This is a genomic window from Dyella sp. CR10 (assembly GCF_055814425.1).
In genome coordinates, this window is record NZ_CP185986.1 from 2721352 (window position 1) to 3180762 (window position 459411).

Annotated in this window: 383 protein-coding genes, 8 tRNA genes and 2 riboswitches (2 of these 393 cut by a window edge); of the genes, 172 read left to right on the forward strand and 219 right to left on the reverse strand. The window is 66.6% G+C overall.

Translation table 11 applies throughout. The features are described 5' to 3' along the window. Positions 1-96 carry the 3' portion of a glycan biosynthesis hexose transferase WsfD gene (gene wsfD, locus ACNR9O_RS12290; RefSeq protein WP_473680118.1) on the forward strand. It extends 1371 nt beyond the left edge of the window, so only the last 96 of its 1467 coding nucleotides appear in the window; its start codon lies off the left edge, out of view; its stop codon occupies positions 94-96. An 86-nt stretch (positions 97-182) separates the two neighbouring features. Here the strand turns inward: wsfD and ACNR9O_RS12295 are convergent. Continuing rightward, positions 183-272 (reverse strand) — tRNA-Ser (locus tag ACNR9O_RS12295). 112 nt (positions 273-384) lie between these two features. On the opposite strand from ACNR9O_RS12295, the gene ACNR9O_RS12300 reads away from it, so the two are divergent. Continuing rightward, positions 385-1086 carry a PP2C family protein-serine/threonine phosphatase gene (locus ACNR9O_RS12300; RefSeq protein WP_473680116.1) on the forward strand — a complete coding sequence of 234 codons (702 nt, stop codon included), beginning with the start codon at positions 385-387 and terminating at the stop codon, positions 1084-1086. 14 nt (positions 1087-1100) lie between these two features. Here the strand turns inward: ACNR9O_RS12300 and dnaQ are convergent, their stop codons facing one another. The 3 genes from dnaQ to ACNR9O_RS12315 are packed head-to-tail and all read right to left on the reverse strand — an operon-like array spanning position 1101 to position 2996. Further along, positions 1101-1838 carry a DNA polymerase III subunit epsilon gene (gene dnaQ, locus ACNR9O_RS12305; protein WP_473680114.1) on the reverse strand — a complete coding sequence of 246 codons (738 nt, stop codon included), beginning with the start codon at positions 1836-1838 and terminating at the stop codon, positions 1101-1103. Next, positions 1835-2278: a ribonuclease HI gene (rnhA, locus tag ACNR9O_RS12310; protein ID WP_473680112.1), complete on the reverse strand. Its 444-nt coding sequence runs from the start codon at positions 2276-2278 to the stop codon at positions 1835-1837. The genes dnaQ and rnhA overlap by 4 nt, the downstream gene beginning before the upstream one ends. Beyond that, on the reverse strand, positions 2271-2996 hold the full coding sequence (locus ACNR9O_RS12315; protein WP_473680110.1) for a methyltransferase domain-containing protein: 726 nt from the start codon (positions 2994-2996) through the stop codon (positions 2271-2273). The genes rnhA and ACNR9O_RS12315 overlap by 8 nt, the downstream gene beginning before the upstream one ends. Positions 2997-3209: 213 nt before the next feature. Here ACNR9O_RS12315 and gloB point away from each other — a divergent pair, with 213 nt between their 5' ends. The 3 genes from gloB to ACNR9O_RS12330 all read left to right on the forward strand — a co-directional run bounded on the left by gloB (position 3210) and on the right by ACNR9O_RS12330 (position 6088). After that, complete coding sequence (gene gloB / locus ACNR9O_RS12320) at positions 3210-3974, forward strand: hydroxyacylglutathione hydrolase (protein ID WP_473680108.1); 765 nt, start codon at positions 3210-3212, stop codon at positions 3972-3974. After that, positions 3971-5221 (forward strand): LysM peptidoglycan-binding domain-containing protein, encoded by a 1251-nt coding sequence (locus tag ACNR9O_RS12325; RefSeq protein WP_473680106.1) that lies wholly within the window; start codon positions 3971-3973, stop codon positions 5219-5221. Before gloB ends, ACNR9O_RS12325 begins: the two co-directional genes overlap by 4 nt. Before the next feature lie 84 nt (positions 5222-5305). Continuing rightward, positions 5306-6088 (forward strand): enoyl-ACP reductase FabI, encoded by a 783-nt coding sequence (locus ACNR9O_RS12330; protein WP_473680104.1) that lies wholly within the window; start codon positions 5306-5308, stop codon positions 6086-6088. A gap of 70 nt (positions 6089-6158) precedes the next feature. On the opposite strand, the gene ACNR9O_RS12335 is transcribed toward ACNR9O_RS12330, so the two are convergent. The 10 genes from ACNR9O_RS12335 to ACNR9O_RS12380 form a co-directional block, all read right to left on the reverse strand. After that, entirely contained in the window at positions 6159-8063 is a 1905-nt protein-coding gene (locus tag ACNR9O_RS12335; RefSeq protein WP_473680102.1) for a SurA N-terminal domain-containing protein, read from the reverse strand. Positions 8064-8153: 90 nt separating this feature from the next. Beyond that, positions 8154-8230: transfer RNA gene (locus ACNR9O_RS12340), tRNA-Asp, on the reverse strand. 9 nt (positions 8231-8239) lie between these two features. After that, positions 8240-8314 (reverse strand) — tRNA-Val (locus tag ACNR9O_RS12345). 20 nt (positions 8315-8334) lie between these two features. Next, a complete protein-coding gene (locus ACNR9O_RS12350) occupies positions 8335-8607 on the reverse strand; it encodes an HU family DNA-binding protein (RefSeq protein ID WP_019465590.1) in 273 nt (90 codons plus the stop codon). A 342-nt stretch (positions 8608-8949) separates the two neighbouring features. Then, positions 8950-11490 (reverse strand): endopeptidase La, encoded by a 2541-nt coding sequence (gene lon / locus ACNR9O_RS12355; RefSeq protein WP_473680099.1) that lies wholly within the window; start codon positions 11488-11490, stop codon positions 8950-8952. Positions 11491-11659: 169 nt separating this feature from the next. Further along, positions 11660-12952, reverse strand: a complete 1293-nt coding sequence (gene clpX, locus ACNR9O_RS12360) for an ATP-dependent Clp protease ATP-binding subunit ClpX (RefSeq protein ID WP_473680097.1) — start codon at positions 12950-12952, stop codon at positions 11660-11662. A 104-nt stretch (positions 12953-13056) separates the two neighbouring features. Next, a complete protein-coding gene (gene clpP, locus ACNR9O_RS12365; RefSeq protein ID WP_473680095.1) occupies positions 13057-13686 on the reverse strand; it encodes an ATP-dependent Clp endopeptidase proteolytic subunit ClpP in 630 nt (209 codons plus the stop codon). A 226-nt stretch (positions 13687-13912) separates the two neighbouring features. Beyond that, the gene (gene tig, locus ACNR9O_RS12370) at positions 13913-15205 is read right to left on the reverse strand and encodes a trigger factor (protein ID WP_473680093.1); all 1293 of its coding nucleotides are present in this window, start codon (positions 15203-15205) and stop codon (positions 13913-13915) included. 86 nt (positions 15206-15291) lie between these two features. After that, positions 15292-15377 (reverse strand) — tRNA-Leu (locus ACNR9O_RS12375). 250 nt (positions 15378-15627) lie between these two features. Further along, complete coding sequence (locus ACNR9O_RS12380) at positions 15628-17577, reverse strand: SUMF1/EgtB/PvdO family nonheme iron enzyme (protein WP_473680091.1); 1950 nt, start codon at positions 17575-17577, stop codon at positions 15628-15630. 108 nt (positions 17578-17685) lie between these two features. Between ACNR9O_RS12380 and ACNR9O_RS12385 the strand changes: the two genes are divergently transcribed. Together ACNR9O_RS12385 and ACNR9O_RS12390 are read left to right on the forward strand one after the other, a co-directional pair. After that, a complete protein-coding gene (locus ACNR9O_RS12385) occupies positions 17686-18801 on the forward strand; it encodes a ribonuclease D (protein ID WP_473680089.1) in 1116 nt (371 codons plus the stop codon). Between the two features lie 64 nt (positions 18802-18865). Then, a tRNA-Ala gene (locus ACNR9O_RS12390) sits at positions 18866-18941 on the forward strand. Positions 18942-19085: 144 nt separating this feature from the next. Here ACNR9O_RS12390 and ACNR9O_RS12395 read toward each other — a convergent pair. The 3 genes from ACNR9O_RS12395 to ACNR9O_RS12405 all read right to left on the reverse strand — a co-directional run bounded on the left by ACNR9O_RS12395 (position 19086) and on the right by ACNR9O_RS12405 (position 21704). Further along, entirely contained in the window at positions 19086-19541 is a 456-nt protein-coding gene (locus ACNR9O_RS12395) for a hypothetical protein (RefSeq protein WP_473680087.1), read from the reverse strand. A 61-nt stretch (positions 19542-19602) separates the two neighbouring features. Continuing rightward, on the reverse strand, positions 19603-20754 hold the full coding sequence (locus ACNR9O_RS12400; protein ID WP_473680085.1) for a YncE family protein: 1152 nt from the start codon (positions 20752-20754) through the stop codon (positions 19603-19605). After that, positions 20751-21704 carry a LysR family transcriptional regulator gene (locus ACNR9O_RS12405; RefSeq protein ID WP_473680083.1) on the reverse strand — a complete coding sequence of 318 codons (954 nt, stop codon included), beginning with the start codon at positions 21702-21704 and terminating at the stop codon, positions 20751-20753. Before ACNR9O_RS12405 ends, ACNR9O_RS12400 begins: the two co-directional genes overlap by 4 nt. 129 nt (positions 21705-21833) lie before the next feature. On the opposite strand from ACNR9O_RS12405, the gene ACNR9O_RS12410 reads away from it, so the two are divergent. Next, positions 21834-23270 carry an MFS transporter gene (locus ACNR9O_RS12410; protein WP_473680081.1) on the forward strand — a complete coding sequence of 479 codons (1437 nt, stop codon included), beginning with the start codon at positions 21834-21836 and terminating at the stop codon, positions 23268-23270. 28 nt (positions 23271-23298) lie between these two features. Here ACNR9O_RS12410 and ACNR9O_RS12415 read toward each other — a convergent pair whose 3' ends face one another. The 4 genes from ACNR9O_RS12415 to ACNR9O_RS12430 all read right to left on the reverse strand — a co-directional run bounded on the left by ACNR9O_RS12415 (position 23299) and on the right by ACNR9O_RS12430 (position 25337). Further along, complete coding sequence (locus ACNR9O_RS12415; protein ID WP_473680079.1) at positions 23299-23496, reverse strand: hypothetical protein; 198 nt, start codon at positions 23494-23496, stop codon at positions 23299-23301. Positions 23497-23510: 14 nt separating this feature from the next. Then, positions 23511-24104 carry a DUF899 family protein gene (locus tag ACNR9O_RS12420; RefSeq protein ID WP_473680077.1) on the reverse strand — a complete coding sequence of 198 codons (594 nt, stop codon included), beginning with the start codon at positions 24102-24104 and terminating at the stop codon, positions 23511-23513. 19 nt (positions 24105-24123) lie between these two features. Continuing rightward, a complete protein-coding gene (locus ACNR9O_RS12425) occupies positions 24124-24828 on the reverse strand; it encodes a DUF899 domain-containing protein (RefSeq protein ID WP_473680075.1) in 705 nt (234 codons plus the stop codon). Between the two features lie 65 nt (positions 24829-24893). Beyond that, a complete protein-coding gene (locus tag ACNR9O_RS12430; RefSeq protein ID WP_473680073.1) occupies positions 24894-25337 on the reverse strand; it encodes an ArsR/SmtB family transcription factor in 444 nt (147 codons plus the stop codon). A 258-nt stretch (positions 25338-25595) separates the two neighbouring features. On the opposite strand from ACNR9O_RS12430, the gene ACNR9O_RS12435 reads away from it, so the two are divergent. After that, the gene (locus ACNR9O_RS12435; RefSeq protein ID WP_473680071.1) at positions 25596-26852 is read left to right on the forward strand and encodes a DUF5690 family protein; all 1257 of its coding nucleotides are present in this window, start codon (positions 25596-25598) and stop codon (positions 26850-26852) included. A 62-nt stretch (positions 26853-26914) separates the two neighbouring features. Further along, positions 26915-27382, forward strand: coding sequence for a RidA family protein (locus ACNR9O_RS12440; RefSeq protein WP_473680069.1), 468 nt, complete (start codon positions 26915-26917; stop codon positions 27380-27382). Positions 27383-27533: 151 nt separating this feature from the next. Here ACNR9O_RS12440 and phnN read toward each other — a convergent pair whose 3' ends face one another. Genes phnN through phnF form a run of 3 tightly spaced genes read right to left on the reverse strand, consistent with a single transcriptional unit; the run spans position 27534 to position 29460 of the window. Then, positions 27534-28082 (reverse strand): phosphonate metabolism protein/1,5-bisphosphokinase (PRPP-forming) PhnN, encoded by a 549-nt coding sequence (gene phnN / locus ACNR9O_RS12445; RefSeq protein ID WP_473680067.1) that lies wholly within the window; start codon positions 28080-28082, stop codon positions 27534-27536. Beyond that, positions 28079-28732: a DUF1045 domain-containing protein gene (locus tag ACNR9O_RS12450; protein WP_473680065.1), complete on the reverse strand. Its 654-nt coding sequence runs from the start codon at positions 28730-28732 to the stop codon at positions 28079-28081. Before ACNR9O_RS12450 ends, phnN begins: the two co-directional genes overlap by 4 nt. Further along, the gene (gene phnF, locus ACNR9O_RS12455; protein ID WP_473680063.1) at positions 28729-29460 is read right to left on the reverse strand and encodes a phosphonate metabolism transcriptional regulator PhnF; all 732 of its coding nucleotides are present in this window, start codon (positions 29458-29460) and stop codon (positions 28729-28731) included. Before phnF ends, ACNR9O_RS12450 begins: the two co-directional genes overlap by 4 nt. A gap of 136 nt (positions 29461-29596) precedes the next feature. On the opposite strand from phnF, the gene phnG reads away from it, so the two are divergent. The 13 genes from phnG to ACNR9O_RS12520 all read left to right on the forward strand — a co-directional run bounded on the left by phnG (position 29597) and on the right by ACNR9O_RS12520 (position 43925). Continuing rightward, positions 29597-30043 carry a phosphonate C-P lyase system protein PhnG gene (gene phnG / locus ACNR9O_RS12460; RefSeq protein WP_473680061.1) on the forward strand — a complete coding sequence of 149 codons (447 nt, stop codon included), beginning with the start codon at positions 29597-29599 and terminating at the stop codon, positions 30041-30043. Continuing rightward, the gene (gene phnH, locus ACNR9O_RS12465) at positions 30040-30618 is read left to right on the forward strand and encodes a phosphonate C-P lyase system protein PhnH (protein WP_473680059.1); all 579 of its coding nucleotides are present in this window, start codon (positions 30040-30042) and stop codon (positions 30616-30618) included. Before phnG ends, phnH begins: the two co-directional genes overlap by 4 nt. Then, positions 30619-31698, forward strand: coding sequence for a carbon-phosphorus lyase complex subunit (locus ACNR9O_RS12470; protein WP_473680057.1), 1080 nt, complete (start codon positions 30619-30621; stop codon positions 31696-31698). It abuts the gene before it with no gap. Further along, positions 31695-32561, forward strand: a complete 867-nt coding sequence (locus ACNR9O_RS12475) for an alpha-D-ribose 1-methylphosphonate 5-phosphate C-P-lyase PhnJ (RefSeq protein ID WP_473680055.1) — start codon at positions 31695-31697, stop codon at positions 32559-32561. The genes ACNR9O_RS12470 and ACNR9O_RS12475 overlap by 4 nt, the downstream gene beginning before the upstream one ends. Next, positions 32558-33328 (forward strand): phosphonate C-P lyase system protein PhnK, encoded by a 771-nt coding sequence (phnK, locus tag ACNR9O_RS12480; protein WP_473680053.1) that lies wholly within the window; start codon positions 32558-32560, stop codon positions 33326-33328. Before ACNR9O_RS12475 ends, phnK begins: the two co-directional genes overlap by 4 nt. Beyond that, a complete protein-coding gene (gene phnL / locus ACNR9O_RS12485; protein ID WP_473680051.1) occupies positions 33325-34044 on the forward strand; it encodes a phosphonate C-P lyase system protein PhnL in 720 nt (239 codons plus the stop codon). The genes phnK and phnL overlap by 4 nt, the downstream gene beginning before the upstream one ends. Positions 34045-34055: 11 nt before the next feature. After that, entirely contained in the window at positions 34056-35198 is a 1143-nt protein-coding gene (locus ACNR9O_RS12490) for an alpha-D-ribose 1-methylphosphonate 5-triphosphate diphosphatase (protein WP_473680049.1), read from the forward strand. A 237-nt stretch (positions 35199-35435) separates the two neighbouring features. Continuing rightward, positions 35436-37628, forward strand: coding sequence for a TonB-dependent siderophore receptor (locus tag ACNR9O_RS12495; RefSeq protein ID WP_473680047.1), 2193 nt, complete (start codon positions 35436-35438; stop codon positions 37626-37628). A gap of 3 nt (positions 37629-37631) precedes the next feature. After that, on the forward strand, positions 37632-37907 hold the full coding sequence (locus tag ACNR9O_RS12500; RefSeq protein WP_473680045.1) for a hypothetical protein: 276 nt from the start codon (positions 37632-37634) through the stop codon (positions 37905-37907). After that, positions 37904-38164, forward strand: coding sequence for a hypothetical protein (locus ACNR9O_RS12505; protein ID WP_473680043.1), 261 nt, complete (start codon positions 37904-37906; stop codon positions 38162-38164). Before ACNR9O_RS12500 ends, ACNR9O_RS12505 begins: the two co-directional genes overlap by 4 nt. Before the next feature lie 9 nt (positions 38165-38173). Beyond that, on the forward strand, positions 38174-39808 hold the full coding sequence (locus ACNR9O_RS12510; protein ID WP_473680041.1) for a PepSY-associated TM helix domain-containing protein: 1635 nt from the start codon (positions 38174-38176) through the stop codon (positions 39806-39808). Positions 39809-40036: 228 nt separating this feature from the next. Further along, complete coding sequence (locus tag ACNR9O_RS12515) at positions 40037-42289, forward strand: TonB-dependent receptor (protein ID WP_473680039.1); 2253 nt, start codon at positions 40037-40039, stop codon at positions 42287-42289. A gap of 220 nt (positions 42290-42509) precedes the next feature. Then, on the forward strand, positions 42510-43925 hold the full coding sequence (locus tag ACNR9O_RS12520; RefSeq protein ID WP_473680037.1) for a hypothetical protein: 1416 nt from the start codon (positions 42510-42512) through the stop codon (positions 43923-43925). A gap of 68 nt (positions 43926-43993) precedes the next feature. Here ACNR9O_RS12520 and ACNR9O_RS12525 read toward each other — a convergent pair whose 3' ends face one another. After that, positions 43994-46477, reverse strand: coding sequence for a membrane-bound PQQ-dependent dehydrogenase, glucose/quinate/shikimate family (locus ACNR9O_RS12525; RefSeq protein WP_473680035.1), 2484 nt, complete (start codon positions 46475-46477; stop codon positions 43994-43996). A 234-nt stretch (positions 46478-46711) separates the two neighbouring features. Here ACNR9O_RS12525 and ACNR9O_RS12530 point away from each other — a divergent pair, with 234 nt between their 5' ends. The 9 genes from ACNR9O_RS12530 (at position 46712) to poxB (ending at position 55095) form a co-directional block, all read left to right on the forward strand. Next, positions 46712-47137 (forward strand): hypothetical protein, encoded by a 426-nt coding sequence (locus ACNR9O_RS12530; RefSeq protein ID WP_473680033.1) that lies wholly within the window; start codon positions 46712-46714, stop codon positions 47135-47137. A 94-nt stretch (positions 47138-47231) separates the two neighbouring features. Next, positions 47232-47308 (forward strand) — tRNA-Arg (locus tag ACNR9O_RS12535). Positions 47309-47566: 258 nt separating this feature from the next. After that, a complete protein-coding gene (gene amaB, locus ACNR9O_RS12540) occupies positions 47567-49102 on the forward strand; it encodes an L-piperidine-6-carboxylate dehydrogenase (protein ID WP_473680031.1) in 1536 nt (511 codons plus the stop codon). 70 nt (positions 49103-49172) lie between these two features. Then, on the forward strand, positions 49173-49946 hold the full coding sequence (locus ACNR9O_RS12545) for an SDR family NAD(P)-dependent oxidoreductase (protein ID WP_473680029.1): 774 nt from the start codon (positions 49173-49175) through the stop codon (positions 49944-49946). 5 nt (positions 49947-49951) lie between these two features. After that, entirely contained in the window at positions 49952-50719 is a 768-nt protein-coding gene (locus ACNR9O_RS12550) for a class I SAM-dependent methyltransferase (protein WP_473680027.1), read from the forward strand. A gap of 2 nt (positions 50720-50721) precedes the next feature. Beyond that, positions 50722-51756: a quinone-dependent dihydroorotate dehydrogenase gene (locus tag ACNR9O_RS12555; RefSeq protein ID WP_473680025.1), complete on the forward strand. Its 1035-nt coding sequence runs from the start codon at positions 50722-50724 to the stop codon at positions 51754-51756. A 31-nt stretch (positions 51757-51787) separates the two neighbouring features. Beyond that, positions 51788-52816, forward strand: a complete 1029-nt coding sequence (gene murB / locus ACNR9O_RS12560; protein WP_473700779.1) for a UDP-N-acetylmuramate dehydrogenase — start codon at positions 51788-51790, stop codon at positions 52814-52816. A gap of 4 nt (positions 52817-52820) precedes the next feature. After that, positions 52821-53282 (forward strand): hypothetical protein, encoded by a 462-nt coding sequence (locus tag ACNR9O_RS12565; RefSeq protein WP_473680021.1) that lies wholly within the window; start codon positions 52821-52823, stop codon positions 53280-53282. 82 nt (positions 53283-53364) lie between these two features. After that, entirely contained in the window at positions 53365-55095 is a 1731-nt protein-coding gene (gene poxB / locus ACNR9O_RS12570) for a ubiquinone-dependent pyruvate dehydrogenase (protein WP_473680019.1), read from the forward strand. Positions 55096-55154: 59 nt separating this feature from the next. Here poxB and ACNR9O_RS12575 read toward each other — a convergent pair whose 3' ends face one another. Together ACNR9O_RS12575 and ACNR9O_RS12580 are read right to left on the reverse strand one after the other, a co-directional pair. After that, the gene (locus ACNR9O_RS12575; RefSeq protein ID WP_473680017.1) at positions 55155-55913 is read right to left on the reverse strand and encodes a Bax inhibitor-1/YccA family protein; all 759 of its coding nucleotides are present in this window, start codon (positions 55911-55913) and stop codon (positions 55155-55157) included. A gap of 90 nt (positions 55914-56003) precedes the next feature. Next, a complete protein-coding gene (locus ACNR9O_RS12580; RefSeq protein ID WP_473680015.1) occupies positions 56004-57257 on the reverse strand; it encodes an MFS transporter in 1254 nt (417 codons plus the stop codon). A gap of 144 nt (positions 57258-57401) precedes the next feature. Between ACNR9O_RS12580 and ACNR9O_RS12585 the strand changes: the two genes are divergently transcribed. After that, positions 57402-58202 carry an AraC family transcriptional regulator gene (locus ACNR9O_RS12585; RefSeq protein ID WP_473680013.1) on the forward strand — a complete coding sequence of 267 codons (801 nt, stop codon included), beginning with the start codon at positions 57402-57404 and terminating at the stop codon, positions 58200-58202. Between the two features lie 36 nt (positions 58203-58238). Here ACNR9O_RS12585 and ACNR9O_RS12590 read toward each other — a convergent pair whose 3' ends face one another. Further along, the gene (locus tag ACNR9O_RS12590) at positions 58239-59189 is read right to left on the reverse strand and encodes an NAD-dependent epimerase/dehydratase family protein (protein ID WP_473680011.1); all 951 of its coding nucleotides are present in this window, start codon (positions 59187-59189) and stop codon (positions 58239-58241) included. Positions 59190-59279: 90 nt separating this feature from the next. Here ACNR9O_RS12590 and ACNR9O_RS12595 point away from each other — a divergent pair, with 90 nt between their 5' ends. Both ACNR9O_RS12595 and ppk1 read left to right on the forward strand, forming a co-directional pair. Further along, positions 59280-60173 carry a LysR family transcriptional regulator gene (locus ACNR9O_RS12595; protein WP_473680009.1) on the forward strand — a complete coding sequence of 298 codons (894 nt, stop codon included), beginning with the start codon at positions 59280-59282 and terminating at the stop codon, positions 60171-60173. Between the two features lie 152 nt (positions 60174-60325). Continuing rightward, positions 60326-62512 carry a polyphosphate kinase 1 gene (ppk1, locus tag ACNR9O_RS12600; protein WP_473680007.1) on the forward strand — a complete coding sequence of 729 codons (2187 nt, stop codon included), beginning with the start codon at positions 60326-60328 and terminating at the stop codon, positions 62510-62512. 198 nt (positions 62513-62710) lie between these two features. On the opposite strand, the gene ACNR9O_RS12605 is transcribed toward ppk1, so the two are convergent. Then, positions 62711-63262, reverse strand: coding sequence for an NADPH-dependent FMN reductase (locus ACNR9O_RS12605; protein WP_473680005.1), 552 nt, complete (start codon positions 63260-63262; stop codon positions 62711-62713). A gap of 275 nt (positions 63263-63537) precedes the next feature. Here ACNR9O_RS12605 and ACNR9O_RS12610 point away from each other — a divergent pair, with 275 nt between their 5' ends. Beyond that, positions 63538-65235, forward strand: a complete 1698-nt coding sequence (locus ACNR9O_RS12610) for a GGDEF domain-containing protein (protein WP_473680003.1) — start codon at positions 63538-63540, stop codon at positions 65233-65235. A gap of 18 nt (positions 65236-65253) precedes the next feature. Here the strand turns inward: ACNR9O_RS12610 and ACNR9O_RS12615 are convergent, their stop codons facing one another. From ACNR9O_RS12615 to ACNR9O_RS12635, 5 genes are all read right to left on the reverse strand, one after another. Continuing rightward, on the reverse strand, positions 65254-65802 hold the full coding sequence (locus ACNR9O_RS12615) for an Ivy family c-type lysozyme inhibitor (protein ID WP_473680001.1): 549 nt from the start codon (positions 65800-65802) through the stop codon (positions 65254-65256). Positions 65803-65893: 91 nt separating this feature from the next. Then, positions 65894-68161 carry a thiamine pyrophosphate-dependent enzyme gene (locus ACNR9O_RS12620; protein WP_473679999.1) on the reverse strand — a complete coding sequence of 756 codons (2268 nt, stop codon included), beginning with the start codon at positions 68159-68161 and terminating at the stop codon, positions 65894-65896. An 83-nt stretch (positions 68162-68244) separates the two neighbouring features. Beyond that, entirely contained in the window at positions 68245-68736 is a 492-nt protein-coding gene (locus ACNR9O_RS12625) for a hypothetical protein (RefSeq protein ID WP_473679997.1), read from the reverse strand. A 13-nt stretch (positions 68737-68749) separates the two neighbouring features. After that, complete coding sequence (locus tag ACNR9O_RS12630; protein ID WP_473679995.1) at positions 68750-69313, reverse strand: GNAT family N-acetyltransferase; 564 nt, start codon at positions 69311-69313, stop codon at positions 68750-68752. Between the two features lie 7 nt (positions 69314-69320). Then, positions 69321-70490, reverse strand: a complete 1170-nt coding sequence (locus ACNR9O_RS12635; protein WP_473679993.1) for an acyl-CoA dehydrogenase family protein — start codon at positions 70488-70490, stop codon at positions 69321-69323. Between the two features lie 327 nt (positions 70491-70817). Here ACNR9O_RS12635 and ACNR9O_RS12640 point away from each other — a divergent pair, with 327 nt between their 5' ends. From ACNR9O_RS12640 to ACNR9O_RS12665, 6 genes are all read left to right on the forward strand, one after another. After that, positions 70818-71693: a DMT family transporter gene (locus ACNR9O_RS12640; protein WP_473679991.1), complete on the forward strand. Its 876-nt coding sequence runs from the start codon at positions 70818-70820 to the stop codon at positions 71691-71693. Between the two features lie 63 nt (positions 71694-71756). After that, positions 71757-72842, forward strand: a complete 1086-nt coding sequence (locus tag ACNR9O_RS12645; protein WP_473679989.1) for a sensor histidine kinase — start codon at positions 71757-71759, stop codon at positions 72840-72842. Then, positions 72839-73573 carry a LytR/AlgR family response regulator transcription factor gene (locus ACNR9O_RS12650; protein ID WP_473679987.1) on the forward strand — a complete coding sequence of 245 codons (735 nt, stop codon included), beginning with the start codon at positions 72839-72841 and terminating at the stop codon, positions 73571-73573. Before ACNR9O_RS12645 ends, ACNR9O_RS12650 begins: the two co-directional genes overlap by 4 nt. 150 nt (positions 73574-73723) lie before the next feature. Then, complete coding sequence (locus ACNR9O_RS12655; protein WP_473679985.1) at positions 73724-74638, forward strand: alpha/beta fold hydrolase; 915 nt, start codon at positions 73724-73726, stop codon at positions 74636-74638. A 219-nt stretch (positions 74639-74857) separates the two neighbouring features. Next, positions 74858-75358, forward strand: a complete 501-nt coding sequence (locus ACNR9O_RS12660) for a hypothetical protein (RefSeq protein WP_473679983.1) — start codon at positions 74858-74860, stop codon at positions 75356-75358. Between the two features lie 135 nt (positions 75359-75493). Beyond that, positions 75494-75640, forward strand: a complete 147-nt coding sequence (locus ACNR9O_RS12665) for a hypothetical protein (RefSeq protein ID WP_473679981.1) — start codon at positions 75494-75496, stop codon at positions 75638-75640. Positions 75641-75721: 81 nt separating this feature from the next. Here ACNR9O_RS12665 and ACNR9O_RS12670 read toward each other — a convergent pair whose 3' ends face one another. The 3 genes from ACNR9O_RS12670 to ACNR9O_RS12680 form a co-directional block, all read right to left on the reverse strand. Beyond that, entirely contained in the window at positions 75722-76651 is a 930-nt protein-coding gene (locus ACNR9O_RS12670) for a 5'-nucleotidase (RefSeq protein ID WP_473679979.1), read from the reverse strand. 88 nt (positions 76652-76739) lie between these two features. Next, complete coding sequence (locus ACNR9O_RS12675) at positions 76740-77501, reverse strand: NAD kinase (RefSeq protein ID WP_473700780.1); 762 nt, start codon at positions 77499-77501, stop codon at positions 76740-76742. Positions 77502-77641: 140 nt separating this feature from the next. Continuing rightward, a complete protein-coding gene (locus ACNR9O_RS12680) occupies positions 77642-82567 on the reverse strand; it encodes an NAD-glutamate dehydrogenase (RefSeq protein ID WP_473679975.1) in 4926 nt (1641 codons plus the stop codon). Between the two features lie 760 nt (positions 82568-83327). Here ACNR9O_RS12680 and ACNR9O_RS12685 point away from each other — a divergent pair. Both ACNR9O_RS12685 and ACNR9O_RS12690 read left to right on the forward strand, forming a co-directional pair. Further along, positions 83328-84548, forward strand: coding sequence for an efflux RND transporter periplasmic adaptor subunit (locus ACNR9O_RS12685; protein ID WP_473679973.1), 1221 nt, complete (start codon positions 83328-83330; stop codon positions 84546-84548). A 15-nt stretch (positions 84549-84563) separates the two neighbouring features. After that, positions 84564-87776: an efflux RND transporter permease subunit gene (locus tag ACNR9O_RS12690; protein ID WP_473679971.1), complete on the forward strand. Its 3213-nt coding sequence runs from the start codon at positions 84564-84566 to the stop codon at positions 87774-87776. Positions 87777-87894: 118 nt separating this feature from the next. Here ACNR9O_RS12690 and ACNR9O_RS12695 read toward each other — a convergent pair whose 3' ends face one another. Further along, entirely contained in the window at positions 87895-89055 is a 1161-nt protein-coding gene (locus ACNR9O_RS12695; RefSeq protein WP_473679969.1) for an acyl-CoA dehydrogenase family protein, read from the reverse strand. A 228-nt stretch (positions 89056-89283) separates the two neighbouring features. Here ACNR9O_RS12695 and ACNR9O_RS12700 point away from each other — a divergent pair, with 228 nt between their 5' ends. The 3 genes from ACNR9O_RS12700 to metH are packed head-to-tail and all read left to right on the forward strand — an operon-like array spanning position 89284 to position 94001. Then, positions 89284-90210 carry an ArsR/SmtB family transcription factor gene (locus ACNR9O_RS12700; protein ID WP_473679967.1) on the forward strand — a complete coding sequence of 309 codons (927 nt, stop codon included), beginning with the start codon at positions 89284-89286 and terminating at the stop codon, positions 90208-90210. Positions 90211-90221: 11 nt separating this feature from the next. After that, positions 90222-91310 (forward strand): homocysteine S-methyltransferase family protein, encoded by a 1089-nt coding sequence (locus tag ACNR9O_RS12705; RefSeq protein WP_473679965.1) that lies wholly within the window; start codon positions 90222-90224, stop codon positions 91308-91310. Positions 91311-91313: 3 nt separating this feature from the next. Next, complete coding sequence (gene metH / locus ACNR9O_RS12710; RefSeq protein WP_473679963.1) at positions 91314-94001, forward strand: methionine synthase; 2688 nt, start codon at positions 91314-91316, stop codon at positions 93999-94001. A 64-nt stretch (positions 94002-94065) separates the two neighbouring features. On the opposite strand, the gene ACNR9O_RS12715 is transcribed toward metH, so the two are convergent. From ACNR9O_RS12715 to cyoA, 7 genes are all read right to left on the reverse strand, one after another. After that, positions 94066-94395, reverse strand: coding sequence for a lipid-A-disaccharide synthase N-terminal domain-containing protein (locus ACNR9O_RS12715; RefSeq protein ID WP_473679961.1), 330 nt, complete (start codon positions 94393-94395; stop codon positions 94066-94068). A 167-nt stretch (positions 94396-94562) separates the two neighbouring features. Next, positions 94563-94637: transfer RNA gene (locus ACNR9O_RS12720), tRNA-Val, on the reverse strand. A 95-nt stretch (positions 94638-94732) separates the two neighbouring features. Next, a complete protein-coding gene (locus ACNR9O_RS12725; RefSeq protein ID WP_473679959.1) occupies positions 94733-95512 on the reverse strand; it encodes an SURF1 family protein in 780 nt (259 codons plus the stop codon). Between the two features lie 37 nt (positions 95513-95549). Next, positions 95550-95945 (reverse strand): cytochrome o ubiquinol oxidase subunit IV, encoded by a 396-nt coding sequence (cyoD, locus tag ACNR9O_RS12730; protein ID WP_473679957.1) that lies wholly within the window; start codon positions 95943-95945, stop codon positions 95550-95552. Further along, positions 95942-96571: a cytochrome o ubiquinol oxidase subunit III gene (gene cyoC, locus ACNR9O_RS12735; protein ID WP_473688341.1), complete on the reverse strand. Its 630-nt coding sequence runs from the start codon at positions 96569-96571 to the stop codon at positions 95942-95944. The genes cyoD and cyoC overlap by 4 nt, the downstream gene beginning before the upstream one ends. After that, complete coding sequence (gene cyoB, locus ACNR9O_RS12740; protein WP_473688339.1) at positions 96564-98564, reverse strand: cytochrome o ubiquinol oxidase subunit I; 2001 nt, start codon at positions 98562-98564, stop codon at positions 96564-96566. Before cyoB ends, cyoC begins: the two co-directional genes overlap by 8 nt. A gap of 57 nt (positions 98565-98621) precedes the next feature. Beyond that, positions 98622-99593 (reverse strand): ubiquinol oxidase subunit II, encoded by a 972-nt coding sequence (cyoA, locus tag ACNR9O_RS12745; protein ID WP_473688337.1) that lies wholly within the window; start codon positions 99591-99593, stop codon positions 98622-98624. 122 nt (positions 99594-99715) lie between these two features. On the opposite strand from cyoA, the gene ACNR9O_RS12750 reads away from it, so the two are divergent. After that, positions 99716-101050, forward strand: coding sequence for an MFS transporter (locus tag ACNR9O_RS12750; RefSeq protein ID WP_473688335.1), 1335 nt, complete (start codon positions 99716-99718; stop codon positions 101048-101050). Positions 101051-101121: 71 nt separating this feature from the next. Here ACNR9O_RS12750 and ACNR9O_RS12755 read toward each other — a convergent pair whose 3' ends face one another. Together ACNR9O_RS12755 and ACNR9O_RS12760 are read right to left on the reverse strand one after the other, a co-directional pair. After that, complete coding sequence (locus ACNR9O_RS12755) at positions 101122-102717, reverse strand: SulP family inorganic anion transporter (RefSeq protein ID WP_473688333.1); 1596 nt, start codon at positions 102715-102717, stop codon at positions 101122-101124. 102 nt (positions 102718-102819) lie between these two features. Further along, positions 102820-103272 (reverse strand): DUF3574 domain-containing protein, encoded by a 453-nt coding sequence (locus tag ACNR9O_RS12760; protein WP_473688331.1) that lies wholly within the window; start codon positions 103270-103272, stop codon positions 102820-102822. A gap of 333 nt (positions 103273-103605) precedes the next feature. Between ACNR9O_RS12760 and ACNR9O_RS12765 the strand changes: the two genes are divergently transcribed. The 4 genes from ACNR9O_RS12765 to recD all read left to right on the forward strand — a co-directional run bounded on the left by ACNR9O_RS12765 (position 103606) and on the right by recD (position 115560). Beyond that, positions 103606-106062, forward strand: a complete 2457-nt coding sequence (locus tag ACNR9O_RS12765; RefSeq protein WP_473688329.1) for a TonB-dependent receptor plug domain-containing protein — start codon at positions 103606-103608, stop codon at positions 106060-106062. Positions 106063-106464: 402 nt separating this feature from the next. Next, on the forward strand, positions 106465-109950 hold the full coding sequence (gene recC / locus ACNR9O_RS12770; RefSeq protein ID WP_473688327.1) for an exodeoxyribonuclease V subunit gamma: 3486 nt from the start codon (positions 106465-106467) through the stop codon (positions 109948-109950). Continuing rightward, entirely contained in the window at positions 109947-113630 is a 3684-nt protein-coding gene (gene recB / locus ACNR9O_RS12775; RefSeq protein ID WP_473688325.1) for an exodeoxyribonuclease V subunit beta, read from the forward strand. The genes recC and recB overlap by 4 nt, the downstream gene beginning before the upstream one ends. Further along, complete coding sequence (gene recD, locus ACNR9O_RS12780) at positions 113620-115560, forward strand: exodeoxyribonuclease V subunit alpha (RefSeq protein WP_473688323.1); 1941 nt, start codon at positions 113620-113622, stop codon at positions 115558-115560. Before recB ends, recD begins: the two co-directional genes overlap by 11 nt. 21 nt (positions 115561-115581) lie before the next feature. On the opposite strand, the gene ACNR9O_RS12785 is transcribed toward recD, so the two are convergent. The 7 genes from ACNR9O_RS12785 to ACNR9O_RS12815 form a co-directional block, all read right to left on the reverse strand. Next, a complete protein-coding gene (locus ACNR9O_RS12785; protein ID WP_473688321.1) occupies positions 115582-116172 on the reverse strand; it encodes a GspH/FimT family pseudopilin in 591 nt (196 codons plus the stop codon). Beyond that, positions 116172-116606, reverse strand: coding sequence for a type IV pilin protein (locus ACNR9O_RS12790; protein ID WP_473688319.1), 435 nt, complete (start codon positions 116604-116606; stop codon positions 116172-116174). Before ACNR9O_RS12790 ends, ACNR9O_RS12785 begins: the two co-directional genes overlap by 1 nt. Before the next feature lie 4 nt (positions 116607-116610). After that, on the reverse strand, positions 116611-120339 hold the full coding sequence (locus ACNR9O_RS12795; protein WP_473688317.1) for a pilus assembly protein: 3729 nt from the start codon (positions 120337-120339) through the stop codon (positions 116611-116613). 17 nt (positions 120340-120356) lie between these two features. Next, on the reverse strand, positions 120357-121007 hold the full coding sequence (locus ACNR9O_RS12800) for a pilus assembly PilX family protein (RefSeq protein WP_473688315.1): 651 nt from the start codon (positions 121005-121007) through the stop codon (positions 120357-120359). 41 nt (positions 121008-121048) lie between these two features. After that, positions 121049-122329: a PilW family protein gene (locus ACNR9O_RS12805; RefSeq protein ID WP_473688313.1), complete on the reverse strand. Its 1281-nt coding sequence runs from the start codon at positions 122327-122329 to the stop codon at positions 121049-121051. Continuing rightward, positions 122326-122853 (reverse strand): type IV pilus modification protein PilV, encoded by a 528-nt coding sequence (gene pilV, locus ACNR9O_RS12810; RefSeq protein ID WP_473688311.1) that lies wholly within the window; start codon positions 122851-122853, stop codon positions 122326-122328. The genes ACNR9O_RS12805 and pilV overlap by 4 nt, the downstream gene beginning before the upstream one ends. Positions 122854-123017: 164 nt before the next feature. Continuing rightward, entirely contained in the window at positions 123018-124868 is a 1851-nt protein-coding gene (locus tag ACNR9O_RS12815; protein ID WP_473688309.1) for an ABC transporter ATP-binding protein, read from the reverse strand. 136 nt (positions 124869-125004) lie between these two features. Between ACNR9O_RS12815 and ACNR9O_RS12820 the strand changes: the two genes are divergently transcribed. Continuing rightward, positions 125005-126243 carry a TIGR03862 family flavoprotein gene (locus ACNR9O_RS12820; protein ID WP_473688307.1) on the forward strand — a complete coding sequence of 413 codons (1239 nt, stop codon included), beginning with the start codon at positions 125005-125007 and terminating at the stop codon, positions 126241-126243. A gap of 34 nt (positions 126244-126277) precedes the next feature. Here the strand turns inward: ACNR9O_RS12820 and ACNR9O_RS12825 are convergent, their stop codons facing one another. Both ACNR9O_RS12825 and ACNR9O_RS12830 read right to left on the reverse strand, forming a co-directional pair. After that, positions 126278-126820 carry a hypothetical protein gene (locus ACNR9O_RS12825; RefSeq protein ID WP_473688305.1) on the reverse strand — a complete coding sequence of 181 codons (543 nt, stop codon included), beginning with the start codon at positions 126818-126820 and terminating at the stop codon, positions 126278-126280. Positions 126821-126958: 138 nt separating this feature from the next. Next, positions 126959-128512: a POT-type proton-dependent oligopeptide transporter gene (locus ACNR9O_RS12830; RefSeq protein WP_473688303.1), complete on the reverse strand. Its 1554-nt coding sequence runs from the start codon at positions 128510-128512 to the stop codon at positions 126959-126961. 122 nt (positions 128513-128634) lie between these two features. Here ACNR9O_RS12830 and ACNR9O_RS12835 point away from each other — a divergent pair, with 122 nt between their 5' ends. Genes ACNR9O_RS12835 through ACNR9O_RS12845 form a run of 3 tightly spaced genes read left to right on the forward strand, consistent with a single transcriptional unit; the run spans position 128635 to position 129770 of the window. After that, on the forward strand, positions 128635-129102 hold the full coding sequence (locus tag ACNR9O_RS12835) for a guanyl-specific ribonuclease (RefSeq protein WP_473688301.1): 468 nt from the start codon (positions 128635-128637) through the stop codon (positions 129100-129102). Then, positions 129099-129536, forward strand: coding sequence for a barstar family protein (locus ACNR9O_RS12840; RefSeq protein WP_473688299.1), 438 nt, complete (start codon positions 129099-129101; stop codon positions 129534-129536). The genes ACNR9O_RS12835 and ACNR9O_RS12840 overlap by 4 nt, the downstream gene beginning before the upstream one ends. A gap of 6 nt (positions 129537-129542) precedes the next feature. Then, positions 129543-129770 (forward strand): RNA-binding S4 domain-containing protein, encoded by a 228-nt coding sequence (locus ACNR9O_RS12845; RefSeq protein ID WP_473688297.1) that lies wholly within the window; start codon positions 129543-129545, stop codon positions 129768-129770. 488 nt (positions 129771-130258) lie between these two features. Here the strand turns inward: ACNR9O_RS12845 and ACNR9O_RS12850 are convergent, their stop codons facing one another. Beyond that, complete coding sequence (locus tag ACNR9O_RS12850) at positions 130259-130732, reverse strand: Lrp/AsnC family transcriptional regulator (RefSeq protein ID WP_473688295.1); 474 nt, start codon at positions 130730-130732, stop codon at positions 130259-130261. 165 nt (positions 130733-130897) lie between these two features. Here ACNR9O_RS12850 and ald point away from each other — a divergent pair, with 165 nt between their 5' ends. Beyond that, positions 130898-132016: an alanine dehydrogenase gene (gene ald, locus ACNR9O_RS12855; RefSeq protein WP_473688293.1), complete on the forward strand. Its 1119-nt coding sequence runs from the start codon at positions 130898-130900 to the stop codon at positions 132014-132016. A gap of 271 nt (positions 132017-132287) precedes the next feature. Continuing rightward, a complete protein-coding gene (locus tag ACNR9O_RS12860; RefSeq protein WP_473688291.1) occupies positions 132288-133556 on the forward strand; it encodes a YXWGXW repeat-containing protein in 1269 nt (422 codons plus the stop codon). 73 nt (positions 133557-133629) lie between these two features. Here ACNR9O_RS12860 and ACNR9O_RS12865 read toward each other — a convergent pair whose 3' ends face one another. From ACNR9O_RS12865 to ACNR9O_RS12910, 10 genes are all read right to left on the reverse strand, one after another. Beyond that, positions 133630-136062 carry a GH92 family glycosyl hydrolase gene (locus ACNR9O_RS12865; protein ID WP_473688289.1) on the reverse strand — a complete coding sequence of 811 codons (2433 nt, stop codon included), beginning with the start codon at positions 136060-136062 and terminating at the stop codon, positions 133630-133632. A 46-nt stretch (positions 136063-136108) separates the two neighbouring features. Continuing rightward, the gene (locus ACNR9O_RS12870) at positions 136109-137527 is read right to left on the reverse strand and encodes a glycoside hydrolase family 125 protein (RefSeq protein ID WP_473700781.1); all 1419 of its coding nucleotides are present in this window, start codon (positions 137525-137527) and stop codon (positions 136109-136111) included. A 26-nt stretch (positions 137528-137553) separates the two neighbouring features. Then, positions 137554-140205, reverse strand: coding sequence for a beta-mannosidase (locus ACNR9O_RS12875; RefSeq protein ID WP_473688285.1), 2652 nt, complete (start codon positions 140203-140205; stop codon positions 137554-137556). 43 nt (positions 140206-140248) lie between these two features. Then, positions 140249-141604: an alpha-L-fucosidase gene (locus ACNR9O_RS12880; RefSeq protein ID WP_473688283.1), complete on the reverse strand. Its 1356-nt coding sequence runs from the start codon at positions 141602-141604 to the stop codon at positions 140249-140251. A gap of 72 nt (positions 141605-141676) precedes the next feature. Then, entirely contained in the window at positions 141677-144562 is a 2886-nt protein-coding gene (locus ACNR9O_RS12885) for a TonB-dependent receptor domain-containing protein (RefSeq protein WP_473688281.1), read from the reverse strand. An 86-nt stretch (positions 144563-144648) separates the two neighbouring features. Further along, complete coding sequence (locus ACNR9O_RS12890) at positions 144649-146871, reverse strand: glycoside hydrolase family 20 protein (protein ID WP_473688279.1); 2223 nt, start codon at positions 146869-146871, stop codon at positions 144649-144651. Beyond that, positions 146868-147914 carry a glycosyl hydrolase family 18 protein gene (locus tag ACNR9O_RS12895; protein WP_473688277.1) on the reverse strand — a complete coding sequence of 349 codons (1047 nt, stop codon included), beginning with the start codon at positions 147912-147914 and terminating at the stop codon, positions 146868-146870. Before ACNR9O_RS12895 ends, ACNR9O_RS12890 begins: the two co-directional genes overlap by 4 nt. Continuing rightward, the gene (locus ACNR9O_RS12900) at positions 147914-149554 is read right to left on the reverse strand and encodes an alpha-L-fucosidase (protein WP_473688275.1); all 1641 of its coding nucleotides are present in this window, start codon (positions 149552-149554) and stop codon (positions 147914-147916) included. Before ACNR9O_RS12900 ends, ACNR9O_RS12895 begins: the two co-directional genes overlap by 1 nt. Beyond that, positions 149529-151136 carry an alpha-L-fucosidase gene (locus tag ACNR9O_RS12905; protein WP_473688273.1) on the reverse strand — a complete coding sequence of 536 codons (1608 nt, stop codon included), beginning with the start codon at positions 151134-151136 and terminating at the stop codon, positions 149529-149531. The genes ACNR9O_RS12900 and ACNR9O_RS12905 overlap by 26 nt, the downstream gene beginning before the upstream one ends. Before the next feature lie 131 nt (positions 151137-151267). Continuing rightward, positions 151268-152278 carry a glucokinase gene (locus tag ACNR9O_RS12910; protein ID WP_473688271.1) on the reverse strand — a complete coding sequence of 337 codons (1011 nt, stop codon included), beginning with the start codon at positions 152276-152278 and terminating at the stop codon, positions 151268-151270. Positions 152279-152781: 503 nt separating this feature from the next. Here ACNR9O_RS12910 and ACNR9O_RS12915 point away from each other — a divergent pair. The 6 genes from ACNR9O_RS12915 to ACNR9O_RS12940 are packed head-to-tail and all read left to right on the forward strand — an operon-like array spanning position 152782 to position 158887. Continuing rightward, a complete protein-coding gene (locus tag ACNR9O_RS12915; protein ID WP_473700782.1) occupies positions 152782-153744 on the forward strand; it encodes an aldo/keto reductase in 963 nt (320 codons plus the stop codon). Next, a complete protein-coding gene (locus ACNR9O_RS12920; protein ID WP_473688267.1) occupies positions 153741-154616 on the forward strand; it encodes an amidohydrolase family protein in 876 nt (291 codons plus the stop codon). Before ACNR9O_RS12915 ends, ACNR9O_RS12920 begins: the two co-directional genes overlap by 4 nt. Positions 154617-154653: 37 nt before the next feature. Further along, the gene (locus ACNR9O_RS12925) at positions 154654-155400 is read left to right on the forward strand and encodes an SDR family oxidoreductase (RefSeq protein ID WP_473688265.1); all 747 of its coding nucleotides are present in this window, start codon (positions 154654-154656) and stop codon (positions 155398-155400) included. 13 nt (positions 155401-155413) lie between these two features. Continuing rightward, positions 155414-156280, forward strand: coding sequence for a fumarylacetoacetate hydrolase family protein (locus ACNR9O_RS12930; RefSeq protein WP_473688263.1), 867 nt, complete (start codon positions 155414-155416; stop codon positions 156278-156280). Between the two features lie 47 nt (positions 156281-156327). Continuing rightward, complete coding sequence (locus ACNR9O_RS12935; protein ID WP_473688261.1) at positions 156328-157659, forward strand: enolase C-terminal domain-like protein; 1332 nt, start codon at positions 156328-156330, stop codon at positions 157657-157659. A gap of 16 nt (positions 157660-157675) precedes the next feature. Beyond that, on the forward strand, positions 157676-158887 hold the full coding sequence (locus ACNR9O_RS12940; protein ID WP_473688259.1) for an alpha-hydroxy acid oxidase: 1212 nt from the start codon (positions 157676-157678) through the stop codon (positions 158885-158887). A gap of 60 nt (positions 158888-158947) precedes the next feature. Here ACNR9O_RS12940 and ACNR9O_RS12945 read toward each other — a convergent pair whose 3' ends face one another. The 6 genes from ACNR9O_RS12945 to ACNR9O_RS12970 form a co-directional block, all read right to left on the reverse strand. After that, positions 158948-159181 carry a hypothetical protein gene (locus tag ACNR9O_RS12945; protein WP_473688257.1) on the reverse strand — a complete coding sequence of 78 codons (234 nt, stop codon included), beginning with the start codon at positions 159179-159181 and terminating at the stop codon, positions 158948-158950. A 198-nt stretch (positions 159182-159379) separates the two neighbouring features. Continuing rightward, on the reverse strand, positions 159380-159685 hold the full coding sequence (locus ACNR9O_RS12950; RefSeq protein ID WP_473688255.1) for a hypothetical protein: 306 nt from the start codon (positions 159683-159685) through the stop codon (positions 159380-159382). 80 nt (positions 159686-159765) lie between these two features. Continuing rightward, entirely contained in the window at positions 159766-159906 is a 141-nt protein-coding gene (locus ACNR9O_RS12955) for a hypothetical protein (protein WP_473688253.1), read from the reverse strand. A 272-nt stretch (positions 159907-160178) separates the two neighbouring features. Beyond that, positions 160179-160715 carry a hypothetical protein gene (locus tag ACNR9O_RS12960; RefSeq protein WP_473688251.1) on the reverse strand — a complete coding sequence of 179 codons (537 nt, stop codon included), beginning with the start codon at positions 160713-160715 and terminating at the stop codon, positions 160179-160181. 2 nt (positions 160716-160717) lie between these two features. Continuing rightward, positions 160718-161701 (reverse strand): RHS repeat-associated core domain-containing protein, encoded by a 984-nt coding sequence (locus ACNR9O_RS12965; protein WP_473688249.1) that lies wholly within the window; start codon positions 161699-161701, stop codon positions 160718-160720. A 53-nt stretch (positions 161702-161754) separates the two neighbouring features. Then, positions 161755-167145 carry a chitinase N-terminal domain-containing protein gene (locus ACNR9O_RS12970; protein ID WP_473688247.1) on the reverse strand — a complete coding sequence of 1797 codons (5391 nt, stop codon included), beginning with the start codon at positions 167143-167145 and terminating at the stop codon, positions 161755-161757. Positions 167146-167307: 162 nt separating this feature from the next. Between ACNR9O_RS12970 and ACNR9O_RS12975 the strand changes: the two genes are divergently transcribed. Next, positions 167308-167775, forward strand: a complete 468-nt coding sequence (locus tag ACNR9O_RS12975; protein ID WP_473688245.1) for a GNAT family N-acetyltransferase — start codon at positions 167308-167310, stop codon at positions 167773-167775. Here the strand turns inward: ACNR9O_RS12975 and ACNR9O_RS12980 are convergent. Genes ACNR9O_RS12980 through ACNR9O_RS12990 form a run of 3 tightly spaced genes read right to left on the reverse strand, consistent with a single transcriptional unit; the run spans position 167733 to position 169002 of the window. Then, entirely contained in the window at positions 167733-168191 is a 459-nt protein-coding gene (locus ACNR9O_RS12980) for an SRPBCC family protein (protein WP_473688243.1), read from the reverse strand. The genes ACNR9O_RS12975 and ACNR9O_RS12980 overlap by 43 nt on opposite strands. Positions 168192-168234: 43 nt before the next feature. Further along, positions 168235-168639, reverse strand: coding sequence for a hypothetical protein (locus tag ACNR9O_RS12985; protein ID WP_473688241.1), 405 nt, complete (start codon positions 168637-168639; stop codon positions 168235-168237). A gap of 18 nt (positions 168640-168657) precedes the next feature. Next, complete coding sequence (locus tag ACNR9O_RS12990; RefSeq protein ID WP_473688239.1) at positions 168658-169002, reverse strand: hypothetical protein; 345 nt, start codon at positions 169000-169002, stop codon at positions 168658-168660. 266 nt (positions 169003-169268) lie between these two features. Between ACNR9O_RS12990 and ACNR9O_RS12995 the strand changes: the two genes are divergently transcribed. The 6 genes from ACNR9O_RS12995 to ACNR9O_RS13020 all read left to right on the forward strand — a co-directional run bounded on the left by ACNR9O_RS12995 (position 169269) and on the right by ACNR9O_RS13020 (position 176295). After that, positions 169269-169622: a hypothetical protein gene (locus tag ACNR9O_RS12995; RefSeq protein ID WP_473688237.1), complete on the forward strand. Its 354-nt coding sequence runs from the start codon at positions 169269-169271 to the stop codon at positions 169620-169622. Between the two features lie 197 nt (positions 169623-169819). Beyond that, positions 169820-170593 carry an SDR family oxidoreductase gene (locus tag ACNR9O_RS13000; protein ID WP_473688235.1) on the forward strand — a complete coding sequence of 258 codons (774 nt, stop codon included), beginning with the start codon at positions 169820-169822 and terminating at the stop codon, positions 170591-170593. Between the two features lie 146 nt (positions 170594-170739). Further along, positions 170740-171645: a LysR family transcriptional regulator gene (locus tag ACNR9O_RS13005; RefSeq protein WP_473688233.1), complete on the forward strand. Its 906-nt coding sequence runs from the start codon at positions 170740-170742 to the stop codon at positions 171643-171645. 93 nt (positions 171646-171738) lie between these two features. Then, complete coding sequence (locus ACNR9O_RS13010) at positions 171739-172911, forward strand: MFS transporter (protein ID WP_473688231.1); 1173 nt, start codon at positions 171739-171741, stop codon at positions 172909-172911. Positions 172912-172950: 39 nt separating this feature from the next. Next, positions 172951-174375: an HdeD family acid-resistance protein gene (locus tag ACNR9O_RS13015; protein ID WP_473688229.1), complete on the forward strand. Its 1425-nt coding sequence runs from the start codon at positions 172951-172953 to the stop codon at positions 174373-174375. Between the two features lie 426 nt (positions 174376-174801). Further along, the gene (locus ACNR9O_RS13020; protein WP_473688227.1) at positions 174802-176295 is read left to right on the forward strand and encodes a GGDEF domain-containing protein; all 1494 of its coding nucleotides are present in this window, start codon (positions 174802-174804) and stop codon (positions 176293-176295) included. A gap of 4 nt (positions 176296-176299) precedes the next feature. On the opposite strand, the gene ACNR9O_RS13025 is transcribed toward ACNR9O_RS13020, so the two are convergent. The 7 genes from ACNR9O_RS13025 to ACNR9O_RS13055 form a co-directional block, all read right to left on the reverse strand. Continuing rightward, positions 176300-176623, reverse strand: coding sequence for a hypothetical protein (locus ACNR9O_RS13025; RefSeq protein ID WP_473688225.1), 324 nt, complete (start codon positions 176621-176623; stop codon positions 176300-176302). Beyond that, positions 176620-177165 carry a hypothetical protein gene (locus ACNR9O_RS13030; protein WP_473688223.1) on the reverse strand — a complete coding sequence of 182 codons (546 nt, stop codon included), beginning with the start codon at positions 177163-177165 and terminating at the stop codon, positions 176620-176622. Before ACNR9O_RS13030 ends, ACNR9O_RS13025 begins: the two co-directional genes overlap by 4 nt. A 182-nt stretch (positions 177166-177347) precedes the next feature. After that, positions 177348-178310, reverse strand: a complete 963-nt coding sequence (locus ACNR9O_RS13035) for a glycoside hydrolase family 43 protein (RefSeq protein WP_473688221.1) — start codon at positions 178308-178310, stop codon at positions 177348-177350. After that, positions 178307-179866, reverse strand: a complete 1560-nt coding sequence (locus tag ACNR9O_RS13040) for a carbohydrate-binding protein (RefSeq protein WP_473688219.1) — start codon at positions 179864-179866, stop codon at positions 178307-178309. Before ACNR9O_RS13040 ends, ACNR9O_RS13035 begins: the two co-directional genes overlap by 4 nt. 94 nt (positions 179867-179960) lie before the next feature. Continuing rightward, entirely contained in the window at positions 179961-182729 is a 2769-nt protein-coding gene (locus ACNR9O_RS13045; RefSeq protein ID WP_473688217.1) for a TonB-dependent receptor, read from the reverse strand. Between the two features lie 117 nt (positions 182730-182846). After that, positions 182847-184037, reverse strand: a complete 1191-nt coding sequence (locus ACNR9O_RS13050) for a glycoside hydrolase 5 family protein (protein WP_473688215.1) — start codon at positions 184035-184037, stop codon at positions 182847-182849. A gap of 145 nt (positions 184038-184182) precedes the next feature. After that, positions 184183-185331 carry an aldose epimerase family protein gene (locus ACNR9O_RS13055; protein ID WP_473688213.1) on the reverse strand — a complete coding sequence of 383 codons (1149 nt, stop codon included), beginning with the start codon at positions 185329-185331 and terminating at the stop codon, positions 184183-184185. A gap of 413 nt (positions 185332-185744) precedes the next feature. On the opposite strand from ACNR9O_RS13055, the gene ACNR9O_RS13060 reads away from it, so the two are divergent. The 8 genes from ACNR9O_RS13060 (at position 185745) to ACNR9O_RS13095 (ending at position 194059) form a co-directional block, all read left to right on the forward strand. Continuing rightward, positions 185745-186470, forward strand: a complete 726-nt coding sequence (locus ACNR9O_RS13060; RefSeq protein WP_473688211.1) for a FadR/GntR family transcriptional regulator — start codon at positions 185745-185747, stop codon at positions 186468-186470. Continuing rightward, positions 186467-187390: a 2-dehydro-3-deoxygalactonokinase gene (locus ACNR9O_RS13065; protein WP_473688209.1), complete on the forward strand. Its 924-nt coding sequence runs from the start codon at positions 186467-186469 to the stop codon at positions 187388-187390. Before ACNR9O_RS13060 ends, ACNR9O_RS13065 begins: the two co-directional genes overlap by 4 nt. Then, the gene (locus ACNR9O_RS13070) at positions 187387-188028 is read left to right on the forward strand and encodes a 2-dehydro-3-deoxy-6-phosphogalactonate aldolase (RefSeq protein WP_473688207.1); all 642 of its coding nucleotides are present in this window, start codon (positions 187387-187389) and stop codon (positions 188026-188028) included. Before ACNR9O_RS13065 ends, ACNR9O_RS13070 begins: the two co-directional genes overlap by 4 nt. Next, positions 188025-189173, forward strand: coding sequence for a galactonate dehydratase (dgoD, locus tag ACNR9O_RS13075; RefSeq protein ID WP_473688205.1), 1149 nt, complete (start codon positions 188025-188027; stop codon positions 189171-189173). The genes ACNR9O_RS13070 and dgoD overlap by 4 nt, the downstream gene beginning before the upstream one ends. A 2-nt stretch (positions 189174-189175) precedes the next feature. Beyond that, positions 189176-189940: an SDR family NAD(P)-dependent oxidoreductase gene (locus ACNR9O_RS13080; protein WP_473688203.1), complete on the forward strand. Its 765-nt coding sequence runs from the start codon at positions 189176-189178 to the stop codon at positions 189938-189940. Next, a complete protein-coding gene (locus tag ACNR9O_RS13085) occupies positions 189937-190839 on the forward strand; it encodes an SMP-30/gluconolactonase/LRE family protein (RefSeq protein ID WP_473688201.1) in 903 nt (300 codons plus the stop codon). Before ACNR9O_RS13080 ends, ACNR9O_RS13085 begins: the two co-directional genes overlap by 4 nt. 55 nt (positions 190840-190894) lie before the next feature. After that, positions 190895-192286 carry a sugar porter family MFS transporter gene (locus ACNR9O_RS13090; protein ID WP_473688199.1) on the forward strand — a complete coding sequence of 464 codons (1392 nt, stop codon included), beginning with the start codon at positions 190895-190897 and terminating at the stop codon, positions 192284-192286. Between the two features lie 228 nt (positions 192287-192514). Beyond that, positions 192515-194059, forward strand: a complete 1545-nt coding sequence (locus tag ACNR9O_RS13095) for an RICIN domain-containing protein (RefSeq protein ID WP_473688197.1) — start codon at positions 192515-192517, stop codon at positions 194057-194059. 958 nt (positions 194060-195017) lie between these two features. On the opposite strand, the gene ACNR9O_RS13100 is transcribed toward ACNR9O_RS13095, so the two are convergent. From ACNR9O_RS13100 to fucP, 5 genes are all read right to left on the reverse strand, one after another. Then, positions 195018-195845 carry an OmpA family protein gene (locus ACNR9O_RS13100; protein WP_473688195.1) on the reverse strand — a complete coding sequence of 276 codons (828 nt, stop codon included), beginning with the start codon at positions 195843-195845 and terminating at the stop codon, positions 195018-195020. 41 nt (positions 195846-195886) lie between these two features. Then, positions 195887-202363 carry a YadA-like family protein gene (locus tag ACNR9O_RS13105; protein WP_473688193.1) on the reverse strand — a complete coding sequence of 2159 codons (6477 nt, stop codon included), beginning with the start codon at positions 202361-202363 and terminating at the stop codon, positions 195887-195889. Positions 202364-202686: 323 nt separating this feature from the next. Further along, positions 202687-203199 (reverse strand): hypothetical protein, encoded by a 513-nt coding sequence (locus tag ACNR9O_RS13110; protein ID WP_473688191.1) that lies wholly within the window; start codon positions 203197-203199, stop codon positions 202687-202689. 1287 nt (positions 203200-204486) lie between these two features. After that, positions 204487-204834 (reverse strand): L-rhamnose mutarotase, encoded by a 348-nt coding sequence (locus tag ACNR9O_RS13115; RefSeq protein WP_473688189.1) that lies wholly within the window; start codon positions 204832-204834, stop codon positions 204487-204489. Positions 204835-204836: 2 nt separating this feature from the next. Next, complete coding sequence (gene fucP / locus ACNR9O_RS13120) at positions 204837-206099, reverse strand: L-fucose:H+ symporter permease (RefSeq protein WP_473688187.1); 1263 nt, start codon at positions 206097-206099, stop codon at positions 204837-204839. 200 nt (positions 206100-206299) lie between these two features. On the opposite strand from fucP, the gene ACNR9O_RS13125 reads away from it, so the two are divergent. Both ACNR9O_RS13125 and ACNR9O_RS13130 read left to right on the forward strand, forming a co-directional pair. Continuing rightward, on the forward strand, positions 206300-207079 hold the full coding sequence (locus tag ACNR9O_RS13125; RefSeq protein ID WP_473688185.1) for an IclR family transcriptional regulator: 780 nt from the start codon (positions 206300-206302) through the stop codon (positions 207077-207079). A 134-nt stretch (positions 207080-207213) separates the two neighbouring features. Beyond that, positions 207214-208026 (forward strand): glycosyltransferase family 2 protein, encoded by an 813-nt coding sequence (locus tag ACNR9O_RS13130; RefSeq protein ID WP_473688183.1) that lies wholly within the window; start codon positions 207214-207216, stop codon positions 208024-208026. On the opposite strand, the gene ACNR9O_RS13135 is transcribed toward ACNR9O_RS13130, so the two are convergent. The 4 genes from ACNR9O_RS13135 to ACNR9O_RS13150 all read right to left on the reverse strand — a co-directional run bounded on the left by ACNR9O_RS13135 (position 207995) and on the right by ACNR9O_RS13150 (position 212160). Continuing rightward, entirely contained in the window at positions 207995-208573 is a 579-nt protein-coding gene (locus tag ACNR9O_RS13135) for a cysteine hydrolase family protein (protein WP_473688181.1), read from the reverse strand. The genes ACNR9O_RS13130 and ACNR9O_RS13135 overlap by 32 nt on opposite strands. A gap of 80 nt (positions 208574-208653) precedes the next feature. Then, positions 208654-210033, reverse strand: a complete 1380-nt coding sequence (gene chrA / locus ACNR9O_RS13140) for a chromate efflux transporter (RefSeq protein ID WP_473688179.1) — start codon at positions 210031-210033, stop codon at positions 208654-208656. Positions 210034-210157: 124 nt separating this feature from the next. Continuing rightward, positions 210158-210655 (reverse strand): hypothetical protein, encoded by a 498-nt coding sequence (locus ACNR9O_RS13145; RefSeq protein ID WP_473688177.1) that lies wholly within the window; start codon positions 210653-210655, stop codon positions 210158-210160. A 683-nt stretch (positions 210656-211338) separates the two neighbouring features. Further along, positions 211339-212160 carry an arylamine N-acetyltransferase family protein gene (locus tag ACNR9O_RS13150; RefSeq protein ID WP_473688175.1) on the reverse strand — a complete coding sequence of 274 codons (822 nt, stop codon included), beginning with the start codon at positions 212158-212160 and terminating at the stop codon, positions 211339-211341. 147 nt (positions 212161-212307) lie between these two features. On the opposite strand from ACNR9O_RS13150, the gene msrA reads away from it, so the two are divergent. Next, the gene (gene msrA / locus ACNR9O_RS13155) at positions 212308-213015 is read left to right on the forward strand and encodes a peptide-methionine (S)-S-oxide reductase MsrA (RefSeq protein ID WP_473688173.1); all 708 of its coding nucleotides are present in this window, start codon (positions 212308-212310) and stop codon (positions 213013-213015) included. 21 nt (positions 213016-213036) lie between these two features. Here the strand turns inward: msrA and ACNR9O_RS13160 are convergent, their stop codons facing one another. From ACNR9O_RS13160 to hutU, 3 genes are all read right to left on the reverse strand, one after another. After that, positions 213037-215745, reverse strand: coding sequence for a putative bifunctional diguanylate cyclase/phosphodiesterase (locus ACNR9O_RS13160; protein WP_473688171.1), 2709 nt, complete (start codon positions 215743-215745; stop codon positions 213037-213039). A 107-nt stretch (positions 215746-215852) separates the two neighbouring features. Beyond that, positions 215853-216626, reverse strand: coding sequence for a TenA family transcriptional regulator (locus tag ACNR9O_RS13165; protein ID WP_473688169.1), 774 nt, complete (start codon positions 216624-216626; stop codon positions 215853-215855). Positions 216627-216987: 361 nt separating this feature from the next. Next, a complete protein-coding gene (hutU, locus tag ACNR9O_RS13170; protein ID WP_473688167.1) occupies positions 216988-218658 on the reverse strand; it encodes a urocanate hydratase in 1671 nt (556 codons plus the stop codon). Between the two features lie 201 nt (positions 218659-218859). Between hutU and ACNR9O_RS13175 the strand changes: the two genes are divergently transcribed. The 3 genes from ACNR9O_RS13175 to ACNR9O_RS13185 all read left to right on the forward strand — a co-directional run bounded on the left by ACNR9O_RS13175 (position 218860) and on the right by ACNR9O_RS13185 (position 221725). Next, positions 218860-219447: a hypothetical protein gene (locus ACNR9O_RS13175; RefSeq protein WP_473688165.1), complete on the forward strand. Its 588-nt coding sequence runs from the start codon at positions 218860-218862 to the stop codon at positions 219445-219447. Positions 219448-219713: 266 nt separating this feature from the next. Then, positions 219714-221219: an AlkA N-terminal domain-containing protein gene (locus ACNR9O_RS13180; protein WP_473688163.1), complete on the forward strand. Its 1506-nt coding sequence runs from the start codon at positions 219714-219716 to the stop codon at positions 221217-221219. Then, a complete protein-coding gene (locus ACNR9O_RS13185; RefSeq protein WP_473688161.1) occupies positions 221216-221725 on the forward strand; it encodes a methylated-DNA--[protein]-cysteine S-methyltransferase in 510 nt (169 codons plus the stop codon). Before ACNR9O_RS13180 ends, ACNR9O_RS13185 begins: the two co-directional genes overlap by 4 nt. Positions 221726-221731: 6 nt before the next feature. Here the strand turns inward: ACNR9O_RS13185 and ACNR9O_RS13190 are convergent, their stop codons facing one another. After that, on the reverse strand, positions 221732-222211 hold the full coding sequence (locus ACNR9O_RS13190) for a hypothetical protein (RefSeq protein ID WP_473688159.1): 480 nt from the start codon (positions 222209-222211) through the stop codon (positions 221732-221734). A 51-nt stretch (positions 222212-222262) separates the two neighbouring features. On the opposite strand from ACNR9O_RS13190, the gene ACNR9O_RS13195 reads away from it, so the two are divergent. Continuing rightward, the gene (locus tag ACNR9O_RS13195) at positions 222263-223528 is read left to right on the forward strand and encodes an alkaline phosphatase family protein (protein ID WP_473688157.1); all 1266 of its coding nucleotides are present in this window, start codon (positions 222263-222265) and stop codon (positions 223526-223528) included. Between the two features lie 61 nt (positions 223529-223589). Here ACNR9O_RS13195 and ACNR9O_RS13200 read toward each other — a convergent pair whose 3' ends face one another. The 5 genes from ACNR9O_RS13200 to ACNR9O_RS13220 all read right to left on the reverse strand — a co-directional run bounded on the left by ACNR9O_RS13200 (position 223590) and on the right by ACNR9O_RS13220 (position 231136). After that, positions 223590-224849 (reverse strand): MFS transporter, encoded by a 1260-nt coding sequence (locus tag ACNR9O_RS13200; protein ID WP_473688155.1) that lies wholly within the window; start codon positions 224847-224849, stop codon positions 223590-223592. A 77-nt stretch (positions 224850-224926) separates the two neighbouring features. Continuing rightward, the gene (locus ACNR9O_RS13205) at positions 224927-227935 is read right to left on the reverse strand and encodes a glycoside hydrolase domain-containing protein (protein ID WP_473700647.1); all 3009 of its coding nucleotides are present in this window, start codon (positions 227933-227935) and stop codon (positions 224927-224929) included. Between the two features lie 87 nt (positions 227936-228022). Then, positions 228023-229009 carry a DMT family transporter gene (locus tag ACNR9O_RS13210; RefSeq protein WP_473688150.1) on the reverse strand — a complete coding sequence of 329 codons (987 nt, stop codon included), beginning with the start codon at positions 229007-229009 and terminating at the stop codon, positions 228023-228025. A 91-nt stretch (positions 229010-229100) separates the two neighbouring features. Beyond that, positions 229101-230453 (reverse strand): sensor histidine kinase, encoded by a 1353-nt coding sequence (locus ACNR9O_RS13215; RefSeq protein ID WP_473688148.1) that lies wholly within the window; start codon positions 230451-230453, stop codon positions 229101-229103. Next, on the reverse strand, positions 230450-231136 hold the full coding sequence (locus ACNR9O_RS13220) for a response regulator (RefSeq protein WP_473688146.1): 687 nt from the start codon (positions 231134-231136) through the stop codon (positions 230450-230452). The genes ACNR9O_RS13215 and ACNR9O_RS13220 overlap by 4 nt, the downstream gene beginning before the upstream one ends. A gap of 151 nt (positions 231137-231287) precedes the next feature. Here ACNR9O_RS13220 and ACNR9O_RS13225 point away from each other — a divergent pair, with 151 nt between their 5' ends. Next, positions 231288-231782: a Spy/CpxP family protein refolding chaperone gene (locus tag ACNR9O_RS13225; RefSeq protein ID WP_473688144.1), complete on the forward strand. Its 495-nt coding sequence runs from the start codon at positions 231288-231290 to the stop codon at positions 231780-231782. 72 nt (positions 231783-231854) lie between these two features. Here the strand turns inward: ACNR9O_RS13225 and ACNR9O_RS13230 are convergent, their stop codons facing one another. The 4 genes from ACNR9O_RS13230 to ACNR9O_RS13245 are packed head-to-tail and all read right to left on the reverse strand — an operon-like array spanning position 231855 to position 235372. Continuing rightward, the gene (locus tag ACNR9O_RS13230) at positions 231855-232283 is read right to left on the reverse strand and encodes a GlcG/HbpS family heme-binding protein (RefSeq protein ID WP_473688142.1); all 429 of its coding nucleotides are present in this window, start codon (positions 232281-232283) and stop codon (positions 231855-231857) included. After that, positions 232280-233128 (reverse strand): alpha/beta fold hydrolase, encoded by an 849-nt coding sequence (locus ACNR9O_RS13235; protein WP_473688140.1) that lies wholly within the window; start codon positions 233126-233128, stop codon positions 232280-232282. The genes ACNR9O_RS13230 and ACNR9O_RS13235 overlap by 4 nt, the downstream gene beginning before the upstream one ends. Positions 233129-233139: 11 nt before the next feature. Next, entirely contained in the window at positions 233140-234258 is a 1119-nt protein-coding gene (locus ACNR9O_RS13240) for an aldo/keto reductase (RefSeq protein WP_473688138.1), read from the reverse strand. 46 nt (positions 234259-234304) lie between these two features. Further along, positions 234305-235372 carry an aldo/keto reductase gene (locus ACNR9O_RS13245; protein ID WP_473688136.1) on the reverse strand — a complete coding sequence of 356 codons (1068 nt, stop codon included), beginning with the start codon at positions 235370-235372 and terminating at the stop codon, positions 234305-234307. 95 nt (positions 235373-235467) lie between these two features. Here ACNR9O_RS13245 and ACNR9O_RS13250 point away from each other — a divergent pair, with 95 nt between their 5' ends. Next, positions 235468-236367 carry a LysR family transcriptional regulator gene (locus ACNR9O_RS13250; RefSeq protein WP_473688134.1) on the forward strand — a complete coding sequence of 300 codons (900 nt, stop codon included), beginning with the start codon at positions 235468-235470 and terminating at the stop codon, positions 236365-236367. Between the two features lie 7 nt (positions 236368-236374). On the opposite strand, the gene ACNR9O_RS13255 is transcribed toward ACNR9O_RS13250, so the two are convergent. The 3 genes from ACNR9O_RS13255 to ACNR9O_RS13265 all read right to left on the reverse strand — a co-directional run bounded on the left by ACNR9O_RS13255 (position 236375) and on the right by ACNR9O_RS13265 (position 238579). Beyond that, complete coding sequence (locus tag ACNR9O_RS13255) at positions 236375-236542, reverse strand: hypothetical protein (protein WP_473688132.1); 168 nt, start codon at positions 236540-236542, stop codon at positions 236375-236377. A gap of 187 nt (positions 236543-236729) precedes the next feature. Continuing rightward, entirely contained in the window at positions 236730-237134 is a 405-nt protein-coding gene (locus ACNR9O_RS13260) for a DoxX family protein (RefSeq protein ID WP_473688129.1), read from the reverse strand. Positions 237135-237217: 83 nt separating this feature from the next. Further along, the gene (locus tag ACNR9O_RS13265; RefSeq protein ID WP_473688127.1) at positions 237218-238579 is read right to left on the reverse strand and encodes a formimidoylglutamate deiminase; all 1362 of its coding nucleotides are present in this window, start codon (positions 238577-238579) and stop codon (positions 237218-237220) included. Between the two features lie 210 nt (positions 238580-238789). Here ACNR9O_RS13265 and ACNR9O_RS13270 point away from each other — a divergent pair, with 210 nt between their 5' ends. The 5 genes from ACNR9O_RS13270 to ACNR9O_RS13290 all read left to right on the forward strand — a co-directional run bounded on the left by ACNR9O_RS13270 (position 238790) and on the right by ACNR9O_RS13290 (position 246283). Next, positions 238790-240361, forward strand: a complete 1572-nt coding sequence (locus tag ACNR9O_RS13270; RefSeq protein WP_473688126.1) for a GNAT family N-acetyltransferase — start codon at positions 238790-238792, stop codon at positions 240359-240361. Then, complete coding sequence (locus ACNR9O_RS13275; RefSeq protein ID WP_473688124.1) at positions 240358-241821, forward strand: chloride channel protein; 1464 nt, start codon at positions 240358-240360, stop codon at positions 241819-241821. Before ACNR9O_RS13270 ends, ACNR9O_RS13275 begins: the two co-directional genes overlap by 4 nt. After that, positions 241818-243050, forward strand: coding sequence for an imidazolonepropionase (gene hutI, locus ACNR9O_RS13280; RefSeq protein ID WP_473688122.1), 1233 nt, complete (start codon positions 241818-241820; stop codon positions 243048-243050). The genes ACNR9O_RS13275 and hutI overlap by 4 nt, the downstream gene beginning before the upstream one ends. A gap of 757 nt (positions 243051-243807) precedes the next feature. Beyond that, positions 243808-245499: a hypothetical protein gene (locus tag ACNR9O_RS13285; protein ID WP_473688120.1), complete on the forward strand. Its 1692-nt coding sequence runs from the start codon at positions 243808-243810 to the stop codon at positions 245497-245499. A gap of 22 nt (positions 245500-245521) precedes the next feature. Beyond that, a complete protein-coding gene (locus tag ACNR9O_RS13290; RefSeq protein WP_473688118.1) occupies positions 245522-246283 on the forward strand; it encodes an FkbM family methyltransferase in 762 nt (253 codons plus the stop codon). Positions 246284-246348: 65 nt separating this feature from the next. Here the strand turns inward: ACNR9O_RS13290 and ACNR9O_RS13295 are convergent, their stop codons facing one another. The 3 genes from ACNR9O_RS13295 to ACNR9O_RS13305 form a co-directional block, all read right to left on the reverse strand. Continuing rightward, positions 246349-246510: a 30S ribosomal protein THX gene (locus tag ACNR9O_RS13295; RefSeq protein WP_090450405.1), complete on the reverse strand. Its 162-nt coding sequence runs from the start codon at positions 246508-246510 to the stop codon at positions 246349-246351. 79 nt (positions 246511-246589) lie between these two features. Continuing rightward, positions 246590-247570 (reverse strand): cation diffusion facilitator family transporter, encoded by a 981-nt coding sequence (locus ACNR9O_RS13300; RefSeq protein WP_473688115.1) that lies wholly within the window; start codon positions 247568-247570, stop codon positions 246590-246592. 58 nt (positions 247571-247628) lie between these two features. Continuing rightward, a complete protein-coding gene (locus ACNR9O_RS13305; RefSeq protein WP_473688113.1) occupies positions 247629-248051 on the reverse strand; it encodes a MerC domain-containing protein in 423 nt (140 codons plus the stop codon). Positions 248052-248158: 107 nt separating this feature from the next. On the opposite strand from ACNR9O_RS13305, the gene ACNR9O_RS13310 reads away from it, so the two are divergent. After that, positions 248159-250156 carry a TonB-dependent receptor domain-containing protein gene (locus ACNR9O_RS13310; RefSeq protein WP_473688110.1) on the forward strand — a complete coding sequence of 666 codons (1998 nt, stop codon included), beginning with the start codon at positions 248159-248161 and terminating at the stop codon, positions 250154-250156. A 113-nt stretch (positions 250157-250269) separates the two neighbouring features. Here the strand turns inward: ACNR9O_RS13310 and ACNR9O_RS13315 are convergent, their stop codons facing one another. The 4 genes from ACNR9O_RS13315 to gltX form a co-directional block, all read right to left on the reverse strand. Then, a complete protein-coding gene (locus ACNR9O_RS13315) occupies positions 250270-250773 on the reverse strand; it encodes a transcriptional repressor (RefSeq protein WP_473688108.1) in 504 nt (167 codons plus the stop codon). 13 nt (positions 250774-250786) lie between these two features. Continuing rightward, a complete protein-coding gene (locus tag ACNR9O_RS13320; protein ID WP_473688106.1) occupies positions 250787-251065 on the reverse strand; it encodes a hypothetical protein in 279 nt (92 codons plus the stop codon). 99 nt (positions 251066-251164) lie between these two features. Further along, positions 251165-252196 (reverse strand): alpha/beta hydrolase family protein, encoded by a 1032-nt coding sequence (locus tag ACNR9O_RS13325; RefSeq protein ID WP_473688104.1) that lies wholly within the window; start codon positions 252194-252196, stop codon positions 251165-251167. 184 nt (positions 252197-252380) lie between these two features. Next, entirely contained in the window at positions 252381-253781 is a 1401-nt protein-coding gene (gltX, locus tag ACNR9O_RS13330; protein WP_473688102.1) for a glutamate--tRNA ligase, read from the reverse strand. Here gltX and ACNR9O_RS13335 point away from each other — a divergent pair. Further along, positions 253780-254595 (forward strand): transporter, encoded by an 816-nt coding sequence (locus tag ACNR9O_RS13335; protein ID WP_473688100.1) that lies wholly within the window; start codon positions 253780-253782, stop codon positions 254593-254595. The two genes, gltX and ACNR9O_RS13335, sit on opposite strands and share 2 nt — an antisense overlap. Before the next feature lie 39 nt (positions 254596-254634). Here the strand turns inward: ACNR9O_RS13335 and ACNR9O_RS13340 are convergent, their stop codons facing one another. Next, complete coding sequence (locus ACNR9O_RS13340) at positions 254635-255069, reverse strand: DUF4399 domain-containing protein (RefSeq protein ID WP_473688098.1); 435 nt, start codon at positions 255067-255069, stop codon at positions 254635-254637. 169 nt (positions 255070-255238) lie between these two features. On the opposite strand from ACNR9O_RS13340, the gene ACNR9O_RS13345 reads away from it, so the two are divergent. After that, on the forward strand, positions 255239-256399 hold the full coding sequence (locus ACNR9O_RS13345) for a glycosyltransferase family 4 protein (RefSeq protein WP_473688096.1): 1161 nt from the start codon (positions 255239-255241) through the stop codon (positions 256397-256399). Next, on the forward strand, positions 256368-256943 hold the full coding sequence (locus tag ACNR9O_RS13350) for a phosphatase PAP2 family protein (protein ID WP_473688095.1): 576 nt from the start codon (positions 256368-256370) through the stop codon (positions 256941-256943). Before ACNR9O_RS13345 ends, ACNR9O_RS13350 begins: the two co-directional genes overlap by 32 nt. A gap of 21 nt (positions 256944-256964) precedes the next feature. Here ACNR9O_RS13350 and ACNR9O_RS13355 read toward each other — a convergent pair whose 3' ends face one another. The 5 genes from ACNR9O_RS13355 to ACNR9O_RS13375 form a co-directional block, all read right to left on the reverse strand. Beyond that, positions 256965-257768, reverse strand: coding sequence for a TetR/AcrR family transcriptional regulator (locus ACNR9O_RS13355; protein ID WP_473688093.1), 804 nt, complete (start codon positions 257766-257768; stop codon positions 256965-256967). A 174-nt stretch (positions 257769-257942) separates the two neighbouring features. Then, positions 257943-258857 carry a hypothetical protein gene (locus ACNR9O_RS13360; protein ID WP_473688091.1) on the reverse strand — a complete coding sequence of 305 codons (915 nt, stop codon included), beginning with the start codon at positions 258855-258857 and terminating at the stop codon, positions 257943-257945. A gap of 156 nt (positions 258858-259013) precedes the next feature. Continuing rightward, positions 259014-259529 carry a hypothetical protein gene (locus ACNR9O_RS13365; protein WP_473688089.1) on the reverse strand — a complete coding sequence of 172 codons (516 nt, stop codon included), beginning with the start codon at positions 259527-259529 and terminating at the stop codon, positions 259014-259016. A 165-nt stretch (positions 259530-259694) separates the two neighbouring features. Then, a complete protein-coding gene (locus ACNR9O_RS13370; protein ID WP_473688087.1) occupies positions 259695-262757 on the reverse strand; it encodes a TonB-dependent receptor in 3063 nt (1020 codons plus the stop codon). Between the two features lie 138 nt (positions 262758-262895). Continuing rightward, positions 262896-263801 carry a TetR/AcrR family transcriptional regulator gene (locus ACNR9O_RS13375; protein ID WP_473688085.1) on the reverse strand — a complete coding sequence of 302 codons (906 nt, stop codon included), beginning with the start codon at positions 263799-263801 and terminating at the stop codon, positions 262896-262898. A 1465-nt stretch (positions 263802-265266) separates the two neighbouring features. Between ACNR9O_RS13375 and ACNR9O_RS13380 the strand changes: the two genes are divergently transcribed. Continuing rightward, positions 265267-265602, forward strand: a complete 336-nt coding sequence (locus ACNR9O_RS13380; RefSeq protein WP_473688083.1) for a hypothetical protein — start codon at positions 265267-265269, stop codon at positions 265600-265602. 443 nt (positions 265603-266045) lie between these two features. On the opposite strand, the gene accD is transcribed toward ACNR9O_RS13380, so the two are convergent. The 3 genes from accD to trpB are packed head-to-tail and all read right to left on the reverse strand — an operon-like array spanning position 266046 to position 268978. Continuing rightward, entirely contained in the window at positions 266046-266915 is an 870-nt protein-coding gene (gene accD / locus ACNR9O_RS13385; protein WP_473688081.1) for an acetyl-CoA carboxylase, carboxyltransferase subunit beta, read from the reverse strand. Between the two features lie 60 nt (positions 266916-266975). Next, a complete protein-coding gene (gene trpA / locus ACNR9O_RS13390) occupies positions 266976-267776 on the reverse strand; it encodes a tryptophan synthase subunit alpha (RefSeq protein WP_473688079.1) in 801 nt (266 codons plus the stop codon). After that, the gene (trpB, locus tag ACNR9O_RS13395; RefSeq protein ID WP_473688077.1) at positions 267773-268978 is read right to left on the reverse strand and encodes a tryptophan synthase subunit beta; all 1206 of its coding nucleotides are present in this window, start codon (positions 268976-268978) and stop codon (positions 267773-267775) included. Before trpB ends, trpA begins: the two co-directional genes overlap by 4 nt. Before the next feature lie 127 nt (positions 268979-269105). On the opposite strand from trpB, the gene ACNR9O_RS13400 reads away from it, so the two are divergent. Beyond that, on the forward strand, positions 269106-270041 hold the full coding sequence (locus ACNR9O_RS13400) for a LysR family transcriptional regulator (RefSeq protein ID WP_473688075.1): 936 nt from the start codon (positions 269106-269108) through the stop codon (positions 270039-270041). Between the two features lie 68 nt (positions 270042-270109). Beyond that, on the forward strand, positions 270110-271459 hold the full coding sequence (locus ACNR9O_RS13405) for a hypothetical protein (protein ID WP_473688073.1): 1350 nt from the start codon (positions 270110-270112) through the stop codon (positions 271457-271459). A 54-nt stretch (positions 271460-271513) separates the two neighbouring features. Here the strand turns inward: ACNR9O_RS13405 and ACNR9O_RS13410 are convergent, their stop codons facing one another. The 9 genes from ACNR9O_RS13410 to prmB form a co-directional block, all read right to left on the reverse strand. Then, positions 271514-272131: a phosphoribosylanthranilate isomerase gene (locus tag ACNR9O_RS13410; RefSeq protein ID WP_473688071.1), complete on the reverse strand. Its 618-nt coding sequence runs from the start codon at positions 272129-272131 to the stop codon at positions 271514-271516. Next, positions 272128-272895: a tRNA pseudouridine(38-40) synthase TruA gene (truA, locus tag ACNR9O_RS13415; RefSeq protein ID WP_473688069.1), complete on the reverse strand. Its 768-nt coding sequence runs from the start codon at positions 272893-272895 to the stop codon at positions 272128-272130. The genes ACNR9O_RS13410 and truA overlap by 4 nt, the downstream gene beginning before the upstream one ends. A 141-nt stretch (positions 272896-273036) precedes the next feature. Further along, the gene (locus ACNR9O_RS13420) at positions 273037-275427 is read right to left on the reverse strand and encodes a motility hub landmark protein FimV (RefSeq protein ID WP_473688067.1); all 2391 of its coding nucleotides are present in this window, start codon (positions 275425-275427) and stop codon (positions 273037-273039) included. Positions 275428-275594: 167 nt separating this feature from the next. After that, positions 275595-275882, reverse strand: a complete 288-nt coding sequence (locus ACNR9O_RS13425; RefSeq protein WP_473688065.1) for a hypothetical protein — start codon at positions 275880-275882, stop codon at positions 275595-275597. Continuing rightward, positions 275882-276910, reverse strand: coding sequence for an aspartate-semialdehyde dehydrogenase (locus ACNR9O_RS13430; protein ID WP_473688063.1), 1029 nt, complete (start codon positions 276908-276910; stop codon positions 275882-275884). Before ACNR9O_RS13430 ends, ACNR9O_RS13425 begins: the two co-directional genes overlap by 1 nt. 152 nt (positions 276911-277062) lie before the next feature. Further along, on the reverse strand, positions 277063-278067 hold the full coding sequence (locus ACNR9O_RS13435) for a 2-hydroxyacid dehydrogenase (RefSeq protein WP_473688061.1): 1005 nt from the start codon (positions 278065-278067) through the stop codon (positions 277063-277065). A gap of 30 nt (positions 278068-278097) precedes the next feature. Continuing rightward, positions 278098-279186: a chorismate synthase gene (gene aroC / locus ACNR9O_RS13440; RefSeq protein ID WP_473688059.1), complete on the reverse strand. Its 1089-nt coding sequence runs from the start codon at positions 279184-279186 to the stop codon at positions 278098-278100. A gap of 34 nt (positions 279187-279220) precedes the next feature. Further along, positions 279221-279775, reverse strand: a complete 555-nt coding sequence (locus tag ACNR9O_RS13445; protein WP_473688057.1) for a GNAT family N-acetyltransferase — start codon at positions 279773-279775, stop codon at positions 279221-279223. Positions 279776-279780: 5 nt separating this feature from the next. Further along, positions 279781-280716, reverse strand: coding sequence for a 50S ribosomal protein L3 N(5)-glutamine methyltransferase (gene prmB / locus ACNR9O_RS13450; protein ID WP_473700783.1), 936 nt, complete (start codon positions 280714-280716; stop codon positions 279781-279783). 82 nt (positions 280717-280798) lie between these two features. Between prmB and asd the strand changes: the two genes are divergently transcribed. Both asd and ACNR9O_RS13460 read left to right on the forward strand, forming a co-directional pair. Then, positions 280799-281641 (forward strand): archaetidylserine decarboxylase, encoded by an 843-nt coding sequence (gene asd / locus ACNR9O_RS13455; protein ID WP_473688053.1) that lies wholly within the window; start codon positions 280799-280801, stop codon positions 281639-281641. A gap of 129 nt (positions 281642-281770) precedes the next feature. After that, complete coding sequence (locus ACNR9O_RS13460; RefSeq protein ID WP_473688051.1) at positions 281771-282208, forward strand: hypothetical protein; 438 nt, start codon at positions 281771-281773, stop codon at positions 282206-282208. Between the two features lie 45 nt (positions 282209-282253). Here the strand turns inward: ACNR9O_RS13460 and ACNR9O_RS13465 are convergent, their stop codons facing one another. After that, positions 282254-283759 (reverse strand): transglycosylase SLT domain-containing protein, encoded by a 1506-nt coding sequence (locus tag ACNR9O_RS13465; RefSeq protein ID WP_473688049.1) that lies wholly within the window; start codon positions 283757-283759, stop codon positions 282254-282256. Between the two features lie 131 nt (positions 283760-283890). On the opposite strand from ACNR9O_RS13465, the gene ACNR9O_RS13470 reads away from it, so the two are divergent. Genes ACNR9O_RS13470 through greB form a run of 3 tightly spaced genes read left to right on the forward strand, consistent with a single transcriptional unit; the run spans position 283891 to position 287145 of the window. Continuing rightward, positions 283891-285387, forward strand: a complete 1497-nt coding sequence (locus ACNR9O_RS13470; RefSeq protein ID WP_473688047.1) for a helicase HerA-like domain-containing protein — start codon at positions 283891-283893, stop codon at positions 285385-285387. A gap of 4 nt (positions 285388-285391) precedes the next feature. After that, positions 285392-286651: a hypothetical protein gene (locus tag ACNR9O_RS13475; RefSeq protein ID WP_473688045.1), complete on the forward strand. Its 1260-nt coding sequence runs from the start codon at positions 285392-285394 to the stop codon at positions 286649-286651. Next, positions 286648-287145, forward strand: a complete 498-nt coding sequence (greB, locus tag ACNR9O_RS13480) for a transcription elongation factor GreB (RefSeq protein ID WP_473688043.1) — start codon at positions 286648-286650, stop codon at positions 287143-287145. Before ACNR9O_RS13475 ends, greB begins: the two co-directional genes overlap by 4 nt. A 114-nt stretch (positions 287146-287259) precedes the next feature. Here greB and ACNR9O_RS13485 read toward each other — a convergent pair whose 3' ends face one another. The 6 genes from ACNR9O_RS13485 to ACNR9O_RS13510 all read right to left on the reverse strand — a co-directional run bounded on the left by ACNR9O_RS13485 (position 287260) and on the right by ACNR9O_RS13510 (position 292921). Next, a complete protein-coding gene (locus ACNR9O_RS13485; protein WP_473688041.1) occupies positions 287260-287826 on the reverse strand; it encodes a hypothetical protein in 567 nt (188 codons plus the stop codon). A gap of 74 nt (positions 287827-287900) precedes the next feature. Continuing rightward, positions 287901-288929: a phosphate/phosphite/phosphonate ABC transporter substrate-binding protein gene (phnD, locus tag ACNR9O_RS13490; protein ID WP_473688039.1), complete on the reverse strand. Its 1029-nt coding sequence runs from the start codon at positions 288927-288929 to the stop codon at positions 287901-287903. 69 nt (positions 288930-288998) lie between these two features. After that, a complete protein-coding gene (locus tag ACNR9O_RS13495; protein ID WP_473688037.1) occupies positions 288999-289808 on the reverse strand; it encodes a DUF3025 domain-containing protein in 810 nt (269 codons plus the stop codon). Between the two features lie 10 nt (positions 289809-289818). Continuing rightward, positions 289819-291138, reverse strand: a complete 1320-nt coding sequence (gene rimO / locus ACNR9O_RS13500) for a 30S ribosomal protein S12 methylthiotransferase RimO (RefSeq protein WP_473688035.1) — start codon at positions 291136-291138, stop codon at positions 289819-289821. A 104-nt stretch (positions 291139-291242) separates the two neighbouring features. Continuing rightward, positions 291243-292229, reverse strand: coding sequence for a phytanoyl-CoA dioxygenase family protein (locus tag ACNR9O_RS13505; protein ID WP_473688033.1), 987 nt, complete (start codon positions 292227-292229; stop codon positions 291243-291245). Between the two features lie 56 nt (positions 292230-292285). After that, a complete protein-coding gene (locus tag ACNR9O_RS13510; protein ID WP_473688031.1) occupies positions 292286-292921 on the reverse strand; it encodes a DUF6348 family protein in 636 nt (211 codons plus the stop codon). A gap of 99 nt (positions 292922-293020) precedes the next feature. Here ACNR9O_RS13510 and ACNR9O_RS13515 point away from each other — a divergent pair, with 99 nt between their 5' ends. Together ACNR9O_RS13515 and ACNR9O_RS13520 are read left to right on the forward strand one after the other, a co-directional pair. Next, a complete protein-coding gene (locus ACNR9O_RS13515; protein WP_473688029.1) occupies positions 293021-293689 on the forward strand; it encodes a dienelactone hydrolase family protein in 669 nt (222 codons plus the stop codon). Beyond that, complete coding sequence (locus ACNR9O_RS13520; RefSeq protein ID WP_473688027.1) at positions 293686-294105, forward strand: HIT family protein; 420 nt, start codon at positions 293686-293688, stop codon at positions 294103-294105. Before ACNR9O_RS13515 ends, ACNR9O_RS13520 begins: the two co-directional genes overlap by 4 nt. A gap of 48 nt (positions 294106-294153) precedes the next feature. Here the strand turns inward: ACNR9O_RS13520 and ACNR9O_RS13525 are convergent, their stop codons facing one another. Continuing rightward, on the reverse strand, positions 294154-294648 hold the full coding sequence (locus ACNR9O_RS13525; protein WP_473688026.1) for a hypothetical protein: 495 nt from the start codon (positions 294646-294648) through the stop codon (positions 294154-294156). A gap of 114 nt (positions 294649-294762) precedes the next feature. Beyond that, complete coding sequence (dcd, locus tag ACNR9O_RS13530) at positions 294763-295329, reverse strand: dCTP deaminase (protein WP_473688024.1); 567 nt, start codon at positions 295327-295329, stop codon at positions 294763-294765. 355 nt (positions 295330-295684) lie between these two features. Between dcd and ACNR9O_RS13535 the strand changes: the two genes are divergently transcribed. Next, positions 295685-296284, forward strand: a complete 600-nt coding sequence (locus ACNR9O_RS13535) for a hypothetical protein (protein WP_473688022.1) — start codon at positions 295685-295687, stop codon at positions 296282-296284. Positions 296285-296325: 41 nt separating this feature from the next. On the opposite strand, the gene ACNR9O_RS13540 is transcribed toward ACNR9O_RS13535, so the two are convergent. Together ACNR9O_RS13540 and apbC are read right to left on the reverse strand one after the other, a co-directional pair. Beyond that, on the reverse strand, positions 296326-296859 hold the full coding sequence (locus ACNR9O_RS13540) for an NADPH-dependent FMN reductase (protein WP_473688020.1): 534 nt from the start codon (positions 296857-296859) through the stop codon (positions 296326-296328). Between the two features lie 21 nt (positions 296860-296880). Continuing rightward, entirely contained in the window at positions 296881-297975 is a 1095-nt protein-coding gene (gene apbC / locus ACNR9O_RS13545) for an iron-sulfur cluster carrier protein ApbC (RefSeq protein ID WP_473688018.1), read from the reverse strand. Positions 297976-298112: 137 nt separating this feature from the next. Between apbC and ACNR9O_RS13550 the strand changes: the two genes are divergently transcribed. Next, entirely contained in the window at positions 298113-298559 is a 447-nt protein-coding gene (locus tag ACNR9O_RS13550; RefSeq protein WP_473688016.1) for a DUF2147 domain-containing protein, read from the forward strand. A gap of 71 nt (positions 298560-298630) precedes the next feature. Here the strand turns inward: ACNR9O_RS13550 and ACNR9O_RS13555 are convergent, their stop codons facing one another. From ACNR9O_RS13555 to ACNR9O_RS13565, 3 genes are read right to left on the reverse strand one after another with little or no spacing between them, the layout of a single operon-like run. Then, positions 298631-299440, reverse strand: a complete 810-nt coding sequence (locus tag ACNR9O_RS13555; RefSeq protein ID WP_473688014.1) for a DeoR/GlpR family DNA-binding transcription regulator — start codon at positions 299438-299440, stop codon at positions 298631-298633. Then, positions 299437-300057, reverse strand: a complete 621-nt coding sequence (locus ACNR9O_RS13560; protein WP_473688012.1) for an HAD family hydrolase — start codon at positions 300055-300057, stop codon at positions 299437-299439. Before ACNR9O_RS13560 ends, ACNR9O_RS13555 begins: the two co-directional genes overlap by 4 nt. A 32-nt stretch (positions 300058-300089) precedes the next feature. Next, on the reverse strand, positions 300090-301250 hold the full coding sequence (locus tag ACNR9O_RS13565) for an MFS transporter (RefSeq protein WP_473688010.1): 1161 nt from the start codon (positions 301248-301250) through the stop codon (positions 300090-300092). 235 nt (positions 301251-301485) lie between these two features. Between ACNR9O_RS13565 and ACNR9O_RS13570 the strand changes: the two genes are divergently transcribed. From ACNR9O_RS13570 to nth, 5 genes are read left to right on the forward strand one after another with little or no spacing between them, the layout of a single operon-like run. Further along, positions 301486-302022 (forward strand): metal-dependent hydrolase, encoded by a 537-nt coding sequence (locus ACNR9O_RS13570; protein WP_473688008.1) that lies wholly within the window; start codon positions 301486-301488, stop codon positions 302020-302022. 29 nt (positions 302023-302051) lie between these two features. Beyond that, positions 302052-304151, forward strand: coding sequence for a methionine--tRNA ligase (gene metG, locus ACNR9O_RS13575; protein WP_473688006.1), 2100 nt, complete (start codon positions 302052-302054; stop codon positions 304149-304151). A gap of 19 nt (positions 304152-304170) precedes the next feature. Then, positions 304171-304542: a hypothetical protein gene (locus ACNR9O_RS13580; RefSeq protein WP_473688004.1), complete on the forward strand. Its 372-nt coding sequence runs from the start codon at positions 304171-304173 to the stop codon at positions 304540-304542. Further along, on the forward strand, positions 304539-305150 hold the full coding sequence (locus tag ACNR9O_RS13585; protein WP_473688002.1) for an RnfABCDGE type electron transport complex subunit B: 612 nt from the start codon (positions 304539-304541) through the stop codon (positions 305148-305150). Before ACNR9O_RS13580 ends, ACNR9O_RS13585 begins: the two co-directional genes overlap by 4 nt. Further along, positions 305147-305848, forward strand: coding sequence for an endonuclease III (nth, locus tag ACNR9O_RS13590; RefSeq protein WP_473688000.1), 702 nt, complete (start codon positions 305147-305149; stop codon positions 305846-305848). Before ACNR9O_RS13585 ends, nth begins: the two co-directional genes overlap by 4 nt. Positions 305849-305869: 21 nt before the next feature. Here the strand turns inward: nth and ACNR9O_RS13595 are convergent, their stop codons facing one another. The 4 genes from ACNR9O_RS13595 to ACNR9O_RS13610 form a co-directional block, all read right to left on the reverse strand. Next, a complete protein-coding gene (locus ACNR9O_RS13595; RefSeq protein ID WP_473687998.1) occupies positions 305870-306352 on the reverse strand; it encodes a hypothetical protein in 483 nt (160 codons plus the stop codon). 92 nt (positions 306353-306444) lie between these two features. Beyond that, positions 306445-307974: a SulP family inorganic anion transporter gene (locus ACNR9O_RS13600; protein ID WP_473687996.1), complete on the reverse strand. Its 1530-nt coding sequence runs from the start codon at positions 307972-307974 to the stop codon at positions 306445-306447. Positions 307975-307987: 13 nt separating this feature from the next. Continuing rightward, the gene (locus ACNR9O_RS13605) at positions 307988-308671 is read right to left on the reverse strand and encodes a carbonic anhydrase (RefSeq protein ID WP_473687994.1); all 684 of its coding nucleotides are present in this window, start codon (positions 308669-308671) and stop codon (positions 307988-307990) included. Positions 308672-308849: 178 nt separating this feature from the next. Continuing rightward, on the reverse strand, positions 308850-309164 hold the full coding sequence (locus ACNR9O_RS13610) for a hypothetical protein (RefSeq protein WP_473687991.1): 315 nt from the start codon (positions 309162-309164) through the stop codon (positions 308850-308852). On the opposite strand from ACNR9O_RS13610, the gene ACNR9O_RS13615 reads away from it, so the two are divergent. From ACNR9O_RS13615 to ACNR9O_RS13645, 7 genes are all read left to right on the forward strand, one after another. Continuing rightward, positions 309157-309453 (forward strand): hypothetical protein, encoded by a 297-nt coding sequence (locus ACNR9O_RS13615; RefSeq protein ID WP_473687989.1) that lies wholly within the window; start codon positions 309157-309159, stop codon positions 309451-309453. The genes ACNR9O_RS13610 and ACNR9O_RS13615 overlap by 8 nt on opposite strands. A 44-nt stretch (positions 309454-309497) precedes the next feature. Further along, positions 309498-310943 (forward strand): porin, encoded by a 1446-nt coding sequence (locus ACNR9O_RS13620; protein WP_473687987.1) that lies wholly within the window; start codon positions 309498-309500, stop codon positions 310941-310943. Between the two features lie 155 nt (positions 310944-311098). Continuing rightward, the gene (locus ACNR9O_RS13625) at positions 311099-311764 is read left to right on the forward strand and encodes a response regulator (RefSeq protein ID WP_473687985.1); all 666 of its coding nucleotides are present in this window, start codon (positions 311099-311101) and stop codon (positions 311762-311764) included. After that, a complete protein-coding gene (locus ACNR9O_RS13630) occupies positions 311761-313161 on the forward strand; it encodes a sensor histidine kinase (protein WP_473687983.1) in 1401 nt (466 codons plus the stop codon). Before ACNR9O_RS13625 ends, ACNR9O_RS13630 begins: the two co-directional genes overlap by 4 nt. Positions 313162-313389: 228 nt before the next feature. Further along, positions 313390-316629: an efflux RND transporter permease subunit gene (locus tag ACNR9O_RS13635; RefSeq protein WP_473687981.1), complete on the forward strand. Its 3240-nt coding sequence runs from the start codon at positions 313390-313392 to the stop codon at positions 316627-316629. Next, positions 316619-317815, forward strand: a complete 1197-nt coding sequence (locus ACNR9O_RS13640) for an efflux RND transporter periplasmic adaptor subunit (protein ID WP_473687979.1) — start codon at positions 316619-316621, stop codon at positions 317813-317815. The genes ACNR9O_RS13635 and ACNR9O_RS13640 overlap by 11 nt, the downstream gene beginning before the upstream one ends. 2 nt (positions 317816-317817) lie before the next feature. Then, the gene (locus ACNR9O_RS13645) at positions 317818-319326 is read left to right on the forward strand and encodes an efflux transporter outer membrane subunit (protein WP_473687977.1); all 1509 of its coding nucleotides are present in this window, start codon (positions 317818-317820) and stop codon (positions 319324-319326) included. 183 nt (positions 319327-319509) lie between these two features. Here ACNR9O_RS13645 and ACNR9O_RS13650 read toward each other — a convergent pair whose 3' ends face one another. Continuing rightward, positions 319510-321096 carry a hypothetical protein gene (locus tag ACNR9O_RS13650; RefSeq protein WP_473687975.1) on the reverse strand — a complete coding sequence of 529 codons (1587 nt, stop codon included), beginning with the start codon at positions 321094-321096 and terminating at the stop codon, positions 319510-319512. A 202-nt stretch (positions 321097-321298) separates the two neighbouring features. On the opposite strand from ACNR9O_RS13650, the gene rnt reads away from it, so the two are divergent. From rnt to phoU, 6 genes are all read left to right on the forward strand, one after another. Then, positions 321299-321967 (forward strand): ribonuclease T, encoded by a 669-nt coding sequence (gene rnt / locus ACNR9O_RS13655; RefSeq protein ID WP_473687973.1) that lies wholly within the window; start codon positions 321299-321301, stop codon positions 321965-321967. Between the two features lie 214 nt (positions 321968-322181). Next, on the forward strand, positions 322182-323195 hold the full coding sequence (gene pstS, locus ACNR9O_RS13660) for a phosphate ABC transporter substrate-binding protein PstS (RefSeq protein ID WP_473700784.1): 1014 nt from the start codon (positions 322182-322184) through the stop codon (positions 323193-323195). A 171-nt stretch (positions 323196-323366) separates the two neighbouring features. Next, entirely contained in the window at positions 323367-324386 is a 1020-nt protein-coding gene (pstC, locus tag ACNR9O_RS13665) for a phosphate ABC transporter permease subunit PstC (RefSeq protein WP_473687969.1), read from the forward strand. After that, complete coding sequence (gene pstA / locus ACNR9O_RS13670) at positions 324386-325258, forward strand: phosphate ABC transporter permease PstA (protein ID WP_473687966.1); 873 nt, start codon at positions 324386-324388, stop codon at positions 325256-325258. The genes pstC and pstA overlap by 1 nt, the downstream gene beginning before the upstream one ends. After that, entirely contained in the window at positions 325251-326057 is an 807-nt protein-coding gene (gene pstB / locus ACNR9O_RS13675) for a phosphate ABC transporter ATP-binding protein PstB (protein WP_473687964.1), read from the forward strand. The genes pstA and pstB overlap by 8 nt, the downstream gene beginning before the upstream one ends. Before the next feature lie 94 nt (positions 326058-326151). After that, positions 326152-326886 (forward strand): phosphate signaling complex protein PhoU, encoded by a 735-nt coding sequence (gene phoU / locus ACNR9O_RS13680; protein WP_473687962.1) that lies wholly within the window; start codon positions 326152-326154, stop codon positions 326884-326886. Between the two features lie 73 nt (positions 326887-326959). On the opposite strand, the gene sugE is transcribed toward phoU, so the two are convergent. The 4 genes from sugE to rnr form a co-directional block, all read right to left on the reverse strand. Next, positions 326960-327283, reverse strand: coding sequence for a quaternary ammonium compound efflux SMR transporter SugE (sugE, locus tag ACNR9O_RS13685; RefSeq protein WP_473687960.1), 324 nt, complete (start codon positions 327281-327283; stop codon positions 326960-326962). Positions 327284-327455: 172 nt separating this feature from the next. After that, on the reverse strand, positions 327456-327737 hold the full coding sequence (locus ACNR9O_RS13690; RefSeq protein WP_473687958.1) for a CBU_0592 family membrane protein: 282 nt from the start codon (positions 327735-327737) through the stop codon (positions 327456-327458). Beyond that, positions 327734-328480, reverse strand: a complete 747-nt coding sequence (rlmB, locus tag ACNR9O_RS13695; protein WP_473687956.1) for a 23S rRNA (guanosine(2251)-2'-O)-methyltransferase RlmB — start codon at positions 328478-328480, stop codon at positions 327734-327736. Before rlmB ends, ACNR9O_RS13690 begins: the two co-directional genes overlap by 4 nt. Beyond that, the gene (rnr, locus tag ACNR9O_RS13700; protein ID WP_473687954.1) at positions 328477-331065 is read right to left on the reverse strand and encodes a ribonuclease R; all 2589 of its coding nucleotides are present in this window, start codon (positions 331063-331065) and stop codon (positions 328477-328479) included. Before rnr ends, rlmB begins: the two co-directional genes overlap by 4 nt. A gap of 138 nt (positions 331066-331203) precedes the next feature. On the opposite strand from rnr, the gene ACNR9O_RS13705 reads away from it, so the two are divergent. Next, positions 331204-331288 (forward strand) — tRNA-Leu (locus tag ACNR9O_RS13705). Positions 331289-331358: 70 nt separating this feature from the next. Here ACNR9O_RS13705 and ACNR9O_RS13710 read toward each other — a convergent pair. Next, complete coding sequence (locus tag ACNR9O_RS13710) at positions 331359-332288, reverse strand: LysR family transcriptional regulator (RefSeq protein ID WP_473687951.1); 930 nt, start codon at positions 332286-332288, stop codon at positions 331359-331361. Between the two features lie 179 nt (positions 332289-332467). Between ACNR9O_RS13710 and ACNR9O_RS13715 the strand changes: the two genes are divergently transcribed. Beyond that, a complete protein-coding gene (locus tag ACNR9O_RS13715) occupies positions 332468-333217 on the forward strand; it encodes an SDR family oxidoreductase (protein ID WP_473687949.1) in 750 nt (249 codons plus the stop codon). 50 nt (positions 333218-333267) lie between these two features. On the opposite strand, the gene ACNR9O_RS13720 is transcribed toward ACNR9O_RS13715, so the two are convergent. After that, on the reverse strand, positions 333268-334929 hold the full coding sequence (locus tag ACNR9O_RS13720) for a lipase family alpha/beta hydrolase (protein ID WP_473687947.1): 1662 nt from the start codon (positions 334927-334929) through the stop codon (positions 333268-333270). A 37-nt stretch (positions 334930-334966) separates the two neighbouring features. Beyond that, positions 334967-335389 (reverse strand): VOC family protein, encoded by a 423-nt coding sequence (locus ACNR9O_RS13725; RefSeq protein WP_473687945.1) that lies wholly within the window; start codon positions 335387-335389, stop codon positions 334967-334969. 176 nt (positions 335390-335565) lie between these two features. Then, positions 335566-335650, forward strand: a riboswitch (glycine riboswitch). Beyond that, positions 335651-335749, forward strand: a riboswitch (glycine riboswitch). A 53-nt stretch (positions 335750-335802) separates the two neighbouring features. Here ACNR9O_RS13725 and gcvP point away from each other — a divergent pair. From gcvP to ACNR9O_RS13740, 3 genes are all read left to right on the forward strand, one after another. After that, the gene (gene gcvP, locus ACNR9O_RS13730; RefSeq protein ID WP_473687943.1) at positions 335803-338673 is read left to right on the forward strand and encodes an aminomethyl-transferring glycine dehydrogenase; all 2871 of its coding nucleotides are present in this window, start codon (positions 335803-335805) and stop codon (positions 338671-338673) included. A gap of 195 nt (positions 338674-338868) precedes the next feature. Further along, positions 338869-340881: an amidohydrolase family protein gene (locus ACNR9O_RS13735; protein WP_473687941.1), complete on the forward strand. Its 2013-nt coding sequence runs from the start codon at positions 338869-338871 to the stop codon at positions 340879-340881. A 102-nt stretch (positions 340882-340983) separates the two neighbouring features. Then, the gene (locus ACNR9O_RS13740) at positions 340984-341433 is read left to right on the forward strand and encodes a YybH family protein (protein WP_473687939.1); all 450 of its coding nucleotides are present in this window, start codon (positions 340984-340986) and stop codon (positions 341431-341433) included. Between the two features lie 135 nt (positions 341434-341568). Here ACNR9O_RS13740 and ACNR9O_RS13745 read toward each other — a convergent pair whose 3' ends face one another. Further along, positions 341569-344220 (reverse strand): M1 family metallopeptidase, encoded by a 2652-nt coding sequence (locus ACNR9O_RS13745; RefSeq protein ID WP_473687937.1) that lies wholly within the window; start codon positions 344218-344220, stop codon positions 341569-341571. Between the two features lie 781 nt (positions 344221-345001). On the opposite strand from ACNR9O_RS13745, the gene ACNR9O_RS13750 reads away from it, so the two are divergent. Continuing rightward, positions 345002-346888 (forward strand): PKD domain-containing protein, encoded by a 1887-nt coding sequence (locus tag ACNR9O_RS13750; RefSeq protein ID WP_473687935.1) that lies wholly within the window; start codon positions 345002-345004, stop codon positions 346886-346888. 101 nt (positions 346889-346989) lie between these two features. Here ACNR9O_RS13750 and ACNR9O_RS13755 read toward each other — a convergent pair whose 3' ends face one another. Beyond that, complete coding sequence (locus tag ACNR9O_RS13755) at positions 346990-347745, reverse strand: DeoR/GlpR family DNA-binding transcription regulator (RefSeq protein WP_473687933.1); 756 nt, start codon at positions 347743-347745, stop codon at positions 346990-346992. A gap of 86 nt (positions 347746-347831) precedes the next feature. Between ACNR9O_RS13755 and ACNR9O_RS13760 the strand changes: the two genes are divergently transcribed. Next, positions 347832-348419 carry an NUDIX domain-containing protein gene (locus ACNR9O_RS13760; RefSeq protein WP_473687931.1) on the forward strand — a complete coding sequence of 196 codons (588 nt, stop codon included), beginning with the start codon at positions 347832-347834 and terminating at the stop codon, positions 348417-348419. Positions 348420-348898: 479 nt separating this feature from the next. Here the strand turns inward: ACNR9O_RS13760 and ACNR9O_RS13765 are convergent, their stop codons facing one another. The 7 genes from ACNR9O_RS13765 to miaA all read right to left on the reverse strand — a co-directional run bounded on the left by ACNR9O_RS13765 (position 348899) and on the right by miaA (position 355545). Next, complete coding sequence (locus tag ACNR9O_RS13765; RefSeq protein WP_473687929.1) at positions 348899-350191, reverse strand: adenylosuccinate synthase; 1293 nt, start codon at positions 350189-350191, stop codon at positions 348899-348901. A gap of 79 nt (positions 350192-350270) precedes the next feature. Then, complete coding sequence (locus ACNR9O_RS13770) at positions 350271-350456, reverse strand: DUF2065 domain-containing protein (RefSeq protein ID WP_473687927.1); 186 nt, start codon at positions 350454-350456, stop codon at positions 350271-350273. A gap of 10 nt (positions 350457-350466) precedes the next feature. After that, complete coding sequence (gene hflC, locus ACNR9O_RS13775) at positions 350467-351333, reverse strand: protease modulator HflC (protein WP_473687925.1); 867 nt, start codon at positions 351331-351333, stop codon at positions 350467-350469. Beyond that, complete coding sequence (gene hflK, locus ACNR9O_RS13780; RefSeq protein ID WP_473687923.1) at positions 351330-352484, reverse strand: FtsH protease activity modulator HflK; 1155 nt, start codon at positions 352482-352484, stop codon at positions 351330-351332. Before hflK ends, hflC begins: the two co-directional genes overlap by 4 nt. 168 nt (positions 352485-352652) lie before the next feature. Continuing rightward, positions 352653-353963 (reverse strand): ribosome rescue GTPase HflX, encoded by a 1311-nt coding sequence (gene hflX, locus ACNR9O_RS13785; protein WP_473687921.1) that lies wholly within the window; start codon positions 353961-353963, stop codon positions 352653-352655. A gap of 196 nt (positions 353964-354159) precedes the next feature. After that, positions 354160-354426 carry an RNA chaperone Hfq gene (gene hfq, locus ACNR9O_RS13790; protein ID WP_473687919.1) on the reverse strand — a complete coding sequence of 89 codons (267 nt, stop codon included), beginning with the start codon at positions 354424-354426 and terminating at the stop codon, positions 354160-354162. 168 nt (positions 354427-354594) lie between these two features. Next, the gene (gene miaA, locus ACNR9O_RS13795; protein ID WP_473687917.1) at positions 354595-355545 is read right to left on the reverse strand and encodes a tRNA (adenosine(37)-N6)-dimethylallyltransferase MiaA; all 951 of its coding nucleotides are present in this window, start codon (positions 355543-355545) and stop codon (positions 354595-354597) included. Between the two features lie 200 nt (positions 355546-355745). Between miaA and ACNR9O_RS13800 the strand changes: the two genes are divergently transcribed. Further along, a complete protein-coding gene (locus ACNR9O_RS13800; protein ID WP_473687915.1) occupies positions 355746-355934 on the forward strand; it encodes a hypothetical protein in 189 nt (62 codons plus the stop codon). Between the two features lie 239 nt (positions 355935-356173). Here ACNR9O_RS13800 and ACNR9O_RS13805 read toward each other — a convergent pair whose 3' ends face one another. Next, complete coding sequence (locus ACNR9O_RS13805; protein ID WP_473687914.1) at positions 356174-356920, reverse strand: carbonic anhydrase family protein; 747 nt, start codon at positions 356918-356920, stop codon at positions 356174-356176. Between the two features lie 174 nt (positions 356921-357094). Next, positions 357095-359254: a S46 family peptidase gene (locus ACNR9O_RS13810; protein ID WP_473687912.1), complete on the reverse strand. Its 2160-nt coding sequence runs from the start codon at positions 359252-359254 to the stop codon at positions 357095-357097. A 153-nt stretch (positions 359255-359407) separates the two neighbouring features. On the opposite strand from ACNR9O_RS13810, the gene tdh reads away from it, so the two are divergent. The 3 genes from tdh (at position 359408) to kbl (ending at position 365596) form a co-directional block, all read left to right on the forward strand. Continuing rightward, a complete protein-coding gene (gene tdh, locus ACNR9O_RS13815; RefSeq protein WP_473687910.1) occupies positions 359408-360442 on the forward strand; it encodes an L-threonine 3-dehydrogenase in 1035 nt (344 codons plus the stop codon). A gap of 179 nt (positions 360443-360621) precedes the next feature. Further along, positions 360622-364281 carry a DUF748 domain-containing protein gene (locus tag ACNR9O_RS13820; RefSeq protein WP_473687908.1) on the forward strand — a complete coding sequence of 1220 codons (3660 nt, stop codon included), beginning with the start codon at positions 360622-360624 and terminating at the stop codon, positions 364279-364281. A 112-nt stretch (positions 364282-364393) separates the two neighbouring features. Next, entirely contained in the window at positions 364394-365596 is a 1203-nt protein-coding gene (gene kbl / locus ACNR9O_RS13825; RefSeq protein ID WP_473687906.1) for a glycine C-acetyltransferase, read from the forward strand. 50 nt (positions 365597-365646) lie between these two features. On the opposite strand, the gene ACNR9O_RS13830 is transcribed toward kbl, so the two are convergent. Further along, a complete protein-coding gene (locus ACNR9O_RS13830; RefSeq protein WP_473687904.1) occupies positions 365647-366372 on the reverse strand; it encodes a hypothetical protein in 726 nt (241 codons plus the stop codon). Between the two features lie 116 nt (positions 366373-366488). Between ACNR9O_RS13830 and ACNR9O_RS13835 the strand changes: the two genes are divergently transcribed. Beyond that, positions 366489-367376: a LysR family transcriptional regulator gene (locus ACNR9O_RS13835; RefSeq protein WP_473687902.1), complete on the forward strand. Its 888-nt coding sequence runs from the start codon at positions 366489-366491 to the stop codon at positions 367374-367376. Positions 367377-367391: 15 nt separating this feature from the next. Here ACNR9O_RS13835 and ACNR9O_RS13840 read toward each other — a convergent pair whose 3' ends face one another. The 6 genes from ACNR9O_RS13840 to acnD form a co-directional block, all read right to left on the reverse strand. Next, complete coding sequence (locus ACNR9O_RS13840; protein WP_473687900.1) at positions 367392-368171, reverse strand: pseudouridine synthase; 780 nt, start codon at positions 368169-368171, stop codon at positions 367392-367394. A gap of 77 nt (positions 368172-368248) precedes the next feature. Beyond that, positions 368249-369361 carry an OmpA family protein gene (locus ACNR9O_RS13845; protein WP_473687898.1) on the reverse strand — a complete coding sequence of 371 codons (1113 nt, stop codon included), beginning with the start codon at positions 369359-369361 and terminating at the stop codon, positions 368249-368251. Positions 369362-369677: 316 nt separating this feature from the next. Beyond that, positions 369678-370790, reverse strand: coding sequence for an OmpA family protein (locus ACNR9O_RS13850; protein WP_473687896.1), 1113 nt, complete (start codon positions 370788-370790; stop codon positions 369678-369680). 199 nt (positions 370791-370989) lie between these two features. Then, positions 370990-372441: a bifunctional 2-methylcitrate dehydratase/aconitate hydratase gene (locus tag ACNR9O_RS13855; protein WP_473687894.1), complete on the reverse strand. Its 1452-nt coding sequence runs from the start codon at positions 372439-372441 to the stop codon at positions 370990-370992. 96 nt (positions 372442-372537) lie between these two features. Continuing rightward, positions 372538-373722 carry a 2-methylaconitate cis-trans isomerase PrpF gene (prpF, locus tag ACNR9O_RS13860; protein WP_473687892.1) on the reverse strand — a complete coding sequence of 395 codons (1185 nt, stop codon included), beginning with the start codon at positions 373720-373722 and terminating at the stop codon, positions 372538-372540. Between the two features lie 23 nt (positions 373723-373745). Beyond that, a complete protein-coding gene (gene acnD, locus ACNR9O_RS13865; RefSeq protein WP_473687890.1) occupies positions 373746-376355 on the reverse strand; it encodes a Fe/S-dependent 2-methylisocitrate dehydratase AcnD in 2610 nt (869 codons plus the stop codon). A 366-nt stretch (positions 376356-376721) separates the two neighbouring features. On the opposite strand from acnD, the gene ACNR9O_RS13870 reads away from it, so the two are divergent. Both ACNR9O_RS13870 and ACNR9O_RS13875 read left to right on the forward strand, forming a co-directional pair. Continuing rightward, positions 376722-377408, forward strand: a complete 687-nt coding sequence (locus tag ACNR9O_RS13870; protein ID WP_473687888.1) for a TerC family protein — start codon at positions 376722-376724, stop codon at positions 377406-377408. Positions 377409-377464: 56 nt separating this feature from the next. Then, positions 377465-378073 (forward strand): glutathione S-transferase N-terminal domain-containing protein, encoded by a 609-nt coding sequence (locus ACNR9O_RS13875; RefSeq protein WP_473687886.1) that lies wholly within the window; start codon positions 377465-377467, stop codon positions 378071-378073. 44 nt (positions 378074-378117) lie between these two features. Here the strand turns inward: ACNR9O_RS13875 and ACNR9O_RS13880 are convergent, their stop codons facing one another. The 8 genes from ACNR9O_RS13880 to prpB form a co-directional block, all read right to left on the reverse strand. Next, positions 378118-379518, reverse strand: coding sequence for a coiled-coil domain-containing protein (locus ACNR9O_RS13880; RefSeq protein WP_473687884.1), 1401 nt, complete (start codon positions 379516-379518; stop codon positions 378118-378120). A gap of 69 nt (positions 379519-379587) precedes the next feature. Beyond that, positions 379588-380034, reverse strand: coding sequence for a hypothetical protein (locus ACNR9O_RS13885; protein ID WP_473687881.1), 447 nt, complete (start codon positions 380032-380034; stop codon positions 379588-379590). 56 nt (positions 380035-380090) lie between these two features. After that, positions 380091-380777 (reverse strand): C39 family peptidase, encoded by a 687-nt coding sequence (locus tag ACNR9O_RS13890; RefSeq protein ID WP_473687879.1) that lies wholly within the window; start codon positions 380775-380777, stop codon positions 380091-380093. Then, positions 380774-381184, reverse strand: a complete 411-nt coding sequence (locus ACNR9O_RS13895; RefSeq protein WP_473687877.1) for a hypothetical protein — start codon at positions 381182-381184, stop codon at positions 380774-380776. The genes ACNR9O_RS13890 and ACNR9O_RS13895 overlap by 4 nt, the downstream gene beginning before the upstream one ends. Before the next feature lie 58 nt (positions 381185-381242). After that, positions 381243-382169, reverse strand: a complete 927-nt coding sequence (locus ACNR9O_RS13900; RefSeq protein ID WP_473687875.1) for a hypothetical protein — start codon at positions 382167-382169, stop codon at positions 381243-381245. Between the two features lie 455 nt (positions 382170-382624). Then, a complete protein-coding gene (locus ACNR9O_RS13905; protein WP_473687873.1) occupies positions 382625-383644 on the reverse strand; it encodes a hypothetical protein in 1020 nt (339 codons plus the stop codon). Positions 383645-383945: 301 nt separating this feature from the next. Beyond that, positions 383946-385091 carry a bifunctional 2-methylcitrate synthase/citrate synthase gene (prpC, locus tag ACNR9O_RS13910; protein WP_473687871.1) on the reverse strand — a complete coding sequence of 382 codons (1146 nt, stop codon included), beginning with the start codon at positions 385089-385091 and terminating at the stop codon, positions 383946-383948. A gap of 79 nt (positions 385092-385170) precedes the next feature. Beyond that, on the reverse strand, positions 385171-386058 hold the full coding sequence (prpB, locus tag ACNR9O_RS13915; protein ID WP_473687870.1) for a methylisocitrate lyase: 888 nt from the start codon (positions 386056-386058) through the stop codon (positions 385171-385173). A 117-nt stretch (positions 386059-386175) separates the two neighbouring features. Here prpB and ACNR9O_RS13920 point away from each other — a divergent pair, with 117 nt between their 5' ends. From ACNR9O_RS13920 to ahpF, 3 genes are all read left to right on the forward strand, one after another. Then, on the forward strand, positions 386176-387492 hold the full coding sequence (locus ACNR9O_RS13920; protein WP_473687868.1) for a dicarboxylate/amino acid:cation symporter: 1317 nt from the start codon (positions 386176-386178) through the stop codon (positions 387490-387492). A 190-nt stretch (positions 387493-387682) separates the two neighbouring features. After that, entirely contained in the window at positions 387683-388246 is a 564-nt protein-coding gene (ahpC, locus tag ACNR9O_RS13925) for an alkyl hydroperoxide reductase subunit C (protein ID WP_473687865.1), read from the forward strand. A 177-nt stretch (positions 388247-388423) separates the two neighbouring features. Next, a complete protein-coding gene (gene ahpF / locus ACNR9O_RS13930) occupies positions 388424-390007 on the forward strand; it encodes an alkyl hydroperoxide reductase subunit F (RefSeq protein WP_473687863.1) in 1584 nt (527 codons plus the stop codon). A gap of 75 nt (positions 390008-390082) precedes the next feature. Here the strand turns inward: ahpF and prpE are convergent, their stop codons facing one another. Continuing rightward, a complete protein-coding gene (gene prpE, locus ACNR9O_RS13935) occupies positions 390083-391975 on the reverse strand; it encodes a propionate--CoA ligase (protein ID WP_473687861.1) in 1893 nt (630 codons plus the stop codon). Positions 391976-392471: 496 nt separating this feature from the next. On the opposite strand from prpE, the gene ACNR9O_RS13940 reads away from it, so the two are divergent. The 6 genes from ACNR9O_RS13940 (at position 392472) to ACNR9O_RS13965 (ending at position 402827) form a co-directional block, all read left to right on the forward strand. Continuing rightward, positions 392472-394193: a collagen-like triple helix repeat-containing protein gene (locus ACNR9O_RS13940; protein WP_473687859.1), complete on the forward strand. Its 1722-nt coding sequence runs from the start codon at positions 392472-392474 to the stop codon at positions 394191-394193. Between the two features lie 133 nt (positions 394194-394326). Continuing rightward, entirely contained in the window at positions 394327-396006 is a 1680-nt protein-coding gene (locus tag ACNR9O_RS13945; RefSeq protein WP_473687857.1) for a ShlB/FhaC/HecB family hemolysin secretion/activation protein, read from the forward strand. A gap of 253 nt (positions 396007-396259) precedes the next feature. Beyond that, positions 396260-397558 (forward strand): dicarboxylate/amino acid:cation symporter, encoded by a 1299-nt coding sequence (locus tag ACNR9O_RS13950; protein ID WP_473687855.1) that lies wholly within the window; start codon positions 396260-396262, stop codon positions 397556-397558. 39 nt (positions 397559-397597) lie between these two features. Next, on the forward strand, positions 397598-398770 hold the full coding sequence (locus ACNR9O_RS13955) for an OprO/OprP family phosphate-selective porin (RefSeq protein ID WP_473687853.1): 1173 nt from the start codon (positions 397598-397600) through the stop codon (positions 398768-398770). 29 nt (positions 398771-398799) lie between these two features. Then, positions 398800-400110 (forward strand): MFS transporter, encoded by a 1311-nt coding sequence (locus ACNR9O_RS13960; RefSeq protein WP_473687851.1) that lies wholly within the window; start codon positions 398800-398802, stop codon positions 400108-400110. Between the two features lie 65 nt (positions 400111-400175). Then, entirely contained in the window at positions 400176-402827 is a 2652-nt protein-coding gene (locus ACNR9O_RS13965; protein WP_473687849.1) for a hybrid sensor histidine kinase/response regulator, read from the forward strand. A 77-nt stretch (positions 402828-402904) separates the two neighbouring features. Here ACNR9O_RS13965 and ACNR9O_RS13970 read toward each other — a convergent pair whose 3' ends face one another. After that, positions 402905-403546, reverse strand: a complete 642-nt coding sequence (locus tag ACNR9O_RS13970; RefSeq protein ID WP_473687847.1) for a LuxR C-terminal-related transcriptional regulator — start codon at positions 403544-403546, stop codon at positions 402905-402907. Between the two features lie 151 nt (positions 403547-403697). Here ACNR9O_RS13970 and ACNR9O_RS13975 point away from each other — a divergent pair, with 151 nt between their 5' ends. After that, on the forward strand, positions 403698-404732 hold the full coding sequence (locus ACNR9O_RS13975; RefSeq protein ID WP_473687845.1) for a MerR family transcriptional regulator: 1035 nt from the start codon (positions 403698-403700) through the stop codon (positions 404730-404732). Positions 404733-404795: 63 nt separating this feature from the next. On the opposite strand, the gene ACNR9O_RS13980 is transcribed toward ACNR9O_RS13975, so the two are convergent. Both ACNR9O_RS13980 and ACNR9O_RS13985 read right to left on the reverse strand, forming a co-directional pair. Continuing rightward, a complete protein-coding gene (locus ACNR9O_RS13980; RefSeq protein ID WP_473687843.1) occupies positions 404796-405782 on the reverse strand; it encodes a malate dehydrogenase in 987 nt (328 codons plus the stop codon). A gap of 84 nt (positions 405783-405866) precedes the next feature. After that, positions 405867-407066 carry a pyridoxal phosphate-dependent aminotransferase gene (locus tag ACNR9O_RS13985; RefSeq protein WP_473687841.1) on the reverse strand — a complete coding sequence of 400 codons (1200 nt, stop codon included), beginning with the start codon at positions 407064-407066 and terminating at the stop codon, positions 405867-405869. A gap of 242 nt (positions 407067-407308) precedes the next feature. Here ACNR9O_RS13985 and ACNR9O_RS13990 point away from each other — a divergent pair, with 242 nt between their 5' ends. Next, positions 407309-407566 carry a GlsB/YeaQ/YmgE family stress response membrane protein gene (locus ACNR9O_RS13990; RefSeq protein WP_473687839.1) on the forward strand — a complete coding sequence of 86 codons (258 nt, stop codon included), beginning with the start codon at positions 407309-407311 and terminating at the stop codon, positions 407564-407566. A 54-nt stretch (positions 407567-407620) separates the two neighbouring features. Here ACNR9O_RS13990 and ACNR9O_RS13995 read toward each other — a convergent pair whose 3' ends face one another. The 3 genes from ACNR9O_RS13995 to ACNR9O_RS14005 form a co-directional block, all read right to left on the reverse strand. Continuing rightward, positions 407621-408073 carry a YidB family protein gene (locus ACNR9O_RS13995; protein ID WP_473687837.1) on the reverse strand — a complete coding sequence of 151 codons (453 nt, stop codon included), beginning with the start codon at positions 408071-408073 and terminating at the stop codon, positions 407621-407623. Between the two features lie 163 nt (positions 408074-408236). Further along, positions 408237-408746: a peptidylprolyl isomerase gene (locus ACNR9O_RS14000; protein WP_473687835.1), complete on the reverse strand. Its 510-nt coding sequence runs from the start codon at positions 408744-408746 to the stop codon at positions 408237-408239. A gap of 105 nt (positions 408747-408851) precedes the next feature. Next, positions 408852-410687 carry a 3-hydroxybutyrate oligomer hydrolase family protein gene (locus ACNR9O_RS14005; RefSeq protein ID WP_473687833.1) on the reverse strand — a complete coding sequence of 612 codons (1836 nt, stop codon included), beginning with the start codon at positions 410685-410687 and terminating at the stop codon, positions 408852-408854. Between the two features lie 124 nt (positions 410688-410811). Here ACNR9O_RS14005 and ACNR9O_RS14010 point away from each other — a divergent pair, with 124 nt between their 5' ends. Then, positions 410812-411465, forward strand: coding sequence for a response regulator (locus tag ACNR9O_RS14010; RefSeq protein ID WP_473687831.1), 654 nt, complete (start codon positions 410812-410814; stop codon positions 411463-411465). A 4-nt stretch (positions 411466-411469) separates the two neighbouring features. On the opposite strand, the gene ACNR9O_RS14015 is transcribed toward ACNR9O_RS14010, so the two are convergent. The 3 genes from ACNR9O_RS14015 to ACNR9O_RS14025 all read right to left on the reverse strand — a co-directional run bounded on the left by ACNR9O_RS14015 (position 411470) and on the right by ACNR9O_RS14025 (position 418583). Then, complete coding sequence (locus ACNR9O_RS14015) at positions 411470-414781, reverse strand: PAS-domain containing protein (protein ID WP_473687829.1); 3312 nt, start codon at positions 414779-414781, stop codon at positions 411470-411472. Positions 414782-415331: 550 nt separating this feature from the next. Then, complete coding sequence (locus tag ACNR9O_RS14020) at positions 415332-416357, reverse strand: extracellular catalytic domain type 2 short-chain-length polyhydroxyalkanoate depolymerase (protein WP_473687827.1); 1026 nt, start codon at positions 416355-416357, stop codon at positions 415332-415334. Positions 416358-416372: 15 nt separating this feature from the next. Then, positions 416373-418583, reverse strand: coding sequence for a TonB-dependent receptor (locus ACNR9O_RS14025; RefSeq protein ID WP_473700648.1), 2211 nt, complete (start codon positions 418581-418583; stop codon positions 416373-416375). Positions 418584-418741: 158 nt separating this feature from the next. On the opposite strand from ACNR9O_RS14025, the gene ACNR9O_RS14030 reads away from it, so the two are divergent. The 10 genes from ACNR9O_RS14030 (at position 418742) to efpL (ending at position 426558) form a co-directional block, all read left to right on the forward strand. Continuing rightward, entirely contained in the window at positions 418742-420139 is a 1398-nt protein-coding gene (locus ACNR9O_RS14030) for a GntP family permease (protein WP_473687823.1), read from the forward strand. Positions 420140-420267: 128 nt separating this feature from the next. Beyond that, on the forward strand, positions 420268-420966 hold the full coding sequence (locus ACNR9O_RS14035; RefSeq protein ID WP_473687821.1) for an alpha/beta fold hydrolase: 699 nt from the start codon (positions 420268-420270) through the stop codon (positions 420964-420966). Between the two features lie 133 nt (positions 420967-421099). Next, positions 421100-422428 (forward strand): metal-dependent hydrolase family protein, encoded by a 1329-nt coding sequence (locus ACNR9O_RS14040; RefSeq protein WP_473687819.1) that lies wholly within the window; start codon positions 421100-421102, stop codon positions 422426-422428. Continuing rightward, complete coding sequence (locus ACNR9O_RS14045) at positions 422425-422913, forward strand: GNAT family N-acetyltransferase (RefSeq protein ID WP_473687817.1); 489 nt, start codon at positions 422425-422427, stop codon at positions 422911-422913. The genes ACNR9O_RS14040 and ACNR9O_RS14045 overlap by 4 nt, the downstream gene beginning before the upstream one ends. 11 nt (positions 422914-422924) lie before the next feature. Continuing rightward, complete coding sequence (locus tag ACNR9O_RS14050; protein WP_473687815.1) at positions 422925-423536, forward strand: YdeI/OmpD-associated family protein; 612 nt, start codon at positions 422925-422927, stop codon at positions 423534-423536. Next, positions 423533-424000: a GNAT family N-acetyltransferase gene (locus ACNR9O_RS14055; RefSeq protein ID WP_473687813.1), complete on the forward strand. Its 468-nt coding sequence runs from the start codon at positions 423533-423535 to the stop codon at positions 423998-424000. The genes ACNR9O_RS14050 and ACNR9O_RS14055 overlap by 4 nt, the downstream gene beginning before the upstream one ends. Further along, a complete protein-coding gene (locus ACNR9O_RS14060; RefSeq protein WP_473687811.1) occupies positions 423997-424557 on the forward strand; it encodes a GNAT family N-acetyltransferase in 561 nt (186 codons plus the stop codon). Before ACNR9O_RS14055 ends, ACNR9O_RS14060 begins: the two co-directional genes overlap by 4 nt. 71 nt (positions 424558-424628) lie before the next feature. After that, positions 424629-425060: an inner membrane protein YiaA gene (gene yiaA, locus ACNR9O_RS14065; protein ID WP_473687809.1), complete on the forward strand. Its 432-nt coding sequence runs from the start codon at positions 424629-424631 to the stop codon at positions 425058-425060. 110 nt (positions 425061-425170) lie between these two features. Then, a complete protein-coding gene (locus ACNR9O_RS14070) occupies positions 425171-425938 on the forward strand; it encodes an SDR family NAD(P)-dependent oxidoreductase (protein ID WP_473687807.1) in 768 nt (255 codons plus the stop codon). 53 nt (positions 425939-425991) lie between these two features. Continuing rightward, positions 425992-426558, forward strand: coding sequence for an elongation factor P-like protein EfpL (gene efpL / locus ACNR9O_RS14075; protein WP_473687805.1), 567 nt, complete (start codon positions 425992-425994; stop codon positions 426556-426558). 808 nt (positions 426559-427366) lie between these two features. Here the strand turns inward: efpL and ACNR9O_RS14080 are convergent. Both ACNR9O_RS14080 and ACNR9O_RS14085 read right to left on the reverse strand, forming a co-directional pair. Then, complete coding sequence (locus ACNR9O_RS14080; RefSeq protein ID WP_473687803.1) at positions 427367-428203, reverse strand: hypothetical protein; 837 nt, start codon at positions 428201-428203, stop codon at positions 427367-427369. Between the two features lie 152 nt (positions 428204-428355). Continuing rightward, on the reverse strand, positions 428356-428898 hold the full coding sequence (locus ACNR9O_RS14085) for a TetR/AcrR family transcriptional regulator (protein ID WP_473687802.1): 543 nt from the start codon (positions 428896-428898) through the stop codon (positions 428356-428358). Between the two features lie 227 nt (positions 428899-429125). On the opposite strand from ACNR9O_RS14085, the gene ACNR9O_RS14090 reads away from it, so the two are divergent. The 3 genes from ACNR9O_RS14090 (at position 429126) to ACNR9O_RS14100 (ending at position 432870) form a co-directional block, all read left to right on the forward strand. After that, positions 429126-431213 carry an FUSC family protein gene (locus ACNR9O_RS14090; protein WP_473687799.1) on the forward strand — a complete coding sequence of 696 codons (2088 nt, stop codon included), beginning with the start codon at positions 429126-429128 and terminating at the stop codon, positions 431211-431213. Between the two features lie 116 nt (positions 431214-431329). After that, positions 431330-432367: an amidohydrolase family protein gene (locus ACNR9O_RS14095; RefSeq protein ID WP_473687797.1), complete on the forward strand. Its 1038-nt coding sequence runs from the start codon at positions 431330-431332 to the stop codon at positions 432365-432367. After that, positions 432364-432870: a hypothetical protein gene (locus ACNR9O_RS14100; protein ID WP_473687795.1), complete on the forward strand. Its 507-nt coding sequence runs from the start codon at positions 432364-432366 to the stop codon at positions 432868-432870. Before ACNR9O_RS14095 ends, ACNR9O_RS14100 begins: the two co-directional genes overlap by 4 nt. 57 nt (positions 432871-432927) lie before the next feature. Here ACNR9O_RS14100 and ACNR9O_RS14105 read toward each other — a convergent pair whose 3' ends face one another. Then, positions 432928-434472, reverse strand: coding sequence for a methyl-accepting chemotaxis protein (locus ACNR9O_RS14105; RefSeq protein WP_473687793.1), 1545 nt, complete (start codon positions 434470-434472; stop codon positions 432928-432930). 232 nt (positions 434473-434704) lie between these two features. Here ACNR9O_RS14105 and kynU point away from each other — a divergent pair, with 232 nt between their 5' ends. Beyond that, positions 434705-435985: a kynureninase gene (gene kynU, locus ACNR9O_RS14110; RefSeq protein WP_473687791.1), complete on the forward strand. Its 1281-nt coding sequence runs from the start codon at positions 434705-434707 to the stop codon at positions 435983-435985. Positions 435986-435988: 3 nt separating this feature from the next. Here the strand turns inward: kynU and ACNR9O_RS14115 are convergent, their stop codons facing one another. The 14 genes from ACNR9O_RS14115 to ACNR9O_RS14180 form a co-directional block, all read right to left on the reverse strand. Then, complete coding sequence (locus ACNR9O_RS14115; RefSeq protein ID WP_473687789.1) at positions 435989-437395, reverse strand: esterase-like activity of phytase family protein; 1407 nt, start codon at positions 437393-437395, stop codon at positions 435989-435991. Between the two features lie 134 nt (positions 437396-437529). Further along, complete coding sequence (locus tag ACNR9O_RS14120; RefSeq protein WP_473687787.1) at positions 437530-437901, reverse strand: nuclear transport factor 2 family protein; 372 nt, start codon at positions 437899-437901, stop codon at positions 437530-437532. Then, the gene (locus ACNR9O_RS14125) at positions 437898-439166 is read right to left on the reverse strand and encodes a glutamate-5-semialdehyde dehydrogenase (RefSeq protein WP_473687785.1); all 1269 of its coding nucleotides are present in this window, start codon (positions 439164-439166) and stop codon (positions 437898-437900) included. The genes ACNR9O_RS14120 and ACNR9O_RS14125 overlap by 4 nt, the downstream gene beginning before the upstream one ends. Beyond that, entirely contained in the window at positions 439163-440299 is a 1137-nt protein-coding gene (proB, locus tag ACNR9O_RS14130; RefSeq protein WP_473687783.1) for a glutamate 5-kinase, read from the reverse strand. The genes ACNR9O_RS14125 and proB overlap by 4 nt, the downstream gene beginning before the upstream one ends. Then, entirely contained in the window at positions 440292-440639 is a 348-nt protein-coding gene (locus ACNR9O_RS14135; protein ID WP_473687781.1) for a cupin domain-containing protein, read from the reverse strand. Before ACNR9O_RS14135 ends, proB begins: the two co-directional genes overlap by 8 nt. Before the next feature lie 9 nt (positions 440640-440648). After that, complete coding sequence (gene argH, locus ACNR9O_RS14140) at positions 440649-441944, reverse strand: argininosuccinate lyase (RefSeq protein WP_473687779.1); 1296 nt, start codon at positions 441942-441944, stop codon at positions 440649-440651. 31 nt (positions 441945-441975) lie between these two features. Next, entirely contained in the window at positions 441976-442935 is a 960-nt protein-coding gene (argC, locus tag ACNR9O_RS14145) for an N-acetyl-gamma-glutamyl-phosphate reductase (protein WP_473687777.1), read from the reverse strand. Positions 442936-442954: 19 nt separating this feature from the next. Then, complete coding sequence (locus tag ACNR9O_RS14150) at positions 442955-444220, reverse strand: acetylglutamate kinase (RefSeq protein WP_473700785.1); 1266 nt, start codon at positions 444218-444220, stop codon at positions 442955-442957. Between the two features lie 37 nt (positions 444221-444257). Further along, positions 444258-445358, reverse strand: a complete 1101-nt coding sequence (locus tag ACNR9O_RS14155) for an acetylornithine deacetylase (RefSeq protein WP_473687773.1) — start codon at positions 445356-445358, stop codon at positions 444258-444260. A gap of 94 nt (positions 445359-445452) precedes the next feature. Beyond that, positions 445453-446649 carry an argininosuccinate synthase gene (locus ACNR9O_RS14160; protein ID WP_473687771.1) on the reverse strand — a complete coding sequence of 399 codons (1197 nt, stop codon included), beginning with the start codon at positions 446647-446649 and terminating at the stop codon, positions 445453-445455. A 31-nt stretch (positions 446650-446680) separates the two neighbouring features. Further along, a complete protein-coding gene (locus ACNR9O_RS14165; RefSeq protein ID WP_473687769.1) occupies positions 446681-447148 on the reverse strand; it encodes an OsmC family protein in 468 nt (155 codons plus the stop codon). Next, positions 447138-447767 (reverse strand): FMN-binding negative transcriptional regulator, encoded by a 630-nt coding sequence (locus ACNR9O_RS14170; RefSeq protein ID WP_473687767.1) that lies wholly within the window; start codon positions 447765-447767, stop codon positions 447138-447140. Before ACNR9O_RS14170 ends, ACNR9O_RS14165 begins: the two co-directional genes overlap by 11 nt. A gap of 10 nt (positions 447768-447777) precedes the next feature. Further along, on the reverse strand, positions 447778-448785 hold the full coding sequence (locus ACNR9O_RS14175) for an N-acetylornithine carbamoyltransferase (RefSeq protein WP_473687765.1): 1008 nt from the start codon (positions 448783-448785) through the stop codon (positions 447778-447780). A 420-nt stretch (positions 448786-449205) separates the two neighbouring features. Next, a complete protein-coding gene (locus ACNR9O_RS14180) occupies positions 449206-449736 on the reverse strand; it encodes a glycine zipper 2TM domain-containing protein (protein ID WP_473687763.1) in 531 nt (176 codons plus the stop codon). 171 nt (positions 449737-449907) lie between these two features. Here ACNR9O_RS14180 and cysS point away from each other — a divergent pair, with 171 nt between their 5' ends. Together cysS and ACNR9O_RS14190 are read left to right on the forward strand one after the other, a co-directional pair. After that, positions 449908-451293, forward strand: a complete 1386-nt coding sequence (gene cysS, locus ACNR9O_RS14185; RefSeq protein WP_473687761.1) for a cysteine--tRNA ligase — start codon at positions 449908-449910, stop codon at positions 451291-451293. A 45-nt stretch (positions 451294-451338) separates the two neighbouring features. Next, positions 451339-451767 (forward strand): SufE family protein, encoded by a 429-nt coding sequence (locus ACNR9O_RS14190; protein WP_473687759.1) that lies wholly within the window; start codon positions 451339-451341, stop codon positions 451765-451767. 82 nt (positions 451768-451849) lie between these two features. Here ACNR9O_RS14190 and dksA read toward each other — a convergent pair whose 3' ends face one another. Continuing rightward, the gene (gene dksA, locus ACNR9O_RS14195; RefSeq protein ID WP_473687757.1) at positions 451850-452968 is read right to left on the reverse strand and encodes an RNA polymerase-binding protein DksA; all 1119 of its coding nucleotides are present in this window, start codon (positions 452966-452968) and stop codon (positions 451850-451852) included. Positions 452969-453094: 126 nt separating this feature from the next. On the opposite strand from dksA, the gene yidD reads away from it, so the two are divergent. The 3 genes from yidD to ACNR9O_RS14210 are packed head-to-tail and all read left to right on the forward strand — an operon-like array spanning position 453095 to position 455488. Beyond that, on the forward strand, positions 453095-453355 hold the full coding sequence (yidD, locus tag ACNR9O_RS14200) for a membrane protein insertion efficiency factor YidD (protein ID WP_473687755.1): 261 nt from the start codon (positions 453095-453097) through the stop codon (positions 453353-453355). Then, a complete protein-coding gene (locus ACNR9O_RS14205) occupies positions 453345-454682 on the forward strand; it encodes a dihydroorotase (RefSeq protein WP_473687753.1) in 1338 nt (445 codons plus the stop codon). The genes yidD and ACNR9O_RS14205 overlap by 11 nt, the downstream gene beginning before the upstream one ends. After that, positions 454679-455488: a M23 family metallopeptidase gene (locus ACNR9O_RS14210; protein WP_473687751.1), complete on the forward strand. Its 810-nt coding sequence runs from the start codon at positions 454679-454681 to the stop codon at positions 455486-455488. The genes ACNR9O_RS14205 and ACNR9O_RS14210 overlap by 4 nt, the downstream gene beginning before the upstream one ends. Positions 455489-455540: 52 nt before the next feature. On the opposite strand, the gene folE2 is transcribed toward ACNR9O_RS14210, so the two are convergent. From folE2 to ACNR9O_RS14240, 6 genes are all read right to left on the reverse strand, one after another. Continuing rightward, the gene (gene folE2 / locus ACNR9O_RS14215; protein WP_473687749.1) at positions 455541-456494 is read right to left on the reverse strand and encodes a GTP cyclohydrolase FolE2; all 954 of its coding nucleotides are present in this window, start codon (positions 456492-456494) and stop codon (positions 455541-455543) included. 108 nt (positions 456495-456602) lie between these two features. Next, positions 456603-457460 carry a squalene/phytoene synthase family protein gene (locus ACNR9O_RS14220; protein ID WP_473687747.1) on the reverse strand — a complete coding sequence of 286 codons (858 nt, stop codon included), beginning with the start codon at positions 457458-457460 and terminating at the stop codon, positions 456603-456605. Next, positions 457457-458137, reverse strand: a complete 681-nt coding sequence (locus ACNR9O_RS14225) for an HAD family hydrolase (protein ID WP_473687745.1) — start codon at positions 458135-458137, stop codon at positions 457457-457459. The genes ACNR9O_RS14220 and ACNR9O_RS14225 overlap by 4 nt, the downstream gene beginning before the upstream one ends. 11 nt (positions 458138-458148) lie before the next feature. After that, complete coding sequence (gene ubiG, locus ACNR9O_RS14230; protein WP_473687743.1) at positions 458149-458856, reverse strand: bifunctional 2-polyprenyl-6-hydroxyphenol methylase/3-demethylubiquinol 3-O-methyltransferase UbiG; 708 nt, start codon at positions 458854-458856, stop codon at positions 458149-458151. A 38-nt stretch (positions 458857-458894) separates the two neighbouring features. Further along, on the reverse strand, positions 458895-459131 hold the full coding sequence (locus ACNR9O_RS14235; protein WP_473687741.1) for a YciI family protein: 237 nt from the start codon (positions 459129-459131) through the stop codon (positions 458895-458897). Positions 459132-459154: 23 nt separating this feature from the next. After that, positions 459155-459411, reverse strand: the final stretch of a protein-coding gene (locus tag ACNR9O_RS14240) for a TRZ/ATZ family hydrolase (protein ID WP_473687739.1). The gene runs 1084 nt beyond the window's last position; the window shows 257 of its 1341 coding nt (coding positions 1085-1341); its start codon lies off the right edge, out of view — the gene reads right to left on this strand; it ends in the stop codon at positions 459155-459157.

The following is a 459411-nucleotide window of genomic DNA, read 5'->3' on the forward strand; positions in this document are numbered from 1 at the left end:
CTGGCTGCAACGCTTATCATCTGGCAAGCACTCGTCACGGTCGCCGGTTTCAGCCGTCAATCACTATCGAAAACCAAGGGCGCCGTAGTTCATTAATCTCGGCGATTAGCGAAGACGTCTTGGCGGCTTCCTACCTCTCCGCCAGATACGACAACGCCCCCATATGGGGGCGTTGTCGTATCTGGCGGAGAGGGTGGGATTCGAACCCACGGTACGCTTACACGTACGCCTGATTTCGAGTCAGGTACATTCGACCACTCTGCCACCTCTCCGATGGGGTCACACTGTGGTCCGCGCGAGCCGGTTATGATACGCGAGGCGATTCACCGTGACAACTCCCCTGTCATGGGGCATGCTCCCTGCAGACATTTCTCCCGGATGCCCATGATCGAGTTCGGACACGGTACCCACGTCGGCCTACGGCGAGCGCGCAACGAAGATACCTACTATGCCGATGCCGGCCTGGGTCTGTTCCTGGTGGCCGACGGAATGGGTGGACACCAGCATGGTGAAGTGGCATCAGCCTTGGTGCGCGATGCCATCGTTGACCTGGTGACACGCGGACATAGCTTGGCCGACGCAATCAAGGGCGCGGACGAGCGGCTAATGGTGCTGGCACGCAGCTACCGTGATGCCCTTCCCATGGGCACTACCATCGCCGCCCTACGGCTGGCTGCGAACAGTTATGAAGTGGCTTGGGTTGGAGACAGCCGCATCTACCTGTGGAGGAACGGCCTGAAGCAGATCAGCCACGACCATTCGCTCGTGCAGGAACTGGTCGCCACCGGCACGCTAGACCCGACCCTGGCTGCGCACCATCCGCAACGCAATGTCATCACCCAGGCGCTAGGCATCACCGCAGTGGATCAGCTCCATATCGGCTTGGCCCGCGGGAAGCTCGAGTCAGGCATGAGTTTTCTACTGTGCAGCGACGGACTAACCGAGGAAGTGAGCGACGCGCGCCTGGCCGCTATCGTGGAACGTCGCGATCTCGCGGCGCAGGAATGCGTGGATCACCTCTTGCTCGCTGCTCTAGACGCCGGTGGCAGCGACAATATCAGCGTCATTCTGGCTCGAGCCAACTAAGTTCGATCTGACGCTTAACCCGCTGCCGCTTCCGCCGTAGGTGCATCTTCCTTGCGCCAGATGCTCATGCCTCCCGAGCTCTTATCCAGCGCGTCCAGCCGGCGTTCGTGCGCCGTGAGCTCATCCGCGTCGGCGCGCAGCACCTTGGGGCGGCGGTGCAGCACGACCGGCGCGATCACCTGGGGGACACCGTTCTGCTCCGGAGCGCTTTCGAAACCCAGGTCCAGCGCGACCTGGCCCGACGTCATGGCCAGGTACACCTCGGCCAGCAGCTGAGCGTCGATCAGGCCGCCATGCAAGTCACGCGCAGAATTGTCCACGCCAAGGCGTTTGCATAGCGCATCCAGGCTGTTGCGCTGGCCCGGATAGCGTTCGCGTGCCATCACCAGCGTGTCGATGACCGGGCAATGATCGGCGATCCGTCCGTACCGCTCGCCAAGGCGCGCTAGCTCAGCATCCAGAAAGCCGACGTCGAAGGTCGCATTGTGGATGATCAGTTCCGAGCCCTGGATGAAAGCGAGGAACTCCTCCGCCACCTCCGCAAAGCGCGGCTTGTCGAGCAGGAACTCATCCTCGATACCGGTAACCTGCTTGGCCCCCTCGTCGATCAATCGGTCAGGGTTGAGGTAGGTCTGGTAATGGCGGCCGGTCGGGCGGCGCGCCACCATCTCCACACAGGCGATTTCGATCAGCCGGTGGCCTTGGCGAACCTCCAGGCCGGTGGTCTCGGTATCGAGGACGATCTGCCTCATCGCTTGCTCCTGTATTGCTCGGCCTGCTCACGGGCGGCCACGTCGACGCGCTCGTTTTCGACGTGGCCATTATGGCCGCGGACCCAGGCCCAGCGCAGCTGATGCACCTCCGCCGCGGCCGCGAGGCGTTGCCAGAGATCCTGATTCTTCACTGGCTTCTTGTCGGCCGTCATCCAGCCATTGGCGCGCCACTTGGGAATCCATTGCTCGATGCCCTGCATGACGTAGCGCGAATCGGTGGTGAGCGTCACTTTGCATGGACGCGTCAGCGTCTCCAGCGCGGCGATTGCCGCCATCAGCTCCATGCGGTTGTTGGTGGTATCCGGTTCGCCGCCGGCGATCAGGCGTTCCGTTCCCTTGGCGCGCAGCAGCGCGGCCCAGCCGCCTGGCCCCGGATTGCCGAGGCAGGCGCCATCGGTAAAAGCTTCCACTTCAGTCATCGTTACCTGCGTCAGAATCGAAAGTCATGTATCGGAGCGAGGTATCGCGCCTCGCACCGGGCGCCAGTTTTACATTGACCGGCGCAGGCACCAGCGCCGGCTTCAACTTGGGCAACGCCGTTACCCGGCGACGCTTGCGGGCAATCAGCACGTATGCCCCGCCCAGCGGATGCACGCCCGTGGCATGCGTGCCGGCGTTCGGCCATACATGCCCTACGCGCTCGATCCGCTCGACGTCCAACTCTCCGGCGCGTACCCAGCGCTCGAGGATCAAAGGCGATGTCAACACAGGCATGGCACCGCCACGCCGCTGCCAATAGACCCAGGGCAGCCAGCCACTGAACGGATGCAGGCCGGTCAGGGCCAGGACACCGCCGGGCGCCAGGACGCGGCAGGCCTCACGCAGAAGGGCCTGGGGAACCGGCGCCACCTCAAGAGCGTGGCGCAGAAGCACCAGCCCGAAGGCATCGTCCAGGAACGGAAGTGGCTCGTCGGAACGCGCCCTCACATCCCCCTGGAACCGCTGCCCCACCAGGCGCATGCGCGCCCAGCAGCCCATCAGCGGCAGCACCGGCGGATGATCGTGCGACAGGGCCGACAGCAACAAGGCATGCGATCCCGCGCAGCGCTGCAGATGCGGCGCCATCGCCGACGCCTCCTCGGCCAACAAGTGGCGAAGATGCGCGCTGGCATAGATGTCTTTGTCGCGCTGCGGCATGAACTCGGGGACCTGCAATCGAACCGAAAGTGTAGCGGTTGACGACCGCGACCGGGCTCACAGCGGGAGTTCCAACAGTGGCACACGGCTGAACGTGCAGGCCGCCGTTAACAACATGCTAACGAGCCACCCGCCACGCCGCTTTATAGTCCCGGGCTTCGCGCAAGCCGGGACGCCTGCGCCAGTCGATACGAAACCGCAGTGGAGTCCCCCTTGCACGTCGTACCGTTACCGGCGCTTGCCGACAACTACATCTGGCTGCTGTACGACGAGGCGGGCGACGCGATCGTGGTCGATCCGGGCGATGCCGCGCCCGTGGAAGCTGCGCTCGTCGAACGCGGGCTGCGCCTGCGCGCCATCTTGCTCACCCATCATCACAACGACCACATCGGCGGCGTCGCCGCGCTCCTGGCCAAGCATCAGGTGCCGGTCTATGCACCACACGACGAGCGCATCGAGAGCGCCAGCCATTTCGTGACGGAGGGCGAGGAAGTATCGCTGGAACAGCCACGCGCCAGTTTCCGCGTGATGGCGATTCCTGGCCATACGCGCAGCCATATCGCTTACGTCGGCGAAGGCGTGCTCCTGTGTGGCGACACGCTTTTCAGCATGGGCTGCGGCCGTCTGTTCGAAGGCACGCCACAGCAGATGCTCGCCTCACTGGATCGGTTGGCTGCGCTGCCGAGCGATCTCGCCGTTTGCTGCGCGCACGAATATACCGCCGCCAACGGCCGCTTCGCCCGGACCGTGGAGCCCGGCAATACCGCCCTTGAGCAGCGCATCGCACAAGTCCGTGCTATGCGCGAAAAGGAACAACCGACGCTTCCCATCGCGCTTTCCACGGAACGCGCCACCAACCCTTTCCTGCGGGTCGACAGCGATGAAGTCGCGCGATGGTGCGAGCGCCATGGCGCCGATGCCGACCGCGTCTCGCGCTTCGCCACCCTGCGCGCTGCCAAGGATGACTTCCGCGCATGACACGCCCTTCTCTCCGTATCCTTCCCGGTGCCCTGGCCCTCGCGCTTGCCGCCTGCGCCGGCACCCCGTCGCAACAGTCCGCCACGCCCCCGCCGGGCAAACTGGTGAAGCCGCCTCAAGGCAAACCCATCGTCGGCGACGTGGCGCGCACGATCCCCGCACCAGCCGCCCCGCGGGACACAGCGAATGTCTGGGATCAACTGCGCGGCAGCTTTGCCATGGCCGACTGCGACGCGGATCCGGCGATCATGGATTGGGCAAGGCGCTATACGCAGAACCCGACGGCGTTCGAAGCGCAGATGCGCGAAGTGATGCCCCGCCTGATATATGTCCAGCAGATTGCCGCGAAGCATGGCGTCGCCGGCGAATTCGCTTTACTCCCTTGGGTGGAAAGCCACTATCGCCCGGTACCCGGCAATAAAGGTAATCCCGCAGGCATGTGGCAGATCATGCCGGTCACCGCGAATGCGCTCGGCATGCGTGTGGACAAGAATTTCGATGGCCGCCTGGACATGCCCAAGGCTACCGATTCGATCATGGCGCTGCTCAAGCGATATCACGACGACCTTGGCGACTGGCGGATGGCCGATTACGCGTTCAACGCGGGCGAATTCGCGGCGCGCAAGCTGATCGACCGCTACGGCTTGCCAGCGGACGAACCGGCCATTCCCAAAATGCCGGTCAAGCGGATCACCCGCGAACACCTGACCAAGCTGTTGGCGATTTCCTGCGTAGTGCGCGAACCGGGGCGCTTCAGGGTGAATCTGCCGCTGATATCCACTGAACAACAGCTGGTCTCGGTCGACCTGGATCAATCGATGCCCATCGCCCAGGCCGCCAACCATGCCGGCATGACCGTGGATGAGCTCAAGGATCTCAATGCGGGCTTTCGCAACGGCTATTTCGACAAACACGCCGCCTCTTACCTGGTGATGCCCAGCGGCCGCGTGGAACAGTTCCGCAATTCGCTGCTGCAGAACGCCGGTAATGTCGCCGGCACTGATACTGCCAGCGCCGGTCCGTCGTCGCCGCCCAGCGGCCCCTCTACGATGAACGACGAAATCATCAGCCGCGGCAAGACCCAGGCCGCGACGCCGACCCGTACACACACCGTGAAAGCCGGCGAGACCCTCTGGAACATCGCACGCCATTACTCGATCGACGTGAACCAGCTCAAGCGCTGGAACCGCCTGCAAGGCTCGTCGTTGCGCCTTGGCCAAGTGCTCAAGCTCAGCGACCAGAGCTGATGATTTCTTGCGCCGCTGCGCGTCACAGCGGCTGCTAGACTGGCTGCGCCGAGTCCAACTCACGCAGCACACCGGGGAGAACGCATGGGATTCCTGCACGGCAAGCGCGCCTTGATCGTTGGCATCGCCAGCCAGCGCTCGATCGCCTGGGGCATCGCCAATGCCATGCATCGCGAAGGCGCGCAGCTCGCATTCACCTATCAGAACGAGCGTCTCAAGGACCGGGTCGACGAGGCCGGCAATGCATTCGGCTCCAACATCGTGCTTCCCTGCGATGTCGCGGACGACACGCAGATCGAACACTTGTTCATTGACTTGGCGAAACACTGGGACGGCCTGGACATCTTGGTCCACTCAGTCGGCTATGCACCGCGCGAGGCCTTGCAGGGCGAGTTTCTGGATCACCTCACGCGCGAGAATTTCAACATCGCGCACGACATCTCCAGCTACAGTCTGGCCGCACTGGCCAAGGCAGCGCGGCCGCTGATGGGTGGTCGCGGCGGCGCCATTCTCACCTTGAGCTACCTCGGTGCGGAACGCGCGCTGTCAGGCTACAACGTGATGGGCCTGGCTAAAGCCAGCCTCGAAGCCAACGTGCGCTATCTCGCCCTCAATCTAGGCCAGGAAGGCACTCGCGTGAACGCCATTTCCGCCGGCCCCATCAAGACATTGGCGGCGGCCGGCGTCTCCAACTTTCGAAAGATGCTCGATCATGTGGAAGAAAATGCGCCGCTGCGCCGAAGCGTAACCATCGACGAAGTCGGCAACGTCGCCGCGTTTCTCTGCTCTGATCTAGCCTCCGGCGTCACCGGTGAAGTCAGCTACGTCGATGCTGGATACAACATTCTCGGCATGACAGGTGTCTAGCCGGCAAGCTTGATAAAACGAAAAAGGCGGCCATCGACCGCCTTTTTGCCATTCGTTCTATCGAGCTGCGTTACATGCGATCCGTCGCGACCTTGATCTCGGTCTTCGCCTTCAGCGCATCGATAAACGCCTGCGTGGCCGACGCGCCATACACGCGTGCCATCTGCTGACGCAGCATCGTGCGTTGCTCCGCCGGCAGTTTAGAGAGATCGGCATCCTGCACCTTGTCCAGCGCCAGCAGTACGTACGAACCATCCTGCTGCGACACGCTGGTGTACTGCGGCTTGCCTTGCGCCGGATGCGGCAGTTTGAACGCCGCCATCAGCAGCTCCGGCGGAACATCACCTACGCCACGCGTGACCTCGTTCACTGCCTTGACGGGTGCGCCCGCCGATGCTGCAACGGTCGCCATATCTTCGCCCTTCTGCAAACGGGCCAGCAATTCATCGGCCTTGGCCTTGGCGGCGGCAGCGACGCGCTCGTCGAGAATCTTCTGGCGCACGACATCGCGCACGTCGGCAAGCGGCTTGGCCGCGGCAGCCACGTGCTTGTCGACGTGAATGACCACAGCATGGTTGTTGCCAAGGTCGATCAGGCCTGAGTTGTTCCCTTGCGCCAGCACATCATCCGCGAACGCAGCCTGTGCAACCTTCGGATTGGCGGCAATACCGGCACCACCCTGGCGTGAGAACAGCTCGCTTGTCTTGATCGGCAGACCGAGCGCCTGCGAAGCCGGCTCCAGCGAGCCTGGATTCTGATAGGCGTTGTCCGTGAGCTTGCCGGCAATCTCGTTGAACTTGCGGTCACGCTCGCCGGTCGCCGCTTCCTTGGCAAGCTCATCGCGGACTTCGCCGAACGGCTTGGCCTGGCCGCTACGCACGTCACGCAGATACAGCACGTGGTAGCCCTCGTCGGACAGCACCGGCTTGGACACCTGACCCTTCTGCATCGCGAACAGCGCCTCGTCGAAGGCGGGATTGGCCACACCCTTCTCCAGCCAACCCAGGTCGCCGCCGGCTCGCTTGGAACCGAGATCGTCGGACGACTGCTGGGCCAGCTTGGCGAAGTTGTCCGGCTTCGCCTCGGAGGCGATCTGCTCGGCCTTGGCGAGCGCGGCCTTCTGCTGTTCCGGCGTAGCGTTCTTCGGCACGTTGACGAGGATGTGCGACACCAGGCGCTGCTCGGGCATCACGAAGCGCTGCTTCTGGTCTTCGTAGCGCTTCTTCAGGTCGTCGTCGCTGGGTTGCGCGTCTACCTTCAGATCATTGCCATCGACTTCGATGTATTTCACCGAGACCTGCTCGGGCGTCATGAAGTCGGCCTGATGCGACTTGTAATAAGCGTCGATCTGCGCGTCGTCCACCTTGCTGTCGGTCAGCGCAGGACGCGGCAACGCGAAATAACGCAGATCGCGACGCTGCATGCTGAGATTGAGATAGCGATCGATGTCCGCGTCGGTGACGATGGTCGAAGCATCGATCGCATTGGGCAGCTGGCTGACATTCAACTCATTACGCAGCTCGGCCTCGAACTGGTTGGAGGTCTTGCCCGTACCGGCGAGGAAAGCGCGATACAGGCCGGCGTCGAACTTGCCGTCCTTCTGCACGCCCGGAATGCCCATGATGGTGTCGCGCAGTTCCTGGTCGGAAACGCGCATGCCAAGATCGGAAGCCGCATCCACCAGCAAGCGCTGGTCGATCATGGCGTTCACCACGCGCAGCTTGTTCTCCGGCTTCTCGAACGCGGCGGCATCGAACTGCTCGCCCTGCTGCGCCACCATCTGCTGGCGCAGGCCGTTCATGCGTTCCTGGAACTCCTGCTGAGAGATCTCATGCTTGCCGACCTTCGCCACGAAGGTCTCCGTCCGCGACATGAAGTAGGACTCGATGCCGAAGAACGAAATCGCGAAAACGCAAACGCCCAGAATGACGATGGACGGCCATCCGTGAAGCTTGGTACGTAGTGCCTGCAGCATGGGAATCTTCCCGTCGAGGGTTGATCGATGCGCCCTGAGCGGCGCGGTCCATAAAAAACAAAGGCGCCACGCGGGCGCCCTTGCGAACTGTGGCGGAGCGGACGGGACTCGAACCCGCGACCTCCGGCGTGACAGGCCAGCATTCTAACCGACTGAACTACCGCTCCGCAGTTTTCTGGTGGGTGCTGTAGGGATCGAACCTACGACCATCGCCTTGTAAGGGCGGTGCTCTACCGCTGAGCTAAGCACCCGAAACCAAGCGACGAGCCGCTTAGTTTAGGGCATCCTTAAGGGTCTTGCCAGCCTTGAACGCCGGGACCTTCGAGGCCTTGATCTTGATCGTTTCGTTGGTGCGCGGGTTGCGGCCAGTGCGGGCAGCACGCTTGCGCACGGTGAAGGTGCCAAAGCCAACGACCGACACATCGTCACCCTTCTTCAGCGCCTTCTGCACGGTCTCGAAGAAAGCTTCGAGCGCGCGACCAGCATCAGCCTTGGTGAGCTCGGCCTTTTCGGCAATGGCATTGATCAGATCGGTTTTATTCATTGAGACACTCCCTTAAACGATTATGCGGCCCGCGTGGTCAGTCTGGGACGAAACGACGCCGACTTCGAATGGTTGGCGACCCTGTTGGCGCCGCCCCGCGACCCCGCATCGATGCGCTTCCGACGTCGCGCGTGGATTGCGGTGCCGCCCTTTATACCAGTGGCCCCTAGGGTCCGCAATACAAGCAATACCAAGGCTTTCAGGGTATTGGAGGCCTCGGAAAAGCACTTGCAATATGCGGTATGAAACGTTACGAGAAACACCTGCGGGACGACTTTCGAACATAAAAAAGTGGCATGCCAGAGGCATGCCACTTTCGTACGGTCACGTTGGCGAAAAGACTCAATGGGGACGCGCGGGCGTCTCCGCGGAATCCTCTTCGATCGGGCCATCCACCTTTTCTACCTTGGCGGCCTTGCCCGCGGCTTCCTCGTCCTTCGCATGCCGCGGTTGCAGCGGTCGCTCCAACGCGATATCGAGCACCTCATCGATCCAGCGTACTGCATGAATGTCTAGCTGACGGGTGATGTTCTCCGGGATATCGGCCAAGTCCTTCTTGTTCTCTTCCGGAATGATCACCGTGGTGATACCGCCGCGATGAGCTGCGAGCAGCTTTTCCTTCAGACCGCCGATCGGCAGCACGCGACCGCGCAGGGTTATCTCACCGGTCATCGCCACTTCCGAACGCACCGGTACCTTCGTCAGCGCCGACACCAGCGCAGTGCACATGGCGATACCCGCGCTCGGGCCATCCTTCGGCGTCGCACCCTCCGGCACGTGGATGTGGATATCGAGGTTCTGGTGGAACTCCGGATCGATGCCCAGGCGATCAACACGAGCCCGCACCACCGAAAGCGCCGCCTGGATGGATTCCTTCATCACGTCGCCGAGCTGGCCGGTATGCACCAGCCGGCCCTTGCCCTGCACCACGGAGGCTTCGATGCTCAGCAGATCGCCGCCCACCTGAGTCCACGCCAGGCCCGTGACCAGGCCGACCTCGTTCTGCTGCTCCTTGCGGCCGAAATCGAAACGACGCACGCCGAGGTAATGCTCCAGATTGTCCGAATCGACTTTCACCGCACCCGGCGTCGCCGGCTTCTTCGACTTCGCCGTCTTCACTGCCTTCGCGGTCTCGGCCTTCGCCTTGCTCTTACTCGGAGCCTTTTTCACTTCACCCAGGGTGAGCTCCTTCACCACCTTGCGGCAGATCTTGGAAATTTCGCGCTCAAGGTTGCGCACGCCGGATTCGCGGGTGTAGTAGCGCACGATGTCGCGAATCGCCTCTCCATCGACGCTGAGTTCGCCTTCCTTCAGGCCATTGGCCTTCAGCTGCTTGGGAAGCAGGTACTTCAGCGCAATCGCCAGCTTCTCATCCTCGGTATAGCCGGGGATGCGGATGACCTCCATGCGATCCAGCAACGGGCCAGGAATGTTGAGCGAGTTGGCGGTGGCGACCCACATCACCTCGGAAAGATCGAGATCGACTTCCAGGTAGTGATCGTTGAACGCGTGGTTCTGCTCCGGATCCAAAACTTCGAGCAGTGCCGACGACGGATCGCCACGGAAGTCCATCGACATCTTGTCGATCTCGTCCAGCACGAACAGCGGATTCTTGGTGCCGACCTTGTTGAGGTTCTGCACGATGCGGCCGGGCATCGAACCGATGTATGTGCGGCGATGACCACGGATCTCGGCCTCGTCGCGCACGCCGCCCAGGCTCATGCGGACGAACTTGCGGTTCGTCGCCTTCGCGATGGACTGGCCGAGCGAGGTCTTGCCCACGCCAGGCGGCCCGACCAGGCACAGGATCGGGCCCTTCATGGTGTTGACGCGCTGCTGCACGGCCAGGTACTCGAGGATGCGTTCCTTGACCTTCTCCAGCCCGAAGTGGTCGGCGTCGAGCACGTCCTGCGCCAGTTGAAGGTCCTTGCGCACCTTGGTGCGCTTCTTCCATGGCACGCCGACCAGCCAGTCCAGATAGTTGCGCACCACCGTGGCCTCGGCCGACATCGGCGACATCTGGCGCAGCTTGCCGAACTCCTGGCGCGCCTTGGCCAGCACCGCCTTGGGCATGCCGGCATTGTCGATCTTCTTCTGCAGCTCTTCGACTTCGTTCGGGCCTTCCTCGCCCTCGCCCAGCTCCTTCTGGATCGCCTTCATCTGCTCGTTGAGGTAGTACTCGCGCTGGCTCTTCTCCATCTGCGACTTCACGCGTCCGCGGATGCGCTTTTCGACCTGCTGCAGATCCATCTCGCCGTCGACCAGGCCGATCAGCAATTCCAGACGCTGGCCGACGTCGGCCGTCTCCAGCACTTTCTGCTTGTCTGCCATGCGCACGGATAGATGCGCGGCAATCGAATCGGCCAGGCGCGATGGATCATCGATGCCGGACAGGGTGGCCAACACTTCGGGCGGCAGCTTGCGGCTCTGCTTGACCAACTGTTCGAACAGCGACACCAGCGTGCGCGACACCACGTCGAGCTCGCGCTCCTTGGCGGAGTACTGCGGCTCGATGATGCGGGAGGTGGCCATCAGCATGCCCCCCTCCTCCTGGTACTTCTCGACGGATACGCGTGCCTGTCCTTCCACCAGCACCTTCACGGTGCCATCGGGAAGCTTCAGCAGCTGCAAGACGCCCGCGAGCGTGCCGATCTGATGGAGGTCGGCCACGGCCGGATCGTCGATGTCCGGACTCTTCTGCGCCACCAGCAGGATCTGGCGCTCGCCCTCCATGGCGCGCTCGAGCGCGCGCATCGACTTGTCACGGCCAACGAACAGCGGGATGACCATGTGCGGGTAGACCACCACGTCGCGCAGCGGCAGGACCGGAAGCGCGTCCAGGGCGGCGCCGGAGGCAACGGGAAGGGGGGCATTTTTTGCCATGTAAATGGTTCCCTCGGGGGACTGAAGCGACTACGCCCCGACACTGCGCCGGAGGCATCTGATCGTCAAGTGGAGGCCAGGGCGTCCCCATACAAGTGCGCGCCGGGCAACGAAAACAAAACGGCCCCGGTGGATGCCGGGGCCGCTCGTCTAGCCAGGGACCGGGCGCTCAGGCCGCGTCGCCGCCCTCGCCAGCCACCCGCTGCTGCAGGTTGCCGCGGTAGATCAGGTAAGGCTCGGCCTGACCGTTGATCACCGCATCGTCCACAACCACCTTGCTCACGTGCTCCAGAGACGGCAGCTCGTACATGGTGTCCAGCAGCACCTGCTCCAGAATGGTGCGCAGGCCACGTGCGCCGGTCTTGCGCTTGAGCGCCTTGCGGGCGATCGCCTGCAAAGCCTCCGGGCGGAATTCCAGTTCCACGCCTTCCATCTCGAACAGTTTCTTGAACTGCTTGGTGACGGCATTTCTGGGTTCGGTCAGGATCTTGACCAGAGCGGCCTCATCCAGCTCGTCCAGCGTAGCGACCACCGGCAGGCGGCCGACGAACTCCGGAATCAGGCCAAAACGAACCAGGTCAGCCGGTTCCACATCCGCCAGCACCTTGCCCAGGTTCTCCGTACGTTCCTTGCTGCGGACTTCGGCGGAGAAGCCGATGCCCGTGGTCTCGGAACGCTGCTGGATCACCTTTTCCAGGCCGGCGAACGCGCCGCCGCAGATGAACAGGATGTTCTTGGTGTCCACCTGCAGGAATTCCTGCTGCGGATGCTTGCGCCCGCCCTGCGGCGGCACCGAAGCCAGCGTGCCTTCGATCAGCTTCAGCAGCGCCTGCTGCACGCCCTCACCGGACACGTCGCGGGTGATCGACGGGTTTTCGCTCTTGCGCGAGATCTTGTCGATTTCGTCGATGTAGACGATGCCCGACTGCGCCTTGTCGACGTCGTAGTCGCACTTCTGCAGCAGCTTCTGGATGATGTTCTCCACGTCCTCGCCCACGTAACCGGCCTCGGTCAACGTGGTGGCGTCGGCGATGGTGAACGGCACGTTGAGCAGGCGCGCCAGCGTCTCGGCAAGCAGGGTCTTGCCCGAGCCGGTGGGACCGATCAGGAGAATATTGGACTTGCCCAGCTCGACGTCGTCGCTCTTTTGACGCGACTCCATGCGCTTGTAGTGGTTGTACACGGCCACCGCCAGCGCCTTCTTGGCGCGAGTCTGGCCGACCACATACTGGTCGAGCGTCTCCATGATCTCGCGGGGCTTGGGCAGCTGGCTGCGCCCGGAGGCGGCCTTCTCCTCCAGCTCCTCACGAATGATGTCGTTGCAAAGCTCCACGCACTCGTCGCAGATGAACACGGACGGACCCGCGATCAGCTTGCGCACTTCGTGCTGGCTCTTGCCGCAGAAGGAGCAATAGAGAATCTTGCCGCTGTCGTTGGAACGGCCCTGCCGCTCGTCAGTCATGCTGTAACCCTGCTGTAAATCGGTTGCGATGCGAGAATAGCACAGGGTTCCGCGTCCAATTCCAGACGCAGAACCCGGCTTTCAAGCCCTGTAACGGCCGTAAATCAGGCCGACTTGACCGTTTCGACGGCGCGGCGGTCCAGCACCTGGTCAATCAGGCCGTATTCGCGGGCGGCCTCGGCACTCATGAACCGATCACGCTCCATGTCTCGCTCGATCTTGTCCAGCGGCTGGCCCGTGTGTTGCACATAAATGTCATTCAGGCGGCGACGCAGGTACAGGATTTCCTGAGCCTGGATCTCGATGTCCGTCGCCTGGCCCCGGGCACCACCCGACGGCTGGTGGATCATCACGCGCGAATTGGGCAGCGAATAGCGCTTGCCCTTGGCACCGGCCATCAGCAGCAGCGACGCGGCGCTGCACGCCTGACCGATGCACATCGTGCTGACGTCCGGCTTGATGAACTGCATGGTGTCGTAGATCGCCAGGCCGGCGGTGACCGCACCACCCGGGCTGTTGATGTACAGATGGATGTCCTTGTCCGGATTCTCGGACTCCAGGAACAGCATCTGCGCGACCAGCACATTGGCGACCTGGTCGTTCACCTCGCCGACGAGGAAGATCACGCGCTCCTTCAGGAGACGCGAATAGATGTCGTACGAACGCTCGCCGCGGGCCGTCTGCTCGACGACGATCGGCACCAGGTTGAGGTTCTGGATCGGGTCCATGGCCATGCTTGTCGCTCTCCGGTTGATTCGCCTGATGGTGCTTGGCCGGCCTTGGCCGAACCAGCTTTCATCGAACTGATCGTGCTGGAAATCGCAAAAAACCGCCATCCGGGCGATATCGCGCATCCAAACGCACGGTTCGTGCCGTCACCCGCTGCGCGGCCAGGCCTGCAAAGGCCGGCCGCGCGCGACGCTCATCCGAGGGTCGGGCGGGTGCCGAAAGGCACCTGCCTCAGGCGCTGACCGGGCGCATCACCTCGTCGAAGCTCAGGTTCTCGTCGGTGGTCTTGGCGTTGTCCGCCACCCACAGCGCGACCTGGTCTTCCATCACGCGGTTCTGCAGCCCGGACATCAGTTGGGGGTCGGAGTTGTACAGTTCAATGACCTTTTCCGGCTCTTCGTAGGTCGAGGCGATCGCGGCCAGCTGCTCAGCCAGGCGCGTGCGATCGAGCTTGAGCTCCTGCTTGCGGGCGATCTCGCCCATCAGCAGGCCAGCGATCACGCGCTTGCGCGCCATCGGGGTGGCGGCCTCGACCAGCTGCTGCGGCGGCTGCTGGCCGCGCGGCACGCTGCCGGAAGCGAGACTCTGGGCCTCCGACTGAATCATGATCTTCGGCACGTCGAGGCCATCGTGAGCGTCGGCAAGCTTCTCTGCCACCTGCGACTTCAGGCGGGCCATCAGGGTCGCCTTCAGTTCGCGCTCGAGGTTGTTGCGCACTTCCTTGCGGAACTTCTCCAGGTCGCCGTCGACGATGCCGAACAGTTTGGCGAACTCGGCATCCACCGCCGGGAGCTTGGGCTCCTGCACCTTCACGATCTTGAACGACACCTTGGCGGTCTTGCCGGCCAGGTTCTCGTTGCGGAAGTCAGCGGGGAAATCCACGTCCGCCTCGAACTCGTCGCCAGCCGAACGGCCGGTCAAGGCCTCGTCCAGCGCCTTGAACAGCGTGCCCGAGCCGAGCACGCTGCCGGCGCGCTCCAGGCCTTCGACCGGGAAGCGGTAGTCGCCGGCCACGGCGCTGTATTCGAACATCACGAAATCGCCCTCGGCCGAAGCGCGGGACACTTCGTCGAAGCTGCGGCGCTGGGCGCGCAGGGTTTCGATCATCTTCTCGATGTCGGCGTCAGCCACTTCGGCCACCGGACGCTTGATCTCCAGGCCGGCGACGTCGATCTGCGGGAACTCCGGCATGATCTCGAAGGTGGCGGTGTAGGTGATCTCGCCATTTTCCGGACGGCCGGTGGTATCCACCGACGGGTTGGCGATCGGGCGCAGGTTTTCCTTCTCCACGGCTTCGCGCAGCGTCGCGCCGATCAGATCGGACAACACCTCGCCACGCACCTGGTCGCCGAAGCGCTGCTGGATCACCGCGGTCGGCACCTTGCCCGGACGGAAGCCCTTCAGGCGCACCGTGCGGCCCATCTCGGCGATGCGCGCGCTGACCTGCGACTCGAAGCGCTCCGCGGGGAATTTCACCGTGAGCTTGCGCTCGAGCTTGCCAACGTTTTCAACCGAAACCTGCATGACGTCTCCTGGAATACCCGAAAGTGCGCGCCGTCCGCGCCCGGCGGCAGCGCCGCCCGCAAAAACAAACCTTTTCGATAAGGGAGTGGTGCGAAAGGTGGGACTCGAACCCACACGGGGGTTACCCGCCAGAACCTAAATCTGGTGCGTCTACCAATTTCGCCACTTTCGCATCGAAGCGACTCGGGAAGCGGCCTCTAAGCTACGGATGTCACGGGAAATTTGTGCAGGCTGAGCGCCTGCCCCATCCCCCGATCGCACCCAGGCCCCTCGCCCTAAGTCGATGATTCCCTTACACGAAAGCGGGCCATTTTACGGTTGCGCGCGGCGGCAAGACAAGCGAGGCGAGCCCCTCGTGCCGCTGCCCATAAAGATGTCGCGCACTCAAGGGCTTGCGAGCCCGGGCCAGCCACGCCGCCGTCTCAGAGTTCTCGGAGAACCCGGAATCCGACACGTCCGCTGCGCACGCTCCCGTCCGCGCCCTGGCGATAGGCCGAACGAACCTGGTCGGGCGAGCTGCCCCAGGAACCACCCCGCACCACCCGGCTCGAGCACCCAGGGTTCACCCAGGCGCTGCCATCGGCCGGCGCGCGCACATAGCTGTCGTGCCAGCAGTCCATCACCCATTCGGAAACATTGCCGTCGATATCGAACAGACCATACGGATTGGCCTCGAAGCTCATCACCGGCGCCGGGCCCCAATAGCCGTCGCGGTACTTCTCGAACGCATTGCTCCAGCGCCGTCCGCTCTGCGAGCGGTCTCCCGCACCGGTGAGGTTCTCCACCTTTCGCGTCGGCGCGCCATTGCCCCACCAGTACCGGGTCGTCGTTCCGCCGCGAAGCGCATACTCGAACTCCGCCTCGCTCGGCAGCCGGTAGCGCTTGCCGGTGCGCTTGCCCAGCCAGTCCGCATAGGCCTTGGCATCGTTCCAGGACACATTCACCACCGGCAGGCGCTCGTCGCTGGCGGCGCGGCCGGCGTAATCGCTCTGCCAGGTGGCGTCCGGATCGTCACGCAGCGCGCCGCTGCGCTCGTCGTACACGCTGGCGCCGCCCAGCTTCACCGAATCCGGCTGGTAGCCGCTCGCGCGCACGAACTCGCGGAACTGGCCGACGGTCACTTCCGAACGGGATAGCGCGAAGCCCTTGCCGATGGTGACGTCATGCGGCGGCATCTCCGCGCCGCTCTGCCCTTCTTCGCCATCCGGCGCGCCCATGCTGAAGCTGCCGGTGGGGATTACGACCATCGACGGCGCCTGTCCGGGCAGATCCACATAACGGTCGGTGAAGACTTGTCCCGGCTTGTAGCTGGCGTACAGGCGCGCATTGGTCATGCGTTCCTGGAAGTCGCTCAGCCCGGTCAGGTCGGGCGCCAGTTCCTTCACCTGCTCGGCCAGCTGCAGGGCGAGCGCCTGGTCGCCGGCATCCAGCGCCGAGCGAGCCTGCGCCAGCAGGTTGGCCGCACGCTGATGACGGATGCCGTCCACCCGCGTCTGCACATCCTGCAGAGCCGGCGAATTGGGCAGGATGGCCGCCGCCTCGGTCAGCGCCGCTCCCGCACCCTTGAAATCGTTGGTCGCCACTGCGGCCAGGGCACGATCCAGCACGGCGCGCTGCACCTGCAGGATGCCTTGCGCCGCCACCGCATTCTCCGGATCCAGCTGCTGCACCTGCCGGTAGAGCTCCAGCGCGTTGCCGCCCTTGGGTTCGTCCACCTTGCCCCGCTGCAGCAAAGCCGCCGCCTGCGCCAGCATCGGGCGCACCTGCGCTAGCGTCTTGAGCTTATCCTCGACCTGCGCCACGTCATCCTTGCTGTCGGGCACGTCCTTCAGCGCTGCGAGCAGATCCTTGGCCGACTCCTCGTCGCCGATCAGGATGTCCTGCCCGATCTCCGCCACCAATCGTGCGCGCACTTCGTACAAGCCCTGAGCTGCGCGCCGGCTGTCAGGCTTCAACTTCAGAGCCTCGGCGAACAGCGCCGCCGCGCCGTCCTTGTCGCCCGCCAACTGACCGCCGCGCAAGGCCTTGTTGGCCTTGTCCAGCAGCGCCTCCACCTCGGGCGTGTCGATACTCTTCTGGTCAGGCAGGTTCTCGTTCTTCTTGCCCATACGCGCCACGATCACCTCGGTCGGCGCCAGCGTGAGCGGCGGACCGGCATCGAGTTCCGCCTGTATGGACGCGGCCGGCGCGCGCGCGCCGCCGAGCGGCGCGGCCGCCGGTCCCAGGTTCATCGCACGCCGCGTCTGCGTGCGCGTGGGGTCCACATGAAAGACGCGCGGAAAGAAGTGATAGACCAGCGCCATCCCGAGCACGACCACGCCGAGCGCCCCACCCAGGGTGCGCTGGCGTCGTACGGTTTCCTTGCTCGGCATGGTGGGCGTCCTTGGGGCGGCCTGCTAAGGTGCGCCGCTAACCATAGGCACAAACCACTGACAGGACAATGAGCGATGCATGTCCGTCAGGCTGCGAAGGACGCGTCGATGCAACTCCCTCTCACCCCGGCGGCGGATTGGATTACCAGCCGCGATGCGCTCGAGCAATGGCTCGCCGCGCTGCCCGCCGACGCCGCGCTGGATCTCGATACCGAGTTCATGCGCCGCAATACCTTCTATCCGCAGCTGGCGCTGCTGCAGCTGGGCTGGAACAAGCGCTACGCGCTGGTCGACCCGCTCGCCTTCGACATCGGCGATGCACTGCGCCCGCTGCTTGGCAACGGCAAGTCGCTGACCATCATGCATAGCGGCAGCGAAGACCTCGAAGCGCTCGCCCCGCTGTTGCCCGGCGGCCCCGCCAGGCTGTTCGACACGCAGATCGCCGCCGCCTTCGTCGGCATGGGGCTGGGCATCAGCTATCGCGCACTCGTCGCCGAACTGGTCGGCGCCGAACTCGACAAGGGCGAGACCCGCTCAGACTGGATGCAGCGCCCGCTCACCGATTCGCAACGCGCATACGCCACGCTCGACGTCGTCTATCTCGAGCCGGTTCGCGAACAGCTGGCCGAACGCCTCGGCCAGCGCGGACGCACCGCCTGGCATGCCGAAGATTGCGAACGCCTCAAGCGCCGCGCCTGCGTGCGCGAAGGCGATGCGCAGCCACAGGAAGGCTTCCGTGGTGCCGCCGACTGGCACCCCGTGCAACAGGCGCGCCTGCGTCGCATCTTGCGATGGCGCGATGCCACTGCCCGCAAGGAAGACCGTCCGCGCCCCTGGCTGCTCGAAGACGCCCAGGCCATGAACCTGGCCCAGCTGCCGCCACAAAGCATGTCCGAGCTGGACAACCGCACACGCGGCCAGCGCGCCTTGCGCAGCCCCCAGCGCACGGAGCTGTTCCACCTCCTGCAGCAGCCCATCACCGACGACGATCTGGCCGCCACCGCGCCCATCCCCGGCGTTCCGCAGGGCGAAGCCAAGAAGGCCCTGGCGGCGATGAAGGATGTGGTGGATGCCACCTCGCTCGAACTGGACCTGCCCGCCGGCCTGCTCTGCCCGCGCAAAGTGCTGGAAACCTACGTCGTCACCCGCCAGTGGCCGGATTTCCTCGAAGGCTGGCGCCGCGGCGAGCTCCACGACCGCCTCGCCAGCCGCCTGCCGGACTGACCGGCGCGATCGCCGGGGGGCTTGGCGGACGCCTTGCCCCGCTGCTAGTATTTGCGGCTCGCGTGGGGCGGTAGCTCAGCTGGGAGAGCGTCGCGTTCGCAATGCGAAGGTCGGGAGTTCGATCCTCCTCCGCTCCACCAATTCGTTCCAGACGAAAGCCCCGAAACCTGGTTTCGGGGCTTTTTCGTTGGGTTCGCCATGACACGCGCGTCCACTGCCAGTCATGTGCCCAACCGCCGCCAATCGATGCTCGTCGGCAAAAAGAGCCACGCCGCACGCAGTGCTTACGGCGCCCCTTTGTTCAAAGCGATTTCGAACACTTCATCCGTCGCTTCGATCGCCACGACGTAGTTGTGATGCTTGGCCAGCGCCTGCTGCGCGCCGCCGGGAGCGTCGAGATCGAATTCCATCGCGGTCATCTTCTGCCCTGGAACAACGACGTCCACGATGGCGAAACGGTGTTCCTTGGCGAAGTTGGTGAACATCGACACCAACTGCGCAGGCTTCAGCCGGCTCTTGCCGCGATAGGTCCAGTGATCCGGCTTGTCCCCGCCCATCAGATTCTTTTCGTCACTATTGATCCACTGGGTGACGCCCAGGCTGTCCTGCGCGACGAACCACTCCGGCCATGCCGCCGGCGGCTGATGATTGAAGAGCCCCCCATCATCCTGCGCGTGGCCCGCCGTACCAGCGAAGAGCAACAACGACGCAAACGTCCATCCTGCGATCCTGCCGATCATGCCTTGCCTCCCTGGAAAGGGCGCCAGTCTGAGGCCGATGCATGTCGCCCTCAAGTCGCCGTCATCCGTCCGGCGTCGGCAGCAGCTTGACCTGCTTGCCATCGAACAGGGTCACGACCAGCGTGCGCCCATCGGGCAGAAAGACCAGCTCGCGCGGAAACCCCGGCGCCGGTGCGGACAGGCGCTTGATATCTCCCTCGCCGCTGCCGAAGGCCAAGCCAACGACCTGTCCCTCGTCGCCCTTTTCGAACCGGTGCGACAACGTCGCCCACACCTGCTTCCCGTCTGGCCGGATCGCTACACCCACCGGGCTGGTGCCGATGGGATAATCGCCAAATCCCGCGTGGCGAGCGTCGTCCAGCCAATCGTCGATCGCCGAATGCAACAGCTTGCCGTCACCCCGCGCGGTCACCCACAACGCCTTGCCGGATGCCGCCACCGCGACGCGCACCGGATTGCAGCCGGCCGGCCGCGCCGCCTTCACCGCATGCGCGGGATCGTCGGCGGCCTTGGCGATATCCACGAGCAGCAACAACCCCTGGGGATGCATGCGTCCGCTGCCATCCTCCGCCGGGCATGTCGAAGGCATGCCGGGGCCGGCAGGCGCCACCTGGCTGGTGGCGAACAGCCAGCGGCCGTCCGGCGTCACTGCCAACCCCACCGGCGCGATGGAGGTGGGAATGCGCCCGATCGGATCGACATGACGAAAGCTATCGCGCCTGGCCCGTGCAAGATCGAACACGCTGATCCCACGCGCGCGTTCATCGCTGACGAACAGCAGCCTGTCGTCCATGCTCGTGGCCGCATACACAGCACCCGCACCGGCCCCGCTGCGGAACTCGCCGAGCAACGGATGCTCGCCGCCCTGTTCCAGCGCAGCCACGTCGAACGCGGCGGTGCGATCGTTGCTGGTCACCAGCAGCCACTTGCCGTCGCGAGTCAATGTCGCACCGAGCGCTTCACCATCGAACGGGACCTCGCGTTCGACACCGAACACGCCGTCCCGATTGCGCAGCACGGCAACGCCGCCCTTCGTCGACTCCTTGCTGAGAGAAACGAACAGCCAGCAATTATCCGGAGTCGGCACCGCGGAGAATGGGTGGCCGGATACCTCCACGACGGCCGGCTTGGCCGGCGCGGGACAACCCAGTGCTTCCGCCCTGCCGGCGAGGCACCAGGCCAGCACGCCGATGATCGCGAGCATCACTTTCACGGTCTTTGCTTCTTCCTTCGTGGATGGTCGCCGTGTTTGCCGCCTGCCGTCTTGCCCAGGGCTTCGGCGCAGACCTCCCGCACGCATTCGCGCAGCCATTGATGCACCGGGTCCGCCTGCAGGCGCGGATGCCACAGCATGGATATGTTGAACGCCGGCGTCTCCACCGGCAGCGCAAAGCTGTGCATGCCGTCGCGCAAGTTGCCGGTATGGCGCCCGGGCACGCTGGCGACCAGGTCCGACTGCCGCGCCAGCGCAAGCGCCGTGGCGAAGCCACCGACGATGGTGGCCACGTGACGCTCCAGCCCAAGCCCCTTGAGCGCTTCATCGATGGCGCCCTTGTCCCGGCCACGCCGCGACACGCTGATATGCCTCCCCGCCGCATAACGCGCCGCGGTGATCCGACCACGGCTCAGCGGATGCCCTTCGCGCACCACCCCGATATAGCTATCGCGGAACAGCGCCTGCACGCGCAATTCGGGACCGGCGTGCTCGTCGACTACGCCGGTCTCCAGATCGACGATGCCATCGCGCAACGGCGCGCTTTCCTTATCCACCTTCTGCATGAAGCGCAGGCGGATACCCGGCGCTTCGGCCGCGACGCGCGCGATGAGCGCGGGGCCGAAGTTCTCCACGAAACCTTCGCTGTTGCGCAGGGTGAACGTGCGCACCAGCTGATCGAGCCGCGGCCGCACCGCCGGACGCAGCACCGTCTCCGCCCCCCGCACGAGTTCGCCCACCTGGTCGCGCAACTCCAGCGCGCGCGGCGTGGGCACCAAGCCACGGCCAGCGCGAACCAGCAGCGGATCGCCGGTAGCCTCGCGCAGCCGCGCCAGCGCGCGACTCATCGCCGACGGGCTCAGGCGCAATCGCCTGGCGGCACGCGCCACGCTGCCTTCGGTCAACAGCACATTGAGGGTGACCAACAGATTGAGATCGGGCATGGGCATGCGCGCCACGATGGCACTGGCCATACATGACGTCAAACGCACGGATAAAGTGCAAATGCTGCGCCTTCCGCCATGTCAGACCGGACACTACTTTCCACCGGCAACCACGGCAGCCGGAGTCGTCCTTTCATGTCCAAACCCCTCCTCGGCGCACACGGCGAACCCGCGGCCGTCCAAGCCACGCATGTCCCCGTTTCGGCGTGGGCACTGACGGGCCTGGCGCTGTCGATGCTGCTGCCTTCGCTCGACACCAGCATCGCCAACACCAGCCTGCCGGTCCTCGCCAAAGCGCTCGGCGCCTCGTTCCCGCAGGTGCAATGGGTGGTGCTGGCCTACCTGCTGGCGATCACCACCCTGATCGTCGGCGCCGGCCGCCTGGGTGACCGGCTTGGCCGGCGGCGCGTGCTGCTGATGGGCATCGCCGGCTTCATCGGCGCTTCGGCACTGTGCGGGCTGAGCGGCAGTCTCCCGCTGCTGCTCGCCGCGCGTGCCGCGCAAGGGCTCGGTGCCGCGGCCATGCTGGCGCTGACGATCGCAAGCGTCAGCGAGGCGGTGCCGAAGGAACGCATCGGCCGCGCGATGGGTCTGCTCGGCACGATGTCCGCGATCGGCACTGCGCTGGGGCCGTCGCTGGGCGGCGTGCTGGTGGCGGCGTTCGGCTGGCCGTCGATCTTCCTGGTCAATGTGCCGCTCGGCATCGTGGCTTTTGCACTCATCCAGCGCTGGCTGCCCAAGAGCCGTCCGGAGGAAACGCGACATGGCACCGGCACCGATCCTGTCGGCACCGTGCTGCTGGCCATCACGCTTGCCGCGTATGCGCTGGCAATGACGCTCGGACACGGCCGGTTCGGCGCGCTCAATACCGCGCTGCTGCTCGCCGCCATCGCCGGCGCCGGGATCTTCGTGTACGCCGAGGCGCGCGTTGCCTCGCCACTCATCCACTTGTCCATGTTGCGCAAAGCGGACTTGAGCGCCGGCCTGGCAATGAGCGCGCTGGTCAGCGCCGTGATGATGACGACGCTGGTGGTCGGGCCGTTCTATCTGTCGGGCGCCCTGGGGCTGGGGCCGGCATGGGTTGGCCTGGTACTGTCGTGCGGCCCGTGCGTCGCCGCGCTGAGCGGCGTGCCCGCAGGTCGTCTGGTGGATCGCCTGGGTGCGCGCGGGACCACGCTGCTGGGCCTGGCCGCCATCGCAACGGGAACATCCCTACTCTCGCTGCTGGCGCTGCGGCCGGCCGTATTCGGCGCGGCCGGTTACATCTGCCCGATTGTCGTCACCACCATGGGCTACGCGTTGTTCCAGGCCGCCAACAACACCAGCGTCATGGCCGGCGTCGTGCCGGACCGGCGCGGCGTCGTATCCGGCATGCTCAGCCTGTCACGCAACCTCGGACTGGTGACGGGCGCGTCCGCCATGGGCAGCGTATTCGCCATGGCAGCCGGCGCGAGCGACATGGCGCAGGCGAGCCCCGCGGCGGTAGCGTTCGGCATGCGTGTCACATTCGGCGTGGCGAGCAGCCTGATCGCGCCGGCGATCGTCATCGCATGGCGTGGACGTGGCAAGTGAGCGCGGCCTTTTGAAGCGCGCGTTTCGCTCACTTCGACAGGTCAGCCACAGCCGATGCTTCCGTGGTGCGCGATGTCGCGCGTTTATCCGCAATGCATTCGCCCTTCTTCACCGCCGGCCGTCGTCGCCGCTTGCTCACCGAACGCCACGCCACCGTCGCCACGCCACCTGCGGAGCTCACGCCGCCGGCAATCAGCCAGGCGGTACCGATGCATAAAGGACACATGTTCCACCCTCCTCTCAATGTCCCGAGCAGCAGGAAGGCACCGCCGCCGTCACACCGGGCCAGGCACCCACGCCGCCAGGCAGCATGTCGAAGAAATGCCACAGCACGCAGAAGTCGTCGCCGGGACTGAAGCCGGTATCCGACACGCGCAGGATGGCCTCGCCGTCGCGGCGGAACACCGACAAGCCCGGCATCCACCCGCCCTTGGCGGAGACGTAACCCATGTCCTTGGCGAAGCTGTTGCCTTCGTGGCTGACCATCGGGAATTTCCAGCCGCGCGTTTCCGCCATGCGCTTCTGCACCGATGGCCGGTCGGGGCTGGATACGACGAAGCCCGCACGCGTCACTACATGCTGGTGGATGCCGTTGTAGCCGTCCGCCCACAGCGTGCAATAGGAGCAAGCCACGCCCATGTTGTGCACGACGATCAGGTCCTCGTGTTCGCCGAACAACTCGGACAGCCGCACCTTGCCTTCGCTGCCAGCGAACTCGTAGTCATCTACCGCCTGCGGTTCGACGCCGGCCAGCGTCTCGCGCATCTGCTCGCGGATCGCCGCGATCTGGCGGCGATAGTCGGCGAGCTTCCCATTCACGTCCGCATACTTCATCGCGATACCCTCCCGTCGCTCAGGTGCCGTAGGCGACGCGGTGCTTGACCCACGCCATCGGGTACGACAAGCCGTCTTCGTTGCGTCCCAGCGGTGCGGCGTCCAGGTACTGGTAGGTCGCGTTGAACGCATCGATACCGCGCGAATAGGTCGAATAGGTGTGATAGATCGTGCCGTCGGCGTCCTTGAAGAAGGCACTGATACCTGGATAGTCCGTGCCGCTGACCTTGATCGTGTCGTAGTTGTAGAACGCCTCGCCGCGCTCCAGCGTTTCCGGCCGAAACGACACGCCGTAGTCGTAGTTGAAGTCGTCCAGCGACGATACCCACGGAAAGTCCCAGTCGAAGTCGCGCGCCTGCTTCTGCAGCTTCGCCAGCGGCGCGCGCGAGATCGCCGCGAAGGCGACGCCATGCTGGGCCAGGTGCGGCACGATGCCGTTGAAATGATCCGCCCAGAACGCGCAGCTCTTGCAGCTGATTTCCCAGTCCGGCGCATACATCAGGTGATAGACCATCAGCTGGTCGCGGTCGCCGAACAGATCGGCCAGCGCCTGCCGGCCCTGCCCGCTCTCGAACGCATAGTCCTTTTCCACGCGCTCCCACGGCAGTTCCAGCCGCTCGCGGCTGAGCTCGTCGCGCAGGTGGGTGAGTGCTTTCTCCTTGGCGAGGAAATGCTTGCGGGCCTGCAGCCATTCCTCGTGACTGACGATGCGATGCTTAGCCATGATGCATACCTCGGGATAAAGGGGAGTTGAGGCTTTGCACAACCGGCGCGCCTTCGCGGCGCGCTTTATTTCTTTCCTGGCGGCCGCTTCTTCGTCGCCTTGCGCGCCGGCTTCGCCGCCGCCGCGGCGCGCCGCTCGTCGATATCCGCCAGGGTGGCGGCGAGCAGGTCGAACTGCTGCTGCCAGTACTTGCTGTAGCGGTTCATCCATACCGCCGCATCCAGCATGGGACCGGCATCCAGGCTGCAGCGACTGATGCGTCCAGTACGTTCCTGCTGGATCAGCCCGGTCCGCACCAGCACCTGGATATGGCGCGACACCGCCTGCAGCGAAATGTCGAACGCCGCGGCAATCTCCGACACCAGCAGCGCCTGACCGTCCAACTGCTCCAGGATCCGGCGGCGTACCGGATCGGAGAGCGCGAAGAACACCTGATCCAGGCGTTCCTCCGCCTGCCCGGGTTGCTGGCCGGTCGCGTCGACGAGATGCAGGAGCTGCTGGATATTCATCATGCGCCATGAATATCAACACATTGGTTTATTGTCAACATATAAGTTGATTATTGAGACGCGAGCGCCAATCCGTTGTCACGACATGGCGCCGAAAGACGCCCCCTTGCTCGGCAGCAACCGACCGCCGGCTCACCGCAGGCGGCCTAGACATCGCCACGCCGCTGTAACCTGCCCCGCCCACCCTGCCGGGAATCACTCAGCAGGGTCTCCCGCGTGCGCTTTCATCCTTCGCCCAGGGCTTCGGCACCGCACCCGATGGCGGTCAATCTGCTCGCGGGCGGCGCGGCGTTTCTTGCCTACGCGTCGATGTATGCCTTCCGCAAGCCCTTCACCGCAGCGGAATTCGAAGGGCTGCGCTTCGCCGGCGTGGACTACAAGGTGTGGCTTGTGATCGCCCAGGTGTTCGGCTACATGCTGAGCAAAGTGCGTGGCATCACCTGGATCGCACAGATGCAGCGGCACAGCCGCACCCGCGCGCTGGCCGGGCTGATCGGCTTCGCCTGGGCGGCGCTGCTGGGCTTCGCGCTGCTGCCGGCACCGTGGAACATCGCCTGCCTGTTCCTCAACGGCCTGCCGCTGGGCATGGTGTGGGGCGTGATCTTCGGCTACCTCGAAGGCCGCCGCGGCACCGAACTGATGGCCGCGTGCATGTGCGCCAGCTTTATCGTCGGCTCCGGCGTGGTGAAGTCCGTGGGCACGTGGCTGATGATGAGCCATGGCGTGAGCGAATTCTGGATGCCGTTCGCCACCGGCCTGGTGTTCGTGCCCCCGCTGTGCCTGGCGGTATGGCTGCTCGAACGCCTGCCTGCGCCGGATGCGGCCGACATCGCCGAACGCCACGCGCGCGTGCCGATGGACGCTTCCGCCCGCCGCGCCTTCCTCACGCGCTTCCTGCCGGGCGTGGCGATGATCGTGGCGGCATACGTGGCGCTGACCGTGGCGCGCGATTTTCGCGACAACTTCGCGGCGGAGATCTGGGCGGACCTTGGCCGCGGCGGCGACGCTTCGGTATTCACTGCCACGGAACTGCCGATCGCCGTCGCCGTGCTGTTGATCACCGCCGCCACCATGGCGGTGCGCGACAACTTCAGGGCACTGATGCTCAACCACGTGCTGATCTTCACCGGCTTCGCTACCGCCGTACTCGCCACCTGGCTGCATGGGCGCGGGCTGATCAGTCCGCTGGGCTGGATCGGCGGCAGCGGCTTCGGCTTGTACCTGGCCTACGTGCCGTACAACAGCACGTTTTTCGAAAGGATGCTGGCGACGTTCCGCGTGACCGGCAATGTCGGCTTCGTGATGTACATCGCCGACGCCAGCGGTTACATGGGCAGCGTGGCGGTGATCCTGGCCAAGCAGTTCGGCGGCATGCGCCTGTCGTGGGCCACGTTCTATGCGCAGACGGTGGTGACGCTGTCGACCTTCGGCATGCTGGTGACGCTGGTGTCGGCCGCCTACTTCCACGCCAAGGCGCGACGCCGCGCGGCGGTGGGTCTCCCCACGCCAGCCTGACACGCGCGGCATCGCCGGCGCCTTGGTTATGATCCGGCGCTCCCCCGCATCAGGAGTGTGCCGTGTTCCGACGTCCTGCCTGCTGTCTCGCTGTCGCCCTCCTCGCCGGCCTCGCCCACGCTGCCGACGTGCCCACGAACATCCGCTACCTCGATCCCGCCGGCCTGTCCAAGCCCAACGGATACACCCACGTGGTGGAGGTGCCCGGCGGGGCGCGCACGCTCTATGTCTCCGGCCAGATCGCCCTGGATGCGAAAGGCAACCTCATCGGCGCCGCTGATTTCGCCGCGCAGGCCGAGCAGGTATTCGCCAATCTGGACACGGCCCTGAAGGCCTCCGGCGCGAGCTTCCGCAACGTAGTGAAGCTCAACATGTACGTCACCGACATGAGTCAGCTGAAGGCACTGCGCGCGGCGCGCGACAAGTACATCGACGCGCAGCATCCGCCGGCGAGCACGCTGGTCGAGGTCAGCCGGCTGGCGCGCGAGGGCCTGCTGCTGGAAGTCGAGGCGACCGCGGTAGTGCCGTAGCTCCTACTCCCTCTCCCCGGCGGGGAGAGGGTTGGGGTGAGGGGGACCTACGGAGCGGCGAAGCGAAAGCGCAAAAGCATGCTTCGCCTGGTCGAGCCTCTCCGCGTCATCCGGCTGCCGCCACCGTCCCCCCGAGCGGAGAAGGATTCCATCAGGCGGACTCTTTTTCCCTGATCGCATCCAGCAACAACGCTCCGGCATCCGCCAGATTGCCGTCATTGCGAATCACTAGCGTCCCCGTCGGCGCACGCCACGCCTCGGCGCGATCCAGCCTGGCAGCGATGTCTTCGGCGCTCTCCCGGCCGCGCGCCAACAGGCGCGAAGCCATCACGTCGCGGCTCGCCGTGATCACCACCGGCCGCAGCCTGGGAAAGCGCTCGCGTGCCTGGCCAAACGCCGCGCGCGAACCGTTCACCAGCACATCCGCGTCGCGCGCCAGCCACTGCTCGATTTCGCGGCCGACGCCGTAGCGCAAGCCGTGCGCCTGCCAGGTCAGCACGAACAGGCCGCGTCGCTCGCGCGATTCGAACTCCGCGACGCTGAGCGCCACATGGTTCTCACCGCCCGCGTGCGCCGGACGGGTGATGTAGCGATGTGCGCACACCACGCCATGCGAAATGCCATGCTCGCGCACCCAGCCCAGCACGCTGTCCTTACCCGCGCCGGACGGCCCCATCACGTAGAACAGGCGGCCGCTCATGCGATGCCTTTCAGCGCGATGCGCTCGATCAGCTCGAACGCAGCACCCGGTGCGGGCTCACGGCGGATCGCAATGGCGTCGATGGCCGCCGGCGCCAGGGTTTGCGCGTGCGGCGCCAGCCAGCCGCGCAGGGCCTGCTCCTCGGCGGCCGTCGCGGGCGCGGCCAGGGTCATGTGAAAGCGGTAACGGTCCAGCACGTAGGGGTATCCGTGATTCTGCAGATGAGCCAGTTCCACTGCGTCGAGGCCACAAGCGCGCTTGCGCAGCGCCTCGGCCGCAAGCGGCGCGCGAAGGCACCCGGTGGCACGCAGGCACGCGGCGGCGAAAGCATCGATGGCAGCGGTGTCGCTTGCCGGTCGCAAGGCGAGGAAACCGGCGAGACGATCCAGTCGCAACGGCAGCACGAAAGGCACATGATCGCGCGCCACGTTGACGGCCGCGCGGCACAGATCGCCAGAGCCGCATCCGTCTGCCAATGCGAAGGGAGCGCACAGCGTCGCGTGCCAGCCATAGCGGCGTACGTCGGCAAGCAAGCCATCGCGCCGCGCCCCCGGCAGCCCAGGCACCTCCACGCCGGCCAGCCAGTCCGCGCCGAAACGCCCGAGCGCGCTGTCCGGCGCGGGGCAGTAGTAGATCGCGTAGCGCATCATTCGTCCGCCATCAGCACCAGCTGCACCCAGTCGCCGGAGAAGCGCGTGATGCCGTACTGCACCGGCACGCCACGCGTGTCGGCATTGATCGATTGCACGTGCAGCACGGGACGGTTGGCGGGAGCGTTCATCAGCCGCGCGGTTTCCGCCTCCGGCAATCGCGCGGACGCGCGGGTGTGCTTGCGCACGTAGTCGTTCACGCCGAACTCGGCCAGCGTGCGCGTCACCGATTGCACGCGCCGGTAGACGCCCGGCAGGCCGGGAAAGCGCGTCGCCGGAAAGTAGGCGGTCGAGTGATCCACCACGTGCCCATCGGCATGGCTGAGCGTGTCGATGCGATAGACATATTCGTGCCTGGCCAGCCCCAGCGCCTCGGCCACCGCCGCCGGCGGATGCTCGCGCGCGTCGTCGAGAAACTCGATATCCGCCTCCACATTGAGGTTGCGCATGTTCTGGGTGAAACGCGTGCGCCTGCTGATGGCGTAATCCAGGATGTGTTCGCGCACGAAGGTGCCGCGCCCCTGCTCCGTGCGCACCAGGTTGCGTTGCTCCAGCGCGGCGATCGCGCGGCGCACCGTATGCCGGTTCACGCCGAAGCGCTCGGCCAGCTCGTGCGCGGAGGGCAGCTGCTCGCCCTGGCGCACGCGCCCCTTGAGGATGTCGTCGGCGAGGATGTCGCCGATCTGGCTCCACAGCGCCACGCCCCGCCCGCGCTCGACCTCGTTCATACCACCGCCCTCACCTGTCTATTGCCCGTCATGGAGGCGGCACGCGGCACTGCTGCAATGTCGCCTCGACGGGAAGGGGCGCCATGCCCCGCCCTGTCTAGATAACTAGACCTTTGTGACAAACCCGGGAACGGACATGGACACCTCCAGCCACCTGGCGCGCGCGCAGTGGATGTCGCTGCTGGCGCAAGCCGAACCGGCCGAACTGGCCCAAGCCATGGCGCCCTTCGCGCCGCCTGCCGACGCGACCTGGCTGCGCCCGGCGCAGACCGGTCTGTACATGCTGCGCGGACGCATCGGCGGCAGCGGCGCACGCTTCAACCTGGGCGAGGCCAGCGTGACCCGCTGCAGCGTGCAGATCGGCGCGCACGTCGGCCACGCCTGGGTGCGCGGCGGCCATCTGCGCCATGCCGAACTGGCCGCCTGCGCCGATGCCTGGCTGCAGGACGAGGCGCGCCGGCCGCAGCTCGAAGCGCAGGTGCTGGCGCCGCTGCGTGCCTGGCGCCAGGCGCGACGCGACGACGCCAGCCGCAAGGCCGCGGCGAGCAAGGTCGAGTTCTTCACCGTGGTGCGGGGGGAATGATGCTCGCCGCCTTCGCCGATCCGGTTTTCGACAGTCAGCGCAACTTCCGCGAACTGCTGCAGGCCATGGCGCGCCCCGGTGCACCGCGCGCCCTGCTCGCGCTGCCGCCCGCGCCAGCGCCGGCCACACCCGAGGCGATGGCCGTGCTGCTGACGCTGTGCGACCAAGCGACACCGCTATGGCTGCAAACGCCCGACCCGGCGCTGGCCCGGCATCTGCGCTTCCATGCCGGCGTGCCGTTGACGGACGCGCCGGTCGCGGCCGACTTCGCACTGGTCACCGACGCGCACGCGATGCCGCCGCTGGATGCCTTCGCGCTGGGCGACCCGAGGTATCCGGACCGGTCCACCACGCTGATCGTCCAGGTCGAAAAACTCCGCCCCGGCCACGGCCCTCGCTTCGCCGGGCCGGGCATCCGCGACACCGCGCGCTGCGCGATCGAGGGCCTACCGGACCGCTTTTGGACCGAACGCGCCGCGCTCGCCGCGCGGTTGCCGCTGGGCCTGGATTGCTTCTTCGTCGCAGCCCGGCAGGTGCTGGCGCTGCCGCGCACCACCCGAGTGCTGGAGGACTGAATGTACGTAGCCGTGAAAGGCGGCGAACGGGCCATCGCCCGCTCGCTGGAACTGCTGGCCGAAGCGCGCCGGGGCGACCCGGCCGTGGCGGCGCTGGAACTGGCGCAGATCCGCCAGCAATTGCGCCTGGCCGTGGCGCGGGTGATGCAGGAAGGCTCGCTCTACGATGAGGAGCTAGCCGCGCTGGCGATCCGCCAGGCCGCGGGCGACCTGCAGGAGGCGATCTTCCTGCTGCGCGCCTATCGCACCACTCTGCCGCGCTTTGGCTATACCGAGCCCCTGGATACGGCGGCGATGCGCGTGCGCCGGCGCGTCTCCGGCACGTTCAAGGACATCCCCGGCGGCCAGGTGCTGGGCCCGACCTACGACTACACGCAACGCCTGCTCGAGTTCGGCGACGAGGCCATCACCCCATGCCCGCCGGCCGACCACGCATTGCCCGACGACATGCCGCGCGTACTCGACCTGCTCGACGCCGAAGCGCTGATCGAACGCAGCGCGCCCGGCGATGACCCGGAGCCGGCCGACCTCACCCGCGATCCGCTGATGTTTCCCGCCGACCGCGCCACGCGCTTGCAGAACCTCGCGCGCGGCGATGAAGGCTTCCTGCTCGGCCTGGCCTATTCCACCCAGCGCGGCTACGCGGAAAGCCACCCGTTCGCGGGCGAGATCCGCATGGGCGAGGTCGATGTGGTGATCTGCCCGGAAGAGCTCGGTTTTCCGATCGCAATCGGCGAGATGACCCTGACCGAATGCCAGATGATCAACCAGTTCCACGGCGGCAACGGCGCCCCGCCGCAGTTCACGCGCGGCTACGGCCTGGCGATGGGCGAAGGCGAGCGCAAGGCCATGGCCATGGCGCTGGTGGACCGTGCGCTGCGCTGCGGCGAGCTCGGCGAAACCGCGCAGGCGCCGGCGCAGGACCAGGAATTCGTGCTGTCGCATACCGACAACGTGGAAGCCTCCGGCTTCGTACAGCACCTGAAGCTGCCGCACTACGTGGACTTCCAGGCCGAGCTGTCGCTGCTGCGCACACTGGCGGCGCAGGCCAAACACGCCGGCACGGAGGAAAACGCATGAGCGCCGACTGCAACTTCGCCTTCCTGGACGAGAACACCAAGCGCATGCTGCGCCGCGGTTTGCTCAAGGCTGTGGCGATCCCGGGCTACCAGGTACCGTTCGGCAGCCGTGAAATGCCGCTGCCCTATGGCTGGGGTACCGGCGGCATCCAGCTCACCGCCGCCCTGCTCGGCCCGGACGACGTGCTCAAGGTGATCGACCAGGGCGCGGACGACACCACCAACGCGGTGAACATCCGCCGCTTCTTCGCACGCGTGGCCGGCGTGGCCACCACCGAGCGCACCGCCGAGGCCACGGTCATCCAGACCCGCCACCGTATTCCTGAAACACCGCTGCGCGAGGATCAGCTGCTGGTCTTCCAGGTGCCCGAGCCCGAACCGCTGCGCACCCTGGAGCCGCGCGAAGCCGAGACGCGCACCCTGCATGCGCTGGCCGACTACGGATTGATGCATGTGAAGCTGTACGAAGACATCGCCCGCTATGGGCATATCGCCACCAGCTACGACTACCCGGTGCTGGTCGATGGCCGCTATCTCGCTTCGCCCTCGCCCATTCCGAAATTCGACAATCCGAAACTGGACGGCTCGCCGGCGCTGATGCTGTTCGGCGCCGGACGCGAGAAGCGCCTGTATGCGATCCCGCCCTACACCCGCGTGGAAAGCCTGGCCCTCGACGATCATCCGTTCGAGATCCAGCGCTGGGAACAGGTGTGCGCGTTATGCGGCTCCGGCGAAAGCTATCTCGACGAAGTGGTCGTAGATGACCGCGGCACGCGCTTGTTCGTGTGCTCGGATACCGACTATTGCGGCCAGCGACGCGACGCATCGCCCGTCGTGGACGAAGCGACGGAGGCTGCCGCATGAGCGCCTTGCTGCAGATCCGCGACCTGAGCCGCCACTATGGCCACCGCATCGGTTGCGCCGAGGTGAGCTTCGACCTGCATCCGGGCGAGCTGTTGTGCATCGTCGGCGAGTCCGGTTCCGGCAAGTCGACCTTGCTCAACGCCATCGCCGGCCGGCTCGCGCCGGATGCGGGCAGCCTGCGCTACCGCCAGCGTGACGACCGCTGGCTCGCGCTGGATTCACTGGACGAAGCGACCCGGCGCCGGCTGGCGCGCGAGGAATGGGGCTTCGTCACGCAGAACCCGCGCGATGGCCTGCGCCTGGAGGTGAGCGCCGGCGCCAACGTAGCCGAGCGCCTGATGGCGCTGGGCGAACGCAACTACGGCCAGCTGCGCGCCACCGCACGCGCATGGCTGGAGCGGGTGGAGATCGATCCGGCACGCATCGACGATCCGCCGTCGTCGTTCTCCGGCGGCATGCAGCAGCGCCTGCAGATTGCCCGCACGCTGGTGACGCGGCCGCGGCTGGTGTTCATGGACGAGCCCACGGCCGGGCTGGATGTCTCGGTGCAGGCGCGCATTCTCGATCTGCTGCGCCGCCTGGTGACCGAGCTGGACCTGGCCGCCGTGATGGTCACGCACGATCTCGCGGTAGCTCGCCTGCTGGCCGCCCGCACGCTGGTCATGCAGCGCGGCCGCGTGGTGGAAAGCGGGCTCACCGACCAGATCCTGGACGACCCGCAACATCCGTACACCCAACTGCTCGTTTCCTCGGTGCTGACCACATGAGCGCGACCGCCATGCCCTCTCCGCCGGCCATGCTCGAATTGCGCGGGCTGGCCAAGTTCTTCGAGCTGCACCAGCAGCACGGCACACGGCTGGACGTGCTCGACGCGATGGACCTCACCCTGCACGCCGGCGAATGCGTCGCGCTGGCCGGCCCCTCCGGTGCCGGCAAGAGTTCGCTGCTGCGGGTGATCTACGCCAACTACCGAGCCAGCCGCGGCGCCGTGCGTGTGCGTCACGACGGTGCGTGGCTGGACCTCGCCGCCGCCACGCCGCACGAGGTGCTGGCGGTGCGGCGCCGCACGCTGGGCTACGTCAGTCAGTTCCTGCGCGTGATCCCGCGCGTGCCGGCGCTGGACATCGTGGCCGAACCGCTGCTCGCGGCCGGCATCGCGGCGGACGATGCGCGCGAGCGCGCCGGCGCGCTGCTGCGGCGGCTCAACGTACCGGCGCGCCTGTGGTCGCTGCCACCTGGCACGTTTTCCGGCGGCGAGCAGCAGCGCGTGAACATCGCGCGCGGCCTGATCGTGCCGCGCCCGCTCCTGCTGCTGGACGAACCCACCGCCTCGCTCGACGCCGCCAACCGCGAGGTGGTCGCCGCTCTGCTGGAAGAAGCCCGTGGCGCCGGCGCCGCCATCCTGGGCATCTTCCACGACGAAGACATGCGCGACCGCGTCGCCACCCGTCTTTTCCCCATGCGCCCGCTGGCGCCGAACTGACCGACACGCCCATGACCGACCTGGTACTCACCAACGCCAACCTCGTCCTCGGCGACCGCGTGCTGCACGGCACGCTGATCGCGCGCAACGGTTTCATCCGCCTGATCGACGAAGGCCCGACGCAGGCGCCCGGCGCGATCGACTGCGAAGGCGACTACGTCATCCCCGGCCTGATCGAACTGCACACCGACAACCTGGAAAAGCACCTGATGCCGCGCGCCGGCGTGCTGTGGCCTTCGCTACCGGCCGTGCTCACGCACGACGCACAGGTCGTCGCGGCCGGCATCACCACCGTGTTCGATGCGCTCTCGGTGGGCGATCTCGAAGAAGAAAGCGTGCGCATCGAAACACTGCGCGGTACCTACGACGCCATTCTCGCCGGCCAGGCCAGCGGCGCGCTGCGCGCCGACCACTGGATCCACCTGCGCTGCGAGCTGGCCTATCCACACCTGCTCGAAGCGCTGCAACCACTGATGCGCCACCGCAGCGTGCGGCTGCTGTCGCTGATGGACCACACGCCCGGCCAGCGCCAATACCGCGACATCGGGCAGTACCGCAAGTACTACAGCAAGAACCGCATGACCTGGACCGAGGAAGAGTTCGCCGACGTCGTGCGCAGGCGCACCGAGCAACAGGCTGCGTATAGCGCGCGGCACGAGCAGGCGGTGCTCGATCTTGCCAAAGGGCACGACGTGATCCTCGCCAGTCACGACGATACCGACACGGCGCAGGTCGAGCATGCGCACCGCATCGGCGTGCGCATCAGCGAATTTCCCACCACGCAGGAAGCCGCCGACGCCGCCCACCGGCTGGGCCTGGCTACGGTGATGGGCGCGCCGAACGTGGTGCGCGGCGGTTCTCATTCGGGCAACGTCGCCGCGCTCGCGCTGGCCGAGACCGGCCGCCTGGACATGCTGTCGTCCGATTACGTGCCCGCCAGCCTGTTGCACGGTGCCTTCCTTTTGCACACGCAGGCAGGCTGGTCGATGCCGCGCGCGATGGCCACGGTATCGGCCAATCCGGCCAGCGCGCTGGGCTTCGGCGACCGCGGCGAACTGCGCGCAGGCCTCCGCGCGGACCTGGTGCGGATGCGCGCGCTGGACGGGCTGCCGATCGTGCGCAACGTATGGGTGGCCGGTACCCAGGCGTTTTGAAGCACCGCCGACCTTCTCCCTCTCCCCTGCGGGGAGAGGGCTGGGGTGCACAGACGCAGATGCCTTCTTCAAAGCCGCGCAGGCAGGAGTGAGCGAGCCGCTTGCCGCCAACACATAAGAATCATTATCATTTACAGAGTCGCACTCCGCAGCAAGCCAAGTCGCACCGCCGACCCAGCCGCTCCTTCCTAACTGACGGTGTCGCCCTCGTGGCGGCCCGCACCCGAGGACGCTTCCGTGGCCGGCCATTCCCCTGCTCTTTCCCTGTTCCATCGCTGTGCCGATCTACGGCGCAGTGCGCTCGCTCTCGCCTGTCTGCTGGCATTCGCCGCACCGGCGCCCGCGATCGAGCAGCCGCCGACGGACACCGACAGCGATGCCAAGAACCCGCGCCGCGTCACCACCCTGGAAGGCGTCAGCGCCACCGCCACGATCGACGATCACGGCTACAGCGTGCCCGCTGCGAGCGGCGCCACGCGCCTGCCGCTGTCGCTGCGCGAAACGCCGCAGTCGGTCAGCGTGGTCACGCGCGCGCAGATGGACGACTTCGGGATGAACAGCATCAACGACGTGCTCGGCCGCACCACCGGCATCAACGTCGAGAAGATCGAGACGGACCGCACCTATTACGGCGCGCGCGGCTTCGACATCACCAACTTCCTTACCGACGGCCTGGGCATGCCGTTCGCCAACGGCGGCCAGGAAGGCGATATCGACACTGCCATCTACGACCACATCGAAGTACTGCGCGGCGCCAACGGCCTCCTGTCGTTCACCGGCAATCCCTCGGCCACGATCAACTTCGTGCGCAAGCGCCCCACCGCCGACCTGCAAGGCAGCGTGGGCGCCACCGTGGGCAGCTGGAACAACCGCCGCCTGGACGGCGACCTGTCCGGCGCGCTCAATGCGTCCAGGAGCGTGCGCGGCCGGGTCGTCCTGGCCGACCAGCAGACCGACAGCTATCTCGATCGCTATTCGATGCACAAGAAGATCGCCGCCGGCATGCTGGAGGCGGACCTCGGCGCCCACACCCTGCTGTCGGCCGGCATCACCTGGCAGAAGAATTCGCCGGAGAGCCCGATGTGGGGCGCGTTGCCGCTGTACAACACCGACGGCACGCCGACGCACTACGCGCGCTCGACCAGTACCGCCGCCGACTGGTCGCGCTGGGACATGAGCAATACGCAGTCCTATCTCACGCTCTCGCACGATTTCGCCAACGGCTGGAGCGTGAAGGCCGCGCTCAACTATCGCCGCCTGGTCGGCGCGAGCGAACTGTTCTACGTCTACGGCACACCGGACGCGGCGACCGGCCTGGGTCTTTTCAGCTATCCGTCGAAGTACGACAGCACCGAGAAGCAGTACTACGCCGACGTGTATGCCAGCGGCCCGTTCTCGCTCGGCGGACGCGAGCATGAACTGGTGCTTGGCGTTAACGCAGGCAAGAGCGACGTGGATCAGCTCTCCGGCTATTCCGCCGACATCGGCACGGCGCTGCCGCCACTGTGGGATTGGAACGGCCACTATCCCAAGCCGGCCTTCGACGCCTACTACAACAGTGCGCAATTCCACGTGCGCCGGCGCAGCGCCTACGCCACGGCGCGCTGGAACCTGGCCGATTCGCTGAAGCTGATCACCGGCGCCACGCTGACTCATATCCGCAGCACCGGCCAGAACTATGGCGTACCGCACGCCTACGAAAAGACCAAGACCACGCCCTTCGTCGGCGCGGTGTACGACCTTGGCGCCCACTACTCGCTGTATGCCAGCTACGCCAAGCTGTTCAACCCGCAGACGGAAGTGGATATCCACAACCGCGTGCTGGACCCGGTCACCGGCGACAACCTCGAGGCCGGCATCAAGGGCGCCTGGATGGACGACCGCGTCAACGCTTCGTTCGCCGTGTTCCGCTCGCGCCAGAATCACTACGCCGAATCGGTGGGCATCAATCCCTCCACCGGACAGAGCTATTACCGCGGCATCAACGCCACCTCCACCGGCTACGAATTCGATCTGGCCGGCAGCCTCACGCCGAACTGGGAGGCCAGCGCCGGCATCACCCAGCTGGGCATCGAGGATGACCGGGGCAGCAATGTGCGCACCTATGTGCCACGTCGCATCGTGCGCCTCAACACCACGTATCGGTTGCCATGGATTCCCGGCCTGAAGATCGGCGGCTCGCTGCGCTGGCAGGACCGCATCGTGCGCGACCAGCTCGCGCTGGATATGCAGGGGCGCGAGATCTTCACCACGCAGGGCAGCTACGCGCTGCTGGGTGTGATGGCACGCTACGACTTCGACCCGTCGTGGAGCGCCACGCTCAATGTGGACAACCTCACCAACCGCAAATACGTCGCCAGTCTGTATTGGGCGCAGGGCTATTACGGCGCGCCCACTAATTGGCAGTTGAACGTGACCTACCGGTTCTGAAGCATGCTGCCCATCGCCCTCCTGCTTTGCTTCGCCAGCGCGTCGCTGCTCTACCTCGCCAGCCCGCATCAGCGGCTGCGCCCTGCGCCACTGCCAGCCTGGGCACGACTGGCGGCGCTGGCGTTCGGGGCGAGCGGTGCAGGGGCATGGGTCGACCTGCTGGGCCCGGGCGCGGGGCTGTTCGCCACGCTAACTACGCTGATGCTCGGCTGGGTGGGCCTGCCTTACGCGGCCTGGTACGCGGGCAAGGAGTACGCGACCAAGGAGAAGCGTCCATGATCGCGCGCTGCTTCGCCGGCACGCTGCTGGGCTTTCCGCTGAGCGCCATGCTGCTCGCGCTGTGCCTGTTCTGGCTGCCCGGCCACGGGCAGGACTGGCTGATTCCCGTGCTGCTGCTGTTCTTCCCGCTGTGGGTGGGCGTGATGGCGGGCAGCTATATGTTCCGCGACGGCCGGCGCGCCTGGCTGGCGCTTGGCGCGGCCAATGGCGCCGTGTTCGCGCTGCTGTGGCTGTCGCGCCATCTGGCCGGCAGCTGAGGCACCGAGATGAAATCCTCCACCATTCGTACCTTCCAGACCGTGCATACGTGGGCCGGCCTGCTCGCCGGCTTCGCGCTGTTCATCGCCTTCTATGCCGGCGCGCTGACTGTGTTCCACCACGACATCGCGCTGTGGCAGAGCCCGCCGTGGCGCAGCGCGCCGGCACGCGACGTCTCCGTGCAGACCATGATCGACCGCCTGCTCGCGGCCCATCCGGGTGCAGGCAAGGACTTCGGCATCGTGCTGGCGCCCCGCGGCACGTCGCAGGGCCCCTATGCGTACTGGAACGACGGCGAGGAACATTTCGCCACCGCCGACCGGCTAGACCGTCCCACCGACGACGGCGGCGCCACGCGCGGCAACCTCGCGGACTTCGTGTATGCGCTGCACGATTCGCTGGGCATTCCCGTGGTGGGCCTCTACTTCATGGGCGTCGTCAGTGTGATCTACGGCCTCGCGCTGGTGTCCGGCCTGCTGATCCACCTGCCTCAGCTGCTCGGCGATCTGTTCGCGCTACGGCCGGGGCGCAACCTCAAGCGGCTGTGGCAGGACGCACACAACGCCATCGGCGTGCTGAGCCTGCCCTTCCACATCATCTTCGCGGTGACGGGCGCACTGATGTGCCTGTTCGTACCGTTGTTCGCCGCGCTCAACCTGATCGCCTTCGACGGCAAGCTGGGCGACGCCTTCGCCAAGGCCATCAGCACCGCGCCCACCGTGCAGGCCAGCGGCGAGGCGGCGCCGATGCTGTCGGCCGACGAACTGATCGCACGTGCGCGCGCCGCGGCGCTGGCGACCGGCGTCTCGACCTTCGAACCGGACTATATGCACGTCGATCACTACGGCGACGCGAACGCGCTGGTGCAGGTGCGCGGCATCTCCGAACGCACGCTGGGCACCTACGGCACCATCGCGCTCAACGGCGCCACCGGTGCGGTGCTGGAGAAGCATGTCGGCGCTACCCACAGCAACAACGGCCTGGTCAATTCGTCGATCTATGCCCTGCATTTCGGCAATTTCGGCGGACGCACGGTGCAGTGGCTGTATTTCCTGCTCGGGCTGGGCGGCGCGTTCCTGTTCTATTCCGGCAACCTGCTGTGGATCGAATCGCGCCGCAAGCGCCGCCATGCGGCGCAGCCGCGCAAGACGCGGGTCATGGCGCGCGCCACCCTCGGCGTATGCATCGGCACCTGCCTGGGCATCGCCGCGGCGTTCGCGGCGACGGCGGTCGCGCAAAGCCTGGGTGCGGATACCGCCTTGCCGCAGCAAGCGGCCTGCTATGGCGCCATCGCGCTCGCCGCCGCCTATGCGTGCCTGCGCCCGGTGGCCAGGGCGGCGGTCGAGCTGCTGGCGGCAACCGGCGTCGCCTACGTGGCGGTGGCGATCGCCGATCTGGTGCGCAACGCAGACGCGTGGGGCATGCCTTGGACACCGCAATCGCTTGCGGTGCTCGGCGTCGATCTCACCGGCATCGCGCTGGGCCTCGGCTTCGCATGGCTCGCGCGGGCGAGCTGGAAGCGGGCGCGCAGTGGCGATACGAATAGCGTGTGGTCGGATACGACCGCCGCTACATCTGGCATCCCTTCTCTCCTCCGGGGAGAAGATGGCGGCAACCGGATGAGGGGCCGGGGCTCGCCGTAAAAGACCGACGAAACGAAGCATGCATCGAGGCTTACGCTTCGCCGCTCCGCAGGGCCCCTCATCCCAGCCTTCTCCCGGGGGGAGAGGGAGAAAGCATGATGTCTAGACAAGTTCTCCCGCCTGTCGCTTCCACGCAGGCAGGACGCAACCACCCTTGGCCAAGATGCGCGCCGCTACCGGTGCACCGGTGGCGCGACGCCCACCCATCCGCCCAAGGTCCTGCCGCCCATGAAGCCGTCCCGTACCCCGCTCTGCCTGGCGCTGCTCGCCGCGCTCCCGCTGCTGGCGCACGCCGCCGACGATCTCCCGCCCGCTGCCAACGCCCCGGCGGAGAAAGACGCCAAGGTGCTGGAAGCCATCTCGGTCGTCGGCCAGAACGCGACGCGCCAGGTGCAGCAGATCGACAAGGCGCAGATCGATCAGGCCGTACCGGGCACCAGCGCGATCCAGATGCTGGAGAAACTGCCGGGCGTGCATTTCGTGTCCAACGAGCCGTTCGGCACCGACGAGTGGTCGTCGCGCATCAGCCTGCGCGGCTTCAACCATACCCAGCTCGGCTACACGCTGGATGGCATCCCGATGGGCAATGCCGATTACCACACCGGCGACGGCCTCAGCGTGGCGCGCGCCTGGATCAGCGAGAACCTGGCCGAACTGGAGCTGGCGCAAGGCTCGGGCGCGCTCGGCACCGCGTCCACCAGCAACCTCGGCGGCACGGTGCAGCTGTATACCGACAACCCGGGCGCGCAACCCGGCGCGCGCGTCAACGCGACCTACGGCTCGTACGGTTTCAAGCGCGGCTACGTGCGCGGCGACACCGGCAACCTCGGCGGCTTCAGCGGCTATTTGTCCGGCATGTATGTGGATGCGCCCAAGTGGAAAGGCGACGATGCGCAAACCCAGCGCCAGCTCAACGCCAAGGGCATCTACGCGTGGCAGGGCGGCCGCATCACCGGTCTGCTCGACGTCACTCGCCGCGTCGAGCAGGCCTATCTGGATCTTTCGCTGGATACGCTCAAGCGCTGCGGCTACAAGTTCGATTACCTGGCGCCGGACTGGCAGCGCTCGGTCGACATCGCCAATGGCAAGTACAGCGGCTGCGTGCAAAGCGCGGACGACACTTACTACAACGGCAACGGCATCCGCCAGGACGAGATCGTGTCGCTAAAAGGCGAGTTCTTTCTCAACGATCGCCTCACCCTCAACGTGCAGCCTTACTACCACCACGATCTGGGCCAGGGCCATTGGTATGCGCCCGCCTCCGACCTGCCCTACACGCCAGCCCCGGGCGACGCACCGATCGCGCTGCGCCTGTCGCATTACCTGATGACGCGCGGCGGCATGGTCAACGCGCTGTCGTACGATCTCGGCGAACACCATCTCGAAGGCGGCTTCTGGTTCGAGAACAGCCACTACACCATCGCGCGCAGTTTCGAACCCAACCCGCTGTCCGGCCCGATCAGCCAGCGGGAGATCTACGATACGTATTACCACGCCAAGTTTCGCCAGCGCTTCATGACACTGACGCGCCAGTGGTACCTGCAGGACACCTGGTCGGCGCTGGACGACACGCTGCGCATCGATGCCGGCTTCAAGGGCCACAACGTCACCACCCATGCCATGGCCCTGCTGCCCGGCCGCGCCAGCGGCTCGCTGAAAGCCGAAAGCGATTTCCTGCCGCAGGTGGGCGCCAACTACAAATTCGGCGGCGGCTGGGAAGGCTTTGCCTCGTTCTCGATGAACCAGAACGCGTTCGAGCCCGGCGCCAACGGCGCGTGGTCCTCGGACCAGAAGACTTTCGACAGCCTGAAGAACACCCTGCGCCCCGAGCGTTCCAGCAACAGCGAGCTGGGCGTGCGCTACGTCGATCACACCATCCAGGGTTCGCTGGCGCTGTACAACATCGACTTCAAGAACCGCCTGCTGGTGATCGTGCCCTGCGCAGGCGTGGTGAGCTGCCCCAATCAGATCGCCAACGTGGGCAAGGTCAATGCCAAGGGCGCGGAGTTCACCTTCGTGTGGCAGCCGATCGATGCGCTGCGCTGGTTCAACTCGGCCACATACAACGATTCGACGTACAAGGACGATTATCTCGATGGCGGCGTGCCGGTGCCGGCCAAGGGCAAGACGGTCGTCGATTCGCCCAAAAAGATGTTCGCCAGCGAACTGCAGTATCGCTTCGGCGATTTCCGCGCCACGCTGGGTGCCAAGTACACCGGGCCGCGCTACTACACCTTCGTCAACGACCAGCGCATTGCCGGCTTCTGGCTGTGGGACACCGGCCTGTCGTGGGAGCGCAAGCAGGTGGGCTTTGCCAAGAACCTCAAGGTTTCGCTCAACGTCAGCAACCTGCTCAACAAGAAATACATTGCCACCATCGACAGCAACGGGTTCACCAACAGCGATCCGACCGGCACCTTCCAGAGCTTGCTGGTCGGCGCGCCGCGGCAAGGTTTTCTTTCGGTGGACATGAGCTTCTGAACGAGCGGAAGCACGGACGGATCGTCGCGATCTCTACTGCGTTTCATCGCGTCAAGACGTGCGCTGCACATGCACTTCACGCGCATAGACATCACTGATCGATCCGATCCGATCAATCAATTATTCAAGGCCCTCCGCGAGGCATAGGCTCGCCCTTGGCGGTCATCACGACAAAGGGGACGCGCTCGGCCGCCTGGCACACAACCTTAGGGAGGGTCTTATGAAACGCGCAACCGCAAAGCACGGACGGCGAGCGGCGTTGGCGATCGCCATCACGCTCGTCGTCTCCGGATCGGTGCTGGCCTGGCAGACCGATGCTTCCCGCAAGCCGCCGCCGAGCAGCTACATGCCGGTGATCGAGCCGGACTTCGCCACCACCATGCAGCGCATGTCCCAGGCCAAGCCCGGCATCATGCAGCGGCAGAAGAACCTGCTGCAGGAACGCTACGACCTCGCCGATCGGCCAGCCAAGGGCGTGACCATGTCGCGCGGCAAGCCGGTGCAGGAAGGCGTGCGCGTGAAGCTCCGATCCGGCACCAGCTGGCAGCAGCTGGCGGAGATGTCGCCGGATGAGATCAAGAACAAGGATCTGTTCCCATCGGGCTTTCTGCCGCTGCCTCATCCCAATCATCCCGAAGGCGGCATGGTGTTTCCGCATTTCGAGATCGAGCGGGTCAAGCAGCAGGACAATCGCGACCTCACGCGCTTCGATCTGGACTTCGATTTGCCGGACCACATCCTGCCGGAGTTCCCGCAAGGTATCTTCCTCACCACGCGGCCTGACCTGGGCGATGTCTCCAAGGGCAAGCTGGTGACGCTGGACAACTACTACGAGCTGTTCAACGGCATCTTGAATCCCAAACAGCTCGAAGGCCTGCGCCTGCTGCTGACGCCGTTCCCGCAGCAGCAATTCAACGCCACCGGCGATCGACGCTCGGCCAGGCCCAGCCTCGGCGTCGCCTGCTTCGACTGCCATGCCAACGGCAGCACCAATGGAGCCACGCACCTGGTGGGCGATATCCGTCCGCAGGAATTTCGCCATCGCATCGAAACGCCCGCGTTGCGCGGCGTGAACATCCAGCGGCTGTTCGGTTCGCAACGCGCCTTGAAGACCGTGGAGGACTTCACCGAGTTCGAGCAGCGCGCCGCGTACTTCGATGGCGATCCGGTGATCGCGACCAAGAAAGGCGTGAATATCCTCGAGCGCGGCAGTCAGGTGCATTTCATGGCGGAGTTCCAGGAGATCCTCGATTTCCCGCCCGCGCCCAAGCTCGGCTGGGACGGCAAGCTCGACCCGGCCAAAGCCACGGAGCAGGAGCTGCGCGGCCAGGCGGTGTTCTTCGGCAAAGGGCAATGCAGCAGCTGCCACGCGTCGCCCTACTACACCGACAACACCATGCATAACCTTCAGGCCGAGCGTTTCTACAAGCCGCGCATGATCAACGGCATGATGGCCAGCGCGGACGGACCGATAAAGACCTTCCCGCTGCGCGGGATCAAGGACACGCCACCGTATCTGCACGACGGGCGGCTGCTGACGCTGGACGACACGGTGGAGTACTTCAACCTGGTGCTAGGCACGAAGTTGAACGATCAGGAGAAGCAGGACCTGGTGTCGTTCCTGCGGGTGTTGTAACGGCACGGCACCTGTCCATCCCCCATCCACTCCCTCTCCCCGACAGGGAGAGGGAGTGAAGCGCCGAATCACTGCGGCTTCTTCTCGCCCTCGGGCAACGCGTACGCAATCAATGCGTCGCCCAGCCTGGTCCCCAGCGAACCATGCCCACCCGCCATGATCACCACGTACTGCCGACCGGTCTTGTCGGATACGTAGCTCATCGGCGTCGCCTGCCCGCCCGCGGGCAGGCGCGCCTCCCACAGCTTCTTGCCGTCGCGCACGTCGTACGCACGCAGGTAATCGTCCAGCGTGGCGCTCATGAAGGCGACGCCGCCGCCAGTGGTGATCATGCCGCCCAGGCTGGGCACGCCCAGCGGAAGCGGGATCGGCAGCGGCGCGTTATCTACCACTGTGCCGTTCCGGTGCATCCACACTTTGCGCATGGTCTTGAGGTCCACCGCGGCGACGTAGCCCCACGGCGGCGCCTGGCACGGAATGCCCAGCGGCGACAGCAGCGGCAGCAGCTCCACCGCGAACGGCGTGCCTTTCATCGGTTGCAGGCCATGCTCGCTGCCCGTCGAGCCCTTGGCGTTCTTCGACTCCTCCTTGTCGCGGCTGAACAGCTTGGACACGAAAGCCATGTAGTTCGGATTGCCCAGCAGCAGCTGCCGCGCGGGATCGACGGTGACGCCGCCCCAGTCGAACACGCCGTAGTTGCCCGGATACACGAGCGAGCCTTGTTCCGATGGCGGAGTGAAGATGCCGTCGTAGCGCAGCCGTTTGAACTTGATGCGGCAGACGAGCTGGTCATAGGGATTGGTGCCCCACATGTCGGCTTCGCGCAGCGGGCGGTCCGGCGTGAAGCTCAGCGCAGAGAACGGTTGCGTGGGCGCCGTGTGGTCGCCCGCCGCCGCGCCCTGTGGAACCGGCCGTTCCGGCGCGGCCACGATCGGCTTGCCGTCGCGGCGGTCCAGTACATAGATGTCGCCGCGCTTGGTGGAGGCGATCAGCGCCGGCACCTTGCCGCTGGGCGTGTCGATATCCACCAGGGTGGGCTGCCCGCCGATATCCATGTCCCACAGATCGTGGTGCACGGTCTGGTATACCCAGCGCAACTTACCGGTGGCGATCTCCAGCGCCACGATCGCGCTGCTGAAGCGTTCGCCCTGCGGATAGCGCTCGCCGCCCCACATGTCCGGCGTCTGGTTGCCCATCGGCAGATAGACCAGGCCCAGCTTCTCGTCGACGCTGGACACGCTCCACGCATTGGGCGAGTTGTGCTTGTAGTACTGGCCCGGTTCCAGCGGCTCGGTGCGGTCCGGTTCGGCCGAGTCCCAGTTCCACAGCAGCTTGCCGGTAGTGATGTCGTAGCCGCGGATCACGCCGGAGGGTTCGTGCGTGGATTCGTTGTCGGTGACGCTGGCCGATACGATCAGCACGTTGCGCGTCACCGTCGGCGGTGACGTGGGATTGAGATAGCCGCGCTGCGTCATCGACATGCCCTGGTACAGGCCGATCGCGCCGTGGTCGCCGAAATCCGTGCAGGGTTGGCCGTTGTCCGCGTTGAGCGCCACGATGGTGGCGTCCGCGGTGGGCGCGAAGATGCGGCGCGGGCAGCTGTCGAAGTGAATCGCCTCCGCCGCCACCGCGCCCTTGGGCGTGGGTGGCGGGGCTGCGGGTGCCGCCATGGCACCACCGTCGGCCGCGGTCTGCGCGGCATAGGCGCCGGAGTCGTGGTAAGCCACGCCGCGGCAGATCATGTGCTGATAGCCCTTGGCGTCGCGGTTGATCTTCGGATCGAAGCGCCAGCGTTCCTGCCCCGTATCCGGATCCAGCGCGATCACGATGTTGTGCGGCGTGCACAGGTACAGTAGGCCGTTGGCTTTCAACGGCGTGACTTCGTTGGCGATCTCGGTGGGATCGCCCGCGCCCTTGAAGTCGCCGGTGTGGAAGGTCCATGCCACTTTCAGCTGCGCGACGTTGGCCGGCGTGATCTGCGTGGCCGGTGCATGGCGGTCGCCGTAACCCGTGCGCCCGTAGGCGATCCAGTCGTTCGGCGGCGTGCCGGTGGCATCGGGCGCGGCCGGCGCCGCCATGCTCGCTTGCGGTACTTCACCAGCCAGCGTGTCGTTATCCCTGAAGTACGCCGCCACGCCCACCGCCAGGCTCGCACCCACCGCCACCCACAGCGGCAGCGTGCCCGCCGCCCAGCGCAGCGCCGGCCGGGGCTCCACCGCCAGCCGGCGCGAGACCCAGGGGATCAGCAGCCACAGCGCCAGCGCAAACCACACCGCCACGCGCGGCACCAGTTGCCACCAGTCCAGACGCACCTCGTAGATGGCCCACAACAGCGTGGCAAGCAGCAGCAAAGCGTGCAGTCCAAGTGCCAGCCGCCGGCCCCGCCATGCCAACCAGCCGGTGGCGACCAGCGCCGCACCGGCCAGGACGTAGTACGGCGAGCCGCCCAGTGCGAGCAGCCATGCACCACCAGCAAGCAGGGCCAGCCCCAGCAACATAAAAACAGCCGTGGTGATCCACTGCGAAACGGCCGGTCGAGACCTCGTATCCATGATTGTCCTTGCGTCGCGTATGGAAACGGGCGAATCAGCCAGGACATGGTTGACGACTCGCCGTAGGGGTTTCGTGACGCCGGCGGACGCCCGCCAGCGGGCCGACTGTGGCCGCCTGCGGCTGAACGCATGCCCTGTCGATCCGTTGTCGCAACACACGACTGGCGCCGGTCGCGGCGTCCGCTTAGTCTGGCCGGCCACGGCCCCGGGCCATGGATGACTCAAGGACTAAGGATGGTTGGCAAATCCGGCAAACCGGCCTGGCGCTGGATCGCGCTCGGCGTCTCCGTGATCGGCGTGGCGTTGCTGGTCTGGTTCGCGCTGCGCAGCAGCGAACTTGCCGAACCCGACCGCGACCTGCGCCTGGCGTACGAAGCCCAGGCGCGCAAGGACCTCGAAGAGGCCATGATCGGCCGCGGCCTGTCCTCGTATCTCGCCCGCAACGTCTGCGCGATCGCTCCGGAAACCTACGGACCGATGGAAGGACGCACGCAGCGCCATTTACGCGAAGACCCCACACTCACCGCGGCGGTGGAACGCGGCCGGCAGGAGGCCGAACAGGGTTGGCGCGAGGCGCAGGCCGCGAACCGTGAAGCCGCGTTCCGGGAGATGCATTGCCCCAGCCTGCTCGCCGTCCTGCAGCGCCACGAGAACGATTGAACGCTCGCGCCGGGGCGACGACGGCGGGTCGCCGCCTGCCCGCCCAGCCGTTTTTTTCGCCCGCGCGGCTGTTCCTCTATACTTCCCGCCCGTTGCCCCCGTAGCTCAGTTGGATAGAGCGTCCCCCTCCTAAGGGGAAGGTCGTACGTTCGAATCGTATCGGGGGCACCATTCTTTCAAGGGCACGCTCAGGCGTGCCCTTCTTGTTTCCCGACGCCGCGCTCCCGTGCATCGCCCCTTCGACATCGCGTTCGAATATCTTTCCCACACCGTTCGAGCATTTGCGCTACCCGCCGCGCCATGGCGCGGCGCATCATTCGCTGCCAGGAGCGAGGGACCCGGACGCGCCTGCCAGGACGCGCCTGCTAGAATCGCGCTTTTCCACCATGTCCCCACCGCGCCGCGAGGCGCCACGGTCCAGGAGCACGCATGTCCCACGAAATCCTCAAGGCGCTCGGCATCGGCGCGGAGCATTCCGGCACCTATCTCGGCCAGGGCGAGTGGTCGCGCACCACCGACGCCGGCACGCTGCAGCCGGTCAATCCCGCTACCGGCGACGTGATCGGCAGCGTGCATGCCTCCAGCGCCGCCGACTACGAAATCATCGTCAAGCGCGCCCAGGAAGCGTTCAAGACCTGGCGCACCACCCCGGCCCCGCGCCGCGGCGAAGCCGTGCGCCTGTGCGGCGAAGCGCTGCGCAAGCACAAGGACGCGCTCGGTTCGCTGGTCGCGCTGGAGATGGGCAAGATCAAGCCCGAAGGCGACGGCGAAGTGCAGGAGATGATCGACATCGCCGACTTCGCGGTGGGCCAGAGCCGCATGCTCTATGGCTACACCATGCATTCGGAGCGCCCCGGCCACCGCATGTACGAGCAGTACCACCCGCTGGGCCTGGTCGGCATCATCAGCGCGTTCAATTTCCCGGTGGCGGTGTGGGCGTGGAACGCCTTCCTCGCCGCGATCTGCGGCGATATCTGCATCTGGAAGCCCTCGCCGAAGACCCCGCTGTCGGCCATCGCCACCATGAAGATCTGCAACGAGGCGCTGAAGGCCGGCGGCTTCCCGGACATCTTCTTCCTGTTCAATGATGCCGGCACCGATCTGTCGCAGGGCTTCGTCGACGACAAGCGCATTCCGCTGATCAGCTTCACCGGCTCGACCAAGGTCGGCCGGCTGGTCGGCGAGCGCGTGGCGCAGCGCATGGGCCGCTCGCTGCTGGAACTGGGTGGCAACAACGCGATCATCGTGGATCAGAGCGCAGACCTTAAGCTCGCCATTCCGGCCATCGTGTTCGGCGCGGTCGGCACCGCCGGCCAGCGCTGCACCACGACGCGCCGCCTGTTCGTGCACGAGTCGATCATCGGCGAAGTCACCGACAAGCTGGTCGCCGCCTACAAGCAGGTGGAAGGCAAGATCGGCGATCCGACCCTGCCCCATACGCTGATGGGTCCGCTCAACAGCCAGGATGCCGTGCAGGCCTACCTGGGCGCGGTCGAGAAGGCCAAGGCCGCGGGCGGCAAGGTGCTCACCGGCGGCGCCGCACTCACCGACCGCAAGGGCAATTTCGTGCTGCCGACCATCGTCAGCGGCGTGCAGAACAGCGACGATGTCGTGCAGACCGAGACCTTCGCGCCGATCCTCTACGTGATGCCGTTCAAGACCCTGGACGAAGCCATCGAGCTGCAGAACGACGTGCCACAGGGCCTTTCGTCGGCGATCTTCACGCGCGACCTGAGGGCGGCGGAGCAGTATCTGTCCGCGGCCGGTTCGGACTGCGGCATCGCCAACGTCAACATCGGCACCTCCGGCGCGGAGATCGGCGGCGCCTTCGGCGGCGAGAAGGAAACCGGCGGTGGCCGCGAGTCCGGCTCGGACGCGTGGAAGGTCTACATGCGCCGCCAGACCAACACCAGCAACTACTCGGACGCGCTGCCGCTGGCCCAGGGCATCAAGTTCGACCTGTAAGACGGACAGGCGCCCGGTGCATGCCGGGCGCCTCCAACGCACGACTTCATCCGAGGAAACGGCTCTTCGCATGTCCCTGCCCGCTCGCCCCAGTTTCGCGCTCGACAGCTACCGCGTCGTGATCGCCGGCGGCAGCAAGGGCATCGGCCGAGGCATGGCACTGGCCTTCGCCGAAGCCGGCGCGGCGGTGTCGATCTGCGCACGCGGCGAGCAGGCGCTGCGCGAGACGCGCGAAGCGATCGCCGCGCTTGGCACGGTAGCGCATGCGGAAAGTTGCGACCTCGGCGACCCGGGCGCGATCGAACGCTACATCGCCGATGCCGCCGATACGCTGGGCGGCATCGACGTTCTGATCAATAACGCCAGCGGTTATGGCTTCGCCGATGACGACGACGGCTGGGAGGCCGGCTTCCGCATCGACCTGATGGCGGCCGTGCGCGCCTCGCGCTTCGCCCTGCCGCACCTCAAGGCCTCCCCGCACGCCAGCATCCTGCACACCAGCTCGATCGCCGCGTTCCATCCGCGCGCCCGCAACGCGCCCTACGCCGCGGTGAAGGCCGCGCTCAGCCAGTACACCACGTCGCAGGCGCTGGCCCTGGCCGAGCACCGCATCCGCGTGAACGCGATCGCGCCGGGCTCGGTCGATTTCGCCGACGGGCTGTGGGACCGCCGCCGGCGCGAAGAGCCGGAGTTTTACCAGGCCACGCTCGCCAGGATCCCCTTCGGCCGCTTCGGCGCACCGGAGGACATCGCGCACGCCGCGCTGTTTCTCGCTTCGCCGTGGGCCGGCTGGATCACCGGCCAGACGCTGTGCGTCGACGGCGGGCAAAACCTCACGGGATGAGAGCCATGGCCGACTTGCAGAGCACGGAACGTTTCAGCAACCGCGTCGAGGATTACGTCCGCTACCGCCCCGACTATCCCAAAGCCATGCTGCAGTGGCTGGAGCGGGAACATGGCGTCACGCCCAAGTGGCTGGTCGCCGACGTCGGCGCCGGCACCGGCATCTCCAGCAAATTGTTCCTGGACGCCGATTACCGCGTGATCGCGGTGGAGCCCAATGCCGCGATGCGCGGTGCCGCCGAAAAATGGCTGGGCATGGACAAACATTTTCGCGCTCTCGACGGCCGCGCCGACAAGACCGGCCTGGCCGCGCACAGCGTGGACCTGGTGTCGGTAGCGCAGGCGTTCCACTGGTTCGACGAGGGCGCGACGCGCCACGAATTCGCGCGCATCCTGCGCCCCCATGGCCTGGCCGCGATCTACTGGAACAGCCGCCGCCTTACCGGCGCACCGTTCCTGGAAGGTTATGAAGCGCTGCTGCAGCGCTATGGCACCGACTACACCAGCGTGGCCGAACGCTACGCCGACGAGCCGCGCATGCGCGCCTGGTTCGGCGACGGCTATCGCGGCACCGGCAGCTTCGAACATCGCCAGCTGCTGGATTTCGACAGCCTGCGCGGCCGCCTGATGTCCTCCTCCTACGCGCCGAAGGAGGGTCACCCCATGCACGAACCGATGCTGCAGGCATTGCGCGAACTGTTCGACGCGACCGCCGTGAACGGCAAGATCAGTTTCGATTACGACACCCGCGTCTACGTGGGTCACCCAGGCTGAGTATGTACCGCTACCTTCGACCTTTGATGTTCGCGCTGGACGCCGAACAGGCCCATCGCGCCACCCTGTATGGCCTGGATGTGGCTCATCGCAGCAACTTCCTGCACCTGGTAGCCAAGCCGCCGGCGGAGCTGCCGGTCACCGTGTTCGGCATTCGCTTTCCCAACCCGGTGGGACTGGCGGCGGGCCTGGACAAGAATGCCGATCACCTGGATGCGCTCGGCGCGCTGGGCTTCGGCTTCGTCGAGGTCGGCACCACCACGCCGCGCCCGCAGCCGGGCAACGACAAGCCGCGCATGTTCCGCCTGCCCCGGCACGAAGCGGTAATCAATCGCCTGGGCTTCAACAACGACGGCGTGGATGCGCTGGTGCGCAACGTGCAGCGCTCGGCCTATCGCGGCGTGCTCGGCATCAACATCGGCAAGAACAAGGACACGCCAAACGAAAAAGCGGTGGACGACTACCTCTTCTGCCTGGAGAAGGTCTATCCGCATGCCACCTACGTGACGGTGAACATCTCCTCGCCGAACACGCAAGGCCTGCGCGATCTGCAGGAAGAAGCCACGCTGCGCCGCTTCATCGAGACCTTGCGCGAAGCGCAGGAGCGCCTGGGTTCGCAGGCCGGCGCGCGCAAGCCGATGCTGTTGAAGATCGCGCCCGACCTCTCGGAGGCGGAACTGGACGGCATCGCCGACGTGCTGCTGGGCACCGGCGTGGACGGCCTGATCTGCACCAACACCACCATCGACCACGCGGCCGTCGCCAGCGATCCGCATGGCAATGAAACCGGCGGCCTCTCCGGCCGGCCGCTGTATGCGCGCTCCACCGAGGTGCTGCGCGGCATGCACCGGCGGCTGGGCGGACGCATCCCCATCGTCGGCGTGGGCGGCATTCTCGACGGCGGCGATGCCGCCGGGAAGATGGACGCCGGCGCCGCCTTGGTGCAGATCTATTCGGGCATGGTGTATCGCGGGCCCGAACTGATCGCCGAGTGCGTGGAAGAAATCCGCCGCCGCGGAGGCTTCGATGCCAGCTGATACGCACGCGCTGCCGCCCCAGCGCATCGACATGGGCGGCTATGTCCTGCTGGAGAACGCGCCCCTTGGCCAGCGCAACACGCTGCGCGTGGATGCGCGCGCGAAACTGCTGGCCGAGGTGCGCGAGGCGGCGAAGCTGCCGGAGCTGCTGGATTTCCCCGCCGTGCGCGGCGGCCCTGTGCTGGTGCTGGGCGAAGGCAGCAACCTGCTGTTCACCGGCGACTTCGACGGTACCGTGGTGGCGATGGCCAACCGCGGCGTGCATGTCGAACAGGAGGGCGACCTCACCCGCATCGCCGTGGCGGCGGGTGAACGCTGGGACGACTTCGTGCGCTGGACCCTGGGCCAGGGCTTCGCGGGGCTGGAGAACCTGATCCTGATCCCGGGCACGGTCGGCGCCGCACCGATCCAGAACATCGGCGCCTACGGCACCGAAGTGGCCGAGTTCATCGAAAGCGTGGAAGCGTGGGATACGCGCGAGCAGTGCGTCGCCACGCTCGACCGCGATGCTTGCGCGTTCGCCTATCGCGACTCGGTGTTCAAGCGCGAGCCGGGACGCTACATCGTCACCGCGGTGCGCTTCGCGCTGCCGCGCACGCGCGAGCTGCGGCTGGACTATACCGGTATCCGCGAAGAACTCGCGCGCATGGGCGTGGACCGCCCCGCCCCGTTCCATGTCGCCGAGGCGGTGGTGCATCTGCGCTCGCGCAAGCTGCCCGACCCGGCGGTGATCGGCAATGCCGGCAGCTTCTTCAAGAATCCGATCGTCGATGCCACGGTGGGCGAAGCGCTGAAGCGCCAACACCCCGAACTGGTCGCCTGGCCCGGCGTGGACGGCCGCTGGAAACTTTCCGCCGCATGGCTGATCGAGGCCGCCGGCTTCAAGGGACAGCGCGAGGGCGACGCGGGCATTTCCAACCGCCACGCGCTAGTGCTGGTCAACCACGGACACGCCACCGGCCCGCAGTTGTGGGCCTTCGCGCAACGAGTGATCGCTGGCGTGCAAGACCGCTTCGGCGTGCGGCTGGAACCCGAGCCGGTAGTCATCGGCCAGGGCTGAAGCGATGAAGCTGGCAGGGAAGATCGCGCTGCATCTGCTGCTGATCCTGGCGGTCGTGGCGATTCCACCGATGGTGTACGACTGGGTCGCCAAGCATGTCGCCGGTGATTCCTCCTGGCTGTTCGTCGGGGGCCTGACCTACCCGCTCTACCTGGGCTGGTGGATCATGCGGATCGGCCATCCGCGTCTTCGCGTCATCCTGCTGCACCTGCTCGCCTTCGCCAGTCTGATGGCGGCGCTGGTACTCACCCTGGACAAAGGCAGTGCAGGCTTCGCGCCGTTCCTGCCGGTGGCGTTGCTGCTGCCGTCCATCGTGCTCGCGCTGCTGCGCGCCGCCCAGCGGCGCGCAGACGACGCGCGGACGCATCTGTACGCGCTGCTGCTGTTGATTCCGTTCGCGCTGGCTCTTACCGCGCTGATCGTCATCGGCATGTCGCTGACCGCCATGCAAGGGATGCGCTGGTAAGCCTGGCAGCGCGCGTCTTCACGAAATCCGAAGCGGACCGATGCAAGGATCGGCGGATTCCCCCGCCGCCATCGGAACCCTCATGAGCATCGAAAACGTCGCCGACTTCCTGGTCGAAACGCTGGCCCAGGCTGGCGTCAAACGCATCCACGGCCTTGTCGGCGACAGCCTCAACGGCATCACCGATGCGCTGCGCAAGCGCGGCGACATCGAGTGGGTGCATTACCGGCACGAAGAAGCCGCCGCGTTCGCCGCGGCGGCCGAAGCGCAGGTCACCGGCAAGCTCGCCGTCTGCGCCGGCTCGTGCGGGCCGGGCAACCTGCACCTGATCAACGGCCTGTTCGATGCGCACCGCTCGCGCGCGCCCGTGCTCGCGCTGGCCGCGCATATCCCGTCGGCCGAGATCGGCAGCAACTATTTCCAGGAAACCCATCCGCAGAACCTGTTCCAGGAGTGCAGCCATTACTGCGAGCTGATCAGTGGCGCGGCGCAGATCCACCACGCGGCCGCCACGGCGATCCGCGCCGCGGTGGGACAGCAAGGTGTGTCGGTACTGGTGATTCCCGGCGACGTCGCGCTCGCCGAAGCCGCCGGTCCCGTCCCGCCCGCCACCGGCCTGCTGCCTGCGCTGCCCGTGGTCGTGCCATCGTCCGACCAGCTGGACCAGCTGGCCGCGCTGCTCGGCAGCGGCCGCAAGGTTACGCTGTTCTGCGGGCGCGGCTGTGCCGGCGCGCACGACGCGGTGATCCGCCTGGCGGAAACCTTGAAGGCGCCGGTGGTGCACGCACTGGGCGGCAAGGAACACGTCGAGTGGGACAACCCGTACGACGTGGGCATGACCGGCCTGATCGGTTTCAGCTCCGGCTATCAGGCCATGATGGATTGCGACACCTTGCTGCTGCTCGGCACCGATTTCCCGTACCGCCAGTTCTTTCCCGCCCAGGCGAAGATCTGCCAGGTCGACTTGCGCGCGGAGAATCTGGGCCGCCGCTGCCACCTCGACCTGGGGTTGGTCGGCGATGTCAAAGCCACGATCGAAGCCCTGCTCCCGCGTCTGCGCTCCGCAACGGACGACGGGCATCTGCGCACCAGCCTCGCCAACTACCGCAAGGCGCGCGAGGGCCTGGACGACCTCGCCACGGGCAAGACCGGCGGCAAGCCGATCCATCCGCAGTACGTGGCCAAGGTGGTGAGCGATCTGGCCAGCGACGATGCCGTGTTCACCTGCGATGTGGGTACGCCGACCATCTGGGCCGCACGCTACCTGCGCATGAACGGGCAGCGCCGGCTGCTCGGCTCATTCGCGCATGGCTCGATGGCCAATGCGATGCCGCAGGCCATCGGCGCGCAGACCGCCAGCCCCGGCCGCCAGGTGATCAGCCTGTCGGGCGACGGCGGCTTCGCCATGCTGATGGGCGACCTGCTGACATTGGTGCAGCAGCGCCTGCCGGTGAAGATCGTGGTGTTCAACAACGGCACGCTCGGCTTCGTGGAGCTGGAGATGAAAGCGGCCGGCTACCTGCCCACCGGCGTCGCGCTGGACAACCCCGACTTCGCCGCGCTGGCGCGCGCCGCCGGCATCCATGGCGTGCGCGTAACCGACGCCGGCGACCTCGAAGGCGCGGTGCGCGAAGCCTTCGCGCATCCCGGGCCGGCATTGATCGATGTGGTCACCAACCGGCAGGAACTGTCGATGCCGCCGAAACTCAAGCTGGAGCAGCTCAAAGGCTTCAGCCTGTGGGCCTTGCGCACGGTGATGAATGGGCGCGGCGACGAACTGGTCGACCTGGCGCGCAGCAACCTGCTGCGCTGACCGGCCCGCAACGAAAAAGGCCGGCGAAACGCCGGCCTTTTTTCCACAGGTACGCAAGCTCAGCGGCGCAGCTTCGACAACAGCCGCAGCATCTCCAGGTACAGCCACACCAGCGTCACCATCAAGCCGAAGGCGCCGTACCACTCCATGTACTTGGGCGCGCCCTGGTCGACGCCGGTTTCGATCATGTCGAAGTCCAGCATCAGGTTGAACGCGGCTAGGCCCACCACCAGCAGGCTGAAGCCGATGCCCAGCGCGCTGGATTCGTGGATGAAAGGCACCTGGATGCTGGTAAACGCGCGCAGGCCCATATCCACCAGGTAAAGCAGCGCGACCGCGCCGGTCGCGGCGACGATGCCCATGCGCAGCTTGTCGGTGACCTGGATCACGCGGAAGCGGTACAACGCCAGCATCACCGCCATCACGCCGGCGGTAAGCATCACCGCTTGCAGCACGATGCCCGGAAAGCGCACTTCGAAAATCGCGGACAGACCGCCCAGAGCGAAGCCTTCGGCGATCGCGTAGGCCGGCGCGGTGATGCCTGCCCAGTTGGCCTTGAAGGTCGTCACCAGCGCCAGCACGAAGCCGACCAGCAGGCCGCCCCAGATGAACGGCGAGATCGCCGCCAGCCCGGCGGCGAGGTTGCCGCCCTCCGCCGCGGCATGGCTGAAGCGCAGCCAGGTCCAGCCACCAGTGACCACCGCCAGGAACAGCAGCAGGCCCGTCTTGGCCACGGTGCCGTTGAGGGTCATGCGTTCGCCTTCGGCGAACAGACCCTGGAAAGTGCTATCGCGTAGAACCGGATTGCCCGAACGCATCGCCAACTCCTCATGGACAAGCCGCGCGCCACCGCGCGGCGATGTCCACCATGCTAGCGCGTCGGGCCTGCGGTGGCGTGGCCGCCTCGTTCAGCCCGCCGTGGCCCGCCGCCTGGGGCCGTCCAGGTTCGGCAGCAGCACGGTAATCACGCCCAGCAGCGGCAGGTAGGCGCAGATGCCGTACACGAAATCGATGCCCTGCGCGTCCGCCACCCGTCCCAGCACCGCTGCGCCGATGCCGCCCATGCCGAAGGCGAAGCCGAAGAACAACCCGGAGATCATGCCCACGCGGCCCGGGATCAGCTCCTGCGCATAGACCAGAATCGCCGAAAACGCCGACGACAGGATCAAGCCGATCACCACCGTCAGCACGCCGGTCCAGAACAGGTTCGCGTGCGGCAGCAGCAGCGTGAACGGCGCCACGCCCAGGATCGACGCCCAGATCACCCACTTGCGTCCGATGCGGTCGCCCACCGGCCCGCCGACCAGCGAACCGGCCGCCACCGCGAACAGGAACACGAACAGATGCGTCTGCGCGTTCGGCACCGACACGCCGAATTTGTGGATCAGATAGAACGTGTAATAGCTGGTGATGCTGGCGATGTAGAAATACTTGGAGAAGATCAGCAAGCCCAGGATCAGCACTGCCCCGATGACGCGCCCGCGCGTCAGCGTCACCGCCGCGTGCCGCGCCTTGGCCTTGCCGCGCGTGGCGTGATGGTCGCGGTACCACGCGCTCACCTGCACCAGCACCACGATCGCCAGCAGCGCGGCCAGCGCGAACCACGCCACGCTGCCGCGGCCGTGCGGCACGATGATCCACGCGGCCAGCAGCGGGCCCAGCGAGGCGCCGGTATTGCCGCCCACCTGGAACAGCGACTGCGCCAGGCCGTGGCGTCCACCCGAGGCCATGCGCGCGACGCGCGAGGATTCCGGATGGAACACCGACGAGCCGGTACCCACCAGCGCGGCGGCCACCAGCAGCAGCGGGAAGTTCGGCGCCTGGGCCAGCAGCAGCAGGCCGCACAGCGTGAAGCCCATGCCCACCGGCAGCGAGTACGGCATCGGCTTGCGGTCGGTGATCAGGCCTACCATCGGTTGCAACAGCGACGCGGTGACCTGGTAGGTCAGCGTGATCAGGCCGACCTGGGCGAAGTTCAGGTGGAAGCCCGACTTGAGGATCGGATAGATGGCCAGGATCAACGACTGGATCATGTCGTTGAGCAGATGCGCGAAGCTGATCGCTCCGATGATGCCGAATTCGGTGCGAGGCTCGGCCTGAGATTCGGCGCGGGATGCGGCGGCTGCGGGCGGCAGGGGTAGATCGTCGACGCGGGTTTGCATGGAAGATGGCGTATCGATAGTGGGGACGGTGCGCGCGGCATCTTGCCGCGCCCAGGCGAGCACCTTAGATTGGGCGTTGTCGGCCCGCTCACGTCAGGGGGTCAACTTCTGTCGAATCCGGGCCATAAATCAGAACCTCCCTGAATGCGCCAGACCCGCGTCACCCGCTACGAAGATGTGCCTCGCGCGGTCGTCGCCACCGGCAACGACTATCCCGCGCGCTTCGTGCTGCCCGCCCACGCGCACAAGCGCCACCAGCTGCTGTATGCCGCCACCGGCGTGGTGAAGACCATCACGCCGGAAGGCAGCTGGATCGTGCCGCCGCGCCGCGCGCTATGGATACCCGCCGGTGTGATGCACGAAGTCCACATGGACGGCAACGTGAGCACGCGCAGCGCCTATGTGCAGCGCGACGCCGCGCAAGGCCTGTGGGAACACTGCCAGGTCATCGCCGTCTCGCCGCTGTTGCACGAACTGCTCGAGGTCGCCGTGGACCTGCCGGCCGAATACGCGCTGGGCGCGCGCGACGGCCGCCTGATGGCCTTGCTGCTGGACGAGATCCGCGCCATGCCCACGCTCTCCCTCAACACGCCGCTGCCCGCCGAGCCACGCCTGCACAAGCTCTGTCGCGCCATACTCGATGCGCCGGCACTCGACCTCGACATCGATGCGGTGGCGGCGAAAGTCGGCATGAGCCGTCGCCATTTCACCCGCACGTTTCGCCAGCAGACCGGGATGAGCTATGCGGCATGGCGCCAGCAAGCCTGCCTGCTGGCGGCGCTGACGCGACTGGGGCGGGGACAGTCGATCACCGACGTCGCGATGGAACTGGGCTATGGCAGCGCGAGCGCGTTCACTTCCGCGTTCCGGCGCGTGCTGGGCGAGCCGCCGAGCAGGTACATGGCCACTCCGCAACGACCACGCGCCAAGAGCGCGCCAACCTGAAGCTCCCCTCCCTGCCGGGCGTGGGAGCTGCATGGTTCAAAGACACCCCGCTCCGGCCAGCGCGCTGCGCACCGCTTCCACCACGGGCGTCGCCGGCACGTCGCCCAGGAAGCGACGCAACTTCGCATCTTCCAGCCGTGCCTCGGTCTTCCACAGGTAACGCATCTTCCACAGCTCGCGCAGTGTCTCCATGAACGGCATGGCCAATGCCACCTGCCACCACGGAAAGCGCGCCGCGCGTATCGACGGATCGCCCACCGCTTCGCGCACCGCCGCGACCATGGCGTGACCATCCATCCAATAGCCGCCGAAATGAAACGCGGCGAACGGCTCCAGCTCATCGCGCCGATCGAGCAGGCGTGCGAGCGTTTCGGCCACGTCGGGCAGATAGGCCCAGGCATGGCCCAGCTCCGGCGGCCCCGGGTAACTCACCGCGCCGACCGGCCGGCCGGCCTTCACCAGGCCCTGCGAGAACCAGCTGTTGCCTGTATTGCGCGGCCCCAGAAAATCGCCACAGCGCAAGATCAGCACCGGCGTGCCCTCGCGCGCCGCCTGCGCCAGACGTTGTTCCATCGCCACGCGCAGTTCGCCCTTGCGGCTGACCGGGTGCTGCGGCGCGTCTTCGGCCAGCGAAGGGAACGCATCGAAGCCGTAGTTGTAGATCGTGCCGGGAAACACGATGCGCGCGCCTGCCGCCCGCGCGGCGGCGATGGTGTTGTCCAGCATCGGCAGCACCAGGCGCTCCCAGCCACGATAGCCGGGCGGGTTCACCGCGTGCACGACGACGTCCACGCCCGCTGCGGCACGCGCCACGTCGGCGGCGACCATCGCATCGCCCTGCACCCACTCCACCCCGGCCGGACCGCCTTGCCCGACCTTGCGCACCAGCGCGCGCACCGTCCAGCCATGCCGCAGCAGCGCCGCGCAAACCTCGCCACCGATGCCGCCGTTGGCGCCCACCACCAGAACCGTCTTCTTCTGCGTCATGTGCTGTTCTCCTCGGGAATGACAACAGCATGAGCTGGCGCCGGCCATTAGAAAATCCACTAAACATGCATATCTGCTATACAAATATGCATGACTCCGACCGAACCCTCCTGGGACCTCTACCGCTCCTTTCTCGCCGTGATGCGTGAGGGCAGCCTGTCCGCCGCGGCGCGCGCGCTGGCCATGACCCAGCCCAGCCTGGGTCGGCATGTCCGCGAACTGGAGACCGCCCTCGGCCTGGCGCTGTTCACCCGCTCGCCGCAGGGGCTGGTGCCGACCGAGTCGGCCCTGCGCCTGCTGCCGCACGCCGAGGCGATGGCGTCGTCGATGGCGGCGCTGCGCCGCGCCGCCACCGCGGGCGACGACGACGTGCGCGGCGTGGTACGCGTCACGGCCAGCGAAGTGATCGGCACCGAGGTGCTGCCGGCGATGCTCACCGCGTTCCGGCGCGAGAACCCCGGGGTGATCATCGAACTGGCGGTGACCAATCGCTCCGAAGACCTGCTGCGCAAGGATGCCGACCTGGCCATCCGCATGACGCGCCCCACCCAGCAGGCCCTGGTCACGCGCCAGCTCGGCCGGATCGAACTGGGCCTGCACGCGCATCGCCGCTACCTGCGCCGGCATGGCACGCCGGCGTCGCTGGACGAACTGCGCGCGCACAGTCTGATCGGCTTCGACCACGAAGCACCTTACGTGCGCACGCTGCGTCCGCGCGACCTGCCGTGGTCACGTGAGCTGTTCGCGCTGCGCACCGACCACGACCTGGCCGCGCTGGCGGCCATCCGTGCCGGCTATGGCATCGGCATCTGCCAGGTACCGCTGGCGGCGCGCGACCCCAAGCTGGTGCGCCTGCTGCCCGGGCAGGTGGCCATTCCCATGGAGGCCTGGGCGGTGATGCACGAGGATCTGCGGCGCAACCCGGCGGTGCGCCGGCTGTTCGATCACCTCGCCGCGGCGCTGATCGACTATGCGCGCACGTGAGCGGCGTCATCCCGCCGTCAAAATTCCGTAGCAATATGAGCCGCTGCGAAACGGCCCGGGACGACCGGCGGGCCGGGGACATGCAAAATGCCACAACGGCGTAGCATGCCTAATCCCCACCTCCCCGCCCGGCCGGGGCTTTCAGGACCGACATGATGTCCAACAGCGAGAACCGCCCGAGCGTCACGGTCGAGGAGCCCACTCCCGTCGCGGAACAGCCCGCCGCCAATGCCCTTCCCGCGCCAACCGGCGGCACGCACGACCTCAACGACAGCAGCCTGTATATCCACCGCGAGCTGTCGCAGCTGCAATTCAACATCCGCGTACTGGAGCAGGCGCTGGACGAGCGCAAGCCGATCCTCGAGCGCCTCAAGTTCCTGCTGATCTTCTCCAGCAACATGGACGAATTCTTCGAGATCCGCGTGGCGGGACTGAAAAGCCAGATCGCCTTCGACCACGAGATCGTCGGTCCCGATGCCATCGCGCCGCGCCGCGCGCTGGCCGAGATCAGCGAGATCGCGCACAAGCAGATCGAGCGGCAATACGCGATCCTCAACGAACGCGTGCTGCCGGAGCTGGCGCGCCACGGCATCCGCATCGTTCGTCGCAACGAGTGGTCGCACAAGCAGAAGTTGTGGGTGCGCCGCTATTTCCGCCATGAAGTCGCGCCGCTGATCACGCCGATCGGCCTGGATCCCACCCATCCGTTTCCGCTGCTGGTCAACAAGAGCCTCAACTTCATCGTGCAGCTGGAAGGCGTCGATGCCTTCGGCCGCGATTCGGGCCTGGCCGTGGTGCCGGCGCCGCGCGTGCTGCCGCGCCTGATCCGCCTGCCGGACGAGGTGTGCGAGGGCGGCGAGAACTTCGTGCTGCTGTCGTCGATCATCCATGCGCATACCGAGGAGCTTTTCCCCGGCATGTCGGTGCGCGGCTGCTATCAGTTCCGCCTTACCCGCAACGCGGACCTGACCATCGATCCGGAAGATGTCGAAGATCTCGCGCGCGCCTTGCGCGGCGAACTGTATTCGCGCCGTTTCGGCGACGCCGTGCGCCTGGAAGTGGCGGACAACTGCCCGAAGGAACTGACCGATTACCTGCTCAAGCAGTTCGGCCTCACCGCGGCGGAAATGTACGAGGTCAACGGGCCGGTCAATCTCTCGCGCCTGATGGGCCTGGCCACCAAGACCAGCGCGCCGGAACTGCTCTATCCGCCGTTCACGCCGTCGATCCCCAAGGCGCTGAAGAAGGCCGAGGATCTGTTCCAGGTGATCGGCAAGCAGGACGTGCTGCTGCTGCACCCGTATGAATCGTTCGCGCCGGTGGTCGACCTGCTGCACCAGGCCGCGAAAGACCCCAACGTGCTGGCGATCAAGCAGACGCTCTACCGCAGCGGTGCCAACTCCGAGATCGTCGACGCGCTGGTGGATGCCGCGCGCGCGGGCAAGGAAGTGACCGTGGTGGTGGAGCTGCGCGCCCGCTTCGACGAAGAATCCAACCTCACCCTCGCCTCGCGTCTGCAGCAGGCCGGCGCGATGGTGATCTACGGCGTGGTTGGCGTGAAGACGCACGCCAAGCTGATGCTGATCCAGCGCCGCGAAGGCGACGAGCTGGTGCGTTACGCCCATCTGGGCACCGGCAACTACCACACCGGCAACGCTCGCCTGTACACCGACTACAGCCTGCTCACCTCCGACCAGACCTTGTGCGAGGACGTGCACAAGCTGTTCAGCCAGCTCACCGGCATGGGCAAGGTACTGCGCATGAAGAAGCTGCTGCATGCGCCGTTCACGCTGAAGAAGACACTGCTGGAGCTGATCGCCGCCGAGACCACGCACGCCCAGGCCGGCCGCCCCGCGCAGATCATCGCCAAGATCAACGCGCTGACCGATCCGAAGGTGATCCGCGCGCTGTACAAGGCCAGCGTCGCCGGGGTGAAGATCGACCTGATCGTGCGTGGCATGTGCTGCCTTCGTCCCGGTGTGCCGGGTGTGTCGCACAACATCCGCGTGCGCTCGATCGTGGACCGTTTCCTCGAGCACAGCCGCGTGTACTGGTTCGCCAACGATGGCGACGAACAGCTGTTCCTGGCCAGCGCCGACCTGATGGAGCGCAATCTCGATCGCCGCGTCGAGACCGGTTTCCCGATCGAGAGCAAGAAGCTGCAGCAGCGCCTGAAGAAGGAGCTGGAGCTGTATCTGGCCGACAACAGCAGTGCGTGGCAGCTGCGTTCCGACGGGCATTACACGCGCATGCACCCGACGACGGGGCAGCCCGTGCGCAACGTGCAGCTGCAACTGCTGGAGAAGCTGTGCGGCGTCGGGGCATCCACGGAAGCGTGAGGTCACAACCTGAAGCCCTTCTCCTCTTCGGGGAGAAGGTGCCGGTCCCAAGGGGATTAGCTTCGCGTCGCAGCGGATGAGGGGCGGGGTTCGAGAAGGAGGCTCGACGAAGCGGAGCATGCTTTTAAGCTCCCGCTTCTACGCTCCGTAGCTTCCCCTCACCCCAACCCTCTCCCCGGAGGGGAGAGGGAGTGAAAGCTAGGCGAAGCGCTTCACCCAGGCCACGTATTTGTCGACGAAGCCCTGCAGGAACTTCTTCGTACCGTCGTTCGAGATGTTCCCCTCGTCGTCGATCAGGCCGTCCTTGAACGCGATGAACACTTCCGGCTGCGCCAGCAGCGGCACGTCGACGTAGGTCAGCACGTTGCGCAGATGCTGCTGCGAGAGCGCCGAACCGGTGGCGCCGATCGACGCGCCGATCACCGCACCCGGCTTGCCGGCGAAGGAATTGGTGCCCCAGGGCCGCGATGCGATGTCGATGGCGTTCTTCAGCACGCCAGGGATCGAACGGTTGTATTCAGGCGTCACGAACAGCAAGGCGCCGGCCGCTTCGACCGTGCGCTTGAGCGCCTCGCATGCCGGCGGATAGGCACTATCGAAATCCTGGTCGTACAGCGGCAGGCCGCCGATCGATACATGCTCGAACGCGAGATCCTGCGGCGCGAGCTTCTCCACGGCCAGGGCGAGCTTGCGGTTGATCGAGTCCTTGCGCAGGCTGCCGACGAAGACAGCGACCTTGATCTTGCTCATGCGGATTCTCCTTCGGTGGATCCGTGGGCCGGAACGATGTCTTCCAAGCTTCCGGATCGCCGGGTAAAGACAAAGTGACGCCGCCATGTCAGGCGCGTGGCACGTTCCCTGCTTTTCCTTCTATGCCGTTCGACCGAATGGGTCGGGCGCCGCGGCTCGTCCAGAATGCATGGACGACCCGCATCACGGGCCGGCCGCGCAAGCGGGTGTGAAAGGGGGCTGTGGTGGTCGCAAGCGTGGCAGCGCAAGCAAGGCGGTGGCGGCGGATGTTCGGCATGCTGCTGCTGTGCCTGTGCGTTCCGCTGCATGCGGCGCCCGTCGTACCGATGGAAGCGGCCTGGCGCGAAGCGCGCCCGGGCGACACGCCGGCCACCGTGCTGGACGACTTCCGCAACGGCGAGCTGCAGGGCTTCGATCCTGCCCTGCTGCACGAAGTGGCGCGTCCGGGCCAGGCCACCTGGGTGGTGTTGCGTCCGCAGCTCTCGCCGGTGACCGAGGAGCGCACGCTGACCCTCTATCCGCCGCCATTGTCGGCAGTGACGCTGTACGACAGTCACGGACCGTTGCAGACACTGTCGCTGGACGACTTCAGCGCCCGCGTGCATGGTCACGGCCGCCTGGCGTGGCGGCTCGCGCCGGGGGCCACCTCCACCGAGCCGATCCTGCTGCGCTTCGAGGCCTCGCCGGACACCGCCTCGCCGGCGCGCTTTCGCCTGCAATCGTGGGACGACTACTTGCGCCAGGACGCGCAATGGCTCGTGTTCGCCAGCGCCTGCTTCGCGGTGATGCTGGCGATGGCAGCGATGGCGCTGTGCCTGGCGCTGATGCTGCGCGACGCCACGTTCGCCTGGTACGCGGGCTACGTGCTCTGCTATGCCGTCATCCAGGGCGTCCGCACCGGTTACCTGTTCCATCCGCTGGAACTGGAATGGCTGGCCGGCTCCGCGCTGCTCGTGGGGCCGACGGCGGCCCTGCTGTCCGTGGCGTTCGCCGCCGTGTTCGTGGCGCGCTTCTGCGAGCTGCAACGCCTCGCCCCGCTGCTGCATACCGCGGCGCTCGCGCTGGCGATGGGCATGCCGCTGCTGGTACTGATGCGCAGCAGCCATATCGACGCCATCGTCGCGCCGGCACAGGCGCTGCTGTATCCGGCGCTGCTGATCGGTGCCGTGCTGCTGCTATGCGCGGGCATCGCCGCGGCGGCGCGCGGGTCGCGGCGGGCGCGTTATTTCCTGCTCGGTTTCACGCCGCTGCTGGCGCTCACTGCCCTGGACAGCGCGCAGGCCAATGGCGCCCTGCCCGGCATGGACTGGCTGGGCGACGCCGCGCTCGCGGCCGGCGCGTTCCAGTCGATCATGCTGGCGCTGGGCCTGGCCGATCATGCGCTGGCGATGCGCCACGACACCGACGTGGTGCGCGAACTGGCCGACGTGGATGCGCTGACCCAGGTGCTCAACCGCCGGGCCTGGAGCGAAGGCCTGCATGCCGCGCTGGCGCTGGACGATGGCGAGCCGATCGCGCTCCTGTTCCTGGATCTGGATCACTTCAAGACGCTCAACGACTGCCAGGGCCATGCGGCGGGCGATCGCGCGCTGGTGGCGGTCGCCGCTGCGCTGCGCCGCGAGCTGCGGCCACAGGACCTGCTGGGCCGCTATGGCGGCGAGGAATTCGTCGCGATGCTGCATGGCGTGGACCAGGCGCAAGCTACGCATATCGCCACCCGCCTGTGCCGCCGCATTTATCGGCTGGACATTCCCGTGGATGGCCAGGAACTGCTGCTGAGCGTGAGCGTCGGTATCGCCATGCGACGTCCCGACGACACCGTGGAAACGCTGGTCGAGCGCGCCGATCACGCCATGTATCGGGCCAAGCTCAACGGGCGCAATCGCGTGCGCCTGGATCTGAAGCCGGAAGCGCGCGGCGCGCATCCGTGGCCTCGCGCGGTGGCGGAAGAGCCGCCGCGACGCGGCTCCTAGCGACGCGCGAGATACCGCTTATTCGGGGTAGTACAGCTGTTTCTTCAGCGCGTCCTTCAGCTTGTCGTCCGGATCGCCCAGCCAGGTCAGCTGATCGTTGCTGCCGTCGCTGACATCGGTCGGCGCCTCGCCCTGGCGCCGCGCGAACACGCCCCACATGGCGTGCGTCTTCTCGTCATAGAGCAACACGATGCGTTCGCTCGGGCAGTCGTGCGGCTTGCATCCGGCGGCGGCGAGCAAGGTCTTGCCGTCCTCGGTCACCGTCTGCGCGGGCGTAGACGTACCCCCTTGGCGCGTCCATTCGGGCAGCTCCTTGGCGCCAGCCAGATTGGCGAAGGCGGCGTTGAAATCCGGGCGCTGCAGCAGGTCGAACAGGTAGGGACCTTTCGCCGCCTGGTCGGCGTCGGCGTCGGCCGAGCTGCCGGCGGGCGCGGGCGCCAGGTTCGACGCCGCCGCGGTACGGGTGGTGGATGCGGCGGGTGCCTGCGTGCCGTCCTGCTTGTCCTGCGTGCATGCCGCGCCGGCCAGGGTCGCGGCGAACACGAACGCATATGCGGCGTATTTCATGGCGGCCTCCCTTCGTGCTGGTTCGATCGTCCGCACCTTACGGCGCGGGGACTGAATCCCTACCGTCCCCGGGCCTGCAAAGTGACGCGCGTCACACCATCCGTTCGGCCGCGGCGACTACCTCCGCCTCGTTCGGCAACACCAGCAGCGCGGCGCCGGCCAGCGGCGTGTAGGTATCCACGCCGACCACGCGCTGCAATGGCGTCGCGCCGAGGCCGCCCTCCACGATGGCGGTAATGATGCCCTCGCCCACGCCCGCGCTGCGGCGGCCTTCGTCCAGCACCAGGATGCGCTTGGCGCCGCGCGCCTGCGCGACGATGAAGGCATCGTTGAGCGGCGCCAGCCAGCGCAGATCGACCACGCGCGTGCGCCAGCCGCGCTTGTTTTCCAGCTCGCGCGCGGCGCGCAGCGCCATCGGCACGCCGTTGCCGAAGGTGAACACGACGAGATCATCGGCCTCCGCGTTATAGACACGGCCTTCACCCAGCGGCATTGCCTCGCCCGGCGCCGGATAGGCGAACTGCCACTGGCCGTCGCCGGCCTCGTACAGGTCCTTGGTCATGTACAGCGCGATCGGTTCGAGGAAGGCACACACGCGCCCATCCACCTTCGCCAGCGCCATCAGCGTGCGCAGCATGGTGGCGGCGTCGTCGCCGCGGCTGGGACAGCCGACCACCAGGCCCGGGATATCGCGCAGCGCGGCGATCGAGTTGTCGTTGTGGAAGTGCCCGCCGAAGCCCTTCTGGTAACCCAGCGAGGCCACGCGCATCACCAGCGGATTGCGGTACTGGTCGTTGGAGAAGAACTGCAGGCTGCACGCCTCGCCGCGAATCTGGTCGCACGCGTTGTGGAAATACGCCAGGTACTGGATTTCCGGCAGCGGCAGCATGCCCATGTTGGCGTAGCCTTGGGCCAGGCCGAGAATGACGGTCTCGTCCAGCAGCGTGTTGAACACGCGGTTGCCCTTGAAGGTTTTGTGCAGGCCCTTGGTGACCGTATACACGCCGCCCTTCTGCGCCACGTCCTCGCCGAACAGCAGCGACTCGGGATACTTGGCCATCACGTCATGCAGCGCCTGGCCGATCTGGATGGCCAGATGGCGTGGCGGCTGCTTCTCCGGCAGCTTGTCTTCGCCGCCGAATACCTCGGCGCGACGTGCCGCGTAGTCGGCGCGCTCGGCCTCGGCCTTCACCGCCGCTGGCGTGTACGGCGCCAGAGGCTTGATCACCTCCGCCATCGTGCTCAGGCGCGGCCGGCGATCGGCTTCTTCGGCGGCGGCAAAGCAGCGCTTGCGGGTCGCTTCGTACAGCTCCAGCAGCGCCTCGCGGCTGTACAAGCCCGAGGCCAGCGCGATCTCTGCCGAGCGCAGCAGCGGATCGGTGGCTTCCAGCGCGAACAGCTCTTCCACGCTGCGCCATTCGATCTCGAAATCGGTACCGGCATGGCCCATCACGCGCGTCGTGCGCAGGTGCAGGAAGGTCGGGCGGCGCGTGCGGCGGCAATGCTCCACCGCCTCGCGCACCTGAGCGTAGCCGTCGGCCAGGTCCAGGCCGTCCGCGTAGAAGTAATCGAGGTCCGGGCGATGCCGGAAGTTGTTCGCCACCCAGCCGGCCGGTGTCTTCACCGAGATGCCGATGCCGTTGTCCTCGCACACGAACAGCACCGGCGCGGGCAGCTTCTGGTAGGCGGTCCACGCGGCTGCGTTGAACGCGGTCTGTGCGGTGGCGTGGTTGGACGAGGCATCGCCGAAGGAACAGATCGCGATGCTGTCCTCCGGCACCGGCAGGGTATGGCCGATGCGGCGCGCCTGCTCGATCGCCACGGCCGTGCCGAAGGCCTTCGGCAGGTGCGAGGCGATGGTCGAGGTCTGCGGCAGCACCCACAGCGGCTTGCTGCCCCACACCTTGTGGCGACCGCCGGAGGCGGGGTCTTCCATGCTCGCCGCGAAGGAAAGCGCCGAATCCATCGCCGGGTCCATCCCCGGCAGCTTGCGGAAGCGCTCGGCCATGAAGCCGCCGGAACGGTAATGCAGGAACGCCGGATCGGTGTGGCGCGTCAGCCGCGCCACCATCGCGTTGCCTTCGTGCCCGCTCGAACCGATGGTGTAGAACACCTTGTTCTGCACGCGCAGCACACGCGCCATCAGGTCGAGATGGCGCGAGATCAGCTGCGATTCGAACAGCTCGCGGAACCCGCGCGCATCGAGCGCACTGCCAGGCAGGACGGGTTGATCGTCAGCGGGGGCGGGCTGCATCTCGCCGCGCCACAGCTGCACGAACTCGATGAAGTTCTGGTCGACGATCTCGGCGCGGTTGAAGCCTTTGTGGCGGCCACTCAGGGAGAACGGAAGCGCGGTCATGGGGCTCGGGGATAAAGGGCCGCGTCGCCGCGGCAGGGGTGGATATCGCCAGCCCGCGCGTGACGCGGGCCAGTGCGGGAAATCTAAGGACGCGCGGTCACCTCGGCAGCCGCGTCGTGGTCCAGCGTGCGCAGCAGCGCCGCGCGGTGCAGGTCCTTCGGCCGGCCGAAGCTTTCGAGGATGCGGATCTGTTCGGCCACGCTCGGCACGGGTACCGCCACGCCGGCGATGTGCACGATCATCGCCTCGCGCACGATCACCGGTTGCCAGCCTTCTTCGGTATGCAGCTCCAAGGCGCCCATCACTTCGACCGGCATCGCCGCAAAGCGGTAGCGTCCGAAATACGAGCGGAAGCGATCGGCGCCGGCTGGCTGGTAAGGCTCGCGGCGCACGCGCCAGGCTTCTTCCAGGCGTGCGGCATCGGCCGCGGTGCTCAGCACGTCCAGGTCGGCCACCGTCACGTCAGCGCCGGCGAGGCTGGCCGCGGCGCTGCCGATCAGTTGCCACGGATCACGGCAATGCCGCTGCAGTTCGGGAACGGCTTCGGCAATCACCTGGCGCAATGCGTCATGCATCGGATCCGGTTCCTCACGGCCGCCCGCGGTGGCGGCGCCATTCGTCGCGCGTCTGGCCCCACAGATCGACGGGATGATCCTGGAACGGCTCCGGCAGCCGGCCCGGCCCGCGATGGCGCGAACCGAGGCGGATCGCCAGCGCCTGCGAGGCGGTATTGCCTGGATCGATACTGTGGATCACGTCGGTCCAGCCGAGCTGGTCGAAGGTCCAGTCCATCGCCGCTGTCGCGCCTTCCAGCGCATAGCCCTGGCCCCAGGCATGGCGCGCCAGGCCCCAACCCACCTCGGGGCCCGGCCAGCCTTCCGGCTGCCACGGGCCGAGGCGGCCGATCCAGCGCCCGCTCTGTTTCTCGATCACCGAGAACATGCCGAACCCCTGCACCGCCCAGGCACCGACCATGGTGAGGAAGCCTCGCCAGGCCACCGCGCGCGGCTGCTCTCCGCCGATGAAGCGGGCCGCTTCCGCATCCGCCATGAGCCCGGCCCAGCCGTCGAAATCTTCCGCGCGCGGCGGACGCAGCAGCAGACGCGGCGTCTCGATGCGCAAGTCGATCCAGGCGGTGTCCGGCGCGCCCATCGCGGTCTCAGAACGCGTTGATGCCGGTCAGCTCGCGGCCGACCACCAGCTGGTGCACGGTCTCGGTGCCTTCGTACGTGATCACCGACTCAAGATTCAAGGCATGGCGGATGGCTACATGCTCTGTGGTGATGCCCGCGCCCCCGAGGATGTCGCGGCACTCGCGCGCGATGTCGATGGCCATGCGGCAGTTGTTCCACTTGGCCAGCGACACCTGCGTGGGCTGCATGTTGCCGGCGTCCTTCAGGCGGCCCAGCTGCAGCGACAGCAGCTGCGCCATGGTGATGCGGCGAGCCATCTCGGCCATCTTGATCTGCACGGCCTGGTTGGAGGCCAGCGGGCGCCCGAACAGCACGCGCTCCTGCGTGTAGTCGAGCACTTCCTTGAGGCACGCCTGCGCCGCGCCGATCGGCCCCCAGGTGATGCCGTAGCGGGCCTGGGTGAGGCAGCCCAGCGGGCCCTTGAGGCCTTTCACGTTGGGCAGGCGGTTCGCCTCCGGCACGCGCACGTTGTCGAAGAACAGCGCCGAGGTGACCGAGGCGCGCAGGCTCATCTTCTTGTGCACTTCCTGCGCGGTGAAGCCCTTGGTATCGGTCGGCACGATGAAGCCCTGGATGCCGTCCTCGGTCTGCGCCCACACGATGGCGATGTGCGCGAGGTTGCCATTGGTGATCCACATCTTGGCGCCGTTGATGACCCAGTCACCGCCGTCCTTCTTCGCGTGGGTCTTCATGTTGGCCGGATCCGAGCCGCCGTGCGGCTCGGTCAGGCCGAAGCAGCCGATGATCTCGCCCGCCGCCATCTTGGGCAGGTAGTGCATCTTCTGCTCTTCCGTGCCGTAGGCGTAGATCGGATACATGCACAGCGAGCTCTGCACGGAGGCGAAGCTGCGCAGGCCCGAGTCGCCGCGCTCCAGTTCCTGGCAGATCAGGCCGTAGCTGACGCCGTTCATGCCGGCACAACCGTACTTCTCGGGGATGGTGGCACCCAGCAGGCCCAGGCTCGCGATCTCGGGTATCAGCTCCTTGGGAAACCGGCCCTGGTCGAACGCATCGCCGATGATCGGCAGCACTCTCTCGTCGACGAACCGGCCCACGGTGTCTTGCACCATGCGCTCCTCGTCGGTGAGCAGCGAGCGGACGTCGTACAGGTCGAGCGGATTCAGGCGAGCGGACATGCCAAGGTTCCGTGGGATGGGAAGCCTCCGATTCTAGCGGGGCCGCTCGGCCGGGGTCATGACGAGGTGCAGCACTGGCCGCTGTTCCCTCTCCTCCTCCGGAGAGAGGGTCGGGGTGAGGGGGCGGGCGGAGCGAAGAAGCGGAAAGGCAGGGCTTGCCTCTCTCCGTAGAAACCATTTCTCGAGCCCCGCCCCTCATCTGCTGCGACGCGAAGCCAGTCCCCGTGGGACCGGCATCTTTTCCCCGGAGGGGTGAAGAGTTTCCACTTGGATAGGCCACCTGTGTGACCATGCCCTCTTCACTCTGCTGCCCCGCCCCCGTTCCCCATGCTCAAAGGTGTCCTCCTGGGCTTCGCCTGCTATGCGGCCTACGCGATCAGCGACGCCTTCGTGAAATCGCTGCGCGGCAGCCTGCCCGCCTACGAGGCGGTGTTCTTCGGTGCCGTACTGATGCTGTCGGCCCTGCCGTTCATCCGCCGCCCGGAAGACCGCTGGATCGACATCTTCAAGGCACGCAAACCCGTCTTGTGGTGGACCCGCGCGATCGCCGGCGCGATCAGCAACATCTCCGCGGTGATGGCCTTTACCGCGCTGCCGATGGCCGAGGCCTTCGCGCTGATCTTCCTGCTGCCGATTTTCGTGACCCTGCTCTCGGTGCTGTTTCTCAAGGAGCACGTGGGCTGGCGGCGCTGGTCGGCGGTGGTCGCCGGCTTCGTCGGCGTGCTGGTGGTGCTGCGTCCAGGCTTTCGGGCCCTGAGCGCAGGTCATGTGGCCGCGATGGTGTGCGGCCTCTCCGGCGCGGTGTCGGTGGTGGCCTTGCGCATGGCCGGGGCGCACGAGAAACGCGTCAGCCTGTATGGCGCCGGGGTGATCGGCCCGCTGCTGGTCGGCGGCGTGCTGATGCTCCCGGATTTCGTATGGCCCGACGCGCACCAGTGGTTCCTCCTGGCCGGCTACGGCTTGCTCGCCGGCCTGGCCGGCGTACTGCTGATGCTGGCCACCCAGCACGCTCCCGCCAACCGCGTCGCCCCCACCCAGTACAGCCAGATGCTGTGGGCGATCGGTTTCGGCTACTGGCTGTTCGGCGACCACCTGGACTGGCCGATGCTGATCGGCATCGCGCTGATCCTCGGCTCAGGCCTGTTCACGCTGGTCCGCGAGGGACAGGTCACCTCGTGGTGGCGGCGCACGAGGCTGGTCTAGGGAGGCTTGCCCGGCCAGAGGCCGCGCGGCCAAACTCGCGCAACCACCGGGACAGGGCCCGCCATGCACGCTGTCGACCGCCGCCGTATGCCGCCGCTATGGCTGACCGTCCTGCTGGGCGCGCTGCCGCTGGCCCTCAATCTCCTCGCCACCGGTCTGCCGGATGGCGCCAGGCCGTATGACTACACCTTCCAGTGGTTCTTTTTCATCAGCTACGTCATCTGCAGCGTCCCGCTCGTAGGCATTCAGCGGCGCGTCCTGCGCTCGGGGCTGCCGGTATGGGCCTGCGCACTGGCCATGCTGGCGGTGACCTATGCCATGTCCGCCGTGGTGAGCCTCAATACGCTCAAGCTCGCCGATGACCTCGGGCTGGTCCCTGGCGGCTTCAAATGGCGCATGCCGTTGCGCGGCCTGGGCAGCACCTGGATGGCGCTGGTGTCGTTCTGCGTGTTCCAGGCCCTGCTCGCGTACGCCTTCGAACTGCGCGACGAGCGCCAGCGCCGCAGCGAGGCGGCCGGATCGGCGCGCGAAGCGGAACTGCGCGCCCTGCGCTACCAGCTCAATCCGCATTTCCTGTTCAACTCGCTCAATGCGATCTCTTCGCTCGTTGCATCAGGAGATGCGCGGCGGGCGAACCGCATGATCGCCCGGCTGGGCGACTTCCTGCGCGCCACACTGGAGGAAGGCGGCCGCCATGAGTCCTCGCTGGCGGAAGAGCTGGCGCTGATCGAGCAGTACCTGGACGTAGAACGCGTGCGCCTGGGAGATCGCTTGCGCGCCTCGGTGCGCGCAGGGCGCGACACGCTCGATGCGGCGGTGCCGGTGCTGTTGCTGCAACCGCTGGTCGAGAACGCCATCCGGCATGGCATCGCGAATCTGCCGGACGGCGGGACTGTGACCATTAACGCCACGCGCGAAGGGCGCCATCTGCGGCTGACGGTCGAAAACGACACCGGCGCCGACACGCTCTCCACACACGGCAACACCGCCGTCGGCTTGCGCAACACACGCGAACGGCTGGAGCAACTGCACGGAAGGGATCACCACCTGGAAACGCGCGCCGCGGGCGGTCGTTACCGGGTAGATATCGTGCTGCCCCATCGTTCGCTGCCCCTCCCGGCCTTCGATCTCCCAGGTGCCCCGGCATGATCCGCGTACTGGTGGTGGATGACGAGTCGCCGGCACGGCAGGGCCTGAGGGAGTGCCTGGCACGCCATGATGACATCCGCCTCGTGGGCGAATGCGCCCACGGCGAGGCCGCGGCAAGCGCCATCGAGGCGCTTGCGCCCGACCTCGTCTTTATGGACGTGCAGATGCCAGGTCCGAGCGGCCTCGATGTTCTCGCGGGCATCCGACCGGACCAGCGACCGCTCGCCATCATGCTCACCGCCTACGCGGAACACGCTCTGCGCGCCTTTGAAGTGCACGCGCTCGACTACCTGGTAAAGCCGCTGGACGAGGAGCGTCTGGACGAGGCGCTGGAACGCGCCCGCACACAACTGCGACCTCATCGCGATCACGACATTTCGGCGCTCGATGCCCGTGCTTTCGCGACTTCGTTCGCCTGCCGGATCGGGCATCGCGTGCGACTCGTCAGCGCCGACCAGATCGATTGGATAGAAGCCATGGGTGACTACGCCGGACTGCATGTCGACGAGGACGTCTATCTCTTGCGGGAGCCTATGCATCGGCTGGCGGAGCGGCTGGATCCGACGGTGTTCCTGCGCGTGCATCGCTCAATAGTCGTACGCCTCAACCGCATCACAGAACTTCGCAGCCTGCCCAATCGCGACGGCATGCTCACGCTGCGCAACGGTACGGTGCTGCGAGTAAGTCGCACCTATGCGGACGCCCTGCGCGCGGCGCTGGCCACATACTGATCCACGGCTCGTCGCAAAGCCTGCACGGCTCATCGCAAAGCCGAAAGCGATCGTATCAGCGGCGCCTATAGTCCCTCGCGAGCCACGCGACGGGCGGACATCCCGCGCAGCTCTTCGTCCCCACATTACTCGGTTCCTAGGAGCTCTCTCATGCTCGAACGCTTCGCGCGTCTGGCTTTCATCGCTGCTCTCCTCCCGTTCACGGCGGCCATCGCCGCCGATGTGCCTGGTGGGGCGGAAGACCGAATGGTCATGCTCGACGGCCACCACGTCCGCGTCCGTTTCACCGCACCACCGGTGCCAGGCGCGCCGACGGTGGTATTCGTCAATGGCGGCGTCGGGCGCTTCGAAAGCTGGGACAAGGTGCAGCCAGTCATCGCCAAGGAGGCAGCAACCTTCACCTACGATCGCTCCGGCAATGGCAAGTCCGAAGCGGGCACGCAACGCCCGACGCTTCAGCAGAATGCTGCCGAGCAGCGTGCCATCCTCGCTCAAGTCGACCTGAAGCCTCCGTATGTATTGGTCGGGCATTCCTATGGTGCGGCGATCGCGCGGGAATATGCCGCCACCTATCCAGACGAAGTTGCCGCGATGGTCCTCGTCGATCCCGTCGACTTCTTGCTTACCAAGGAGGAAAGGAACCGCCCGGAGGCACACGAGGTCTACGCCGCCTTCGACCGCGCGCAGGCGCAGAGCGTCACCGGCGCGCCGGAGAAGATGCGGCCAGGTATCGAAGAAATCACCAGAAATACGCTGGAAGGCTTCCCCGACCTGCGGACCGCCAAAGTCCTGCCTGACATACCCCTCTACATTCTGCTCGGTGGGCAGCGGCAACCGCTGCCAAAGGGCGTGGAATTCCCGGACTACGAACACGCTTTCGAACTCTATGCCAGGGACCGTCTGATCCACATGTACGGGCTCAGCCGACAAGTGACGCGTGGCTGGCTGACCGTGACGCCGGAAAGCAGCCATTACATCCAGCTCATGCAGCCCAATCTCGTCGTCGCGGCGATCCGCCAAGTGGCAGAGCCAAACCGGCAACCGCCGCGCAAAGATACGCCTTGAACCTTAGAGTACCGAACCGGAGCGAACGCCACGCTCCGGTTTCTGGTAGGCGAAATCGCGGTCCAGGTACGAAGGCACCGACTGCCCAAAAGCTAAAGCCCACGGCTAGCGGCTCACCATGCCTACCCTCACTTGCGATCTGGATGACTGCACCCACCCGACCGATTGCCGCCCAATGAGTCCCGTGCCATCACGGCACATCTTCGACATGGAGGACTCATGAACATCCGCTCTCTCGCCGCCTTTTCCACCGCCCTGCTCTTCCTGACCATTTCCGAAGCGCAGGCCGCACCGCGGGCAGCCAACGCCGGCGCAGCCAACTACGTCGACATCAGCGAGTACCTGCCGACCTGGCAGGAGCGCGATGCGTGGATCGACGTGCGGTACGAGCTCAAGCTCGACTTCATGGACGTCTGCGGCGACACCTTCTGCGAGGGTGAGTACGGCAACCTCGAGGCGCTCAGCTACCGCTGCTCGGCCAGGAAGGACACGGGCGAGATCGGCGAGTGCGTATTCGTCATTGCCGCCAGCTCCGAGGAGATCGCGCCGACGGACGGCACGGTGCAGGTGTCGCTGCATCAATGGCGCTGCGTCAGTCCGCTCGCGCCGCATACCGACGCATCCCAGCTGGTGGCTGCGCTCAAGGGACGCCAACCGTTGCATACGAAACTTCCCGGCACGGACCGGACGCTCTACGACGGCCTGGTCGACTGCCTCTAAAGCGGCCGTTCCCAGGCTCGACAAGGAGCTTTTTGCACCTTTCCAACTTTGCTTTTACGGCCCTGCCGGTACTAGCGAACCTGCTGCCCGCCGGGCAGCCCCGCGCCTCGGGGAAGCTGGGGCTGGAGCGAGTGCATGGGTAATACACAACGCTTCTGGGAACCGAATCATGGGTCTTCCACCCGGCTGGCCGGGCAGCACCGTTCATGGTCGGACGACTATGAGGAAGAGGACGGCGATGAGACCGAACTCCCCGATGAGTTCGTCGACGAGGACGAATGATCGGAGAAGCCGGCGATCCAGGGGCAGAGACCTTGCCCTGATGCCGCCCGGATGACCAGCGTCATCCGGGCGGCGTTCGTTTCAGCGATTGCTTACGCCGTGCGGCACATGCCCCGCCGCGACGTACTTGCGCGCGGATTCCACATTGGCCGGAGAGTCGTCGAAGAAGATATCGGCGCCGAATGCCTCGAGGAACGGCCCCTTGTCGCGTCCGCCAAGAAACAGCGCCTCGTCGATGCGCACGCCCCAGCGGCGCAGGGTGAGGATGACGCGCTTGTGCGCCGGCGCGGAACGCGCGGTGACCAGCGCGGTGCGGATCGGCGAGCTTTCGGCGGGAAACGCCGCCTGCAACCGGTGCACAGCGCTGAGGAAACCGCGGAACGGCCCCACTGACAGCGGCTCTTCCGCACGTTCGTGCTCGCTGCGGTGAAACGCCTCCAGGCCTTCCTCGCGCGAGACCCGCTCACCCTCGTCACCGAAGATCACCGCGTCGCCGTCGAAGGCGATGCGCAACTGCTCGGTCGCGCGCGGCGGCGCGACCGAGGGCAGGATGGTGGCGGCTGCCACGCCGGCGGCGAGCGCGCGCCCTACGTCCTCGGCGTTGGCTGACAGGAACAGGTCGGCCTTGAACGGCGCGATGTAGTCCGAGGTGGGCGCGCCGCTGGTGAATGCCGCGCGGCTGATCTCCAGGCCGTAGTGCTGGATCGCGTTGAAGATGCGCAACCCCGTATCGCCGGAGTTGCGCGACAACAGGATCACTTCCACCGGGGGCACGTCCCCGGCCAGCTTGTTCAGCCCCAGCAGCTTCTGCACCAGCGGAAAAGCCACGCCCGGCTTGAGGATCTCGTCCTCGTGGTCGATCTGGAACGCGCGGTAGGCATCCAGTCCGTCCCGTTCGAACAAAGCGTGGCTGTCGCCCAGATCGAACAGGGCGCGCGAGGAGATCGCCACCACCAGCCGGTTGTCGCCGGCCGAGGCGGGATCGTGGGCATCGGTGTGCGTGGAGGTCATGGCGCCGTGACGTGAAACGAATGAGCGCAATCTAGCAAAGCGCGACGGCCGGCGTCGTGCCGTCCGCCAGCGGCGGCGACGCGATCGTTCAATCCGGCGCGAACTGCTCGTCGAGGATGCGCTGCTCCAGATTGTGCTCCGGATCGAACAGCAGCCGCACGCCACGCCCTCGCGACTGCCGCACGGTCACCTCGCGCACGTTGCGCACCTCGTGAAAATCCGCCGTCGCGCTGACCGGCCGCTTGCCGGGGTCGAGCACGCGCAGGCTGACCTGGGTACGGTGCGGCAGGATCGCGCCGCGCCACCGGCGCGGGCGGAACGGGCTGATCGGCGTCAGCGCCAGCACGTTGGCGTCCAGCGGCAGGATCGGGCCATGCGCGGACAGGTTGTAAGCGGTCGAGCCGGCCGGGGTAGAGACGAGGATGCCGTCGCAGACCAGCGTATCCAGCTTGACCTCGTCATTGAGCTTCACTTCCAGATGCGCGGCCTGGTTGGTCTGGCGCAGCAGGGAGACCTCGTTGAAGGCCAGCGCGTGGTGGGCTTCGCCATTGGCGTCGGTCACGCGCATCTCGAGCGGATACAGCACCGCCGCGTGCGCGCGCTCGATGCGCCCGGGCAGATCGTCCACGCGATGCTTGTTCATCAGGAAACCGACCCGGCCCAGCTTCATGCCATAGACCGGCAATCCAAGCGAGCGATAGGCATGCAGGGTACGCAACATGAAGCCGTCGCCGCCCAGCGCGATGATGGCCTCGGCCTGTTCCGGCGGCACGTCGCGGTAGCGTTCGACCAGTTTCCGGCGCGCCTGCTGGGCGACCGAGGTTTCGCTGGCGACGAAGGCGTAGGCCATGGGCGGCGGCAAGGGCAACGAAGGGGCGGTCAGTTGAGCGTAGATGGACGAAGGGCGCAAGACCGTCGCCGGCCCGCGCCCTTCGTTTACGACAAACCGTCAGTCCGCCACTCGCGGGGCGGGTGGCGGACTGACCGGCCTTACACCGGTACTGCCGCGAGCTGCGCCAGGCGCCGCACCGCGACCAGGGCGGTCGGATAGTCGGCGTTCTGGTTGATCTCCGACAGCATGTTGCGGGTATTGCGCAGCGTGAGGTCGTCGCGTTCCAGCCATGCCTGCACCGGCGACGCGCCGTTGCCGCCGGCGGCCATCGCCAGCACCTGCAGGGCCAGCGCGCGATGCTGGTGATTGAGCTCGTCCAGCAGCGAACCGCGAGCCTGCGCATGCCAGTAGCCTTCCACCGGCAGCGACTCGATCTGCTTGCGCAGCCACTCCAGGCCCAGCGATTCGCCCAGCTCGTAGAACACGCCGGCGACCTTGCCGATCGGCTGGCCGCTCTGCTGCGACACCTCGACGACATCGAGCATCGCGCGCATCTCCGGGATGCGCGCCAGGCGCGTGGCGAGGCTCTCGGAAATGCCCAGGCCTTCCCACTTCTCCTGGCTGGTGGAGAAATCGGCCTTGCCGGTTTCCGTCAGCGCATCCGGCAGCGCGTCCAGCAGCGCGGCGACGCCAGCCTGGTAGCGCTCCACGTTGGCCGCGATCTCCAGCGTGCCGCCCGGACGATTCAGCAGCCAGCGCGTCAGATGACGCAGCAGCGACCAGATCTGCAGGATCGCGTCGATCTGCGTGTCTTCGGCCACCTTGCTGTCCAGCGCCTCGATCTCGGCCCACAGCTCGCGCGCACCGAGGATCTCGCGGGCCGCGGTATAGGCCTTGGCGATTGCCGCCGGACCCTGCCCCGTGTCCTCCTGCATGCGCATCATGAAGGTGGCGCCCATGCGGTTGATCGTCGAGTTGGTCACCGCGGTGGCGATGATCTCGCGCTTCAGGCGATGGCGCTGCATGTGCTCGGCGTACTTGTCGTGCAGCGGCTCGGGGAAGTAGCGCACCAGCTCCTTGGAGAGATACGGATCTTCCGGCACGTCGGACTCGAGCAACTGCTGGTACAGCTTGATCTTGTCGTACGACAGCAGCACCGAGAGCTCTGGACGGGTCAGGCCCTGACCACGCGCCTTGCGCTCGGTCAGCTCCGTTTCGCTGGGCAGGTTCTCGACCTGGCGGTCGAGCAGGCCTTCGCTTTCCAGCTGACGGATGAAGTGAGCCATCGACCCCAGGCGGCGCACCGACTGGTGCTCCATCAGAGTGATCGCCTGGTTCTGGCGATAGTTGTCCCACAACACCAGCTGCCCGACCTCGTCGGTCATGGCGGCCAGCTGCTGGTTGCGCGCATCCACGCTCAATTCGCCGCGCTGCACGGCGTCGTTGAGCAGGATCTTGATGTTCACCTCGTGGTCGGAGGTGTCCACGCCCGCGGAGTTGTCGATGAAGTCGGTGTTGAGCAGCACGCCGTGCTGCGCCGCTTCGATGCGACCCTTCTGGGTGAAACCCAGGTTGCCGCCCTCGCCCACCACCTTGCAGCGCAGCTCGGCGCCGTTGACGCGCAGGCCGTTGTTGGCGCGGTCGCCCACGTCGGCGTGGCTTTCGCTGGCGGCTTTCACGTAGGTGCCGATACCGCCGTTCCACAGCAGATCGACCGGCGCCTTGAGGATGGCGTTGAGCAGATCGTTCGGCGCCATCTGCGTGACGTCCGCCTTGATGCCCAGCGCCGCGCGCACTTCCGGCGATACCGGGATGGCCTTCAGGCTGCGCGGATACACGCCGCCGCCGGCCGAGATCAGCGACTTGTCGTAATCCTCCCAGCTCGAGCGCGGCAGCTTGAACATGCGCTCGCGCTCGACGAACGAACGCTCGGCATCCGGATTCGGATCCAGGAACACGTGGCGGTGGTCGAACGCGGCCACCAGGCGGATGTGGCGCGACAGCAGCATGCCGTTGCCGAACACGTCGCCGGACATGTCGCCGATGCCCGCGCAGGTGAAGTCCTGCGTCTGGCTATCGCGACCCAGCGCGCGGAAGTGGCGCTTGACCGATTCCCACGCGCCCTTGGCGGTGATGCCCATGCCCTTGTGGTCGTAGCCGTTGGAGCCGCCGGAGGCGAACGCATCGCCCAGCCAGAAGCCATGCTCTACCGAGATCGCGTTGGCGATGTCGGAGAACGTGGCCGTGCCCTTGTCGGCTGCCACTACCAGGTACGGATCGTCGGCATCGTGGCGCACCACGTCGTGCGGCGGCACCAGCTTGCCTTCGACCAGGTTGTCGGTGATGTCGAGCAGGCCGCTGATGAACATGCGGTAGCAGGCGATGCCCTCGGCCAGCTGGGCGTCACGGTCGCCGCCCGCGGGCGGCCGCTTCACCACGAAGCCGCCCTTGGAGCCCACCGGCACGATCACGGTGTTCTTCACCATCTGTGCCTTCACCAGACCCAGCACTTCGGTGCGGAAGTCCTCGCGGCGATCGGACCAGCGCAGGCCGCCGCGCGCCACGGCGCCGAAGCGCAGATGGATGCCCTCCACGCGCGGCGCGCTGACGAAGATCTCGCGGTACGGCACCGGCTTGGGCAGGTCCGGCACGAGATGCGAATCGAACTTGAAGCTGATGTAGCCGCGGTGGGCGCCATCCCATTGCTGGAAGAAGCTGGTGCGCAGCGTGCCGCGCATCAGCGCCACGAAGCTGCGCAGGATGCGGTCGTCGTCGAGGCTGGAGACGTTCTCCAGCAGCACGCCGATGGCCTCTTCCACCGCCTTGATCTGCTCGGCGCGCGGCTTGGCCAGCGCGGCGACCAGGCCGTCGATCAACGCCGGATGCGCGTTGCGCACGGCTTCCGGGATCAACGCCAGCATTTCGCCCGACAGTGCCGCGCCGGCGTGCTTCAGCTCGTCGGCGGACAGGCTCTCGCGACGCGGATCGAACTTGGCCAGGAACAGTTCCACCAGCAGCCCGGCAATGGCCGGATAGCGGTTGAAGGCGTCTTCCATATAGTTCTGGGAGAACGCCACGCCAGTCTGCAACAGGTACTTGCAGTAGCCGCGCAACATGGCGACCTGGCGCCAGTTGAGCTTGGCGCCCAGCACCAGGCGATTGAAGCCGTCGTTCTCGGCGTTGCCGCGCCAGATCTGCTCGAAGGCGTCTTCGAACAGCGTGCCGACCTGCTCCACGGAGAAGGCCAGATTGCCGACCGGCTGCACCTCGAAATCCTGGATGAACAACGGCGTGCCGCCGGTCTTCACCTCGTAGACGTGCTCGGTGAGCACGCGCAGGCCCAGGTTCTCCAGCTGCGGCAGCACTTCGGACAAGGCGATGTCGGTGCCGCTGCGGTAGACCTTGAAGCGCAGCTCCTCGGGGCGCTGCTCCGGGTGATAGAACGACATGCGCACCGCGTCGTCGCCCTTCAGCAGCGCAAGCTGACGCACGTCCTCGGCGGCGGCGGCCGGCAGCACGTCTTCCACGTAACCGGCCGGCAGGGCCTTGCCGTAGCGGTTGGCGAGCACCACGCCGTCGTGGTCGCCGGTGAGCTTGACCAGGGCGTCGCGCAGGTCGTCGTGCCAGTTGCGCACGATCGCGGCCACGCCCTGCTCGAGCGCGGCGGCATCGAAGCTCACGTGATCGCCGATCTTCGGCCGCACCACGATGTGCAGGCGGGCCAGCGCGGCCTCGCCCATCAGCACAGAGGAATCGATCTGTTCGCCGTGCAGCGCATCGCGCAGCAGCGCTTCGATGCGCTCGCGCACCGTGGTGTTGAAACGCTCGCGCGGCACGAACACCAGGCAGGTGAAGAAGCGGCCGTAGCGGTCACGGCGTACGAACAGCCGGGTGCGCGCGCGCTGGCGCAGGTCCAGGATGCCGGTGGCGGTGGCGTAGAGTTCGTCCTCATTACTCTGGAACAGCTCCTCGCGCGGCAGCGTCTCCAGGATGTTGCGCAGCGACTTGCCCGAGTACGAATCGCGCTTGAGGCCAGAACGCGCCATCACCGCTTCCACGCGCTGGCGCACCAGCGGCACGTCCTGCGGTCGTGCCATGTAGGCATTGGAGGAGAACAGGCCCAGGAAGCGCTGTTCGGAGACCGGCTTGCCGTTGGCATCGAAGCGCAGCACGCCGACGTAGTCCATGTGACCGGGCCGATGCACGTGCGAACGCGCGTTGGTCTTGGTCAGGATGATCGCGTCGGTCGAACCGGACTGCGGCAGCTCGCTCGCCACCAGCGAGCGCAGCGAACGCGGCGCCACCGAGCGCTCCTGCCCGTGCAGGATGCCCAGGCCCGAGCCTTCCACCGAACGCAGCACCTCGTCGCCGTCGGCCTGGGTGACCTCGTACTCGCGATAGCCCAGGAAGGTGAAATTGTCGTCGGCCAGCCAGCGCAGGAATTCGCCCGCCTCCTGTACTGATTCCTTATCCAGCGGCATCTGGCGGCCGGGAAGGTCGGCGGCGATCGCCAGCGCCTTGTCGCGCATGCGCGACCAGTCCGACACCGAGGCGCGCACATCGTCCAGCGCGGACTCGATCTGCGCTTTCAGCTGCGCCATCTCGGTCTCGTCGGCCAGGCGGTCCACTTCGAAATGCATCATCGATTCCGGCGCGCCGTCCTCGGCGCCCAGTCGCTGCAGGCGGCCCGAAGCGTCGCGCATGACCTTGACCACCGGATGGATCACCGCATGGATCTGCAGCCTGGCGGACACGATCATGCTGACGGTATCGACCAGGAAGGGCATGTCGTCGGTGGCGATCTGCACCACGCTGCGGCCAGCGTGGCCCTCCGCGGGATTGATCACGCGCACGGACGCGCGTCCGGCTTGGCGCTGCTGCACGAAGCCGAGCAGGCCGGCGATCAGCGCGGCCCATTCGGCCGCGGTGTGCAACTCCAGGTCGCTCGCCGCGGCGCGCGCGAAAAAGGCGCCGATAAAAAATTGCGCCTCATCAAGGCGCTGGGTGGGGATTCCGCTCTTTTTCAGTTCTTCCAGAACTTCAGCCTGGATCGACGTATGGCTCGCCGCACGAATCGCGTTCATGGCATCTACTTATCGATGTGAGATGGGGGCAGAAAAGCCGCAAAAGGATACGCTCGCACCGATGCGATAGCCACCTGCATTGCGGCAAATTCTTCAGCGCACGGTTCGGTTGGCAACGCATCGCGCATACATGTCGATCGCGACACGCGTCGTCGGCGACGCGATAACTGCGGACGGCGCTTCGGAATTCGAAGTTCGCGCAGCACGAAGTTCGCGCAACGCGCGCATGACATACGCGCATGCATCCGCTTGCGCGATACCCGCAGGTATGTCGCACGGCATCCATCCCTGACCGTTGCGCCGCAGCATCCTCCATCCGGCGATCGTCCGATGCATGCCACCGGTGAGGCACTGCGATGGAAGCCGAAAGGGCGTCGGGGAGGTTTCCCGCAACGGCGCCCAGGTGCACACTTCGCCCGGATCCGGGAGGAATCCTCTGCCCGCTCCTCCCCGGACCGGCATCCGGGGCTTTACCCATTCGCCCGCGAATGGTCTTGATTGCAGGCCGTCACGATTCCTTCGCGGCGAAAACACGAAGAATTCAGGGCTAGACCATTCCTCAAAGCAAATTGTAAACTGGCCGGTATAGTCAAGCTCGCCGCCCCTCTTCGGTGCCGCCGGTTTGCTCATAGCCGGAATCCCGCCACAACGGGACGACAGGCACTGGGCATGCATGCTGCACCACGGAAAGCTACGGGCTTGGCCGCCGATCCGGGGATCGGCGCTCCCGCACACCCGATACCCATTGAATGGAGTCCCCATGAAGTCCTCGTCACTGCGCACACCCTTGCTGTGCCTGGGCCTGTTGGCGCTCACCGCCTGTGGCGGCAAGAAGGAACAAGGTCCCGGCGCCGCCGGCCAGATGCCGCCGCCGGAAGTCGGCGTGGTCAGGGCCCAGCCGGTCGCCGCGCCGCTTACCAAGGACTTGGTGGGTCGCCTCTCCGCCTTCCGCAGCGCCGACGTACGGGCCCGCGTGTCCGGCGTGCTGCTCAAGCGCGTGTACGAAGAAGGCACCGATGTGAAGAAGGGACAGGTGCTGTTCGAGATCGATCCGGCGGTGTACCAGGCCAGCCTCAATTCGGCCCAGGCCAATCTCGCCTCGGCGCAGGCCACCTACGCCAACGCCCACAAGGCTGCCGAGCGTGCCCGCTCGCTACGCCCGCAGGGCTATGTCTCGCAGGCCGACCTGGATTCGGCCGAAGCCAGTGAGCGCAGCTCGGCCGCCGCGGTAAAGCAGAGCCAGGCCGCGGTGGAAAGCGCGCGCATCAGCCTGGGCTTCACCCGCGTCACCTCGCCGATCGACGGCCGCGCCGGCCAGCAGCAGGTGACCGAAGGCGCCATCGTGGGCAATGGCAACGCCGACAGCGGCGCCAGCTCCACCCTGCTCACCACGGTCGATCAGCTCGATCCGCTGTATGTGAACTTCACGGTCAGCGCCACCGACCTGGACCGCCTGCGCCGCGCCCAGACCGCCGGCAACGTCAGCCTGAGCGAGCAGAACAAGACCACGGTGCACGTGACCCTGCCCGACGGCAGCACCTACGATCAGCCCGGCACGCTCGACTTCTCCGGCGCCACGGTCGACCCGACCACCGGCACGATCAACCTGCGCGCGCAGTTGCCCAACCCGGACAAGCGCCTGCTGCCGGGCACCTACGTCACCGTCAAGGCGAACCTCGGCCAGCAGAACAATGTGTATCTGGTGCCGCAGCAGGGCGTGGCGCGCGACGTCGCCGGCGCCTATGCGCTGGTGGTGAACCAGGAAGGCAAGGTCGAGCGCAAGGACGTCACGGCCAACGACATGAGCAACGGCAACTGGATCGTCACCCACGGCCTCGCCGCGGGCGACCAGGTGATCGTGTCGGGCCTCCAGTCCGTCCAGCCCGGCGCCCCAGCCAAGGCATCGCCGTGGCAGCCGGGCAAGGATGCCGGCCCGCCGAACGGCGCGCAGGGCGGCAAGCCCGCGGCCGACAAGCACTGACGGGAGTCGACCGACATGCCCAGTTTTTTCATTGACCGCCCGATTTTCGCGTGGGTGGTAGCGATCCTCATCACCATGGTCGGCACGATTGCGATGCTGAACATGGGTATCGAGTCCTACCCCAACATCGCCCCCCCGCAGGTCGTGGTGAACGCGACCTTCCCCGGCGCCAACGCGGACACGGTGGAGAAGAACGTCACCCAGGTGATCGAGCAGCAGCTCACCGGCATCGACCACCTGCTGTACTTCAGCTCCTCGTCCAACTCCAACGGTTCGGCCGCCATCACCCTGACCTTCGAGACCGGCACCAATCCGGACATCGCCCAGGTGCAGGTGCAGAACAAGGTCTCGCTGGCCCAGCCGCGCCTGCCCACCGCCGTGACCCAGCAGGGCGTGGTGGTGGCCAAGAACAATCCGGACTTCCTGATGTTCGTGTCGCTGGTCTCCACCAACCCGGAGATCGACGGCAACCGCCTGGCCGACATCATCGCCTCGCAGGTGGCCGACCAGGTCGGCCGTATCCCGGGCGTGGGCAGCACGCGCGTGATCGGTGCCGAATACGCGGTGCGCATCTGGCTGAACCCGGACAAGCTGCAGGGCTACGGCCTTTCGGCCAGCGCCGTGCGTGATGCCGTGGCCTCGCAGAACGTGCAATTCGCCGCCGGTTCGCTGGGCGCCGACCCGGCCCCGAACGACCAGGGCTTCACCGCCACGGTGTCGGCGGAAGGCCGCTTCTCCTCGCCCGAGGAGTTCGCCAACATCATCCTGCGCGCCAACAGCGACGGCACGGTGGTGCGTCTCAGCGACGTGGCTCGCGTGTCCTTCGGTCCGCAGACCTACGGCCTGACCTCGACCTGGAACGGCCAGCCGGTGGGCGGACTCGGCGTGCAGCTGCTGCCCGGCGCCAACGCGCTGGACGTGGCCACCGCCGTACGCGCCAAGATGGACGAGCTGGCCAAGGACTTCCCGCAGGGCGTCACCTGGTTCGCGCCGTACGACACCACGCCGTTCGTGAAGGTGTCGATCAACGAAGTGGTGCACACCCTGGTCGAGGCGATCATCCTCGTCTTCCTGGTGATGCTGATCTTCCTGCAGAACATCCGCGCGACCATCATCCCGACCCTCGTCATTCCGGTCGCGCTGCTGGGTACCTTCATCGGCCTGATCGCGCTGGGCTTCACCATCAACCAGCTCACCTTGTTCGGCATGGTGCTGGCGATCGGTATCGTGGTGGACGACGCGATCGTGGTGATCGAGAACGTCGAACGCATCATGACCGAGGAGCACCTCCCGCCGAAGGAGGCCACCCGCAAGGCCATGGGCCAGATCACCGGCGCCGTGGTGGCGATCACCGTGGTACTGGCGGCGGTATTCGTGCCCTCCGCGCTGCAGGCCGGCGCTTCGGGCGTGATCTACAAGCAGTTCGCCCTGACCATCGCGGTGTCGATGGGCTTCTCGGCGTTCCTCGCGCTGTCGTTCACCCCGGCGCTGTGCGCCACCATGCTGAAGCCGACGCACGACGAAAAGAAGAATGTCGTGTATCGCGGCTTCAACAAGATGTTCGACTGGGTGACACACACCTACAGTGGCCACATCGCCAGCGCCGCGCGCCACGCGCCCCGCTGGATGATCATGTTCGCGCTGATCGCGGCGCTGGCCGGCTTCCTGTACACCAAGCTGCCGACCAGCTTCGTGCCCAGCGAAGACCAGGGCTTCGCGCTGGCCATCGTCAACCTGCCGCCGGGCGCGACGCTCAAGCGCACCGAGGCAGTGATGACCGAGATGCGCGAGCGAATCAAGAACAGCCCGCTTAACGACTCCATTGTCGGCATGTACCAGATCAGCGGCTTCAGCTTCGTCGGCCAGAGCGAAAGCGCGGGCATGGCGTTCATCAAGCTCAAGGACTGGAGCGAACGCAAGATCACCGCGGATGAGCTGATCATGCAAGCCAACGGCGTGCTGCATGGCATCCGCGACGCGCAGATCTTCGTGGTGAACCTGCCGACCATCCGCGGCCTCAGCCAGTTCGGCGGTATCGACATGTATCTGCAGGCGCGCGCCGGCCAGACGCACGGCGAGCTGATGCAGGCGATGGGCATGGTGCTGGGCAAGTCGAAGGGCAATCCGGCACTGCTGGGCACCCGCCCGAACTCGCTGCCCGACGCCCCGCTGTGGAACGTCAAGGTCGATCGTGTGCAGGCCGAGTCGATGGGCCTGTCGGTCAGCGATGTATACACCGCGCTCCAGCTGACCCTGGCGCCGATCTATGTCAACGATTTCGTCTACGGCGGCCGCGTGAAGCGCGTCTACCTGCAGGCCGACCAGTCCTACCGCATGGGTCCGGACGCGCTGCAGCACGTGTTCACGCCCAGCTCGCTGGCGACCACCAGGTCCGCGACCAACCCCTACAGCATGATCCCGATCTCCAGCGTGGTGCAGACCTCGTGGGGTACGGGCTCACCCGCCCTGACCCGCTACAACGGCTACGCCGCGGTGGAAATCGTGGCCAGCGAAGGCAAGGGGTACTCGACCGGCCAGGCGATGGCGGCGCTGCAGAACATCGTGGACAAAGATCTGCCCAAGGGCTTCGGCGCCGACTGGACCGGCCAGTCCTATCAGGAAATCCTGGCAGGCAACTCGGCTACCCTGCTGCTGGTGCTGTCGATCGTGATCGTGTTCCTCTGCCTCGCGGCGCTGTACGAGAGCTGGTCGATTCCGGTGGCGGTGCTGCTGGTGGTGCCGCTGGGCCTGCTCGGCACGGTGGTGTTCTCGATGCTGCGCAGCCTGCCGAACGACATGTACTTCAAGATCGGCATGATCACCGTGATCGGCCTGGCGGCGAAGAACGCGATCCTGATCGTGGAGTTCGCGGTGGAACAGCAGCAGCAAGGCAAGTCGCTGTTCGATGCGGTGGTCACCGCCTCCCGCCTGCGACTGCGCCCGATCCTGATGACCTCGATGGCCTTCATCCTGGGCGTGTTCCCGCTGGCGGTCTCCACCGGCGCGGGCGCCAACTCCCGCCATGCGATCGGTACGGGCGTGATCGGCGGCATGCTGTTCGCCACCTTCCTCGGCCTGCTGCTGATCCCGGTGTTCTACGTGGTGGTGCGCCGGGCACTGGGCGACAAGCTGGACGAAGCCTCGCACACCATTCGCCACGACCACGGCGGCGATGGCAGCGGCGGCAACATGCAGCCGTTCGATTCGGACCCGCGCCGCGGGCACTGATCGCAGAACAACAGCTTCATCCTTGAAGCCCCGGCACAATGCCGGGGCTTTTTTTTCCGCAAAAAAAAAGCGCCCGGCAGTTGCCTGCCGGGCGCTGCTCTCAAACGGCCGGGAAAACTCAGCGCAAGCCGGTCTCGGCGCGCGCGATCACCAGGCGCTGGATCTCGCTGGTGCCTTCATAGATCTCGGTGATCTTGGCGTCGCGGAAATAGCGCTCCAGCGGCATTTCCTTCGAATAGCCCATGCCGCCGTGGATCTGTACCGCCTGATGGGCGATCCACATCGCCGCTTCGGAAGCGACCAGCTTGGCCACCGAAGCCTCGGTGCCGAAACGGCCGCCGTTCTTGTCGGCCTGGCCCTTGGCCCAGGCGGCGCGCAGGGTGAGCAGCGTGGCTGCGTCCAGTTTGCACTTCATGTCGGCGATCTTCGCCTGGGTCATCTGGAAGCTGCCGATCGCCTGGCCGAAGGCCTTGCGGTCGCGCGCCCACTGCAGCGTGGCCTCATACGCGGCGCGGGCGATGCCCACCGACTGCGAAGCGATGCCGATGCGGCCGGCGTCCAGCACACCCATCGCGATGGAGAAGCCCTTGCCTTCCTCGCCCAGCAGGCTCTCCTTCGGGCACACGTAATCGGTGAACTCGATCTCGCAGGTGGCCGAGGCGCGGATGCCGAGCTTCGGCTCGGTCTTGCCCGCATGGAAACCCGGCAGTTGGGTATCGATCAGGAACGCCGACACGCCCTTGGCGCCGATGCCCGGCGTGCTGATGGCGAACAGAATGATGTAGCGCGCCACCGGGCCGGACGTGATCCAGCTCTTTTTGCCGTTGATGACCCAGTCGCCGTTGGCGTTCTTGGTCGCGCGCGTGTGCATGGCCGAAGCATCGGAGCCGGACTGCGGCTCGGTCAGCGCATAGGCGCCGATCGCCTCGCCCTGCGCAATCGCGCGCACGTACTTCTGCTTCTGCTCCTCGGTGCCGTGCTTGAGGATGCCGTTGCAAAACAGCGAGTTGTTGACCGACATGATGGTCGAGGTAGCCGCGTCAGCGGCGGCGATTTCAATCATCGCCAGCACGTAGGCGATCGGGTCCATGCCCGCGCCGCCGTATTCGTGCGGCACCTCGATGCCCATCAGGCCGAGCTGGCCCATCTCGCGAATGTTGTCCAGCGGGAACTCGCCCTTGGCGTCCAGCTCGGCGGCGACCGGCACGATGCGCTTCTGCGCGAAATCGCGGGCGATGGACTGAATCGATAGCTGGTCTTCGGTAAAACTGAAATCCATGAGGGACTCCGGAAGGGGCAAGAGAAGAAGCGAGCCCGCCATTTTAGCGAGCCTCGGAGAAACCCCCATGTGCGGTGCAACAGAGCAGTCCCGGGCGAATCCCCTGCCGCACCTGTCTTGTGCCCTTTTCGCGGCCGATTCTTACGTCGAAATCCCATCGCCACCCTTGACGCCCTGGGCCCCTCGCCCTAGCCTTCTCATCTCTCTATCGCGATATAAGGATGCGGCGTGGACCTAGCCACCGCCTCCAGCGTTCTGCGGCTGCTGGCCGACCCCACCCGGGTGCGCCTGCTGGCCCTGCTCGAACGCGAAGAATTGACCGTGGCCGAGCTGGCCGCCGTGCTGCACCTGGCGCAGCCGCGCGTGTCCACCCATCTGGCCAAGCTCAAGGAAGCCGAACTGGTGCGCGACCGCCGCGCCGGTGTCTCGGCCTACTACCGCGCCAACGTCGAAGGTGATGAACGCCAGCTCGCGCTGATCCGCTCCCTGCGCGACAGCATCGACGATGCTTTGCTTCGCGACGATGCGGCCAGGCTGCCGGCCGTGCTGGCGCAGCGCGCGAGCGAGGCCGGCTGGGCCGACACCGTCGCCGGCGACATGGAACGCCACTACTCGCCCGGCCGTACCTGGGAAACACTGGCGCGCTCACTGCTGCAGCTTCTGGAAACCGGCGACGTGCTCGACATCGCCTCCGGCGACGGCATCACCGCCGAACTGCTGGCGCCACATGCGCGCTCCATCGTCTGCGTGGATTCCAGCGAACGCGTGGTCGAGGCCGCGGCGCAGCGCTTGAAGCCCTTTGCCAACGTCGAGGTGCGCCAGGGCGACATGCACGCGCTGGACCTGGGCGAACGCCGCTTCGACCTCGTGCTGATGCTGCACGCCCTCACCTACGCCGAGCATCCGGCCCAGGCCGTCGCCGAGGCCTCGCGCCTTCTGCGCACGGGCGGCCGTCTGCTCGCGGTGACGCTGGGCAAGCACGATCACCGCGCGGTGGTGGAGCCGTTCGACCATCGCAACCTCGGCTTCACCGAAGACGCGCTTTCCGGCCATGCCGCGCGCGCCGGCCTGGAAGTCATCAGCTGTACCCGTCTCAGCCGCGAACGCAAGGCACCTCACTTCGAAGTGATCAGCCTGCTCGCGCGCAAGCCGTAAGGAGATCGACCATGAGCGCCCTGCCCTGGCTACACCCCGACCGCGTCGCACTGCTCGAAGCCGGGCTGCGCGAGCGCATCCTGATCCTCGACGGCGGCATGGGCACTATGCTGCAAGGCCACCAGCTCGACGAGACGGGCTTCCGCGGCGAGCGCTTCGCCGGCGGCCACGACAGCGCGCACGTGCATCACCACGATCATCCCGGCGGCTGCGACCTCAAGGGCAACAACGACCTGCTGACGCTGACCAAGCCGGACATCATCCGCGGCGTGCACGAGGCCTATCTCGAGGCCGGCGCCGACCTGATCGAGACCAATACCTTCAACAGCACGCGGATCAGCCAGGCCGACTATCACCTGGAACATCTCGCCTACGAGCTGAACTTCGAAGGCGCGAAGCTGGCGCGCGAGGCCTGCAATGCCTGGACCGCGAAGACGCCGGACCGGCCACGCTTCGTGATCGGCGTGCTGGGCCCGACCAGCCGCACCGCCTCGCTGTCGCCGGACGTCAACGATCCCGGCTTCCGCAATGTCACGTTCGAGGAACTGGCGGCCAACTACACCGAGTCGGCCAGCGGCCTGATGGATGGCGGCGCCGACCTGATCATGGTCGAGACGATCTTCGACACGCTCAACGCCAAAGCCGCGCTGTTCGCGCTGAGCGAACTGTTCCGCGAGCGTGGCGCGCGCCTGCCGGTGATGATCTCCGGCACCATCACCGACCGCTCCGGCCGCACGCTGTCGGGCCAGACCGCCGAGGCGTTCTATTACTCCGTCGCGCACGCGCGGCCGCTCACGGTGGGCCTGAACTGCGCGCTCGGCGCAGCCGATCTGCGCCCGCACGTGCAGACGCTCGCCGGCGTGGCCGACTGCTTCGTCAGCACCCATCCCAACGCCGGCCTGCCGAATGCGTTCGGCGAGTACGACGAAACGCCCGAGCAGATGGCCGCGGTGATTGGCGGTTTCGCTCGCGACGGCCTGCTCAACCTGGTGGGCGGCTGCTGCGGCACCACGCCCGCGCATATCCGCGCCATCGCCGCCGCGGTGCGCGACTGCCCGCCACGCCCCCTTCCCTCCACCGACGCCGCCCAAGCCGCCTGACCGATGACCACCCGCCACACCCGTCTGTCCGGCCTGGAGCCGCTGGTCATCACGCCCGACCTGTTGTTCGTCAACGTGGGCGAACGCACCAACGTCACCGGCTCCGCGCAATTCAAGAAACTGATCAAGGAAGACCGCTACGAAGAAGCCGTCGAGGTCGCGCGCCAGCAGGTCGCCAACGGCGCGCAGATCATCGATGTGAACATGGACGAAGGCCTGATCGATTCGGAAGCGGCGATGACCCGCTTTCTCAATCTGATCGCCGCCGAACCGGACATCGCCCGTGTGCCGGTGATGGTCGATTCTTCCAAATGGACCGTGATCGAAGCCGGCCTGCGCTGCCTGCAGGGCAAAGGCATCGTCAATTCGATCTCGATGAAGGAGGGCGAGGAGATCTTCCTCGAGCACGCGCGCAAGGTACAGCAGTACGGCGCCGCCGTCGTCGTCATGGCCTTCGACGAGCAGGGCCAGGCCGACACCTGCGAGCGCAAGGTAGCGATCTGTTCGCGCGCCTACGAACTGCTCACCAGCCGGCTCGACTTCCCTCCCGAAGACATCATCTTCGATCCGAACATCTTCGCCATCGCCACCGGCATCGAGGAGCACAACAACTACGCGGTGGATTTCATCGAGGCCACGCGCGAGCTGAAGCGGCGCTTCCCGCTCAGCCATGTTTCCGGTGGCGTGTCCAACGTCTCGTTCTCTTTCCGCGGCAACAACACCGTGCGCGAGGCGATCCACTCGGTGTTCCTGTACCACGCCATCAAGGCCGGCATGGACATGGGCATCGTCAACGCCGGCGCGCTGATGATCTACGACGAGGTGCCGGAGGAACTGCGCGATCGCGTCGAAGACGTGGTGCTCAACCGCCGCGCCGATGCCACCGAGCGCCTGCTGGAGATTGCCGATCGCTTCAAGGCGAAGAAAGGCGAGGCGATCATCGAGAACCTGGCCTGGCGCGAGAAACCGGTGCGCGAACGCCTTGCTCATGCTCTGGTGCACGGCATCGACCAGTACGTGGATGCCGATACCGAGGAAGCACGCCAGCAGGCGACGCGTCCGCTCGATGTGATCGAAGGTGCGCTGATGGATGGCATGAACGTGGTCGGCGACCTGTTCGGCGCCGGCAAGATGTTCCTGCCGCAGGTGGTCAAGTCCGCCCGCGTGATGAAGAAGGCAGTGGCCTATCTGTTGCCTTACATCGAAGCCGAGAAAGCGCGCACCGGCGACGTCGGCAAGAACAACGGCACCATCGTGATGGCCACGGTAAAGGGCGACGTGCACGACATCGGCAAGAACATCGTCGGCGTGGTGCTCCGCTGCAACAACTTCGAAGTGATCGACCTGGGCGTGATGGTTCCGGCACAGAAGATCCTGGATACCGCGCGCGAGCACAACGCCGACCTGATCGGCCTGTCCGGCCTGATCACGCCTTCGCTGGAAGAAATGAGCCAGGTCGCGCGGGAGATGCAGCGGCAGGATTTCACCATTCCGCTGCTGATCGGCGGCGCGACCACGTCGCGCGCGCACACAGCATTGAAGATCGAACCGCACTACAAGGCACCCACCGTATGGGTGAAGGACGCCTCGCGCGCCGTCGGCGTGGCACAGTCGCTGGTGAGCAAGGAACTGGTCGATGCCTTCATGGCCAAGGTGCGGGCGGAATACGCCGAAGTGCGCGAACGTCATCGCCATCGCGGCCCCGGCAAGCAGCTGGTGCCGCTGGAGAAGGCGCGCGCGCAGCGCTTCGGCTGCGACTGGTCGGCCTACCAGCCGCCGCAGCCGCGCCAGCCTGGCGTCACGGTATTCGACGCTTACGATCTGGCCGAACTGCGCGGTTATATCGACTGGACGCCGTTCTTCCAGGCCTGGGAACTGGCGGGCCGCTATCCGGCCATCCTTGAGGACGAGATCGTCGGCAAGCAGGCCAGCGAACTGTTTCGCGACGCGCAGGTCATGCTCGATCGCATCGTCGCCGAGCACTGGCTCACCGCGCGCGCCGCGATCGGATTCTGGCGCGCCGCCCAGGTCGGCGACGACACGGAGGTCTATGCGCCGGACGGCAGCGTGCTCGCCGTGCTCCATCATCTGCGCCAGCAGGTCGACAAACCGGCGGACCGCCCCGACTTCTCGCTGGGCGATTTCATCGCGCCGAAAGCGGCCGGCAAGACAGACTGGGTCGGCGCCTTCGCCGTCACCGCCGGCATCGGCATCGAGGAGCACATCGCGCGTTTCGAAGCGGAACACGACGATTATTCGTCGATCCTGCTCAAGGCTCTGGCCGACCGCCTCGCCGAAGCCTTCGCCGAACGCATGCACGAGCGCGTGCGCCGCGAGTTCTGGGGCTATGCGCCGGACGAAGCGCTCGACAACGAATCGCTGATCGACGAAAAGTATCGCGGCATCCGCCCTGCTCCCGGCTATCCCGCCTGTCCGGACCACACCGAGAAAGCCACGCTCTTCAAGCTGCTGGACGCGACGGCTAACACCGGCATCGAACTGACCGAAGGCTTCGCCATGTATCCCACGGCGGCCGTGTCCGGCTGGTACTTCTCACACCCGGACAGCCAGTACTTCGTGGTGGGCCGCCTGACTCGCGAGCAGGTCGAGGACTACGCCAAGCGCAAGGGATGGACGCGCGAAGAAGCGGAGCGGTGGCTGGCGCCCAACCTGGATTACGACCCGGATTGACGGCACTGCTGCAGGAAGGGGTGAGCGCAGCAAACCCCAACCTGCCTGCGGCCTGCTTGTTTGCTCAGGTCTCTTCCGGGCCGCCCGGTCGCACGGTTTCCGGCTTGTGCTGGCGCAGGTGCGCGAACACGTTGTAGATCGACACGAACATGGGGAACGCGGTCTGGATGATGCCGACCGAATCGTTCTTGCCCCAGATGAAGTAAGCCAGCGTCAGCACGCTGCCGGCGACCGACAGGTACCAGAACGACATCGGCACCACCACTTTCTTCTGCTTCTTGGTGGCATAGAACTGCACGAACCAGCGCGCGGTGAACAGCAGCGTGCCGAGCAGGCCGATGAGCTTCCACGGGGTCAGCGTGATCAGGTGGAGATTGGCGAAGGCGTCGTGCATGGCGGGCATCCGTACGGGTCAGCCGGAACATTGTAAACGCGGGCTCGTCCCGTGCCCTTTCGGCACGTCCTTGCGATCAGGAGCCGTCCGGCGACGCCGGATCGGGCATGTCGAGCCGCGAAAACGATAAGGCCACCGCGGGGGTGGCCTTATCGTTTCGATCGGGATGGTGGGCGGTACAAGGATCGAACTTGTGACACCTGCCGTGTGAAGGCAGTGCTCTACCGCTGAGCTAACCGCCCGCCGAGAGCGCGAAACTATACGGGGTGCCATGAAGGAGGTCAATGCCTCCGTTGGATTTTTCTCGCCGCCGCCGCGGCTCCCTCCGGGCCGGCGGTCAGCGTGCTTCGCGCGAGCGCCTGCGCAACCGGTATTCGTGCCGCCCCACATAGGCCGCCGCCAGCAGCACCATCAGCGCCAGCGCGTACCAGGTGAGCAGGTACGATAGATGGCTGTTCGGGAACGTGGTGACGGTGAGCCCGCCGCGCGGCCAGGCGCCGGGATCGACCGGATCGGCGTCCGCATCGACGAAATACGGCGCGACCGGCCCCAATCCTTTCGCTGCTGCGATGGCCAGCACGTCGCGTGCGTACCAGCGCTCGCGCGCCGGATCGTTGTGGCGCAGGAGCACCCGCGTCTCGGGCATGCGCAGCAGCCCGGCCACCTCCACCTCGCCCGCGGGACCCGGCGCGCAGTGTCCGTCGCGGCCGCACCAGTCCGGCGGCACGAAGCCGCGGTTGACCAGGGTCACCGTGCCGTCTGTCGCACGCAGCGGCGTCAGCACCCAGTAGCCGCTGCCCAGTCCGGTGCTCGCGGTCACCAGGGTCTGGCGGTCGTGCAGGAACACGCCATGCAGGCGCACATGAAGATATTCGTGGGAGACCGCGCTGACCCCGGGCCAGGCCGAAGGCGGCGGCGCGTCGACCGCAGAGGCATGCACGCGCTGCTCGACTCGCGCGATCAGGTCGCGCTTCCAGGCCAGGCGATGCACCTGCCAGGTACCCAGGGCGACGAAACCGGCGAAAACCACCAGCGCGAACAACGCCAGCAGCGTCAGCGCCAGCGCCCCGCGCGGGCCGCGTTCCGGAGAAGCATCGCTGGCGGCTGGCCTCGGCATGGCCGGGAATGAGGAGAGACGGGAATCGGGAACCCGCTTACGGCAGGTTCCGCGTATCCATCAGGGCCGGCATCATGTTGTGGTTGAGGTGGTACATCACCCAGATCGAACCACTCAGCGTGATCAGCACCAGCACCGCCGTGAAGATCAGGGCCAGCATGTTCCAGCCGCCCTCCGACTTCGCGTTCATATGCAGGAAGTACACCATGTGCACCACGATCTGCACCGCGGCGAAACCCAGGATCATCAGCGCGGTCGCGCTCGCATCCTTCAGGCCGCCGCTCATCACCAGCCAGAACGGGATGGCAGTCAGGATGACCGCCAGCACGAAGCCGATCACATAGCCTTTCAGCGAGACATGGCCGAGATCGTCGCCGTGATGATCGTCGTGGTGGCCATCGTGGATGGCATGGGCATCGGTATGCGCGCTCACGGCAGCACTCCCATCAGATAGACAAAGCTGAACACGCCGATCCACACCACGTCGAGGAAATGCCAGAACATCGACAGGCACCACAGGCGGCGCTTGTTGGCCCCGGTCAGGCCTTTCTTCTTCACCTGCACCATCAGCGTGATCAGCCAGATGATGCCGCAGCTCACGTGCAGGCCATGCGTACCGACCAGGGTGAAAAACGAGGACAGGAAGCCACTGCGCTGCGGGCCATGGCCCTCGGCGATCAAATGACCAAATTCGTACAGCTCGATACCGATGAATCCCGCGCCGAGCAGGCCCGTGATGCCCAGCCACACCAGCGTGCCGCCGATGCGGTTGCGCTGCATCTCCAGCATGGAGAAGCCATAGGTGATCGACGACAGCAGCAGCAGCGAAGTGTTGAGCGCCACCAGTGGCAGCTCGAACACCTCCGCGCCGGTCGGGCCGCCCGCATAGCTGCGGCCCAGCACGCCATACACCGCGAACAGACAGGCGAAGATGAGGCAGTCGCTCATCAGGTACAGCCAGAAGCCCAGCAGCGTGCCGTTCTCCGGATGGTGCTCGGTTTCCTGGTGGAACTGCAGCGGCCCGTTGGATGCCGCAGTCATGGAAGTCGGATTAGACATGGCCGGCCAGCTGCTCCGTGCGCGCCGCCTCCACCCGGGCCACGTCGGCGGCCTGGATGTAGTAGTCGCGGTTGTAGTTGAAGGTATGCCCGATCGCCACGGCGAGCAGCGCCACGAACGCCACGCCCGCGACCAGCCACATGTGCCAGATCAGGGCGAAACCGAGCACGGTGCTCAAGCCAGCCAGGATGATGCCGGCACCGGTGTTCTTCGGCATGTGGACGTCGATGAAGCCGGACTGCGGACGCTTCCAGCCCAGCTGCTTCATCTGCCACCACGCGTCGCTGTCGTGCACCACCGGAGTGAACGCGAAGTTGTACGCCGGCGGCGGCGACGAGGTGGACCACTCCAGCGTGCGGCCGTCCCATGGATCACCGGTGACATCACGCAGCTTGTCGCGGCGCAGGAAGCTCACCACGAACTGGATCAGCATCGCGCCGATGCCCAATGCGATCAGCACCGCGCCGAAGGCGGCGATCTGGAACCAGATCTGCAGCGAGGAATCCTCGAAGTGGCTGATGCGGCGGGTCACGCCCATCAGGCCCAGCACGTACAGCGGCATGAAGGCGAAGTAGAAACCCACCACCCACAGCCAGAACGAGCACTTGCCCCAGAACGGATCGAGCTTGAAGCCGAACGCCTTCGGGAACCAGAAGTTGATCGCCGCGAACGCGCCGAACAGCACGCCGCCGATGATCACGTTATGGAAGTGCGCGATCAGGAACAGGCTGTTGTGCAGCGAGAAATCCGCCGGCGGCACCGCCAGCAGCACGCCGGTCATGCCGCCGATCACGAACGTCACCATGAAGGCCACCGTCCACATCATCGGCAGCTCGAAGCGGATGCGGCCGCGGTACATGGTGAACAGCCAGTTGAAGATCTTCGCGCCCGTCGGGATCGAGATGATCATCGTGGTGATGCCGAAGAACGAGTTCACGCTCGCGCCCGAGCCCATGGTGAAGAAGTGATGCAGCCACACCAGGTAGGACAGCACGGTGATCACGATCGTGGCGTACACCATCGAGGTGTAGCCGAACAGGCGCTTGCCGGCGAAGGTGGAGACCACCTCGGAGAACACGCCGAACATCGGCAGGATCAGGATGTACACCTCGGGGTGACCCCAGATCCAGATCAGGTTCACGTACATCATGGCGTTGCCGCCCAGTTCGTTCGTGAACAGGTGAGTGCCCACGTAGCGATCCAGCGACAGCAGCGCCAGCACGGCCGTCAGCACCGGGAACGCGGCGATGATCAGCACGTTGGTGCACAGCGCGGTCCAGGTGAACACCGGCATCTGCATCAGCTTCATGCCCGGCGCGCGCATCTTGATGATGGTCACCAGCAGGTTGACGCCCGATAGCAAGGTACCTACGCCAGCTATCTGCAAGGACCATATGTAGTAGTCCACGCCGACGTCCGGACTGGCCAGGATGCCCGACAGCGGCGGATAGGCCAGCCAGCCGGTCTTGGCGAACTCGCCCACGAACAGCGAGGCCATCACCAGCACCGCGCCGCTGGCGGTCATCCAGAAGCTGAAGTTGTTGAGGAACGGGAATGCCACGTCGCGCGCGCCGATCTGCAGCGGCACGATGTAGTTCATCAGACCCGTCACGATCGGCATCGCCACGAAGAAGATCATGATCACACCGTGGGCGGTGAAGATCTGATCGTAGTGGTGCGGCGGCAGGTAGCCGAGGTTGTCGCCGAAGGAGACCGCCTGCTGCAGGCGCATCATGATCGCGTCGGCGAAGCCGCGCAGCAGCATCACCAGGCCCAGCACCATGTACATGATGCCGATCTTCTTGTGGTCGATGCTGGTGAACCACTCGCGCCAGAGGTAACCCCACAGGCGGTACTTGGTAATGACGCCCAGCAGCGCCAGGCCGCCCAGGGCCACCACGGCGAAGGTCGCCAGCACGATCGGCTCGGTGGGAATCGCATCCCAGCCGAGGCGGCCGAAAATCAGTTTGGCAAGGTCGGGATGGTCAGACATCTTGAACACCTGGACAGGCGGTACTACGCGAAAGTCGGATCGATCGGCACACGGGGCTCAATGCTCCATGTGCGACATGTCGTGCTCGGCGGCGGGCTTGCCGGCGCGGGCGGCATCCTGGGCCATGGTCTCGTGCATGCACGGCGTACCGGGCGCGACGCACATGTTGACGATGGCCTGATAGAGGTCCGGCGACACGCTGGCGTAGCGGCTCACCGGCGCGTTCTCGCTGGGTTTTTCCAGTGCCAGGTAGCTCTCACGGGTGAGGGCGTCGCCCTCCTTCGCCTTGGCCACCCACTGGTCGAACTCGCCCTCGCTCATGCCGAGGAACTTGAAATGCATGCCGGAGAAACCGGCGCCGCTGTAGTTGGCCGACATGCCCTCGTAACTGCCGGGCTTGTTGATCACCGCGTGCAGCTTGGTCTCCATGCCGGGCATGGCATAGATCTGACCGGCCAGCGCGGGGACGAAGAACGAGTTCATCACGGTGGAGGCGGTGATCTTGAACTGGATCGGCCGGTCGACCGGCGCGGCGACTTCGTTCACCGTGGCGATGCCCTGCTCCGGATAGATGAACAGCCATTTCCAATCCAGCGCGACCACTTCGACGGTCAGCGGCTTGGTGCCGGCCGGAATCTCACGACCTTCGGAGACGCGCTCCAGCGGGCGGAACGGGTCCAGCTTGTGCGTGCTCACCCAGGTCAACGCACCCAGCGCGATGATGATCAGCAGCGGCGCCGCCCAGATCACCAGCTCCAGCACGGTCGAGTGGTCCCAGTCCGGCTTATAGGTGGCCTGCTTGTTCGACGCGCGATAGCGCCAGGCGAAGAACAGAGTCAGGGCGATCACCGGCACCACGATGAGCAGCATCAGGACCAGCGAGATGAGAATGATGTCGCGCTGCTGCGCCGCCATATCGCCCGAGGGCGACATCAGGACGGTCTGGCAGCCCGACAGCAGCAGGACGGCGGGGAGCAGCAGTCCGCGGAGAGCCTTGGGGAACATGGGCCGGAAGGAAAGACGAGGCATGGGGAGACCCGAAAAGTTAACCTACTCGTGCTGCGCTGCGAAATAGGACACTTTGTCTCATGGCGGTTGGACGCCGCCGGTGCGATGCTTACGCGAACCACCTTAGTACTCAAGTTCCAGTCATGGCGATGTCGAGCACCTTTGACCACCACGGATCCCCGGACGCGTCGCACGAAGATGCGGCGCCCGCCCCGGGCCACTCGCAAGTCGCGCCCAGCGAGATCGCCGTCGGCGTGATCATCGGTCGCGCTTCGGAATACTTCGATTTCTTCGTCTTCGGCATCGCCTCGGTGCTGGTCTTCCCGTCGGTGTTCTTCCCTTTCCGGGATCGCCTGCACGGCCTGCTGCTGTCGTTCGTGATCTTCGCGCTCGCCTTCGTGGCGCGTCCGTTCGGCACTGCCCTGTTCATGGCGATCCAGCGCCGCTGGAGCCGCGGCACCAAGCTGACCGCCGCGCTGTTCCTGCTGGGCAGCGCCACCGTGGGCATGGCCTTCCTGCCCGGTTACGAGACGCTGGGCTGGCGCGCGATCGCCCTGCTCGCCTTCTTCCGCCTGCTGCAGGGCATTGCCTTCGGCGGCTCCTGGGACGGCCTGCCCTCGTTGCTGGCGCTGAATACGCCGAAGGGCCGCCGCGGCTGGTTCGCCATGCTCGGCCAGCTCGGCGCGCCGATCGGCTTCATGCTTGCCAGCGCCCTGTTCCTGTTCCTGCATTCCCAGTTGTCCAGCGAGGACTTCCTCGGCTGGGGCTGGCGCTATCCGTTCTTCGTGGCATTCGCCATCAATGTGGTGGCGCTGTTCGCCCGCTTGCGCCTGGTGGTGACCGAGGAATACACCCAGGCGATGGAAGAGCGCGAACTGGAGCCGATCGGCATCATCGAGATGCTGCGCAAGCAGGACTACAACATCTTCCTGGGCGCCTTCGCCGCGCTGGCCAGCTACGCGCTGTTCCATCTGGTGACGGTATTCCCGCTGTCGTGGATCACCCTCGGCTCCACGCAGTCGGTCAACGACGTGCTCCTGATCCAGGTGATCGGCGCCGGCGTGGGCATTCTCGGCACGGTGGCCTCGGGCTTCATCGCCGACCGCATCGGCCGCCGCACCACCCTGGGCACGCTGGCTTTCCTGATCGGCATCTTCAGCTTCGCCGCGCCATGGCTGCTGGGCGGCAGCCGCGCCGCGCAGGACGCCTTCATCCTGATCGGCTTCGCCCTGCTCGGCCTGTCGTACGGGCAGTCCGCCGGCACGGTGACGTCCAACTTCCCGATCCGCTTCCGCTACACCGGCGCCGCCCTCACCGCCGACGTCGCCTGGCTGATCGGTGCCGCCTTCGCGCCGCTGGTCGCGCTGGGCCTGTCCAGCAAGTTCGGCCTGGGCGCGGTGAGCGTCTACCTGCTCTCCGGCGCGGTCTGCACGCTGGGCGCGCTGCGCCTGAACAAGGCGCTGGAATCGCGCGACTGATGAGCAGGCATCTCCGATAAAGAGAAAGGGCCCGGCAATCACCGGGCCCTTTCTCTTTGCGTCGTGCCGGCTCAATGCATGGATACGGGCGCCGGAGGCGACCGCTGCAGCGACAGCAGCAGCAACACCCCCGCCAACACCCCGTACGCCCCGGCGAACTGCCACACCAGCGCGCGCGGGCCGGCTTCCAGCAGCCAGGGCAGATAGACGTCGCCCGTCGGTTCGACCGAGTGAATCAGGCCGAACAGGGTCAGCAGGCCACCGAGCAGCAGGATCAGCGCCGCACGCCCGGTCTTGCCGTCGATCAACGCCACCACGAAGCTGGCCCACACCATCGACGTGATGATGAAACCGTTGCCCAGAATGGTGATCACGGCCAGCTCGGAAATGCCATGCGACGCGTCGCCGAACAGGGCGCCGAAGTGCTCCGGCGAGACATAGGTGGGATCGCTGAGCTTGATCGTCACCATGCGCGCGATCGCGGGAAAGAAGCTGAACACCACCGCCGCCGCATAACGCATCGGCGTCGCTTCGAACGCCTGCACGGTGATACCGATCGCCACGAACACCAGGATCGGCGCGAGCACCGACAGGGGCACCAGTTCCACCAGATTCGACAGGTAGCCGAATACGCCGCCCAGTCCGATCACGATGCCGGTCAGCAGCGTATAGCCGCTGCGCGCGCCCATCGCCTTGTATGACGGCTGGCCGATGTACGGCGTGGTCTGCGCCACGCCGCCGCAGACGCCGGCCACCAGGGTCGCCAGCGCCTCCACCAGCAGGATGTCTCGCGTCGAGTAGTCGTCGCCCGCCGCACGCGCGCTTTCGGTGACGTTGATGCCGCCCACCACCATCAGCAGGCCGAACGGCAGGATCAACGGCAGATACGGCACCGTGTAAGCGAGCCCCTCGATCCATTGCAGGGTTGGCCATGGCAGCGCGAAACGCCAGGTCCACCCCGCCGGCGCGTGGTAACCGCTGCCCAGCCAGCCGAGCGGCCCGAGGACGTAATAAAGCAGCGCACCGACCACGAATGCGACCAGCACGCCCGGCAGGCCGAACGGAATGCGTCCCCGCGCCACCAGTGCATACAGCACCACGCCGAGCCCGGCGAAGCCCACCACGGGCACTTTCAGTATCTCCACCAGCGGCAGAAAACCCATCAGCACCAGCGCGATGCCCGCGATCGAACCGAGCAGCCCCGCGCGCGGCACATGCCGCTGCACCGCCGCGCCGAAGAACGACAGCACGAATTTCAGCACCCCCATCACCACCAGCGACGCCATGCCCAGCTGCCATGTCGCCACGCCGGCAGCGTGCGCCTCCATGCCTTGCTGCTTGAAGTGCAGGAAGGCCGGGCCAAGCACCAGCAGCGCCATGCCGATGCTGGTGGGCGCATCCAGGCCCAGCGGCATCGCGGTGACATCGTCACGGCCGACGCGCGCGGCCAGCCGGCGCGCCATCGCGGTATAGGCCAGGTTGCCCAGCAGCACGCCCAGCGCCGTGCCGGGAAACATGCGCAGGAACACGATGTCGGCGGGAAAGCCGAACAGGCCGATCAGCGCCGTGGCAAGGAAGGCCATGATGGACAGGTTGTCCACCACCAGGCCGAGAAAACCATTGAGATCGCCGGGCGCGAGCCAGCGGCGCGAGGATGTGCTGTTCAAAGTAGATCCCTGCAGGACGTCATGCCGGTGCGATCCGGCATCCGGTGAAGAAAGAGTACGCGAAGGCGCTCGCGCAGAATCCCGCCGGCGTGACGAAGCGGGTCAGAACGATACGTCCGCCGGCTGCGTCACCCGCAGCACCGACTGATCGCCCGTGCGCCGCTTCCAGGCCGCGCGGATCGCCTCGACCTTGGCACGGTTTTCCGCCGTATCCGGATAGTCGATCACCAACTGCTTGGAGCGCAGCCGCTCGGGCGAGGTCTGCTGCTTGCCCTGCCACTGTCCGTACACGTCGATCACGCTGAGTCCGTCCGGAAAGCGCGAGGTCACCTCCTTGTCGAGGAACGCGCGCCAAGCCTGCTCGCTCACGCCGCTGTCCGGCTGATCCACCAGGCCGAGGCCGAAGTACAGCCGCGTCTCCACCCAACCGCTGGTCGCGTCCGGATGCGCCGCATCGCCCTGCAGGGTAGCCCCGGTCGGCACCGACGACTGCGTCGCACACCCCGTCACGCATCCGAAAACGAGCACAACCGCCAGCATGCGCTGAAATAGCATCGATGATTCCTTCAGATGGCATTTGGACGTCCAGACGGATAGAGACTCAGACGCCCGAAGAGGTTTCGCAACGAAGTATTGACATGAACCTTGCGCAATGCAACAAATGCCGGACGCCGCTTCGCACCATTGCCCGCCCCCGACCTGCCCGCAGCCATCGTGAACATGCCGCTCAACGGACAACGCTACCAGCCGCTCGCTCCGCGAATGCGGCGATGTTGTTCGTACTGAACCGCCACGCGGCGCGCTGATCCGGCGCCATCGACCGACCGTACTTTCGCGACCGCCTTCGCGCGGCGTGTCACGCCGTCCCGAATCATCCAAGGAATCCGCATGTCCGTCCCGCCTCGGAAGTATCGCCGCACCCGTCTGTCCGCCGCCCTCGCCGTCGCCGCGCTCGCCAGCCAGGCGCAGGCCTGGCAGCAGACCGGCGATCCGCAGGCGCGCACGCTCGATCAGGTGGTGGTGACCGGCGTGCGCGCCAGCTCACGCACCGCACTGGCGTCGCCGGTACCGGTCGACGTGCTGAGCCAGGACGACCTGCGCGCCGCCGGTGCGGTGAACGGCGAGCTGGGCCAGGCCCTGGCCACGCTGCTGCCCTCGTTCAATTTCCCGCGCCAGTCCAATTCCGGCGGCTCGGACCACGTGCGCTCGGCGCAGCTGCGCGGACTGTCCCCGGACCAGGTGCTCGTGCTGGTCAATGGCAAGCGCTTCCACACCTCGGCGTTGGTCAACACCGATACCAAGATCGGACGCGGCACCACGCCGGTGGACTTCAATGCGATCCCGATCAGCGCGATCAAGCGCGTGGAAGTGCTGCGTGACGGCGCGGGCGCACAGTACGGCTCGGACGCCATCGCCGGCGTGGTCAACATCATCCTCGACGACGCACCGGAAGGCGGCGAGGTGACCGGCACCTACGGCGCCAACCACACCCGCTTCAGTCCCACCGACCGCACCATCACCGATGGCCAGACCAGCTACGCCGCCGCCAAGTTCGGTACGCGCCTGGCCGGCAGCGGCTTCTTCCGCGCCGGCCTCGAAGCCGGTCACCACGACGCCACCAATCGCGCCGGCGTCGATACCGTACCCGACTGGCTGGCCGATCCCACGTCCGCCAACCTGGCTTTGCGTGGCCGGCGCAACTACGCGGCAGGCGATCCGAAGTCGGAGAACTACAACGGCTGGCTCAACAGCGAGCTGCCGCTGGGCGATAACGCCAGGCTCTACTGGTTCGGCACCTATACGCAGCGCCACACCATCGGCGACAACTATTTCCGCTATCCCGACAGCAGCGCCAACGTGCCGTCGCTCTATCCCGATGGCTACCGGCCCGAATCGCTCGGCAGCAACCGCGACGTGCAGACCGCCGCCGGCATCCGCGGAAAACTGGCCGAGTGGAATCTCGACGGCAGCTTGAACTGGGGCAGCAACGCCTTCGACTACGACCTGCGCCACTCGCTCAACGCCTCGCTCGGCCCCGACAGCCCTACCGCGTTCCACATCGGCAGCTACCGCTTCAACCAGGGCAGCGCCAACCTCGATGGCAATCGCGAGTTCGCCTTCGGCAGCCGCTACCTCACCGTGGCCGTGGGTGCGGAGTACCGTCACGAACAGTTCCGCACCCTGCCTGGCGATCCGGCCTCCTACGCGGCCGGCCCTTACCTCGACGCACCGGTCGGCGCACAGGCCGGCGGCGGCCTGCAACCGCAGGATGCTGCGCGACTGTCGCGCAACGTGGGGGCGGCCTATGCGGAAGTGTCCAGCGACATCACCGACCACTTCTTCGCCGATGCCGCCGCACGCTATGAGCATTACAGCGACTTCGGCGGCAACTGGAGCGGCAAGCTCAGCGCCCGCTGGGAGTTCGCCAGCGGCTTCGCCCTGCGCGGCGCCGCCTCCAACAACTTCCGCGCGCCGTCGCTCAGCCAGATCGGTTTCGAATCCACCACCAGCGGCTACGGCGCGGACGGCAAGCTGGTCACCGGCCGCATCCTGTCGGTGAACAACCTGATCGCGCGCGGCCTCGGCGCGCAGGCGCTGAAGCCCGAGAAGTCACGCAACTTCAGCCTGGGCCTGACCGGCCAGGTCGGCGAGCACTTCGACTTCAGCCTCGATGCCTACCAGATCAGCATCGACGACCGCGTCACCTTGTCCGAGACCATCGACAGCGCCGGCCTGGAGGACTACATCCTCGAGCACTTCGGCGTACCTGGCGTGCAGAGCGTGGCCTTCTTCACCAATGCCGTGGACACCCGCACGCGCGGCGCCGAGCTGGTCGGCAACTACCGTGCGCCGCTGGCCGGCGGGAACCTGCTGCTCACGCTCGCCTACAGCCGCAACCACACCGACATCCGCGGCGTGCGACCGACGCCGCCGGAACTGGCCGCCACCGGCGCCGGCAACGTGCTGTTCGGCGATGAGGAGCGCAACACGCTCACCGATGCCGCGCCGCGCCAGCGCGGCTCGTTCACCGCCAGCTGGAGCGATCGCCGCTGGTCGCTGCTCGGGCGCGTGACCCGGCAGGGCTCCACCGTGCGCGTGTTCGATTTCGGCGGCGGCTTCGAACCGCGCCAGGTCTATGCCGCGCGCTGGCAGCTCGATGCCGAAGCAGAGCTGCACGTCACACCGCGGCTCAGCCTGGCGCTGGGCGGCTACAACCTCACCAACCAATATCCCACCCGCTCCAACAGTGACATCAATTACGCCGGCAACTTTCCCTATGACGTGATTTCGCCGATCGGCGTGAATGGCGCGTATTGGTATGGCCGTGCGCGCTACACGTTCTGAGCACGAATCCCGCACGCTCGCCGCACCGGAATCGCGCATCGCGAGGAAGCGAAACCACGCGTCGACAACACCGCTTTTCGTTCATCGACGATCCGCCGCACCGACATCAAGAACCATGCCGAGTGCACAAAGGTATTGACACCAACCACATGCGATGCAACAAAATGCGCAACCTACGCAGAACACGCGTGGGCCCACTGCCAAGCTTCACCCGCAACACCCATCGCCGCATGCCTCACCGCATGCGGCGATGTTCGTTTCAGAGGCGTGCATGGCGGCATGCTTCATCACCATCGACGCCGGCAGGCGAGGCGCAAGCGCTCCGACAGCCATGCCGCCACTCGCCCCTCACCCCGATGTCCGCCACAATTCCCGCATGAACCTTTCTTCGCGCCGCCAGCCGTGACCGACACCCTGGCCCTGCCCCTCGATGTCCCGATCGAACCGGGCCTGATGGTCATCCACGGCAACCGCCTGGAGGACTTGCGCGATCTGCTCACCGCATGGATCCAGCGCACGCCCCTGCGCCCGCTGGAAGACGAGCTGATGCTGGTGCAGAGCAACGGCATCGCGCAGTGGCTGAAGTTGGCGCTGGCGCGGCCGCCGCAGGAAGGCGGCGTGGGCATCAGCGCAGCGGTGCAGGTGCAACTGCCCGGACGCTTCCTGTGGGAGGCCTATCGCGCGGTGCTCGGCCGCGATGCGGTGCCGCCCGCGTCGCCCTTCGACAAGTCGCGCCTGGCGTGGCGGCTGCTGCGCCTGATCCCGCGCCATCTGGACGATGAGGATTTCCGCCCGCTGCGCGACTTCCTCGGCGACGATGCCGACTGGCGCAAGCGTTACCAGCTGGCCGCGCGCATCGCCGATCTGTTCGACCAGTACCAGGTCTATCGCGCGCACTGGCTGGCCGACTGGGAACGCGGCATCGACGAGCTCGCCGACGACTGGCGCGCCCGGCGCACGTCGCTGCCGGCCGGGCAACGCTGGCAGGCGCGCCTGTGGCGACTGCTGCTGGACGACGTCGGTCCTGCGGCACGGCACAGCCATCGCGCCGCCGTGCACGAAGCTTTCATCGAGCGCACCGCCGCACTGGCCCAGCGTCCGCCGCGCCTGCCCCGGCGCATCGTGGTGTTCGGCATGTCCTCGCTGCCGCTGCAGACGCTCGAAGCGCTCACCGCGCTGGCGAAACACAGCCAGGTGCTGTTGATGGTCGCCAATCCATGCCGGCACTACTGGGCCGACATCATCGAGGATCGCGAACTGCTGCGTGGCCAGCGGCGACGCCAGCCGGGCAAGCCCGGGCTGCCGGAACAACCGCGCTACGAAGATCTGCACCTGCACGCCAACCCGCTGCTGGCCGCGTGGGGCAAGCAGGGCCGCGACTACATCCGCCTGCTCGACAGCTTCGACCAGCCCGAGGCCTATCGCCGCCGCTTCGCCGCGTGGAGCCCGGGCATCGACCTGTTCGCCGAACCCGGCCGCGACACCCTGCTGCACCAGGTGCAGCAGGCCATTCTCGATCTCGAACCCTTGCCGGCCGAGACGGCCGATCGGCAGCGCTGGCGCGCCGGCGACGAGTCATTGCGTTTCCACGTCGCGCACGGCGCCCAGCGCGAAGTGGAGATCCTGCACGACCAGCTGCTGGCGCTGTTCGAGCGCGCCGCCCGCGAAGGCCGGCCGCTCGCGCCGCGCGATGTGATCGTGATGGTGCCGGACATCCAGACCTACGCGCCGCACGTGCAGGCGGTGTTCGGGCGCATTCCGCCGGACGATCCGCGTTATCTGCCTTATTCGGTCGCCGACCAGCCCGATCGCGGTTCCGTGCCGCTGCTGGTGGCGCTGGAACATCTGCTGGCGCTGCCCGAATCGCGCTTCACCGTCAGCAACATCCTCGATCTGCTCGACGTACCGGCACTGCGCCGCCGCTTCGGTTTTGCCGAAGCCGACCTGCCCACGCTGCGCCGCTGGATCGAGGGCGCCGGCATCCGCTGGGGCCTGGACGGCGCGCAGAAACAGAGCCTGGGTCTCCCCGCGCAGGCGCAGAACAGCTGGGCCTTCGGCTTGCGCCGCCTGCTGCTGGGCTATGCGGTCGGCCATGGCGAAAGCTGGAACGGCACCGCGCCCTATGGCGAAGTCGGCGGCCTGGACGCCAGCCTGCTCGGCCCGCTCAGCCGCCTGCTCGAGCAGCTCGAGCAGAGCTGGCGCGAACTGGGCGCACCGGCATCGCCGGAGATCTGGGTGGCGCGCCTGCGTGCGCTGCTCGCCGCCTTCTTCGCCGACGACGACCAGGCCGACGGCGATCGTCTGGGCCGCCTCGATGACGCGCTGGACGAGTGGCGCCAGGCCTGCGCGGAAGCCGGACTGGACGAACCGCTGCCGCTCAATATCGTGCGCGAGCACTGGCTGGAGAGCATCGACGCCAGTCGCCTGTCGCAACGTTTCATGGGCGGCGCGGTGAGTTTCGGCACGCTGATGCCGATGCGCGCCATCCCGTTCCGCGTGGTCTGCCTGCTCGGCATGAACGATGGGGATTACCCGCGCCAGCAGGCACCGGCCGATTTCGACCTGATGGCGCAGCTGGGCCAGGCGCTGCCGGGCGATCGCTCGCGCCGCGAAGACGACCGCTACCTGTTTCTGGAAGCCCTGCTCTCCGCGCGCGATGCCCTGCACGTGAGCTGGGTCGGCCGCAGCGCGCGCGACAACGCAGCGCTGCCGCCTTCGGTACTGGTCGGCCAGCTGCGCGACTATCTCGCCGCCGGCTGGCGCCCTGCCACCGGCGACGGCGACCTGCTCGACGCGCTCACCACCGAGTACCCGCTGCAACCTTTCAGCCGCCGCTACTTCGGCGCCGACGACGATCCGCGCATCTTCACTTACGCACGCGAGTGGCAGCAGGCGCATCGCGAAGGCGAAGCCAGCGCCGCCGGCGAAGCGCTCGCGCCATGGCAGCCGGATGCAGCGCTCTCGCTGAACCAGCTGCAAGCCTTCCTCGCCCGTCCCGTGCGCTACTTCTTCAATCAGCGGCTGAAGGTCCATCTCGGCGGCGAGGAAGCACAAGCGCCCGATGATGAACCGTTCGCGCTGGATGGCCTGGAGCGCTACCAGGCCATCCAGGCCACGTTGCAGGCCGCCATCGCCGACGGCAGCGGCGCCGCCGACGCGGTGGACCACGCGGTGCGCCGTCTCGGCGAGCAGGGCCGCCTGCCCACCGGCGGCTTCGGCGAGCTGTGGCAGGAAAACATCGCCGGCGAAGCGCGCGTGCTCGCCGCGCAATGGCGCGCCGCCGATCTGCGCTGGCCTCGCGCGGAAGACAAGTTCGAACTGCGCCACGCCGCGCATGGGCTCCTGCTCGAGGACTGGCTGGCCGACCTGCGCCGTCCCGAACCGGAGCAGACCGGCGTGGACTACGTGCGGCTGGAACTGATCCAGGGATCGTTGCGCACGCGCAGCCGCGCCTTGCGCCTGGACAAGCTGATCGGTGCCTGGGTCGCCCATTTGTTCGCGCACGCCGGCGGGCTGGCGATCGAGACGCGAATCGTCGCGACCGACGCGCAGCCGTATTTCCCCGCGCTGCCGCCCGATGCGGCGCGCCAGCTGCTGGACGACCTGCTCGGCATGCTGCGCGCCGGCATGCGCGCACCGCTGCCGGTAGCGCGCAAGACGGCGTTCGCCTGGCTGCAGGCCGAACGCGAGGGCAAGGACGCGGTTGCCGCCGCAAGCCAATGCTACGACCGCGACGACGGCGGCCAGCGCATCGCCGAAGTAGAGGAAGATGCCTATCTGCAACGCGCCTGGCCCGCTTTCCAGGCCATGCTCGATCGCGGTTTCGCGCAGCGGTTGGCGCCGTACCGCGCGCTGGCCGAGGCACTGCGCACGGGAGAACCGGCATGAGTCCCGCCATGGCGCCACTCGATCCGCTGCGCCTGCCGCTGCAAGGCGTGCGTCTGATCGAGGCCAGCGCCGGCACCGGCAAGACTTGGACCATCGCCGCGCTGTACCTGCGTCTGGTGCTTGGCCATGGCACCGGCACGCCGCTGCTGCCGGCGCAGATCCTGGTACTGACCTTCACCAAGGCCGCCACCGCGGAACTGCGCGATCGCATTCGCGCGCGCCTGGCCGAAGCGGCCGGCATGTTCCGCGGACAGCAGGCACCCGACGACTTTCTCGCCGCGCTGATCGCCGAATACCCGGACGAAGGCGCACGCGCCATCGCGGCGCGCCAGCTGGAACTGGCCGCGCAGTGGATGGACGAAGCCGCCGTGCACACCATCCACGGCTGGGCGCAGCGCATGCTGGGCCAGCACGCGTTCGACAGCGGCCATCCGTTCGTGCAGGACATCGAAACCGACGACAGCGAACTGGTCGCCGAGGCCGTACGCGACTACTGGCGCCTGCATTGCCTGCCGCTGGAACGCGACGGCGCGCGCCTGCTCGCTCGCTGGTGGCAGGATCCGCAGGCGCTGCAATTCACATTGCGCCCGCTGCTGCGCCAGCCCGCCTCGCAACTGCGCCTGCATGGCCAGCCGTTGCCGGACGTGGCCGATCTGCGCACCGTGCTGGACGCGCCGCTGGCACGGCTCGAAGTCGCACAAGCGCATGCGCGGCGCCTCTGGCTGGCCGGGCTGTCGCCGATCGCGGCGATGTTCGACGAAGCCGTGCGCGGCAAGGCGCTCAACGCGCGCAGCTATCCGGCCGAACGCGTCGCGCTGGACCTCGCCGCGCTGCGCGCCTGGGCCGAGGGTGCGGACGCCGACGACAAGCTGCTCGGCCGCTATGTGCAAGCCAGCCTCGATGGCGCCGCCAACAAGAACCGCACCGCGCCCGTACCCGCGCATGACGCGTTCGCCGCGCTCGGCGAGGTGCTCGCCGCCCGCGATGCACTGGAACAGGCCCGCCCGCTGGTGCTCGCCCATGCCGCCCCGTGGGTCGCCGCGCGCCTGGACCTGGTCAAGCGCCAGCGCGCGCTGCTCGGCTTCGACGACATGCTGCGTCGCCTCGACGACGCGTTGCGCGGACCCGGCGGCACACGCCTGTCCGACACCATCGCCACGCAGTATCCGATCGCGCTGATCGACGAATTCCAGGACACCGACCCGCTGCAGTGGCGCGTCTTCCATCGCATCTACGCCGCGCGCGAAGGACACGGGCTGCTGCTGATCGGCGATCCCAAGCAGGCTATCTATGCCTTCCGCGGCGCGGACATCCATACCTACCTGCAGGCGCGCGCCGTGGCGACACCGCCGGTATGGACCCTGGGCACCAACCATCGCTCCACCGCGGCACTGGTAAGTGCGGTGAACCGCGTGTTCGAGCACGGCGACCGGCATCGCGCCGGTGCCTTCGCCTTCGGCGCAGGCGAACGCGGCCTGCCGTTCCATCCGGTCGCGGCGCGCGGCCGCGCCGCCGAACTGGTGCTGGATGACGTGCCCTTGCCGGCGCTGCAGCTGGCGGTGCTCGATGGCGGCGACTTCGTGGGCAGCACGGCCTATCGCGAGCGCATGGCAGACCAGGCGGCCGCATGGCTCGCCGGGCTGCTCGACGCGGCGCGCGAAGGCCGCTGCGGCTTTGCGACGGGCGATGGCGCGTTGCTGCCGCTGGCGCCCGGCGACGTCGCCATCCTGGTGCGCAACGGCCGCGAGGCCGCCGCGGTGCGCGCGGCGCTGCGCCGCAGCGGCTTGCGCAGCGTGTATCTCTCCGATCGCGACTCGGTGTTCGGCTCGCCGGAAGCGGCCGACCTGCTGCTGTGGCTGAAGGCCTGCGCCGAGCCCGGCTCCGACCGCGCCATGCGCGCCGCACTGGCCACGCCCAGCCTGGATCGCGATTACGCCGAGCTGGATCGCCTCAACACCGACGAGCGCTGGTGGGAGGCCTGCGGCGAACGCTTCCGCCACTTCCGCGATACCTGGCAGCGGCATGGCGTGCTGGCCATGCTGCATGACCTCCTGCACATCTTCGACCTGCCCTCGCGCCTGCTCGCGCGCGACGGCGGCGAGCGCGCGCTGACCAACCTGCTGCACCTGGCCGAGCTGCTGCAACAAGCCGCCGCCTCCCTCGATGGCGAACACGCGCTGATTCGCCACCTGGCCGAACAGATCGCCGACGCCACCGCCGGCCAGGCCGACGCCGCCGAGGAACAGATCGTGCGCCTGGAAAGCGAGGCCGAGCTGGTCAAGGTGGTGACCGTGCACAAGTCCAAGGGCCTCGAATACCCACTGGTGCTGTTGCCCTATGCCTGCGCCGCGCGCGAGGTGAAGCGCGGCGGCAGCTACGTGTGGCACGACGCCGACGGCCATGCGCACATGGATCTTGAGCCGGACGAGGCGGCGTGGATCGAGGCCGAGCGCGAACGACTGCAGGAAGATCTCCGCCTGCTCTACGTCGCGCTCACCCGCGCGCGCTACGCCTGCTGGATGGGTGTGGCGAATGTGACGGTAGGCAACGCGAAGCAGTCGGCGCTGCATAAATCGGCGTTCGGCTATCTGCTCTGCGGCGGCACACCGATCGACGCTTCGGCGTTGGCGCCTGCGCTGCTCGATTTGCGCGGCGACGAACCGGCCATCGCCATCGCATCGCTGCCGGATACACCGGCGCCGCGCATCGCGCACGCCACCGTGGTCGAATCCGCCATCACACGCCCTGCCCGCGACTACGCCGGCCGCCCCGACGAACGCTGGTGGATCGCCAGCTATAGCGCGCTGCGCTACGCCGAAGACGCCGACGAACCGGGCGAGGTGCCGGCCGCGCCCGAGACACCCACGCAGGACGTGCTGGCCGAAGCCGGCGCGGAACAGCCCGCGCCCGTCGCCGAAAGCGACAGCCGGGGCATCCATGCCTTTCCGCGCGGCGCGGTGCCCGGCACCTTCCTGCACGACCTGCTGGAATGGACCGCCGAGGAAGGCTTCGCCCAGATGGCCGATCAACCGCAACGTATCGCCGAGCAGATCGAGCGCCGCGTGCAACGACATGGATGGCAGGCGCACGCGGCGATGCTGGCCGCATGGCTGCCGGCGCTGCTGCGCACGTCGCTGCCGCTGGAAGGCGGCCGCGCCGTGGCGCTCGCCGATCTCGACGACCCGACGCGCTACCGCGCCGAGCTGGAGTTCTGGTTCGCCGTGAACCATGTCGACACGCGCGCACTCGACCGTCTCGTCACCGCGCACACGCTCGATGCGCGCCCGCGCCTGCCGCTGCTGCGCGACCAGCTCAACGGCATGCTCAAGGGCTTCATCGACCTGGTTTTCGAGTACGACGGCCGCTACTACGTGGCCGACTACAAATCCAACTGGCTCGGCCCCGACGCCACGGCGTACACCGCCGAAGCCACGCGCGATTCGATCCTGCGCGAGCGCTACGACCTGCAATATGCGCTCTACACCCTGGCCCTGCACCGCCAGCTGCGCGCGCGCCTGCCCGGCTACACCTACGAGCGCCACATGGGCGGCGCGCTCTACCTGTACCTGCGCGGCGTCGATGGCGCCGGCCATGGCGTGCACTACGAACGCCTGCCACAGGCATTGATCGAATCCATGGACCGGCTGTTCGCCGAAGGAGCGCACGCCGATGCCGCATGATCCGCGCCTCGCACTGCTCGACGCGGCCGAAGAGCAACGCCAGCTGCGCGCGCTCGACGTCGCTTTCGCGCGCTTCCTGGCCGAGCAGGACGCGAACGCCGATACCGCCTGGCTGCTGCTCGCCGCGCTGCTCAGCCGGCGCGTTGCCGACGGCCATCTGTGCCTGGACCTGTCGCTGTGGGAGCCGCTGGCCGCCGAGCAGCACTGGCCCGAGTCCTGGCGCGATGCCATCACGCGCGTACTGCGTGATGGCCACCTGCCGGCATGGATCGGGGCCGGCGATGACGACGCGCCGCTGGTGCTCGACGGCGCGCGGCTGTACCTGCGCCGCTACTGGAACCACGAGCGGCAGGTGGCGCTGGCAATCCGCCAGCGCCTGGCGCTGCCGCATGCGGCGCCCGCGCATTTGCGCGAGGAGCTTGCGCGCCTGTTCCCCGGCGAGACTTCGCCCGACTGGCCGCGCATCGCCTGCGCGCTGGCCGCGCGCGGCGCGTTCACCGTGATCACCGGCGGCCCTGGCACCGGCAAGACCACCACCGTGGTGCGCCTGCTCGGCCTGCTGCAGACCCTGCGCCTGCGTGCGGGCGAGCGACCGCTGCGCATCCGTCTCGCCGCGCCGACCGGCAAGGCCGCGGCGCGCCTGCATGCGTCCATCCAGGGCCAGCTCGCGCGGCTGGACGTGGATGACGCGACGCGCGACGCCATTCCCGCCCAGGTCGATACCCTGCACCGCCTGCTTGGCGCGCGCCCGGACACGCGCCGCTTCCGCCACGATGCCGCGCATCCGTTACCGCTGGACGTGCTTGTGATCGACGAAGCCTCGATGGTGGACCTGGAGATGATGTCCGCCGTGCTCGCCGCGCTGCCGGCATCCGCGCGGCTGGTGCTGCTCGGCGACAAGGACCAGCTCTCGTCGGTGGAGGCGGGTGCCGTGCTGGGCGACCTGTGCCGTCGCGCGGAGGCGGGTCACTACGCGGCGACCACCGCTGCCTGGCTGCGCGATACGTCCGGCGACGACGTCGCGGCCTGGACCATGGCCGATGCGCAGGCGCTGGACCAGCAGGTGGTGATGCTTCGCCACAGCCATCGCTTCGGCGCCGACAGCGGCATCGGCCGCCTCGCACTGGCGGTGAATGCAGGCGATGTGAACGCCGTGCGCGCCCTGTTCGCCGTGCCGCAGCCGGACATCGCCTGGATCGCACGTGCCGCCGGCCCGCGCGATCTGGCCGCGCTGGTGCTGCACGGCGGCCGAGAGCACTTCACCGCGCAAGGCGACGCAGCCCAGGGCTACCGCCATTACCTCGAACGCCTGCGCCGCGAACGCCCCCACCCGCGCGCCGGCGACGCCGCCCACGAAAGCTGGGCGCGCGACGTGCTCGACGCCTTCCACCGCTTCCAGCTGTTATGCGCACTGCGACGCGGCCCTTACGGCACGGAAGGCCTCAACGCGCAGATCGAGGAGATCCTGCAACGCGCTCAGCTGATCGACGCCGGCCACGCCTGGTACGAAGGCCGGCCCGTGCTGGTCACCCGCAACGACTACAACCTGGGCCTGATGAACGGCGATGTCGGCATCGCCCTGCGCGTCCCCGGCGACGATGGCGAGCTGCGCCTGCGCGTCGCCTTCCTGGTCGCTGGCGGTGACGATGGCTCGGCCGAACGCATCCGCTTCGTGCTGCCCTCGCGCCTGGGCGAGCTGGAAACGGTCTATGCGATGACCGTGCACAAATCGCAGGGTTCGGAATTCGAGCACACGGCGCTGGTGCTGCCCGACCAGGCCGGGGGGATCCTCACCCGCGAGCTGCTCTACACCGGCATCACTCGCGCGCGGCGCTGGTTCACGCTGATCGGCGCGGACGCGATGGTGGCGCAGGCGGTGAGCCAGCTGACTCTGCGGCATTCGGGGCTGCGCGAACGCCTGCTCGCCTGACCGGCGTGCCACGCATGCCCCTCAGCCTCCCGGCGTGCAGCTGGCGTCGGGCTTCATGGTGCTGCTGTGGCCGGCGCCGCCCTCGCCCACGTCGACCAGGCTGCCCTTCACCTTGTCGGTGTTGGCCACTTCGCCATCGTGGTCCTTCCCGCACACCGCGAACTGCACGCCTCCGGTGCGCAGCAGCTGCCCCTGCTGGCCGAAGCTGATCACCTGCTTGTCGGCGGCGGTCACCGCTACGCCGCTGGCGGCCTCAACGTGGCGCAGCAGCACGAAGCTGTCGTCGCTGCTGTCGTACGACTGGTCCGCGCCATCGGCGCCGGCCGGATAGGCGTAGACGATCCAGCCGGACTCGTAGCCGGTCGTGTCGGTGCAGGCGCTGCCGTTCGCGCTGGGGCAGATCGAGACGAAGGTGCCGCGCGTCACCGCCTCGCTGCGCGCATAGGCGAAGCTGGCCAGCAGCGCCTGGCCGGCCGAGCGCACCTGGCCGCGGCGCATCATGTCGCGGAAGCTCGGCGCGGCGATCGCCGTCAGGATCGCCAGCACGAAGACGGTGATCATCAGCTCCACCAGGGTGACGCCGCCCTGGCGGGCCCGGCGATGGGCGCGCATCACCAGCACGCTCCATTGCGGTTCCTGGCGGTGTCGGTCGCGGCGGGCGTCTTGTTGCCGCTGTTGTCCAGCGCCAGGTCGCCGCACGCGTCGTTCGCCTGCCCCAGCACGGGTTTGGCGGTGGCGACATAAGTCTGTGGACGAGTGCCATCACCGAGCTTGATCGTTACCTGGTAAGAGCCCTTTTCCGACAAGGCCGGATCGTCGAAGCCGATGTCCTTGAGCTTGCCGTAGCCATTGAAGGTGGCGTAGTAGCGCTCCTGCGCATTGGCGATGCGCAGCAGCAGCTCCTTGCCCTCGACGCGCCGCGCACGATAGGCGTAGCGGCCGTAGGCAGGGATCGCCACCGCGGCCAGGATGGCGATGATCGTCACCACCACCAGCAGCTCGACCAGGGTGAAGCCGCGGGCGCGGCGCAGGGTATCGGTCGTCATCGCATCAGTTGCCATTGATCAGTGCCCTCCAGGAGCGGCGGCGCCATACCGTGTCGCTGAACAAGAAGGTGCCACCGTCGCTGCCACCACCAGCGCCACCGTTGCTGCCACCATCGACGGCCACGCCCGGCACGTAGTCCACGCCGCCGCCCATGCCGACGGTGATGGGCAGGAACCCCCCGGTCGGGATGTTGGTGACGCGCGCGCCCACCTGCTGATAGTCGCCGCTCCAGCCGTCGACCTCGCCGACGTAGAAGCCATCCGCCGCACCGCCGGTCGTCGCGTTGATCAGCATCAGCGCGCCGCGCGGGGCCGGGTCGCAAGGATCGTTGGTCTGCGGAATCAATGTGGCGATCAACGCACGGCCGGAATCGAACAGCGCGGTGGCATCGACCACGACGCGCTCGCCCTTCGCCGCGGTGATGTCGAAATTGAAATACCAGCCGCGCGTGGCCTTGTCGCCGATCTTGTCCGGCCACGCATAAGTGGTGAGGCCGCGCACGTCGCTGACTTCGACCAGCTTCTGCTGCAGCAGCGGCGTGTCCAGGCTGCCCTCGACGACCACCGCCTGCCCCGCCTTGCCGCTGTCGCGGATGCCGTACATGGCCTGCGTGCGGGTGTTCTCGTCGATCTTATTGTCCTTGCCACCGAGATACTTGCCGGTACCGAACACCACCGTGAAGCCGCTCGCATACGGGATCGGGAACAGCCGCGGCATCACCGTCACCGGCCGGTAGCCGGGATTCTCCGGGCGGAAGAACAGCTCCGCTTTCCAGTTCGCCGGATCGCTGTCGGTCAGGTCAAAGCGCCACATGTTGCCCATCAGGTCGCCGGCGAACGCGACGTCGTCGACCTGGTCGTTGTTGTAGTCGCCCAGCACCGGCGTGGTCAGGCCGTAGCTTTCGATCTCGTCGCTGCCGGCCGTGGTGGGCGTCTTCAACTCCTTGAGCAGCGCGCCGGTCTGCGCATCCAGCACGAACAGCGAGCTGAACGTGTTGCTGGCCGCGGCCTCGGTGCTGCCGTCGGGGAAGTACCCGCCCGGCACCAGTACCACCCACTTGCCGTTGGCGAGGCGGCCGATGTTGGGCCGGCCGAAGGTATAACCGAGGTTGGCGCCGTCCTCGCTGGTGTTGTTGAACTCCCACAGCACGCGCTCGGCCGGCCCCATCACCTTGCCCGAGGTGCTGCCTTCGGTAGATGCCGCCTCGGTGATGTCCAGCGCGTACACGCCGCGGCCGCCCAGGCGCAGGCCGCCGACCAGGATGGTGTGCCAGCCGCTCTTGTCGCCGCCGAAGTACACGTCGCGCGTCACCGGCGTACCGTCCACCGACGGCATGAAGCTGAAATCGGTCAGCGAGGACCAGCCGCGCAGGCGTCCGTAAGCCGAGTACGGCACATAGGCCCAGCGCTCGCGCCCCGGCTGCGGCGTGACGTCGACGCTGTCGGCATCGGTCTTGGAGGTGGTGGCGTCGAAGGCGTGCAGCATGCCGTCGTTGGCCGCCACGTACAGCGTGGGGGCACGCTTGAGATGGTCCTTGCGGAACTGCTCGTAGCTCTTGCCGTCCGCCGCGCCCAGCGCCTCGGGCGACTTGGCCGGCCAGTTGTCCAGGTAGCCGCCGGTGGGCGCCGCGACGTAGACGGTCTGGGCGTTGATCACCGCGCCGAACACCGAGCGGCGCTGGCGGAAGGTGGTGCCGTCCTTGCTCTGGTTGCCGCGCAGCCAGGCGACGCGGTCCGCGCCGGGACTGTCGCGGTCGAAGTCCGCATCCACCTTGGTCAGCGCCGTGCCGGCACTGGCCCAGGTGAACGCGGCGCCCTTGCCCGCACCGACGTCCGTGCTGGTGAGGATCACGCGCGAATCGCCGCCCGCGGCGCGCTGGTCCAGCAGGCCGCGCCCGTCCCACAGCGCGGCCGTGCCGATCGTGCCATTGGAGCCGACCGCGAACGCCTTGAGCGTGCCGCCCCAGGATTGCGCCTCGAAACCGGCCTGGTAGGTCACCGAATTGGCGGTGAGCACCGCCGAGTTGAGGCCGCCGGCCATCGGCGTGGTCGACTGCAGCAGGATGCTGGAAATGATCTTGTTCAGCGCATCGACCAGCGCCGAGGGGCTGCTGGCGGCGAAGAACTTGCCGCGGCTGTTGAGCGCCGCGTGCCACATGTCGTCGATCTTGCGGCCGTCGTCGGTGCCTTCCGCCGGCGCCGGCCACGCGACATCGCCCTTGCGCAGCTTGGCGTAGGTGGCGTCGTTGTTGAGCAGCGTGCCGGAGGCGCCGAAGCCGATCATGTACTGCACCAGGTGCGGCCAGCTCGCGGTGTCGTTGGCCGGGTTCCAGTAGATCTCCTTGTTGGTGAGCGGATCGGCGTCCTTGTCCAGCGGCTTGCCGAACAGCGCGGTGGACTGGTCGACGATGTTCACCGGGACCTTGCGGCGGTTGGCCTGCTTGCCGAACAGGCTGGAGGTGCCGTCGAGGCCTGCCTGCAGGTCGGTGGCCCAGTAATGGAACGCCACATCCGCCATCGTGACGGTATTGGTGGTGTTCTCGTTCCAGATCACCTTGCTTTCCGCATCGGTGGGGGAAAAGCTGCGGTCATCGGGCAAGCCGCGGCTTTCCGTGTCGGTCTTGCCGGGCGCGGCAACGCCACTGTCGCCGTTCCACAGGCCGTCGGTCATCTGGATGTGGAAGTTCTTGCGGCAGATCAGCTCTTTGTCGACGTCGCGATCCCAGTAAGGATTGCTGTCTACCGCACCGCTGCGGCCGGTGAAGTATTCGCCCGCGCGCTTGGCGGCGGAGCGGTTCGGCGTGCCGCCGGTGGCCGGCGTGGCGAACAGCCAGTCGTAGAACTCCGTGCGCACGTTGCCCGTTACATCGGCATCGATGAACTTGTAGATCTTGGTATCGTTGCTGAGCTGATTCGAATTGATGTTCTGCCAAGTCACGCGCACGTTATCGTTGAGCGGTGCGAAGGCCAGCGACATCGAACTGACCGCCGCCATCGTACGTGTGCGGTAGTAGGAGTACCAGTTGGCGAAGTTCTGCTTCTCGGCGTCGCTGACCGCCACCCACGTCCAATCGCCGGAATTCTTGGCGAACAGGTTCTTGATCGCCGTGCTGCTCAAGCGGCCGGTGCTCGCATCCACGGGCAAGGTGCTCGCTGCGCGTGTGTACTTGTAGTAACCAGCTCCCTTGTTGCCGCAAAAGGTATTGCTGCTGAGATTTCGCGTACCAGATTGCACTTTGTCCTTGCGGCGGTTGGTGGCAATGCCGTTATCCCAAGCCTCCGTGAAACTCGCATCGGGCATCGACGTGCCATCGGCCATTTTTGGCGGCAGATATTTGTTGTTCGGGTTGTAGTAGACGCCATTCATGCTCCACGAACGCGGATCGGTCGCGTCGGTGATGCCCGGCGTGATCACGGCGGCGCACAGGAAAGGTGCGCCATTGCTCGAGAACGTGCGGTTGGCCTCCGCGTCCTGTTTCTGGTCAGTGCTGTTGCTGACCCAATATTCATTGTCGTACGGCCGCTTGTCCGGCATGTGATGCCAGTTCATCGAACCGGAGTCGTCCAAGGTCAGCACCAGATTCGGCGCCACTGTCACCGTGGCGGACGGCGGCCCGGGGCTCAGTTCCACCGTGCGTGCCATGGACGCGGCGCAGTAGCCCGCCGTCAGCCCCAGCATCAGGCCGACCGATGCGGTCCGGCCGCGCAGCTTCGTCGCGTTGCGCTCGTTCATCGATATCCCCTGCAAGCTCAGTTGCCCTTGGCGGCGAAGGTGCTTTCCACCACGCGCACGACGTTCTCGTTGCCGCCGGTGGCGCGCGCGGTGATGCGGTAGACGTGGCGGCCCGTATTGGTCGGGCCGGTGGAGGTGCTGCTGGTGGCGCCCGATTCGTGCGCGCTGCCGACGCCGGGCGGCAGTTCCGGTCCGAGGTCTTCGATGATGTAGTGCGGATTCTTGGCCAGCACGGCGACCTTGCGCGCGGTGTCGTCGAGGTCGCTGCCGTCCAGCGTGGTGAAGTCCTGGTCGCCGGCGGCGCCCTTGTATTCGGTCGCGCCTTTGGTCACCCAGCCGCTCTTGCCGCGAAACGCCGTCACATCGGCGATCGGGTTGGCCGGATCGAAGAGGTAGCAATCGGTGATCAGCGTGGTGCCGCAGTTGATCGGCGCCACGCTCGCCGCCTTCCACAAACGCCATTCGGCACCGCGCAGCGCGGTCTCCGCCGCCAGCTCCGCCTGTTGCGCGTTACGCAGACCGCCGGCCATGCGCTCCTGCAACAGCGAATGGCCCGAGGCACTGATCGCCAGCAGCGTCAGCAACAGCAGGAAGATCAGCGCGACCACCAGTACCACGCCGCGCTGCCGCGCCGCGGCGCGCGTCCGCGGTTCATGCGATGGGGACATCGGTCACTCCTGTTTCTGGTTCGGCGGCGGGCGAACCCGCATCAAGGGTTGTAGTTGCGCACCGACACCAGCGCGTTGAATTCGCGGCGCAGCATGCGGTTGTCGAAGCCCTGGTCGGCGGGTGTCACCGCGCGCTTGGCGTCGTCAGGTGCTTTCGGCGCCGTGTCGCCGTCGACGCTGTAGACGTAGCGCTGCTCGTTGGCGGTGAGCGTGCCGTGCAGCTGCTGGCCGGTCATGAGCACGTGCACTTCGATGCTCTTCACCGCGCGCCACAGACAGCCGTAGTCGGGCGAAAGCGCGTTGGGCGCGCCCGGCGGACAGGCGATCTTGCCGCCGTTGCGGTCATCGATCTCGCTGGCGGTGAGGTAGCTGGTGCCGCCGTTGGCGTCTTCCACGCCGTAGCGGAAATCCAGGCGTTCCACGCCGCGCACGACCTCGCTGCGCACGCCGTTGTCGCGGCGGATCAACGCGCCGGTGGTGGCGCCGTCACCCGCGTCCACTACTTCGAGGTAGTACGTCACGGTGTGGAAGTCGCGGCTCAAGTCGAACAGGCGCGGCGCCGACAGCGGTTGCTGCATCACCGGCAGGCCGAGATTGAGGCCGCCGTCGACCTGATCCGGATAGAAGCCGCCTTCCTGCAGGTTGGCGGAGAAGATCTGCGCGTTGGAGCAGTCGGCAAGCATCATCAGGCCGCCCTTCTTCACCGCCGGCTCGCCGTCGCCCGGCTTGACCGTGATGTGGTGCAGCGCGCCGTCCGTATCGCCGGTCACGGTGCTGGTGCCGCCCAGGGCCCAGCCGCCGGAGGCGTCCAGGTAGCGCAGGGTCAGCACGGCGGTGCCGGCGACGCGCTTGTTCGCGGTGGTGCCGATCTCCGGCAGGCTGTCCGGCGCCGACGGCGTGCACTTGGTCTTGTCGCAGTCGTAGCCGCGCATCGAGAGGAACGACGGGAAGCTGTACGGCGCGGTGGGCTTGCTCGGGTACGGATCGCCCCACGGCGTGGACAGATCCGCCAGCGCCGCGGTGAGGCCGCTGGCGTACACCACCGGCGCGCGCAGCTGCGAGAGATAGATGCCGCCAGTGCCCTGGCTGTTCACGCCGCCGGAGTTGGTGCAGTACTGGCCATTGGCCATGCGCAGATCCTGCACCAGCCGGGTCACGGCGAAGCGCCCTTCTTCCTGCAATCGCGCCAGCTGCGTCTGCACGCGCTGGCTGCCGGAGGTGGAGATGAACACCGTCACCACGCCGGCGGCGACCACCAGGCCCAGCACCATGGCCACCATCAGCTCGATCAGGGTCAGACCGGATTCGCGGCGGGCGCTCATGGCTGGAACACCCAGGCGAAGGTCTGCGTCGCGCCGTCGCTGTGCGCCTTGTCGCCCGCACGGCGCTCGGTCCAGCTCACGGTCATGCTGCAGCTGCCGCCGAACGGCGGGCGCATGTTGACCTGGTCGGCGCTGAGCGTGAACCCGGTGGAGCCTTTGTCGCAGCTGATGCTGGCCTGCGGGTCAGGCAACGCGGTGGCCAGCATGGTGGCCCAGGCGGAGCGGTCGCGCGCGGCGATCTCGGCCGGGGTGCAGGCGGCGCCCGCGCCGCAGGCCTTGGCCGTGCCGCCGGTCTTCACCGCCCCGTCGTAGGCGCCGTTCCACAAGCCCACGGGATTGGCGCGCATGCGGTCGGCCATATTGCCGGCGAGGAAGGTGACCTGGGTCCGCAGGTACGCGGCCTGGTTGGAGCGGGAGGCCATGACCAGCAGGCCTGCCAGGCCGATCAGCCCGACGCTGAAGATCAGCACCGCCATCAGTACTTCGATCAGCGAGACGCCTCGCTGCCGCGCCAAGGTCCGCATGGATGCCCCTCGTAAAAACTAGCGGCGAGAGAAACATCCGCAAATTTTTACGGCAAGCTTGCGCGGGACTGACGGTAGAAAAAAGCCGATAAGCGGTTTTTCCGAGCCCAATAAACATGCGGCAGTTCACACGGCGCGATCCGCTCGATCGCGCCTTTTCGCGATCACGCGACGGCCGCGTCGTCCTCCGCCGCCACGAAGCCGCCGGTCTGCCGTTTCCACAGACGCGCGTACAGGCCTCCGTGCGCGATCAGCTCGGCATGCGTGCCGCTCTCGACGATATGTCCCTTGTCCATTACCACCAGGCGATCCATGCGCGCGATGGTCGACAGGCGGTGCGCGATGGCGATCACGGTCTTGCCGCGCATCAGCACTTCCAGGCTGTCCTGGATGGCCGCCTCGGCTTCCGAATCGAGCGCGGAAGTGGCTTCGTCCAGCACCAGGATCGGCGCGTCCTTCAGCAGCACGCGCGCGATGGCGATGCGCTGGCGCTGGCCGCCGCTGAGCTTCACGCCGCGCTCGCCGACATGCGCGTCGTAGCCGTGGCGGCCTTCGCCGTCGGCCAGCTGCGGGATGAATTCATCGGCGCGCGCCTTGCGCACGGCCTCGCGAATGTCCTCTTCGCTCGCATCCGGGCGACCGTAGAGCAGGTTGTCGCGAATCGAGCGATGCAGCAGCGAGGTGTCCTGCGTCACCACGCCGATCTGCGAGCGCAGGCTTTCCTGCTCGACGCCGGCGATGTCCTGGCCGTCGATCAGGATGCGTCCGTCCTCCAGGTCGTACAGGCGCAGCAGCACGTTCACCAGCGTGGACTTGCCGGCGCCGGAGGGGCCGACCAGGCCGATCTTTTCGCCCGGACGGACCACCAGATCCAGCCCCGAGATCACGCCGCCCTGCTTGCCGTAGTGGAAGTGGATGTCCTCGAAGCGCACGCCGGCGCGCTCGACCTTCAGCGGCACCGCATCCGGCCGGTCCTGCACCAGGCGCGGCTTGGAAATGGTCTCCATGCCGTCCTGCACAGTGCCGACGTTTTCGAAAATGCCGTTGACCACCCACATGATCCAGCCGGACATGTTGTGGATGCGGATGACCAGGCCGGTGGCCAGCGCGATCGCGCCGACCGTCACCCGGCCCTGGCTCCACAGCCAGATCGCCAGCGCCGAGGTGCCGACGATCAGGAAGCCGTTGAGGGTAGCGATGGTGGCGTCCATCGCCGTGGTCAGGCGGGTCATGGCGCGCATGCGCTGGATCTGCTCGCCCAGCGCCTCGGCCACGTAGGCCTCTTCGCGGCGCGTATGCGCGAACAGCTTGAGCGTGAGGATGTTGCTGTAGCCATCGACGATGCGGCCCATCAGGCGCGAGCGCGCCTCCGACTGCCGCCAGGAGCGCTCCTTGGTGCGCGGCACGAAGTACGCCAGCGTGGCGACGTAGGCCGCCAGCCACGCCAGCAGCGGCGCGGCCAGCCACACGTCCGCCTGCGCGAACATCACCAGCGCGCTGCCGGTGTAGATGGTGACGTACCAGATCGCGTCGACGATCTGCACCGCCGATTCGCGCAGCGAGGCGCCGGTCTGCATGATGCGGTTGGCGATGCGGCCGGCGTAGTCGTTCTGGAAGAAGCCCAGACTCTGGCGGATCACATAGCGGTGGTTCTGCCAGCGGATGCGGCTGGTGAGATGCGGCACGATCGCCTGATTCACCAGCAGATCGTGCAGCGCGATCAATACCGGGCGCGCGATCAGCGTGACGAAGCCCATCCACAGCAGCTCGCGCCCGTGCCGCGCGAAGAAGTCCGCCACCGGCGCGCCCTTGGCCAGATCCACGATGCGACCGATGAAGCCGAACATCGCCACCTCGACGATCGCCACGCCGAAGCCCAGCACGATCGCCGCGGCGAACACCGGCCATACCTGCTTCAGATAGAACACGTAGAAGCGCCATACCGTGGCCGGCGGCATGCCGTCCTCCGGCTCCTTGAAGGCGTCGATCAATGACTCGAACCAGCGGGTGATCATGCGAGGTCCTGCCATGCGAGGGGAGGCATGGTGCCCGAAACGGGGGTGAGGGGAATGACAACTTGAGGGTTGCGGCGAGGCGATGCAAGCGAGGACGGACGCCCGCAGGCCATCCCTGCCCTACAATGCTCGGCCCATGCCCCACGATGCTCCCACCCTCGCCATCATCGGCGCCGGCCCCGCCGGCCTGATGGCCGCCGAAACCGCCCGCGCCGCGGGCCTCGACGTCGACGTCTACGAGGCCAAGGGGTCGGTCGGCCGGAAGTTCCTGCTCGCCGGCGTCGGCGGCATGAACCTCACCCATGGCGAGCCGCGGCCGGCCTTCGATCGGCGTTATGGCGAACGCGCCGCGCAAGTCGGCCGCTGGCTCGACGATTTCGACGCGGACGCGCTGCGCGCGTGGGCGCGCGGGCTGGGCGTGGAAACCTTCGTAGGCAGTTCCGGACGTGTGTTTCCCGCCGACCTCAAGGCCGCACCGCTGCTGCGCGCCTGGGTGCATCGGCTGCGCGCCAGCGGCGTGCGCATCCATGCACACCACCGCTGGCTGGGCTGGGCCGAGGATGGCGCGCTGCGGTTCGGCACGCCCGACGGCGAACGCGTGCTCCATGCCGATGCCACCGTGCTCGCCCTCGGCGGCGGCAGCTGGCCGCAACTCGGTTCCGATGGCGCCTGGCAGCCGTGGCTTGCCGCGCGTGGCGTGGACATCGCACCGCTGCGTCCGGCCAACTGCGGTTTCGACATCGGCTGGAGCGAGCACCTCGCCAGCCGCCACGCCGGCGCCCCGCTGAAACCGGTGGTCGCGCACTGGCACGATGTCGACGGCCGCGAGCGGCAGCGCCAAGGCGAATGCGTGATCACTGCCACCGGCATCGAAGGCAGCCTGATCTATGCGCTTTCTGCGATGCTGCGCGACACCATCGCGCGCGAAGGCGCGGCCACGCTGACGCTGGACCTCGCGCCGGATCGTCCGCTGGCGCGCCTGGAAAAGGATTTGGCCAAGCCGCGCGGCCGGCGTTCGCTGAGCGAGCACCTGCGCCGCCAGGCCGGCATCGCCGGCGCGAAAGTCGCGCTGCTGCACGAAACGCAGGCCAAGGCCACGCTGGAAAACCCGACGACGCTGGCTCGCGCGATCAAGCATTTCGAGCTGCGCCTGACGCAGGCGCGGCCGCTCGCCGAAGCGATCAGCAGCGCCGGTGGCGTACGTCTGGAAGCGCTCGACGACGGAATGATGCTCAAGGCTCTGCCCGGCACGTTCTGCGCGGGCGAGATGCTGGACTGGGAAGCGCCGACCGGCGGCTACCTGCTCACCGCCTGCTTTGCCGGCGGCCTGCGCGCCGGGCGCGCCGCTGCGGCATGGCTGGCATCGCGCCGCTGAGTGCGCGCCGCGATATCGGCGCCGGTTCCCGCGCTTACTTCAGGTTGGCTTTGCTCGCGTCGATGTCCGCCTGCACCTTGGTCGCCAGCTCCTTCGACGCGTTGTCCAGCAGGGCGACGAACAACTTGGGGTAGTCGGTCTGGGCATTGACCTCGGCCGACGGCTCCAGGTGCGGCTCGCTGCGCGTAATGAAGCCACGCGCGTTGGTGGTGCAGCGCATGCTGACATCCAGCGTGGCGACGGACGGCTTGTCGTCTTCGTGGCGCACGCGCAGATCGGTCTTCACCCGCTCGCAGGCCACCGTGAGGTTGGAGATGTAGGCCGGCTGGAGCGCCTTGCGCAACTGGGCCTGCAGCACGTCGGACACCGGCCGCGACGGCGTCAGCACCACTTTCTCGTCCAGGCCGCGCACCTGCAGGTCGCCCTGGGTCGGCTCCACGCTGATCCACGGCGCGAAGGCCGGCACCACCAGTGCGTCCATCGGCGCGACCTGGCGCGCCTTCTGCCCCCCGCAGGCGGTCAGCGCCAGCGCTGCCGCCATGAGGCCCGCCCCGCGGACCATCGTTCGCTTGTCCATGGTTCCCCCCATGCAAAGCCCCGGAATGTACAGGCGGCACCGCATCCGATCAACGCTTCGAACGCGCCAATGCGCACCGGTTCGCAGGAAACGTGTCGGGGTCCATCCGTTTAGCCGTCCATTCGCAAGAACAGGCGCTTACGCCTCCCGATAGTTGTCCACCTCGCGATAACCGCGCGCGTAAGCGCCGAACACCAGCGCAGCCAGCAGCGCGAACGCGGCAAAGAAGAACATCTGGAACGCATCGACGCTGAGGCCGGTCGCGCCGATATGGCCAGTCACGACCTCATTGCGCACGGCCGCGTTGGCGATCAGCACCCACAGGTTGCCGATGGTGGTGGCCAGGTACCAGAAGCTCATCATCACGCCCTTCATCGAAGCCGGCGCCTGGCTGTAGGCGAATTCCGGGCCGGTGGCCGCCACCAGCACTTCACCGAAGGTGAGCAGTACGTATGGCAACACCTGCCACACGATGGACAGGCCATGGCCGTCGTCCAGCAGCAGCTGGTAGCCGCCCACCACGATCCAGGCCAGGCCGGCGAAAGCGATGCCCGCGGTCATCTTGCGCAGCGCCGTCGGCTCGCAGCCGCAGCGGCGCAGCAACGGAAACAGCACCAGGTTGTTGAACGGAATCAGCAGCATCACCAGCAACGGGTTCAGCGCCTGCATCTGCGCCGGATGGAACCAATCCGGCGCGACCATCGCATTCCCCTGCAGCACCCAGGTCGACGCCTTCTGGTCAAACAGCGAGAAGAACGGCGTGGTGAGCGCGAACACCACCAGCACCCGCAGCACGTTGCGCGCGCCGTTCACCGCCACGGCCGGATGCTCACCGCGCGCACGCTCCATCTGCAGCCAGGCGCCGCCGCCCACGCCGCCGATCAGCGCGACGATGGCCAGGCACAGCGCGATCACGAAACCCAGCGCGGGCATCGCCGCCAGCGCGACCAGCGCAGCGAGCACGCCCGCGCCGGCCAGCCACAGGCCGGGACGCCCCTGCCCCGGCGCATGGCGCAGCAGCGCGGTACGCACCACGCGCGAGAACGCGTCCGGATCGGGCGGTGACGGCGGCACCATCACATAGCGGCGGCGTCCCAGCCACAGCACCACGGTGGCCGCGAACATCAGCCCGCCCGGGATGCCGAATGCCACCGCCGCGCCGAAATGCTTCAGGAACAGCGGCGCCAGCAGCGAGGCGAAGAACGAGCCGAAGTTGATGATCCAGTAGAAGGCGTCGAATACCGTCTTGGCCAGATGCTTGTTGCTCTGGTCGAACTGGTCGCCCACGAACGAGGCCACTAAGGGCTTGATGCCGCCGGCGCCCAGCGCGATCAGGCCCAGGCCCGCATAAAACCCCGTGGGGTGATGCTCGAACAGCGCCAGGCACAGATGGCCCAGGCAATAGATCAGGCTCATCCACAGCACGGTGTGGTACTTGCCGAAGAAGCGGTCGGCCAGCCAGCCGCCCAGCAGCGGGAAGAAGTACACGCCGATCACGAAGGTATGGAACACGTCCTTCGCCACGCCGGGACGCTCGGCTTCGGGCAGATGCAGCAGCAGCGAGGTGATCAGGAACGGCGTGAGGATGTTGCGCATGCCGTAGAAGGAAAAGCGCTCGCAGCCCTCGTTGCCGATGATGAAGGGAATCTGGCGCGGCAGGCGGCCGCGCACGGGGGGATGGGCGGCACTCATGCGCGCTCCTGGAGGTCGGGCAAAAGAACCGAGTGTGCCGCAAGTTCCTGCGCCCACCAAGCCGACGGGCCCGCACGGTGGCCCCTGCTAAGCTGCGCGCCACTTTTCCCGCGGCGATTCCGATGCGCTCCCTGAAGCCCCTGCTCGTGCTGGCCGTGCTGGCGATCGCGGCGATCGTATGGAACCGCCACGCGCCCGCGCCGGCCCCTGTTCCTGCGCCGACCGCCGAGCCCGCATCTCGCTCCACCGGTACCGTCAGGCCCGCCCCGGCGCCGTCGACCGAGGCGACCGCCGCCAAACCGGCGCCGTCCGCCCTGCCCGCGTTCCTGCCGCCGGAAGCACGCGACACCCTCGCGCTGATCGCGCGTCGCGGCCCGTTCCCCCATCGCCAGGATGGCACCGTGTTCGGCAACCGCGAAGGGCGCCTGCCGCCGCAGCCGCGGGGCTACTACCACGAGTACACGGTGGACACCCCTGGCCTCGACTATCGCGGTGCGCGACGGATCATCACGGGCGGTAACCCGCCGATGGTCTACTACTACACCGACGATCACTACCGCACGTTCCACCCTTTCGAGATGCCACGATGAGCGACCAGGACTACGACATCGACCTGACCGATCCCAGCGCCGGCGGTGTGTTCTTCGTGGTCGAGGACGACCTCGCCCCGCTCGCCGCCCAGGCCAAGGAGCATGGATTGTTCGTCGCCCAAACCAGCCTGCGCGGCTGCACCGGCAAGGACGATCTGCTGCGCCGCCTGCGCGACTCCCTGCGCCTGCCCGCCGAATTCGGCGACAACTGGGACGCGCTGTACGACAGCGTCAGCGACCTGGAATGGCTGGAGGGCCAGGGCTACCTGCTGCTGTTCGACCATGCCGACGACCTGCGCACCGCCAGCGAAGAGGACTTCGACGCCCTGCTCGATATCCTGGATGAAGCCGCGGAGGAGTGGCAGGAGGACGACGTGCCGTTCTTCGCCTTCTTCGCGATGCCCGAAAGCGCTTTCAACGACCCCGGCTACTGAACATCCATGCAGTCCCTCGATTTCGAACTCGACGATCGCCACGACCACGTGGAACTCAACCAGCTGCTCAAATTGACCGGCCTGTGCGACAGCGGCGGCGCCGGCAAGGCCATCGTCGCCAGCGGCGCCGTTTTCGTGGATGGCCAGCGGGAACTGCGCAAGACCTGCAAGATCCACGCGGGACAGATCGTGGAGATCGAAGGCATAAGAATCACGGTCAAGCGGCCGGCGTAACGCCTGTCCGCCTGAAGCAGGTTTCTCGCGAGCACCCTCCCCTCACCCCGCCGCTCCCCGCGGAAGAGAGGGAGAAGCGCGGTGCCCCCGCAAGCAGCCAAGCCAGCGTCTAAGCCGCAGCGCGGCTGCTTTTGCTTTCTGCTTTTGCTCTGGCATTTGACCTGCCGGGGCCCCTGTGCGCCGGTGAGGGCTGGACGATCGGGCCCTGAAGGGGCAGCGACATGGATGTTGCTGCCTTTTCGACATGACAGGGATGTCATGTCGAAAAGCCCGGCCAGCCCTCGCGCACCCGGAGCAGCACAGCTCCGGAGGGCGACGTGCGGGGTGCCCTTTCTTCTTTGGGCAGGCAAAGAAGAAGTAACTCGCTCTCCGGCAGCAGGGCGAAACCTTCGCCCATAGGGCGAGACACGAATACACCAAACGCATCATCGACGTACGCGGCTCCGGAGCGATGCCACACAACGACAACCAAGCCGCATAAACCCCGATCACACCGGCAACGCCGTCGTCCTCTTCACCGTCCGCAACGCCAGCGTCGACTGCACCCTCACCACCCCAGGCAACTGCGTGAGGATGTCCGTATGGATCCGCTCGAAATCCGCCGAGTCGGCATACACCACCCGCACCATGTAATCCGCCGCCCCCGCCAGCAGACAACACTCCGTCACCTCCGGGTGCCGCTGGATCGCCGCCTCGAACGCATCCAGTGCCGCGCGCCCTTGCTGATCCAGCGTCACCAGCACGAACGCCGTGCCCGGCAAGCCCGCCGCCTTCTCATCCAGCAGCATCACGTAGCGCGAGATCAGACCGCGCTCCTCCAGCAGCTTCACCCGGCGCAGGCAGGCCGATGGAGACAGATTGATCCTCGCGGACAGCTCCAGATTGGTCAGGCGACCGTCCTCCTGGAGCAGCTTGAGGATGGCGCGGTCGCGGTCGTCCAGGGAGGTTTCCGGAAGTGACATAAATACCCATCAATCAAGCCAATCGACGCATGATATTCCACGCATAGACGTCAAGGCCACCCAAATCAGCGAGAAATTCTCCGAAGCACCGAGCATACTGCTACGCCTCCGGCGTGCTCGCGCCGGGCGTCCACTCATCCATTCCCAGTCAGAGATACCCAAGCCATGCGCATCGGTGTACCGAAAGAGATCAAGAACCACGAATACCGCGTCGGCCTCGTCCCGTCGTCGGTGCAGGAACTGGTACACCACGGGCACGAGGTGCTGATCGAGGCCGGTGCCGGCCTCGGCGCCGGGCTGACGGATGCGGACTACGTCGCCGCGGGCGCGAAGATCGTCGAGGGTCCCGATGCGATCTTTGCCCAGGCCGACATGATCGTGAAGGTGAAGGAGCCGCTGGCGGTGGAGCGCAAGAAGCTCCGCAAGGGCCAGATCCTGTTCACCTACCTGCACCTGGCGCCCGACGCCGAACAGACCCACGACCTGATCGCTTCCGGCGCGGTCTGCATCGCCTATGAAACCGTCACCGCCGCGAACGGCGCGCTGCCGCTGCTGACCCCGATGTCCGAGGTCGCCGGTCGCCTCGCCCCGCAGGTGGGCGCGCATTCGCTGGAGAAGGCCCAGGGCGGCCGTGGCGTACTGCTCGGCGGCGTGCCGGGCGTGCCGGCGGCTGAAGTGGTGATCCTGGGCGGCGGCGTGTCCGGCACCCATGCGGCGACCATCGCCGTGGGCATGGGCGCCAAGGTCACCGTGGTGGACCGCTCGGCCGATGCGCTCAAGCGCCTGGCCACGCAGTTCGGCACCTCCATCTCCACCGTGTTCTCGACCCGCTCGGCGATCGAAGAGCTGGTGCGCCGCGCCGACCTGCTGATCGGCACCGTGCTGGTGCCGGGCGCCGCCGCGCCGAAACTGGTCACGCACGACATGGTGCGCACGATGAAGCCGGGCTCGGTAATCGTCGACGTCGCCATCGACCAGGGCGGTTGCGTGGAAACCTCGCACGCCACCACGCACTCCGACCCGACCTACGTGGTGGACGGCGTGGTGCACTACTGCGTGGCCAACATGCCGGGCGCCGTCGCGCGCACCTCCACCTTCGCGCTCAACAACGTCACCCTGCCCTTCGCCCTGGCCCTGGCCAACAAGGGCTGGCAGAAGGCGCTGGCCGACGACGTGCACCTGCGCAACGGCCTGAACGTGATCGACGGCAAGGTGGTGTGCGAGCCGGTGGCTCAGGCACACGGCCTGCCGTACGTGAAGGCGGAGACCGTGCTCGGCCTCTGAAGCCGGCGATTCCGCGACACCAGCAGTCCATGAAGACGGCGCCGCGAGGCGCCGTCTTTTTTTGCGTTTGCGTTGACCTATGTGAATGCCAACGGGCGCCACGCGCAGAAGCCGCGACAATCGCGCTCGCATACAGGCCCGCTCCACGCATCGCGAACGCAAGCGCAGCGACAGCATGAAATCGCCCTGAACCCTCGCCGCGCCACGGTCAGCGCAGCGGCCCGCGCCCCGTTCTCATCAGCACATCGACGCCGCTGACGAGGAGTTCCTCATGTCCTTCGCACCGACACGCGTTTCGCTCGGCAAGCAGACGCGAGCTTCGCTCTCGCATGGGTTGCTCGGGCTCGCCCTGCTCGCCGGCGGCGTCTTCGCGTTGCCGCCGCCGGCCACGGCCGGCGTGTTCGTCTCGATCAACATCGCCCCACCGCCGCTGCCGGTCTACGTGCAGCCACCGATTCCCGCACCGGGCTTCATCTGGGTGCCGGGCTATTGGGCCTACGACGATGACGGCGGTTATTACTGGGTGCCAGGCACCTGGATCGAGCCGCCGTTCTCAGGCGCTCTGTGGACGCCGGCCTGGTGGGGCTGGAACGACGGCGTCTATGTGTTCCATGCCGGGTACTGGGGGCCGCACGTGGGCTTCTACGGCGGCATCAACTATGGCTTCGGCTATGCCGGCACGGGCTATGCCGGCGGCTATTGGGATCACAATCGCTTCTACTACAACCGCAGCGTCAACAACGTCACCACCAACATCACCAACGTCTACAACAAGACGGTGATCAACAACGTCACCGTCAATCGCACCAGCTACAACGGCGGTCCCGGCGGCATCGCCGCGCGTGCTACGCCGCAAGAGCTGCAGGCCGAACACATGCAACGCAGCGGGCCGGTCGCCGCGCAACGGCAGCAGATGACGCTGGCCGCGCAGAATCGCGACCTGCGCGCGCAGGTCAATCACGGCGCGCCGGCGATCGCGGCGACGCCTCGACCGGGTGCGTTCGCGGAACGCGGCATCACGGCGGCGCATGGTGCGCCGATGGCGCCGAGGCAGCCCGGATCGCCAGCTGGCGGTGCGGCGCCGCACGCTGCGCCAGGCGCCATGCCGTCGGCGTCGTTCGCGCCGCATGGCGGCCACGGCGCCGCGGTGCCGCAGCCGCGCACGGTGGACGCTGCCCCTGCCCATCCGGCGAACAACACGGCGCCGCGCGCGGCGAACGGCGCGCTGCCGTCCGCCTCGTTCGCGCCGCATGCCAATCATGGTGCCGTGCCGCAACCGCGGGGTCTCGATGCTGCGCCGCCGCGTCCGGCCAACGCCACGCATGGCGCCCCGGTCCGTAACGAGCCCATGCCGCGCGCGGCGTATCCAGGCAGCGGCAACCCCGAACGCGGCATGCCGCGCCAGGAACCGATGCGCAACTATGCGCCGGCACCCGCCTATCATCCGGCGCCGGCCAGCCACCCCGCGCCGCATGCGGCACCAGCCCCGCATGCGCCGGCCCCGCGCGGCCATGGCGAGTCGCCGCACGAGGCGCACTGAGCAAAAAAAACGAGGGACGCCATGGCGCCCCTCGTTTATTTCCTCTCCAAGCCTGACTGATCGGCAGTGCCGGTCAGGCCTTCATCGGCGCCCCGAACGACGGCGGCCGGTCACCCGGCGCCGCGCCGAATTGCTTGTTCGGCGCCTTGCCCATGTGGAACACCAGCGTGCCGCCGGCAGCCAGATCCTTATGGGTGATCCAGCTCTTGCTCCACGGCTGGCCGTTCCAGGTGACGGACTGGATGTAGGGGCTGTCCGGGCCATTGCCCTTCGCCTCCACCACCAGGCGCTTGCCGGCGATATCCACTTCCGCACGATCGAGCAACGGACTGCCGAACACGTAATGCGTGCTCACCGGATCGACCGGATACAGGCCCATCGCGCCGAGCACGTACCAGGCGCTCATCTGGCCGCAGTCCTCATTGCCCGCCAGGCCGTCGGGATCGGCGCGGTACATGTCGGTCAGCAGCATGCGCACGCGCGCTTGCGTCTTGTAGTGCGCACCGGTGTAGGCATAGAGGTAGGGCATGTGATGCCCCGGCTCGTTGCCATGCGCGTACTGGCCGACGAGGCCGGCGATGTCCGGCGGCGCATCCGCCGGCAGCTCGGAGCTGGTGGTGAACAGCTCGTCCAGCTTGCGCTCGAACGCCGGCTGGCCGCCGAACAATTCCATGTAGCCGTACAGATCGTGCTGATTGAGGAAGGTGGCCTGCCACGCGTTGGATTCGGTGAAATCGCGCCACTGCTTGCTGTGCCCGATGCTGCGCGGATCGAACGGCTCCAGCCACTGGCCGTTTTCGCCGCGCGGACGCATGAAGCTCACGCTCTTGTCGAAGACGTTGCGGTAATTGCGCGAACGCTGGCGCAACGCTTCGGCATCCGCTTTCGCGCCAGCCGCATCGGCCAGGTGCGACAGTGCCCAGTCGTCGTAGGCGTATTCCAGCGTCTTGCTGACCGCTTCCCACTCCTTGTCGGCGGGGATGTAGCCGAGCTTGCGGTAATAGGCGAGGCCACGGTAATCATCATCCATCGCGCGCTTGCGGAACAGCGGCCAGGCCTGTTTCGGATCGACACCGGCGAAGCCCTTGGCCACCGCTTCGGCTACCACCACGGCGGAGTGGTAGCCGATCATGCAACCGGTCTCCACGCCCTGCAGCGGCCATACCGGCGGGCCATCGGGGCTTTCTGCGGCCATGCGCAGCAGGCCGTTGACCAGATCGGGCACGCGCTCGGCCTGGTATAGCGTGTACAGCGGATGCGCGGCGCGGTAGGTGTCCCACAGCGAATAGGTGCTGTAGTTGTGCGCGCCCTCCGGCAGCTGGTGGATCTTCAGGTCCATGCCGCGGTAACGGCCGTCCACATCGCTGAACAGCGTGGGCGCGAGCATGGTGTGGTACAGCGCCGAATAGAAGGTGCGCTTGGTGTCATCCGACGGGGACTCCACGCGGATGCGGCCCAGCTCCTTCTCCCACGCCGCGGCCGCCGCTTCCTGCACGCCGTCGAAGTCCCAGCCGGGCACTTCGGCATCGAGGTTGCGCAGCGCGCCGTCGATGTCCACGCCGGAGATGCCGACCTTCACCAGCAGCGGTGCCTTGGCGGGGTTCTTGTAATGCAGCGTGGCCTTGAGATCCGTGCCCGCGGCTTCTTTCGCGCCGGCCAGCGGTGCTTCCGCGCTGTACAGCACGGCGCGGTCGAACGGCCGCGAGACCTTGAGCGCGAAATGGATGTAGCGGCCATTCGCCCACTGGTGCACGCGGCGGCTGCCGACCAGGGTGTCATTGCCGACCAGGCGCAGCGTCGCGTCGCTGACCTTGGTGGGCGTGGCCGGGTCGTCGTGAAAGCCGTGCGCGAAGTCCACCAGGAGGTGCCCTTCGTCCTTGCCGTGGAAGGTGTAGCGGTGCAGGCCGGCGCGCAGCGTGGTGGTCAGCTCGGCCAGCACGTCGTAGTCCTTCAGGCGCACGCGGTAGTAGCCGGGGCGCGCCTGCTCGTCGGCCGTGTCGTAGCGCGAGCGGTAGCCGCGCGTGGCCGGCTGGCCCTGGCTGGACGGCGATGGTGTGTTGGTCGGCGGCACACCGTCGTAGCGCGAGCGGTAATTGGTGCCGCGGTATTCGCGGTCGCCCGGCTGCAGGCGCACCGGGCCGGTGCACGGCATCACCAGCACGTCGAGCATGTCGCTGGCGCCGGTGCCGCTCAGATGCGTGTGCGAGAAGCCCATGATCGAGCCGTCGCCCTGGTGGTAGCCGGAAGAGGCATCCCACTGCGCGTCATAAGTGTCGGGACTGAGCTGCACCATGCCGAACGGCAAGGAAGGACCCGGGAAGGTGTGCCCATGGCCGCCGGTGCCGATGAAGACGTCTACGTAGCGCGACACGCCGCTGGCCGCGTCGCCGGCGGCGCCCTTCGCGCCCGCTGCGCGCGCGTCGGCGATGCCGTTGAAGGGGTCGAGCCGGTTGCCCAGCAGGGCCGCGGCCACTGCACCTTGCAGGAATCGCCTGCGTGTCACCATGAGGAAAGCTCCAGAGGGGGATGGAGGGAGAAGGACACCGAACGCCTCAGCCGCGCAGCAGCGCGGGCCGCTGCGCCGCGAGGTCGACGATCAGCTCGCCGAACAGCGTATTGGCCCAGGCGAACCAGGCACGGGTGAAATGCGCGGGGTCGTCCTGGTCGAACGCCTCGTGCATGAAGCCGGTGCCGGCGTGGGTGGTCTTGAGCCAGTGCAGGCACTGGCGGATCTCGGCGTCGTCGCGGCTGGTGAAGGCGCGCATCATGATCGACATCGGCCAGATCATGCGCAGGCCCTCGTGCGGACCGCCGACGCCTTCGGCGGCCTTGCCGGCGAAGAAGTACGGATTGCGCGTGCTCCAGGCCAGCTCGCGCGTGCGCCGATAACGCGCATCGTCGACCGGGCAGCAGCCCAGATACGCCAGGCTAAGCAAACCCGGCGCGTTGGCATCGTCCATGAACAGCTGATTGCCGTAGCCGTCCACTTCGTAGGCCCAGAACTCCTTGCCCTGCTCGTCGCGCATCACGCCGTACTTCTCGGCGGCCTGCTGCACTTCATCGGCGAGCGTCTTGCACTCCGCCGCGAATGCCGCATCGCCGAACAGGCTCTGCGTCATCGCGCCCAGCTCGCGCAGCACGTGCACGGCGAACAGGTTGGCGGGAATGAACAACGGATACAGGCAGGCATCGTCCGACGGACGGAACATCGAATGGATCAGCCCCACCGGCTTGGCGGGACTGCCATAGCCGCCGAGGAACAGGCTTTCGGTGGGTATCAGCGATTGCCGCTGGAAGCGGTACGGCCCCGGGCCGTCCTTGCGCTGCTGCTCGCGGAAGGTCTTCACCACTAGGCGCATCGCCGCGCGCCAGTCGTCGTCGAAGGGTTCGCGATCGCCGGTGGCCTTCCAATACGCCGCGGCCAGCCGCACCGGGTAGCACAGCGAGTCGATTTCCCATTTGCGCTCGGCCACGCCGGGGCGCATGTCGGTGACGTCGTGCTGGGACCAGTCGAGATTGGTCTTGGCGGTGGTATCGGGAAGGAACGCGTTCGCATAGGGATCGATCGCAATGCACACCGCCTGGCGGCGGATCAGGCCGCGGAACAGGCGGCGCAGGTCCGCATCCTCTTTCGCCAGCGGCACGTAGGGCCATACCTGCGCGGAGGAGTCGCGCAGCCACATCGCGTCGATGTCGCCGGTGACGACGAAGGTGTCCGGCTTGCCGCGCAGCGTCCCCAGCTCCACCGTCGTGTCGAGCGTATTGGGGTAGCAGTTCTCGAACATCCAGGCCAGCTCGGGATCGGCGATCTTCGCCTTGGTGCGCGCGATCACCTGTTCCACGGCCTTGCTGACGAACTTGCGCTTGCCCGGCGGCGGACGCTTGCTCACGAAGGCGCCGGCGGACGGGGTGGCGGCGAGGCTTGCGCCCGGACCACCCAGCGCGGCGGTGCCGAGCGCGAACGACATCATCTTCAATACGTCACGGCGTGAGGCATTCACGGCTTGCTCTCTCCCTTGGTCGCGCCCGCCAGCGAACGCACGTGCAGTGCGCCGCGCAGGGCATCGATGCCGGCCGGGCTATCCACGCGCAGCTCGCGCGTCTCGCCGGGCAGCAGATCGAAGGCATTGTCTTCCACGTTGGCGTCGAGCGTGCCGAAATCGACCCACACCTCGCGCGCGAGGCGCTTGGCGGTCACCGACAGTACACCCCCCTGCCCGTTGTCCTTCAGCTCCACCTTCAGATCCGGATCGGGCAGCTTCAAGTCCAGCGGCGGCTTCACGAACAGCAGGTGGCGCGACAGCAGCTCGCCCTTTTCGTCCAGCAGGTCGTACACGGCGAACGTCGTGGCCGGGTCGGCCTTGCGCAGCAGCTCGGCGTCGGTGGGACTGGCGATCCTGGTGCTGGCCAGCGGCTCGACCTTGAGCGCCTGCTTGCGCTCGCGCAGCACCTTGCCGTCCATGTTCATCACGCGGCTGCGCAGCGTGGCCTGGAACGGCGCGGTGCGGTCGGACACCACGAACACGTCGCTCTTGCCCTCGTTATGGATCGCCACCACGCGTACCGGCGCGTAGAAGCGGCGCGCATGGAACTGCAAGGCCTTCCAGCGGCCGAAGTAGTCCACGCTGGACCAGGACGCGCCCGGCCACACGTCGTTCAACTGCCAGTAGAGCGAGCCCATTGCCTGCGGCCGCACGCTGCGCAGGTGCTCGGCGGCCAGCTCGATGCCCTCGGCCTGCATCACCTGGCTGAGGTAGACGAACGATTCGAAATCCTTCGGCTCACCGTAGTACTTGCGGATGTACAGCAGCAGGCGGTCGTTGCCATCGCCGTTGGCGAACTTCTGGTGCGCACGCATCACCGGCGAATTCGGCTCCATGTCGCGCTCCTCGGCGAAGGCGCGCACGGTGGCCATCACCGGAAAGGACTGCAAGCCATATTCCGACTGGAAACGCGGCGTCTCGGAAAGGTACTGCTCGATCGGCTTGGAACCGGACCAGACGCTCCACGAGTGATAGTCGCCATCGCCAAGCTGGTTGGCCGGGCCTTCGTAGTCGGTGCTGGGCGAGCTGGCCCAGTACGGCACGTCAGGCGCGTTCTCGTGTACCACCTTGCGCAGGGTGTCGCCGAACAGCGCCTTCATGCCGTTCTCGATCCGCTCACGCTCGTCCGGCGCCAGCGACTGCTGGAACTTCTTGCGGTCGTCCCACGCTTCCCAGCCGGTCTGCACTTCGTTGTTGCCGCACCACAGGACGATGCTGGGATGGTCGCGCAGCCGCCGCACCTGCTCCACCGCTTCGACGCGGGTGTTTTCGCGGTACGCCTCGTCGTACGGCGGTATCGCACCGCCGAACATGAAGTCCTGCCAGATCATCAGACCGAGCTTGTCAGCCTCCTCATAGAAGGCGTCGCTCTGGTAATGGCCGCCGCCCCACATGCGCAGCATGTTCATGTTGGCGTCGCGGGCCGAACGCAGGATCTGCGCCATGCGCTCGTTCGTGAAGCGGGTGGGGAAACTGTCGAACGGAATCAGGTTCGCGCCCTTGGCGAACACCGGCACGCCATTGACCACGAAGGCGAAGCCGCGGCCCCACTGATCCTTGTCGCGACGCAGCTCGACGCTGCGAAGGCCGGTGGCGCGACTGGCCGTGGCCAGGGTTTCGCCGTCGCGGCTGAGGGTGACCTCGAAGCGGTACATATCCTGCGGGCCATACCCGACCGGCCACCAGCGGCGCGGGTGCTCGATGCGGATGGGCAGGCTGAGCGCGTTATCGCCCTTGCTCAGCTCGACGTCCTGCTTCTGTTCCTGGCGAGTGCCATCGGGCGCCGTCCAGCTCACGGCCAGCGTGGCCTTGCCGGGCTTGTCGGCCTGCACCGTCGCCTCGGCGCGCAGGTCGGCCGCGTCGGCGTCGACGTGTTGCTGGGCGACGTGGAAATCCGCCAGACGCACGTCGTCCCAGCTCTCCAGCCGCACCGGCTGCCAGATGCCGAGGGTGACGTAGCGCGGACCCCAATCCCAGCCGTACTGGTAATTGGCCTTGCGGATGTAGTTGGCGGTCTGCTTGCCCTTGGGCTCGTCGCCGAAGGCCGAGTCGAATTCGCCCGGCAGCGCGTACGGCTGCTTGAGCAGCCACGGCTGCAAGCGTGCGATGGGCGAATGCAGGTGCACTTCCAGCTTGTTGTCGCCCGAGCGCAGCGCGCCCTTCACCGGCACGCGCCAGCGGCGGAACATGTTGTCCGCGGCGAGCAGCTTGCGGCCGTTGAGCGTGACGTCGGCGAAGGTGTCCAGTCCGTCGAACACCAGCTCGACGTGGCCGCGTTTGAGCGTGGCCGCGTCGACCTTGAAGCTGAGGCGGTAATCCCAGTCGGCCAGGCCGATCCACTGCAGCCGCGCTTCGTTGTCGCGGTAGAACGGATCGGTGATCACGCCGGCGGCCAGCAGATCGGTCTGCACGCTGCCGGGAACAGCAGCGGTACGCCATTCGGCGGCTTCCGGGTGCGCCTTGGCCTCGGCCGATTTCGGGGCGAGGTGGAACTGCCAGCCGTTATCGAGCGATTGGGTGGCCAGCTCGGCGGCGCCGGCCGGCCCGGCGAGCAGCAGTGCCATGGCCAGCGCGGGCCAGGGGGAGATCGGAGTGCTTCGCTGCATGAAGGAGTTCCTTGTGATCGTGAGCGCCGACGTCACGCGCGGCTCAATGGCCGCGGGCATCGAACACCTGGAACTCGCGGATGCGCGCGGTGCCGACGCTCGACAGGATATGCAACCGTACCTTCTGCGCCGTCACAGGTGCAAAGGTATCGATCTTCTTGTGCCCGATCGCCTCGGCCTTCGCCACCGCCTTCCAGCCGTGGCCGTCCCAGATTTCGACCGCATAGCGGCGTACCGCCTGCCCTTCGTCCAGCCATTCCATCGCCAGCGTGCGGTCGAAGGTGACCGGCTTGCCGAAATCGACTTCCAGCGTGGCGTTGCGCGCGCCCTCAGGCGCCGACCAGAACGTATCGGGATTGCCGTCGAGCGCACGCTCGAGATTCTCGTCCACCTTGGCGTGCTTGCGCGCCAGGTTCGCCGCATCACCGTAGCGCGCCTCGATCGCCTTGCCGAGCTCTTCCAGGCGCTTGACGTCGGCGTCGGGCAGCAGGCCGTGGTTGTCCGGCGCGATACCCAGCATCAGCTGGCCGCCCCGCCCCACGCTGCTCTCCCAGATATCCATCAGCTCGGCCACGCTCTTGAGCGAGGCTTCGTCGTTGGGATGCCAGAACCAGTGCAGCTTGTGCAGCGGCGTATCGACCTCGACCGGGCGCCAGCGCTCGTAGCCGTGGCGATCGATCACATTCCAGTTTTCGTAGCGGATGTGGCCGTCTTCCTGGCCCACCCAGCGGGCGTCGCCGTACTCGAATAGCGCCATGTCGGCGAACACCACCGCATTGGGCTGGTAGGTACGCAATTCCTCGATGTAGTGCTTGAAGTCGTACTCATGGCCCGCGCTGCCGGCGCCATCCAGCCACCACTCGACCAGCATGCCGTAGTGCTGCACCAGTTCGCCCAGCTGGGCCACGTAATATTTGTCGTAGGCCTTGGAGTCCGCGTAGCGCGGCTCGTGGCGATCCCACGGCGACAGATAGATGCCGAATTCCAGCCCTTCCTTGGCCGCGGCGTCGGAGGCCATGCGCACCAGATCGCCCTTGCCGCCCATCCACGGGCTGCTCTTGACCGAATAGTTGCTCTGCTCGGTGGGCCACAGGGCGAAGCCGTCGTGATGCTTGGCAACCATCACCATGTACTTGGCGCCGGCCTCCCGGCTGGCACGCGCCCATTGCACCGGGTCGACCTTGTCCGGATTGAACACCTTCGGATCGGCCTTGCCGTCGCCCCATTCGCGGTCGAGGAAGGTGTTGGTGCCGAAGTGGACGATGACGCCGAACTCCAGGTCCTGCCAGTGCGATTGCTGGGGCGAAGGCACCAGCGTGGTGGCGTTCTGCGCGGCGGCGTTGAAGGCCAGGCCCGCGCCGAGCGCCAGGCAGAGGAGACGTTGCGACCACTTCGACATGTAGGTTTTTCCTGCTTGGGTTTATCGTGAACCGGCCGGGAGAGCCCTATGGCTCTCCCGGCCGCCGTGCTGTCAGTCGAGCTTGTATTCCACCTGCAACGACACCTCGCGGCCGTTGTAATTGGCACCTTGCAGCGTCGGGATGAACTCGAAGCCACCCGCGTAGTACGGGATCTGGCCGACCTTGTCGAAGATGTTGGACACGGTCAAGCCGACCTTGAGCTTTTCGTCGAAGCGATAGCCGATGGTGGTGCTGAAGGTGACCCACGGCGAGGTGTAGGCGTGATAGACCACGCACTGCGGATCGCCCAGCGACGGCGTGATGCCGTTGGGCAGGATTTCGCAGCCGTCATAGTGGGGCGCGCGCACGCCACCCTGGCGATCGCCGTACAGCGTCACATCCCACGGCCCGTACAGCCAGTTCAGCGTGGCGCGGGTGCGCGTGGCCACGCGGTCGTAGCGGGTGTTGAGCAGCGGATCGCTGGCGTACTTGCGCAGCTTGTAGGAAAGGTTATCGGTCCAATCCAGCGAGAAGTTGAAGGCGCCCCAGTTCTGCGTCTTCACGCGATAGCTGATGTTGGCGTCCACGCCGCTGACGTACAGCTTGTTCTGGTTGATCGGGCCCGTGTAGACGGCCGAAACATTGCCCTGCGCATCGCGGATCACATTGGCGATGATCTGCTTGCAGTACTCCGAACCCTGGGGATGCAGCGTGTACGGCGCACCGCCGACCTGCAGGCCGGTGCGGCAGCCCGCCTCGTCCTTCAGCACCGTGTCCTCGTCCACGTTGTCGATCGCGTTGTCGATGCCCATGTGCCAGTAATCGGCCGAGACCGACAGGCCCTCCACCCAGTTCACGTCCCACACGAAGCCGTACGTCCAGGCGTGCCCCTCTTCCGGCAGAAGATTGCGCCCGCCCGCGGCATGCAGCGTGTAATACGTCGAGTGCTGGATGGCGGGACACGCCGCATCCTGCGACTGGATGCACTGGTAATAGTCCTTATAGATGCCCTTGGTCGACAGCGAGTCCTGCTTGTACAGGTACTGCATGTCCGGCGCATGGAAGTTGGTGCCGTAGGTGCCGCGCAGCAGCAGGCCATTCAGCGGCCGCCACTCGATCGAGGTACCCCACGTACGAGCGATATCAGCGCTGCTGGCATCGCGATACTTATCCAGGCGGCCGGACAGGCTCCAGGTCAGCGTATCGGACAGCGGTACACGGAACTCCGTGCCCCCGGACAGGCGCATGCGCGTACCGCCACCGGCGTTGTAGTCCTGGAAGGGATCGCCGAAGGTCGTGGTGTTGCCGCGCGGGTCCGGCGTCAGCCGGTAACCCTGGTGGTTGGCCTCCAGCACGCCGGCGAAGCCCACGGGGCCGGCCCAGGTGCTGAACAGGTCGCCAGTGACATTGAACGATGCCTGGTCCATCCATGACACCGCCGTGTTCGTGCCGCCGACGGCGAAGCTCTGGTAGTCCGACTTGGAGATCGGGTTCCAGAAGCGCTGCTGGTTGATGGCATAGACCGGATACGAGTCGCCGCCCACCGTGGTCGTGCCCAGCTGCGGACCGAAGAAGTAATTGAACATCCCCTGTTCGTTCAAGCCCGTGTAGCTCTCGCGCACGATGTATTTGGCGTGGCCGAGGTTGAGATCCCAGTTGAAACGGTTGTCGAACAGGGTGCCGCGCAGGCCGGCGTGGATATCCCAGTTCTTCTCATCGTCATGGGTATTGCCGTAGCCGCCCATTTCGCTCGGCGTGAGCTGGCGAAAATAGTTGGTGATCAGCTGGCCCGAGGTCTGATCGTAGAACGAGCCCGGAATGCCGCCCATCGGATACAGGAACGGCAGCTCGGTATTCGACACGCCGTGCGTTTCCCAGTAACCCACCGAGCCATAAGCCTGCAGGCCACCGCCGAAGTCGTATGAGCCGGCGATGTACGCATCGCGATCGTCGCGACCCGGCGTCAGCACCCAGTTGCCGAACAGGGCATTCTGCGCGCAGTACGAACCGTTGTCGGTGATATTGGTGGGATCGACCGTATTGCCGTTCGTCGCCACCGTCTGCTTGTGATACTGGCTGAAGTTGTTCTTGAAGCCACCCTGCGCGCATGCACCTGCCGGCGGCGTGATGTAGTTGCCGTTGGCGTCGGCGAGCATGAGGCCCCAATAGCGCGGATAACCGAACATGCGCGCGTTCTGATCCCACGTGCCGTAGCCCGCATCGCCATCCGAATCGGTGTAGCGGCGATCACGGCCCCACAGCGGGGTGCGATGGCTGCGCTGCAGGTTGTAAACCACATTCCAGTTGTCGCCCGAACGACCGCCGACGAAGTTGATGTCGCCATAGTCGCGGCCACCGCGCGTGGAAGTGCCCAGCTGCACCTTGATGTCATCGCCCTGGTAGTTCTTCTTCAGGATGATGTTGACCACGCCGGCGATGGCATCCGAACCGTAGATCGCCGAGGCGCCCGTCGCCAGGATCTCGATGCGGTCGATCATGCCGGTGGGGATATTGTTGTAGTTCTGGAAATTGGTCTTGCCGCTGGCGGGCATCGGGTAATCGGTGACGCGATGGCCGTCGATAAGCAGCAGGCTTCGGTTCGAGCCCATGTTGCGCAGGTTGAGCTGGCGCGCGTTGACCGAGGTGCTGCCCCAGCTTGGCGCCGTTTCGGCGATACCGGCCTGGGTGATCGAGTTCATCACCTCGTAGACGGTGGTGAAGCCCTGCTTCTGCAGGTCCTCGCCCTTGATGATGTTGACCGGCGCGGGCCCTTCCACTTCGGCGCGCGCGATGCGCGAACCGGTGACGACGACCTTCTCCAGCGTCTTGGTTTTCTTGTCTCCCTGGTCCTGCGTGGTGGTATTGCCCGCGTCCTGCGCATGCAGCGCAAACGTGGGCAGCAAGGCCAGCGCGAGTGCGGCGGCTAGTTTTCGGCGATTCAATGCAACGTATGACATGGTTAACTCCTCCCCGTTCAATGGATATGGCCCTTCCCCTCGGGCATGACGTACCGCTTATTGCTCCTAATGCCCGGCGTGCTCCCTCAGCGCGCCAGGATCTCGTCGACGAACGTCCAGGTATGACGATCGTCCTCTTTCGGATGCCGCGTCAGCTCGACGCGGAGATAGCGTGCGCGGAACGGCTTGGACGCCGTATAGGCCACACGCTGTATATGGCCCAGGTTGTCGCGTGCGATCGGCTTGACCTTGATCTCGCGCAGCGTGGTCCAGTGCTGGCCGTCCTCGGAGGCGACGAAGCGCACCTTGCGCGGCCACCAGATCCACGATTCGGCCTGCTGCAGCACACCCACGCTGACCTCGCGCAGATCCTGGACGCTGCCCAGATCCAGGCTGAGCTTCGGGTCTTGCTCTTCCCAGCCAAGCCAGGCGCCGCTCTTGAAGTTGTCATCCCCCAGCAGGCCATCGGTCAGCGTCGCCGCGCCATGGCCGCTGTAGCTCTCGGCAGGTGCCGGATCGGTACTGGCCTTGGCGCCGAACGATGCGCTGCGCTCGAGCTGGAACGCCTTCGGGTGGTCGTAGGCGCGGCCACGACGGAACGGCACCACGCGCAGCGTGCCTGGCTGTTTGAGTTCAAGCACGTCGGTGAACGACGGCGACGCGGCGGTAGGCTCGCTGCCGTCGGTGGTGTAGTGCGTTTCCACATCGGCGAAGCCGCGCCTGGCGGTGACCTGCCAGCCGTCGCGCGCGTCGTTGGCAGCGACTTCGTAATCGACCGTGTTGCGATCCTCCGGCGCATACGCCACCTGCCAGGCATCCAGGCGCGGATAGTGCGCGGCGAGGCGCTGGTGGAAGTCCGCATAGGCCGCGGCGTCCGTCGTGCCGCCGCGCCACAGCCGCTCAGCGAAGGCGAGCAGGCGCGGATACACACGCTGCTCGGCGTTGAGCGGATCGGCGCGCTCGCTCCACAGCGGCGCCTCGGCGCCCAGCACCAGGTCGCGTTGCGCGGCTGAATCCAGCACGCTCGCCGGATCGGTGAGATAGAGCTTCTCCACCGTCAGCCGGGTCAGTGGCGAGTCCAGGTAGTACGGGCTGGCATTGATGATGCGATTGCCGTTGGCCAGCGCCTTGTGGCCTTCCGCGTCGCCGCGCCAGATCTCGATCACGGCGGACGAGTCCACTCCGCCTTCGAGGATTTCGTCCCAGCCGATCATGGTCTTGCCCTTGCCGGCGAGATAGACCTGCATGCGGCGGATGAAATAGCTCTGCAGGCCCGCCTCGTTCTCCAGGCCTTGTTCGCGGATCAGCTTGTCGCAGGCCTCGCAGTGGCTCCACGCGCCGGCCGGCACTTCGTCGCCGCCGATATGCACGTACGGCGACGGGAACAGCGGCAGCACCTCGTCAAGCACGTTCTGCAGGAACACGTAGACGTTCTCGTCGGCCGGGCAGAACACGTCGCTGAAGACGCCCCAGCCGATCTGCACGGGAATCGGCTTCTTCGCGCAGGACAGCTCCGGATAGGCCGCGATCGCCGCCGAGCTGTGACCCGGCATCTCGATCTCCGGCACCACCATGATGTTGCGCTGACGCGCGTACTCGACCACTTCGCGCACCTGGTCCTGCGTGTAGAAGCCGCCATAGCGGCTGCCGTCCGCCTCGGTGCGCCAGGCGCCCACCTCGGTGAGCTTGGGATAGCGCTTGACCTCGATGCGCCAGCCCTGGTCTTCGGTGAGATGCCAGCGGAACACGTTGAGCTTGTAGTAGCTCATCAGGTCCAACTGCTTTTCGATGAAGGACACCGGATAGAAATGCCGCCCCACGTCGAGCATGTGGCCGCGCCAGGCGAAGGCCGGCTCATCCTCGATATGCACCGTTGGTATCGTTACCTTGACCGACCCGGAAACATCGACCGGAAGCAGCTGGCGCAACGTCTGCACGCCCCAGAACAGGCCCTTGTCGGTGGAAGCGCGAATTTCGATGCCACGCGGGTTCACATCCAGCCGATAGGCTTCTTCGCCGACCACCGCCGGGTCGATGCGCAACGCGATGCGATGCGCCTTGGCGGCCACATGTTCGGGAAGCACCAGCCCGGTCTGCGCTTCGATGGCATCGTGCAGGAACGCGGCGATCTCCTTGGAGCGGGCGTCGGTCGGCGCGTCGATGCCGACCTTCTTGTCCAGCACGAAAGCGCCCTTGCCCTCCTCCACCTGCTTCGGATAAGGCACCAGCGCCAGCTTCGCGTGCGCGAACGTGGTCAAGGCGAATACGGCGATCGCCACGCAACCGCGCAAGACGTTCCTCTTCCTCATCGTGTCGCCTCCGGCAGTTCGTCCCATACTTTCGGATCCTCGGCGCCCAGCACCCACGAGCAGAAGCCCTGCAGGCCGTATTGCTTGACCAGCGCCACGCGGTCGCGGAAGGCGCGCGCATCGGGCAGGAACACCCATTCGCGCATGCCGTCGCGGTAGAACCAGAACCAGGATTCGTGCTCCACCGGATCCCATTGGATGGTGGCGCCGACTTCCCGCGCCAGCGGGAAGGATTCGTCCGCATCGATGTAGCCCGCGGCGATGTTGGATTCTTCCTTGCCGTCCTCGCGGCGCGGATCGCCGGTGTACCAGTGGTAGCCGTAGGTGGCGATGCCCACCGAGAGCTTGTCCTTGGGTACTTGCGTCAAGGCGTATTCGAGGTGCTGCACGGTCCACGGCATGCCGCCCACCGGCCCGGGCGTGGTCCAGCGCGTGTGCTGGTCGTAGGTCATCAGGCAGATCAGATCGGCCGACTGGCCCAGCGCCTTCAAGTCGTAGGCGCCGCGCCAGTACTTCCACATCCATTGCGAAAAACCGCCGCGGCCGGCATAACCCGGCGCGTTGGGCACCACCGCGATGGACAGCTGCAGCCCGTGCTTGTGCAAGGCCTCGGCGGTCTGCTTCGTCATCAGGCTGAGCGCGTCGCGATCGGCCCAGTCGATGTTCTCGAAGTCGAACTGGAAGCCGAGGAAACCGTGCTTCGCGCCCTGCTCCACCAGCGCGGCGATCATCGCCTTCTTCGCCCCTTCGTCATGCAGCAGCTGGTGGAACTTGTCGCGCTTGCCGTCCGCCGAGAGGATCGGCATTACCGGCACGCGATGCTGTTTCGCCAGTTGCATGACCAGCGGATTCGGCTCGCCCGAGACCAGCCCACTTTCATCCACGTGATACCAGGTCGGCACGACCACGCCGATCTTGTCGGCGTGGGCCTCGAACGAGGCGAACGACTTGGGCGACTCCATCAGATAGAACATCGCGCCAGGGATGCGCGCCCAGGCAAGCGCCGGCAGGAGCAGCAGGCCGAGGAAAAACGCACGCCGCATCACTTCGCCCCCTGCCCGGCCAGCTCGATGCGCAGCACGTAGGCGTATTCGCCCACCGGCTTGGCCGGCAGCGTCAGATGCAGGCCGTCGTCCTCCTGCTTGAAGGGCACCGCCTTGCCGTTGGTCAGCAGGCTCACCGACTTCACGCCATCGGCGGGCTTGAGCGCGTGAATCACTGCCTTGCCGTCGGCAGGCCAGGCCAGCTCGATCGCGTACAGGGTGTCGCCGCGCGTAGTGAAGCGGAAATCCTGCGCGGTATTGGGCTTGGTTTTGGTTTCCTGGAACGAGCCGCCGACCACTTCGGTCGGGCCCTCGCCGAACTGGCGCCACGGCTTGCTGCCGTAGATCGCCTCGCCGTTGGTCTTCAGCCAGCGGCCGATCGAACGCAAGGTATCCTGCGCCCCCTGCGGAATGCTGCCGTCGGCGCGCGGGCCGATATTGAGCAGCAGATTGCCGTTCTTGCTCACCACGTCGACCAGCAGATGGATCAGCTCCTGCGGCGGCTTGTAGGTGTCGTGCTCGATATAGCCCCAGGAGTCGTTGCTGATCGAGGTGTCGGTCTGCCAGTGGGTGGGATGGATGCCGGCGAGGCGGCCGCGCTCTATGTCCAGCACGCCGGCGCCTTCGGCGAATTCGCCCAGCTTGTAGTTCACCACCACGCCGCCGCGCTTGGCGCCTTCGTTGTAGTAATAGGCCAGCATCGGCGGCAGCGAGTTGCGGAAAGTGGGATGGCCGATCCACCAGTCGAAGTAGATGAGATCCGGATGGTAGTCGTCGATCAACTCGGTGGTGCGCGCCAGCCAATCGTCCAGCCAGGCCGGCGAGACATAGGTGAAATCGGTCGAAAGAGCATCGCTGTCCGAGCCGGCCATGCGCAGCTGCGCGGGGCCATAGAACTCGGCGTACTTCGGATCGTTCACGTCGGAAGCGAACTCGCGGCCGTTGCCCATGAACCAGTCGTGTTCGGCGCGGTGCGAGGACAGGCCGAAATGCAGCCCCTCGGCGCGGATCGCCTTGGCGAGCTGGCCGATCACGTCGCGCTTGGGCCCCATCTTCACGGCCGTCCAGTCGCTGAGCTTGGAGTCGTACATGGCGAAGCCGTCGTGGTGCTCGGCCACCGGTACCACGTAGCGTGCGCCGGCTTCGTGGAACAGCTTGGCCCATGCGGCCGGGTCGAACTTCTCCGCCTTGAACATCGGAATGAAGTCCTTGTAGCCGAACTTCGCCTGCGGGCCGTAGGTGGCCACGTGATGGGCGAACTCCTTGCTGCCTTGCACGTACATGTTGCGCGAATACCACTCGCTGCCGAACGCCGGCACCGAGTACACGCCCCAGTGAATGAAGATGCCGAACTTGGCGTCGTCGTACCACGCCGGCGAGCGGTAGGCCTGCAGCGATGCCCAGTCGGCGCGGAACGGACCGGCGTTCTCGCCCTTTGCAACCTTGTCCAGCAGCGCGCGACGCTGCGGCTCGAACTTGGCGCTGGCCTTTTCCCAGATCTCGCTGTTCTGCCGCGGGCTCTGCGTTTTCGCCGTGGGCGCGGTGGCGTCCTGCGCGTGCGCGGCGGCGATGCCCGCCACGGCACAAAGCAGCGCGACGGCGAGACGACGGGGCTTACTGCAGTTCGATGCGATAGGCATAAGCGTGCAATCCGTTGGGGGATGGAGGGAGGCGCAGATGCAGGCCGTCCGCCTGCTGCTCGAAGGGCACATCGGCGCCGGTGGCCAGCAAAGTGACGCGGCGCACGCGCAACTCCGGGCCAACGGCGTGGATCAGCGCACGGCCGTCCTTGGGCCAGCCCAGTTCGATCGCATAGAGGCGGCCGTCGCGCGTGGTGAAACGGAAATCCTCAGCGGTGTAGGTGCCGGTCTTGCTGTCCTGCATGGTGCCGGCGGCGACTTGCGTGGGGCCTTCGCCGAAACGGCGCCACGGTCGCGTGCCATAGATCGCTTCGCCGTTGGCGCGCAACCAGCCGCCCACCGCGCGCAGGATCGCCACGGCTTCCGGCGGCATGCTGCCGTCGCCCTTCGGCCCCACGTTCAACAGCAGGTTGCCGTTCTTGCTGACCACGTCGGCCAGCAGGTGCACGATCTCGTCCGGATCCTTGTAGCTGTCGCCTTCGACATAGCCCCAGGATTCGCGGCTGACCGAGGTCTCGGTCTGCCACGGCTCGGGGCGGATGTCCGCAGCCTGGCCGCGCTCGATGTTGAGCGTGCCGCTGCCGGCGCGCATGCCGTCGAGCTTGTAATTCAGCACCACACCCTGCCCGCGCGCGGCGGCCTGGTTGTAGTAGAAGGCGGCGAAGCGGGCGAGTGCGCCGCGGAAACGCGGCTGGTCCACCCACCAGTCGAAGTACATCAGGTCCGGCTTGTAGTCCTCGACGATCTCGCCGGCGCGCGCCAGCCAGTCGTCGAGATATCCGTCGGAAACGAAGGTCCAGTCGTGTTCCTTGCCATCCTCGCCCTTGGCGCCGGACAGCGGATGCGCCGGACCGTACAGCGCGGCGTACTTCGGGTCGTTGACGTCGGAATCGAACTGCCGGCCGTACTCGAAAAACCAGTCGTGCTCGGCGCGATGCGAGGACAGGCCCAGCTTCATGCCTTGCGCGCGCACGGCCTTGGCCAGCTGGCCGATCACGTCGCGCTTGGGCCCCATCTTCACGGCCGTCCAGTCGCTGAGCCTGGAGTCGTACATGGCGAAGCCGTCGTGGTGCTCGGCCACCGGCACCACGTAGCGCGCGCCGGCTTCGCGGAACAGCTTCGCCCACGCGGCCGGGTCGAACTTCTCCGCTTTGAACTTCGGGATCAGATCCTTGTAGCCCACCTGCGGCATCGCGCCGTAGGTATCGACCTGATGCCGGTGATAGTCGGCGTACTTGCCGTCGCGCTCATACATGTGGCGCGGATACCACTCGCCCTTGTACGCCGCCACTGAATACACGCCCCAGTGGATGAAGATGCCGAACTTGGCGTCACGGTACCAATCCGGCGCGCGGTAGCTGGCAAGCGCGGCCCAGTCCGGCGAGAACGGTCCCTGCCAGGCCTGCGCGTCGACGTCCTTCAGCAGCGCGGCGCGCGCGCCGTCGTACGGACGGCTGGCTTCGCGCCACTGTGCCTCGATCGTGCGCGCGTCCGGCGCACCCGCCTGCGCTGCGCAGGCGGCGATCAGCCCCCAGCTCGCCAGCGCCAAGGCGCCGCGGCGACACGCCGGTGATCCGGCCATCGGTCAGCGACCGGTCTGCGCGCGCCGAAGGCGGCGGCTACAGCGGTTGACGGCTCGACACATGCAAAAACCTCGGCAGCTGATGATGGTTGCGATCTACGCGATGCTTCTCCTGCAGAAGCCCGACGCGGCTATCCGGTCGGCGCTCCAGGGGGTTTCGCGGGCTGGTCGAGATACCAGCTTGCCGCGCCGATCACGCCGAGCTGGCCGTGCTCGACCACGCGCACCGGGACGTTGTCCAGGAACGGGCGCATCACGCCTTTATCGAGAAAGCGCTCGACGAACGTGCTGCCGCGCATGAACGCGGCGATACGCGAAAGAAAACCGCCGGCCAGATAGATGCCGCCAGTCGCCTGGTAGAGCATCGCCAGGTCGCCCGCGAAGGAACCTAGCCAGCCGCAGAACAGCGTCAGCGTTTCGCGCGCCAGCGCGTCGCTGCCTTCCAGCGCCGCCGCGGTGACCGCCGCGGGCTCGGCGCAAGCCGGCACGCGGCCGCTCTCGCGGCACAGCGCTTCATACACGCGCAGCAGGCCCGGGCCCGACAGCACCGCTTCGTACGACAGATGCGCGTCGCGCACGGCGAGCAAACGCATCACTTCCTGTTCGCGACCCACGCGCGCCGCCAACTGCATCTGGCCCGCCTCGCTCGGCAGCACCACCGGCGGCGCGCCGGGAAGGCGTACCGCGGCGCCCAGCCCGGTGCCTGGCCCGACCACCACGATCGGGCCAGGCTCGGCCACCGTGCGCGCTGGTGCGTGCAACAGCGGCGAGCGCGTGGTGTCGATAAAGGGCGCGGCATGCGTGAGCGCCACGAAATCATTGAGCAGATGCACTTCGTCCAGCCGCAGTTCGGCGGCGAGCGCGGCCGGCTCGATGCTCCACGGCAGGCTTTCGTTGATCAGCAGCCCCTCGTGCGCGCAGCCGGTGCAGGCGAGGACCAGCCGGCGCGGGCGCGCATCCAGACCAGCGAGAAACGCGCGCACGATGGCGGCGAAGCTCGCATGCTCGCCGCAGCGAAAAATGCGATAGGCCTGCACCAGCGGGCCGCCGGCGCGCGTACCCGGCGCCATCAGCGCCAGCCGCGCGTGCGTGCCGCCGACGTCGGCGGCAAGGAATGGAGCGGATGCCGTAGCGTTGCTCACGGCCGATCCGGACCGGCCGGTCCGGGCGAGCAGAAGGTCCGTCGCGGGAAGCGCGCCATTCACGCGCCACCCCGCCGTCCGCGCCACGGACAGGCGACGCCAGCGACCGCTGCATTGGTTTCGTGCCGGTCCACGCCAAGCCTCCCCTTCATCCCCAGACCACCCTTGCCGAGGCAGTTTCCGCACCCGCGGAGCGCCTCCTGATTTCATCGGCGAACCGATGTTTCATATTTACTTAGATCGTTTCAAGTCGCGTTGCAACAGAAATTTCGGGGCGACGCCCGATGTGCCGGTTCTCACTTGTAAATATCGATTTCATAGGTGCACACTGATCGGACACCTTGCGCAGGGCGTTTGAGGGGCACCCGCGCATCGGCCAAAGTCCGCGTTCCGGAGCCCTTCCAGGCACCCGCGGAACGAGCAGCGAGCGGAGTTTCTGCATGGCGGTTCCAGGCATTCCCAACCCGCACCGCGCCGAGGCGCGCCGCTACCGCGCCCCGGCGATGTCCCGCGTGGCCTTCGGCGGCGCCCCCATCGGCAATCTGTACGCGGATGTGGACGAAGATCTGGCGTACCGCGCGGTAGCGCAGGCCTGGCAGTACGCCATCCGCCACTTCGATACGGCGCCCTACTACGGCTATGGCCTCAGCGAGGAACGCCTCGGCGCCGCGCTGGCGGGCGTGCCGCGCGCCAGCTACACCCTGTCCACCAAGGTCGGCCGCCTGATCGAGGATGCGCCTGGCCGCGATGCGCTCGCCGACGGTTTCGACGTGGCCGGCAAGCGCGCGGTCTTCGATTACAGCCGCGACGGCGTGCGGCGCGCGGTCGAGGCCAGCCTGCGCCGGCTGCGCACCGACCACGTCGACGTGCTGCTGTTGCACGACATCGGCGCGCTGACCCATGGCGCGGACCATCCGCGCGTCCTGCGCCAGGCGCTGGACGAAGCCTTGCCGGCGCTGGCCGAACTTCGCGCGCAAGGCGTGTGCGACGCGATCGGCCTGGGTGTGAACGAGGAGGAGGTCTGCCTCGAGGTGATGCCGCGCTTCGACCTGGACGTCATCATGCTGGCCGGCCGCTACACCCTGTTCGAGCAGGCGCACAGCGCGCGCGTCATGACCGAGGCGCTGGCGCGCGACGTGACAATATTCGCCGCCGCGCCGTACAACTCCGGCCTGCTCGGCGGCGATGCGCCCGGCGCCACCTACAACTACGCGCCAGCAGACGCCGCGACCCGCGCACGCGCGCAGCGCTTCTATGACGTGTGCGGCGAGCTGGGCGTGAGCGTGGGCGCGGCGGCGCTGCAGTTCCCGTTGTTCCACCCGGCCGTCGCCACCGTGGTCTGCGGCATGCGCACGCCCGCCGAAGCCGACGCGGCCGCCGCACGGCGAGATACCCCGATACCGGCGGAACTGTGGCGGCGCCTGCGCGCGGAAGGTCTGCTCGGCGAGCACGCGGTGACGCCATGAATGTCATCGACGCCCACCAGCACTACTGGCGCGTGCAGCGCGGCGACTATGGCTGGCTGACCGATGCGCCGGAATCGCTGAAACGCGACTTTCTCCCGTTCGAGCTGGATCCGCAGCGTGCCGCGGCCGACGTGACGCGCGCGATCCTGGTGCAGGCCGCGCCCACCGAGGCGGAAACGCGCTTCCTGTTCGAACTGGCCCGCGCCGACCGCGCGGTGGCCGGCGTGGTGGGCTGGGTGGACTTCGAAGCACCGGACGTGGACGCGCGCATCGCCGCGCTCGCGCGCGACGGCAACGGCCTGCTGGTGGGATTGCGCCCGATGGTGCAGGACATCGCCGATCCGGACTGGCTCGCACGGCCGATGCTGGATGCGGCATTCGCCAGCCTGCAGCATCACGACCTCGCCTTCGAAGCGCTGGTGCGGCCCGACCAGTTGCCCGCGCTGCTCACGCGACTGGAACGCGAACCCAGGCTGCGCGCCGTGCTCAGCCATGGCGGCAAGCCCGTCGTCGACGGCACCGCGGATATCGGCAGCTGGGCCACGCAGATCGCGCAGCTGGGCGAACGCACGTCACTGCATTGCAAGTTCTCCGGCCTGCTGACGCAGCTCGCCCCTGGCGTGCCCGAGCAGGCGCTGGAGCCGTACATCGACCACCTGTTCGCCTGCTTCGGCCCGTCGCGCCTGATCTGGGGCAGCGACTGGCCGGTGCTCACGCTGCGCGGCGACTACGCGCACTGGATGACACTGGCGCGCACGCACGTGCGCCGCCTCGCGCCCGGCCACGAGGCCGCGATCTTCGGCGACAACGCCAGCACTTTCTACCAACTGGCGCCGCCTTCCCCTTCGCACCGCAAGGAGTCCACGCCATGACCGAATGTTTCGCCGTTACCGCGCGGGAGCCGTCGCCATGAGCGGCCGCCTGTCCGGCAAGCACGCCCTGGTCACCGCGGCCGGCGCCGGCATCGGCCGCGCCACCGCCCTCGCTTTCGCCCGCGAAGGCGCACGCGTGCTGGCCACCGACATCGACGACAAGGCCCTGGCCGCGCTCGCCGCCGAATGCCCCGAGCTGCGCGCCGAGCGCCTGGATGTCACCGACCCGGCGCAGATCGATCGCCTGGTCGCCGCGCACCCGCCCTTCGATGTGCTGTTCAACTGCGCCGGCTACGTGCACGCCGGCACCATCCTGGACACCGACGATGCGGCCTGGAAACGCTCGTTCACCATCAACGTAGACAGCATGTTTCACCTGTGTCAGCGCGTGCTGCCGGCCATGCTCGAACGCGGCGGCGGCAGCATCGTGAACATGTCCTCGGTGGCTTCCAGCATCAAGGGCGTGCCCAACCGCTTCGCCTACAGCACCACCAAAGCGGCAGTGATCGGCCTGACCCGGTCCATCGCCGCGGATTTCGTCGCTCGCGGCGTGCGCTGCAACGCGATCTGCCCGGGCACCGTGAAGACACCCTCGCTGGGCGATCGCGTGCGCGCGCTCGGCGGCGACGAGGAGGCCGTGTGGCGCAGCTTCGTCGAGCGCCAGCCGATGGGCCGCCTCGGCACCCCGGAGGAGATCGCCATGCTCGCGCTCTACCTCGCTTCCGACGAATCGGCATTTACCACCGGCACCGTGCACATCGTGGACGGCGGCTGGTCCAACTGAAGGAACTTCCAAGATGAAACTGGTCCGCTACGGCGCCCGCGGCGCCGAGAAACCCGGCCTCATCGACAAGGACGGCGCACTGCGCGACCTGTCCGAGCACGTGGCCGACATCGATCCGTATGCGATCCATCCCGACAGCCTCGCGCGCCTCGCCGCGATCGATCCGGCAACGCTGCCGAAAGTGGATGGCAACCCGCGCTTCGGCGCACCGGTATCCCCGGTCGGCAAAATGATCTGCGTCGGCATGAACTACGCCAAGCATGCTGCCGAAACCGGCCAGCCTGTGCCCGAGCAGCCGGTGCTGTTCATGAAGGCCACCAGCGCCATCATGGGCCCGAACGACGATGTGGTGATCCCGCGCGGCTCCACCCGCACCGACTGGGAAGTGGAACTGGGCGTAGTGATCGGCCAGGTCGCTCGTGACGTATCGGTCGACGAAGCGTTGGCGCATGTCGCCGGCTATATCGTGATCAATGACCTTTCCGAGCGCGAATTTCAGCTCGAGCACGGCGGCCAGTGGGTGAAGGGCAAGAGCTGCGACACGTTCGGCCCGCTCGGCCCCTGGTTGGTCACCACCGACGAAGTGACCGATCCGCAGAACCTGCACCTGTGGCTGGAAGTGAACGGCCACCGCTACCAGGACAGCAACACCAGCGACATGGTGTTCCACGTGGCCAAACTGGTCAGCTACATCAGCCGCTACATGACGCTGATGCCCGGCGACGTGATCAGCACCGGCACGCCGTCCGGCGTGGGCCTGGGCCTGAAGCCGCCGACCTACCTGCGCCCCGGCGACGTGATCGAACTGGGCATCGACGGCCTCGGCCGGCAGCGCCAGCAAGTGCTTGCCCACCCGGCGGACCGCGCCGGCACGCACTGACCTCGCGACTCTTTTTTCTTCACCACCGGCAGAGGGAGGCCGGCCTCATGGCGAAGCACGACACGGTGACGATCACCGCGCTGGACACCTACGACATCCGTTTCCCCACCTCGCGCGAGCTCGACGGCTCCGACGCGATGAACCCGGACCCGGATTACTCCGCCGCCTACGCCGTCCTGCGCACGGACGATCCGTCCGGCCTGGCCGGCTATGGGCTGGTCTTCACCATCGGCCGCGGCAACGACGTGCAGAAAGCCGCGCTCGACGCGCTGCGCCCGTATGTGGTCGGTCTCACGCTGGACGAAGTGACCAGCGATCTCGGCGGCTTCGCCGCGCGCATGGTCGGCGACTCGCAGCTGCGCTGGCTGGGCCCCGAGAAAGGCGTGATGCACATGGCCATCGGCGCGGTGATCAACGCCGCGTGGGACCTGGCCGCGCGCCGCGCGAACAAGCCACTGTGGCGCTTCATCGCCGACATGACGCCGGAACAGCTGGTGGCGGCGATCGACTTCCGCTACCTCGACGACGCACTGGCTCCGGACGAAGCATTGCAGATGCTGCGCGCCGCCGAGCGCGGCAAGGCCGAGCGCATCCAGCAATTGCTGGTGAGCGGTTATCCCGCCTACACCACCTCGCCCGGCTGGCTCGGCTACTCGGACGAGAAGATGCTGCGCCTGGCCCGCGAGGCCGTCGCCGAAGGCTTCCGCACCATCAAGCTCAAGGTCGGCCTCAACGTGGAAGACGACGTGCGCCGCTGCGGCCTGGTGCGCGAGGCGCTGGGCCCGGATGTCGCCATCGCGGTGGATGCTAACCAGCGCTGGGGCGTGCACGATGCGATCGACTGGCTGCGTCGCCTCGAACACGTCGATCTGGCCTGGATCGAAGAACCTACCAGCCCCGACGACGTGCTCGGCCACGCCGCGATCCGGCGCGCCGTGGCGATGCCCGTCTCCACCGGCGAGCACACCCACAACCGCGTGATGTTCAAGCAGCTGTTTCAGGCCGGCGCGGTGGACCTCGTGCAGATCGATGCCGCACGCGTGGGCGGCGTCAACGAGAACCTGGCGATCCTGCTGATGGCAGCCAAGTTCGGCGTGCGCGTGTTCCCGCACGCCGGCGGCGTGGGCCTGTGCGAGTTGGTGCAGCATCTGGCCATGGCCGACTTCGTCGCCATCACCGGCAAGAAGGAGGACCGTGCGATCGAGTTCGTCGACCATCTGCACGAGCACTTCACCGATCCGGTGACGATCCGCGAAGGCCGCTACCTGGCGCCGACCGCACCGGGCTTCTCCGCGCGCATGCACGAGCGCACACTGGACGAGTACCGTTTCCCCGACGGTCCGGTGTGGCGCGAGCCGGCCGCCGCGGCGGCGCTCTGACGCGGGAGGCATCGCCATGGCCACGCCGATCACCAACGTACTGGACCTGCGCGACCTGGCACGCCGCCGCGTCCCGCGGGCCTTCTTCGAGTATGCCGATCGTGGCGCCTACGACGAAGTGACGTTGCGCGAGAACCGCGCCGCGCTGGAGCGCATCAAGTTCCGCCAGCGCGTGATGATCGACGTGGACCAGCGCTCGCTCGCCACCACCATCGTCGGCCAGCCGGTGTCGATGCCGCTGGCCATCGCACCCACCGGACTCACCGGGCTGCAGCATGGTGCCGGCGAGATTCTCGGCGCACGCGCCGCATCGAAAGCGGGCATTCCGTTCTGCCTGAGCACCGTATCGATCTGTTCGATCGAGCAGGTGCGCGCCGCGGTCGGCTCGCCGTTCTGGTTTCAGCTTTACGTGATGCGCGACCGCGGCTTCGCCCGCGACCTGATCCGCCGCGCGACGGACGCCGGCTGCTCGGCGCTGATGCTCACCGCCGACCTCACCGTGCAGGGACAGCGCCACCGCGAGATCAAGAACGGCCTCTCCGTGCCGCCCAAGGTCACCCTGCGCAACCTGTTCGACATCATGAGCAAGCCGCGCTGGGCCTGGAGCATGCTGCGCGCGCCCAGCCGCTCGTTCGGCAACCTCGCCGGCCGCATCCAGGGCACCGACAGCCTCACCACCCTCGCGCAGTGGATCGCCAACCAGTTCGATCCGACCCTGAACTGGAAAGACCTCGAATGGATCCGCGAGCTGTGGCCCGGCAAGCTGATCCTCAAAGGCATCATGGACGAAGAAGACGCGCGCATCGCCGCCTCGCACGGCGTCGACGCCATCGTCGTCTCCAACCACGGCGGCCGCCAGCTCGACGGCGCGCCGGCCAGCATCGAGGTGCTGCCGCGCATCGCCGATGCCGTCGGCGACGACCTCGACGTACTGTTCGACGGCGGCATCCTCAGCGGCCAGGATGTGCTCAAGGCGCTCGCTTATGGCGCCCGCGCCAGCCTGATCGGCAAGGCTTTCCTCTATGGCCTCGGCGCCATGGGCGAAGCCGGCGTGGCGCGAGTGATCGAAATCATCCGCCGCGAGCTGAGTGTGAGCATGGCGCTCACGGGGCAGACGGATGTGCAGGCGATCGGGAAGGATGTGATCTGGCGGGAGGATGCGCGGCAGGCATCCAAGCCGATGTTCTTGCCGTTGCCGGTGGGCTGCGGGCCCAAGGAACCGCGTTGATACGACACCGCTAAAAGCCAGAAAAGCGCGGAATGAACCATCCCGCGCGTTCGTAACCACTCAAGCCGCCAGGGCCGCCCAGGCTCTGATCGAGCGTCCTTGCAAACGAGACCGCTCCTTGGCCGCATTGACCTGATACGCCACGCGGGTCACTTCCATCACATTGTCCGCCCATGCGTAACCGCCCCGCCCTTGCAACCAGGCAAGCACGTCGGTCAGATGCCAGATCGAGGTGCCGCCCTCGTGCATCGGCGCGGGAAAGCTCGATGGATAGGCCAGCATCAGCTTGCGCATGTTCTGCCGCGATATGCCGACGAGCTCGGCCGGGAGATAGATAGTTGTCAGGCGACAACCATCTCTCCATCCAGGCTATCGAACGCCCTTCACGCGTTACCTGCCCCCGTACCTCTTTCGCCGGAACCAGGACTGACCGCAGGTCAAACCTGCGCACTCCTCCGTGTCATCAACGCACCTGCGTCAGCGCACTGACCACTACGCGTGAGGTACACCCGTGATCAGCAGACCGACAATGAGTACCACCAAGGGCAACGCCAGCCCGGTGAGCAAACCCAGCGCCAGGAATCCAGCCCTTGCTCCACGCGACATGCGCCACAGCCAATAGGCGCCGCAAGGGACGCCGAGCCAGACCTGCCAGCCCGCATAATCCAGCCAGGCTCGCGAAGAAGGCGAGCTGGAACTCACCACGACGAACCACGTTATGCCCGTCCAAAGCGCCCAGGCCACGAGGCCTACAGCGATACCCTCCAGCCAGGTCTTCCAGCGGCTTCCCTGCGCCATCCTGTCTCACCTTTCCTTTGACTACGCGTTCGCGATGACGGCACAGGATCGGCGTCTCTCCCGGCGCCGTCAAGGGCGCTTTATGGTCCCCAGTAGTTGAACGTGAAGATCTCCCCTTCCGGCACGTGGAAGGGAATCGCACCACCGCAATCGATCACATGCCGCCCCGGCGGAATGCGTCCGAGCTTGCCGATGCTGTGCGGCCGGAATTGATGATCCACCTTGATCGCCCCACATTCGCCACTACCGTTGTCGACGACAATCAGGTAGGTCTGGCCGTCGGCGGAAGGAACACCCTGCGCCGCGCAGGGGATAGTCGTCGCAACCGGCCACGCACAACAGGTCGAAGAGTGACCACAGATACCGCAAGCGGACCTCTATCGATAAGACCGATGGTGTCGACTACTTTACGGACCGCGCGACTGCGCACCGTCAAGGCAAGGTCAAGCGAAGGTCACAGCGGGCGCGTCCATGGCGGCTTCACGGAAAGGATCTACTTTCGTAAATCAAGTTCGCGGGGTGATGACACCGAGATAGTCAAACGCCCCCCATCACCAAGAAAGCCAAGGGCTTGTTGCCCTACCCAGAACGACTTGACCTTGGCAAACCGATTTTTTCTCAGTGCCGAGCTAAATGCATTCAAATATTCCCGCGATGCCGCGGAATCGTAGGCCGTTGCAACACGTCCGTGAAGGATGACACCCCCCTTACGCATCCCGGCCGGAGTGAGGATCACCGAATCGGCGTCAATGCGCTGATCCACCAGATACCGCGATTCGCCTTTCTCGCCGATCAACGGCAAAGGACTCAGTCGCAGATCCTTATGGCATACCAGGTAAGACGCGCACGTAATGGCAGCATCGGAATCCGCCTCCCCCAAGCACGGAATATCCTTGGCGGCCAGATATTCCATTGTCTCGGGAGATTCAAAATTTCCGGTACGAACGTACTTCGACGGAAATCCTGACTCGACCATCTCAAGCACCGCCAGAATATCCTGCTTCAGTGCAAAAAAAAGAATCTGCTTCATGACTATTGCTGTTTGGGCACAAGCTGAAGAATGTCGTTAGGATACGCCGCCTGAATTCTTTGCGCCGCCGCAAGTTCAGAAGCAGTTGGGGTCACACCATCAGCAAGCGTCGTAACGGTCTGGACACGAATGGTCTGCGAACCATTCGTAGCCGTGATATCAACGAAAGTACCTCCCTTTGTACCGCCCCCCACTCCAGGAATCCATTCCTCGGATGCTCTTCCCGCACCGCCAACCACTGTATAGCCTCGCTGTTCCAGCTGAGTGGCGATTCTATCGTTTAGCGTACGCGTGGAAGCGTTTCCCCAACGCCCTCCTGATTCTGACAAGTACCGCTGCATCAAAGGCGATCGAGCGGGTGCCGCAGATCTCGCGGCACGTAATGGTGCGGTAACTTTGGAAGCGATTGACGCTGCAGTCAGTCCGGTACTGACGACGGCGAGTCCCCAACCGACTTTGCCGCACCCTTCGGCTGCGCAATTATAAATCCCATAGCCCGGAACCATGCTCGCCGCATAGTTCTGGAATGCCTGGCGGGTCTCTGGCTTGGTCCAGTCCAGCGTATAGGTAGAAGGCGGTAACGTCTGTCGGCCGTCCGGATCGATATTTGTGGCGGGATTGTTTTCTGCGTATTGATATCGACCAAATGTACTTGCAGTACCACTCCTCTCTCCGGCGGGGTCAACACTTAGAAAACGCCCGATCGCAGGGTCGTAGTACCGCGCTTGCATATAAACAAGCGCCGTAGCTGGATCATTGATGTGTCCGGCAAACCAAGATTGGGTTGATGCCGAACCAAGCGCCAGCGCACCAAAAGGACGGTAGTCGAAGGTCGCTGTAATGTTTCCCTGAGCATTAGCTTCGGCCAATGTCGTCCCGAGAGGGTCCGTGTAGATATAGGTAATTTCCCCAGCATGCAGAGCCGCCGGGCAGATTCCCAGAATCCACAACAACAACATGATGAAGAGTGACGCCTTAGCCTTCATGGGCACTCCAATCCTTGTTCAAAGAAAGAAAGCGTTGCTGTTCCAGCCCTGCATCAGTACGCATACGCCCAATCGGAACACCCCACGGAGTTGCAAGCCCGCACCTGATAGCCATAGAGCGGAATTTCCCCCACGGCCCCGTTCTCCACGACCAGCGAGGTCGCCGTACCCGCCTGAAGAATTTCTCCCGTATTGATCCGCATGACCTGGTAGCTCGTCGCCCCAGGCGAAGCGCTCCATTTAATGGTCAGGCGTTCGGACTTGGGATTGGGGAAGCTGTCGATCGCTTGAACATTGGTGGGCATGGACGGAACCAGGGCCACACTGATCGATCCCACCCCGCTCCATGGACCGCAGCCGCCAGCATTACAGGCCTGCACCATGTAGCCGTACGCGCCATTGCCCCTGCCGGAAGTACTCCAGCTTGTGTTCCCGTTGGCCTGGACGGTCGTCCATACCCCGCCATTCACCTGCTCCACCAGCGTGTAGCTGGTGGCTCCGCCAATGCCGCTCCAATTGACCGTATAGGCACCTGAGTTGCTGTTTCCAGGAACACTGATGGAAGGAGCGCCTGCTGGCGGAATCGTCACGACCACCGTGTTGCTATTAATGAATTGGCCCGAATAGCCATTCGCATTACTGGCGGCAACGTAGAAAACATAGTTGCCCGACACCGTGGCATTCACCGTCGCGCTGGTCGCAGGACCAGCGTATACCGCGGTCCAATCCCCGCCATTGATCGACTGGTAGACCGTGTAATGCGTGGCGTACGGACTCGACGCCCATGACAAAGCGATGGGGCCATTACTGGATGCCGGCGCATTAAGCCAAGCAGGCGTCGGCGGAATATGCGCAATGGTCACCGTCCCCGACGCTTTCCAGGCGCTACAGCCCACGGCATTGCAGGCCTGAGCCTGGAAAACGTAGCTGCCATCCGCAGGACTGTCGATCGCATATGAGGTTGCCGTTCCACTGTACGCGTCCGTCCACGCCCCGCCATTGAACTGCTTCTGCAACTTGTAGCTCGTCGCTCCCGACGAATTCGACCAGCTCACATTGATGCGGCTCAGATCGGCCAACTTGTCGGCGCTGACGCTCGCCGGCACGGCCGGCGCCGTCGGCAACGCTGGCACGCTGTAGACCCCGGAATTGGCCACCAAGCTGTTGTCGTTACCCACGGGCGAAATGCCATGGATATAGATCTTCTGGCCTGCGTATTGCGAACGCGTGGCGCTGGACAGGGGAATGACGAATCGGTAGCTGCCCGAGGTGACACCACAAGCCGTAGCCACCGCCACTTCACTGGCTGTGTTCGCGACGTACCCGGCGATAATCGTTCCGGTGCCGGCGGGGCCGCCGACATATAAATGCACCGAGATGGATTGCGGCAGGCCAGAGGAGCATGCCCACCCGGTAATGCTGGCGTTATTTCCGCTCGCATCGACGCTCACACCATCGATATGCCCCATGACTCTGGACGTCGATCCCTCGGCGCGAGCGATCAGCTTCTTGCCGAGATAGATGTAGTCGGTGGTCTTGGTGGTCGTCGCATCGTACTGATATAGCAGGCGGCCTTCCTGGATATAGAAGTAATAGGTCGAATTGCTACCGTTGGCGGGGGTCTTTAACACGCGGCGTCCGGCCGCATCGTAGGCATAAGTGTCATAGCCCTGGACACCGGTCAGCTGGTTCTTTTCGTCGAAGACCAGCGCGTTGCCGTTCTTGCTGGTGACATTGCCGCGCGGGTCGTATCCCAGAGTCAGCACGGTGGCGCCCGCCTGCGTGATGCCCGTCAGGCGATTGGTGGCGTCGTAGTGGTAGTCCAGCGACTGACCTGCGCTGACCCGGTTGCGGATGTTGTTCAGTGGGTCGTACTGATATGCCTCCGTTCCCCACAAGCCATCCGCCCGCGCGCTGACGAGGCGATTGAGGGCGTCGTAGCCGAACGACTTGCTGCGCGGTCCACCTGCGAGGTCTGTGATGCTGCTGATGTTTCCGTTGTTGTCGTAGGCGAAGTCTTCGCTGAGGTTGATCGCCCCGCCTTTCGCATAGGTGAAGTTGCTGATGAGCTGCCGGGCGTTCTTCTGCGCCAGGTACTCGGCGCCATTGCCATAGACGAAATGGGCGATCTCGCCGTCCGGGTGATAACTGACCCCGCTGGCGAAACTGCCTGCCTGCGTGGGGCGCCCCAAGGCATCGGGCGCGTAATCGACCACCGTGGCATCGGGATAGGCGATGGAGCGCAGGCTCCCATAGCTGTCGTGGGCATATCGAATGACGTTGCTGCCGTTGCCGGTGACGCTCAGCGTCTCGACGGTCAGCTGCCCCAGCTTGTTCCGCTCGCCAACCCAGCTGGTGATACCCGAATCGGCTTGCTTGACGTTGCCGAGCGCGTCATAGGTATACAGCGTTCCCTGTGTTCCTGCCGGTGGCAACAGCTTCTCGACCCGGTTCATCGGATCGTAGGTCCGACGCGTCTTGGCGGCTTCCGCCACCTGCTCCTGGCCGCAGGCCGTGCTAGTGATCGAAAGGCCCGAGGCGGTCCAATCGATATTGTTGACAGCGTCGTACGCGGTGACTTCGCTTCCGCTTTCCGGCTCCCAGGTGCGGCAAAGGCGGTGATAGGTGTCGTAATACAGTTGCTTGGTCACGTCGACCGCATAACCGTTGGCCGAGCCCCATTGCCGTATCGCCGTGGGGTTGCCGTAGAGATCGCGGGCGATGGATTGGTTCACGCCCTCTGGCGCTTGCACGGAGATCACCGCGTCGTAGTTCGGCAGATCGAACACCTGGTAGCGCGTGGTGGTTACGTTGCCCTTGGCATCGATGACCTGCCGCCCCGCGCCTGGCAGGTACGCGGTGCTCGTCGTCAACAGTCCGGTTTCGGCGGATTGCTGGCTCCGGATCACGCGACCTAGCGCATCGTAGGCCGCGAAGACACCGCTTCCGATCGTGCCGAGATCGGGCTGGCCGGCAACCGGGTACGAAGCGAAGGTCTTCTGGCCTTTCCAGTCGTAATCCGTACGGGCGCTGATATGCGAATTGCCGTCGCTCGCGATGTAGGTATCCACGAGGATGGGCCGCAGCATCACGTCGAAATATGAAACGACGCGCGAGTCCCCTTTGCTGACCGTACGCCGCCAGTGACCGCCGCCTATGCCACGTTCCGCGCTCTGGACGAAGTCGTAGGTGAAGACCTTTGGATGCCACGACGTTTCGTCGCCGGCCGGATAGGTTATCGACGTGATGCGTCCCACACCGTCGTAGCCATAACTGGTGGTGCTGCCGGCCTGATCCGTGATGCTGGCGATCTGGCCGAAATCGTCCACCACCAGATGCTGGCTGGCGCCATCGGGGTAACCGATCGCCTGCGGAATGCCGCGCTTGTAATCACCCAGGGTGGTGGTATGGGTATTGCCGTCGGTAAAAGACGCCAGCTGCCCCTGCGCGTTGAAGGCATAGTTCATGAGCAGCTGGCCGAAATGCCAACGCTTGCTCAGGGTCACTTTGCTCAGGTCGTACTCGTTCTTGCTGACCGTCTCCCCATTGCTCAGATTGTCTACCTGCAAGGGAAGGCCGAGCACCCAGTGCGGGTAATCGTCGAGCAACGTGGTCTTTTCCTCGACCATGGCCTGACCCGCCACCGTATTGTATCGCTGCACTTGTACAGGCCGGGCGAATCCATCGAATCCGGTAACGTGCCACACGTACGCATCACCCTGGTCCTGCTCCAACCTGCGGTTGGACAATGGCGTGAGCGTACCGGCCTGATCGAAGTTCAAACCGAACTGGAGATTGTTCCCCAGCACCGCTGGCCATGGTCCGGCTGTCGCGTATTCGCTAATTTCCGAACGCTGAAGATCCGTACCGATGCCACCACCGTAATAGTCGACCCGCTTCAACAGGCTCTCGGTGCGGTCGAAGCGATTGCTGAAGGTATAGCGGATGCCCCGCCCATCCGGGTCGCTCACATCCGTCCATACCGTGTCCGCGCAGCTGCCGCAGTCCTGGGCCCAGCTCTCGTTGGAAGGGGAATACGCATAGTTCCACGTACGATCGGGCATGCCCGCGCCGGAAAAGACCTTTTGCGTCAACGACGCCGAAACGAACAGCGAGGGAATGCCAATGTAATAGACGCCCCGCTCGAGAATGCAGCGTTTGGGTACATAGGAGCGCCCGCGGATCTTCGAGGTAAGGGTGAACCTGCCGGTCAGTCCCGAAGGATGCCGCAAGGTCGCCGTGCTGGAAGTAGCATTCTGGGGCCAGGTCGCGATGAGGCAGCCGTCAAAAGACACCAGCTCGCTTTGTGGCCCCATGATCCCGGCCATGTCCAGCGACCACGCGCTGCCGTCGGGTTGCTGCACCGTGACCAGGCGCGGCGCGCTGGTATCGGCGCTATAGAAATATTTCCATTGGCGGCCGCCTGTGGCGGTCTGCAGCGTGGCGGACGTCACGCGATAGCCGACCGGGTAATAGCCGGAGGGATGCTGCCAGGCTTCATAAGCGATGGTGAGCTGACGGCCATCGCTGGCGTCGATCGTGGTCAGGTTCCCCTGCGCGTCGTAGCTGTACTGCAGCCAGTTGCCGAAGCGATCCTCGACACGGCGCGCCAGCATGGAAGCCACGCGCCGCTTCAAGGCGCCGCCCCCCGGATGGGCGATCGTCGCCGCGTTCTTGTAGATCAGCCAGGTCAAATAGTATTTGGTGCCGTCCGGGGCAACGGCCAGGAAACCTTCGCCCGGCTGACCGTTATCCGTGGCGGGCAAGCAGCCGATCGCCCAGTGCTTTTTCGTCACGACCGGAAAGACCATCGGAGAGCCGTCCGGAAGCTGCATTTGCGGAACATGGTTGTTGCCTGCATCGCGCAGCAGCAGGTCCTGGCTTCCTTCGCCGGGAATCTCAAGCTGATAGCCATGCCACCAGACATTGGGTTCCCAGTCGACCGGCTCCTCACCCGGCTTGGTCGGTACGAAGATCGTGCCGCCGCTCTTGAACCGGCTGCAGCGGTCGTTCTCTTCGAGGAAGGTCCACAGGTCGATCTTGTGGCCCTGGCTGTCGGTGAGCTTCACCTCCGCCGACAGCGTTTCGATCTTCGGTACCGACAGGTCCCAGTCGACGAATGCGTTGTTGACGAACTCGATCGTCCTCGACGAAGGGCTGCTGGTATCGCTGGCGCGGAAGGTGCGTGTGAACAGCAGCGGCAGGCCATTGCCGTTCTGGCTGACATCGGTCTGGGTGAAGGAAATACTGCCGTCGTAAAGATTGATCTGTTCGCCGAACGGCGTTTCGCCCAGCGGTTGGACATCCTCGTTGACGCGTATCAATTTCTTGTATTCGTCCTCCAGCGAGACCGAGCCGGCCTGTGACCAGGCGATCGGAGAGGACAACAGCAGAACGACAGCCAGCACCGCACGGCGCACTCCGCGCCCGCCAAGACTCGTCATGACTCCCCCGTTTTTGGCTGCACCCCCTGCGGGTGCATGGCGCTTGTCCCGGCCCCCAAGACCTTCGCGCTTTAAAAGATTTAGCAGGTTCGTATGCTTGCCGCAAGAAATCGCGATTACTCGCAAGTTTTTACCAGGTCATTACCGCTCCTAGGCAAAGCCATGCTCACCGACATCGCCATCCGTCCCTACATCCGCGCCGACCGCCACGCCTGCATCGCCCTCTTCGAAAGCAACGTGCCGGCGTATTTCGGCGCTCACGAACGGCAGGATTTTGTCGACTGCATCGACGAAGAGATCGGCCCCTATTTCGTGATGCAGAACGCCAGCGGCGAGTTGCTCGGCTGCGGCGGCTACGCGATGCATCCGGAAAGCCCCGCCGTGGCCAGCCTTTGCTGGGGCATGGTGCGGCGCGATCTGCACGGACAAGGCCTAGGCGTGCGTTTGCTGGAAGCGAGGCTGGAATGCATTCGCGCGGAGGGGCGCTATGACACGGTGCGGATCGAAACCACGCCGATGAGTTGCGGCTTCTTCGCGCACCATGGCTTCACCGTGCTGCGCGAAGAAGCCGATGGTTTCGGCGGCGGCTACGACTTGGTGGAGATGGTGCTGGACCTGCGTTCGACGTAGCGCTTGAGAACATCGAGCGTGGCTGGCCAGTAGAACGCAAGATGCTTGTAGATCGTCTCGGTGGGGAAGTTCGACAGGGTCAGGCTGAGCGTCGTCCACTCGTCATGCGGCATCAGGCGAAAGTCGAACGCAACGTAGCTCTCCGGTCGATCGGGCAGGCGCGAAATCGAACTGAGGTGCGTGTAGCTCAAGCGTCGCTCCGGATCGAATGCCAGCACTACGCCGCGATTCTCGAAGCGTCCGTAATGAAAGCCGCGCACGATGAACGGGCTGCCCACCCGCCAATTGGTCGCCACGTCCAGGCGCATCTCCGGCTCGCCCATCCAGGCACGCATGTGGGCTGGATCGGTGAGGCTTTCCCAGACTTCAGAAGGTTGGGCAGCGATCTCGACGGATACTTCGAAATTCGAAAGCATGGATGATCCCCGGACCAGCGCAGAAATGCTCGTCCCGCGCGCTTTATTCCTTGACGACAGTTTTGGCCGAAAAGATGCCATGGATCACGCCCGTGTCGGGCGCATAAGACACAAACTGATTGTCTTCTGACGTTTCCACATGAAGGCGGCCACATGACTCGCACTCGTATGCATCGCGCCATAGCTCGAGCAATTTAGACGAAATGTGATCGCCCAGCACCTGGCCGTGATTGAGTCCCAAGGCGGCGTAATCGTCGCCAAAAGACCGCTCCAGTATCCACTGATGGCTGAGGCCCTGAAGAGCTGCTTCCACATAGCTCTGCAGCTCCGTTTCCAGCCAATTCTGCAAGGGGAGCGCCCAAGCGTCCTTCAGCACGCGAGCTTTGTAAGGCAATGAATCCGTTTGGTCCCGAATGACGCTCCCGCAGCGACAACCCAAGCTGCTCATATGTCTATCCCTTTCGCGCTAATACCGCGACACGTGCTTATCGATATGAAACCCGCAGGATTTGCACGGACCCGGCTGTCCCGGATGGGTGAAAAGATTGCCAAGGGACTGGTATCGCTGCCCGCATTTCGGACATGGCATGCGCAAAAACGGCAACGTACCGGCCGCCGTGATCACCGGTGCGGCGATCGCAAGCATGAGGCCGACCGTGCTGTATTCCGGCGGCATCCGCACATACGCATAGACGCACCCCATGCCCACGACGAAGGCGCCGACGGCCCATTGCTGTCGGTGCTGTATGGCGGTCTGTGCAGCTCTGAGCCGACGGCGCTCCTGCGCCGGATCCAGTGTTGGATTGCTCATGCGTTGTCCCCCTTTACTGTAGTGTTTTGTCCTATCTGCGGTTGGCAAACCTCACAAGCGCAAGGGTTGCCACGACACCTACAGATTTTCGACGCGTCCCGTCGGCCTTTCCTGACAGACGCCCCCAGACCGCTTTGTTAGTTTGCCGTCTGTCGCGCTCATGCACACCGCGACACGGCTTGCATTGCACTGCCATGCAAGCGCGGGCCGACCGGGTAGGCCCCCGATCGGCCCGCTGACCATCACCAACTAACCAGGAGTCGATAATGGCTGCCACTGATCATACGTCACCCGATTACTCCCTCACCGCCTCGACCGAACATCCGACCAATCCGCTCGGTCGCCCGCTCTACCTTTCCGACGACACGCAAGACCCCGACCAGCGCCTGCTTGCCCGCCTCGCCGGCATCCAGATGTCGATCAACGTGCTCAACGATCTGCTCGCCAACAGCGAGGCATTCCGCGATCAACAGGCTTGCGGGCAGGAGACGCCGCCCGGCGAGTGGCCACTGCCGCCGACGTATGTGGAAGGCCTGTTCGTCGCGGTGCACTTTCTTTGCGAATACGCCGAATCACTGAGCCTTCGCGCGCTGTCGGAGGCCGAGCAGGCCGACGCATGACGATCGCGGGCGCGGCGCACCCGCGCCTGCCCATCGCCGATGCGCATCTCACATCGCCCATGGCTCGATCGTCCAGGCACGGCGCCATCCTCCGAGCGATTGTTCGCCTCCGCTGGATAATCCATCCCGTTGCCACCGGCTGATGCATCGCTGCAACGAACCTAGACTCCCGCTTACCCCAACGCGAGGAGATTCCCATGGCGGACCATTCGATCAAAGGCAAGGTGGCGCTGATCGCCGGCGGCGCGAAGAACCTGGGCGGGCTGATCGCACGCGATCTGGCCCAGCACGGCGCCAAAGCCGTCGCCATCCACTACAACAGCGCCGCAACCAAGGCGGCGGCGGACGAAACAGTCGCCGCGGTGAAGGCCGCCGGCGCGCAAGCCGTGGCATTCCAGGCCGATCTCACCAGCGCGGCGGCGATGGAGAAGTTGTTCGCCGATGTCGTCGCAGCGGTGGGGCGTCCCGACATCGCCATCAACACCGTCGGCAAGGTGCTGAAGAAGCCGCTGGTGGAGATCACCGAGGCCGAGTACGACCAGATGTCGGCGGTGAATGCGAAGACCGCCTTCTTCTTCCTGCGCGAGGCCGGCAAGCACGTCAATGACCACGGCAAGATCGTCACCCTGGTCACCTCCCTGCTCGGCGCATTCACACCCTTCTATGCCTCCTACGCCGGCACCAAGGCACCCGTAGAGCACTTCACCCGCGCCGCGGCCAAGGAGTTCGGCGAACGCGGCATCTCGGTCACCGCCGTAGGCCCCGGCCCGATGGACACGTCGTTCTTCTATCCCGCCGAAGGTGCGGATGCGGTGAAGTACCACCAGAGCGCCGCGGCGCTGTCGCCGTTCTCCAAGACCGGCCTGACCGATATCCAGGACGTGGTGCCTTTCATCCGCCATCTGGTGAGCGACGGCTGGTGGATCACCGGGCAGACGATCCTGATCAACGGCGGCTATACCACGAAGTAGTCCTCACGCGGACGGTGTCGGCGCAGGCGACCCAAGAGCGTCGCCTGCTCCCCCTGGCGGCCGCGTATGATCGACCGATCGTGCGGTCGGCACCACGGCCAGCCGCGATGCCACACGGACTCGCGGCGGCAACGCCGGATACGCCCATGGACAAGCTTCAGCAGTACCGCATCTTCGCCCAGGTAGCCGACATGGGCAGCTTCATCCGCGCCGCCCATGCGCTGGAGCTGCCGCGCGCGTCCGTGTCCGCCGCTGTCCAGGCGCTGGAAACCGACCTGGGCGCCCGCCTGCTGCACCGGACCACGCGCCGCGTGCAACTCACCGCCGACGGCGCCCAGCTGCTCGATCGCGTCCGGCTGCTGCTCGCTGACGCGGAGAACATCGACGCCATGTTCCGCGCGCACCGCCAGGCTGTCGCGGGGCGGCTCAACGTGGACGCGCCCAGTCGCATCGCTCGTCGCCTCATGGCGCCGGCGCTGCCCAGCCTGCTGCGCCGGCATCCGCGTCTGCTGATCGGCCTCAGTTCGACCGACCGCGCCATCGACCTGGTGCGCGAAGGCGTCGATTGCGCCGTGCGCGTGGGCGAACCGAGCGCCAGCAGCCTGGTACGCCATCCGCTGGGCCAGCTTGCCTTGATCAACTGCGCCAGCCCCGAATATCTGCGTCGCCATGGCACGCCCGTCCACCCCGGCGAACTGGCGCAGGCTCATCGCATGGTCGGCTATGCCTCGCCCACGACAGGCCGCGAGCAACCCTGGGAATATCTTCAGGACGATCGCGAGCACACCATGCGCGTGGCCAGCCAGGTCGTGGTCAACAATGCGGAGAACTACATCGCCTGCTGCGAAGCGGGCATGGGCCTGATCCAAATTCCGCGCTTCGACGTCCAGCATCTGCTCGATCGCGGCATCCTGGTCGAAGTGATGCCCACGTTCCGGCCGGCATCCATGCCGATCGCCCTGCTCTACCCGCATCGTCGCCAGCGCTCGCGTCGGCTGGATGCGTTCGTCACCTGGTTCGAGGCGTTGATGAACCCGCACCTGGATAGTTGAGGCCGCTCGCGCGCGATCGGGCTCACCTTGCCTTCACTCAAACGCGGGCTAAGGTCCGCAGGTTGCCGACAGATGGCGGATGAGGATCCCTGGATGGAGGCTTCGACCGGTTCGCCGATGGTCGCGGCGCCCACGCGCTGGCGGCGGCAACTCTCGATGGCCGCCGTGATCGCCGCGGCCACCACGTTCGGGCTGACCTACAGCCTGTCCGCACCGCTCATCGCGCTGAGCCTGGAAGCCAAGGGCTATTCCAGTTCGTTCATCGGCATCAACGCGGCCATGCATGCGCTGGGCGTATTGCTCGCGGCGCCACTGCTGCCGGCGCTGTCCGCGCGCTGGGGCGCGCGGCGCCTGACGGTGGCGGCGCTGCTGCTGTCGGCGGTGCTCCTGTTGCTGTTTCGGGCCTGGCCCGTGGCCTGGGTCTGGTTTCCGTTGCGCATCGCCCTCGGAGCGGCGGCCGAAGCCTTGTTCGTGATGTCCGAGACATGGACCAACGTGCTCAGCGACGAGCATTCACGCGGACGCACCATGGCCATCTATACCGCCGCCCTGTCGCTGGGCATGGTGCTCGGCCCTGCGCTGCTCTCGCAGCTCGGCATAGGGGGCATGGCCTTCGCGGTGGGCGCGGTCATCTGCGCGTTCGCCATCGTGTTCGTGCTGCCGCCCTGGATACTGGCGCCAGCCGGTGGCGCGCCCGAGCGGGCGCAACCCGTGCGCTACCTCCGCCTGGCGCCGATCGCCATCGCCACCACGGTGCTCAATGCCGGCGTAGAGACGGCGGGGCTTTCCTTCATCGCGCTCTACGCGACCGGCATGGGCTGGAGCGAGCATCGCGCGATGCAGCTGATCTCGACCCTGATGCTCGGCGCCATCGTGCTGCAGCTTCCCATCGGATGGCTGGCCGACAAGATGGACAAGCGCAAGCTGGCCCTCGCGCTCGCCTGGATCTCGGCGGCCACCGCACTCCTGTGGCCTTTCGCGCTGCGCGAGCTGTGGCTCGCCTTCGGCATGGTGTTCGTGTGGGGCGGGCTGTTCGTGGGCATCTACACGGTGATGCTGGCGATGGTCGGCAGCCGCTTCCGGGGCAATGATCTGGTCGGCGTGTATGCGGTGATGGGGCTGGCCTGGGGCGTGGGCGCGCTGATCGGCCCCAGCGTGGCCGGCGTCGCGATGGCGGGCAGCGCACGCTTTGGCCTGCCCGGCATGATCGCGGCGGGCTGTGCCCTGTTCGCCCTGTTCATGTGGCGCTCGCGCAGCCAGACCTGACAAACGCGCCGCAAGGCGCACGGAAAGGAGTGCAGAGGCATGTTCCGCCTGATCCTGCTGTTGCTGGGCAACGATGTGGTGCGGCGCCGCTGGATCGCGCTGGCCATCGTGGGTGTGCTGTGGGCGTTGCTGGGCGCGGCCATCTTCGTCGATGCGCTCGACGGGGTGACCTACTTCCCGCTTCACGTGTTCGGCTACCTGCTGCTGATCGAGGCGGTGGTGACGCTGACGATCACGCCATCGGGCAACGACACGCGCGTGGTACTGCGCAAGGCACGCGGCGTGGTCTTCCTGCTGCTGGGACTGCTGGTCATCGATGGCCGCCACGGCGCCAGCATGACCCTGGCGATCGTCTTCGGGATCGCCTTTCTGGCCGACGGGCTGTTCCGCATGGCCGCGGCACTGGTCGTGCGCTTCGCCGGCTGGTCGCTGTCGTTCCTCACCGGCTTGCTGGAGCTGGGCTTCGCGGCCTTCATGTTCGAACCCTGGCCGACCTTCTACGCCGGCACGGTGCCCTACTGCATCGGCATGGGTCTGTTCCTGTCCGGCTGCGGGCTGGCCCGGATGGCGCTGCGCCTGCGCAGCCTGCCGCCGGGCGCGGCGGTATCGCTGTGGCTGTCGCGCGACTTGCCGCGCGAACTGGCCGTGCAGGCTACCCACACCAGCACCGATGGCCTCGCCACGGCCGGCGAGCTGGTCGTGCATGTATGGACGCCGGCCGGTTCCGTCACGGATGGCGCCGTGCCGCAGCCGGTCGTCGATCGCTACATCGCCGCCATCGACGGCAAGGGCGTGATTTCCACCGGCCACGCCGCGCTCGAGGCGCCGCCGGACATCTACATCAGCCATTACCCCGCCCAGGAGATCGATCGCTCCCAGGCGGATTTCACCCGCGCGTTGCGCGCTACCGCGGACAACGACGTGCCGGGCCGCTTTCAGCCCAGCTATGCGATCGAAGCCGCCGGCTGGTGCGATTCCACCGCGCAGGTGCGCTTCGAACGCTACAACCACGCGCGACTCGACGCGTTCTGGCGCCACTACCGCCAGACCACGACCTACAACCTCACTCATCGCAACTGCTCCAGCACCGTGGCGCACGCCTTGGAGGCGGCACTGGAAGGTTCGCTGGGCGGCTCGCAGGCCGGGCTGGGTACCGTGATACGAGCCATGTTCAACCCCGAACTATGGGTCGCTGCGCAATTGCAGCGGCGCGCCCAGGCCATGGCCTGGACGCCCGGCCTGGTGCTGGACTACGCACGCACGCTCCGCGCCGCCCTCCGGCCGACGCCCTTGGGCTGGTACGACCTGTTTGCCTCGACCGGACGTATCTGGCGCTACGCCGGGCTGGTGTGGCGGCGCGTGCCGATCAAGCCGGCAGCTGCGCCAGGCGACGATCGACCGGCCAGCCTCAAGGAAAAGGTGGCCGGCAAACACACCGACCATGACGGCGTGGGCAACCGCTGATCGCTCCGGCACGAGGCATGGAAAGGCCTTGCGCGAAGCAAAGCGAATATCGCCGCCCCCAAAAAGGGGTCCCCCCATTGCGGGGGGACCGGTGGCCGCCGGTTGGACAGGAAACAGGGCCGGCGACCGATGCCCGGTGGCTATGGAGAAGTTATGCCGGGCGAGACCAGATTCGCCCAGACGGCCGTGCCGGGTCTGTAGGAGATCGCCGGCGCATGTCGTGCGATGCCGCCGCGCGCGATGCCGCGCATCGGCTGATCGTGCGCAGGTATCCACGGGTCGGTTGACCCATCGCAAGAGGCCATCCGTGCGCTGGCGCCATTATCACGCCGTCGATGATGGCCGGCCCTGTGCCACACCCTGGCTCCCTTCAGGCTTTCGTGCTTAATTGACGACAAGGCCACCGCCGCCCGTGCCGGACTTTCCATGAAGCTGCAGGCCCTCGCCCCGCGCATCTACGCGCCGCTGCTGACGGCGCAGCTGGCCGTGACCGTCGCCGAGCCTCCACACGTGCTGAGCTGGAGCTATGCGCTGGTCCTGGCGATGCTCGGCTTCACCCTGTTCCTGGCTCTGCGGCGCGTCCGCTTCAGCGTGACGCACAACCGGCCGCTGTGGGGCTTGCTGCTGGCCGCCCTGCTGGCCCAGGCCGTGGCCTTCGTGCTGCTGTTCGCCGATTCGCTGATCAATCCCGAAGGCACGCTGGTCGCCTCCGATCCCACCTTCTATTTTTGCCTGAGCAGCCTCCTGCTCACCGTCGCCGCGGCCTACAACCCGGTGGCGCCGCTATACCGGTGGGCAGGCGCGGTCGATGCGGCGCTGGCGGTATTCATCGCGGCGCTGTTCTATCTGCTGGTGCACGAGCTGGTCGCCAGCGCGGATGCCGATGCGTCCAAGGCCCGCGCGGTGATGTGGATGTTCGACGCCATGGCGCTGTTCGTCGCGCTGTTTGCCAGCCTGCGCCTGGCCGGCACGCGCCGCCGCGACGAGCGGCGATTCTTCGTGGTGCTGACCGCGTTCGCCTGGATCGAACTGTTCGCGCCGGCCGCGCACAACCGCTTCGTCCTGTCCAGCGAGTCGTATGTGCCGGAGCTGCTGCTGAGCGTGCCGTTCGTGCTGGCCGGCATCCTGATCAGCCGCCGCCGCGCCGACTGGCTGCGCGGCTACCGGCCTTCGCCACTGGTGCGGCTGCTGGCCGCCGCCGTCAATCCGTTCGTGCTGAGCGTGGCGCTGTGCCTGCTCGCCTTTGGCCACCTGCATCGACACCCGGCACTGGCCATCGGCGCGTTGATCGTCGGCATCGCCTCCTATGCGCTGCGCGCGACGCTCGTGCTGGGCCGGCACATGGCTACCGAAGAAGAGCTGCGTCACCTGCAGCACGGCCTGCGCCGCGCCGCCCTGCGCGACGACCTCACCCAGCTGCTCAACCGCCGCGGTTTCCAGCGCGTGCTCGATCGCGAATGGACCGATGCGCGCGAGCGCGGCGAGCCGCTGGCGGTGGCGATGCTCGATCTGGATAGCTTCAAGGCTTTCAACGACACCTACGGCCACCTTGCCGGCGACCAGTGCCTGGCTTCGGTGGCGCGCGCCCTGGCCGGCGAAGCCGCCGCCATGCCGGGCGTGACGCTGGCCCGCACCGGCGGCGAGGAGTTCATCGCACTGATGGCCGGCTATGCGCCCGCAGCGGCGGGCGAGGCCCTGGAGCGACTGCGCCGCCGCGTCGAAACGCTGCACATTCTGCATGTGCGCGGCGTGCGCGGCTTCGTCACCATCAGCGCGGGGATCGCATCCACCGCACTGGCCGGTTATGCGGATGCCTCGGCGATGCTCACGGCGGCGGATGCGGCGCTCTACGACGCGAAGCGCAAGGGCCGCAACCAGGTTGCGTGGGCCGCGACGCCGGACACCGCCACGCTGACCTGACGGCTCATGGCCGTGACGGCGGATGCGCCGTGAAGATATCCCACGCGGACCAGATCGCCACAGCCAGCGCGGCCACCACGCCCAGCCCGTGCAGCCACACCAGCCATGTGCGCAGCCGCCAGTCGCCCTCGCTCAGGACGGCCCGATGCGCGGGCAGCTCCCACAGGAAATCGGGATAGCGCGAAAACAACCGCGGCTTGCCAACCGCTTCATAGACGCTCGGGTAACGACGGCGCAGCCGCAGATTCAAGGTGATCGACAGTGTGGCGAAACTCGCCACGAAAACCAGCACGCCCAGCCACAGGCAGAGAAACAGCGTGATGCTCACGGTGTCTTCCGGTAACGCTCGATCCATGACGCAAAGAGAGGAGCCAGTCGTTCGTACGACGCCTTGTCGCGAGCACTAAGGGTGAAGACGAGATAGTAATCGCCCTCTTCGCCATAGGCCACGCGCTCCCAATTTCCCTGATTGCCGGGCACGAAGGCGAAGGACCGCCATGCCTTTCCGTCGGCCGTGCGCAGGACGGGCCCCTCCGTGATCACCATGTCCGGCTCATGCTCCAGGAAGAAGCGATGGTCGCTTTTGATCAGCGCCTGCAGTGAATCGAGTTCCGGCTCGCGCGGCCGGTAGATCGCCTTGGCATACATGACCGCCCGGGCATCGGCAAAGCTCTCGCCATCTGGCACCCAGACATTGGCGCTCTGATGGATGCTTTGCTCCTGGTCGTGATGCCAACCCGGAATGGGCGATACCTTGGGCCACCAGTAGAAGCAGATCCTCGTCTCGCAGACGGTGGCGTATTTTTCAACCTCCGCACCCACGGCCAGCGGCAACAGGGCAGCGCAAAACAGTACGAGTCGCTTGAGCATTCCTTCGCTCCGGTGGGATCTACAGGATGGAAGGCTACAGCGGATAGCAGGCAAGCGCATGGCAGCAAGCGGGCAATGACGCAAAGCCCCCATAGATCTCACACGCCAGCGCCGCGCTGAGGCTCGCTCCCCTCATCCCATCGGCGCGACTTCGACCGTGACCGTAGCACCAGAGTCCGGCGTTACCGCGACCGAAATACCGGCCGTCCCTCGCCGTCCCACCCGAACCGCTGCATATACGGCGCCCGCTTCGCCGTGCACTTCCAGTCCGGCCCGCCGTTGGCGTGATAGATGATCCAGTCCTGCCCGTCGGCCGTCTTGAAGAAGCCGTTGTGCCCGGTGGCGTACACGTGGTGTTCCGGCGAACTGGCCACTACCGGGGCGGGGGCCTTGGTCCACGATGCCGGGTCCATCAGGTCCGTCGCGGCATCGGCGCTCAACAGTCCGATCGCGTAGCCGTCCGACCAGCACGCGCTCGCCGAATAGCTCAGGAAGACCTTGCCGCCCGGGCCCGCCAGGAATTCCGGCGCCTCGAGGATCTTGCGATCGCCCTGCATTTCCCAGGCAAAGGTCGGCGCGGCGATGTCCGCTTCCGGCCCATCCAGCGTCCAGGGATTGCGCATGGAAGCGATGATCAGATCGCTGTGATCGTCCACATAGGCGGAGTAGACGAAATACAGCCCGCCGCGATGTTCGAACACCGTGCCGTCGATACCGGTGTGCCTGGTGCGCAGCATGCCTTTGTCGATCCACTCGCCCTTGGTGGGATCGGGCGAGGCGTTCTCCAGCACGAACACATGGCGATGCGCGTCGTCATCGTGCGCCTTGTCCGCGGCGGAATAGTAGAGGTACCACTTGCCCTGCAGGAAATGCAGCTCCGGTGCCCAGATCGATGTGGAGTTGGGGCCCTTGGCAGGCGCACGCCACACCGTCACCGGCGTCGCTTCGCCCAGCTTCGCCATGTCGCGCGTCGCCCACAGCGCGATGCGGTCGCGCATCGTGTGCATGTAGTAATAGACGCCGTCGCGCTGAGTCACCCAGGGATCGGGGCCGGACGGCAGCAGCGGACCGACCGGTGTGCCGGGCGACTGCGCTTGCACGGCGCCAGCCAGCAACAGGCCCAGCAGCATCGCGTAACGCATCATGGCCCCTTTCCTTCCGGCGCCTGACCGTCCAGTTGCAGATAGTCCACGTCCAGCGCGTGCGCGCCGCCTTCCACGTCGATGGTGTTGAAGCCCGGCAGCAAGGTGGCCGAGACCGTCGCCAGCGCCGCGCCGTCGCCGGTCCTGGCGATCGTCGCCGGTGCGCGCGCGCCATTGACGGATAACGTCGGCACCGCCGGCAGCCCCAGGTCGGCAAAACGCAGACGCAGCGTGTGCGGGCCCGCCGTTGCGTTGATCACGAAGCGCAGCCGCGCTTCGCTGCCCTGTCCCAGCCGTGCCTTGCGGCGGTTCGATGCGGCCGGGTCGGGTACGGGCACAGCGTCGCTGAGCTGCGCATCCTCCGCTTCATAGCGGTCGAAACGCAGCGCGCCGATCGCGCCGAGCATCTCGTTGCGTCGCGCATCCGCCGGCGCGCTGTCCACCGATGAAGACGTCACGTGCAGGAATGTCCCGTCGTCGCGCGCCAGCAGTGCCTGCGTCCAGCCGGCGTGGATATTGCCGCTGCGCTTCTGCACCGGTGCTCGCACTTCCCACCAGGGGCCGCGGCCGGAGGCGTTGTTCCAGTACAACGTGCGCCCGCCTTCGTCGCCGCCGCCACCGGCGCGCTGCGCCGACACCACGATCACGCCCTCCGGCCCGCCTTGCGGGAACCACTGCACCACCGGACAAGCCGAAGGCCAGAAGCCCGACAAAGTCGTGACCGCCTCGCCATGGCGCTGCGGGTCGCCCCAATCCAGGCCGTCGCGGCTGAACTTGATGAACACCTGGCCGTTGCGCGGGCCGTCGATGTTCTCGTAGGTCATCGCGTAACGCTGGTCCGGCAGGCGCGCGACGATGGCCATGCCGGGACGCTGCACGCCGCCGGGAATCGCCACGTCCCACACTTCCTTGCCCCAGCTGCGCCCGCCGTCGGCGGACACCTTGTGCGCCAGCAGCTGGTTGTAGCCTTCGGCCTTGTGCTGCTCGCTGGAGTAGTAGGCGACCAGCCGTCCATCGTCCAGCAGATGCACGTTGGGCTCCCACACGCCCTTGTTGTCCTTGTCCTCCGGGCGCCCGCCGCCTTGCACGATGGAACTGCGATAGCGCCAGCTCTTGCCGCCATCGATGGACACATACATCTGCAGGTCTTCGACGTACACGCGGCCCTTATCGTCGTTGCGTGTCGCGTTGGCCGACAGCAGCAGCGCGCCGGCCGGCAGGTCCGCGGTGGCGCGCGGCAGTTCGGTGATGTGCGGCTGCCAGCGCAGCTGCCAGCGGCGGTCGCCGGCATGGGGCTGGTCCGTCACGTTCATCAGGAAGCGCCAGTGCGCGCCGCCATCGCGGCTCTCCCATAGCGGGACGCCGTCCATGCCGTCCTGCTCGAACACCATCAGCAGGCGCTCGCGGTCAGCCGTATCGCCATGCCCGGTCCGCACGATCGACGCATAGCCGGTACCGCCGGCGATGCGCTCGCCGACGACGCGTTCCTCATCGGCCCATGCGCCCGGCGCCGCGAACAGCACCGCATTCAGGGCCAAGGCCAGCCAACACTGCTTCATATCCTCTCCCGTCCATATCCCCCAAGAGAAAAAGCCGGACGGGACGGCACACGCCAACCGCCGCCCGTCCGGGGGAGGAATCACATCCGGTACATCACATCTTGAACCGCACGCCCAGGCCCACCGTGCGGTCCTGGTAGCGGATGTCGCGCGGCCGCGAATCGCCGCTGCCCCAGTACTGGTGCAGGTCGGCGCCGAGGATGTTGGTCGCGTTGAGCACCACCGTCACGTTGGGGTTGACGTCGTAGCCCAGCGAGAAATCCAGCTGGTTGGCCGGCTTCACCTCGTCGTTCACGCCCGCCACCGTGGGCTGGTTGAAGCCTTGGATATAGCGGCTGCGGTAGTTGTAAGCCAGGCGCGCGGACCAGCCGTACTTCTCGTACATCAGCACGGCGTTGTAGTTGTTCTTCGACACGTTCTGCAGCGGCGAGGTGAGCACCGGGCCGCCGATCACCTGCGGCGAGCGCGTGGAGCCCTGGATGTAGGTGTAGTTGAGTTGCACGCCCAGCCCGCTCCACGGGCCGGGCAGGAAGTCGAAGAACTGCTGATAGGCCAGTTCCGCGCCGTCGAGATGGCCCGAGCCCGCGCTCTGCGGCGAGTTGAGCTGGTAGGGCTGGCCACCGATGGTCACATCGGTGATGTAGTTCTGGATGTAGCCGTTGATGTCGCGATAGAACAGGCCGCCGCTCAGGTAGCTGCCCGGCGCGAAGTACCACTCCAGCGACGCGTCGTAGTTGTTGCTGCGGATCGGCTTGAGGTTGGGATTGCCGCTGCTCGCCGCGCCGGCGCGGTTGATCGTGCCCGGGTTGAGCGAGATCGACGGATTGAGCGCACCGAAGCCCGGATAAGTCACCGTCTTGGCCGCCACCAGACGCAACTGCAAATCCTCGCGCAGATGCAGGTTGAAGCTGAGGTTGGGCAGATAGACCGGCGCGCTGGTCGAGGCCGACAGCGGCGAGTACACGCCTGAGGACGCATCGAACGAATAGGCATCCAGATGACGCTTGATGCGCTCCACGCGCATGCCCGCCAGGCCGTCGTATGGCAGTCCGAACAGTTCGCCGCCGTAGCCGAGCTGCAGGTAGCCGGCGTACGACTTCTCCTGGATGTGATAGAAGCGGCCGGGATTTTCCGGCGCCAGGCCGGCAGGCAGGCCGTACAAGCCACGGATCGCGTCGGCGTTATTGGTGAGGAAGTTGTAGCAGCCGCTCAGCCACGTCGTGGGAATCGCGTCGGTGGTCGGCTGGTTGCAGAAATAGCCGCTCGGGAAGCGTGCCACTACCTGGTTGGCGGGGTTCGGGTTGAGCGCGATCTGGCCGGTGCCGCCCGGCGGCGGTGTGGAGATCTCCACGCTGCCACGGTATTCGGCCTTGTGGTTCGAATAGCGCAGGCCGAAATCCAGATACTGGAAGAAATCGCCGCCGATGTCGTACGTGCCGTCGCCACGCCACGCCGTCTGCTCGCCGCGCTGGTTGTTCCAGGTCTGGAACAGGCCATTGAGGTAGTAGTTCGATGGATCCACCTGCGGATTGCCGCCGAGCCCCCAGTTCTGCTTGCCGTTCCACACGGTGGTGATCGGCCCCTTGAGGAAGGTGTCGACGATGAAGGTCTGGTCGTGGAACGAGCTGGAATTGAACGACAGATCAGTGGACAGGTTGAGCTTGTCGCCGTGCCACTTCATGCCGATCGAGTTCTGGATGTCGTGGCCCCATTGCTCGTGCGCCTGCGTACTGGTGGCCGCATAGGTATCGCCGGTCCATACGCCGCTGGACGCGTCGCAGATGCGCTGGCCGTAGTACGGCGAGCCGGTCAGCTGGTTGGCGTAGCAGTTGCTGGTCACCGCCAGCTGCGACGGGCTGACCACGCCCACCGGGAAGCTGAAATAGAACGGCTGGTTGTAGCGATCCGAATCCCAGGTGTAGAGGCCTTCGACATAGACCTCGGTGTCCTTGTTAGGCTTCCACTGCAAGGCGTAGTTCGCTTCCTGGCGCTTGCGGCTGCCGATGTTGTAGTCGGCGCCGAAGCCATTGGGCGCGGAGATGAGATCACCATTGGCGGTGCGGATCGGCTGGCCGTCGCCGCCGGTGAGCACCTTGGGAAAGTCCGCCCACACCGCGTTGTACTGGTAGCGCTGCTTGTCGTAGCCCACGTTGAGCAGCGCGCCGAACTCACCGATGTCGGTCGACCAGCGGTTGCTCAGGAGCAGGCTTCCATTGGGATCGGTGCGGCCGCCGTACTTGCTGTGCGTGCCGGTGAGCGTGGCGGCGACCTTGGCGCCGTCGAAATCCAGCGGGCGATACAGCTGCATGTCCACCAGGCCGGCGATGCCGCCGTCGGGCAGGCTCGCTTCGCTGGTCTTGTACACCTGCACCGTCTTCACCGCGGTGGCCGGCAGGTTCTGGAAAGCGAATGCGCGCCCCACCCCGCTGAATATCTCGCGGCCGTTCAAGGTCGTGATCACGTTGGGCAGGCCGCGGATCACCACCGAGCTGGTCTCGCCCTGGAAGCCCTGCGCCACCTGCACGCCGGTGATGCGTTGCAGGGCGTCGGCCACGCTGTTGTCGGGCAGCTTGCCGATGTCCTCGGCGACGATGGAATCGACGACCATGCGCGAATCCTGCTTGAGCGCCTGCGCGCTGCGCAGGCTTTCGCGCAGCGGCGTCACGACGACGCCGGAGAGGTTCACCGCGTTCTTCGTGGAAGCCTCGTCGGCGGTACCGGCCTTCTTCTTCGCGGGCGGCGGCGCGGCCTGGTCGGTAGCCTGCTGCGGATCGGCGCCGTTGTTGTCGGCGGCGTACGCGGGCGCCAGCGCGGCGGCGACCGCGACGGCGAGCAGGGAAAGCGGGATACGATAGCGGTTCATGCGACAAACCTCCCCGTTCATCGGAGTAAAGCGCGCCCGGCGCGTGCCGGCGGCATGCGTTGAGAAAGAGAAACCGCGGCCCGCGCCTCGCGGGCCCGCGTCATCGGGTGAAGAACATCAGCGACTCTTGAGCAGGCCCTCGGCCGGATACGTCGCAACGTCCGCCGGCACCTTGCCGCGCGGGGCGTGCGACAGGCCGCGCAGGATTTCGGCTTCGCGCTGGCGATACGGCGTGCCGTCGCCATGCAGCAGATCGTGGAACCACAGCGTGGGCGGCTGGAAGGTGTACGGCCGCTGCCACGAATCCCACGGCATGATGGTCTGCGACTTGCCGTCGACGAAACCCCAGTTGACCATGCCGACGTCGAGCTTCTTGGCCAGCGGCAGCACACCATCGATGGTCGAGCCGTTGCCGCGCGCCATGTATTCGGTGCAGATCAGCGGGCGGCCGTAGCCTTCCAGCTGCTTCACGCGCCGCGCGAAATCTTCCGGCCAGCCGTAGTTGTGGAAACTGATCACGTCGGACTGCTCGACCTGGGTGCGCTCCACCGCATCGAGCTTGGCCGGGTCGGACCAGTCATCGTGCTCCCACAGACCGCTGGTCAGCGGCTGCGTGGGCGAGGCGCCGCGCGCCCAGGCGAACACCTGCGGCAGCAGCTTGGCGACCAGGTCGAACTTGTCCTTCGGCTCCCTCGCGTCGTAGTTGCCGCCGCCGGGATTATTCGGTTCGTTCCACACGTCCCAGGCCAGGATGCGCGAGTCTTTGGCGAAGCTGCCGACGATGTCCTTCACGTAGGACTCCAGGCGCGGGTACTGGCTCGGATCGGCCAGCGCCACGCCGGGGCTCTGCACCCAGCCGGAGTTGTGCACGCCAGGGATCGGCGGATGCTGCGGACCCAGCCTGGGCTCCGGATCCCAGCATGAATCGAACAGCACGAAGATCGGCTTGATGTGATGCTTGTCGGCAATGGCCAGGAACTGTTCGATGCGCTGCTTGAAGCCGGCCGCGTCCTGCTGCCACAGCAGATCGTGCAGGAACACGCGCATGGTGTTCATGCCCAGCTTCTGCGCCCAGCCCAGTTCGAGATCGATGCGCGCCGTGTCGAACGTCGCCGCCTGCCACATTTCCAGTTCGTTGATGGCATTGGCGGGAACGTAGTTGCTGCCCAGCGGCCATGCCTGCTTCGCGTACCACGCCTTGGCCTGGGCCGGCGTCCAGCGCGCGGCGGCGGTGTCCTGCTGGGCGAAGGCAGGCGTCGCGAACAGGACCGCCAGGCCCAGCGCCGTCGCCATCAGTGCATGCTTCATCCGGTACTCCCCTTATCGTCAGTCACGGCCGCCGGATGCGATGGCGGCGTCGGTTGTGCTCGGCCGCGAGGGACAAAGCGGCCCCGTGACGCCCGTCGCCGGGCGTCCTAGATGTCTGTCTCTGCAGGCGGGCTCTACGCGAGCGTCAGCGCTTGCCTTGCACCGGCTCCGTGCCGAATTCGTACACGATGGTGTGGCGATACTCCTGCCCCGGCGCCAGTCGCGCCGAACCGAAAGCCGGCTGGTTGGGCGTATCCGGGTGGAACTGCGGCTCCAGCGCGAACGCATCGCCCTGGCGGTACACATGTCCGCCTGTGCCCACGCTGGTGGCATCGAGGAAGTTGCCGGAATAGAACTGCAGGCCCGGCATGGTCGATTTCAGGATCATCACGCGGCCCGACTTGGGGTCCTCGACTTTCGCCACCAGCCGCGGCTCCTTGGCCACGTCGCGCGCGATCACGAAATCGTGGTCGTAGCCGCGGCCGTTGAGCAGCTGCGAGTCCGGCGTGCGGATGTCGCGGCCGATCGGCTTGCCCTGGCGGAAGTCGAAAGGTGTATTCGCTACCGGCTTGAATTCGCCCAGCGGAATCGAGGTCGCATCGATCGGCAGGAAGGTCTCGGCGGGAATCGTCAGCCGCTGCTCCATCACGCTGCCCGAACCCTCGCCCGCCAGGTTCCAGTAGGCATGGTTGGTCAGGTTGACGATGGTGGGCTTGTCGGTGGTCGCGCGGTATTCGATGGTCAGGCGATTGTGCGCGTCCAGCGTATAGATGGCCGTCGCGGTGAGCTTGCCGGGGTAGCCCATGTCGCCGTCGGGACTGACATGAGTGAGCGTGACGCTGGCGCCATCCGCACTGCTTTTCACGTCGCCCACGGCCCATAGCACCTTGTCGAAACCCTGGTTGCCGCCGTGCAGCGAATTGGGCCCGTCGTTGACCGGCACCTGATAGGCATGCCCGTCGAGCATGAAGCGCCCCTTGGCGATGCGGTTGGCATAGCGGCCCACGGTGGCACCGAAGTACTGCGGCTTCTTCAGGTAATCGTCGAACCTGGCATAGCCCAGCAGGATGTCGGCGCCTTTGCCGTCGCGGTCGGGCGCGATCACCTCCTGCAGGCTTGCGCCATAGGCGATCACGCGTACGCGCACGCCATGCCCGCTGTCGAGCACTACCGCCTCCACCGCCTTGCCGTCGGGCATCGCGCCGAAGGTTTCGCGCTTCGCTTCCGTCGCCTGCACTGTTATCGCCATCGTCATCGCACCTAGCAAGGAACCCAGCAGCACTGCCTGTCGCATGTGTCTTCTTCCCCTTACGAGACCCTTACGGGACGGGGCATGCAACCACATTGTATGATTATCGTGCAAGTGAGCCGACGCACTCTTTTTCGGCCTTGCGCAATGCAACATCCGCTGGTGCAGCACCTCGCTCAAGGCGCGCGAAAGGCCCTGCAGCTTGCGTTACGTGCCTGTTTACGTCGCTGCGTTTTTCACAATCGACATGGGAAATTTCGCAATGCGTCATGCGCTCCGGAGGAAGGTTTTGCGTCCGGCGATGCCGACGGCGGCGTGGCGCTTGTCGGGATGCGAGCGAAGTGCTTATAGTCCGTTTGTATGACAATTGGACCTGACGCGAGGGAACGTCAGGCGACGAGCGGCACCGCCGCCCTCTCGTCCGAAAGACTTACGGGGAATCTTTTCTAAGGATCTGCATGAAGAAGCCGCTCGCCGTTCGCACCTTGTATGGACACGTGATGCACGAACTCGGCCAGCGCATCGTCAGCGGCCAGGTGAAACCCGGCGAAGTGCTGCCACGCGAAGAGACCCTCGCCGAAACGCTCGGCGTCAGCCGTACCGCCCTGCGCGAAGCGCTGAAGGTGCTGTCGGCCAAAGGGCTGATCGCCTCGCGCACCGGCGTCGGCGCGCGCGTGCAGGAAGAACGCTACTGGAACCAGCTGGATGCCGACGTGCTGGCCTGGCGCTGCGCGTCCATGCCGGCCGACGACTTCGTCGACAAGCTGGTGGAGATGCGCGAGCTGATCGAGCCGGCCGCGGCCGCCGCCGCCGCGCGCCATCGCACGGCCGTGCAGCTGACCGAGATCGATGCGGCCTATCGCGCGATGGATGCGTCGCAGACGCTCGAAGCATGGAACGAGGCCGACCTGCGTTTCCACGATGCCGTGTTACACGCCACCGGCAATGAACTGCTGCATTCGCTGTTCGCAGTGGTGGAAACCGCGCTGAGCACCTTCTTCAGCCTGTCCTCGCGCAGCGCCAGCAACTTCAAGTACTCGCTGCCGTATCACCAGCAGGTGCTGGAGGCGATCCGCAAGAAGCAGCCGGAAGTGGCGCGCAAGGCGATGCTGGCGATGATTGCCGACTCGCGCGACAACCTGCGCCGCAGCCGCACGCGCGCCCGCCGGAAAACCTCCGCGTGAACGCCGCGCTGATCGCCCTGGACTGGGGCAGCACCCATCTGCGCGCCTACCTGTTCGACCAGGGCGGTGCCGTGCTCGACACGCGTGCCCTGCCCCACGGCATCCGCCAGTTGCCTGCCGGCGGCTTTCCGGAAGCGTTCGCCCTGGCCGCGCGCGATTGGCCGGCCTTGCCGGTACTCGCCTGCGGCATGGTCGGCAGTCGCAACGGCTGGCTCGAAGCGCCTTACCTGGATACGCCCACGAGCATCGACCGCCTCGCACGCCAGCTCACCCGCCTGGATGCGCCCAATGGCTATGTCGTGCACCTGGTGCCGGGCCTGCGCGATCCGCAACGCCCCGATGTGATGCGCGGCGAGGAAACCCAGATCGTCGGCGTGCTCGCGCGCCAACCCGATGCCACGCACCTCCTGCTGCCCGGCACGCACAGTAAATGGGTGCGGCTGCACGGCGGCGAAGTCGTGGGCTTTGCCACGGTGATGACCGGCGAGCTGTACGGCCTGCTGCGCCAGCATTCCATCCTCGGCGCGCAACTGCCGCAAGCGCGCGACGACGACGCGGCCTTCCTGCGCGGCGTCGCCGCCGCGCGCGACAGCGGCGCGGCCGGCGTGCTGTCGCGACTGTTCTCCGCGCGCGTGCTGATGCTCGACGGCGTGCTCGCGCCATCCTCCGTGCCCGATTACCTGTCCGGCCTCTTGATCGGCGAAGAACTGCGCATGGCGCTGGCCGCCGGCTGGGCCGATGCGCACGACGTCCTCTGGATGGTCGGCGAGGACGCGCTGTGCCAACGCTATCTGCGCGCCGCCGATGTGTTCGGCCTGCGCCTGGAGCGCGCGCCGGACGCCACCACCGCCCGTGGCCTGTGGCGCATCGCCGCCGCGGCCGCCCTCGTCTCCCCGCAAGCGACGGCCTCCACTTCATGAATACCTGGCTGCAATCCCTGCCGCTGGTCGCGATCCTGCGCGGCCTGCATCCCGACGAAGCCGTCGATATCGGCCATGCGCTGACCGGCAACGGTTTCCGCGTGCTCGAAGTGCCGCTCAATTCGCCCGAACCCTGCGTGAGCATCCGCCGCCTGGCAGACACGCTGGGCAACGATTACCTGATCGGCGCCGGCACGGTGCTGGATCCGGCGCGGGTGAAGGACGTCGCCGACGCCGGCGGCCGCCTGATCGTGATGCCGCACGCCGACGTCGCGGTGATCCGTGCGGCCAAGCAGGCCGGCCTCTACTGCGTGCCCGGCGTGGCCACGCCGACCGAGGCCTTCGCCGCGCTCGCCGCCGGTGCGGATGCGCTGAAGCTGTTTCCCGCCGAGCAGTTCACGCCCGCCGTGCTCAAAGCCTGGCGCGCGGTGCTGCCCAGACAGGTCGCCGTGCTGCCGGTCGGCGGCATCGCGCCGGACACCATGGCGCCGTGGCTGGCCGCCGGCGCCGCCGGCTTCGGCATCGGTTCGTCGCTGTACGCACCCGGCCGCCCGGCCGGCGAAGTCGCCGCCCGCGCGCGCGCTTTCGCCGACGCCTGGCGGCATCTCCAGGCTGATTCGCAAGGACCCCGTGCATGAAGATCACCCGCCTCACCACCTTCCTCGTGCCGCCACGCTGGCTGTTCCTGCGCATCGATACCGATGCCGGCATCAGCGGCTGGGGCGAGCCGGTCGTCGAGGGCCGAGCGCAGACCGTCGCGGCGGCGGTCGATGAGCTCTCCGATTACCTGGTCGGCAAGGACCCGCGCCACATCGAGGACCTGTGGAGCGTGATGTACCGCGCCGGCTTCTATCGCGGCGGACCGATCCTGATGAGCGCGATCGCCGGCATCGACCAGGCGTTGTGGGACATCAAAGGCAAGGATCTGGGCCGGCCGGTATACGACCTGCTCGGCGGCCCGGTGCGCGATCGCATCCGCGTGTACTCGTGGATCGGCGGCGACCGCCCGGCCGACACTGCGCAGGCCGCCAAGGAAGCCGTGGCGCGCGGTTTCACCGCGGTGAAGATGAATGCCACCGAGGAAATGCAGTACGTCGACAGCCACGACAAGGTCGAGCGCGTGCTCGCCAACGTGCAGGCGGTGCGCGACGCGGTCGGGCCGAACATCGGCCTGGGCCTGGACTTCCACGGCCGCGTGCACAAGCCGATGGCCAAGGTGCTGATGCGCGAGCTGGCGCCGTACAAGCTGATGTTCATCGAGGAACCGGTGCTGTCGGATTACCTCGAATGCATCCCCGAGCTGGCCTCCATTTCGCCCGCGCCGATCGCGCTGGGCGAGCGCCTGTATTCGCGCTACGACTTCAAGCGCGTGCTCGAGACCGGCGGCGTGGACATCCTGCAGCCCGATCCCTCGCACGCCGGCGGCATCACCGAGACGCGCAAGATCGCGGCGATGGCCGAAGCCTACGACGTGGCGGTCGCCTTCCATTGCCCGCTCGGTCCTATCGCGCTGGCCGCCAACCTGCAATTGGATGCGCTGTGCCACAACGCGTTCATTCAGGAGCAGAGCCTGGGCATCCACTACAACGCGTCCAACGACCTGCTCGACTACGTCACCGACCGCAACGTGTTCGCCTACCAGGACGGCTACGTCACCATGCCTACCGGCCCCGGCCTGGGCGTCACGGTGAACGAAGAGTACGTCGCCGAGCGCGCCAAGCTCGGCCACCGCTGGCGCAATCCGTTGTGGCGCCATGCCGACGGCAGCGTGGCGGAGTGGTGAGCATGAACCAGTACGCCACCTATCCGAGCCTGCGCGACCGCCACGTGTTCGTCAGCGGCGGCGCTACCGGCATCGGCGCCGCCTTCGTCGAACACTTCGCGCGCCAGGGCGCGCGCGTGTCCTTCATCGACATCGACCGCGAGCATGGCCAGGCGCTGGCCGAAAGCCTCGCCGGCGAGAGCCACCGGCCCACATTCATTACCTGCGATGTCACTGATCTGGACGCCCTGCACGCGGCGGTCGCTGTCGCGCGCGATACGCACGGCCCGGTCGGCGTGCTGGTGAACAACGCGGCCAACGATGTGCGCCACCGCTTCGGCGACACCACCAGCGAGCAGTTCGACCGCAGCATCGCCATCAACCTGCGCCATCAGTACTTCGCCACCCAGGCGGTGCGCGATGACATGCGCGCGCTCGGCGGCGGCTCGGTCATCTGCCTGGGCTCCACCGGCTGGATGAAGAAGAACGCCGGCTATCCGATGTACGCCATGGCCAAGTCCGCGGTGCATGGCCTGGTCAACGGCCTGGCGCGCGAGCTTGGCCGCGAGCGCATCCGCATCAACGCGCTGGTGCCCGGCTGGGTGATCACCGAGAAACAACGCCGCCTGTGGCTGGATGCCGACGGCGAAGCGGAGATCGAACGCACGCAATGCCTGCCCGGATACCTGATGGCCGAAGACCTTGCACGCGCCGCGCTGTTCCTGGGCGCGGACGACAGCCGCATGTGCACCGGCCAGTCCTTCCTCGTCGACGGCGGCTGGGTATGAACGCGCACCTCGTCCACGAGGCCGCCAACACGCTCGGCGAAGGCATCCTGTGGAGCGAACGCGAGCAGGCGCTGTACTGGACCGACATCCACGCCGCGGTGCTGTGGCGCCTCGAGCCCGCCAGCGGCGCGCTGCGGCAATGGAACATGCCCGAGCGCCTCGGCTGCCTCGCGCTGTGCGAGACGGACGGCTGGCTGCTGCTCGGGCTCGCCTCGCGCCTGGCCTTCTTCCATCCGCAGAGCGAGACGCTGCTGCCGCTGGTGGACGTGGAACCGGGCCTGCCCACCCGCCTCAACGACGGCGCCTGCGATCGCCAGGGCCGTTTCGTGTTCGGCACGCTGCATGAGCCCGGTCCGGGCGAGACGCGCCAGCCGGTGGGCGCCTTCTACCGGCTCAACACCGACCTCACCCTGGAACGCCTCAACCTGCCCGGCGTGAGCATCAGCAACAGCATCGCCTTCAGCCCCGACGGCGGCACGATGTATTTCTGCGATTCGCCCTCGCGCCTGATCCATGCCTGCGACTACGGCGACCGCTGCGGCGAACCGCGCGTGTTCGCGCGCGAAGACGATCCGCGCGGCGAACCGGACGGTTCGGCGATCGATGCCGAAGGCTTCCTGTGGAACGCGCAATGGGGCCTGGGCCGCGTGCTGCGCTACGCACCGGACGGCCGCGTCGACCGCGTCATCGAGGTAGCGGCCACGCAACCGACTCGCCCCGCCTTCGGCGGCCCGCGGTTGGACACGCTTTACATCACCAGCGCGCGCGACGGCCTGTCCGCCGAGGCGCTGGCGGCGCAGCCATTGGCCGGCGCGCTGTTCGCGGTCGAGCCCGGCGTCGCCGGCCTGCCCGAGCCGCGCTTTCGCGGCAGGCCGCCGGAACCATCCCGTCGCGCCTGATCTGTTTATCCACACCTGGCGGTCATCCATTCACGCAAGCGAGGTCGTCCCGTCCATGAATTCCCAAGTCATCGCATCACCCACCGCCCGGACCCGGGGCACCGTGATCTACACCTGTGTGCTCGCCGCGCTGGCCGGCCTGATGTTCGGGCTGGACATCGGCGTGATCTCGGGCGCCACGCAGTTCATCAAGGCGGAGTTCGCCATCAGCGATCACATGATCGAAATGATCGTCAGCTCGATGATGCTCGGCGCCGCCGCCGGTGCGCTGGGTGCGGGCTGGATGTCCTCGCATCTGGGCCGCAAGCGTTCGCTGATCCTCGGCGCGGTGTTGTTCGTCATCGGCTCGCTGCTGTGCGGCGTGGCCTGGTCGCCGGAGACGCTGATCGCCGCGCGCGTGATCCTGGGCCTGGCCATCGGCCTGGCCACCTTCACCGCGCCGCTGTATCTGGCCGAAGTGGCGCCGGAGCATATCCGCGGCGCGATGATCTCGACCTACCAGCTGATGATCACCATCGGCATCCTGGTGGCCTTCCTTTCCGACACCGCCTTCAGCTATCACGGTGCCTGGCGCTGGATGCTCGGCATCATCGCTATTCCCGGCGCGCTGTTCCTGCTCGGCGTGCTGGGCCTGCCCGACAGCCCGCGCTGGCTGATGATGCGCGGCCGCCGCGACGAGGCCATCGAGGTGCTGCGCCGCCTGCGTGGCGACGAGGTCGTGGTGGCGCGCGAGGCTGCCGACATCCAGGAGCAGCTCAAGACCCCGCAGCGCAGCTGGGACCTGTTCACCGAGAACCGCAACTTCCGCCGCTCCGTGTACTTGGGCGCGCTGCTGCAGCTCATGCAGCAGTTCACCGGCATGAACGTGGTGATGTACTACGCGCCGCGCATCTTCAAGGAAATGGGCTACGACACGGCCGCACAGATGTGGTTCACCGCGCTGGTGGGCCTGACCAACGTGCTGGCCACCTTCATCGCCATCGCCCTGATCGACCGCTGGGGCCGCAAGCCGATCCTCTACACCGGCTTCACCGTGATGGCCGTGGGCCTGGGCGTGGTGGGCGCGATGATGCATGGCGGCATCAACGGCCAGACCGAGCAGTACTTCACCGTAGCGATGCTGCTGATGTTCATCGTCGGCTTCGCGATGTCGGCCGGCCCGCTGATCTGGACGCTGTGCTCGGAGATCCAGCCGCTCAAGGGCCGCGACTTCGGCATCGGCGTCTCCACCTGCACCAACTGGATCACCAACACGATCGTGGGCTATACCTTCCTCAGCCTGCTCAACAGCATCGGCAACGCCAACACGTTCTGGCTGTACGCCGCGCTCAACGCGGTGTTCATCGTGCTGACGTTCTGGCTGGTGCCGGAGACCAAAGGCGTCACGCTGGAGCAGATCGAACGGAACCTGATGGCAGGCAAGCCGCTGCGCGAGATCGGCCGCTGACCACTCTTTAACCCCCTCTCCCCTCCGGGGAGAGGGTTGGGGTGAGGGGTCGGCCGAAGCGTAGAAGAGGCAAAGGCAGAGCTTGTCCCGCCCCGTCGCTTTTCTCGATCCCCACCCTGTCGGCACCTTCTCCCCGGCGGGGAGAAGAGTTTCAACACGAGGCCGGACCACCGGCCCGCATGCTCCACACTTTCAAAACACGCCACCTACTCATCCGGAGAGAACGTCATGCAGCGCATTCGTTCCTGGTGGTCCTGTCTGTGTTTTCTGTGGCTGCTCGTCACCCTGGGCACCGCCCATGCCGCGACCGGCACCGTCCTGCAAGGCAGTACGCTCTACCCGCGCGTCGTGCGCCTCGAACACGGCCCCGCCAACACCTACGGCCAGCTGATCGCCAGTACCAACGGGATCATCTTCCGCAGCACCGACAACGGCGCCAGCTGGACTCTGCTCGGTCCGGTACCCACCGCATCCGGCAGCACCGAACGCTGCTGCGCCACGCTGTACGAACTTCCGCAGCAGGTCGGCTCGCTCGCCGCGGGCACGCTGATCTCCGCCGCCTCCTACTTCTCCGGCGGCACGCCGGCGGTGGAGGTCTACGTCAGCACCAACCAGGGCGTGTCGTGGACCTACCACAGCACGCCGGTACTCGCCGGCGACAGCAGTCATGGGCTGTGGGAGCCGGAGTTCAGCGTCGCCAGCGACGGCGCGCTGGTGATGTTCTGGTCCGACGAGACCGACCCGTGCTGCAGCCAGAAGCTGGCGCAGATCCGCAGCTACAACGGCAGCACCTGGCAGGACAAGAGCGACACCGTGCGCAGCACCATCCAGGGCGACCGCCCCGGCATGATCACGGTGAGCAAACTGCCCAACGGTCATTTCTTCATGAGCTACGAACTGTGCGGCCCCGCCGCCTGCACGGTGTTCTCGCGCACCTCCACCGACGGCTGGAACTACGGCGATCCGACCAACATGGGCAGCAAGGTACAGACGGCCAGCGGCCAGTACCTGGAACACGCACCGCTCAACAAATGGAGTCCGTCGGTGCTGTCGGCCAACGGCGCGATCCTGCTGGTCGGCCAGGTGATGTACGAATCCAATGGCAGCGTGTCGGCGTCCAATGGCAAGGTGCTGTTCGTCAACACCAACGTGGACGGCACCGGCAACTGGTACACCATCGCCGCGCCAGTGCAGGTGCCCGGCGCGTACGACAACTACTGCCCCAACTACTCCTCGGCACTGCTTCCCGCGGCCGATGGCTCCAGCATCCTGGAGCTGGCATCGGACTACCTCAACGGCGGCTGCATCACCTACTTCGCCAGCGAAGCATGGAACCGCCTGCCGGCGGACGGCTCGATGCACGTGTTCCAGAGCGTGCAGGCGCCGGCGCTATGCCTGGACAACACCGGCTGGTCTACCGCCAACAACACCAGCGCGGAACTGTGGGACTGCAACAACGCGCCGGTGCAGAACTGGATCGTGCACGCCAAAGGCAGCGGCTGGTTCAGCATCCAGAACCAGCAGACCGGCCTGTGCGTGGACAACACCGGCGGCAGCACCTCACCCGGCAACCTCGTCACGCTGTGGGGCTGCGCCAATAACGCCAACCAGAACTGGCAGTTCATGGATCTGGGCAATGGCAGCTACAAGCTGATGAACCAGGCATCCGGCTCGCTGATGCTGGACGATCCGGCCGGCTCGACCACGCATGGCACGCAGCTGCAACTGTGGACGGACAACGGGCTGGCGCCGCAGCAGTGGATTTTGCGCTGAAAAGAAAACCGCCTCAGTCAGCCCCCTCTCCCCATCGGGGAGAGGGTTGGGGTGAGGGGCCGGGCGGAGCGAGAGATTGAAGGCTTGCCAGAACCTCAGGCGCGAAATGCCCGCACGATGCGACGCATTCTCGAGCACCCGCCCCTCACCCCGCCCTCTCCCCGGAGGGGAGAGGGAGAAGTGCTGTGCACCCGCGAAAACCTCCAGCCCCCTCTCCCCTCCGGGGAGAGGGTTGGGGTGAGGGGCCGGGCGGAGCGAGAGATTGAAGGCTTGCCAGAACCTCAGGCGCGAAATGCCCACACGATGCGACGCATTCTCGAGCACCCGCCCCTCACCCCGCCCTCTCCCCAGAGGGGAGAGGGAGAAGTGCTGTGCACCCGCGAAAACCTCCAGCACCCTCTCCCCTCCGGGGAGAGGGTTGGGGTGAGGGGCCGGGCGAAGCGAGAGATTGAAGGCTTGCCAGAACCTCAGGCGCGAAATGCCCGCACGATGCGACGCATTCTCGAGCACCCGCCCCTCACCCCGCCCTCTCCCCGGAGGGGAGAGGGAGAAGTGCTGTGCACCCGCGAAAACCTCCAGCCCCCTCTCCCCTCCGGGGAGAGGGTTGGGGTGAGGGGCCGGGCGGAGCGAGAGATTGAAGGCTTGCCAGAACCTCAGGCGCGAAATGCCCGCACGATGCGACGCATTCTCGAGCACCCGCCCCTCACCCCGCCCTCTCCCCGGAGGGGAGAGGGAGAAGTGCTGTGCACCCGCGAAAACCTCCAGCCCCCTCTCCCCACCGGGGAGAGGGTTGGGGTGAGGGGCCGGGCGAAGCGTAGAAGCAGCAAGGGAAGAGCTTGCCCCGCCTCGTCGAAACGCTTCCTCGAGCACCCACCCCTCATCTGCCTACCGGCATCTTCTCCCCAGCGGGGAGAAGAGTTCCACGGCTATGGAGCACCCGTGAAATCGAAGCGCGCCGTTACTCGCTGTCGATCTTCACTTCCACACGCCGATTCGGCGCCAGGCACGCAATCAACTGCGCACGCACCCCATCCGCGCACTCCTTCACCTGATCCGCCTTGCCGAACCCTTCCGCGCTGATGCGACTGGCCGGCACGCCCTGCTCCACCAGGTACGCCTTCACCGACTCGGCGCGCCGCTGCGACAAGGCCTGGTTGTACGCCTCGCCGCCCAGGCGATCCGTGTAACCGGCGATGCGCACCGAACGCAGCTTGTCGCCCTGCCCCTTCAGCTCATCGGCAAGATCGTCCAGCGTGCGGCGGCCAGCGGGCGACAGGTCGGCCTTGTCGAAGGCGAACAACGCATCGGCCGACAACACTCGCGGCTTGTTCGCCGCCGGTGCCGCCGCGGCCGGCGCAGGCTTCGGTTCCTCCAGCAGCGCCGCGCATCCTTCCGGCTTCCAATAGAAGCTGCGCGCGATCTTGTCGTCGTCGAACAGCACCTTGTACTGGCACACCGTCACTTCATCCGTGCCGGGCTTGCGAAAGTTGAACAGGTAGTTCCACTCGCGCACGCCCCACACGCCTTCGCTGAAATGCGGATAGCCGATCAAGTCCGAGACCTGGCCCTTGTTGAGCCCCGCCTTCACCTGGCGCAGATTCGCCAGGTTCGGGAAGGTGCCGCCCTTGTGCATCGGCGTGGTGTCGCCCGGCTCCGGCCAGACCATCTGACCGGCCGAGCCGCCGTCCTTGGCGATCTCGTGGCTGACATTGCCGCAGGCGGCCAAGCCACAAGTAAGGGCAAGCGCGAGCGAGGCCGCGGCGAGGTGCTTGAAAGAAGTACGCATGGAATTGGCTCCTTTGATATCGCTCATGGTCATGCCCGCCCTCACCACACCACGCCCGCACCGACGCCCGCGCCGGCATCGCCGCGCGAGTTGGTGGTGGCGTTGAGCTTGAACACGTAGCGACCGCTCTCGCTGATGGTGGACACGCCGACCGCAATGCTGCTTTCGCCGTGGAAGGTGCCCAGCGCCACGCCCGCTGAGCTCTGGTTCGGCTGGTAGGCCTGCGGCAGGCTCGCCATCGCCATCGCCGAAGCGATGCCCGCGTTGGCGCGATTGCCGATACGGTTGAGGTCGCGGTCGACGGTCTGGAAGCGCTGGTCGACATAGTCCTTCGACCAGTTCTTGGCCGTCTCGATGGCCTGGTTCACCTGCCCCACCGTCGCCGCATCCGTCGCATTCACGCCGGGTGCCACGTTGGTGATGGTGCGCTCATGGCCGGCCGAACCCACCGACACGCTGTTGGCGGTATTGGCCACCGAGTTGGCGCCGATCGCCACGCTGTTGTCGCCGGTAGCGGTCGAGCCCGCACCGACCGCCGTCGAGTTGTTGCCGGTGGCCGAAGCGTGCGTGCTGTTGTCCACGCTGGTCTGGTAGGTGGGGTTGTTGTTGATCGTGCCGCCACCGCCGGTGGGCATGTTGTTCACCGTGGTGGTGAGGTTCTGCAGACTGGTGTACAGCTGCTGCAGCGTCTGGTTGGTGGCGTACAACTGGCTGCCGTTGATCGCATCCGTGCTGCTGCCGCTGATGCGGCCCGCCGCGACGTTGGTCAGCGTCCGCTCGGCGCCCAGCGCACCCACGCTCACCGTCGAGCCTGGCGTCGTGCCGGCGAAGTTGTAGGTGGTGCCCGCCAGCGTCGCACTGGCCGTACCGACCGCCGCGTCCGTCTTCGATCCCGCACCCAGCGCCACGCTGCCCGCATACGCCGCTTCCGTGCCCGCGCCCAGCGCCATCGCCTGGATGCCGTTGGACGTCGCGTTGGTGCCCAGCGCCACGCCGTCGGCCAGGTTCACCGTGGCGTTCTGGCCGATCGCCGTGCCGCCCGGCGCCGTCTGCTGCACGATCGCGCCATTGCCCATGCCGATGCCGTTGTCGCCGTTGACCGTGGTCTTCGGACCGATCGCCACCGACTCCGCGCCCACCGCGGCCGAGTCGGACGCCGTGGAGTTGGCATGGAAGTACTTGATCGGCGTCACCGAGAACGAGGCCATCGCACCCTTCAGCTGGCGCAGGGTCACCGCATCCTGATCCAGCGTGCCATCGGCCACGTTGGTGATCTGGCGGAAGTCGGTGGCGTTGCCCACTGACACCGCGCCGAGCAGGTTGCGGTCCGTGGTGTTGTACGGCACGACGTTGGTGCCCACGAGGATCGAACCGGACGCCGGTGCGATCGCGCGATCGGACACCGCCCCCGCGCCCAGCGCCACGCCGCCCAGCACCGACACGCCTGTGCCCTGGCCCAGCGAGGTGCTGCGATCCGCTGCCGCGGTGGCATCCACGCCGGCGGCCAGCGAGTTCACGCCGGTCGCGCCGTTGTTGGCGTAGTTGCCGCCCTGCGTGCCGCCGTCGTTCACGCTGTAGTAGTGGATGGCGTTGGCGATCACGGTGTTGTTGAGCGTGTCGATCGCCTGGTTGGTCGCGTACAGCTGAGAGCCGTTGATCGCATCCGTGCTGTTGCCGTTGACCTGGCCGGCGGCCACGTTGGTCACGGTGCGCTCGGCACCCACCGTACCCACGCTCACCGTGCTGGTCGGCGTCGCGCCGGCATAGGTGTAGGTGTTGCCGGCGATGGTGCCGCTGCCGGTCTGCACCACCGTGCCAGTGCTGCTGCCCGCACCCAGGGCGACGTCACCCACATTCGCGCCCGCGGTGGCGCCGTTGCCGATCGATACCGCGTTCTCCGTGTTGGCCGTCGACACCGGTCCGATCGCCACGCTGTTCAAGCCGTTCGCCAGCGAATCGGCCAGATTGGAGTTGGCATGGAAATACTTGATGCCACCCGTATTGATCTGGTTGAACACCTGCTGCAGCGAGCTGTACGTGTTGCCGCCGTAGGTGATGCTGGTGTTGATGGTGCCGGTGGTCGGATCGTAGGTGGTGTTGCCGCCGTAGCTGTTGGCGATGGAGTTGCCCAGGTTGGTGACGGTCGTGCCGACGGTGCCGATGGCCTGGTTGGTCTGGAACAGCTGCGAGCCGTTGATGGCATCCGTACTGCTGCCACTGATGCGGCCGGCCGCGACGTTGGTGATGGTGCGCTCCGCGCCCACCGTGCCCACGCTGATCGTGCTGCCCGGCGTGGTGCCTGCGAACGCGTAGGTCTGGCCGTTGATCACGGTGTTGGCCGTACCTACCGCCGCATCCGTCTTCGAACCCGCGCCCAGCGCCACACTGCCGGCGAACGCCGCTTCCGTGCCCGCACCCAGCGCCATCGCCTGGATACCGTTGGACGTCGAGTTAGTGCCCAGCGCCACGCCGTCGGCCAGGTTCACCGTGGCGTTCTGTCCGATCGCCGTACCGCCCGGCGCGGTCTGCTGCACGATCGCACCATTGCCCATGCCGATGCCGTTGTCGCCGTTGACCGTGGTCTGCGGACCGATGGCGACCGACTCCGCACCCGCTGCCAGCGAATCGGTGGCCGCGGAGTTGGCATGGAAGTATTTGATCGGCGTGACCGAGAACGAGCTCATCGCGCCCTTCAACTGACGCAGGCTCACCGCATCCTGGTCCTGCGTACCGTCAGCCAGGTTGGTGATCTGGCGGAAATCAGTGGTGTTGCCCACCGACACCGCGCCGAGCAGGTTGCGGTCCGTCGTGTTGTAGGGGATCACATTGGTGCCGACGATGATCGAGCCGGAGGCCGGCGCGATCGCCCGATCGGACACCGCCCCCGAACCCAGCGCCACGCCACCCAGCACCGACACGCCCGTGCCCTGGCCCAGCGCCGTGCTGTTGTCGGCCGTCGCGGTGGAACCCACGCCCGCGGCCAGCGCGTTGAGGCCGGTCGCGCCGTTGTTGGCGTAGTTGCCGCCCTGCGTGCCACCATCGTTGACGCTGTAGTAATGCGTGGCGCCCGCCGCCACCACGTTGCTGAGGTTGTCCACCGCCTGGTTGGTCGCCCACAGCTGCGAACCGTTGATCGCATCGGTGCTGCTGTTGCTGATGCGGCCGGCAGCGACGTTGGTGATGGTGCGCTCGGCACCGGCCGCGCCCACGCTCACCGTGCTGGCCGGCGTGGTGCCGGCGAAGGCATAGGTGGTACCGGCAATCGTGTAGCTGGCCGTGCCCACCGCCGTGGTGGTCGTGGAGCCCGAACCCAGCGCCACGTCGTTGGCATTGGTGGCGACTGCACCGTTGCCGAAGGCCACCCCGCCGGCCGCCTGCGCAGCGCTGGCGTTGCCCATGGCGATGGAGCCGGTGCCCTGCGCGTTGTTGCCGTTGCCGATCGCGACCGCGCCGTCGCCGTTGGAGGTGTTGTTGGAACCGACCGTGACAGCGCCAGTACCCGTCGCGGAGTTCGGATCGCCGATCGCCACCGCGCCGTTGCCATTAACGGTCTGGCCTTCGCCCAGTGCGACCGCGCCGGTGCCGCCGAGCACCTGCGAGTTGTGGCCGCCAGCGATGGAGCCCGTCCCGGCCACGGCCGCCACCGTATTGGTATCACCCAGCGCCACGGTGGACGCTGCCAGCGCTTGCGATGCATTGCCGATCGCCGTCGCGCTGGCTCCATTTGCTTTGGCCGTCGTTCCGATCGCCAGCGCGTTGTCGCCTGTCGCGTTAGCCTGAGCACCCAAGACCGTCGCCGCCGTTCCGTTCGCTACCGATTGCGCGCCTACCGCTATCGCCCGCACTCCCGTGGCGCTGTTGCCCGGACCCACTGCAGCACTGAGGTCACTATTTGCCTTAGAAGAAGGCCCGACCGCGAGCGAGCTCAACCCGCTCGATTCGGCACTAAAGCCCAGAGCGGTGGCGTTCTGTGCGCTCGCCACCGCCCGAGAGCCGATGGCCACGCCGCCAAGCGTCGCCGATGATACGTAGCCGATGGCAACTCCTTCGTTGTCGGTGACCGCGGCTTGCAGGCCGACAGCTACTGACAACCTGCCCGCTGCGTTGGTACTCGCGCCGACCGCGACTGAGGATTCATTGCTCGCCACGGCCGAGCTGCCGACCGCCACCGACGACGCGCCTGAACCCACGGCATTCACACCGGCGGCGAGTGCATTGACCCCGCTGGCACCCCGGTTGAGGTAGTTACCGCCCTGCACGCCGTTGTCGTTGACGCTGTAGTAGTGGATCGGCGTGGCGCTAGACGCGACAGCATTCACCGCCTGCGTCACCGCATAGAGCTGCGAGCCGTTGATCGCATCCGTGCTGTTCTGCCCGATGCGGCCGGCCGCGACATTGGTGATGGTGCGCTCGGCGCCTCCCGCGCCCACGCTCACCGTACTGCCCGGCGTAGTGCCGGCGAAGTTGTAGGTCGTGCCGGCGATCACGTAGCTGGCCGTACCAACCGCCGTGGTCGTGCTCGAGCCGGAACCCAGCGCCACGTCATTGGCATTGTTGGCCACCGCCGTATCACCGAAAGCGACCGCGCCGGCTGCCAGTGCCTTGCTGGTGCTGCCGATGGCGACGCTGCCCTGCCCGACCACGGTGTTCTGGTAACCGATACCGACCGCGCCCTGCGCCGCGGTACCCGGCGTGCTCACCGCCTGTCCGCCGCCGCCGACCATGTTGGTGTTACCCATCGCGACCGACCCGTTGCCGGTGGCCGTGTTGTCCAGGCCGCTGGCGATCGCGCCGTTGCCTGTCGCAGTGTTCGGATCACCGATCGCCACCGCACCATTGCCGTTGGCGACATTGCCGGAACCGACTGCGACCGCCTTGCCGCCCGTGGCGGACGAGCCGTTACCGATCGCCACCGCATCGGCCGAGCTGGCAGTGGTGGATAAGCCGATGGCGATCGCGTTAGCGGCCGAAGCGGAAGATTGCCCCCCCATGGCGATGGAGTTGTCCCCGCTGGCGCTGGCGCCCGCCGTAGTATTTGCGCCGATCGCGGTGGAACCTATGCCGGTGGCACTGGCTCGCACGCCCATGCCTACCGAGAAGTCCTTATTAGCGAGGGACTGCACACCGACAGCAACAGAGCCCGCGCCAGTGGACGCCACGTCTGTACCAATGGCCACCGCACTTTGCCCGGTGGCCCCTGTGTTAGCGGCCGTGCGCGCCCCGAGATAAATCGCATTGACGCCGGAAGCGATTGCGCCAGAGCCGTGAGCGATCGCGTTCAAGGCAGATCCATTGGCTCCCGCGCCAAGGACGACGGCACCTTGTCCACTCGCCTTGGTCAAATAGCCGATCGCCACGGCATTGACGTCAGTCACCGTCGACTGGAGTCCCATGCCGATCGAGTACTGACCCGACACACTCACATCCGTGCCGATAGCAACGGCCGATTCGGCCGAAGCACCCGTGCCTACCGTGCGAGCCCCGAGATAGACCGCGTTGAGGGCAGTGGCGTAAGCCTGCCAGCCCACCGCAGTCGAATGGGTCGCGATGCTCTGCGTCGACAAGCCAACCGCCGTCGCTCCGTCCGCCGATGCCTTCGTGAAGGCACCCAATGCAGTGGCCTGACCGGTGCTTGCCGTGGCGGATGCACCAAGTGCGACGCCATTGAGTGCGCCGACGGCTTTGGCGGATTGACCGATAGCCACGCCGCTGGTGGAGTTCGCATCGACTGAGCTGCTGTCGCCCATGGCGACCGCGGAAATCGCCTTGGCGGCTGAGTTCTGGCCGATGGCAGTGGCTCTATCCACCGTAGCCTGCGCAGCCGGGCCGACGGCCGTGGTCGCCGTGCCTGCGGCAACAGAATTGACGCCGAACGCGATGCTGTTGACTCCGCTGTTGCTCGCGTTGACGCCAATGGCGATCGCGCCCGCGCCGGAGCCCGCATTGCTATTGGTGCCCATCGCGATGGCATTCAAGCCCCCTGCCACGCTTTGGGTGCCCATGGCCATGGTATAGCCGCCTGAAGCAGTGGCATCGGTGCCGATGCCAATCGCGGCGACACCAGTGGCACCGGTTCCCGCCGCACTGCGTGCCCCCACGTAAACCGAGTTGATGGCGCTGCTATAAGCCTGGAAGCCCAAAGCTATGCCGTTCTGACCCGTGGAAAGGGAGTTGTAGCCCACTGCCAACGCACCCAGCACATTGGCGTGCGCGAGCGAACCGATGGCGGTGGCTCCCTGTCCGGTAGCCGCAGATTGAAGTCCCATGCACGATGCCGTGCCGTTGTAGGCATTCCACGGGGAACCTGAGCAATCCACCGACTGCGCATGCGCCGGCAACATCCACCCGGTGCCGCCAAGCACCGCCAGCGCGAACAACAAGCTCCCGCCCTTGCCATGCCGCAGCGTATGCCGCGCGGCGCCCTTCGCGTTTCCGCCGGCGTGGCCCGCGGCCAGTTCCGATGCGACCACGAGCTGATTCAGCGCGCGGTTCCAGACCTTGCTGTGGATCTTGTTCATTACCTTCTCCTGCTTAGCATGGGGCGGTGTGATGCAAGAGGCGGCGGACCGTCGGACGCAAAGGGCCCCGGGCCCGGAGCCATGCAGGGCTCCGCGCCAGCGGCGCGCTTGGCGCGCGTATTCGGTTCTCCGCGACCCCGTGTGTAGTTATGCGCGCGCGTTATTCGCAACGCGCGCGTTCACGGCAGCGGTGTCCGGCGCGTGCGCCGGATCAGCGGCTCATGCGGAAGGCCGCGGCAAGGGCGGCCGCGGTAATGGCGGATGAATTTCCCCCTGGATCGGCGGGCGCTGGTGTTGTTCCGGCACGACCAACGGCATGTCGATTACTCCCATGTCTTGTCCATCTGGATGGATACGTCTCCATTGCGCATGCCACTTCCCTTCCGTGGGAAGGCCCCCCTTTCCATCTCTCGGGCGCCGCTGCCCCGCGCTTCGGCGAAGCGCATGACATCGGCTGCAAGACTGAAGCGCGACCAATATCCCTGAATCGAAGAACAGGGATTCATTGCGATTTTCAACAGAGCAAGTTGCCATTCTTCGCGACCGTGACGGAGATCGTCGACGCCACGTCGTCTTGTGGAAGCCAAACCTTCCACCTGATGGCCGCCTTCGCGCAACGCGATGGCGTGCTGGGCCAGTCCATGAGCCGGCCTCCCTTGCCCGCGCGACCGGGAAGAACCAGCCGCCTTATAAGCGAGGAACACTGGGCGCGCGCGGAAGCGGCTGCATCCGTCGGCATCCATCCACGCTCCCTGCCGTGACACCTGCGCGAAGGCGGCGCCGAGCCGGCACGGCTGACGTAGGCTCGCTTTCGGCGCGCGAAGGCGCAGGTCCATCGTATTCCCTCCCGCGCAGGGCCCAGGATCGTGGGGAACGCCGTTCCGCTACATCCAGCGACACGCAACCGCCGCGCCCGGGCTCACGCCCTGCACCTGCCGCCGATCATCGCTGCGTACCGCGAAACTCCGTCTCCGAATGCCCCTGTAGCACTCCGCTGCTGGGTCGCGCGACATCACGCGGCCCTCGATAGGAGAGACGCGAAGCACAACCGCTAGTTGACATTGCCGGATGGGGTCGATGTGGGTTCATCCGACGACGCGTGCGTGAGGTTAAGCAGGTTTTCAGAAACCGGGAAGATTCGTCATACAAAGTTGAGATGAAGATCACTCAATTTACGCGCAACGCATTGTTGGCGATCGGCTGCGTCATGCCACGCATGACATTGGGCATCGAGTTTTCATTTAGACGTCCAAACGAGATCGCCTTTAGACGTCTAAAGCCACCACATTTTCGCCGGATTCAAATCGCCCGGAGCGTCAAAATTTTGACGCGCCCGCGCGCGTAAAAGGCATCGCCGCGCTATAGATGCACAGGATGATGTTGTGCATGACAGGTTGATCGCGCGCTTGTCGGCACCTTCTCTCCCACGGGGACTGCTTCGCGTCGCCGATGGGAGAAGGAATCGTCTTTGCAGGCTGAGGCACTCGTCACCAGAGCGCGTCGTGCGTATGAGATCCGACACCGATCAAGCTCATACGAAAGAGAAAATGCGGCGCCAACGCAAACAATCACAAGTCAAGCACCGCGCACTTTTTCTTTTGCCCCGCTTTTGCTTTTGCATTTAGCTTTTGGTTTTTGGTTTTTGGTTTTTGGCTTTTGGCTTTTGGCTTTTGGCTTTTGGCTTTTGGCTTTTGACCTACCGGGGGCCCCTGTGCGTCGGTGAGGGCTGGACGATCAGGCCCCGAAGGGGGCAGCGACAGGGATGTCGCTGCCTTTTCGACATGACATGGATGTCATGTCGAAAAGCCCGGCCAGCCCTCACGCACCCGGAGGTGGCGTAGCCACCGCAGGGCGACGTGCCGGGGTGCCCTTCTCTTTGGTTACTTTCTCTTGGGCAAGCAAGAGAAAGTGACTCGGCCCGCGGCAGCGGGACGAAACCCTCGCCCATAGGCGAGACACGAATACACCAACCGCATCGATCAGCGAGCGCTCACGCCAGCCCTACGTCGGGGTTCGCTTAACGCTCATCCCAACCTACGCCAATGGCGGCCGAAGGTAGAGCATCCGCCCCTCACTCCGCCCTCTAGAGGGACAAGCGTGGTGCCTCGCACATACATAAAGAATCAGCGGCAATCGCGCAGCGAAAACATCCGCTCCATCGGCACCCATTTCTGCCCAGGCCTCGCCCAAGGCAACCGCTGCTGGAACGTATCCATCAGCGCCTCCCACGCCTGCACCCGCGGATTGCCCGCATCCGCCGCCGCTTTCGCCGCCCCGTCGAAACCCTCCGGCACATCCATCACCAGCACCAGCCGGTTCCCCGTGCGGAAAATCTCCAGATCCAGCACGCCCGCCTCGCGGATCGACACCACGATCTCCGGCCAGATGCAGTCCGGCGTATGCCAACGCTCGTACTCCGCGATCAGCGCAGGGTCGTCCTTCAGGTCCAACGCGAAATACAGGCGCGGCATTCTCAAGACTCCGTGGCCGGACGCAGACGCGCGAACAGGAAGATCACCACGAAGCTCAGCACCGGCACCAGCATCGCCCGCGCGATACCCATCGCATCGGACACCGCGCCCATGCACGCCGTCAGCACCGCGCCGCCGATGATGGTCATCACCAGCAACGCCGAACCGAGCTTGCGCTCGTCATCGCCGCGCCCCTCCACGCCCAGCGCGAAGATGGTCGGATACATCACCGACATGAAGAAGCTGCACGCCACCAGCGCGCAGGCGCCGGCATGGCCGGGCCACAGCACGGCGAACACCGTCAGCGCCACATTCACCACGGCGAATGCCGCCAGCAACCGGCGCGGCGCCACGTAACGCATCAGTGCACCGCCGGCGAAGCGGCCGGCCATGAAGCAGGCCAGCGATACCAGCATGTAGTTGGCCGCCGTCTTGGCCGGCGTGCCCGGCATGGTGGCCTGCACGTAGCGGATCAGGTAGCTCCACACGCCCACCTGCGCGCCGACATAGAAGAACTGCGCGGCCAGCGTGGCGAGGAAGCGCCGCTCGCGCAGCAGGCGGCCGAGCACGCCGCGCTCCTGCGGCGCGGCCTCTTCCATCGCATGCACGGTAGGAAAACGCGTGAGCAGGATCAGCAAGCCCCAGCCGAGCACCACCAGACCGATCAGCAGGTACGGCAATTGCACCGCCGCGGTTTCGCTCGCGACGAAGGCCGCGCGCTGGGCCTCGCTCAGCGCGGCCAGCTGTTCGGGCGTGTGCTCGACGCCGGAGAAGATGAAATGCTGGCCGATCAGCACGCCGGCGATCGAACCCAGCGGATTGAAGGCTTGCGCCAGGTTGAGTCGCCGCGCCGCGCTCTCGCGCGGACCGAGCAAGGTCACGAACGGGTTGGCAGAGGTTTCCAGGAAGGCCAGGCCACTGGCGATCACGAACAGCGCGAACAGGAAGAAACCATACGTGCGCAGCTCCGCCGCCGGCCAGAACAGCAACGCCCCCAGGCCGTACAGCGCCAGGCCGAACACCACCGCGCTCTTGTAGCCGAAGCGCCGCATATAGATGCCGGCCGGCATCGCCACCAGGAAGTAGCCCAGGTAGAACGCGCTCTGCACCAGGCCAGCCTGGAAGTCGTTCAGCACGAACGCCTTCTTGAACTGCGGGATCAGCACGTCGTTGAGGTTGTTCGCCACGCCCCACAGGAAGAACAGGCTGACGATCAGCACCAGCGGAAGCGGCGACGGGCGCGCCTGCAGGGAGGATGCCGTCACCGGCGGTGTTGCCGTCGTCGTCTGCAAAACGCTTACCCCGCGAGCTCGTGTCCCCGTCGGGACAGCATAGGATTATTGTGCAAATATGAACAACAGTTTCACCCGCAGCACAAGATGCAACGCAGCAACCCGGGGCGCCGCATGGCACCGCACGGCGCGCTGAGGCAAGCTTGCCCATCATCGAGGGGACCCGCCGCACCATGCCGAAGAAGAGCACACCCAAGTACCGCGCACCCGCGCTGGACAAAGGCCTGGACATCCTGGAACTGCTCGCCGCCTCGCCCGTCCCCTTGAGCATCGCCGAGGTCTCCGAGGGCGTGGGCCGTTCGCGCGGCGAAATCTTCCGCATGCTGCAGGTGCTCGAAGAGCGCGACTACATCATGCGCGGCGAAGGCGACAGCGGGTATTCGATCACGCCGCGGCTGTTCCGCCTCGGCATGGAACAGCCGCCGCTCAAGAGCGCCGTGGAAGCCGCCCTGCCGATCATGCACCGCCTGGCCCATGCGGTGGACCAGTCCTGCCACCTGGTGGTGCCGTCGCGCGAACAGATCGTGGTGATCGCACGCATCGATCCGCCCGGCGAGATCGGCCTGGTGGTGCGCGTGGGCCACCGCCGCCCGATGTCCCAGGCCACCTCCGGCCATGTGCTGCTGGCGTTCCAGATGGACGACGTGCGGCAGCTGTGGCTGGACATGATCGCGGCCCACGAGCCGGAACTGGACCGCAAGAAGCTCCTCAAGCAGGTGACGCAGGTGCGCACGCGCGGCTATGCCACCGCGCCGAGCCATATCGTCGACGGCGTGACCGACTTCTCCGCGCCGGTGCTGCAGCACGGCAGCGCGGTGTGCGCGCTGACCATCCCCTTCATCGAACGGCGCGCCTCGGCCATCGATGAAGCGCACACGCTGGAGCAGTTGCGGCAGGCCGCCGCGGACATCTCCGACACCTTGCAGTACGGCGGGCCGTCGCGGGCGGATTGACCTTTTTTGTCCTTGACTCCGTTGGCCGGGCCCGTACGCCCGGCATCACGTTAACGGCCAGCAGCACACTCCCTTCACGCCCTGCGACGGTGCGCGCCCCGACACTGAAGCCTCCGCAGCCTCAGGAGCGTGTCATGCCCTCCCCTTTGCCGCGCTGGTGCATCGTCATCCCCTGCCATAACGAGGAGCGGGCGATCGGCGGCGTGCTGGCCGATGCGAAGCGCCTGGGCGTGCCGGTCTGCGTGGTGGACGACGGCTCCACCGACGCCACGCCGAAGATCGTCAGCCGCCATCCTGGCGTGACCTTGCTGCGCCATGACGAACGGCGCGGCAAGGGCGAAGCGCTGCGTACCGGCCTGCGCGCCGCGCGTCATTCCGGTTTCGAAGCCGTGCTCACCATGGACGGCGATGGCCAGCACCGCGCCGAAGACATTCCCTATCTGCTTGCCGCGGCGAAGCGGCATCCGGGCAGCCTGGTGGTCGGCGCGCGCCTGCTCGACAGCGAACGGCAGCCACGCGCGCGGCAACTGGCCAATCGCGTGGCCGACTGGGGCATTTCCTGGGCCTGCGCGCGCGGCATCGCCGACACGCAGAGCGGGCAGCGCTGGTATCCGGCGGCGGTGCTGGAACTGGCCGAGACTGCCAGCGACGGCTTCGCTTATGAAGCGGCGCTGTTGATCCGTGCCTGCCGCGAAGTCGGCGTCGAGGTGGTTTCAGTGCCGATCCCCGCGCGCTACGGCAGCCAGTTCCGCCACAGCCACTTCCGCCCGATGCTGGACGTGGCGCGCATCACCTGGGCCACCACACAGCAACTGCTGCACTACGGCCATCTGCGCGAGAGCTACCGCTTCGCGCAGACGCGCACCGCCTGCGTGGAACACCATCGTGTGCGCATGCACGGCCCGAACGTGCCGCTCAGCGCCGACCTTCCCGCGGGACCCGGCTGATCAGGTCCCGCACGGCGGGCGTGGCGATCCCCAGCGCTTCGCCCAGATGCTCGACGACGCGCTGATGGCGCGCCTGAGTCTGGCTGGCGATGGCATCGCTCGGCACCACCGCTTTGTAGCCGTGCACGTGCGCATCCATCGCGCTGCTCAGCACGCAGGCGTCGCCGGCGATGCCGGCCAGCACGATCTCCTCGGTGAGCAGGTGCTCCAGCAGTGCCGGCAGCTGGGTGCGGTAGAACGCCGAATGGCGCGACTTGAGCAGGCACACTTCGTCGCGCGCGGGCTTTAACGCCTCCGCCGCTTCGCGCGACACGGGATGGCCGACTTCGCGGGTATACGCGATCACGCCATCCAGATCTTCGTGCCAGCAGTCGAAATTGTCGTTGACGAATACCACCGGCACGCCCCAGCCGCGAAAATGCTCGCGCAGCAGCGCGATGGTCGGGATGACCTTGTGGAACTGCTCCGCCAGCTGCGGGCCGCCTTCGAAACGGAAATCGTTGAAGACGTCGATGATGAGCAGCGCCTGGCGATGCGGCTGGACCATGGCGACCTCGTGGCTTCCTCGCGTGCCGGCACGGTCGCACCGCAGCGATCAAGACGGCGTGGAGGTGCCGCGATCGGCGATCAGCGCCCCAGCCACAGTGACAGCGCGCCGATCACGCCCGCGCCCAGCAGGGTCCAGCCCATGCCGAGCCGGAAGCGCAGCATCGCCAGCATCGATGCGAGCGCAAGCATGGCGGCCAGCGGATGCACCGTCGCCCAGCGCGGCAGCTCCAGCGATACTGGCCCGAAGCGCCACATATCCAGCGCGCCGAACAGCGTATGCAAGGCGAACCACACCGACAGGTTGAGGATCACACCCACCACCGCCGCGGTGATCGCCGACAGCGCGGCATGCAGCGCGCGATGGCCGCGCAAGGCCTCGATGTACGGCGCGCCGAGGAAGATGAACATGAAAGACGGCGCGAACGTCACCCAGGTCGTGAGCAAGGCGCCGAGTACGCCCGCGGCCAGCGGCGCCATGCCGCCCTGATGCTGGAACGCGGCGAGAAACCCGACGAACTGCAGCACCATGATCAGCGGCCCCGGCGTGGTCTCGGCCAGTGCCAGGCCATCGAGCATCTGGCCCGGCGCGATCCAATGGAAACTCTCCACGGCGCGCTGCGCCACATATGCCAGCACCGCATAGGCGCCGCCGAAGGTCACCAGCGAGGTCTGCGCGAAGAACACGCCTTCGCGCGCGAGCACGCTGCCCGCGCCGAACAGCGCGATCACCAGCGCCACCGGCAAGAGCCACGCCACCAGCCCCACCGCCGCCACGCGCATCGCGCGCGCAGCGGAGGGCCGCACGTGCGCCAGCCGCCCCTGGCCCAGCAGGCGATCGATCAGATAGGTCGACGCGGCATCGCTGCAGGCATCGTCGGGCGCGGGAAAATAGCGCGGCAACCACCAGCGCCCGGCCAGCCCGAACAAGCCGGCGCCGAGCACGATCAACGGAAAGGGCACATGGAACAAGTTGATGCCGACGAACGCGGCCGCCGCGATGGCCACCATCATGCGATTGCGCAACGCCTTGCGCCCGATGCGCAGCACCGCCTCCACCACCACCGCCAGCACCGCCGCCTTCAAGCCCAGGAATACCGCAGCCACCAGCGGCACCTGGCCGTACAGCGCATACACCAAGCTCAAGGCCAGGATGGCGACGATACCCGGCAGCACAAACAGCAACCCCGCGATCAACCCGCCCAGCGTGCGATGCAGCAGCCATCCCACATAGATCGCCAGCTGCGTGGCTTCCGGCCCCGGCAGCAGCATGCAGTAGTTGAGCGCATGCAGGAACCGCGCATCGCTGATCCAGCGCCGCCGCTCCACCAGCTCGCGATGCATCAAGGCGATCTGCCCCGCCGGACCGCCGAAACTGAGCAGCCCGATGCGGGCCCAGACACGCGTGGCTTCGCGCAGGGAAATGGTGTCGGTCGAGAGGGGAACCGGCGTCTCGGTCAAGGGAACGTCCAACGAGGGTGACGGGGACAACCTAGCGCAGTCGTGTTGCCAATCGCACGACAGATTGCCGTCTGTCCGCCTTCGACTGGCTTTCTCGTCTCCCCGAGCCACGCAGCCGCAGGGCTCACGCTTCGCCTTCGTGCTCATGCGAACGACGGAAAATATCGCTGCTCGCCGCCGAGAAGCCGACCAGCTCGACCTCGGGGTCCACTGCCAGGACCGCCGTCACCAAGGCGACGAACAAGCCTGAATGATCATTGATCGCCAGGATCTCGTTATTGACCAGCGCGACGTTGCGGGATCGGCCCGGCTCCGGCCGCAGATCCATGGCCAGGGCATCCGTGCGATACCGATCCAGGCGCCGGATGCGGACCACGTCCTCGATACGAAAGCTCAGCCAGCGCTGGCCGGTATCTTTGTTGGCGACGCGAATCACCTGACGACCACGGTCTATCTCGATGCGCTGTATCGCACCGAACAAGGAAAGCAGCCCGACGAAAGCCGTGGTTCCGGCGACCATCGCTATCTCGGTACCCAAGGACAACCGCCCCGTGCGCGGCGGGTCATAGATGGTCAGGATCGTAAAGAGGATCAATGCGCCGATCGTGACGATGAGCGCCATACGCCAACCTTGCCGGTAAATCTCCACGCCTGCACGTCCGTTTCCGGCATCGCTGGAGCTGGCAGTCGACAACGCTGGTTTTGGCATCGCTCTTCCCTGGAACCGTGATCCGTCCGCTTTCATTCGCGCGGCATCGGGAAAGCGTAGCGAACCTTGCGCGGCGGCGCATGGATGAGCCACGCATATCGAGCGCCATCGCAAGCCCCGCCCCCTCACCCCGCCCTCCCCCCGGAGGGGAGAGAAAGAAGTGCGGTGCATCCGCAAGCAGTCACGAGCGAGTGGCGCAGCCGCAACGCTTTGGCTTTGGCTTTGGCTTTGGCTTTGGCTTTGGCTTTGGCTTTGGATTTGGCTTTGGATTTGGCTTTTGACCTGCCGCTCCCCTGTGCGTCGGTGAGGGCTGGACGATCAGGCCCGAAGGGGCAGCGACAGGGATGTCATGTCGAAAAGCCCACACACACCCGGAGGTGGCGCAGCCATCGCGGGGCGACGTGCCGGGCTTTGGTTACTTTCACTTGGGCACGCAAAGAAGAAGTAACTCGCTCTCCAGCAGGACAGCGAAACCCTCGCCCATGGGCGAGACACCAATACACGAAGCGCATCGATGAGCGAGCGCTCACGCCAGCCCCACGCCGGAGTTCGCTAGCGCTCACTTCAACCTACGCCCGAAGGATGAGTCGAAAGACTCACCCCGGCATCGGCAACGCATCCAGCCGCCCCCGCACATGCGCCAACGCCGGCACCTGGATCAAAAACTCCCGCTCCAGCACCTCCAGGATCTCCTCCGCACTCCCCAGCGTGCGCCGCGTCGATTCACCACCCATCACATGCACCGCGAACTCCCGGCTGCGCAGATTCAGCCGTCGCCCCGGCGCACTGCGCGCAATCGTCAGTCCATGCAGAAAATGCGACTGCGGAAACGTCGACGTGTAGTGATTGGCCACCACATAGTCGACGTCATGCCGCGGCTGCAGATCGAAGCGATACAGCGTCGACCACTGCCCGCGCACCAGCGCCTGCATGCGCCATTGCCCATCCTGCTCGAGCAGGCGGTACGGCTCGTGCGCGCTCGGCTGCTCCAGATCCGGCACCAGGCGCAACGCGCCGGACAGCACCATGCCGCCGAAACCCACGTCCGCCAGCCAGCTCTCGCCGTCGACTGTCACGCGCAGCAGCATGTGGCTCTGCGCGGTGAGCTCGTTCTCGTCGCGCTGCCACAGCACGCGCGCGATCAGGCCCTCGACCTGATAGCCGATCGCGCGCAGAACTTCGCGGAACACGAAGTTCTGCTCGAAGCAATAGCCACCGCGCCCCGACGCCACCAGCTTGCGCTCCAGGCGTGGCAGCTCCAGCACCACCGGCACGCCCAGGAATGGATCGAGGTTCTCGAACGGGATGGTGGCCACGTGTGCCGCGGCCAGTGCGCGCAGCGTGGCGACATCCGGCTTCGGTTCGCCGATGTAGCCGATGCGTCGCAGGTAGGCCGGCAGGTCGATCGTGTGCGTCATGGTGGGAAAGCACCTTGGGTCGGGGAGGCCGCAAGATACCACCGCGCAGTGGCGTAACCGGCGGCGACGCTGCGGCGAAAGAGGCTTCGTAGCGCGGCGCATCGCCGCGCGCCATGCTTACGCGACTTGCCGAAGGAGAGCTTCGCCATGACCACGTCTCTGCCCCGCCTCCGCCTGCTCGCCGGCCTGCTGATGATGGCCGGCACCGCCGCCTGCGGCGTCGTCTCCGCTGACAGCGCACCAGTAGCCGCGCCCGCTCCGAAACTCGATGCCCCGCTCGCCGCCGCGCGCGGCGAGCAGACCGCTGTCTTCGCCGGCGGCTGCTTCTGGGGCGTGGAATCGGTGTTCGAACACGTCAAGGGCGTCAAGAAGGCCTGGTCAGGCTATGCCGGCGGCGACGCCGCCACGGCGGATTACGAACAGGTATCCAGCGGCCGCACCGGCCATGCCGAATCGGTGAAAGTGGTCTATGACCCGGCCCAGGTCAGCTACGGCAAGCTGCTGCAGGTGTTCTTCTCGGTCGCCGCCGATCCCACCCAGCTCAACCGCCAGGGACCGGATGTCGGGCCGCAGTACCGTTCGGTCGTCTTCTACGCCAATGACGAGCAGAAGCGCATTGCCGACGCCTATATCGCCCAGCTCGACCAGGCGCACGTCTATCGCGCGCCCATCGTCACCCAGGTGGTGCCGCTGAAGGCGTTCTACATGGCCGAGGCCTACCACCAGAACTTCGCCCGGCAGCACCCTGACCTGCCGTACATCGTGATCAACGATGCGCCGAAGGTGCGCCACCTGAAAGAACTGTTCCCGGCCGATTACAAGCCGGAAGAAACCGTGGTCGACGTGAGGCTGTAGCGGCGCGCGGGGGCGCCCGCTTCATCGATGCTTCGGCGGCACCAGCCGCAGCTTCGCCGGCCGCGGATTGCGCGCCAGCTGCCGCTCGATTTCCGCGGCGGCTTCCGGGCGCGAGTAGAAAAAACCCTGTCCTTCGGCACAGCCGGCACGCAGCAGGAAATCATGCTGTTCCTGTGTCTCGATGCCTTCGGCGATCGGTCGCAGGCCCAGGCTGCTCGCGATCGCCAGCATCGCTTCGGTGATCGCCGCGTTGTTCGAATCCTGCGGCAGGCCATTGATGAAGGAACGGTCGATCTTCAGGAAAGCAATCGCCGACAGCTTCAGATACGCCAGCGACGAATAGCCGGTGCCGAAGTCGTCGATCGCCACGCCGACGCCCAAGGCATGCAAGGCCAGCATGGTGCGGTCGGTCTGCTCGCCCAGGCGCAGGATCGCGCTCTCGGTAATCTCCACCAGCAGGCGCTTGCCGTCCAGTTGCTCGGCATCGAGTGCCGCGCTCAATCGTTCGATGAACGTGCGGTGCCCGAAGGTGCTGGCCGAGACGTTGATCGCCATGCGCAGCGGCGGCAGATGCGCCTGGTCCCAGCGGCGCACCTGGGCGCAGGCCTCGCGCATCACCCATTCGTCGATCTGCCGGATCAGGCCCAGACTCTCGGCCATCGGGATGAATTCATCCGGCAGCAGCACGCCACGCTCCGGATGGCGCCAGCGCAGCAGCGCCTCCACCGCCACGATGCGGCCGCTGCGCAGTTCCACGTTGGGCTGGTACACCAGATACAGCTCGCCGCGCACCAGCGCCTGGCGCAGGTCCACGCCGAGCATCAGGCGGCGACGCGCGTCGGCATGCATCAGCGGCGTGTAGAAGCGGAATGCATTGCGCTCTTCGGTCTTGGCCACGTACATGGCGGCATCGGCGTTGGTGATCAGGGTGATCGGATCGCCGCCGTCGAGCGGGAACCCCGCAATGCCGATGCTTGCGCTCAGAACGATCTCGTAATCCCCCACCATCACCGGCTCGGACAGCGCCGCCAGCAGGCGTGTCGCCATGCCGCGCGCATCCTCGCGTGTGGGGAGTTCGCCCAGCAGCACGGTGAATTCGTCGCCGCCGATACGTCCGGCCACGTCGTGCGGGCCCAGCGCGCGATCGATACGCTCGGCGACCTTCACCAGCAGGCTGTCGCCGATGGCATGGCTGTAGCTGTCATTGACGACCTTGAAGGCATCCAGGTCTACGAACAGCACGGCCACGGCGTTTCGCTCATGCGTGGCGGACAGAATGGCCTGTTCGCACAGCCGCTCGAACTCGGCGCGGTTGACCAGGCCGGTCAGCGGGTCGTGCGTGGCCAGGTGCTCCAGGCGCAGGCGATCGGCCTTGATCGCGGTGATGTCGGTGAGCACGGCCACGTAGTGCTGCACGCGGCCATAGCTGTCGCGGATGGCGCTGATGCTCAGCAGTTCGGGATAGCTGCCGCCGTCCTGCCGGCGGCTGGACACTTCGCCCTTCCAGTTGCCGCCGCTGGCGACGGTTTCCCAGATCGAGGCCGGCAGCGGCGAGCCGTCCGGCATGCAGCGCATCAGGTCGAAGCGCTGCGCGCGCACGCTGTCCTGGTCGTAGCCGGTGATGCGGGTAAAGGCGGTGTTGATCGTGGTGATGCGCCGCTCGGCGTCGGCAATGACCACGCCTTCGGCAATGCCCGCCAGTGCCTCGGCGGCGATTCGCCGCTCGTGTTCCATGGCCAGCCGTTCGGAAACGTCGCTGATGATCGCCTGCCGCACGAAGCGGTCGCCCCACAGCGCCAGCGCGCTCTGCGTCTCCACCGGCCGGGTCTCGCCGCCGGCGTCGCGCAACAGCGAGACGGCGCCGTCCTGCGGCGCCTCGGCCGACGCGAACAGGCGCGAGAAGGATTCGCCGACCAGTTCGTGTGCCTCGCGCCCGGTCCAGTGCGAGGCCATGCGGTTGGCATCCAGTATCTGGCCAGAGGATTCGTCGACCATCACGATGGCCGATGCGGCGCTGTCGAACAGCAGCCGGTAGCGCTCCTCGGTGCCGCGGATGCCGGCCAGGATGCGCCGAGCCATGCGCAGCCACAGCAGGCCCGCCACCAGGGTGACCAGGAACACGCTGGCGAACAGCACCCGGCCCAGCCAGGTGGCGCCATTGGCGATGTGCAGGGAGAAACTGCTGCTGCGAGGCTGGATGAAATCATTGAGCGCGTGGATACGGTCGCGCTGCCGCGACAGCTCTTCGGGCGGCAGGGCGCCGGCGGCATAGGCCTTTTCCAGCTCGCCCGCGATCACGTCGAGCTCGGCGATCTGGCCGTCCACCGAATGCCAGTCCACCAGCGCCTCGCGCATGTGCGGCGCACCGGAGAAATACTGCAGCATGAACACCATGCCCGGGATCGCCGAGGGGATCACGCCGCCGCGGCGGAACGCTTCGATCACGTCGGCGCGCTCGAATTGGCCGCTGTCGATCTTGTCGCGGGCGTAACGGTCGGTCACCAGTACCGCGTAGTTGCGACGGAAGCTGCGCAGATAGACCGGGTCGCCCTTGACCGCGTAATTCTCGAGGTCCACCACCGCCTGCTTCTGCGCCTTGGACCAAAGACTCTCGCCGTTGAGAAAACCGGCGAGAGTCACCTGAAGCTGCAAGGCGCCCCACGTAAGAGCAAGGATCAGCCCGAGCATCGCCGCCAGCGCATAGGCAAGCGGCAGCAACCTCTGCAGCAAGGGTCTTCGCAAGCCAGTACGAGCGTTACGCATCGTGATTCCGTGTCCCGTTCGAGTCGACGTCCACTTCACCTATCGATGCGTAACCGCCTTGCGGTCACGCAGCGTCAGGCTGCGGCTTCACTCACCGACCACGGATCCTGGCGCACGTCCAGGCAGCGGTCCAAGGTGATCTGCATGCACACATAGCTGCGTCGCACGCATTCCCCCAGATATGCCACCTCAGCCGGCGTCGGCGCCGTCCCCATTAGCGTACACACTATCTCGAGCGCCTCCCACGGATGAGTATCGTCGTACGCGGCGTGAAGCTGAAGCCAACGCAGCCCCTTGCCCCGGCTTTCTGCGGCGAAGACCTCCTTGTAGGGGCTCTCATAGACCTTCTGGGACCACTCCCCGGTCGCCCCCTCCACCGCATAGTTGGTAGCGATCATGCCGGCCGCCAGGGAGGCCTTGGTGCTGACCTGCTCGCACCAGTCCGGCAGGGCCCCGGTGCCATGGGGCGGCTGGCCGTGCAGCACCTCGTCGCGGCTGATACCTGCCGCTTCGGCCCAGTCCAGCCAGTACTCGGCATGGTTCTGCTCCACCCGGATGTTGCGGACCAGCCAGCGCCTGGCGAGGTTGTCGCCGGGGCTGCGGCCGTACTGGGTCTTGAGCAGGTTCAGTGCCATGTAAGCCGGAAAGCGCTCGATGACCGGCCAGATCCCCACCATGAAATCCCGTGTGGAGGGCGCGTGAAGGCGGTTGTCCGACATCAGCGTCCACAGCTCATGGTTGACCACCTTGCGCTTGGTGTCTTCGGCGGCGTGCACGAGGTCCTGCGCCCAGGTCGGATAGCTGGTCAGCTCGGTCAGTGCGCCAGTGCGTTCGAATTGCGTGTTCATGATGCATCTCCAGTGTGTTGACTGCGGACTGGCGCCGGCGCGGATGGCCGGCGCCCCGGCGCCAGGAAGGCACCGGAGATCACATAGTCTTCGCACTGGTGGATTGGCGGGAACGGACAACATGGCCGAGCCCGACAAGCCGACCCGCCCTGGCCACAAGCCAGGGCGCCATGGCTAGTCGAACCGGGCGACGCCGGAAAATGAAGGGGGACGCCCAGAGGGCAGGCTGCGGGGGCGGGTTCAGGCCGATCGTGCAGCTGTCGTCGGGCGCATGCCGCCTGTGGCGGACATCGCACGCGCCTCGGAAAGTCGAACGCCCTCACGAAGAGGGCGTTCCGTATCGCGCGCGTTGACGCCGCTTTCACACCATCGGCAGCTTCAGCCCCTGCTCTTTCGCGCATTGCACGGCGATCTCATAACCGGCATCCGCATGACGCATCACCCCGGTACCCGGGTCGTTCCACAGCACGCGGGCGATGCGCTTGTCGGCGGCTTCGCTGCCGTCGCACACGACCACCACGCCGGAGTGCTGCGAATAGCCCATGCCCACGCCGCCGCCGTGGTGCAGCGACACCCAGGTGGCGCCGCCGGCGACATTGAGCATCGCATTAAGCAGCGGCCAGTCGGACACGGCATCGCTGCCGTCCTTCATCGCTTCGGTCTCGCGGTTGGGGCTGGCGACGGAACCGGAATCGAGATGGTCGCGGCCGATCACCACCGGCGCCTTCAGCTCCCCCTTGCGCACCATCTCGTTGAAAGCCAGGCCCAGCTTGTGGCGCAACCCCAGGCCGACCCAGCAGATGCGCGCCGGCAGGCCCTGGAAGCTGATGCGCTCGCGCGCCATGTCCAGCCAGCGATGCAGGTGCGGATCGTCGGGGATCAGCTCCTTCACCTTCTGGTCGGTCTTGTAGATGTCTTCCGGGTCGCCCGACAGCGCCACCCAGCGGAACGGACCGACGCCGCGGCAGAACAGCGGACGCACGTAGGCCGGTACGAAACCGGGGAAATCGAACGCATTGGCGCAACCTTCGTCCTTGGCCATCTGCCGGATGTTGTTGCCATAGTCGAAGGTCGGCACGCCCATCTGCTGGAACGCGAGCATCGCTTCGACATGCTTGCGCATGGACTGCTTGGCTGCCTTGGCGGTGCCGGCCGGATCGCTCTTGCGGCGCTCGAACCACTGTTCCACGGTCCAGCCGCTGGGCAGATAGCCGTTGACCGGATCGTGCGCGCTGGTCTGGTCGGTGACGCCGTCCGGACGCACGCCACGCTTCACCAGTTCCGGCAGTACGTCGGCGGCATTGCCGAGCAGTGCGATCGATTTCACCTCGCCGGCGGCCGTGTACCTGGCGATGCGCGCGAGTGCGTCATCGAGGTCGGTGGCCTGCTCGTCGACGTAGCGCGTCTTCAGGCGGAAATCGATGCTCTTCTGCTGGCATTCGATATTCAGCGAACAGGCACCGGCGAGGGTCGCCGCGAGCGGTTGCGCGCCGCCCATGCCGCCGAGGCCGGCGGTGAGGATCCATTTGCCCTTGAGGTTGCCGCCGTAGTGCTGGCGGCCCATCTCGACGAAGGTCTCGTAGGTGCCCTGCACGATGCCCTGCGAGCCGATGTAGATCCACGAACCGGCCGTCATCTGGCCGTACATCATCAAGCCCTTCTTATCGAGTTCGTTGAAGTGTTCCCAGTTCGCCCACGCCGGCACCAGGTTGGAATTGGCCAGCAGCACGCGCGGCGCGTCCGGATGGGTCGGAAACACGCCGACTGGCTTGCCGGACTGGATCAGCAGGGTCTCGTCGTCGCTCAGTTCGCGCAGCGCGCGAAGGATGGCGTCGAAGCATTCCCAGTTGCGCGCGGCGCGGCCGATGCCGCCGTACACCACCAGCTCGGCCGGGTTCTCCGCTACTTCCGGATCGAGGTTGTTCTGCAGCATGCGGAACGGCGCCTCGGTGAGCCAGCTCTTGCAGCTCAACTCGCCGCCGCGCGGCGCGCGGATGGTGCGGGTGGTGTCGATACGCGTCGGGGCATTCATCGCAGATCCTGACTGGCGAGTGGGGAAATCCCGATTATGGGCGCCCGTTTTCGGGTCCGCCAACTGCACTGCGGCAAAACCGCGCCAGCGCGCCGGCCGCACCGTCCGTTTGGCCGATTGCCGCGCCGCCGAGCGCGGGACCAGACTCATGCGGGGGAAATCCGGCGCTGGCCGTCGTCGCGGCTCGAACGGGAGGGTCCCATGAGTGCGACATGTTCGATCTATGGCGCGATGCGGCAAGCCGCGCTGATCGCCGCCGTGCTGGCGGCAGGCACCGCTTCGGCGGCCGACAAAACCATGGCCAGGCACGTGCCCAGCGATGCCCAGCTGATCGCCAGCGCGATGCGCGCGGCGCCGCCTGGCGTCGCCAAGGGCGCGACGATCGTCGCGATGAATGCGGACGGCACCATGCGCACGCTGCGCAAAGGCACCAACGATTACACCTGCATGCCGGACAACCCGGAAACGCCGGGGCCGGATCCGATGTGCATGGACAAGAACGCCATGGCATGGGCGCAGGCCTGGATGAGTCACAAGCCGCCGCCGGCCGGCAAGATGGGCGTGATGTACATGCTTGCCGGAGGCACGGACGCGAGCAACACGGATCCGTATGCGACCAAACCCGACGCCAGCAACCATTGGATCAAGACCGGGCCGCACGTCATGCTGGTGGGCGCGGACGCGTCGTTCTACGACGCCTACCCGAAGAACGCCGATCCGGATACGACAGTGCCCTATGTGATGTGGGCGGGGACGCCGTATCAGCATCTGATGGCACCGGTGAAGTGACGCCACGTTGCCCCCTCTCCCCACCGGGGAGAGGGTTGGGGTGAGGGGCCGGGCGGAGCGTAGAAGCGGGAACGTCAAAAGCGGCCTCGCTTCGTACAGCCTTATCTCGCGAGCACGCGCCCTCATCCGGATATGGCCGAAGGGAATCTCCGTGGGGCCGCCACCTTCCTCGCCAGAGCAAGCACATCCATGTGCTCTCTATAGGCTTGCCTATTGATGTCCGAAAACGGCGAGTCCATCGCCTCGGGCGATGCTAGCCTGCACGCATGCTTCCCGCCTCCAGCACGCCTCTGCCCGATCGCCTCTGCGAACAAGCCCGGCTCAGCCGCGACGCCCGCTTCGACGGCCTGTTCTTCACCGCCGTCACCAGCACGCGCATCTATTGCCGCCCGGTCTGCCCGGCGCCATCGCCGAAGGCGGAGAACGTGCGCTATTACAGCAGCGCAGCCGCGGCTGAAGCGGCCGGCTTCCGCCCCTGCCTGCGCTGCCGGCCGGAGCTGTCGCCCGGTAACGACAGCTGGCAGCGCGGCGACCACGTGATCGCGCGGGCGCTGAAACTGATGGAACAGGGCGCACTGGAAGACGCCTCGCTGGAAGACATGGCACAGCGCCTGGGACTCGGCGCGCGCCAGCTGCGCCGGGTGTTCGTCGAGCGGCTGGGTGCACCGCCGATCAGCGTGCACACCACGCGCCGGCTGCTGTTCGCCAAGCAATTGCTGACCGAGACCGATATGCCGGTCACCGATGTCGCACTCGCGTCCGGCTTCCGCAGCCTGCGCCGCTTCAACGCGGCGTTCCAGCAGGCGAACCGGATGCCGCCGCGCGAATTGCGGCGCCATCCGGCCAAGGCCGCGGACGGCGCGCTGGTGCTGCGGCTGAGCTATCGGCCGCCCTACGACTTCGAGGCGATCCTCGCGTTCCTGCGCACGCGCGCCCTGCCCGGCGTGGAAGCCGTGGACGAGCACAGTTACTCCCGAGTGTTCGGCCCTGCAGAAACACCCGGCTGGCTGCGCCTGAGCGCGTGGCCCGGCGGCGAGCATGCGCTGAAGCTGGAACTGCAATGCCCGCAACCGGCACGCATGCTCGGCGTGGTGTCGAAGCTGCGCCGCATGTTCGACCTCGACGCGGATCCGCAGGCGATCGGCGCAGTGATGCGCGCCAGTGGCGTACTTAAACCGCTGCATCAGCGCCGACCCGGCCTGCGCCTGCCCGGTGGATGGGACGGCTTCGAGATCGCGGTGCGCGCGATTCTCGGCCAGCAGGTCAGCGTGGCGGCGGCGCGCACTCTGGCCACGCGCATCGTCCAGCGCTGGGGCACGCCGGTGGCGGCCGCCGGCGCCCCGGGCCTGGAGCGGCTGTTTCCCGGACCAGAGACCCTGGTCGACGTCGACCTGCGCGAAGTGGGCCTGACCAGTGCGCGCGCGAATACCGTGCAGGGCGTGGCGCGCGCCCTGCTGGACGGTCGCATCGATTTCCGCAGCGAACAGCCGCTGGACACGTTCGTGGCGCGCTGGGTCGAACTGGCCGGCATCGGCGAATGGACCGCGCACTACATGGCGATGCGCGCGCTGAGCCATCCGGATGCGTTTCCGGCCGCCGACCTGATCCTGCGCCGCGCCGCGGCAGGCGACGGCGCGGAACTCAGCACCAAGGCGCTCACCGCGCTGGCGGAAGATTGGCGCCCCTGGCGCGCCTACGCGGTGATGCACTTGTGGCGCGCCGCCAGCGACGCGGCGGAGCGCGCCAGGACCAAGGGAAACAAGAACGCATGAGCGAAACGATCTGGTACGACGAACTGCCCACGCCGATCGGCCAGCTGCGGCTGGTCGCCGATGCGCAAGGGCTGCGCGAGGTGTGGTTCGAAACCGGGCGGCATCGCAAATCGCCCGCGCCGGCGTGGATTCGCGCCACCGAGCCGCTCGCCGAACCGCGTCGCCAGCTCGAGGAATATTTTGCCGGCGAACGCACGCGCTTCGATCTTGAGCTGCATCCCATCGGCACGCCGTTCCAGCTGGCCGTGTGGGAGGAACTGGGGCGCATCCCCTACGGCGTGACGATCAGCTACGCCGAACTGGCCCGACGCATCGGTCAGCCGGCGGCCATGCGCGCCGTGGGCGCGGCGAACGGGCGCAATCCGATCCCGATCATCCTGCCCTGCCATCGCGTGATCGGCAGCAACGGCAGTCTCACCGGTTTCGGCGGCGGCCTGCCGACGAAGCGCTTCCTGCTCTCGATGGAAGACCGCATCGCGCACGGCGATCTGTTCGCCATGCCGTGAGCGGGTTCAGTGTTGCGGCGGTGACTGCGCGGGCGGCGTCGGATGAAGCTGATCCAGCACGGACGGCTGCGACGGCTTCGGCGGCGCTTCCCGCACCGGCTTGGGCAGCACCAGCGGCGCGGTGGAGGACGCTGCGCGGTACTGATCCACGGCGTCGCGCTGGCGCGCATTGAAGCGATCCTGCTGGGCCTGGTTGGACAGATCCAGCGCCTGGGTCGCGGCCGGGTTGTTCGCCATGGGCTGGCGGATCGCGGCCGCGTTGCGCTGGCGCTGCTGCTCCAGCTGCTGGCTGGTGCGCAGCTTGTCCTGGAGGATGGCCTGCTGATTGGCCTGCTGGGCGTTGATGGCGTTGTAGTTGGGCTGATAGGCAGGCTGCTGCGCCTGCGAGGGCTGCTGCTGCCAGGCCAGGACGGCGGCCGGCGTCGCACAGAAGACCAGGAGAACCAACCCGGCCAGGCGCCGCATGGATGGAGATGTAATGGTCATACGAGTGCGCGATCATGGCGGGATTGCCTGCAACATCGTATGGACTCGCGCATGAAAATCCTGTTTCGCCTCCTGTTGTGCTCCCTCGTGGCGTTCAGCGCCGGGTGTGCTACCCAGCCGCCCGCCAAATCGGCGCAGGCCGCGGTCAAACCCGCGCCGACGCCGCTGCTGCTGATCTCGATCGACGGCTTCCGCGCCGACTATCTCCAACGTGGACTGAGCCCGACCCTGGCCGCCATGGCTCATGGAGGCGTGCGCGCCCAGGCCATGCAGCCGTCGTTCCCCTCGCTCACCTTCCCGAACCACTACACCATCGTCACGGGCCTGCGTCCGGATCATCACGGCATGGTCAACAACACCATGTTCGATCCCGCGCTGGGCGAGTTCTCGCTGAGCAATCGCCAAGCCGGCGCCGATGGCCGCTGGTGGGCGCAAGGCACGCCGATCTGGGAGACCGCCGGCCGACAGGGTCTGAAGACCGCGACCATGTTCTGGCCCGGCAGCGAGGCGCCGATCCACGACTATCGTCCGGATCACTGGCTGCCTTACGACGGCTCCAAGACGCCGGAGCAACGCGTGGATGAAGTGCTCGGCTGGCTGGACCTGCCCGCCGGCGAGCGCCCGTCCTTCGTCACGCTGTACTTCGATGACGTGGACCACGCCGGCCATGAGTACGGTCCGGATTCCAGGCAAGTGAACGAATCCATCGGCAAGGTCGATACGGCCCTCGCCCGCCTGGTCGACGGTTTGAAGCAGCGTGGCCTGTACGACCGGATCAACCTGATCGTGGTATCCGACCATGGCATGGCCAAGGTCGCGCCCAAGAACAACGTGATGGTGGACAAGCTGGTGCCGCTGCAGCAGGTGCAGGTGGTCAGCCTGGGCGTGCTGGCGGGCTTCAATCCCAAGCCGGGCCATGATTTCGCCAAGATCGAAGCCAAGCTGGAAAAGCCGCAGAAGCACATGCAGTGCTGGGACAAGACACGCATCCCCGAGCGCTTCGTCTACGGCAAGAACCCGCGCGTGCCGCAGCTGGTGTGCCTCGCCAATGTGGGCTGGCGTGTCACCACGTCCGACTACGTGGCCAAGAAGCTCAAGAACGGCGGCAGGCTGAGCCTGGGCGAGCACGGCTACGACAACGCCGATCCGGCCATGCAGGCGCTGTTCGTGGCGCGCGGCCCGGCGTTCCGCCAGGACACAGTGCTGCCGGCGATCTCCAACGTGGACGTGTATCCGCTGATGACGCAGTTGCTGGACATCACGCCGGCGCAGAACGATGGCGACGCCTCGGCCCTGAAAGCAGCACTGAAGCCATAAACGGGCGGCTGGCACAGGTCTGGGGGAAGCCGCTGGCGAACCCCGACCTGCGCCAGCACCGTCACACCTCGGCCAATGGCGGCTCGTCACCCTTCGATGGCGGCCCCGGCAGCGGCGCCAGGCGCCGCAGCCGCCACGCGATCAGCAGGCCCGCCAGTACCAGTGCGCCGACGAAGGCGGCCACGCCGTTCCAGCCATGCGATGCATAGAACAGACCGCCGCCCGCACCGGCCAGGCTCGATCCCATGTAATACGAGAACAGATACATCGACGAAGCCTGCGCCTTCGCCGCGCCGGCACGCCGCCCCACCCAGCTGCTGGCGATGGAGTGCCCGCCGAAGAAACCGAAGGTGATCGCCACGATGCCCAGCACGATCAGCACCAGCGGCGTGGTCAAGGTCAGCAGCACACCAGACGCCATCAGCGCGAACGCCGTCCACAGCACCTTGCGCCGCCCCAGCTTGCCGGCCAGATGCCCCATCCAGGCCGAGCTGAACGTGCCGATCAGATAGACACTGAAGATCAGGCCGACCACCGCCTGGCTCAAGCCGTAAGGCGGCGCCAGCAAGCGATAGCCGATGAAGTTGTAGACGGTGACGAACGCGCCCAGCAGCAGGAAACCTTCGGCGAACAGCCATGGCAGGCCCGCGTCGCGAAACGCGCCGGCGAACTTGGCGCGCAGCGTCTTCCCGTCGAACGGCTGCACGGCAAAATGCCGTGACGGCGGCAGGCTGCGCCAGAACACCAGGCCGGCAACCAGCCCGATCGCGCCGACGGCCGCCACGCCAATGCGCCAGCCGACGAAATCCGCCAGCACGCCGGCCACCAGGCGGCCACCCATGCCGCCGATCGCGTTGCCGCTGATATACAGCCCCATCCCCAAGCCGATGGATTCCGGGTGCATCTCTTCGCTGAGATAGGTCATCGCCACCGCCGGCAGGCCGCTCAGGGTGAGGCCGAGCAAGGTACGCAGCACCAGCAGCATGTGCCAGTCGCGCACCGCCGCCGTGGCGAGCACGAGCACTGAGGAAGCGAGCAGCGACACCGTCATCACCGACTTGCGCCCCCACGCGTCGGACACCGCGCCGGCAACCAGCATCGCGAACGCGAGCACGCCGGTGGTGAGCGAGAGCGTCAACGCGGCACCGGCCGCATTGACGCCGAAAGCCTTGCTGAATTCCGGCATCAGCGGCTGCACGCAATAGAGCAGGCCGAACGTGGCGATGCCGGCGGCAAACAGCGCGAAGTTGGTGCGCCGGAACAGCGGCGTGCCGTGACGGATGAAATCGTCGTCGCGGCGCGCGGCGGCCTGGACTTGCATGGCGATCCTTGGCGGCGCGCCGGGGGGGAGACGCGTCCGCCAAGGATAGAACCATCATGCATTCCGATCGATGGGATTCACTCGATGCGCAAGAGCCAGCCCTTGCCGGGCTCCACCGGAATCGCGTCGCCCGGCTTGAACGTCGCGGCCGGCTGGAAGCCCGGCACCTCGGACGCCACCAGCTTTGCCTTGGCCGGATTCAGGCCCAGCGCCTTCCAGTCGATCGCCAGCCTGGCGTCGGTCTTCTCCGGCGCCCACGATGCCAGCGCGACCAGCGTGCCCTGCCCCTTGCGCACGTAGCTGGTGGCCAGCACATCGTCGCGGCCGGTCTTCACCGGTGCGTCGTGCACCCACCAGCCGACCATGTCCGCCTTGGCGATGCCGAAGTCGTCCCACAGCTTCCACAGCGGACGCGGATCGCTCTTGGCCGACCAGCCCAGCCGGCTGGTCATGCCGAACAGCATGCCGCGCCATGGGTTGCCGTCGTTCTGCAGCATCTCGCCCATCAGGCCATAGGGAATGCCGGAGATCTCGGTGAGCCAGTACGCGGGCGAGGTCTTCTCGTAATCGAAGTACTCGCCGAACCACAGGCGATCGATGTACGGGAACAGCTCCATGTACAGCAGCGCGCTATTGATGTAGCCGTCGCGCGGGTTGTACTGGTTGGCCGAATGCAGATCGATCAGCGGATCCGGCCGATGCGCCTGCAGGACCTTGCGCACGCGTTTCATGGTGGTGCGGTCGTAGGCGACGTCGTCCAGGTACAGGCCGTCGATGCCTTCGTTGCGCGCCAGCCAGTCCAGCCCTTCGATATAGAAGTTGTGCCAGCGGCTCTGGCCGGCGTTGATCACCGCCGCATCGCGATTCTCCGGCACGTGCCAGGCGGCGATATAGTCGCCGTCGAGGTGTTCCTGCAGCCACGAAAAGCCGCCGCCCTTGCCCGCGCTGATCACCTCGTGGCCCAAGGACTCGAGCATCGGCAGCTCCGGCGCGCGGTCGGTCAGCTCGCGCACGGTGTCGTAGATCTTCACGCGCATGCCGCGCTGGTGGGCCGCGTCGACGTACTTGCGCATCGCCTCGGCTTCCAGGAACGGATAGTTGATCCATGGATTGATCGGCGTGGCGTGATGGATGTTCACCACGTTAGCCCCGTCGGCCTTGATCGCGTCCAGGTCGCCATACTTGTGGAAGAAGCGCTCGCTGAACTGCTTCGCCGGCTCGATCGTCTTGAACGGCGTGACGCGCAACACAACGTCATAGCGCAGCATCTGGCCCGCCGGCATCGTGCGCGGGCCGCTGAAGGCTTTGACCAGATAGCGGTCCTTGCCGCGCTCCATCTCGACGCCGCCCTGCCCGCCGTTATCCCATGATTGCGGGATGCGTAGCGGCTGCTGCTGATAGAAATTGGTGTTGAGCGGGCGCAGGTAGTGTTCGTCGCGCAGGTGGAATTCCAGGCCCGCGTTCACGGCACCGAGCCACGCGCCATCCTGGTTGTTGCGCACGTTCCAGTGCCAGCTGAAGGTCTGCGGTGCTTCGCCGCCCTGCTGGCCAAGGCCGAGCTGGTAGCGCGCGACGTCGTTGCGCAGCGGGATCTCGAGGCGGATGTCGCCGATCGTTGTTTCCTTGTCCGCCTGCAGGGCGATCGCGTATTGCAACGTGCCATCGGCTTCCAGCGACGCCTTCACTTCGCCGCGCAGCGGGCCGGCGTCGCCGGCGACGGTCCAATGCACCTTGCCTGGACCGTCGATCTCCACCTTGGGCGTGCCCTTGGCCGCGAGCGCGTGCACGCCGGCCGCGTCTTCCACCAGCAGGCGTACGGGAGCCTGCAGCAGCGCGCGCGGCTGCTTGGCGAACCCCGTCATGCGCTCGTCGAAGCGGCTCTGGATCTGCGCCGGCAGTCCGCTGTCGGCCAACGTAATGTCACGCCCCAGGATCGCCAGGTTCGCACCCTTGACGGCGACGGCCGTCAGGGGCTTCACCAGCGTGTCGTCCTGCGCCAGGGTGGAGTCGAGCCAGCGCAGGCGAGTCAGCTTGAACGGATCGTCGTCGCCATGCGCGACCGCGGCCGCCTCGCCGACCGTGACGGCCAGCGGCACGCGTTGCGGCTCCACGCCATCGGCGGCGACGGTCAGTTCGCCCTGGTAGAGCCCCGGCTTTGCATCGGCAGGAATGTCCAGGCCCATCCACATCGGCTGCACGCGCCCTTTCGCCACGTCCACGCGCGTCGTAAACGGCCGGCCGCTCACATCCACGCCGCGCAGGTTGAAGCAGGTCAGCGCCGTGGCCGGAATCACCGCGTCGTCCGGGCCGCGCAGTTCGCCGAAGCTCACGCGCACTTCGTTCACCGGCGCGCGTGGCGCCCACAGGCCGACCTGGAAACTGAGGTATTCGCCGCGCAGCGCGCTGTCGCTCAGCGAGCCGCCGGGCCCGCGTTGCGCCCACGACGCCGGCAGCGTGTCGAACATGCGCACGGGATGGGTGCGCGTCTCGGGAAACAGCAGCAACGGCCCGGCGTGCTTCGCCAGCAGTGCGTCCAGTTCGGCCGGCGTGGCGGTGCGCTCCATGTCGGTGTAGGCGTCGAAATCGTCCACCGCTTCGTAGCGCAGCACCTTGGCCTGCGGCAGGCGACGCCACGCCGACGCCTTGCCGGCCTTCGCGGCCCAGGCGGCGTCGGCAGTGTCGGTCGGCGCCGCATAGGTCACCACGGGATAGTTGCTGCGCCCGTTGCTGACGTAAGGCTGGTAGTACACGGCATAGGTGCCGGCCTTGGCGGCCTGGAACACCAGTTCGCCGGCGGCGCGGTCGATGTCGCCGCGCAGCACATTGGCGACCGGTTCGCCATCGGGCCTCGTCACGATGATGGCTACCTTCTCCGGGTGCGCATCACGGCGGCGCCATGGGATCTCCACGCGCACCGCCGCCGCGGGCGCGTCCACCTGCACGAGATAGCGATGGTTGCCCAGATGCGATGGATCCCAGCGCAGCGCCGGTGCGCCATGTTCATCGGCCAGCACCGCGGGCGCCATCGCCAGAGCCGCTCCGGCCATCATCAGACCCATCACCGCACGCGCATGACACCGTCGCATCGCCCACCTCACCCATGACGCAAAACGATGGTGTTTAACCCGAGGCGCGCCATCGAGGCAAGTTCCGGACGTCTGGACGGCCACGCGTCAAGCGCCGCGATCGGTGCGCAATGTGCGCAACTCCTCGTCATGCCCTGCCGCGCCGCGCCCGCTCATCCAGCCGAACAGCGCGATGCCGGCTACGATCAGCAGCGCGCCGATCGCCGCGAAGCCGTGCGGCCATGCCTCACCCAGCAGCGCCGCGCCCAGCAACGTGGCAAACAGCAGTTCGGCGGCCTGCATCGCCTCCACCGCCGCCAGCGCGGTGGGCTCGCTGCGCACCATGTCGGTGGCGCGGAAGAACAGCACGGTGGCAATCACGCCGGAAGACAACGCCACGCCACCGGCGAGCAGCACGTCGCGCCACGACGGCGGGCCGACCGTCGCCCATGCGATCGCGGCGAACAGCAGCCATAACGGCCAGCTGCACAGCGTCATGCCGAACACGCGCTGCACCGCGCCGAGCCGAGCGTGCCCGTGTTCCAGATGGAGCAGCAGCTTGCGGTTGCCCAGCGGATAGGCGAACGCCGACACCATTACCGCGCCGATCGCCATCCAATCGCCCGCGCGCAACCGCCCCTGCGCGTGGCCCCATTGCAGCGCGAAGACGCCGGCCACGATCAGCGCGCCGATAGCCAGGGTGCGCCAGGCCAGCCGGCCGCGCGCATCGCGATAGATCAGCGGCGCCATCAGCGGCCCGGCCAGCACGGTGGTCTGGAAGCTGCCGGCGATGAGCCACGATGGCCCGCTGCTCGCGGCCCAGGTCAGTGGGACGCCGAACAGCACGAAACCCACGCTGCTCCATAGCAGCCATGTCCGCGGATGGCGACGCAGCTCGGCCGGCAGTTCGCCCAGTCCGCCCTGCCACGGCAACACCAGCGCAAGCAGCGGCAAGGTGATCAGGTAACGCAGGATGCCCGCCCAGGCCCAATGCCCGCCGCCGGCGACGAAGCTGCGGTTGAGCACATAAGTGAGCGTGAAGAACAACGCAGAGCAAAGAGCCAGCCCGACGGCGGCGAGAGCGGAGGAGCGCATGCGGGTTCCGCGGGACGAAGAGCGGCTAGTGTCGCAAAGCGGGCACCGACCGCGAAACCGGCCAGGACCAGGGCAGCGCCGATAGCCGCCCTTACGTCTGCAGTGGCAAGCTCAGTCGCACTTCCAGCCCGCCACCTTCGGCATTGCGCGCGCTCGCCTCGCCGCCATGCACCAGCGCCACGCGACGGACGATGGCCAGACCGAGGCCGTGCCCCTCCGCCTTCGCCGCGTTGCTGCCGCGGAAGAAGGGGCGGAACAGCTGGCTCAGTTCGCTTTCCGGCACACCGGGGCCGTGATCGCGCACGCTCAGTTCGGCACGACCGTCATTCGCGAGCAGCGCCAGCTCCACCGTGCCGTCGACGGGGCTGTACTTGATGGCGTTGCCCAGCAGGTTATCCAGCGCGCGCTCCAGCAAGGACCCACTGCCGCAGATCCATGCCGGCGCCTCGATCGCCGCGTGCAGGCGGACACCGCGGGCGCCGGCTTCCAGTTGCGCCTTGGCGATGCATTCGCGCGCCGTCGCGGCCAGATCCACCGGCTCGCGCTCCATGCCCGGCAAGCCGCCTTCCAGACGCGACAGCGCCAGCATCTGGCCGGTCATGCGGTCCAGCCGTTCGATCTCGCGCTCGGCCTGGGCGAAATAAGCGTCGGCTTGTTCGCCGTCGCTGCGGCGCGCCAGATCGAGGATGAGCTGCAAGCGGGCCAGCGGCGAGCGCAATTCGTGCGACAGGTCCTGCAGAACGCCGCGGTCGTGCGCGACCAGCGCTTCGATGCGCTCGGCCATGGCGTCGAAGTCGCCGGCGAGCTGCGCCAGTTCGCCCGGACCGCGCCGCCCTTGCGGCCCTACGCGCGTGGACAGTTCGCCGGCCGCCATCTGCCGCGCGGCGCGTTGCATCGCCTGCACCGGCCGGGCCACGCCGCGCGCCACCCACCAGCCGATCAGCGCGATGAACAACAGCGATAGCGCGAACTGCACCGCCAGATAGATCTGGTTGCGTGTCTGCATAGGAATGCGCGAATGGGTGCGGCTCATCGCGACCAGCTGGCGCGACTGGCCATCCGCGCCGGCCACCTGCTGTACCGCCAGGTAGAAACGCGGATAAGGCTGCATCACCAAATCGTGGCCGGCGGCGAGCCACTGCGGCAGCTGGTCGCGTACACCGCCGGGCAGGCGGACCGGCACCAGCGGCGCGCCGTTTTCGTACAGCGTGGCATCGACGCCGTCGCGGCGCTGGTCGAGGATCCATGTCTGGAGGCCGTCCGTGCCGCCGCTCTCGTATGCCTTGTTCGCACTGTCGGCCAGCGCTGCCCAGTTGATCTCTACCGCCGTGCTGTAGGCAATGAAGCTGCGCGTGACATAGCCGCCCAGCAGCAGCACCAGCAGATTGGCCAGGAAGAACGACACCAGCAGGCGCCAGAACAACGAAGTCTTGAACGGATTCATGCGCCCCCCGCGACCAGCAGGTAGCCGGCGCCGCGCACCGACTCGATCTTCGGCGCCTGCGCGGATGCCTCGGCCAGCTTGTGGCGCAGCCGGCTCACGTGCACGTCGATGCTGCGATCGAAGCGCTCCAGTTCGCGCCCCAGCGCCATGCGCGTCAGCGTGGCCTTGTCCACCAGCTGACCGGCGCGCTGCGCCAGGGCGAGCAGCAGGCTGAATTCGGCGCCGGTGAGGGAAAGTTCGGCATCGCCTGCGTAGGCGCGCCGCTCGCCTGGCAGCAGGCGCAGCACGCCGACTTCCACCGTACCCGCGGCCACCGGCGAATGGCGGCGCAGCTGGGCACGTACGCGCGCCAGCAGCTCGCGCGGCAGGCAGGGTTTGGACAGATAGTCGTCCGCACCGAGTTCCAGGCCGATGACTCGATCCACCGGTTCGCCGCGCGCCGACAGCATGATCACCGGCAGGCGATGCTGCAGGCGCAACTCGCGCAGCGTCTCCAGGCCGTCGCGGCCCGGCATCATCACGTCCAGGATCAACAGATCCGGCCGCTGCGCCGGGTTGCTGAGGCGGGCCAGGGCTTCCTCGCCGTCGTGGGCGACGTCGACGGCGAAGCCTTCCCGGCGCAGGTATTCGGCCAGGAGATCGGTGAGAGCGCGGTCGTCGTCGGCTAGAAGAATGCGTTGCATAAGGGCGGGCGTGGGTTTTTGCGCCATTCAAGCGGCGCGGAAGCCCGGTAACCACGGGCTTTACGCTTCTTTACCCACCGGCAAAAAACATACACGCGGGGGTGGCGTCAAATACTCCGCAAGCCCCCTCCAACCCGAAAGGTGAACCAACATGCGCAAGTCTCTCTTCCTCGGCCTGGCCCTCGCTTCCGCCATGACGCTCGGCACCGCGGCGTTCGCCGCCGGCCAGGACGGCGGCCCGCGTTTCGGCGGCCACCACGACGGCCATGGCTTCGGCATGGCCATGCAGAAGCTCAACCTCACCGACGCGCAGAAGACCAGCATCCGCAATCTGGTGAAGACCAGCTTCAGCCAGACCAAGCCCCAGCGCGATGCCTTGCGCCAGCAGCGCCAGGCGTTCGAGGCGATGACCCCGGATCAGGTCGGCTACCAGGCCGCCGCGACCCAACTGGCCCAGGCCGAAGCTGCCGCCACGCAGAACCGCGTGCAGCAGCAGGCGCAGCTGAAGGCGCAGATCTATGCCCTGCTGACCCCGCAGCAGAAGGCCCAATGGGCCACGCTGAAGCAGGAACGCGAACAGCGCCGCCAGCAGTGGGAGCAGTTCAAGGCGCAGCAGAAGGCGTCGGCCACCTCCACGGCGCAGTAAATTCTTCGCGCCGGTGCCGTAACGAACAGGGCCGCCCCACTTCGCGCGGGGCGGCCTTGTTCTTTCGCGGCATCAGCCTGGGGCGTTCAGCACCGCCGCGCCGGCGGCGGCCACCTGTGCGTCCTGCGTGGATTGCATGCCTGACACGCCGATCGCGCCGACCACCTTGCCGTCCTGGTACAGCGGCAGCCCGCCGTCCAGCGGCAGCAGGTTGCTCATGCCCAGCAGGCGCAGGCCCAGCCCGCCGTCGCGCACGGCGTCTTCGAACAGCTTCGATGGGCGGCGGAAATTCACCGCCGTCTCCGCCTTGGCCTGTGCGACCGCGACGCTGGCGTGCTGCACGTCGTCCAGCGCGTGCAGCATCACCAGATGCCCGCCGCTGCCGACGATGGCGATCGCCATCGGCCAGTCGTTGCGCGCGGCCTCGGCCTGTGCCGCGGCCATCACGCGCGTGGCGTCGGCCAGCGCGATCGGCGCACCGTACGATGGCGGGCGGCTCACGCCTTCACCTCCGCGAGAAAATCGCGCAGCAACGGCAGCACCGCCTCCGGCCGCTCGATATTCACGTGATGACCCGCGTCCGGGACACGCACGAGCCGTGCGTTCGGCAAACCGGCAGCAAGCCGCTCGGATAGCTCGATGACTTCCGGCTGGTCTTCTTCGCCGACGATCAGCAGCATGGGCATGTGCAGCTCCGCCAAGCGTTCCGTCGCGGGCGTCGCCGGGTTGCGCTGCAACGACGCCTTCTTCCAATAGCCATCCTCGCGGCCGAAGTTCCACGCGCTCATCGCGGCGATGCGCTCCCGCGCTTGCGCATTGCTCTGCTCCGGCGAGCGTCGCGGACCATCGAGGAAGGTACGCAACGACGTCTCCAGCAAGGCATCGGCGTCCCCGCTCTGCACCGCGGCCCAGAACGCCTGCGCTTGCGGGGTGCGCATGGCGTAATGGCCCCAGTAACCGGCGCCGATCAGCGCCAGCGCGCTCACCCGCTGCGGGTTTGCCAGCGCGAAGTCCAGCGCCGTGCCGGCGCCGCCGGAGCAGCCGATCAAAGCAGTGCGCTCGATGGCGCTTTCGTCGAGTACGCGCGCCAGATCTTCATGATGTGCGAAAGGCGCATCGGGCATCGACGAACGGCCGAAGCCGCGCAGGTCGTAGCGCAGCACGCGGTGATCGCCGGCAAGCGCGGCGAACTCCTCGTCCCATTGCCCGCTGTCGACCAGGAAACCGTGCAACATCGTCACGGCATCGCCGCGCCCAGCCTGTTCGGCATGGAAATGCACGCCGCCGGCTTCGATCCAGCGCGCCTGCGGCGCGCCGGTTCTCTTTTGCGATACGAGTGCGGACATGGCGGCGCTCCTCAACGGCTGGCCCGTACGTCGCGCGCTTCCACCGCCCCCACCCACACCGGTGGCGCATAGCCCGCGGGCTTGTCGCCTACCGCGACGCCACCGTGAATGCGCGTCTGCTGACGGTCGACGAACATGTAGTACGGGAAAGGCGCATCCGGCGCGCTCGCTTCATCCAGCCGCGCGCGCAGCATGTCCGGCAAGGTGAATTCCAGTGCGGCGAGGTTGTCATCCAGCTGCGCCAGCTTGGTCGCACCGACGATCAGCGATGCGATGCCGGGCCGGTTCGCCGCCCAGTTCAATGCCACCTGCGCCATGCTGCGGCCGACATCGCGCGCGACGTCTTCCAGCGCGGCGACGATTTTCCAGTTGCGTTCGGTGAAACGCTCGAAACCCGGCGCCGCCGTCACCTTGGCGAGGCGTCCGTCGCCTTCGCCGCCGGCCTGGCTCGGGCGGTACTTGCCCGACAACAGGCCCATGCCCAGCGGGCTCCACGCGGTAATGCCCATGCCCAGTTCGGTGGCCAGCGGGACGAATTCGTGTTCGATATGCCGCTCGACCAGCGAGTATTCCAGCTGCATGTTCACCAGCGGCGTCAAGGCATGCGCCTCGGCGAATGTCTGCGCCCGCGCCGCGTACCAAGCGGGCGTGTCGGACAGGCCGGCGTAGCGGATCTTGCCGGCGCGCACCAGGTCGTCCAGCGTGCGCACGACTTCCTCGGCCGGCGTGACGCGATCCCAGGTATGCAGCAGATAAAGGTCGATGTAGTCGGTGCGCAGGCGCCGCAGCGAACCTTCCACCGCGCGCATGATGTTCTTGCGCCCGTTGCCGCCGGCGTTGGGATTGCCCGGCTGCGCGTTGTAGGTGAACTTGGTGGAGATCACCACGCGGTCGCGCGCGCCGGCCTGCTCCACGAACTTGCCCAGCAGGGTTTCACTGCTGCCTTCGGTGTACATGTCGGCGGTGTCGATGAAATTGCCGCCGGCGGCGAGATAGCGGTCGAACATGGCGCGCGCGGTGTCTTCCGCGGCGCCCCAGCCCCAGTCTTCGCCGAAGGTCATGGTGCCGAGCGAAAGGCGGCTGACGCGCAGGCCGGAGCGGCCGAGGGTGTAGTACTGGTCGAGAGACATCGTTCGTTTCCTTGAGCGGGATGTTGAAGAACAGCGTCGGGGAAAATCAGGGCAGGCGGCCGACTTTGGCGTTGCCGAACAACACCTGTCGCGTCTGCTCCAGTTGCATGAAGTCGTGGGGAAAACCGAGCTCGATCGCACTGGCCTCGTCGAGGCGGCGGCGTTGCTCATCGCTGAACTGGATATCGAGCGCGCCGAGGTTGTCTTCCAGTTGCCTGGCCGTGCGCGCGCCGATGATCGGCCCGGTGACCGCCGGGTGCAGCAGCGTCCATGCCAGCGCCACCTGCGATGAGGTGCGGCCCAGTTCGTGGGCGACCTGCTTGACCACTTCAGCGATATCCAGCGCGCGCGCCGTGAGCGCGCCGATCGCCGCGGCCACGTCCTTGCGCGTGCCGGTGACATCGCTGCCGACGACCTGGCCGACGTGAGCCAGGTCCGCGCGGCTGTACTTGCCGGTGAGCACGCCGCTGGCCAGCGGCGACCACGCAAGCACGCCAAGCCCCAGCTCTTTCGCCATCGGCAGCAGTTCCCGCTCCACCGTGCGCTCGGCCAGGTTGTACTGGATCTGCAGTGCCACCAGCGGCGTCCAGCCACGAAGGTCGGCGATGGTCTGCATGCGCGCGACCTGCCATGCCGGCGCATCGGAGATGCCGGCGTACAACACCTTGCCCGAGCGCACGAGATCATCGAAACCGCGCATCACTTCCTCCACCGGCGTGAGATCGTCCCAGGCGTGGAGATAGAGCAGATCGATGTAATCGGTATCGAGCCGGCGCAGGCTTGCGTCGACGGAACGCATCATGTTCTTGCGGTGATTGCCGCCGCCATTGGGGTCGTCCGGCCGCATGTTGAGCGAGTACTTGGTCGCCACCACCAGCGAGTCGCGGCGATCGCCGATGAACTGGCCGAGCAAACGTTCCGAACTGCCGCCGGTATAGAAGTTGGCGGTGTCGATGAAGTTGCCGCCGCGCTCCACGTACAGGTCGAAGATGCGCCGCGACTCGGCGGCATCCGCGCCCCAGCCCCAGTCCTCGCCGAAGGTCATGGTGCCGAGCGAGAGGCGGCTGACGCGCAGGCCGGAACGGCCGAGGGTGTAGTAGCGATCGAGCGGCATGGCGGTGTCCTCCGTTGCGATGGACACAGTCTGGCCCTTGCCATTGCGTAGAAAAATAAGGATTCTTTTGATGCGTTATTAAGTCAGGCTAAACAATGCGCGACGACCACACTCCTGCCTTACGCGCCTTCCACTTGATTGCCCGGCACGGCAGCTTCACCCGTGCCGCCGCCGAGCTGGAGGTGACCGCGTCCGCGCTGAGCCAGACCATGCGCCAGCTGGAGCAACGCCTGGGTGTGCGCCTGCTGCAGCGGACCACGCGCAAGGTCGGCCTCACCGAAGCCGGCGAATTGTTCCTGCAGCGGATCACGCCGGCCCTGGCAGCCATCGATGGCGCGCTGGACGAACTGCGCCAGCACGGCGACCGCCCGGCTGGCACGCTGCGCGTGACGGTGCCGGAGATCGTGCTGGAATGGCTGATCGCACCGATGCAGGCGGCGTTCCTGCGTCGCTGGCCGGACATCACGCTGGATATCGACGTCACCGGTGGCCTGGTCGACCTGGTCGCCGGCGGCTACGACTGCGGCATCCGCCTCGGCGAGCGCCTGGCGCGCGATATGGTCGCGGTGCCGCTGGGCGGCAAGGTGCGTTCGGTGGTGGCCGCTACGCCGGCCTACCTGGACAAGCATGGCCGGCCGCAGCATCCGCGCGATCTGCAGGCGCATGCCTGCATCCGCAATCGCTACATCAGCAGTGGCGCGATCTACCGCTGGGAATTCGCGCAGCGCGGACGCTGGTTCGACATCGACGTGGGCGGACCGCTGATCGTCAACGATCCGGCGTTGGCCATCCACGCCGCGCTGGACGGACTGGGCCTCACCCACACGCTGGAACCGGCAGTGCGCGACCACCTCGCTGCCGGCCGGCTGGAGACCGTGCTCGATACCTGGTTGCCGCCGTATGACGGCTTCTATTTGTATTACCCCAGCCGCTTCCAGGTACCGCCGAAGCTGCGCGCGTTCATCGAATTCCTGCGTGAGCGGATGGCGGCATGAACCGCGCTCAGCGATAGCGCCAGTGACCCTCGACCCACACGTGCGGCGCCGACCAGTAGCCGGGCACCCATACGCGGCCGCCGTAGTAGCCGTGGGCGGGAACCACCACGCAACCGTTCAGCGCGGCGGTGGCGGCAAGCAAGGCGGTGCAAACGAAAATCTTGGTCCTGCCCATGGCGTGCTCCGAGTGGAGAGGTGGGCAGGAAAACGGAGGACGCGAACCGGCGATGACGTGGCCGCGCAGGCCGATGTCGAACATTCAGCGACACCCGCAGGTTGGGGTGAGCTCGGCGAAACCCAGCGCACGTAAACCCGGCGTTGTGATGTCGGGGTTTGCCGCGCTCACCCCGACCTGCGGCAGCCTAATTCCACTTGCCGTGCGCACCGCCGACGGAGAACCGCCCGGCGCCGAGCAGCAGCACGGCGATCGCGCTGCCCAGGTACATGCCCTGCAGTTCCAGCGCCCAGCCGCCCGTGTCGGCGAGCGACATGAACTGGCCGGCATGCACCAGCGCCAGGGCGACCACCATGTTCACCGCGACGATCAGCGCGCCGACACGCGACCAAAGGCCAAGGATCAGCAGTACCGGCGCCACCACTTCGCCCACGTAGACGCCATAGGCGAGGAAGGATGGCAGCCCGGCCTGGCCCAGCGCTTGCACGACGAAGCCAGGGCCGTGGATCAGCTTCGATACGCCGTGAAACAGGATCAGCGCGCCCAGCACCACGCGCAGGATCAGCTTGCCCAGATCGTTGGAGGTCTGCATGGAAGGCTCCCCGTCTATGGAACGGCCGCCCCTCGCGGCCGCGTCGGTTCACACTAATCCAGCACGCGCCGTATGCGCCAGCATCAACCGCGCGCGAGGCGCTCCAGCACGGCGCGGTAACGGGCTGCGATGCCGGCTTCGTCGTGGTGGCGGAAATCGCGCACCACCCAGCGGCCGCCGCACATCACATGCCGCACCAGCGGCGTGTTGCCGGCAAACAGGAAGGTATCCAGCAGCGATCGCGCATCGCGCGCGGCCAGCAGCGGCGATTCGTCGTCCAGCACCAGCACATCCGCCCGCGCGGCAGAACGCAGTTCGCCCACCGGCAGGCCGGCGGCGCGTGCGCCGCCCTGCAGCGCGGCGCGCCACAGTGTCGCGCCGACGCTATCGCCTTCATGGCGCGCGGCGATGTTGCGATGACGCGTGGACAGGCGCTGCCCGTATTCCAGCCAGCGCAACTCCTCCACCGGCGAGATGGAAATATGCGAATCGGAGCCGATGCCCAGCGTGCCCTTGGCGTCGAGGTAATCGGCCAGCGGGAACAATCCGTCGCCGAGATTCGCCTCGGTGGTGGGACACAGCCCCGCCACGGCGCCGCTGCGCGCCAGGCGCGAAGTCTCGTGACCGGTGAGGTGAGTGGCATGCACCAAGGTCCAGCGTTCGTCCACCGGCGCGTGATCGAGCAGCCATTCCACCGGTCGCGCGCCGCGCGTGGCCAGGCAATCCTGCACTTCGCCGATCTGCTCGGCGATATGGATATGGATCGGCAAGTCTTTGGCCGCACCGGTGGCGAGCAGGCCACGCATCGCCTCCTCCGGCACGGCGCGCAGCGAGTGCAGCGCCACGCCCAGGCGCATGCCGTCCCCCTCGTGGCGGCGCAGGGCCTCAAGCAGACGCACGTACGAGGACAGATCGTGGCCGAAGCGGCGCTGGCGCGCGGCCAGCGGGCGGCCGTCGAAACCGCCGGTCATGTACAGCACCGGCAGCAGGGTCAGGGCGATGCCCGTCTCGCGCGCGGCCTCGATCAAGGCCAGCGACATCGCCTCCGGTTGCGCATAAGGGGTGCCGTCGGGCTGGTGGTGGAGGTAGTGGAACTCGCACACCTGGGTGTAGCCGGCCTTGAGCATCTCCACATAGAGCTGCGCGGCGATCGCTTTCAGTTCCTCCGGACCGATCGCGGCGGCGAAGGCGTACATGGTCTCGCGCCAGGTCCAGAAGCTGTCGTCGCTCTTGCCCTTGCGCTCGGCCAGGCCTGCCATCGCGCGCTGGAATGCATGCGAATGCAGGTTGGGCATGCCGGGCAGCGCCCAGGCGCCGAGCCGCTCGGCTTCGCCCTCAGGCGGCGCGACGTGGCCGGTGGCATCGACCGCGAAGGCGCCGTCGGCGCTCCACCCATCGGCCAGCCAGAGCTGGTCGGCACTGTAGGTACGGGTGGCGTCGCTCATCGAAAGGGCTCCGTTGGGGGTGCGCGGAGTGTAACCGGCCGTGCACGGATGGCTAAGGAGCCTCTGATCGATTCCTACGTACCCGGCGGGCCTTATGGACGTCACCCCATCATTCAAATTCACAAAAGTTGGGGCCGCACTGTATGCGCGCATAGTGCGGTGACGGATACGCAGGAATCGATCAGAGGCTCCTAAGGCATAATGCGCCGCATGGCCAAGAAGAACGAACACACCCCCAAGCTGCTGGTGCGCCAGGCACAGCCGGCGGATCTTCCAGCCCTGGTCGAGCTGACCGCCCGCGTCTACACGCCCGAATGGGGCCATTCCGGTGAAATGCTGCGATCGCAGCAGACACACTTTCCCGAAGGCCAGTTCGTGGTCGAGTACGAAGGGCGCATCGTCGGCTATTGCGCCACCTTCCGCATCGATGAAGCCAGCGCGCTGGCGCCGCACACCTGGATGCAGATCACCGGCGGCGGCATGGCCTCGCGCCACAACCCGGACGGCAACTGGCTGTACGGTATGGAAGTGGTGGTGCACCCAGACTACCGCGGCATGCGCATCGGCCAGCGCCTGTACCAGGCCCGCAAACGCCTGTGCACCGACCTGAAGCTGCGTGGCATAGTGTTCGGCGGTCGCATTCCCGGCCTCGCCCGCACGATCCAGCGCTACGGCAGCGCCGAGAGCTATGTGCAGGCGGTGGTCGAAGGCAAGCGGCGCGATCCCACGCTGAGCTTCCAGCTGTCCAATGATTTCCAGGTGATCGGCGTGCTGCGCGGCTACGTGCCGTCGGACTACGAATCGCTCGGCTACGCCGCGCACCTGGTGTGGCGCAACCCGCAGTTGCTCAACCAGCCCGACGTGCCATCCATCCCGTCGCCGCAACGGCTGCCCGATTCGGTGCGCGTGGCCTCAGTGCAGTACCAGCAGCGGCGCATCAAGTCGTTCGAGGAATTCGCCACCCAGGTGGAATACTTCACCGATATCGCGGCGGACTACAGCGCGGACTTCGTCACCTTCCCCGAGCTGATCACCCTGCAGCTGCTGTCGATCGAGAACGCGGAGCTGTCGCCGGTCGAATCGATCCGCAAGCTCAGCCAGTACACGCCGCAGGTGAAAGAACTCTTCAGCCGCCTGGCCGTGCACTACAACATCAACATCATCGCCGGCTCCCATCCCACCGAGCAGCCCAACGGCGATATCCACAACGTGTGTTACGTGTGCCTGCGCGACGGATCGATCCATGAGCGCGAGAAGCTGCACCCTACGCCCAGCGAACGCACGGTGTGGAACATTACCGGCGGCGACAGCGCCGCCACGATCCAGACCGACTGCGGCCCGATCGGCGTGATGATCTGCTACGACTCCGAATTCCCCGAGGTGGCGCGCCACCTCACCGACCAGGGCGCGCTGATCCTGTTCGTGCCGTTCTGTACCGACGTGCGCGAGGGCTACCTGCGCGTGCGCTACTGCTCGCAGGCACGCGCGATCGAGAACCAGTGCTACGTGGTGCTGTCCGGCAACGTCGGCAATCTGCCGGGCGTGAACAACTTCGACATCCAGTACGGCCAGAGCTGTATCCTCACGCCCAGCGATTTTCCGTTCGCGCGCGACGGCGTCGCCGCCGATTCGCAGCCGAATATCGAAACCGTGCTGTTCGCCGACCTGCGCCTGGAAAGCCTCGCCCGCGCGCGCAACGCCGGCGCGGTGCAGAACCTCAAGGACCGCCGCTTCGATCTGTACGAGACCCGCTGGACCACCCGGCGCGACGGTAAGGCATGAGCAACCAAGAGGAAGAAACCCGGGCGCCAGCGCCGGGACGTCTGCGCCGGCTTGCCGATTCGGATCTGTTCTCGCCGGTGCAATGGCGCCGTCGCGTGCTGTTCTGGAGCGGCGCGGTGATCGTGGGCCTGGCGGCAGTCGGCTTCGCGCAGGCAGCCGACTACGTCTTCGGCCTGTTCCATCGCATGGTCACGCACAGTCGCTGGTGGGCTTTCGTGGTGACGCCGTCGATGTTCGCCCTGCTCGCCTGGCTCACCTCCGGGGTGCTCAAGCCCACGCGTGGCTCGGGCATCCCGCAGGCGATCGCGGCGCTGAAGGTGGAGGACGACGGCTTCCGCAAGAGCCTGCTCTCGCTGCGCGTCGCGCTGGGCAAGATGGCGCTGACCCTGGCCGCTTTGCTCGGTGGCGCCTCGGTCGGTCGCGAAGGACCGACCGTACACGTGGGCGCAGGCCTGCTGTACTCGCTCGGGCGGCGCTTCGGCTTCGCCGATACGGCCGCGGCGGGCCGTTTCATCCTCGCCGGCGCGGCAGCTGGCCTGGCCGCCGCGTTCAATACGCCGCTGGCCGGCGTGGTGTTCGCCATCGAGGAAATGAGCGGCGCGTTCGAGCACCGCATGAGCGGCATCCTGCTGACCGCGGTGATCATCGCCGGCGTAGTGTCGCTGGGCATCCTCGGCAACTACGCGTACTTCGGCCGCCTGGACATCGGACTGCCGCTGGGGCGCGCGTGGTGGGCGGTGCTGGCCACCGGCATCGGTTGCGGGCTGGCCGGCGGCCTGTTCGCGCGGCTGATCCTGCCGCACGACCATGGCGTGCGCGGCATCGTTGCCCGCGCTCGCGCGCGCCAACCGGTGCTGTTCGCCGCCTGCTGCGGCCTCGTCCTCGTGCTGCTCAGCCAGCTGACCCAGACCGGGCTGTACGGCACCGGCTACGCGCAGGCGCGGGCGATCCTCGAGGGGCAGCATGAGACGGTCAGCGCATTCGGCGCGCTGAAATTCCTGGGCAACATCGCCTCGTACTGGGCCGGCATTCCCGGCGGCATCTTCTCGCCCGCCCTCGCGGTAGGCGCCGGGCTGGGCGACAACATCGCGGCGCTGCTGCCGGGCGCGGACGCCTCCGCGGTGGTGCTGCTGGCGATGGCCGCCTATCTGTCCGGCGTTACGCAGGCACCCCTCACCGCTGCCGTGATCTCGATGGAGCTGACTGCCAACCAGCAGATGGCTATTCCGATCATGGCTACCTGCCTGCTGGCGCGCGCCGCGTCCTCCCTGCTTTGCCGCAAGCCGGTGTACCGCGCGCTGGCCGACCGCCTGATCGACGGTTACGAGCAGGAGCTGGCACGGCGGGAAGCGGCCGACGCCTCGCCTTCCGGCACCGCCAACGAGGAATCGCCGATCAATGGCGATATCGTCGAAGATCCCGCCACTCCCGCTCCACCCGCATCGCGCGAATCGACATGAGCCACGCCTCCTGGGATCTGCTCCTCACTCACGCCACGCTTGCGACGTTCGATGGCGATCAGCCTTATGGCCTGATCGAAGAGGGCGCGATCGCACTGGCGCAGGGCCGTATCGCGTGGGTCGGTCCCTATCGCGAACTGCCCGCCGGCGCGGAGCGCGCCGCGGCGAGGGTGGAAGACCTGGGTGGCGCCTTGGTGACGCCGGGCCTGGTCGATTGCCACACGCACCTGGTGTTCGGCGGCGACCGCGCACACGAGTTCGACCTGCGCCTCAACGGCGCCAGCTACGAAGCGATCGCGCGCGCCGGGGGCGGCATCGCCTCCACCGTGCAGGCGACACGTGCGGCCAGCGAAGACGAACTGCTCGCACAGTCCTTGCCGCGCGCACAGGCGCTCCTGGCTGACGGCGTGACGACCCTCGAGATCAAATCCGGCTATGGCCTGGAGACGGCCAGCGAACGGCGCATGCTGCGCGTGGCTCGTCGCCTCGGTGAGTCGCTGGGCATCGACGTGCGCACGACCTTCCTCGGCCTGCATGCGCTGCCGCTGGAGTACAAGGACGATCGCGCCGCCTATGTCGCGATGGTCTGCGACGAAATGCTGCCCACGCTCGCGGCCGAAGGCCTGGTCGATGCAGTGGACGCCTTTTGCGAAGGCATCGGTTTCACCCGCGAGGAAACCCGGCGCGTGTTCGAACAGGCCAGAGCGCTCGGCCTGCCGGTCAAGCTGCATGCCGAGCAACTGTCCAATCTGGAAGGCGCCGCACTGGTGGCCGAATACGACGGTCTTTCCGCCGATCACCTGGAATACCTGAGCGATTCCGACATCGAAGCGATGGCACGAGCCGGCACCGTGGCGGTGCTGCTGCCGGGCGCGTTCTACGCCTTGCGCGAAACGAAGCAACCCCCGGTCGCCGCGCTGCGCGAACACGGGGTGGCCATCGCCGTGGCCACCGATTGCAACCCGGGCACCTCGCCGCTGCTCTCGCTGCGCATGGCCGCAGGCATGGCCTGCACGCTGTTTCGCCTCACGCCCGAAGAAGCGCTGCGCGGCGCCACGGTGAACGCGGCGCGCGCGCTCGGCTTGAGCGACCGCGGCATGCTCGCCGCGGGCTTGCGCGCGGACCTTGTGGTGTGGAACGCGCGCCGGCCGGCGGAGCTGTGTTATTGGATCGGCGGCGCATTGGCGCGCACCGTTTATCGCGGCGGCGAAGTCACTACGATCCGCTGAGATTCATTCGCGCGCAAAACACAAGGCGCGCGCAGGGCGACGGGTTCGGAACGATATTTCCGAACATTCCGATCGGACATCCCGATACCATCGTCCTCGTTCCAACGCGCCGCCTTTCCGCGGCGCTTCTCCCGAAACAACCCGCGCAGTCGGCTCTTCGCCGGCGGCGCGGCAGCGTGCGCGAAAAAAATGTCACGCGACGCCGTGTACCGCCCGCCGATAGCCGATGCACCACCAGCCGAATCGCGCGGCGCATTCGTCAGGAGCGACCGTGAAACAATCCCAGCTACGAGTACCGCGCGGCAGCGCACGATCATCGGAAACACCCCCGGCGAGCGTCGCGCGCGCCACTCTCGCGACGACGGGCATCGGTGCCTCCGACAATCGCGGCCGTTCCGCGAGCCGCATCGTGGCGATGAGCCTTCTTCTCGTTTCCTGCGCCTATCGTCCGGACTCGGCCGGCGCGGCGCACGATGAGGTCGCCGCGGCCGTTCAGCGCGACGCATACGCCACCACCGTCGCGACCGATGCACATGAGCAGATCGAGCCGTCGGTGCGCGCGGCTCATTCGGATGGTTTCGCGCATGCGCCTCGGCGCGCTCGCGCCGTCGCGGCGTCCCATGTGGGATCTCGCAATGCTTCACACATCACGCCTTTTCTCCGCCCAATGGACGACACGAATGTCGAGACACGCTCATCCGACGACGACCTGTCCATGGCGCCGTCTCCCGCGACCGCAGAAACTGCTCAGCCCGCCATGCCGTCCTCCACGATCGCAGCCGCGCCATCGGACGCCGTAAGCGACGATGCCGGCCGGACATGGCCCAGCCTTTGGCTGGTCCTGATCGCGATTTCCATCACCGTCCTTTCGCTGCTCAGCCTTCGAGGTCGGAACAGGAAATTCGCTCTCCGCACGCGTCGCCTGGCGCGGACACTTCCATCGATCTCGCCGCCCGCGACACCGGAGGCGCAAGACAGCGACGCCATATCCCATACGGACAACCGTCAAGGCGAGCGCGCACCGCCGGCGCTGTCCTGGGTGGTCGGCAACGATCCGCTCGCGAACGAAGACTGGTCAATCCAGGTGCCGGTGGACTACTCGCCGCAGGTGACCCCGACGGTGGCGCCGATCCTCGCCGGAGCAGCGATGCAAGCGATCGACGCGACGACCACCGAAACCGACGCGGAACACGTTCCCGACACCGCAACCCTCATGCCACCGGATGTGCCGGATACGTCGACGGAAACGGCCGCGACCACTTCGTCCGACCTGCTCGCCCGCATCGAAGCCATGGCCATCGGCGACGGCCACGCTCCACGCTTCTTCCTCGACGACGACGGCTACCTGCCGGTCATCTCGCATGCCGAACACGCGCCGCCGCCGACTGACCTGCCGCAGGCCCTGGAGCGCACCCTGCTCGATCATGCGGGTCCGGCGGGCGAGCTGGCCACCTGGCTGCTGGTGCAGGTGCAGGCCTGGCGCATGGCATTGGTCGGCAGGCATGAAGTGGATACGGTGCACCAGGCCGCGTTCGCCCTGGCCTTGCACGGCTGGGAGCGCGCAAGCGCGACGGTCGCGCCGCACTGGCTGGCCAGGCTGATCGCGATCGACCTGGCGCAAGCGCGGCGGCTCAGCGGCGCGGCCCGCCTGCTCGCCTTGCGCAATATGGCCATGCGTTACGCGGATGACATCGAGCGCGGCGAAGGCCCCGTGCTCAAGGCCTGGATCGGCGTGCTGCTGTACTGGGCGCAGCACCAGATGGGCGATGGTGCCCTGGCGCACTACGCGGAAGCGGCCGCGCTGGCCGAGCGCCTGCGCGAGATCGACGACGCGGCGGACGACGGCCAGTTGCTATTGGCCGAAACCATGCGCCACCGCGCCGGCGTCGAACTCGGCGGTGTTCGCACGCAGACGCTGGACGATGCGCAGGAGCTGCTGGACGAACTGTTCGCGCGCAAGCCCAGTGGCCGCGTCGCATTCGCCGTCGCGCAGACCGCGCTCGCGCGCGGCCGGCACGCCACGCCGGCGGTGGCGATGGAAGCGTTCTCGCATGCGCTTACCCATGCCTTTCTTGCGGGCAGCGATCCGCGCTGGCAGGAAGACAGCCTTCAATGCCGGCTCGCCATCCAGCTCGCCTATGAAGCCCTGCCCGACATGCCCGTGCAGGGCCGTGTCGCCCTCGATCTGGCGCACCGGCTCGAACAGGTGCCCACACCGTCTGGCGACACCCTCGAGCGCATGGCACACGCCTTCGTGCGCCATGCGGAATACGCGCGCGTCTGCCGCCTGTGTGCTGAAGCCTGGCGCGCCAAGGCGGCCACCGAAGCCCTGCTTGCTGCCTGGCGCCAGGCCAGCGGCTACTGGGCCCAGCGCCTGACCACGCCGGGCGAGCGCGCCGCCTGGCAGGAAAACGAACGGCAACGGCGCCTAGCCGGCCAGATGCACTGACCTGACGACGACGAGACAAGCCATGAACAACACCATCGGCAACACCGATACCAATCCCCGGCTGTGGAGCACCCGCTACGGGCTGGCCACCGCCATTCCTGCCGACAATCCCGCCGCGCGCTCCCTGCAGCTTTACGGCGAATGGGCCGAGCAGGAGATCGATCTTCTCAGCGGCCTGATCCAGGACGGGCAGACCGTGCTGGAATTTGGCGGCGAATACGGCGCGCATACGCTCTGGCTGGCCCAAGCCGTGGGCAACGAGGGCGAGGTGCATGTGGCCGAACCCTCTCGCCTGGCCTTTCAGCTGCTGTGCGCCAACGTAGCCATCAATGGCCTGCAGAACGTCTACACCCATGCGCGCTGGCTGGGCCGCAGCAAGGGCCAAGCGGCGCTCTCCTCTCTACCCGGGCGCGTGATGCAGAAGAACGTGGGCGAAGAAAACGTGCGCACCGGCACCGTGGATGAACTCGCGCTCGAGTCCCTGCACCTGGTCAAGATGAACGTGCCGGGTGCGCTGATCGACCTGCTCGCCGGTGCGGCCGAGACCATTCGCCGGCACCGCCCGGTGATCTATGCGCGCCTTTCCGGCATCGAGCGGGCGGAAGAGGAAGTGCAAGCGCTGAAGGATCTCGGCTACCGCTGCTGGTCGCATGTCCCCTATCTGTTCAACACGGACAATCACGCCAAGCATGCGGCGAACGTATTTCCCGGCTGCGTCTCGCAGAACGTGATCGCTTCGCCGGTGGAGGGCCGCTTCGAGCTCGATGCCCGGCGCGAGCTATAACCCCTAGCCGCGCTCATAAAAAAACCCCGCCGAGGCGGGGTTTTTCTTTGGACCGGAAGCGGCGCTCAGGCCGACTTCTTCTTCGGCGCGGCCTTCTTCGCAGCGGCCGGCTTGGTCACGGTCTCCTTGGCGCCCACCACGGCGGGCTGCGCGCCATGCACGCGGGTGTTGCCGTAGCTGCCACGATAGGTCTTGCCACGACGGGTCTTGCGATCGCCCTTGCCCATGGGAAACTCCTTGATTCGACTAGGTTGAACGGCCGATCATCGTATCAGCGGGCGCCTAAAGCGCAATAGGCTGCCGCACTCAGCCGCGATGGGCGCCGCCAGCACAGCCGCGCGTCTCGTCCGGGCAGTCGCCGGCATCGATCTGCACCGTGACGTGGCGGATGCCGAAGCGCTCGTCGAGCACGCGGTTGATCGCTGCGATCGCCGTGGCACTGCGGCCTTCCTCGTGCAGCTCCGCATGCAGCGTCGCCATGCGCGAGCCGGAGGCCAGCTGCCATACGTGCAGATGGTGCACATCGCGGATCGACGTGTCGGAGCCGCGCAGCGCTTCTTCGATCTCGCCCGTGTCCAGACCGTCCGGCACGCCTTCCAGCAGGATGTGCACCGAGCGGCGCAGCAGGCGCCAGGCGCTGTTGAGGATCAGCAGCGAGACCAGCAGCGACAGCACGGGGTCGGCCCACAGCCAGCCCAGCCAACGTACTGCCAACGCAGCCAGCACCGCCGCTACCGAACCCAGCAGATCGCCCAGTACATGCAGCGTGGCACCGGCCATGTTGACGTCGTCATGCGCATGGCCATGCAGCGTACGCAACACCACCACGTTCACCACCAGACCTACCAGCGCCACGATCAACATCACGCCGGACAGAATCGGGCTCGGCTCGAACAGGCGCTGGATCGCCTCATAGGCGATGAAGCCGACCAGCGCGAACTGCGTCAGCGCGTTGAGAAAACCGGCCAGCACTTCCACGCGGCCGTAGCCGTAGCTGCGGCGAGCATCCGCGGGACGGCGCGCCATCCAAGCGCCCAGCACCGCCAACAGCAGCGCCAGCGCATCGACCAGCATGTGACCGGCATCGGCCAGCAACGCCAGCGAACCCGACCACAGGCCGCCGGCCGCCTCGGCGATCATCATCGCGGTGGTCAGCACGAACGCGAACGCGAGCTTGCGTTCCCGACCGGTCACGCCCGCACCGCTGCGCTCGCTGCCGTGCGCGCCGTGTTCATGCGCGTGATCGTTGTGATTGTGATCGTGGGAATGGTCGTGCTTGTGGCTCATGTGCGAATGCTAGGAAGCGCCCACACCGTTACACAATCACGAGCCATACCGTGCGGCATCAATGCGCGCAATCGGCGCTGTGCACGTGCCCGTGTCCACGGTCGGCGCGCAGGTTGACGAAATGCGCCGCGGCGACAAGCAGGCCGCCGCAAGTAACGAGCGCGCTATGCACGCCGATCGCGTAGTGCTCCGCCACCGTCACACCCAGCAACAGCAGCGCCAACCCTGGCAGCGCCAGTCGCAACGGCAGCATGCGGCGGTGACGCCGATAGCCACTCAGAAGACTGACCAGCGCCAGCACGCAGGCGAACACCACGAAAGCACGTTCGAAACGATGGTCGGCCAGGAACTCCAGGCCGAGCAGCGGCAGCAGCGCCAGCACGAACGGCAGCGCCGCGCAGTGCAACGCGCACAGGAAAGAAGCCATCGCGCCGAGGCGATCGGCGACGCGCCACCAATGTTTTTTGCTGTCCGAATCCATCGATCGATCCGTAAAAAAGTTCGCGAAGCGTGACTTCTTGCCTGGGCGATGGGAAGTGATGTTACTTTATAACGTAACAGGAATCCACTCAGGGAGTTTTCTCACCCATGCGCAAGTCCATGATCGCCATCGCCCTGGCCGCCAGCCTCGGCGCGCCCGTCCTGCCGCTGCTGGCCGCCGACGCGCCGCTGGATGTCACGGCGGACAAAGACAAGCCCAAGAAGGCCAAGGACCTCGATGCGATCACCGTCAATGCCGTCCCGCTCGGCCAGCAGGCCGACCAGATCGTCGCGCCGGTGGCCGTGCTCGCCGGCTCGGCGCTGGACGATGCCAAGGCCGGCACGCTGGGCGAAACCGTGTCGGCGATTCCTGGCGTGCAGACCACCGGCCTGGGCAAGGCGGTGGGCCGCCCGGTGATCCGCGGCATGGACGGCCCGCGCGTGGCCGTGCTGGAGAACGGCCTCGGCTCGCAGGACGTCTCCAATATCAGCCAGGACCACGCCACCTCGGTCGAGCCGTTCCTCGCCGACCAGATCGAGGTGCTGAAAGGTCCGTCCACCCTGCTCTACGGCTCGGGCGCCATCGGCGGCGTGGTGAACGTGGTGGATGGGCGCATTCCGATGGCCGCGCCGCAGAACGGTTTCAGCGGGCGCGCCGAAGGCCGCTACGACACCGGTACCTACGGCAAGACCGGCCTGTTCCGCGCCGACGCCGGCAACCGGCAGTTCGCGCTGCACGTGGACGGCATGCGCCGCGATGACGACAACTACAACGTCCCCGGTGGCACCCAGGCCAACAGCCAGGTCAAGACCACCTCCGGCGCGGTCGGCGCCTCGCTACTGGGCGACTGGGGCTATGCCGGTCTGTCGGTCTCGCGCTATCTCGACAAGTACGGCAGCCCCGCCGAACCGGGTAACGCCGAAGAGGGCGAGCCGCCCGTGCACATCAAGCTTCAGCAGACCCGCTACGACTTCAAGAGCGGCTTCAACAAACCGCTGCCAGGCATCGCCAAGGCCGAGCTGAGCTTCGGCCACAACGACTACCAGCACGTGGAATACGAAGGCGAGGCAGCAGGCACCACGTTCAAGACCCAGGCCAACGAAGGCCGCATGATGTTCACGCACGAGCCACTGGCCGGCTGGGAAGGCGCCTTCGGCCTGCAGTACATCCATCGCGACTTCTCCGCCGTGGGCGAGGAAACCTTCGTGCCCGCCACCTCGACCAAGGTCTGGGGCCTGTTCCTCACCGAACAGCGCCAGTTCGGTCCGGTGAAACTGGAGCTGGGTGCGCGCACCGATCGCCACACCGTGACGCCGGACGACCAGCCGCGCCGAACGTTTTCGCCGTCGAGCTTCTCCTTCGGCGTGTCGTGGCGCTTCGCCGAGCAATGGCATGCCAGCCTCAACCTCGATCGCGCACAGCGCGCGCCGGCCGAAGAAGAGCTGTTCGCTCATGGTCCGCATGCGGCCTCCAACAGCTTCGAGATCGGCGATGCCAACCTGAAAAAGGAAACCGCCAACCAGGCCGAACTGGCTCTGCATTACCACGGCGATTTCATGGAAGGCAAAGTCGGCGTCTATGCCAACCGCTACAACGACTTCATCTACCTGGCCGATACCGGCGAGAGCGAGGACGGCATGCCGCTGCGCCTGTGGTCGCAGCGCGATGCCAGATTCCGCGGCGCCGAGGCCGAGGCGACATTCCATCTCGCACGCAACAACAGCGGCGCCTGGGACTTCCGCGCCTACGGCGATACGGTGCGAGCCGATCTTTCGCACGGCGGCGGCAACCTGCCGCGCATTCCTGCCGGCCGCCTTGGCGGCCAGCTGAGCTGGAGCCGCGACGACCTGCGCGCCAGCGTGGGTGCCGTGCGCTACTTCGCGCAGAACCGCACCGCCGCATTCGAAACGCGTACCGCGGGCTACACGCTGGTCAATGCGCACGCCGCCTGGACGTTCCACAACGGCGAGCGCAGCCAGTGGGAAGCCTTCCTGGACGGCACCAACCTGACCAACCGCAAGGGCCGGCTGGCGACGTCGCTGTTCAAGGACGAAGTGCTGCTGCCCGGCCGCAGCGTGTCGGCCGGCGTGCGCGCCTTCTTCTGACCAAGGACCCAAGCGTTATCGGCGACGGTACTTCTCCCTCCCCCTCTGCCGTCGCCGAAACAAGCGGGGTGCGACTCTCGTCGCGCCCCGCTCCTTTTTTCACCGATCGCTTCTCAAGCCTTGCGGCAGTTCTTGCAGATGCCGTGCACTTCCAGCGTCTGCGCCTGCGGGCGGAAGCCGAAGGCCTTGGCCTGCGCTTCGATCAGCTCGGCCACGCGCTCGTCGCAGACTTCCTGGGCGCTGGAGCACACGTCGCAGATCAGAAACGGTACCTGGTGCGCTTCGGCCGGATGATGGCAGGAGACGAAAGCGTTGATCGATTCGAGCTTATGGATGAACCCGTGCTCGAGCAGGAAATCCAGGGCGCGGTACACCGTGGGCGGCGCCGCGTTGCCATGACGCTCGCGTAGATGGTCGAGCAAGTCGTAGGCCTTCACCGGCTTGCCGGCGGCAGCTACTAATTCCAGCACTTCCTTGCGCAGGGGAGTCAGGCGCAGCCCACGCTCTTCGCTCGCGTGTTCCACCGCACGCACGAAGCCCTTGGCATCGTCGTGGTGATGGTGCTCGTGCGTCTTGTCGGCGGTGGAATGGCTCAATGGGATCACCTCGGCGGCCATGATACACCCCCTTTCAACGACCGCTCCGCGGCAACGGCGGCGGACCGCGGCGCCTGGGCCGCGCCAGGATCACCACCCAGCCGATAGGCCCCAGCACCGCAGCCCACACGACGCCTTCCCACAACCGTCCGCGCCACCGGCCCAGCACCGCGCCGACGGCGAGGAACACCAGCGACCACCACAACAGCGCCGCCCAGGGCACCAGGTTCATCAGGTTCCAGAAGATGTGCCAGGACGCATCCGGCGCGTCCATGTCCACGCCCTCGGTGGCTTTGCGCAGCAACTCGTCCAAGCAACCCTCGCCGACATTCAAGATAGCGGCCGTGATGTAAAGCCTGGCCAAGGGCGATGCAAGTGCGCCGGGATGGCGCCGCGCATTCTGGCCGATGCGCTAGGGGCGACAACTCTGACTATTGATCGGATAGGTCACCACGATGGGCAGCAAGGACTGCCGGATCGGATTCGTTCCGTCCAGGAATCCCCGCAGCCGGCACATGCCCTGGAAGATCACGGGCTGGGCAGGGTCATCGCTGTCGCCATGCCCGGTCAAAGGCAGGAAACCGTTCGGATCCAGTCCCAGCAGACTCAGGATCGTTTCGCCATTGCCGGCCCCGGGCTTTCCCAGCAGCGCCTGCACCGTCACGGTCGTGACGCCCGCATGCGTCAGCGCACCGCCCAGGGCCAACGACTGGTTGTCCGGAACGATGCCGTCGAAGACACCCTGCACCACGGCCGCGCTTCGCACGCCGGCGGCACGGATGTTGGAGGCATTCATCGCCGATGAGCGGCGTGCGAAAGCATGTGCCCTGCTGCCGTCCGGCTCCGGCACGGCGGCGATATCGCGATCGATCTCCGCCGCAGTCTGCGCGAACGTCGCGGCGAGATCCGGATCGAGCAAATCGAGGATAGGCGAGAGACCGGCGATCAGCTTCGCCTCGGTGTAGGTCTCCTCGAGTAAGGTCACGCCTTCGAGGGAAAAGAGCGCATCGATGGAAACGGCACCCGATCGTCCGGCTTCGCTCGCGGCCGTCCCGCATACGGCACCGCCCATCGAAATGCCCAGCAACACAGTGCGCTGGATGCTCGGATACGCCTGGCGCAGCAGCCGGGTCAGCGCGAGCGTGTCCTGCGCACCGCGCAGCACGGGAAAGCCCTGGTCGTCGCGGTAATCCGGCGCGGCCATGGCCAGCTCATGCGTGGCGTCGGCGATACGCAACGTCTGCATGTGGCCGAGGAAGACATCCTTGGTTTCCTGATAACCATGGCAGAACACCACCAGCGTATGCGGCGCATCGCCTGGCGGCAGGTCCAGCCACGCCGTGAGTCGCGTGCCATCCACCGTGGTGAAAGGCACCTGGACGGATGCCGCGACCGCCTGCAGCGGCACGACCGCCAGCAACAGCGACAGAATCAAGCCCTGCATACGCTGGATAATCGAGTGTTGCCCGCGCATGAATCCCTCTGCATGGCTGGCCGACTGCGGCCCACGGCGCGCGAGCATGCATGCGCTGGCGTGACGGCGACGTCATACCGTGGCGACGCTGAAACCTGAAAAAAAACGGGCGATGTCGCCATCGCCCGCTTTGTCTTGCCAAGGTTGCGCGACTTCAGCCCCTGGCGCGCGCCAGCGCGTCGTCGATGCGCTTGAGCGCTTCCTGGCGACCGGCCAGATATACCGTGTGGTCGATCGACGGCGATACCTGCGTGCCGGTCATCGCAACGCGCAGCGGCTGGGCGATCTTGCCCATGCCCAGCTCGAGCTTCGCTGCGATCTGCTCCACCGCCTGGTGGATCGCCTCCGGCTTCCATTCGCAAGCAGCGAACAGCGCCTTCGCCTCGGTCAGCACCGCTACGGCACTGTCGTTCTGCAGATGCTTGGTGACGGCCTTGTCGTCCCATTCGAGGATCGGCCCGTACCAGATCTTCGCGCGCTCGGCCATTTCCTTCAGCGTCTGCACGCGATCGCGCAGCGCGACGATCACGTCGGCCGGCGCCGGCCCCTTGCTGTAGTCGATGCCGGCCAGCTGCAGCTGATGTTCGAACTCCGGCGCGATGGCGGCCGGCTCGTCGGTCTTCAGATAGTGCTGGTTGAGCCAGGACAGCTTGGTGACGTCGAAGCGCGACGCCGCCTTGTTGACGTCGGCGATATCGAACAGATCGATCATTTCCTGCTGCGAGAAGATCTCCTGGTCGCCGTGCGACCAGCCCAGGCGCACCAGGTAATTGAGCAGCGCATGCGGCAGGAAGCCGTCGTCGCGGTACTGCATCACGCTCACCGCGCCATGGCGCTTGCTGAGCTTCTGACCGTCGGGGCCGAGGATCATCGGCAGGTGCGCGAACTCCGGCACGGGCTTGTCCAGCGCCTTGTAGATGTTGATCTGGCGCGGCGTGTTGTTGACGTGGTCGTCGCCGCGGATCACTTCCGTGATGCCCATGTCGATGTCGTCGACCACCACGGCGAAGTTGTAGGTCGGCCAGCCGTCGGAACGGAAGATCACCAGATCGTCCAGCTCGGCGTTGGCCCACTCCACCCGGCCCTTCACCTTGTCGTCGAACACCACCGAGCCTTCCAGCGGGTTCTTGAAGCGGATCACCCGGTTCGGATCGTCGCGGTACGGCTCGTTGCGGTCGCGGTAATAGCCGTTGTAGCGGGGCTTCTCACCACGCGCCATGGCGGCCTCGCGCATCGCCTCGATCTCTTCCTTGCTTTCATAGGCGTAGTAGGCCTTGCCGGCCTTGAGCAGGTCGTCGGCCACCTGCTTGTAGCGCTCCAGGCGGTGAGTCTGGTAAATCGGGCCCTCGTCGTGGACCAGCCCCAGCCACTGCATACCGTCCAGAATGGCCTGCACGGCAGCGTCGGTGGAACGCTCGCGGTCGGTATCCTCGATACGCAGCACGAACTGACCGCCGCGGCGGCGCGCTTCCAGCCAGCAGTAAAGCGCGGTGCGGGCGCCGCCGATATGCAGGAAGCCGGTGGGACTAGGGGCGAAACGGGTGCGGACGGTCATGGATTTTCTTGTAAAGGGGCAAAGCGAAGCGATGGATTTTAGCCGATCTGGCTCCTGGCACCGCGCCTTTGCGGCAGCACCGCTGCTGCTTGTCGCCTGGACCGCCTGCGCCGACGACACGCCAGGCTTCGACCGCCCTGGCCTGGGCTTCGCCACCAATGCCCTGCGCGCTGGCCAGTTCGCTTACGAACAGGGCCTGCCCGACTGGAGCCGCCACCACGACGGCATCGGCCATACCGACCTGGCCACCTACGACAGCCTGCTGCGGCTGGGCCTGGGCCATGGCGTGGAGCTGCAACTGAGCGGTTCGCCCTACAACCGCCAGCGCCAGACGGGCGATGGCCCGGCGCAGACCAGCCATGGGCGAGGCGACACCATCGTCGGCGTGAAGTGGGCACCCGAATCCGGCAGCGCGGCCTGGAACTGGGGCGTGCTCGGCAATGTGGAGTTCACCGACGGCGCACGCGACTTCCGCAGTGACCGGCGCGTCTACACCCTGGGCACCGTGATCGACCAGAAAGTGAGCGAGCCGGCGGACATCAGCTACTACCTGCAATGGCAGCGCAGCGGCGGGCACGACAACTTCCTGCTCGCACCCGCCTTCAACTACCAGATCGACGACCACTGGGGCTTCTATCTGGAAACCGCTCTGCTGCGCGATGCCGACCACCACGCCGGTACCCAGGCCGGCAGCGGCCTGACCTGGGCGCCTTGGCCGAGCCTGCAGTTCGATACGTGGTTCCGGCATCGCCTCGGCGGACGCGCCGCGCAGTGGGAGGCCGGCTTCGGCGTGGCAATGCTGTTCGGGCAGTGAGCACCGGCCTCGCACGGGCGAGACCGGTGTCCGCAAACCTTACTTCACGTGGACAGTGATCTTCTTGGACACCACCGCCGGATCGAACGGGATGTGATTCTCGTCGGCCAGCTCCAGCTGCAGGGTATGCGTGCCGGGCTTGAGCTTCACGGTGGTCTCGGTCTGGCCATTGCCGAAATGCACGTGGTTGTCGTCCTTGGGAATCGGCTGGCCCGCCGCCGGCAGATCCTTCACGTCGATGAGCAGGTGGTGATGACCGGTGCCTTCCTTCTTCACCCCGGCCGGTGCCACCCCCATGCCCTTCAGGCCGAAGCTCACGGTGAATTCCTGGCCGACAGTGGCGCCGTCCTTCGGCGCGATGATGTAGACCTCGGCGCCCGCCGGGGCCTTGGTGACCGGCAGCGCGGGGGCATCGGCCGCGGCGGCGCCGCCGCCGGCCGTGACCAGCGCGAGAGCGAGCAGGATGCGTTTCATCGTCGGTTCTCCATGCGTCGGAAGGGGCGGCCAGTGTAAGCGCTCCGTCATGCGGAAACCGCCGCCCGGGCGGCAACTTCGCCCGTGACGTAACGCGAGCGTCATGAACGCGCCATGCCGCCGCAACGCCCCGCGACGAAGCTGTGCCGGGCCAACGGGTGTATTTCCCATGCGCATCGGCATCGTCACCGAGACTTACCCGCCGGAGATCAACGGGGTCGCACTCACCGTGCACAGCCTCGCTGCCGGCCTCGCTTCGCGCGGCCACACGGTCGAACTGATCCGGCCACGCCAGGCCGAGCCGTTCCGCGACGAACCCGGCATCCTGGCCGTCGAGATGCGCGGCGCCGCGCTGCCACGCTACCCCGGCCTGCGCTTCGGCCTCCCTGCCGGCCGCGCGCTGCGTCAACGCTGGAGCCGCCTGCGGCCCGACGCCATCTACGTCGCCACCGAGGGTCCGCTGGGCTGGTCCGCCGTGCGCGCGGCGCATGCCCTGGGCATTCCGGCGGCCACCGGTTTTCACACCCGTTTCGATACCTATGCCGATCACTACGGCGTGGGCTTCCTGACGCCGCTGGTGCGCGGCTACCTTCGTCGCTTCCACCGCCGTGCCGCCGCCACGCTGGTGCCTACCGATGCGCTCGCACGCGAGCTGGCCGAGCTGGGCGTGGATTCGGTGCGCCTGCTGCGTCGCGCGGTCGATACCCAGCTGTTCCATCCCAGCCACCGCGATCCCCAACTGCGCGCTGCCTGGGGCGTGGACGGCAATACGCCGGTGGTGCTCTATGTGGGCCGCATCGCGCCGGAGAAGAACCTTGACCTGGCGGTGCGCACCTTCCGCGCGATCCAGCGCGAGGTGCCGAAGGCGCGCTACGTCTGGGTGGGCGACGGCCCCGCACGCGCGGCGCTGCAAGCGGCCCATCCCGATTTCATCTTCGCCGGCATGCAGCGCGGCGACGCGCTGGCGCGCCATTACGCCAGCGCCGATCTGTTCCCCTTCCCCAGCCTCAGCGAAACCTTCGGCAACGTCATCCTGGAAGCGCTGGCCGCCGGTCTGCCGGTCGTCGCCTATGAGGAAGGCGCCGCGCGCGAACACCTGACCTCCGGGACCAACGGCTACCGCATCGATGCAGGCGACGAGCGCGCCTTCATCGAGTCGGCCGTGACCCTGGCCGGCAACGCCAGCCTGATCCGGCACATGGGGCGCGCCGCCCAGGCAAGCATCGCCGGCCTCTCACCCGACGCCGTGATCCGCGAATTCGAAACCCTCTTGCGCGAACTGGCCAAGGAGCACAGCGATGAACACCCTGCCGCCGCTGCACACGCCTGAGCTTTCGTCCGCAGGCCCCCGCTTCGCCATCGACCGGCGGATCTGCCTGGCCGCCAATCACTGGGGGGCGCGCCGCGCGGTCGGCGTGTTCTTCGGAGCCATCAGCCGCCTTGGCGACGGCGTGTTCTGGTATTCGCTGATGCTGGCGCTGGCGCTGTTCGATGGCCGCCGCGGTCTGATCGCCGCCGCGCAGATGGCCGCCACCGGCCTCACCGCGCTGATGCTGTACCGCCTGCTCAAGCGCTGGACGCGCCGCCCCCGCCCGTTCCGCGCCTGTCCGGGCGTGATCGCCCACGTGCCGCCGCTGGACGAGTTCAGCTTCCCCTCCGGCCACACGCTCCAGGCGGTGAGCTTCACCGTCGTCGCGCTGGCCTGGTATCCGCTGCTCGCACCGTTGCTGCTCACCTTCACCGCGCTGGTCGCCGCCTCGCGCGTGATCCTCGGCCTGCACTATCCGAGCGACGTGCTCGCCGCCACCGTCATCGGCGGTGCGCTCGGTTCGCTGTCGCTGTGGTTGATGCCGGTGATGCACGCACTGCACTGAGCGCGGCCGCCCCGGCCACACTCATGTACCGTCGATCGATTCGTTCAACATCGTCAGCACGCCGAATGTCTTGTGGCTGGCTGCCTGATCGCTGGCCGCCTGCACCTCGTCCGTCGCTTTCGCCGCGGCATCGGCATGCCCCATCACCTGTTCGATGATGCGGATCTGTTCGGGGCTTCCGAACGGGCTGGTCAGCATCGGCGATACCAGGGAGATCAGGCGCGCCAGCACCACGGCATCGCTGATCGTCTCGCCCATGCTCAGCGAGGCGATCAGATCGTCCATGTCCTCGCCCGCCAGCAGGCCGGAAAGGCTCTTCAGGCTGAAATGCAGGCGCATGCCCAGTTCGTTGCGCGGCAGCTCCGGCATGGCACGCGAGAATGCCTCGAAGAAGCGCCCGAAGATCGGACGGTAGTGCTCCTGCAGATGGTTGCGGATGAACGGCGACGGATCGCTGTAGACGCGGCCCAGCAGGCGCATGAAGGCCGGGCCGCCGGCGGGATCGCGGGTCAGTCGCAGGGCAGGCACGAACAACACGCTCAACACCGCCGACGCATGCAGCGGCGTGCCGTTCGCCTGCTGCTCGCAGGCGGACAGCAGTTGCAGGCGTTCCTGATTGAGCCGGTCCAGCCGCTTGGACAACAGCTCCTGCACCAGGAGCTCCTTGCTGCCGAAGTGATAGTTCACGGCAGCCAGGTTGGCATCGGCCAGCTGGGTGATCTGTCGCAACGACATGGATTCGAAGCCACGCTCGATGAAGAGCGCTTCGGCAGCCTGCAACAGGCGGATCCGAGTGTTCCCCGACGCAGTCACTTGGCTATTCACGCGAAATTCCCACATTCGCCCCTTCCGCTCGATCGTATCAGCAAGGGCCGCCCATCGTCGGCCGAGGAATGACTCCCATACGCCATAGCGAATAGGTGCCCCCGGGCGACCGAGCCCTCTCCCTTCCCGTACCTGGCGGAAGCGAGGGGCTCGTTCATCCGAAAGCACCCTCGCCTACTGCTCGCTCTCCTGCACGTAGATCGAGGGACCGATGACCGTGTCCCCGTTCATCACGGCCGCGTTTTTTCCCGCCGCGGCCGGCAGGCCTTCCTTGAGATTGACCGCAGCCGACACGATGCCCTGCAGGATCGGCGTGATGATCGGAATCGGCAGCAGCGTGTTGCCGCAACCCTTGGCGGCCGGCACCGCGAAGGCGTTGTCGACCAGGGTGCCGTTCGCGGCGAGCAGGATCTGCCCGTCCGGCTGGGTCGTGGTGATGATCGACAGCGTCGCCGGCACGCCGGAGATAGGCGTGTTGGGCGGCGGCGGACTGGTGGTGTTGGCGACGAGCTTCAGCACGACGGGCTGGCTGGCCGAGCCGATATAACAGGTATCGCCGAGAAACGGATTCTGCAGATGGATCCGTATCGGCAGCTGGATCACGGTGGCGTCGCCCGACGGTGGCGGAAACGCCGCATAGATCAGGTTGGCCTGGGCCGGCCCGACCAGCTCCGCGGTGGCGGTGACGTCATTCACCGTGTTGACGATGTTCCAGAACGCCTGTGCCAGCGGGCCAGGCCAGGTCGAGTCGGGCTCCATCAGGCCGAGCAGCCCACCCGGCACATCCAGTGGCGTCGGCGACATGGCGGGTGCGTCCGCGGGAACGTAGAGCTCGCCGAAAGCCGCGGCATTGTTGACGCCGCCCTGCAGGACGACCGGCTTGGTGATCGGCACGCTGGCACGGCCGATCTTGAACAAGCCCGAATTGATGGTGGCGACCACGCATGCCTGGACATTGGCATTGGTCTGGTACGGGCAATGTTTGAAAACCGCATAGTCGCCCGAAGGCGTTCCGGCGGCGGCCGTCTGCGCGGACATACCCAACGCGCCGATGACGGCCAGGCCGAAGAACTTCGATGCTGTTGACATAGTGATCTCCGGTGTATCGAGCGAAAGGCTGCGCGAGGCCCCATCTCTCGCGCAGCCTTTCGACGAATCAGGCACCCATGAATGCCATCCTTGACTTGCCTCGATGCAATTCCCGAAGGGAAATCCCGTTGCATCGAAACGCCACAGGCCCTCCCCTTACGGAACGATGGTCAGAGGCGCGCCATCGTTGGGAGAGATCCTGGCGGTCGGCAGATTGCCGCTGGATACGCCGCAGGCCCCGGGATTCAACTGGCCATTGAAGCTCGCGATGCCATTCTGCAGCGTGAGCGGCACGGCGCCGGGCCCGCAGACCACCGGATTGCCATTGATGCCCACCACCTTGACGCCCATGGCTACACCACCGGTCGCACTGGTGATGCTCAAGCCCCAGTTGAAGTTCGTCGCCTGCAGGTTATTGCAGGCCGGGTTGTTGCCATTGGCGGGATCCGGGCTGAAGACGGCATTGGTGACCACGCCCACGCCACCGGATACCGCGATCGTAAAGACGGAATGGCACGGAATCCTGATCGCGCCGCCGAGCGCCGAAAGCGAGGTAGAACCCGAAGCCGTAAAAGTGCCATCCGGAGAGAGCGACGAAGCGAAACTCGGCGCAGCGGCCAACATGCCAACGGCCAGCACACCACTTGCAGCGATGGATTTGACGAAGGTCATGCGAGTAACTCCTTTCGAGTTGAAGGTGCATTAGCACCAGGCTGCGCCGCGGCCCTGCGAAAGGCCGCAGCGATGTGCGCCGGCTTCGCATCGGCGAAGCCAGCGGTCATGCGGGGAGCGCGCAGACGCGCCTGCGTCCTCCCTACACGTGAGCGATCAGGCGACTCAGTTGAAGCCCATGCGAACGGATATCCCGTAGATCCGCGGATCGAGCGTGAATACGTTCGTGGTAAGCCCGCTATCGTCGCTGTTGACGAAAGCGTCGGTAATCGGTGTGTCGTTGAAGAGGTTCTTCACATAGAGCTGCACGGTGAGATCGGTCTTCGCCGCCTGGTAGGTCAGCGACAGATTCGCGTTGCCCCACCCTCTGAGCTTGTCCGCCACCGTGTTGTAGACGCGTGCGTAACTGGAACTCTGGCGGTAGTAATCGCCGCGCAAGGTGAAATCGCCACTGGGCGTAAAGAAGGTGTATTGCGCGCCGACATTGCCCGTCCAATGCGGTGAATTGGGCAACTGCTTGCCGCTGAGGTCCGCGTAGAAACCCCTGCCCGCGTTCGGCGCCTGCGTCCTTGGGTTGTAGTAGTCGCCGCTCGCCAGCTGGATGGAACCGTCCGGCGAAACGAAATTGCTGGTCGGGAACGGGCCGCCGCAGAAATACGCTAGGTCGTTGAAGGCGAGCACATAACCGGAGGCCTGCGCCCATTGCAACAGCTTTTCCACGTCCGCTTTCGGCGCAACGCAGTTGGACGCCTGTTGCAGCCAGGGCTTGATCACCACGTAGTCCGGGTTGCCTTGCGTGCGGTTCAGCACGTCGATCGACCTGGCGCCATCGCCGATGCGGGTGTGCAGATAGCCGAGGTTGCCGTCGAAACGCAGTCCCCGCGTCGCCTGCCATGCCGCCTCCAGCTCGAAGCCGAACATCTTCGCGTCGAAATTCTCGTTGAGTGTGGCGCGATCGACGATCTGCGAAACCTGGTAGTCCTTGTAGTCGTAATAGAACGCATCGGCATTGAGCATCAGCTTGCCGCCGCCGAGCATGTTCTTGGTGCCGAACTCGAAGGCATTGACATACTCGGGCTTGAAGGTCGACGGGCCCGGATTGAAGTACAGGTTCTCGGGATCCGCTCCGATGCCTGGCGAATTGGTGCCGCCGGCCTTGTAACCGCGCGACAGCGAGGCATAGACCAGGGTCTCGTCAGTGAAGGACAGCTTCGGCTTCCAGTCGAGCACCAGGCGTCCCGTGGGCTTGCGCCAGCGCTGCTTGATGTCGGGCAGATGCGGATAGCCGTAATTGACGTAGCCGCCGCCGGAAACGCCAGGCATCAGCAGCAGCTGGCTGGGCACCGGGGTGCTGATCTTCTGGTCGTCGGTATAGCGCAGGCCCGCGGTCAGTTTTACCGTGTCCGACAGCTGGTAGTAGAGCTCGCCGAACAGCGCCTTGGATTTCGTCTCGCCGATGTTCTGGCTGCGGAAATAGTTGTGTCCCTGGCCGTTGATGCTGCCGATAGGATTCGGGTCGATGTACACGCAGGAGTTGTTGTATTCATCGACATAGTTGGGCGTGCAGTTGATCGGCGTCCTGCCGAAATAGCCTTGATTGAAGAACTCCTGGGCCGTCGCGGTGAACACGTTGTTGAAGACGAAATAGTCCTCGTCGATCTTGTAGTCGAGGTAGTTCGCGCCCACGCTGAAATTGAAGCGCCCGTCGAAAGACGACTGGAGCCGGAATTCCTGCGACCACTGCTTGCTGTGCGAACGCACCAGGTCGACCGACAGGTAACCCTTGGACGGGCCCAGCTGCGGATCGGTATAGACCCCGCCCGGCGTGATCGGATACGCCGGGCCGCCGAACGCGCCGGTCACCGGATCGGGAAAGGGATTGATCAGCCCATTGGAGTCGTTGAAGATCGGATTGGACTGGAAGCGCCCATAGTCCTGCGTCGAATAGTAGAAGTCGCGCGAGTAAGCCGTCTGCGATACCAGCTTCAGGTCCTCGCTGGGCTTGAACTCCAGGTTGATCTGGGCCACGTCGTTCTTCGCCTTGAAGCGCGGGTCGTACGTGGTGGCGATCGTGCGCAGGTTGCTCGACTGCTGGACGCCGGCAAAAGGATCGCCGGACTTGACCAGCGATGGCGTTTCCAGGAAATCGGGCGTCATGCCCAGCGGGAGACTGGTCCGCGCAAACAGCAGCTGCGACAGGCTCGCGCCGTTGGGAACGCCGAAGGCCCCTTTGCCGTATAGCGGTCCGGGCAGACAGCCCTGGCTGAATTGCGGCTGGTTGAACTCGGGGACCGCCGTATCGCCGATCATGGTCGGGCCCGGGTCGTTATGGCACAGCTGCTTGCCGGTGCGGGAACGGTCATCGTTCTCGTCGAAGTGCTCCCAGACCAGGTTCGCGCTGAACTTCTCGCTGGGCTTCCACAGCAGGCCCATGCGGCCGCTCCACAGATCGCGTCCGTTGACGTCCTTGCCGGTCACGGTGTTGTTGTCGTAGCCGCTGCGCTTGGTCCACGCGCCGGCGAGGCGGTAGGCCAGGGTGCTGCTGATCGGCACGTTGACCATGCCGCTGAAACGCCGGCTTTCGTAGTTTCCGGTTTCGACCTTGAACCACGAATCGAAGCCATCCAGCGACGGCAGGTTGGGAATCATATTGACCACGCCGCCGGTGGCATTGCGGCCGTACAGGGTGCCCTGCGGTCCGCGCAATACCTCGATGCGGTTGACGTCGAAGTACTCCTGCTCAAAGAGGCGGTTGCGGATCAGCGGCGTGCTGTTGAAGCTGACCGCCACGCCGGGATCGGTGGTGACCGACAGCGCCTTGGTGCCGACGCCACGGATGGAGAAGTTGTAGCTGGCGAAATTGGATTTGGAAAAGGTCACATTCGGCGTGGCGCGCAGGAGCTCGGCGCCGCTTTCAATCTTGTGATCGTCCAGCGACTGCGCATCGAAGACGGACAGCGCGATAGGTACGTCCTGCGGCCGTTCTTCGCGCTTCTGCGCGGTCACCGTGACTTCGCCCAGCTGGACGACCTTGTCGGCGTCCGCCTTCGCACCGGTCTTGGCGCGAGGCTTTTTGTCGGCAGCGCCCCCAGCGCCAGCCTGGGCCTGAGGGTCCGCCGCGGCGTTGGATACGGAAGCTGCCGCGTCGCTCGAGGCGGACGTCTCCCGGCCGCGTTCGGCAGCGTGCGCGCGCGCCTGGATGGCGAGGCACGACAGAATGGCCAGCATGAGCGCACAAGGCTTGACCGACGTATGCGGCCGACATGGCTTACGTTGCATTACTCCCCTCCCCATGATGCGTCGCGTGGCGCGACATCCGTCGATACTTGCGTTCGAACAACGTCCCCTGAGCCCTCACCGCAACCGCTACGCGAACCACCCGACCCGTCGCGCCGGCGGATAACCCGAGTCGGCGACTTCGTCGAAGGCTGATGCCGTAACGGCTTCTTCGTCGCGATGCGCCATATCGTTGGCCGGGCGAAACAACGAGCGCTCCTTCACGCCCCGATCGGTCCGCGTCGCGCCGCCTTCGACCGTCTCCGGCCCGCCTTCCCCTATCGCTGGGTCGAGGGTCTGCGCCGTGGTGACCACCTGCTCCACGACCTGTTCGACCTGGCGATCCCGTGTCGGATCGCGAAAGGGCGTGGTCAATATCGGTGTCACGAACACCAGCAGGCGGGTCATCACCAGGGAATCGCTGACGGGTTCTCCCATGCATATCGCACAGGCCAGCTCGCCGAGATTCGCGCCGGCCATGACGTACGCCAGGGCTTTCAGCCCGAGCCGCAGTCGCGTGCTCAGCTCCCGCCGCGGCAGGTTCGGCAACGCCCGCGTAAATGCCCTGAAGAAACGCGACGAAATCGACCGGTGGCTATCCTTCAGATAACCGCGGATAACCGGCGACGAATCCCCGTACGCGCGCAGCAGCAGCCTTGTCCGCATGCGCTCTTCGACACTGTCGGCTTTCATGCGCAGCGCGGGAATGATCAATGCGCCCAATATCGCCGGAGCGCTGATCGCCCCTTGACTTTCACAGGCGGCCAGCAGATGCAGACGCTCCCGGTTGAGGCGATGGAGGCAGGCCATCATCAGCTCGCGCATCAGGGCTTCCTTGCTGCCGAAGTAATAGCTCACCAGGGCCGGATTCGCCTGCGCGAGCCCGGCGATCATGCGCAGCGACATCGCCTCGTAGCCGTGCTGGACATACAGCGCCTGGGCCGCATGCAGCAGGCGAAGCTTGGCGCCCTGCTCATCGTTGAGCTGATTCGACATCGACTGACCTTCCCCCGCTGATGCTCTGACCGGAATGCCTTGCCTGGGCAAATGGAACGCCGGATTCAAGTCTCCATTTGAACGCGTGGTTTCATACGAGCGTTTCGCAAGATCGGCTCGCGCAGAATCAAAAGCAAGTTGCAGCGCAAGGCCCTTCCGACTCGATTATCGGAAAGCCAATGCACCGGCAAAAAACCCTGTAAATCAGCGCTTGAATCGTTTCCGACGCGTCAGCTTCGCGAAGGCGTATCAACGTCTTCGGCGCGACACTTCCCGCACCGCAGCATTTAACGAATCGATTCAAACTGCTGATTAATTGGCGAAGTCGATCCGGGTATAAATCGACAACGCCCGCCATTCACGCAGCCATCACGAAATCAGCCATCGAAGACCGTCGATCGAGGTCCGACTGATGGGTGAACGGCGAAGTTAATGGCGAGAGATTATCTTGGCGAGTTAGTTATCCTCATTAAGAACATCAATAATCAAATAAAATAAATAAATGCGATGCCCCACTCCACTGCACGAAAACGGACTTCATTAGCCAAACCGGCTCATTGAAAAGCCAGACGAAACCGCGCCGACACTCCATAATCCCGCCATTATCTGAATCCATAGGCGCGGGTTAATGCATCGCTATGGATCGGGGTTCGCCCAGGGCCTGTCATAAGCGCACGGCGCCAACTATCTGCCTGACATCGGTCTGTCACCCCCTTCACCATCGCCATGCACCGGAGCTGGTCACTGCCGAGCAAGCCCTCGGCGCGACGGGTGCTTGCGTGCCATTCGTTGAGCAAAACGTCGGCAACGCGTGACAAGTCACTGTTGGCAAAGGCATCGATGGCGCTTATCCACAAGCTTGTCCTCGCCCCTTCCACAGAAGCTGTGGAAAAACGCACGACACGACGATGTGGCACGAGCTGCCGAAAAAATCATCAATGCGTGCCAAGTGATTGTTGGCAAAAGGTGCCGCCGGACTTGTCCACAGACTTGTGCCATAGGCATCCACAACGGCTGTGGAAAACATGCCGTCACATGACGGCGGCGTGACCAAAAATCTCGCAGCATGTCCGCACTCCTTCGCCATCAGACACTTGAAGGTGTTTTCCACAGGCTCACCAGAAGTACATCCACAGTAGCTGTGGAAAACGCGGCGGCACGTGCGTGCATCCAAGCGCGCGGCAGCGAACGGGCATCGTCTTGTCGCATCGTCGCTACGCAACGATGCCACCCAGCTTTTGCGCGCGCTCGCGTTGCGCCGCGAATCGCCCGCTGACCAGAATTTTCGCAGCGCGTGCGGGCTTCAACACCATCAAACACTTGAGTGGCTTTTCCACAGGCTCGCGCGCAGGACATCCACAGCGCCTGTGGAAAAGCAGGATGACCACGCATCGCCGTAGCCTTGCCGAGTGCATGATTTCATGTGCGGCGCAAGCGTTTTTCGCGATGCGCGACGTTGTGCCACTTGGCCAAAATTTTCGCAACGCGTGCGTGCTTCAACGTCATCAAACACTTGAGTAGCTTTTCCACAGGCTCACCTGCGGAACATCCACAGCGCCTGTGGAAAACAGCGCGATCGCGCATCGTCACCGCGATGTCTGACGCACGATTCCACGCACAGCGCAAGCATTTTTCGCGTGCGCGGCAATGCCGCAGCTTGACCAAAATTTTCGCAGCGCGTATGCGCGTCAACACCATCAATCACTTGAATATGTTTTCCACAAGCTCACCCGCGGACCATCCACAGCGCCTGTGGAAAACGTCGCGGTGGCACTTCGCGGTTGCCGCGGCAAAAGCATGATTCGACGCATGAAGCAAGCATTTTTCGCGCGATGCGTCACCGCTTGGCGTGATCAAAATTTTCGCAGCGCGTGCGCGCCTCAACACCATCAGGCACTTGAATATCTTTTCCACAAGTTCGCCCGCAAAGCGTCCACAACGCCTGTGGAGAACATCGCGAACGCGTGGCGTGCTTCGTCATGACGAGGCATGACTTCTCAAGTCACGTCGCTGTTTTTTCGCGGCTCGCAACGTGACGCGCGCCTGAGCAAAACCTTCGCAGCGTGTACGCAACGCAACGCCATCAGCCACTTGCGATGCTTTTCCACAGGCTTGCCCGCAAGCCATCCACACGCACTGTGGAAAACCACTGGCGCCTGCCAGGACATCGTGCCCGGCCTCCATGCGACGCCCCCAAAAAAAATGCCGCCTGGCGGCGGCATTTCTTCATCGCGACGATGATGGTCAGGCTGCGCGTGGCGCCTTCATCAGGATGCCGAGCACGTCGGCGAGCTTGTCGCGCATCTCCCGGCGGTCGACGATCATGTCGATCGCGCCGTGCTCCAGCAGGAACTCCGAGCGCTGGAAGCCTTCCGGCAGCGTCTCGCGCACGGTCTGCTCGATCACGCGCGGGCCGGCGAAGCCGATAAGCGCTTTCGGCTCGGCCACGTTGATGTCGCCGAGCATGCCGAGGCTGGCGGTCACGCCGCCGGTGGTCGGGTTGGTGAGCACGCTGATGTAGGGCACGCCCGCATCGCGCATGCGCACCAGGACGGCCGAGGTCTTGGCCATCTGCATCAACGAAAACAGCGACTCCTGCATGCGCGCGCCACCGGTGGCGGAGAAGCACACCAGGGCGCTGCGGTCGGCCAGCGCGCGCTCGGCGGCGCGGGCGAACTTCTCGCCCACCACCGAGCCCATCGATCCGCCGATAAAGCTGTACTCGAAAGCCACCGCCATCAGCGGCCGGCCCTTGAGCCGACCATTCATGGCCACCAACGCGTCCTTTTCGCCGCTCGATTTCTGCGCCGCCACGATGCGGTCCCGATACTTCTTCGAATCGCGGAACTTCAGCGGATCGGTAGGCTCAAGGCTGGCCCACAGCTCCTGCGCGGAGCCCTCGTCCAGCAGCGCGTCGAGGCGCGCACGCGCGCGGATCGCGTGATGATGGCCGCACTTGGGGCAGACCATCAGGTTGCGTTCCAGCTCAGGCCGGTACAGCACCGTGCCGCAGCCGTCGCACTTCTCCCACACGCCCTCGGGCACCTTGCCCTTGCCGGCGGTGGAACTCTGCGTGCGCGCACGCGGGGCCATGATTTTCTGCAGCCAGTTCATCGCTACACCTCAAACGTTCCGGGCCGGAGCATTCCTGACAGAAGCGGGCCCGGAGCCGCTTCAGTGGGCGTCGAGCGCCGCTCGTATCGGTTGCAGGAACGCCTTGGCGCGGTTGGCGATCTCGTCCGCCCGCGTGGCCCCCACCAGCCGTTCGACCAGCGCGCTGCCGATGACTACCGCATCGGCGAAACCGGCGATGGCCTTGGCGCTCTGCGCATCGCGCACGCCGAAACCCACCGCTACCGGCGCCTTGGCGCGGGATCGGATCTCGGCCACGCGGGCCGCGATGTCCGAGGTGCTCAAGCTCCCCGCGCCGGTGATGCCGGCAAACGACACATAGTACAGGAAACCCTCCGCCGACCCGCACAGCTGCGCCATACGCGCGGGTGCGGTGGTCGGGGCCGCCAGCAGGATCTGACGCAGCCCGGCGGCCTTGAGCGGCGCAAGCACGGCCGATTCCTCCAGCGGGCAATCCACCAGCAGCACGCCATCGACGCCCGCGTCGACGGCCTCGCGGGCGAAGCGCTCGTAGCCGTGGATTTCCACCGGATTGAGGTAGCCCATCAGCACCACCGGCGTCGCCGCGTCGCGCTGGCGAAAGGCGGCTACCCAGCCGAGCACGTCGGCCAGGCCCACGCCCTTGGCGATGGCGCGCTCGCTCGCGTGCTGGATCACCGGGCCATCGGCCATCGGATCGGAGAACGGAACGCCCAGTTCGATCACATCGGCGCCGGCCTCGACCAGTGCGTGCATCAGCGCTACGGCGTGTTCGGGCGAAGGATCGCCCGCGGTGACGAAGGGAATCAGCCCGGTGCGGCCGGTGGCCTTCAGATCGGCGAAGCGGCGGTCGATGCGGTTCATACCTGCACTCCTTCGCGGGCAGCAATGGTGTGAACGTCCTTGTCGCCACGGCCAGACAGATTGCACAGCACGAGCTGGTCCTTCGGCATCGTGCGGGCGAGCTTCATCGCCTGCGCGACGGCATGGCTGGATTCGAGCGCGGCGAGAATGCCTTCGGTGCGCGCCAGCAGGTGGAACGCTTCCAGCGCCTCGTCGTCGGTGACGCCCACGTATTCGGCGCGACCGGCATCCTTGAGAAAGGCATGCTCGGGACCGACGCCCGGATAGTCGAGGCCGGCCGAGACCGAATGCGTCTCCGTGATCTGGCCGTTGTCATCGCACAGCACATAGGTGCGGTTGCCGTGCAGGACACCAGGACAGCCCGCCGCCAGCGATGCGGCGTGATGCCCCGTGGCGATGCCCTCGCCCGCCGCTTCGGCGCCGACGATGCGCACGTCCGCATCATTGAGAAAGGCGTGGAACAGGCCGATCGCGTTGGAGCCGCCGCCCACGCAGGCCGTGATCGCATCGGGGAGCCGGCCGTATTGCTCGAGCATCTGCTCGCGCGCCTCGCGCCCGACGATCGCATTGAAGTCGCGCACCATCATCGGATACGGGTGCGGCCCGGCCACCGTGCCGATGATGTAGAAGGTATCGGCCACATTGGTGACCCAGTCGCGCATCGCTTCGTTGAGCGCGTCCTTGAGCGTCTTCGAACCGGAGGTCACCGGCACGACCTCGGCGCCAAGCAGCTTCATGCGGTAGACGTTGATCTTCTGCCGCTCGATGTCCACCGCGCCCATGTACACCACGCACTTCAACCCGAAGCGCGCCGCCACGGTGGCGCTGGCCACGCCGTGCTGCCCGGCGCCGGTCTCGGCGATCACGCGCGGCTTGCCCATGCGCCTGGCGACCAGGGCCTGGCCGATGGTGTTGTTGATCTTGTGCGCGCCGGTGTGGTTCAGATCCTCGCGCTTGAGCAGGATCTGCGCGCCGCCGACGTGCCTGGACAGGCGCTCGGCGTGATAGATCGGGCTGGGACGACCGACGTAGTACTTCAGATCGCGATCCAGTTCGGCGAGGAATTCGGGATCCTCACGCAGACGCAGGTAGGCCTCGGTGAGCTCGGCGAGCGGCGCCATCAGGGTCTCGGCGACGTATTGGCCGCCGAAGTCGCCGAAGCGGCCATGCGCGTCGGGCCAGCGGTGGAAGTCCTGGGACATGTGCAATTTCCTCTAGCGGCAAGCGCACCGGAGGAATCGACCCGACCGGCGTCAGACCGATAAATTAGCGCATGCACCGGCCACACGAAAAGCGATAAGATCGCCGCAAACCGTCAGTAAAACTCACATGTCGACGAGCCGCGAGCTGCCCCCTCTCAATGCCCTGCGCGCCTTCGAGGCGACCGCGCGCCTGGGCAGCGCCAGCCGCGCCGCAGCCGAACTGCACGTCACCCATGGCGCCATCAGCCGCCACCTGCGCACTCTTGAGGAAGCCCTGGGCCAGCCGCTGTTCGCGCGCCAGGGCCGCGGCCTGGCGCTCACCGCCGCGGGCGAGCAACTGCGCGACGGCGCGCACGATGCTTTCGAGCAACTGCGCGAAACCTGGACGCGCGTGGCCCGCGGCCAGGCCGAGGCGCCCTTCGTGCTGGGCTGCCCCGGCAGCCTGCTCGCGCGCTGGATGATTCCGCGGCTGGAACAGCTGCGCCAGGATCTGCCGGCGCTGAAACTGCATTTGTCCGCGCAGGAGACGCCCTTCGACCCGGCACTGGCCGGCCTCGACGCCGCGCTGCTGCTGGCCGAGCCGCCGTGGCCCGCCGACTGGCGCGTGCGCGAACTCGCGCCCGAACGCATCGGCCCCGTGCTCAGTCCCCGCTATCCGGGTGCATCGCGCTTGTACGGACAGCCACCCCACCGATTGCTGGAAGAAGCTCTGCTGCACACCGCCTCGCGCCCGCAGGCCTGGCCGCAGTGGGCCGCACTCGTCGGGCTCGCGCCGGAACAACTGCGCTACGGTCAGGGCTTCGATCACCTGTACTACCTGCTGGAAGCGGCCGTGGCCGGCCTCGGTGTCGCGATCGCACCGGCTCAGCTGGTCGCCGATGACCTCGCCAGCGGACGCCTGCTCGCGCCATGGGGTTTTCGCGCCACGCCGGGGCGCTGGATGCTCGCCACGTCCCGCCGGGCCACCGGGCCATGGGCCGACACGCTGGCCGATTGGCTGCGAAACGCACTGGCGCAGGCAGGGGATGCCAACGCGCCAAGCGCGTCACGGACCGGCGCGTAACCGCCTCGCACACTGGCGCGCCCACGCGCCTTCGGGTGTGCCATCCCTCCAAGCCACAGGAATCCCGCATGTCCTTCATCCGGTCGATCCAGGGATCGTTGCTGACCGTCGCGCTTTGCCTGGCTGCCCTCGACGGTGCCGCACAGCAGAGCGCCAACACGTTCGTCGATTTCTCCGTGCCTCTCGCACAGCCTCTGGCGCCGCACCCGTTCGCCGGCACGATCTCCACTTACGGCTCCGAGGGCGGCTCGATCGTCGCCAGCGGCTCGCAGCGCACTCGTCTCACCAGCCTGGGCCTGGGGATGTACCGCGTGCCGCTGCAGTGGAACGGAGGCAACATCATTTCAGGCGCAGGCTGGGGGCCCACCGACATCTCCGGCGATCAATGGATCAATGCGATCAAGGCACTCGGCGCCGAACCCGTCGTCGTGGTTGCCGGCAGCAGCAACAACAACTTCACGCCGGACGACGCGGCCGCGCTGGTACGCCATTTCAATCCGTCCAACCGCATCGCCTACTGGGTGATCGGCAACGAGCCGAACAACGAAGGCACCGGCGTCGCCGACTATTGCGCGCTGTTCAACGCAACCGTGGACAAGATGAAAGCCATCGATCCCGCCATCAAAGTGGCCGGCCCTGCATGGTCGTACTACAACGCTAGCGACCTGCAGGCCTTTCTCGATTGCGCCGGCGATAAGGTCGACGTGATCGACTACCACCACTACGCCATGGGCGGCAGCTATCTCGACAACGCGACCGCGCTGGCACAGACCGGCAACTGGGAAAACGAAGTCACGCAGATCCGCCGCATGGTCGCAGCGACCGTGCCTGCGCGTGCCGCACAGATCGAGATCCAGGTCGGCGAATACCACTGGTCATGGCGTACCGACGACGGCTACCCCGGCTGGGAGGGCGATGATCGTTTCTACCAGGGCGTGGCCACCGTATGGGCCGCCTCGGTCGCCGGCCACATCATGCGTGCCGGCGGCCGCGGCCATCAGTATGCGGACCAGAACGGGGCGCTCGGCCTCACCTTCGAACGCCAGAGCGAGGCTGCGCACTTCGTACGGCAGATCACCGATCCGATGCCGGTCTACCACGGGCTGCGCATGTTCAGCGGCGGCGACCTGTTCCGCGGCTTCGGCGATACCGCCGTGTCAGCCACCACGACATTGCCCAACGTGGAAGTGTTCGCGTCCCGCCACGGCGAGAACGTGGTGATGATCAACAAGGATGCCAACGCTACGCAGATCGCGGTGATCCAGTCCGGCGGCAGCGCATCCGCCAGCGTCGACGTGTGGCAGACGGACAACAGTGCACCGTTTCAGGCACCTTCGCTCAAGGCGACGTTGAGCGTGACGGGCGATGTCACCTATGCGTTGCCGCCGTATTCGGTGACCACGTTCGTGTTCCGCTGAGCGAGCGACGTTTTCCCGACCGCGCCGCGGGCCGGAACGACGGCCCGCTGTCGATCAACCGGCCTGCCGCACCGCCTCGATGAACGCGTACATCTTTGCCGGATCTTTGATGCCGGGCGCCGATTCGATACCACTGGATACGTCCACCGCCCATGGCTGCGCGACACGGATGGCATGGGCGACGTTGTCCGCGCTGAGGCCGCCAGCCAGGATCAGGGGTTGCGCCAGGTCCGCCGGCATCAGCGACCAGTCGAACGACTTGCCGCTGCCGCCGGCTTCGCCCAGGCCATGCCCGTCCAGCAGCAGGCCGGCCGCGCCGGGATAGTCGCGCAACCGCGGCAAGGCGGCGGCGCCTTCGCCCATCGCGATCGCCTTCAGATAGCGATGGCCGAACTGGGCGCACCAGTCGTCGCTTTCTTTGCCATGGAACTGCAGCAGGTCCGGCTGCACTTCCTTCAGCACCTCGCGCACGTAGGCCGCATCGTCGTCCATGAACAGCGCCACCGTGCCGACGAACGGCGGCAGCGCGGCGCAGATCTCTTTCGCAAGCGCCACGCGCACCTGGCGCTTGCTGCGCGCGGTGAAGATCAGGCCGATCGCGTCGGCGCCGTATTGCGCGGCAAGGCGGGCGTCTTCGACGCGCGTCATGCCGCAGCACTTGATGCGGGTCATTGGCTTACCTCCTGCGGCAATCCCCAGCGGGCTTCGTAACGCGGGCCGAGGAAGGTCAGGCCGGAAGCCGGCGCCGTCGGACCGGCCACCTCGCGATCGCGCCCCGCCAGCAGCTCGCCGACCCAGGCCACCGGCTGTTCACCCCGCCCCACCGGCAGCAGCGAGCCGACGATGTTGCGCACCATGTGATGCAGAAAGGCGTTCGCCTCGATCTCCACGATCACCTGCTGCTCCTCGCGCCGCACGCTCACTGCCAGCACCGCTCGCCGCGCGTGCGCGGCCTGGCACGACACTGCGCGGAACGCACTGAAATCGTGCTCGCCTACCAGCGCCTGCGCTGCCTCGTGCATGCGCGCGGCATCGAGCGGATGGCGCTCCCAGGTCACGTAGCGCGCATCCAGCGCCGCGCGCACGGTCCGGTTGAGGATGCGGTAGCGATAGCGCCGGCTGCGCGCCGAAAAGCGCGCGTGGAAATCATCCGGCACCGCCTGCGCCCACAGCACCGCGACGCTGGTCGGCAGATTGGAACAGGCGCCCAGCACCCAGCTGCGCGGATCGCGCTGCACGTCGGTGTCGAAATGCACCACCTGGCAGCGCCCGTGCACGCCCGCATCGGTACGGCCCGCGCAGGTCACGTCCACCGGATGCGCCGCTACGAACGACAGCGCCTTCTCCAGCTCGCCCTGCACCGTGCGGCCATGGGTCAGCCGCTGCCAGCCGAGAAAATCGGTGCCGTCGTATTCGATGCCCAGGGCGATGCGCATGATGGAGGTACGAAGCGAAACAGGCCGGCGAGGTTAGCACCCCGGACCGGCGGGCCCTAGACGCATGCAGCCTGGACTCCAAAACACATCGGGCCGGCACAAGGCCAGCCCGATGGCGGAAGGCGGATCCGCGAGGAAAGCTCAGTGGATGCCGTCGAGCAGCTTGCGCGCTACGTCCTTCTGCATCTGGCTGCCTTCCTGCAGCACTTCTTCCAGCATCGCGCGCGCGCCGTCCGGGTCGCCCATGTCGAGATAGGCGCGGGCGAGGTCCAGCTTGGTGTCGGCCGGATCGTCGCTGAAACCCTCGCCATGCAGGTCCGCGGCGTGCTCGTCCTCAGCCACGGTATGGGCATGCGTGGAGGACGGGATCTCGTCTTCCAGGTCGGCGAACTGCCAGCGCGAGACCGCTTCGCTGCTTTCCGGTTCCGCTTCCGGCTCGGCCAGGGCCGGAGACTGAGCATTGGCCACCGGGCGCGGCGTCAGGTCGAAATCGAAGTGGTACTCGCTGACCTTCGGGCTCTTCGGTGGCACCGGCGCGGCCGGGATCGGCGGAATGTCGTTGTACACGGTGTCGTCGTCCGAATCGCTGGCATAGCGATCGAGATCGAAGTGGTGCAACGCCTCGTGCTCGTCCTCGTCGCGCGGCGGCAGAGGCGCGCCCGGACGCAGAAACAGCGGATGGCCCGGCGTGAGGTCTTCGCCCATGCGCACCACGTCCTGCCACTCCTCCTGCTCGGGGCTGGCGATATGCGCGTGCATGGCTTCGGCCGCGGCCTCGAAGTGCTCCACGTCGCGGCGGCTGTAGTACAGGCTCACCAGCTCCAGGTGCAGGCCCACGTCGTCCGGATGCTCGGCGAGCTGGTCGAGCAGCTCGTCCTGGTCGGGATCGATGCTGCCCACGCCGGGCTCGTCACCGAAGCGGTCGGCCAGCGACGAGGCCGAGCGGGTCGGCTCCTGTACCGGCTTCTTGCGGCGGCCGAGCAGCAAGCCCAGCAGGGCCAGGACCACGACGCCGGCACCGGCGGCGAGCGTCCAGGTCTGCATGTACCAGGGCTCTTCGGCCGGCGCGGACGGCGGCACGGGCGCGGGCTTGGGCGCGGCGGGCTTGGTGGCCGGCTTCGCTGCCGGGGTGCTGGCAACGGCGGCGACAGCCGCGGTGCCGGCATGACTCGGCGCGCTGCTGGCGCCGGCCGGGGTCACGGCAAGCGTCGGGCCGGCAGCTTCGCTGGCGGGCTTGGCGGCGCTGGCCGCAGGCTGCGGCGCGGCGGCGACAGGCTTGGCTTCGGCCGGCTTGGCTTCGGCCGGAACCGGCGCGGCGGCGGGCTTCGCCGGAGCCGCCGGCATGCCGGCGGATTTGCGCGCGTCGGCCAGTTGGCGCTGGAGATCGGCGATCTCGTTGTCCTTCAGCGCCAGCAGCTTGGTGTTCTTCTGGTTGATGTCCTCGAGGTCCTTCAGGCGCGACTTCAGCTCGCCGCCCTGCTGCTCGAGCGAGGCCAGGGCCTCCTTGCTACGCAGCAGGTCGTCGCGCAGCGCGGCCGTCCCCTTGCCTTCCTTGTCACCCTTGGCGCTGCCGCCGGCACCCTGCGCACCTTCCTTCGCGGGGACCAGGGAGAGGCGGTCGCCGCCTTCTTTGGCACCGGTGGTCGGCGCCGTCGAGGCGGCCGGACGCGTACCCGCATCGGCCACGCTGGTGGGCGTGCGCGCCGCACCGGAACTCCAGTCGCTGTTCTGCCGGCGCACTTCGGCCGCCGCAGCGGCCACGGCCATCGCCTGGGCGTCCTCGCGGGACGGCACGCGCAGCACCGCGCCGGACTTCAGCGCGTTGATGTTGTCGCGGTAGAAAGCGTCGGGATTGGCCTGCTTGAGGGCCAGCAGCATCTGGTTGATGTCCACGCCGTCCGGCGCGGTGTTCTTGGCGATCGCGGACAAGGTCTGGCCGCGCTCGACGGGCCCGTACTGGCCGCCGGCCGCCGGAGCGGGCGCCGCAGCGGGCTTGGCCGGTTTCGCCGGCTTCGGAGCGGTGGCAGCGTGTTCCTCGGCCGCCGGTGCCGGTGCCGGAGCGGGCGCCGCATGACGCGGCTTGGCGGGAGCCGCCGGTGCCTGCGTCGGCGCGCGCGCCACCGGTGCGGCAGCCGCCGCCGCGCTCGGCGGATCGAGCAGGATGGCGAACTCGCGCACGCTCTTGCCCGAAGCGCTGCTCACCTCGACCAGCAGATCCAGATAGGGATCGTTGACCGGCGCGGCGCTGGTGATGCGGATGACCTTGCGGCCGCTGCCGCTGTCCACCACCGCGAACTGCAGCGGCACATTGGGCGCGCCGCTGATGCCGGCCTTGGCGAAATCCTCGCCGGAGGCGAGCCGTGCGGACAGGTTCTGCAGTTCCGAGGGATGCTCGGGATTCAGCGGAATCTCGGCCAGCAGAGGCTGGCCCAGCGCCGACTTGACCTGGATCTGGCCCAGTTCGAGCGCAGCTGCCTGGGTGCTGCCTACGGCCAGCGCAAGCAGCACCGACAGTCTCAACGAACGATTCATCGCGTGTTCCCCCGAACTACCCCGTGACGTTTTCTTATGTAGGCCGCCGCACGGGGCGGCGTTACCGTCAATAAGTCGCCACTTTAAGTTAGAAAAAGGCCCGCCAACAATAGCCGTGGCCGATATTTACAACACATTGCTGCGATTGGTTCTCGCAGCGGTTCCGCTCAGGACCCCTTGCCGGGCGCGGTACCGGCGCCCTTCAGCGCCTTCAGTTGCCGCTGCAGCTCGGCGATGGCCTGGTCCTGCTCCTGCATCTTCTGGTCGGCGTCGCGGCTCTTCGCCTCCTGCGCCTCGACGTCGCGCTGCAGGCGCTCGACCTCGGCGCTCTTGTGGGCGACCTCGCGCTCCACGCCGGCCTTGGGGACGTCCGCCCCCTCGGCCGACGTGCCTGCCCAGGCCGGCGCCACGGCAATGACGGCGCACAGCGCCAGGCCGGACAGCACGCGCCGCATCAGAGGTAATCCCTCACCAGCAGCTCGGCGATCTGCACGGCATTGAGCGCAGCACCCTTGCGGATGTTGTCCGAGACGATCCACATGTCCAGGCCGCGCTCGTGCGAGATGTCCTCGCGGATGCGGCCCACGAACACCGGATCCTTGCCGGCCGCATCGCCCACCGGCGTGGGATAGCCGCCGGCCTTGTGCTCGTCTTGCACCACTACGCCCTCGGCCTTTTCCAGCAGGGCGCGCGCCTGCGCAGCCGTGATCTTGTCGCGGGTCTCCAGGTGCACCGCCTCCGAATGCCCGTAGAACACCGGCACGCGCACCGCGGTGGGATTCACCTGGATGGTCTCGTCCTCGAGGATCTTGCGGGTCTCCCAGACCATTTTCATTTCTTCCTTGGTGTAGCCGTTGGACTGGAACTCGTCGATATGCGGGATCACGTTGAAGGCGATCTGCTTGGGGAACTTCGACTGCTCCACATCCTGGAAACTCAGCAGCGCCGCGGTCTGCTTGCCCAGCTCTTCCATGCCCGAACGGCCCGCGCCGGACACCGACTGGTAGGTCGCCACGTTGATGCGCTCGATGCCCGCCGCGCGATGGATCGGCGCCAGCGCGACCAGCATCTGCATGGTCGAGCAGTTCGGGTTGGCGATGATGCCGCGCGTGGTATAGCGGGCGATGGCGTGCGGGTTGACCTCGCTCACCACCAGCGGAATGTCGTCCTGGTAGCGGAACTCCGAGGTGTTGTCGATCACCACCGCGCCTGCCGCCGCCGCGCGCGGGGCGTGTTCGCGGCTGACCGAGCCGCCGGCGGAGAAGAACGCGATGTCCACGCCCGCGAAATCGTAGTCGGCAAGATTGCGCACGGTGACCGATTTGCCGGCGAATTCCACTTTGCCGCCCGCCGAACGCTCGCTGGCCAGCGGCACGAGCTCGCCGACCGGGAATTTGCGCTCGGCCAGAATCGACAGCAGGGTTTCGCCCACGGCGCCCGTCGCGCCGACCATCGCCACCTTGTAACTGCTCTTCTTGCTCATGTTCCAGGTTTCAGTTGAGGGACATCGGAGATCCGTCCGAACGGGGCCGAGATCCGCATCAGCGGAAATCTAGCCGGGGTTGAAGGCAAAACAATACGCGATCTGCCTGGGCGTGAATGGCATCACGCTTTGGCGTGAGGCCTTGCGGCCCTTCAGGACCAGCGTTTCATCACTTCGGGGTTGAGCGGCGCCGGGGGATGTCCGGCACGAGGTCCATGGCCCAGCGCGGCGAGCACATTATCCGCCGCCAGGTCCGCCATGGCGCGGCGGGTATCTTCGCTGGCGCTGGCGATGTGCGGGCTGAGCAGGACGTTCTCGAGGCCAAGCAGATCCGGATGCAGCGCCGGCTCGCCTTCGAACACGTCCAGCCCGGCCGCCGCCAGCCGCCCTTCGCGCAGCGTCGCGGCCAGCGCCGCGTCGTCCACGATCCCGCCGCGCGCCACGTTCACCAGAACCGCCGTGCGCTTCATCAGCGCCAGCTCCGGCGCGCCGATCGCGTGGTGGGTCTCGCGCGAATACGGCAGCACCAGGATCAGATGGTCGGCTTGGCGCAGCAGCCGTTCCTTGCTCACCGCGGTGGCCCGGCACTCGCGCTCGACCAGCTCGGGCAGGCGCGAGCGGTTGTGGTACAGCACGCGCATATCGAAACCCGCCGCGCGCCGGGCGATGGCCTGGCCGATGCGTCCCATGCCGAGGATGCCCAGCGTCTTGCCGTGCACGTCTACGCCCAGCCAGTCGTCGAAGCGCATGCCGCCCCGCCACTGGCCGGCGCGCAGCCACCGTTCCGCGGCGCCGGCGCGGCGCGCGGCGCCCAGCATCAAGGCCCAGGCGTAATCGGCCACGGTCTCGTTGAGTACGTCGGGGGTGTTGCAGGCGAGGATGCCGGCGCGGGTCAGCGCCGGCACGTCGAGGTTGTTGTAGCCCACCGCGAGGTTGGCGATCACGCGCAGGCGGCGGTTGTCCTCCACCACCGCGGCGCCCACCGGGTCGGCCAGGCTGATGATCGCCGCATCCACGCCGGCCATGCGCTCGCGCAGCTGCTCGGACGTATGCCGGCGCTCGACCGCCTCGGCGTCCACGTCCAGGTACTCGGCGAGCCGTGCCAGTACATCCGGGAACAGCGGGCGCGACACCCACACTTTCTGTCTGGCGGTCATGTGCTCAACCGGATTGGGCCGCGCCGGCGGTCATGGCAAGCGCGGACTCACCTCGCCCACGTCGCCGCACTGGGCACGATGGCGCAAGGCATGATCCATCAGCACCAGAGCCATCATGGCCTCGGCGATCGGCGTGGCGCGGATGCCCACGCAAGGATCGTGGCGTCCCTTGGTGACCACCTCGACCGGCTCGCCGGCCAGGTTCACGCTACGGCCGGGAATCAGGATGCTGGAGGTCGGCTTCAGCGCGACTGAAGCGATGATTGCCTGCCCCGTGCTGATACCGCCCAGAATGCCGCCAGCGTGGTTGGAAGCGAAGCCGGCCATGCTCATCTCGTCGCGATGCTGGCTGCCGTGCTGCGCGACGGCGGCGAAACCGTCGCCGATTTCCACGCCCTTGACCGCATTGATCGACATCAGCGCGGCGGCGAGGTCGCCATCCAGCTTGCCGTAGATCGGCTCGCCCCAGCCCGGCGGCACGCCTTCGGCGACCACGTTGACGCGCGCGCCCACCGAATCGCCGGACTTGCGCAGCGCGTCCATCGCTTTTTCCAGCTCAGGCACCTGCGCCGCATCCGGCCAGAAGAACGGATTCTGCTCCACCGCATCCCAGTCGAAACCGCCCGGCGCTATCCCGCCCAGCTGCGCGAGATAGCCGCGCACGCGCACGCCGTGGCGCTCGGCCAGCCATTTCTTGGCGATTACCGCCGCGGCCACGCGCATGGTGGTCTCGCGCGCGGACGAGCGACCGCCGCCGCGCGGGTCGCGGATGCCGTATTTCTGCCAGTAGGTGTAATCGGCGTGCCCCGGCCGGAAGGTGCCGGCGATGTCGCCGTAGTCCTTGCTGCGCTGGTCGGTATTGCGGATCAGCAGTGCGATCGGTGTGCCGGTGGTGCGGCCGTCGTACACGCCGGACAGGATCTCCACTTCGTCCGCCTCGCGTCGCTGCGAGGTATGCCGGCTCTTGCCGGTGGCGCGGCGGTCCAGGTCGGTACGGAATTCGTCTTCCGTGATGGCCAGCCCCGGCGGGCAGCCGTCGATCACGCAGCCGATGGCCGGGCCGTGGCTTTCGCCGAAAGTGGTGACGGTGAAGAGCTTGCCGAAGGAATTGCTGGACACGAGGCGGGGTTTTCCGGGGACGAACCGCCCAAGCTTAGCGCGTGCGGGCCGCCCGGTCTTCGCCGGAACGCCATTCCCGTGCCAGCAGCGCGAACACCAGATCGTCCGCCCACTCGCCGCGCAACCAGTAGCTTTCGCGGAAATGCGCCTCCTGGCGCATGCCCAGGGAGCATAGCAGCGCTACGCAGGCTGTGTTGCGAGGATCGACCGACGCGACCGCGCGGTTTGCGCCGTGCGCGAATGCCCAGTCCAGCGCCGCACTCACGGCTTCGCCCGCATAGCCCTGCCCTTGGCAGGGTGGCGCGATGGTGATGCCGAACTCGACGCTGCCCTTGTCGTCGACAGGCAGCCCCAGGCCCAGGTCGCCGATCAGCGCGCCGTCCTCGCGCAGGCGGATGGCGCGCTGCCACCAGTGCCCCGGCACGGGTTCGGGCGACAGCGCACCGATCCAGTCGGCGGCCTCATCCGCGGAGGCCGGTTGCCAGCCTTGATAGCGCGCGATTTCCGGATTGCCGCGGTAGGCGAACAACGCACCGGCGTCGCCAGGCCCCAGTGCATCCAGGCGCAAGCGGGAGGTGAGCCATTCCACCGCGATCAGCCGCGGCGCGCGTCCGCGGCGGCACGGATGGCCGGCGCGTGCTCGATCAGATCGCGGCGCTCGAGCGCGAACACGCCCATCGCACCCACCTTGAACTCGATCCACACGAACGGGACTTCGGGCAGCAGCGCGGCCAGCGCATGCTCGCTCTCGCCCACTTCCACGATCAGCAGGCCGTCTTCGGTAAGAAGCTCGGCCGCTTCCTCGAGAATGCGCAGGCAGATGTCCAGGCCGTCCTCGCCCGAGGTAAGGCCCAGCTTCGGCTCGTGGCTGTACTCGCCCGGCAGCGCGGCGTACTCGTCCTCGGTGACATAGGGCGGATTGGACACGATCAAGTCGTAGCGACGGCCCTTCACGCCCTCGAACAGGTCGGACTTGATCGCCTCCACGCGGCGCTCGACGTGCTGGAAGGCGATGTTCTCGCGCGCCAGCGACAACGCCTCGTCGCTGATGTCGACGATGTCCACCTGCCAGTCGGGGTTGTATTCGGCCATGGCGATGCCGATGCAGCCCGAGCCGGTGCACAAGTCCAGTGCGCGCTCGACGTGACGATGCTCCAGCCAGGGCTGGAAGCCGGATTCGATCAGCTCGGCGATCGGCGAGCGCGGCACCAGCGCGCGGCGATCGCTCTTGAACTTCAGGCCGGCGAACCAGGTTTCGCCGACCAGGTAGGCCACCGGCAGGCGCTCGCTGACGCGGCGTTCGATCAGCGCCAGCACGCGCTCGCGCTCCTCGGCGGTGAGCTTGCCCGCGCCATAGGCCGGCGGGATGTCCGGCGGCAGGTGCAGGCTGGCCAGCACCAGGTGGGTAGCCTCGTCGATGGGATTGTCGTGGCTGTGGCCGAAGGTCAGCCCGGCGGCCGAGAAACGGCTGGCGCCATAGCGGATGAAGTCGATGATGGAGGCGAGTTCGGCGGTCACGGCGGCCAGGATCTGCGTCTGGAGGGCCGGCAAGTATAGCCGCAGGGCCCGTCCGGCTAGCGGGAGGGGCGGGGCTCACCGATATACTGGCCGGATGACTTTCAAAGTGCTCCTGCAATACCTCCTGCCCCATCGTGCGCTGTCGCGGGTGGTCTACTGGGCCACGCGCTGGACGTTCGCGCCGTGGAAGAACTTCCTGATCGGGCAGATCGTGCGCCGCTACCAGGTGGACATGAGCCAGGCGCTGCAGAGCGATCCGTTCGCCTACCAGCACTTCAATGCCTTCTTCACCCGCAAGCTGCGGCCGGACGCGCGCCGCGCCGACGCGGACCCGGCGGCGCTGCTCAGCCCGGCCGACGGCCGCATCAGCCAGAGCGGGCGCATCGTGGACGGGCGCATCTTCCAGGCCAAGGGCCAGGAGTACACCGCCGCCGAGCTGCTCGGCGATGAGGCCGCCGCCGCGCCGTACCGCAACGGCCGCTTCGCCACCATCTATCTGTCGCCGCGCGACTACCACCGTGTGCACATGCCATTGGCCGGTACGCTGAAGGAAACCGTGCATGTGCCGGGACGCATCTTCAGCGTCGCGCCATTCGCGGTGGAAGCGATCCCGCGGCTGTTCGCGCGCAACGAACGCCTGGTCTGCCACTTCGAAAGCGAGCGCGGCCCCTTCGTGGCGGTGATGGTCGGCGCGATCCTGGTGTCCTCGGTGGCCACCGTATGGGACGGGCTGGTGATCCCGCCCTACGCCTCGTCCATCCGCCGCAAGTCTTTCGTCGGCCAGAACATCACGCTGGAGCGCTTCGCCGAGATGGCGCGCTTCAATATGGGCTCCACCGTGATCCTGCTGCTGCCCGACGGCATGGCGGAGTTCGACGAACTGCAGCCGCAGCAGGTGGTGAACGTCGGCCAGCGCCTGGGCCGCTGCCTGAGCTGAGCGCATCGCATGTGACGCGTTTTGTCGTTTTGTGACCTTTTTGGCGCAAGACACGGAAAGGCGTCGCTATCCTCATGGGAATCCACGGCGCGTGGACGCGCCGTCCCCAGTCCGACGAGGAGGAACCGCATGCGCATCGTCAGCCAGATCATCGCCATGAGCCGCACCAGGCAGCTGGGACGACAGCTCCGCGATATCGAGCGCAGCATCCGCAGCCTGCCGCGACGCAGCCGCTCCCAGCTGGGCATGCTGACCCTGCGCGAGATCGGCCAGGCGTCGCGCAGTGAATTCCCCCATCTCTACGGCACCTCGCCCGGACAGCGCTACCTGCCATGGGGCGAAGGCACCGACCTGGGCTACGCCCGCGCCCGCTCCGACAATCCGGAGATCGCCATGCGCGGCATCGCGCTATGGCTGGCCGTGGCCTATCACGAAACCAAGGATTCGCCACACCTGAAGTTGCAGTTGCAGCACCGCCAGCTGATGAAGCTGCTGCACGAGCTGAAGGAAGCGCACCGCAATGCCGCCGAGGCGCCGACGCGCGGCAACAGCCTCGCGGCCGCCTGAAAGCATCGCCGAAGCACGCCGGGCGAGAACCCCGGCGTCACCCGATCAGCGGCACGAAGGCAGCTTCAACGTCTGCCCCGGCTTGATGTGCTGGTGCTTGATGCCGTTGAGCTGGGTGATTTCCTGCACGTCCGAGCAGCCCACCTTGCGCACGATGCTCATCAGCGTGTCGCCGCGCTTGACCGTATAGCTGCGCGACTTCGCCGTGGACGAGGAAGACGAGCTGCGCGACGGAGGCGGATCGGGCGTGGTCGGCACCACCGGCACTACCGCCGTGTGCAGGTCGTTGGCCAGGATCGGCCACGGCCCATCCGTGCAGCGCGCGGCGTAGGGCTTCTCCAGCAGTTTGGGCAGCACCAGCTTCGTGCCGGCCGGCAACGAGACCTGCGGATCCAGGCGCGGGTTGAGGTTGCGCAAGGTTCGGAACCAGCCGCTGTCCATGCCGCCGGCCGAACCCAGGCATACGGTCAGCTCACTCAGCGAGGCCGGCCGCGCCAGCGTCACGCTGCCCGGCACACCGTCCACCTTGGGGAAACGCAGGTTGTAGCTGTCCGGATGCAGGAACAGCCATGCCGCCGCCAGCACCGCCGGCACGTAATCGCGCGTTTCCTGGGACAGCTGGTTGTAGATGCGCGGGTCGTAGAAGCTTACCGACGTGTCTTCGCCCACCAGCCGGCGCATGCGTCCTTCGCCGCCGTTGTAGGCAGCCAGGGTCACTTCGAGATTGTTGTTGAAGATACCCAGTTGCTCGTCCAGGTACTCCGCGTTCGCCTTCGCCGCCAGCGCCGGATCGAAGCGCTCGTCGAAACCGCCGTCGCTGCTCAGGCCGAAGCGCATGCCGGTGGCGTACATGAACTGCAACGGGCCCGCGGCGCCCGAACGCGATACCGCGTGGACCTTGCCGCCGGATTCCTTGGCCATGATGCCGAACAGAATCGCCTCCGGCAGGTCGCGGCTCTGGTAGGCCGGCCACATCTGGTAGCGCATGTACTGATAGTTGACGTAGGCGTCCATCAGGTTGGAGCGCCACTGCGTCAGCCACATCTCCAGCGCCGCCTTCACCGGACCGTTCATGGCGATCAGCTCGGACAGCTTCTGCCCGTGCAGCAGCGTCACGCTGCGCTGCGCCTGCGGCAGGCTGGCCGCGCCCGTCTTGCCGGCCACACCACCCTCGGGCATCTGTTCGCCGCTGACCTCGACGTCGTCGCCGAGCGCGAAGCTGCCATCCTTCAGGCGCAGCAGACGGTCATACACCGCAAAGAAGCGCTGTGGATCGCAACCCGGGCTGGCACCGCACTGCGCCGAGGCACGCTTGAGCTGTTCCAGCGCGCCGGTCAGCGTGCGCTGCGATGCCTGCGCATCACCTTCGCGCGCCTGCTGCAGAGCCGTCTCGTAAGCCTTGCTGGCCTGATCCAGCTGGCCGTACAGCGCATTCACCTGCGGCGTCGCCGCAGCCTTGCCGCCACCCGAACTGGCACAGGCGGCCAGTGCGCAAAGCGCGGCGGAAAGCGGAACCAGGCGCAGCGCGCGAATGGAAAGTCTTGCCGGCATGACGGATTTCGCGTTTTCGAAAGCTCGTGACAATAGCCGTCGCAAGCATCGGGCTCAACTGGCAATTTTCGCGCGCGCGAGAGCGCGTGGCGCGCAGCTACAATCGCCCGGACACCCTCGGACGGACCCCCATGACTGACATCCTCATCGGCCGCAACGACAGCACCAGCGTCAATCTCGACCCGCACTACGGCAATCGGCACGGGATGATCGCCGGCGCCACCGGCACCGGCAAATCGGTTTCGCTGATGGTGCTGGCCGAAGGCTTCTCGCGCCTGGGCGTGCCCTGCTTCCTGGCCGATGCCAAGGGCGACCTCGCCGGCCTGTCGATGGCGGCCGGCGAACCGGGCGACAAGCTTAAGGCGCGCCTGGCCAAGCTCGACCTCAAGGACTGGAAGCCCCAGGCCAACCCGGTCATCTTCTGGGACATCTACGGCAAGCTCGGCCATCCCGTGCGCGCCACCATCAGCGAAATGGGCCCTACCCTGCTCGGTCGCGTCCTGGAATTGAACGACACCCAGGAAGGCGTGCTCGAAGTGATCTTCAAGGTCGCCGACGAGAATGGCTGGCTCTTGCTGGACCTGGCCGACCTGCGCGCGCTGCTGGGCTTCGCCGCCGAGAACGCCAAGGACATCTCCACGCAATACGGCCTGATCAGCACGCAGAGCATTGCCGCAATCCAGCGTTCGGTGCTGAAGCTCGAGCAGGACGGCGCCGACCAGTTCTTTGGCGAGCCTGCGCTGGAGTTGGCCGATCTGATGCGCCAGGACATGAGCGGACGCGGCGTGATCAACGTGCTCGCCGCCGACCAGCTGATCCTCAAGCCGCGCCTGTATTCCACTTTCCTGCTGTGGCTGCTGTCGGAGCTGTTCGAACAGTTGCCCGAAGTGGGTGACCTCGACCAGCCGAAGATGGTGTTCTTCTTCGACGAGGCGCACCTGCTGTTCGACGACGCGCCGCCGGCGCTGATGCAGCGCGTGGAGCAGGTGGTGCGCCTGATCCGCTCCAAGGGCGTGGGCGTGTATTTCTGCTCGCAGAATCCGGACGATGTGCCGGGCAACATCCTCGGCCAGCTCGGCAATCGCGTGCAGCATGCGCTGCGCGCGTTCACGCCGCGCGACCAGAAGGCGGTGCGGGCCGCCGCCGAAACCTTCGCGCCGAATCCCAAACTGGACGTCAGCGATGCGATCACCAAGCTCGCCGTCGGCGAAGCGCTCGCATCCACCCTGCGCGACGGCGGCGTGCCCTCGCCGGTGGAACAGGTGCTGGTTACGTCGCCCACCTCGCGTATCGGCGCGATCAGCGAGGCCGAACGCGCCGCGGTGCGCCAGCGCTCGCCGGTGGGCGGCAAGTACGACAACGCGGTGAACCGCGAATCCGCGGCCGAGATGCTGGCCGCTCGCGCCAGCGAGAAATCCGCGCCGGCCAAGCCAGCCGGCAAGGGCGCCGAGCCCGCGGCCGAAAGTTCCGGCTGGAGCGACTCCGTGCGCGACGTGCTCCTGGGCAGCGGTCGCCGCCAGGGAGTGATCGAAGCGATGGCCAAGTCGGCTAGTCGCAGCATCGGCTCGCGCATCGGCCAGCAGATCGTGCGCGGCGTGCTGGGCAGCATTTTCGGCGGCAAGCGCTGAGGTCATGCCGAAGGTCGCCACCGTCCGCGCGGATATGCCGTTCCTGCAGCGCCTGCCCGGCGCGTTCGGCTATCCGCTGCGCGGTGCCGCGCTGGCCAGCTGCGTCGGTCTCGCGCTGGCGCATTACGTCGGGCTGCTGCCTTCGGCCATCGGCATGCTCGCCAGCCTGATGGTGTGGGCGGCCACGTGGCGCTACGCCGCCGATTGCATGCTGCATACGGCGCATGGCTTCGCCGAGCCTCCGGAGGTAAGCCTCGGCGGCAACGAATCGGCCGGCTGGGCGCTTACCGCGATCCACCTGCTGGTGGCGGCGCTATGCATGCTCTCCATCGTGTTCATGCCCGCGGCGTTGTGGCCGGTGTTGCTGGCGGCCACGCTGGTACTGCCGGCGATCGACATGTCGCTCGCGTTCGAGGGAAATCTGGCCGCCGCGCTTCATCCCGTGCAGGTATGGCGCGTGATGTCCGGCTTCGGCCTCGCCTATCTGGTACCGGTAGCGATCAATCTTGCCGTGGCGGGCCTGGTCATGCTGGCGTCCCTCGCGACGGGGCTGCTGCCACGCATCCTGGCGCTGCCGCTGTACGCCTTCGCCTATACCTATCTGGTCGTGCTCGGTTTCCATCTGATGGGCGCGATGATTCATGAGCGGCACGAACACTTCGGCGTGGCGCTGGAAGCCGAGCGCCTGGTGGCCGACAGCGGCCGCGACGACGACGAGCGCCTGCTCGACGCCGTCAACGAACGCGCCGAGGAACAACCGCGTGCGGCCATCGACATGCTGGTGGCACGCCTGCAGGACCGCAGCGCGCCGGCGTCACTGCACCTGGCGTATCGCCGGCTGCTGCGCCAGGAAGGTTTGCGCGATGCGCTGCTCGTGCACGGTCAGATCTGGACGGCGGCGCTGCTCGCCGGTGGCGAAGGCAAGCGCGCACTGGGCCTGGTGCAGGAATGCATCGAGCTGGAGCCGAGTTTCCTGCCCGACGACCCGGCAACGGCCGGCCCACTCGCCGAGCTGGCCGCACGCCTGGGCATGAGCCGGCTGGCAGTGAAGCTGTGCCGCGGTTACCTCTCGGCATGGCCCCGCGCACCCGAGGCGCTCCGGATCGGCTTGCTCGCCGCGCGCGAGCTGGGCCTGCGGCTCGCGCAACCGGCCGAAGCGCTGGTGCTGCTGCGGCGCCTCGCCGCCCAATGGCCCGATCATCCTGCGCGTGCCGACCTGCTCGCGCTGGAAACCCAACTGCTGGACACCCGCAAAACCTCATGAGCCGCTGGCGACCACCCTCCCCCTCTTCGACGGCCATCATCACCCGCGAGGGTTTCGAAAAGCTCAAGGCCGAACTGGACCACCTCTGGCATACGCTACGCCCGGAGGTGGTGAAAGCACTCGCTGCCGCCGCGGCCGAAGGCGACCGCTCGGAGAACGCGGAGTACATCTACCGCAAGAAGCAGCTCGGCGAAATCGACCGGCGCGTGCGCTACCTGAGCAAGCGCATTCCCGCGCTGAAGGTCGCCGAAGGCGCACCCGCGGACCGCGACGCGGTGTTCTTCGGCGCGCGGATCGAACTGGAGAACGTGGATTCCGGCGAAACGGTGGTCTACCGCATCGTCGGCCCCGACGAAACCGACGCTCGAGCCGGCTGGATCAGCATCGACTCGCCACTGGCGCGCGCGGTGCTGAAGAAGCGGGTGGATGATGAGTTCGAGGCCGAGTTGCCCGGCGGGCGCACGCGTTTCGCGATCGTGTCGGTGGACTACTGAAGCAGACGTAGGTTGGGGTGAGCGAAGCGAACCCCAACGCCTCGCATCGTTGGGGTTCGCTTCGCTCACCCCAACCTACATCGCTGCACCGTCGGATGAGTATCGGGCTCGGGCTTACTTCGCGCCTTCGCTCATCTGCGCCGCGATCTGCTGCTGGTGCGACTCGAAGAAGGCCACGTTCGCCGTATTCACCTTCGACTGGTCGATCGTCTTGGCCAGGTTCGGATCGTTGCGCGCCTGCACCGCCAGTGCCGCGTTCATGAGCGCGAGATTGGCCAGCAGGAACTCCCGCGGCGTGAAGCCGTGCTGCTTGACCAGTGGCGCAAGCTTCGCGTCGCTGCCGATGGCGTAAGCGGCCAGGTCGTCCAGGTTGCGCACCTTCGACGGATCGGGCGCGGGCTGCGGGCGGATATTCTGCGCGCGCGCCGCCTTGGTCACGGCGAGCAGGCGACCCAACACGTCTTCGTTGAGGTTGTAGTCCTTGATCGCCTGCTGGTCGGCCGCGGGCAGCTCCGGACCGCTCGGCTGTGCCTGGGGTGCCTGCTGCGGCGCCGCCTGCGGACGGGGACTGCTGGCCTGTGCCGCCGCCGATAGCGGCGACAGCGTGGCCGCGCCCATCAGCGAGAGCGCGAACAGCCAGCGCATGGAAGCGCTGCGGCGGCGGGCGTGGGGGTGAGTCATGCGATATCTCCTCGTGGCATGGCGAACGCCCCACCCTACGCCTTGCCGCTGAACGTGGCCTGCCCGCGCCTCCGCTATCGCGTCAGCAGTTGGCCCAGGGCCTGGCGGTGATCCGCCTCGATCTGGCGCAACCGCGCGTCGCGCGCGGCGTCGCTGACCCAGCGGCCATGCTGGGCCTGTTGCCGAAGCAAGGCGTACTCCATGTCCACGAATGGGCGCAGCACGCTGTTATCCGCCGGCGAGAACCCGGCCAGGTCCGGGATGCGCGCGAGATTGGCGCGCTCGCGCTCACCCGCCGCGCCCGTACCGGTGCCGTAGCTGCGCAGGAAATCGATCAGTTGGGTACGCAGCGGCTCTTCCATGCCGTCGCGGATCACCAGTACGCCGGAGGGAATCAGGCTGGAGCGCCAGATCACCTTGAGCTGAGCGGCCTCGGCGGGAAAATTGCGGCGGAACAGATCCAGGTCCGGGTTGTTGCCGCTAGCCACATCCACTTCGCCGTTGACCACCGCCAGTGCATTGTTCTGGTGATTGCCCACCCGTACGCGGGCGAAGAACGTATCGGAGTTGAGCCCCCGCGGCGCGAACACCTCGGCCTCCGGCGCCACGTAGCCGGTCACCGACAACGGTTCGCCGCGTGCATAACGCCAGCGCCCGGCATGGGCGAGCAGCCCGTCGATATCGTGGATGGGGCCGTCGGCGCGCACGATGAGCATGGCCACGTTGCCCTTCGCGCCATCGCTGCGCACGAACTGCGCGAACACCTGCATGTGCTGGCGCGTGATCGCGTCGATGGCCAGCTTGCCCGACAGAAAAGCGATGTCTACCCGCTGCTCGCCGATCGCCCCCGAAAGGCCGGCATAGCTGCTGACCGAAACGGTGGTCACGGCATGGCCGAGCCGTTTCTCCAGATCCTCCAGCAATGGCCGCCACTGCTCGCGCGACTCCGCCGCGCTGCCGATCGGCAGGATGCCGAAGCGGATCGGCGCAGCCGTATCCGCCGTGGCCGCCGTGATGAACAGCCAGCAGGCCAGCGCCAGCCACCCCATTCCCCCATGGCGCCACCGCTCGCGCGGCTGCCGCCACGACGTTCGCTTATCCATAAGTTCGCCCCCCGGGCTTGCCCCAGCGGCTATATAGCCGCGAAGCCGCCGGACAGGCAACCGCCGCACCTAGGCCAGAGAAACCGGCGGCGGATAGCACCGGCCCGGGCGCAACGGCTGGTAGCAGGCAGCGCCGAGATGGAACGCCTCCTCGCCGTTGTCCGGATGCCAGCCAGGCACGCCCGACAAAGGCAGCGGCCGCAGCTCCAGCGGATCGCGCAACAGCGCGCTCGCCGCCACGCCCTCGGCGCAACTTCGTGCGAGCCCGGCCTCATCCTCCTGCGCCACCACGAAGACCAGCGCCTTGCCCACCAGCAGCTTCCCGGGCGTGAGAGCGTGCTCGAGCAAGGCATGCCCGAACACGTGCACGCGGATCGCACCGTCCAGCCAGGCGTCGCGGTAGCGCCAGAACAGACCGTGCCAGTCGTGCGCGTCCCACAGCGCCAGCAGCGCGGAATCGCTCAGCGTGACCAGCACGCCGGCCTCGTCGAAATGCGTCATCGCGCATTGCGGGCGCGAGCGCTCGCGCGTCCCCATGTGCGCGATCTCGGCCGCCTGCTGCGCATTGAGCGCGCGCTTGATCGCCGGGTAACGCAGCCAGACCAGGGCGTTGAACAGGTCGTGCCAGTTGGCTTCGCGGGTGGCGATCCGCCCGTGCTCGAAAATGCGCTGCTCGTAATGCAGGCCATCCTCCAGCAAGGCGCGCGTCTGCGCGACGAAACGCTCTCGTGCGTCCGCGGGAAGCAAGGCGTTGAGCGCGGCCACATCGGGCCAGTCGTGTCCCAGCAGCAGCTCCGCGTACTCGCTCCAGGCGGCCAGCGGCGGCTGGCCGAACACGGCCGGATCGACCGAGGTCCGCGCGGGCGCCACGTAGCGCATGGAGCGGGACTCAGCCGGCGAGGCGCGCGTGCAGGTCGTGCTCGTCGGCCGACTCGACCACCACGTCGACGAACTGTCCCGGCTTCAGCAGCTGGCCACCGGCAATATGCACCACGCCATCGATCTCCGGCGCGTCCGCGGCGGAACGCGCCACCGCGCCTTGCACGCCGGCCTCATCCACCAGCACGCGGATGGTGCGGCCGATCTTGCGCTGCAGCTTGGCGGCGGATATCTCCGCCTGCACCGCCATGAACTGCTCCAGGCGATCTTCCTTCAACTCCTCGGAGACCGGATCAGGCAGCTCGTTGGCCTTGGCGCCGTCCACCGGCGAATAGGCGAAGGCGCCCACGCGGTCGAGCTCGGCCTCGCGCAGGAAATCCAGCAGCTCTTCGAACTCCGCATCCGTCTCGCCGGGAAAGCCGACGATGAAAGTGCTGCGGATAGTCAGCTCCGGCACCGCCTTGCGCCAGTTGCGGATGCGCTCGAGCGTCTTGTCGATGTTGCCCGGGCGCTTCATCAGCTTGAGAATGCGCGGGCTGGCGTGCTGGAACGGAATGTCCAGATACGGCAGCAGCTTGCCGTCCGCCATCAGTGGCATCACTTCGTCCACGTGCGGATACGGATAGACGTAGTGCAGGCGCGTCCACACGCCCAGTTCCGAAAGGCCCTCGCACAGCTCGGTCATGCGCGTGCGGTAGTTCCTGTCGCGCCACTGGCGCTCGGCGTACTTGATGTCCACACCGTAGGCGCTGGTGTCCTGCGAGATCACCAGCAGCTCCTTCACGCCGCCTTTCACCAGTCGCTCGGCTTCCACCAGCACTTCGTCGACCGGGCGCGAGACCAGGTCGCCGCGCATCGACGGGATGATGCAGAAGCTGCAGCGGTGATTGCAGCCCTCGGAAATCTTCAGGTACGCGTAGTGCTTCGGCGTCAGCTTGATGCCGGTGTCCGGGATGATGTCGAGCAGCGGATTGCGCTTCGGCGGCAGCGCCGTGTGCACCGCGCTCATCACGCTGGCGTAATCCTGCGGACCGGTGATCGCCAGCACGTCCGGATAAGCCTCCCGGATCAGCTCCGAGCGCTTGCCCAGGCAACCGGTGACGATCACCTTGCCATTCTCGTGCAGCGCCTCGCCGATCGCGTCGAGCGATTCCTGCACCGCCGCGTCGATGAAGCCGCAGGTGTTGACCACCACCGCGTCGGCCGCGCCGTAGCTCGGCACGATCTCGTAGCCTTCGACCTTGAGCTGGGTGAGGATGCGCTCGGAATCGACCAGCGCCTTGGGGCATCCGAGGCTGACGAAACCGATTTTCTGGGTGGCCTGGGACATGACCTGGGGACCGTTAAAGGGTTGGCAAACGGGGAATTATAGCCGAACCCGCATACCCGCGCCGCCGCACCTCCCTGCCTCGCTGCGGCGTCGAGCCAGCATCATCAGGACATCCATGTCTCGGTATAGGCGAAGCGCGTGGGCCGCAGCGACATGTACTGCACCACGCGCGGCCGTTGCGCACGGTTCGGGCTGCTGCCGTGCGGGAGCAGGTGATGCCAGATGATCATGTCGCCTCGCCGGGCGGCGATGGGTTTCATGGTCAAGGTGCGCCGGGCATGGTCGTGCAGGTTCACGCCGGCGGGGACGCTTTCCAGCCACGGTTTCAGGCGGCGGTGAAAGCCGGGCACGCAGCTGAAGGCGCCCTGGTCTTCGGCCACGTCGGCGAGATACAGGATGCCCTGCAACTCGAAATGGTGCGGCTCGGCGAGCGTGGCGTCCCAGTGCAGATGCGGCCCGGGAAACGGCCAGTCGTGACGCTCCGGCGGGTTGAACCCGCCCTGGTCGATGGTGACCCAGAGATCGTCGCGTCCCCACAGTTGCGCATGGGCCTTGTGAATGCGTGGCGCGAAGCGGTTGGCGGCCAGCGCCGGATGGCGCAGCAGCGGCACCCAGATGGAATGACCCAGCGATGAGCGATACCAGGATGCCGGATCGTCGCGGTCCATCCCCAGGAAATCGTAGATGGCCATCTCCGCGGTTTCCGCCGCTTCCGGGCTGATCGCGTTGCGCAAGATGACGTAGCCATGCTCGTCCCAATGCGCGAGATCGTCATCGCTCAGGCCTTCGACATCGTCGAGCCGGCCCACTTCGGCACCGACATCCTCGCCAGCCAGCGCTCGTCGCAGGCGGTTGAGCGAGGTGTCAGTCAGTTCGCCGTCGTTGCGTTCCCATATCCAGTCTTCGAATTGCGCGTAGCTCGGTTTCTGCTGATGCAGATAACGCAGGGTTTCCAGCACATTCAGACGCAAGCCGGCCAGCAAGGTCTTCACGACATCCTGCGGCAGCGGCGTGACGGAGCCCGGCGCGCACTGGCTGGCCCAGTACGTATGCAACGCCTCGATACCAAGATTTGCCGCCTTCTCGACCATAGCGCCCCCTCGCTACTTCAAGAATCTTCAGGCCGCGCAAGCAGCGCCGCCGCTAATCAATAATCGCGAATATCCAGTGCGATAAAGCAGCGCGCGCTATACCCCGGTCCAGTCGAGGACCATGCCAGTCGATTCAGCAGACGATCGCCTCCCGGCCACGGCTGGTTGTCCAGCAAAGCCTCGGCCAGCACGGAGCCATCGTCCGCGCGGCGATAGAACAGGCGAATCCAGTGCAGTTCGGCGCTCAGCGCCTCGTTGCGCACCGCTTCGTGCAGACCCTCCAGCAAGCCATCCGGCGCAGGCACATCGTCGCGGCTGAAAGTCAGCGGGCCGACGAATACATCCCAGCTGCGCAGGCCCAGCTCCCAGCTCTGCAGTTGAATGCGCCGATCGTCAGTCACGTACCAGCACGCCGCGAGCAGCACGTACAAAGCGTTGCGCTCGAATGCCTTGAATGCATCGCGCACTCCCGCATCACCACTGCCGTTGCCGGCAAAACTCTCCTCGATGTGGCGCTCCTCGCTGATCACCACATCAACGTCCAGCCGGCCCGGTGTTCCCTCGTGCCAGGTCGCGCGCACAGCGGGGAAATCGCCGTCGGTAACCAGCCAGTCTTCCTCGTCCACTTCCAGTTCCACATCGTGGCGCTCAAACAGGCGAAGCATCTGGGTCTGCACGGATTGGCCGTTCATCGAAACATCCTGGGTGGCAAGCCGCGCTAGCCTCTCACAAATGCACAGCCGCTCCCAACCCGCCTAAACTTCCGTTTTTGCCGCAGCGAGAACGCAGCCATGGGCCAGCACATCAACCTTCCCACCGCCGGCACGCAGTGCATCGGCGCCTACCTGGCCAAGCCCGAAAGCGCGTCCAGGGGCGGCATCGTGGTGATCCAGGAGATCTTCGGCGTCAACGACCACATCCGCAGCATCGCGGACCGTCTTGCGACCGCCGGCTACACCGCCATCGCGCCGCATTTCTTCGATTACCTGGAAACCGGCGTGGAGATGGGCTACGACGCCCAGACCGCGGCGCGCGGCAAGGCACTGGCGACTGAGCTGGGCATGGACCGCGCGGTCGAAGCGGTCGGAAGCGCGGCCGAAGCGATCGCCTCGGCCGGCAAGATCGGCACGTTGGGTTTTTGCTGGGGCGGCACCGTCGCGCTGCTGGCCGCGCTCCGCCTGGGACTGCCCTCGGTGAGCTACTACGGCGCGCGCAACCTGCCCTATCTGGACGAAACACCCAAGGCACCGGTGATGTTCCATTTCGGCGAGCTGGACAAGAGCATCCCGCCGGAGATGGTGGCCACGCATCGCGAGAAGCTGCCGCAGATGGAGATCTACACCTATCCGGCCGACCACGCCTTCAACCGCGACATCGGCCCGCAGTACCACGAACCGAGCGCCACGCTGGCCTGGGATCGCACCATGGGTTTCTTCGCGCGCGAACTGGGCGGCGCATGAGCGCGGCCGCCTTCGCGCTGGACGGCCGGCTCGCCGCCGATACCCGCCCTGTCGCAGCGCTTCCTTTGTGCGAAGTACTGCTGATGAACGACACGCGCTTCGCCTGGCTGGTGCTGGTCCCGCGTCGTCCCGGCCTGGTCGAGGTCGCCGATCTGGCGGAAGACGAGCAGCTGACGCTGTGGCGCGAGGTGAATCGCGCCGCCGTCGCCCTGCGTGCCTGTACGCCCTGCGACAAGCTCAACCTGGGTGCGCTGGGCAACATCGTGCGCCAGCTGCACCTGCACGTGGTAGCGCGTCGCCAAGGCGACGCAGCATGGCCCGGACCGGTCTGGGGCAGCGGACCGGCGCAGCCCTACGCGCAGGACGCCATGGACGATCTCATCGCCCGCCTCCGCCACGCGTTGACGCAACCATGAAAAAAGCCCGCGATCGCTCGCGGGCTTTTTTTCCGATCGCCGGGATGCTCAGCGCTGCGAAGGATCGTACCCGCCGCTGCTGGCCTCCTTGCCCTTCATTTCGTCGTTCATCTTGACCGGAGCGTGGTAGTCCTCCAGCTCGCGCGCCTTGGTGTCGACCGGATTGATCTTCTTCAGCGTGCCGCCGTCGTCGTAATAGACGGTGAAACCGTAATCCAGCTGCATGCGCGCCATGAATTCCAGATGCTGCTTGCGCACCTTGGACTCGTCGCTGGGCACCAGCAGCACGGTCTTGGGCAGCTTGCCCTGGTCCTTCAGGTAGGCGAAATGGCTGCCGGTATCCAGCGCGGAGAGCACGGCGCCGTCTACCATGAACTGACCGCTCTTGTAGGCCTCGACGGTGGCGTCGAACTTGCCCTGCATCTGGGCCGTCTTGATGGCCTCGTCCTTGGTGGCGCCGCGATGGCAGCCGGCCAGGACCAGCAGGCTGCCCAGCATGAGGGCTGCAGCGGTGCGGCTGAGCAGCGTGGATAGACGAATCATGTGTATCTCCGACAATTCAATGTGGGCTTTCCAAGGAGTGTAGCGCCGGCCGGGTGGGTCGCCGCAGCGCGGGACGACAGCCGTTCAGCTGCCGCGCCACGCGAAAAGTTGCGCTCAGGTGCGCGGCAGGGTCACGCCGCGCTGGCCCTGGTACTTGCCGCCGCGGTCGCGATAGCTGGTCTCGCAAACCTCGTCGGACTCCAGGAACAACATCTGCGCCACGCCCTCGTTGGCATAGATCTTGGCCGGCAACGGCGTGGTGTTGGAGAACTCCAGCGTGACGTGGCCCTCCCATTCCGGCTCCAGCGGCGTCACGTTGACGATGATGCCGCAGCGCGCATAGGTGCTCTTGCCCAGGCAGATGGTCAGCACGCTGCGCGGGATGCGAAAGTATTCGACGGTGCGCGCCAGCGCGAACGAATTCGGCGGGATGATGCACACATCCGCCTCCACGTCGACGAAGCTGGTCGGATCGAACGCCTTCGGGTCGACGATGGTGGAGTTGATATTGGTGAAGATCTTGAATTCGCGCGCGCAGCGCACGTCGTAGCCGTAGCTGGAGGTGCCGTAGGACACCAGCTTGTTGCCCTCGCGGACCTTGATCTGGCCAGGCTCGTACGGCTCGATCATGCCGTGCTGCTCGGCCATGCGCCGGATCCACTTGTCGGATTTGATGCTCACTCGCGCTCCCGTTGCGATCTTCAGGTCCGTCCCGCGCGGGACGCCGGGCCGAAAGCGGAAAAACATAGCGGATCGCCAGGAACCCCGCCAGTCGATCCGCCACTGCCAGGCGTGCCGGCCGGCCGATCGCAGCGCCCGGGATGCCACCCGTGAAACGCCGCCCTTTCGTCAGTCACGCGCAAGCCACGGCGCGCAACACCCTGTTTTGAAATCATTTCATTGAAAGACCAATCCCGTCCGAGGCTGAGCGCGCGCTAAATCCGCCCGGCGCGCCGCCGTCAACACACCCCTCGGCCTCCCGTTCTCCGCTGGCACCCGGGGCAAGCCGTTCCACCATTCCAAAGAGGAGAACACCATGCAGCATCGCCATAACCTGCGCCGCATCGCGCTGATCGGTTTCATCGCCGCCACGTTCGGCGCTGTCGCCCACGCCCAGGAGGCGCCGGTCAACCAGGACGTGCAGCGCAACGTGAATCAGCAGCAGCGCATCGAGAACGGCATCAAGGACGGCCAGCTCACCACCCGCGAGGCATCGCACCTGGAACAGGGCCAGGCGCACATCGACCGCATGGAGCAGCGCGACCTGCACAACGGCCCGCTGACTAGCCAGGAACAGGCGCAGATCCAGCACGCCGAGAACGTGCAGAGCCACGACATCTATCGCGACACCCACAATCGCGCGGGACAGAACCCCGATTCGGCCTCGTCCCGCCGCATGGCCGCCGACGTGCAGCGCAACGTCAACCAGGAGAAGCGCATCGACCAGGGTGTGCGCAGCGGTTCGCTCAACGATGCGCAGGTGGCGCACCTGCAGGGCCGCGAGGCGCACGTCGACCACCTGGAACACAACGCCGGCGCCAATGGCCATGTCAGCCGTGCCGAGCAACGTCACATCCAGCGCACGGAGAACCGCGACAGCCGCGCGATCCATCGCCAGAAGAAGGCCGGCGGCTGAGACCGACAGAAGAACGGGTGCCACGAGGCGCCCGTTCTTCTTCAGGGAGCGACCGCAGCAGCCAGACGGCTCAATGCCGTGCGAATACGCTCGACGTGGGCGGCATCGCCAAGGAGCGCCTCCACCGAACTGCCCGCGCCCGGCAACGGGAACGTGGCCGCCGCTTCGTCCAGCAGGCGGGCCGACATGGTCGTCAGCACTTCGCGCAATGCGTCCTGCGCATGATGCGAGCCGCGCCCGGAGGCATTCCATTGGGCGACCGGCTTGCCCGGAAATTCCAGGCTGGAGACCAGCCAGTCGAGCAGGTTCTTGAAAGGCCCCGGCACGCCGTGCGCGTACTCCGGACAGGCCACGATGATCGCGTCGCTGCGGCCGACGGCTTCGCGCAGCGCGAGCACGGCAGGCGGCAATGGTTCGATGTCCAGATCGGGATTGAACAGCGGCAGTTCGCCCATGCGCTCGAACAGCGCCAGCTCGAGCGTCGCCGGCGCAAGCACGCGGGACGCCCGCAGCAAGGCGGTGTTCGCGGACACCGCCCGAAGGCTGCCGCTGAGACAGAGGATGCGCAACGCCATGCCGTCCTCAGCCCGCCGCGATCATGCGGAAGGCGCGCCCTGCACAATGATCTTGCCCAGCCCCAGCGACTTGTTGCGCGGCTGACGCGACAGGCGCCCCGCCGTGTTGCGCGCGATCTCGCGGTAGCGCGCGGCCAGATCGGAGTCCGGCATCGCCGCCACCGTCGGCGTGCCGCCGTCGGCCTGTTCGCGGATGCGGATGTCCAGCGGCAGCGAGCCGAGGTACGGCACCTGGTACTGCTCGGCCATGCGCATGCCGCCGCCTTCGCCGAAGATGTGCTCCTCGTGGCCGCAGTTCGAGCACACGTGGGTGGCCATGTTCTCCACGATGCCGAGTACCGGCACCTCCACCTTCTCGAACATCTTCAGCGCTTTGCGCGCATCTAGCAGGGCGATGTCCTGCGGCGTGGTGACGATCACCGCACCGGCGACCGGCACTTTCTGCGACAACGTGAGCTGGATGTCGCCCGTGCCCGGCGGCAAGTCCACCACCAGGTAGTCGAGCTGCTCCCAGCGGCTGTCGTTGAGCAGTTGCATCATCGCCTGAGTGACCATCGGACCGCGCCAGATCATCGGCGTCTCTTCGTCCACCAGGAAACCGATCGACATCGCCTGCAGCCCGTGTGCTTGCAGCGGCGTGATGGTCTTGCCGTCCGGCGATTCGGGCTTGCCGCTGATGCCGAGCATGCGCGGCTGGCTGGGGCCGTAGATATCCGCATCCAGCACGCCCACCTTCGCACCCTCGGCGGCCAGCGCCAGTGCGAGATTGGCCGACACCGTGGACTTGCCCACGCCGCCTTTGCCGGACGCCACCACGATGATGTTCTTCACGTTCGGCAGCGGCGCCAGCGTGCCCTGCACCTTATGCGCGTAGATGCGGCTGGTCACGGATACCGCGGCCGATTCGATCGCCGGATCCGCCTCCAGCGCCTGCCTGGCCATCGCGGCGACGGCATCGGCGCCACCCGCGGCGGGATAGCCCAGCTGCAGGTCCACCGACACGCGTGCGCCGTCCACGCCGACGGCGCGCAGGCTTTCACCCAGCGGTGCGCCAGTATGGGGGTCGATCAGCTCGCCGAGAATGCGGCGTACCAGAACTTCGCTTGCCTGCGTCATGAGCGGTGGGAGCGCAACGGGAGGAAGAGGCATTATGCCAGCCCCGCACTGCCCCCAATGCTTGCGCGTTGCAGCTTGACGGCCGGCCGCGCCGTCGTCAGTCTCGCCTTCCATACTGTTTCGTACGGGAGGGACGCATGAAGCCACTGATCCGCCTCGCCACCGCTGCCGCGCTGCTGCTCGGCGCCGGTGCCGCGTTCGCCGCCAGCAACTCGCCGGTGGGTACCTGGAAGACCATCGACGACAAGACCGGCAAGCCCAAATCCATCGTGCAGATCACCGAGTCCAACGGAGAACTGCAGGGCAAGGTGCTGCAGGTGCTGCAGTCCGACGACGGTCCGCACCCGGTCTGCAAGGAATGCGACGGCGAGCGCAAGGACCAGCCCGTCGAGGGCATGGTGATCATGTGGGGCGTCAAGCAGGACGGCGACGAGTGGGACGGCGGCAAGATCCTCGACCCCAAGAACGGCAAGACCTACAAGGTCAAGCTCAAGACCATCGAGAACGGCGCCAAGCTCGACGTTCACGGTTACATCGGCTTCTCGCTGATCGGCCGCAGCCAGGTGTGGGAGCGCCAGGAATAAAAAGCGGCTCGGGAACAGGGAACCCGCGCGCCCCGCTCATGCGGGGCGCGTTTTTTCAGGCAGCCGAAAAATCAATCCGACGCAGCGTCCGCCCGATGCACCGTCACGCCGCGCGCCGCGTAGGCTGCCCGCGTCGCCTTGTCGACCTCATGCTCGAGCACCAGGTGCTGCACTTCGGCCAGTTCCGCCACGCGATGCGTGGCGACGGCGCCGAGCTTGTCGCTGGTGACCACCACCGCGGTCTCACCGCTGCACTCGACCATGGTGCGCTTGAACAGCACTTCCTCGCTGTCGAAACCCCACAGGCCACCATCCAGATCCATCGCGCAGGCGCCGGGAAAACACAGGTCCGCACGAATGCCCTGCAGCGACTTGACCGCCTGCGCGCCCACCGCGCCGCCGATGCGCGGATCGATCCGTCCACCGACCAGCAGGATCTCGAAACCCTCTCGATCCATCAGCGCCAGCGCGACGTCGGGCGCATTGGTGACCACCGTGAGGCCAAAACGCTCGGGCAACGCGGCGGCGATGGCGGTATTGGTGGAGCCGGCGTCGATCAGCAGGATCTGCCCCTGGCGCACCAGCGTCGCCGCCTTGTGCGCCAGCGCCTGCTTGCGGCCCGCATGTTCGCCGCGGCGCTGCTTGAGCGGCTGCACCGCCACCGTCAGCGGCAGCGCGCCACCGTAGACGCGCTTGCACAGGCCCTGGGCCGCGAGCTCGCGCAGGTCGCGACGGATCGAGTCCTCCGATACCTGGAACTCCGCCGCCAGTTCCGCCGCCACCACGCGGCCGCGACTGCGCAGGCGCTGCAGGATCCATTGCTGGCGCTCTTGCGGCAGGGCTTCGGCGGGCAGGGCTTCGATCGCTGTCGTCTTGCTCATGCGGTGGCCTCCGCCGAGACCAGCCCGCGCAACGCGAGCCATCCGCGCAAGCCATCGGCGCCCTGAAACCACCACGCATGCATGCCTAGCGCAGCGGCGGCATCCACGTTGCGGCGCGCGTCGTCGATATAGATCGCGCGCGAGGGATCGATGCCGTAGCGTTCGAACAGGCAGTGATAAATACGCGGATCGGGTTTGATCAAGCGTTCCTCGCCCGACACCACGATGCCCTCGAACAGATGCAGGAAGTCGTACAACTCCAGCGCGCGCGGGAAGGTTTCGTGCGACCAGTTCGTCAGTGCGTACAGACGCACGCCGCGCTGCTTCAGTTCGGCCAGCAACGCCACGCTGCCGTGGATCGGCCCGGCCAGCATCTCTTCCCAGCGGTCGCGGAACGCGGCGATCAGCGGCGCGTGCTCAGGAAACTGCGCACTGAGCACGGCGACCGCCTCGTGCCATGGCCGCCCGGCATCCTGTTGCTCGTTCCATGCGCCCGTGCACACCTCGGCGAGAAAGCGCTCCATCGCCGCTTCGTCGTCGAACAGCTGGCGATACAGGTAACGAGGATTCCAGTCGATCAGCACGCCGCCGAGGTCGAACACCACCGTATCGATCATTCCGCTGCTCCCGCTCTCACGCATGGCCATGCTCATCGACGCACGATCCGCGCGGACGCGGACACCACCATCAGCAGCCCCGCCACGGCACCCATCGCTACCGGGAGACTGCTGAGCTTGGACAGGAACCCGATCAGTGCCGGCCCGCTGAGCAGGCCGATGTAGCCGAGCATGGTGACCGCCGCGAGCGCGACCGCCGGCGACGTGCCCGGCAACCGGCCGGCGGCGCTGAACATCACCGGCACGATGTTGGAAGCGCCGAGGCCGATGAGCACGAAGCCGATCAGCGATACCGGCGCCCACGGCACCCCCGCCACCAGCGCGAAGCCGGCCGCGGCCAGTGCGGCGCCGGCGCGCACCGTCCATACCGTGCCGACCCGCTGCACCAGCCGGTCGCCGGTGAGGCGGCCGAGCGCCATCGCGATGGAGAAACATGCATAGCCGATGCCCGCCGAACTCGGCGCGAAGCCGCGGAAGTCGCGCAGGAACACCGCGCTCCAATCCAGCATCGAACCTTCGGCCATGAAGCTGACGAAGCACAGCAGGCCCAGCAGCAGCACTGCGCCGCGCGGTATGCCGAATGCGGCGTGCCCTTCCGCACCGCCTTCGCCGGGCAACAGACCGCCGCGCAGAAACAGCACCAGCGCGGCGAGCAGCACCGCCACCGCGGCGGCGCTCCAAGCCAGCGGCAGGCCGGCAGCGAGGAGCGCGCTCATCAGCGCGGCGCCGGTCAGGCCGCCCACGCTGAACAGGCCGTGGAAACCGGACATCAGCACACGGCCATCGAGTTTCTCCACTTCCACCGCATGCGCGTTCATGGCGACGTCAACCACACCGAGCATCACGCCGAAATACGCCAGCGCCGCGGTGAGCGCTATCGCGCTTGGCGCCAGTGCCAGTGCCGGCAGGGCGAGGCATAGCAGCAGGCCCGAGGCCACGATCACGCGCCGGTTGCCGAAGCGGTGGCTCAGCCAGCCTACGAATGGCATCGAGGCCATCGAGCCACCGCCGAATACGAGCAGGATCAAACCCAGCTGCGCATCGTCCAGACCCAGCCTCGACTTCGCGTACGGCACCATGGGCGCCCAAGCCGACATACCGATGCCTGACACCAGGAAGATCAGCCGTGTGGACAGCGTGGCCTGCCCCAATGATTCGCGCCCGCCCAGCGCGCCCTCGCTCGTCGTTCTCATCCGGTCCAGCCCGTGCTCAGCAATGGGCATGAATGTAAACAATCGTGCACAAACAAGCAAATCTACACAGTCTTCGTTTCCGAGGCAGGGCCCGACGTGGCGAAGGCGGCACGCGAATGCGCTCGCGGGGCGGCTCGACGTGGCAAGCGAAACGGGCCATCCGGTAACGTCACGACCACGTTGTCAGCAGGTGCCGAATACCCAGGCCCTGCCAGCTCCACTCCAAGGAAGGCTCATGCCCACCGTCATCACCCACGCCGCCGTTCCCCTCCTGCTCGGCGCCGCTGCGGGCAAGCGCGCCGTCTCCCCGCGCCTGCTCGCCGCCGGCGCCATTGCCGCCATGCTGCCGGATGCGGACGTCATCGCATTCCGATTCGGCGTGGCCTACGCCGATGCTTTCGGCCATCGCGGCGCGGCGCACTCGCTCGCCATGGCGCTCCTGCTCGGCGCGCTGGCCGCGCTCGCGTGCCGGCCGCTGTACACCACGCGCTGGCGCGCGTTCGTCTTCGTCGGCCTGGCCGCGCTATCGCATCCGCTGCTGGATGCGCTCACCGATGGCGGCCTCGGCGTCGCGCTGGCCTGGCCATTCTCGGCCGAGCGCTTCTTCTTCCCGTGGCGGCCGATCGCGGTCTCGCCGATCGGCGCGCGCTTCTTCAGCGCGCGCGGGCTGGCGGTGCTCGGGTCCGAGCTGCGTTGGGTATGGCTGCCTTGCGCCCTGGCGGCGTTCACGCTGTGGCTCGCGCGGCGTCCCGCCTCGGCCCGCGTGCCATAATCCCCGATCCCTCGACCAGCCAAGAAGCCATGTCCCGTCGACTCCTCGTCACCAACGCCCTGCCCTACGCCAATGGCCCGCTGCACCTGGGCCACATGCTGGGCTACATCCAGGCCGACATCTGGGTGCGGGCGCAGCGAATGCAGGGAGCCGAGGCGTTCTACGTCTGCGCGGACGACGCGCACGGCACGCCGATCATGCTGGCCGCGGAGAAGGCCGGGCTGGCGCCCGAGGCCTATATCGAGGGCATCCGTCTCGCCCACGAGTCGGATTTCGCGGCCTTCGGCGTGGCCTTCGATCACTATCACTCCACCCATTCCGAAGAGAACCGCCAGCTCTCGTCGCTGATCTACGCACGCCTGCGCGAAGGCGGCTACATCGCCCGCCGCACCATCCAGCAGCTGTTCGATCCGGAAAAGCAGATGTTCCTGCCGGACCGCTACATCAAGGGCACCTGCCCCGTGTGCGGCACGCCGGACCAATACGGCGACAACTGCGAGAACTGCGGCGCCACTTACGCGCCCACCGATCTGATCCAGCCCTATTCGGTGATGTCCGGCGCTACGCCCGTGCTGCGCGATTCGGAGCATTACTTCTTCGAACTGGGCAAGTTCGAATCGCTGCTGCGCGACTGGTTCGCCGGCAAGCTCACCGACGGCGCGCCGGTGGCCAACAGCGGCGTAATCGCCAAACTGCGCGAATGGCTGGACGGTGGCTTGAAGGATTGGGACATCTCGCGCGATGCGCCGTATTTCGGCTTCCCGATTCCCGACGCGCCGGGCAAGTTCTTCTACGTGTGGCTGGACGCGCCGGTGGGTTATCTGGCCAGCTTCAAGGCGCTGTGCGAGAAGACCGGCGTGCGCTTCGAGGATTTCCTCGCGCCGGGCAGCAGCACCGAGATGCACCATTTCATCGGCAAGGACATCATCAACTTCCACGGCCTGTTCTGGCCGGCCATGCTGCATGGCGCGGACCTGCGCACACCTACTGCGCTGCACGTCAACGGCTATCTCACCGTCAACGGCGCCAAGATGTCCAAGTCGCGCGGCACCTTCATCAAGGCGCGCACCTACCTGGACGTGGGCCTGCATCCGGAATTCCTGCGCTACTACTTCGCCTCCATGCTGGGCGACACGCCGGTGGACGTGGACCTGGACCTCAAGTCGTTCGAGGAGAGGGTCAATTCACACCTGATCGGCAAGTGGGTGAACATCGCCAGCCGCACCGCCGGCTTCGTGCAGAAGTTTTTCGAGGGCCGCCTCGCACCCGCGTTCGGCAAGGAAGAAGACGCGCTGTGGCGCGAGCTGATGACGCACTACGACGAAGTGCCGGCGCTGTACCACAGCGGCGAGTTCGCCGACGTGGCTCGCAAGTTCGTGCTGATAGCCGACCTGGTCAATGGCCATATCGCCGCCAAGGCGCCGTGGAACATGGCCAAGGACAGCACGCTGCGCAAGGAGCTGCATCAGGTCTGCTCGTTCGCCATCGCCGCGTTCCGCTTGCTGGCCGGCGTGCTCAAGCCCGTGCTGCCGGCGACGGTGGAGAAGGCCGAACGCTTCCTCGCCGCGCCCATCAACGGTTTCGACGACGCACGCGCGGAACTGCACAATCACAACATCAACGCTTTCGAACCGCTGCTCGGCCGCATCGATCCCAAGCTGATCGAAGCCATGGTCGAAGCATCGCGCGATTCGCTGGCCGCCCCCGAACCGGCAGCCAAGCCCGCGAAAGCCGCCAAGACGACACCCAAGGAAAACAGCAAGACCATGAGCGACACCAGCAACGCCGAAGCGCCCGTCACCATCGGCATCGACGATTTCGCCAAGCTCGATCTGCGCGTGGGCAAGGTCACCGCCTGCGAGTTCGTGGACGGCTCCGACAAGCTGCTGCGCTTCGAACTGGATGCCGGCCCGCTGGGTACGCGGCAAATTTTTTCCGGTATCCGCGCCGCCTACGGCGAGCCGGAAAAGCTGGTCGGCCGCAACGTCGTATTCATCGCCAACCTGGCGCCGCGCAAGATGCGCTTCGGCCTGTCCGAAGGGATGATCCTTTCGGCCGGCGACGGCGGCGACGATCTGTTCCTGCTGGACGCCGACCAGGGCGCGAAGCCCGGCGCCACGGTGCGCTGATTCGCCGAGGACCGGCGCGATGTCCGTTCAGGGGAAGCCGACGAGCCAGTACATCTCGTACCTGCTCGTTGGCGTTGCGGTCATCACAGCAGCTTCGCTCAGAGCCGGTCCCGTTCTGATCCCGCTGTTCAGGCTGGCCATCATGCTGAGTGTGCCTGTGCTGTTCGTCGGCCTCGGTATGGCGATCGCCGGCCGCGGCAACCGCCTGCTCTGGCTGATGGGCAATGCATCGCTCGGCGGCCTGGGCTGGCTCGCCCTCGGCGGCATCCATGCCGACACATCCGGTGACGTCTGGCGCGACGCAGGCATGCTGCTCGTGCTGATCGCCTGTCCTCTCGCCAGCCTGGTCGGTGCCTGGTTGCTAGCACGATTCCACCCCGCACGACGATGAACGATTCATTGGCCGACCGCATCGACGCCCTGCTCCCGCAGACCCAATGCGAGCAGTGCGGCTTCCATGGCTGCCGCCCCTACGCGGAGGCGATCGCGCGCGGCGAAGCGCCGATCAACCAGTGCCCGCCGGGTGGCGCGGCCGGCATCGCCAAGCTGGCGCGGTTGCTCGGTTGCGAAGCGCTGCCGCTGAATCCCGACCATGGCGTGGAGAAACCGCGCACGCTCGCGCGCATCGTCGAAGCCGATTGCATCGGCTGCACCAAGTGCATCCAGGCCTGCCCGGTCGATGCGATCCTCGGTGCCGCCAAGCTGATGCACACGGTGATCGCCGACGACTGCACCGGCTGCGAGCTGTGTGTTCCCGCCTGCCCCGTCGATTGCATCGTGCTCGAACCGATGCCGCCTGCACAGGCGGAAGACCCGGCGCATGCCGACAAGGCGCGCGAGCACTTCCGCCGCCGCGAAACGCGACTCGAAAGGGAGCGTGCCAGGCAAGCCGCCGAGCTTGCCGCACGCAAGGCACAGCTCGGCGCGGCAGTAAGCGACAACCCGGTACTGGCCGCCCTGGCCCGTGCCAAGGCCAGGCAACAGGAACCCAAGCCGTGAAGAAAGCGGACGTCGTCGAGCTGTTCACCCGCCTGCGCGAACTGGATCCTCACCCTACTACCGAACTGGAATACAACACGCCGTTCGAGCTGCTGGTGGCCGTCGTGCTGTCGGCGCAGGCCACCGATGTCGGCGTGAACAAGGCGACACGCAAGCTGTATCCCGTGGCCGACACGCCGCAGGCGATCCTCGATCTGGGCGAAGACGGCCTCAAGCGCTACATCAGCACCATCGGCCTGTTCAACGCCAAGGCCAAGAACGTGATCGCGCTGTGCCGCATCCTGGTCGAACAGTACGACGGCGAAGTCCCGACGACCCGCGAAGCGCTCGAAGCGTTGCCGGGCGTGGGTCGCAAAACCGCCAATGTCGTGCTCAACACCGCGTTCGGCCACCCCACCATTGCCGTGGACACGCATATCTTCCGCGTCTCCAATCGCACTGGTCTGGCGCCGGGCAAAGATGTCCGCGCAGTCGAAGACAAGCTGGAAAAAGTCGTGCCGCCTGAGTTCAAGCAGGATGCGCACCACTGGCTGATCCTGCATGGCCGCTACGTGTGCAAGGCACGCAAGCCGGATTGCCCGCAGTGCGTGATCCGCGACCTGTGCCAGTACAAGGACAAGACGCCATCGGAGCCGGCAAAGAGAAAAGCGGCCGCGAAGAAGGCGGCCAAGCCGCGCGCCGGCACGCGCAGGAAGTAATCGTTCAAACCGCGCTTGCGGTCAAAGCGTCCATACGCAGACACCGCCGCGCCGCGATGATGGCGCCGCCACCGCGCCCTGATGGCGCAGCTTCGCCTTGCATTTGGGGCAGACGAGGTGTGAACCGTTCGGCTGCAGAATCGATTTCATTCCCGCTTCGTAGCAATGCACGCACAGGTCGTGCGGCACATCGCCGGAGCCGCGGCTGCTCTTGAAGCGATACACCAGTCCTCCCTGCGGCAAGACATGCAGCACATAACGCTCGCGCTCCATGCGCGCTTGCCGGCACGCCTCCACTTCCCTGGCCAGCGTGTCGCGCTCTTCCAGCAGGTTGGCGTAGGCCAGCTGCATTGCCGCCAGCCGATGCTGGATCTCCGCCATCGCGCCAAACAGCTCGGGCGCCTTGTCGCGCGCATCGTCCAGCGAGTGGGCGGCCGCCATCTCTCTGGCGATATCCGAACCGGTCTTGATGGCGCCGAGCGCCGAAGTGATGTCCGTGAGCATCGCATTCGCTCCTAGCTACTATCGCTTGCATACAAAGCATCCCCGCGGAAGCCGCATGGCTTCCGCGGGGCTCGCGGATATCGCACCTGAGATCAGGCGGCCGCCTTGGCCGGCCCTTCCACTCTGCGCTCCAGTTCCATCCAGTCCACCACCAGTTCACAGCCCTTGGACTTGGCGTTGCGCGCCCAGTCGCGCAGCAGCTCGAAACTCGCCTGATCGACGTGGTGCAAGTCATCCATCACCACATGCAGGCGCGTATTCGGCGGCACCTGCTCCAGCGTGCGCGCCATCGACGGCACCTTGAGGAAGGTGGCGATACCGGTCAGGTGCAGCTTGGCGGCATTCGGCTCGTGATGTTCCGCAAGATTCACCTTCAGACGCGAAGACAACAGCGCCAGGCGGAACAGCGACAACGCGAAGCCCACCAGCACGCCTGCCAGCAGGTCGGTGGCGACGATCGCGATGGTGGTCGCCAGATAGATCGCTGCGGTGCCCTTGCCATAGGCGGCGAAGCTCTTCACCTGCTTGAGGTTGATCATCTTCATGCCGGTAAACACCAGGATGCCCGCCAGGCACGACACCGGCGTCATGCGCATCAGCCACGGCAGCAGCATGGCGAACACCAGGATCCACGCGCCGTGCATGATGGTCGCCATGCGCGTCGCCGAACCGGCCTGCACGTTGGCGGCGCTGCGCACGATCACGCCGGTCATCGGCAGCGCGCCCAGCAGGCCGCACAGGGCATTGCCCACGCCTTGTGCGGTCAGTTCGCGGTCGTAGTTGGTGCGTGCGCCGTCATGCATGCGATCCACCGCCGCCGCCGAGAGCAGCGTCTCCGCGCTGGCAATGAAGGCGAAGGTCAGCGCGGCGACCAGCAGCGAGGGTTCGAGCAGGCCGCCGAGGTCGGCGAAGCTCGGCATCGCGATGGCCGACATCAGGTTGGCCGGCACGTCGACCTTGTTGACGTTCACGCCCTGGAACTGCACGAACGCGGTCACCGCGACCACGGCCAGCAGCGCGCCCGGCACGAAGCGCAGCTTCTGCGGACGAAGCTTTTCCCAGCCCAGCATGATGGCGATGGTGGACAGACCCACGCCGAGCGCGGCCAGGCCAGTGCCTTCTCCCGAGAACGCGTTGACGAGCGCGCCAGGCAGTGCGGCGAAGTTCTCCAGGCCGCGCGCGAGCGGCTTGGCGTCGATCAGCACGTGCGCCTGCGAGGCCACGATCAGGATGCCGATGCCCGACAACATGCCGGCCACCACGGCCGGCGAGGTCATGCGGAACCAGATGCCCACGCGGCACAGGCCGGCGGCGACCTGGATCAGGCCCGCGAGCAACACCACCGGACCCAGCGCGGCCACGCCGTGCTCGCGCACCAGCTCGAATACCAGCACGGCCAGGCCCGCGGCCGGGCCGCTGACCTGCAACGGCGAGCCGGCGATCGCGCCGACCACGATGCCGCCGATCACGCCGGTGATGAGGCCGGCTGCCGGCGGCATGCCCGAGGCGATGGCGATGCCCATGCACAAGGGCAGCGCCACCAGGAACACGACGATCGAGCCGAGCAGGTCGCGGCTAAAGAAGTTGCTCGAAAAGTATTTCGAGATCACGTCGGAACGCATGGAATGACTCCTTTTAAGCCGTAGACGCGGTGCTGGCCGCGAAGCGGGCATGCGGGGTCGCGTCCGGTACTTCGCGGCGCGAGGGATCGATGGTGGTGAAGTGACCCGTGTGCGCGTCGAACGCGCGCAACTCGGCGTGTTCGATGTCGTACACCCAGCCGTGGATGCTCACGCTGCCGTTGGCCATCGCCGCTGCCACCGCGGGCAAGGTGCGCAGATGCTCCAGCTGGCCGACCACGTTCTCTTCGGTCACGCGGCGCAGGGCCTCGTCGCCTTCCAGGTGCGGGCTGTTCTCCGCGACCACGTACTTGGCCACATCGGCGTGCTTCAGCCATGCGGCGACGGACGGCATGTGCACCACCTTGGCCGGCGCCAGCAGGCCTTTCATCGCGCCGCAGTCGGAGTGTCCGCAGATGATGATGTGCTTGACCTGCAGCACCTTCACCGCGTACTCGATCGCGGCGACCACGCCGCTCACGTGCTGGGCATAGGGCGGCACGATGTTGCCGATATTGCGGTACACGAAGATCTCGCCCGGCAGTGCCGAGAAGATCATTTCCGGCATCACGCGCGAGTCGGCGCAGGTGATGAACAGCGTGTGCGGGCTCTGGCCGGTGGCCAGCTTCTTGAACAGCTCGCGCTGTTCCGGAAAGACGGTGCGGCGGAAGTGTTCAAAACCTTCGAGCAGACGTTCCATGGGGGTATCTCCCGGGCAATAGGGGGCTGGCGGCAAGCGACCGCCGAAAAATCGATGCGTTGGGGGGAAGCGACCTCGCGCAGACACGGCGAGGCTCGGGCAGGCAGGCTGCCCTCAGGCGCGCAGGGACTCCGGCTCGCGAGCGCTCAGGCGCCGCGACGGAAACGCGCGCAGGGAATCAGGCGTTGGGAGGGGGGCAGATCAGCCCGACCGCGCGTTCACGCACGTCAGGCACCGGGCCGATGGCCACGGAAGGAGCGCGGTCGTGCCATACGGGCCACTCCACTTCGTCGACCATGATGTCGTCCAGACACTGGTCGTCGATCGAGCAGGCTCCGGCGAGTGCGTCGGAACCGTCATCGCCGTCGTCGGCGAGATCCTGGACGATATCGGCAGACACGGCAGCCGCGATCGCCGACCGGCCATTCTTGCCGATGCCCTGCGCCGTCGACGCGAACGTCACCAGCACGCCGAAGAGGCATGCCATGAACATGACGAAGACGCGAGAGAATCGACGGGAATGCATGACGCAAGAAGATACGGGCTCGCGCGACGATGCTCAACCCCTTGCACTGCACAATTTTGGAAAAATTCTGAACAAGAGCAGGAATCGTGTTCAGCGCAGTGAAATGGCCGTCTTTTTTTTTGCTCTTTCAGGCGCCACACCTCCACCCTTGTCACAAAACCGACATCCGGTCCGCCTAGGCTCGCCGCCCCGTGGCCCGCAAATTCTTGCGCCCGCATGCACGGCGACGGACGTCCAGACGCCTGGACATCCGTGATCGCCCCCTCCTCGCGGCCACGCCGCCCGATCTCCCGGATGACCATGAAGAGAAAAACCCTCGCCTCGATGCTCTGGACCGTCGGCGCCGCCGCGTTCTCCGAAGCATCCCCTGCCGCCACGCTCGACCTCTATGTCGACCGCAAGACTCAGCAGATCTACGCCGAGCCCGGCCCCGGGCGCGTCAAGCTGGGCACCTTCGTGCAAGTGGACGAAACGACCGGCGCGCCATCCGTGCCCGGCACCGCCGCCACCCCGTCCGCGCCCGACGCTCCCACGGCATCGGCCACCACCACTATCGCCGCGGCTCCTGCTGCCGCGGTAGAGAGCAAGCCCGCCAAGCCGGCCGACAAGAAGTGGTACGACCGCCTGTCGCTGCGTGGCTATACCCAGCTGCGCTACAACCACGGTTTCGGCGCGGAAGCCGGCAAGCTGCGCGCGCCCGGCGACCGCTTCATCGGCGACGGCCAGAGTTTCGGTATCCGTCGCGCGCGCCTGGTCGTCAGCGGCGATATCACCGACCGCGTCTCCATCTACCTGCAGCCGGATTTCGCCTCCACCCCATCGGGTTCGAGTACGTCGAACTACGGTCAGCTGCGCGATGCCTATGCCGACATCTACCTGGACAAGGAGCGCGAGTTCCGCGTCCGTGCCGGCCAATCCAAGGTGCCCTATGGCTGGGAGAACCTGCAGTCCAGCCAGAACCGCCTCACTCCCGATCGCGCGGATGCGCTCAACTCCGGCGTCCGCGACGAGCGCGATATCGGCCTGTTCTTCTACTACACGCCTAGCGAGATCCGCGACCGCTTCCAATATCTGGTCAAGTCCGGCCTGAAGGGTTCCGGCGACTACGGCGTGGTCGGCCTGGGCGTCTACAACGGCCAGGGCGCCAACCGGGCCGAACGCAACGACAGCCTGCACACCGTCCTGCACGTGACCTATCCGTTCAAGTTCGCCAACGGGCAGTTCCTCGAAGTGGGCGCGGATGCGTACAGCGGTCGCTTCAAGGGGGCTACGCCAACCGCCATCACCGTCAATGGCGCGACCTTCACGCCGGCCGACCGCTCGCCGGCCAACGGCATGCTGGACCAGCGCGTCGCCGTGCACGCGATCTACTATCCGCAGCCGTTCGGCCTGCAGGCCGAATGGACGGTGGGGCGAGGCCCGCAGCTGGATATCTCCCGCCGCGGCATCGTCTCCAAGTCCCTTCGCGGCGGCTACGTGCAGGCGATGTACAAACTGGATACCGCGCGCTTCGGCACGTTGTTCCCCTACCTGAAATGGCAGAAGTACCGTGGCGCATCCAAGTTCGACACCAATGCGCCTTTCATGCATCTCAACGAAACCGAGGCCGGCGTGGAATGGCAGCCCTCTTCGGCGCTGGAGATCGCCGTGGCGTACGCCAACATGCGCCGTACCGACGTCGGCACCGCGCCCTACGGCATCGTCAAAGGCGACTTGCTGCGCCTGCAGCTGCAGGTCAACTACTGAACCACTACCGCGCCGCCGCCTCAGCGGCGCCGGCGCGGTATGCTGCCGGCGGGCACGTTCCCGCCGGCGCCGTGGCAAAAGATCCACAAAAGCCTGCCCGCGGATCATGTCGCACGGGCGCGTCCGCGCCCACGAGGGCCAAAGGTACCGCGCGCATGCACATTCTGCTGGTGGAAGACGACGACGAGCTTGGCGACGCCATCAAGCACGCCCTCGAACAGCAGTCCTACGCGGTGACCTGGCTGCGCGACGGCAACCAGGCCCTGCACGCGCTGCGCAGCGAACCCATCGACCTGGTGCTGCTGGACCTGGGCTTGCCCGACAAGGACGGCCTGGAAGTGCTGGCGGAGACCCGGCGCGCGCGCATCAAGACACCCGTGCTCGTGATGACCGCCCGCGACGCGCTGGAAATGCGCATCCGCGGCCTGGACCTCGGTGCCGACGATTACCTGGTCAAACCGTTCCATCTGGGCGAACTGGCCGCGCGCATCCGCTCGCTGACGCGGCGCGCCCAGGGCCTGGCCGATAGCGTCGTTGAGGTCGGCAACCTGCGCCTCGACCTGGCTTCTTCGGAAGTGGAATACCGCGGCGAGAAGATCGGCCTGACGCGGCGCGAATTCGCCCTGCTGCGCGTGCTGATGGAGCGCGCCGGCCGCATCGTCCGGCGCGAGGCACTGGAGAGCTCGGTCTATGGACTGGACACCATCGTCGAGCGCAACGCCATCGAAGTGCAGGTGCACTGGCTGCGCCGCAAGCTCAGCCCGGAGGTCATCCACACCGTACGCGGCGTGGGTTACATGATTCCGCGCGAACCCAAATGAGCGCCGCTGCGGCCAGCCTGAGAACCCGCCTGACCTGGCTGATCATCGCGGTGCTGGTCGGCGTGCTCATTCCCCTGGGCGTGATCAGCTATCAACGCGAGCAGCGTGAGATGGCCCAGCTCCTGGACGGCCGTCTCGCCCAGGCCGGTCGCACGCTCGGCACACTGATCGCTCATGGCGACCTGCCCGAGCGTTCGGACCAGCTGGCGGGCGTCACGCCGTCGCCGCCCAGGCGTCAAGGCAGCGTGGTGGTCTCGGTCCATCCGCGCAATTACGAACCCGAAGTGGGTTTCCAGGCCTACGACCCGCACGGCACGCTGATCGCCGCCACCGCCAATCTGGCCGATCTGCCGCCGCCGAGCTCTACCGAACGCGGTTTTCTCGACATCAGGCATAGCGGCACGCTGTGGCGCACCTTCACCCTGCAGAACCGCGCCGGACTGGTCATCCGCATCGCCGAGCGTTATGACAACCGCCGCGACATCACTCGTGGCCTCGTGATCGAGCATACCCTGCCACTGCTGGTCGGCCTCCCCCTGCTGGCACTGCTGGTGAGCCTGGCGGTCAAGCGCGGCCTGCGCCCGATGGCGCTGCTCACCGAATCGCTGGACCGCCGCACGCCCGGCAGCCGCCAGCCGGTCTCGGCCAAGGATGCGCCGAAGGAAATCAAGCCGCTGATCGCGGCGCTCAACCAGCAGCTGGAACGCCTGGAGGATGCGCTCGAGCGCGAGCACCGTTTCGCCACTGACGTCGCGCACGAACTGCGCACGCCGCTGGCGGCGACCATGATCCATCTCGAAAGCGCGACCCTGTCCGGCGATCCGGTCGAACTGGAATTCGCCGTCGGCCATGCCCAGCAAAGCATGGCGCGGCTGGCACGGCGCATCGAGCAGATCCTGGCGATGGCGCGGCTGGAAGCCGGCGCCGCGTCGCAACAGCGCATCCGGCTGGACCTTGTGCGCGTCGCCACTGAAGTGATCGAAGAGCTCGCGCCGCTGATCGCCGAGAAGGAGATCGCGCTAAGCCTGACCCATGACCGGCCGGCCCTGTACGTATGGGGCCACGAAGTAGCTCTCGCCGCGATGTTCCGCAACCTGATCGAGAACGCCTTGCGCTACACCGGCCACGGCGGCCAGGTCGACGTATCGATCCGGCAGGAGGGCGGCAGCGCGGTCATCGACATATGCGACAACGGGCCCGGCATTCCGGCGGAACGCCGGCAGGCCGTCTTCCAGCGTTTCCACCGCGAGGTGGAAAGCGCCACTCGCGGCTACGGGCTCGGATTGAGCATCGTCCAGCGCGCGATCGAACTGCATGGCGCGCGCATCGAGCTGCTGCCCTCCCCCCTCGGCCATGGCCTGCTGGCACGCATCCACATGGACGCCTGCGCGACCTGACGGCCGTGTGACGCTTTCCTTACAGACGCCCAAAAGGTTTCCACAAGGCTGGCCTGGGATCATGTCGCGCAATGGGCCAAGCCCCGCCTCGCATGGTGCGCGATGAACCTGATCTCCCCACCGCTCCCGCCAGTCGCCTAGCGGCACGCCAAGCGACATCCCCAGCCTGACGGGCGGCCGCGCCGCCCCGTCGCGGCGCCCGTGCGCCGCGCGTTACCGGAAGCTCCCATGATTGGCCTCGTCCGCATCGCCCTCTCGCGCCCGCTCACGTTCATCGTGCTCGCCCTGGTGATCCTCATCGCCGGTCCGCTCGCGGCGTTCCGTACGCCCACGGACATCTTCCCGAACATCGGTATTCCGGTCATCAGCGTGGTGTGGACCTACAACGGCCTGCCGCCCGACCAGATGTCCGGCCGCGTGATCTATTACTACGAACGCCAGCTCACCACGTCTGTCAACGACATCGAGCACATGGAGTCGCAATCGCTGCCGGGCGTCGGCATCGTGAAGATCTTCTTCCAGCCCGGCGTGGACATCCGCACCGCCACCGCTCAGGTCACTTCGATCTCGCAGACGGTGGTCAAGCAAATGCCGCCGGGCATCACGCCGCCACTGATCCTCAACTACAACGCCTCGACCGTGCCCGTGCTGCAGATGGCCCTTTCCAGCAAGGACCTGTCGGAAGCGAAGATCCGCGACATCGCGCAGAACTTCATGCGCCCGACGCTGATCTCTGTGCCGGGCGTGGCGATCCCTACGCCGTACGGTGGCAAGCAGCGCCAGGTCACGCTGGATCTCGACCCGCAGGCGCTGGCGGCGAAAGGCCTGTCTGCCCAGGACGTAGGCAATGCGCTGGCCGCGCAGAACCAGATCATCCCGGTGGGCACGGCAAAGATCGGCACGTACGAGTACCACATCCAGCTCAACAACAGCCCCACCGCGATCGAGGAACTCAATCAGCTTCCGGTGAAGACCGTGCACGGCGCCACCATCACCATCGGTGACGTGGCGCACGTGCGCGACGGCGCACCACCGCAGAACAACGTCGTGCGCGTAGACGGCAAACGCGCCGTGCTGATGCCCGCTTTGAAGAACGGCAACGCCTCCACCCTCGCCGTGGTCGCCGGCATCAAGAAGCTGATGCCGCTGATCGCCGAAACCCTGCCGCCGTCGCTGAAGGTGTCGCAGCTGGCGGACCAGTCGCTGTTCGTCAAGGCAGCCATCAGTTCGGTGGCGCGCGAAGGCATCATCGCCGCGCTGCTGACTTCGGTAATGATCCTGATCTTCCTCGGCAGCTGGCGTTCTACCGTGATCATTGCGGTGTCCATCCCGCTGGCGATTCTCGCCGCGATCACCTTGCTGGCCGTGTTCGGGCAAACCCTCAACGTGATGACGCTCGGTGGCCTCGCGCTGGCGGTGGGCATTCTGGTGGACGATGCCACCGTGACGATCGAGAACGTCAACTGGCATCTGGAGCAAGGCAAGGACGTACGCACGGCCATCATGGATGGTGCCAGGCAGATCGTCGGCCCCGCCTTCGTCTCGCTGCTGTGCATCTGCATTGTGTTCGTGCCGATGTTCCTGCTCGACGGCATCGCCGGCTTCCTGTTCCGGCCGATGGCGCTGGCGGTGATCTTCGCCATGGCCTCGTCCTTCGTGCTCTCGCGCACGCTGGTGCCCACCCTGGCGATGTACCTGCTCAAGCCGCACGTCACCGAGAAGGGTACGGGCGATCATCCGGAAGATCCCTACATCAATCATCACGAGGGCGACCAGCATCCGCCGCGACGCCGCAACGCGGTGGTGGCCGCGCTGGTGCGCTTTCAGCAGAACTTCGAACACCGCTTCTCGATCATCCGCGACGCCTACTACGCCACCCTTGCGATGGCCATCGCGAACCGGCGGCGTTTCGCGCTGGGTTTCCTGGCGTTCGTGCTCGCCTCGTTCGCGCTGGCGCCATTCCTTGGCCGCGATTTCTTCCCCGACGTCGACGCCGGCTCGATCGCGTTGCACGTGCGCGCGCCGATGGGCACACGCGTGGAGGAAACGGCGGCCGAGTTCGACCGTATTGAAGCGACGATCCGCCAGGTGGTTCCGGCCGACCAGCTGGAAACCGTGATCGACAACATCGGCCTGCCCTTGAGCGGCGTGAACCTGGTCTATAACAGCAGCGGCACCATCGGCCCGCAGGACGGCGACATCCAGGTCGTGCTCAAGGACGGCCACGATCCCAGCGCCAATTTCGTGCGCAAGCTGCGCGAGCGCCTGCCACGCGAGTTCCCGGGCACGCAGTTCGCGTTCCTGCCGGCGGACATGAGCAGCCAGATCCTCAACTTCGGCGCGCCGGCGCCGCTGGACATCGCCATCACCGGCCGCGATCGCGAAGCCAACGAAACCTACGCCATGCAGATCATGAAGAGCCTGCGCGAAGTGCCCGGCATCGCCGACGTGCGCATCCAGCAGAGCTCCAGCTATCCGCAGTTCAACGTGCGCGTGAATCGCACCCGCGCGAACGAGCTTGGCATCACCGAGCGCGACGTGACCAACAGCATGGTCGCCTCGCTCGCCGGCAGCTCGCAGGTAGCGCCGGCGTTCTGGCTCAATCCGAAGAACGGCGTGTCCTACGCGATCGTCGCAGCCACGCCGCAATACCGCATGGATTCGATGGCCGACCTGGCCAGCTTGCCAGTCACCTCGTCCGGCAACGGCTCCAACCAGATCCTAGGCGGCATCGCCAGTTTCTCGCGCGAACCCAGCGCCGCCGTGGTCTCGCACTACAACATCATGCCCGCGTACGACATCTACGCTTCGGTGCAGGATCGCGATCTGGGCGCGGTCGCGGGCGACGTGCAAAAGGTGCTGGACCGCTACGCCGCGCAACGTCCGAAAGGCACGCTTGTCAGCCTGCATGGCCAGGTGGGCACGATGAACGAGGCGTTCGGCGGCCTGCTGTTCGGCCTGGTCGGCGCGATCGTGCTGATCTACCTGTTGATCGTGGTGAACTTCCAGTCCTGGCTGGACCCCTTCGTGATCATCACCGCCCTGCCCGCCGCGCTGGCCGGCATCGTGTGGATGCTGTTCCTTACCCACACCTCGCTGTCGGTGCCCGCGCTGACCGGAGCCATCATGTGCATGGGCGTGGCTACCGCCAACTCGATCCTGGTGGTGAGCTTCTGCCGCGAACGCCTGGCCGAGCATGGCGACGCTTTCCGCGCCGCGATGGAGGCGGGCTTCACGCGCTTCCGTCCGGTCTGCATGACCGCGCTGGCGATGATCATCGGCATGCTGCCGATGGCACTCAGCCAGGAACAGAACTCACCGCTGGGCCGTGCCGTGATCGGCGGCCTGCTGTTCGCCACCGTCGCCACGTTGCTGTTTGTCCCCGTGGTGTTCACCTTCGTGCACGGCCGCGAGCAGACCGCGCCGGCCCCCGAAACCTTGCTTGGAGAACCCGCCCATGTCGCATGACAACGTCGCGGCCGCGTCGAGGCGGCCACCTGATCTCCGTCGCGCGATCCGCGTCGGCCTGGTAGCCGCCGTGCTGGCCACCATCGCCGGCATCTCGGTACGCGCCTACGACTACCACAAGGTGGTCAAATGGACCGATGCGCAGGTGACGCCCAGCGTGCAGGTGATCGATCCCATCGCGGGCGACGACGCGCAGGCGATGACGCTGCCCGGCCATCTGGACGCCTGGATCAGCACGACGATCCACGCACGCGTCGGCGGCTACCTGAAGACCTGGAGCCACGACATCGGTAGCCAGGTGAAGGCCGGCGAAGCGCTCGCCCAGATCGACACGCCCGAGCTCGACCAGCAGTTCGAACAGGCCAAGGCGAACCTCGTGCGCGCCAGGGCGAATGCCAGGCTGGCCGAACTGACCGACCAGCGCTGGCGCAACCTGCTGGCGTCGAACTCCGTGTCCAAGCAGGAGGCCGACGAGAAGGCCGGCGAGGCCGAGACCGCACGCGCCAACGTGCTCGCCGCGCAAGCGGACATGGACCGCATCGCGGCCCTGGAAGCGTTCAAGCACATCACCTCGCCCTTCGACGGCACTGTCACCGCACGCCACACCGACATCGGCGACCTGATCAACGCGAACAACGACAACAGCCCGGCGCTGTTCACCGTGGCGGACACCAGCCGAATGCGCCTCTATGTCGAGATTCCGCAGGGCTACGCTTCCTCGGTAAAACCGGGCATGACGGTGAAACTCGACGTGCTGGACCATCCGGGAGAGACCTTCACCGGCCATCTGATCGGCAGCTCCGGTGCGGTCAACCAGGCCTCTGGCACGTTGCTGGCGCAGTTCGAAGTGGACAACCCCAAGGGCGAACTGATGCCCGGCTCGTTCGCCGAAGTGAGCGTGCCGATGCCTTCCGATGGACATGTCATGACCGTGCCCGCGACGGTGCTGATCTTCCGCGCCGCCGGACCGCAGATCGCGGTGGTCGGCACGAACGGCAAGGCTGAACTGCGCAAGGTGCATATCGCGCGCGACCTTGGCGACCACCTGCAGATCGACCAGGGCCTGCGTCCGGGCGACCGCATCATCGATCATCCCTCCGACTCGCTCGCTGCCGGCGATCCCGTCCGCGTCGCGGCGCCCGCGCCTGCGACGGAAACGGCGGCGAACATCGCCAAGGCGAAATGAGCATGGCCACGCCACTCCGTCTGCGCCACTTCCCGCGCGCGCTGCGCGCCCTGATGCCGTTGGCCGCGATCGCGCTGCTGCCGGCCTGCTCGCTCGCGCCGGCCTACCGGAAGCCCGACGTCGGCCCGCTGCCCGCGGCCTTCGCAGGACAGACCCGAGAAGGTATGTGGGCGCCCGCGCATCCCGTGGACGATGCGCCACGCGGCCCATGGTGGTCGGTCTATCGCAGCGCGAAGCTCGATGAACTCGAGCACCAGCTCGACAGCGCCAATCCGACGCTCGCCGTGGCGCTGGCCCGCTACGACGCCGCCACGGCGTTCGAACAGCAACTGCGCTCGGGACTGTTTCCGCAACTGGGTCTGGCCGGAAGCGCGACACGCAACCGCCAATCCGACAACCGTCCGTTGCGCGGCAACAACCAGCCTGACGAATACTCCGCCGATACCGTCGGATTCGGCGCGAGCTACGAACTTGACCTGTGGGGACGCGTGCGCAACGAGGTCGCGATCGGCAAAGCCGATGAAGCGGCCGCCGCAGCGGATCTCGCTTCCGCCCGCCTCAGCCTGGAAGCGCGCATGGCCGACCTGTACATCCGGCTGCGCGGCTACGACGTGCAGGCGCGCATTCTCAACGACACGCTGGAAGCCTATCGACAAGGCCTCGCCCTCACCGAACGCCGTTTCCAGGGCGGCGTAGCGTCCGGACTGGACGTGAGCCGCGCCAAAGTCCAGCTGTCCGATGCCATGGCGCAGGTCTCGGAGCTGACCGCGCAACGTGCACTGGCCGAGCATGCCATCGCCACCCTGGCGGGCGTGCCCGCCTCGGGCTTCTCGCTGGCTCCGGCGCAGGGCGCATTGGATGTGCCCGCGATCCCGCTGGGCGTGCCGTCCACTTTGTTGCAGCGTCGCCCGGATATCGCCGCCGCCGAGCGCCGGATGTATGCCGCCAACGCCGCCATCGGTGTGGCGCGGGCCGCCTATTTTCCGGAGCTGAGCCTGACCGGCATGTATGGCTGGCAGAACACCGGCGCCGGTGCGCTGCTTACGGCCGGCAACCGGCTGTGGGCCCTCGGCCCCTCGCTGGCCATGAGCGTGTTCGACGGCGGGTTGCGCCGCGCGCGGGTCAAAGCCGCATGGGCCAATCTGGACGCCAGCTCAGGGCAGTACCGGCAGACGGTGCTGGACGCTTTCCAGCAGGTCGAGGACAACCTCTCGCTGCTGCAGCAGCTGGGCAACGAAGCCCATCAGCAGGACGACGCCGCGCAGGCGGCGCGCGAGTCCGAAACGATTGCCACCAACCGCTACCGCGAAGGCGCGGTGAACTATCTGGACGTAGTCAGCGCGCAGACCGCCGCGCTGCAGGCCGAACGCAGCGCCCAGCAAGTACGCACCCGGCGCCTGCAAGCCAGCGTGGATCTGATCCGCGCGCTCGGCGGTGGCTGGGATGGCGACATGTCCGACCAGGGCGCCACCGCCATGGCGCACCCAGCGGGAATACCTTCCGCACGCTAGGTCATGTGCGCACGAGAAGCGGAACGGGAACGGCGGGCCCCGGCCCGCCGTTTCGTTTTGCACGGTGTTTCCGCGAAGCGTCGCCTCCTTTTCCGGCTCCGCAAAAAAACGAAACGGCGGGCCAGGCCCGCCGTCTCTCCATCCCTGGGTCGAACTCCCTTCCGATAATCGTTCCCGCCGTTCTTAGAACGGGTAGTAGCGGAAGCTGGTGAAGACCATGTCTTCCTTGCCCGTCGGCGCGCCACCCACGCCCTCGAACGCCTTGCGCTCGGTGTGCGAGTACTGAGCGCCGAACTGGGCCTTGCCGAACTTGCCCTGGTAGAACTTCCACCAGAAGCCCAGCGTGCCCTGCCAGATCTGGCGGGTGTTGCCCACACAGGTGGCGGCGGCGGCGCCTTCGACGTCGCAACCGCTGTTGTTGTACAGCGGGTTGCCGTAGCCGAACGGCGTGCCGTTGTAGTTGTAGGCCTGCTTCTTCTGCTTCTCGCTGCCGCCGAAGGCGTAGATGTCCAGGTCGGCGGTCGGGTGGTAAGTCAGGCCGGCCAGCAGCATGGTCTCCTTGATCGGAGCCAGCTCGCCGGTGGGCTTGAAGGTCACGTCGGGCAGCTGGGCGCTGCCGTAGCGGCCGATGCCGCGACCGGTCATGCCGGAGAACTGGAATTCCAGCATCTTCGGCACCAGCGGCAGGATCATGCCGACGCCGAAGCCGCCGCCGTACACGTCATGGTTGGAACCGAGGTAGCGGTTGTAGAACGCGCGCCCCACGCCGAACAGCTCGTAGTGGCCGTAGCCCGGATCGGCGGCGACCTTCACCACCACATCAGGGATATGGTTGAGCGACAGCGAGTTGACCGAGTCGTAGCCCGAACCGGCGGCGATGTTGTACGTCGACTGCACTGGCGCCTTGCTGGCGTTGGGGCTGTTGTAGAACGTGGTCTGCGGGTTTTCCAGCGAGACGCCCACCCACCAGGTCTTGTTGAAATCCTTGACCAGGCGCAACTGGGTCTGGCGAGCCCAGGTGAAGCCCGGCAGGTACTGGGCGTCGATCTGCGGCGGGGTCAGCTCGGCGCGCGGGGTGATGCCCTTGCTGTTGAGCGTCAGCAGCGACCAGTTCTGGCCGGCCAGCAGGTGCAGGCCCTGGTTGTCCCAGTCCACCGTCATGTACATGTTGCGCTCGCGCGGGTTGAACGAGTTGCTCTCGTTCTGGTTCGCGGTCTGCGCGCCACCCAGGAAGTCGGCTTCGATATAGCCGGCCACATGGGTGTTCTCGTTCACGTCGCCCTGAGCGAGCAGTGACACGCGGCTCTGGCGGGCGGTGTAGCGGAATTCGCTGGTGTGCGCGGTCGGCACGTTGCGGTACGGGATGCCGTTCCAGTTCGACGCGATGTCCGCGCCCTGGTTGCGCGAGCGATAGATCGACTCGGCGGCAAGGAAGCCGCCCAGCGTGATGTTCACGCCCTTGTAGGCGAGCTTGTCGCTGGACTTCTTGACCTGGGCCTCGGTGGAGGCCTGGGCCTTCTGCACGGCCTCGATGTTCTGGCCGGTGCTGACGTTGATGTCCGACTGCGCGTCCGTACGCTGCTCCAGCTCGGCCACCTTGGCCTGAAGCGCCTGCAGCTGCGCCTTCAGCGCCTCGATCTCGGCATTCTTGGAAGCCTGGGAATCCTGGGTGGTCCTGGCCTTCTTCGTCTGGGCCGGTTCGGCAGCCACATGGAGGCTGACAACGCCCAAACCGGCGGCAATCGCCACCGCGAGCAACTTGGAACGCATGGATGTTCTCCGCATGTTGGTAGACATTGCCTGGACCGCCCCCTCTCGATCGGCCGGCCAACAGGATGGCGGGCAGGATGCGTTCGGTCTTTTACGATTCCGTGCTGTTTAGATGACAAATCCAAGACACCGGTGCACTTCCTTGCAACAAAGCGCTCCGGTCCGCTCACGGCTGGCCGGGGCCGGCTGATATGCTCTGTCGATGGATAAGACGGAAATCTTCAGCAACAGCATGGCCAGCCGCATGGCCGACCGCTTCCGCGGCTTCCTGCCGGTGATCGTGGACGTGGAGACAGGAGGCTTCGACGCCGAGCGCGACGCGCTGCTGGAAATCGCCGCCGTCATCGTGGACATGGACGCCGAGGGCTACCTGCGCCCGCGCCCGGCGGTCTCGGCCCACGTGGACCCGTTCCCCGGCGCCAACATCGACCCGCGCGCGCTGGAAATCACCGGCATCGATCCGGACAACCCGCTGCGCGGCGCACTGCATGAGCGCACCGCCCTGGATCACGTCTTCAAGGAAGTGCGCGAGCGCATGCGCGACGCGGACTGCCAGCGTGCCATCCTGGTCGGTCACAACGCGGCCTTCGATCTGGGCTTCCTCAATGCCGCCGTGCGCCGCGTCGGCCACAAGCGCAACCCCTTCCACCCTTTCAGCTGCTTCGACACCGCCACCCTGGGCGGCCTGGCCTATGGACAGACCGTCCTGAGCAAGTCGGTGCAGGCGGCGGGCTTCCCGTTCGACACGCGCGAGGCGCATTCGGCCATCTACGATGCCGAGCGCACGGCGGAACTGTTCTGCGCCATCGTCAACCGGTGGCGGCGGCTGGAGATGTTCGAGCGGGAGCACATCGGGCTGGATGTGCTTTAACTAAGGAGTCCGGAACCGGAGCCGGAACAGTGGCTTGCCGGTTCCCCGCGCGGGATTGCCAGGGCTTTCCCGCATCGAATATGACAGGTTGTCATATCGCTGAAACATTCAGCTCATTTCATTGCAACACGGCGCGCATGAAATAGCGGTCGGGCGGGAATCCCCCGTGACCCTTATTCGCTAAGGAGCAACCGTGTTGACCTCATCCAAGTATCTGTCCCGCATCGGCACGACTGCCGTGTTCGCCGCCGCGTCGGCGTTCGGCATGTCGGCCCACGCGACGGACATCACCGGCGCCGGCTCGAGCTTCGTCTATCCGGTGCTCTCGAAGTGGTCCGCCGCTTATGCCGAGAAGACCGGCAACAAGCTCAACTACCAGTCGGTGGGTTCGGGCGCCGGCGTGGCGCAGATCAAGGAAGGCACCATCGACTTCGGTGCGACCGACGCGCCGCTGAAGGCCGAAGACCTTGAGAAGTTCGGCCTGGGCCAGTTCCCGGTCGTAGTCGGCGGCATCGTGCCGGTGGTGAATATCCCGGGCGTCAAGGCCGACCAGGTCAAGCTCGACGGCGAAACCCTCGCCGACATCTTCCTGGGCAAGATCACCAACTGGAACGACCCCAAGATCGCCGCGCTGAACGCGGGCCTGACCCTGCCGGCCAAGAAGATCACGGTCGTGCACCGCTCCGACGGTTCGGGCACCTCCTTCAACTTCACCAACTACCTCTCCAAGGTCAGCAAGGAGTGGGCGGACAAGGTGAAGTTCGGCACCGCCGTCGAGTGGCCGACCGGTGTGGGCGGCAAGGGCAACGAGGGCGTGTCGCAGTACGTCAAGCAGATCCAGGGCTCGATCGGCTACGTCGAGTACGCCTACGCGAAGAAGAACACCATCGCCTGGGTGGACATGAAGAACGCCGCCGGCCAGTTCGTCACGCCGACCGCGGAGAGCTTCGCCGCCGCCGCCGGCACTGCTGACTGGACCAGCGCCAAGGACTTCAACGTCATCATGACCAACGCCCCGGGCGCGCAGGCGTGGCCGATCACCGCCACCACCTGGGTGGTGATGTACAAGAAGGCGAAGAACGCCGAGCACACCAAGGTCGCCTTCGACTTCTTCAAGTGGTCGCTGGAGAACGGCCAGAAGGATGCCGCCTCGCTCGACTACGTGGCCCTGCCGGACACCCTCGTGAAGAAGATCGAAGCCTACTGGGGCAGCGAGTTCAAGCACTAATCGTTGTGGCGGGCCTCCACGCAACCCGCCGCCACCGGCACGGAAGCCGGATGCACGACCAGGCCGCCCCCTCGCAGGATGGGGCGGCCTGTTGCTGAAAAGCGCCGACGCGGCGCGGATTCCATCGATCGGGCGGTCCAGCCGGCCGGCGTTGCCTAGGAAAGCGAAACCATGCAAGCGAACGAGGCCGCGGTAGCGCCCCTCTCCACCCAGGAAGTCCGGGCCCATCGCGACGCGCGGGACGACCGCCTGTTCGGCTGGATCCTCAAGGGTTGCGCCCTGCTCGTCCTGGCCAGCCTGCTCGGCGCCGCGGGCGCTACGCTGTGGGGCGGACGCGAAGCGTTCTCCACCTTCGGCCTGCACTTTCTCACCAGCAGCGAATGGAACCCCAGCGACGACGTCTATGGCGCGCTCGTGCCGGTGTTCGGCACGCTGATCACTTCTTTCATCGCCCTGCTCATCGCCGTGCCGGTGAGTTTCGGCATCGCACTGTACCTCTCCGAAGTCGCGCCGCCGTGGCTGCGCACGCCGGTTGCCTCGGCGATCGAGCTGCTGGCCGGCATTCCCTCGATCATCTACGGCATGTGGGGCCTGTTCGTGTTCGCGCCCTTCTTCGCCGACCACGTCAAGCCGTGGCTGACCAGCTACCTGGGCAACCAGCCGGACGACGGCAAGGTGTCGTGGGTCGCCCAGCACATTCCCTTCATCGGTCGCATGTTCGGCAACGACAACCCGTTCGGCGGCAGCGTGCTGACCGCGGGCATCGTGCTGGCGATCATGATCATCCCGTTCATTTCCTCAGTGATGCGCGAAGTGTTCCAGACCGTGCCCACGCGCCTGAAGGAGTCGGCCTATGCGCTGGGCTCCAGCACCTGGGAAGTGGCATGGGACATCGTGCTGCCCTACACCCGCTCGGCGGTGATCGGCGGCATCTTCCTGGGACTGGGCCGTGCGCTGGGCGAGACCATGGCGGTGACCTTCATCATCGGCAACAAGATGAAGCTCTCGCCCTCGCTGCTCGATCCGGGTGCATCCATCGCTTCGACCATCGCCAACCAGTTCGGCGAGGCCGCCGGCCTGCAGAAGTCCTCGCTGATGGCGCTCGCCTTCCTGCTGTTCGTGGTTACCTTCATCGTGCTGATGATCGCTCGCCTGATGCTGCGCCGACTCGCCCACAAGGAGGGCCGCTGATGAAGTCCTCCTCGCTCTATCTGCGCCGGCGCATCACGAATGTCGTGGCGCTGGGCATGAGTTCCTTCGCCACTCTGATCGGCCTGGTCTTCCTGGCCTGGATCCTGTGGGAGACGCTGCGCCAGGGCATCGGCGCGATGAACTGGAACCTCTTCAGCAAGATCTCGGTGTACCGCGAGAACGGCGGCCTGGCCAATGCCATGGTGGGCAGCCTGATCCTGGATCTGCTGGGCATCGCCATCGCCACGCCGATCGGCGTGCTGGCGGGCACCTGGCTGGCCGAGTACGCCAATCGCACCAAGCTGGGCGAGTCGATCCGCTTCCTCAACGACATCCTGCTGTCGGCGCCGTCGATCGTGCTGGGCCTGTTCGTCTACACCATCGTGGTGCTGCCGACCACCGCCCTCACCAACGGCAACATCACGTTCTCCGGTCTGGCCGGCGGCGTGGCGCTGGCGCTGATCGCCCTGCCGGTGATCGTGCGCACCACCGACGAAATGCTGCGCCTGGTGCCCTCGACTCTGCGCGAAGCGGCACTGTCACTGGGTATCCCACAGTGGAAGCTCACCCTGCAGATCCTGATGCGCGCCTCGCGCTCGGGCATCATCACCGGCGTGCTGTTGGCGCTGGCGCGCATCAGCGGCGAGACCGCACCGCTGCTATTCACCGCGTTCGGCAACAACTTCCTGACCTTCAACCCGATGGACAAGATGCCGAGCCTTCCCCAGGCGATCTACGAATACACCAAGGACCCGGACCCGGCGATCAACGCCATCGCCTGGGCCGGCGCCTTCGTGATCACCATGTTCGTGCTCGCGCTGAGCCTGCTCTCCCGCCTGATCCTCTCCCGCAACAAGGTGTCCCATGACTGAGTCCGCCGTCGCCGGCATCCATCCGCAGCCCGCAGCAGCGCTGGCGCCGACCAAGCTGCGCGTGCGCGACCTGAACTTCTACTACAACGGATACCATGCGCTGAAAGGCATCAACATGGACATTCCGGAGAAGAAGGTCACCGCGATCATCGGTCCCTCCGGTTGCGGCAAGTCCACGCTCCTGCGCATCTTCAACCGCATCTACGCGATCTACCCGAAGCTGGAGGCCAAGGGCGAGATCCTGCTGGACGGCGAGAACGTGCTCGACTCGCGCTATTCGATGAACAAGCTGCGCAGCAAGGTCGGCATGGTGTTTCAGAAGCCGGTGCCGTTCCCGATGACCATCTTCGAGAACGTGGCCTACGGCATCCGCCACCACGAGCGCCTGTCGCGCGCCGACATGGACATCCGCGTGGAGCAGGCGCTGCGCAGCGCTGCGCTGTGGGATGAGGTGAAGGACAAGCTCAAGCAGAACGCCCTGGGCCTCTCCGGCGGCCAGCAGCAGCGCCTTTGCATTGCCCGCGGCATCGCGCTCAAGCCCGAAGTGCTGCTGCTGGACGAGCCCACCTCCGCGCTCGACCCGATCGCCACCGGCCGCATCGAACAGCTGGTGGAAGAACTCAAGAGCGAGTACACCATCGTCATCGTCACCCACAACATGCAGCAGGCGGCCCGCTGTTCGGACCTCACCGCCTTCATGTACCTGGGCGAGCTGATCGAGTTCGACCGCACCGAGCAGATCTTCACCAAGCCGGGCAAGAAGCAGACCGAAGACTACATCACGGGTCGCTTCGGCTAAGTACTTTTGCCCCCTCTCTCTTCGGGGAGAGGGCTGGGGTGAGGAGCCGGTGCTGGCCAAAACCTGCCCTACCCGACTCAAACGAGACCAAACCATGAGCGGCAGCAGCAAGGAACACATCATCAAGAGCTACGACGACGAGCTCGCCCGTCTCACCGGCGAAATCGTGCGCATGGGCGAACTGGCCGTGACGCAGCTCGAATCGGCCATCGACGTGGTCGAGCGGCGCGACGAGCGCGCAGCCCAGCGCGTGGTCGCCAACGACGACGCCATCGATCAGCTCGAACAGGAAATCAGCCATGACGTCGTGCGCCTGCTGGCGCTGCGCGCGCCGATCGCCGGCGACCTGCGCAACGTGTTCGCCGCGCTGCGCATCGCCGCCGACATCGAACGCATCGGCGACTACGCCGCCAACGTGGCCAAGCGCTCCATTCCGCTGTCGATGGTCGCGCCGATCGCGCCGACCAACGGCCTGGGCTATCTCGCCGAGCTGGCAGCCGGCGAAGTGCGCGAAGTGCTGATGGCCTATCGCGACCGCGACGCCGAGCGTGCCTACCAGGTGTGGAAGGACGACGCCCTGCTGGACGAGGCTTACACCGGCTACTTCCGCCAGCTGCTGACCTACATGATGGAAGACCCGCGCAACATCACGCCGTGCACGCATCTGCTGTTCATGGCCAAGAACATCGAGCGCATCGGCGACCACGCCACCAACATCGCCGAGAACATCTGGTTCCAGGTGCACGGCGAGCCGCTGAACACGCAGCGCAGCAAGCGCGATTTCACCTCCAGCCCGGAAATGACCAAGCTCGGCGATCGCCCCGAGTAAACGCCCGCTTCGCCGCGAAATAAAAAAGCCCGCCAATCGGCGGGCTTTTTTCATGGACCGGGACGTGCGGACATCAATGCGCGCCGCCGGTGAGCTTCAACCCGATGATGCCGGCGAAGATCAGTGCCACGCACAGCAGACGCGCCGGCGTAGCCGGATCGCCGAACAGCACGATGCCCAGAATGACGGCGCCGACGGCGCCGATGCCGGTCCATACCGCGTACGCGGTGCCGATCGGCAGGGTCTTCACCGCCAGCGCGAGCAAGATGATGCTGGCAGTCATCGCTGCCACTGTGCCCACGGTGGGCCACAGGCGGGAAAAGCCTTCGGTGTATTTCAGGCCGATGGCCCAGCCGATCTCGAACAGGCCGGCGAGCAGGAGATAGATCCAGGGCATGACAGACTCCTCGGGAGCCCCCGGCGCACGCCTTGCGCGTGCGGACAGCTCCGACGCAACGGCAGGGTCGTCCCTGCGGAAGAGGATACGAGCGAGGCCGTCCCCGCAAGCCGGCCGCTATGCCGGAGCCGTCTATTCTACCAAGAGGCGCCTGCGGCGCCTGACCCGATATTCAGGTGATGCGGCGTTCCACGTCCTTCAGCTCGCGCCGCACGCGGGCGCTGTTGAAGATGCCGTAGATGCCGATCAGCAGCCACGCCACCTGCATGAAGAAGGCAGAGGCGTTGAAGGCGCCGAACAGCAGCGACAACATCACGCCGACTGCGCCGAGCACATTCATCAGCTGGAATACCAGCCCGTTGCCGTGCAGCTTGCGCGCCTGCAACAGCAGGAAGGCCAGCAGCACCAGCGCCACGCCGATGTAGCCGGCCCAGTCGTGCCACAGGATATTCATCGCTTCGCACTCCTTTGACGCAGGGCCTCGAACAAGACCACGCCGGTGGCGACGGAGACGTTGAGGCTCTCCATCGCGCCGGGCATGGGGATCCTGGCGAGGAAATCGCAGGTCTCGCGCGTGAGGCGGCGCATGCCCTCGCCTTCGCTGCCGAGCACCAGAGCCACCGGCCCTTTCAGATCGATGTCGTAGATCGACGTATCGGTCTCGCCGGCCAGGCCGGTGATCCACACGCCGGCATCCTTGAGCGTGCGCAACGCGCGCGCCAGGTTGGTGGCCGCCACCAGCGGCACGCGATCGGCGCCGCCGGCTGACGCACGCCGCACTACCGGCGTGAGGCCGACGGCACGGTCCTTCGGCACGATCACCGCGGTGACCTTGGCCGCCGCGGCGCTGCGCAGGCAGGCCCCGAGATTGTGCGGATCGGTGACGCCATCGAGCACCAGCACCAGCGCTTCCGGTCCGGCCTGCGCCAGCAGATCGGGCAGGTCGTTCTCGTGTGCCATCGGCGGCGCTTCATAGCGCGCCGCCACGCCCTGGTGGCGTGCTTCGCCAGCGACCTTGTCCAGCTGCTCGCGCGGACGATGGTGCACCGGAATGCGCAGCGCCTTGGCGCGCTCCGCCAGTTCATGCACGCGCGCATTGCGCTGGCCGTTCTCGACCAGCACTTCACGCACGCGTTCGGCGTCGTTGCTCAACGCGCCTTCGACCGGGTTGATCCCGACGATCCAACTCTCGCTCATCGCCTGCCTTTGTTCTTGTCAGACCGGGGCTTGCCGGACGGATGCCCGGACTTGCCTGGTGCAGCACGCTGGCCCTTCGAAGGCTTGGTGCCGCCGGCCGTTTTCGCCTTGACGCCACCGCCCTTGCGGGAGGGGGGCGCCGCATCGCGCGCATTATCGCGTGTCGGCGCCGGATTGCGCCCCTGCGCGCGCGTCGGCCCGGCGGGGAGCTTGGGGAGCGAGTAGCGCTCGCCGGCCTGCGCGTAATCATAGGCACGCCCCGTGCGTGGCGGCGCTGCCGCCTCTTCGCCCCGCTTTATCAGGCGGAAATCGATCTTGCGGTCTTCGAGGCTGGCGCGCAGCACCTGCACGCGCACACGATCGCCCAGGCGGAATTGCGTGCCGGTGCGCTCACCCTTCAGCAGATGGCGGATCGGATCGAAATGGTAATAGTCGTTGGACAGCTGGCTGATGTGCACCAGGCCCGAGACCTTCGACTCGGTCAGCTCCACGAACAAGCCGAACGAGGTGACGCCGGTGACCGTGCCGTCGAACTCGCTGCCGACGTGCTTGGACATCCAGGCACACTTGAAGCGCTCGTCCACGTCGCGCTCGGCCTCTTCGGCACGGCGCTCGCGCTGCGAGCAATGCACCGCCATCGCGGCCATCTGCGCCGGGCTGTACACATAATCGGCCGGCTTGCCGTTTTCCAGCGCATAGCGGATCGCGCGATGCACCAGCAGGTCCGGATAGCGGCGGATCGGCGAGGTGAAATGCGCATAGGCTTCCAGCGCCAGGCCGAAGTGGCCGCGATTGTCCGGCTGGTACGCCGCCAGGCTCTGCGCACGCAGCAGCACGGACTGCACCAGTTCGCGTTCGGGACGATCCTTGACCATGCGCAGCACGTCGGCGAAATCGCCGGGCGTGACCTCGTCCAGCGGCGGCATGCGCAGCTTGAACTCGCGCAGGAACTGCTGCACGTCTTCGTATTTCTCTTCCGGCGGCGGCTCGTGTGCGCGGAACAGCGCGGGAATGCGCTTCTTCTCCAGGAACATCGCCGCCTGCACGTTGGCGGCGATCATGCATTCCTCGATCAGCTTGTGCGCGTCGTTGCGCTCGGTCGCGCCCATCGCCACCACGTCGCCGGTGTTGTCGAGGCGGAACTTCACCTCCGGCGTCTCGAAATCGATCGCGCCACGGCGCCGGCGCTGCGCGGCCAGCAGCTTGTAGAGCTCATGCAGATGCTCCAGCTGCGGCAGTACGTCGGCCAGCTCCTGGCGCGCATCCGGATCTTTCAGGCCGATGGCCTGCCACACGCGGTCGTACGTGCAGCGCGCATGCGAGTACATCACCGCACTGTAGAACTTCGACCGGGTGACATCGCCCTCGGCGCTCACCGTCATGTCGCACACCATGCACAGGCGCTCGACCTTCGGATTGAGCGAGCAGATGCCGTTGGAGAGCGTCTCAGGCAGCATCGGCACGACGAAGCCCGGGAAATAGGTGGACGTGCTGCGCTCGTAAGCCTCGCGGTCCAGCGCACCGCCAACGCGGACGTAGTGCGACACGTCCGCGATCGCCACCACCAGGCGGTAGCCGCCGCCGCGCTTGGGCTCGGCGTAGACCGCATCGTCGAAGTCGCGCGCGTCGGCGCCGTCGATGGTCACCAGCGGCAGCGAACGCAGATCCACCCTGCCCTCGCGTTCCGCGGCGGTCACCTGAGGCTCCACTTCCTCGGCCGCGCGGGTGACTTCCACGGGCCATTCGTGCGGCAGGTCGTAGCTGGCGATCGCCATCTCCACCAGCAGCGAAGGCTCCAGCCGCTCGCCCAGCACGGCCAGCACCACACCCATCGGGCCGCGATGCGGCGTGGGCGGATCGGTGATCTCGGCCACGACGATCTGGCCATTGCGCGCGCCCTGGTCCTGGCCGGGTTTGATCAGGATGTCCTGGTGCAGGCGGCGGTCGTCCGGCGCCACCATGGTCACGCCGTTCTCGGTCACCACGCGACCGACCAGACGCGGCGAACGGCGCTGCAGTACTTCGACGATGGCGCCCTGCTTGCGGCCACGCCGGTCCAGCCCGACCACGCTGGCAAGCACGCGATCGCCGTGCAGCACCTGGCGCATCTGCTGCGGCGAGAGATACAGGTCGTCGCTGCCGTCCTCCGGACGCAGGAAGCCGTAGCCCTCGGCGTTGGCCAGCACCTGGCCGGGAATGAGATCGAGCTTGTTGCTGGGCGCATAGCCGCCGCGGCGGCCGAGCAGCAGCTGCCCATCGCGCACCATGGCGCCCAGGCGCTTGCGCAGCGCGTGCAGTTCGTAGTCGTCGTGGAGCTTCAGGGCCTCGGCGATGCGCGCCTCGGTCAAGAGCTCTCCGCGCTCGGTGAGCAGGGTGAGGATCACCTCACGGCTCGGGATGGGGCGCTCATAGCGCTGCGCTTCGCGCTCGGCATGCGGGTCGAATGGCGCGGCAGCGCCCCGGCCCGGCTTGTCCAGCACGGACCCGCGCTTGCGCGACGCGGGCGACGGCGGAGCGGAAGGCGCCGGGCGGCGGGTCTTGCTATGGCCGGCGGCGGCCGGCTTGTCCTTGTTTTTTCTGGTCACTTATCAGCCTTGATGAGAGCGCCGCCGTCGGTTCGACGCGGCGCGATGAAAAAGCGGTGAAAGAATAGTTGACAACTCTTAGCTCCATCCCTAATCTACGCGGCTCACGCAGCTCGCTTAGCGAAGCGCGGGACACCTGCCCAGGTGGCGGAATTGGTAGACGCACTAGTTTCAGGTACTAGCGGGTAAAACCGTGGAGGTTCGAGTCCTCTCCTGGGCACCAATTGTAGACGAAGCCCGCCGCAAGGCGGGCTTCGTCGTTTCAGGCTCCGCAACTTCCGGTTGGCGCCGGCTCACGATTCGCCGCCGGCGAACGCATTGATGCCGTCCACCAGACGCTTCGCCAGCCGCGGCTGCGCGAACTGCTCCAGCCACCAAGCCAGCGCACGCCCTTCGTGATCGCCTCGCCAGGCGACATAGAGCGTGTTCGGTTCGCGCGGATCGGCGGTGCGCCGCGCCACCAGCTCGCCGCGCTTGAGCAGCGAAGCCACGCGCTGCCGCGGCAGCCAGCCCACGCCGAGACCTTCGCGCTGCGCGAGGATCTTGGCGTGCATGCCCGGCACCGCCAGTACCGACTGGCCGCCCTGCACGCCGTACGCCCGGCCCGGCGAGGAACGCGAGGTGTCGGCCACCACTACCGCGCGATGGGCGAGGATCGCCTCGCGCGCCAGCGGTTCTTTCTCTTTCGCCAGCGGATGCCGCGGCGACACCGCGAACACCCATTCCATCGCCCCGAGTTCGCGCCAGCGCAGATTCGGCATCGATGGCGGTTCGTTGGTCGCGCCCACCACGATGTCGGCCCGGCCGTCGCGCAACGCTTCCCACGTACCGCCCAGCACCTCGTGAGTGATGCGCAGGTTGACGCCCGAGCCCAGCGCATCGAAGGCGCGCACGACCGGCAGCAGCGTGGCGAATTCCAGCAGTTCGTCGGTGACGATCCACAATCGGTCTTCCCAGCCGCTGGCCACCTGCTTCACGCGACGGCTGAGGCGCGACGTCTCCAGCGCCAGGCGCGCCGCCTCCTGCGCGAGCAATTGCCCCGCCGGCGTCAGCTGCAGCCGATAGCGGCGGCGGTCGAACAGCAACGCGTCGAAGCGCGCCTCCAGCTGGCGTGCCGCGTGCGACACCGTGGATGGCGCCTTGCCCAGGCGCGCCGCCGCACGCGACAGGCTGCCGCTTTCGCGGATCGCTTCCAGCAAGGCCAGTTCGTCGTCCGACAGCATGAGCTTTCCCGGATGAAGTCGCGCCGCGATCCTACGGCAAACCTCCTGCCGCGGCTTCTGCCATCCGCCCCGACACGTTCGCCTCCATCGAACGTTCTCGTCGAAAAACCGGCACGGCATTCGCCCACGGCGGGCGCAGCATGCACTCCAGGTCAACAACACTCACCTGGAGACACACCATGAATCGTTTCGCCAACCAGACCGTCCTCGTCACCGGCGGCAACAGCGGCATCGGCCTCGCCGCTGCCAAGGCCTTCGCCGCCGAAGGCGCCCGCGTAATCATTACGGGCCGCGACGCGGCCGCTCTCGACCAGGCCGCCACCGCGATCGGCCCCGGCACGCTGGCCATCCGCAGCGATGCCGGCGACGTCGCCGCGACTCGGCAGCTCGCCGCCGATCTGGCCGCGCGCGCCATCCGCCTCGATGCGGTCTTCGTCAACGCCGGCATCGCCCGCTTCGCATCGTTCGCGCAGGTGCAGGAGCCCTTCTGGGACGAGATGTTCGACATCAACGTCAAGGGCGCGTACTTCCAGATCCAGGCCCTGCTGCCGCTGCTCAACCGCGGCGCCTCCATCGTGCTCAACGGCTCGATCAATGCGCACATCGGCATGCCGGCCTCGTCGGTCTACGCTGCCAGCAAGGCTGCGCTGATCTCGCTGGCCAGGACGCTGTCCGCCGAACTGCTGCCGCAAGGCGTGCGCGTGAACGTGGTCAGCCCCGGCCCGATCGGCACGCCGCTGTACGGCAAGCTGGGTTTGGACGCGGCCACCCTTGAAAGCACCGCCGCGCAGATTCAGAACCAGGTACCGCTGGGTCGCTTCGGCAGCGCCGAAGAACTCGCCTCGACCGTGCTGCATCTGGCTTCACGCGAATCGGCCTTTATCGTCGGCACGGAAATCGTGGTCGACGGCGGCATGAGCCAGCTGTAAGTCGCGTGAGCAGCGTTGCTGAAGTTGGGGTTCGCTGGGCTCACCCGGACCTACGGCGATTCGCCCAGCGTCTTGACGATCAGGTTGATCGCCTCATCGTTGCGGTACACGCGATGCCCGGAAGTGACGGTGGTGGTGGATACCGCGCCGGGCAGAAAGGTGCTTTCCAGCGGCACCACGCCATCGCCGGGCACCAGCTCGCCCGGCAGGCTGCCGGCGATGGTGTAGTAGCGCACGCCCGCCGCCGGCAGCAGCGACCAGGCGGCACGGCTTACCGGCTGGTCGGTGCGCAGCGTGCTGATGCTGCTCAGGCCGCGCTCGCGATAGCTGCGCACCAGATCCGGCTGGAACGCGTCAGGGTTCTCCTTCAACAGGCGCGCGATCGCATCCAGCTCGTTGCCATGAGGTTTCACCACGCGCAGCGCGAGGCGCCCGAAGAAATCCTCGGCCACCGGACTGCCATGATGCGGGGCGGCCAGAAAGAAAGCGGTATCCGCGCCAGGGTATGGCGTGAAGCGAAACAGCCGGCGGATCGTCGCGATGTCCTCCGCATCGCCATGCAACCGTGTCTCCGGCACGAGGAAGGCGGCGTGCCATAACGCGTCGCCGCTGTCGGAAGTGAGCAGCCTGGCGATGATGCCGCCCAGGCTGTGGCCCACCAGCACCAGGTGCGCGCGCGCCGGAGCCTGTCCGGCCGGATCCAGCGCGGCCCAGGCGTCGTCGAGAAATCCGCGCACGCGCAGGCGCGACACCAGCACCGGCGCATTGGTCTGGTACAGCACATGCCACACCTGATAACGCGCACGCAGCGCCGGCGTGCCCTGGATGCGATTGGTCAGGCGCGCCCATACCAGCGGGCTGCCGCCGAGGCCATGCAGCATCACGATGGGGATCTTCTGCGGGTCGTAATCCTCCAGCAGGTACACGCCCTGGCGTTCGCCGATGTCCTTGCCGTTGACGAGCAGATTGCGGAACGCCAGCTGCTTGAGCTGCGAGCTGTCGGCCAGCGAGGCGTAAGGCGCGGTGGTGTCCACCGACAGCACGTATTCGCGCCCGCCGACGGGCAGGCTGCCCTCCTTCAGCGGATCGGCGAACACCAGACGCGGCATGCCGCCATCCGCGTCCGCCTCGACCCATGCCACCGCTGCGCGGGTGATGCCCTCCGGCGGGAACAGGCGGCAGCGCGGCGCCCCTTCGCAGCGCCGCGTGCCAGCCACCAACGCCACGCCGAAACCGTTGGTGGCGAAGCGCTGGCCGAACATCAGGGCAGATACGGGAATGCGATCGGCGCGCACGAACATGGGCGCACCGACCAGATCGGGTGACAAACCGCGCAATTGCACGGCGAGCGGATCACCGCCGATGTCCAGCACGCGGGCCGTCCAGTGCGCGTCCTCGGTGGCCAGCAGGACATCGAGCAGCCGGCCGGTGCATTGGGTGTCCAGTGCGGCGGCCTCGTCCGCCGCCGGGCCGCCCGCCGCGGCGGCACGCCAGGCGCCTGCGGCGCAGCGCAACCAGCCTCGCGCGGCCCGCTCAGGCGAGGTTTGCCGCATGGCGTCCGCGGCCCAGGACTTCGCCGCGGACAGGGTCGCGTCGGGCGCAGGCGCCTGCGGAACCAGTCGACGGATCGACGGGGCGCAAGCCGCCAGGACGCAGGCGAGCGCCAACAATCCCAGCACCCGCCCGAACCACCTGCCCGTCTTGCCGTGCATCACTCGCCCCCGGTCGCTCCTGCCTCGCCGCGCGGATTCAGCCGCGGGCCGGCGGGCCTTTCAGTTCGATCATGTTGCCCTGCGGATCGTACAGATACAGCGAGGGCCCCTCGCCTTCCGCGCCATAGCGGGATCCCGTCTCGCCGACGCGTACGCCATGCGCTTCCAGGTGAGCTCGGATGGCGACCTCGTCGTAGCCCTCTACCGCCAGGCAGAGATGATCGACGTTGTGCCCTTCCTTGCCCGGCGCGGCACCGCCCAGGCGGCCCAGCTTGCTGTCGATGCCGACCAGGTCGATCAGCGAGGCGCCGGCGCGCAGCTGCACCAGCCCGATGTCGTCCTGCCGCCGCTCCACCGTGCAGCCGAGTACCCGGCAATAAAAGTCCTCCAGCGCGACCGGATCGATGGCGCGCAGCACGATGTGGTCGAGCTGGCGCAGGCGGAACGGGGGACGGGACATGGCGCACTCTTTCAGGGGAAAACAGGCCATACACGCTACGCCGCCCGGGCATCTGACGGAAATGCAAGTTTTCGATGGCGGCAAAGGGCCCGGCCATGAATGCCGGCGGCGTCGCAGCGGTGGCGAGCCGGGTACCACGACCGCCCATCACGGGGCCGAGGCCGTATAATCGGCGTCTTGGCGCGGTGGGAGAAGCGGACGCGTCCGCTGCCGAAGGCGCAACGCCCGTAATCGCTCAGGCTCCCATACCACCGCCGCTTGCGGAACAACTCTGGAGAGACCGGTTCAATCCGGCGCCGAAGGGGCACGAGGCGGTTTTCCCGCTTCCAAACTCTCAGGCAAAAGGACAGAGGGGCGCCCCACGTGCGGCACGCACGTGTCCAGCCTTTGCCGGCTATTTACGGACGCCCGTCATGACCCAGAACGCCTCCCCCACCCTGCGCGACCTCGAGCACCACCACGCCTTCATCGAGCGCCACATCGGCCCCAACGACGCCGAGATCGCGCACATGCTGCGCACCGTCGGCCACGACTCGCTGGAAGCGATGACCGACGCCATCGTGCCGGGCCAGATCAAGTCGGCCGCGCCGCTGGCGCTGCCCCAGGCCATGACCGAGGTGGATGCGCTGGCGAAGATCCGCGCCATCGCCGACAAGAACAAGGTGTTCAAGAGCTTCATCGGCCAGGGCTACTACGGCACCCACACGCCCAACGTCATCCTGCGCAACATCCTGGAGAACCCGGCGTGGTACACGGCCTACACGCCGTACCAGGCGGAGATCTCGCAGGGCCGCATGGAAGCGCTGATCAACTTCCAGACCATGGTGGCCGACCTCACCGGGATGGACATCTCCAACGCCTCGCTGCTGGACGAAGCCACCGCCGCAGGCGAAGCGATGACGCTGGCCAAGCGCTCGGCCAAATCCAAGAGCGAAGTGTTCTTCGTCGCCGACGACGTGCACCCGCAGACGCTGGAAGTGCTGCGCACGCGCGCCGACGGCGTGGGCATCACCGTGCAGGTGGGCCCGGCCGCTGACGCCGCCACGGTCGACAGCTTCGGCGTGCTGCTGCAGTACCCCAACACCTACGGCACCATCCGCGATTACCGCGATGTCGCCGAAGCTGTCCATGCGCGCGGTGCGCTGGTCGCGGTCGCCACCGACCTGCTGGCGCTCACCCTGATCGCTTCGCCGGGCAGCTGGGGCGCGGACATCGTGATCGGCAACAGCCAGCGCTTCGGCGTGCCGTTCGGTTTCGGCGGCCCGCATGCCGCGTACCTGGCCTGCCGCGATGCCTACAAGCGCTCCATGCCGGGCCGCCTGATCGGCGTGTCTGTCGATGCCGAAGGCAAGCCGGCCTACCGCCTCACCCTGCAGACGCGCGAGCAGCACATCCGCCGCGAGAAGGCCACGTCCAACATCTGCACCGCACAGGTGCTGCTGGCGGTGATGGCCAGCATGTACGCCGTCTACCACGGCCCGGACGGCCTGCAGCGCATCGCGCGCCGCACGCACCGCCTCGCCGCGATCCTGGCCGGCGCGCTGCGCAAGGCCGGCCTCGAGGTCGGCGGCGATTTCTTCGACACGCTGCGCATCACCGGCGTCGACGCCGACGCGATCCACGACAAGGCCGCGGCCAGAGGCCTCAACCTGCGCCAGATTCACGGCCAGTGCGTAGGCATCAGCCTGGACGAAACCACCACCCGCGCCGATCTCCTGGCGCTGGCCAACTTGTTCGGCGCCGAACTCGACAACATCGACGAGCTGGACGCCGCCACGCCGGACGCGCTGCCCGCCGCGCTGCTGCGCCAGGATGCGTTCCTGCAGCACCCGGTGTTCAACACGCACCACAGTGAACACGAGCTGCTGCGCTACATGCGCTCGCTGGCCGACAAGGATCTGGCGATGGATCGCACCATGATCCCGCTCGGCTCCTGCACCATGAAGCTCAACGCCACCGCCGAGATGATTCCGGTGACGTGGCCGGAGTTCGCCAACATCCATCCGCTCGCTCCGGCCGACCAGGCGCTGGGCTACAAGCAGCTGATCGATGAACTGGAAGCGATGCTGGTGGAGTGCACCGGCTACGACGCCGTCAGCCTGCAGCCGAACTCCGGCGCGCAGGGCGAGTACGCCGGCCTGCTGGCGATCCGCGCCTACCACCGCTCGCGCGGCGAGAGCCACCGCGACGTCTGCCTGATTCCCGAATCCGCGCACGGCACCAACCCGGCCTCCGCGCAGATGTGCGGCATGACCGTCGTGGTCACCAAGTGCGACGCCAACGGCAACGTGGATCTGGAAGACATCCGCGCCAAGGCCGAGAAGTACAGCGACCGCCTGGCCGCGCTGATGATCACCTACCCCTCCACGCATGGCGTGTTCGAGGAAGACGTCGTCGCCATCTGCGACATCGTGCATAAGCATGGCGGTCAGGTGTACACCGACGGCGCCAACATGAACGCACTGGTCGGCCTGGCGAAGCCGGGCAAGTGGGGGTCGGACGTCTCGCACCTCAATCTGCACAAGACCTTCTGCATTCCGCATGGCGGCGGCGGTCCTGGCGTAGGCCCGTGCGCAGTGAAGTCGCACTTGGCGCCGTTCCTGCCGCGCACGTTCGGCGGCGAAGGCTCGGTGGGCATGGTCTCGGCAGCGAGCTTCGGCTCCGCGTCGATCCTGCCGATCAGCTGGATGTACATCACCATGATGGGCCAGCAGGGCCTGCGCAAGGCGACCCAGGTGGCGCTGCTCAACGCCAACTACATCGCCAAGCGCCTGGCATCGCACTACGAGACGCTCTACACCGGCCGCAACGGCCTGGTGGCGCATGAGTGCATCCTGGACCTGCGACCGCTCAAGGACGCCACCGGCGTCAGCGCCGAGGACGTAGCCAAGCGCCTGATCGACTTCGGCTTCCACGCGCCGACGCTGAGCTTCCCCGTCGCCGGCACGCTGATGGTCGAACCGACCGAGAGCGAATCGCAGCACGAGCTGGACCGTTTCATCGACGCGATGATCCAGATCCGCGAGGAAATCCGCGCGATCGAGGACGGCCGCCTGGATCGCGAGGACAACCCGCTCAAGCACGCCCCGCACACCGCCAACGCGGTGGTCGGCAGCGAGTGGACCCACGCCTATCCGCGCGAACTGGCCGTGTTTCCGCTGCCCAGCCTGCGCCTGCAGAAGTATTGGCCCCCGGTGGCGCGCGTGGACAACGTCTACGGCGACAAGAACGTGATGTGCGCGTGCATCCCGGTGGATGCGTACAAGGAAGAGGCCGAGGCGTAAGTCTCCATCGCCTTTCGCGATACGACAGGCCCCGCTTCGGCGGGGCCTGTTCGTTCTGGGCGACGCAGTTCACGGGAATGACCTTCGGGACATTGTCAGCACGAGGGTCGGCTGGTCTGATCGCCAACCGTAGGTTGGAGTCCATTGCACTCACCCCGACCGGCGCCGATCGCGCCGCAGCCACAGGGAGCCACCATGTCGCACCCGCCCGCTCGTTCGCTCGTCCTCGTCGCCGCTCTCCTCTGCGCACCGTTGTCCGCCTTCGCCCAGGCTGCGCCTGCCGAGCAAGGCAGCTTCGTCCTGCACAAGTTCGCCCGGGCGATCGGCAAGGAGACCTATACGATCGCCAGCGACAAGGACCGGCTGATCCTGCGCTCGGATTTCAGCTTCAAGGATCGCGGCACCGACGTGCCGCTGAAGACCGAGTTCACCGCCATCGATGACGCGCATCCGCTGACGCTCAAGAGCGAAGGCCGCTCGTCGCGCCAGTCGCCCATGCATGACAGCTTCACGCTGGATCCGAAGGCGCGCCGCGTCACGCTGGTGCGCGACGGCAAGACCACCGAGCATGCGGCGACCGATACCACTTTCCTGGTCGACGGCTACTCGCCGGTGGCCATGCAGCAGATGCTGCTGCGCTACTGGCTGGCCAAGGGCAAGCCGGAGCGCATCGCAGTGCCGCCGGATGGCGATGTACGGATCCAGCCGGCCGGCGATCTGGAGATCCAGGTCGATGGCAAGCCGATGACGTTACATGGCTATGTGATCAGCGGCCTGGTCTGGGGCAACGAGACGGCCTGGCTTGACGACCAGCAGAAGCTCGCCGCCGTGGTCACCACCGACAGCGAGTTCGATCATTTCGAAGCCGTGCGCGAAAACTACGAGTCCGCGCTGCCGACCTTCATCCAGCACGCGGCGGCCAACAACCTCGACGCACTGGCCAGGATCACCGAGAAAGCCAAACGTCCGCCGTCGAAGAAACTCGTGGTCACCCACGTCACGCTGATCGATGGCACCGGTGCTGCCCCTGTGCGCAACGCTTCGATCTACGTGGAAGACGGCCGCATCGCACGCATCGACACGAGCGGCGCATCGCCCAAGTCGGAACCCGGACTGGACGTGCTCGACGGCAGCGGCAAGTTCCTCATCCCCGGCTTGTGGGACATGCATGCGCACTACGAGCAGGTGGAATGGGGGCCGATCTATCTGGCGTCCGGCATTACGAGCGTGCGCGATTGCGGCAACGAGTTCGATTACATCACCACCGTGCGCGACGCCATCCAGGCCGGCCGCGGCATCGGCCCGCGCTTGCTGGTGGCGGGCATCGTCGATGGCAACGGGCCGATCGCGCTGGGCGCCATCACCGCCGATACACCCGAAGAAGCCCGCGCGGTAGTGCACCGCTACAAAGACGCTGGCGCAGTGCAGATCAAGATCTACAGCAGCATGAAGCCCGCGCTGGTGCCGGTGATCACCGAAGAAGCGCACAAGCTGGGGCTCACCGTCACCGGCCATGTGCCGGAGGGCATGACGACCCGACAGGCGGTAGAGGCGGGCTACGACGGCGTCAACCACATCCATTTCGTCGCACGCGACTTGCTCGGGATGAAGCGCGGACAGCCGCTGCCGCCGCTGAACTTCAAGACGCCCGAGGCGCGCCAGCAGCTGGCCCTGTTCAAGGAACATCACACGGTGTTCGACGACACCATCGCGCTGTTCGAACTGTTCTCCAATCCGACCACCAAGCCGCTGCGCGCCATCGAGCCCGGCATCGATCATGTCGCCACGCCGCTGGCGCCCGCCCTCAATGCCATGGGCACGCCACCGGATCACGCCGAAGAAGCGACCAGGCGCTACGAGTACATGCTCGCCACCCTGCGCGAACTGCATCGCCAGGGCCTGACCATCGTAGCCGGCACCGACCAGGGCATCCCGGGTTATACGTTGCACCGCGAGCTGGAGATATACGTGCAGGCCGGCTTCACGCCGATGGAGGCGTTGCAGGCTGCGACCAGCGTGCCGGCGAAGGTACTCGGCCTGGACAAGGAGGTCGGCACCGTGCAGGTGGGTAAGCGCGCGGACATGTTGCTGCTCGATGGCGATCCGCTGGCCGACATCCGCAATACGCGGCGCGTCGCCAAGACCATCGCCGCCGGCAGCGTCTACGACCCGGCGCCGCTGTGGGAGTCGGTCGGCTTCAGGCCTTGATGTGGACGGGGCGTGAGCCGCAGGCTAGGCCGGCGTTTTCGCAAAACCCTGTCGGCGCTTGGCCGCAGGCTTACCCTGCTCCATGCCGTGAGGATGATCTCCATGCGCAAGACCCTGCTCTTCCTGCTCGCCACGCTCCTTCTCGCGCCGTGCGCGCGGGCCGACGACGAAAGCGACGCGATCCGCGGCGTCCTCGCCGCCCAGCAGGCCGCCTGGAACCGCGGCGACATCGACAGTTTCGTGCAGCCCTATAAGGATTCGCCGGACACTACCTTCATCGGCGCCACCATCCGCCACGGCTACGCACGCATCCTGGAAAGCTACAAGAAGAACTACGCCGGAAAGGCGCAGATGGGCACGCTGACCTATGCCGACATCGACGTACGGCTGCTGCCCTGCGCCGATGGGCAGGCGCATTACGCGGCGGTCACCGGCCGCTTTCACCTGGACCGCACCGCGCACGGCGCGGCCGCCAAGGACGATGGCGTGTTTTCGTTGCTGTGGGAGAAGACGTCCGATGGATGGAAGATCGTCCTCGATCACAGCTCTTGAGGGCTTGGCGAAGCGCCGCATGATGTTGCGTGGCCGCTTCACCGCTTCATAGGCCCCCTCACCCAAACTCCCTCTCTCCGGAAAAAAAGAGGCCCGCTTGCGCGGGCCTCGAAACTCAAACCACCATCGCAACACTCACGCGCCGTGCGTCTTCAGCCAGGCATCGATCGCCGGCATGCGCTCGTTCTTCACCTTGATGCGGTACTCGATGTTGGCCACCGCCGTATCCGCGTCGCGGCGCGAACCGGCCGCCAGATATTTCTCGGCATACGCCTTCACCTTGCCGACCATCGCCGGATCCAGCGAACGCGACGCCAGCTGCGGGTAGTAGCGGCTGCTCGCGCTCGAATCCACCTTCTTGTCCACCTCGGCCTTGTGCGCCACGGCGAAGTCGAAGGCCAGTTCCGGATGCTGGCTGGACACGGCACCGATCATGCTGGCGCTGTTGGTCGCGCCCGGCTCGTCGGTGAGGGCCAGGTCCAGCGCCTTCTGCGCCAGCGGCTTGTCGCGCGAGATCGACAGCATCGTGTACAGCTGGTCCTTTACCATCGGCGTCTTCTCAGACTTCGCCATCGCGTGCAGGCGTTCCCAGGTCGCCGCGTCTGCGTTGCGGGCCACCACGCCGAGGATGGTACGGCGCAGGGCCGCCGGCATGGCCTTGGGATCCTTGTCCTGCGCGTCGAAGCGGCGCTGCGCTTCCTTCAGCACGGCCGGATCGCCGAGATTGCCGAGCGTGCCGATCAACTCCATGCGCAGGATCTTCACCGGATCGGCTTCGCCTTCCTTCGGCTCCCAACCCACGCGCGCGAAGACCGGCGCGAGCTTGGCGATGGCGAACTTGCGGAACGCCGTCTGGCGCGCCGCGTCACCCTGGTAGTAGCTGTCCAGCGAGCTGAGGTCACCGGAGATATCACCCCAGATCTGCGAGTCGGCGTCCACCGGCGTGGCCTGCACCAGGTCCAGGAAATCCGACGACGGACGCTGGCCCGCCATGCCCAGCGCCCAGGTATCGCCGAGCATGCCGAGCTGATCGATCGGCTGCAGCTTGCCGAAATTGTCCTTCAGCGCGGCGAACTGCTCGGCGCCGTACAGCGTGCGGTAGTAACCGCTCTGGCCGGCGTTGACCACCACCGGGCCGCAGCCCGGTACCTCAAGCGAAGCCTTTCCGCCGGTCACCAGCGTGCGCGCCGGAGCGCCGCCCAGTGTCTGCGCGATCACCGGCACGCGCCAGGACAGCGGCTTCTTGTCCGGGCGGTCGCGGGTGAATTCGCCCTGGCTCAGCTTCAGCGTGGTCTTGCCGCCGGCGCAGGTGGCGGAATCTACCGTGATCAGCGGGATGCCCGGCTGCAGCGTGAAGTCGTGCGCGACATCGGCGATCGGCTTCTTCGACGCCGTCTCCACCGCGCGCCACAGATCGTCGGACACCGTGTTGCCGTAGGCGTGCTGCTTCATGTACAGGCGCACGCCGTCGCGCCAGGCATCGGCGCCGACATAGCCTTCCAGCATGCCGATCACCGCCTGGCCCTTCGAATAGGTGATGGAGTCGAAAGCCTGGCTGGCCTGCTCCACCGTCTCCACGTGCTGCACGATCGGATGCGTGGTGGCGATGGCGTCGCGACCCATCGCGCCTTCGCGCACGTTCACCTGTTCCAGCCGGGTGTTCCATTCCGGATGCAGCTTTTCGGTAGTGCGGCCTTCCATCCACGAGGCGAAGCCCTCGTTGAGCCACAGGTCATCCCACCAGCGCATGGTCACCAGGTCGCCGAACCACTGGTGCGCCATCTCGTGCGCCTGCACGGAGAACACGTTTTGCTTGTCGGCCTGGGTGGAGATGGTCGGGTCCAGCAGCAATACGTATTCGAAGGTGTAGATCGCGCCCCAGTTCTCCATCGCGCCGAAGAACTGGCTGCGGCCGGGCGAGGCGATGTTGTCCAGCTTGGGCAGCGGGTACGGCGTGCCGAAATAGTCGTTGTACTCGGCCAGGATGGTCTTGGCCGAATCCAGCGCGAAGTTCGCCTGCGAGAGCATGCCCTTCTGCGTGACCACGCCCACTTCGGTCTTGCCGGCCATCGCGGTGGCGCGCTCGAAATCGCCCAGGCCGAAGAACAGCAGATAGGTCGACATCTTCGGCGACGGCTGGAACTCCACCTTGACCAGCCCATTGCCGGCATCGCTCTTCTTCGCCACCGGCATGTTGCTCACCGCCATCTCGCTGGCCGGCACCGTGGCGGTCAGGTTGAAGGTGGCCTTGTAGTTCGGTTCGTCCCAGGACGGAATGAAACGGCGCGCGTCGGAGTTCTCGAACTGCGTGTACAGCGCACGCTTCTTGCCGGCCTTGGTGTCGTAATCGATCGCGAACAAGCCGTTGGCCTGGGTGCCGATCTTGCCCGTATAGGTCATGGACAACGTATAGCTGCCCTTCGCCAGCGGCTTGTCGAAGCTGAAGGTGGCTGTCTGCTTGTCATGGTCCACGCTCACCTTCGCCGGCATCGCCTTGCCGCTTGCCGGCGCCAGGGTGACTTCGGAGAAGCTCATGTCCAGCGCGTTGAGCGTGATGCTGCTGGTCGTCTCCAGCACGTCGACCTTGATGGCGACCTTGCCGTCGAAGGCCAGCGCGTCCGCATGCGGCGTCACCGCAACGTCGTAGTGCACGGGACGCACGCTGCGCGGCAGCTGGGTGGTGGCCTGCTCGGCGACGTGCTTGGTTGCCGGTACGGCGGCAACGGCGCTCATGGAAGCGCTCGCGAGCGCCAGGACGATCGCGGAAACCAGGGTGGAACGGCGCATGTCAGCTCCTTGGGGGAAACGAGGGATCCGGCGGGGCCGGAGAATGCTTGGGAAGGCAGCCGGCGGGCTCCCCTTGCCGGCGTCTCCTCTGATGGTCGCCGGCTCCGCCAACCCGCGGCACGGCCCGGAAGTCATGCCGGCCATGCCGCGATGCGGCATGCAACGAAACGCGTCGATGAAAAGAAAGCGCAGCCAGCCACGCTCAAAATGCTTAGCCAGCGATTTGGATCGTTCCACCGTAAAAAGGCCTTCGTGATCCGCCTCCCATTTTCCGAGACGTAATTAATTGCCTTGGAGATCGATTACCGGCAAAACCCTCTGCACGCGCCTTTCACTCATCGCGCAAGCTTGGCGAAATCCTCAAAAAGCCGGGCTTTCGCGAGCCGCACGGACGTTGATGCAAGCCCGCAATGAAAATCGCTTCGGGAATTATTCTCAGCGCAAGAAAGCGGCGTTATTTATTGCGCCCATTCAACCACATTAATTAATGCCCAACGATTTTCCCGCCACGCCCTAAAAATCCAATTGACCAGGATCGCCCCGATATTTATATCGTCGTCAATTCGCCAATCCGGGGAGGGGTTGACGAATGTCCCGGAGGGAGGCGCCGCATGGGCACGCGTCGCCGCCAACTGCTACCAGGGGAGGCAGTCCGGGATTCGCGGGGAGCATCGAAAACCGTGACCGGCGCAAGCCGGGTGAAGCAATTCGTGCATGGGGTCCGCGCGGCCGCATCGGGCGCGCTTGTCCCCGAAAACCTCAACTGGGGAGTTTCTTACTCATGAAAGCACGTTCCATCGCGGTGACAGCCATGACCGCGCTGCTCGCTCTCGCGGGCAGCGCGATCGCCGCCGGCGGCAACCAGACCGCCGGCGCCAACTCAACCGATTCAAGCGGGGCTAACCCCTATGCCCCGAACTACGGACACGCCTATCGCCACGGCGCCGTACCCACACGCGAAGCGCATAGCCGCATGCAGCAGTGGAATGCCCTGCACGCGGCGACCACGGCGGCCACCGGCACCGAAACGCTCAGCTATGGCGGCGGCATCGACGGCATCGGCGTCACCAGCGGCACGCCCAAGGTGTACATCGTGGTGTACGGCAGCCAGTGGGGCACCGCCGGCACGGACGCCAGCGGCAACATGACGCTGACCGGCGATACGGTGGGCGCCGTGCCGTACCTCGAGAAGATGTTCAAAGGCCTGGGCACCGGCGGCGAGCTGTGGTCCGGCGTGATGACGCAGTACTGCGATGGCTCCAGCGTGGCCTCGGGCGCTACATCCTGTCCGTCGGGCGCGCCGTTGATCGGCTACCCGACCGGCGGTGCCTTCGCCGGCATCTGGTACGACAACTCGGTCGCCTCGCCGAGCAATGCCACCGCCGCTCAGCTGGCGCAGGAAGCGGTCAATGCCGCGGCGCATTTCGGCAATACCTCGGCCGCGTCCAACCGCTATGCGCAGTACGTGATCCTGTCGCCCACCGGCACGCACCCGGACGGTTTCAACACCTCCAGCGGCCAGTTCTGCGCCTGGCATGACTACAACACCGACGCGGGCGTCAGCTCTCCCTACGGCGATATCGCCTTCACCAACATGCCGTATGTCTACGACATGGGCAGCAGCTGCGGACAGAACTACGTCAACAGCGGCAGCACCGGCAACCTCGACGGCTTCTCCATCGTCAATGGCCATGAGTACGCCGAGACCGTGACCGACCAGAACCCGGCCGGCGGCTGGACCAACCACACCGGCTCCAGCTACAACGGCCAGGAGAACGGCGACGAATGCGCATGGCTGAGCTCCGGCCAGGGCGCCAGCGCCAACGTGACCATGGGCAACGGCACATATGCCATGCAAAGCACCTGGTCCAATGACACCAACCGCTGCGACATCTCGCATCCGATCGTCAGCGGAGGCGGCGGTGGCGGCGGTACGCCCACGGCCAACTTCAGCTTCACCACCAGTGGCCTGACTGCCAACTTCACCGACAGCTCCACCGACAGCGGTGGCACCATCTCCTCGCACTCGTGGACCTTCGGCGACAACGGCACCTCCACCGCCACCAATCCGAGCCACACCTACGCGACCGGCGGCACCTACACGGTGACCGAGACGGTGACCGACAGCGTCAGCGGCAAGACCAGCTCCAAGAGCGCCTCGGTGACGGTGTCCAGCGGCGGTGGCGGCGGCAGCCAGCTGATCGTCAACCCGGGCTTCGAGACCGGCACGGCCACGCCGTGGTCGATGAGCTCCGGCGTGCTGTGCAGCAACAGCGGCTGCAGCGGTGAAACGGCGCATGGCGGCAGCTGGTTCGCCTGGATGGACGGTTACGGCAGCAGCCATACCGACACCGTCTCGCAGAGCGTGGCCATTCCCAGCGGCAAGACCAGCGCGACGCTGACGTTCTACCTGCACATCGACACGGCCGAGACCACCACCACGACCGCGTACGACAAGCTCAACGTGCAGGTGCTCAACAGCAGCGGCACGGTGCTCAAGACGCTGGCGACGTACTCCAACCTCAATGCGGGGTCGGGCTACGCGCAGAAGTCGTTCGACCTGAGCGCCTACATCGGCCAGACCGTGACCATCAAGTTCACGGGCACCGAGGACAGCTCGCTGCAGACCTCGTTCGTGCTGGATGATGTGAACCTCAACGTGCAGTGAGAAAAGCGAAACGGGGCCCGGTCTTCAGACCGGGCCCCGTTTCTTTTTCCACGTAGGCTGGGGTGAGCCCCAACGGGCGTTTTTTTCGCAGGCTGCGACGATCACGCGCGCACGATCGCCACGCCAAGCGCCGCGAATGGCGCCACGGTCGCTTCAGGCGTGTCGCTCTCCACTACCAGCGTCTGCACCGCCTGCATCGGTGCGATGACATACGGCGAAGCCGCGTGCAGTTTTTCCGCGGAAGCCAGCACCACCACCTCCGCGGCCTGTTCGATCAGCGCGCGCTTCACGCTCGCCTCTTCGAAATCGCCGGTGCTCAGCCCCGCCGTCGGATGCACGCCGGTAACGCCCATGAAGTAGATCTCGGCACGCACGCGCGCGATCGACTCCATGGCCGCCGCCCCCACTGTCACCACCGAGTGCTTGAACAGACGGCCGCCGATCAGCACCACCTCGATACCGGGATGCTCGATCAGTTCCACCGCGATGCTGGGACTGTGCGTGATCACCGTGGCCTGCAATGTCGGTGGCAGGCTGCGGGCCAGTTGCACGCACGTCGTGCCGCCATCGATGAAGACCACCTGCCCGGGCTGCACCATCTGCGCCGCACGGCGCGCGATAGCCGATTTCGCTGCCGGACCGATCTGCTGGCGATGAGCGAAATCCGCCGTCGCCGTCGAGGCCGGCAAAGCGCCGCCATGCACGCGTTGCAGGAGCCCTTCCGCGGCCAGCTCGCGCAGATCTCGCCGCACGGTGTCTTCGGAGACGCCGAAAGCCTCGCTCATGGCCTTGGCGATGACTTGGCCGTCCCGTTTCAGGGCGGCCAGGATGGCTTGCTTGCGTTGGCTGGTCAGCATTGCGATTGCACGAAATTCATTGACATTGCACGAAACTGCACGATACGGTGTCCGGCACCCCTTGTCCAGCCTGGATACCCTCTCCCATGCATGCCACCGCCGACCGGGTCCGCGTGATCGACAGCCAGGTGCTGTCGAATGACTGGTACCTGCTCAAGAAAACCATCTACGACTTCCGCCGCGCCGACGGCTCCTGGCAGCGCCAGCAGCGCGAGACCTACGACCGCGGCAACGGCGCCGCGCTGCTGCTCTACCAGCGCGAGACGCGCCGCGTGGTGCTGGTACGCCAGTTCCGCTTTCCCTGCTTCGTCAACGGCCACGACGGCATGCTGATCGAGGCGCCCGCGGGGCTGCTCGACCAGGCAACGCCCGAGCAACGCATCCGCGCAGAAGCGGAAGAAGAAACCGGTTACCGCATCGGCGAGGTGCACAAAGTGTTCGAGGCTTTCATGAGCCCGGGCTCGGTCACCGAGAAGCTGCACTTCTTCGTCGCCGAGTACGACGCCTCGCAGAAAGTCAGCGACGGCGGCGGCCTCGAAGGCGAAGGCGAAGACATCGAAGTGCTGGAGCTGCCGTTCGACGAAGCGATGGCGATGGTCGGACGCGGCGAGATCGTGGACGGCAAGACGATCATGCTGCTGCAGTACGCGGCCATGCATATCTTCGCCGCCTGATCTTTACTGAAGCAATCGTCGTCCAAAAAAAAGCAGGGTCGCCAGGCGCCCTGCTTCTGTCGGAATCGGTTCCGTCGACACGTGGCGGAAAACGCTCGGGGAAACGCCACCACGTGCGACGGAGGGGAGAAGCCAGGCGCGAGCCCGGAGCACTGGAGCACTCCGGCCCGCTGACCACTCGCGGCGCCTAGAGCCGGCCATGGCTGCGCGCAACCATAGGCGGCGCTCTCGGTCGCGACTTTTATCTACCTCACAAAGCGGCCGTCGCAGCACGAGCAATAGTTGCGTTTGTGCAGACGCGCACAAGCCATTCACGCTCTGCATCGCATGGGTCTTCACGGTGCCTTAGCACCAGCCTTTGCTCTTCATATTCAGCCGTCGCCGTCGTCGAACGGGCGACGCCATCCCTGCATGGCCTGCCCCTGAAAAACGAAAAGGCCCCAAGGGGCCTTTTCGCTCGCGACAAGATCGACACACGATCAAGCAAACGGATCATCCAGCACAATCGTGTCGTCACGATCCGCACCGGTCGCCACGATCGCCAGGCGGCAGCCGGAGAGCTCTTCCACCGCGCGCAGGTAGGCGCGGGCCGCGGCCGGCAGCTTGTTCCAATCGCGGATGCCCGCGGTCGACTCGTCCCAGCCCGGGAACTCCAGGTATACCGGCTTGCATTCCGCCCAGCCGTCCGCGTCGAGCGGGGCCAGCTCGCGGCGCTTGCCGCGGTATTCGTAGGCGATGCACACCTTGATGGTGGGCAGGCCGTCGAGCACGTCGAGCTTGGTGATGGCCAGGCCGTTGATGCCGTTGATCTGCACGGCACGCTTCAAGGCCACCAGGTCGATCCAGCCGCAGCGGCGCGGGCGGCCGGTGCTGGCGCCGAATTCGTTGCCGACCTTGCGCAGGCGCTCGCCCATCTCGTCGTGCAGCTCGGTCGGGAACGGACCGCCGCCGACGCGGGTGGCGTAGGCCTTGCAGATGCCCAGCACATAGTCGATGTCGCCCGCGCCCACACCGGTGCCGGCCAGCGCGCCGCCGACGGTGGTGTTGGACGAGGTGACGTAGGGATAGGTGCCGTGGTCGATGTCCAGCAGCGCGCCCTGCGCGCCTTCGAACAGGATGTGGCCGCCTTCCTTGCGCACGTCGTGCAGGATGGTGGCGACGTCGTCGACCATCGGGCGAATGAACTCGCCGTAGGCCAGCGCGTCGTCCAGCACCTGCTGGAAGTCGACCGGCTCGGCCTTCAGCCACTGGGTGAGGATGAAGTTGTGGTACTCGACAGCAGCCTTGATCTTCTCGGGCAGCTCGTGCGGGTACATCAGGTCGGCCACGCGCACGCTGCGGCGGGCCACCTTGTCCTCGTACGCCGGGCCGATGCCGCGGCCGGTGGTGCCGATGGCGCTCTTGCCGGCGGCGGCTTCGCGCGCCTTATCCACGGCGATGTGGTACGGCATGATCAGCGGCGTGGCCGGGCTGATCTTCAGGCGCGAGCGCACTTCCACGCCCTGCGCTTCGAGCTCTTCGATTTCCTGCTTGAGCGCGGCGGGCGACAGCACCACGCCGTTGCCGATCAGGCACAGCGCGTCGTCGCGCAGGATGCCCGAAGGAATCAGGTGAAGCACGGTCTTCTGGCCCTTGATCACCAGCGTGTGGCCGGCGTTGTGGCCGCCCTGGAAGCGGGCGACGGCCTTCACCTGCTCGGTCAGCAGATCGACGATCTTGCCCTTGCCTTCGTCGCCCCATTGCGCGCCGAGGATTACGACTGACTTGCCCATGATCTTTCTCGCTCGTAGGTCGTGGCCCCATCGAGGGCCGGAGTGATGTTGAATCGAAAACTTTGCAGGCAGCAGCGCGTCAATGCACCAGCTGCAGGAACAGCAACCCGGCCACCATGGCCACGGCGCCGAAGATCCGCAGGCGCCCGGGTTCCATCTTCAAGGCCTCGCGCACCATGGTCTGCCAGCCGCGCGGCGCGGCGAACAGCACCAGTCCCTCGATCACCAGCACGAGGCACAGCGCGGCGGCCAGGTCATGGGTCATGCAGGCCGCCTCAGCGCTTGCTCGCGCCGTCGTTGAAGTACTTCAGGAATTCCGAATCCGGCTTCAGCACCAGCACGCCCTTGCCGTCCTGGAACGAGGTGCGGTACGCGCTCAAGCTGCGGTAGAAGGCGAAGAATTCCGGATCCTGCCCATAGGCCTGGGCGTAGATGCCCGCGGCCTGGGCGTCGCCTTCGCCGCGCACCTTGGCAGCATCGCGCTCGGCGTCGGCCAGGATCACCTGGCGCTGGCGGTCGGCGTCGGCCTGGATGGTTTCGGCGGCCTGCTGGCCGGTGTAGCGCAACTCGTTGGCCAGCTGCAGGCGTTCGGCGCGCATGCGCTTGTAGACCGATTCGCTGACTTCGTCAGGCAGGTCGATGCGCTTGATGCGCACATCCACTACGGCGATGCCCAGGCTCTTGCGCGCGGCGTTGTCGGTCTGTTTGCGCACGCGCTCGGTGATGTCCTTGCGGCCGCCGGCAATCAGCTCCTGCAAGGTACGCGCGTTGAACTCGAAACGCAGCGCGTCCTTGACGATCGGCGACAGGCGGTTGGAGGCCTGCAGCTCGGAGCCGGCGGTGGCGCGGTAGTAGGCGGCGTTGTCGGCGATGCGCCACTTCACATAGAAGTCGACGTTGACGCTCTTCTTCTCGGAGGTGAAGTAACGCTCCGGCTGCGCTTCCAGGGTGAGGATGCGGTTGTCGAACAGGATCGCCTGCTGGATCAGCGGCAGCTTGAAGTGCAGGCCCGGAACGTCGCCCGTGCGCACGATGCGGCCGAACTGAAGCACCAGGGCGCTCTGCCCTTCGTGCACGACGTACGCGCTGTTGAAGCCGAGCAGGACGGCCACGACGACGATGATGCCGGCGAGGAATTTCATGGCTGCTTCTCCTTGCCCGTGGCGTCGGCGGCCGGCGCAATAGTGCCCACGCCCGGCAGGTCGCGCGCGGAGGCGCGATCCAGCGGCAGATAGATCATGTTGCGGCCATTGGTGCCGTCCAGCACCTTGGGCGTGTTGGACATCACGTCCTCCACGGTTTCCAGCCACAGGCGGCGGCGCGTCACGTCGGGCGCGGCGCGGTATTCCTTGAGGATGAGGTCGAAGCGCGCGGCGTCGCCGGTGGCGCGCGCCACGCGCTCGGCGCTGTAGCCCTGCGCCTCGGCGAGGATGCGCGCGGCTTCGCCACGGGCCACCGGGATCTTCTGGCTGGCGTAGGCGCGGGCCTTGTTCTCGGTGCCCTGCTTGTCTTCGCGCGCGGCGTTGACGTCGTCGAACGCGTCCTTCACTTCCTGCGGGGGCGAGACGTTCTGGAAGCTCACGTCGGTGACGGCCAGACCCGAGTCGTAACTGTCCAGCGTGGCCTGGAGGATTTCACGGGTCTGCTGCTGCAGCGTGTCGCGCGCCTGCGCGGCGGCGGCAGCCTGGCTCACCGCCGCCTGGGCGGCGGCGGCCGGCGCGGCACTGGAGGCTACGGCGGGCACGGCAGCCGGCTCGGACGCGGAGCTGGTGAGGATGTTGTCCATCACATTGGCGCCGACCACCGAGCGTACCGCCGCCTCGGCGGCCTGGCGCAGCGTGTCTTCGGGCTGGCCGCTCAGCGAGAACAGGTATTTGCGGGCGTCGGAGACCTGGTACTGCACGTTGAAATCGACCGAGATGATGTTCTCGTCGCTGGTCAGCATGCGCACCTTGTCGGAGACCGAGCGGACCTCGGTGGTGCTGACCTTGGTGACCGTCTCGATCGGGCGCGGAAGCTTGAAGTGGAAGCCCGGACCCAGCGTGCGCGCGTACTGGCCGAAGCGCAGCACCACGCCGGCCTGGCGGGCATCGATCACGGTGTAGCTGCTGAGCAGCAGCGAGGCCAGCAGCAGGGCCAGCACGATGGTGAGCACGCCGCCGGGGCCACCGCCCAAGCGGGACAGTCGGTTCTTCAGCTGCTTGAACGTGTCGTCCAGCCCCGGCTTGCCGGGATTCTGGCGATTCTTGCCCCAGGGGTCGCGCTGCCCGCTACCGGGTTCGTTCCAGGCCATTGTCAGTCTCCTTGAGGCCGCTGGGAGGCCGGCAAACTACGGCCGGAAGCACCTTGGTCGGGAAGCATCATGGTGGCGAATGGCTGCCGAGCAAGGTGTCCGCCCGGCACGGAAGCGGCACAAACAGCGGACATTCTAGCAGAGGTGGGTGGACGAAGGCCCGCCCTCTCAAGCCTCCTCGCGCGGCTCCCCGAGCAGCCCGCGCAGCAGGTCCGCCTCGGCGGGACTGCCCCCGCTGAGCGGGGCGATCACGCTGCGCGGGGCGTCGATGCGCAGGCGCCAACCCTCCTCGTCCACCGCCTCGCTGGCGATCGCACCCACCGCCTTGAGGCGCGCATGCAGGCGGCCGGCGGTGAGCGGCAGGCGCAATTCCGACTGCACGCGCTCGCCGCCGAGCAGTTCGCCCAGCGCCTGGCGCAGCAGGTCCAGGCCCTGCCCCGTGGCCGCCGACAGCCATACCGCCACCGGGCGGCCTTCGTCGTCGCGATCAATGCGCGGCTCCGTGCCGGCCAGGTCAATCTTGTTCATCACGCGCAGCTGTGGCACGTCGCCGGCGTCGATTTCCTCCAGTACGCCGTCGACCACTTTGTGCAGGTACTCCCGCTCTTCATCGGCGGCATCGCTGACGTGCAGCAGCAGGTCGGCATCGCGCGCCTCGGCCAGGGTGGCGCGGAAAGCGGCGACTAGGTCATGCGGCAGGTCGCGGATGAAACCCACGGTGTCGGCCAGCACGGTCGGGCCGCAGCTGAGGTCGTCCAGCTTACGCACCGTGGGGTCCAGTGTCGCGAACAGCAGATTGGCGGCAAATACTTCGCCAGACGTCAGCGCATTGAACAGCGTGGATTTGCCCGCGTTGGTATAGCCCACCAGGGCCACCCGCGGCACCGTATTGCGCAGGCGCGCGCGGCGCTGCTGGGTGCGCTGCACCTGCACCTTCTCCAGGCGCTTGCTGAGCATCTTCACGCGCTCGGCGAGCAGGCGGCGGTCGGTTTCCAACTGGGTTTCGCCCGGACCGCGGTTGCCGATGGCACCGCCGCGCTGGGCGTCCAGGTGGGTCCAGCCACGCACCAGGCGGGTGGCGACGTGCTTGAGCTGGGCCAGCTCCACTTCCAGCTTGCCTTCATGCGAGCGGGCACGCTGGGCGAAAATGTCCAGGATCAGCCCGGCGCGGTCGACCACGCGGGTCTTGAGGTGCTTTTCGAGGTTGCGCTCCTGCACCGGGCTGAGCGTGTGATCGACCAGTACCAGATCGGCCTCGAGCGCGCGGACCATCTCGGCGACTTCGTCGGCCTTGCCCGAGCCGATGTAGAAGCGCGGGTTCGGATCCTCGACGCGCGCGCTGATGCTGCCCAGCACCTCGGCCCCGGCGGAGCGGACCAGCTCGGTGAATTCTTCGGCGCGGCGGACACTATCGCCCTCGCCACGGGAATGCGGGAGCACCAGGACGGCGCGCTCGCCTTTCTTTTGTCTATCGAACACGGATGCGGACTGACCTGTGCGGAATGAGCCCGGCATCGGGCCGGACGGCCGCGAGGGGGCGTAGTGAAGTGTAGCGGCGCTACGCGCCGCCTGGATCGCATGCGAGCGAAGCGGCGGGACCTCGAGGCCCCGCCGCTACGTACACATGGGTCATTTCACGCCCGATTCAACCGGCCCCGCCTCCGCCGGCCCCGCTTCAGCCTTCCGTTTCGGGCACCGCCGAAACCTCGGCGTGACCCTCGTGGCCACTGCCCATCCGCACGTTGCGGCTGGGCACCACGGTAGAAATGGCGTGTTTGTAGACCATCTGGCTGACCTGGTTGCGCAGCAGCACCACGAACTGGTCGAAGGACTCGATCGTGCCCTGCAGTTTGATGCCGTTGACCAGATAGATGGCAACCGGGACGCGCTCACGGCGCAATGCGTTCAAAAACGGATCTTGCAAAGACTGCCCTTTGGACATTGTTGTTCTCCCCTCGCGACGGACGGGCCGGATAAAAGACGCGCGCCGCGCCCCGGCCCAAGGCCCGGGAATATTAACCACTTTTAAATCGTTGATGAAAGGGCATTTGCGTGCCAATAGGAGGCATTCCGCGCCACCGCCGGGAAGCGCCAACCGTGTCGCGAAAACTCAGCCCGGCACCCCCAGGAAAAGCGCGAGCGCATCGACTGCGCGCACCGCCAGTCCCGGCCGGTCCGGATCCAGCACGCGCGCATCCAGTTCGCCGCGCAGCCAGGTGATCTGGCGCTTGGCCAGCTGGCGAGTGGCGAAGATGCCGCGGTCGCGGAACTCGGCCGGCGTGGTGAGGCCATCGAGATGTTCCCAGGCCTGGCGGTAGCCGACTGCCCGCATCGAGGGCAGGTCCGGATGCAGATCGCCACGGGCGCGCAACTGGCGCATCTCGTCGAGGAAGCCCTGCGCCAGCATCGCGTCGAAGCGTTCGGCGATGCGGGCATGCAGGGGGGCCCGATCGGCCGGCAGCAGGGCCAGCTTGAGTACGCGCCATGGAAAGCGTTCGCCGCTGCCGCCGCGCTGCTGTTCCGACAACGGTCGGCCTGTGAGCTCGATCACTTCCAGCGCGCGCTGGATGCGCTGCGCGTCGTTCGGCCCGATGCGCGCGGCCGCCGCGGGATCGACATCGCGCAAGCGCAGGTGCATGGCCGGCCAGCCGATCGCCGTAGCCTGTGCACTCAGACGCTCGCGCACCACCGGATCGGCTTCGGGCAAGTTCGACAAACCTTGCTGCAGGGCGCGGAAGTACAGACCCGTGCCACCGACCAGCAACGGAACTCTTCCGCGCGCACGGATGTCTTCCATCACCGCCAGCGCATCGGTGCGGAAGTCCGCCGCCGAATAGGGCTCGGCGGGATCGCGGATGTCGATCATGGCGTGCGGGTAGCGCGCGAGCGTGGCTGCGTCCGGTTTCGCCGTGCCGATATCCATGCCGCGATAGACGAGCGCGGAATCCACGCTCACCAGTTCCACCGGAAAGCGCTCGCTAAGCGCGCAAGCCAAGGCCGTCTTGCCTGAGGCCGTCGGGCCCATCAGGAAGATGGCGGGGTGACGCGAGTCGGCAGGCATCGGGCGTTCCGGGGGCTCAAGGTGACGTGCAACGTCAGGCTGTCATACGGCGCCATTTGCGCTCAACGGCGGCGCAACGCCATTTGAACGGTATGGGCACGTGCTTTGCTTCACATTTTGGACGAGAATCGTGGCGTCTTGCACGATCGCCTGTAATTCAACACCGCGACCGCGAGATCGAAGTTGCACGGGGGGAAGGAATGAACAAACGCAAGTACATGGTCGCCGAGCACGGCGAACGCACCACTGCAGCCGGCGGCTCCGCGGCCAAGCCTGCTCGCGCCGATGGCGCGCGGCCGGTGTGGCACAAGGACAACCGGGGTTTCTGGTTCGTCGTGTGCGTCGGCATCAGCCTGGTGTTCGCGCTGGTGTACGCCGCGCTGCACTGAGCCGCCACGCGGCGCCGGCGGGCTCCGCACCGGCCCGGGTCGAAGCCACCGCGTCCTCCGCCGGCCTTTCCGTCACCGCACGGACCACATCGCTCCAGCTGTACCGGCACCCTCCATTCCCCGCTCGAGCACGCCCTCGGTCGCCACGACGCACCGCCCCTTTTTCGATGCTGTAGAAGCCGCCGAGCCTGGTAGCCCGGCGGGTGATCGACACCGGTCGCCTGCTCCGCGACCGCACCTCAGCCATAGAACTCCACGTGCCCGCCGACCAGGTGGTACATCGCACCGGCGATCTTGAGCTTGCCGCCCTTCTCCAGGCCTGCCAGCACGTCGCTGCCGCGCCGGATGGCCTCCGCCGTCTGCAGCACGTTGGTCTTGGCCACCGCATCGACGAAAGCATCGTTCTTGCTGACGCGTTCGCCATCGAAACGGGTCGCGTCCACCGCCGGCTTGATCTTGTTCAGCAGGCCGGTGAGGTGCCCCAGCTGCGCGTGGTCGATCGCGCCCTTGATCGCACCGCATGCGGTATGTCCCAGCACGAGCACCAGCTTGGCGCCGGCCACGGCGCAGGCGAACTCGAGGCTGCCCAGCAGGTCGTCGTTGGCGATATTGCCGGCGACGCGCGCGATGAACATATCGCCGATGCCGGCATCGAAAATGATCTCGGCCGGCGCGCGCGAATCGATGCAGCCCAGGATGACGGCGGCCGGGTACTGGCCATTGGCGCTCGCCCGCTTCTGCGCGAGGTAATCCTGCTGTGTCTTGCCCGAGCGGAATCGCTCGTTGCCCCGCTTGAGCATCGCGATCACGTCATCGGGAGAAAGCTTGTCGCGCTGCTCCCGGCTCAGTGCGGCCGCTTCGGCGATGTCCGTCCAGGTCAACGACAAGCCGCCCGTCACGCCGATCGCAGCAGCGCCCAGCGCGGATTTGAGCAGGCCCCGCCGACGCCCGTCGGTCCCGCAACACGCGTCCTGTTTCCCGTCCATCTCATGCCCCCTCGATAGATGGCTTCGAAGCGAAGCCGGCGCGAGTGCAGCGCGCGGGCCATCAAGCCGGCGTGAACGCGATGGTACGGCTTTCCGTTTCGCTCGAAAAACGCGGCCAGCAAAAAAAAACGGGCTCCGCCAGGAGCCCGTTCGTCTGGATGAGACCTGCCGCGCCTACTTCGCCGGCACACCAAGTTCCTTCAGCAGCTGCGGCGCCGGATAGACTTTGTCCATCAGCCAGCGCATGTAGCGCATATCGACATGGATCGCGCGCTTGTAGCGGGGGTCGAACATCCAGCTGGCACTGACGGCCTCCCAGTTGCTGTCGAAGTTCAGGCCTACCAGCTGGCCGCGAGCATTCATGACGGGCGAACCGGAGTTGCCGCCGGTAGTGTCGAGGTTGCTGAGGAAATCCACCGGCATCACGCCGGACCGCGGGTCCAGATACCCCGCATAGTCGCCTTTGGCGATGGCGTCGAGCAGCGGTTTGGGCGCGTCGAAGGGCTCCACGCCGGTATTCTTCTCCACGATGCCGGCGGTGCTGGTGAGCGGCGCGTAGGTGACCGCATCGCGCGCCTTCAGCGGAGTGACCTTGCCGTAGCTAACGCGCAGCGTGGCGTTGGCATCCGGGTAGACGACCCTGCCCTGCTGCTCGCGGTAGGCGATCAGCGCCTGCATGTAGGCGGGACGCAAGCGCAGCAAATCACCCTCGCGCGCCTTGCGCTGGTCTTCAATGCGCAGGAGCGCCGGCTGCAGGCCGGCGGCGAGCTTGAGCAACGCATCGTCCGAGGCGGCTACCTCGGCCGGCGGTGCCTTCAGCCAATGCAGGCGCTGCGCCTCGTCGCCGAGCTTCGTCTGGCCGTATACGCGATCGAGCGCCGCCGCCAGCTCGGCCGGCGTGCGGCCGAAGGCCGCGTCGAACTCCGGCACGCGCTGCGCATCCGGCAACTGCTGGTAGCGGACGAGCAAGGCACTGAGCAGGCGCTTCTCCACCACCGGGTCGAAGCGGCGCTGCACCTGCTTGAGCATGCCCGCGGTCAGATCCTCATCGCGCTGCTGGTAGCCGGTTTCGCGCTCGGCATCGGGCTTGGCGCGCTCGTGGGCGAGGCGCTGCAGGGTGAGCGCCGAGCGCATCAGCTGGGTCTGCGATTGCATCAACGTGAACAGCAAGTCGCGTTCGCGGGTAGTGCTGCCTTCGGCGATCAGCTTGGCACCGGCGTCGATGTCGGGGCGCAGCGCCTTGGCATCCGGCTGTTTGCCGAGCCAGGCGAGCATGGCGTCCTCGTCCTTGCGTCGGATGCTGGCTGCATCGCTGCGCTTCAAGCCATCCAGCTCGCCGCTGAAGCGCTTGATGCCGTTTTTCAGCGACTGCAGCTGCGAGGCGTAGCGGATCGCGGCCTGCTTGTCGGCCTTGCCGGACTCCTCAATCACGCCCTGCAACTGCTTCATCACCTCCACCGACGCGGGTAGACGCCACTGCACCTGGTCGGCGAACTCGGCGGCGGTACGGTGGCGATAGGTGATGCCCGGATAACCGGCGAGCATGACGAAATCACCCTCATTTACGCCCTCGGTGGCGATCTGCAGATGCGCCGGCGGATGGTAGGGCTGGTTGTCCTTCGAATAGTCGGCCGGCTTGCCGTCGGGACCGACATAGGCACGCAGCACGGTGAAATCGCCGCTGTGGCGCGGCCACACGAAGTTGTCCACTTCATCGCCGTAGTTGCCGATGGCGCGCGGCGGCGCGTACACCAGGCGCACATCGCGAATCTCCAGCTGCTTCACCAGGTAGAAGTCGCGTCCATAGAACATGTTGACCACGCTGCAGCGATAACCCGCCTCGCGCTCGCACTCGGCTACCAGCGCCTTGCCGGCGGCATCGACGGCGTCGAAGTACGCGCGACCGGTCTTGCCCTTGGCCTGGGCCAGCACCTGATCGGTGACCTTGTCGAAACCGGTGGTCACACGCAGGCGGAAGTCCGGGTTGGCCGGCAGCTCCTGCGCGCGGTCGCCGGCGACGAAACCGTTCTGGATCAGGTCGCGCTGCGGGTTGCTGTTGTACTGGATGACGCCGAAGGCCACATGGTGATTGGTCAGCACCAGGCCATCGCCGCTGACGAAAGCGCCGGTGGCGCCGCCCACCTTGACCACTGCGCTGAGCGGGGGCTTGGTGAGATCAGCCAGGTCGGCGGGATTGCCCTGATAGCCGGCCGCGCGCAGCTGCCTGGCGATCGAGGGCAATTGCGAGGGCATCCACATCCCCTCGTCCGCCTGGGCCGCAGGCGCCAGGCCCATCGCCATGGCTGCGGCCAGGCTCATCGTCTTTCTACGCATCCTCGATTCCCTCATGAACAATCGCACAAACTTGCGACCATAAAACGAAGCGCTGGCTCCGGCAACGCTGCACTGCACGAAGGCGGCGCCGCGCGCACCCACTTTATAATTGCCGTTTCCCCGCCCGCTCCGCGGGCCAGCCGATGGTGTCCCATGCCGCAGATGATGAAAGCCCTGGTCAAGCGCTTGCCCGAGCAGGGCATCTGGATGGAAGAAGTCCCCGTGCCGGAGGTCGGCCCCAACGAGGTGCTGATCAAGATGGAGAAAACCGCCATCTGCGGTACCGACCTGCATATCTATAAGTGGGACGAGTGGAGCCAGCGGGTCATCAAGCCCGGCCTGACCATCGGTCACGAGTTCGTGGGACGCGTCGTGGAGATCGGCCCGGGCGTCACCGGCTACAAGGTGGGCGATCGCGTGTCGGCCGAGGGTCATATCGTGTGCGGCCATTGCCGCAACTGCCGCGCCGGCCGCCAGCACCTGTGCCCCAACACGGTCGGTATCGGCGTGAACCGCAATGGCGCGTTCGCCGAATACATGACCATGCCGGCTTCCAACCTGTGGCCGATTCCGGACCAGATCCCGTCGGAGCTGGCCGCGTTCTTCGATCCCTACGGCAACGCCGCGCACTGCGCGCTGGAGTTCGACCTGATCGGCGAAGACGTGCTGATCACCGGTGCCGGCCCGATCGGCATCATCGCCGCCGGCATCGCCAAGCATGTGGGCGCGCGCAACGTGGTGGTGACCGACGTCAACGACTACCGCCTGAAGCTGGCTGCCGACATGGGCGCCACGCGCGTGGTGAACGTCGCCAACCAGTCGCTCAAGGACGTGGTGAAGGACCTGCACATCGAGGGCTTCGACGTGGGCCTGGAGATGAGCGGCAACGTGCGCGCGTTCAACGACATGCTCGATTGCATGTACCACGGCGGCAAGATCGCCCTGCTCGGCATTCTGCCCAAGGGTGCGGGCATCGACTGGGACAAGGTGATCTTCAAGGGTCTCACCCTGCAGGGCATCTATGGCCGTCGCATGTACGAGACCTGGTACAAGATGACCCAGATGGTGCTCACCGGCTTCCCGCTGCAGAAGGTGCTCACCCACCAGATCCACATTGATGACTTCCAGAAGGGCTTCGACCTGATGGATGCCGGCCAGTGCGGCAAGGTGGTCTGCTCTTGGCTGTGAGCGGCGCCTGAAGGCCTAGAGGCTCCCGCGCCGGATCTGCGCGGGAGCCATGCAGAAAAGTCTCACGCACGAGTAAACTCCTCCCGCGACCGGCGCTTTATGGAACACGGTTTGGGAGTGCGCGGCCGGGGTAGGGCCGCACGCCGTCGGGTCGCGACATTCGACGGAGCATTGCCCGCATGGCAGATCAGGTTTCTCCCGGCAGTTCCCGGCTGGCGGCGGCGCGTACGCGCGCGCGCGCCGTGTACCGCTCGCGGCGGACGCGCAAGACGGTACTGATCCTGGCCATCCTCGTGGTGCTGTTCGGCTTGTTCGGCTTCCTCGCCGCGCCGTCCATCATCCGCGGCCAGATCGAGAAACGCGCCAGCGCCGCGCTGGACCGCCCGGTGACGCTGGGCAAGGTTCACCTCAATCCCTACACCTTGCGCCTGGACCTGGAGCAGCTGCATATCGGCGAGCGCGACGGCAAGGAGCGCTTCGTCGACATCGATCGCATTACCGTCGACGCCTCCTGGGCGGCCCTGTTCCGCCTGGCGCCGGTGCTCGACGAGCTGACCCTGCAGAACCCGCACATCCGCATCGCGCGCACGGCCGATCAACGCTTCAACTTCTCGGACATCGTCGACCGCTACGCGTCGCAGCCGGCCGATCCCAATGCGAAGCCGGCGCGTTTCGCGCTGTCCAACATCAGCGTGCACGGCGGCGACATCCTGTTCGACGACCAGGCAGCCAAGGCCACGCACCACGTCGAACAACTGGAACTGGGCGTACCCTTCCTGGCCAACCTGCCCAGCAGCACCGACGTGTTCGTCAAGCCGCTGCTGGCGATGAAGGTGGACGGCAGCCCGCTGCGCATCGAGGGCCAGACCAAGCCCTTCGCCAGCAGCCGCGAATCCGCCATCAGCTTTCAGCTGGACCATCTCGACCTGCCCCGCTATCTGGGCTACGTGCCCAAGGCCATGCCGGTGGCGATCCCGAAGGGCTTGCTCAGCGGCACGCTGGACCTGAACTTCCTGCAGATGCCGGATGCACCGCAAGTACGGCTTACCGGCCACCTGCAGCTGGACGATTTCGCGCTGGACAGCAGCAAGGGCGAGCCGATCGCGCGGCTGGCCCATGGCACCGCGGAACTGACGGATGTGCAACCGCTGGTCTCGCGCTACCAGCTCGGCGCACTGAAACTGGATCAGGCGCAGGTCTTCTACACGCAGGGCGAGGGCGGACACAGCAACTTCGACACGCTGACGGCGCCATCCACGCCCGCCGACACCAGCAAGAAACCCGCACCCACCGATCTGCGCATCGCCTCCATCGCCCTCGCCGGCAGTGCCGTCCACTACACCGACGCCACGCAGAACAAGCTGGATCTGGCCAACCTGCACGGCAACCTGTCCGGCCTCAGCATGCTCGCCGCGCCGCCGGCGAAGCTCGATCTGGCCGGCCAGCTGTTCGGCGGAGACATTGGCGCGAAGGGCACGCTCGATCTCGCCGCGGCGAAGCTCAATGCGGCGCTGACCTTCAAGCAGGTGGACATGGTGCCGCTGCAGGCCATGGCCGGTTCCGCCATGGCTGCCCGCGCAGCCAAGGGCAAGCTGGACGGCAACGCGCAGTTGCAGCTGGACTGGGGCAAGGCGGCCAATGTCCGTCTGGCGCCGGCGCATGCCACGGTCACCGATTTCGCGCTGGAAGCCACCGGCAAGGGCCAGACGTCGCCGGTGGCCTGGGGCAAGCTCGACGCGGACATCACCGAGCTGGACCTGGCCTCCCGTCAGGCCCGCCTGGCCAGCCTCGTCGCCACCGGCCTGCGCCTGGATGTGCAGCGCGCCGCCAACAACGCCATCAGCCTCACCCAACTGTTCGCGCCGCCGAAGGGCGCCGCGCGTGCACCGGCCAAGCCGGCCAAGGCAGCCGATGCCGGCCCTGCGTGGCAGTGGAGCATCGGGCACCTCGGCGTGGAGGATGGCGCGGTGCGCTTTACCGATCGCGCCACCGGCAGCGACAAGCCGGCAGTGATAGAGGTGCAGGCCCTCAAGGGTGGTATCGACGATCTCAGCGACAAGTTCAACCAGCCGCGCGCGTTGAAGCTCGACGGCACGGTCGGCAAAGGCTCGTTCTCACTGGCCGGCAAGGTGCAACCCTCCCCTGCCCTGGCCGACCTGGACGTGACCACACGCGGCCTGGACATCGCTACCTTCGCGCCCTACATCAGCGTGCCGCTGAACGTGACCATCTCCAGCGCGCGCATGAGCGGCAAGGGCCGCCTGCATTACGACGGCCGCACCACCCAGCCGAAGTTCACCTTCAAGGGCAATGCCGCGCTGGAACGCGTGCGCGTGCAGGACAAGGTCACCGGCGACGACTTCATGCGCTGGAGCGCGCTCAATGCCGGCAACCTCGACGTAGCCTACGGCAGCGGCGCGCCGCGCATGCACGTGGGGAGCCTGGTGCTCAGCGCGTTCTACGCGCGCATGATCATCAATGCGAATGGACGGCTGAATCTGTCCGACGTCGTGGCCAAGCCCGAGCAGGAAGCGCCGGTCTCGGTGACGCGCGCCGAAACGCCGGCAGCCGCGGCATCCGCGGCTACGGCCAAGACCGCCGAAGCAACCAAACCCGCTGAGCCTGCGGGCCCGGCGGCCGACATCCAGATCGGCGGCATCACCCTGGTCAACGGCCAGCTCAATTACACCGACAACTTCATCAAGCCCAACTACACCGCCAACCTCACCAAGCTCACCGGCAAGATCGGCGGCTTCGGCACCGCCGCTGGCGGGCCGCCGGCCGATGTCGCGGTACAGGCACAGCTGGACGACAACTCGCCGGTGGACATCACCGGCAGCATGAATCCACTGGCGCCGGTGGCGTTCCTCGACATCAAGGGCAAGGCCAACGAGGTGGAGCTGACGCGGCTGAGCGCATATTCCAGCAAGTACACCGGCTATCCGATTACCGCCGGCAAGCTGACCGTCGATGTGCACTACACGCTCGACCAGCGCAAGCTCAATGCGGACAACCACATCTACATCACCCAGCTGACCTTCGGCGACCGCATCGAGAGCCCGGGCGTCTCGCACCTTCCGGTGAAGCTGGCGGTAGCGCTGCTGAAGGACACCGAGGGCAACATCGATGTGAATGTGCCGGTGTCCGGGTCACTGGACGACCCGCAATTCAGCATGGGCGGGCTGATCTGGCGCGCTATCGGCAACTTGATCACCAAGGCGGTCACCGCTCCCTTCCGCCTGCTCGGCTCCGCCTTCGGCGGTGGCAATCATGAGGATCTGGGCTACGTGGAATTCGCCCCGGGCTCGGCCGTGCTCAATGCCGCCGCGCAAGAACGTCTCGGCAAAGTGGTCGCGATGCTCAACCAGAAGACCGCCCTGACCCTGGACATCGTCGGCCGCACGGATCCGTCGCAGGATCAGACTGGCCTGCGCAAGGTCACGGTCGACGAAATGGTGCGCAAGGAGAAGGTGCTGGACGAAGGCGGCAAGAATGCCGACACCTCGCCTGCCGCGCTGGCCGCGGTCTCGATCACGCCTGACGAAGACGAGAAATACTTGCGTCGTGCCTACAAGCATGCCGACATCGAGAAGCCGCACAACGCGCTCGGCCTGAACAAATCGCTGGAGCCGGACGAGATGCGCGCATTGCTCGAAACCAACGTGAAGACCGATGATGCGGCGATGCGTGACCTGGCCGAACGCCGCGCAACAGCCGTGCGCGACTGGCTCAAGGGCAAGCTGCCGGACAATCGCTATGGGATGAAGGATCCCAAGCTCACCGCCGAAGGTATCGACGACAAGGGCAAGACGACGCGGGTGGATTTCGGCCTGCATTGAGCGCGACGGCGCGAGCGGGGCCATGCCGGCCCCGCCCCGCTGCGTCACCCAGAGGTTTCCGGAAACCACGCGAAGGCTCACAATCGGCATCTTTCCCCCAGGGCCGAATCCGATGAGCTACACCGACAACGCCAAGGCGCGCTACGCCGCCGAACTGGACTCCATCCGCGACCAGGGCCTGTTCAAGGCCGAGCGCGTGATCGTCTCGCCGCAATCGGCCGAGATCGAACTGGAAGGTGGACGCCGGGTACTCAATTTCTGCGCCAATAATTACCTGGGCCTGGCCGATCATCCGGACGTGATCCTGGCCGCCAAGGAGGCGCTGGACACGCACGGCTTCGGCATGGCCTCGGTGCGCTTCATCTGCGGAACGCAGGATCTGCACAAGCAGCTGGAAAAGAAGATCGCCGAGTTCTTCGGCACCGAGGACACCATCCTCTACGCCGCCTGCTTCGACGCTAACGGCGGCCTGTACGAGCCGTTGCTGGGCGAAGAGGACGCGATCATCTCCGACGCGCTCAACCATGCATCGATCATCGACGGCATCCGCCTGTGCAAGGCCAAGCGCTTCCGCTACGCCAACTGCGACATGGCGGACCTGGAGAAGCAGCTGCAAGCGGCCGACGCCGCGGGCGCGCGCACCAAGCTGATCACCACCGATGGCGCGTTTTCGATGGACGGCTTCGTCGCACCGCTGGATCAGATCACGGCGCTGGCGGAGAAGTACGGCGCCATGGTGCACATCGACGAATGCCACTGCACCGGCTTCCTCGGCGCCACCGGCCGCGGCTCTGCCGAGGTCAATGGCGTGATGGATAAGATCGACATCTTCACCGGCACCCTGGGCAAGGCTCTCGGTGGCGCGCTGGGCGGCTTTACCACCGGCCCGGCGGAAGTGATCGAGCTGCTGCGCCAGCGCTCGCGCCCGTACCTGTTCTCCAACTCGCTGCCGCCGCATGTGGTGGCAGCGGCGATCAAGGTATTCGACATGCTGTCGAGCGCAGGCGAGCTGCGCCAGCGAGTGCAGGAGAACACGCACTACTTCCGCGAGCAGATGACCACGGCGGGCTTCGACATCAAGCCGGGCGTGCATCCGATCGTGCCGGTAATGATCTACGACGCCAAGAAGGCGCAGACCATGGCGGCCAGGCTGCTGGATGAAAGCATCTATGTCACCGGCTTCTTTTACCCGGTGGTGCCGCAGGGCCAGGCCCGCATCCGCACCCAGATGAGCGCGGCGCATACGCGCGAGCATCTGGATCACGCCATCGCGGCATTCACCAAAGTCGGACGCGAGCTGGGCGTCATCAGCTGACCTCTCGCCATGGAAGCGTGCCGCGGCATGCGGCCCGCTTCCATGGCCCTTCAATGTAGCGCGCTGAGTTCGGGGCGATAGCGCCAGGTTTCCGTGGTGGCGGACTGCACGGCGTCGGCCAGATCACGCGTCGCATTCTGGTCGCCGTTCAACAGCGCTCCCAGGCTTTGCTCGAAACGGTCGTAGCCGGCCCAGCCATCGCGAGCGACCAGCAGCATGTATTGCGCCGTGTCGCCGCCGGTCACCAGCCTGTACCAGGTATGCGCGGGCGCGCCCGGCGTCTTCAGCAGCACCTGGCGCGAGACCGCGAGCGCACGCTCGAAGCGGGCCTCCATGCCAAGCCGGACGCGGACGTGGGTCACCTGCATGGTCGCGCTGGGCTTGCCATCCTCCAGTGGCGTGCCGGTGCTGATTTCGCGCAGCAGCACATAGGCAGGCTGCCCCAGCGGCTTGGCGTAAGGAGCGACATTGGCACGAAAATCCGCGCCATCGCCGGCGACATCCACGCGATGGTCGAACGCGGCGAACGGTTCGCCCACGCTGGCATCCACGAAGTAGCCGCTGCGCTCGCCATCCTCGATGGTCCATCCGTACCAGGACAGCGGATCGCGATGGTCGCGGTGCCATTCCAGATGATGGCGGTAGCCTTCTTCGAACTTCGCGGCGGGGCCGGGCTCCATGCGGTAGATGAAGAAATGTGCGGCATCGCCCGAACCGGCATGGGCAGGCAAGGCGAGAGCCATGGCCAGAAGCGATGCGAAAGGACGTCGGCGCATGGGCATTCCCGGAAAGTTGGATGCCGGGAATTCTGGGCTTGCCGCTCCATTCGAGGCCATGCGAATCTTTTTGGCCTCGCCCGCAAAATTCTTTGACCTCCCCAAGAGTCCCGCCCATGAATGTGGAGCTGCGCTACCTGCACGCGTTCCGCGCCGTCTGCGAAGGCGGCAGCCTGCGTGCGGCGGCGGCTTCGCTGCATCGTACCGAGCAGGCGGTGAGCTACCAGTTGCGCAAGCTCGAGGAAGCGCTGGGCATGCCGCTGTTCCTTCGCGGTCAGGGCCCGCTCGTGCCCAATGCCGCCGGCGAACGGCTGCTGGCGTTCTGCCGCGACATGGGCCGCGACTGGGCCAGGGTGCACGATGCCATGCGGGACGAGCCTGCCGAGGCGCGACCGCTGCGCATCTCGGCGGTGAGCGGCTTCGGTCGCTATGAGCTGCTGCCACTGTTCCGGGAAGGTCCTCTGGCGGATGTACCCATCCGCATGAGCTTCCCTACCGCGGAGGAAGTCGTGCGCCAGGTCGAGGCCGGTGCCTGCGACCTTGGCTTCGTGCACCGGATGCCGCCGCAAGGCTCGTTGCGCGTAGTCGCGGCGGCTACCGAAGAGGTCGCGCTGATCGCTCCGGCGAGCCGCCCCCTGCCCGCGCTGGACGCCACCACGCTCGCCCAGGCCGACTACGTCACCTACGACGAAAGCGACTACGTGTTCGCCACCTGGTTCACCCAGGTCCTGGGCGAAAAACCTGCGCGGCTGCGCAGCGTCGCGCATTTCGAAGAGCTGGAAGAAGTGCTGGACTGGGTGGCTGCCGGGCGCGGGCTCTCCATCGTGCCGCGCGCTTGCGGGCGCGAGAGCGAGGCGCGTGGCGATATCGTCGCCATGATGCAAGCGGGCAAACCATGCCTCAATCCGATTTATGCGGTGATGGATCCGGCGCGGGCGCACCCGGCATGGGAGCGTACGCTGAGCGTGGTGCAGGCACGGCTGGATGCCGCCGAACACCGCTGAGGGCTGCACGCGGATTCAGCGCGAAAGCGCTGCCACTTCGTCCGGCTGCAGATGGCGCCAGTGCCCCTTGGGCAGATCACCCAGCGGCAACGGGCCAATCGCCACGCGGATCAGCCGCAGGACGCCGATCCCGTGCGCGGCCAGCAGTCGCCGGATATGGCGGTTTCTGCCCTCGTCGAGCACGACCTCCAGCCAGGCGTTCTTCTCGCCCGCGCGCAGCAGCGCGGCGCGCCTGGCCGCGAGCCGCTCGCCGTCGTCCGTCACGCCCTCCACCAGGCGTTCCAGCAGCGTGGCACCGGGAAGAGCGTCGATCTGCACGTGATAGGTCTTGTCCACGTGGTGGCGCGGCTCGGTGAGCCGCGCGGCCCAGGAGCTATCGTTGCTCAGCAGCAGCAAGCCCTCGCTGGCCTTGTCCAGGCGCCCCACTGGGCCCAGCCATGGCAGGCCGGCGTCCTTGAGGAGGTCATAGACCGTATCGCGACCGCGCTCGTCCGCGGCGCTCACCACGATGCCACGCGGCTTGTTGAGAACGATGTAGACGCGACGCGCCTCACTCACCGGTATGCCGTCGAGCTGGAGGCGCTGGCGCGCGGGATCCGTGGGACGTTCGGGATCCAGTACCACGCGCCCGTCCACGCTGACCCGTCCCGCGCGCACGGCCTGTTCCGCCTGGCTGCGCGAGCACACGCCCAGCTTGCTGAGCACACGTGCCAGACCGTGCCTGGGCGCCGCCTGCGTTTGTGCCGCGGCGCGCCGGGGAGACGGTCGCCTGCCCTGCCCTTCGTTTCGCCTCATGCCGGCCATCGTGCCCCAGTCCGCCCAAAAGAAAAGCCCGGCTTGCGCCGGGCTTTTCCAAACGACCTTGCGGTCGATTACTGCTGAACCTGCAGCTCGGTGCGACGGTTGCGGGCGCGGCCGCTCTCCGTGTCGTTGCTGTCGATCGGGTCGTTCTTGCCGTGACCGATCGGGCCCTGCAGGCGGCTGGCGTCGATGCCGTGCGAGGTCAGGTAGTCGTACACGATCTGCGCGCGACGCTCCGACAGGCTCTGGTTGTAGGCATCGGTACCGACCGAGTCGGTGTAGCCGGCAACGGTCGCCTTCACCTGCGGGTAGCGCTGCAGGGTATCGATGGCCTGGTCCAGGATCGCGATCGAGTCGGCGGTCGGGGCGGCCAGAGCCTTGCCGATCTCGCCAGCCTTCACGTGGCCCTTCTTCGGATAGTCGAACTTGAAGTTCACGCCACGCAGGTCGATCACGACCTTCTGCGGGCAACCATCCGGACCGACCAGCGTACCGGCGGGGGTGCCCGGGCACTTGTCGTCGCAGTCATTCACGCCGTCGCCGTCGCTGTCCAGCTTGGAGCAGTCAGGCGCAGCCGGCGGCGGGGTGGCGGCCACCGGGGCAGCCGGCGGAGCGCCGAAGCGCGACACCACGCTGAAGCCCAGGAACCAGTCGCCGTAGCCGTTCTTCTCCGGCTGGGTCTTGTCGTCCCAGTCGTAGCGGTAGCCGGCTTCGGCACGGATGTCGGAGCTGTCGGTGATCGCCTTGGAGATACCCACGCCCAGTTCGGCAGCCGGCGACCAGCCGTTGTCGAAGCGGCTGTGGTGGTAGCTGCCCATCACGCCGGCCAGCAGGTACGGACGCCAGGCGTCCTGAGCGCCGAAGTAGAAACGGGCGGCCACGCCGTAGTTGTTGTTCGACCAGTTGCCGCCGCCGATCTTCGAATCGATGTCGCGCTTGGTGCGGTCGATGAACAGATCGATCGAGGCGTTCGGGGCAATGAACTTACCAACGCCCAGGCCGTAATAGACCTGACGGCTGTTGGTGTTGCGGTCGGTGTCGTTGTAGTAACCGCCCACGGTCGGGGCGATGTACCAGCGGCCGTCATAGCCGGCCGAGGCGCTGGAGCTGCTGTCCTGCGCGTGAACGGCACCCACGCCGCCCAGGGCCAGGGCAATCAGAAAATACAAGCCCTTACGATTCATCAGGTGTCTCCTCGTTTATTGGTTTTCGCGTCCGTTCCACCCCAGACGGAAATCGCGCGTCAGAACTTCAGGGTTCGACATACAGGGACCTTCAATGTCCCTTGCTTGACGTTCCTAACAGCAAGCGGGGCGGAGTGTAGCAAAACCGTTAAGAGATACGCACCTCCCTTAACAGGCAAACATGACAGCTTAAGCTTTCGGTGGGTTCTCGTTCAGGCAAATTCGCGTGAACGAAGCCCTCACCCAGGCGCTTTCAAGGAGACATAAAAGAAAAGCCCGGCTTGCGCCGGGCTTTTCCAAACGACCTTGCGGTCGATTACTGCTGAACCTGCAGCTCGGTGCGACGGTTGCGGGCGCGGCCGCTCTCCGTGTCGTTGCTGTCGATCGGGTCGTTCTTGCCATGGCCGATCGGGCCCTGCAGGCGGCTGGCGTCGATGCCGTGCGAGGTCAGGTAGTCGTACACGATCTGCGCGCGACGCTCCGACAGGCTCTGGTTGTAGGCATCGGTACCGACCGAGTCGGTGTAGCCGGCCACCGTGACCTTCACCTGCGGATAGCGCTGCAGGGTGTCGACGGCCTGGTCCAGGATCGCGATCGAATCGGCGGTCGGGGCGGCCAACGCCTTGCCGATCTCGCCGGCCTTCACGTGGCCCTTCTTCGGATAGTCGAACTTGAAGTTCACGCCGCGCAGGTCGATCACGACCTTCTGCGGGCAGCCGTCCGGACCGACGATGGTACCGGCAGGCGTACCCGGGCACTTGTCGTCGCAGTCGTTCACGCCGTCGCCGTCACTGTCCAGCTTGGAGCAGTCGGGAGCCGCCGGAGGCGGCGCAACGGTCGGAGCAACCGGCGGAGCTCCGAAGCGCGACACCACGCTGAAGCCCAGGAACCAGTCGCCGTAGCCATTCTTCTCCGGCTGGGTCTTGTCGTCCCAGTCGTAGCGATAGCCGGCTTCGGCACGGATGTCGGAGCTGTCGGTGATGGTCTTGGAAATACCCACGCCCAGTTCGGCGGCCGGCGACCAGCCGTTGTCGAAGCGGCTGTGGTGGTAGCTGCCCATCACGCCGGCCAGCAGGTACGGACGCCAGGCATCCCAGGCGCCGAAGTAGTAGCGCGCGGCCACGCCGTAATTGTTGTTGGACCAGTTACCGCCGCCGATCTTGCGGTCGATGTCGCGCTTGGTGCGGTCGATGAACAGGTCGATCGACGTGTTCGGCGCGATGAACTTGCCCACGCCCAGGCCGTAATAGACCTGACGGCTGTTGGTGTTGCGGTCGGTGTCGTTGTAGTAGCCGCCCACGGTCGGGGCGATATACCAGCGGCCGTCGTAGGTGGGAGTGGCAGCGCTGGAACTGCTGTCCTGCGCATGAGCGGCACCTACGCCGCCCAGGGCAAGCGCGATCAGGAAGTACAAGCCCTTACGATTCATCAGGTGTCTCCTCGTTTATTGGTTTTCGCGTCCGTTCCACCCCCAGGCGGGAAGCCCTGAGGGTCTCCCCACCATGAGTCCGGGCCGATGCCGGCCTACTTGAAGCTAAACCACCCGAAACGGGCGCGGAGAGTTTAGCAAAAAACAAACAATTGCCAGCCACTCCGAACGCTCGTTCAGTTTTCAGCTCACGCCGTCTTTACAACGTGAAGAGTCCCAGAAAGTCCTGTACAGGCATGGCATCGAGCGTTGAAGGGTCTCCCGTGGCCCCGAGGATCGCCTCGACCTGCCGCGCCGGCAAGTGCCCGCGCAAGGCACCCTCGAACTTGTCGAGCAGCACCGGGATGCCCTCGGCCCGGCGCCTGCGGTGGCCGATGGGGTAATCGATCGACACTTTTTCCGTGCAGCTGCCGTCTTTGAAGTACACCTGCACCGAGTTGCCGATGTAGCGCTTGCCCGGATCGAAGTAGTCCTCGGTGAACTTCGGGTTCTCGCCGACCACCGTCCTGTCGCGCAAGGCATCGATGCGTGGGTCTGCGGCCACTTCGTCGCCGTAGTCCGCGGCCGTGAGGCGACCGAAGATCAGCGGCACCGCCACCATGTATTGAATGCAATGGTCACGATCGGCGTAGTTGGCCAGCGGCCCGGTCTTGTCGATGATGCGACGCCCCGCCTCCTGCGTATCGATGGCCACCGTCGCGATCTGGTCGATCCGGTCCGCCACCAGCGGGTGCAGCTTCATGGCGCACTCCACTGCGGTCTGGGCGTGGAACTCGGCCGGATAGCTGATCTTGAACAGCACGTTCTCCATGACATAGCTGCCAAACGGCCGTTCGAACTCGAACGCCCTGCCCCCGAAGGCCACGTCGTAATAACCCCAGGTCTTCGCGCTGAGCGCCGATGGGTAGCCCACTACCTCGCGGTACACCGCATTGATCGCGTGAAGGACGGCGCGACGGCACGCATCGCCGGCCGCCCAGCTCTTGCGCGGACCGGTGTTGGGCGCATGCCGATAGGTGCGCAACGCGCCATTGTCGATCCAACTGTGCGAGATCGCGGTGACGATCTGATCCCGACTTCCGCCAAGCATCGCCGTAGCCACGGCGGTGGAAGCCAGGCGCACCAGGATCACGTGATCCTGCCCGACGCGATTGAAGCTGTTCTTGAGCGCGTAGCAACCCTGGATCTCATGCGCCTTGACTGCATAGGTCAGCACGTCGCGCACTGAGAGCGGCCTGCCACCTTCGCGTTCGGCCTTGCGGCTCAGGTAATCAGCCACCGCCAGAATGGCGCCGAGGTTGTCGGACGGATGCCCCCATTCGGCGGCCAGCCAGGTGTCGTTGAAATCCAGCCAGCGGATCTGCGTGCCGATGGCGAATGCCGCCTGCGCCGGGTCCAGCTCGTGGCTGGTGCCCGGCACGCGCGCACCGCCCGGCAGGGTGGCACCCGGGACAAGCGGGCCCAGGTGCTTTACGCATTCCGGAAACTTCATCGCCATCATGGCGGTAGCGAGAGAGTCCAGCAGCATGTACCGCGCGGTGTCGTACGCCTCCTGCGAATCGATGCGGTAGTCGACGACATAATCCGCGACGTCGACCATCAGCCGGTCGGGATCGGGCCGCTTGGCGGAACGGATGTCGTGCGCGCTCATGAGGCTCGTCTCCTGACGAAAGGGAAACCGCCGCGATGTCGGATCGTTCAAACCTGCTGCTGACACCATACAGCGGACGAACGCCCACCCTGCGACTCACGCCGCCGGTACGCGCACCCAGCCCTCCATCAGCACGCGCGCGCTGCGGCTCATGATCGCCTTGGTGACGGCCCAGGCGCCATCGACCAGCGCCGCCTCCGCCCCCACCCGCAACGTACCCGACGGATGGCCGAAGCGCACCGCCTGGCGTTCACCGCCGCCCGCCGCAAGATTCACCAGCGTGCCCGGAATCGCCCCCGCCGTACCAATCGCCACGGCTGCCGTACCCATCATGGCGTGGTGCAGTTTGCCCATCGACATCGCACGCACCAGCAGGTCGACATCACTCGCCGCGACCGGTTTGCCGCTCGAGGCAACGTAGTCGGCCGGCTTGGCGACGTACGCGACCTTGGGCGTGTGCTGGCGCGTGGCGATCTCGTCGAGCGACTTGATCAGGCCCATGCACAGCGCGCCATGTGCGCGAATAGCCTCGAACATGGCCAGGGCCTCAGGGTCGCCATTGATCGCATCCTGCAGTTCGGTGCCGTTGTAGCCGATCGCCGCGGCCTCGACGAAGATCGTCGGAATGCCGGCGTTGATCATGGTCGCCTTGAGCGTGCCGACGCCCGGCACCTCCAGGTCGTCGATCAGGTGCCCGGTCGGGAACATCGCGCCGCCGGCACCCTCTTCTTCCGCGGCCGGATCCATGAATTCCAGCTGCACTTCGGCCGCAGGAAACGTCACGCCGTCCAGCTCGAAATCGCCGGTCTCCTGCACCGCGCCGGCCGTCATGGGCACGTGCGCAATGATCGTCTTGCCGATATTGGCCTGCCAGATACGCACCGTGGCGATGCCGTCGCGCGGCACGCGCGCCGGGTCGACCAGGCCGCCGGCGATGGCGAATGGACCCACGGCCGCCGACAGGTTGCCGCAATTGCCGCTCCAGTCGACGAAGGCCTTGTCGATCGCCACCTGCCCGAACAGATAGTCCACATCATGATCCGCACGCGTGCTCCTGGACACGATCACCGTCTTGCTGGTGCTGGAGGTGGCGCCGCCCATGCCGTCGATCTGCTTGCCGTAAGGATCGGGGCTGCCGATCACGCGCAGCAGCAGCGCATCGCGCGCGGTGCCTGGCGCCTGCGCCGCCTCGGGCAGATCCTGCAGGCGGAAGAACACACCCTTGCTGGTGCCTCCACGCATATACGTGGCGGGAATGCGAATCTGGGAAGCGTGTGCCATGTTCGTGCGTGTCCTTTAGCGGCTCAGGCCGCCTGCGAGGCTTCGAGGAAATCCTGCGCGAAGCGCTGCAGCACGCCGCCCGCCTCATAGATCGAGACCTCTTCGGCAGTATCCAGTCGGCAGGTCACCGGCACCTCGACGCGCTCGCCGTTCTTGCGGTGGATGACCAGCGTGAGGTCGGCGCGCGGCGTGCGCGCACCGACGACGTCGAAAGTCTCGGTGCCGTCGATGCCCAGCGTCTTGCGGCTGGTGCCGGGTTTGAACTCCAGCGGCAGCACGCCCATGCCGATCAGGTTGGTGCGGTGGATGCGCTCGAAGCCTTCGGCCGCGATCGCCTCCACACCCGCCAGGCGTACGCCCTTCGCGGCCCAGTCGCGCGACGAACCCTGGCCATAGTCGGCACCGGCGATCACGATCAGCGGCTGCTTGCGCTCCATGTAGGTCTCGATCGCCTCCCACATGCGCATGACCTTCCCTTCCGGCTCCACGCGCGCAAGAGAACCTTTCTTCACTTCGCCATCGACAACGGCCATTTCGTTGACCAGGGTGGGATTGGCAAAGGTGGCACGCTGCGCGGTCAGGTGGTCGCCGCGATGCGTCGCGTACGAATTGAAGTCCTCTTCCGGCAGGCCCATTTTCGCAAGGTACTCGCCGGCCGCGCTGTTGGGCAGGATCGCGTTGGAAGGCGACAGATGGTCGGTGGTGATGTTGTCCCCTAGCACCGCCAGCGCACGCATGCCCTTGAGCGTGCGCTCGCCCGCAAGGGCGCCTTCCCAGTACGGCGGACGGCGAATGTACGTGCTCTGCGCGCGCCAGTCATACAGCGGCGCGGCACTCGTGCCGCCCTGCCCGGCGCGCGCGAACATCGGATCGTAGACCTTGCGGAACTGCTCCGGCTTCACGCTGGAGGACACGATCGCGTCGATCTCCTCGTCGCTCGGCCAGATGTCCTTGAGCGTCACCGGCTGGCCGTTGGCGTCGACGCCGAGCGCGTCCTTCTCGATATCGAAGCGGATGGTGCCGGCGATGGCATAGGCCACGACCAGTGGCGGCGAAGCCAGGAAAGCCTGCTTCGCGTACGGGTGGATGCGGCCATCGAAGTTGCGGTTGCCGGACAGCACCGCGGTGGCGTACAGATCGCGGTCGATGATCTCCTGCTGGATCGCCGGATCAAGCGCGCCGGACATGCCATTGCAGGTGGTGCAGGCGAACGCGACGATGCCGAAGCCGAGCTTTTCAAGCTCGGGCAGCAGGTTCGCCTCCTTCAGATACAGCTCCACTGCCTTGGAGCCGGGCGCGAGCGAACTCTTCACCCACGGCTTGCGCACGAGGCCGCGAGCGTTCGCGTTGCGCGCCAGCAGCGCCGCCGCGATCACGTTGCGAGGATTGCTGGTGTTGGTGCAGCTGGTGATGGCGGCGATGATGACGGCGCCATCGGGCATCTGGCCCGGCTGCTCTTCCCACTGACCGGCGATGCCGCGCGCAGCCAGGTCGGACGTCGGCAGGCGCTTGTGCGGATTGGACGGCCCCGCCATGTTGCGCACCACTGAAGACAGGTCGAACGTCAGCGTGCGCTCGTACTGCGCCGCGGCGAGCGTATCGGCCCACAGGCCGGCGGCCTTGGCGTAGGTCTCTACCAGCTTGACCTGCTCGTCGCTGCGGCCGGTGAGGCGCAGGTAGTCGAGGGTCTGACCGTCGATGAAGAACATCGCGGCGGTGGCGCCGTACTCCGGCGCCATGTTGGAAATGGTCGCGCGATCGCCCAGCGTGAGGCTGGCCGCGCCTTCGCCGCGGAACTCCAGGTAAGCGCCGACCACCTTCTCCTTGCGCAGGAACTCGGTCAGCGCGAGCACGATATCGGTGGCGGTGATGCCGGGCTGGCGCTTGCCGGTGAGCTCCACGCCGATGATGTCGGGCAGGCGCATCCACGAGGCGCGGCCGAGCATCACGTTCTCCGCTTCCAGGCCGCCCACGCCGATGGCGATCACGCCAAGCGCATCCACATGCGGCGTGTGGCTGTCGGTACCGACGCAGGTATCCGGATAGGCGACACCCCTGCCTTGATCATCGTGTTGCACCTGGATCACCGGCGACATCTTCTCCAGGTTGATCTGGTGCATGATGCCGTTGCCCGGCGGAATCACGTCGACGTTCTCGAACGCTTTCTTGGTCCACTCGATGAAGTGGAAGCGGTCTTCGTTGCGGCGATCCTCGATGGCGCGGTTCTTCGCGAACGCGTTCGGGTCGAAACCGCCGCACTCCACCGCCAGCGAGTGGTCGACGATGAGCTGCACCGGCACCACCGGATTCACCTTGGCCGGATCGCCGCCGCGATCGGCGATCGCATCGCGCAGGCCGGCCAGGTCCACCAGCGCCGTCTGCCCGAGAATGTCGTGGCAGACCACGCGCGCCGGGAACCAGGGGAAATCACGCTCGCGCTTGCGCTCGATGAGCTGCTTGAGCGACTCCACCAGGATCGCCGGATCGCAACGGCGCACCAGGTTCTCGGCGAGCACACGCGAGGTGTATGGCAACGCATCGTAGGCGCCCGGCTGGATCGCCTCCACGGCGGCTCGCGCATCGAAATAGTCCAGCGACGTGCCGGGGAGGGATTGGCGGTAGACGGTATTCATAAGTGTCGAGAACCCTGGAGATAGACGCCCGGCTGAGCGCAAGCCGGCGCCCGGGCCGCATACGCCAGCCAGCGGCCGCTCGCTTGGCTGCGGAATCGACACATTGTAGCGAGGGAAAGCCTTTTCCTTAAGGGCTTTGCCTTGACTGGTATGCACGGCGGCGTCGACAATGACGCCACACTTATCCCAAAGGGGAGTAGTTCCGGGACGCCGTCGATCGGCGCCCGTGCAGCGGTCGTCATCACGAGCGGGGCACCGCTCCGGTCACTGCAGCGGTTCCGCCGCGAACGAGACTTTTGCGGTAATCACGAGGCTGCGTGCGCTCGTGGTTGCTGCATTCGTCCCGCGCGCAGGAACATGAACCGCATGGATTTCCTCACTCCCGAATTCTTCTCCGGCCTGCTCGCCATCGTCCTGCTCGACCTGGTGCTGGCGGGCGATAACGCCATCGTCATCGCGCTGGCCGCGCGCAATCTGCCCAAGGCGTTGCAGAAGAAAGCCGTGTTCTGGGGCACGTTCGGCGCGGTGGCGGTACGCGTCGCGCTGACCGCCGTGGTGGTCTACCTGCTCAAGCTGCCTGGCCTGATGCTGGCCGGTGGCCTGCTGTTGCTGCCGATCGCCTGGAAGCTGTTGCGCTCCGACGAGGGCGACGGACACAAGGTCGGCGCCGCGGCCAGCTTCTGGTCGGCCATCCGCACCATCGTGGTCGCCGATGCGCTGATGGGCCTGGACAACGTGCTGGCCATCGCTGGCGCCTCCGGTGGCCACATGACCCTGGTGATCATCGGCCTGGCCATCAGCGTGCCGCTGGTGGTGTGGGGTTCCACCCTCATCCTCAAGCTGATCGAGCGCTTCCCCCTCATCGTCTACATCGGCGCCGGCGCCATCGCCTGGACCGCGGCGCGCATGATCGCGCACGACCACCTGCTCAAGCCCTGGTTCGATGGTCACGACTGGGCGCGCTACGTGCTGGACGCGGCGCTGGTCGCCGCGATCTGCGGTGGTGGCTGGCTGGCGCAGCGCCGCCGCGAGCGCCTCGCGCGGACCGCTTGAGCTAGCCGGAAGGGGCCGCCACACTGCGGCCCCTTCCTGCGCCACGAGTTCCTCCCATGAAGCTGTACTACATTCCCGGCGCCTGCTCGCTCGCCGACCACATCGTGCTCGAATGGACAGGCGCCGCCTACGAGGCCGAAGCGGTGCCACGCGATCAGCTGCGTTCGCCCGCGTACTTGAAGGTCAATCCCACCGGCCAGGTGCCGGTGCTGCGGGACGACGACGGCTGGCTGCTGACCGAGAACGTCGCCATCCTCGCCTACCTTGCCGACCGTTTTCCGGACGCCAGGCTCGCCGGCGAAGGCCCGCGCGGTCGCGCGGAGGTGCTGCGCTGGCTGGCCTACCTCAACTCCGACGTGCATCAGGCCTTCAAGCCCATCTTCAATCCGCAGCGCTTCGTCGCGGATGAATCCGTGCATGCCGAGCTGCAGGCGAATGCGCGCACGCGCCTGCGCGGCATGTTCGAACGGCTCGACGCGCAACTGGCCGATCGCGACTGGCTGGCTGGCACGCGCTCGATCGCCGATCCCTACCTGTTCGTGGTGCAGCGCTGGGCCAGGGGCAAGGGCGTGGACTTGTCGGGTCTGGAGCACCTGGAAAGCTTCGCCCGGCGCATGCGCGAAGACGCGGGCGTTCGCGCGGCGATGAAAGCCGAAGGCCTCTGAACACTCTTCGCCGTCATTCCTGCGCAGCCGGAATGACGGCGTTTTCAATACGTCATCGGCACGCGCACCGTCACCGTCGCATCCGGCGTATCGCGCGTCACGCCGACGCCCAAGGTGAAGTTCAACGTGCGCTTCTCGCTGAAGCGATACGAGCCGCCGATCAGCAAGGTGCCTAGCACCGTCTTGGCCGAACCGGCCACCGTGTGATTGTTCTGCTTGGTCACGCCCACCCAGCTCTGGTCATAGCCGATGCTGAAGGACGCCTTCTCGTTGAGCGCCAGGCCCATGCCCACGCTCACGTCGGCTACGTCGCCCACCTTCACCCTGCCCAGCTGTTCCCTGCCCGCCAGCAACAGCGTGCGGCTGACATGGCTGCGCGCGAAGTTGTGCAGGTAGCTCACATTGCCGAAGAACACCACCGGATCGGACGGATACAGCCAGGTCACGCCAGGTTGCAGCGAGTAGAACCCGCTGCCCGTCGGCAACTGCAGCGGCAAGCCGGTACCCGTCGCGTTCTGCACGCAGCGCTGCACGCAATCGGTGGTCACCTCGAAGGGATCGCGTCCCGTGCGCGACTTGAAGCGCAGCCAGGCCACGTAATAGGCCTTGTCTGCGCCGCCATCGTTGAACTGGTAGCGCGCCGTGGCTTCGACGTCGCCCAGCCCGTGACCGCTGGCGCCGAACACCCGGTCGGTCGCCGAACCGGTGAAGATCTCGCGGCTGATGGTGTCGGTATGCCCATACACGTAGGGCACGCGCACCTCGGCCTCCAGGCGATTGGTGATGCCGTAACGCAGTGCGATCGCGCCGGTCTGCGTGGTGGTCTTCACCTGGCGCGCATCGATCAGGCCGATCAGGATCGCGGGAATCACCGTATAACCCACCAGCGCCACGCGTTCGGCCGACGAATAGCCGAACTGATACGAAGGCTCCACGATCAGCTTGCCGCGTGGCGTCAACACGCCGGGCTGATCGAAGATCGGCGCGACTTCCGGAGGCCGCGTGTCTTTTGGCGGCGCCTGACCCACCGGCTCGTTGTCTTCCGCGGACTGGGCTGGCGCCAGCGCGTCCATGCCCGGCATCGGCTGCGCGGTGGCCATGCTGCCGGCGGCGCGGATATTGCCCGCGCGCTGCCGCTCCAAGACATCCATGCCTACGGCATGCCGCAGTGACTGATACTCGGCCTCCTGCGCGGCGAGCGTGCGCTTCATCGCTTCAAGCTGTTCCATCTGCGCGGCGATCTGGCTGCGCATCGCATCCAGGCGCTCGGCTTGCGCCTTCACCTGTACGTGCAAATCGTCCACCTCAGCCGATGGCGACGCACCGCTCACGGCTGCCGCCGGCGCCTGCGTCTGCTGCGCGGCGACCGTGCCGGCGAGCAGGATCAGACCCGCCGCTGCGCCATGACGCCACCGCGTTCCACCGCGGCGAGCGCCGGCTCCCATTCGATACCCCCCTACCCGACGAACCCTGATCATCGCCCTTCCCCCTTTATGGAATCCCGGCTCGCTTGCTCAGCGGCCAAGCGGATTGGCCGTCGCCGCCTGCAGGCTCTGCTGGAGATTCAGGCTGCGAAACGCACCGAGGCTGTTCACCGACACGTCCAGCGTGGTCTGCGTGGTGATGTGCTGGTTATCCAGCGTGTTCTGCACCAGCGTGGCGGCCATCGGCGTACTCAGCGCCGATGGATCGACCGTGTTGCCCGGCCCGATCTGCAGCACGGAAGCCGCATCGATGGCCGACGACAACGCGCCAGCCTGTACCGTGCTCAGATGCCCGACATCCGGCAACTGAATGTGCAACGACGTCACCAGCGCCCCATTGAGATACACCGCGCGGTCGATGCCCAGCGAGGCCACCAGGCCACCGCCCCAGTCGAAACCGCCGCGCGCGGCGTCCAGCCGCGCTTCGCTCACCGGCTGCCAGCCGGCAGGCCCGCGCTCGTCCGCGCTGGCTGTCATCGCGATCCCGGATGCGCACAACGCAAGACACCACCTCAGCTCAAGCACGCGCCTGCTCATATGTCCCCCGGGCCCCGCTTGGGCAAAGTCATGCCGTCCAGGCCACGCCGGTCGATGCCCGAACCCAGCGGCGCCATCGGCGCGGCGCGCCAGTCCGATGCACCGTTGAACACGGCGAGCGAACGGCGGTTGTGAATGACGAATATCAGCCGGTTCTTCCACATCGCCTCGAAGCGCGCGCGCGGCAGCGAGCGCGTGCCCAAGGCGGGATCGCCAATCAGCACGCGCCCGTCGCGCAGCCCCTTCACCACCACGAAGTGGTGATAGCCGCGCTCGTCCACCAGCACGATCGCCGGCAGGTGTTCCTGTTCGAGCTTGTCCAGCGGCACGTCGAAACCGTCGGCATCGAAACCATTGGCCGCGAGATAGCGCTTGATATCCAGCAGCGAGAAGCCTTCCTTGCCGATCTTGGCGCGGTCGCCGTGCGCGTACATCTGCTCGAACGCCGCCTGCTCATTGACCGGATAGCCATACTGGTAGGTAAGTAGCGTCGCCACCGCAGCCGAGCCGCAACTGAAGTCGTACTTCTGGCGAATGGTGTTGCGGAAGCGCGCTTCCTTCAGGCTGGTCAGCCGCAGACTGAACACCTGCCCCTGCGCTCCGGGCACCGGGACCGACGACGCCGGCGCCGCGCCGTGCCAGCACAGCGCCGTCAGCAAGACCAGCGGCAGCGCGGCTCTCATGGACGGAACTGCACGTTGATGATGGTCGCGTTCTGGATCAGCACGTTGTTACCGGTGTTCTGGATCACCATCGGCACGCCCGCCGCGCCCTGGAACGAGCCTGCGCTGATCGTGTTGTAGCCCGTGACGACATGATCGGCATGGTTGTCGCTGACCGTGCCGTTCAAGCTGATGCTGGCGCTGACGTCGGTACCGCCGCTCAAACCGGCGAGCACCCCCGTATCCACCCGTGTGCCCAGCCCCTCGACGTCGTCGGGACGTGGCGTCGCAGCGGCGCGATACACCGCCCCCGCCGGGATCTGTGCGGTGGACAGATAGGCCGGCGGCGAGCCGGCCAAGGCCACGCCCCAACCGCCGATCGACAGGCACGCCAAACCCACGCTGCATGCAGCCTTGATGTTCCGCATGGCGGTTCTCCCTTGCGCGAACGTGGCGGGGCACGCGGCCCCGCCACGCCATGGCGCATCAATGGCCGACGTTGAGATTGGCTTGCACGTTCACGCTTTGCTGCGTGAGCGCGGCCACGCCGCTGTTCTGCGCCATCACCGTCACGCCCGCCGCTGCCGCCGCGGCGCCATCCATGTGATTGGACATATCGAAGGCGCCTGCATTGGCCCACGCGCTGCCGCCCGCGGCGCCGTTGCCGCCGGCACCGCCGCCCGCCGCGCCGCCCACGCCTTCGCCGCCTGCGCCACCCATGCCGCCGACACCGCCGGTCGCATCGGCCGCGCCGCTCGCGCCGCCGGTGGCCGTCGCGCTGCCGCTGGTCGGGGTGGAGGTTCCGGCCGTCGCCGCGCCACCGGCCCAACCGCCGTTACCGCCTGTAGCCGTGCCGCCGGTACTGTTGCGGCGCGCACTGGCATCGGCGTTGGAATAGTTGTCGCCGCTGCTGTCGCCGCCCCTCGCGCCTGCGCCTGCCAAGGCCGCGCCACTGGATGCCGAGCTGTCGCCCACATGCCCACTGCGCGCATGCGCATCGCCGCCATTGCCGGCAGCACCGCCGCTGGCACCGGTGCCATAGCCGCCATACGCGTCGCCGCCCGAACCGCCGCGGCCGCCGTTGGCGTTGCCCCAGTTGTTGGCTACGTTGCCGATGCCGCTGACGTAGATCTGGGTGACCGTGCCGTCGAGACGGCTGACCGCCACGGCCTTGCTGGTGTCGAAGGAACTGGTAATGGATGAAGTGGCCGTCGCGCCGTTGTTGGCGCCCGCGGAACCCTGACCGGTGGAATAAGCATCACCGCTGTTGTTGCGGTCGTTACCCTGACTGGAATTGGTCCGGGTATGGGTCGAACTGTTGTTGTGCGAATTGGTCGAGTTGTCGTCCGCCATGGCCGGCAGCGCCAGGCCAATACCCAGCAGAATCGCCGTGGCGATAAGTGTCTTGCGCATGGACTCTCTCCTTCGGAACGCGTGTGCCCCCTGGTTCGCCGAACTAAGCGGCCCCGAAGCATTGGCAACATGCGTGCCACGCGCATGCGCACTCTCAGCGCCACGCGAACTCTTCCCGGAAAGTCAGCAACTTGGGCTAGCCGGCGAGCACAAAGCAGAACAAAGAACCCGTCGTGCGCCGATGCGAAGTGCATCAGATGCGTTACTGCGAACCTCGCCGCCGCGTCGATCAGCCCGGTGTCGAACGCCGGCGGCATCGCATCGAGACTGCCATGTCGGCCTCGTGCATGCATGTAACGCCGACGACACACGTGTGCCGTGCCAACGCCAACGTTGCATCCACGCGCATGATGGGCAACATCGTTTGCGCATGAATGCGCCCGCCGCATGACCATCGCCGCCGCACACGCGAGACGGGCGCCCGTTGCAGGCGCCCGCGGCGGAGCCGGGCCCGCTCAGTACACCAGGTTGGTGGTGGAGGCCGTGGCGGTAATGCCGTAATTGCACTGCGGCGCAGTCGAACCGACCGGATAGTCCTTGGTCCACGGAGGCGACGCGACCTGCACCTGGTTGAGGTCGTAGACCTTGATATTGGTGAAGGCGATCGAACCGTTGCTTGGGTACTGGCTGCAGTTGCTGACGCCGTACGCTTCCAGCACGCCGCCGAAGACCCAGGTCAGCGAGGCATAGGGATTGGTCGTCAGCGTGGTGCTGGTGTTCTTGGTGACATCCTTGGAAACGATCTTCCAGGTGGAACAGCTGACGCCCGGCGAGCAGTTCGAGTACGTGTCGCCGGTGATGCTGTCGCCCACCGACACGTTGATCGGCGAGCTATGGTAGGTCGTGCCGCTCACGCAGCAGTTCCAGCTGGCCATGGTCCAGGCGTGATCGTTGTAGCCATTCCAGCCCAGCACCGGCTGCAGGATGGACTGCACGTTGGGCAGCTGTTCCAGGCCAGGGAAGAAATAGATCACCTGGCTGCCGGAACTGGACGGATTGCTCGGCACCTTCCAGCTGGCGACGATACGGCCGATCGGCGTGCTGCTGGTGTAGTTCGTATCGATCACCCAGCCGTTGATGGTCGGGTTCTGCCGTGCCGGGAAGCTCACCATGCCGTTGGGCTCGATCCGCGTGCCGTTCATCGCGAAATGCGGCTGCGTGCAGAGTGCCGGCTTGCGCAGCGAGCCATCCGCACGCCGGATGCTGCCGTCCTGGTGCAGCTGTTCGCCTTCATGCACCACCTGCACGCAGGCAGGATCGAAATAGCCGTTCGGGGTCACCACGAAATTGTCCGGCACGCCCTGGGGCCGCAGCTGCTGCTCCATCGTTCCGACAGCAGTCAGCGCGGCGTCGGGCTTGAGCGCCGCTTCCTCGGCCGCCTGCGCGACACTTCCCGCGAAGACCAGGAAGGACAAGGCGGCGATCAGCGATGCGCCGAACCTGTTCCGGCGCGTTCTTCCGATGCATCGATTCATGGGTCGCACACTCCTGATGGCATTGGGATCGAGATCGTCCATGCAGAGGAGAACGCGGCGCCCGGCGGCGACGATGCGTGGCATGCCGGGAAAGCCGCCGCGATTTGGCCATCCAAATGGCCGCCGCCAAGTTGACCGCATCGCGCACCGCACCGCTGCGAACTGGGCGTGGATCGGACGTGAAACATACGCGACACCTTCACCCGCCGCAGACGCACGGCGACACCCTCTCGTGAAGCGCGTGCGCGAACAAAAAAAGGGAGCCCGAAGGCTCCCTTTTTCTCGCGCGAAGCGGTACGAATCAGCGCTTTTCGATCGGCACGTACACCTGATCCTCCGGACCGGTGTAGTTGGCGCTCGGACGGATGATCTTGCCGTCCTGGCGCTGCTCGATCACGTGGGCGCTCCAGCCAGAGGTGCGCGCGATCACGAACAGCGGGGTGAACATCGCCGTAGGCACGCCCATCATGTGGTACGCGCTGGCCGAGAACCAGTCGAGGTTGGGGAACATCTTCTTAAGTTCCCACATCAGCTTCTCGATGCGCTCGGACACATCGAACAGCGTCGGGTTGCCACCCTCGGTGCACAGCTTGCGCGAGACTTCCTTGATGATCTCGTTGCGCGGATCGGACACGGTGTACACCGGATGGCCGAAGCCGATGATGATCTCCTTGCGCTCCACGCGGGCGCGGATATCCGCCTCCGCCTCGCCGGCGTTGCGGTAGCGCGCGATGATCTCCATCGCCACTTCGTTCGCGCCGCCGTGCTTGGGACCGCGCAGCGCGCCGATCGCGCCGGTGATGGCCGAGTACATGTCCGACCCGGTGCCCGCGATCACGCGCGCGGTGAAGGTCGAGGCATTGAACTCGTGCTCGGCGTACAGGACCAGCGACTTGTCCAGCGCGTGCGCATGCAGCTCGCTGGGCTTCTTGCCGTGCAGCAGATGCAGGAAGTGCGCGGCGATCGACTCGTCGTCGGTCTCGGTCTCGATGCGCTTGCCGTTGTGGCTGAAGTGGTACCAGTACAGCAGCATGGAACCGAAGCTGGCCATCAGGCGGTCGGCGATGTCGCGCGCACCGGTGAGGTTGTGATCCTCCTTCTCGGGCAGCACGGTGCCAAGCACCGAGCAGCCGGTACGCATCACGTCCATCGGATGGGTGGCGGCAGGCAGCAGCTCCAGCGCGCTCTTCACCGGCGCGGGCAGGCCGCGCAAGCGCTTGAGCTTGGCGCGATAGGCATTGAGCTCGGCCCAGTTCGGCAACACGCCGTGCACCAGCAGGTAGGCGACCTCCTCGAAGCAGCCCTTGGCTGCCAGGTCGTGGATGTCGTAGCCGCGGTAATGCAGATCGTTGCCGCTGCGGCCGACCGTGCACAGCGCGGTGTTGCCCGCGGCCACGCCGGACAGGGCGACGGATTTCTTGGCCTTGGGAAGAACTTGCTCGCTCATCGGATACCTCTCCTCAAATGCATGCGACTGGCCGCCACGCACGAACGCCGCGCGACGGCCGGGAAATCCGGGCCTGGGGTCAGCCCTTCTGGTTGGCGAACAGCGCGTCCAGCTTGTCCTCGTAGGTGTGGTAGCCGAGGAAGTCGTACAGCTGCTCGCGCGTCTGCAGCGTGTCGATGATGTTCTTCTGGGTGCCCTCGCTGCGCACGGTCTCGTAGAAGTTCAGCGCGGCCTTGTTCATGGCGCGGTAGGCCCCGCAGCAGTACAGCGCGATGTCCACGTTGGCGCTGCGCAGTTCGTCGGTGGTGAAGAACGGCGTGGAGCCGAACTCGGTGAGGTTGGCCAGGATCGGCACCTTCACCGCGGCCTTGAAGCGGCGATAGTCGTCCAGCGACTTCATGGCCTCGGGGAAGATCATGTCGGCGCCGGCCTCGACGTAGGCGCAGGCGCGGTCGATCGCCGCGTCGATGCCCTCGGCGGCTGCGGCGTCGGTGCGCGCCATGATGACGAAGCCCGCGTCGGTGCGCGCGTCGACGGCCGCCTTGACGCGGTCGACCATCTCTTCCTTCGGCACCACTTCCTTGCCGGGACGGTGGCCGCAGCGCTTCTGCCCGACCTGATCTTCGATGTGCACCGCCGCCACGCCGATATTGATGAACGAGCGGATGGTGCGGGCGATGTTGAAGGCGCCGCCCCAGCCGGTATCGATGTCCACCAGCAGCGGCATCTGGGTGGCGTCCACGATGCGGCGCGCGTCGGTGAGCACGTCCTCCATGGTGGAGATGCCCAGGTCCGGCATGCCCAGCGAATTGGCGGCCACGCCGCCGCCGGACAGGTACAGCGCCTTGTAGCCGACGCGCTTGGCCATCAGGCCGGCATAGGCGGTGATCGCGCCCATGACCTGGAGCGGCTGTTCCTGGGCGACTGCGGCGCGAAAACGCGCTCCGGGGGATGCGATCTGGGTCATGGAGCCTCCGCGTAAAGCGGCGATTTTAGCGCGTGCGGCCGCTCCAGCTCGTGCTGCGGGGCAGCAATCGCATTTTCTTGCGTGACCCGGACGAGCCCCTCGCTTACCCTCGAACGGATGAGCACACCTACCCGTCTCGCCACGCGCATCCTCTGGGGCCTGTTCGTCGGCGTCGTCGCCGCCGTCGCCACGCTGGCCGTCGGCCAGTTCCATCCGCCGGCGCTCAAGGCCATGCAAGCCTTCTCCACCGCGGTGTTCGATCCGCTGGGGCAGATCTTCCTGCGCATGCTGTTCTTCGTGGTGATTCCGCTGGTGTTCGCCTCGCTGGCTTCCGGCGTCGCCCAGCTGGGCCGGCTGGATCGACTCGGGCCGCTGGCCGGGCGCACCTTCGCGCTGTTCGCCGCGAACATGCTGATCGCGGTGGCGATCGGGTTGACCATGATGAACCTGCTGCAGCCGGGGCATCACCTGGAGCCCGGCTCGCGCGAGCGGCTGATGCAGGAGTACGGCGGCAAGGCGCAACTGGCGGTGGAGCGCCAGCATGAGCAACCGGGCCTGAGCTTCGCCACGCTGGTGGACATGTTCATGCCGCGCAATCTGTTCGGCGCCTTCGTCGGCAACGACCGCGGCGCGCTGGGCGATGTGCTGCCGCTGATCCTGTTCGCCATCCTGGTCGGTGCCGCCGCCACGCTCCTGGACGAGGACAAGCGCGCGAAGGTGCAAGCCGGCCTGGACCTGATCAGCGAGCTGATGACCGGCATCGTCGGCTTCGCGCTGAAGCTCGCCCCGATCGCGGTGCCGGCGATGATCTACAGCGTCATCGTAAAGATCGGCACCGATATCCTGCTCACCCTCGCGGTGTTCGTGACCGGCTGCGCAGTGGCGCTGGCGCTGCATCTGTTCGGCACCATGTCGCTGTGGCTGCGGCTGCTGGCCGGGCGTTCGCCGCTGGCCTACTTCCGGCAGATCCGGCCGCTGCTGATCACCGCCTTCTCGACCAGCTCCAGCAGCGCCTCCCTGCCCGCTTCGCTGGCGGTGGCGCGCGACGACCTGAGGCTCGCGCCAAGCACCGCCGGCTTCGTGCTGCCGCTGGGCGCCACCATGAACATGAGCGGCACGGCGCTGTTCGAAGGCTGCGTGGTGCTGTTCGTCGCGCAAGCCTTCAACGTCGACCTGACGCTGGCCCAGCAATGCGTGCTGATGCTGCTGTCGGTGCTGAGCGCGGTGGCGGTCGCCGGCATCCCCGGCGGCTCCATTCCGCTGATCGCCGGCCTGCTGTCCACGTTCGGCGTACCGCCGGAAGGCGTCGGCATCGTGCTCGGCGTGGATCGCATCCTGGACATGCTGCGCACCACGGTGAATGTGGGCAGCGACATCGTCACCGCCACCGTCGTAGACGCACAGGTGAGCCGCGCCGAGGCCCGCCAGAAGTGAAAGCGCCTGCCTGGCTGGCCGCTCCGCTCGCGTTTTTGTCACGATAGAGAGCGCAAGCTTAAAGAGTCAGCGCAGGCGCCGGAGCATCGATAGCCACCACCAATCGATGCCATCCCAACAATCAATTAGATATATGCCCGACTCCGGGCTATCTTTACGTTTCCAACAACCACAACACGGGAAAACAACGATGTCGTTGATCAATACCCATATCAAGCCGTTCAAGGCCCAGGCTTACAAGGACGGCCAGTTCGTCGAGGTGACGGACGCTAGCCTGAAGGGCAAGTGGTCGGTGGTGGTGTTCTACCCGGCCGACTTCACCTTCGTGTGCCCGACCGAGCTGGAAGACCTGGCCGATCATTACGCCGAATTCCAGAAGCTGGGCGTGGAGATCTACGGCGTGTCCACCGACACCCACTTCGCGCACAAGGCGTGGCACGACACGTCCGACGCGATCAAGAAGGTCAAGTACACCCTGGTCGGCGACCCGACCGGCACCCTGACCCGCAACTTCGACGTGATGATCGAAGAAGAAGGCCTGGCGCTGCGCGGCACCTTCGTGATCAATCCGGAAGGCCAGATCAAGCTGTGCGAGATCCACGACAATGGCATCGGCCGCGACGCTTCCGAGCTGCTGCGCAAGGTCAAGGCCGCGCAGTACGTCGCCTCCCACCCGGGTGAAGTGTGCCCGGCCAAGTGGAAGGAAGGCGAGAAGACGCTCAAGCCGTCGCTCGACCTGGTCGGCAAGATCTAAGCCACTGCTTTCCCGTGCTTTGCGGCCCGCCTTTTCGGGCCGCCCCGGGACCCGGCACATCCCGCCGGGTCCCCTTTCCGGAACACACAAGCTGCCCGCGACGCCCGGCTCATCCGCCGGGTGCTCGTGGCGCTCACCCCGAAGAAACCGAATCACCGATACGACGGAGTCACCACCATGTTGGATGCCGATCTGAAGACCCCATTGAAGGCCTACCTCGAGAAGGTCACGCACCCGATCGAGCTGGTGGCCTCCCTCGACGACAGCGCCAAGTCGCAGGAGCTGTCGGAACTGCTGGACGAGATCGCCTTGCTGTCCGACATGGTCAGCGTGAGCCGTACCGGCACCGACCCGCGCAAGCCGTCCTTCGCGATCAACCGCGTGGGCACCGATGTCGGCGTGCGCTTCGCCGGCATTCCGCTGGGTCACGAGTTCACCTCGCTGGTGCTGGCCCTGCTGCAGGTCGGGGGCCATCCGTCGAAAGCTGCGCCGGAGCTGCTCGAGCAGGTGCGCAACCTCGAAGGCGAGTTCCGCTTCGAGACTTTCATGTCGCTCTCTTGCCACAGCTGCCCCGATACCGTGCAGGCGCTGAACCTGATGAGCGTGGTCAACCCCAACATCAAGCACGTGGCCATCGACGGCGCGCTGTTCCAGGACGAAGTGAACGAGCGCCAGGTGATGGCCGTGCCCACCGTGTTCCTCAATGGCGAACCCTTCGACCAGGGCCGCATGGACGTCGAGCAGATCGTGGCGCGTCTGGACACCGGCGCGGCCAAGCGCGACGCCGAGAAGATCAAGGCCAAGAAGCCCTTCGACGTGCTGGTGGTCGGCGGCGGTCCGGCCGGCGCCGCGGCGGCGATCTACGCCGCGCGCAAGGGCATTCGCACCGGCGTGGCGGCCGAGCGCTTCGGCGGCCAGGTGCTGGACACCATGGCGATCGAGAACTTCATCTCCGTCGCCTATACCGAGGGCCCGAAGCTGGCGGCCTCGCTGGAACAACACGTGCACGAGTACGACGTGGACGTGATGAACATGCAGCGCGCGGAGAAGCTGATCGCCCCGGCCGATCCCGACGGGCTGTTCGAAGTGCACCTGGCGAACGGCGCCTCGCTCAAGTCCAAGACCGTGATCCTTTCCACCGGCGCGCGCTGGCGCAACATGAACGTGCCGGGCGAACAGGAGTACCGCAACAAGGGCGTGACCTACTGCCCGCACTGCGATGGCCCCCTGTTCAAGGGCAAGCGCGTGGCGGTGATCGGCGGCGGCAATTCCGGCGTGGAAGCAGCGATCGACCTGGCCGGCATCGTCGGCCACGTCACCCTGCTGGAGTTCGACGGCAAGCTGCGCGCCGATGAAGTCCTGCAGCGCAAGCTGCGCAGCCTGCCCAACGTCACCATCATCGTGAACGCGCAGACCACCGAAGTGCTGGGCGACGGCAAGAAGGTCAGCGGCCTGGCCTACATCGACCGCAACAGCGGCCAGAGTCACAGCGTGGCACTGGAAGGCGTGTTCGTGCAGATCGGCCTGCTGCCCAACACCGATTGGCTGAAGGGCACGCTGAAGCTGTCCCCGCGCGGCGAGATCGAAGTGGATGCGCGTGGCGAAACCTCGATCCCCGGCGTCTTCGCTGCCGGCGACGTCACCACGGTGCCGTACAAGCAGATCGTGATCGCCATGGGCGAAGGCGCCAAAGCCTCGCTCAGTGCCTTCGATCACCTGATCCGCATGCCGGTGATCGAAGCGGAAGCCGTCGCCGCCTGATCGTTTGACTCTCGCCCGCGCGGCGGGCCCCCGTTACGCCAACAGGCGGGGGCTCATCGCGCGGGCGATTTTTTTTCATGCCTGGTCCGGTCCGCGCGCCAGCGCGCGGCGGATCTCCTCCAGTGCGCCCGGGTCATCCAGCGTCGACAGATCTCCCGGATCACGCTGCTCCGCCAGCGCCTGCAACGAGCGCCGCAACAGCTTGCCCGAGCGCGTCTTCGGCAACGCGCTCACCACATAGACACGCGAGGGCTTGGCCACGCCGCCGAGCTGATCGACCACCCGCTGCTGCATGGCCTTCGCCACCGGCCCCGTCGATGCGCCGGCATCTTGCTTGAGTGTGGCGAACACCACCGGCACCTGCCCTTTCAGTTCGTCGTGCACGCCGATCACCGCGACCTCGGCCACGGCCGGATGCGTAGCGACGGATTCCTCGATCTCGCGCGTGCCCAGGCGATGCCCTGCCACGTTGATCACGTCGTCGGTGCGACCGAGGATGGTGGTGTAGCCATCCTCGTCGCGAATGGCCCAATCCAGCGAGCTGTACAGCAGTTCCTTGAAGTGACTGAAGTAGCTGCTCAGATAGCGCTCGTCGTTACCCCACACCGTGCTGAGGCAGCCTGGCGGCAAGGGCGGTTCGAACACCAGCACCCCCTTCTGCCCCGGCGCTGCCTCCTGTCCGCTCGTCTCGTCGATGACCTTCATCCGGTAACCCGGCGCGGGCAATCCCGGCGAGCCGAACTTCACCTTCTTCAGTTCGAGGCCCGGCATCAGGGTGATCGCCGGCCAACCGGTTTCGGTCTGCCAGTAATTGTCGATCACCGGCACGCCGAGGCCATCGGTAATCCAGTGCGCCGTCGGCTCGTCCAGCGGCTCGCCGGCGAGGAACAGCCACTTCAGCGCGGACAGGTCATATTTCTTCAACCATTCCGGATCCTGCTTCTTCAACACGCGGATGCCGGTGGGCGAGGAGAACATGGTGCGCACGCCGTAACGCTCGCACAGGTACCACCAGATGCCCGGATCGGGCCGCGTAGGCAACCCTTCGTACAGCAGCGACGTTGCGCCTCCGATCAGCGGGCCGTACACGTTGTACGAATGCCCCACCGCCCAACCCACGTCGGACGTGGAGAACATCACCTGCCCCGGCGCGATGTCGAACACATAGCGGATCGACATCGCCATCGCGACCGCATAGCCGCCCACGTCGCGCTGGATGCCCTTGGGTTTGCCGGTGGTGCCGGAGGTATAGAGCAGATAGCTCGGCTCGTTCGACTCCAGCCATGCCACGGGCACTTCGGCGTGTTCGTGATCCTTGCGCAGCTCGGCGTAGTCCAGGTCGCGGCGCGCCACGCGCGTCATCTGCGGGTCGAGGCCACGATCCACGATCAGCACGTGCGGCGGTGGCGCGATCGATTGCTCCAGCGCCGCATCCACCAGCGGCTTGTACGGAATCACCTTGCCGCCGCGCATGCCCGCATCCGCGGCGATCAGCAGCTTCGGTTGCGCATCGTCGATACGCAGCGCCAGGTTGTGCGCGGCGAAGCCGCCGAACACCACCGAATGGATCGCGCCCAGTCGCGCGCAGGCGAGCATCGCGAACACCGCCTCGGCGATGTTGGGCAGATAGATCACCACGCGATCGCCGCGCCCCACGCCAAGGGAAGCGAGTACGGCGGCGAATACGTTCACCTCCCTGTAGAGCTGGCGATAGCTCAGCTCGCGGGTGATGCCCGTCTCGGTGGAAATCGCCACCAGCGCGAGCTGCTCGCCGCGCGCGGCCAGGTGCCGGTCCACTGCGTTGTGGCAGAGATTGGTGATGCCGCCGGCGAACCAGCGGCGAAACGGCGGGCGGGCGTAGTCGAGAATGCGTGCCGGCGCGGTTTCCCAATCGATCAGCCGCGCCTGCTCGGCCCAGAACGCTTCCGGCTCGTCGACTGATCGCCGGTAGAACGTCTCGTAGTCCATGTCCGCACCCATCGCCAGCTATGGGTGGAAAGACTCGCGCATGCAGGGCGCCCGATTGCAGTAGACCTTGGTCGTACCGGCACAGGCGGGATTAGTTACATATGCAAATGTTCAAAATGGCGTTTGGAACGATGCAATAAAAACCCACGTGAAGAAGTTTTATGCAGAGAAAATGCCAAGGCCGCACGTTTAACAAATCCGTTTTCAAAGCCGAGAAATAAATCATGTGAATACCGAAAATAATCTGTAATTAACACGCATCCTTCACATTTCATCACTGAGTATCGACTCGCCCAGCAAACGCGCGTTGAGGTGCTCAGGGTGGGCATGGGGAAACGACGCGCACATGCCACTGGGACAGGGGAGTGGCTGATCCGGTAACGACACCCGCGATGTGTCAGAACTTGCCTGATTCCAGGAGGGGATCGGGCATCGTGTGTGTCCCGCCGGCAGCCCATGACCAGTCACTCGGATGCGTTTCTTGGAGGAAATGGCGATGAGTAAGAGACATGTGAGCACCGTCCTGAAACAGACCCTTCTGGCCACCTGCATACTTGCCGCGGGCATATCGCTCTCGGCGTGCTCGGGGCACAGTTCTTATAAATCCGGCGGCGGCGGCGGGATCGTGAATCCCGGCGGCACCGGTGGCGGCGATAACGGTGGATCCGGCGGCGGCGACAACGGCGGCGGCGGTTCCGGTGGTGGCGACAACGGTGGTGGTGGCACCGGAGGCGGTGGTACTGGAGGCGGTGGTACTGGAGGTGGCGGCACCGGCGGTGGCGGCACCGGCGGCGGCACCGGAGGCGGCGGCACCGGCGGTGGTGGCACCGGAGGCGGTCGCGGCGGCACGGGCGGTGGTGGCGGTGGAGACAATGGCGGCGGCGGTGGCGGCGACAACGGTGGCGGTGGCGGTGGCGGCGGTACGACGACGCCCGCGCCCACTGGCGTCGTCGGCGCCGTGGCGACCGGCACCGGCGGCATTGTCACCAGCATCGGCAATACGGTCACGGGCATCGGCCAGCAGATTCCCAACACCACCATCCTCGGCAATACCCCGGTCACCCAGGGCCTGTCCGGCGTGGTCACCAATACTGGTGAAGCGGTGGCGGATCTGGGCAACGGCCTGAGCAGCGGCCTGGGCCAGATCGGCAACACCAGCGACCCGGTCGGCACCACCGTAAAGAGTGTGGGCACCTCCACCGGCGATCTCGGCCAGGCCGTGAGCAGCCTCGGCGGCACCGTGACGGCTGTCGGCGCGTTCCAGGGCTCGCCGATCACGCCCATCACGTCGCTGGTCGGCAACCTGGTCACCAAGGTGGGTGATGGCGTCACCGATCTCGGCGGCGACCTCAACAGCAAGACCGGCACCGGCCTGCCCAAGCAGCTGACGCAGACGCTCAGCAATACGCTGACGCCGATCGTCCTGCTCGGCCAGAACGGCAGCGCCACCGGCAATCCGACCAACCTCGTCGCGGCGGTATCGCAGGCGGGCGGCGGCGCGGTCACCGGATTGGGCGGCGGCCTCACCGGCGTGGGTGCGTCGCTGAGCGGCTCGCTGCCCGGCGGGCTCAACAATCCCACCACGACCGCGCTGGGCAGTACCGTCGGCAGCCTCGGCGGCAGTCTCACCACGCTGGGCACGGGCATCGACAACGGGCTGGGCAAGTCCGGCGCCATTGCCAATCCGGTCGGCGTGACGCTGGCCGGTACCGGCGGGGCCGTCTCCGGCCTCGGCGGCACCGTCAACAGCGCGGCGACGGTGGTCAGCAGCCTCAGCAGCAACGGCCAGCTCGGAGCACTCGCTCCGGTGACCAACACGGTCGCCTCCGTGGTGAACGCGTTGGGCAATACGGTCACCGGCGTCGGAGGTACGGTGACCAACACCGTCAATGGTCCGGCTCAGCCGGTAACGCAGGTGCTCAGCAACGTGGTCAACACGGTCGCCAACGTCACCACCACGCCGATCGGCGCAGGCACCGCCACCGGCGGGCTGGCCGGCGTGGGTACGCTGGTGAACAACCTGACCGCGCCGCTCACCTCGGCGACCTCGGGCGGCACCTCCAGCGGTTCGGGCACCAACGCGGTCACCGGCCTGGTCGGTGGCCTGGTGGGCACGCTCAGCTCCACCGCCGGCGGTACCTCCGGCACCAGCACGTCCACCGGCGGCAATACCTCGACCAACAGCGGGGGCTTGCTAGGCGGACTGCTGAAGAAGTAAGCAGCAACGAATGAAGAGGCGGCCGCACGGCCGCCTCTTCGCATGAGACCACCCATCCGCGCGCACGGGCGGCGTCCATCGCCGCGCCGTCTGCGCGCATGGAGCGCCAAGCGACACACAGGAGCGTCGAAGCATGAGGAGATGGTTGGTGTTCGCCACCGCCGCCGTGACCTCGACCGCGGGCTGGGCCCAGAGCCGCCCGCAGGTCGCCAACCCCCTGCAGACCTTGCCCCGCGTCGAGACGCCCGCCCAGCAGCCCAGCGTCACGCTCAACGTGGAAAAGCAGCGCAACGACCAGCTGGCCGCGCTGATGGCCACCACGCTCACTCCCACGCGCATCGACATCGGTGGCGTGCATTCGGTGCCGTTCGACCAGGTGGCTGCGCTGTTCAAGCCGCTGACCGGCAAGACCGTGCGCATCGCCGACCTCGTCGCCGCCGCCGATGCCTGCACCAAGCTCTATCAGGAACACGACTACGCGCTGTCGTTCTGCTTCGTGCCCGCGCAGAGCTTCAAGGACGGCGTGGTCAATGTCAGCGTAGTCGAAGGCTACGTGGCCGAAGTGGACATCGCCGGCAAGCCCGGCAACATGGAAAAGAAGATCCGCGCCATCGCCGCCCACATCACCGCCGACCGCCCCCTGCGCCGCAGCACCTTCGAGCGCTACATCCAGACGCTGGGCATGCTGCCCGGCGCCAAGATCAAGGCGGATATCCCCGCGCCCACCACCACCGATGGCGCGACACGACTGAAGCTCGACGTCAGCCGGCAGCGCTACGACATGAGCACGGGCATCGATACCAATCACCCTGGCGTGCAGGGCATCTTCGCCGGCTCGCTCAACGGCATGACGCCGCTGGCCGAACAGCTCAGCGCCTCGGCGCTGTACCCGCCGGGTCGCGGCAAGCAGGAGTTCTACAGCGCCGGCTATGCGCAGATGCTCGGCTCCAGCGGCCTGATGGGACGACTCAACGCCTCGCACTTCTACGGCAACCCCGATATCGACAACCAGCTGCCCTCGTACCTGCGCCACCGCCTCAGCCAGGACCGCCTGGATCTGAGCTTCAGCTATCCGCTGATCCTGGCCAGCCGGCGCAGCCTCGTCCTCGGCGGCGGCCTGTACGGCTCCAACCAGGAGGACAAGTACCGCAACCTCATCACTGGCGCGCAGCTGGCGCTGAAAACGGACGTGCGCGTGCTGCATGCTGAAGTGGACTTCACCCAGGCCGCCGAGAAACGTACGCGCAAGCTGAGCTTCGGCATCGCGCAGGGCCTGGACGCGATGGGCGCCGGCGCCCGCGGCGTCACCAACATCCCCGGCACGCAGGTGGCCAATCCCACCGACGTGAGCTTCACCCGCTACAACCTCAGCGCGATGCAGAGCGACAGCTGGCCGGCGCACCTGGTCAGCGTGGCCAGCGTGACGGGCCAGTACAGCCACTATCGATTGCCCTCGACCGAACAGATCAGCTTCGGCGGCCCGCGCTTCGGCCTGGGCTATGACCCGGGCTCGGTCTCGGGTGACAGCGGCTGGGGCGCGTCGCTGGAACTCAACCGCCCATTCACCGTGAGCTCGAAGTGGCTGAAGACGTTGACGCCTTACGTGCTCGGCCAGGCGGCACGTGTCTACCTCAACGGCAGCCGTCCCGCGGTGGATACGCTACAGACCGCGGCGCTGGGCCTGCGCTTCACCGACGGCAAGCATTACTCCGTGGACATCTCCGCGGCGCAGCCGGTGGGCGACAAGACGCAGGACAACCTGGCGCGGCATACGCGCTATGACTTGACGTTCTCGTACCAACTGTTTCCCTAGTGCGTCTCGGCTCCCCTTCGGGGAGAAGGTGGCGGCAGCCGGATGAGGGGCGGGTGCTCGAGAAGGAGGCCCGACGAAGCGGGCATGCTTCGAAAGAAGGCCCCCGCTTCACCGCTCCGTAGGTCCCCTCACCCCAGCCCTCTCCCCGCAGGGGAGAGGGAGAAGCATGGGAACCGGCATTAGCCGGTATGTGTTATTTGCCCCCACCCACTCGCCTGACAAGCTCCTGGACACCCTCCACCGGGACGCCGCGATGCGCGAGTTCTATCGCCACTTCTACTTCTGGGTGTTGCTCGCGATCCTCGCGGGCGGCCTGATCGGCCATTACTACCCGACCACCGGCGTCGCCCTCAAGCCGCTGGGCGAAGGCTTCATCTCGCTGGTGAAGATGTTGATCGGGCCGATCATTTTCCTCACCGTGGTGCTTGGCATCGCCGGCGTCTCCGACGTGAAGAAGGTCGGCCGCGTGGGTGCGAAGGCGATCCTGTATTTCGAGGTCGTGTCCAGCTTCGCGCTGGTGATCGGCTTGCTGGTGGTCAACACGCTCAAACCCGGCGCCGGCTTCAACGCGACGCCTGCCTCGCTCGATGCGTCCGCGGTTGCCAAGTACGCCAATGCCGCACACGAGCAAGGCACTGTGCCGTTCCTGCTGCATCTGATCCCCAAAACATTCACGGACGCCTTCAGCGGCGACGGCGATCTCCTGCAGGTACTGCTGCTGGCGCTGCTGTTCGGTTTCGCCATGATCCACGTGGGCGAACGCGCCAAACCGGTGATGACGCTGCTCGAAGCACTGTCCAAGGTGTTTTTCCGCATCATGGGCATGATCATGCGCCTGGCGCCGCTCGGCGCGATGGGCGCGATGGCCTTCACCATCGGCCAGTACGGCGTGCACAGCCTGGGCCCGCTGCTGAAGCTGATGGGCAGCTTCTATCTGGCCTGCGTGCTGTTCGTGGTGATCGTGCTCGGCGCGATCGCGCGCGCCACCGGCTTCAGCATCTTCAAATTTCTGCGCTACATCCGCGACGAACTGCTGCTGGTGCTGGGCACGTCCTCGTCCGAGTCCGCGCTGGTGCCGCTGATGCAGAAGCTCGAGCGCCTGGGCTGTTCCAAGTCCGTGGTCGGCCTGGTGGTGCCCAGCGGCTACTCGTTCAATCTGGACGGCACCAATATCTACCTGACCATGGCCGCGATCTTCGTGGCGCAGGCGCTCGGCGTGGAGCTGACGCTGACGCAGGAACTGACCTTGCTGGCCGTCGCCATGCTCACCTCCAAGGGCGCGTCTGGCGTCACCGGCGCGGGATTCATCACGCTTGCCGCGACGCTGGCCGTGGTGCCGTCGGTGCCGGTCGCCGGGTTGTCGCTGATCCTCGGCATCGACCGCTTCATGAGCGAAGCACGCGCCATCACCAACATCATCGGCAACGGCGTGGCCACCGTGGTGGTCTCGCACTGGGAGAAGGAGCTCGACCACGCCAGTCTGCACGCCGCGCTCGATGGCCGTCCGCGGTCACCCGCCGCGGATGAAGCTCCCCTGCTCGACGCCGGCTGAGCAGCCGCCCGACTCCTTCGCCCGACCCACGGAACTGCCATGAAACCTGTCCAAGGGATCGTCTTGTGCGCCCTGTGCCTGTCCGCGACCGAAGGAACGCGCGCGGCCGACATCAACCACTGGCCGATCAAGTACACCACCGCTACGGGGACCGAATGGAGTCTCTACGGCAATTACCAGTACGACGCCATCGACGTCCGGCACAGCGACACGATCGAGGACGCCCATACGAACCGCCGCAAGGAGCTGGGTTTCACCGCGCGACGGAAAGGCGCATGGGATGCGCTCGTCTACTACGACTTCCAATCCAAGCTGTGGCTTGACGTGTATTGGCGCGTGGACAGCCGCTGGCTGTTCGGCGACGACTACGGCAAGTTCCGCTTCGGCCACAGCAAGCTGCCGGTGGGCTTCGAGGGCGTCACCATCTCGCGCGCCGACAGCTTCATCGAGATCGCGCTGCCGATGCAGGCGTTCTACGAAACCCGGCGCACGGGCGTCGACTGGGCTTTCGAGCGACAGACATACCTCGTGAACCTGGCCTATTACTTCGGACCCGATCTGCAAGGCGACAACGATGGCACCACCGTCGCGGCCCGCGCGGCCTGGACACCGTTGAAAACCGACGGCGACGTGCTGCACCTGGGTGCTTCGGCGTCGATCGAAACGCCCAGCGCCACCACGGACGGCCGTGGTATTCGCCATACGCCGACCACCCGCTGGCGCGCGCGCCCCGAGGACGGCCTGACCGACGTCCGCCTCGTCGACACAGGCCCGCTCACCCATGTGGACGACACCCACCGCATGGGGCTGGAAGGGCTATGGATCGACGGCCCGCTATCGTTCCAGGGGGAGTACCTGCGGACGCGCACGCACCGCACCATGGGCCTGCCCGACTTCATGGCCCACGGTTATTACCTGTTCGGCAGCTACGTGCTCACCGGCGAATCGCGCCCGTATGCGGCCGGCAACGTCAACAACCTCAAGCCGCGAAGCCCTTGGGGGGCGGTCGAGGTGCTGGTGCGCTACAGCGCGCTTGACCTCGACCACGGCAACGTGCGCGGAGGGCGCGAGCACGACCTCACCTTCGGCGCCAACTGGTACCTCACCCAACATTTCAAGTTCCAGGCGAACTACGTGAAAGCGGACGCCACCCGGCACGGCGTACGACAGAACCCGGACATCATGGAGCTTCGCGCGCAGATGTACTTCTGAGCGCAGCGCCGCCAGGAGAAAGGCACCACATGAGCACCACCACCACCGACATCCTCGCCACGCGCCCTTCGGCCATGACGGCCGGTCAGCGCTTGCGTTCGATCTTCAGCGGCTCGATCGGCAACCTGGTCGAGTGGTACGACTGGTATGTCTACTCGGCGTTCTCGCTGTACTTCGCCCATGTGTTCTTTCCGGACAGCGACCAGACCATGCAGTTGCTCAACACCTCCGGCGTCTTCGCCGTGGGGTTCCTGATGCGCCCGCTGGGCGGCTGGATGCTGGGCACCTTCGCCGACCGGCGCGGGCGCAAGGCCGCGCTGCTGCTGTCGGTGTTCATGATGAGCCTGGGTTCGCTGATCATCGGGCTCTCGCCCGGCTATGAGCACATCGGTGTCGCCGCGCCGATCCTGCTGGTGCTGGCGCGGTTGCTTCAGGGTCTATCGATCGGCGGCGAATACGGCACCTCGGCCACGTATCTCAGCGAGATGGCGCCGCGCGAGAGCCGCGGCTTCTGGTCCAGCATCCAGTACGTGACCCTGGTCGCCGGCCAGCTCATCGCGCTGGCCTTGCTGGTGGTACTGCAGCAGTTCGTGCTCAGCGCCGAGCAGCTGCATGCCTGGGGCTGGCGCATTCCGTTCCTGATCGGCGCACTGCTGGCGGTGATCGCGGTGATCATCCGCCGCAACATGGACGAGACCACCTCGTTCAAGAAGGCCGCGCACCTGGAAAGCCCCTTGCGCACCCTGCTGCGCCATCCGCGCGAAGTGCTCACCGTGATCGGCCTCACTATGGGCGGCACGCTGGCGTTCTACACCTACACCACCTACATGCAGAAATTCCTGGTGAACTCCGCCGGGATGAGCAAGGCGGACGCCACCTCGATCTCCACCGCCGCGCTCTTCGTGTACGCATTGCTGCAGCCGGCCTTCGGCGCGCTGTCCGACCGCATCGGCCGGCGGCCGCTGCTGGTCGGCTTCGGCGTGCTGGGCGCGCTGCTCACCTACCCCATCCTGTCGACGCTCAAGGAGACCCACGACTGGTGGCAGGCATTCGGCCTCATCATGGCGGCGCTGATCATCGTCAGCGGCTATACCTCGATCAATGCGGTGGTGAAGGCGGAGCTGTTCCCCACCGAGATCCGCGCCATCGGCGTAGGGCTGCCCTATGCGCTGGCGCTGTCGGTGTTCGGCGGGACGGCCGAGTACATCGCACTGTGGTTCAAGAAGATCGGCCATGAGGAATACTTCTACTGGTACGTCACCGCCTGCATCGCCTGTTCTCTGCTGGTATACATAGGCATGCGCGATACCCGGCGGCATTCGCGCATCGTCGAGGACTGATCGGCCGCGCGAACGCGGCGGGAAGGGATACCGCCGCCGCGACCGCAGGCGCCCTTCTTCCGTCCATGCCCATTCCATTGCGCCGCCACGGCAAGACCCTCGCCATCGCCGCATTGCTCGTGGCATGCATGGCGCTTTCCGGCCTGCTCGCCTATCGCCTCGCCCTGCGCCATGCGCTGGGCAAACTGGCCGAGGACAACGCCCAGCAGCTGCAGCTGCAATCCCTCGCCCTGCAGCGGCTGATCGACCGCTACCGCGTGCTGCCGGGCACGCTGGCACTCGACCCGGAACTGCGCGCGGCGCTGATCACGCCGCCGGACGCCACCACGCAGCACTACCTCAATCTCAAGCTGGAACACGCCAACGGCGTCACCCATGCCTCCACGCTGACCCTGCTCAATCGCGATGGCCTCGCGCTGGCGGCCAACAACTGGCGCGAGCCGAGCAGCAACGTAGGCCACCGCTATGATTTCCGCCCCTACTTCCAGAGCGCGCTTGCCCACGGCCTCGGCACGTTCTACGCGGTAGGCATTTCCACCCACGTGCCTGGGTACTTCATCGCCGAAGCGGTGAAGGATCCACAGGACAACGTGATCGGCGTGATCTCAGTGAAGGTGCCGCTGGTTGAGCTAGAGCGCGAATGGCTGCACGGCGACGACACCTTGCTGCTGGCCGACAAGGCCGGCGTGGTCTTCCTCACCAACCAGCGGGAATGGGAATTCCGCGAACTCACCCCGCTCGATCCCGCCGAAGCCCGGCGCATGGAAGCCACCCGCCAGTACGAAGGACAACAGCTGCAACCAGCCGACTACCGCGTACTGGACGAACTGGGCGATGGCAGCCGCCTGGTGCGCATCACCGAACCGGCCGGAAGCGGCACACGCCTTTGGACCTCGCTCAATCTGCCGCTGGAAGGCTGGACCCTGCACCTGTTGCGCAATGCTTCGGGCAGCCTCGCCAGCGCGCGCCTGGCCACCGGCCTGGCTGCGGCGGCGTGGCTGCCGCTGATCCTGCTTGGCCTGTTCCTTCAGCAGCGCCGCCGGCTGGTCCAGCATCGCCTGCACAGCCGCGCCGAACTCGAACGCCTGGTCGCGCATTACACCGGCGAACTGCGCACGGCGCAGGACAGCGTGGTGCAGGCCGCGCAGGCGGCAGCCAGCCGCAACGCGAGCCTGGAGCATCTGCCGCAAGGCATCAGCGTCGTGGACAAGGACCTGCGCCTGGTCGCCTGGAACACGCGCTACCAGGAAATCTTCAAATTCCCGCCCGGCCTGCTGCGCGTGGGCATGCCGATCGAAGAAGTGCTGCGCTACAACGCGCGCCTGGGCCGGCTCGGCCCGGGCTCGGTCGAAGAAGCGATCCAGCGCCGCCTGGATCACATGCGCAGCGGCTCGGCGCACATGTTCGAACGCGAACGCCCCGACGGCAGCGTGCTGGAGATTCGCGGCAACCCGCTGCCCGAGGGCGGCTTCGTCACCAGCTTCGCCGACATCACCGCCTACAAGACCGCGGCGCGCGACCTGCGCAACCTCGCCACCACGCTCGAGCACCGCATCGAAGAACGCACGCGTGACCTGGAAGCGGCCAAGGCCGAAGCCGAACTGGCCAACCGCAGCAAGACGCGCTTCGTCGCCGCCGCCGTGCACGATCTGCTGCAGCCGCTGAATGCCGCGCGCATGTATGTGGGCGTGCTGCGCGGCCGCCTGCCCGACGGCGAGGACCGCGGCCTGGCCGATCGCGTGGAGAGCGCGCTGGAAGCGCAGGACGAATTGCTCGCCAGCCTGCTCGACATCGCGCGCCTGGAGGCCGGCGCACTGGCCGCCAAGCCGGTCGATCTTCCGCTGGAACCGCTGCTCGATGGCCTGGCCCGTCAGTTCGGCATCCTCGCCTCATCGCGCGGACTGGTGCTGCACTACGTGCCCTGTCACGCCACCGTACGCAGCGATCCGCTGCTGCTGCGCCGCGTATTGCAGAACTTCCTCTCCAACGCGATTCACTACACGCCGCGAGGGCGCGTGCTGCTGGGCTGCCGCCGCCTGAGCGAAGGCGTGCGCATCGAAGTGTGGGATACCGGCGTGGGCATTCCGCAGGCCAAGCAACAGGCGATCTTCGAGGAGTTCCGGCGGCTCGATACCGGTATCGACCGCGACGGCCGCAGCGCGGGGCTCGGCCTGTCGATCGTCGATCGCATCGCGCGCCTGCTCGATCATCGCGTCGGGCTGCGTTCCTGGCCGGAGCGCGGCAGCGTGTTCTCGGTCACCGTGCCGTATGGCGATCCGGCCGGCGTGGTGGACGTTCCTGCCACGGGCTCGGCGGCGTCGGATGACGATTCGCCGCTGCGCGGCTGTCGCGTGTGGTGCGTGGACGATGAGCCGCGCGTGCGCGAGGCGACGAGTGCCTTGCTGCGGCATTGGGGTTGCGAGGCCGTCCTTATCGATAGCGCGGAGCGGGCGCTGGCGCTGGCTCGCGCAGGCGAGGCGCCGGACCTGCTTCTGCTGGATTACCAGCTCGCCGAGGATGTCACCGGGCTGGACTTGCTGCCCCGGCTGGTCGAGCGCTGGGGAGTGCGGCCGCCGACCATCGTGTTGTCGGCGCAGAAGGACGCGCAGACGCGGGCGCGTGTATTGGAGGCAGGTTTGCGCTTTTTGCCCAAGCCGGCGATGCCTGGGGCGTTGCGGGCATTGATGTCGCAGGTGTTGCTGGCTGGTGAGGGTTGATCCCTGTTGCGTTGACGTATCCGTGTCTCTGCCATGAGCAAGGGTTTCGAACCGCAGCGGCTAGCGGGGACGCCGCACTACTCAGCTGTCGACGACTCGTCCAGATCAAGCGACTTCGCCAGCACCGCCGCCTGCGTGCGTGAACGACAATCCAGCTTCTTCAGCACCGCCGTCACGTGGATCTTCACGGTGTTCTCGGCCAGGCCGAGCTGATCGGCGATCTGCTTGTTGAGCAGGCCTTCGGCCAGCAGCATCAGCACGCGCAGCTGTTGCGGCGTCAGCTGCGCGAGGCGCGCCGCCAGGGCGGCATCCTGCTCGCTGCGCTCGGCTTTTTCGGTGGTGAACCAGCTGCCGCCCGCGAGCACTTCGCGCACCGCATCACCCAGCGTGCCGACCGGTGCCGATTTCGACACGAAGCCGGCGGCGCCGAATTGCTGGGCGCGGCGTACGGTGCGCGGATGGTCGTTGGAGGAGATCACCAGCACCGGCACTTCCGGGCGCTCGCCGCGCAGCAGCACCAGCGAGGAAAAGCCCATCGCGCCGGGCATGGTCAGGTCCAGCAGCACCAGATCGATGGATGCCTCGTCGGCGAGCGCGCTTTCGAGCGCGCTCTGGCTGGCTACTTCGATCACCCGCACGTCCGGCAGTGCCTCGCGCAGCGCGTGCAGGATCGCGGCGCGGAACATCGGGTGATCGTCGGCGACGAGAATGGTTTGCACGGTGGATCCCTTCTGATCGGACGGCGCGATCGCCCTGGGCGCCCGCGACCCGGGGTGTTGTAGCAGAGGCTCGCCGCCACGGCTATCGCGAGGCTTGACCCTTACGTAACGTAAGGCCTCAGTGTCCGCCCCCGCACCGAAGGAGAACTCCATGCTGTTGACCGTTGGCGAACTCGCGCGGCGTAGCGGATTGACCGTCCGCACGCTGCACCACTACGACGCCATCGGCCTGCTGAAGCCTTCGGTGCGCTCCGCTGCCGGCTATCGACTCTACGATCGGGCGAACATCGAACGCCTGCACCGTATCCGCGCCCTGCACCAGCTGGGCCTGTCGCTGACCGACATCGGAGTCGCCCTGTCCGGGCCGGAGCAACCCCTGGCCGAGCTGATCGATCGTCAGCTCGCACAGATCGACCGCGAACTGGCACGCGCCGGGCGATTGCGCGCCAAGCTCGTCCAGTTGCGCACTCAACTGGCCGCCGGACAGCCCCCCGACCTGGCCGAATGGCTGGACACCCTGGAGCTGATGACGATGTACGAGAACTACTTTTCCCCTGAAGAGATCAAGCAACTGCCGTGGCTGCACGACGCCGCCGTCCGCGCCGAATGGAGCGCCATGGTCAGCGCGGTGCAGGCAGCGCTGGATCGCGGCGTTGCGCCCGAGGCACCCGAGGCGCAGATCCTGGCGTTGCGCTGGATGCGCACGCTCTATCGGGACACCGGCGGCAATCCGGACTTCCTGGTAAGGCTCAATCGCATGCACGAGAGCGAACCGGGCTCCTGGGAAGCGATGGGCGTCAGTGCGCCCATACGGCAGTTCGTCGAGCAGAGTTTCCTGGAGGGGCGGCTGGCGATCTACCAGCGCTACCTGAAGCCGGAGGAATTCGCCTTCATGCGCCAGCATTACGCTGCGACGTTCCCCGAATGGCCGCCGCTGCTGGCCGCCCTGCGCGATGCGATGACCCGGGAGGTACCGCCGCACGATGCGGAAGCACGCGCCCTCGGCGCGCGCTGGATCGCGCTGTTCCGCCGCTACGCCGGCGACGATCCGGCGACTCATGAGCGCATCCGCGAGGCCCATGCGAAGGAACCTGACCTCACCGAGAGCGCCTGGTCCAACGAGGCCTTGATCGGCTACGTAAGGAGCATCATCGCCGTGCTGCAGGCGTCGTCGCGCCCCCATTGAGGTGTGCAAACGAAACAAGGGCGGCACATGGCCGCCCTTGTCGTGGCAACGATGCCTGCGCGCTTACTTCTTGGCGAACAGATGCTCGACGCCGGCGCGCTCCTCGCGCAGTTCCTTGTCGGTCGCTTCCATGCGGGCGCGCGAGAAGTCGTTGATCGCCAGGCCCTGCACGATCTCGTACTTGCCGTTCTTCACCGTCACCGGATAGCCGTAGATCACGCCCGGGGCGATGCCGTACGAACCGTCGGACGGGATGCCCATCGAGACCCAGTCACCGTCTACGGTGCCCAGCGCCCAGTCGCGCATGTGGTCGATCGCGGCCGAGGCGGCCGAGGCGGCCGACGACGCGCCGCGCGCCTTGATGATCGCCGCGCCGCGCTGCTGCACGGTCGGGATGAAATCGCTCTCGTACCACTTCTGGTCGACCAGCTCGAGCGCCGGCTTGCCCTTCACCGAGGCCTGATGCAGGTCCGGGTACTGGGTGGAGCTGTGGTTGCCCCAGATGGTGACCTTCTTGATATCGGTCGTGTGCGCGCCAGTCTTCTCGGCCAGCTGCGACAGCGCGCGGTTATGGTCCAGGCGCACCATCGCGGTGAAGCACTTCGGATCCAGGTCCGGGGCGTTCTGCTGGGCGATCAGCGCATTGGTGTTGGCCGGGTTGCCCACCACCAGCACCTTCACGTCACGCTTGGCGTGATCGTTCAGCGCCTTGCCCTGCGGGCCGAAGATGGCGCCGTTGGCTTCCAGCAGGTCCTTGCGCTCCATGCCCGGGCCGCGCGGACGCGCACCGACCAGCAGGGCGTAGTCCACATCCTTGAAGGCGACGTTGAGGTCGTCGGTGGCGACGACGCCGGCCAGGGTCGGGAACGCGCAGTCGTTGAGCTCCATCACCACGCCCTGCAGCGACGGCAGCGCCGGGGTGATTTCCAGCAGGTGCAGGATCACCGGCTGGTCTTTGCCGAGCATGTCGCCGGCGGCGATGCGGAACAGCAGGGCATAGCCGATCTGGCCGGCAGCGCCGGTAACGGCAACGCGAACGGGGGCTTTCATCACTTGCACTCCTTCTAAGGACAGGCGGGCCGGGCCCGCCGAGTAAATGAGGCGGGCCTTGAAGCGACCCACCGATGCGATGGATCAGGTCAGCTCGGCGAAGAAGGCCTGGATGCGCTCCAGACCCGGCTTCAGCTGCGCCGTGGGACAGGTGTAGGAAATGCGCATGGCGCGCGGCTCGCCGAAGGCCGAACCGGGCACGCAGGCCACGCCGGTCGCTTCGAGCAGCGCGGCACAGAACTCGACGTCGTTGGAGATCCTCGTGCCCTTGTGGCTCTTGCCGAAAGCGACGGAGATATCCGGGAAGGCGTAGAACGCGCCCTGCGGGCGCGGACACACCACGCCGGGAATCGCACGCAGTGCATCGACCACCACGTCACGCTTGCCGGCGAACTCCTCGCACTTGGCACGCGGCACGTCCTGCGGACCGCCGAACGCCGCGACGGCCGCCGCGGTGATCACTTCCGGCACGCTGGTGATGTGGTTGGAGTTGAGCGTGGTCACCGCCTTGGCCACCGACTCGGGGCCGGCGATCAAGCCCACGCGCCAGCCGGGCATGCCGTAGGTCTTGGAGACCGAATCGACGAACACCAGGCGCTCGCGCAGCTCGGGCCGGGCGAACACGAAGTTGTGATAGCCGATACCGTCGAACACCATCGAGTTGTAGATATCGTCGGTGACGATCCAGGTATCCGGATACTTCATCAGCACATCGGCCAGCGCGGCGATTTCCTCGCGCGTGTAGACCATGCCGGTGGGGTTGGACGGGTTGTTGAACAGGAACACCTTCGGCTTGCGCTTCAGCGCTTCTTCGAGCTGCGCCGGCGTCAGCTTGTAGTTCTGCTCCGGCCCGCAATGCAGCACGTTGGCCTTGGCGCCTGCGATGTCGGCGATGTCGTGATAGGTCGTCCAATACGGCGCGGCGAAGCAGATCTCGTCGCCCTCGTCCAGCATCGCCTCGGCCAGGTTGTACAGCACCTGCTTGGCGCCGATGCCGATGGACAGGTTCATGCGGCCGTAGCCGGTGAAGCCCAGCGCCTCGATGTGCTTGAGGAAGGCATCGAGCAACGGCTCGGCGCCGCGGTTGCTGCCGTACTGGCCGGAGTCGTGCTTGAGTGCTTCGCGTGCCGCCTCGTAGACGTGTTCGCCGGGGAGGAAGTTCGGTACGCCGATCGAGAAACTGATGATGTCGCGGCCGGCGGCTTTGAGCTGCTTGGCCTTCTCGGCGATGACCATGATCGCGCTGGGCTTGGCGCGGCCGACACGCTGGGCGAGCTGGGGCATGACTTCCTCAGGTTCTGGGGGACGAGGCAGCAAACTCGGGAATTTTAGCATGCGGCGGCGCCGCATCCGGCAGCGTCGCAAGTCTTTGCCGGCGCTGGCCTACCCGGTGCAATCCCCGTCGGGCCCGTGCATGATGCGCACGCTACCGGTCGCTTCGGATACCGGGGGGCAGCGGGCCAACAGGACGGCGCCCGTCAAGCCGTACTCAGGGGATTTTTCCAACCACCGCGGAGGAGACGGGTATGCATTGGCTGTGGGTATTCATCGTCGGTCTGGTCGTCGGCCTGCTGGCCAAGGCCATCATGCCGGGCAAGGACCCGGGCGGCTTCATCATCACGGGGCTGCTGGGCATCGCCGGCTCGGTGGTCGCCACCTACGTGGGCGAGAAGCTGGGCCTGTGGGGCGAGACCGGTTTCGTGCACTTCCTGGCCTCGATCGGCGGCGCCGTCGTACTGCTGCTGCTCTATCACTTCCTGTTCAAGCGCAATTCCGCCGCCTGAAAAACCAAAAAGCCGCCGGCGGGATCGCCCCGCCGGCGGCTTTTTCTTTGCCTGTCAGGCCTGCGCCTTGTTGCCGCCGAACAGCGAACCGGCCAGCGAGGCCAGCGAGCCGAGGTCGATGCCGCTGCCGCCCTGCGGCACCTGGCCATCGGGGGTGAGGTGATCGACCGCATGCGGCAGCACCTGCGACAGCTGGCCGAGCAGGTCGCCCGGATTGACGCCCAGCTTGCCGGCCGCCTCCTGTACCACCGAGCCCAGGCCGCCGTTGTTGAGCGCCTGGCCCAGCTGGTCGCCGGAAATCTGCTGGTTGGCGCCGGTGCCGACCCACGACTGCGCCGCTTCGCCGAGGCCATGCTGCTGCAGGATGTTCATCAATCCCTGCAGGCCGCCGGCCTTCTCGATCAGCTGGCCCGCCACGGAAATCAGCGAGCCGCCCTGTTGTCCTTCCTGGCCGCCCTGCCCCAGCAGACTACCCAGGCCGCCAAGCAGATCATTGAGTGATGCCATGTTTGCTCTCCCTAGAAGATGAGGTCTACCCCGGTAGCGCACGACTGGCGCGTCCGACGATTCTAGGCGTGCTTGGGCTAGCCGCATGTGACGGGTGCGTTAACGAACGAAGGCCGCCATCGTTGCCGACGGCGGCCTTCTTCATGTCGCGAAAGCGGGACGCTCAGCCGCGCTGATCGAGAATCGCGTTCCACTCCTTGACGCGATCGGCCTGCGCGGCCAGGAGCGCATCCACGTCACCCTCGACCGTGGCTTTCTCGATCACATCGCCTTGCTGGATCGCATCGACCACCTTCTGGTCTTCCGCACTGACCACTTCGCCGAACACGCTGTGCTTACCGTCCAGCCACGGCGTGGCGCCATGGGTGATGAAGAACTGGCTGCCGTTGGTGCGCGGGCCGGCGTTGGCCATGGACAGCACGCCCGGCTTGTCGTGGCGCAGATCCTTGTTGAACTCGTCCTCGAACTTGTAGCCCGGACCGCCGCGGCCGCTGCCCTCGGGGCAGCCGCCCTGGATCATGAAGTCGTTGATCACGCGGTGGAAGCTCAGGCCATCGTAGTAACCCCGGCGCACCAGGTTGACGAAACTGGCCACGGTCACCGGCGTCTTGTCGTCGTGCAGGCGCAGGTGGATGGGGCCGCGGTTGGTGGTGAGGGTCACATTGATGGTCATCGATGAATCCTTGGACTGGACGGCATGAACTGGACGGAACGTCCCGCACGGTGCGGCGGGCGCGGACCGGCAAGAATACTCCACCCGGCCCGCCGGGTCGTCCCGTCAGGGCAGCCCCAGGCCCGCACGCTCCAGCGGAGCGGCCCCGCGCGGCTTCGCCGCCGGCACCGGCGGCGCCTCGCGCGGCCACGGCGCGCCTTCGTAGAGATGCGCCCATAGGCGATCCAGGGCCAGGTAGCCGTAGGGCAGCAGCGGCACATGGCGGTCGCCGAATCCGGGCACCTGCAGGAAGGCGTCGAAATGCTGCGCGTGCGGAACCTTCCAGTACAGCGGATGGCGGTCCTGACCATGCAACCAGGACACGTAAGGTTCGGAAGTGAACGCCGTGGGCAGCAGCCCGTCCTCGGCGCCGTGCAGCACCCACATCGGCAGTTCACGCCGCGGCAGGCGGGTCGTCGTGGCGGCGACGGCCGCGTGCAGGTCGGCCAACTCCGCGCCGCTGCCGTCCCACAGCGCGCGCAGGCAGCGTACGCCGGGCAATGCCGGATCGGCGGATGCGTCGATACCGCCGAGCAGCGCGATGCCATTGCCCGGGGGGATGCCGCTGCCGTCCGCCCACCATGACGCGCGCACCGCCGCGCTCGCTTCGGGCGTGACCGCGTAGCGGAAGCCGCAGGGCATGTCGGTCGCGCCGCGACGCAGATACGCGGAGGCATAACCCGCGGCGATCGCCCGCCACAGGTCGAACGCCTGCGAGCTGGCCGCGACCTCCAGCGCTGCATCGGTCCAGCCGCCCGAGCGCAGATGCGCATAAGCCTGCGCGGCCTGCGCCTGCGGCGCGGCGCCGCCGACCAGTCCCTGTGCATGCAAGCTCGCGCAGCGCGCGAGCCAGGCCGGCGAAGGCTTGCCGTCCTTGCCGCGTGCCAGCGGCGTGCGGTCGAAACGCGCATCCGTCAACGCGCAGGGCAGCCATAGCGCCGCATCGGTGGCGTAGTCATACAGCGCGCGGCCATGCCCTTCCACGTGCACGTTGGGCTCGAGCGCGACTACGCCCGCCAACGCGCCTTCATCGTCCAGTCCGGCGGCCTGCAGCACCGCGCCGCCGCCATTGGACAGCCCCGTGGCGATGATGCGCGTATTCGCCGGGGTGAATGGGGCAAGCTGCGGATAGGCGCGATCGAGCATCGCCAGCCCGAAGCGCGCGGCCTGCAGCACATGCCGTCCCCAGTCAGCTTCCGGCTGGTCGCCCGAATGCAGATGCTTGATCGCGACACCGCTGTCGGCCGGCGCCGCTGGCGGCTCGAATTCCAGCGGCGCTTCGCCGCGTTTCGCGCGCGTACCGTCCAGGCGCACGCCGCTGTCATCGGCGTAGTCGAAATACCCGGCGCCGGTGCCCTTGTCGGTATAGGCCACCGCGCAGCCGCGCGGCAGCCCCCAGGCGCCAGCCAGCGCGATCGCGCCATAGATGCCGCGCGACCCCGACGACGCGGTCACCACCAGGCAACGCCGCTGCGTGTCGAAATGGTCCGGCACCTGCACCAGCACGCGATGTGGCGCATGAGCGCCGGGGATACGCGCGAAGGCCTGGTATTCGCGGCCCGGCACCTGCGGCACGGCGCCGTAGACGCGCCCATAGCCGCCGAGTGGCCCGAGGTCGGCGATGCCTTTCCAGCTGTTCTGGATCGCGCGCCGGCGCAGTTCCGCCGCGGTCGGATGCGCCGCGTCCGCGTACGGCGCCGGTGCGCCCGCCAACCCCGCCAGCCCCAGCCCCGCGCTCAGCAGGTCATCGCCGTCGCGATGCCCGGTGGCGCGTACATCGCCTTGAATGAAGTCCATGTCGCGCATGAAACCCTGCTTCGATGGAAGGGATGAAGACGGCTGCGCCGCGCAGGCGGACAGCAGCGGCAGCAGCAACAGCCAGGAGCGCTGGAGAAGAGTCATCTTCCCACCATAGCAACCCATGGTGGGCATGCCATCGTACGAAGGTACAGTGACGAGCGACCGCTCGGTCGCAAGGCGATGCCCACCTCGACGCCGCACCCTTCGCCCGGCTAACGTCCCGCCCATGACCTGCGTCCTCATCGCCGACGACCACCCCTTGTTCCGCACCGCGCTGCGCCAGGCCGTCAGCGAGAGCGTCCAAGGATGCGAGCTGCGCGAAGCGGCCGATCTACCCGCCGTGCTCGCCACACTCGCGGCGGAACCGGACATCGACCTGGTCCTGCTCGATCTGAACATGCCCGGCAGCCAGGGACTCTCCGGCCTCGCCGCCCTGCGCGGACAGCATCCGGGCGTGGCGGTGCTGGTGGTGTCCGCGCATGACGAAGCGCGCACGGTGCGGCGCGTGCTCGATCATGGCGCGGCCGGCTTCATCGCCAAGAGCGCCTCGCCCGCGGAGATCGGCGACGCGGTGCGCACCGTGCTTGCCTGCGGTACGTGGCTGCCGCCGGCGCTGCAGCAGGCGGTATCGGCGCTGCCGGCCGATCCGGCCGACACCGATCTCGCCGCGCGCCTCGCGCGGCTCACCGAACAGCAGTACCGCGTGCTCACCCTGGTCGGCGAAGGCCTGCTCAACAAGCAGATCGCCGACCGGCTGTCGATCCAGGAGCGCACGGTGAAAGCGCACGTCACCGCGATCTTCGAAAAGCTCGGCGTGCGCAATCGCACCCAGGCCGGCCTGCTGCTGCGCTCGCTCGCGTTGAGCGAACCGGCGCTCTGATCGTTCAGGCCGACTCGACGCGCGCCGTCGCCAGGCGTTGCATTACCTGCTGCATCGCCAGCGGCTTGAGCGGCTTGTAGAGCACCATCGCGCCCGCCTCCAGCAGCCGCTGGCGCAGCTCGCCGTCGCGGTCCGCGGTGAGGATCAGCGCCGGCACGCCCGGATGCGCCGCGCGCAGCGCATGCCATACGTCCAGGCCGGTGGCGCCATGATCGAGGTGGTAATCGAGCACGCACAGGTCGGGCCGCCATGGCACGTCCAGCGCCTGCCGCGGCTGCGCCGCGGCGTGCACTTCCCAGCCCCATCCCTGCAGCAGCGATGCCAGTGCGGCACGCGCCGCTGGCTCGTTGTCCAGCACCAGCGCGCGGCCGGCCGCCACGTCGCGCACAGTGACCGGGGCCGGTGCAGGCGCGTGGGTGGGCGACACGCGCGGCACTTCCAGATAGAACACGCTGCCGCGTCCTGGCCACGAACGCAGTCCGAGCGGGTGTCCCAGCAGCGCAGCCATGCGCTGTGCGATCGACAGGCCCAGGCCCAGCCCCTGTCCGCCGGCGCCGCCGAGCCGATGGAACTCGTGGAAGATGCGCTCGCGCTCCTCCGGCGCGATGCCGGGGCCGGTATCCCACACCTCCAGCCGCACGCCGTCACCATGCCGGCGCAGCCCCAGCAGCACGCGTCCGCGCTCGGCGTAGCGCAACGCATTGGATAGAAAGTTCTGCAGCACGCGGCGCAGCAACAGCGGATCCGAACGCACCCACACCGCGCTGTCCACCACGCTCAGGCGCATGCCGCGGTCGCCCGCCATGGCCTGGAATTCCGCTGCGAGCGGGCCGAGCACTTCGCCGAGCGCGAACTCCCGCGGCTGCGGATGCAGGCGGCCGCCTTCCAGCCGCGCGATGTCGAGCAGGCCGGCGAGCAGGCCTTCGGTCGCCGTCAGTGCGCCTTGCAGGTGACGCACCGTGGCGGTCTCGTTGCCGCGTTCGGCCAGCGTGTGCGCGAACAGCTGCGCGGCATGCAGCGGCTGCATCAGATCGTGACTCACCGCGGCAAGGAAGCGGCTCTTCGCCGTGTTGGCCTGCTGTGCCGCGCCGGTCGCCGCGGCAAGTTCGCGGGTGCGTTCTTCCACGCGCAGTTCCAGCGTCTCGTTGGCGCGCTTGAGGGCGTCCTCGGCTTGGCGGAACGCGGTGACGTCAGTAAAGGTGGCGACGAAGCCGCCGCCAGGCATCGGGTTGCCGCGGATCTCTACCGCCGTGCCATCCGGAAAGCGCCGCTCCGACAGGTGCCGCGTGCCCGCGCGCATGTGCCGCAGACGCCGCTGCACGCGCGCGTCCACTTCGCCCGCGCCGACCATGCCGCGCGCGATGTTGTAGCGCGTGAGGTCGGCGACCGGTCGCCCCACCTGCAGCATGCCCTCGGGATAACCGAACAGGCTCGCGTAGCGACGGTTCCACGCCACCAGGCGCAATTCGGCGTCGACCACGCAGATGCCCTGGCTCATGTTCTCCAGCGCCGCCTCCAGCACGCGCTGGTTGAAGCGCAGATCCTGCGCCGCCTCGCCGACGATCGCCGCCACCGTTTCCAGTTCATCGCTACGCTGCTGCCGCACCACCTCCAGCAACAAGCGCGCGGATGCCGCGCCGATCACCGCGGCCAGCTCGTGCTCCACTTCGGCTACACGCGCCGCGCTGGCAAAACCTTGCGCCGGCGCCCCCTCGAACAGATGCGCCACGCGTTCGCCCGGCAGGAAGCGCAACGCCAGAGCGCGCAACTCATCGATGCCGATGCCCCCCACCGCCACCGGCCGGCGCGCATGGCCGAAGCGCGAGCCGGCGACCGCAAACATGGCGGCGACGTTCGCGACAAGGCCGGCGGCAACGGCGCGACCGAGCCGGCTCCACTCGCCCAGCCCCAGGAAGCCTTCCGGCGCCAACCAGCGCAGCCCGTGCGGCCAGCCGCTCCACCACGCCGCATCGCCCGGAAACATCGCCGGCAACAGCACATACAGCCACACCAGCGTGCCCGCGGCGAGACCGGCCGCGACCGCGCGCGCGCCCAGCTGCGGCCGGTACACCGCCACCAGCAGCGCCGGTGCGAGACCGGCCAGCGCGGAGAAGGAGATCGCGCCGATGTCCGCCAGCACGTCGTTGCGCGCCAGCACGCGGCTATACGCCCAGGCCAGCAGGATCACCGCGAGGATCGCCACGCGGCGCTGGTTGATCACTTCGCCGCGCAGGTCGCCGCGTTCGTCGCGTCCCCAGCCGGCCTGCACGCGAAGCGGCGCGATCAGGTGATTGACCACCATCAGGCTCAGCGCCAGCGTCGCCACCACCACCATGCTGGTCGCCGCGCTCAGTCCGCCAAGGAAAGCCAGCAGGGCCAGGCCGTGCTGCTCGCGCGCCATCGGCAGCGCGAGCACGTACAGATCCGACGGCACGCCGCTCGGCGCCAGCCACGCATCGCCCAGCCGCGCCAGCGGCAGCAGCGGCAGCGCAATCAGCAGCATATACAGCGGGAACAGCCAGCGCGCGGTGCGCAGGTGAGCGTCGTCGCGGCACTCCACCACGCCGGCGTGGAACTGATGCGGCAAGGTGAACATGGCCAACGCGCCGAGCAGGATCATCGCCGGAAAACCGTTACTGTCGTGCGGCGATGGCGTTGCCGCCGCCACGCCCGGCGGCAACGGCGCGAACAGCAGCGAACCCAGCGCGAGCATGGCGCCCAGCTTGAACAGCGATTCGAACGCCATCGCCAGCACGAGCCCGCGATTGTGCGCCATGGTCGAAGCGCGGCGCGTACCGAACAGCATCGCGAACAGCGCCATCAGCAGCGCGACGTACAGCGCGCTGTCCTGCCACGGCGCCGACTCGGCGACCTGCCCGCGGCTGAGCATGGCGAAGCTCATGGCCACCGCCTTCAGCTGCAACGCGATGTACGGCACGATGCCGATCAGCACCACCACGGTGACCAGCGCCGCCAGCCCCGAGTGCCGTCCCAGCCGCACCGCGATCAGATCTGCCAGCGAACCGGCGTTGTAGTCGCGCGCCAGCCGCACCAGCCGCCGCAGCACCGCGATGCCGAACAGATACATCAGGATCGCGCCGACGAAGGTCGGCGGCAGCCACCAGCCGGAGCGGCTGGCCTGCGTGACCGTGCCGTAGAACGTCCACGAGGTGCAGTGGATCGCCAGCGACAACGCGTAGACGATCGCCCAGCGTTTCTCGAACAGTGCCGGGCGGCGTTCGCCGAGCAGCGCGACACCGAACAGCAAGCCCAGCCAGACGAGAGCCGCCGCGGCGATGATGGTTGGGGTCAGCATGAGGAGGCGATGTCGAGGCGAAGGGTGGACGTCAGCGCTTCGACATTCGTGGCCATAGGCGACGTTCCCGCGAGCACCCGCCCCTCGCCCCGACCCTCTCCCCGGAGGGGAGAGGGAGAAGTGCGGTGCATCCGCAGGCAGCTTCGAGCCAGCGGCGCAGCCGCGGTGCTTTGGCTTTTCGCCTTTGATCTACCGGGGCCCCTGTGCGTCGGTGAGGGCTGGACGATCAGGCCCCGAAGGGGGAGCCGGCATGGATGCCGGCTCCTTTTCGACACGACATGGATGTCGTGTCGAAAAGCCCGGCCAGCCCTCACGCACCCGGAGCAGCGCAGCTGCGCAGGGCGACGTGCCGGGGTGCCCTCTCTTTTGGTTACTTTTCTCTGGGCAAGCAGAGAAAAGTAACTCGGCCCGCGGCAGCGGGACGAAACCCTCGCCCATGAGGCGAGACACGAATGCGACATACGCGACAACGAGCGAGCGCTTACATCAGCCCCCATTGGGGTTCGCAGGCGCTCACCCCAATCTACGGCGATGGAGCGGACAGACATCGTCAACGTGCCGGCGGCAGCCCCAACGCCTCGACGGCGCGCACCAGCCAGCGCAGCTGCACACCCTGCCGCGTGTCGTAACCCGCCCCCGAATATCCCCACCAATCCCAGCATGCCTGCGGATTCAAAGGCGCCATGCTGGCGCGCGTCTGAGGATACAGGACCGCCACGCCATACACGTCCGCCCAGCGGTTGAAACCGGCATCCTTCACGAACGCCTCGCCCACCGCCGTCGCGTTCTGCTTGCAGCCATGAAACGCCACCAGCAACCCGCACGGCTTGCCCGCCAGGCACGACGGCGGCAGATAGACGTAACCCTCGTCCGCGAGGAAGGCATCGGAGCCGTCCGGCTTGTAGGCATTCTGATCGAAGCGGCGCAGTTCGCCCTTCGCCTCGGATGCCCCCTGGGCCGGCTTGCCGAACAGCTCGGCGAAGATCGCGCCCGCCGCATCGAAGCCGCAATGTCCCAGATAGGGCGATACCGATCTGCCGCAATCGTCGCCGGTCGCCGCCACCGGCAGGTTGTGCGCGAAATCGCGCGCGCCATCATCGCGAACCTTGAAATGCTTCAGCGCCGGATCGGCAGCGCGCAGCTGCTCGTAGAAGTTCACGGCCGACTCCGCCACGGGCGGGGCGACCACGGCATCGGCCTTGCCATGCAGGACATAGACCATGCCCTTGGCCAGCGCGGCGAACGAACCGATCTCGCCAGCCGCGGCGCGCTTGCGCGCCTTCGCCACCAGGGCCGGCACATCCGGCGCCGGGGCGCCTTTCATGCAGGCGCTCAATGCGACGTCCAGCTTGCCGTCCGCGCAGCCATACGGTCCGCCCGCCACCAGCGCCGCGGCGGGGAAACGCTCGGGGAAAGCCAGCTGCGCCTGGGTCGCCATGTAGGCACCGGAAGACAGCCCGGCCACGGCGACTCGCGACGCATCGATCGTCAACTTAGGTAACGCGCCGCTGTCGGCGGCCTGTGTCTGCACGGCGACGGCGCACAGCGCCAAGCCTGCCATCCTGATCCAGCGCATGTTCCCCTCCTTGCGTCAGAACTTGTAGCGGGCCGTCAGGGTGACCATGCGCGGCGCGCCGTAGAAACCGGTGACGATGCCCAGCGCGGCGATGTTATAGCCGGTCGTTCGATAGGACTTGTTGGCCAGGTTGGTGCCCTGCAGGCTCAAGGTCCACGGCTCGTTCACCTCCCACACGATACCCGCATTCCACAACCCGTATCCGCGCTGCGCGATCAGCGGCGACAAGGTCGTCTCGGGATACACCGTCGTCTGGTACGTGTAGCCGACGCGCGCACCGATGCTGCCGCCGTTGGCCAACGGATAGTTGTTTTCTACGCTCAGCCCGCCCGACCATTTCGGCGCGTTGGTGAAGCGCTGGGTGTCGGCGATGTTCTGGCCGCCGCTCATGAACTTGGTGTACTTGGTGTGCAGGTACGCGACGTTGCCGCTGACGGTCCAGTTGTCCGACGGCTTCCAGGCGAACTCTTCTTCCAGACCGTCGATGTGGCCCTTGCCGGCATTGGTGAAGTCGCCGAAGAAACCCTGGCTGCCATTGGGCAGCGCGTAGGAAGTGAACACGGACAACTGGATGTCCGAATAGATATTGTGGAAGGCCGAGGTGTTCATCATCAGGCGGCCGTCGAAGAAGCTCATCTTGCTGCCGAGCTCGAACGACTGCACCTTCTCGTCCTTGATCGGCCGGCACGACTGCGGGATCGCCACGCAATTGGCACGGATGTTGTAGCCGCCCGAATGGAAGGCCGCGCTATAGGTCGCGTAAAGCTTCACCTGCTCGCTGGCGCTCCAGGCCAGCGAGACCTTGGGCGAGGCATTGCGCGAGGTATGCGCGCCGCTGAAATCCGCGGCGGTGGCGATGCGCCGCGTAAAAGTCGCGTCGGCGAAGGCGTAGTTCTGGATCACCGCGCTCTTCTTCTCCTGGGTGAGGCGCAAGCCCACGTCCAGGCTCCACTGCGGATCGATGTCCCAGGTGAGATCGCCGTAGCCGGCGATGCTCTTGGTGCCCATGCTGCCGCCGGTGCTGCCGTAGGTGGCGAAGCCCAGCGCACTGTACGGCGGCGAGCCGAGGAAGATATTGTGGATCTCGCCGTCGGCGGCGCCCTTGAAGTAGTACAAGCCGAACACGCCGTGGATCGAACCGCCGGCGTCGTAGTTGGCCTGCAGTTCCTGCGAGAACTGGTGATCCTTGTAGACCGCGTTGACGTCCGCGACCTTGGCCGGAAGCGTATCGAAGTCGATATTGGTATCGGTGGACGACTCGCGGTAGGCCGTAATGGATTTCAGTGTCCACGACGGATTGACGATCCAGCTCAACGTCAACGCGCCGCCGGACAACTCGGTGTGATTGAGCTGCGCCATGCCGCCGCGCGTGTCGAAGTCGCTCGAGAGCGGCCGGTAGGTCGGATAGAACTTGTTGGCCGTCAGCAGCTTCGCGCCGCGCGGATTGGAGTTGTCGCGCAGGCCGTCGACCGTGAGCTGGGCGCTGAAGTCCTTGCTGGGGAAGAAGCCCAGCGTGGCGCGCGCGGCGTTGGTGTTCTTGTTGCCGTTGCGGCTGTCGCTGAGCAGATTCTTGCCGAAGCCATCGTTGTGCGCACTGGATACTGCGACGCGGCCGCGCCATACGCCGTCGTCGGTGGCGCCGCCGACGCTCGCCTTGACGTCCTTCTCCCCGTGTGTGCCCACCGTGGCTTCCGCGCTGCCGCCGAATCGGGTGGGCAGCGGGTTGGAGACGTACTTGATCGCGCCGCCGATGGTGTTCTTGCCGTACAGCGTGCCCTGCGGCCCGCGCAGCACTTCGATGCGGTTGACGTCGAACACGTCCAGCAGCGCGCCTTGCGGGCGAGCCATGTAGACATCGTCCAGATAGATACCCACGCCGGGGTCGAAGCCCCAGGTCGGGTCGGCCTGGCCGACGCCGCGGATGTAGGCGGTCATCGTGGTGTTGGAACCGCGCGCGGCATACACCTGCAGCGAGGGGACCTTGCCCTGCAGGTCGCCGAGGTTCTGCACGTTCTGCTTGAACAGGGCTTCGGAGGTGAAGGCGCTGACCGCGATCGGGACATCCTGCAGGGTCTCTTCGCGCTTGCGCGCGGTCACCGTCACCGCCTCCAGCTTCTTCGCCTCCGCCGACCTGGCCGGCTGCTCGGCCTGCTGCGCGTGGATCGGCGCGGCGCAGATCACGCCGAAGGCCATGCCGATGGCCAGACTCATGTACGTGCGTTTCATATCGCCCCTCACGGTATGCGCACCCTCCCCCGGGATGCCGATGCCGCGAAGCGTAGGCAGGCCGGCGCATGGCGACACTTGTACCTTCGTACAGTGCCGTGACGAATGGCCCATCCGGATACTGCCATCCGTCTTGTCTTGCAGGGGAGCCACGAAGAATGGCGTTCGCGATCGTGCTGGCCGCGCTGTGTTTCCTGATGCTGGCGGCCTACCGCGGCTACAGCGTGATCCTGTTCGCGCCCATCGCCGCGCTGGGCGCGGTGCTGCTGACCGATCCCGCCCTGGTCGCGCCGATGTTCACCGGCCTGTTCATGGACAAGATGGTGGGCTTTCTCAAGCTGTATTTCCCGGTGTTCATGCTGGGTGCTGTGTTCGGCAAGCTGATCGAGCTTTCCGGGTTCTCCAAGGCGATCGTTGCGGCCACCATCGGACTGGTCGGGCGCGGGCGCGCGATGCTGTCGATCGTGCTGGTGTGCGCGCTGCTCACCTATGGCGGCGTGTCGTTGTTCGTGGTGGTGTTCGCGGTGTATCCGTTCGCCGCGGAACTGTTCCGCCAGGCGGATATCCCCAAACGGCTGATCCCCGGCACCATCGCGCTCGGCGCTTTCACCTTCACCATGGACGCGCTGCCGGGCACGCCGCAGATCCAGAACATCATTCCTTCCTCGTTCTTCGGCACCACCGCATGGGCTGCGCCGTGGCTGGGCACGCTCGGCGCGGTGTTCATCCTGATCGCCGGCCTTGCCTATCTGGAGTCGCGCCGCCGGCGTGCCGCGGCCGCCGGCGAAGGCTATGGCGCGGCGCAGTCGAACGAGCCCGTGGCCTTCGACGGGGCGCGCCTGGCGCATCCGCTGATCGCGCTGCTGCCGCTGGTGCTGGTCGGCGTTGCCAACAAGCTGCTGACCGATGCGATGCCGCGCCTCTACGGGTCGACGCAGTCCTTCGTACCGGCGGTGATGGGCGAGGCCAAGCCCGTGGTGCAGGAGGTTTCCAAGCTCGCCGCGATCTGGGCGGTGGAAGGCGCGCTGCTGCTGGGCATCGTGTGCGTGCTGCTGTTCGCGTGGCGACCAGTGAAGCGCTCGTTCGCCGAAGGCAGCAAAGCCGCCGTCGCCGGGGCGTTGCTGGCTTCGATGAACACCGCGTCGGAATACGGCTTCGGTGCGGTGATTGCGGCCCTGCCCGGCTTCAAACTGATCGCCGATGCGCTGCACGCCATTCCCAACCCTCTGGTCAACCAGGCGGTGTCGATCACCGCGCTGGCCGGCATCACGGGCTCGGCGTCCGGCGGCATGGGCATCGCGCTGGCGGCGATGGCCGAGACCTTCATCCACAACGCGCAGGCGGCGGGCATCCCGATGGAAGTGCTGCACCGGATCGCCGCGATGGCCTCCGGCGGCATGGATACGTTGCCGCACAACGGCGCGGTGATCACCTTGCTGGCGGTGACCGGACTGACGCATCGCCAGTCGTACCGCGACATTTTCGCGATCACGCTGATCAAGACCGGCGCGGTGTTCGTGGCGATCGGCGGCTATTACGCGTTCGGGCTGGTCTGACCAATGACGACGCCTTCCCCCCGTCATTCGACGGACGACGTCGCTTGCGATACGGAGCCGCGCTCGCGCACGGCTCTCCACCGTTCCGCCACGGCGGGACTCGTCAAAGCGAAAGGGAGCGAACCGCGATGTCGATCAAACGATGGAGTCTGGGCCTGCTGGCCCTGCTGTTGCTGATACCCGGCGTCGGCCTGCACGCCGCCTGCGTGGATAGCGTCGTGCTGGTGCACGGCAATACCGGCAGTCCGGGCGATTTCCAGAACACCTACGACCTGTTGCGTCAGAACGGCTACACCGATGCGCAGATCTACGCGCCGAGCTGGGGCAATGCGCTCTGCGCCGCCTGCAACGACCATAGCGGCAGCGAGGAAACGCCGGTGGCCAACGCCATCACCACGGCGATCGCCAGCTCCTGCACCGGACGCATCGACGTGATCGGCCATTCGATGGGCGCGACTCTCGCCGCGCGCGAGATCGACAAGCTCGGCGTGTCGTCCAAGGTGGACGTGTTCATCGGCATCGCCGGTGCGTTCCACGGGCTGTGGTCGTGCGGTACCTATCCGTTCAACGTGATGACCAGCACCTGCGGCTACTGGGGCCTGTCGGTGGGCAGTCCGCTGCTGGGCAGCCTCGCCGGGCACCGTTTCGGGCAGCGCATGTATTCGTTCAAATCATGGATCGACGAGATCAACTGCTACGGCGGGGTATGCACGGTGGGCGGCGTGCATACGTCGAGCATCGATGGCGAGACCGGCAGCATGACCTATGCCTATGGGCACTATGGGCTGCTCTGGTACACCGCGGCGGATCAATTCAACCTCTTGTAGGTTGGAGTGAGCTACGCGAACTCCAACACCCCACCCATGGGTGGGCTCGTGTCGGAGTTCGCCACGCTCAGGCCAGCCTACGCGGGTGCGACGACGGCCGTTATGATCGTGGCTTCGTCGAAGGAAGCCCGCCATGCCCTTGTGCTGGAAAAATCGCCTTCTCGTCGCGCTGCTCCCGCTGGCCGCCCTGCCCGCTGCCGCGACCGATGCCCCGAGCGGCGACATGCTGCTCATCCCCGACCGCGTATGGACCGCCGACGGCGACCAGGCCCATGCCGGCTGGGCCGTGCTGGTCCACGGCGGCGCCATCGCGGCGGTCGGGCCGGCGTCCGGCATCCAGGCCCCGGCCGGCGCCCGCCGCGTCGCATTGCCCGGCGCCACGCTGCTGCCCGGCCTGATCGACCTCCATTCGCATGTGTTCCTGCATCCGTACAACGAGACGCCGTGGAACGACCAGGTACTCAAGGAGCCGCAGGACTACCGCACCCTGGAAGCCGCCGCACATGCGCGCGAGACCCTCCAGGCCGGCTTCACCACCTTGCGCGACCTGGGTACGGAAGGCGCCGGCTACGCCGATGTCTCGGTGAAGCGGGCGATCGACGAAGGCATGATCCCGGGCCCGCGCCTGTTCGTGGCGACCCGCACCATCGTCGCCAGCGCCAGCTATGGGCCCGGCCCGCGCGGTTTTCGTCCGGATCTGGACCTGCTCGGCGGCGCCGAAGAAGTGAGCGGCCCCGACCAGGCCATGCGCGCCGTGCGCGAACAGGCCAACCATGGCGCCGACTGGATCAAGTTGTACGCCGACTATCGCGTAGGCCCGGACGGGACCACGGTGCCGACGCTCACCGCGGCCGAATTGAAAGCCATCGTCGAGACCGCGCACCTGTCCGGTCGTCCGGTCGCCGCGCATGCGGCCAGCGACGCGGGCGTACGCATGGCAGTGGAGGCCGGCGTAGACAGCGTCGAACACGGCTATGGCGCCAGCGAGGCGACGTTCCGCCTGATGAAACAGCATGGCGTGGCATACCAGCCCACGCTCACCGCGGTGGCATCCACCGCCGAATATTTCGAGCACTACGTGCCGGGCAAGAGCGAGCCGACCGCGCGCATGCAGGAAGCCGAGCGCGCATTCCGTACCGCGATGAAGGTGGGCGTGACGATCGGCAACGGCAGCGACGTGGGCGTGTTCGCGCACGGCGCCAACTGGCGCGAACCGGCGGCGATGGTACACGCCGGCATGACGCCGGCGCAGGCGCTGCATGCGGCCACCAACGTAGCGGCACGCATCCTGCGCCAGCAGGACCGCTTCGGCCGCATCGCACCCGGACTGCGTGCGGACCTCGCCGCTTTCGCCGGCGACCCGAGCCAGCACATCGATGATCTGCGCCAACCCGTCTTCGTGATGAAGGACGGTACCGTGTACCGCAGTCCCGCCGACCAGTCATCCGGCAATACGCCATGAGCCAGCCCTTCCTGATCCGCCCCATCGAACCGCGCGACGATGCCGCGGTCGCCGCGATCATCCGCGCGGTGATGCCGGAATTCGGTGCCGACGGCCCCGGCTTCGCCATCCACGACGCCGAGGTCGACGCCATGCATGACGCTTACGCGCGACCGCACAGCGCTTACTTCGTCGTCGAAGTGAACGGCGCCGTGGTGGGCGGCGGTGGTGTCGCACCGCTGGAGGGTGGCGACGGCGACGTATGCGAACTGCGCAAGATGTATTTCCTGCCCGCCGCGCGCGGCATCGGCGCCGGCAGCGCGATGATGGAGCGCTGCCTCGGCGCGGCCCGCTCGCTCGGCTTCAAGCGCTGCTATCTGGAGACGCTCACCGGCATGGACGCAGCGCAGGCGCTGTACCGCCGCAGCGGCTTTCGCACGCTGTGCGGACCGCTGGGCGGCACCGGGCATTTCAGCTGCGACCAGTTTTTCATCCGCGACTTGTGAGGCTTTCCGCCATGGCTGATCACGACCCGCGCATCGACGCCTATATCGCCAAGTCCGCCGAATTCGCCCGGCCGATCCTTCAACAGATCCGCGCAACGGTTCACGCCGCCTGCCCCGACGTGGAGGAGACGCTCAAGTGGAGCATGCCCTTCTTCGCTTACAAGGGCTCGCCGATGTGCGGCATGGCCGCGTTCAAGCAGCATTGCAGCCTGCATTTCTGGCACCACAAGGAGCTGTTCGGTGAAACCGCCGCCGATGCCGACGAAAGCGAAGGCATGGGTCAGTTCGGCAAGCTCGTCTCGGTGCGTGACCTGCCGCCGAAGAAAGCGCTGGCCGCTTATGTGAAGAAGGCCATGGCGCTGATCGAAAGCGGCGCCACCCGCGCGCGTCCCAAGGCCGCACCCAAGCCTCCGCCGGCGGTGCCGGACGACCTCGCTGCCCTGCTGGCGCAAAAGAAGCACGCCGCCGCGCGCAAGACTTTCGAAGGCTTCAGCCCCGGGGCGCAGCGCGAATACGTGGCCTGGATCACCGAAGCCAAGACCGACGCGACGCGTCAGAAACGCCTCGCCACCACCCTCGAATGGCTTGCCGAAGGCAAGTCACGCAATTGGAAGTACCAGTGAACAAGCGTCCCCAACTGCAGTTCGCCATCGAAGATCCCGCCACGCCCGACATCGTGCCGCTGACCCGGCAATTGGACGGCTATCTGGCCAGCCTCTACCCCACCGCCAACATCCAGCCGGTATCGCTGGAAGAGCTGCGGCACCCCAACGTCACCTTCGTCACCGCGCGCGTGGACGGTACGCCGGTCGCCTGCGGCGCCTGCGTTGACGAAGGCGACTACGTGGAGGTCAAGCGCATGTACGTGCTGCCGGCCTGCCGCGGGCTGGGCCTGGGCAAGCAACTGCTGGAAGCGCTGGAGAGACAGGTGCGCGCCAGCGGCGGCAAAGTGATCCGCCTGGAAACCGGCACCGCCCAGGAAGAAGCACTGGAACTCTACGGTCGCGCCGGCTATCGGCGCTGCCCGCCATTCGGCGACCATCGTGCCAACCCCAACAGCGTCTGCATGGAGAAACTGCTCGCATGATCCGCATCGCCCGCGCGGAAGACGCCGCCGCCATCCATGCCATCTACACGCCGCACGTGCTGTCCGGCATGGCCACGTTCGAGACCGAGCTGCCCGGCGAATCGGTGATGCGCGATCGCATCCTTGGCCGCTTGCCGCACTATCCATGGCTGGTATGGGAAGAGGCAGGCCGCCTGCTCGCCTACGCCTACGCCAGCCGCTTCCGCGAACGCGCCGCCTACGACTGGATCGCCGAGACCTCGATCTACGTGCATGAAGACGCGCAACGCCGCGGCATCGCGCGCCGGCTCTACAGAGTGCTGCTGGAGAGCATGCGCATGCAGGGCATCAACCAGGCGGTGGGCGTGATCACGCTGCCCGGCGAGGCCAGTGTGGCGATGCATGATGCCATGGGCTTCGAGCCCGCTGGCGTCTGGCGCAAGGCAGGCTACAAGCTGGGTCGCTGGTGGGACGTGGGCGTGTGGCAGAAGGAACTGCAGGCACCGGCCATACCGCCGTCGCCTGTGCTGCCGTTTGCCGAGCTGAGCCGCCTGCCGGCGTGGCTCGCCCTTCTCTAGCGCATGCCACGCCGGGATCGCTACGATGCCGGCCAGCCTTCCCGAATACCCACACAACGCAAAGGACTGCCATGAACACCCTTCCGCAAAAGCCTTCCGCCGCTTTCATCGCCGTGTCCTGGGCGGCCTTGCTGGCCGGCTTCCTGGCCTTCGTCATCGGCCTGTGGAATGCCGGCATGCAACTCAACGAGAAGGGCTATTACTTCACCGTGCTGATGTATGGGCTGTTCTCGGCGGTGTCCGTGCAGAAGAGCGTGCGCGACCGCCAGGAAGGCATCCCCGTCACCAACATCTATTACGGCCTGAGCTGGGTCTCGGTATTGCTGAGCGTGGTGCTGCTCGTCGTCGGCCTGTGGAACGCCACGCTGGCGCTCAGCGAGAAGGGGTTCTACGGCATGTCCTTCGCGCTGGCCCTGTTCGCCGCCATCGCGGTGCAGAAGAACACGCGCGACAGTCAGGCCGCGGAAGGTCCGGGCGGGCGCGAGTACGCCCCGACGGAATAAAGACCAGCCGGCAGGCCAGGGGTGCCGCCGGCACCCCTCCTGCGCCGCCGCGAGCGTGCTGCCCGGGTCCTCGGCTACCATTCCGCTTTTCGGCATTCCGAGGACGTTTCATGCAGCTCTCACAGGTCAAGGCGATCATCACCGGCGGCGCCTCCGGTCTCGGCCACGCGGTGGCGCAGCACGTCGTCGCCGCCGGCGGTCAGGTGGCGCTGTTCGACGTGAACGAGGAGAAGGGCCAGGACGCGGCCAAGGCGCTGGGCGCCCATGCCCGCTTCTTCCGCACCGACGTGACCTCCGAGGACGGCGTGTCGACCAACGTCGCCGCTGCGCGCGACGCCATGGGCGGCCTCAACGTCGTGGTGAACTGCGCCGGCATCCTCGGCGCCGGCCGCGTGCTGGGCAAGGAAGGTCCGATGCCGCTGGGCACCTTCGCCAGCACCGTGATGGTGAACCTGGTGGGCAGCTTCAACGTGGCCAAAGCTGGCGCGACCCTGATGCAGTCCAACGAGCCCGGCGAAGACGGCGAGCGCGGCGTGATCGTCAATACCGCCAGCGTGGCCGCCTATGAAGGCCAGATCGGCCAGGCCGCCTATTCCGCCTCCAAGGGCGGCGTGGTCGGCATGACCCTGCCGATGGCGCGCGAGCTGTCGCGCTTCGGCATCCGCGTGAACACCATCGCGCCGGGCATTTTCTGGACCCCGATGGTCGACGGCATGCCGCCGCAGGTGCAGGAGTCGCTGTCCGCCTCGATCCCGTTCCCGTCGCGTCTGGGCCGGCCGGAGGAATTCGCCAGCCTGGTCGCCTTCATCCTGACCAACCGCTACGTCAACGGCGAAACCATCCGTCTCGACGGCGCCGTGCGCCTGCAGCCGAAGTGATCGCTACGGCGCCCACCGTTCCTTAGATTCTCCATCCCTGCCCCGGTCATCTCATGAAAGCTTCCGACGTCAAGAAAGGCAACGTGGTCGAACACGAAGGCACCGTCTACCAGGTGCGCGACATCGAGCGCAGCTCGCCCACTGCGCGTGGCGGCAACGTCACGTTCCGCTTCACGCTGTACTCGATTCCCGGCGGCCGCAAGTTCGATCTGAGCCTGCGCGCCGATGACGACCTGAAGGAAATGGATCTCGTGCGCCGCGCCGCCAACTACTCCTACAAGGATGGCGAGGCCTTCGTGTTCATGGACGCCGAGGATTACACGCAGTATCTGCTCGGCCCCGAACTGGTCGGCGACAACGCCGGCTACATCGTCGAGGACACCGAAGGCTTCTACGTGCAGCTGATCGACGACGCGCCGGTGGGCCTGCAAGTGCCGACCAGCGTGATGCTGGAAGTGGTCGACACCGCGCCGGAACTCAAGGGCGCCAGCGCCACCAAGCGCACCAAGCCGGCCAAGCTCAGCACCGGCGTGGAAATCCAGGTGCCGGAATACATCACCAACGGCGAAAAGGTGTGGGTCAACACCACCACCGGCGAATTCGGCGGCCGCGCCAACTGATCCATCCGCGAGCGGCTGAAAGCCGCATCGCGGCAGAACAAGCAAACGGCGCAAGCGCTCAGGCGCTTGCGCCGTTTGCTTTTTAGCTTTGGCTTTTGGCTTTGCCTTTCGCCTTTGATCTGCGGGTCCCCTGTGCGTCGGTGAGGGCTGGACGATCAGGCCCCAAAGGGGGCAGCGACAGGGATGTCGCTGCCTTTTCGACATGACATGGATGTCATGTCGAAAAGCCCGGCCAGCCCTCACGCACCCGGAGCAGCGCAGCTGCGCAGGGCGACGTGCCGGGGTGCCCTCTCTTTTGGTTACTTTTCTCTGGGCAAGCAGAGAAAAGTAACTCGGCCCGCGGCAGCGGGACGAAACCCTCGCCCATAAGGCGAGACACGAATGCACCAAACGCATCGATGAGCGAGCGCTCACGCCAGCCCCGCGTTGGGGTTCACGCCGATCTACACAAGGCTCGCAGAGATACCCGGCAAAAAAGCAAAACGCGAACGCCAGACAAAAAAAGGCCCGTGGGGGCACGGGCCGAGGTGGGCATCACCCGATATCCGATGCGGCCGCGCGATATCGCGCCCGCCGCCTTCGACACGCATCCGCGCCCCTGCGATGACGCGAATGCTCACTGTCCCGCCAGGCCATCCATGCTGGCCTCAACCACCCTGGAGGCGTACGGATCCGGTGCCTCGTGCACCGGACCCGCCCCCTGCTGACCCCGCCCGGCGCGCTGATCAGCGCGGCACATCCTGTACCCGGCACCTCCCTGCACCGTCGGAAGCCCCATTCCGTGGGCCTTCCTCCATCCCAACCCCCTTCAGACCGCTTCGGCCAGCCCCCGAGTGCCGGCCAGCGCCGGGACCGCCGATGGCGTCGTCGCCATCGTCAGCTGCGCGGTCCAGAACTGGTCCCATAGATCGCAGTAGCGCATGCACAGCGACTGCACCCGTGGATAGTGATCGGGCGTGAGCGCCTGGGTGAGCGCGAGCCACAAGTCGTTCTCGTGGTCATCGTCCGCCGCTTCGGCGGTTTCGTCCTCGCTGACGCCGTGCACGAAGTAGTAACCATCGTCCACGTCGAAACCCAGCGCGCGCGTCGCTTCGCGCAGCGGCGGGCTGAACAGGATGACCTCTTCTTCCGCGGCGGCGAGCAGCACCACCACATCAAGGTAATCGCCGTAACTGTGCTCGAGGAATTCGCGCACCGTGCGCGAGATGCGGCTGGCCTGATACGACTGGCGCTGCTGCAAGGTGACGCCGTAATCGTCGAGCACGCGCTCGAACAGCGGGTAGTGCGCGTAGGCGGGATTGCCGCGGTAATAGCCGTCGGCGTCGAGGCCGGGGCGGAAGCCGAATTCGTCCAGATCGTTGAGCGTGATCAGGAAACGCGGCGCCAGCTTGGAACCGGGCGGCAGGCGCGGCTCCAGCTGGCGGGTCTGCAGCTGCGCTGCCAGCAGCGCATCGGTGAATATCTGTACGATCGCATGGCGGTATTCCAGGTGGATCGTGCGCATCGCCGCAAGATCGAGATGACCGCTGTTGAGCAGACCGATGGCGCGATGCCGCGCCACCGGGTGGGTGGCGATCAATTGCCGCAGGTTGCCGACGAACGCAGCATTGCGTTGCCATAGCTCTGGAACGACGCTCGCCCGCATGGCGGCGATCGCCTTCCTGCGGGGTTGGTCCAGATCAGCCATCAACGAAGGCATGGTGTTCCCCCTGGGTTTGCCTGCCGAACCACAGCCAAAACCAAACGTTTGGTTTTCTACCAGACGGCCTCGTCCGTGTAAAGCGCAATTTTTCGGGGTTACAGCAAGTTACGCACCTGTTTACTGCATTCGCGCAGCGCCTCTTCCTCCCCCACGATCTGCAGCCAGATGACCGCACCCTCGATGCGCGCCAGCGCGTCGGTGGCCAAGCGCCGCGCCTCCGGTTCCCCGTACCGCGGGGCCAGCAGATCGGCCAGCAGATCGCGCCAGTCGGCGAAGAACTGCTGGATCATGCCTCGCGCCTCCTCGCTCTCCTGCAAGGCATCGGGCCACAGATGCACCAGCGCGCAGACACGGTGCTGGATGTAGTAGCTCTCCGTCGCGTCGACCATCAGGTCCAGGCGCTCCTTCTCGCCGAGGTCCTTGCGGCGTGCCTCGGCGAAGACACCGTTCTCGAACAGGCCGATCACGTGCTGGATCACTTCGATCAGCAGGCGCTCTTTGTTCGGAAAGTGGTGGTAGATGCTGCCCTTGAGCAGGCCGCTGGCCCGCCCGATGTCGGCCATCGAAGTCCGCCGGTATCCCTTGCTGCGAAACAGCGACAGCGATACCTCGATGAGATTGGATGGATCTGTCTTCATGATGTGCTTCCGATTTCGACGAACCGGCGTCCATCCGTGACGCCGCGGCGGCCTACTGTACGGGATTTGGCTGACGGGAACGGCTCACGGGGTATCGCCATACAGCCTAGGCTTGCCGGGGGACGCGAACGGCGTCGCGTTCTGGGCGCCGGTGCGGCGCGAATTTCCTGCCCGCTTCAGCCGCCGTCAGGCAGAATCACCGGATCGCTCAGGAGTGAACGGAAGCCATGCCCGCCGGCGGTTATTCGCTACGCGCTACAGTCATCGATAGCCTGCTGACCGCCAAGCGCCCGGATGTCCCCCCGCGCGTGGTACTGCGCAACACCGCGGCGGTGATCCTGCCGCTGGCGATCGGCCTGGCCACGGGCCATCCGGCCATCGGGCTGGGTATCGGCGCGGGCGCGCTGGACACCATGTTTTCCGATCAGCCGGGCCCTTACCGGCAGCGCATGTGGCAGCTGTTCCTCGCCTCGCTGGCGGCGGGGCTGGCCTCGATGATCGGCTTCCTGATCGGCGACCAGCTCGCGCCCATGCTGGTGGCGACGGCCGCGTTCGGCTTCTTCGGCGGCCTGCTGGTGGTGTTCGGCCCGGACATCGCGCGCGTAGGCATGACCAGCATGATCCTGCTGGTGGTGACCGCCGCCTCGCCCACCTCGCTGGTCGGCGCGGTCAGCGGCGCGGCGTTGATCTTCGCCGGCGGCCTGCTGCTGGCGATGTTCTCCGTCGCCGCCTGGCCGTTGCAGCGCTACCGCCCCGAGCGGCACGCGCTGGCCGCGGTGTACCGCGGCCTGTCCAGCCTGGCCAGGCAACAGGCGCATGACGACGCCGACGTGCCCGCGCTGACGGAAGCGATGACCGCGCTGCAGCACACCCTGCTCGGCCGGCATCACGCGCAGGGCCGCGCGATGGAAGCCTTCAGCGTGCTGCTGGAGATCGCCGAACGTATTCGCCTGGAACTCACCGCGATGGCCGAGCTGCGTGCCAATCCTGGCGTGCATGCGATGTTCCGCGGCGACGCCGCCCGCGTCCTCGCCGCCATCGCCGACGCGCTGGAAGCCGGCGAATCGCCGCAGCAGGCCGAGCGCGCGCTGCAGACCTTGCAAGCCAGCGAGAACGCCCTGCTCGGCCGTGGCGGCCCCGCCGATGGCCTGGCCACGCACATCCATGCGCTGTCCGGCCAGCTCGCCGCCGCCGTGCGCAACGCCAACTGGGCCGGCAGCCGCGGCGAACTGCGCGCTTCCGCGGCGGAAACGCCGCTGCCGACGGCGCTGCGCGCGGATTCGGCGCTCTCCACCCTGCGTGCCAACCTCACGCCGCATTCGGTTGCGTTCCGCCACGCCGTGCGCAGCGCGGTGTGCCTGACCGCCGCACTGTTCGTCGCGCGCAAGCTCGCGCTGCCTCACGGCTATTGGCTGCCGATGACCGCGGCGATCGTGCTGCGCCCGGACTTCGGCGCCACGTTCAACTTCGGCTTCCTGCGCGTGGTCGGCACGGTGCTGGGCCTGGTGCTCACGACCGCGCTGCTGCATTTCACCCCCCACGATCCCTGGGCGCACCTGATGCTGATGGCGGTGCTGTGCATGGCTTTCCGCTACCTCGCCAACGCGCACTACGGCGTGGCCGTGGCCGCGCTGACCGGCACGGTGGTGATCCTGCTGTCGTTCGAAGGCGTGAACTCCACCGCCGCGGTCACCGACCGCGTGCTCAACACCGCGCTGGGCAGCGGCATGGCGCTGCTGGCCTACGTGCTGTGGCCGACCTGGGAACGAGGCCGCGCGCGTGCCGCGCTGGCCGACATGCTCGACGCCTACGCCGGCTACCTGCAGGCGCTGTCGCGCGCGGACAAGCGCGACACGCATCGCGAGGCCCGCACCGCCGCGCGCACCGCGCGCACCAACGCGCAGGCCTCGCTCGACCGCATGCGCGCCGAGCCGGCCACGCCGGCGCATCTGCTGGACCTGGCCAGCACGCTGTTCGCCAATGGCAACCGCCTCGCGCGTACCGCGATGACTCTGGAAGCAGTGATCGACGACCACGACGCGCTGCCGGAAACCACCGAGATCGGCGCCTTCGTCGAGCATGCCGCCGACGCCCTGCACCTCGTCGCTGGCGCCCTGCGCGACCACCGCCAGCCCGACCCACTGCCCGACCTGCGCGCGCTGCAACGCAGCCTCGGGTCGCTGCTGGCCATGGCGGAGGATCGCCACGCCGCGGAGCTCATCCAGCGCATCAGCGACCGCCTGGTGGACAACGTGAACACGCTGGCGCACATCGTCGGACGCGGCGAACGGGAGAAGACGGCCACCGCCGCCTGATCGCCGGGGACACCTGGATCGGTTCCGAGCGGCGACGGGCACGCCGAACAGAGCAGCGCGTCCTTCATGCGGCGCCGCGACAAGGCAGCGCCACATCCACGCCCTACACTCGGCCCATGCTCAAGATCGATACCCACGCGCATCTCCTGCCCCGCGACTGGCCGAATCTTGCGGCCAAGTACAACGACAACCGTTTCCCGGTGATGACCCATCACGACGGGCGCCATCGCATCTACAAGGACGGGAAATTCTTCCGCGAGGTGTGGGAGTCGGCCTTCGACCCGCAGCATCGCATCGACGACTACGCGCGCTTCGGCGTCACCGTGCAGGTGGCCTCCACCGTGCCGGTGCTGTTCTCCTACTGGGCGCCGGGCTACCAGGCGCTGGAGTTGCACCGCCACCTCAACGAACACGTCGCCAGCCTGTGCCGCGATTACCCGCGCCATTTCGCCGGTATCGCCACGGTGCCGCTGCAGGCGCCGGACCTGGCCATCCGCGAACTGGAGCGCTGCATCGACGAGCTGGGCCTGCAGGGCGTGCAGGTGGGTTCGCACTGCAACGACTGGAACCTGGATGCGCCGGAGCTGTTCCCGTTCTTCGAAGCCGCTGCCGACCTCGGCGCCGCGGTGATGGTGCATCCGTGGGACATGATGGGCTCGGCCAGCATGCCCAAGTACTGGCTGCCCTGGCTGGTCGGCATGCCGGCCGAGCAGTCGCGCGCCGCCTGCTGCCTGGCCTTCGGCGGCGTGCTGGAGCGGCTGCCGAAGCTGCGGGTGATGCTGGCCCATGGCGGCGGCAGCTTTCCCTGGACCATCGGGCGCATCGAACACGGCTTCCGCATGCGCCCGGACCTGGTCGCCACCGACAACCCGCGCAACCCGCGCGAATACCTCCAGCGCCTGTATTTCGACTCCTGCGTGCACGACCCGCAGGCCCTGCGCTATCTGCTGGATGTGACCGGCGTCGAGCGCGTGATGCTCGGCACGGATTATCCTTTCCCGCTGGGGGAGCAGCATCCGGGCAGCGGCATCGAGGCCCTGGGACTGGACGAGGCCGCACGGGCGCGCCTGTTCCATGGCACGGCGCTGGAATGGCTGGGTCTGCCCCGTTACCGTTTTGCACCGACTGATTCGAACGCACAGGACCTGGCATGAGTTTCTTGCGCACCACCTTCCTGGCCGGCGCCCTGCTGCTGGCCGGCACCGCCCATGGCGCCGACGTCGCAATGGCCGACGGCAGCGTACGCTTCAGCACGCCCGACAACTGGCTGGGCATCATGGAAACCCAGGGCGATCCCGAATCGCGCGTGTTCCAGGTCCCCGACACCTCGCCTACCGGCAGCACCGCGCTGGCCCGCGTCACCGTGACGGTCAAGCGGGTGGCCGACGTGAGCGAGTTCCAGCAGTACGTCAGCGCCGCCGGCGCCAAGGCCAAAGGCCTTACCGGCTATCAGGCCGGCACCAGCCCGGCCCCCAACGCCAGCGCCTACTCCGCGCAGGAGAACGGCGCGGCATTCACTTACGTCGAGCGCTACTGGTTCCGCGAAGGCCACGCCATTCAGCTGCGTTGCGCGCGCCCGGCGCAGAGTCAGGCCGGCGCCGCGTGGAAGACCGCGTTCGACAAGGGCTGCGACGCCATCGCCGACCGCCTGAAGTAAGCGCCGCCGCGTTTGTGTCGAAAGGCCCGGTCAGGCTCGGGCCTTTTTCGTTTCGCCTCAGCGGAACACGCTCACCGCTTCGACCAGCCGCTCGGCCTGCCGCTCCAGGCGTTCCGAGGCGGATGCGCCCTGCTCCACCAGCGTGGCGTTCTGCTTGGTGATGTGATCGAGTTCGCCTACCGCCTGGTCGATCTGCTGCACGCCACCGCTCTGCTCGATGGTGGCGGCACTGATCTCCGCGATCAGATCCGACACGCGCTTGACCTGGGCCATGATCTCCGCAGTGGTGCGGCCCGCTTCGTCGACGCATTGCGCGCCGGTCTCCACGCGCTCGACGCTGTCGCCGATCAGCGCCTTGATCTCACGCGCCGCCGCGGCACTGCTCTGCGCCAGCGCGCGCACTTCACCGGCCACGACGGCGAAGCCGCGCCCGTGCTCGCCGGCTCGCGCCGCTTCCACCGCTGCATTGAGCGCGAGCAGGTTGGTTTGGAACGCGATGCCATCGATGGTGCCGATGATGTCGGCGATGCGGCGCGAACTGGCGGTGATGTCGCGCATGGTCTCGACCACCTGCGACACCGCGCTGCCGCCCTTCGCGGCTGCCGCGCTGGCCGCGCCCGACAGCCGGTTCGCCTGTTCGGCGGTATCGGCATTGCTCTTGATGGTGGCCGTCATCTGCGTCATCGAGGCTGCCGTCTGCTGCACGCTGGAAGATGCACGGTCAGTACGCGCACTGAGATCGCGATTGCCCTGGGCGATCTGGCTGGTCGCCGCCTGCACGTTGAGCACCTGCGCGCTGACGTCGTCGATCAGCCAGCGGAACATCAGGCCCAGCTGGTTCACCGTGCGCAAGGTCATGCCGATCTCGTCAACGCGATTCATGTGCATGGCCTGCTGGCTCTCGCCGCTGGCGACGCGCAGGGCCTGCTCGCGCAGACGCTCCAGCGGACGGGCGATCTGCGCTTCCAGCCACCAGGCCGCCAGCAGCGCCAGCACCGCGCCGGCAGCTGCGAAACCCGCCAGCGCCACGCCGGCGAGGCCGCACAGATGCGCCGCGAGCAGCAGCGCCGGCGCCATGCCCAGCAGGACAGCGCGGATGCGCCAGCGCACCGGCATGGTTTGCAGCAGCGAGCGCCAGGCGGCCACGCCGGTGCGCACGATCAGCCCTTTGTGAAAACGGCGGCGGCCCGCCTTGCCTTCGCGAAACCTGGCGTACAGTGCATCCGCCGCAGCGATTTCCTCGCGCGTAGCCTTGGTGCGCACCGACATATAGCCGATCGGCTCTCCGTCGCGCACCACCGGCACCGCATTGGCGCGCACCCAGTAGTGGTCGCCATCCTTGCGGCGGTTCTTCACCAGCGCGGTCCAAGGCTCGCCGCCCTTGATGGTTGCCCACATGTCGGCAAAAGCTTCGCGAGGCATGTCCGGATGACGCACCAGATTGTGCGGCTGACCGTGAATCTCCTCCAGGCTGAAACCGCTGACTTCGACGAAGGCAGCGTTGGCGTAGGTGATATGGCTCTTGGTGTCGGTGGTCGACATCAGCGTCGCGTTGTCCGGAAACTCGTACTCGCGCTGCGTGACGGGTTGATTGTTGCGCATGGTGGTTGCTCCTCCGCTAGGCATCGGGAGACCGGCGCGCTCCCATCGCCGCCGGCCCGGCCCCACTCTCCCCAGGGAGAGCGAAGGCATCCACGATGTCGGCCGTCCCGGAAGGAACTGAAAGAAGCTCATCGAAACATAAGAAAAGCTGGCCGACGCCATCCGCAAGCGAACAGCGCGGCCATTGGCCAGCTCGCGGTAAGCTTTAGCCGATCCCGTGAGAGACCCGTTCATGACCCTCGCCTACCAAGCCACCGCCGCATGGGCCAAGGCCCAGGACGATGCCGATCCGCTGCGCGCCTTCCGCGACGAATTCCTGATCCCGCCGCATGACGGCCACGACAGCCATTATCTCTGCGGCAATTCGCTGGGCCTGCAGCCGCGCGCGGTGCGCGAAGCGCTGAACGCCGAGCTGGACGACTGGGGCGCACTGGCTGTGGAAGGCCATTTCAAGGGCCGCCTGCCGTGGCTGGACTATCACGAGTTCGTGCGCGACGACCTCGCCGAACTGGTCGGCGCGCTGCCATCGGAAGTGGTGGCGATGAACACGCTGGGCGTGAACCTGCACCTGATGATGGTGAGCTTCTACACGCCCACGCCGGACCGCCACGCGATCCTCATCGAGGCCGGCGCGTTTCCCACCGACCGCTACGCGGTGGAATCGCAGATCCGCTATCACGGCTTCAGCCCCGCGCTGTCGCTGATCGAACTGGCCGCGGACGAACCCAACGGCACGATCTCCATGGCGGCGATCGAGCGCGCGCTGGCCGAACACGGCGAGCGCATCGCCCTGGTGCTGCTGCCGGGCGTGCAGTACCGCACCGGGCAGGCCTTCGATCTGAAAGCGATCACCGAACTCGCGCACAGGCACGGCTGCATCGTCGGCTTCGACCTCGCCCACGCGGTGGGCAACCTGCCTCTGCGCCTGCACGACAGCGGCGCGGATTTCGCCGTGTGGTGCAGCTACAAGTACCTCAACGCCGGCCCCGGCGCGGTGGCTGGCGTGTTCGTGCACGAGCGGCATGCGCGTAACGAGCACCGGCCGCGCTTCGCCGGCTGGTGGGGGCACGACAAGCAGTCGCGCTTTCGCATGGGACCGGATTTCGTCCCCACGCCGGGCGCCGACGGCTGGCAGATCTCCAATCCGCCCATCCTGTCGCTCGCTCCACTGCGCGTGTCGCTGAACATCTTCCACCGCGCCGGCATGGAGCCGTTGCGCGACAAGGCGCTGCGTCTCACCGGTTATCTCGAATGGCTGGTGCAGACGCAGCTGGCTGACGTGCTGGAATCGGTGACGCCGCGCGAACCGGCGCGGCGCGGTTCGCAGCTTTCCCTGCGCGTGCTCGGCGGACGCGAACGCGGGCGCGAGCTGTTCCAGTACCTCATGGATCACGGCATCGTCGGCGACTGGCGCGAACCGGATGTGATCCGCATCTCGCCCGCACCGCTGTACAACCGGTTCGCCGATTGCCTGGCGTTCGCCGAGGCGGTGCGGGCATGGAGCCGCGGCTGAGCGTTACTTTCCTTCGCAGCGCCCGTGCCCGACGCGCTGCGGCTTGAAGCCCGGCAGATCCGCATCGTCGAAAGCGAACACGAAGAAGCGATTCGGATTGTCGGCGCCCTGCGGATGCAGCTTATCGGTAATGTCCGGCAGGAAATCGTTGTCGTTGGCGATGAACAGGGTGTGGCGGCGGCGCCCGTCCTGCACGACGTCGGGCCCGAAGCTCAGGCCTTCGAGTTTGGCCGGCACGTCGGAGGGCGCGATGCCATGCTGGCCTAGTTCCGCCAGCACATCCAGGAATGGCGTCTTCGTCACCGCCGCCGCGGCGAGCGCGGTGGCGCCGCTGAGCTTGCCCACCTCGGTCGCACCCGCCAGGTCGATCAGGAACACACGCTTGAACTTGGCCTCCGAGCCGTCGCCGAAACCTTTGCCGTCGCGCTCATCCACCAGCAACTGATGGTCGTTCACCGCAAGGATCTCGCTGACGCCGTTGTACTTGGGCTTGGCGGCGCTGCCGGTGTTGCTCAGCGGGTAGGCATACTCGTGCACCTCGCGTGTGCGCACATCGATACGCACGATGCGCAAGACCGGCGCGCCATCGCCGCCGTCCTGGAGCAGCGGCGCCTGCATGGCGCCGAACAGCACGCGGCCGTCCGGCGAGATGGCCAGGCCTTCCATCCCCTTGTTGGCGACCCGGCCGGAGGTATTGCCGGCTATCTCGTCGGCGCCGCGGGATGCGGTCTTCGCCACGTAGAAGTGCGCCGGCAGCGCGTAGCTGTCCAGGCGGCGGCCGGTATGACGATCGAACTTGTAGACGTAGGGACCGTATTCGTCGGAAACGAACACCGCATCGCCATCGGCCGACACCCGAATGCTCTCCGGATCGAGGCGACCATCCAGCATCCAGCCCGAACCGCGTGCCGGATCGGCGTTGTCGGAACGGCCGGTGAAGTAGTGGTGGAATCCATGGTTCTGACGCGGCGCACCGTCCGGCAGGTTGGCCGCGCGACCGTCGCCGTAGTAGAGACCGAACGCGTCCCACAGCAGCGTGGTGCGTTCCAGCTTCGGCGTCAGCGCGAACGGCAGGGCTGCTCCCGCGGACGCCGGCGCCAGCTCCATGCGCAGCGTGTGGAACCGTGCGATGTAGGAACTGGTGTCGTCGACCGCAGCATCGTAGGAGGTCGCATTGGGCCCGCGATCCGGCAAGGCCAGGAAGGTGCCGCAACCGGCATAGGCCAGGCCGGAGCCGAGGCCGCCCAGCAGATTGCCGGGCACTCCGTTTTCCAGCGGCGAGGCCGTGCGCTGCGAACGATCGCCTTGATGCGCATCGAGGCTGCCCGTGGCGATCAGTGCCACGCTAGCGTGGGCCGGGGCCGCCGCGGCGAGCGCGGCCAACAGGGCGAAGGTAAGTGGTGGGCGCATGGTCGGGACTCCTGACAGGACGGGCGATCCGTCCGAGCCTGTGCCTCCCGGATTGCGGTTCTGTGACGCCGGCATGACCCGGCCATCGACGGCGTGGCGCACGCGATGCGGTTCGCGCTTCCGCGGCGCCTCGTTCAGGCCAGCCGCGGCGTACCCAGCCTGAACCAGGCGCGCGCGATACGTTGCGCCTCGATCTCGTAGATAGCGAGCACGTCCACCTCGCCCGTCCCCTCGGGAAAAGTACGCGTCACCACCTCCTTATCTACGACCACGTTGCCGAGCACCATGCGCTGGAGCAGGCGGCCGTGCAGATTGACCTCCTTGAAGCGCTCCACGTGGCGGGCTCGGATCTGCGCCGCCCCTTCCGCCAGTAGCGTGTCCGGAAACGCGTAGTAGCGGCAGTCCTCTGCCCACCACTGCATGAAGCGGTCGATGTCACGCGCGTTGTAGGCCTCCAGCTGCTCGCGCACCGGCAGAGCGACGTCCTCGTCCTGCGTACCGTTCATGGCTGACTCTTGCTCTGTGGGTGCCTCACCTGCCCCTCCCCGCGCACCACGAAGCGTTCCACCGTAAGCGCTTCGGCGCCCATCGGTCCGTAGGCGTGCAGGCGCGTGGTGGAAATGCCGATTTCCGCGCCCAGGCCCAGTTCGCCGCCATCGCTGAAACGGGAGGACGCGTTGACCATCACCACGGCCGAACGAATGCCGCGTACGAAGCGGCGCGCGGCCTCTTCGTCGCGCGTGGCGATCACCTCGGTGTGATCGGAGCCATAGCGGTGGATATGCGCCAGCGCCCGTTCCAGGTCATCGACGATGCGCACGGCGAGAATCAGGTCGAGATATTCCGCCGCATAATCCGTGTCGTCCGCCGGCTTCATCGATGGCACCAGCGCGCGACTGCGTTCGCAGCCGCGCAATTCGACCTGACGCTGGCCAAGCGCCGCGGCGGCGCGCGGCAGGAAATCGGCGGCGATGTCCTGATGCACCAGCAACGTCTCCAGCGCATTGCAGACGCCGGGACGGGAAGTCTTGCCGTCCACCAGCAGGTCCAGCGCCAGCGCGGGATCGGCCGCGCGGTCCACATACAGATGGCACACGCCCTTGTAGTGCTTGATCACCGGCACGCGCGCGTGTTCGGCGACAAAGCGGATCAGCCCTTCGCCGCCGCGCGGAATGGCCAGGTCGACGATATCGGTGAGCTGCAATAGCTCCACCATGGTCTCGCGGCTCAGGTCGGTCACCAGGGTCAGCGCAGCCTGCGGCACGCCCTGCGCCGCAAGCGCGCCGCGCAGCAGCTGCGCGATCGCGGTATTGGAGTGCACGGCTTCCGAGCCGCCGCGCAGGATCACGCCATTGCCGGCCATCAGGCATAGCGCAGCGGCATCGGCGGTGACGTTGGGACGCGCCTCGTAAATCATCGCGATGACGCCCAGCGGCACGCGAACGCGTTCGATCTGCAGCCCGTTCGGACGCGTTTCCCGGCGGGTGACCACGCCGACCGGATCGGGCAACTGCACCACCTCGCGCACAGCGGCGGCGATCGCCGCGACGCGCGCCTCGTCCAGACGCAGGCGGTCGAGCATCGCGCCCTGCACACCTTTCTCGCGCGCCGCCGCCATGTCGCGCGCATTCGCCGCCAGTACCGTGCCGCTGCCGGCATCCAAGGCATCCGCCATCGCCTGCAGCAACGCGCGCTTGGCGTCGGTAGTCAGCTCGGCCATCACCAGCGCCGCATCACGGCAGGCCAGCGCCTGCGTCTTCATCTCGCTCATCGCGTCGTCTCCGCCAGGACCACCAGGTCGTCCCGGTGCACTACTTCCGCGCCGTAGCTGTAACCCAGCACGGCATCGATCTCGCTGCTGTGCCGCCCCGCCAGGCGGCGCACTTCGGCCACGCCGTACTGGGACAGCCCGCGCGCGACCGGATGCCTGGCGGCATCCACGATCTCTACCATGTCGCCGCGATGGAACTCGCCGTCGGTGCCGACGATGCCGCCAGGCAGCAGCGAAGCCCGTCCGCCGGCGAGCGCGCGTGCGGCGCCCTCGTCCACCTGGATACGCCCGGGCGCGGCGGGTGCGTGGCGCAGCCAGTACTTGCGCGCCTGCATGCGGCTGCGCGGCGCGTCGATCAGCGTGCCGTGCAGCCGGCCTTCGGCCAGCGCCGCGGCGGTATCGGCGTTGCGTCCATCGAACAGCACCGTGGGAATGCCGGCCGCGCCGGCCTTCACCGCCGCTTCCAGCTTGGTGCGCATGCCGCCGGTGCCGACAGCGCTGCCGCTGCCGCCGGCCATGGCCATCACCTCCGGCGTGAGCGACGGCACGTGACCGATGGCCACCGCGTGCGGGTGGCGCCGGGGATCGGCGTCGTACAGCGCGTCGATGTCCGAGGCGATCAGCAGCAGGTCGGCATCGACCAGGGCCGCGACGATGGCGGCGAGGTTGTCGTTGTCGCCCAGTTTCAGCTCGTCCACCGCGACGGTGTCGTTCTCGTTGATGACGGGCAGGACGTTCACGCGCAGCAGTTCGCGCAAGGTCGCGCGCGCGTTGAGGTAGCGGCGGCGGTGGCGCAGATCGTCATGGGTGAGCAGCACCTGCGCGACCGGACGGTCCGACAGGGCCTGCCACAGCGCGATCATCGGTGCCTGGCCCAGCGCGGCCAGCGCCTGGCGCGCCGCCAGGTCGTCACCGGCACGCTCGCGCAACAGCGCGCGACCGGCGGCCACCGCGCCGGAAGAGACCAGCACCACCTGGCGCCCCTGCGCGTGGCTGGCGTCCATGAACGCCGCAAGCGCCCTCGCATGACGGGGCGTCAGACCGCCGCCATCGGCGGCCAGCAGGTTGCTGCCTACCTTGAGCACCGCGCGGCGCCAGGCCGGCAGGATCTGCTCCGGCAGGCGCTCAGCCATCGACGGTCTCGCGATCGCCGTGGCTCTTGGGCGAGGACACGACCATGAACCGCAGCTCCGCCGCCGATTCGTTGCGCATCTGGTGTGCGGCGCCCGGCGGCACGTGCAGGCCCTGGTGCGCGCCGAGACGGTGATGCGTGCCTTCCAGCTCCAGCACCGCTTTGCCTTCCAGCACGTAGAAGAACTGGCGCGAGCGCGCATGCCGATGGCGCGTTTCGGCGGTGCCTGGCGGCATGCGCTCCTCGATCACGCTGAGGTCGTCGCCTTGCAGCAGATGCCAGCCGTCGCATTGCTGGCCCCAGGTGTAATGCGGTGCGTTGGCAATGCTGACGGCGCTCATCGCTGCTCCTCAGTGATCGAGCGCGGCCAGCCGCGCCTTCAGTTCGTCCAGCCGCAGATCGTGGCCCGCGCCGGGCGACACGCGAGCGGCAAGGCTGCCCTCGGGCGTGCGACCCGCACCCGCCGAGGCGGCGGCATCGGCCGCCGCGCGATAGGCGTCGCGGAACGGCACGCCGGCCGCGGCTTGCTCGATCGCCACGTCGGTGGCGTACATCGCCGGCTCGATGGCCGCGCGCATGGCCGGCTCGTTCCACGTCATCCGCGCCAGCAGATCCGGCACCAGCTCCAGCGCGGCCAGACCGTGGCGGCAGCCGTGGAACAGCGAGCCCTTGGAGAACTGCAAGTCACGCTGATAGCCCGAGGGCAGCGACAGCAGCTGCTCGATCTCCGTGCGCGCTGCGGCCACGCTCGCGTAGCTGGCGCGCAGCAGTTCGACCACGTCCGGGTTGCGCTTGTTCGGCATGATCGAGCTGCCGGTGGTGTATTCGGACGGCAGCTGCACGAAGCCGAATTCCGCCGTGGTGAACAGCGACAGATCCCAGGCCAGGCGGCGCACGTCCAGCAGCGCGGCGGCGATCGCCTCCAGCACGGCCATTTCGAACTTGCCGCGCGACAGCTGCGCATAGATGGGCGAGACCTGCATGCGCGCGAAACCGAGCGCGCGCGTGGTGTGCTCGCGATCCAGCTTCAGGTTCACCCCGTAGCCGGCGGCGGTACCGAGCGGATTGCAGTCGATCAGCGCGGCGGTCTGGCGTGCGCGCAGGGCGTTGTCGATGAAGCCTTCGGCAAAACCGGCGAACCACATCGCGGTGGAGGACACCACCGCGCGCTGGATATGGGTGTAGCCCGGCAGCGGCAGCGCCGGCTGCGCGGCGCGCTCGAGGCAGACGTCGGCGATCGCGCGGCAATGCTGCTCCAGCGCGGCAAGCCGGTCCTTCAGCCACAGGCGGGTGGCGACCAGGATCTGGTCGTTGCGGCTGCGTCCGGTATGGACGCGGCGACCGGCATCGCCGAGGCGCTCGGTGAGGCGCGCCTCGATGGCCGAATGGCCGTCCTCATAACGCTCGTCGAGCACGAAGCGGCCGGCCTGGAAATCCTCGGCCAGCGCATCGAGCTCGCGCTTGAGCGCGACCGCCTCATCGGCACTGACCACGCCGATGTTGGCGAGGCCTTCCACGTGCGCCTTGCTGGCGACGATGTCGTGCAGGAAGAACTCGCGGTCCAGCACCACGTCGTCGCCGGCGAGGAAACGCATGATTCTGGCGTCGATCTGGATGCCGGACTTCTGCCAAAGGGGTTGAGTCATGAGGGTGTCCTGGGAAACGGTATGCGGGAGCTCAATCCTGGAGCGGGATCGCGGTGTACTCGTCCACGCCGAGTGCGCGGTTGATGTTCTGCATGGCCTGGGTAGCGGCGCCTTTGAGCAGGTTGTCGAGCGTGGCCACGACCACCACGCGCTTGCCGTCCACCGACACCGCGAAACCGCCCACCTCGGCATGGTGCCTGTGCGCGATATGGCTGACCCACGGCGCCTCGTCCACCACCTTCACCAGCTTTTCGCCCTCATAGGCATGACGGAAGCGCTGCATGATGTCCTCGCGCTTCATCGGCCGCACCAGGTAGAGGTTGGTGGTGACGGTAAGCCCGCGGAAATGCGGCGCCACGTGCGGCATGAACTCCACCGGCAGGCCAAGGTGGCGGCTGGCTTCCTTCTCGTGCATGTGGCCGGTGAGCGAGTACGGCATCAGGTTGTCGCGCAGCTTTTCCGGATTGTTCTTGTCGGACGGCGTGGTACCCGCGCCGGAATAACCCGACACGCCGAAGCTGACCGGCGGCGCGGCCAGCACATCCTTCAGCGGCGCAATGGAAAGCTGGATCGCGGTGGCGTAGCAGCCCGGATTGCTGATGCGCTTTTCGCCGCGCCACTTGTGGCGGGTGAGTTCCGGCAGGCCGTAGTACCAGCGCTCATCGAAACGGTAGTCGGCCGACAGATCCACGATCAGCGTATCCGGCTTCGCCGCGTCGATCGCTTCGACGTAAGGCGCGGCCTTGCCGTTGGGTAACGCCAGCACCACCACGTCGGCGCCCTGCGCGGCGACGGCGGCGGGATCGAGGCTGGCGTAGCGCAGCTCGCCCGCGTAGCCGTCCACCTGATCGGCCACGCGCTGGCCGTCCAGTTCGCGCGACGAGACGAAGCTCAAGGTCAACGCCGGGTGAGCAGCGATCAGGCGGATCAGTTCGGCGCCGGTATGGCCGCGCGCGCCGACGATGCCGATAGTTTTCTTGTCAGTACTCATGAGGATCCGATCCGACGTGTCAATCGACCAGGGTCGCGGGGCGGGTCGCGCAGTGCGCGACGCAGCGCTCGATCTCGGCGAAGTCCTTCAGCCCGTACCAGAACACCTTCCAGCGTTCCTGCTTGAAGCAGCCGTCCGATTCCGCGTAATAGAAAATGTTGACCTGGTTGCCGTGGCGCGAACGCCAGAACAGCCGTGGGTTCTCCTCGCGCATCACGTGCCATACGGCGCGACCAAGACCCTCGCCCTGCGCTTCATCCAGCACGGCGAACTTGTCGAGGTACGGCAGACCATCTTCCCAGGTGAGGATCATCGCGGCGCGATAGTTCTCGCTCACATAGATGCGATAGGGCTTGGTGCGATCGAAGTAGTCCGGCACCACCTTGCGGCCGAAGCTGGATTCGATCAGCGCGCGCATGCGCTCCAGGTCGATGCCTTCCCAGGATTCGAAGCGCTGCACTTTCTCGCCGCGGCGTACCAGCGTGCCCGACCCTTTGTGGGTGAACAGCTCCTTGGCCAGTTCCGACGGCTGCGTGATCGACACCGACGACGTCAGTGGCAGGCTGGAGAGCAGATCGGCGATCTGCTCGATCTTCACGCGCATGCCGCCGTTGATCCACGGCTGCGCCATCAGGTGATCGTATTCGGTGCTCAGGTTGATCGAGTCGATGATCCGGCCCTGGTCGTCCAGCAGGCCGCCGGTGCCGGTGAGGAACACGATCTTGTAGGGCTGGAGCACGCGCACCAGCTCATTGGCGGCGAAATCGGCGTTGATGTTGAGGATCTGCCCTTCCTCGGTCTCGCCCAGGCTGGCGATCACCGGAATGGAACCGGCGCGCAGGCTGGCTTCGATCGGCGCCAGATTGATGCTGGTGACCTTGCCGACCAGGCCATAGGTGTCGCGATCGAGGTACTCGGAGGTGAACACGCCCGACGGCACCGATGTGGCGCGCGTGTCCATCGACTGCAAGGCCTCGACCAGGCGCAGGTTCTGCTCCTGGAAGACCTTGCGCACGATGGCCAGCGCCCGCGGCGAGGTCACGCGCAGGCCATTGACGGTCTGCTTCTGGATGCCGGCCGCGGACAGCTCCTCGTCCAGCTGCGGGCCCGCGCCGTGCAGCACGATGGGCGTGAGGCCCACCTGCTGCAGGAAGGTCAGCGAAGAGGTGAGCGCGGGCAGATCGTCGCGCAGCACCGCGCCGCCGACCTTCACCACGGCAAAGCGCTTTGCATCCAGCTGGGAGAAGCGCTTGAGGTACTGCTGGATTTCCTTGGCGCTGCCCATGCTCGACAGCAGCCGGACGATGGTCTTGCGGGTGTGCTTATGCGCTTCCACGGTCAACGATCCGGTAAATGGTTTGTGCGTAGTGTTCGAGCTGTTCCAGCGACACCCATTCGTCGGCGGCATGGGCCTGGGCAATGTCGCCGGGGCCATAGACGAAAGAGATGTAGCCGGCGGCGGAGAACAGTGCCGCCTCGGTCCAGAAGTTCACGGCGTTGCCGACGGGAATACCCAGTTCGTCGGCCAGGTCGCGCGCGGCGAGACGGCGCGTTTCCGCCGTGGCGGTATCGCCGGCCGGCAGCGAATCGCCACGGAAGGTCTCGCCATATTCCACCGGCTGCGGCTCGACCAGCGTACGGAAAGTCTCCAGCATCTTGTCCGCGTCCATCGACGGCAGCGGACGGAAGCCGAAGCGCACGTCGGCGGTGGGCGCGATCACATTGGCCTTGATGCCGCCCTCGACCTTGCCGATGTTGAAGCGCAGTCCGGTCAGCCCGCCGAAGCGCTCATGCGCCTGCTTCTCGACGTACTCCAGCGCCGCCGTGCCCCAGCGCACCGCCTGGTGCAGCGCGCTGTCGGACGGCTTCTGCTCGCCCGAGGCGTGACCGGCCTTGCCGGTGAAGCGCATCTGCACCGAGTGGATGCCGCGATGCGCCAGCACCGCCTCGCCCTTGGTCGGTTCGGCCACGATCACTGCCTCGTAGGCCGGCGTGTCCTTGAGGAAACCGGCGATGCAACGCGCGTCGTTCGCCTCTTCGTCGGTGGACAGCAGCAAGGCCATGTCGCCCTTGCTCGCATTCGCCACTGCCACCAGCGCGGCAGCGGCACCCTTGATGTCGCAGGCGCCCAGCCCGACGGCGCGGTCGCCCTCGATGCGCAGCACATGCGGATCGGCGCTCCAGTGCGGCGAATCCGGCACCGTGTCCAGATGCACGTTGAACAGGTACTTCGGCTTGCCGCGCACGGCATAGAGATTCACCGCACCGGCGCCGAAATCGGTCACGCTCACGTCGAAACCGGGAAGCTGCTCGCGCAGGTAGTCGAAGATGCCGCCGGTACCGATCTCGCGCGGCGGATTGCGCGTGTCGTAGCTGACCAGGGCCCGCAGATGCCGCAGGGTGTCGTCGAGTAGTTGGCTCATGAAATCCGTCTTCTTTTCGCTTATGTCCGTGGATGTCGTCGTCGGGCGGACGGCACGGAGATGCCGCCGCGCAGGGAGTGGTTCATGGCCGCCCTCAGCTCTTCCGGTTCACTTCAGCCCACAGCGTGCTGCTCATGCCGAACAGCTTGATGAAGCCTTCGGCCTCGGCCACGCCCCAGTCGGCGGACTGCGCGTAGGTGGCGCCCTTGGCGTTGAGGATATGCGGCGAGCGCACCTCTACGGCGGTCACCTGGGCGCCCGAGGTCTCCAGCACCACTTCGCCGTTGACCTGCCGCTGGCTGGAAGCGAGGAAGGCTTCCAGGTCGGTCTTGATCGGATCGTGGAAGAAGCCTTCGTAGACCACCTCCACCCACTTGCGCGCGACCTCCGGCTTGAAGCGGTTCTGCTGCTTGGTCAGCACGGCCTCTTCCAGTGCGCGGTGCGCGGCTAGCAGCGAGATCAGGCCCGGAGCTTCATACACGATGCGGCCCTTCAGGCCGATGGTGGTGTCGCCGGTGTACATGCCGCGGCCCACGCCATATGGCGCGAACAGTTCGTTGAGCTTGGCCAGGATCTTCGCGCCCGGCAGCTTCTCGCCGTTGAGCGAAACCGCCTCGCCATGCCCGAAACCGAGGGTAACGCTGAGTTTTTCGGACGGCCATTCGGCGCGCGGCTTGCACCAGCCACGAGCGCCTTCGCCCGGCGCCTTCCACGAATCGATCTCGCCGCCGGACAGGGTCACGCCCAGCAGGTTCTCGTTGATGGTGTAGCTCTTCTGTTTGGCGCGCACGGGAAAGCCACGCTCTTCCAGATAAGCCTGCTCGTAGGCGCGCGTCTGCGTGTGCTCTTTCTGGATCTCACGGATCGGGGCCACGATCTCATAGTCGCCCAGCGCCTTCACGGCGAGGTCGAAACGCACCTGGTCGTTGCCCATGCCGGTGCAGCCGTGCGCAATGGCGCGCGTGCCGAGTTCGGCGCAGCGCTTGATCGCCGCGTCGACGATCAGATAACGATCGGACACCAGCAGCGGGTACTGGCCCTGGTAGCCCTCGCCTGCCCACACGAACGGCTTGACGAAACCGTTCCAGATCGCCGGACCGCCGTCGACGGTGACGTGGCTGGCCACGCCCAGTTCCTTGGCGCGCGCCTCGATGTAGGCACGCTCTTCGGCATCGACGCCGCCGGTGTCGGCGAACACGGTATGCACGTTCCAGCCGCGCTCCTTCAGATAGGGCACGCAGAAGCTGGTGTCGAGGCCGCCAGAAAAGGCGAGGACGATGTCTTTGCTCATGGCTTTCGATAATCCTGGATAGAAGAAACGGTCAGGCGGAAACGACGATGCGCGGTTCGCAGCGCACCGGGAAATTCATGGAGTTGGCGATGAAGCAGGCGTGATGTGCGTCCTCGTGCAGCGACGCGGCTTTCGTCGCGTCGCCCGCGGCGATGGTTACTTCCGGATGCAGCACCACTTCGCTGAAGCGGCCGCCGCTGGCGTCGATCGACAGCTTGCCTTCGGCGTGGTCCACGTAGTGCGTGACGACGATGCCGGCGTCCGCCGCCAGATGCAGATACCAGAGCATGTGGCAGGCGGAGAGCGAAGCGACCAGCAGGTCTTCCGGGTTGTGCTTGCTGCCGTCGCCGCGGAAAGCGGCATCGGAGGAACCGGCGAGGACCGGACGCCCCTCGACGCGGATCTCGTGCTCACGGCCATAGCCCTGGTAGGTGCGCGTGCCGTCGCCGCGGTTGCCGGTCCACACGACTTCGACCGGATAGTGGTGTTCATGCGCCATCGGCGAGTTCCTTGGTGGCGATCATCAGATCGGCGAGGTCGCGGTCGTGGCGATGCGCACGTTCGCGCAGGCCAGCGACCACGCCGGCACGGTTGCGGTCGGGGTGGTTCTGGCTGAGCTTGAACTTGCCCTCGATACGCTCGATGGCGATGTCCAGGCCGGCGATGGCACCGAGCATTTTCTCCACGTGGTCGGCGGGAGCGTCATCGACGCGCCAGGGAGTCGCCTGCCCCGCTTCGTGGCGATCGGTGAGGCGCTCGAGCAGTGCGCGCAGCCAGGCCCGGTCCTCGACTACGCGCAGGCGACCGTGCACGTGCGCCACGGCGTAGTTCCAGGTAGGCACTTCGCGTCCGGTCTCGTGCTTGCTCGGATACCAGTTGGGGCTGACGTAGGCGTCGGGCCCCTGGAAGATCGCCAGAACCTCGGCGCCGTCCGCCTTGGCCAGCTCGTTGACGCGTGCCACGTGGCCGTATAGCCGGCCGTCGACCAGTTCCAGTGGCAAGTGGTTGGCGACCATGCCCGTCGCGCCAGCCGTGATCACCGTGGCGAAAGGATAGTGGCGCATCAACGCCTGCAAGGCGTCTTCGCGCATTTCCTGGAAAGAACGGGGCAGATACATCCGTACGTGCTCAGCGCTGACCAAGCAGTGAGGCCATGACGGCCTTCTGCACATGCAGGCGGTTTTCGGCTTCGTCGATCGCGATGCAGTAAGGGGCATCCATCACCGCATCGGTGGCCTTCACGTTGCGGCGCAGCGGCAGGCAATGGCTGAACAGACCGTTGTTGGTCAGCGCCATCTTCCGCTCGTCCACCATGAAGTGCTTGTGCGCATCGCGGATCGGCTTCTCCTGCTCCCAGCGGCCGAAGAACGGCAGTGCACCCCAGCTCTTGGCGTAGACCACATCGGCGCCGCTATACGCCTCGTCGATGTCATGGCTCACGCGCAGCGAACCGCCGTTGGCCTTTGCGTTGTCGTAGCCGGCCTGCATGTAGCGCTCGTCCAGCACGTAATCCGGCGTGGGGCACAGCAGGGTCACGTCCATGCCCATCTTGGTGGCGATCAGCAGCGCGGAATTGGCGACCGCAGTGTTCAGCGGCTTGGGATGGTAGGTCCAGGTCAGCACGTACTTCTTGTTCTGCAGACTGCCAAGGTGCTCCTGCATGGCCAGCGCATGGGCCAGCTCCTGGCAGGGATGGGTGATCGTTTCCATGTTGATCACCGGCACCGTGGCGTACTGGGCGAAGGCCTTGATCACGCGGTCTTCGCGATCGACCGACCAGTCCTGGAATTTCGGGAAGGCGCGCACGGCGATCAGATCGACGTAGCGGCTGAGCACGCGTGCGACCTCGGCGATGTGCTCTTCGGTGTCGCCGTCCATGACCGTGCCGACATCGAACTCGATCGGCCACGCGTCCTTGCCGGGGGCCAGCACGATGGCGTGCCCGCCCAGGTGGAACGCGCCGAGTTCGAAACTGGTGCGCGTGCGCATCGAGGGATTGAAGAACAGCAGCGCCACCGACTTGCCGGCCAGCTGCTGGCCGCGCGGGGAGCGCTTGAACGCCGCCGCCTGCTCGAGCAGGGCGTCGATCTCGGCGCGGCTGTAATCCTGAGTGGTGAGAAAGTGGCGAAGCGTCATGTCATGTCTCTGCTCGATTCGATCCGAAACCCAAGGTCCTGCCCGACGCGGGCCGATAGCCTGACCTTCTGAAAAAACTCCCGGCCAGGCCGGTATCCTCTTGGCTTACCCCAAAAACGAAGCACAAAAAAACCCGGCACGGTGGCCGGGTTCTTTGTCGTCGATGCGCATGAAACGCGTGCGACAGCCTACCCGGCCGCATGTCGGATCAGCGGTCGGCGCGCACGCGACGTCATACCGGCGGCCATGCGAGCGCTGGTGAGGACGGTGGCGGTATAGACGGCTGCGGACATGGGCGGCTCGGGTAGAAGAATCGGCATCATGACGGGAATTTCGTTGCCGTGCAACAGGGCGGAGGGGCCCAAAAGAAACCGCCGCCCGAAGGCGGCGGCTGGACTCCCCTTTAGACAGCTCCGGCGCTCAGTCCGCCGGTGCCACGCTGATCCGGATGCGCAGGCGCTCGCCCGGATCGTAATTCAGCCGCGACACGTAGACCTCGCCGCGATAGCGGTACTCCACGTCGTAACCCATGATGCGGCGCTGCTCGCTCACCGCGGAAACCTGGCGGCAGTGCGTCTCGGTGGACTCGTACTCGCCACCGCCGCTGCGGGACACGCCGTTGCCGACCGCGCCACCGACGACCGCGCCTGCCACGGTGGCCGCCCGGCGACCATCGCCCTTGCCCACGGTGTTGCCCAGCACGCCGCCGACGACGGCACCCAGGATGGTGCCGGCCGCGCTGCCGCTGCCCGGCTCGCGGCGGACCACCTGCTGGTCGTAGCACTCCTGGCGAGGCACTTCGGTGCGCGCGACACCGTAGACCGGGTCCACGCGCAGTACGTCGGCCCAGCCATAATGCGTATTGTCGTCATTGGGATAACGCGCGTCCTGCGCACCGGCACTGGCGGCTGCGAGACTCAGCACCAGCGCGGGAAAGAACAGCTTGGTCATCGCGACCCTCCAGCGGGGGACTTCACGCGCTTCTGTGCGCTTATGTGAATTCCAGCAAAACATCTCTGAATCGACGCTTAGAATAACCAGCTCCCTGCGGGAGCGCTTACAGCTTGTTAAGATGCTTGGCTGGCCCGCTTGCCAAGCGCGGCCCTCACCGGACCGGAACCGATGCCGATCACGCTATACAACAGCCTCACCCGCCACCCCGAGCCGTTCGTCCCGAACGATCCCCAGCGAGTGACCATGTATGTGTGCGGCCCCACGGTCTACAACTATGTACATATCGGCAACGCCCGCGGTCCGGTGGTGTTCGACGTGCTGGCCAACCTGCTGCGGCGGCATTACCCGCGCCTGGTCTACGCCCGCAACATCACCGACGTGGATGACAAGATCAACGCCGCGGCCAAGGAAGCCGGCTGCGCCATCGGCGCGATTACCGAGCGCTACACCGAAGCCTATCGCGAGGACATGGCCGCCCTCGGCATCGCACCGCCGGACATCGAGCCCAAGGCCACCGCGCATATCGGGCAGATCATTGCGATGATCGAAAGCCTGATCGCCAGCGGCCATGCCTATGCGGCCGAAGGCCACGTGCTGTTCGAGGTGGGCAGCTATCCTGCCTATGGCGCACTATCCGGCCGCGATACCGAGGAACTGATCGCCGGTGCCCGCGTCGAGGTCGCTCCTTACAAGAAGAACCCTGGCGACTTCGTGCTGTGGAAGCCCTCCACGCCCGACCTGCCCGGCTGGGACAGCCCCTGGGGTATCGGCCGTCCAGGCTGGCACATCGAGTGCTCGGCCATGTGCGAGGCGCACCTGGGCGAGACCATCGACATCCACGCCGGCGGCGTCGATCTGCAGTTCCCGCACCACGAGAACGAGATCGCGCAATCCACCTGCGCCCACGGCGGCAAAGTATTCGCCCGCTGGTGGCTCCACAACGGCATGCTCACCTTCGACGGACGCAAGATGTCCAAGTCGCTGGGCAATGTGCTGAAGGTGCATGAGCTGGTGAAGCAACATCCGCCGGAGGCGCTGCGCCTGGTCCTGCTGCGCGGCCATTACCGCCAGCCGCTGGACTGGTCCGACGACGCCGTCACCCAGGCGATCAGCACGCTGGACGGCTGGTACCGCGTGCTGCGGGATCTCGCCCACGTCGCTCTTCCCGCCGGCCCGTTGCCGGTGCCGGCCGCGGTCGAAACGGCGCTGTGCGACGACCTGAACACCCCGCAGGCGCTGGCCGAGCTGTCGCAGCTCGCTGACGCGACGCGCCAGGCCGATACCGACGGGCAGCAGGCGGCCAAGGCCGCGCTGCTGGGCGGCGGCGCCCTGCTCGGCCTGCTGCAGCAAGATCCTGAGACATGGTTCAAGCACGCCACCGGCGGCGCCGAAGTCGATGCGGCGCGGGTCGAAGCTCTGCTGGAAGAACGTCACGCCGCCCGTGCAGCGCGTGACTTCAAGCGCGCCGATGCGATCCGCGATGAATTGACCGGCATGGGCGTCATCATCGAGGACGGCGCACAGGGCACGCGCTGGAGCGTCGCGAAAGCCTGAATCGCCTTGGCCGAGGAATCGGGCAAAACGCGCGATAATGCGGGCATGAACGCTATCGCCCCATCCGGCGCCGACCAGGCGCAGCAAGAGATCATCGACGAGTTCGCCTTCTTCGGCGACTGGACCGAGCGCTACCAGTATCTGATCGACCTCGGCAAGCAGTTGCCGCCTTTCCCCGAGGACTTGAAGACCGAGGCCTACCGCGTGCACGGCTGCCAGTCGATGGTCTGGCTGGTGCCCGGCGGCGACGCCTCGCACATGCATTTCCAGGCCACCAGCGATTCGGCCATCGTGTCAGGCCTGATCGCCCTGGTGCTGCGCGTCTATGGCGATCGCCCGGCCCTGGAAATCGTGGGCACCGAACCGCGCTTCATCGACGCCATCGGCCTAGCCAAGCACCTGTCGCCGACCCGCTCCAACGGCCTGGCGGCAATGCTGGCCAAGCTGAAGGCCTACGCGGCCGCGGCGCTTTGAGTTTCCAGGCAGCTGTCAACCGCCCATAAACGAAGCCCCGCCGAAGGCGGGGCTTGACGCATGGGCGATGACCGGCCTCGGATCAGTCGCCCATCTGCTTCTGCAGATGTTCGCGGCGTTCCTGAGCATCCAGCGAGAGCGTGGCGATCGGACGCGCCTCCAGGCGCTCCACCCCGATCTCCTCGTCGGTCTCTTCGCAATAGCCGTAGCGGCCCTCTTCGATCCGGCGCAGGGCCTTGTCGATCTTGGAGATTAGCTTGCGGTAGCGGTCGCGGGTGCGCAGCTCCAGCGAATTCTCCGTCTCGCGGGTGGCGCGCTCGGCTTCGTCGCCGACGTCACGCACCTCGTCGCGGAGGTTCTCCATGGTCTGACGCGACTCTTCCACCAGCTGGTCGCGCCAATCGCGCAGCTTGTTGCGGAAGTAGGCGAGCTGCCGCGGGTTCATGTACTCCTCGTCGTCGGTGGGCTTGTAGCCCGCCGGCAGGTCGATGGAGGTCGTGGAAGGAAGGGCGTAGCGCCCGTCTTCCTTGGTGATGCCATTGTCGAGTACGGCTGTGGAACTGTTCATCGAGGACTGCGGGGTCTTCTGTTTTTTGGATGGGGTATGGCGCGCGGTGGCGGTAGCCACCTTCGGAGGCGCCACGGCGACGGCGCTCGCCACCTTGCCCGGAGCGGGCGAAGCGGCAGGCTTCGGTATTTCTGCCCGGGCCGGCGCCGAAGCGGCGACCTGAGCGGGTTTCTTCCCGGCGACCGGGCTCGCGACCGGCTTGACCGCGGGCTTCAGCGGCGTCTTGGCCGGCACGGCGGCCGGCTTGGCCACCGGCTTCGGCGCCGCGGCCTTCGTCACGGGCGCCTTCTTGGCGACCGGCTTGGGCGGAGCCGCTTTCTTCGGTGCCGGCTTGGCAACCGCCTTCTTGGCGGGCGCCTTCTTTGCCGCGGGCTTCGGCACAGCTTTCTTCGCGGGGGCCGCCTTCTTGGCAGCCGCCTTCTTCACGGGAGCCGGTTTGGCTGCGGGCTTCTTGGCCGGCGCCGCCTTCTTGGCGGGCGCGGCCTTGGGGGCGGCTTTCTTGGTTGCGCTCTTCACGGCCTTGGCCGCCTTGGCGGCGACTTTCGACTTGCTGGTCTTGACCTCTTTCGCCGAGACCGCAGTCTTTCCCTTCTGCGTCTTGGCTGCTGTCGAACTACGCGTCGTTTTCGCCATTTCCCTTCACCCGTTTTGGCCGTGGCGGCCGGGTGTTATAGCCCATGTGATCTACCCCGGCAACCATGCATCTGGAATACTTTCCACTCATTTCACCGCAGGCTGTTTCGGCAGCGTCAACCCGACGTGACACGACTCTTACTGCTACTGCTGGGCCTGTACAAGCGCTTGCTGAGCCCGTTACTGGGCCCGCGCTGCCGCTTTCACCCCAGTTGCTCGGATTATGCACGGATCGCCGTGGCACGCTTCGGTCCATGGCGCGGCGTCCTGCTCGCCGGCTGGCGCCTGCTGCGCTGCCAGCCGCTGTGCGATGGCGGCGAGGATCCCGTGCCCGAGCAATTCACTTTCCGCCGTTGCCGCCCCCATGAGGAACCCCATGTCCACTGACTGGCTGATCAAGAACGCCGAACTGGTCAACGAAGGCCGCCGCTTCCACGCCGACCTGCGCGTCAAAGGCGGCCGCATCGATGCAATCGCCGGCGACCTCGATGCCCGCCCGGGCGAACAGGTGATCGACGCCGCCGGCCTGTGGCTGCTGCCTGGCATGATCGACGACCAGGTTCACTTCCGCGAACCCGGCCTGACCCACAAGGCGGATATCGCGCATGAATCCCGCGCCTGCGCAGCCGGCGGCATCACCAGCTTCATGGAGATGCCCAACACCAAGCCGCCGGCGCTGGACCGCGACTCGCTGGAGGCCAAGTACGCGCGCGCCGCCGAGGTCTCGGCGGTCAACTACGCCTTCTACCTGGGCGCGAGCAACGACAACCTCGAGGCCATCCGCGCGCTCGACCCGGAAGCAGCCCCGGGCATCAAGGTGTTCATGGGCGCCTCTACCGGCAACATGCTGGTGGACGATCCCGACGTGCTCGACGGGATCTTCCGCGAGGCGCCGACGCCAATCATCACGCATTGCGAAGACACGCCGATGATCGACGCGCTGCACGCCAAGGCGCGCGAAAAGTACGGCGAGGACATCCCGGCGCGCGAACACCCGCTGATCCGCTCGCGCGAGGCCTGCATCAAGTCCACGCGCCTGGCCATCGCGCTGGCCCGCAAACACGGCAGCCGCCTGCATGTGCTGCACATCTCCACGGCCGACGAGCTGGCGCTGTTCGAGCCCGGCCCGCTCAAGGGCAAGCGGATCACCGCCGAAACCTGCGTGCATTTCCTGCACTTCGATGACAGTGATTACGAGCGCCTGGGTTTCCTCATCAAGTGCAACCCGGCGATCAAGACCGCCGCCGATCGCGAGGCGATCACGCGCGCGCTGGCCGAAGGCCGCATCGATGTGCTCGCCACCGATCACGCACCGCACCTGCTGGAGGAAAAGGCGCAGAAGTACGACAAGGCGCCATCCGGCCTGCCGCTGGTGCAGTTCGCCCTGCAGGCCGCGCTGCAGCGCGTGTTCGAAGGCAAGCTGACGCTGGAGCGCGTGGTCGAGGCCGTAACGCACGCACCCGCCACGCTGTTCGACGTGAAGGAACGCGGCTATCTGCGCGAGGGCTATGCCGCCGACCTGGTACTGGTCGATCCGAACAAGCCGCATCAAGTGCGTCGCGAGGAAGTGCTGTCCAAATGCGGCTGGTCGCCGTTCGAAGGCGTCACCTTCAACAGCTCGATCGCCGCCACTTTCGTGAATGGCGAGCGCGTCTGGGACGGCGCCGTGATCGCGCCATCGGTGCGCGGCCAGCGGTTGGCTTTCGCTCGATGAGATGGCGCTACCTGGCGTGCGCGCTGCTGATCGCCAGCAGCGCACACGCGATGGAGACGAAATTTCCTTCCCATGTGTCGCAAGGCGGATTAGTCGTCGCGCAGCTGCCGGGCGTGGTCCAGGCCAGCGTCGCCGGCAGACCGGTGCACGTAGGCGCCGATGGCACGCTCGTGTTCGGTGCGGGACGGGACGAGAAGGGGCCGCTGGTGGTGAATCTGACCTATCGCGACGGCCGCCGGGAAACCGTGCGCCTGGCGGTTACGCCGCGCGAGTGGCCGGTGGAGCGCGTCAACGGCGTACCGCCGAAGACCGTCAACCCGCCGCCTGACATCGCCGCGCGCATCCAGCGCGAGCAGGCCGAGGTCGTTGCGGCGCGCAAGCGTGACGACGACCGCGAGGATTTCCTGCACGGCTTCATCTGGCCAGTGCAGGGCCGCATCAGCGGCCGCTTCGGCAACCAGCGTGTCTACAACGGCGACCCCAAGTCGCCTCATTCGGGCATGGACATCGCCGTGCCGCAGGGCACGCCGGTCCAGGCGCCGGCCGATGGCATCGTCACTTTCGCCAAGCCCGATCTCTACCTCACCGGCGGTACCGTGCTGCTCGACCACGGATTCGGGCTCAGCTCCAATTTCCTGCACCTGTCCCGCCTGGATGTGAAAACAGGTCAGCGCGTGCGCCAGGGCGACGTGATCGGCGCCGCCGGGATGACTGGTCGCGCCACCGGCCCGCATGTGCACTGGGGCTTCAACTGGTTCGAAGTGCGCCTGGATCCGCTGTTGTTGCCGGGTATTGCCCGTCCTTAGCGGATGAAAAAAGCGCGCCACGCGGCGCCCTTCCTTTTCGATGGATGGCGGATCAGCCGCGCGACCGGCTGCCAAACCCGCCCGCGACACCCTTGCTGGCATAGGCCACCGCATCGTGGGGGTGCAGGCTCTCCTGATGCTCCACGCGGATGTGGAAGTCGCGCAGCACATCATCCGTATCGAGGGCTTTCTGGATACGCCGCGCGGCATCCTCGCAGAACATCAGATTGCTGCCGTTGGCGAGCGCGAAAGCTTGTTCGTCCTCGCGCTTCACCGCTGTCTGCACCGGCGTGCCCAGGGCCTGCTCCGCCCGATCGATCAGGCCGATCAGGTCGAACCTGCCGCCATCCACGGCGCGTACGCTCAGGCGCGCCACGCTGCGCTGCGCATGCGGCGTGGCCACGATGCCGCGCTCGGAGCCCAGCCAGGCCAGCACGCTGGCGTGATCGAGCGGCCGGGCAGGATCGAAGTCGCGCGCGAACTGCTCCTGGATCAGCTGGCGCGACAATGCCGCCGATGCCGGACAAGTCGAGGAATAGACGATCTCCGTGCCGTACTCGAGCAGAAATTCTTCGCCGACCAGACTTGCTTCGATGCACACCGGATAGGCGCGCCAGCCGCTGTTGCCGCTGCGCAACGCAGGGCGGCGCACCAGCTGCTCGAAGCGGATGCTGAGGCAGGCGCGATCGGAGAGGTCCTCATGCGACGCCAGGAAACCCCGCAGCAAGTCACGCAACATGCTTTCCCCGAGCGGCTGCGCGGACAGCGCCCGGTCGACCTGCAGGTATAGCCGCGACATATGGATGCCGCGCTTGTCCGGCCGATGCAGATTGACGAAGGCGCCCGCCCTGGCGCTGACGCGCTGCACGACGCCGTCACCAGGATCGAACAGTGCCGGCACTTCGATGCCATCCATGCCGACCCAGTCCAACGCGCCGGCCAGATGCGGCTGTGCATGGTGGGCGACGTCAGGCAGGAGGCGTGCGGTGCTTTCCTGGGTGTACATGGATGAATCCTTGACCGGCGCGGGCGATGCGGCCGCGATCCCTATCCATCTTGGGGCAGCCAGCTTCCCGCGCAACACTCGGCACCGGAACCGCGGCGCCACTTGTCTTTAATCGGAGGCGAGGCGGCGCCACTGCCGGGCCGCACGCCAGGCCTGCCAGGTCGTGCCCAGGCCGCGTCGCGCCTGGCCCGCGCGAAGCGCGGCCAGCGGATCGTCGGCTCCGCGGGCGCGCCGCACCAGAGCGCTGCCTGCCTGCGATTCAAGGCCACGGAACACGCTGAGCGGCCCCGGCAGACGGTCGGCTTCGCGCCATGCCGTGGCCAGATCGTCCAACTGTGCGCGGATGGCCTGCTCGCGCGCCGGTGTGTCCTTGCGCAGATCCCCACGACTCAGGCCAAAACGGGCCATGCGCGCCATCGGCAGGGCGAGGCGGTCGCGCTCGGCGTCTTCTTCCAAACGCAACAGCGCGAACAGCAGGTGCGAAAGCGTAGCGGTCCGCGCCGCGCGTTCGTCCGGCACGGCTTGGCCGTACCACCATCGGGTTTCCAGCGCGGCCAAGGCCCCGTGCAATTGCCCTGCCGCATTCATCTGCGCCTGGAAATCCGCCGCCGTACCCTCTTCCAGCTGCGCCATGGCGGCGAGCACGGGCGCCAGCCAGTGGTCGGCGGACATGGCATGGGCGCGCTCGTCGTCGAACAGCACCTGGGTCAGCGGATGCCGGCCGCCGCTGGCGGGCGCACCGGAGAGTTCCTCGGCCCACCAGTTGAGCTTCACGGCAGCCACCTGCGGTTCGCGGATGCCATAGGCCGCCGAGAGCAGCTCCTGTTCCAGCGCCGCCAGCGCGATATGGCCCGGGTAGCGGGCCGGATCGACAAAGGCCAGCGCAATACGCTGCCGCGGCTGCACCGCGAGCCATTTGTCGACATAGCTCTGCAGCGGTCCGCCGAATTCCGGCGGCGGGGTCATGCCGGCACCATGCCGCACTGAAGCAGTGCGGTAAGCGCAGCAGGCGCATCCAGCACCAGATCGGCGCCCCAGCCATGCGGATCGCCACCGTCCAGGTAGCCCCAGCTCGCCGCCACGGTGTAAAGGCCGGCAGCGGCACCGGCGAGCACATCGCGGCGGTCGTCGCCCACGAACAGGCAGCGCGAGGGTTCCAGGCCGGCCCGCACGCAGGCGAGCAGCACCGGTGCGGGGTCGGGCTTCTTCACCGGCAGCGTATCGCCCGAGACGACGGCACCCGCTCGCCCGTCCCAGCCGATCAGCTTCACCAGCTCGTCGGTCAGGAAACCGGGCTTGTTGGTGACGATGCCCCAGCGCAGGCCCTGCGCCTCGATCAGCGCGAGCAGTTCGTCGACACCATCGAACGCAGCCGTCTGGCGGGCGATCACGTCCCGGTAGAGGTCCAGATAGCGCGGCACCAGGGCCAGCCGGCCGGCATCGTCCCATTGCGGAAAACCCTCGGCGAGAATCGCGCGTGAGCCGCGCGATACGACTTCTCGCACGGGCGCGAACTGCGGCTCCGGCACCCCCTCTTCCAGGCACAGGGTCACCAGCGCGGCGTACAGATCGTGCGCGCTGTCCAGCAGCGTTCCGTCCAGGTCGAACAGGACACCTTGCAGCGGCTCGGGAAAAGGCTTCATCGGTATCGAGGTCATGCCGGCTTGCGCGCGCACAGCACGTAGTTGACGGAGGTGATGCGGCTGAGCCAGGCCTTGCGGTTGACCGGGTTGTAGCCCATGCCGGTGACGTCTTCCAGCTCCAGGCCGGCATGGCGCAGCAGGCGCCCCAGCTCCGAAGGCTTGAGGAATTTGCCGTAGTGGTGCGTGCCGCGCGGCAGCATGCGCATCAGGTACTCGGCGCCCAGGATGGCGGCGCCGAAGGCGGCCGGCGTCCGGTTGATGGTCGATATGAAGACCAGGCCGCCGGGCTTCACCATCGCGGCCAGGTCGGTCACCAGCGCTATCGGGTCCGGCACGTGTTCGATCAGCTCCATGCAGCACACCGCGTCGAACGACGCCGGCTCCGTCTCGGCAAGCGCTGCCGACGACTGCACGCGGTAGTCCACCTCGAGCTTGGATTCGTGCAGATGCAGGCGGGCCACGTCGATGACCTTTTCGCCCAGATCGATACCGGTGACCTGCGCGCCGGCGCGCGCCAGCGCCTCGCTGAGCAGCCCGCCGCCGCAGCCCACATCGGCCACGCGGGCGCCGCGCAGGTCGAAGCGTGCGGCCACGTAACCCAGGCGCACCGGATTCAGATCATGCAGGGGACGCGATTCGCCATCGGGATCCCACCAGCGGGCGGCCAGCTTGCCGAAGCGGGCGATTTCGTCGGGGCTGACGTTGGACGAGGCTTGCATGAGGGTACCTCTGGGGACCTGCGTGGGGAGGCCGTAGCTTAACGCGCGTGCCACTCGTGGACGGTGAAATCCCAACCGCCGCTGACATAAGCGGGGTCCGCATGAACCGTGGCCATGGCCTGCGGAAGATCCTCGGCGAACAGCAGGTAGGCCCCGCCGCTGCCATCGGCGAAACCGCCGGACAGTTCCAGCCGGCCGCCGGCGCGCAGGCCTTCCAGGAAATCCCGGTGCGGCTGCACTAGCGCCGGGTCGAACCTGGCGTTACGCATGACCATGACCAGATATCGCTGCATGTTTTTCAGGCCTTGGCGTCGATGGCCGCGATACGGTCGCGCCAGGCATGCGTGCGGGCACGGATGCCGTCCACGTCCATATCGACCAGGATGCGGTCGGCCAGCTTGCGCCGTCCTGCGATCCACACGTCGGTTACCTGATGGCGGCCGGTGGCATAGACCAGCTGGGAGGCGACGTGGAACAGCGGCTGGGTTTCCAGGTCCGACAGCCGCACCGCGGCCAGGTCGGCCTGCTTGCCTGGCTCGATGGAACCGATCTTCG

Bases quoted from the DNA above. Each gene is read 5' to 3' on its own strand.
- ACNR9O_RS13920 (WP_473687868.1), top strand. From the start codon at position 386,176: ATGAGCACACCTACCCGTCTCGCCACGCGCATCCTCTGGGGCCTGTTC.
- ald (WP_473688293.1), top strand. From the start codon at position 130,898: ATGCGCATCGGTGTACCGAAAGAGATCAAGAACCACGAATACCGCGTC.
- ACNR9O_RS14015 (WP_473687829.1), bottom strand. From the start codon at position 414,781: ATGCTGACCCCAACCATCATCGCCGCGGCGGCTCTCGTCTGGCTGGGC.
- ACNR9O_RS13240 (WP_473688138.1), bottom strand. From the start codon at position 234,258: ATGTCTCTCGACCAGTACTACACCCTCGGCCGCTCCGGCCTGCGCGTC.
- ACNR9O_RS14020 (WP_473687827.1), bottom strand. From the start codon at position 416,357: ATGCGCTGGATCAGGATGGCAGGCTTGGCGCTGTGCGCCGTCGCCGTG.
- ACNR9O_RS13315 (WP_473688108.1), bottom strand. From the start codon at position 250,773: ATGGCCGCCGAGGTGATCCCATTGAGCCATTCCACCGCCGACAAGACG.
- ACNR9O_RS12850 (WP_473688295.1), bottom strand. From the start codon at position 130,732: ATGTCACTTCCGGAAACCTCCCTGGACGACCGCGACCGCGCCATCCTC.
- tig (WP_473680093.1), bottom strand. From the start codon at position 15,205: ATGCAGGTTTCGGTTGAAAACGTTGGCAAGCTCGAGCGCAAGCTCACG.
- ACNR9O_RS13900 (WP_473687875.1), bottom strand. From the start codon at position 382,169: ATGCGCAAGACACTTATCGCCACGGCGATTCTGCTGGGTATTGGCCTG.
- ACNR9O_RS13690 (WP_473687958.1), bottom strand. From the start codon at position 327,737: ATGAATATCCTGTGGCACGACTGGGCCGGCTACATCGGCGTGGCGCTG.
- clpX (WP_473680097.1), bottom strand. From the start codon at position 12,952: ATGACTGACGAGCGGCAGGGCCGTTCCAACGACAGCGGCAAGATTCTC.
- ACNR9O_RS13260 (WP_473688129.1), bottom strand. From the start codon at position 237,134: ATGCAGACCTCCAACGATCTGGGCAAGCTGATCCTGCGCGTGGTGCTG.
- ACNR9O_RS12690 (WP_473679971.1), top strand. From the start codon at position 84,564: ATGCCCAGTTTTTTCATTGACCGCCCGATTTTCGCGTGGGTGGTAGCG.
- ACNR9O_RS14035 (WP_473687821.1), top strand. From the start codon at position 420,268: ATGTCGATCAAACGATGGAGTCTGGGCCTGCTGGCCCTGCTGTTGCTG.
- ACNR9O_RS12420 (WP_473680077.1), bottom strand. From the start codon at position 24,104: ATGAAGTATGCGGACGTGAATGGGAAGCTCGCCGACTATCGCCGCCAG.
- ACNR9O_RS12750 (WP_473688335.1), top strand. From the start codon at position 99,716: ATGGCGATGTCGAGCACCTTTGACCACCACGGATCCCCGGACGCGTCG.
- ACNR9O_RS13965 (WP_473687849.1), top strand. From the start codon at position 400,176: ATGCCCATTCCATTGCGCCGCCACGGCAAGACCCTCGCCATCGCCGCA.
- argC (WP_473687777.1), bottom strand. From the start codon at position 442,935: ATGAGTACTGACAAGAAAACTATCGGCATCGTCGGCGCGCGCGGCCAT.
- ACNR9O_RS12870 (WP_473700781.1), bottom strand. From the start codon at position 137,527: ATGATGTCGTTCGCGCTCGGCACCGCCGCGCTGGGTGGTCCGGGCGCA.
- miaA (WP_473687917.1), bottom strand. From the start codon at position 355,545: ATGCCTGCCGACTCGCGTCACCCCGCCATCTTCCTGATGGGCCCGACG.
- ACNR9O_RS13375 (WP_473688085.1), bottom strand. From the start codon at position 263,801: ATGTCGAATCAGCTCAACGATGAGCAGGGCGCCAAGCTTCGCCTGCTG.
- ACNR9O_RS13595 (WP_473687998.1), bottom strand. From the start codon at position 306,352: ATGCTCACGGACATCACTTCGGCGCTCGGCGCCATCAAGACCGGTTCG.
- ACNR9O_RS14220 (WP_473687747.1), bottom strand. From the start codon at position 457,460: ATGACCCCGCCGCCGGAATTCGGCGGACCGCTGCAGAGCTATGTCGAC.
- ACNR9O_RS13895 (WP_473687877.1), bottom strand. From the start codon at position 381,184: ATGCGGAACATCAAGGCTGCATGCAGCGTGGGTTTGGCGTGCCTGTCG.
- ACNR9O_RS12660 (WP_473679983.1), top strand. From the start codon at position 74,858: ATGAACATCCGCTCTCTCGCCGCCTTTTCCACCGCCCTGCTCTTCCTG.
- ACNR9O_RS12405 (WP_473680083.1), bottom strand. From the start codon at position 21,704: ATGCCCATGCCCGATCTCAATCTGTTGGTCACCCTCAATGTGCTGTTG.
- ACNR9O_RS13510 (WP_473688031.1), bottom strand. From the start codon at position 292,921: ATGAACGGCCAATCCGTGCAGACCCAGATGCTTCGCCTGTTTGAGCGC.
- poxB (WP_473680019.1), top strand. From the start codon at position 53,365: ATGAGCATCGAAAACGTCGCCGACTTCCTGGTCGAAACGCTGGCCCAG.
- ACNR9O_RS13370 (WP_473688087.1), bottom strand. From the start codon at position 262,757: ATGCTGGCCATTCTGTCGTGCCTCGCCATCCAGGCGCGCGCGCACGCT.
- ACNR9O_RS12965 (WP_473688249.1), bottom strand. From the start codon at position 161,701: ATGAAGGCTAAGGCGTCACTCTTCATCATGTTGTTGTTGTGGATTCTG.
- ACNR9O_RS12575 (WP_473680017.1), bottom strand. From the start codon at position 55,913: ATGCGTTCGGGCAATCCGGTTCTACGCGATAGCACTTTCCAGGGTCTG.
- ACNR9O_RS13205 (WP_473700647.1), bottom strand. From the start codon at position 227,935: ATGCGACGGTGTCATGCGCGTGCGGTGATGGGTCTGATGATGGCCGGA.
- ACNR9O_RS14165 (WP_473687769.1), bottom strand. From the start codon at position 447,148: ATGGCGCATGAACACCACTATCCGGTCGAAGTCGTGTGGACCGGCAAC.
- ACNR9O_RS12655 (WP_473679985.1), top strand. From the start codon at position 73,724: ATGCTCGAACGCTTCGCGCGTCTGGCTTTCATCGCTGCTCTCCTCCCG.
- ACNR9O_RS13470 (WP_473688047.1), top strand. From the start codon at position 283,891: ATGACTGACATCCTCATCGGCCGCAACGACAGCACCAGCGTCAATCTC.
- ACNR9O_RS13990 (WP_473687839.1), top strand. From the start codon at position 407,309: ATGCATTGGCTGTGGGTATTCATCGTCGGTCTGGTCGTCGGCCTGCTG.
- ACNR9O_RS13180 (WP_473688163.1), top strand. From the start codon at position 219,714: ATGCTTCCCGCCTCCAGCACGCCTCTGCCCGATCGCCTCTGCGAACAA.
- ACNR9O_RS13220 (WP_473688146.1), bottom strand. From the start codon at position 231,136: ATGCAACGCATTCTTCTAGCCGACGACGACCGCGCTCTCACCGATCTC.
- ACNR9O_RS12725 (WP_473679959.1), bottom strand. From the start codon at position 95,512: ATGCCGAGGCCAGCCGCCAGCGATGCTTCTCCGGAACGCGGCCCGCGC.
- ACNR9O_RS12350 (WP_019465590.1), bottom strand. From the start codon at position 8,607: ATGAATAAAACCGATCTGATCAATGCCATTGCCGAAAAGGCCGAGCTC.
- ACNR9O_RS12645 (WP_473679989.1), top strand. From the start codon at position 71,757: ATGCACGCTGTCGACCGCCGCCGTATGCCGCCGCTATGGCTGACCGTC.
- ACNR9O_RS13200 (WP_473688155.1), bottom strand. From the start codon at position 224,849: ATGCAAGTCCAGGCCGCCGCGCGCCGCGACGACGATTTCATCCGTCAC.
- tdh (WP_473687910.1), top strand. From the start codon at position 359,408: ATGCCGCAGATGATGAAAGCCCTGGTCAAGCGCTTGCCCGAGCAGGGC.
- ACNR9O_RS12530 (WP_473680033.1), top strand. From the start codon at position 46,712: ATGGTTGGCAAATCCGGCAAACCGGCCTGGCGCTGGATCGCGCTCGGC.
- rnhA (WP_473680112.1), bottom strand. From the start codon at position 2,278: ATGACTGAAGTGGAAGCTTTTACCGATGGCGCCTGCCTCGGCAATCCG.
- ACNR9O_RS12980 (WP_473688243.1), bottom strand. From the start codon at position 168,191: ATGCTTTCGAATTTCGAAGTATCCGTCGAGATCGCTGCCCAACCTTCT.
- prpC (WP_473687871.1), bottom strand. From the start codon at position 385,091: ATGAGCGAGCAAGTTCTTCCCAAGGCCAAGAAATCCGTCGCCCTGTCC.
- ACNR9O_RS13255 (WP_473688132.1), bottom strand. From the start codon at position 236,542: ATGGGCAGGACCAAGATTTTCGTTTGCACCGCCTTGCTTGCCGCCACC.
- hflC (WP_473687925.1), bottom strand. From the start codon at position 351,333: ATGAAATTCCTCGCCGGCATCATCGTCGTCGTGGCCGTCCTGCTCGGC.
- ACNR9O_RS14090 (WP_473687799.1), top strand. From the start codon at position 429,126: ATGCCCGCCGGCGGTTATTCGCTACGCGCTACAGTCATCGATAGCCTG.
- ACNR9O_RS13040 (WP_473688219.1), bottom strand. From the start codon at position 179,866: ATGAAGCAGTGTTGGCTGGCCTTGGCCCTGAATGCGGTGCTGTTCGCG.
- ACNR9O_RS12860 (WP_473688291.1), top strand. From the start codon at position 132,288: ATGTCCTTCGCACCGACACGCGTTTCGCTCGGCAAGCAGACGCGAGCT.
- ACNR9O_RS12785 (WP_473688321.1), bottom strand. From the start codon at position 116,172: ATGCGCGCCCATCGCCGGGCCCGCCAGGGCGGCGTCACCCTGGTGGAG.
- ahpF (WP_473687863.1), top strand. From the start codon at position 388,424: ATGTTGGATGCCGATCTGAAGACCCCATTGAAGGCCTACCTCGAGAAG.
- ACNR9O_RS14105 (WP_473687793.1), bottom strand. From the start codon at position 434,472: ATGCGCAACAATCAACCCGTCACGCAGCGCGAGTACGAGTTTCCGGAC.
- cysS (WP_473687761.1), top strand. From the start codon at position 449,908: ATGCCGATCACGCTATACAACAGCCTCACCCGCCACCCCGAGCCGTTC.
- ACNR9O_RS14095 (WP_473687797.1), top strand. From the start codon at position 431,330: ATGCTCAAGATCGATACCCACGCGCATCTCCTGCCCCGCGACTGGCCG.
- ACNR9O_RS12325 (WP_473680106.1), top strand. From the start codon at position 3,971: ATGACACGCCCTTCTCTCCGTATCCTTCCCGGTGCCCTGGCCCTCGCG.
- ACNR9O_RS13850 (WP_473687896.1), bottom strand. From the start codon at position 370,790: ATGAATCGTAAGGGCTTGTACTTCCTGATCGCGCTTGCCCTGGGCGGC.
- ACNR9O_RS12430 (WP_473680073.1), bottom strand. From the start codon at position 25,337: ATGAATATCCAGCAGCTCCTGCATCTCGTCGACGCGACCGGCCAGCAA.
- ACNR9O_RS14225 (WP_473687745.1), bottom strand. From the start codon at position 458,137: ATGAAGCCTTTTCCCGAGCCGCTGCAAGGTGTCCTGTTCGACCTGGAC.
- ACNR9O_RS12315 (WP_473680110.1), bottom strand. From the start codon at position 2,996: ATGCCGCAGCGCGACAAAGACATCTATGCCAGCGCGCATCTTCGCCAC.
- ACNR9O_RS12680 (WP_473679975.1), bottom strand. From the start codon at position 82,567: ATGAACGCGATTCGTGCGGCGAGCCATACGTCGATCCAGGCTGAAGTT.
- ACNR9O_RS14175 (WP_473687765.1), bottom strand. From the start codon at position 448,785: ATGACGCTTCGCCACTTTCTCACCACTCAGGATTACAGCCGCGCCGAG.
- ACNR9O_RS14085 (WP_473687802.1), bottom strand. From the start codon at position 428,898: ATGAAGACAGATCCATCCAATCTCATCGAGGTATCGCTGTCGCTGTTT.
- ACNR9O_RS12880 (WP_473688283.1), bottom strand. From the start codon at position 141,604: ATGTCGAAGTGGTCGCAACGTCTCCTCTGCCTGGCGCTCGGCGCGGGC.
- amaB (WP_473680031.1), top strand. From the start codon at position 47,567: ATGTCCCACGAAATCCTCAAGGCGCTCGGCATCGGCGCGGAGCATTCC.
- gltX (WP_473688102.1), bottom strand. From the start codon at position 253,781: ATGACCGTCCGCACCCGTTTCGCCCCTAGTCCCACCGGCTTCCTGCAT.
- ACNR9O_RS12610 (WP_473680003.1), top strand. From the start codon at position 63,538: ATGCTGCTGCTGTGCCTGTGCGTTCCGCTGCATGCGGCGCCCGTCGTA.
- phnF (WP_473680063.1), bottom strand. From the start codon at position 29,460: ATGAACGAGGTCGAGCGCGGGCGGGGCGTGGCGCTGTGGAGCCAGATC.
- rnt (WP_473687973.1), top strand. From the start codon at position 321,299: ATGGATAAGACGGAAATCTTCAGCAACAGCATGGCCAGCCGCATGGCC.
- ACNR9O_RS13495 (WP_473688037.1), bottom strand. From the start codon at position 289,808: ATGCGCTACGTGGCGCCCGCGCGGACCTCGGTCGATCCGGCCGTGTTC.
- ACNR9O_RS13425 (WP_473688065.1), bottom strand. From the start codon at position 275,882: ATGCGGCGCGTGCTGTCCGGCCTGGCGCTGTGCGCCGTCATTGCCGTG.
- ACNR9O_RS14060 (WP_473687811.1), top strand. From the start codon at position 423,997: ATGATCCGCATCGCCCGCGCGGAAGACGCCGCCGCCATCCATGCCATC.
- ACNR9O_RS12915 (WP_473700782.1), top strand. From the start codon at position 152,782: ATGTCCCGCGTGGCCTTCGGCGGCGCCCCCATCGGCAATCTGTACGCG.
- ACNR9O_RS14205 (WP_473687753.1), top strand. From the start codon at position 453,345: ATGTCCACTGACTGGCTGATCAAGAACGCCGAACTGGTCAACGAAGGC.
- cyoA (WP_473688337.1), bottom strand. From the start codon at position 99,593: ATGCCTCGTCTTTCCTTCCGGCCCATGTTCCCCAAGGCTCTCCGCGGA.
- ACNR9O_RS13755 (WP_473687933.1), bottom strand. From the start codon at position 347,745: ATGCTGACCAGCCAACGCAAGCAAGCCATCCTGGCCGCCCTGAAACGG.
- ACNR9O_RS12925 (WP_473688265.1), top strand. From the start codon at position 154,654: ATGAGCGGCCGCCTGTCCGGCAAGCACGCCCTGGTCACCGCGGCCGGC.
- ACNR9O_RS14155 (WP_473687773.1), bottom strand. From the start codon at position 445,358: ATGAGCCAACTACTCGACGACACCCTGCGGCATCTGCGGGCCCTGGTC.
- ACNR9O_RS14070 (WP_473687807.1), top strand. From the start codon at position 425,171: ATGCAGCTCTCACAGGTCAAGGCGATCATCACCGGCGGCGCCTCCGGT.
- ACNR9O_RS12990 (WP_473688239.1), bottom strand. From the start codon at position 169,002: ATGAGCAATCCAACACTGGATCCGGCGCAGGAGCGCCGTCGGCTCAGA.
- ACNR9O_RS14005 (WP_473687833.1), bottom strand. From the start codon at position 410,687: ATGACTCTTCTCCAGCGCTCCTGGCTGTTGCTGCTGCCGCTGCTGTCC.
- ACNR9O_RS13050 (WP_473688215.1), bottom strand. From the start codon at position 184,037: ATGAAGCATGCACTGATGGCGACGGCGCTGGGCCTGGCGGTCCTGTTC.
- ACNR9O_RS13980 (WP_473687843.1), bottom strand. From the start codon at position 405,782: ATGAAAGCCCCCGTTCGCGTTGCCGTTACCGGCGCTGCCGGCCAGATC.
- greB (WP_473688043.1), top strand. From the start codon at position 286,648: ATGAGCCGCTGGCGACCACCCTCCCCCTCTTCGACGGCCATCATCACC.
- ACNR9O_RS13405 (WP_473688073.1), top strand. From the start codon at position 270,110: ATGTCCTTCATCCGGTCGATCCAGGGATCGTTGCTGACCGTCGCGCTT.
- ACNR9O_RS12960 (WP_473688251.1), bottom strand. From the start codon at position 160,715: ATGAAGCAGATTCTTTTTTTTGCACTGAAGCAGGATATTCTGGCGGTG.
- ACNR9O_RS14150 (WP_473700785.1), bottom strand. From the start codon at position 444,220: ATGGGCAGCGCCAAGGAAATCCAGCAGTACCTCAAGCGCTTCTCCCAG.
- ACNR9O_RS12945 (WP_473688257.1), bottom strand. From the start codon at position 159,181: ATGCGCAAGCTGATGCTGGCCTATCCATCGAGCTTTCCCGCGCCGATG.
- ACNR9O_RS12505 (WP_473680043.1), top strand. From the start codon at position 37,904: ATGATCGCGCGCTGCTTCGCCGGCACGCTGCTGGGCTTTCCGCTGAGC.
- ACNR9O_RS12675 (WP_473700780.1), bottom strand. From the start codon at position 77,501: ATGGCCTACGCCTTCGTCGCCAGCGAAACCTCGGTCGCCCAGCAGGCG.
- ACNR9O_RS13880 (WP_473687884.1), bottom strand. From the start codon at position 379,518: ATGGGAGCCGGCGCTCGCCGCGGTGGAACGCGGTGGCGTCATGGCGCA.
- ACNR9O_RS13975 (WP_473687845.1), top strand. From the start codon at position 403,698: ATGCTGTTGACCGTTGGCGAACTCGCGCGGCGTAGCGGATTGACCGTC.
- cyoB (WP_473688339.1), bottom strand. From the start codon at position 98,564: ATGTCTGACCATCCCGACCTTGCCAAACTGATTTTCGGCCGCCTCGGC.
- ACNR9O_RS12795 (WP_473688317.1), bottom strand. From the start codon at position 120,339: ATGAACGAGCGCAACGCGACGAAGCTGCGCGGCCGGACCGCATCGGTC.
- ACNR9O_RS12490 (WP_473680049.1), top strand. From the start codon at position 34,056: ATGACCGACCTGGTACTCACCAACGCCAACCTCGTCCTCGGCGACCGC.
- dgoD (WP_473688205.1), top strand. From the start codon at position 188,025: ATGAAGATCACCCGCCTCACCACCTTCCTCGTGCCGCCACGCTGGCTG.
- ACNR9O_RS13750 (WP_473687935.1), top strand. From the start codon at position 345,002: ATGAAAGCACGTTCCATCGCGGTGACAGCCATGACCGCGCTGCTCGCT.
- ACNR9O_RS12335 (WP_473680102.1), bottom strand. From the start codon at position 8,063: ATGCTGCAGGCACTACGTACCAAGCTTCACGGATGGCCGTCCATCGTC.
- apbC (WP_473688018.1), bottom strand. From the start codon at position 297,975: ATGACGCAGGCAAGCGAAGTTCTGGTACGCCGCATTCTCGGCGAGCTG.
- ACNR9O_RS12545 (WP_473680029.1), top strand. From the start codon at position 49,173: ATGTCCCTGCCCGCTCGCCCCAGTTTCGCGCTCGACAGCTACCGCGTC.
- ACNR9O_RS13070 (WP_473688207.1), top strand. From the start codon at position 187,387: ATGAATACCTGGCTGCAATCCCTGCCGCTGGTCGCGATCCTGCGCGGC.
- ACNR9O_RS12650 (WP_473679987.1), top strand. From the start codon at position 72,839: ATGATCCGCGTACTGGTGGTGGATGACGAGTCGCCGGCACGGCAGGGC.
- ACNR9O_RS12595 (WP_473680009.1), top strand. From the start codon at position 59,280: ATGACTCCGACCGAACCCTCCTGGGACCTCTACCGCTCCTTTCTCGCC.
- ACNR9O_RS13810 (WP_473687912.1), bottom strand. From the start codon at position 359,254: ATGCGTAGAAAGACGATGAGCCTGGCCGCAGCCATGGCGATGGGCCTG.
- ACNR9O_RS13225 (WP_473688144.1), top strand. From the start codon at position 231,288: ATGCGCAAGTCTCTCTTCCTCGGCCTGGCCCTCGCTTCCGCCATGACG.
- ACNR9O_RS14010 (WP_473687831.1), top strand. From the start codon at position 410,812: ATGACCTGCGTCCTCATCGCCGACGACCACCCCTTGTTCCGCACCGCG.
- ACNR9O_RS12550 (WP_473680027.1), top strand. From the start codon at position 49,952: ATGGCCGACTTGCAGAGCACGGAACGTTTCAGCAACCGCGTCGAGGAT.
- ACNR9O_RS13295 (WP_090450405.1), bottom strand. From the start codon at position 246,510: ATGGGCAAGGGCGATCGCAAGACCCGTCGTGGCAAGACCTATCGTGGC.
- ACNR9O_RS13365 (WP_473688089.1), bottom strand. From the start codon at position 259,529: ATGACCTTCGTCAAATCCATCGCTGCAAGTGGTGTGCTGGCCGTTGGC.
- ACNR9O_RS13030 (WP_473688223.1), bottom strand. From the start codon at position 177,165: ATGCTCAAGCGACTCGTACTGTTTTGCGCTGCCCTGTTGCCGCTGGCC.
- ACNR9O_RS14115 (WP_473687789.1), bottom strand. From the start codon at position 437,395: ATGCGCCCACCACTTACCTTCGCCCTGTTGGCCGCGCTCGCCGCGGCG.
- ACNR9O_RS12685 (WP_473679973.1), top strand. From the start codon at position 83,328: ATGAAGTCCTCGTCACTGCGCACACCCTTGCTGTGCCTGGGCCTGTTG.
- ACNR9O_RS13125 (WP_473688185.1), top strand. From the start codon at position 206,300: ATGCCGAAGAAGAGCACACCCAAGTACCGCGCACCCGCGCTGGACAAA.
- ACNR9O_RS12995 (WP_473688237.1), top strand. From the start codon at position 169,269: ATGGCTGCCACTGATCATACGTCACCCGATTACTCCCTCACCGCCTCG.
- ACNR9O_RS12885 (WP_473688281.1), bottom strand. From the start codon at position 144,562: ATGTCATACGTTGCATTGAATCGCCGAAAACTAGCCGCCGCACTCGCG.
- ACNR9O_RS14030 (WP_473687823.1), top strand. From the start codon at position 418,742: ATGGCGTTCGCGATCGTGCTGGCCGCGCTGTGTTTCCTGATGCTGGCG.
- ACNR9O_RS12905 (WP_473688273.1), bottom strand. From the start codon at position 151,136: ATGGCCGGATCACCGGCGTGTCGCCGCGGCGCCTTGGCGCTGGCGAGC.
- ACNR9O_RS12940 (WP_473688259.1), top strand. From the start codon at position 157,676: ATGGCCACGCCGATCACCAACGTACTGGACCTGCGCGACCTGGCACGC.
- ACNR9O_RS12520 (WP_473680037.1), top strand. From the start codon at position 42,510: ATGAAACGCGCAACCGCAAAGCACGGACGGCGAGCGGCGTTGGCGATC.
- ACNR9O_RS14160 (WP_473687771.1), bottom strand. From the start codon at position 446,649: ATGAGCAAAGACATCGTCCTCGCCTTTTCTGGCGGCCTCGACACCAGC.
- ACNR9O_RS13045 (WP_473688217.1), bottom strand. From the start codon at position 182,729: ATGAACCGCTATCGTATCCCGCTTTCCCTGCTCGCCGTCGCGGTCGCC.
- rimO (WP_473688035.1), bottom strand. From the start codon at position 291,138: ATGTCCCAGGCCACCCAGAAAATCGGTTTCGTCAGCCTCGGATGCCCC.
- ACNR9O_RS13845 (WP_473687898.1), bottom strand. From the start codon at position 369,361: ATGAATCGTAAGGGCTTGTATTTTCTGATTGCCCTGGCCCTGGGCGGC.
- ACNR9O_RS13085 (WP_473688201.1), top strand. From the start codon at position 189,937: ATGAACGCGCACCTCGTCCACGAGGCCGCCAACACGCTCGGCGAAGGC.
- ACNR9O_RS14025 (WP_473700648.1), bottom strand. From the start codon at position 418,583: ATGAAACGCACGTACATGAGTCTGGCCATCGGCATGGCCTTCGGCGTG.
- clpP (WP_473680095.1), bottom strand. From the start codon at position 13,686: ATGGCCATGGACCCGATCCAGAACCTCAACCTGGTGCCGATCGTCGTC.
- ACNR9O_RS13095 (WP_473688197.1), top strand. From the start codon at position 192,515: ATGCAGCGCATTCGTTCCTGGTGGTCCTGTCTGTGTTTTCTGTGGCTG.
- ACNR9O_RS12510 (WP_473680041.1), top strand. From the start codon at position 38,174: ATGAAATCCTCCACCATTCGTACCTTCCAGACCGTGCATACGTGGGCC.
- ACNR9O_RS12585 (WP_473680013.1), top strand. From the start codon at position 57,402: ATGCGCCAGACCCGCGTCACCCGCTACGAAGATGTGCCTCGCGCGGTC.
- efpL (WP_473687805.1), top strand. From the start codon at position 425,992: ATGAAAGCTTCCGACGTCAAGAAAGGCAACGTGGTCGAACACGAAGGC.
- ACNR9O_RS13430 (WP_473688063.1), bottom strand. From the start codon at position 276,910: ATGAGCAAGAAGAGCAGTTACAAGGTGGCGATGGTCGGCGCGACGGGC.
- metG (WP_473688006.1), top strand. From the start codon at position 302,052: ATGTCCCGTCGACTCCTCGTCACCAACGCCCTGCCCTACGCCAATGGC.
- recB (WP_473688325.1), top strand. From the start codon at position 109,947: ATGAGTCCCGCCATGGCGCCACTCGATCCGCTGCGCCTGCCGCTGCAA.
- ACNR9O_RS13800 (WP_473687915.1), top strand. From the start codon at position 355,746: ATGAACAAACGCAAGTACATGGTCGCCGAGCACGGCGAACGCACCACT.
- ACNR9O_RS12800 (WP_473688315.1), bottom strand. From the start codon at position 121,007: ATGTCCCCATCGCATGAACCGCGGACGCGCGCCGCGGCGCGGCAGCGC.
- msrA (WP_473688173.1), top strand. From the start codon at position 212,308: ATGACCACGTCTCTGCCCCGCCTCCGCCTGCTCGCCGGCCTGCTGATG.
- ACNR9O_RS13585 (WP_473688002.1), top strand. From the start codon at position 304,539: ATGAACGATTCATTGGCCGACCGCATCGACGCCCTGCTCCCGCAGACC.
- ACNR9O_RS13640 (WP_473687979.1), top strand. From the start codon at position 316,619: ATGTCGCATGACAACGTCGCGGCCGCGTCGAGGCGGCCACCTGATCTC.
- ACNR9O_RS14040 (WP_473687819.1), top strand. From the start codon at position 421,100: ATGCCCTTGTGCTGGAAAAATCGCCTTCTCGTCGCGCTGCTCCCGCTG.
- ACNR9O_RS13885 (WP_473687881.1), bottom strand. From the start codon at position 380,034: ATGACAGCCAGCGCGGACGAGCGCGGGCCTGCCGGCTGGCAGCCGGTG.
- trpB (WP_473688077.1), bottom strand. From the start codon at position 268,978: ATGTCCCAGGACTTCCACCGCTGGCCCGACGCGCATGGCCGCTTCGGC.
- ACNR9O_RS13710 (WP_473687951.1), bottom strand. From the start codon at position 332,288: ATGCTGTCGGACGACGAACTGGCCTTGCTGGAAGCGATCCGCGAAAGC.
- hutU (WP_473688167.1), bottom strand. From the start codon at position 218,658: ATGAATGCCCCGACGCGTATCGACACCACCCGCACCATCCGCGCGCCG.
- hutI (WP_473688122.1), top strand. From the start codon at position 241,818: ATGAGCCACGCCTCCTGGGATCTGCTCCTCACTCACGCCACGCTTGCG.
- kynU (WP_473687791.1), top strand. From the start codon at position 434,705: ATGACCCTCGCCTACCAAGCCACCGCCGCATGGGCCAAGGCCCAGGAC.
- ACNR9O_RS14120 (WP_473687787.1), bottom strand. From the start codon at position 437,901: ATGAACGGTACGCAGGACGAGGACGTCGCTCTGCCGGTGCGCGAGCAG.
- ACNR9O_RS13165 (WP_473688169.1), bottom strand. From the start codon at position 216,626: ATGAACACGCAATTCGAACGCACTGGCGCACTGACCGAGCTGACCAGC.
- ACNR9O_RS13525 (WP_473688026.1), bottom strand. From the start codon at position 294,648: ATGATTCGTCTATCCACGCTGCTCAGCCGCACCGCTGCAGCCCTCATG.
- phnG (WP_473680061.1), top strand. From the start codon at position 29,597: ATGGACACCTCCAGCCACCTGGCGCGCGCGCAGTGGATGTCGCTGCTG.
- ACNR9O_RS12640 (WP_473679991.1), top strand. From the start codon at position 70,818: ATGCTCAAAGGTGTCCTCCTGGGCTTCGCCTGCTATGCGGCCTACGCG.
- ACNR9O_RS13905 (WP_473687873.1), bottom strand. From the start codon at position 383,644: ATGAATCGATGCATCGGAAGAACGCGCCGGAACAGGTTCGGCGCATCG.
- ACNR9O_RS13060 (WP_473688211.1), top strand. From the start codon at position 185,745: ATGAAGAAGCCGCTCGCCGTTCGCACCTTGTATGGACACGTGATGCAC.
- ACNR9O_RS12620 (WP_473679999.1), bottom strand. From the start codon at position 68,161: ATGACCGCGCTTCCGTTCTCCCTGAGTGGCCGCCACAAAGGCTTCAAC.
- ACNR9O_RS12845 (WP_473688297.1), top strand. From the start codon at position 129,543: ATGCAGTCCCTCGATTTCGAACTCGACGATCGCCACGACCACGTGGAA.
- ACNR9O_RS12555 (WP_473680025.1), top strand. From the start codon at position 50,722: ATGTACCGCTACCTTCGACCTTTGATGTTCGCGCTGGACGCCGAACAG.
- ACNR9O_RS13505 (WP_473688033.1), bottom strand. From the start codon at position 292,229: ATGGTCGAGAAGGCGGCAAATCTTGGTATCGAGGCGTTGCATACGTAC.
- pilV (WP_473688311.1), bottom strand. From the start codon at position 122,853: ATGCGGACCTTGGCGCGGCAGCGAGGCGTCTCGCTGATCGAAGTACTG.
- ACNR9O_RS13460 (WP_473688051.1), top strand. From the start codon at position 281,771: ATGCGCATCGTCAGCCAGATCATCGCCATGAGCCGCACCAGGCAGCTG.
- ACNR9O_RS13955 (WP_473687853.1), top strand. From the start codon at position 397,598: ATGAAACCTGTCCAAGGGATCGTCTTGTGCGCCCTGTGCCTGTCCGCG.
- ACNR9O_RS13305 (WP_473688113.1), bottom strand. From the start codon at position 248,051: ATGGATTCGGACAGCAAAAAACATTGGTGGCGCGTCGCCGATCGCCTC.
- ACNR9O_RS13735 (WP_473687941.1), top strand. From the start codon at position 338,869: ATGTCGCACCCGCCCGCTCGTTCGCTCGTCCTCGTCGCCGCTCTCCTC.
- ACNR9O_RS12805 (WP_473688313.1), bottom strand. From the start codon at position 122,329: ATGAGCGCCCGCCGCGAATCCGGTCTGACCCTGATCGAGCTGATGGTG.
- murB (WP_473700779.1), top strand. From the start codon at position 51,788: ATGGGCGGCTATGTCCTGCTGGAGAACGCGCCCCTTGGCCAGCGCAAC.
- ACNR9O_RS13035 (WP_473688221.1), bottom strand. From the start codon at position 178,310: ATGATGCGTTACGCGATGCTGCTGGGCCTGTTGCTGGCTGGCGCCGTG.
- pstB (WP_473687964.1), top strand. From the start codon at position 325,251: ATGACTGAGTCCGCCGTCGCCGGCATCCATCCGCAGCCCGCAGCAGCG.
- ACNR9O_RS13420 (WP_473688067.1), bottom strand. From the start codon at position 275,427: ATGAATCGTTCGTTGAGACTGTCGGTGCTGCTTGCGCTGGCCGTAGGC.
- ACNR9O_RS13555 (WP_473688014.1), bottom strand. From the start codon at position 299,440: ATGAGCAAGACGACAGCGATCGAAGCCCTGCCCGCCGAAGCCCTGCCG.
- ACNR9O_RS12665 (WP_473679981.1), top strand. From the start codon at position 75,494: ATGGGTAATACACAACGCTTCTGGGAACCGAATCATGGGTCTTCCACC.
- ACNR9O_RS13100 (WP_473688195.1), bottom strand. From the start codon at position 195,845: ATGCGTACTTCTTTCAAGCACCTCGCCGCGGCCTCGCTCGCGCTTGCC.
- ACNR9O_RS12815 (WP_473688309.1), bottom strand. From the start codon at position 124,868: ATGATCACCCGCTGGTTCGAGTCATTGATCGACGCCTTCAAGGAGCCG.
- phnN (WP_473680067.1), bottom strand. From the start codon at position 28,082: ATGAGCGGCCGCCTGTTCTACGTGATGGGGCCGTCCGGCGCGGGTAAG.
- yiaA (WP_473687809.1), top strand. From the start codon at position 424,629: ATGAACACCCTTCCGCAAAAGCCTTCCGCCGCTTTCATCGCCGTGTCC.
- ACNR9O_RS12425 (WP_473680075.1), bottom strand. From the start codon at position 24,828: ATGGCTAAGCATCGCATCGTCAGTCACGAGGAATGGCTGCAGGCCCGC.
- ACNR9O_RS13945 (WP_473687857.1), top strand. From the start codon at position 394,327: ATGAGGAGATGGTTGGTGTTCGCCACCGCCGCCGTGACCTCGACCGCG.
- ACNR9O_RS13940 (WP_473687859.1), top strand. From the start codon at position 392,472: ATGAGTAAGAGACATGTGAGCACCGTCCTGAAACAGACCCTTCTGGCC.
- ACNR9O_RS14180 (WP_473687763.1), bottom strand. From the start codon at position 449,736: ATGACCAAGCTGTTCTTTCCCGCGCTGGTGCTGAGTCTCGCAGCCGCC.
- ACNR9O_RS12935 (WP_473688261.1), top strand. From the start codon at position 156,328: ATGGCGAAGCACGACACGGTGACGATCACCGCGCTGGACACCTACGAC.
- ACNR9O_RS13540 (WP_473688020.1), bottom strand. From the start codon at position 296,859: ATGGCGTTGCGCATCCTCTGTCTCAGCGGCAGCCTTCGGGCGGTGTCC.
- dnaQ (WP_473680114.1), bottom strand. From the start codon at position 1,838: ATGAGGCAGATCGTCCTCGATACCGAGACCACCGGCCTGGAGGTTCGC.
- ACNR9O_RS13245 (WP_473688136.1), bottom strand. From the start codon at position 235,372: ATGCCGCTCGATCGCTACTACACCCTCGGCCGTTCCGGCCTGCGCGTC.
- ACNR9O_RS14045 (WP_473687817.1), top strand. From the start codon at position 422,425: ATGAGCCAGCCCTTCCTGATCCGCCCCATCGAACCGCGCGACGATGCC.
- phoU (WP_473687962.1), top strand. From the start codon at position 326,152: ATGAGCGGCAGCAGCAAGGAACACATCATCAAGAGCTACGACGACGAG.
- ACNR9O_RS12825 (WP_473688305.1), bottom strand. From the start codon at position 126,820: ATGGACAAGCGAACGATGGTCCGCGGGGCGGGCCTCATGGCGGCAGCG.
- ACNR9O_RS13340 (WP_473688098.1), bottom strand. From the start codon at position 255,069: ATGAAACGCATCCTGCTCGCTCTCGCGCTGGTCACGGCCGGCGGCGGC.
- ACNR9O_RS13130 (WP_473688183.1), top strand. From the start codon at position 207,214: ATGCCCTCCCCTTTGCCGCGCTGGTGCATCGTCATCCCCTGCCATAAC.
- ACNR9O_RS12475 (WP_473680055.1), top strand. From the start codon at position 31,695: ATGAGCGCCGACTGCAACTTCGCCTTCCTGGACGAGAACACCAAGCGC.
- ACNR9O_RS14210 (WP_473687751.1), top strand. From the start codon at position 454,679: ATGAGATGGCGCTACCTGGCGTGCGCGCTGCTGATCGCCAGCAGCGCA.
- ACNR9O_RS13610 (WP_473687991.1), bottom strand. From the start codon at position 309,164: ATGTTCATGGCATGCCTCTTCGGCGTGCTGGTGACGTTCGCGTCGACG.
- ACNR9O_RS13770 (WP_473687927.1), bottom strand. From the start codon at position 350,456: ATGACCCATGACCTGGCCGCCGCGCTGTGCCTCGTGCTGGTGATCGAG.
- ACNR9O_RS12500 (WP_473680045.1), top strand. From the start codon at position 37,632: ATGCTGCCCATCGCCCTCCTGCTTTGCTTCGCCAGCGCGTCGCTGCTC.
- ACNR9O_RS14000 (WP_473687835.1), bottom strand. From the start codon at position 408,746: ATGACCATCAATGTGACCCTCACCACCAACCGCGGCCCCATCCACCTG.
- ACNR9O_RS13300 (WP_473688115.1), bottom strand. From the start codon at position 247,570: ATGAGCCACAAGCACGACCATTCCCACGATCACAATCACAACGATCAC.
- ACNR9O_RS13250 (WP_473688134.1), top strand. From the start codon at position 235,468: ATGCGCGACGACCACACTCCTGCCTTACGCGCCTTCCACTTGATTGCC.
- ACNR9O_RS12950 (WP_473688255.1), bottom strand. From the start codon at position 159,685: ATGGCGCAGGGAAGCCGCTGGAAGACCTGGCTGGAGGGTATCGCTGTA.
- ACNR9O_RS12695 (WP_473679969.1), bottom strand. From the start codon at position 89,055: ATGGATTTCAGTTTTACCGAAGACCAGCTATCGATTCAGTCCATCGCC.
- ACNR9O_RS13005 (WP_473688233.1), top strand. From the start codon at position 170,740: ATGGACAAGCTTCAGCAGTACCGCATCTTCGCCCAGGTAGCCGACATG.
- dksA (WP_473687757.1), bottom strand. From the start codon at position 452,968: ATGGCGAAAACGACGCGTAGTTCGACAGCAGCCAAGACGCAGAAGGGA.
- ACNR9O_RS12635 (WP_473679993.1), bottom strand. From the start codon at position 70,490: ATGTCCGCTCGCCTGAATCCGCTCGACCTGTACGACGTCCGCTCGCTG.
- ACNR9O_RS13110 (WP_473688191.1), bottom strand. From the start codon at position 203,199: ATGGACCTGCGCCTTCGCGCGCCGAAAGCGAGCCTACGTCAGCCGTGC.
- ACNR9O_RS13215 (WP_473688148.1), bottom strand. From the start codon at position 230,453: ATGAATCCGTTCAAGACTTCGTTGTTCTGGCGCCTGCTGGTGTCGTTC.
- ACNR9O_RS12590 (WP_473680011.1), bottom strand. From the start codon at position 59,189: ATGACGCAGAAGAAGACGGTTCTGGTGGTGGGCGCCAACGGCGGCATC.
- ACNR9O_RS12895 (WP_473688277.1), bottom strand. From the start codon at position 147,914: ATGCGGCGTGCGTTTTTCCTCGGCCTGCTGCTCCTGCCGGCGCTTGCC.
- ACNR9O_RS13325 (WP_473688104.1), bottom strand. From the start codon at position 252,196: ATGCAGGGCTTGATTCTGTCGCTGTTGCTGGCGGTCGTGCCGCTGCAG.
- accD (WP_473688081.1), bottom strand. From the start codon at position 266,915: ATGAACTGGCTGCAGAAAATCATGGCCCCGCGTGCGCGCACGCAGAGT.
- acnD (WP_473687890.1), bottom strand. From the start codon at position 376,355: ATGAATACCGTCTACCGCCAATCCCTCCCCGGCACGTCGCTGGACTAT.
- ACNR9O_RS13015 (WP_473688229.1), top strand. From the start codon at position 172,951: ATGTTCCGCCTGATCCTGCTGTTGCTGGGCAACGATGTGGTGCGGCGC.
- ACNR9O_RS13285 (WP_473688120.1), top strand. From the start codon at position 243,808: ATGCCGTCCTCCACGATCGCAGCCGCGCCATCGGACGCCGTAAGCGAC.
- ubiG (WP_473687743.1), bottom strand. From the start codon at position 458,856: ATGCAAGCCTCGTCCAACGTCAGCCCCGACGAAATCGCCCGCTTCGGC.
- ACNR9O_RS13195 (WP_473688157.1), top strand. From the start codon at position 222,263: ATGAAAATCCTGTTTCGCCTCCTGTTGTGCTCCCTCGTGGCGTTCAGC.
- ACNR9O_RS13625 (WP_473687985.1), top strand. From the start codon at position 311,099: ATGCACATTCTGCTGGTGGAAGACGACGACGAGCTTGGCGACGCCATC.
- ACNR9O_RS12515 (WP_473680039.1), top strand. From the start codon at position 40,037: ATGAAGCCGTCCCGTACCCCGCTCTGCCTGGCGCTGCTCGCCGCGCTC.
- ACNR9O_RS13565 (WP_473688010.1), bottom strand. From the start codon at position 301,250: ATGAGAACGACGAGCGAGGGCGCGCTGGGCGGGCGCGAATCATTGGGG.
- ACNR9O_RS14100 (WP_473687795.1), top strand. From the start codon at position 432,364: ATGAGTTTCTTGCGCACCACCTTCCTGGCCGGCGCCCTGCTGCTGGCC.
- ACNR9O_RS13115 (WP_473688189.1), bottom strand. From the start codon at position 204,834: ATGCCGCGCCTGTATTTCGCGTTGGACCTGAAGGACGACCCTGCGCTG.
- ACNR9O_RS12300 (WP_473680116.1), top strand. From the start codon at position 385: ATGATCGAGTTCGGACACGGTACCCACGTCGGCCTACGGCGAGCGCGC.
- phnK (WP_473680053.1), top strand. From the start codon at position 32,558: ATGAGCGCCTTGCTGCAGATCCGCGACCTGAGCCGCCACTATGGCCAC.
- ACNR9O_RS13055 (WP_473688213.1), bottom strand. From the start codon at position 185,331: ATGCGACAGGCAGTGCTGCTGGGTTCCTTGCTAGGTGCGATGACGATG.
- ACNR9O_RS12525 (WP_473680035.1), bottom strand. From the start codon at position 46,477: ATGGATACGAGGTCTCGACCGGCCGTTTCGCAGTGGATCACCACGGCT.
- ACNR9O_RS13760 (WP_473687931.1), top strand. From the start codon at position 347,832: ATGCATGCCACCGCCGACCGGGTCCGCGTGATCGACAGCCAGGTGCTG.
- rlmB (WP_473687956.1), bottom strand. From the start codon at position 328,480: ATGAGCGAGAGTTGGATCGTCGGGATCAACCCGGTCGAAGGCGCGTTG.
- ACNR9O_RS13635 (WP_473687981.1), top strand. From the start codon at position 313,390: ATGATTGGCCTCGTCCGCATCGCCCTCTCGCGCCCGCTCACGTTCATC.
- ACNR9O_RS13985 (WP_473687841.1), bottom strand. From the start codon at position 407,066: ATGCCCCAGCTCGCCCAGCGTGTCGGCCGCGCCAAGCCCAGCGCGATC.
- ACNR9O_RS13600 (WP_473687996.1), bottom strand. From the start codon at position 307,974: ATGCGTTCCGACGTGATCTCGAAATACTTTTCGAGCAACTTCTTTAGC.
- ACNR9O_RS12630 (WP_473679995.1), bottom strand. From the start codon at position 69,313: ATGGGCGCGCCGGACACCGCCTGGATCGACTTGCGCATCGAGACGCCG.
- kbl (WP_473687906.1), top strand. From the start codon at position 364,394: ATGAGCTACACCGACAACGCCAAGGCGCGCTACGCCGCCGAACTGGAC.
- ACNR9O_RS12670 (WP_473679979.1), bottom strand. From the start codon at position 76,651: ATGACCTCCACGCACACCGATGCCCACGATCCCGCCTCGGCCGGCGAC.
- ACNR9O_RS13290 (WP_473688118.1), top strand. From the start codon at position 245,522: ATGAACAACACCATCGGCAACACCGATACCAATCCCCGGCTGTGGAGC.
- ACNR9O_RS12705 (WP_473679965.1), top strand. From the start codon at position 90,222: ATGAGCGCCCTGCCCTGGCTACACCCCGACCGCGTCGCACTGCTCGAA.
- ACNR9O_RS12330 (WP_473680104.1), top strand. From the start codon at position 5,306: ATGGGATTCCTGCACGGCAAGCGCGCCTTGATCGTTGGCATCGCCAGC.
- phnD (WP_473688039.1), bottom strand. From the start codon at position 288,929: ATGGATAAGCGAACGTCGTGGCGGCAGCCGCGCGAGCGGTGGCGCCAT.
- ACNR9O_RS13400 (WP_473688075.1), top strand. From the start codon at position 269,106: ATGTCGACGAGCCGCGAGCTGCCCCCTCTCAATGCCCTGCGCGCCTTC.
- ACNR9O_RS12790 (WP_473688319.1), bottom strand. From the start codon at position 116,606: ATGACGACCGATACCCTGCGCCGCGCCCGCGGCTTCACCCTGGTCGAG.
- ACNR9O_RS13740 (WP_473687939.1), top strand. From the start codon at position 340,984: ATGCGCAAGACCCTGCTCTTCCTGCTCGCCACGCTCCTTCTCGCGCCG.
- ACNR9O_RS12715 (WP_473679961.1), bottom strand. From the start codon at position 94,395: ATGCACGACGCCTTCGCCAATCTCCACCTGATCACGCTGACCCCGTGG.
- ACNR9O_RS12565 (WP_473680021.1), top strand. From the start codon at position 52,821: ATGAAGCTGGCAGGGAAGATCGCGCTGCATCTGCTGCTGATCCTGGCG.
- ACNR9O_RS12875 (WP_473688285.1), bottom strand. From the start codon at position 140,205: ATGCAGCGAAGCACTCCGATCTCCCCCTGGCCCGCGCTGGCCATGGCA.
- pstC (WP_473687969.1), top strand. From the start codon at position 323,367: ATGCAAGCGAACGAGGCCGCGGTAGCGCCCCTCTCCACCCAGGAAGTC.
- ACNR9O_RS12410 (WP_473680081.1), top strand. From the start codon at position 21,834: ATGTCCAAACCCCTCCTCGGCGCACACGGCGAACCCGCGGCCGTCCAA.
- ACNR9O_RS13720 (WP_473687947.1), bottom strand. From the start codon at position 334,929: ATGCACGGCAAGACGGGCAGGTGGTTCGGGCGGGTGCTGGGATTGTTG.
- ACNR9O_RS13890 (WP_473687879.1), bottom strand. From the start codon at position 380,777: ATGAGAGCCGCGCTGCCGCTGGTCTTGCTGACGGCGCTGTGCTGGCAC.
- pstA (WP_473687966.1), top strand. From the start codon at position 324,386: ATGAAGTCCTCCTCGCTCTATCTGCGCCGGCGCATCACGAATGTCGTG.
- truA (WP_473688069.1), bottom strand. From the start codon at position 272,895: ATGCGCATCGCCCTGGGCATCGAATACGACGGCACCGATTTTCTCGGC.
- ACNR9O_RS13840 (WP_473687900.1), bottom strand. From the start codon at position 368,171: ATGAGGCGAAACGAAGGGCAGGGCAGGCGACCGTCTCCCCGGCGCGCC.
- ACNR9O_RS12435 (WP_473680071.1), top strand. From the start codon at position 25,596: ATGGCGGTCAATCTGCTCGCGGGCGGCGCGGCGTTTCTTGCCTACGCG.
- ACNR9O_RS13765 (WP_473687929.1), bottom strand. From the start codon at position 350,191: ATGGGCAAGTCAGTCGTAATCCTCGGCGCGCAATGGGGCGACGAAGGC.
- ACNR9O_RS14170 (WP_473687767.1), bottom strand. From the start codon at position 447,767: ATGTATCTGCCCCGTTCTTTCCAGGAAATGCGCGAAGACGCCTTGCAG.
- hfq (WP_473687919.1), bottom strand. From the start codon at position 354,426: ATGTCCAAAGGGCAGTCTTTGCAAGATCCGTTTTTGAACGCATTGCGC.
- ACNR9O_RS13560 (WP_473688012.1), bottom strand. From the start codon at position 300,057: ATGATCGATACGGTGGTGTTCGACCTCGGCGGCGTGCTGATCGACTGG.
- ACNR9O_RS12835 (WP_473688301.1), top strand. From the start codon at position 128,635: ATGCGCTCCCTGAAGCCCCTGCTCGTGCTGGCCGTGCTGGCGATCGCG.
- ACNR9O_RS13630 (WP_473687983.1), top strand. From the start codon at position 311,761: ATGAGCGCCGCTGCGGCCAGCCTGAGAACCCGCCTGACCTGGCTGATC.
- ACNR9O_RS14050 (WP_473687815.1), top strand. From the start codon at position 422,925: ATGGCTGATCACGACCCGCGCATCGACGCCTATATCGCCAAGTCCGCC.
- ACNR9O_RS13350 (WP_473688095.1), top strand. From the start codon at position 256,368: ATGAACACCCTGCCGCCGCTGCACACGCCTGAGCTTTCGTCCGCAGGC.
- ACNR9O_RS13855 (WP_473687894.1), bottom strand. From the start codon at position 372,441: ATGAGCGCGCACGACATCCGTTCCGCCAAGCGGCCCGATCCCGACCGG.
- ACNR9O_RS13515 (WP_473688029.1), top strand. From the start codon at position 293,021: ATGGGCCAGCACATCAACCTTCCCACCGCCGGCACGCAGTGCATCGGC.
- ACNR9O_RS12985 (WP_473688241.1), bottom strand. From the start codon at position 168,639: ATGAGCAGCTTGGGTTGTCGCTGCGGGAGCGTCATTCGGGACCAAACG.
- ACNR9O_RS13150 (WP_473688175.1), bottom strand. From the start codon at position 212,160: ATGACGCACACGATCGACCTGCCGGCCTACCTGCGACGCATCGGCTAC.
- ACNR9O_RS13145 (WP_473688177.1), bottom strand. From the start codon at position 210,655: ATGGCGCTCATCGTCACGATCGGCGCATTGATCCTCTTTACGATCCTG.
- ACNR9O_RS13485 (WP_473688041.1), bottom strand. From the start codon at position 287,826: ATGACTCACCCCCACGCCCGCCGCCGCAGCGCTTCCATGCGCTGGCTG.
- ACNR9O_RS13475 (WP_473688045.1), top strand. From the start codon at position 285,392: ATGCCGAAGGTCGCCACCGTCCGCGCGGATATGCCGTTCCTGCAGCGC.
- ACNR9O_RS13190 (WP_473688159.1), bottom strand. From the start codon at position 222,211: ATGACCATTACATCTCCATCCATGCGGCGCCTGGCCGGGTTGGTTCTC.
- ACNR9O_RS12605 (WP_473680005.1), bottom strand. From the start codon at position 63,262: ATGAGCAAGATCAAGGTCGCTGTCTTCGTCGGCAGCCTGCGCAAGGAC.
- ACNR9O_RS13620 (WP_473687987.1), top strand. From the start codon at position 309,498: ATGAAGAGAAAAACCCTCGCCTCGATGCTCTGGACCGTCGGCGCCGCC.
- ACNR9O_RS13435 (WP_473688061.1), bottom strand. From the start codon at position 278,067: ATGACCGCCAGACAGAAAGTGTGGGTGTCGCGCCCGCTGTTCCCGGAT.
- ACNR9O_RS12385 (WP_473680089.1), top strand. From the start codon at position 17,686: ATGCAACTCCCTCTCACCCCGGCGGCGGATTGGATTACCAGCCGCGAT.
- ACNR9O_RS12760 (WP_473688331.1), bottom strand. From the start codon at position 103,272: ATGCTATTTCAGCGCATGCTGGCGGTTGTGCTCGTTTTCGGATGCGTG.
- ACNR9O_RS13820 (WP_473687908.1), top strand. From the start codon at position 360,622: ATGGCAGATCAGGTTTCTCCCGGCAGTTCCCGGCTGGCGGCGGCGCGT.
- ACNR9O_RS14080 (WP_473687803.1), bottom strand. From the start codon at position 428,203: ATGCGGGCGAGCGTCGTTCCAGAGCTATGGCAACGCAATGCTGCGTTC.
- argH (WP_473687779.1), bottom strand. From the start codon at position 441,944: ATGACTCAACCCCTTTGGCAGAAGTCCGGCATCCAGATCGACGCCAGA.
- metH (WP_473679963.1), top strand. From the start codon at position 91,314: ATGACCACCCGCCACACCCGTCTGTCCGGCCTGGAGCCGCTGGTCATC.
- ACNR9O_RS12580 (WP_473680015.1), bottom strand. From the start codon at position 57,257: ATGCAAACCCGCGTCGACGATCTACCCCTGCCGCCCGCAGCCGCCGCA.
- ACNR9O_RS13875 (WP_473687886.1), top strand. From the start codon at position 377,465: ATGAAGCTGTACTACATTCCCGGCGCCTGCTCGCTCGCCGACCACATC.
- ACNR9O_RS12470 (WP_473680057.1), top strand. From the start codon at position 30,619: ATGTACGTAGCCGTGAAAGGCGGCGAACGGGCCATCGCCCGCTCGCTG.
- ACNR9O_RS12840 (WP_473688299.1), top strand. From the start codon at position 129,099: ATGAGCGACCAGGACTACGACATCGACCTGACCGATCCCAGCGCCGGC.
- ahpC (WP_473687865.1), top strand. From the start codon at position 387,683: ATGTCGTTGATCAATACCCATATCAAGCCGTTCAAGGCCCAGGCTTAC.
- ACNR9O_RS12970 (WP_473688247.1), bottom strand. From the start codon at position 167,145: ATGACGAGTCTTGGCGGGCGCGGAGTGCGCCGTGCGGTGCTGGCTGTC.
- ACNR9O_RS12615 (WP_473680001.1), bottom strand. From the start codon at position 65,802: ATGAAATACGCCGCATATGCGTTCGTGTTCGCCGCGACCCTGGCCGGC.
- ACNR9O_RS13615 (WP_473687989.1), top strand. From the start codon at position 309,157: ATGAACATGACGAAGACGCGAGAGAATCGACGGGAATGCATGACGCAA.
- ACNR9O_RS13410 (WP_473688071.1), bottom strand. From the start codon at position 272,131: ATGACCCGCATCAAGTGCTGCGGCATGACGCGCGTCGAAGACGCCCGC.
- ACNR9O_RS13725 (WP_473687945.1), bottom strand. From the start codon at position 335,389: ATGTCCCGTCCCCCGTTCCGCCTGCGCCAGCTCGACCACATCGTGCTG.
- ACNR9O_RS14125 (WP_473687785.1), bottom strand. From the start codon at position 439,166: ATGAGCGAGATGAAGACGCAGGCGCTGGCCTGCCGTGATGCGGCGCTG.
- ACNR9O_RS13105 (WP_473688193.1), bottom strand. From the start codon at position 202,363: ATGAACAAGATCCACAGCAAGGTCTGGAACCGCGCGCTGAATCAGCTC.
- recD (WP_473688323.1), top strand. From the start codon at position 113,620: ATGCCGCATGATCCGCGCCTCGCACTGCTCGACGCGGCCGAAGAGCAA.
- lon (WP_473680099.1), bottom strand. From the start codon at position 11,490: ATGGCAAAAAATGCCCCCCTTCCCGTTGCCTCCGGCGCCGCCCTGGAC.
- ACNR9O_RS13275 (WP_473688124.1), top strand. From the start codon at position 240,358: ATGAGCAACCAAGAGGAAGAAACCCGGGCGCCAGCGCCGGGACGTCTG.
- ACNR9O_RS13020 (WP_473688227.1), top strand. From the start codon at position 174,802: ATGAAGCTGCAGGCCCTCGCCCCGCGCATCTACGCGCCGCTGCTGACG.
- ACNR9O_RS12865 (WP_473688289.1), bottom strand. From the start codon at position 136,062: ATGGTGACACGCAGGCGATTCCTGCAAGGTGCAGTGGCCGCGGCCCTG.
- ACNR9O_RS13535 (WP_473688022.1), top strand. From the start codon at position 295,685: ATGCAGCATCGCCATAACCTGCGCCGCATCGCGCTGATCGGTTTCATC.
- ACNR9O_RS13135 (WP_473688181.1), bottom strand. From the start codon at position 208,573: ATGGTCCAGCCGCATCGCCAGGCGCTGCTCATCATCGACGTCTTCAAC.
- ACNR9O_RS13520 (WP_473688027.1), top strand. From the start codon at position 293,686: ATGAGCGCGGCCGCCTTCGCGCTGGACGGCCGGCTCGCCGCCGATACC.
- ACNR9O_RS12920 (WP_473688267.1), top strand. From the start codon at position 153,741: ATGAATGTCATCGACGCCCACCAGCACTACTGGCGCGTGCAGCGCGGC.
- ACNR9O_RS13185 (WP_473688161.1), top strand. From the start codon at position 221,216: ATGAGCGAAACGATCTGGTACGACGAACTGCCCACGCCGATCGGCCAG.
- ACNR9O_RS13175 (WP_473688165.1), top strand. From the start codon at position 218,860: ATGAGTGCGACATGTTCGATCTATGGCGCGATGCGGCAAGCCGCGCTG.
- ACNR9O_RS14135 (WP_473687781.1), bottom strand. From the start codon at position 440,639: ATGAGCGCCGTCAGCATTGCCAACGCACCGCATTACACCTGGGGCCAG.
- folE2 (WP_473687749.1), bottom strand. From the start codon at position 456,494: ATGTACACCCAGGAAAGCACCGCACGCCTCCTGCCTGACGTCGCCCAC.
- ACNR9O_RS13605 (WP_473687994.1), bottom strand. From the start codon at position 308,671: ATGGAACGTCTGCTCGAAGGTTTTGAACACTTCCGCCGCACCGTCTTT.
- prpF (WP_473687892.1), bottom strand. From the start codon at position 373,722: ATGGCACACGCTTCCCAGATTCGCATTCCCGCCACGTATATGCGTGGA.
- ACNR9O_RS12890 (WP_473688279.1), bottom strand. From the start codon at position 146,871: ATGAGGAAGAGGAACGTCTTGCGCGGTTGCGTGGCGATCGCCGTATTC.
- phnH (WP_473680059.1), top strand. From the start codon at position 30,040: ATGATGCTCGCCGCCTTCGCCGATCCGGTTTTCGACAGTCAGCGCAAC.
- ACNR9O_RS12625 (WP_473679997.1), bottom strand. From the start codon at position 68,736: ATGCATGACGCATTGCGCCAGGTGATTGCCGAAGCCGTTCCCGAACTG.
- ACNR9O_RS12930 (WP_473688263.1), top strand. From the start codon at position 155,414: ATGAAACTGGTCCGCTACGGCGCCCGCGGCGCCGAGAAACCCGGCCTC.
- ACNR9O_RS12415 (WP_473680079.1), bottom strand. From the start codon at position 23,496: ATGTGTCCTTTATGCATCGGTACCGCCTGGCTGATTGCCGGCGGCGTG.
- ACNR9O_RS13080 (WP_473688203.1), top strand. From the start codon at position 189,176: ATGAACCAGTACGCCACCTATCCGAGCCTGCGCGACCGCCACGTGTTC.
- ACNR9O_RS13010 (WP_473688231.1), top strand. From the start codon at position 171,739: ATGGAGGCTTCGACCGGTTCGCCGATGGTCGCGGCGCCCACGCGCTGG.
- ACNR9O_RS13235 (WP_473688140.1), bottom strand. From the start codon at position 233,128: ATGTCCGCACTCGTATCGCAAAAGAGAACCGGCGCGCCGCAGGCGCGC.
- ACNR9O_RS13270 (WP_473688126.1), top strand. From the start codon at position 238,790: ATGGCCAAGAAGAACGAACACACCCCCAAGCTGCTGGTGCGCCAGGCA.
- ACNR9O_RS13645 (WP_473687977.1), top strand. From the start codon at position 317,818: ATGGCCACGCCACTCCGTCTGCGCCACTTCCCGCGCGCGCTGCGCGCC.
- ACNR9O_RS13995 (WP_473687837.1), bottom strand. From the start codon at position 408,073: ATGGCATCACTCAATGATCTGCTTGGCGGCCTGGGTAGTCTGCTGGGG.
- gcvP (WP_473687943.1), top strand. From the start codon at position 335,803: ATGACCCAGAACGCCTCCCCCACCCTGCGCGACCTCGAGCACCACCAC.
- phnL (WP_473680051.1), top strand. From the start codon at position 33,325: ATGAGCGCGACCGCCATGCCCTCTCCGCCGGCCATGCTCGAATTGCGC.
- prpE (WP_473687861.1), bottom strand. From the start codon at position 391,975: ATGGACTACGAGACGTTCTACCGGCGATCAGTCGACGAGCCGGAAGCG.
- asd (WP_473688053.1), top strand. From the start codon at position 280,799: ATGACTTTCAAAGTGCTCCTGCAATACCTCCTGCCCCATCGTGCGCTG.
- prpB (WP_473687870.1), bottom strand. From the start codon at position 386,058: ATGACCCAGATCGCATCCCCCGGAGCGCGTTTTCGCGCCGCAGTCGCC.
- ACNR9O_RS12450 (WP_473680065.1), bottom strand. From the start codon at position 28,732: ATGATGCGCTACGCGATCTACTACTGCCCCGCGCCGGACAGCGCGCTC.
- ACNR9O_RS13265 (WP_473688127.1), bottom strand. From the start codon at position 238,579: ATGAGCGACGCCACCCGTACCTACAGTGCCGACCAGCTCTGGCTGGCC.
- ACNR9O_RS13550 (WP_473688016.1), top strand. From the start codon at position 298,113: ATGAAGCCACTGATCCGCCTCGCCACCGCTGCCGCGCTGCTGCTCGGC.
- sugE (WP_473687960.1), bottom strand. From the start codon at position 327,283: ATGCCCTGGATCTATCTCCTGCTCGCCGGCCTGTTCGAGATCGGCTGG.
- ACNR9O_RS13310 (WP_473688110.1), top strand. From the start codon at position 248,159: ATGCGCAAGTCCATGATCGCCATCGCCCTGGCCGCCAGCCTCGGCGCG.
- hflK (WP_473687923.1), bottom strand. From the start codon at position 352,484: ATGGCCTGGAACGAACCCGGTAGCGGGCAGCGCGACCCCTGGGGCAAG.
- ACNR9O_RS13465 (WP_473688049.1), bottom strand. From the start codon at position 283,759: ATGCCGGCAAGACTTTCCATTCGCGCGCTGCGCCTGGTTCCGCTTTCC.
- ACNR9O_RS13960 (WP_473687851.1), top strand. From the start codon at position 398,800: ATGAGCACCACCACCACCGACATCCTCGCCACGCGCCCTTCGGCCATG.
- ACNR9O_RS13570 (WP_473688008.1), top strand. From the start codon at position 301,486: ATGCCCACCGTCATCACCCACGCCGCCGTTCCCCTCCTGCTCGGCGCC.
- ACNR9O_RS12830 (WP_473688303.1), bottom strand. From the start codon at position 128,512: ATGAGTGCCGCCCATCCCCCCGTGCGCGGCCGCCTGCCGCGCCAGATT.
- cyoC (WP_473688341.1), bottom strand. From the start codon at position 96,571: ATGTCTAATCCGACTTCCATGACTGCGGCATCCAACGGGCCGCTGCAG.
- ACNR9O_RS13345 (WP_473688096.1), top strand. From the start codon at position 255,239: ATGCGCATCGGCATCGTCACCGAGACTTACCCGCCGGAGATCAACGGG.
- ACNR9O_RS12395 (WP_473680087.1), bottom strand. From the start codon at position 19,541: ATGATCGGCAGGATCGCAGGATGGACGTTTGCGTCGTTGTTGCTCTTC.
- ACNR9O_RS13650 (WP_473687975.1), bottom strand. From the start codon at position 321,096: ATGCGTTCCAAGTTGCTCGCGGTGGCGATTGCCGCCGGTTTGGGCGTT.
- proB (WP_473687783.1), bottom strand. From the start codon at position 440,299: ATGGCTGAGCGCCTGCCGGAGCAGATCCTGCCGGCCTGGCGCCGCGCG.
- ACNR9O_RS14235 (WP_473687741.1), bottom strand. From the start codon at position 459,131: ATGGTCATGCGTAACGCCAGGTTCGACCCGGCGCTAGTGCAGCCGCAC.
- ACNR9O_RS13835 (WP_473687902.1), top strand. From the start codon at position 366,489: ATGAATGTGGAGCTGCGCTACCTGCACGCGTTCCGCGCCGTCTGCGAA.
- ACNR9O_RS13830 (WP_473687904.1), bottom strand. From the start codon at position 366,372: ATGCGCCGACGTCCTTTCGCATCGCTTCTGGCCATGGCTCTCGCCTTG.
- ACNR9O_RS13210 (WP_473688150.1), bottom strand. From the start codon at position 229,009: ATGCGCTCCTCCGCTCTCGCCGCCGTCGGGCTGGCTCTTTGCTCTGCG.
- ACNR9O_RS13715 (WP_473687949.1), top strand. From the start codon at position 332,468: ATGAATCGTTTCGCCAACCAGACCGTCCTCGTCACCGGCGGCAACAGC.
- ACNR9O_RS13580 (WP_473688004.1), top strand. From the start codon at position 304,171: ATGTCCGTTCAGGGGAAGCCGACGAGCCAGTACATCTCGTACCTGCTC.
- ACNR9O_RS13335 (WP_473688100.1), top strand. From the start codon at position 253,780: ATGGATTTTCTTGTAAAGGGGCAAAGCGAAGCGATGGATTTTAGCCGA.
- ACNR9O_RS12975 (WP_473688245.1), top strand. From the start codon at position 167,308: ATGCTCACCGACATCGCCATCCGTCCCTACATCCGCGCCGACCGCCAC.
- ppk1 (WP_473680007.1), top strand. From the start codon at position 60,326: ATGATGTCCAACAGCGAGAACCGCCCGAGCGTCACGGTCGAGGAGCCC.
- ACNR9O_RS12900 (WP_473688275.1), bottom strand. From the start codon at position 149,554: ATGCCTATCGCATCGAACTGCAGTAAGCCCCGTCGTCTCGCCGTCGCG.
- ACNR9O_RS13805 (WP_473687914.1), bottom strand. From the start codon at position 356,920: ATGGACGGGAAACAGGACGCGTGTTGCGGGACCGACGGGCGTCGGCGG.
- ACNR9O_RS13360 (WP_473688091.1), bottom strand. From the start codon at position 258,857: ATGTCAACAGCATCGAAGTTCTTCGGCCTGGCCGTCATCGGCGCGTTG.
- ACNR9O_RS13870 (WP_473687888.1), top strand. From the start codon at position 376,722: ATGGATTTCCTCACTCCCGAATTCTTCTCCGGCCTGCTCGCCATCGTC.
- ACNR9O_RS13090 (WP_473688199.1), top strand. From the start codon at position 190,895: ATGAATTCCCAAGTCATCGCATCACCCACCGCCCGGACCCGGGGCACC.
- ACNR9O_RS14190 (WP_473687759.1), top strand. From the start codon at position 451,339: ATGAACGCTATCGCCCCATCCGGCGCCGACCAGGCGCAGCAAGAGATC.
- ACNR9O_RS13745 (WP_473687937.1), bottom strand. From the start codon at position 344,220: ATGCGCCGTTCCACCCTGGTTTCCGCGATCGTCCTGGCGCTCGCGAGC.
- ACNR9O_RS12380 (WP_473680091.1), bottom strand. From the start codon at position 17,577: ATGCCGAGCAAGGAAACCGTACGACGCCAGCGCACCCTGGGTGGGGCG.
- ACNR9O_RS12820 (WP_473688307.1), top strand. From the start codon at position 125,005: ATGCCCCACGATGCTCCCACCCTCGCCATCATCGGCGCCGGCCCCGCC.
- ACNR9O_RS13950 (WP_473687855.1), top strand. From the start codon at position 396,260: ATGCGCGAGTTCTATCGCCACTTCTACTTCTGGGTGTTGCTCGCGATC.
- ACNR9O_RS12765 (WP_473688329.1), top strand. From the start codon at position 103,606: ATGTCCGTCCCGCCTCGGAAGTATCGCCGCACCCGTCTGTCCGCCGCC.
- ACNR9O_RS13000 (WP_473688235.1), top strand. From the start codon at position 169,820: ATGGCGGACCATTCGATCAAAGGCAAGGTGGCGCTGATCGCCGGCGGC.
- trpA (WP_473688079.1), bottom strand. From the start codon at position 267,776: ATGAACCGCATCGACCGCCGCTTCGCCGATCTGAAGGCCACCGGCCGC.